This is a genomic window from Clostridium sp. AN503 (assembly GCF_040719375.1).
Taxonomy (GTDB): domain Bacteria; phylum Bacillota; class Clostridia; order Lachnospirales; family Lachnospiraceae; genus Brotaphodocola.
Genome location: NZ_JBFDTP010000001.1, coordinates 1037070 through 1498442, shown reverse-complemented (window position 1 = coordinate 1498442; position 461373 = coordinate 1037070). Strand labels below are relative to the sequence as shown.

409 protein-coding genes, 5 tRNA genes, 3 rRNA genes, 1 other RNA gene, 5 pseudogenes, 3 riboswitches and 1 other annotated feature (2 of these 427 running past the window's edge) are annotated in these 461373 nt (G+C 50.9%); of the genes and pseudogenes, 86 read left to right on the top strand and 337 right to left on the bottom strand.

Annotated features, from left to right (window positions below; all coding sequences use genetic code 11):
* A protein-coding gene (locus AB1I67_RS06795) for an ABC transporter substrate-binding protein (RefSeq protein WP_367029049.1) crosses the window boundary here: on the bottom strand, positions 1-1031 show its 5' portion. Its footprint begins 22 nt before the window's first position; 1031 of the gene's 1053 nt are visible here — the first part of the coding sequence; its start codon is at positions 1029-1031; the stop codon falls past the left edge of the window.
* Positions 1032-1331: 300 nt separating this feature from the next.
* Here AB1I67_RS06795 and AB1I67_RS06790 point away from each other — a divergent pair, with 300 nt between their 5' ends.
* Positions 1332-2060, top strand: a complete 729-nt coding sequence (locus tag AB1I67_RS06790; protein WP_367029048.1) for a histidine phosphatase family protein — start codon at positions 1332-1334, stop codon at positions 2058-2060.
* A gap of 74 nt (positions 2061-2134) precedes the next feature.
* On the opposite strand, the gene AB1I67_RS06785 is transcribed toward AB1I67_RS06790, so the two are convergent.
* The 18 genes from AB1I67_RS06785 to AB1I67_RS06700 all read right to left on the bottom strand — a co-directional run bounded on the left by AB1I67_RS06785 (position 2135) and on the right by AB1I67_RS06700 (position 26102).
* Positions 2135-2515 (bottom strand): DUF1508 domain-containing protein, encoded by a 381-nt coding sequence (locus tag AB1I67_RS06785; RefSeq protein ID WP_367029047.1) that lies wholly within the window; start codon positions 2513-2515, stop codon positions 2135-2137.
* Positions 2516-2614: 99 nt separating this feature from the next.
* The gene (locus AB1I67_RS06780) at positions 2615-3823 is read right to left on the bottom strand and encodes an ABC transporter ATP-binding protein (RefSeq protein ID WP_367029046.1); all 1209 of its coding nucleotides are present in this window, start codon (positions 3821-3823) and stop codon (positions 2615-2617) included.
* Positions 3824-3834: 11 nt separating this feature from the next.
* Positions 3835-4878, bottom strand: a complete 1044-nt coding sequence (locus AB1I67_RS06775; protein ID WP_367029045.1) for an iron ABC transporter permease — start codon at positions 4876-4878, stop codon at positions 3835-3837.
* A 50-nt stretch (positions 4879-4928) separates the two neighbouring features.
* Positions 4929-6104 (bottom strand): ABC transporter substrate-binding protein, encoded by a 1176-nt coding sequence (locus AB1I67_RS06770; protein WP_367029044.1) that lies wholly within the window; start codon positions 6102-6104, stop codon positions 4929-4931.
* Positions 6074-6853, bottom strand: a complete 780-nt coding sequence (locus AB1I67_RS06765; RefSeq protein WP_367029043.1) for a hypothetical protein — start codon at positions 6851-6853, stop codon at positions 6074-6076. The genes AB1I67_RS06770 and AB1I67_RS06765 overlap by 31 nt, the downstream gene beginning before the upstream one ends.
* Before the next feature lie 2 nt (positions 6854-6855).
* On the bottom strand, positions 6856-7800 hold the full coding sequence (locus AB1I67_RS06760; protein WP_367029042.1) for a sirohydrochlorin cobaltochelatase: 945 nt from the start codon (positions 7798-7800) through the stop codon (positions 6856-6858).
* A gap of 255 nt (positions 7801-8055) precedes the next feature.
* Positions 8056-8265, bottom strand: a riboswitch (cobalamin riboswitch).
* Positions 8266-8308: 43 nt separating this feature from the next.
* Positions 8309-10126, bottom strand: coding sequence for a bifunctional diguanylate cyclase/phosphodiesterase (locus tag AB1I67_RS06755; protein ID WP_367029041.1), 1818 nt, complete (start codon positions 10124-10126; stop codon positions 8309-8311).
* Between the two features lie 8 nt (positions 10127-10134).
* Positions 10135-12078 carry a diguanylate cyclase gene (locus AB1I67_RS06750; RefSeq protein WP_367029040.1) on the bottom strand — a complete coding sequence of 648 codons (1944 nt, stop codon included), beginning with the start codon at positions 12076-12078 and terminating at the stop codon, positions 10135-10137.
* Between the two features lie 218 nt (positions 12079-12296).
* Positions 12297-14180, bottom strand: coding sequence for an extracellular solute-binding protein (locus tag AB1I67_RS06745; protein ID WP_367029039.1), 1884 nt, complete (start codon positions 14178-14180; stop codon positions 12297-12299).
* Entirely contained in the window at positions 14167-16653 is a 2487-nt protein-coding gene (locus AB1I67_RS06740) for a response regulator (protein WP_367029038.1), read from the bottom strand. Before AB1I67_RS06740 ends, AB1I67_RS06745 begins: the two co-directional genes overlap by 14 nt.
* Positions 16654-16739: 86 nt before the next feature.
* Positions 16740-18257, bottom strand: coding sequence for a GntR family transcriptional regulator (locus tag AB1I67_RS06735; RefSeq protein WP_367029037.1), 1518 nt, complete (start codon positions 18255-18257; stop codon positions 16740-16742).
* 131 nt (positions 18258-18388) lie between these two features.
* Positions 18389-19723, bottom strand: a complete 1335-nt coding sequence (locus tag AB1I67_RS06730) for an AIPR family protein (protein ID WP_367029036.1) — start codon at positions 19721-19723, stop codon at positions 18389-18391.
* A gap of 506 nt (positions 19724-20229) precedes the next feature.
* Positions 20230-21447: an HNH endonuclease domain-containing protein gene (locus AB1I67_RS06725; RefSeq protein ID WP_367029035.1), complete on the bottom strand. Its 1218-nt coding sequence runs from the start codon at positions 21445-21447 to the stop codon at positions 20230-20232.
* Positions 21448-21479: 32 nt separating this feature from the next.
* Positions 21480-22322 (bottom strand): FRG domain-containing protein, encoded by an 843-nt coding sequence (locus AB1I67_RS06720; protein WP_367029034.1) that lies wholly within the window; start codon positions 22320-22322, stop codon positions 21480-21482.
* 57 nt (positions 22323-22379) lie between these two features.
* Positions 22380-23882, bottom strand: a complete 1503-nt coding sequence (rlmD, locus tag AB1I67_RS06715; protein ID WP_367029033.1) for a 23S rRNA (uracil(1939)-C(5))-methyltransferase RlmD — start codon at positions 23880-23882, stop codon at positions 22380-22382.
* 497 nt (positions 23883-24379) lie between these two features.
* Complete coding sequence (locus tag AB1I67_RS06710; protein ID WP_367029032.1) at positions 24380-24703, bottom strand: hypothetical protein; 324 nt, start codon at positions 24701-24703, stop codon at positions 24380-24382.
* 14 nt (positions 24704-24717) lie between these two features.
* Entirely contained in the window at positions 24718-25452 is a 735-nt protein-coding gene (locus AB1I67_RS06705; RefSeq protein ID WP_367029031.1) for a DUF6179 domain-containing protein, read from the bottom strand.
* A 113-nt stretch (positions 25453-25565) separates the two neighbouring features.
* A complete protein-coding gene (locus AB1I67_RS06700; RefSeq protein WP_367029030.1) occupies positions 25566-26102 on the bottom strand; it encodes a DUF6323 family protein in 537 nt (178 codons plus the stop codon).
* A gap of 305 nt (positions 26103-26407) precedes the next feature.
* On the opposite strand from AB1I67_RS06700, the gene AB1I67_RS06695 reads away from it, so the two are divergent.
* The gene (locus AB1I67_RS06695) at positions 26408-27064 is read left to right on the top strand and encodes a helix-turn-helix transcriptional regulator (protein ID WP_367029029.1); all 657 of its coding nucleotides are present in this window, start codon (positions 26408-26410) and stop codon (positions 27062-27064) included.
* A 29-nt stretch (positions 27065-27093) separates the two neighbouring features.
* Here AB1I67_RS06695 and AB1I67_RS06690 read toward each other — a convergent pair whose 3' ends face one another.
* A complete protein-coding gene (locus tag AB1I67_RS06690) occupies positions 27094-27675 on the bottom strand; it encodes a TetR/AcrR family transcriptional regulator (RefSeq protein ID WP_367029028.1) in 582 nt (193 codons plus the stop codon).
* Between the two features lie 205 nt (positions 27676-27880).
* Here AB1I67_RS06690 and AB1I67_RS06685 point away from each other — a divergent pair, with 205 nt between their 5' ends.
* Together AB1I67_RS06685 and AB1I67_RS06680 are read left to right on the top strand one after the other, a co-directional pair.
* Complete coding sequence (locus tag AB1I67_RS06685) at positions 27881-29872, top strand: FAD-dependent oxidoreductase (RefSeq protein WP_367029027.1); 1992 nt, start codon at positions 27881-27883, stop codon at positions 29870-29872.
* Between the two features lie 32 nt (positions 29873-29904).
* The gene (locus tag AB1I67_RS06680) at positions 29905-30360 is read left to right on the top strand and encodes a hypothetical protein (RefSeq protein ID WP_367029026.1); all 456 of its coding nucleotides are present in this window, start codon (positions 29905-29907) and stop codon (positions 30358-30360) included.
* A 137-nt stretch (positions 30361-30497) separates the two neighbouring features.
* Here the strand turns inward: AB1I67_RS06680 and AB1I67_RS06675 are convergent, their stop codons facing one another.
* The gene (locus AB1I67_RS06675) at positions 30498-31445 is read right to left on the bottom strand and encodes an HD domain-containing protein (protein WP_367029025.1); all 948 of its coding nucleotides are present in this window, start codon (positions 31443-31445) and stop codon (positions 30498-30500) included.
* Positions 31446-31492: 47 nt separating this feature from the next.
* A complete protein-coding gene (locus AB1I67_RS06670) occupies positions 31493-32824 on the bottom strand; it encodes a PDZ domain-containing protein (protein WP_367029024.1) in 1332 nt (443 codons plus the stop codon).
* A gap of 270 nt (positions 32825-33094) precedes the next feature.
* On the opposite strand from AB1I67_RS06670, the gene AB1I67_RS06665 reads away from it, so the two are divergent.
* Genes AB1I67_RS06665 through AB1I67_RS06655 form a run of 3 tightly spaced genes read left to right on the top strand, consistent with a single transcriptional unit; the run spans position 33095 to position 36788 of the window.
* A complete protein-coding gene (locus AB1I67_RS06665) occupies positions 33095-35485 on the top strand; it encodes an endonuclease MutS2 (RefSeq protein ID WP_367029023.1) in 2391 nt (796 codons plus the stop codon).
* 43 nt (positions 35486-35528) lie between these two features.
* On the top strand, positions 35529-36239 hold the full coding sequence (locus AB1I67_RS06660) for a response regulator transcription factor (protein WP_367029022.1): 711 nt from the start codon (positions 35529-35531) through the stop codon (positions 36237-36239).
* A 33-nt stretch (positions 36240-36272) separates the two neighbouring features.
* Positions 36273-36788 carry a dihydrofolate reductase family protein gene (locus AB1I67_RS06655; protein WP_367029169.1) on the top strand — a complete coding sequence of 172 codons (516 nt, stop codon included), beginning with the start codon at positions 36273-36275 and terminating at the stop codon, positions 36786-36788.
* A gap of 75 nt (positions 36789-36863) precedes the next feature.
* Here the strand turns inward: AB1I67_RS06655 and AB1I67_RS06650 are convergent, their stop codons facing one another.
* From AB1I67_RS06650 to AB1I67_RS06570, 17 genes are all read right to left on the bottom strand, one after another.
* Positions 36864-38192 (bottom strand): PTS transporter subunit EIIC, encoded by a 1329-nt coding sequence (locus AB1I67_RS06650; RefSeq protein ID WP_367029021.1) that lies wholly within the window; start codon positions 38190-38192, stop codon positions 36864-36866.
* Between the two features lie 16 nt (positions 38193-38208).
* Positions 38209-38514, bottom strand: a complete 306-nt coding sequence (locus AB1I67_RS06645; RefSeq protein ID WP_367029020.1) for a PTS sugar transporter subunit IIB — start codon at positions 38512-38514, stop codon at positions 38209-38211.
* Positions 38507-38845, bottom strand: coding sequence for a PTS lactose/cellobiose transporter subunit IIA (locus AB1I67_RS06640; RefSeq protein ID WP_367029019.1), 339 nt, complete (start codon positions 38843-38845; stop codon positions 38507-38509). The genes AB1I67_RS06645 and AB1I67_RS06640 overlap by 8 nt, the downstream gene beginning before the upstream one ends.
* 1 nt (position 38846) lies before the next feature.
* Entirely contained in the window at positions 38847-40190 is a 1344-nt protein-coding gene (locus tag AB1I67_RS06635) for a 6-phospho-beta-glucosidase (RefSeq protein ID WP_367029018.1), read from the bottom strand.
* 31 nt (positions 40191-40221) lie between these two features.
* Positions 40222-41379: a Gfo/Idh/MocA family oxidoreductase gene (locus AB1I67_RS06630; RefSeq protein ID WP_367029017.1), complete on the bottom strand. Its 1158-nt coding sequence runs from the start codon at positions 41377-41379 to the stop codon at positions 40222-40224.
* Positions 41380-41391: 12 nt separating this feature from the next.
* Positions 41392-42798: a DUF6379 domain-containing protein gene (locus AB1I67_RS06625; protein WP_367029016.1), complete on the bottom strand. Its 1407-nt coding sequence runs from the start codon at positions 42796-42798 to the stop codon at positions 41392-41394.
* 12 nt (positions 42799-42810) lie between these two features.
* A complete protein-coding gene (locus AB1I67_RS06620) occupies positions 42811-43722 on the bottom strand; it encodes a sugar phosphate isomerase/epimerase (RefSeq protein WP_367029015.1) in 912 nt (303 codons plus the stop codon).
* Between the two features lie 10 nt (positions 43723-43732).
* Positions 43733-44488, bottom strand: a complete 756-nt coding sequence (locus AB1I67_RS06615) for a TIM barrel protein (RefSeq protein WP_367029014.1) — start codon at positions 44486-44488, stop codon at positions 43733-43735.
* 67 nt (positions 44489-44555) lie between these two features.
* Entirely contained in the window at positions 44556-45518 is a 963-nt protein-coding gene (locus tag AB1I67_RS06610; protein ID WP_367029013.1) for a zinc-binding dehydrogenase, read from the bottom strand.
* Positions 45490-45963 (bottom strand): heme-binding protein, encoded by a 474-nt coding sequence (locus AB1I67_RS06605; RefSeq protein ID WP_367029168.1) that lies wholly within the window; start codon positions 45961-45963, stop codon positions 45490-45492. Before AB1I67_RS06605 ends, AB1I67_RS06610 begins: the two co-directional genes overlap by 29 nt.
* A gap of 42 nt (positions 45964-46005) precedes the next feature.
* On the bottom strand, positions 46006-46746 hold the full coding sequence (locus AB1I67_RS06600; RefSeq protein WP_367029012.1) for an ABC transporter ATP-binding protein: 741 nt from the start codon (positions 46744-46746) through the stop codon (positions 46006-46008).
* A 14-nt stretch (positions 46747-46760) separates the two neighbouring features.
* Positions 46761-47543 carry an ABC transporter ATP-binding protein gene (locus tag AB1I67_RS06595; protein ID WP_367029011.1) on the bottom strand — a complete coding sequence of 261 codons (783 nt, stop codon included), beginning with the start codon at positions 47541-47543 and terminating at the stop codon, positions 46761-46763.
* Complete coding sequence (locus AB1I67_RS06590; RefSeq protein WP_367029010.1) at positions 47516-48070, bottom strand: ABC transporter permease; 555 nt, start codon at positions 48068-48070, stop codon at positions 47516-47518. The genes AB1I67_RS06595 and AB1I67_RS06590 overlap by 28 nt, the downstream gene beginning before the upstream one ends.
* Positions 48071-48090: 20 nt before the next feature.
* Entirely contained in the window at positions 48091-48306 is a 216-nt protein-coding gene (locus AB1I67_RS06585) for a hypothetical protein (protein ID WP_367029009.1), read from the bottom strand.
* Positions 48296-49084, bottom strand: a complete 789-nt coding sequence (locus AB1I67_RS06580; RefSeq protein ID WP_367029008.1) for an ABC transporter permease — start codon at positions 49082-49084, stop codon at positions 48296-48298. The genes AB1I67_RS06585 and AB1I67_RS06580 overlap by 11 nt, the downstream gene beginning before the upstream one ends.
* Before the next feature lie 66 nt (positions 49085-49150).
* Positions 49151-50332, bottom strand: coding sequence for an ABC transporter substrate-binding protein (locus AB1I67_RS06575; protein WP_367029007.1), 1182 nt, complete (start codon positions 50330-50332; stop codon positions 49151-49153).
* Between the two features lie 69 nt (positions 50333-50401).
* Positions 50402-51577: a Gfo/Idh/MocA family oxidoreductase gene (locus AB1I67_RS06570; protein WP_367029006.1), complete on the bottom strand. Its 1176-nt coding sequence runs from the start codon at positions 51575-51577 to the stop codon at positions 50402-50404.
* Positions 51578-51930: 353 nt separating this feature from the next.
* Between AB1I67_RS06570 and AB1I67_RS06565 the strand changes: the two genes are divergently transcribed.
* The gene (locus tag AB1I67_RS06565; RefSeq protein WP_367029005.1) at positions 51931-52941 is read left to right on the top strand and encodes a LacI family DNA-binding transcriptional regulator; all 1011 of its coding nucleotides are present in this window, start codon (positions 51931-51933) and stop codon (positions 52939-52941) included.
* A gap of 99 nt (positions 52942-53040) precedes the next feature.
* Here AB1I67_RS06565 and AB1I67_RS06560 read toward each other — a convergent pair whose 3' ends face one another.
* The 31 genes from AB1I67_RS06560 to AB1I67_RS06410 all read right to left on the bottom strand — a co-directional run bounded on the left by AB1I67_RS06560 (position 53041) and on the right by AB1I67_RS06410 (position 91224).
* Entirely contained in the window at positions 53041-53808 is a 768-nt protein-coding gene (locus AB1I67_RS06560) for a sugar phosphate isomerase/epimerase family protein (protein WP_367029004.1), read from the bottom strand.
* 499 nt (positions 53809-54307) lie between these two features.
* The gene (locus AB1I67_RS06555) at positions 54308-56170 is read right to left on the bottom strand and encodes a flavocytochrome c (RefSeq protein ID WP_367029003.1); all 1863 of its coding nucleotides are present in this window, start codon (positions 56168-56170) and stop codon (positions 54308-54310) included.
* Positions 56171-56300: 130 nt separating this feature from the next.
* A complete protein-coding gene (locus AB1I67_RS06550; RefSeq protein ID WP_367029002.1) occupies positions 56301-56996 on the bottom strand; it encodes a response regulator in 696 nt (231 codons plus the stop codon).
* On the bottom strand, positions 56984-58663 hold the full coding sequence (locus AB1I67_RS06545) for a sensor histidine kinase (RefSeq protein ID WP_367029001.1): 1680 nt from the start codon (positions 58661-58663) through the stop codon (positions 56984-56986). Before AB1I67_RS06545 ends, AB1I67_RS06550 begins: the two co-directional genes overlap by 13 nt.
* 112 nt (positions 58664-58775) lie before the next feature.
* Positions 58776-60056: a 2-hydroxycarboxylate transporter family protein gene (locus AB1I67_RS06540; RefSeq protein ID WP_367029000.1), complete on the bottom strand. Its 1281-nt coding sequence runs from the start codon at positions 60054-60056 to the stop codon at positions 58776-58778.
* A gap of 77 nt (positions 60057-60133) precedes the next feature.
* Positions 60134-61309: an NADP-dependent malic enzyme gene (locus tag AB1I67_RS06535; RefSeq protein WP_367028999.1), complete on the bottom strand. Its 1176-nt coding sequence runs from the start codon at positions 61307-61309 to the stop codon at positions 60134-60136.
* A gap of 320 nt (positions 61310-61629) precedes the next feature.
* The gene (locus AB1I67_RS06530) at positions 61630-63048 is read right to left on the bottom strand and encodes a Sapep family Mn(2+)-dependent dipeptidase (RefSeq protein WP_367028998.1); all 1419 of its coding nucleotides are present in this window, start codon (positions 63046-63048) and stop codon (positions 61630-61632) included.
* Positions 63045-64169 carry an aminopeptidase gene (locus AB1I67_RS06525; protein ID WP_367028997.1) on the bottom strand — a complete coding sequence of 375 codons (1125 nt, stop codon included), beginning with the start codon at positions 64167-64169 and terminating at the stop codon, positions 63045-63047. Before AB1I67_RS06525 ends, AB1I67_RS06530 begins: the two co-directional genes overlap by 4 nt.
* Before the next feature lie 18 nt (positions 64170-64187).
* Complete coding sequence (locus AB1I67_RS06520; protein WP_367028996.1) at positions 64188-65315, bottom strand: Xaa-Pro peptidase family protein; 1128 nt, start codon at positions 65313-65315, stop codon at positions 64188-64190.
* A gap of 31 nt (positions 65316-65346) precedes the next feature.
* Entirely contained in the window at positions 65347-66465 is a 1119-nt protein-coding gene (locus AB1I67_RS06515) for a Xaa-Pro peptidase family protein (RefSeq protein WP_367028995.1), read from the bottom strand.
* 38 nt (positions 66466-66503) lie between these two features.
* The gene (locus AB1I67_RS06510; protein ID WP_367028994.1) at positions 66504-67487 is read right to left on the bottom strand and encodes an oligopeptide/dipeptide ABC transporter ATP-binding protein; all 984 of its coding nucleotides are present in this window, start codon (positions 67485-67487) and stop codon (positions 66504-66506) included.
* A complete protein-coding gene (locus AB1I67_RS06505) occupies positions 67480-68472 on the bottom strand; it encodes an ABC transporter ATP-binding protein (protein WP_367028993.1) in 993 nt (330 codons plus the stop codon). The genes AB1I67_RS06510 and AB1I67_RS06505 overlap by 8 nt, the downstream gene beginning before the upstream one ends.
* Before the next feature lie 16 nt (positions 68473-68488).
* Positions 68489-70174: an ABC transporter substrate-binding protein gene (locus AB1I67_RS06500; protein WP_367028992.1), complete on the bottom strand. Its 1686-nt coding sequence runs from the start codon at positions 70172-70174 to the stop codon at positions 68489-68491.
* A 57-nt stretch (positions 70175-70231) separates the two neighbouring features.
* Positions 70232-71110: an ABC transporter permease gene (locus tag AB1I67_RS06495; RefSeq protein WP_367028991.1), complete on the bottom strand. Its 879-nt coding sequence runs from the start codon at positions 71108-71110 to the stop codon at positions 70232-70234.
* A 13-nt stretch (positions 71111-71123) separates the two neighbouring features.
* On the bottom strand, positions 71124-72080 hold the full coding sequence (locus AB1I67_RS06490; protein WP_367028990.1) for an ABC transporter permease: 957 nt from the start codon (positions 72078-72080) through the stop codon (positions 71124-71126).
* An 87-nt stretch (positions 72081-72167) separates the two neighbouring features.
* Positions 72168-73238 carry a LacI family DNA-binding transcriptional regulator gene (locus AB1I67_RS06485; protein ID WP_367028989.1) on the bottom strand — a complete coding sequence of 357 codons (1071 nt, stop codon included), beginning with the start codon at positions 73236-73238 and terminating at the stop codon, positions 72168-72170.
* A gap of 123 nt (positions 73239-73361) precedes the next feature.
* On the bottom strand, positions 73362-74636 hold the full coding sequence (locus AB1I67_RS06480) for an L-serine ammonia-lyase, iron-sulfur-dependent, subunit alpha (RefSeq protein WP_367028988.1): 1275 nt from the start codon (positions 74634-74636) through the stop codon (positions 73362-73364).
* Between the two features lie 7 nt (positions 74637-74643).
* Positions 74644-76167 carry an FGGY-family carbohydrate kinase gene (locus AB1I67_RS06475; RefSeq protein WP_367028987.1) on the bottom strand — a complete coding sequence of 508 codons (1524 nt, stop codon included), beginning with the start codon at positions 76165-76167 and terminating at the stop codon, positions 74644-74646.
* Between the two features lie 14 nt (positions 76168-76181).
* Entirely contained in the window at positions 76182-77156 is a 975-nt protein-coding gene (locus AB1I67_RS06470) for an aldo/keto reductase (protein ID WP_367028986.1), read from the bottom strand.
* Positions 77156-77710 (bottom strand): L-2-amino-thiazoline-4-carboxylic acid hydrolase, encoded by a 555-nt coding sequence (locus AB1I67_RS06465; protein ID WP_367028985.1) that lies wholly within the window; start codon positions 77708-77710, stop codon positions 77156-77158. The genes AB1I67_RS06470 and AB1I67_RS06465 overlap by 1 nt, the downstream gene beginning before the upstream one ends.
* A gap of 28 nt (positions 77711-77738) precedes the next feature.
* Positions 77739-78698 (bottom strand): aldo/keto reductase, encoded by a 960-nt coding sequence (locus tag AB1I67_RS06460; RefSeq protein WP_367028984.1) that lies wholly within the window; start codon positions 78696-78698, stop codon positions 77739-77741.
* A 17-nt stretch (positions 78699-78715) separates the two neighbouring features.
* A complete protein-coding gene (locus AB1I67_RS06455) occupies positions 78716-79942 on the bottom strand; it encodes an L-rhamnose isomerase (RefSeq protein WP_367028983.1) in 1227 nt (408 codons plus the stop codon).
* Positions 79943-79954: 12 nt separating this feature from the next.
* Positions 79955-80302, bottom strand: a complete 348-nt coding sequence (locus AB1I67_RS06450) for a sensory rhodopsin transducer (protein WP_367028982.1) — start codon at positions 80300-80302, stop codon at positions 79955-79957.
* Positions 80303-81082: 780 nt separating this feature from the next.
* On the bottom strand, positions 81083-82357 hold the full coding sequence (locus AB1I67_RS06445) for a hypothetical protein (RefSeq protein WP_367028981.1): 1275 nt from the start codon (positions 82355-82357) through the stop codon (positions 81083-81085).
* A gap of 52 nt (positions 82358-82409) precedes the next feature.
* The gene (locus AB1I67_RS06440) at positions 82410-83816 is read right to left on the bottom strand and encodes a HAMP domain-containing sensor histidine kinase (protein WP_367028980.1); all 1407 of its coding nucleotides are present in this window, start codon (positions 83814-83816) and stop codon (positions 82410-82412) included.
* A gap of 118 nt (positions 83817-83934) precedes the next feature.
* Entirely contained in the window at positions 83935-85455 is a 1521-nt protein-coding gene (locus AB1I67_RS06435) for a response regulator (RefSeq protein ID WP_367028979.1), read from the bottom strand.
* Positions 85436-87277 carry a sensor histidine kinase gene (locus AB1I67_RS06430; RefSeq protein ID WP_367028978.1) on the bottom strand — a complete coding sequence of 614 codons (1842 nt, stop codon included), beginning with the start codon at positions 87275-87277 and terminating at the stop codon, positions 85436-85438. Before AB1I67_RS06430 ends, AB1I67_RS06435 begins: the two co-directional genes overlap by 20 nt.
* The gene (locus AB1I67_RS06425) at positions 87267-88259 is read right to left on the bottom strand and encodes an ABC transporter substrate-binding protein (protein WP_367028977.1); all 993 of its coding nucleotides are present in this window, start codon (positions 88257-88259) and stop codon (positions 87267-87269) included. The genes AB1I67_RS06430 and AB1I67_RS06425 overlap by 11 nt, the downstream gene beginning before the upstream one ends.
* Positions 88260-88404: 145 nt before the next feature.
* On the bottom strand, positions 88405-89694 hold the full coding sequence (locus tag AB1I67_RS06420) for a TRAP transporter large permease (RefSeq protein ID WP_367028976.1): 1290 nt from the start codon (positions 89692-89694) through the stop codon (positions 88405-88407).
* Entirely contained in the window at positions 89695-90183 is a 489-nt protein-coding gene (locus AB1I67_RS06415; protein ID WP_367028975.1) for a TRAP transporter small permease, read from the bottom strand.
* A gap of 15 nt (positions 90184-90198) precedes the next feature.
* Positions 90199-91224: a C4-dicarboxylate TRAP transporter substrate-binding protein gene (locus AB1I67_RS06410; protein ID WP_367028974.1), complete on the bottom strand. Its 1026-nt coding sequence runs from the start codon at positions 91222-91224 to the stop codon at positions 90199-90201.
* A gap of 257 nt (positions 91225-91481) precedes the next feature.
* Between AB1I67_RS06410 and AB1I67_RS06405 the strand changes: the two genes are divergently transcribed.
* From AB1I67_RS06405 to AB1I67_RS06385, 5 genes are all read left to right on the top strand, one after another.
* Positions 91482-91718, top strand: a complete 237-nt coding sequence (locus AB1I67_RS06405) for a spore coat associated protein CotJA (RefSeq protein WP_367028973.1) — start codon at positions 91482-91484, stop codon at positions 91716-91718.
* On the top strand, positions 91711-92013 hold the full coding sequence (locus AB1I67_RS06400; protein ID WP_367028972.1) for a spore coat protein CotJB: 303 nt from the start codon (positions 91711-91713) through the stop codon (positions 92011-92013). The genes AB1I67_RS06405 and AB1I67_RS06400 overlap by 8 nt, the downstream gene beginning before the upstream one ends.
* Positions 92013-92618, top strand: a complete 606-nt coding sequence (locus AB1I67_RS06395) for a manganese catalase family protein (RefSeq protein WP_367028971.1) — start codon at positions 92013-92015, stop codon at positions 92616-92618. The genes AB1I67_RS06400 and AB1I67_RS06395 overlap by 1 nt, the downstream gene beginning before the upstream one ends.
* A 64-nt stretch (positions 92619-92682) precedes the next feature.
* Positions 92683-92932 (top strand) — a binding site (T-box leader).
* Positions 92933-93041: 109 nt separating this feature from the next.
* The gene (locus AB1I67_RS06390; protein WP_367028970.1) at positions 93042-93974 is read left to right on the top strand and encodes a bile acid:sodium symporter family protein; all 933 of its coding nucleotides are present in this window, start codon (positions 93042-93044) and stop codon (positions 93972-93974) included.
* Positions 93975-94110: 136 nt separating this feature from the next.
* Positions 94111-94320, top strand: a complete 210-nt coding sequence (locus tag AB1I67_RS06385; RefSeq protein ID WP_367029167.1) for a hypothetical protein — start codon at positions 94111-94113, stop codon at positions 94318-94320.
* A gap of 271 nt (positions 94321-94591) precedes the next feature.
* On the opposite strand, the gene AB1I67_RS06380 is transcribed toward AB1I67_RS06385, so the two are convergent.
* The 12 genes from AB1I67_RS06380 to AB1I67_RS06325 form a co-directional block, all read right to left on the bottom strand.
* Positions 94592-95086 carry a tRNA (cytidine(34)-2'-O)-methyltransferase gene (locus AB1I67_RS06380; protein WP_367028969.1) on the bottom strand — a complete coding sequence of 165 codons (495 nt, stop codon included), beginning with the start codon at positions 95084-95086 and terminating at the stop codon, positions 94592-94594.
* 140 nt (positions 95087-95226) lie between these two features.
* The gene (locus AB1I67_RS06375; RefSeq protein WP_367028968.1) at positions 95227-96399 is read right to left on the bottom strand and encodes an aminotransferase class I/II-fold pyridoxal phosphate-dependent enzyme; all 1173 of its coding nucleotides are present in this window, start codon (positions 96397-96399) and stop codon (positions 95227-95229) included.
* Entirely contained in the window at positions 96396-96878 is a 483-nt protein-coding gene (locus tag AB1I67_RS06370) for an Lrp/AsnC family transcriptional regulator (RefSeq protein WP_367028967.1), read from the bottom strand. Before AB1I67_RS06370 ends, AB1I67_RS06375 begins: the two co-directional genes overlap by 4 nt.
* 142 nt (positions 96879-97020) lie before the next feature.
* On the bottom strand, positions 97021-97614 hold the full coding sequence (locus AB1I67_RS06365) for an AIR synthase-related protein (protein WP_367028966.1): 594 nt from the start codon (positions 97612-97614) through the stop codon (positions 97021-97023).
* Positions 97611-99239 carry a VanW family protein gene (locus AB1I67_RS06360; RefSeq protein WP_367028965.1) on the bottom strand — a complete coding sequence of 543 codons (1629 nt, stop codon included), beginning with the start codon at positions 99237-99239 and terminating at the stop codon, positions 97611-97613. The genes AB1I67_RS06365 and AB1I67_RS06360 overlap by 4 nt, the downstream gene beginning before the upstream one ends.
* A 168-nt stretch (positions 99240-99407) precedes the next feature.
* Entirely contained in the window at positions 99408-100142 is a 735-nt protein-coding gene (locus tag AB1I67_RS06355; protein ID WP_367028964.1) for a 3'-5' exonuclease, read from the bottom strand.
* A 77-nt stretch (positions 100143-100219) separates the two neighbouring features.
* Positions 100220-100873 (bottom strand): endonuclease III, encoded by a 654-nt coding sequence (nth, locus tag AB1I67_RS06350; protein ID WP_367028963.1) that lies wholly within the window; start codon positions 100871-100873, stop codon positions 100220-100222.
* Between the two features lie 34 nt (positions 100874-100907).
* Complete coding sequence (locus AB1I67_RS06345) at positions 100908-102755, bottom strand: B12-binding domain-containing radical SAM protein (RefSeq protein WP_367028962.1); 1848 nt, start codon at positions 102753-102755, stop codon at positions 100908-100910.
* A gap of 3 nt (positions 102756-102758) precedes the next feature.
* Positions 102759-103262, bottom strand: a complete 504-nt coding sequence (locus tag AB1I67_RS06340; RefSeq protein ID WP_367028961.1) for a dCMP deaminase family protein — start codon at positions 103260-103262, stop codon at positions 102759-102761.
* A gap of 67 nt (positions 103263-103329) precedes the next feature.
* Positions 103330-104385 (bottom strand): L-threonylcarbamoyladenylate synthase, encoded by a 1056-nt coding sequence (locus AB1I67_RS06335; RefSeq protein WP_367028960.1) that lies wholly within the window; start codon positions 104383-104385, stop codon positions 103330-103332.
* A 123-nt stretch (positions 104386-104508) separates the two neighbouring features.
* The gene (locus tag AB1I67_RS06330) at positions 104509-105150 is read right to left on the bottom strand and encodes an ECF transporter S component (protein ID WP_367028959.1); all 642 of its coding nucleotides are present in this window, start codon (positions 105148-105150) and stop codon (positions 104509-104511) included.
* Positions 105151-105307: 157 nt separating this feature from the next.
* Positions 105308-105428: riboswitch (FMN riboswitch) on the bottom strand.
* 164 nt (positions 105429-105592) lie between these two features.
* Positions 105593-106516, bottom strand: a complete 924-nt coding sequence (locus AB1I67_RS06325; protein ID WP_367028958.1) for a LysR family transcriptional regulator — start codon at positions 106514-106516, stop codon at positions 105593-105595.
* Between the two features lie 105 nt (positions 106517-106621).
* Between AB1I67_RS06325 and AB1I67_RS06320 the strand changes: the two genes are divergently transcribed.
* From AB1I67_RS06320 to AB1I67_RS06310, 3 genes are read left to right on the top strand one after another with little or no spacing between them, the layout of a single operon-like run.
* Positions 106622-107137 (top strand): hypothetical protein, encoded by a 516-nt coding sequence (locus AB1I67_RS06320; RefSeq protein WP_367028957.1) that lies wholly within the window; start codon positions 106622-106624, stop codon positions 107135-107137.
* 35 nt (positions 107138-107172) lie between these two features.
* Complete coding sequence (locus AB1I67_RS06315; protein WP_367028956.1) at positions 107173-107736, top strand: chromate transporter; 564 nt, start codon at positions 107173-107175, stop codon at positions 107734-107736.
* Positions 107737-107738: 2 nt separating this feature from the next.
* The gene (locus AB1I67_RS06310; RefSeq protein ID WP_367028955.1) at positions 107739-108302 is read left to right on the top strand and encodes a chromate transporter; all 564 of its coding nucleotides are present in this window, start codon (positions 107739-107741) and stop codon (positions 108300-108302) included.
* A 26-nt stretch (positions 108303-108328) separates the two neighbouring features.
* Here AB1I67_RS06310 and AB1I67_RS06305 read toward each other — a convergent pair whose 3' ends face one another.
* From AB1I67_RS06305 to AB1I67_RS06290, 4 genes are all read right to left on the bottom strand, one after another.
* On the bottom strand, positions 108329-108484 hold the full coding sequence (locus tag AB1I67_RS06305) for a hypothetical protein (protein WP_367028954.1): 156 nt from the start codon (positions 108482-108484) through the stop codon (positions 108329-108331).
* A 65-nt stretch (positions 108485-108549) separates the two neighbouring features.
* On the bottom strand, positions 108550-109245 hold the full coding sequence (locus tag AB1I67_RS06300; protein ID WP_367028953.1) for an N-acetylmuramoyl-L-alanine amidase: 696 nt from the start codon (positions 109243-109245) through the stop codon (positions 108550-108552).
* A 122-nt stretch (positions 109246-109367) separates the two neighbouring features.
* Positions 109368-110891 carry a metallophosphoesterase gene (locus AB1I67_RS06295; RefSeq protein ID WP_367028952.1) on the bottom strand — a complete coding sequence of 508 codons (1524 nt, stop codon included), beginning with the start codon at positions 110889-110891 and terminating at the stop codon, positions 109368-109370.
* A 53-nt stretch (positions 110892-110944) separates the two neighbouring features.
* Positions 110945-112606, bottom strand: coding sequence for a glycosyl hydrolase family 18 protein (locus tag AB1I67_RS06290; RefSeq protein WP_367028951.1), 1662 nt, complete (start codon positions 112604-112606; stop codon positions 110945-110947).
* A gap of 412 nt (positions 112607-113018) precedes the next feature.
* Here AB1I67_RS06290 and AB1I67_RS06285 point away from each other — a divergent pair, with 412 nt between their 5' ends.
* The 3 genes from AB1I67_RS06285 to AB1I67_RS06275 are packed head-to-tail and all read left to right on the top strand — an operon-like array spanning position 113019 to position 116090.
* The gene (locus tag AB1I67_RS06285) at positions 113019-113906 is read left to right on the top strand and encodes a sugar phosphate isomerase/epimerase family protein (RefSeq protein ID WP_367028950.1); all 888 of its coding nucleotides are present in this window, start codon (positions 113019-113021) and stop codon (positions 113904-113906) included.
* Between the two features lie 12 nt (positions 113907-113918).
* Positions 113919-115253, top strand: a complete 1335-nt coding sequence (locus AB1I67_RS06280; protein WP_367028949.1) for an ABC transporter substrate-binding protein — start codon at positions 113919-113921, stop codon at positions 115251-115253.
* Between the two features lie 57 nt (positions 115254-115310).
* A complete protein-coding gene (locus AB1I67_RS06275) occupies positions 115311-116090 on the top strand; it encodes an HAD-IIA family hydrolase (protein WP_367029166.1) in 780 nt (259 codons plus the stop codon).
* A gap of 354 nt (positions 116091-116444) precedes the next feature.
* On the opposite strand, the gene AB1I67_RS06270 is transcribed toward AB1I67_RS06275, so the two are convergent.
* The 9 genes from AB1I67_RS06270 to AB1I67_RS06230 form a co-directional block, all read right to left on the bottom strand.
* Positions 116445-116840 carry a hypothetical protein gene (locus AB1I67_RS06270; RefSeq protein ID WP_367028948.1) on the bottom strand — a complete coding sequence of 132 codons (396 nt, stop codon included), beginning with the start codon at positions 116838-116840 and terminating at the stop codon, positions 116445-116447.
* A 92-nt stretch (positions 116841-116932) separates the two neighbouring features.
* Positions 116933-117517, bottom strand: coding sequence for a hypothetical protein (locus AB1I67_RS06265; RefSeq protein ID WP_367028947.1), 585 nt, complete (start codon positions 117515-117517; stop codon positions 116933-116935).
* The gene (locus AB1I67_RS06260; RefSeq protein WP_367028946.1) at positions 117502-118980 is read right to left on the bottom strand and encodes a serine/threonine-protein kinase; all 1479 of its coding nucleotides are present in this window, start codon (positions 118978-118980) and stop codon (positions 117502-117504) included. The genes AB1I67_RS06265 and AB1I67_RS06260 overlap by 16 nt, the downstream gene beginning before the upstream one ends.
* Before the next feature lie 113 nt (positions 118981-119093).
* Positions 119094-120422, bottom strand: coding sequence for a C1 family peptidase (locus AB1I67_RS06255; RefSeq protein WP_367028945.1), 1329 nt, complete (start codon positions 120420-120422; stop codon positions 119094-119096).
* 39 nt (positions 120423-120461) lie between these two features.
* Positions 120462-122096 (bottom strand): GGDEF domain-containing protein, encoded by a 1635-nt coding sequence (locus AB1I67_RS06250; protein WP_367028944.1) that lies wholly within the window; start codon positions 122094-122096, stop codon positions 120462-120464.
* Positions 122097-122250: 154 nt separating this feature from the next.
* Positions 122251-123288, bottom strand: coding sequence for an aldo/keto reductase (locus tag AB1I67_RS06245; RefSeq protein WP_367028943.1), 1038 nt, complete (start codon positions 123286-123288; stop codon positions 122251-122253).
* A gap of 71 nt (positions 123289-123359) precedes the next feature.
* A complete protein-coding gene (eno, locus tag AB1I67_RS06240; protein ID WP_367028942.1) occupies positions 123360-124667 on the bottom strand; it encodes a phosphopyruvate hydratase in 1308 nt (435 codons plus the stop codon).
* A gap of 4 nt (positions 124668-124671) precedes the next feature.
* Positions 124672-125682 (bottom strand): phosphotransferase, encoded by a 1011-nt coding sequence (locus tag AB1I67_RS06235; RefSeq protein ID WP_367028941.1) that lies wholly within the window; start codon positions 125680-125682, stop codon positions 124672-124674.
* Positions 125683-125726: 44 nt separating this feature from the next.
* Positions 125727-127064, bottom strand: coding sequence for a GntP family permease (locus tag AB1I67_RS06230; RefSeq protein ID WP_367028940.1), 1338 nt, complete (start codon positions 127062-127064; stop codon positions 125727-125729).
* A gap of 257 nt (positions 127065-127321) precedes the next feature.
* Between AB1I67_RS06230 and AB1I67_RS06225 the strand changes: the two genes are divergently transcribed.
* Complete coding sequence (locus AB1I67_RS06225; protein ID WP_367028939.1) at positions 127322-128524, top strand: helix-turn-helix domain-containing protein; 1203 nt, start codon at positions 127322-127324, stop codon at positions 128522-128524.
* Between the two features lie 35 nt (positions 128525-128559).
* On the opposite strand, the gene AB1I67_RS06220 is transcribed toward AB1I67_RS06225, so the two are convergent.
* The 14 genes from AB1I67_RS06220 to AB1I67_RS06155 form a co-directional block, all read right to left on the bottom strand.
* Positions 128560-129597 (bottom strand): uroporphyrinogen decarboxylase family protein, encoded by a 1038-nt coding sequence (locus AB1I67_RS06220; protein WP_367028938.1) that lies wholly within the window; start codon positions 129595-129597, stop codon positions 128560-128562.
* 111 nt (positions 129598-129708) lie between these two features.
* Complete coding sequence (locus AB1I67_RS06215; RefSeq protein ID WP_367028937.1) at positions 129709-129954, bottom strand: hypothetical protein; 246 nt, start codon at positions 129952-129954, stop codon at positions 129709-129711.
* Between the two features lie 42 nt (positions 129955-129996).
* On the bottom strand, positions 129997-130638 hold the full coding sequence (dhaL, locus tag AB1I67_RS06210) for a dihydroxyacetone kinase subunit DhaL (RefSeq protein WP_367028936.1): 642 nt from the start codon (positions 130636-130638) through the stop codon (positions 129997-129999).
* Positions 130639-130650: 12 nt separating this feature from the next.
* Entirely contained in the window at positions 130651-131646 is a 996-nt protein-coding gene (locus AB1I67_RS06205) for a dihydroxyacetone kinase subunit DhaK (protein WP_367028935.1), read from the bottom strand.
* A complete protein-coding gene (locus AB1I67_RS06200) occupies positions 131631-132569 on the bottom strand; it encodes an aldo/keto reductase (protein WP_367028934.1) in 939 nt (312 codons plus the stop codon). Before AB1I67_RS06200 ends, AB1I67_RS06205 begins: the two co-directional genes overlap by 16 nt.
* Positions 132570-132650: 81 nt before the next feature.
* A complete protein-coding gene (hxlB, locus tag AB1I67_RS06195; RefSeq protein ID WP_367028933.1) occupies positions 132651-133214 on the bottom strand; it encodes a 6-phospho-3-hexuloisomerase in 564 nt (187 codons plus the stop codon).
* Positions 133215-133225: 11 nt separating this feature from the next.
* Positions 133226-133870: a 3-hexulose-6-phosphate synthase gene (hxlA, locus tag AB1I67_RS06190; protein ID WP_367028932.1), complete on the bottom strand. Its 645-nt coding sequence runs from the start codon at positions 133868-133870 to the stop codon at positions 133226-133228.
* 28 nt (positions 133871-133898) lie between these two features.
* A complete protein-coding gene (locus AB1I67_RS06185; RefSeq protein WP_367028931.1) occupies positions 133899-134732 on the bottom strand; it encodes a glucose-6-phosphate isomerase family protein in 834 nt (277 codons plus the stop codon).
* A gap of 83 nt (positions 134733-134815) precedes the next feature.
* Complete coding sequence (locus AB1I67_RS06180) at positions 134816-135874, bottom strand: substrate-binding domain-containing protein (RefSeq protein ID WP_367028930.1); 1059 nt, start codon at positions 135872-135874, stop codon at positions 134816-134818.
* A gap of 117 nt (positions 135875-135991) precedes the next feature.
* Positions 135992-136969 (bottom strand): ABC transporter permease, encoded by a 978-nt coding sequence (locus AB1I67_RS06175; protein ID WP_367028929.1) that lies wholly within the window; start codon positions 136967-136969, stop codon positions 135992-135994.
* Between the two features lie 15 nt (positions 136970-136984).
* Entirely contained in the window at positions 136985-138487 is a 1503-nt protein-coding gene (locus AB1I67_RS06170) for a sugar ABC transporter ATP-binding protein (RefSeq protein ID WP_367028928.1), read from the bottom strand.
* Positions 138488-138542: 55 nt separating this feature from the next.
* Complete coding sequence (locus AB1I67_RS06165) at positions 138543-139508, bottom strand: ROK family protein (protein WP_367028927.1); 966 nt, start codon at positions 139506-139508, stop codon at positions 138543-138545.
* A 27-nt stretch (positions 139509-139535) separates the two neighbouring features.
* Positions 139536-140354: a MurR/RpiR family transcriptional regulator gene (locus AB1I67_RS06160; RefSeq protein ID WP_367028926.1), complete on the bottom strand. Its 819-nt coding sequence runs from the start codon at positions 140352-140354 to the stop codon at positions 139536-139538.
* A 277-nt stretch (positions 140355-140631) separates the two neighbouring features.
* A complete protein-coding gene (locus AB1I67_RS06155) occupies positions 140632-141396 on the bottom strand; it encodes a hypothetical protein (protein ID WP_367028925.1) in 765 nt (254 codons plus the stop codon).
* A gap of 224 nt (positions 141397-141620) precedes the next feature.
* Between AB1I67_RS06155 and AB1I67_RS06150 the strand changes: the two genes are divergently transcribed.
* Complete coding sequence (locus AB1I67_RS06150; protein WP_367028924.1) at positions 141621-142391, top strand: adaptor protein MecA; 771 nt, start codon at positions 141621-141623, stop codon at positions 142389-142391.
* Between the two features lie 105 nt (positions 142392-142496).
* Here the strand turns inward: AB1I67_RS06150 and AB1I67_RS06145 are convergent, their stop codons facing one another.
* The 5 genes from AB1I67_RS06145 to AB1I67_RS06125 all read right to left on the bottom strand — a co-directional run bounded on the left by AB1I67_RS06145 (position 142497) and on the right by AB1I67_RS06125 (position 147901).
* Entirely contained in the window at positions 142497-143840 is a 1344-nt protein-coding gene (locus AB1I67_RS06145; RefSeq protein WP_367028923.1) for a DUF4340 domain-containing protein, read from the bottom strand.
* 33 nt (positions 143841-143873) lie between these two features.
* Positions 143874-145238: a GldG family protein gene (locus AB1I67_RS06140; RefSeq protein ID WP_367028922.1), complete on the bottom strand. Its 1365-nt coding sequence runs from the start codon at positions 145236-145238 to the stop codon at positions 143874-143876.
* Positions 145239-145260: 22 nt separating this feature from the next.
* Positions 145261-145965: a hypothetical protein gene (locus AB1I67_RS06135; protein ID WP_367028921.1), complete on the bottom strand. Its 705-nt coding sequence runs from the start codon at positions 145963-145965 to the stop codon at positions 145261-145263.
* A 28-nt stretch (positions 145966-145993) separates the two neighbouring features.
* Entirely contained in the window at positions 145994-146941 is a 948-nt protein-coding gene (locus AB1I67_RS06130; RefSeq protein ID WP_367028920.1) for an ABC transporter ATP-binding protein, read from the bottom strand.
* Between the two features lie 120 nt (positions 146942-147061).
* Positions 147062-147901 (bottom strand): AraC family transcriptional regulator, encoded by an 840-nt coding sequence (locus AB1I67_RS06125; RefSeq protein WP_367028919.1) that lies wholly within the window; start codon positions 147899-147901, stop codon positions 147062-147064.
* Positions 147902-148057: 156 nt separating this feature from the next.
* Between AB1I67_RS06125 and AB1I67_RS06120 the strand changes: the two genes are divergently transcribed.
* The 8 genes from AB1I67_RS06120 (at position 148058) to AB1I67_RS06085 (ending at position 155758) form a co-directional block, all read left to right on the top strand.
* Positions 148058-149140 (top strand): mannonate dehydratase, encoded by a 1083-nt coding sequence (locus AB1I67_RS06120; protein WP_367028918.1) that lies wholly within the window; start codon positions 148058-148060, stop codon positions 149138-149140.
* Positions 149140-149910 (top strand): glucose 1-dehydrogenase, encoded by a 771-nt coding sequence (locus AB1I67_RS06115; protein ID WP_367028917.1) that lies wholly within the window; start codon positions 149140-149142, stop codon positions 149908-149910. The genes AB1I67_RS06120 and AB1I67_RS06115 overlap by 1 nt, the downstream gene beginning before the upstream one ends.
* A 78-nt stretch (positions 149911-149988) precedes the next feature.
* Complete coding sequence (locus AB1I67_RS06110) at positions 149989-151053, top strand: C4-dicarboxylate TRAP transporter substrate-binding protein (RefSeq protein ID WP_367028916.1); 1065 nt, start codon at positions 149989-149991, stop codon at positions 151051-151053.
* Positions 151054-151163: 110 nt separating this feature from the next.
* Positions 151164-151664, top strand: a complete 501-nt coding sequence (locus AB1I67_RS06105) for a TRAP transporter small permease (protein WP_367028915.1) — start codon at positions 151164-151166, stop codon at positions 151662-151664.
* Positions 151661-152950, top strand: a complete 1290-nt coding sequence (locus tag AB1I67_RS06100; RefSeq protein ID WP_367028914.1) for a TRAP transporter large permease — start codon at positions 151661-151663, stop codon at positions 152948-152950. The genes AB1I67_RS06105 and AB1I67_RS06100 overlap by 4 nt, the downstream gene beginning before the upstream one ends.
* A 12-nt stretch (positions 152951-152962) precedes the next feature.
* A complete protein-coding gene (locus AB1I67_RS06095; RefSeq protein WP_367028913.1) occupies positions 152963-153610 on the top strand; it encodes a GDSL-type esterase/lipase family protein in 648 nt (215 codons plus the stop codon).
* Complete coding sequence (uxaC, locus tag AB1I67_RS06090) at positions 153607-155007, top strand: glucuronate isomerase (RefSeq protein WP_367028912.1); 1401 nt, start codon at positions 153607-153609, stop codon at positions 155005-155007. Before AB1I67_RS06095 ends, uxaC begins: the two co-directional genes overlap by 4 nt.
* A 43-nt stretch (positions 155008-155050) precedes the next feature.
* A complete protein-coding gene (locus tag AB1I67_RS06085; RefSeq protein WP_367028911.1) occupies positions 155051-155758 on the top strand; it encodes an RraA family protein in 708 nt (235 codons plus the stop codon).
* 177 nt (positions 155759-155935) lie between these two features.
* Here the strand turns inward: AB1I67_RS06085 and AB1I67_RS06080 are convergent, their stop codons facing one another.
* The 22 genes and pseudogenes from AB1I67_RS06080 to AB1I67_RS05975 form a co-directional block, all read right to left on the bottom strand.
* A complete protein-coding gene (locus AB1I67_RS06080; RefSeq protein WP_367028910.1) occupies positions 155936-156139 on the bottom strand; it encodes a DUF1858 domain-containing protein in 204 nt (67 codons plus the stop codon).
* A 125-nt stretch (positions 156140-156264) separates the two neighbouring features.
* A complete protein-coding gene (locus AB1I67_RS06075) occupies positions 156265-156432 on the bottom strand; it encodes a hypothetical protein (RefSeq protein WP_367028909.1) in 168 nt (55 codons plus the stop codon).
* Positions 156396-157931, bottom strand: a complete 1536-nt coding sequence (locus tag AB1I67_RS06070) for a cation:proton antiporter (protein WP_367028908.1) — start codon at positions 157929-157931, stop codon at positions 156396-156398. Before AB1I67_RS06070 ends, AB1I67_RS06075 begins: the two co-directional genes overlap by 37 nt.
* Positions 157932-158087: 156 nt before the next feature.
* On the bottom strand, positions 158088-158663 hold the full coding sequence (locus AB1I67_RS06065) for a glycerol-3-phosphate responsive antiterminator (protein ID WP_367028907.1): 576 nt from the start codon (positions 158661-158663) through the stop codon (positions 158088-158090).
* Positions 158664-158736: 73 nt separating this feature from the next.
* Complete coding sequence (locus AB1I67_RS06060; protein WP_367028906.1) at positions 158737-159618, bottom strand: carbohydrate ABC transporter permease; 882 nt, start codon at positions 159616-159618, stop codon at positions 158737-158739.
* 12 nt (positions 159619-159630) lie between these two features.
* Complete coding sequence (locus AB1I67_RS06055) at positions 159631-160539, bottom strand: sugar ABC transporter permease (protein WP_367028905.1); 909 nt, start codon at positions 160537-160539, stop codon at positions 159631-159633.
* A gap of 39 nt (positions 160540-160578) precedes the next feature.
* Positions 160579-161937 (bottom strand): ABC transporter substrate-binding protein, encoded by a 1359-nt coding sequence (locus tag AB1I67_RS06050; RefSeq protein WP_367028904.1) that lies wholly within the window; start codon positions 161935-161937, stop codon positions 160579-160581.
* 277 nt (positions 161938-162214) lie between these two features.
* On the bottom strand, positions 162215-162859 hold the full coding sequence (locus AB1I67_RS06045; RefSeq protein ID WP_367028903.1) for a DUF624 domain-containing protein: 645 nt from the start codon (positions 162857-162859) through the stop codon (positions 162215-162217).
* An 895-nt stretch (positions 162860-163754) separates the two neighbouring features.
* A pseudogene (locus AB1I67_RS06040) lies at positions 163755-164116 on the bottom strand (DUF1667 domain-containing protein).
* Between the two features lies 1 nt (position 164117).
* A complete protein-coding gene (locus AB1I67_RS06035; RefSeq protein ID WP_367028902.1) occupies positions 164118-165404 on the bottom strand; it encodes an FAD-dependent oxidoreductase in 1287 nt (428 codons plus the stop codon).
* 12 nt (positions 165405-165416) lie between these two features.
* The gene (locus AB1I67_RS06030; RefSeq protein ID WP_367028901.1) at positions 165417-166853 is read right to left on the bottom strand and encodes an NAD(P)/FAD-dependent oxidoreductase; all 1437 of its coding nucleotides are present in this window, start codon (positions 166851-166853) and stop codon (positions 165417-165419) included.
* A 327-nt stretch (positions 166854-167180) separates the two neighbouring features.
* Complete coding sequence (gene glpK, locus AB1I67_RS06025) at positions 167181-168686, bottom strand: glycerol kinase GlpK (RefSeq protein WP_367028900.1); 1506 nt, start codon at positions 168684-168686, stop codon at positions 167181-167183.
* A gap of 232 nt (positions 168687-168918) precedes the next feature.
* Positions 168919-169989: a TRAP transporter substrate-binding protein gene (locus AB1I67_RS06020; RefSeq protein WP_367028899.1), complete on the bottom strand. Its 1071-nt coding sequence runs from the start codon at positions 169987-169989 to the stop codon at positions 168919-168921.
* A 1-nt stretch (position 169990) separates the two neighbouring features.
* On the bottom strand, positions 169991-170830 hold the full coding sequence (locus AB1I67_RS06015) for a response regulator (protein WP_367028898.1): 840 nt from the start codon (positions 170828-170830) through the stop codon (positions 169991-169993).
* Positions 170811-172277 (bottom strand): histidine kinase, encoded by a 1467-nt coding sequence (locus tag AB1I67_RS06010; RefSeq protein ID WP_367028897.1) that lies wholly within the window; start codon positions 172275-172277, stop codon positions 170811-170813. Before AB1I67_RS06010 ends, AB1I67_RS06015 begins: the two co-directional genes overlap by 20 nt.
* Before the next feature lie 24 nt (positions 172278-172301).
* On the bottom strand, positions 172302-174593 hold the full coding sequence (locus tag AB1I67_RS06005) for a glycoside hydrolase family 28 protein (RefSeq protein WP_367028896.1): 2292 nt from the start codon (positions 174591-174593) through the stop codon (positions 172302-172304).
* A 190-nt stretch (positions 174594-174783) separates the two neighbouring features.
* Positions 174784-177066: a glycoside hydrolase family 28 protein gene (locus tag AB1I67_RS06000; protein ID WP_367028895.1), complete on the bottom strand. Its 2283-nt coding sequence runs from the start codon at positions 177064-177066 to the stop codon at positions 174784-174786.
* 110 nt (positions 177067-177176) lie between these two features.
* Positions 177177-178394, bottom strand: coding sequence for an electron transfer flavoprotein subunit alpha (locus AB1I67_RS05995; protein ID WP_367028894.1), 1218 nt, complete (start codon positions 178392-178394; stop codon positions 177177-177179).
* Positions 178375-179184 (bottom strand): electron transfer flavoprotein subunit beta/FixA family protein, encoded by an 810-nt coding sequence (locus tag AB1I67_RS05990; RefSeq protein WP_367028893.1) that lies wholly within the window; start codon positions 179182-179184, stop codon positions 178375-178377. The genes AB1I67_RS05995 and AB1I67_RS05990 overlap by 20 nt, the downstream gene beginning before the upstream one ends.
* A 75-nt stretch (positions 179185-179259) precedes the next feature.
* Entirely contained in the window at positions 179260-180840 is a 1581-nt protein-coding gene (locus tag AB1I67_RS05985; protein WP_367028892.1) for an FAD-binding oxidoreductase, read from the bottom strand.
* The gene (locus AB1I67_RS05980) at positions 180837-181787 is read right to left on the bottom strand and encodes an FAD-binding protein (RefSeq protein WP_367028891.1); all 951 of its coding nucleotides are present in this window, start codon (positions 181785-181787) and stop codon (positions 180837-180839) included. The genes AB1I67_RS05985 and AB1I67_RS05980 overlap by 4 nt, the downstream gene beginning before the upstream one ends.
* Positions 181784-182617, bottom strand: coding sequence for a hypothetical protein (locus AB1I67_RS05975; RefSeq protein ID WP_367028890.1), 834 nt, complete (start codon positions 182615-182617; stop codon positions 181784-181786). The genes AB1I67_RS05980 and AB1I67_RS05975 overlap by 4 nt, the downstream gene beginning before the upstream one ends.
* An 85-nt stretch (positions 182618-182702) precedes the next feature.
* Here AB1I67_RS05975 and AB1I67_RS05970 point away from each other — a divergent pair, with 85 nt between their 5' ends.
* On the top strand, positions 182703-183629 hold the full coding sequence (locus AB1I67_RS05970; RefSeq protein WP_367028889.1) for a YhfZ family protein: 927 nt from the start codon (positions 182703-182705) through the stop codon (positions 183627-183629).
* Between the two features lie 43 nt (positions 183630-183672).
* Here the strand turns inward: AB1I67_RS05970 and AB1I67_RS05965 are convergent, their stop codons facing one another.
* The 8 genes from AB1I67_RS05965 to AB1I67_RS05930 form a co-directional block, all read right to left on the bottom strand.
* Complete coding sequence (locus AB1I67_RS05965) at positions 183673-184017, bottom strand: hypothetical protein (RefSeq protein WP_367028888.1); 345 nt, start codon at positions 184015-184017, stop codon at positions 183673-183675.
* Between the two features lie 3 nt (positions 184018-184020).
* Positions 184021-185490: an FAD-binding oxidoreductase gene (locus AB1I67_RS05960; protein WP_367028887.1), complete on the bottom strand. Its 1470-nt coding sequence runs from the start codon at positions 185488-185490 to the stop codon at positions 184021-184023.
* 14 nt (positions 185491-185504) lie between these two features.
* The gene (locus AB1I67_RS05955; RefSeq protein ID WP_367028886.1) at positions 185505-186188 is read right to left on the bottom strand and encodes a histidine phosphatase family protein; all 684 of its coding nucleotides are present in this window, start codon (positions 186186-186188) and stop codon (positions 185505-185507) included.
* 3 nt (positions 186189-186191) lie between these two features.
* Entirely contained in the window at positions 186192-187424 is a 1233-nt protein-coding gene (locus AB1I67_RS05950; protein ID WP_367028885.1) for an MFS transporter, read from the bottom strand.
* A gap of 21 nt (positions 187425-187445) precedes the next feature.
* A complete protein-coding gene (locus AB1I67_RS05945; protein WP_367028884.1) occupies positions 187446-188948 on the bottom strand; it encodes an FGGY family carbohydrate kinase in 1503 nt (500 codons plus the stop codon).
* A gap of 188 nt (positions 188949-189136) precedes the next feature.
* Positions 189137-189499 carry a DUF1667 domain-containing protein gene (locus AB1I67_RS05940; protein ID WP_367028883.1) on the bottom strand — a complete coding sequence of 121 codons (363 nt, stop codon included), beginning with the start codon at positions 189497-189499 and terminating at the stop codon, positions 189137-189139.
* A gap of 2 nt (positions 189500-189501) precedes the next feature.
* Positions 189502-190752, bottom strand: a complete 1251-nt coding sequence (locus AB1I67_RS05935) for an FAD-dependent oxidoreductase (RefSeq protein WP_367028882.1) — start codon at positions 190750-190752, stop codon at positions 189502-189504.
* Positions 190749-192515: an NAD(P)/FAD-dependent oxidoreductase gene (locus AB1I67_RS05930; protein WP_367028881.1), complete on the bottom strand. Its 1767-nt coding sequence runs from the start codon at positions 192513-192515 to the stop codon at positions 190749-190751. The genes AB1I67_RS05935 and AB1I67_RS05930 overlap by 4 nt, the downstream gene beginning before the upstream one ends.
* Positions 192516-192907: 392 nt before the next feature.
* Here AB1I67_RS05930 and pflB point away from each other — a divergent pair, with 392 nt between their 5' ends.
* From pflB to pflA, 3 genes are all read left to right on the top strand, one after another.
* Positions 192908-195004, top strand: a complete 2097-nt coding sequence (gene pflB, locus AB1I67_RS05925; RefSeq protein ID WP_367028880.1) for a formate C-acetyltransferase — start codon at positions 192908-192910, stop codon at positions 195002-195004.
* A 63-nt stretch (positions 195005-195067) separates the two neighbouring features.
* The gene (gene grcA3 / locus AB1I67_RS05920; RefSeq protein WP_367028879.1) at positions 195068-195313 is read left to right on the top strand and encodes an autonomous glycyl radical cofactor GrcA3; all 246 of its coding nucleotides are present in this window, start codon (positions 195068-195070) and stop codon (positions 195311-195313) included.
* 25 nt (positions 195314-195338) lie between these two features.
* Entirely contained in the window at positions 195339-196091 is a 753-nt protein-coding gene (gene pflA, locus AB1I67_RS05915) for a pyruvate formate-lyase-activating protein (RefSeq protein ID WP_367028878.1), read from the top strand.
* A gap of 69 nt (positions 196092-196160) precedes the next feature.
* Here pflA and AB1I67_RS05910 read toward each other — a convergent pair whose 3' ends face one another.
* The gene (locus AB1I67_RS05910; RefSeq protein WP_367028877.1) at positions 196161-197063 is read right to left on the bottom strand and encodes a hypothetical protein; all 903 of its coding nucleotides are present in this window, start codon (positions 197061-197063) and stop codon (positions 196161-196163) included.
* Between the two features lie 559 nt (positions 197064-197622).
* Between AB1I67_RS05910 and AB1I67_RS05905 the strand changes: the two genes are divergently transcribed.
* The 3 genes from AB1I67_RS05905 to AB1I67_RS05895 all read left to right on the top strand — a co-directional run bounded on the left by AB1I67_RS05905 (position 197623) and on the right by AB1I67_RS05895 (position 199851).
* Positions 197623-198684, top strand: a complete 1062-nt coding sequence (locus AB1I67_RS05905) for a suppressor of fused domain protein (RefSeq protein WP_367028876.1) — start codon at positions 197623-197625, stop codon at positions 198682-198684.
* 146 nt (positions 198685-198830) lie between these two features.
* Positions 198831-199001, top strand: coding sequence for a 4Fe-4S binding protein (locus tag AB1I67_RS05900; protein WP_367028875.1), 171 nt, complete (start codon positions 198831-198833; stop codon positions 198999-199001).
* 124 nt (positions 199002-199125) lie between these two features.
* On the top strand, positions 199126-199851 hold the full coding sequence (locus AB1I67_RS05895) for a gamma-glutamyl-gamma-aminobutyrate hydrolase family protein (RefSeq protein ID WP_367028874.1): 726 nt from the start codon (positions 199126-199128) through the stop codon (positions 199849-199851).
* Positions 199852-199905: 54 nt separating this feature from the next.
* Here the strand turns inward: AB1I67_RS05895 and AB1I67_RS05890 are convergent, their stop codons facing one another.
* The 4 genes from AB1I67_RS05890 to AB1I67_RS05875 form a co-directional block, all read right to left on the bottom strand.
* Positions 199906-200190, bottom strand: coding sequence for a helix-turn-helix transcriptional regulator (locus tag AB1I67_RS05890; RefSeq protein WP_367028873.1), 285 nt, complete (start codon positions 200188-200190; stop codon positions 199906-199908).
* The gene (locus AB1I67_RS05885) at positions 200171-200575 is read right to left on the bottom strand and encodes a type II toxin-antitoxin system RelE/ParE family toxin (protein ID WP_367028872.1); all 405 of its coding nucleotides are present in this window, start codon (positions 200573-200575) and stop codon (positions 200171-200173) included. Before AB1I67_RS05885 ends, AB1I67_RS05890 begins: the two co-directional genes overlap by 20 nt.
* 257 nt (positions 200576-200832) lie before the next feature.
* On the bottom strand, positions 200833-202134 hold the full coding sequence (locus AB1I67_RS05880) for a hypothetical protein (protein WP_367028871.1): 1302 nt from the start codon (positions 202132-202134) through the stop codon (positions 200833-200835).
* A complete protein-coding gene (locus tag AB1I67_RS05875; protein WP_367028870.1) occupies positions 202128-202832 on the bottom strand; it encodes a flavin reductase family protein in 705 nt (234 codons plus the stop codon). Before AB1I67_RS05875 ends, AB1I67_RS05880 begins: the two co-directional genes overlap by 7 nt.
* Before the next feature lie 249 nt (positions 202833-203081).
* Between AB1I67_RS05875 and AB1I67_RS05870 the strand changes: the two genes are divergently transcribed.
* Together AB1I67_RS05870 and AB1I67_RS05865 are read left to right on the top strand one after the other, a co-directional pair.
* Positions 203082-204317: a CaiB/BaiF CoA-transferase family protein gene (locus AB1I67_RS05870; RefSeq protein ID WP_367028869.1), complete on the top strand. Its 1236-nt coding sequence runs from the start codon at positions 203082-203084 to the stop codon at positions 204315-204317.
* A gap of 83 nt (positions 204318-204400) precedes the next feature.
* A complete protein-coding gene (locus AB1I67_RS05865; protein WP_367028868.1) occupies positions 204401-206173 on the top strand; it encodes an FAD-binding protein in 1773 nt (590 codons plus the stop codon).
* 186 nt (positions 206174-206359) lie between these two features.
* On the opposite strand, the gene AB1I67_RS05860 is transcribed toward AB1I67_RS05865, so the two are convergent.
* The 3 genes from AB1I67_RS05860 to AB1I67_RS05850 all read right to left on the bottom strand — a co-directional run bounded on the left by AB1I67_RS05860 (position 206360) and on the right by AB1I67_RS05850 (position 209802).
* Positions 206360-207511 (bottom strand): glycosyl hydrolase family 18 protein, encoded by a 1152-nt coding sequence (locus tag AB1I67_RS05860; RefSeq protein ID WP_367028867.1) that lies wholly within the window; start codon positions 207509-207511, stop codon positions 206360-206362.
* 128 nt (positions 207512-207639) lie between these two features.
* Entirely contained in the window at positions 207640-208509 is an 870-nt protein-coding gene (locus tag AB1I67_RS05855) for a MaoC/PaaZ C-terminal domain-containing protein (protein WP_367028866.1), read from the bottom strand.
* Positions 208510-208575: 66 nt separating this feature from the next.
* Positions 208576-209802 carry an acyl-CoA dehydrogenase family protein gene (locus AB1I67_RS05850; RefSeq protein WP_367028865.1) on the bottom strand — a complete coding sequence of 409 codons (1227 nt, stop codon included), beginning with the start codon at positions 209800-209802 and terminating at the stop codon, positions 208576-208578.
* 243 nt (positions 209803-210045) lie between these two features.
* On the opposite strand from AB1I67_RS05850, the gene AB1I67_RS05845 reads away from it, so the two are divergent.
* The gene (locus AB1I67_RS05845; RefSeq protein WP_367028864.1) at positions 210046-211665 is read left to right on the top strand and encodes a helix-turn-helix domain-containing protein; all 1620 of its coding nucleotides are present in this window, start codon (positions 210046-210048) and stop codon (positions 211663-211665) included.
* A gap of 3 nt (positions 211666-211668) precedes the next feature.
* Here AB1I67_RS05845 and AB1I67_RS05840 read toward each other — a convergent pair whose 3' ends face one another.
* The 3 genes from AB1I67_RS05840 to AB1I67_RS05830 all read right to left on the bottom strand — a co-directional run bounded on the left by AB1I67_RS05840 (position 211669) and on the right by AB1I67_RS05830 (position 214336).
* Positions 211669-212673, bottom strand: a complete 1005-nt coding sequence (locus tag AB1I67_RS05840; protein ID WP_367028863.1) for an electron transfer flavoprotein subunit alpha/FixB family protein — start codon at positions 212671-212673, stop codon at positions 211669-211671.
* Between the two features lie 14 nt (positions 212674-212687).
* Positions 212688-213494, bottom strand: a complete 807-nt coding sequence (locus AB1I67_RS05835; protein WP_367028862.1) for an electron transfer flavoprotein subunit beta/FixA family protein — start codon at positions 213492-213494, stop codon at positions 212688-212690.
* A 62-nt stretch (positions 213495-213556) separates the two neighbouring features.
* Entirely contained in the window at positions 213557-214336 is a 780-nt protein-coding gene (locus AB1I67_RS05830; protein ID WP_367028861.1) for an enoyl-CoA hydratase-related protein, read from the bottom strand.
* Between the two features lie 363 nt (positions 214337-214699).
* Here AB1I67_RS05830 and AB1I67_RS05825 point away from each other — a divergent pair, with 363 nt between their 5' ends.
* Positions 214700-215866 (top strand): CoA transferase, encoded by a 1167-nt coding sequence (locus tag AB1I67_RS05825; protein WP_367028860.1) that lies wholly within the window; start codon positions 214700-214702, stop codon positions 215864-215866.
* Between the two features lie 55 nt (positions 215867-215921).
* Positions 215922-216707 carry an enoyl-CoA hydratase/isomerase family protein gene (locus tag AB1I67_RS05820; protein ID WP_367028859.1) on the top strand — a complete coding sequence of 262 codons (786 nt, stop codon included), beginning with the start codon at positions 215922-215924 and terminating at the stop codon, positions 216705-216707.
* Between the two features lie 243 nt (positions 216708-216950).
* Here AB1I67_RS05820 and AB1I67_RS05815 read toward each other — a convergent pair whose 3' ends face one another.
* The 9 genes from AB1I67_RS05815 to AB1I67_RS05775 all read right to left on the bottom strand — a co-directional run bounded on the left by AB1I67_RS05815 (position 216951) and on the right by AB1I67_RS05775 (position 224823).
* Positions 216951-217877, bottom strand: a complete 927-nt coding sequence (locus AB1I67_RS05815) for an AraC family transcriptional regulator (RefSeq protein ID WP_367028858.1) — start codon at positions 217875-217877, stop codon at positions 216951-216953.
* Positions 217878-218068: 191 nt separating this feature from the next.
* A complete protein-coding gene (locus AB1I67_RS05810) occupies positions 218069-218509 on the bottom strand; it encodes a VOC family protein (RefSeq protein ID WP_367028857.1) in 441 nt (146 codons plus the stop codon).
* Between the two features lie 12 nt (positions 218510-218521).
* Positions 218522-219271 (bottom strand): DUF2087 domain-containing protein, encoded by a 750-nt coding sequence (locus tag AB1I67_RS05805; RefSeq protein ID WP_367028856.1) that lies wholly within the window; start codon positions 219269-219271, stop codon positions 218522-218524.
* 172 nt (positions 219272-219443) lie between these two features.
* Entirely contained in the window at positions 219444-219581 is a 138-nt protein-coding gene (locus tag AB1I67_RS05800; RefSeq protein WP_367029165.1) for a DUF2268 domain-containing putative Zn-dependent protease, read from the bottom strand.
* Positions 219582-219903: 322 nt separating this feature from the next.
* Entirely contained in the window at positions 219904-220656 is a 753-nt protein-coding gene (locus AB1I67_RS05795) for an inositol monophosphatase family protein (RefSeq protein ID WP_367028855.1), read from the bottom strand.
* Between the two features lie 90 nt (positions 220657-220746).
* Complete coding sequence (locus AB1I67_RS05790; protein ID WP_367029164.1) at positions 220747-221106, bottom strand: GNAT family N-acetyltransferase; 360 nt, start codon at positions 221104-221106, stop codon at positions 220747-220749.
* Positions 221107-221288: 182 nt separating this feature from the next.
* Positions 221289-221858 (bottom strand): ParB/RepB/Spo0J family partition protein, encoded by a 570-nt coding sequence (locus tag AB1I67_RS05785; protein ID WP_367028854.1) that lies wholly within the window; start codon positions 221856-221858, stop codon positions 221289-221291.
* Positions 221848-223173 carry a DUF3440 domain-containing protein gene (locus tag AB1I67_RS05780; RefSeq protein WP_367028853.1) on the bottom strand — a complete coding sequence of 442 codons (1326 nt, stop codon included), beginning with the start codon at positions 223171-223173 and terminating at the stop codon, positions 221848-221850. The genes AB1I67_RS05785 and AB1I67_RS05780 overlap by 11 nt, the downstream gene beginning before the upstream one ends.
* Before the next feature lie 186 nt (positions 223174-223359).
* Entirely contained in the window at positions 223360-224823 is a 1464-nt protein-coding gene (locus tag AB1I67_RS05775) for a GntR family transcriptional regulator (protein WP_367028852.1), read from the bottom strand.
* Between the two features lie 157 nt (positions 224824-224980).
* Here AB1I67_RS05775 and AB1I67_RS05770 point away from each other — a divergent pair, with 157 nt between their 5' ends.
* From AB1I67_RS05770 to AB1I67_RS05760, 3 genes are read left to right on the top strand one after another with little or no spacing between them, the layout of a single operon-like run.
* Complete coding sequence (locus AB1I67_RS05770) at positions 224981-226648, top strand: diguanylate cyclase (RefSeq protein ID WP_367028851.1); 1668 nt, start codon at positions 224981-224983, stop codon at positions 226646-226648.
* Between the two features lie 2 nt (positions 226649-226650).
* On the top strand, positions 226651-227013 hold the full coding sequence (locus tag AB1I67_RS05765) for an Hpt domain-containing protein (protein ID WP_367028850.1): 363 nt from the start codon (positions 226651-226653) through the stop codon (positions 227011-227013).
* Positions 227014-227018: 5 nt separating this feature from the next.
* Entirely contained in the window at positions 227019-229577 is a 2559-nt protein-coding gene (locus tag AB1I67_RS05760) for a response regulator (RefSeq protein ID WP_367028849.1), read from the top strand.
* A 38-nt stretch (positions 229578-229615) separates the two neighbouring features.
* Here AB1I67_RS05760 and AB1I67_RS05755 read toward each other — a convergent pair whose 3' ends face one another.
* On the bottom strand, positions 229616-229972 hold the full coding sequence (locus tag AB1I67_RS05755) for a VOC family protein (RefSeq protein WP_367028848.1): 357 nt from the start codon (positions 229970-229972) through the stop codon (positions 229616-229618).
* A 103-nt stretch (positions 229973-230075) separates the two neighbouring features.
* Positions 230076-230477, bottom strand: a complete 402-nt coding sequence (locus AB1I67_RS05750) for a hypothetical protein (protein ID WP_367028847.1) — start codon at positions 230475-230477, stop codon at positions 230076-230078.
* Between the two features lie 218 nt (positions 230478-230695).
* Here AB1I67_RS05750 and add point away from each other — a divergent pair, with 218 nt between their 5' ends.
* Positions 230696-231727, top strand: coding sequence for an adenosine deaminase (gene add, locus AB1I67_RS05745; protein ID WP_367028846.1), 1032 nt, complete (start codon positions 230696-230698; stop codon positions 231725-231727).
* 210 nt (positions 231728-231937) lie between these two features.
* Here the strand turns inward: add and AB1I67_RS05740 are convergent, their stop codons facing one another.
* From AB1I67_RS05740 to AB1I67_RS05730, 3 genes are read right to left on the bottom strand one after another with little or no spacing between them, the layout of a single operon-like run.
* Positions 231938-233461 carry an AMP-binding protein gene (locus AB1I67_RS05740; RefSeq protein WP_367028845.1) on the bottom strand — a complete coding sequence of 508 codons (1524 nt, stop codon included), beginning with the start codon at positions 233459-233461 and terminating at the stop codon, positions 231938-231940.
* A 30-nt stretch (positions 233462-233491) separates the two neighbouring features.
* Complete coding sequence (locus AB1I67_RS05735; RefSeq protein ID WP_367028844.1) at positions 233492-234763, bottom strand: CoA transferase; 1272 nt, start codon at positions 234761-234763, stop codon at positions 233492-233494.
* 15 nt (positions 234764-234778) lie between these two features.
* Positions 234779-235759, bottom strand: a complete 981-nt coding sequence (locus AB1I67_RS05730; protein ID WP_367028843.1) for a nitronate monooxygenase — start codon at positions 235757-235759, stop codon at positions 234779-234781.
* A gap of 182 nt (positions 235760-235941) precedes the next feature.
* Between AB1I67_RS05730 and AB1I67_RS05725 the strand changes: the two genes are divergently transcribed.
* A complete protein-coding gene (locus AB1I67_RS05725; protein WP_367028842.1) occupies positions 235942-236322 on the top strand; it encodes an enoyl-CoA hydratase/isomerase family protein in 381 nt (126 codons plus the stop codon).
* On the top strand, positions 236210-236746 hold the full coding sequence (locus AB1I67_RS05720) for an enoyl-CoA hydratase-related protein (RefSeq protein ID WP_367028841.1): 537 nt from the start codon (positions 236210-236212) through the stop codon (positions 236744-236746). Before AB1I67_RS05725 ends, AB1I67_RS05720 begins: the two co-directional genes overlap by 113 nt.
* 13 nt (positions 236747-236759) lie before the next feature.
* Here AB1I67_RS05720 and AB1I67_RS05715 read toward each other — a convergent pair whose 3' ends face one another.
* From AB1I67_RS05715 to AB1I67_RS05675, 9 genes are all read right to left on the bottom strand, one after another.
* Complete coding sequence (locus tag AB1I67_RS05715) at positions 236760-238391, bottom strand: helix-turn-helix domain-containing protein (protein WP_367028840.1); 1632 nt, start codon at positions 238389-238391, stop codon at positions 236760-236762.
* Positions 238392-238394: 3 nt separating this feature from the next.
* The gene (locus tag AB1I67_RS05710; protein WP_367028839.1) at positions 238395-239726 is read right to left on the bottom strand and encodes a hypothetical protein; all 1332 of its coding nucleotides are present in this window, start codon (positions 239724-239726) and stop codon (positions 238395-238397) included.
* 46 nt (positions 239727-239772) lie between these two features.
* Positions 239773-240741 carry a nitronate monooxygenase gene (locus AB1I67_RS05705; RefSeq protein WP_367028838.1) on the bottom strand — a complete coding sequence of 323 codons (969 nt, stop codon included), beginning with the start codon at positions 240739-240741 and terminating at the stop codon, positions 239773-239775.
* A gap of 482 nt (positions 240742-241223) precedes the next feature.
* Positions 241224-242540 (bottom strand): hypothetical protein, encoded by a 1317-nt coding sequence (locus AB1I67_RS05700; protein ID WP_367028837.1) that lies wholly within the window; start codon positions 242538-242540, stop codon positions 241224-241226.
* A gap of 275 nt (positions 242541-242815) precedes the next feature.
* Positions 242816-243955, bottom strand: coding sequence for an acyl-CoA dehydrogenase family protein (locus AB1I67_RS05695; RefSeq protein WP_367028836.1), 1140 nt, complete (start codon positions 243953-243955; stop codon positions 242816-242818).
* Entirely contained in the window at positions 243952-245178 is a 1227-nt protein-coding gene (locus AB1I67_RS05690; protein ID WP_367028835.1) for a CoA transferase, read from the bottom strand. Before AB1I67_RS05690 ends, AB1I67_RS05695 begins: the two co-directional genes overlap by 4 nt.
* A gap of 24 nt (positions 245179-245202) precedes the next feature.
* Entirely contained in the window at positions 245203-246108 is a 906-nt protein-coding gene (locus AB1I67_RS05685) for a nitronate monooxygenase (protein WP_367028834.1), read from the bottom strand.
* Between the two features lie 557 nt (positions 246109-246665).
* A complete protein-coding gene (locus AB1I67_RS05680; protein ID WP_367028833.1) occupies positions 246666-247100 on the bottom strand; it encodes a GNAT family N-acetyltransferase in 435 nt (144 codons plus the stop codon).
* A gap of 81 nt (positions 247101-247181) precedes the next feature.
* Complete coding sequence (locus AB1I67_RS05675) at positions 247182-247562, bottom strand: DUF3795 domain-containing protein (protein WP_367029163.1); 381 nt, start codon at positions 247560-247562, stop codon at positions 247182-247184.
* A gap of 261 nt (positions 247563-247823) precedes the next feature.
* Between AB1I67_RS05675 and AB1I67_RS05670 the strand changes: the two genes are divergently transcribed.
* Both AB1I67_RS05670 and AB1I67_RS05665 read left to right on the top strand, forming a co-directional pair.
* Positions 247824-248099 carry a type II toxin-antitoxin system RelB/DinJ family antitoxin gene (locus AB1I67_RS05670; protein WP_367028832.1) on the top strand — a complete coding sequence of 92 codons (276 nt, stop codon included), beginning with the start codon at positions 247824-247826 and terminating at the stop codon, positions 248097-248099.
* Positions 248092-248370 (top strand): annotated as a pseudogene (locus tag AB1I67_RS05665) (type II toxin-antitoxin system YafQ family toxin). The gene AB1I67_RS05670 and the pseudogene AB1I67_RS05665 overlap by 8 nt, the downstream one beginning before the upstream one ends.
* Before the next feature lie 82 nt (positions 248371-248452).
* Here the strand turns inward: AB1I67_RS05665 and rpoN are convergent.
* The 3 genes from rpoN to otnK are packed head-to-tail and all read right to left on the bottom strand — an operon-like array spanning position 248453 to position 251761.
* The gene (gene rpoN / locus AB1I67_RS05660) at positions 248453-249880 is read right to left on the bottom strand and encodes an RNA polymerase factor sigma-54 (RefSeq protein ID WP_367028831.1); all 1428 of its coding nucleotides are present in this window, start codon (positions 249878-249880) and stop codon (positions 248453-248455) included.
* A 10-nt stretch (positions 249881-249890) separates the two neighbouring features.
* Positions 249891-250493: a class II aldolase/adducin family protein gene (locus tag AB1I67_RS05655; RefSeq protein ID WP_367028830.1), complete on the bottom strand. Its 603-nt coding sequence runs from the start codon at positions 250491-250493 to the stop codon at positions 249891-249893.
* Positions 250493-251761, bottom strand: coding sequence for a 3-oxo-tetronate kinase (gene otnK / locus AB1I67_RS05650; protein ID WP_367028829.1), 1269 nt, complete (start codon positions 251759-251761; stop codon positions 250493-250495). Before otnK ends, AB1I67_RS05655 begins: the two co-directional genes overlap by 1 nt.
* A 217-nt stretch (positions 251762-251978) precedes the next feature.
* On the opposite strand from otnK, the gene AB1I67_RS05645 reads away from it, so the two are divergent.
* The 3 genes from AB1I67_RS05645 (at position 251979) to AB1I67_RS05635 (ending at position 256281) form a co-directional block, all read left to right on the top strand.
* A complete protein-coding gene (locus AB1I67_RS05645; protein ID WP_367028828.1) occupies positions 251979-253877 on the top strand; it encodes a sigma 54-interacting transcriptional regulator in 1899 nt (632 codons plus the stop codon).
* 259 nt (positions 253878-254136) lie between these two features.
* Positions 254137-255081, top strand: coding sequence for a 2-keto-3-deoxygluconate permease (locus AB1I67_RS05640; protein ID WP_367028827.1), 945 nt, complete (start codon positions 254137-254139; stop codon positions 255079-255081).
* A 42-nt stretch (positions 255082-255123) separates the two neighbouring features.
* Positions 255124-256281 carry an amidohydrolase family protein gene (locus AB1I67_RS05635; RefSeq protein WP_367028826.1) on the top strand — a complete coding sequence of 386 codons (1158 nt, stop codon included), beginning with the start codon at positions 255124-255126 and terminating at the stop codon, positions 256279-256281.
* 100 nt (positions 256282-256381) lie between these two features.
* Here AB1I67_RS05635 and AB1I67_RS05630 read toward each other — a convergent pair whose 3' ends face one another.
* From AB1I67_RS05630 to AB1I67_RS05590, 9 genes are all read right to left on the bottom strand, one after another.
* A complete protein-coding gene (locus AB1I67_RS05630) occupies positions 256382-257755 on the bottom strand; it encodes a hypothetical protein (RefSeq protein WP_367028825.1) in 1374 nt (457 codons plus the stop codon).
* A 390-nt stretch (positions 257756-258145) separates the two neighbouring features.
* Complete coding sequence (locus tag AB1I67_RS05625; protein ID WP_367028824.1) at positions 258146-258523, bottom strand: RidA family protein; 378 nt, start codon at positions 258521-258523, stop codon at positions 258146-258148.
* Complete coding sequence (locus tag AB1I67_RS05620) at positions 258524-260137, bottom strand: D-aminoacylase (protein ID WP_367028823.1); 1614 nt, start codon at positions 260135-260137, stop codon at positions 258524-258526. It lies immediately after the preceding gene.
* A 95-nt stretch (positions 260138-260232) separates the two neighbouring features.
* On the bottom strand, positions 260233-261711 hold the full coding sequence (locus tag AB1I67_RS05615; RefSeq protein ID WP_367028822.1) for a sodium:solute symporter family protein: 1479 nt from the start codon (positions 261709-261711) through the stop codon (positions 260233-260235).
* A gap of 27 nt (positions 261712-261738) precedes the next feature.
* The gene (locus tag AB1I67_RS05610) at positions 261739-262920 is read right to left on the bottom strand and encodes a YgeY family selenium metabolism-linked hydrolase (protein WP_367028821.1); all 1182 of its coding nucleotides are present in this window, start codon (positions 262918-262920) and stop codon (positions 261739-261741) included.
* A 46-nt stretch (positions 262921-262966) separates the two neighbouring features.
* Positions 262967-264166, bottom strand: coding sequence for a diaminopropionate ammonia-lyase (gene dpaL, locus AB1I67_RS05605; RefSeq protein WP_367028820.1), 1200 nt, complete (start codon positions 264164-264166; stop codon positions 262967-262969).
* A 322-nt stretch (positions 264167-264488) separates the two neighbouring features.
* A complete protein-coding gene (locus AB1I67_RS05600) occupies positions 264489-266249 on the bottom strand; it encodes a sigma 54-interacting transcriptional regulator (protein WP_367029162.1) in 1761 nt (586 codons plus the stop codon).
* 103 nt (positions 266250-266352) lie between these two features.
* Positions 266353-267288, bottom strand: a complete 936-nt coding sequence (locus AB1I67_RS05595; RefSeq protein ID WP_367028819.1) for an ORF6N domain-containing protein — start codon at positions 267286-267288, stop codon at positions 266353-266355.
* A 334-nt stretch (positions 267289-267622) separates the two neighbouring features.
* Positions 267623-268300, bottom strand: a complete 678-nt coding sequence (locus AB1I67_RS05590; RefSeq protein ID WP_367028818.1) for a helix-turn-helix domain-containing protein — start codon at positions 268298-268300, stop codon at positions 267623-267625.
* A gap of 142 nt (positions 268301-268442) precedes the next feature.
* Between AB1I67_RS05590 and AB1I67_RS05585 the strand changes: the two genes are divergently transcribed.
* Together AB1I67_RS05585 and AB1I67_RS05580 are read left to right on the top strand one after the other, a co-directional pair.
* Positions 268443-269159, top strand: a complete 717-nt coding sequence (locus AB1I67_RS05585; RefSeq protein WP_367028817.1) for a LytTR family DNA-binding domain-containing protein — start codon at positions 268443-268445, stop codon at positions 269157-269159.
* Positions 269156-270466: a GHKL domain-containing protein gene (locus AB1I67_RS05580; protein WP_367028816.1), complete on the top strand. Its 1311-nt coding sequence runs from the start codon at positions 269156-269158 to the stop codon at positions 270464-270466. Before AB1I67_RS05585 ends, AB1I67_RS05580 begins: the two co-directional genes overlap by 4 nt.
* Here the strand turns inward: AB1I67_RS05580 and AB1I67_RS05575 are convergent.
* From AB1I67_RS05575 to AB1I67_RS05565, 3 genes are all read right to left on the bottom strand, one after another.
* Positions 270435-272897, bottom strand: a complete 2463-nt coding sequence (locus AB1I67_RS05575) for a glycoside hydrolase family 3 C-terminal domain-containing protein (RefSeq protein WP_367028815.1) — start codon at positions 272895-272897, stop codon at positions 270435-270437. The two genes, AB1I67_RS05580 and AB1I67_RS05575, sit on opposite strands and share 32 nt — an antisense overlap.
* The gene (locus AB1I67_RS05570; RefSeq protein ID WP_367028814.1) at positions 272894-273499 is read right to left on the bottom strand and encodes a hypothetical protein; all 606 of its coding nucleotides are present in this window, start codon (positions 273497-273499) and stop codon (positions 272894-272896) included. Before AB1I67_RS05570 ends, AB1I67_RS05575 begins: the two co-directional genes overlap by 4 nt.
* Before the next feature lie 113 nt (positions 273500-273612).
* Positions 273613-276507 (bottom strand): glycoside hydrolase family 3 N-terminal domain-containing protein, encoded by a 2895-nt coding sequence (locus tag AB1I67_RS05565; protein ID WP_367028813.1) that lies wholly within the window; start codon positions 276505-276507, stop codon positions 273613-273615.
* 187 nt (positions 276508-276694) lie between these two features.
* On the opposite strand from AB1I67_RS05565, the gene AB1I67_RS05560 reads away from it, so the two are divergent.
* Positions 276695-277648: a choloylglycine hydrolase family protein gene (locus tag AB1I67_RS05560; RefSeq protein ID WP_367028812.1), complete on the top strand. Its 954-nt coding sequence runs from the start codon at positions 276695-276697 to the stop codon at positions 277646-277648.
* Positions 277649-277819: 171 nt separating this feature from the next.
* On the opposite strand, the gene dnaB is transcribed toward AB1I67_RS05560, so the two are convergent.
* The 13 genes from dnaB to AB1I67_RS05495 form a co-directional block, all read right to left on the bottom strand.
* Complete coding sequence (gene dnaB / locus AB1I67_RS05555) at positions 277820-279154, bottom strand: replicative DNA helicase (RefSeq protein ID WP_367028811.1); 1335 nt, start codon at positions 279152-279154, stop codon at positions 277820-277822.
* A gap of 108 nt (positions 279155-279262) precedes the next feature.
* A complete protein-coding gene (rplI, locus tag AB1I67_RS05550) occupies positions 279263-279709 on the bottom strand; it encodes a 50S ribosomal protein L9 (protein ID WP_367028810.1) in 447 nt (148 codons plus the stop codon).
* Positions 279709-281751, bottom strand: a complete 2043-nt coding sequence (locus AB1I67_RS05545; RefSeq protein WP_367028809.1) for a DHH family phosphoesterase — start codon at positions 281749-281751, stop codon at positions 279709-279711. The genes rplI and AB1I67_RS05545 overlap by 1 nt, the downstream gene beginning before the upstream one ends.
* A 243-nt stretch (positions 281752-281994) precedes the next feature.
* Entirely contained in the window at positions 281995-283965 is a 1971-nt protein-coding gene (locus AB1I67_RS05540) for a complex I subunit 5 family protein (RefSeq protein WP_367028808.1), read from the bottom strand.
* Positions 283962-285602, bottom strand: coding sequence for a proton-conducting transporter membrane subunit (locus tag AB1I67_RS05535; protein ID WP_367028807.1), 1641 nt, complete (start codon positions 285600-285602; stop codon positions 283962-283964). The genes AB1I67_RS05540 and AB1I67_RS05535 overlap by 4 nt, the downstream gene beginning before the upstream one ends.
* A gap of 11 nt (positions 285603-285613) precedes the next feature.
* A complete protein-coding gene (locus AB1I67_RS05530) occupies positions 285614-287107 on the bottom strand; it encodes a proton-conducting transporter membrane subunit (RefSeq protein WP_367028806.1) in 1494 nt (497 codons plus the stop codon).
* A gap of 14 nt (positions 287108-287121) precedes the next feature.
* Positions 287122-288624, bottom strand: coding sequence for a proton-conducting transporter membrane subunit (locus tag AB1I67_RS05525; RefSeq protein ID WP_367028805.1), 1503 nt, complete (start codon positions 288622-288624; stop codon positions 287122-287124).
* Positions 288621-289013, bottom strand: coding sequence for a cation:proton antiporter subunit C (locus AB1I67_RS05520; protein ID WP_367028804.1), 393 nt, complete (start codon positions 289011-289013; stop codon positions 288621-288623). Before AB1I67_RS05520 ends, AB1I67_RS05525 begins: the two co-directional genes overlap by 4 nt.
* 1 nt (position 289014) lies before the next feature.
* Positions 289015-290001, bottom strand: coding sequence for a hydrogen gas-evolving membrane-bound hydrogenase subunit E (mbhE, locus tag AB1I67_RS05515; protein WP_367028803.1), 987 nt, complete (start codon positions 289999-290001; stop codon positions 289015-289017).
* The gene (locus AB1I67_RS05510; protein ID WP_367028802.1) at positions 289982-290248 is read right to left on the bottom strand and encodes a hydrogenase subunit MbhD domain-containing protein; all 267 of its coding nucleotides are present in this window, start codon (positions 290246-290248) and stop codon (positions 289982-289984) included. Before AB1I67_RS05510 ends, mbhE begins: the two co-directional genes overlap by 20 nt.
* Positions 290235-290588, bottom strand: a complete 354-nt coding sequence (locus AB1I67_RS05505; RefSeq protein WP_367028801.1) for a monovalent cation/H(+) antiporter subunit G — start codon at positions 290586-290588, stop codon at positions 290235-290237. Before AB1I67_RS05505 ends, AB1I67_RS05510 begins: the two co-directional genes overlap by 14 nt.
* Positions 290585-290971 (bottom strand): monovalent cation/H+ antiporter complex subunit F, encoded by a 387-nt coding sequence (locus AB1I67_RS05500; RefSeq protein ID WP_367028800.1) that lies wholly within the window; start codon positions 290969-290971, stop codon positions 290585-290587. Before AB1I67_RS05500 ends, AB1I67_RS05505 begins: the two co-directional genes overlap by 4 nt.
* Entirely contained in the window at positions 290962-291438 is a 477-nt protein-coding gene (locus AB1I67_RS05495) for a Na+/H+ antiporter subunit E (RefSeq protein WP_367028799.1), read from the bottom strand. The genes AB1I67_RS05500 and AB1I67_RS05495 overlap by 10 nt, the downstream gene beginning before the upstream one ends.
* A gap of 244 nt (positions 291439-291682) precedes the next feature.
* Between AB1I67_RS05495 and AB1I67_RS05490 the strand changes: the two genes are divergently transcribed.
* The 4 genes from AB1I67_RS05490 to AB1I67_RS05475 all read left to right on the top strand — a co-directional run bounded on the left by AB1I67_RS05490 (position 291683) and on the right by AB1I67_RS05475 (position 294066).
* Positions 291683-292120, top strand: coding sequence for a LytTR family DNA-binding domain-containing protein (locus AB1I67_RS05490; RefSeq protein ID WP_367028798.1), 438 nt, complete (start codon positions 291683-291685; stop codon positions 292118-292120).
* A gap of 10 nt (positions 292121-292130) precedes the next feature.
* Positions 292131-292559 (top strand): hypothetical protein, encoded by a 429-nt coding sequence (locus AB1I67_RS05485; protein ID WP_367028797.1) that lies wholly within the window; start codon positions 292131-292133, stop codon positions 292557-292559.
* Between the two features lie 269 nt (positions 292560-292828).
* Entirely contained in the window at positions 292829-293770 is a 942-nt protein-coding gene (locus tag AB1I67_RS05480; RefSeq protein WP_367028796.1) for a hypothetical protein, read from the top strand.
* A gap of 38 nt (positions 293771-293808) precedes the next feature.
* Positions 293809-294066, top strand: a complete 258-nt coding sequence (locus AB1I67_RS05475) for a hypothetical protein (protein WP_367028795.1) — start codon at positions 293809-293811, stop codon at positions 294064-294066.
* 67 nt (positions 294067-294133) lie between these two features.
* Here the strand turns inward: AB1I67_RS05475 and lpdA are convergent, their stop codons facing one another.
* The 6 genes from lpdA to gcvT form a co-directional block, all read right to left on the bottom strand.
* Positions 294134-295684 carry a dihydrolipoyl dehydrogenase gene (gene lpdA / locus AB1I67_RS05470; protein WP_367028794.1) on the bottom strand — a complete coding sequence of 517 codons (1551 nt, stop codon included), beginning with the start codon at positions 295682-295684 and terminating at the stop codon, positions 294134-294136.
* 32 nt (positions 295685-295716) lie between these two features.
* Positions 295717-296919: a lipoate--protein ligase gene (locus AB1I67_RS05465; RefSeq protein WP_367028793.1), complete on the bottom strand. Its 1203-nt coding sequence runs from the start codon at positions 296917-296919 to the stop codon at positions 295717-295719.
* Positions 296916-298352 (bottom strand): aminomethyl-transferring glycine dehydrogenase subunit GcvPB, encoded by a 1437-nt coding sequence (gcvPB, locus tag AB1I67_RS05460; RefSeq protein ID WP_367028792.1) that lies wholly within the window; start codon positions 298350-298352, stop codon positions 296916-296918. Before gcvPB ends, AB1I67_RS05465 begins: the two co-directional genes overlap by 4 nt.
* Positions 298349-299668, bottom strand: coding sequence for an aminomethyl-transferring glycine dehydrogenase subunit GcvPA (gene gcvPA, locus AB1I67_RS05455; protein WP_367028791.1), 1320 nt, complete (start codon positions 299666-299668; stop codon positions 298349-298351). The genes gcvPB and gcvPA overlap by 4 nt, the downstream gene beginning before the upstream one ends.
* Before the next feature lie 18 nt (positions 299669-299686).
* A complete protein-coding gene (gcvH, locus tag AB1I67_RS05450; RefSeq protein ID WP_367028790.1) occupies positions 299687-300064 on the bottom strand; it encodes a glycine cleavage system protein GcvH in 378 nt (125 codons plus the stop codon).
* Positions 300065-300129: 65 nt separating this feature from the next.
* Positions 300130-301221: a glycine cleavage system aminomethyltransferase GcvT gene (gene gcvT / locus AB1I67_RS05445; protein WP_367028789.1), complete on the bottom strand. Its 1092-nt coding sequence runs from the start codon at positions 301219-301221 to the stop codon at positions 300130-300132.
* Positions 301222-301383: 162 nt separating this feature from the next.
* Positions 301384-301471: riboswitch (glycine riboswitch) on the bottom strand.
* 154 nt (positions 301472-301625) lie between these two features.
* Between gcvT and AB1I67_RS05440 the strand changes: the two genes are divergently transcribed.
* Both AB1I67_RS05440 and AB1I67_RS05435 read left to right on the top strand, forming a co-directional pair.
* A complete protein-coding gene (locus tag AB1I67_RS05440; RefSeq protein WP_367028788.1) occupies positions 301626-302459 on the top strand; it encodes a class I SAM-dependent methyltransferase in 834 nt (277 codons plus the stop codon).
* A gap of 110 nt (positions 302460-302569) precedes the next feature.
* Positions 302570-303718 (top strand): DUF4317 domain-containing protein, encoded by a 1149-nt coding sequence (locus AB1I67_RS05435; protein WP_367028787.1) that lies wholly within the window; start codon positions 302570-302572, stop codon positions 303716-303718.
* A gap of 90 nt (positions 303719-303808) precedes the next feature.
* Here AB1I67_RS05435 and dinD read toward each other — a convergent pair whose 3' ends face one another.
* Both dinD and AB1I67_RS05425 read right to left on the bottom strand, forming a co-directional pair.
* A complete protein-coding gene (gene dinD / locus AB1I67_RS05430; protein WP_367028786.1) occupies positions 303809-304675 on the bottom strand; it encodes a DNA damage-inducible protein D in 867 nt (288 codons plus the stop codon).
* 17 nt (positions 304676-304692) lie between these two features.
* Positions 304693-306492 (bottom strand): PrpR N-terminal domain-containing protein, encoded by a 1800-nt coding sequence (locus tag AB1I67_RS05425; protein WP_367028785.1) that lies wholly within the window; start codon positions 306490-306492, stop codon positions 304693-304695.
* Between the two features lie 254 nt (positions 306493-306746).
* Between AB1I67_RS05425 and AB1I67_RS05420 the strand changes: the two genes are divergently transcribed.
* From AB1I67_RS05420 to AB1I67_RS05390, 7 genes are all read left to right on the top strand, one after another.
* Positions 306747-308033 (top strand): four-carbon acid sugar kinase family protein, encoded by a 1287-nt coding sequence (locus AB1I67_RS05420; protein ID WP_367028784.1) that lies wholly within the window; start codon positions 306747-306749, stop codon positions 308031-308033.
* A complete protein-coding gene (locus tag AB1I67_RS05415; RefSeq protein WP_367028783.1) occupies positions 308030-309190 on the top strand; it encodes a sialidase family protein in 1161 nt (386 codons plus the stop codon). The genes AB1I67_RS05420 and AB1I67_RS05415 overlap by 4 nt, the downstream gene beginning before the upstream one ends.
* Before the next feature lie 31 nt (positions 309191-309221).
* Positions 309222-310385, top strand: a complete 1164-nt coding sequence (locus AB1I67_RS05410; RefSeq protein WP_367028782.1) for an iron-containing alcohol dehydrogenase — start codon at positions 309222-309224, stop codon at positions 310383-310385.
* Between the two features lie 94 nt (positions 310386-310479).
* Positions 310480-311388 (top strand): 4-hydroxy-tetrahydrodipicolinate synthase, encoded by a 909-nt coding sequence (dapA, locus tag AB1I67_RS05405; protein ID WP_367028781.1) that lies wholly within the window; start codon positions 310480-310482, stop codon positions 311386-311388.
* Between the two features lie 16 nt (positions 311389-311404).
* Positions 311405-312478 carry a 4-hydroxythreonine-4-phosphate dehydrogenase PdxA gene (pdxA, locus tag AB1I67_RS05400; RefSeq protein ID WP_367028780.1) on the top strand — a complete coding sequence of 358 codons (1074 nt, stop codon included), beginning with the start codon at positions 311405-311407 and terminating at the stop codon, positions 312476-312478.
* 25 nt (positions 312479-312503) lie between these two features.
* Positions 312504-313781 (top strand): SLC13 family permease, encoded by a 1278-nt coding sequence (locus AB1I67_RS05395; RefSeq protein ID WP_367028779.1) that lies wholly within the window; start codon positions 312504-312506, stop codon positions 313779-313781.
* 24 nt (positions 313782-313805) lie between these two features.
* Positions 313806-314153, top strand: coding sequence for a 2-dehydro-3-deoxyphosphogluconate aldolase (locus AB1I67_RS05390; protein ID WP_367028778.1), 348 nt, complete (start codon positions 313806-313808; stop codon positions 314151-314153).
* 88 nt (positions 314154-314241) lie between these two features.
* Here AB1I67_RS05390 and AB1I67_RS05385 read toward each other — a convergent pair whose 3' ends face one another.
* The 8 genes from AB1I67_RS05385 to AB1I67_RS05350 all read right to left on the bottom strand — a co-directional run bounded on the left by AB1I67_RS05385 (position 314242) and on the right by AB1I67_RS05350 (position 322404).
* Positions 314242-315570: an MATE family efflux transporter gene (locus AB1I67_RS05385; protein WP_367028777.1), complete on the bottom strand. Its 1329-nt coding sequence runs from the start codon at positions 315568-315570 to the stop codon at positions 314242-314244.
* Positions 315571-315621: 51 nt separating this feature from the next.
* Positions 315622-316566, bottom strand: a complete 945-nt coding sequence (locus AB1I67_RS05380) for a LysR family transcriptional regulator (protein WP_367028776.1) — start codon at positions 316564-316566, stop codon at positions 315622-315624.
* Positions 316567-316645: 79 nt separating this feature from the next.
* The gene (locus tag AB1I67_RS05375) at positions 316646-317428 is read right to left on the bottom strand and encodes an alpha/beta hydrolase (RefSeq protein WP_367028775.1); all 783 of its coding nucleotides are present in this window, start codon (positions 317426-317428) and stop codon (positions 316646-316648) included.
* Positions 317429-317449: 21 nt separating this feature from the next.
* Positions 317450-318304 carry a DUF6282 family protein gene (locus AB1I67_RS05370; RefSeq protein WP_367028774.1) on the bottom strand — a complete coding sequence of 285 codons (855 nt, stop codon included), beginning with the start codon at positions 318302-318304 and terminating at the stop codon, positions 317450-317452.
* 13 nt (positions 318305-318317) lie between these two features.
* Entirely contained in the window at positions 318318-319607 is a 1290-nt protein-coding gene (locus AB1I67_RS05365) for a TRAP transporter large permease (protein ID WP_367028773.1), read from the bottom strand.
* Positions 319604-320101, bottom strand: a complete 498-nt coding sequence (locus AB1I67_RS05360) for a TRAP transporter small permease (RefSeq protein WP_367028772.1) — start codon at positions 320099-320101, stop codon at positions 319604-319606. The genes AB1I67_RS05365 and AB1I67_RS05360 overlap by 4 nt, the downstream gene beginning before the upstream one ends.
* An 85-nt stretch (positions 320102-320186) precedes the next feature.
* Positions 320187-321299, bottom strand: coding sequence for a TRAP transporter substrate-binding protein (locus AB1I67_RS05355; RefSeq protein WP_367028771.1), 1113 nt, complete (start codon positions 321297-321299; stop codon positions 320187-320189).
* Between the two features lie 283 nt (positions 321300-321582).
* The gene (locus tag AB1I67_RS05350) at positions 321583-322404 is read right to left on the bottom strand and encodes a DUF6612 family protein (RefSeq protein WP_367028770.1); all 822 of its coding nucleotides are present in this window, start codon (positions 322402-322404) and stop codon (positions 321583-321585) included.
* A gap of 243 nt (positions 322405-322647) precedes the next feature.
* Between AB1I67_RS05350 and AB1I67_RS05345 the strand changes: the two genes are divergently transcribed.
* Positions 322648-323997, top strand: a complete 1350-nt coding sequence (locus AB1I67_RS05345; RefSeq protein ID WP_367028769.1) for a DEAD/DEAH box helicase — start codon at positions 322648-322650, stop codon at positions 323995-323997.
* 169 nt (positions 323998-324166) lie between these two features.
* Here AB1I67_RS05345 and AB1I67_RS05340 read toward each other — a convergent pair whose 3' ends face one another.
* From AB1I67_RS05340 to AB1I67_RS05295, 10 genes are all read right to left on the bottom strand, one after another.
* Positions 324167-325129, bottom strand: coding sequence for an SIS domain-containing protein (locus AB1I67_RS05340; protein ID WP_367028768.1), 963 nt, complete (start codon positions 325127-325129; stop codon positions 324167-324169).
* Between the two features lie 15 nt (positions 325130-325144).
* Positions 325145-325822, bottom strand: coding sequence for an HAD family phosphatase (locus AB1I67_RS05335; RefSeq protein WP_367028767.1), 678 nt, complete (start codon positions 325820-325822; stop codon positions 325145-325147).
* A 3-nt stretch (positions 325823-325825) separates the two neighbouring features.
* Positions 325826-326647 carry a carbohydrate ABC transporter permease gene (locus tag AB1I67_RS05330; protein ID WP_367028766.1) on the bottom strand — a complete coding sequence of 274 codons (822 nt, stop codon included), beginning with the start codon at positions 326645-326647 and terminating at the stop codon, positions 325826-325828.
* An 11-nt stretch (positions 326648-326658) separates the two neighbouring features.
* The gene (locus AB1I67_RS05325; protein WP_367028765.1) at positions 326659-327339 is read right to left on the bottom strand and encodes a sugar ABC transporter permease; all 681 of its coding nucleotides are present in this window, start codon (positions 327337-327339) and stop codon (positions 326659-326661) included.
* A gap of 277 nt (positions 327340-327616) precedes the next feature.
* Positions 327617-328984 carry an extracellular solute-binding protein gene (locus AB1I67_RS05320; protein WP_367028764.1) on the bottom strand — a complete coding sequence of 456 codons (1368 nt, stop codon included), beginning with the start codon at positions 328982-328984 and terminating at the stop codon, positions 327617-327619.
* Between the two features lie 50 nt (positions 328985-329034).
* Positions 329035-329961: a PfkB family carbohydrate kinase gene (locus tag AB1I67_RS05315; RefSeq protein WP_367028763.1), complete on the bottom strand. Its 927-nt coding sequence runs from the start codon at positions 329959-329961 to the stop codon at positions 329035-329037.
* A gap of 292 nt (positions 329962-330253) precedes the next feature.
* Positions 330254-331090, bottom strand: a complete 837-nt coding sequence (locus AB1I67_RS05310) for a sugar phosphate isomerase/epimerase family protein (protein WP_367028762.1) — start codon at positions 331088-331090, stop codon at positions 330254-330256.
* A complete protein-coding gene (locus tag AB1I67_RS05305) occupies positions 331087-331824 on the bottom strand; it encodes a GntR family transcriptional regulator (protein WP_367028761.1) in 738 nt (245 codons plus the stop codon). Before AB1I67_RS05305 ends, AB1I67_RS05310 begins: the two co-directional genes overlap by 4 nt.
* Positions 331825-331972: 148 nt before the next feature.
* Positions 331973-332968, bottom strand: a complete 996-nt coding sequence (locus AB1I67_RS05300; protein WP_367028760.1) for an SIS domain-containing protein — start codon at positions 332966-332968, stop codon at positions 331973-331975.
* 47 nt (positions 332969-333015) lie between these two features.
* The gene (locus AB1I67_RS05295; protein ID WP_367028759.1) at positions 333016-333897 is read right to left on the bottom strand and encodes a YitT family protein; all 882 of its coding nucleotides are present in this window, start codon (positions 333895-333897) and stop codon (positions 333016-333018) included.
* A gap of 265 nt (positions 333898-334162) precedes the next feature.
* On the opposite strand from AB1I67_RS05295, the gene AB1I67_RS05290 reads away from it, so the two are divergent.
* Positions 334163-335131, top strand: a complete 969-nt coding sequence (locus AB1I67_RS05290; protein WP_367028758.1) for an SIS domain-containing protein — start codon at positions 334163-334165, stop codon at positions 335129-335131.
* 87 nt (positions 335132-335218) lie between these two features.
* On the opposite strand, the gene AB1I67_RS05285 is transcribed toward AB1I67_RS05290, so the two are convergent.
* The 7 genes from AB1I67_RS05285 to AB1I67_RS05255 form a co-directional block, all read right to left on the bottom strand.
* Positions 335219-335929: a GntR family transcriptional regulator gene (locus AB1I67_RS05285; RefSeq protein ID WP_367028757.1), complete on the bottom strand. Its 711-nt coding sequence runs from the start codon at positions 335927-335929 to the stop codon at positions 335219-335221.
* A gap of 211 nt (positions 335930-336140) precedes the next feature.
* The gene (locus AB1I67_RS05280) at positions 336141-337121 is read right to left on the bottom strand and encodes a transporter substrate-binding domain-containing protein (RefSeq protein ID WP_367028756.1); all 981 of its coding nucleotides are present in this window, start codon (positions 337119-337121) and stop codon (positions 336141-336143) included.
* A 60-nt stretch (positions 337122-337181) separates the two neighbouring features.
* Complete coding sequence (locus AB1I67_RS05275) at positions 337182-337904, bottom strand: amino acid ABC transporter ATP-binding protein (RefSeq protein WP_367029161.1); 723 nt, start codon at positions 337902-337904, stop codon at positions 337182-337184.
* 13 nt (positions 337905-337917) lie between these two features.
* Positions 337918-338571 (bottom strand): amino acid ABC transporter permease, encoded by a 654-nt coding sequence (locus tag AB1I67_RS05270; RefSeq protein ID WP_367028755.1) that lies wholly within the window; start codon positions 338569-338571, stop codon positions 337918-337920.
* Between the two features lie 49 nt (positions 338572-338620).
* On the bottom strand, positions 338621-339049 hold the full coding sequence (locus tag AB1I67_RS05265) for a secondary thiamine-phosphate synthase enzyme YjbQ (protein ID WP_367028754.1): 429 nt from the start codon (positions 339047-339049) through the stop codon (positions 338621-338623).
* Positions 339050-339055: 6 nt separating this feature from the next.
* Positions 339056-339907: an amidohydrolase family protein gene (locus tag AB1I67_RS05260; protein WP_367028753.1), complete on the bottom strand. Its 852-nt coding sequence runs from the start codon at positions 339905-339907 to the stop codon at positions 339056-339058.
* Between the two features lie 31 nt (positions 339908-339938).
* Positions 339939-340742, bottom strand: coding sequence for a PfkB family carbohydrate kinase (locus tag AB1I67_RS05255; protein WP_367028752.1), 804 nt, complete (start codon positions 340740-340742; stop codon positions 339939-339941).
* Between the two features lie 252 nt (positions 340743-340994).
* Here AB1I67_RS05255 and AB1I67_RS05250 point away from each other — a divergent pair, with 252 nt between their 5' ends.
* The gene (locus tag AB1I67_RS05250) at positions 340995-341963 is read left to right on the top strand and encodes an SIS domain-containing protein (protein ID WP_367028751.1); all 969 of its coding nucleotides are present in this window, start codon (positions 340995-340997) and stop codon (positions 341961-341963) included.
* A gap of 147 nt (positions 341964-342110) precedes the next feature.
* Here AB1I67_RS05250 and AB1I67_RS05245 read toward each other — a convergent pair whose 3' ends face one another.
* From AB1I67_RS05245 to AB1I67_RS05210, 8 genes are all read right to left on the bottom strand, one after another.
* A complete protein-coding gene (locus AB1I67_RS05245) occupies positions 342111-343205 on the bottom strand; it encodes a threonine synthase (RefSeq protein WP_367028750.1) in 1095 nt (364 codons plus the stop codon).
* Positions 343206-343221: 16 nt separating this feature from the next.
* On the bottom strand, positions 343222-343623 hold the full coding sequence (locus tag AB1I67_RS05240; RefSeq protein WP_367028749.1) for a RidA family protein: 402 nt from the start codon (positions 343621-343623) through the stop codon (positions 343222-343224).
* 121 nt (positions 343624-343744) lie between these two features.
* Positions 343745-344011: a 30S ribosomal protein S18 gene (gene rpsR / locus AB1I67_RS05235; RefSeq protein ID WP_367028748.1), complete on the bottom strand. Its 267-nt coding sequence runs from the start codon at positions 344009-344011 to the stop codon at positions 343745-343747.
* Positions 344012-344066: 55 nt separating this feature from the next.
* Positions 344067-344534 (bottom strand): single-stranded DNA-binding protein, encoded by a 468-nt coding sequence (locus AB1I67_RS05230; protein WP_367028747.1) that lies wholly within the window; start codon positions 344532-344534, stop codon positions 344067-344069.
* 41 nt (positions 344535-344575) lie between these two features.
* Complete coding sequence (gene rpsF, locus AB1I67_RS05225) at positions 344576-344869, bottom strand: 30S ribosomal protein S6 (protein WP_367028746.1); 294 nt, start codon at positions 344867-344869, stop codon at positions 344576-344578.
* Positions 344870-345009: 140 nt separating this feature from the next.
* On the bottom strand, positions 345010-346506 hold the full coding sequence (locus AB1I67_RS05220; protein ID WP_367028745.1) for a tripartite tricarboxylate transporter permease: 1497 nt from the start codon (positions 346504-346506) through the stop codon (positions 345010-345012).
* Between the two features lie 12 nt (positions 346507-346518).
* Positions 346519-347097 carry a tripartite tricarboxylate transporter TctB family protein gene (locus AB1I67_RS05215; protein ID WP_367028744.1) on the bottom strand — a complete coding sequence of 193 codons (579 nt, stop codon included), beginning with the start codon at positions 347095-347097 and terminating at the stop codon, positions 346519-346521.
* A gap of 91 nt (positions 347098-347188) precedes the next feature.
* Positions 347189-348346, bottom strand: a complete 1158-nt coding sequence (locus AB1I67_RS05210) for a tripartite tricarboxylate transporter substrate binding protein (RefSeq protein WP_367028743.1) — start codon at positions 348344-348346, stop codon at positions 347189-347191.
* Positions 348347-348596: 250 nt separating this feature from the next.
* Between AB1I67_RS05210 and AB1I67_RS05205 the strand changes: the two genes are divergently transcribed.
* Positions 348597-349103, top strand: coding sequence for a shikimate kinase (locus tag AB1I67_RS05205; protein ID WP_367028742.1), 507 nt, complete (start codon positions 348597-348599; stop codon positions 349101-349103).
* Here the strand turns inward: AB1I67_RS05205 and AB1I67_RS05200 are convergent.
* The 12 genes from AB1I67_RS05200 to AB1I67_RS05145 form a co-directional block, all read right to left on the bottom strand.
* Complete coding sequence (locus AB1I67_RS05200; RefSeq protein WP_367028741.1) at positions 349087-349281, bottom strand: DUF951 domain-containing protein; 195 nt, start codon at positions 349279-349281, stop codon at positions 349087-349089. The two genes, AB1I67_RS05205 and AB1I67_RS05200, sit on opposite strands and share 17 nt — an antisense overlap.
* 35 nt (positions 349282-349316) lie before the next feature.
* A complete protein-coding gene (gene mgrA, locus AB1I67_RS05195) occupies positions 349317-350327 on the bottom strand; it encodes an L-glyceraldehyde 3-phosphate reductase (RefSeq protein ID WP_367028740.1) in 1011 nt (336 codons plus the stop codon).
* 128 nt (positions 350328-350455) lie between these two features.
* The gene (locus AB1I67_RS05190) at positions 350456-351178 is read right to left on the bottom strand and encodes an NAD-dependent protein deacylase (protein ID WP_367028739.1); all 723 of its coding nucleotides are present in this window, start codon (positions 351176-351178) and stop codon (positions 350456-350458) included.
* Between the two features lie 18 nt (positions 351179-351196).
* On the bottom strand, positions 351197-352396 hold the full coding sequence (locus AB1I67_RS05185) for a GNAT family N-acetyltransferase (protein ID WP_367028738.1): 1200 nt from the start codon (positions 352394-352396) through the stop codon (positions 351197-351199).
* Positions 352397-352525: 129 nt separating this feature from the next.
* Entirely contained in the window at positions 352526-353503 is a 978-nt protein-coding gene (locus tag AB1I67_RS05180) for a phosphatidylglycerol lysyltransferase domain-containing protein (protein ID WP_367028737.1), read from the bottom strand.
* A gap of 234 nt (positions 353504-353737) precedes the next feature.
* A complete protein-coding gene (locus tag AB1I67_RS05175; RefSeq protein ID WP_367028736.1) occupies positions 353738-354424 on the bottom strand; it encodes a TIGR00266 family protein in 687 nt (228 codons plus the stop codon).
* Between the two features lie 156 nt (positions 354425-354580).
* The gene (locus AB1I67_RS05170; protein ID WP_367028735.1) at positions 354581-355696 is read right to left on the bottom strand and encodes a GntR family transcriptional regulator; all 1116 of its coding nucleotides are present in this window, start codon (positions 355694-355696) and stop codon (positions 354581-354583) included.
* Positions 355697-355707: 11 nt separating this feature from the next.
* The gene (locus AB1I67_RS05165) at positions 355708-357066 is read right to left on the bottom strand and encodes a sulfatase-like hydrolase/transferase (RefSeq protein ID WP_367028734.1); all 1359 of its coding nucleotides are present in this window, start codon (positions 357064-357066) and stop codon (positions 355708-355710) included.
* 4 nt (positions 357067-357070) lie between these two features.
* Positions 357071-358567 carry a tripartite tricarboxylate transporter permease gene (locus tag AB1I67_RS05160; RefSeq protein WP_367028733.1) on the bottom strand — a complete coding sequence of 499 codons (1497 nt, stop codon included), beginning with the start codon at positions 358565-358567 and terminating at the stop codon, positions 357071-357073.
* Between the two features lie 12 nt (positions 358568-358579).
* Positions 358580-359104 carry a tripartite tricarboxylate transporter TctB family protein gene (locus AB1I67_RS05155; protein WP_367028732.1) on the bottom strand — a complete coding sequence of 175 codons (525 nt, stop codon included), beginning with the start codon at positions 359102-359104 and terminating at the stop codon, positions 358580-358582.
* A 185-nt stretch (positions 359105-359289) separates the two neighbouring features.
* The gene (locus AB1I67_RS05150) at positions 359290-360252 is read right to left on the bottom strand and encodes a hypothetical protein (protein WP_367028731.1); all 963 of its coding nucleotides are present in this window, start codon (positions 360250-360252) and stop codon (positions 359290-359292) included.
* A gap of 261 nt (positions 360253-360513) precedes the next feature.
* A complete protein-coding gene (locus AB1I67_RS05145) occupies positions 360514-361632 on the bottom strand; it encodes an anaerobic sulfatase maturase (RefSeq protein WP_367028730.1) in 1119 nt (372 codons plus the stop codon).
* Positions 361633-361786: 154 nt separating this feature from the next.
* Between AB1I67_RS05145 and AB1I67_RS05140 the strand changes: the two genes are divergently transcribed.
* Positions 361787-362659, top strand: a complete 873-nt coding sequence (locus AB1I67_RS05140; protein WP_367028729.1) for an AraC family transcriptional regulator — start codon at positions 361787-361789, stop codon at positions 362657-362659.
* 118 nt (positions 362660-362777) lie between these two features.
* Here the strand turns inward: AB1I67_RS05140 and AB1I67_RS05135 are convergent, their stop codons facing one another.
* The 3 genes from AB1I67_RS05135 to AB1I67_RS05125 are packed head-to-tail and all read right to left on the bottom strand — an operon-like array spanning position 362778 to position 364175.
* Entirely contained in the window at positions 362778-363368 is a 591-nt protein-coding gene (locus tag AB1I67_RS05135) for a class I SAM-dependent methyltransferase (RefSeq protein ID WP_367028728.1), read from the bottom strand.
* A gap of 58 nt (positions 363369-363426) precedes the next feature.
* Positions 363427-363768 (bottom strand): arsenate reductase family protein, encoded by a 342-nt coding sequence (locus tag AB1I67_RS05130; RefSeq protein ID WP_367028727.1) that lies wholly within the window; start codon positions 363766-363768, stop codon positions 363427-363429.
* Positions 363765-364175: a DUF2809 domain-containing protein gene (locus tag AB1I67_RS05125; RefSeq protein ID WP_367028726.1), complete on the bottom strand. Its 411-nt coding sequence runs from the start codon at positions 364173-364175 to the stop codon at positions 363765-363767. The genes AB1I67_RS05130 and AB1I67_RS05125 overlap by 4 nt, the downstream gene beginning before the upstream one ends.
* A gap of 256 nt (positions 364176-364431) precedes the next feature.
* On the opposite strand from AB1I67_RS05125, the gene AB1I67_RS05120 reads away from it, so the two are divergent.
* Positions 364432-364662 carry a hypothetical protein gene (locus AB1I67_RS05120; protein WP_367028725.1) on the top strand — a complete coding sequence of 77 codons (231 nt, stop codon included), beginning with the start codon at positions 364432-364434 and terminating at the stop codon, positions 364660-364662.
* A 93-nt stretch (positions 364663-364755) separates the two neighbouring features.
* Here the strand turns inward: AB1I67_RS05120 and AB1I67_RS05115 are convergent, their stop codons facing one another.
* From AB1I67_RS05115 to AB1I67_RS05105, 3 genes are all read right to left on the bottom strand, one after another.
* Positions 364756-364968: a hypothetical protein gene (locus AB1I67_RS05115; protein WP_367028724.1), complete on the bottom strand. Its 213-nt coding sequence runs from the start codon at positions 364966-364968 to the stop codon at positions 364756-364758.
* Between the two features lie 110 nt (positions 364969-365078).
* On the bottom strand, positions 365079-365693 hold the full coding sequence (locus tag AB1I67_RS05110) for an HNH endonuclease (protein WP_367028723.1): 615 nt from the start codon (positions 365691-365693) through the stop codon (positions 365079-365081).
* A complete protein-coding gene (locus AB1I67_RS05105) occupies positions 365671-367590 on the bottom strand; it encodes an AAA family ATPase (protein ID WP_367028722.1) in 1920 nt (639 codons plus the stop codon). Before AB1I67_RS05105 ends, AB1I67_RS05110 begins: the two co-directional genes overlap by 23 nt.
* Before the next feature lie 238 nt (positions 367591-367828).
* Between AB1I67_RS05105 and AB1I67_RS05100 the strand changes: the two genes are divergently transcribed.
* The 3 genes and pseudogenes from AB1I67_RS05100 to AB1I67_RS05090 all read left to right on the top strand — a co-directional run bounded on the left by AB1I67_RS05100 (position 367829) and on the right by AB1I67_RS05090 (position 370573).
* Complete coding sequence (locus tag AB1I67_RS05100; RefSeq protein ID WP_367028721.1) at positions 367829-368167, top strand: helix-turn-helix transcriptional regulator; 339 nt, start codon at positions 367829-367831, stop codon at positions 368165-368167.
* On the top strand, positions 368157-369209 hold the full coding sequence (dcm, locus tag AB1I67_RS05095; protein WP_367028720.1) for a DNA (cytosine-5-)-methyltransferase: 1053 nt from the start codon (positions 368157-368159) through the stop codon (positions 369207-369209). The genes AB1I67_RS05100 and dcm overlap by 11 nt, the downstream gene beginning before the upstream one ends.
* A gap of 122 nt (positions 369210-369331) precedes the next feature.
* Positions 369332-370573, top strand: a pseudogene (locus AB1I67_RS05090) (IS256 family transposase).
* Between the two features lie 213 nt (positions 370574-370786).
* Here the strand turns inward: AB1I67_RS05090 and AB1I67_RS05085 are convergent.
* From AB1I67_RS05085 to AB1I67_RS05000, 18 genes are all read right to left on the bottom strand, one after another.
* Positions 370787-371206, bottom strand: coding sequence for a very short patch repair endonuclease (locus tag AB1I67_RS05085; RefSeq protein WP_367028719.1), 420 nt, complete (start codon positions 371204-371206; stop codon positions 370787-370789).
* A gap of 49 nt (positions 371207-371255) precedes the next feature.
* Complete coding sequence (locus tag AB1I67_RS05080) at positions 371256-373103, bottom strand: Z1 domain-containing protein (protein WP_367028718.1); 1848 nt, start codon at positions 373101-373103, stop codon at positions 371256-371258.
* 2 nt (positions 373104-373105) lie between these two features.
* Positions 373106-374257, bottom strand: coding sequence for a restriction endonuclease PLD domain-containing protein (locus AB1I67_RS05075; protein WP_367028717.1), 1152 nt, complete (start codon positions 374255-374257; stop codon positions 373106-373108).
* 1034 nt (positions 374258-375291) lie between these two features.
* Positions 375292-375362 (bottom strand) — tRNA-Cys (locus tag AB1I67_RS05070).
* 42 nt (positions 375363-375404) lie between these two features.
* A tRNA-Glu gene (locus AB1I67_RS05065) sits at positions 375405-375476 on the bottom strand.
* A 30-nt stretch (positions 375477-375506) separates the two neighbouring features.
* Positions 375507-375579 (bottom strand) — tRNA-Asn (locus AB1I67_RS05060).
* A gap of 201 nt (positions 375580-375780) precedes the next feature.
* Positions 375781-378669: ribosomal RNA gene (locus tag AB1I67_RS05055) — 23S ribosomal RNA — on the bottom strand.
* 272 nt (positions 378670-378941) lie between these two features.
* Positions 378942-379014, bottom strand: a tRNA-Ala gene (locus tag AB1I67_RS05050).
* Positions 379015-379096: 82 nt separating this feature from the next.
* Positions 379097-379170, bottom strand: a tRNA-Ile gene (locus AB1I67_RS05045).
* Positions 379171-379190: 20 nt separating this feature from the next.
* Positions 379191-379308, bottom strand: a 5S ribosomal RNA gene (gene rrf, locus AB1I67_RS05040).
* A gap of 62 nt (positions 379309-379370) precedes the next feature.
* Positions 379371-380902 (bottom strand): 16S ribosomal RNA (locus AB1I67_RS05035).
* The 16S, 23S and 5S rRNA genes sit together here with 5 tRNA genes alongside, the layout of an rRNA operon.
* 605 nt (positions 380903-381507) lie before the next feature.
* Complete coding sequence (locus AB1I67_RS05030) at positions 381508-382224, bottom strand: CvpA family protein (protein WP_367028716.1); 717 nt, start codon at positions 382222-382224, stop codon at positions 381508-381510.
* Position 382225: 1 nt separating this feature from the next.
* Positions 382226-383062: a Cof-type HAD-IIB family hydrolase gene (locus AB1I67_RS05025; protein ID WP_367028715.1), complete on the bottom strand. Its 837-nt coding sequence runs from the start codon at positions 383060-383062 to the stop codon at positions 382226-382228.
* 2 nt (positions 383063-383064) lie between these two features.
* Complete coding sequence (locus tag AB1I67_RS05020) at positions 383065-385059, bottom strand: hypothetical protein (RefSeq protein WP_367028714.1); 1995 nt, start codon at positions 385057-385059, stop codon at positions 383065-383067.
* A 31-nt stretch (positions 385060-385090) separates the two neighbouring features.
* Positions 385091-385687, bottom strand: coding sequence for a recombination mediator RecR (recR, locus tag AB1I67_RS05015; RefSeq protein ID WP_367028713.1), 597 nt, complete (start codon positions 385685-385687; stop codon positions 385091-385093).
* A gap of 1 nt (position 385688) precedes the next feature.
* Positions 385689-386042, bottom strand: a complete 354-nt coding sequence (locus tag AB1I67_RS05010; RefSeq protein ID WP_367028712.1) for a YbaB/EbfC family nucleoid-associated protein — start codon at positions 386040-386042, stop codon at positions 385689-385691.
* 50 nt (positions 386043-386092) lie between these two features.
* Positions 386093-387796 (bottom strand): DNA polymerase III subunit gamma/tau, encoded by a 1704-nt coding sequence (dnaX, locus tag AB1I67_RS05005; protein ID WP_367028711.1) that lies wholly within the window; start codon positions 387794-387796, stop codon positions 386093-386095.
* A gap of 29 nt (positions 387797-387825) precedes the next feature.
* On the bottom strand, positions 387826-388902 hold the full coding sequence (locus tag AB1I67_RS05000; protein ID WP_367028710.1) for an ATP-dependent 6-phosphofructokinase: 1077 nt from the start codon (positions 388900-388902) through the stop codon (positions 387826-387828).
* Between the two features lie 319 nt (positions 388903-389221).
* On the opposite strand from AB1I67_RS05000, the gene AB1I67_RS04995 reads away from it, so the two are divergent.
* A complete protein-coding gene (locus tag AB1I67_RS04995; RefSeq protein ID WP_367028709.1) occupies positions 389222-389947 on the top strand; it encodes a hypothetical protein in 726 nt (241 codons plus the stop codon).
* 126 nt (positions 389948-390073) lie between these two features.
* Here the strand turns inward: AB1I67_RS04995 and glnA are convergent, their stop codons facing one another.
* The 4 genes from glnA to AB1I67_RS04975 all read right to left on the bottom strand — a co-directional run bounded on the left by glnA (position 390074) and on the right by AB1I67_RS04975 (position 392520).
* The gene (gene glnA / locus AB1I67_RS04990; RefSeq protein ID WP_367028708.1) at positions 390074-391501 is read right to left on the bottom strand and encodes a type I glutamate--ammonia ligase; all 1428 of its coding nucleotides are present in this window, start codon (positions 391499-391501) and stop codon (positions 390074-390076) included.
* Between the two features lie 176 nt (positions 391502-391677).
* Positions 391678-391939: signal recognition particle sRNA large type (ffs, locus tag AB1I67_RS04985), an RNA gene on the bottom strand.
* Positions 391940-391990: 51 nt separating this feature from the next.
* Positions 391991-392395: a tRNA adenosine(34) deaminase TadA gene (gene tadA / locus AB1I67_RS04980; protein ID WP_367028707.1), complete on the bottom strand. Its 405-nt coding sequence runs from the start codon at positions 392393-392395 to the stop codon at positions 391991-391993.
* Complete coding sequence (locus AB1I67_RS04975; RefSeq protein ID WP_367028706.1) at positions 392374-392520, bottom strand: hypothetical protein; 147 nt, start codon at positions 392518-392520, stop codon at positions 392374-392376. The genes tadA and AB1I67_RS04975 overlap by 22 nt, the downstream gene beginning before the upstream one ends.
* Before the next feature lie 103 nt (positions 392521-392623).
* Between AB1I67_RS04975 and AB1I67_RS04970 the strand changes: the two genes are divergently transcribed.
* Complete coding sequence (locus tag AB1I67_RS04970) at positions 392624-393334, top strand: anaerobic ribonucleoside-triphosphate reductase activating protein (protein ID WP_367028705.1); 711 nt, start codon at positions 392624-392626, stop codon at positions 393332-393334.
* Positions 393335-393338: 4 nt separating this feature from the next.
* On the opposite strand, the gene AB1I67_RS04965 is transcribed toward AB1I67_RS04970, so the two are convergent.
* On the bottom strand, positions 393339-395105 hold the full coding sequence (locus tag AB1I67_RS04965; protein ID WP_367028704.1) for a DUF6128 domain-containing protein: 1767 nt from the start codon (positions 395103-395105) through the stop codon (positions 393339-393341).
* A gap of 218 nt (positions 395106-395323) precedes the next feature.
* Here AB1I67_RS04965 and nagB point away from each other — a divergent pair, with 218 nt between their 5' ends.
* Positions 395324-396055 carry a glucosamine-6-phosphate deaminase gene (nagB, locus tag AB1I67_RS04960; RefSeq protein ID WP_367028703.1) on the top strand — a complete coding sequence of 244 codons (732 nt, stop codon included), beginning with the start codon at positions 395324-395326 and terminating at the stop codon, positions 396053-396055.
* 87 nt (positions 396056-396142) lie between these two features.
* Here nagB and AB1I67_RS04955 read toward each other — a convergent pair whose 3' ends face one another.
* Positions 396143-397831, bottom strand: a complete 1689-nt coding sequence (locus AB1I67_RS04955; RefSeq protein WP_367028702.1) for an FAD-dependent oxidoreductase — start codon at positions 397829-397831, stop codon at positions 396143-396145.
* Positions 397832-397903: 72 nt separating this feature from the next.
* On the bottom strand, positions 397904-398467 hold the full coding sequence (gene ahpC / locus AB1I67_RS04950; protein ID WP_367028701.1) for an alkyl hydroperoxide reductase subunit C: 564 nt from the start codon (positions 398465-398467) through the stop codon (positions 397904-397906).
* Between the two features lie 334 nt (positions 398468-398801).
* Here ahpC and AB1I67_RS04945 point away from each other — a divergent pair, with 334 nt between their 5' ends.
* The 4 genes from AB1I67_RS04945 (at position 398802) to AB1I67_RS04930 (ending at position 401267) form a co-directional block, all read left to right on the top strand.
* On the top strand, positions 398802-399632 hold the full coding sequence (locus tag AB1I67_RS04945; RefSeq protein WP_367028700.1) for a MerR family transcriptional regulator: 831 nt from the start codon (positions 398802-398804) through the stop codon (positions 399630-399632).
* Positions 399633-399737: 105 nt separating this feature from the next.
* Positions 399738-400214 carry an SAM-dependent methyltransferase gene (locus tag AB1I67_RS04940; protein ID WP_367028699.1) on the top strand — a complete coding sequence of 159 codons (477 nt, stop codon included), beginning with the start codon at positions 399738-399740 and terminating at the stop codon, positions 400212-400214.
* A gap of 131 nt (positions 400215-400345) precedes the next feature.
* The gene (dcd, locus tag AB1I67_RS04935; protein ID WP_367028698.1) at positions 400346-400882 is read left to right on the top strand and encodes a dCTP deaminase; all 537 of its coding nucleotides are present in this window, start codon (positions 400346-400348) and stop codon (positions 400880-400882) included.
* Between the two features lie 55 nt (positions 400883-400937).
* Complete coding sequence (locus AB1I67_RS04930) at positions 400938-401267, top strand: DUF6054 family protein (protein WP_367028697.1); 330 nt, start codon at positions 400938-400940, stop codon at positions 401265-401267.
* Positions 401268-401383: 116 nt separating this feature from the next.
* Here the strand turns inward: AB1I67_RS04930 and AB1I67_RS04925 are convergent, their stop codons facing one another.
* The 7 genes from AB1I67_RS04925 to AB1I67_RS04895 form a co-directional block, all read right to left on the bottom strand.
* Positions 401384-401725 carry a helix-turn-helix transcriptional regulator gene (locus AB1I67_RS04925; protein ID WP_367028696.1) on the bottom strand — a complete coding sequence of 114 codons (342 nt, stop codon included), beginning with the start codon at positions 401723-401725 and terminating at the stop codon, positions 401384-401386.
* A 193-nt stretch (positions 401726-401918) separates the two neighbouring features.
* Entirely contained in the window at positions 401919-402599 is a 681-nt protein-coding gene (locus tag AB1I67_RS04920; protein ID WP_367028695.1) for a hypothetical protein, read from the bottom strand.
* 299 nt (positions 402600-402898) lie between these two features.
* A complete protein-coding gene (locus AB1I67_RS04915) occupies positions 402899-403348 on the bottom strand; it encodes a hypothetical protein (protein WP_367028694.1) in 450 nt (149 codons plus the stop codon).
* A gap of 606 nt (positions 403349-403954) precedes the next feature.
* On the bottom strand, positions 403955-404377 hold the full coding sequence (locus AB1I67_RS04910; RefSeq protein ID WP_367028693.1) for a hypothetical protein: 423 nt from the start codon (positions 404375-404377) through the stop codon (positions 403955-403957).
* A complete protein-coding gene (locus AB1I67_RS04905) occupies positions 404378-405139 on the bottom strand; it encodes a hypothetical protein (RefSeq protein ID WP_367028692.1) in 762 nt (253 codons plus the stop codon). It abuts the gene before it with no gap.
* A 195-nt stretch (positions 405140-405334) separates the two neighbouring features.
* On the bottom strand, positions 405335-405505 hold the full coding sequence (locus AB1I67_RS04900; protein WP_367028691.1) for a hypothetical protein: 171 nt from the start codon (positions 405503-405505) through the stop codon (positions 405335-405337).
* Between the two features lie 157 nt (positions 405506-405662).
* Positions 405663-406847, bottom strand: coding sequence for an IS110 family transposase (locus tag AB1I67_RS04895; protein ID WP_367028690.1), 1185 nt, complete (start codon positions 406845-406847; stop codon positions 405663-405665).
* 293 nt (positions 406848-407140) lie between these two features.
* On the opposite strand from AB1I67_RS04895, the gene AB1I67_RS04890 reads away from it, so the two are divergent.
* Positions 407141-407374, top strand: a complete 234-nt coding sequence (locus AB1I67_RS04890; RefSeq protein ID WP_367028689.1) for a hypothetical protein — start codon at positions 407141-407143, stop codon at positions 407372-407374.
* 608 nt (positions 407375-407982) lie between these two features.
* On the opposite strand, the gene AB1I67_RS04885 is transcribed toward AB1I67_RS04890, so the two are convergent.
* The 25 genes and pseudogenes from AB1I67_RS04885 to AB1I67_RS04765 form a co-directional block, all read right to left on the bottom strand.
* A complete protein-coding gene (locus tag AB1I67_RS04885) occupies positions 407983-408390 on the bottom strand; it encodes an Imm7 family immunity protein (protein WP_367028688.1) in 408 nt (135 codons plus the stop codon).
* A 12-nt stretch (positions 408391-408402) separates the two neighbouring features.
* Positions 408403-408945, bottom strand: a complete 543-nt coding sequence (locus tag AB1I67_RS04880) for a restriction endonuclease fold toxin (protein ID WP_367028687.1) — start codon at positions 408943-408945, stop codon at positions 408403-408405.
* 59 nt (positions 408946-409004) lie between these two features.
* Positions 409005-410228: an RHS repeat-associated core domain-containing protein gene (locus tag AB1I67_RS04875; RefSeq protein ID WP_367028686.1), complete on the bottom strand. Its 1224-nt coding sequence runs from the start codon at positions 410226-410228 to the stop codon at positions 409005-409007.
* A gap of 103 nt (positions 410229-410331) precedes the next feature.
* The gene (locus AB1I67_RS04870; protein WP_367028685.1) at positions 410332-410811 is read right to left on the bottom strand and encodes a hypothetical protein; all 480 of its coding nucleotides are present in this window, start codon (positions 410809-410811) and stop codon (positions 410332-410334) included.
* 9 nt (positions 410812-410820) lie between these two features.
* Positions 410821-413151 (bottom strand): RHS repeat-associated core domain-containing protein, encoded by a 2331-nt coding sequence (locus AB1I67_RS04865; protein WP_367028684.1) that lies wholly within the window; start codon positions 413149-413151, stop codon positions 410821-410823.
* Between the two features lie 1270 nt (positions 413152-414421).
* Entirely contained in the window at positions 414422-415150 is a 729-nt protein-coding gene (locus AB1I67_RS04860; protein ID WP_367028683.1) for a hypothetical protein, read from the bottom strand.
* Positions 415151-415187: 37 nt separating this feature from the next.
* The gene (locus AB1I67_RS04855) at positions 415188-415391 is read right to left on the bottom strand and encodes a hypothetical protein (RefSeq protein WP_367028682.1); all 204 of its coding nucleotides are present in this window, start codon (positions 415389-415391) and stop codon (positions 415188-415190) included.
* Positions 415392-415537: 146 nt separating this feature from the next.
* Positions 415538-416062, bottom strand: coding sequence for a hypothetical protein (locus AB1I67_RS04850; RefSeq protein ID WP_367028681.1), 525 nt, complete (start codon positions 416060-416062; stop codon positions 415538-415540).
* The gene (locus AB1I67_RS04845; RefSeq protein WP_367029160.1) at positions 416059-419772 is read right to left on the bottom strand and encodes an RHS repeat-associated core domain-containing protein; all 3714 of its coding nucleotides are present in this window, start codon (positions 419770-419772) and stop codon (positions 416059-416061) included. Before AB1I67_RS04845 ends, AB1I67_RS04850 begins: the two co-directional genes overlap by 4 nt.
* A gap of 51 nt (positions 419773-419823) precedes the next feature.
* Positions 419824-420213 (bottom strand): hypothetical protein, encoded by a 390-nt coding sequence (locus AB1I67_RS04840; RefSeq protein WP_367028680.1) that lies wholly within the window; start codon positions 420211-420213, stop codon positions 419824-419826.
* A gap of 98 nt (positions 420214-420311) precedes the next feature.
* Complete coding sequence (locus AB1I67_RS04835) at positions 420312-421160, bottom strand: hypothetical protein (RefSeq protein ID WP_367028679.1); 849 nt, start codon at positions 421158-421160, stop codon at positions 420312-420314.
* Positions 421147-424836, bottom strand: coding sequence for a hypothetical protein (locus AB1I67_RS04830; RefSeq protein WP_367028678.1), 3690 nt, complete (start codon positions 424834-424836; stop codon positions 421147-421149). The genes AB1I67_RS04835 and AB1I67_RS04830 overlap by 14 nt, the downstream gene beginning before the upstream one ends.
* A gap of 90 nt (positions 424837-424926) precedes the next feature.
* A complete protein-coding gene (locus tag AB1I67_RS04825) occupies positions 424927-425337 on the bottom strand; it encodes a hypothetical protein (RefSeq protein WP_367028677.1) in 411 nt (136 codons plus the stop codon).
* A gap of 20 nt (positions 425338-425357) precedes the next feature.
* Positions 425358-425951, bottom strand: a complete 594-nt coding sequence (locus AB1I67_RS04820; RefSeq protein ID WP_367028676.1) for a hypothetical protein — start codon at positions 425949-425951, stop codon at positions 425358-425360.
* Positions 425952-426033: 82 nt separating this feature from the next.
* Positions 426034-426585, bottom strand: a complete 552-nt coding sequence (locus AB1I67_RS04815; RefSeq protein ID WP_367029159.1) for a transposase — start codon at positions 426583-426585, stop codon at positions 426034-426036.
* A 13-nt stretch (positions 426586-426598) separates the two neighbouring features.
* Entirely contained in the window at positions 426599-427441 is an 843-nt protein-coding gene (locus tag AB1I67_RS04810) for a transposase (protein WP_367028675.1), read from the bottom strand.
* Positions 427434-427634: a hypothetical protein gene (locus tag AB1I67_RS04805; RefSeq protein ID WP_367028674.1), complete on the bottom strand. Its 201-nt coding sequence runs from the start codon at positions 427632-427634 to the stop codon at positions 427434-427436. Before AB1I67_RS04805 ends, AB1I67_RS04810 begins: the two co-directional genes overlap by 8 nt.
* A gap of 288 nt (positions 427635-427922) precedes the next feature.
* Positions 427923-428282, bottom strand: a complete 360-nt coding sequence (gene tnpB, locus AB1I67_RS04800; RefSeq protein ID WP_367028673.1) for an IS66 family insertion sequence element accessory protein TnpB — start codon at positions 428280-428282, stop codon at positions 427923-427925.
* The gene (locus AB1I67_RS04795; RefSeq protein ID WP_367028672.1) at positions 428272-428634 is read right to left on the bottom strand and encodes a hypothetical protein; all 363 of its coding nucleotides are present in this window, start codon (positions 428632-428634) and stop codon (positions 428272-428274) included. The genes tnpB and AB1I67_RS04795 overlap by 11 nt, the downstream gene beginning before the upstream one ends.
* A gap of 974 nt (positions 428635-429608) precedes the next feature.
* A complete protein-coding gene (locus AB1I67_RS04790) occupies positions 429609-430022 on the bottom strand; it encodes a hypothetical protein (protein WP_367028671.1) in 414 nt (137 codons plus the stop codon).
* Between the two features lie 23 nt (positions 430023-430045).
* A complete protein-coding gene (locus AB1I67_RS04785; RefSeq protein ID WP_367029157.1) occupies positions 430046-432757 on the bottom strand; it encodes an EndoU domain-containing protein in 2712 nt (903 codons plus the stop codon).
* Between the two features lie 48 nt (positions 432758-432805).
* Positions 432806-433669: pseudogene (locus AB1I67_RS04780) on the bottom strand (hypothetical protein); the annotation flags it as partial.
* Positions 433670-433681: 12 nt separating this feature from the next.
* On the bottom strand, positions 433682-433798 hold the full coding sequence (locus tag AB1I67_RS04775; protein ID WP_367029155.1) for a hypothetical protein: 117 nt from the start codon (positions 433796-433798) through the stop codon (positions 433682-433684).
* 172 nt (positions 433799-433970) lie between these two features.
* Positions 433971-434336, bottom strand: coding sequence for an RDD family protein (locus AB1I67_RS04770; protein WP_367028670.1), 366 nt, complete (start codon positions 434334-434336; stop codon positions 433971-433973).
* 133 nt (positions 434337-434469) lie between these two features.
* Positions 434470-435141: a hypothetical protein gene (locus AB1I67_RS04765; RefSeq protein WP_367028669.1), complete on the bottom strand. Its 672-nt coding sequence runs from the start codon at positions 435139-435141 to the stop codon at positions 434470-434472.
* A 170-nt stretch (positions 435142-435311) separates the two neighbouring features.
* On the opposite strand from AB1I67_RS04765, the pseudogene AB1I67_RS04760 reads away from it, so the two are divergent.
* Positions 435312-436637: pseudogene (locus AB1I67_RS04760) on the top strand (IS1380 family transposase).
* A gap of 1037 nt (positions 436638-437674) precedes the next feature.
* On the opposite strand, the gene AB1I67_RS04755 reads toward AB1I67_RS04760, so the two are convergent.
* From AB1I67_RS04755 to AB1I67_RS04685, 15 genes are all read right to left on the bottom strand, one after another.
* On the bottom strand, positions 437675-438154 hold the full coding sequence (locus tag AB1I67_RS04755) for an SMI1/KNR4 family protein (protein WP_367028668.1): 480 nt from the start codon (positions 438152-438154) through the stop codon (positions 437675-437677).
* Between the two features lie 747 nt (positions 438155-438901).
* On the bottom strand, positions 438902-441646 hold the full coding sequence (locus AB1I67_RS04750) for an HNH/ENDO VII family nuclease (protein ID WP_367029154.1): 2745 nt from the start codon (positions 441644-441646) through the stop codon (positions 438902-438904).
* Positions 441647-441920: 274 nt separating this feature from the next.
* A complete protein-coding gene (locus tag AB1I67_RS04745; RefSeq protein ID WP_367028667.1) occupies positions 441921-449342 on the bottom strand; it encodes a DUF6531 domain-containing protein in 7422 nt (2473 codons plus the stop codon).
* A 51-nt stretch (positions 449343-449393) separates the two neighbouring features.
* Entirely contained in the window at positions 449394-451688 is a 2295-nt protein-coding gene (locus tag AB1I67_RS04740) for a hypothetical protein (protein ID WP_367028666.1), read from the bottom strand.
* Between the two features lie 75 nt (positions 451689-451763).
* Positions 451764-452366 (bottom strand): accessory gene regulator B family protein, encoded by a 603-nt coding sequence (locus AB1I67_RS04735; protein WP_367028665.1) that lies wholly within the window; start codon positions 452364-452366, stop codon positions 451764-451766.
* Between the two features lie 6 nt (positions 452367-452372).
* On the bottom strand, positions 452373-452540 hold the full coding sequence (locus tag AB1I67_RS04730; RefSeq protein WP_367028664.1) for a cyclic lactone autoinducer peptide: 168 nt from the start codon (positions 452538-452540) through the stop codon (positions 452373-452375).
* 140 nt (positions 452541-452680) lie between these two features.
* Positions 452681-453613 (bottom strand): GHKL domain-containing protein, encoded by a 933-nt coding sequence (locus AB1I67_RS04725; RefSeq protein ID WP_367028663.1) that lies wholly within the window; start codon positions 453611-453613, stop codon positions 452681-452683.
* A 388-nt stretch (positions 453614-454001) separates the two neighbouring features.
* On the bottom strand, positions 454002-454727 hold the full coding sequence (locus AB1I67_RS04720) for a LytTR family DNA-binding domain-containing protein (RefSeq protein WP_367028662.1): 726 nt from the start codon (positions 454725-454727) through the stop codon (positions 454002-454004).
* A 109-nt stretch (positions 454728-454836) separates the two neighbouring features.
* Entirely contained in the window at positions 454837-455184 is a 348-nt protein-coding gene (locus AB1I67_RS04715) for a helix-turn-helix transcriptional regulator (protein ID WP_367028661.1), read from the bottom strand.
* A gap of 271 nt (positions 455185-455455) precedes the next feature.
* Positions 455456-456163, bottom strand: a complete 708-nt coding sequence (locus tag AB1I67_RS04710; RefSeq protein WP_367028660.1) for a GntR family transcriptional regulator — start codon at positions 456161-456163, stop codon at positions 455456-455458.
* A gap of 268 nt (positions 456164-456431) precedes the next feature.
* Entirely contained in the window at positions 456432-458036 is a 1605-nt protein-coding gene (locus AB1I67_RS04705) for a glycoside hydrolase family 28 protein (RefSeq protein ID WP_367028659.1), read from the bottom strand.
* A gap of 96 nt (positions 458037-458132) precedes the next feature.
* Positions 458133-458981, bottom strand: coding sequence for a carbohydrate ABC transporter permease (locus AB1I67_RS04700; RefSeq protein ID WP_367028658.1), 849 nt, complete (start codon positions 458979-458981; stop codon positions 458133-458135).
* Positions 458982-458989: 8 nt separating this feature from the next.
* Positions 458990-459721, bottom strand: a complete 732-nt coding sequence (locus AB1I67_RS04695) for a sugar ABC transporter permease (RefSeq protein WP_367028657.1) — start codon at positions 459719-459721, stop codon at positions 458990-458992.
* A 174-nt stretch (positions 459722-459895) separates the two neighbouring features.
* Positions 459896-461011: a glycoside hydrolase family 88 protein gene (locus AB1I67_RS04690; protein ID WP_367028656.1), complete on the bottom strand. Its 1116-nt coding sequence runs from the start codon at positions 461009-461011 to the stop codon at positions 459896-459898.
* 90 nt (positions 461012-461101) lie between these two features.
* On the bottom strand, positions 461102-461373 hold the 3' end of the coding sequence (locus AB1I67_RS04685) for an ABC transporter substrate-binding protein (RefSeq protein ID WP_367028655.1). The gene runs 1096 nt beyond the window's last position; the window shows 272 of its 1368 coding nt (coding positions 1097-1368); its start codon lies beyond the right edge, outside the window — the gene reads right to left on this strand; the stop codon is at positions 461102-461104.

The following is a 461373-nucleotide window of genomic DNA, read 5'->3' as shown; positions in this document are numbered from 1 at the left end:
CGCTTTAAGACTTCCTCCTGCCTTTCGCCTGCCTGCTTCAGATCAAAATCGATGATCTTCAATGTGCCCAGCGCCTCTATGTCTTCCTGTTCCCGCTGCATGTCAATCCGGACACTCCTGCGGCAGAACTGGTCCACAGCCAGATCCTGCACATCGTCACTGACCGTAAAATCAATAAACAATTTTGCATTTTCCTCATGGGGCGCCCCTTTCACCAGCGCACAGCCATCCGGGACCGCACTGGTCCCTTCTACCGGATACACCATACCGATATCAGCTCCCGCAGCGATCTCCTTCTTAGCTGCTTCCTCCAGGGTAATGCCCACCAGCCGCACACCGGCGCTTACCTCCCTCACCACTTCCCCGGAGCCGGCAGACAGCTTTCCGTCCAGTACCGCCACAAACTGATCCATCATCTCCGTTTCATCCAGCCTTAAGATCTGGGCCATGGTTGCCAGCGCAGTATAGCTTGTGCCTGACTTGCGCGGATCTGCAAATGCGATCTGCCCTGTCCACCGCTCTTTTAAAAATTCTTCCCAGCTCACAGGCGCCTCCTCCTCGCTGACCAGCTTGCTGTTGTAGATAAACACGATCGGCAGCTCTGTAAATATGGTCCACATATTTTCCGGCGAACGGTATTTGCTGTCCAGCAGGCTGCTCTGGCTGCAGGCATAAGGTTCAAAATATTCCCGGTATGCCTCATAACTCTCCACCCCGCCTCCAAACATAACATCGCAGGTGGAAAGCCCCGCCTCTGCCTTCACCGCCTCCAGCATCTCCGTGGTACCTCCCGCCCGCACATCCACCCAGATACCCGTGCGCTCCTCAAATTCTTTCACGATCGGCCCGTATACCTCCTCTTTGTGGGAGGTATATAAGACCAGCTTCTGATCCTCCCCGATCTCATACTCCTCCGCACTGGAAGCCGCCGGTCCTCCGCAGCCCGACAACACAGTACTCACGAGCAATACGCTCACTGCCATTGGGAGCAGCACACGCCGCTTTAACGGCTGCTTTATCCCCCATAACAACCCCCCTTCTGGTTGTTTATATTCTATTTCAAGCCTCCAACCTGTTTTTGCCGTCATCCAGGCCGCTATCCATATCCTCATTTTCATTCCTGTCCCCGTTTCACTCGTCTATGTACCACACTTCTGTCTTTCCCACGTTACTCTGCTTTTACCATCATACCATTTTTTTCCCGCCTTTTCGATAGAAAAAACGCTCCTCTTAAAAAGATTATGATATAATAGGAACACTTAGTGAAAACAGGCCGTAAGGCACAATCGCAGCTTAGTGATAATATATACTCAAAAGATTGGAGTACCCCTATGAAAATATTGATCGTAAGACATGCAGATCCCGACTATTCCATCGATTCCCTTACCCCCACGGGGTGGCGGGAAGCAGAGCTTCTGTCAGACCGCCTGACAAAGCTGGAAGTTAAAGATTTCTATGTTTCTCCTCTGGGGCGGGCAAAGGATACCGCCTCCCTGACCTTAAAAAAGCTGGGACGGGAAGCCACCGAACACCAGTGGCTCCGTGAATTTGCACCGCGCATCCACCGGCCCGACCGTGAGGAGCCGATCATCGCCTGGGACTGGCTGCCCGCAGACTGGACCGCAGTGCCGGAGCATTTTGACCGGGAAGCATGGTGCCGGACCGACATCATGTGTGAGGCCGGCGTGGACCTGGAATACCAGTGGGTGATCACTGGTCTGGACGAACTGCTGGCCCACCATGGATACCAGCGGGAAAAGGGCTACTACCGGGTCACCGCCGCCAACCGGGACACGATCGTGCTGTTCTGCCATTTTGGTGTGGAATGCGTGCTCTTAAGCCGGCTTTTAAACATCTCACCCATGCAGCTCTGGCACGGAGCCTGCGCAGCGCCTTCCTCCGTGACCACCGTAGTGACAGAGGAACGGCGGCAGGGCATCGCCAGCTTCCGTATGATCTCATTTGGTGACACCGCACATCTGTATGCGGCCGGTCAAACGCCATCCTTCACAGCAAGATTCTGTGAGACTTTTGACTGCAAAGAAGAGCGGCATGACTGATCGCTTTACTCTATCGTACATAAACAAACGCCAGGCACATTCTGATCGATATCATTCTGTACCTGGCGTTCTTATTATTTCTCCGGTTCCGCTTCCACTACCGGAGCATCCGGGGCATTCTTTTTAATGCTCTCAATCCCCTTTACCGCACTGGCTTTTTCCTTGTATGCCTGGGAAACCGCCACGATCTGCCCATTCCGCGCTCTCAAATGGAATCGGGTCTCTCCGCTCTTGTCTGTATAGACCTCAAACTTTGGATTAGAAAACTCCTTTACGTCCTCCAGCGTATGGTCCTCAATCTCCGCGGCGGCTGAGGTGGCTTTCACGCTCCTGATCCCCTTCTTGCAGGACGTCTTTGCCTTATACACCTGGGACGTAGCAATGGTCTCACCGTTGCCTGCCACCACGTTAAACACAAAACCGGTCTTTGTTTTCTTGATCACGAATTTACCCATATCACACTACCTCCACCAATTAATACCTTTATCTTACAATTTCGGCGGATTTTCGTCAATATTTTCGGTAAATATTACTGTTAATGCGTTATTTTTGTATTATTTTGCGTTATTTGCACCATTGTTCTGGAAATTGTTCCGGGGAATATCTTCATCCCGGCAGCCATTCCCCGGGATCTTCTGCAATTTCCTGCCCAGTTCTGCCAGATCCCGGTTCTTCGCATTCAACATCCCAAACTCCGGCAGGCAGCAGACCACCTCCTCGCAGCCGCTCAAAACCGCTGCCGCCCGGTCAAAGGTCTCCTGCCGGATCAAATCAAACGGCATTTCCGAGATGACCTGAGCCGCCAGTGCCTTTGCCACCGGATAATCTATGTCATTTTCATGAAGGATTCCTGCTGCAAACGGGATCCCGCTGCGCTGGAGACGCCGGTAAACCGGAATCCCGCTGCCATTTCCCCCAATGACAAACACTTTTGGCGTTCCCTTCACAGCCTCCATCTCCAGGCATCCCAGCTCCGGCTGGTAGCTGCCCTTCGTAATCCCGTACAGCCCGGCGATATAATCCGATGTGAAGATCTCCTCCGGTGTGCCGCACCGGTCAATGGAGCTCCCGTTCACGCACACAATATGATCCGAAACCTTCTGGGCCAGATCCAGCTCATGGAGGGACAAAAGGACTGCCACCTGCCGTTCCCGCACCAGCTCCTTTAAAATGGACAAAAGCTCCAGCTTATGGCGGATATCCAGGAAGGAGGTTGGCTCGTCCAGCACAATGGCCTCCGGCTCCTGGCAGATGGCCCGGGCCAGCAGGATCCGCTGCCTCTGCCCGTCGCTGATCTCCGAAAAATCCTTCCCCGCCAGCTCCTCCCCATGCACCAGGGCGATCGCCTCCCTCACCTTTTTGTGATCCGTTCCGCTTAAGATCCCCAGCCTTCCGGTATAGGGGTACCGGCCTGTGGCAACCACGTCCTCACAGGTCATAAGCTCCGGCCGGATCCGCTCCGTCATAAGGATCGACATGCGCCTTGCCACCTGGTTCTCCGTCATAGCCCTCATGGGGCTGCCATCCAGGTACACCACTCCGCCCAACAGTTCAAGCTGCCGTATGATGCTCTTTAAAATGGTGGACTTGCCCGCGCCGTTCGGGCCGATCAGGGTCACGATCTCCCCCCGCTTTACATGGATCCCAATCTGCCGGATCAGAGGCGTATTTCCATACCCGACCGTCATATTTTCCGTACTGATATAATCCTCACAAATATCAGCCTTACAAATATCTGCCTTATCAATATCATCCGCCGCCATGAAACGCCCCCTTACCGCAGGATCTTATTGTTGTGTACCATCATCCAGATAACCACCGGCGCCCCCAGGACCGCCGTGACGGAACTGATCCCCAGCTCTGTGGGGGCAAACACGGTCCGGGCGATCAGGTCACTGAACAGGCAGAACACGGCCCCGCCCAGAAAACAGCCCGGGATCATAAAGATCGGCTTCGCGGTGCGAAACATGCTTTTTACCAGATGAGGGACCGCGATGCCCACGAAAGAAACAGGACCTGCAAAGGCCGTGACACAGGCGGAAAGCACACTGGAGAGCAGGATCAGCGCTGCCCGGAACCACCGGATATTCACGCCCATATTCTGCGCATAGACCTCACCCATCTGGTAGGCTCCGATCGGCTTTGCCATCAGAAAGACCAGGATCAGGGCAATAGCCGTCACCACAGCCATCATCCGCACATTCTCCCAGGACATGCCGGAAAAACTCCCCATGGACCAGTTGTGAAGATTGACAATGTTGGCGTCATCCGCAAACGTAACTGCAAAATCCGTCACCGCCGAACAGATATAACCGATCATCACTCCGCAGATGACCAGCATGGACATGTTCCTGACCCGTCCGGAGACCGCAAGAACAAACCCCATGGAGATCATGGCCCCCGCAAAGGCAGCCAGGATCATAAACGCCGAATTCATTACGATCCCCTGGCCCAAAAGGACGATCATGACCAGCGCCACCAAAAGCCTTGCACCTGAGGAGATCCCCAGTACAAACGGCCCCGCAATGGGATTGGCAAAAAAAGTCTGCAATAAAAAACCTGACACAGACAGCGCCCCGCCAAGGATCGCCGCCGCCAGGATGCGGGGCAGGCGGATATCCCATACAATGTGATAGGACGCTCCCTCGCCTCCGTCTTCAAAAAGGATCTGCCAGATCTCTCCTACTGGGACCGGGACGCTTCCTGCGCGGATATTCCAGACGATCAGAAGAACCAGCATGAATGTCAGAAAGGTAAATGCTGTCTTATATCTTGCATGGTTTTTCTTTGTCATGGTCTGAGTCATAATCTGAGTCATAATCTGATCTCCTTTATATGATTACCGGCTAATATCCCTGCCCACAAGCCTTACGTCAATGGATACAGATAAACCATTTCTGCCGGGTCCGGCTGATCCTCCGTTAAGATCCTGTGGATGTCGAGGATCATATCGGCAAGCCCCATGGTCTCCTGGAACATATTTTTTCCGGTGCACCACACATGGCCTTCCTTTACGGCCTTAAAGTCAGCCAGAAGCCCGCTTTTTCCAAGCAGCTCGTCCAGGTTTTTCAGCTCCCCGTCAATAGCGCTGTTGTAGATCAGATAATCCGCATCCCGGGCCGCCGCGTAAAAAGCTTCCATCTGCATATTCATGGTGGACAGGGCATTTTCATCTCCCGGCAGATCTCCCGGTACATAGCTGCCCCCTGCCAGGCCGATCATTTTCGCCACGTAGTCGCCGGGCTTTCTCACATTCACATAGCCATTGGAACTGATATAGAAAAATGCCACCGTCTTGCCCACAGGCTCCTGTCCGGCGATGCGCGCCAGATGCTTCATCTGTTCTTCAAACTGCGCCTCCGCCTGATCCTCTTTGCCCAACAGCGCGCCATAAAGCTTCAGCCACTCCATCCGCCCAAGCGGATGCTCCTCATAGCTGGACCGCTCCACTAACACCGGAATGCCAAGCTGCTCAAGCTGCTCCTTCACCTCGGGCGAATGGTAGATCATGGTGGATTCCACTGCCAGTCCGCAGTCTGCAGCCAGGATCCGCTCATAGTCCGGAGCGTTATATTTGCCTGCATACCTCATCCGGCCTTTTTCCATAGCCGCTCTCGCTTCCTCAATATACCAGCCGGAAGCGTCCGTCCCGGACAGGGTGATCCGGTCGATGGCGTCCAGGCTCCGGAAAAGATCCATGGCTGATGTGGCTGCCAGATAGATATTGTCCACCGGCTGGCGGATGATGGCCACATCCGCCGGAAGGTTTGCCGGGAGAGATCCGGACTGCTCCGGCACCAGCAGATACCTCCCAGTATCCTTAATGGAGATCATCGTGCAGCCGCCGTCATAATAGTCCACCGAAAATTGTGTTGCATACGACAGCTCCATACTGTGTACCGGCTTCATGGAATCCCAGTCCGCCGCACGCTCCACTTTTTTCAGCGTTCCAGAATCAAAGGTTAACGTATACTCGATCTCGTGGGGCACACTCATGGCTATGGTGTCCGCGATCACAGGCATCGCCCTGTCAAATCTGTCCACCGGGATTTCAAAAGCAGAATTCTCTCCTCCGGGAGCAGCTCAAACCGCTTCCCATCCACCTTCATATAGTCATAATTGGAACTGCCCCAGACGATCCTGGCAAACACCCTGCCATCTTCTATCCTAAGCTCTGCGGGGGACTCTACCTCTGCCCGGCCGGAACCTCCCCCCAGTGTGACCTCCACCGTATATCTTCCATCCTCCAGCCCCAGACTTTCCGCGCCTTTAAGATATCCGTCCTTAAACGCATCATCCGGGAGAGAATCAGCGCGAAAGACCAGCGTCCGGTCATACCAGGCTTCTTTTTTCCTGCTGAACGCGCTGCATTTAATCCCCATATCCAGAGCCTCCACCGGGACCTCAAAGGTGTGGCACCCATCATCCGTTTCCCTGTATGGGATATAGTCTTCTTCGGAAGCATGCTCTGCCTCTGTTCCATCACCCATATAAAGCTTCAAGTATCCAGTGCCGCTCATGGTCATAACTGCCCGCATGGCTCCATCCGCCACTGTAAGCCTGCACGCGGTAATACGGAACATATTGGAGCTGGAATCTACCCGGATCTCATAAACTCCATCCTTCAGCTCCTTTCCATAGACGGGCGCCATGTCCTCCCGCACTACATCGACCGGCGCGGCTGTCTCCTGTGTAACTGCCGCGCCTCCCGTTCCGCAGCCCGCCAGCGCCAGGCACAGAACGGCCAAAACGGCATACAGCCGTATCCCATATTTCATCCTGTATTTTTTCATATCTACTTTGTCAGGCTGTCCATCGCCGCCTGGGCATGTTCTACTAAAAGCTGCTGGATCTCCTCCATCTCCCCCAGCCCGTTTACCAGGCAGACCACCTGGTAACCAGCGTCCTCAAAGGATTTTTTCCAGGAACCTTCCTCATCCCCAGCCATATCATTGTTGGCATGGTCTCCGGCAACGATCATAAGCGGTTCTAAGACTACCCGCTTATAGGCCCCGGCCTGTACTTTCTCCATAACATCCAAAAGAGTTGGCTCCGCCTCCACGGTCCCCACAAAATAGTTCTCATGACCTGCGGCTGCCAGCATTTCCTGCAGCTTCGCATACACCTGATTTGAATCCGCCTCGGTTCCGTGACCCATAAAGCAGATCGCAGTTTCCCCGTCATCATACTCTGCAGTGGCCCTTGTGATCGCTTCCATGACCGTTTTAAAATCCTCATCCGTGGTCAGAAGCGGCTCTCCCACCGCAATTTTCTCAAACGCATCCGAATACTCGGCAGCCTCATTCACAAGATCCATGTACTCCAGGCCGTTCATCAGGTGCGTAGGCTGGATCACCAGTTTTTTCACACCGTTGTCCGCCGCCCGGTCAAGAGCCTCCCCCACATTGTCGATGGAGATCTTATCCCGGGATTTCACATGATCGATGATGATCTGACTGGTAAATCCACGCCTTACATCATATTCCGGAAATGCTTTCTCCATTGCTTCTTCGATGGCGCCGATGGTAAGACGCCTGTTGTCATTGTAGCTGGTGCCAAAGCTCACCACTAAAAGCTCATTTTCCCCGATCCCGTCCTGATTTCTTGCATTGTCCAAGGATGCGTCTCCGGTGTCATAGTTCTCTTCATCCGCCGCAGCCTCCTTCCCTTTGCTGGAGCATCCTCCAACTATTGATACAGCTAACGCCGCAGACACAAAAAAGCAGCCCGTCTGTTCCATTTCATCTTTCTTACCTCCCCGGTATATAATCTTATTATCGATTAAAATACGGTAAAGGAATGCTCAGATCTGATGAAACCTCAAACAGGCAGCCTGCACAGGAGAAAGTAAGCCCGGGCCAGCGCACTCGTATAGAACGCGAACGCCAAAACATCCAACTTCCCATATATGAAAAACCTCTGCTGTCTGAGTCAGAAACCTGCGGCCAAAACGCTGCAGACCGGCACAACCAATTGCTCGTGATCTGGAAGTGTTATTCCTGTACCAACAGACGGCAGGTTTCCTGACTTGTATATCATCACGTATGACCGCCTTCCCGGTCCGGCCTGGACCAGTGACTGTCTTTGACAATCGCCATACGCTCCTTACTTACAGTGACGAGATCGTACAGGTTTCCCACCTGTTTCCCTTTTACCCCCTGCCACGCGGACTGCGGACAGCGGCACCGGCTGCTCTTAACTCGATATGTTCTATATCCTACCATTACATGGAATAATTTGCAATCTTTTTATCTCTTATCACTTCCTCCAAAATCAGGGTATCGTTTAATAAACTCCGTTTCCTCTATGGGCTTGGAAAAGTAATAACCCTGCGCGTAATCACAGCCGACTTCCTTGAGAAAATCAACATGCATCGACTGTTCCACGCCCTCACAGACAACGCGGGTATCCATAGTATGGGCCAGAGTCACCACACAGGATACGATTCCCCTGACATGTTCGCTGTATGCCATCTCCCACAGGAATTCCCGGTCCAGCTTGATAACCTGGATCGGAAGCCTGCTCAGCACGTTTAAGTTGGAGTATCCCGCACCGAAATCATCCATGGAAATATTAAATCCCGCATTTTTTATGCTGGTCAGCACCCGGAGCACTGCATCCGTGATCTCGTTGAATGCGCTCTCCGTAATCTCCACCTCTATAAATTCATGTGGGATGTGGTACCTGTCTACAATCTCCAGGAAATGTTCATAAAATTGCTTCTGGTATAACGTCACCCGTGAGAAATTAACAGAAACCGCCAGGGGTTTTCTCCCTTCCGCCAGCCAGCGCTCTAAAAAACGGCAGGTTTTCTCGAGCATATAAAAATCCAGATCCACAATCGTGCCGTCCTTTTCAAACAGCGGTATAAATGAATCAGGATATACCAGGCCATGTCCCTGCAGATCCCACCGCACCAGGGATTCAGCGCCATATACCTGCATATTGGACAGATCGATCTTGGGCTGAAGGTATAGTTTAAACTCCTCAGCTACAATGCCGTGGTGCATCTGCTCCCTGTACTGGTTTTCCAGCTTAAGCTTCTGCAGCAATTGTTCATCGTACCATATAACTGGCTGGTTTTCCTGGGCCTTGGCCGTCTTATGTGCTGTATTGGCCTTATCCATGACCGTCTTGATCAGTTCCCCTTCCTCCTCCAGCTTGTATGCGCCATAGGTAAAACTCAGACTGCCAAAGGATTCCAGAATCCCCTGCTCCCGCACCACATCCTCAAGCGCGCTTTGCAGACGGGGCAGCGCATTCTCCTTCTGCTCCATCAAAATCACAAAATCATCAGCGTTTATCCTTGCACAGATGGCATCCTCCTCCAAATCTCTGACCGCCTCCGCCACTGCCTGGAGCAAAGAGTCCCCTGCCACATAACCGCAGGTATTGTTGATCGATTTAAACTTATCTATATCAAATTCCACGATCATGTACCTGCGTTTATCTTTGCGGCGCAAACGATCTGCCGCCGCCTCCTCGAAACCATAGCGGTTATAAAGCCCCGTCAGCTTGTCCTCAGACAACAGGATCTCCTGCTCCCTCTGATGACGTTGGATCTGAGTTGAAAAAACCGTCACCGACAGGGCCAGACTGACTCCATAGAGCAGGCTGAACCGGATCAGCCGGTTGTTGGAATCCCGCTCCGCACACATCACAAGCCGGTCCGCCAGCTCAAAATGCCGCTGGCTCAGCTCATAAAGCTGATCCTCCACATTTTCCCCGTCCCGTATAAGCCCGATATCTTCCTTGATATCCTCCCACACCAGTTTAAGCTCTGCCAGCTGAACCTGATATGTCCTGCTCCTGCTTCTGGCCAGTTTATATTCCCCTTTACCGGTCTGCAGGTTGCTGATGATCCCGTCCAGCCTGGCGATCAGCTCATCATCCTGCTGTCCGTTCAATTCCTCCTTCACCAGCTTCTGCGTGGCCCCCCTCACGATCCCGCTGTAGTTGATGATCCGCGCGTCACCCGCAGTCTGTATGAGCAGAGCAAACAAAACAAGGATGGCTACCAGCCACATGACCGTATACAACTGCAGCATCTTCTTTTTCTTCATCATCAGTAATCTCAGTTTCCATCTGCCTCCCGGTATCTGGAGAACTCCCCCTTTGTAGTTTTCTTCACCTGATACATGGCTGTGTCCGCCATCTTTAAAAGTTCCCGGCTGCTGCCCGTATATTCCGGATAGAACAGATATCCTCCGGACAGGCTCACTCTGATATGTTCCCCGTCAGGCGTCACAAGCTCCGCCTTCTGTATGCGTTTCTGGAGATCCTTCAGATACCCCTCTATCTCCGCCTGGGAATCCGCACCGTAAATGACCAGCACAAACTCATCCCCGCTCAGTCTGGCCGCCAGTTTGTTCGGCGCCTCACAGTCCATCAGCAGCCTGGCCACAGTTTTAAGCAGCCTGTCTCCAAACGCATGCCCCCAATGGTCATTGACATATTTTAGATTGTCCAGATCTGTCATCAGAAGCGCTGCCGTCTTCATCTCCTCCGGTTCCTGAAGCAGGGCATCCAGCCTGCTAAACAGGGCTCGCCGGGTAAATAACCTGGTAAGAAGATCCACATCCCGTTCCCACTCGATCTTCTGTTTTTCCAGGATCTCCGCTGTCACATCTACAAGGATCCCCAGAGTTCTGTGCTCTTCCTCATAAGACTTGATCTTTACATACCGGTCCGGCTTCTCCTCATTCCCGATCAGATACACATCCCGTTCCGGTGCATACGCCCGCCCGCAGATCTCCTCAATCTTTGCCGAGAAACGTTCCCGGTCCGCCAGCACGATCTTCAGCTCCTCCGGCCCCATATTCAGGATCTCTCCGGCCTTGCTGGTTGCCATAACACGTCTCATATCCTGGTTGTACTCATAAACCGCTACCGGTATGTCCACGCTCTCAAACACCAGAGAAAGCTTGCCCGTGGTCTCCAGGAGGCTTTCCACCATATGGTTTAAATTGCTGCTGAGCATGGCGAATTCCGGAGTGTGCTCTATCTCCACCCGGTAATCCAGATCCCCCGAGGCAATCCGCTTCGTTCCGCCGATGATCCCGTAGATCCCCTGTATCATAAGTTTATCCAGCATACGCAGGATCAAAAAGATCACGATCAGAGAAAGAAAGCTCAGGCTAAAAATGATCAGCCCCATATTGGCAGGGACATTCTGATAAAGCTTATCGTAGGTACCGCTGACACCGATCAGGATATGGTTCATCGCTTCCGTGACGCAGTAATTCTTTTCCCCCCTCAGGACGATCTCCGTGCTCTGTTTCCCGTCCTGCAGCCTGGGACTTTTTAAGTCCAGGCCCAGATCCCCGGCGCTCATACCCAGGATTGCATTGTCCGTAGCTCCCGCTATGGTTCCCGTCTCCATATCCAATGCAAAGATCGTGATCCCTTCCTCCGTTGTCATCAGACTGAAAATATGAGACAACTCGTTCTTCTTCATGGCCTCCAAAAGACGCACCGGCTCCATACCGATCTGCACGATCGCCTTATGATCCTCCCGCCAGACAGCAATATACTGCATTAGCTTGCTCTCCGCCGTATTAGGGGTAACCTCCTGGCAGAGCTGGAGCGAAGTATCCTCCAGCATCGGAAGAAAAAACTGCATCTGTTCCCCCGAATGGAATGTATAATCAAAATACTTCGGCTCTGTACCGGCAAACAGCCTGCCTTCCGTATCAAAAAAATGAAGTTCATCCACTCTCAGCAGAGCGGCGATCTTCCTGGTCTCCTCCAGATCCCCCACGACCTCGGGCTGGTTCTGTACAATATAAGCCGCCGCCTTCGCCCGGATGAAATAATCATCCTGCAGGTTCCCTCTCAGTTTTTCTATCCCTGCGTCGTTGTTCTCAAGGATCTCCTTCACCTGGTTGATCCTGAGCTCTGCATTGGAAAACATGACCTCTCTTGCGGATTTTATCTGGAGATAATAACTCAAAACAGCCGTAGCTATCATACTGACCACAATGACAATGCACAATCGGACCGTAACGGCTTTTTTCATACCTGGTCTCCCCTTTGCCAGAACAGGGGCCGCTGTCCCGGCCCCTACGCATAATACTATTCTGCTTCAGATTCATGATAATATTATTTCTATTGTATCATATGTCTTTTTATATTACTATCAATAATCTGTGGTTTTTCTGCGCATTTCATACAAAAAACCTGCATGAGAACGCCCGGAATCAGCCTGTTAGCGGTCGTTGTCCCGCTGATCCTGGCCTAATGTATGATTCTCATACGCTTACTATCCGGAGCAACCAATTTTTCTGCCCTGATATACTCCCGGAAAGCGTCTGTCATCGTAATCCCGGTTTCTGTCCCGTTCACTCTCCCCTGCGGAAATGCCCCTCCGATATAGGAGATGGTATACCTGCCGTCTTTACGAAATTTACTGCCATCCTCCATGGTCACATCTGAAACCCGGCTTCCTTCCTCGCGGTCCAGACAGTAGGTAAGCCTTATGCCCGATACAGCAAATGGATGAAACCGTCCCGGCCCGCCATCCTGCTGCTCTTTTGCCGACGTCGCCCCATATTCTAACAGCGCCAGCAATTCATCCCCGGTCACAGAAACGCTCATACTCATAAGCGGCATATCCATCCTGACCTGAGTAATACGGGTTATGTCATCTTCTGTGACCGCGCCCTTGTAAAGCCTGGTCCGGATTCCCCCATAAGGATCATAGCCATTCACCTCTGATATCCCGATCAAGGCAATATCAGCGCCGGTCGCAGCTCGCAGGGCATCCGCTTTTAAGCATCCGGTCTGTACGACCGTGTAATCCTCTTTTGCCTCCCCGACCGCCTCCGCAGGCAATGCTCCCTGCTCCAGGACCCGGCTGCATTTATCCAATATCGCCTTACTGTCCGTCTCGCCCCGGATAAATGCCCCAATCTCAGTCTCCAGGACAGAAGAGAACATGTCGTAAGTAGGACGCATGATGTATCGTCCGCTCTCGATCTGCATACAGATTTGACCTAAAACCGGATCATCCGGAATCCCTGCCCCGACCGTGGACGGCATCATGCCGAGCTCATCCTCCATCAAAAGCTTCTGACCTTCTTCTGAAGCGATAAAACTCATTATTTCCATAACGGCCTTCAGTTTTGACTCATTGCCCGGCTGTTCCAGTTTATCATTGACGCCAAAAAAATACCCGAGATTCAATAGCCATCCCTGACCATCCGTCATGCTGAAGTGCGGCATAAAGCAGAATTCATCCGTCCCGCTTTCATTCAGCTTCTGGATGTGTTCGATCTCTCCGCTCCCTATGGCAACCTGCCGGCTTAACATTGCATCTAAATTCCTGCTGAACGGAACATCCAAGTCTTCCGGCCGGACTGCCCCTATGTCTATCATGCGGCGCAAATCCCGGAAAGCAGTTTCCATAGGTTCTAAGGAAACCGGTTCTCCCGCCATGAGCTGATTGTGCCAGATCTGTCCCTCCACCTGCGTCAGTGTGTCCAGAGCAGAAAAGACACTGTACTGATAGACCCGATAGCTCTGTGATGCAGAGTCAAAATAAGAATTTCTAAAGGCCCGGATGCCAGTCTTGTCAATATCCTGGCATAGCTCCAGAAACTCCTCATAACTTCCGGGGACTGTCCAGTTATTTTCCTCGAATAATGTTTTATTGTAAATATTACAGTTAAAACTCAAAGGCCCCGGAATAAGCCTGATATGACCGTCCTCATCTGCCTGAAGGATATTGGCATTAAAGTTGCCAGGAAAAACCTGTGAGGACAGATCTGCCAGGCAGCCTGACAGATCGATTTTCGGAATATGTCCCGCTTTCACCATGATGATGTCCCCGAAATCATCATGCTCTATACGGGCAATATGTTCGCTGATCCGGTACTGCCCTGTATAGCAGTCCTGCACCAGTCTGATCCCGGGAAACCTCGCCTCCACCTCCGCCGCAAAATGATCCAGTGTGGAATTACAGGTGATCGTTATGGTCATCCTGTCAGCTTCCGCTCGCGGCACTCCCAGCATGTCTTCATCGAACCTGGCTTCCTGCGCGGAGCAGCCCGCGAGCACCCCCAGCATAGCCAGCAGACATGCGCACATGGCTGCAGAAAATCCCTTTTTATGTTTCATCATGTTCTGCCTCTTTTCTGCGCTGCGGACCGCGCATTTCAAATTTCCTGATTTCTTTCATCATAAGATTAATGTCCAGAGGCTTTGCAAAATGCGCATTCATCCCTACACGTTTTGCCTGCACAATATCATCGGCGAACGCATCGGCTGTCATAGCAAATACCAGTACCTGACCCGCATCCTCCCGTTCCAGCCGCCGGATGGCTTTTGTTGCCTCATATCCATTCATGACCGGCATCTGTATGTCCATAAATATCATGTCATAATAGCCCACTGGTGAATGTGCAAAACGACCTACAGCCTCCTGTCCGTTACGTGCAGTTTCCACCGCAGCACCCAGATTGCTCAGGATCTCCTGGGCAATCTCCAGGTTTATTTCATTGTCATCTACCAGCAGAAGCCGTTTCCCCAAAAGAACATCCCATTCCAGTTCCGCCGGCGTCTGTTCCAGCCCACTATGTAAATAGTGCTTATGGATGTTGTGGTAGAGGGTTGACTTGAAAAACGGCTTTTGGATAAATCCGTTAATGCCGGCTTGGCCCGCCTCCACTTCTATGCCGGACCAGTCGTAAGCGCTGATGATGAGGATCGGAACTTCCTCACCCACAATCTCCCGGATCTCTCTGGCTGTATTCGTACCTTCCAGATCCGGCATCCGCCAGTCCAGAAAGATAATATTATAATCTTCGCCGTTCTTGGCTGCCTCCTTTGCCTTTTCAACTGCCTCTTTACCACCAAATGCAATATCTACCGCTGCACCCAGCTCCCGCAAATAACCCGCCGCCGAATAGCAGGTATCGGGATCGTCATCAGCCACCAATACGCGGATGGACGGCAGCTTCATCTCCTCAGGTGCTCCGGCAGTCAAAAGATCCAGCTCCACCGTAAATATGCTTCCTCTGCCCGGCTCGCTCTCCACGGAGATCGTACCCTCCATCATGGTCACGATCATCTTTGTGATAGCCAGGCCCAGGCCGCTTCCCTCGATTTTATCGATCCTGCTGTCCCGTTCTCTGGTGAAGGAAGTAAACAGATGCTCCTGAAACTCCCTGGATATGCCGATACCGGTGTCCGCCACTTTGAACACAAGATGAACAGCGCCTTCTTTATCTGACGGTTCTTCTGTCACGTCCAGGCTGATATGTCCTCCCTCCGGCGTGAATTTCACGGCATTTCCCAACAGATTGATCAGCACCTGGTTCATGCGGAGTGCATCAAACATCAGCCGCTCATGCCGGATATGATGGAGCCGGATATTAAATATCTGATTTTTCCCATGGACTGCAGGCTGGGTAATGCTCACCAGATTCTGCATCAGCTCCACCAGGGATGCGGTATCATAGTTCAAAACCATTTTGCCGCTTTCAATCTTGGACATATCCAGAATATCATTGATCAGGCCCACCAGCAGACGGCCGGACAGATCTATTTTCTTCAGGCAGTCTTTAAGCTTATCTGGTTCATTTATGTGCTCTCTGGCTATCCTGGTCATACCGATAATGGCATTCATCGGAGTCCGTATATCGTGGGACATATTGGATAGAAACTGGCTTTTAGAGCGGTTAGCGTTTTCCGCCGCCTTTCGCGCCGCCTCCTCTGCCCTGAGGATTTTCTTTGCCGAATCTGAATAGAGCAGGACATAGGCAATCACCACCAGCGCTCCGATCAGGAATATGCACACAGAAGTAACCATTGCCGAATGCATCAACCGGCCGCTGACCACTTCAACCGGCACCATTGTGACAAGCTGCCAGTCATCCACTCCTACCGGCGTATGATTCAAATAATACTCTTTATCCGTAAGGTGCACAGTCATCAGTTCCTGTCTCCCGCTGCGGATATTGTCCCGCAGTTCCCCAATGGATCCCTGCACGAACCTGTCTTTCTCAAGGCTGTTTATCATATTATAACCGGTGATAGCATTCTCCTGGCTGGTGCGGAAGAGAACAACCCCGTCCCGGTGGATGATGTACATCATTGCATTTCCGTCAAACGCCTGGATATCCAGCACATCAAAAAGATTCCGGCTGTTGTAGGTTATGCCCAGAGCACAGATCTTTTTCCCGCCAATGGTCTCGCTGTCTATAGGGATAAGAAATATAAGCCTGTCTTCCTCCGACAGCATATTATCCAATATAATGGGCTGCCTGTCCGTAAGCAGCTTCGTGGTGACCTCTTTGCTGGAAAGGAGCGAAACAGACCTCTCCCTGTCATAGTACATCGCGTCCTCATCCACCAGACATAAAGAGTCAAATCCAAAATCCTCTTTCTTCTGCTGAATATAACTGCTCACCGCCGACCAGTCTTCCCCTGATTCTATAAAACACTGATACAGCACATCCAACATATTCCACTGACCGCGGGACTGTTTCTCTATGGACGAGGCGATCTGCCTGGATAACTCATCCAGGTGCTGCGAGCCTTCCTCATATGTAGTCTGACGGATCAGCATGACATCAAAGATAAGAATGATCATTACGATGATTCCAAAACCTGCTATAAGAATTCTTTTCCAAAATTTCATCAAATATTTTTTCATATTTACATTTCCCATCTGCATTCTCAACTCCATAAACGTGGCGTATCCGCCATTGAGAGAAAATATGTCTTTTTCCATAGGATCGTTCCGTCATATACCTTATCTGCAATCTCCATATACCCCAGATTTTCACACTCCAGTATGACCTTTTTGTGCACAAACCGAAACATCGCTGAGGCTTTTTTAGAAAAGCCTGCTCCATCCCCCCGGATCAGGCACTCCACCGCTTCTACGGCCTGGCTTTGGATCATATAATTCTCTGCCGTCTTATGGTAAGAGACCAGCTTGGGGATGCAGCGTCCTATATGATAGTTCTTAGAAACAACCTGGTAGATCTCCTTCAACGAGGAATATGGAATATAGTCCGTAATAAATTCCAACAGTGTCATGGGCGTAAGCTGGTACAGATATTCCTCGTTCCAGAACCGCTGCAGTTTCTGCAATAATTCTTCTGCTTTATCTGCCGGGATCAAAGCGGCCGTATGTTCAACGACCCGGTCAACCGTTAAAGTCAGAAGTTCCAGGCTGTCCAAAAACCTCCGCAGATGACAGCCGATCATATCAGGAGAGATTTTTACGTTCTTAAGGGTATCTAAATCCATGGAAACATAGATACCGTCCCCCCGTTTCGTCGTGACCACTCCCCACTCCCTCAAAACCCGAATTGCCTTTGCGGTAGTATCGCTGCTGACATCGTACATCTTTTGCAGCTCTTTGTGGCTCGGCAGCCGGTCACCTGGCCCGTAACGCCCAATGGTGATCAGCCCCACAAGACTCATATACACCCGGGAATACCGTTCCTCCACGCTGCGCAGGCTTTGTTCCAGCCCGCACAGCCTGGCAGGGATCTGCGCATCCGGCATGATCCTGTAATGATTTTCAACCCCGTTGATACTACCGCCAGGACCATACAGGCCGGAAAATATCTCCATTAAAGCCTGTACTCCTCCCCCCTCTCCGGCTGCCGCCTGAACAAAATCCCGAAGCCCCTGCATATAAGCCTTCCGCAGCCTCAAAGAACACGGCAGCGGTTCTATATTAAAAAAACCCAGGCTGTCAACCGCCCGCAGGATCAGGTCATTACAATTCCGGGTCACAAAGAACCTCCAGAAGCTATGGGAAAGACGCCAGAACTCCGTACCATTGTCCGGGTCCATCCTTGCTATAATGGCTGCCGGTATCTCCCAGTCCTCTTTCTCACACAGTGCAACTCCCTGTACGATCACCGGATAGCAAAACAGACGCCCGGTATGGATAATGTCATTTAATGCATCTGTGGCGCCCTGCAGGTGTTCTGATTCACAGTTTTTGTCACCCGGTATGGCGCTTTTAACAATCGGGCGTTTTCTCTGGCTCACTTCAATCAGCCCGTCTTCGAGCAGCTCCTCCAGCACCCGGCGCACCGTTTTTTCCGACACCTGAAATTCTTTGCACAGCTCGGCCCGGGACGGAATGCTTTTGCCTACCGGAAGTAAGCCGCACTCAATTTGATTTCTTAGCAGTTGATAGATTCTTTTATAAAGTACAATGTCATTTTTCATGTGGCCTCCTGATTTATGTGGCCTTTTGATTTGTGTGGCTGCCTGGTTCGTATTTCCGCATGATGCAGGTGTGCCAACTTGGTACCTATACAGAATTATTATAATGGATGATAACTAGATAAGCAATCTATTTATTTACATCTGTCCTCTGTTCCTGCTGCCTCAACCACAGAAACGGCGTCAAAATGAAAACCATATTGCTTTAAATCGTTGTTTATCGTTTTCCCTTTATAATATCCATCGTAATTATAGTAAAAATCTGTTTTACCGTCCTCTTCTTCTGCATAAAAATAGGAGGAGTTCTGAGGCTTTTTACTTATTGCTTTCTCAAATGCCAGCCACTGTTTTAATGCTTGTGCCGTATAATATTCGGCATAAGACTGGTAATCCGCCAAATCAAAATCCGGCTCAAAGGTCCGGCTGGCTACACAAACCACGGCATATTTGCCATAGCGCAATGCATTGCCGTAAGAAGCTGTCCCGTAACGATTGTTCGGCATTTTATCATATGTCTTCCCTAACTTTTCCAAAAACTGATGGCAAAAATAACCGTACATATATTTTTTATACATCGATTTGTCTTGTATAAGTTCATGGAAGCTCTCCCACCGGAACAAATATTCATCTCCTGTTTTCCTTGCCTTTGACGCATCACCTGTCACACTGGCCACTACCCGCAGAAAAACCGAACGGTCAATAATCTGTTCCTTGTTAATATAGTTCATTGATAATCCGTCATGAAATTCTCCGCTTTTTCGATCATAAAAATACCCAAAATCTTCAAATATTTTTTCCTGCAGGTACACCTGTATTTCATCATTGGATCTGCGGTCTGCCTCTTTAACCTGAGATTGCTCATTGGTCGCCCTGGAAAGTTCCTCGATCAGCTTTAACCGCTCTTCCTTTGAATTATCCCCCGGAATTACCGTAATTACTTTTACCAGCACCTCTTTATTCTCAAACAACTCTGGATTCTCCGGGAATTCCCTGTAAATCTGTGCAAGCGTAAATGCTGTCTGACCGCCATTGATAATCTGTGGATTCGTAACAATAAGCTGAGCTGAATCTTTAATTCCTATCTGCGCATTGCACTGGGTATCATCCGATAAAATAGTTATACCATTATTATAAAGGGCAAATTCATTCGTTTCTCTCTCTACAATAGTTTTTTTAATTTTAGGATTCACCTGGTTTCCTTTCAGACTCAGATAACATCGCGGATTATATTTTAAAATGGAATTTTTATACTTATCAACTACTTTTGCAAGCTCTATAACCGGCACAAATACCACCGTGATCTTGCAGTCTGCATGCTTGGTCTCCACATAGTACCCGATCCTGCCCTCATTTCCCTCCTTATTTGCCAGAGACAGGCGAATCCGTATTTCATCCGCATCAAAATACGATCCGGTTACCACAGGAAATACCAGTTCCTTATAACACCTGGCATGGTCAAATACTTCCACCGGGTATCCGCCAGTCAGCCTTACCAGTTCTGATCTCCGGTATTCCTTCAAATTAGCCAGCAGTACTACCCGATATCTGTATCTGGCGATATCCTCAATCACACTTATCTTTTGCTTCATAGCAAGTATCTTGCCATTGTACTCATGCCCCTCTTCATCCTTTGATTCCCCTTCCAGAATCCGTCCCATATCCATGCACAGAATCTCATCCAGTTCGATTTTTTTCTGTTCAAAATTTTGCTGATTGGTTCGGAATTTTGACTGAATGAAGGTCACCTGCTTCTGTTCTCTATCAATGAAATATGCATCAATTCCACCGTCATATCCATCATCTGTAATATAATTTTCCCGTTCGTTAAACTCCACCAAACCATATTGAACCTTTAAAAACAGATGAATAAATGCCCTGGATCTGGCGTTGTCCAGCCTTTCCCGTTCATCCTCCGAAGGATAATACCGCCGGTATTGCGGTGGCGCTTCATATCTTAAATTATCTAATATGTTTACTAAAATGTCGTATTTCCCCATAATGTTTTCTCCTCTGTACAAGTTGAGTTCCAAATCTCATACCCCTGCCGCCTTGCCGAATCATACACTGGCTGCATATTTTTCTGTAAAATAAGGCAAAACTCCTCCCTGCTGTTGCCTTTGCGGTACAACTCCTGCCCGGCCCACAAAGAATGGAGATTGTCGCGATAACAGTCCTCATATAATTTCCGGATCCCCGCTTTTTCATGGATCAGTTCATAAAGCAGATACTGGTTTCCTGCGAAGCGTTTAAAATACGGCTCCCAATACGGGAGGCGGTTGCTCTTGGAGGAATTCAGAGAGGAATCCATCGGCATCAGGTTCCATAGCTCATCATTCATTACAAATGACCATGGAATAAAATGGTCCACATCATAATGTCTGGAGACTACCGGCTTCTCTGTAAACACATCCCGCACTTCCCGCAAATCAAGAATCCCCTCCCAAAGCTTCCGGACATGATTCAACTTGCGCATCTTTTCATCCATGGGAGCCAGCTTGTACACCAGTCCCGGTACCTCCGGATTGTTGTTCTGCAGCCACTTCACCTTTTCAAACTGAATCCAGCCCAAAATCGATACGGTATGATTCTGTATCATTTTGATCCATTCCGGCTGGAAATATATTTCCTTATTTAGCTTGCTCCCAGTCCCCAATGTATAAGGCAGCAGGACCACATCACGGTTGATCCACTCAATATATGCCGTCATGCGTTTTATACTGTTCCAGTCGGCTTTTATATCTGATTTTAAAAAGAAGCCTGCCAGCGCACGATAAGGGACCATGTTAGTCAACTGTTCTTTCGCGTCCTTCAGTTCTAAATTATGTATCTGAATCGCGTTTTTAATTTCCACTTTAGACGCATTGGCAGGCAGCTCACTCAGCTCCGTAAGACGGAGTACCGCCCGTTCCAAGCCGTCCTTGACCTCACCGGTCACCGGAAGGCCGCTTAAGTGGATGTGGAATTCCCGGACGGAGTACCATGCGTTGCAGATCATTTCATCTATGACTGCATCAAAAGTTGTCTCCGTCACACCTTCGGAGATCAACTGAACGATGGCTTCCAGCCAGTAGAATTTGTAGCAGTAGGACGGGTCCTTCATCATGTGGGAAAACCCCTCCAGATCCAGGGTACTGTGGTATTTATTGCTTATGGTTAGAGGGTATGTGGTTGGGATCGGGTCAAATTGTGTCATGAGCGTCCTCCTGTTTCTGACAGTATTCAATTCTAATCACCTAATGCCATCGCCATACCGTCAATCCCTGGAAATAGTGTTTCACTTGTAATATTCATTAGTTTCAATTCATGCCTTATATCATTATGAATCGATTTCGGTATTATTATCTTCATTAGTATACATTTTTGATTAATCAATTCACTTGAAATACCTTCGTTATCTAAACAATAAAACTCCGGCAAATCTTTTCTGAAACGATCCTCAGTTAATGAAAGATTATACTCAAAACTTTGTCGTCCTTCAAACGGTATGGCAAACAATCCTTGTTGTCGGAAAAGTCTTTCATGCATATAGTATGGCTCTATTAACATAACCGACGGACTCATAGTTTGCTCTTTTAAAACCATATTACAGAAGCTATGTATCTCATTATCAGTTGATAAATTCTGTTTAAACCTATCATCGTTCTTGTTAATCTCATCGATAATTTTTTTATTTATACAGTATAAAGCTGAGTCTTTTGTAGCGCCATGAGTTGCAAAATATAATGCTATATAATACGAGTATGAAAAATCCAATAATCTGGTTGGCGCACCATGATGCTGCATTAATGATAACCATTCTAACAAATCTCCATCAGCTGGCAGATTTCTAATATAGTTAAATGCCCGCCGCTTAAATTTATCTATTATTTCATTTTCTTTAAGTATAATTTCTCTAATATCTAAACATTCGTCATTTTTTTCACTTATTTTTCTTTCCAATGAGGTCTGCAATTTCCAATCACTATTGGATTGTCCTCTAAATACCCATCCCAATCTGTCATGCAATAATGTATTGCATTCCTGCCATGTATAAATTGTCTTCATGCAAAATGTGTACTTATTATCCATTATAGCTCCTCTCCTGCTAAAACTTCATGAAATTTCTCTTTTTATAATATTTACATTTTATTTCCTCATCAATTCGACGCAGACCTCGCAGTGTGTTGACATCCCAAACATATCACAGCACCGCACCTTCTCCAACTCATACCCTCTCTCCCTCAAATACTTCACATCTCTGGCCAACGTAGCCGAATCGCAGCTCACATACACCACCCGCTTCGGAGCCATCTTCACGATCGTATCCAAACACACCTTATCACAGCCTTTCCGCGGCGGGTCCACCACGATGACATCGGCATAAACCTGATGCTTTTCATACTGCTCCGGAAGCACCTCCTCCGCCTTACCCACGAAAAACTCTACATTATCCATGCCATTCAACGCGGCATTGGCGCGGGCATCCTCAATCGCCTGGGGTACAATCTCCACACCATAGACCTTTTTCGCCTTCTGGGCCAGGAACAGGGAAATAGTACCGATACCGCAGTACAGATCCCAAACCACCTCGCCGCCGGTCAGGCCGGCATACTGAAGCGCCGTCCCATAAAGCTTCTCCGTCTGAACCGGGTTTACCTGATAGAAGGACAGCGGTGAGATCCGGTACTGTACATTTCCAATATAATCCGTAATATATCCTGGACCGTATAGATCCACGATCTCTTTACCCATGATCACATTAGTCCTCTCCCGGTTGATGCTGCAGGAAACGCTCATCATACGGCATTCCGTCTCCGCGCCAAACAACCCAACCAGCCGCTCCACCAGCACATCCGCCGCCTTCAACTGCCCCACATTTCCATTCAGCACCAGACACACCATCAGTTCCCCGGTCCTAAACCCCTTCCGGATCAACACATGGCGCACCAGCCCCGTATGATTTTCCTCATCATATGGCAGCATCCCATACTTCTCCATATGCTCCCGGATACATTGCAAAATCACCTTATTTTCTTCCACCCCAAGCAGGCAGTCCTCACTCTCAATAATCGCATGAGTCCGGCCTGCATAGAATCCGGTGATCGTCCTGCCGTCCCGGTTCCTGCCAAATGGGAACTGGGCCTTATTGCGGTAACGCCACGGATCATCCATGCCGATTATCGGATACATCGGGATCCCACGCATACTTTCTTTGTTCCCCATAGCCTTCGCATCGGTCTCCCGGGAACTGTCCTGAATAACTTCCCGCAGTTCGCCATCCCGCGGCTCCCCATTCTCATCCACCAACACCAGATCCGTCACCCCGCCGATCCGCATCAGATTATTTTTCACCTTATTTTCCTTAAACCGGAGCTGCTCCTTATAATCCATAGCCTGCAACTGGCAGCCGCCGCACTGGCGGGCTACCGGACAGCGAGGTTCTACCCGGCAGGGCGAGGGCATGAGCACCTGCATCATACGGGCAAAACCGTAGGATTTCTTGGTCTTCATCACCTTTGCTTCCACCACATCGCCGATCACCGCATCCTTTATAAACCAGGTAAAGCCGTCGGTCTTGCCGATGCCCTCCCCGGTGTCGCTCATATCTTCTATTTTCACCTGAAAAATATCATTCTTCTTCCAGTCCATTACTTTTTCCTCCAGCACTATGCATGTTTCATTCTATTTATCAAGTATACCATCTACGCAGCAAATCGAACAGACGCGATTTCCCAGTTCTTAAGAGAATGTCAAAAAAAAGTTATATTTTCTTCCCAATTTTTCCAAATCCTTTAGAAACTCCTCAAACTTTGGACACATTTCTCCGGTATGATATAACCATGATGCAGGACAGACAAGAAAGACATCTTGGGGATGCATCACAGTAATGAACATAGCAGTTCGTTATGATACTTACCATAAATAGAGCCTGGCGGCAAACAGCGCGCAACCGTTGCCGGGTTCGTCTAACAAAAATACGTTCCCCCAGAACGTTTTACATATACACCATACAACATACAGATACCTCCTGAAAGGGACTGTTGCAAGAACCGGTTTAATTAAGATACCGATTTTTACAACAGTCCCTTTCTACGGTCTCCTGTTATATAATTTCCTGCTGCATCCGACCCTGCTCCCTGCTTTACCTACACCCGGAACACCTGATCCAGGCAACCATATGTAATACCGTTTTTGATCCGTGCCGCAATGTCGGGTATGGCCCCGCAGATATATTGTTCAGCCGCGCGTTTTTCTGCTGCGTTACCGGAAAATACACCAGTAAACAATCTATCACAAATGTATTGCAGATATCTTTCAAGCGTCGAACTTCCGGTCACTGAACTGCCCTCTCTTGACTCCTTATTTTCCCTCCATTTCTCCCAGCGTCCCTTCATTACCCCGGCAAATCCATCTGCAAGGATCTGGTACTCCTCCTGCGAATATCCAATCTCTTTCAGCGGTTTTTTCAACACCACATGTCCGATCAGATCCGGCAGCGAAAACGCTGGAGATTCTCGATCATGCCAGAAGGATCACCAGAATATGCCGTCAGGCTGCGCCGTACCCATTCCCGGTCAAAGCTTCGGAGAAATGCCTGCTCCCAGGCAATGCATCTCCCGTACTCCAGCACCGCGTCAATCCCAAAAAGGTCGCTAAGATCCTTAAGGATCGGATAATCCAGCGTCAATATGGTCTCCTGGGGATTGAACCGCGCATCATACCACTGTAAAAAACCCGGCAGGCCGCATGTCACTGTCTCCTCCAGACAACGGTTTCCATATGCATCAAAATTCTGGATAAGGCCATGATAGATGTCCCGCAGCCTGGCCGTTTTCCTTAGAACGATCTGATACCCCCGCTCATACGCTTCCCGGGCGCCCGCATTACGTTCCGGCATTCTCCTCACTGCTCCGGAAACTGCATCGGAATCTTGATCGGGATCCCGATCGAACTCCCGGCCTCGATCCCAATCCGGCTCCACCCACCCGTCACACTCACGAATACAGTACCTCACTGCTTCCATGAACTGCTGTGCTTTTTCGTAGGTGATGGAACTGCTGTCTCCGCCTGTATATTTCCCCGCTAACTCCGCTACCAGCTCCACCAACGCCTCTGACGGGTACGCTGCATCGCTTTCACCCTTTTCACGATCTGCATTCCCGCTGTTTTCATTCGGTTCCCTGCTCTCCTCACAGCTTCCCCTATGATTCTCGTACATATCTTCCCGCCCTCCGATTTTCTGTTATTTAAAACTTTGCTTCTGTATCTCCTGATTTTCCAGCGATCCGAAACTGTACTTCCTTGTGATCTCCTGCACCTTTTTTCTTCCCATTACTCCCAGCACAGCTCCCGCAGCGCTTCCAGGTACAATTCCCGGTCCCACCGTTTCACCTCGTCAAACTGTGCATACTCGCCACGCCCGCCGGAGCCTTCATAGCCGCGGTATCCGGCGCGGATGGCCTGGGCAAAGATATCCAGGCAGGTACCCTCCAGATAGTCCAGATCGCCGGAGCATATACTCTCGAACTGCTCCTTCATAAATGTGATCAGCTCATCATCTGTCACCTCATCCATCGTTTCATTTTTATACAGGTAAAATATCTCCTGCAGACGGGCCAGCGTATCCACATACGTGTCCTGGCTGATGTAGGCCGAATCGCAGAATGCATAGACCAGCTTTGGCAGTATCCCCTCGCCGAATTCCACTCTGCGCTCCTGCTTCAGACTGTTTCTGCGCTCGGAGACCAGCAGCCGCGTGTCCGCTTCACTCAGCTCCAGACCGTACTTCTGTGTAAAAGCATTCGTCTTGAGCAGCGCGGCGGTCTGCCCCTGCAAAACCAGCAGTTCCATCCAGTTTTTCTCTCCCATATACGTCCTCCTTCTCAATTGGAAGACTGATTATAGCACGCCCGCAAATCTTTTACCAGCCTTGTATTTTGGGCATTTTTGTGGTATAGTATAGACAGTGGAAAGCACAATATATGCGGCATGGTCAGAACTGACCGTGCCGTTTTCCAATATTTCCCTACTACTCAAAAATGGACCTGTTTTGTTAATATACAGAGGTTTAGAGCCCCTGCAACCACTGGTTGACAGATTGCAATGCCCGGATGGTAGCATGGAAACTGCATTTTCTGTTAACATGGGATTATCAAATCAAGGAGGTGTCTGTAATGAATCTGGCAGACAGGATACAATACTTACGAAAATCAAGAGGGATATCGCAGGAAGAACTTGCAGATAAGATCGGCGTTTCTCGGCAGGCTGTTTCTAAATGGGAGAGCAGTCAGAGTTCTCCGGATATTGAAAAGATCATTCTGCTGAGTGAATACTTTAATACCACGGCGGATTATCTTTTAAAGGGAACGGAACCGAAGGAAAACGAGACAAAAAACCAGGAAGATACCAGGCTCCGGCGGGACGCCCTGTTATTCTCAGTTATCGGAACAACCATCAACGCGATCGGATTGATTGAAGCAATCACCATCTGGATGGATCGGCAGATAGCTTATTCTGTATTTGCAGGGCTTACTGTCATGGCGGTCGGCACTATGACCTTTGCAGTGGGCCAGATGGCCGGCTTCCGGAACAGAAAACGCGCCAGAACGCTGTTTGCTCTGATCAATGTATGGCTGCTGACGCTGATGCCCTTGTCTTGCTGCTTCAATATCCTGGATGGACTGCTGGGTGGTTTTACAGGCAGGATCTCACCGCTTCCGGGCCTGGGGAATTCTTACGTCACATTTGGGTTGTGCTGGCTGTTTTATATTGTGTTCTGTACGGTCATTGACGTCGTCATCATCAAGCGCAGGAGCCGTGATATGAACTGACTGCACCTGTGCTGGACGCAGCGGCCATTTTATTTGGCAAAAAGGCTTAGGGTCAGACGCAGGTCGCTCTCCGCCTGTTTCATCAGATCATACCCGTAATCGTGCAGGCACCAGTCAAGGATCGTCCCTCGTCCGATGCGAAGCAGATGTCCTGTCACTTCTTCAGCATCTGCAGAAGCATCCAGACGGCCCTCCTTCTGCGCCTGCTTTACATAATTCAGAACGGCCTGATAATATGGGCGTTCTTTTTTTGTGATGTAATTATTTTCGATCGAGAGCTGAGAAATGTACAGCTCCTTGGCAAAACCGGAACCGTTATCAAATACATATCTTGTCAGGCTGAGGATGATATGGAGTATCATCTTCAGCGGATCTGCCTCTGTGGAATGCTCAAGTTCTTCCTTAAGCTCCTCATCGTAAGACATGAAACCCTGTGTGATCAAATCCTCCTTGGATGTGTAGTGATGGTAAAAGGCGCCTGTAGAGACACCGCTCTTCTGGCAAAGCTTCCGTATGGTCAATGCAGGATATCCGTCTTCACGTATGATCTGGTAGGCAGTATACAGAAGCTTCCGTTTGGTTGATATTGCCTGCTCTGCTCGTTTCGTCATATTCTCACTCTTTCTGAACTTTATAGATACCGCTATTATAGCGCATTTGATAAAGACTATCAAAAGATTTTAAAATTATATTTTTCTTCATAAACATTCTTTCATAAAAATTCTCAAGAAGGTTGACAAGGATAAGCTCAAATGCTACACTGTGTTTACAGAACATTGTTCGGCGAACATTGTTATTTAAAAAGGAGGTTGAGAAATGGAGGAGAAGTATTCGGCTCTTTTTGAGCCGGCCCACATTGGAAAGCTGAAGCTCAAGAACAGGATGGCTATGGCGCCAATGGGCCCGATCGGTTACGCAGACCCGCATTATGCCTATAATCAGCGTTTACAGGATTATTATGTAGAGCGCGCAAGGGGAGGCATCGGGCTGATCATCACCGGCGTCACTACGGTGAATGTAGACGTGGAAGGGATTGGCTCTCCAGGCCTGCCATGTGTGACAAAGAACCCCAGTGCGTTTGTACACAACGGGAATCAGATGAATGAGCAGATCCATGCATACGGGGCTAAGATCTTTTTGCAGATGACAGCCAATGCCGGGCGCAGCACGATGCCGGGTATGGTCAAAAACTATATTGCCCCTTCTGCCCAGGGAAACCGTTTCGATCCTTCCCTGCAGCACCGTGAGATGTCAATAGAAGAAATAAAACAGTATACCACGGATTTCGTAAAAGGCGCCATGATCGCCAGGCGGGCAGGATTTGACGGGGTTGAGATCCATGCGGTACACGAGGGATATCTCCTTGACCAGTTTGCGATCGCCATCTACAACCACAGAACGGATGAATACGGGGGCAGCCTTGAGAACCGTCTCCGCTTTGCCACCGATATTGTCAAAGGGATCAAAAAGGCGTGCGGGAATGATTTTCCGGTGTCTCTGCGTTTCAGCCTGAAAAGCTGCATGAAGGCCCTCCGCCAGGGCGGCCTGCCCGGGGAAGTTTATGAGGAAGCGGGCCGGGATATTGAAGAAGGCATCGCTGCGGCGAAGATCCTGGAAGCGGCCGGCTATGACGCGCTCAATGTTGACGCCGGAACTTATGACTCCTGGTATTGGAACCATCCGCCCATGTATTTTGAAGAAGAAGGGATGTACCGCCCGTTTGGCGAGATCCTCAAGAAAGAAGTGGACATCCCCATCATCCTTGCCGGCCGCATGGAGAATCCTGACATAGCCGTGGAAGCCCTGGGCAGATCCTGCGATATCGTAGAATATGGACGCCAGCTGCTGGCTGACCCCGAATACCCGGAAAAGCTCCGCACAGAACGCCTGGATGAGATCCGCCCCTGTCTTGGCTGTCATGAAGGCTGTCTGGGAAGGATCTCCCGGGGGCCAATCTCCTGCGCAGTGAATCCCGCCTGCGGCAGAGAGAATATCTACGGCCTTTCTCCGGCAGCGGAGAAAAAGAAAATACTGATCGTCGGAGGCGGCGTGGCGGGCTGCGAGAGCGCCCGTGTTCTGGCAGAACGAGGCCATGAGGTCCAGCTCCATGAAAAAAGCGGAAAACTTGGCGGGAATCTGATCCCCGGCGGCATCCCAAGCTTCAAACACTATGATCACGAGCTTGTAAAATGGTACGAGCGCCAGCTAATGCTTCTGCACGTCCAGGTATCCTTAAACAGCGAGCTCTCAGAACAGGATATCCGAAACAGCGACGCCGACGTGATCATTACGGCAACCGGTTCTTCTCCCATTGTCTTACAGCAGGAGGCATTGAAAAACACAGTCGTTGCAGACGATGTCCTGATGGGACGAAAGTCCGCCGGAGACAGGGTTGTCATGATCGGCGGAGGTCTTGTGGGATGTGAAACAGGTTTGTGGCTGGCAAAGCAGGGAAAACAGGTCACAGTGGTGGAGATGCAGCCCCAGATCCTTGGCGGGCCGCACGGCATGCCGTTCATGAACTACAGTATGCTGACAGACCTGATGAAATATCATGAGGTAAAAGTCCTGACCAATGCCTGTGTAAAGGAGATTGACGGCACAAATGTCCTCGTCACACAGGGTCAGGAAGAACTGACGCTCCAGGCGGATACCGTGATCTCCGCGGTTGGCTACCGGTCCGAGAACAGGCTGTATGAACGCATCAGGGATTTAAAGAAACCGGTTTACAACATCGGCGATTCCGCTCAGGTACATAATATTATGTATGCCATATGGAACGCTTACGAAATCGCGAGAAATATTTAAGAGCTTGACATGATAGAAAGGTGGTATTTTAAATGAGTCATAAATATGAGCATCTGATCGTAAAAGATATCCAGTGGGTAGAGAGTCTTCCGGATCATGAGGGATCCATCGGCGGCAGGGGATTTCCGGTGTTGATGAACGGGGACCTGGTGCCCGAAGCAAAGGCCTGGGTATGTCCCACCATGTTCCAGATAACCAAAAGACAATCAGACATCGTAGCCAGCGGAAAGGCCCCCAAGGCAACTCCGCACATTCATGATGGGGATGAGATGTATCTGATCCTGGGGGATAAGGGAGCCGTGGAGTACCGGATCACCCTGGGGGATGATGTGTATCTGCTGGAATCCCCCTGCTGTGTCTATATTCCGGCCGGACTTCCCCATGCCATAGAACCGGTAAAGTATACGGAAGGCGCCTATGGCGGTTCCTGCCAGATCTATCTGGATCGGGAGTACATCACAAAACCGGTCCCATCATCCAACGAATAAGGCCCGGTCACAAAAACTCTTAAGGGGCTATAATATCAACAAAAAGAGTATGGAACTCAAATTTCAGATTCCATACTCTTTTATTTTGCCTTTTACGTTTCAGTATTCTGACCCCTATGATCTCTATTAATCAGCCCTCAGCACTCCGAGGTCTTCCGGATATTGGTCTCCAGCAGCCGGTTATATCCCAGCCATCCCTGGTTTTCTCCCGCTCCCTGCAGCACCTCGATCATCGTCTCCATCTTCGCGTCCGCATTGTCCGCAAAATTCAGGGCCAGCGCCTCTAAGATCGCGGGCTTTTTCGGCGATCCGTACTGCAGCTCCCCATGATGGGCCAGGATGCAGTGCTTTAACTCCGTCGCAAGACGCTCCGGGAAACCGGGGATCGTCCGGATCCGTTCACTGATCATCTCTGTGCCGATGATGATATGGCCCAGAAGCTGGCCGTCGTCCGTGTAGTCATTCTCCGGGAAGGTGGACAGCTCCTTCGTCTTGCCAATGTCATGGAACATGGCCGCTGTCAGGAGCAGATCCCGGTTCAGCAGCGGGTAAGTCCTGGAAAAATAGTCGCACATCTTTGTCACGCTCAGCGTATGTTCCAGAAGTCCGCCCACGAATCCGTGATGCACGCTCTTGGCTGCGCTGTGGAACTGGAAGGCTTTTGCAAATGCCGCATCCTCCACAAAATAACTCTCAAGCAATTTCTTCAAATACGGATTTTTTACGCTGGCGATCAGCCCCAGAAACTCTGTGTACATCTGCCGGATATCCTTTGAGGACACCGGAAGATAGTCGGCCGGGACATATTCTCCTTCATCAGCCTTGCGGACACGTTTGATATTCAGCTGGTTGGACCCCATGAATACGGTCACGTCCGCGTCCACGCAGACATAATCCATCGCTTCAAAATTGCCGACCCCCGGGGAACCTAAGTCCCAGATCTTGGCGTCCACTGTGCCTGTCTTGTCCTGCAATACCAGATTGCCGTATTCTTTTCCCGCCTTCGTCAGTGCGATCTGTTTGGATTTGCACAGATATACTTCCGAAATGCGCATGCCTTCCCGCAGGCTGTCAATATACTTCATATTCTTCCCTTTTCTTCCTGTTCTATTTTTCTATCTGGCACCCAGTTCTACCTGGCGCCCACCGTCACCTGGAACTCCAGACGCGTGTACTGGTCGCGCCCGTTGCGCTCCACGGTGACATTGATCAGCTGACCGCACTCCAGGCTGTCCATCATACCCTGAAAATCCTTCATGGAAAGCAGCTCCCTGCCATCCACAGCGGTGATGATGTCCCCGTTCTGGATTCCCGCATTGTAGGCCGGGCCGTCCGCGATGGCATTCATCACATAGATCCCCTCCGGCAGCCCCTGGGCCGCCATAGTCTCCGATACCCCCTGGCCCATAATACCGAAATATGGGGCGCCGCGGCCATTGCTCAGCTTCTCCAAAATACCCTTATAATCTGAAATGCCCATGATCTCCGTGATACCCAGGCCCTGATGGACACTCTCCTCACCCTGATGCGCCTCCATGGCCCAGCCGATCAGCTCACCCGACGTGTTGAGCAAAAATGTGCCTTTTTCCACATCCGCCGGAATATCCGAATAAAACAGCCGGCAGTGCTGATCCACCATCTGGGCATTTTTCAGGACATAGGAAACAAATCCGTAGTTCACGGAATGGACCACCCCCGCCGGAGCTCCCACCGCCACGATCAGATCCCCTTCCCGCATAGTGTAGGAGTTGCCAAGCGGAACTTCTTTCACGGATTTTAAAATGCTCTCCTCCACGTCTGACGTGTTCACGCTGACGATCGCCATACCAGTAATGGTATCCTTCTGACGCATCCGGCCGTCCACATCCTTGCCGTCCCCGAAAGTCACCTTGATGGAATCGGCTTTTTCCACCGCCGCCTCCGGTGTCAGGATCAAAAGCTCCTGTCCTGTGTCGGCGATCACTGCGCCCGCATACAGGCCCGTGGTCTCCACCGGATTGTCAAACCAGTCTACCTCCTGCTGCACAGAATGCACCACAACGATCCCGCTGCCCGCCGCCTGTACCCTCTGGCGCAGACTGCCGAGCATCGTGTTCAAATCATCCACCGTATAACGGTAATTCTCAAGAGCCGACTGGACGCGGTCCTCTATCGGCTCGCTCTCCGCGGCTGTCGTTGCTGCTGCCGTGGTCTCCTCCTCGGTGGACTCGGAAAGCTCGTCCTTCGGTATGGAGATCGATGATTCTTTAGGCGGTTCCCCACCCAGATACCGGTTCGCAAACGGCATGGTCACCACAAAGCTGACCGCTGCAACCACCCCAAAAATAACGGCAACACAGAAAAAGGCAAGCGCACGTTTTGCAATCTGCCTTCTGGTCAGCGGTGGTTTTACGACTTTTTCGTTGATAAAGCGCCGTTTTCCGTTTCCGCCCGACCCCTTCCCTGAATCATGTACTTCAGGCATGTCAACCTCCTTACTTCATATCCTCCCCGTAAAGACTTATCCCTATTATAAGGTCCCTGCCGAAAATGTGCAAGAAAAAACTTATTGCCGTTTGCCGTTCGGGGCTTTCAAGGGCCTGACAGTTATGGTATACTGTTATGGAATCCTGTTAAGGGATCTTACCCACACAGGCAGTTCCTATAGAATATACCCAGTTAGAGCATACTCATTAGAACATGCCCATCCCACTGACTTATCACAATCACAGCAAATATAAGATCGAGGACTGATATGAACCAAAAAGCATTAAAAACTTTAGAATATGACAAGATTATCGCGCAGCTGACCGAGTACGCCGCATCGGCTCCCGGCAAACTGCTGTGCAGAAACCTGCTGCCTGCTTCCAATATCGAGGAGATCCGGCAGGCACAGGCAGAGACCACCGACGCGGCCACCCGTGTCCGCATGAAGGGCAGCTTATCTTTAAGCGGCATCCGGGATATCCGCGATTCCCTAAAGCGTTTAGAGATCGGCAGCTCTCTCGGCATCCTGGAACTGCTCTCCGTCAGCTCCCTGCTGACCGTAGCCGCACGGGCCAAGGCTTATGGCAGGCACGAGGAATCCGAGGAATTTCCGGATGATTCCTTAGATGAGATGTTCCGCACCTTAGAGCCGCTCACCCCGGTCAACAACGAGATCAAGCGCTGCATCCTGTCCGAGGATGAGTTGAGCGACGACGCCAGCCCCGGGCTGCGCCATGTGCGCCGCTCCATGAAGGGAATCAATGACCGGATCCACACCCAGCTAAACAGCATTTTGAATTCCAACCGCAGCTATCTGCAGGATGCAGTCATCACCATGCGCGACGGGCGCTACTGCCTGCCGGTCAAGTCCGAACACAAGGGCCAGGTAAACGGCATGGTGCACGACCAGTCCGCCACCGGTTCCACCCTGTTCATCGAGCCGATGGCTGTCATCCAGCTCAACAATGAGCTGCGCGCTTTAGAGATCCAGGAGCAAAAAGAGATCGAAGCCGTGCTGGCAACCCTGAGCAACCAGCTTATCCCCTACACGGAGGAACTGGCGTTAAACCTTGAGATCCTGACGCGGCTGGACTTTATTTTTGCAAAAGCAGCCCTGTCCCGCCACTATAAATGCAGCGAGCCAAAGTTCAACACCGATGGATTCATCCACATTAAAGACGGACGCCATCCGCTTTTGGACCCGCAGAAGGTGGTTCCGATCACGGTCTGGCTGGGCAAGGATTTCGACCTGCTGATCATCACCGGACCCAACACCGGCGGCAAGACCGTTTCCCTAAAGACCGTGGGCCTGTTTACCCTGATGGGGCAGGCAGGGCTCCATATCCCGGCCTTTGACGGCTCGGAGCTGGCGGTATTTGACGAGGTATTTGCGGATATCGGCGACGAGCAGAGTATTGAGCAGAGTTTGAGTACGTTTTCCGCCCACATGACCAATATCGTGGACATCCTTGGGAAAGCGGACAGCCGTTCCCTGTGCCTTTTTGACGAGCTGGGCGCAGGTACGGACCCGACGGAGGGCGCTGCACTTGCCATCGCCATACTTAATTTTCTGCACAACATGAAATGCCGGACCATGGCAACGACCCATTATAGTGAGCTCAAGATCTATGCCTTAAGTACTCCGGGTGTGGAGAACGCCTGCTGCGAGTTCGACGTCCAGACCCTGCGGCCCACCTACCGGCTGCTGATCGGCATCCCCGGCAAGAGCAATGCCTTTGCCATTTCCAAAAAACTGGGGCTGCCGGACTATATCATCGATGATGCAAAGAACCACATCGAGGCGGAGGACGAGACCTTTGAGGACATCATCAGCCACTTGGAGGAGAGCCGCCTGACCATCGAGAAGGAGCGGGCGGAGATCCAGTCCTACAAGGAGGAGATCGCCCGTCTCAAATCCGGTCTGGAGCAGAAGGAAGAGCGTTTTGACGAACGCCGCGACAAGATGATCCGTTCCGCCAACGAGGAGGCCCAGAGGATCCTCCGGGAGGCCAAGGAGACTGCCGACCGCACCATCAAGAATATCAACAAGCTGGCCCTGTCCTCCGGTGTGGATACAAAAGCCCTGGAAGCAGAGCGCGCCAGGCTGCGTGACAACCTAAAGAAGGTGGAGAGCGGCCTTACCCTCAAGCAGGACACAAAGCCCCGCAAGGCCATCAACCCCAAGACCTTAAAGATCGGCGACGGGGTCCGGGTGCTCTCCATGAACCTAAAGGGCACCGTCAGTACCCTTCCGGACGCCCAGGGCAACTTATTTGTGCAGATGGGCATCCTCCGTTCGCGGGTGAAGTTGGACGACCTGGAGCTGATCCAGGAGAATTCCGTCAGCGGCCCCGGCCTGGACAGCCGCCGGAAAGGCTCCGGCAGCAGCGGCATCAAGATGTCCAAGTCCGCCAGCGTTTCCCCGGAGATCAACCTTTTGGGCATGACCGTGGACGAGGCGGTGGCGCATTTGGACAAATATTTAGACGACGCCTATATCGCCCACCTGCCCCAGGTGCGGGTAGTACACGGCAAGGGCACCGGAGCGCTGCGGGCCGGAGTCCACAAACATTTAAAGCGGTTAAAATATGTAAAAGAATTTCATCTGGGCGAGATCGGCGAAGGCGACGCCGGAGTGACCATTGTTGTATTTAAGTAACATTTTGCACGTATCATACAGTAAAAAGGGAGGATAACGACACATGGCTGAAAAACAGCGGATATTGATTGTAGACGACGATGAGAATATTGCAGAACTGATTTCCCTCTATCTGATGAAGGAATGTTACGAGACCCACATCGTCAATGACGGCGAAGAGGCCCTGAGGGTCTTTCCGGTATTTAAGCCCAACCTGATCCTTTTGGACCTGATGCTGCCGGGTATCGACGGCTATCAGGTATGCCGGGAGCTGCGGGCCACCTCCCAGGTGCCCATCATCATGCTGTCCGCCAAAGGCGAGATTTTCGACAAGGTGCTGGGGCTGGAGCTGGGCGCCGACGACTACATGATCAAGCCATTTGACTCCAAGGAGCTGGTGGCCCGGGTGAAAGCGGTGCTGCGCCGCTACCAGAGCGCCCCCGCCCCCGCCGCAGCCGCCGAGAAACAGCAGGGCGACTACGTGGAGTACCCGGATCTGATCGTCAACCTGACCAACTACTCCGTGACCTACTGCGGCCATTCCGTGGAGATGCCTCCGAAGGAGCTGGAGCTTTTATATTTCCTCGCCTCTTCACCCAACCAGGTATTTACCAGGGAGCAGCTTCTCGACCACATCTGGGGCTATGAGTACATTGGCGACACCCGGACTGTGGATGTGCATATCAAGCGGCTGAGGGAGAAGATCAAGGATCACGCCAACTGGGCGCTGACCACGGTGTGGGGGATAGGGTATAAGTTTGAGGTGAAAAAATAAGTGAACAGACGTAAGACAGTCTTATATATCGGCATGAGCCTTGACGGATACATTGCGGACAAAAACGGCGGCGTGGGCTGGATGGGCGGGCATGATGCCTCCACAGAGGATCCCGGCAGCTATCCCGCCTTTATCCAGACGGTTGACACCGTTATCATGGGCTGGGCCACCTACCATCAGGTGACGACGGAACTGTCCCCGGATGAGTGGGTGTACCCCGGGCTGGACACCTGGGTCATCACCCACAGAAAACTGCCGGCGGATGACCACGACCAGATCCGGTTTACTGACCAGGATCCCTGCGGGCTTGTAAAGGATCTGCTGAGCCAGGATGGAAAAGATATCTGGATATGCGGCGGAGCCGGCATTGTCCAGCAACTGCTGCGGGAAGATCTGATCGACACTTTTTATATTTCTGTGATTCCTGCGCTTCTGGGAGAAGGGATCCGGCTTTTCCAGGGTCCTGGAAGGGAGAAAAAACTCCGGCTGGTTAAGAGCCAGAGTTATAATGGGGTAACGGATCTGGTGTATGAGCGGCGATCCCGATAAAACTAAATACGTATGACAGACGGCCCTGCCACTCATGATCGAGATGGCAGGGCCGGATATGTTCTCTATCTTCTCCTATATTTCTGTCTCCGCCATTCGTTTGTCGTATACATAGATAAATGGGGTGTAGATCATAAAGGATATTACCATATTGCATATCTGGAGGACAGCTCCCATGGGGTTTCCGCCGGTTGCCAGGAAGCCGCCGAGCAGGACCGGGGTTGTCCAGGGCAGGTCTATGCCGCAGGGGATTGGGAATATACCCAGTCTCATGGTGAGATAGCTGAAAGCTGTTGTCGCCAGAGGTGCCAGGATGAACGGGATGATCAGGATCGGGTTCAATGCTACGGGCAGCCCGAATACGATCGGTTCGTCGATGTTAAACAATGCCGGTATCAGAGCCATTTTTCCGATCTGCTTTACATGCTTTGATCTGGCAAACAATTTGATCCAGAGGACCAGGGACAAAGAGCCTGCGGAGCCGCCGATCCAGATAAACAGTTCTATAAACTGTTTTGTGACAATATTGGGCATGACTGCTCCGCCGGTAGTAAATGTCTGCAGGTTTTCCATCATCTGGGTTGACCAGACCGGAAGCATGACGGCGTTCACCAGCTGCGCGCCGTGCAGTCCCAGGCCCCAGAAAAAGCTGTTGGCCGCCTGCAGAAAAAGCGTTGCCGGCAGGGATGTGCCAAGCCGGAAAAGAGGACGCTGGACAAAACTCATCCAGATATCACAAAATGATAATTTACTGGGCGAGGCCCCGTATACCGCCCCTATCACCAGACTGCCTGTCACCCTGATCCCGCCGAATAACAACACCACCAAAAGCAGCGGGAACATCGGCTCTATGGAGCGGGCGAAGGCCGGAAGGAGCTTTTTTAAATATTGTTTTCCAGCTGTCCGGTGCTGCAGCTCGGCAGCCGCAAGCCCGCACAGCATAGCCAGCCAAAGCTGCCGGCCTTCAAAACCGGCTTGGGATACGGCTGCTTCCATACTGACCATATGGGTCATTCCGTCTGCATCCCCGCCTCTGATCCTGAACTGGACTGTCAAAAGCGCAAATGCCGCCAGCCCCAGGATTCCTGCCTGTGTTCCATCATGTCCATAGGACTTTGACAAACTGGTCGCCGCGCTCACTGCCCCGACATAAGCGATGATCCCCAACAGGGCCGGTCTCAGAAAAACGCTTTCCCAGCTCTGCCAGCCGGTTCCCAGAAGGCGTGTCATAAAGTCCTGGTACCCGGCCCATGGGAACCGGGCAGCCAGAACAAATACTGAACTGACCAGGGTGAGCGGGACAACATGGATCATAGCCTCGCGCATCGCCTGCAAATGCCTCTGTCCTGCTGCCGCCGATGCATATGGCAGCGCTTTTTCCAAAAACTCTTCCGCTTTTTTCATTACCGTATCCGTCCTGTCAGCTTTCCAGCATTTTCAGCGCCTTTTTTAAGACCGCCTCTCCGTTCATGGAGCCGTAATCCAGCATATCGATGATCTCCACAGGACATCTGTGGCCGATCTGTTTTTCTATCTCCGCTTTGCGGAAACGGATCTGCGGCCCCAGGAGTATGATGTCCGCAGTTCTGCTCTCATCCTGTATCTGTCCGCTTCCCACGGCCCAGATCTTCCCTTCCAGTTGCATTGTCTGTGCTGCTTTCTGCATCCGTTCCACCAGAAAAGAGGTTGACATTCCCTGGGCGCACGCCAGCATAATATTAGCCATGTTCTCTTGCCTCCTTTAACTCCGCGATCTCTCGCTGCATCTCGATCATCATTTCGATCAGATCCACTGACAGGGACGCTCCCATAAAATGATCCTGCGCATGGATCAGGATCGGCGACGGTTCAACAGCCCTGCCGTTTGCCGCATTTACCAGCAGCCCGGTGTGGGCCTCATGGGCCTCCTCCAGAGACTGTTTCGCCTGCCTAACCTTTTCCTCCGCCTTTTCAAAATCCCGCCGAAAAGCATCCTGCATCGCCTCCATGCACAGGCTTTTGGCATTTCCCGCATAGGCGATGATCTGCATCAACTGTAATTCATCCTGCGTATCCATATCATTTACCCGCCCGGTCTTTTGCTTCAAAATATGATCGGAACTGGGGCAGGAACTGCCGGTTCCCTTCCAGAAGATCTGCCAGCACATCCCTGGCCTTGTAGGCGTCAAAGATCAGCGGATTGATGGTGAGCGCCATCAGGCCTTTGTCATAGCTTCCCTCCACGGCACATTCGATGGTGAGCTGCTCAAAAGCTTTCTGAAGGCTGATCATGGCTTTCTGGAGTGCATTCGTCTCCTTCTCAGCGATACACTTTGCCCCATCCTTATTGATCAGGCAGGTGCACTCGATCACCGCATCATCCGAAAGGTACGGCAGCGCTCCCTGGTTCTGGATATTGACGTACTGCACATTGTTCCGGTCGTTGGCGATCCCGTCGATCACATCCAGGGCGGCATCCGAGTAGTAGGCCCCGCCTCTCTGCTCCAGCTCTGCCGGTTTGGTGTGCACCTCTGCCTTCTCATATTTTTTAAACAGCTCCGCTTCCAGCTTCTGCACCACCTCGCCCCGCGTCCCTACTGTATCGGCATCCTTTACAAACTTTTCGTAGGTCCTATCCTTCATAAAATAGTAATCCAGATACGCGTTTGGAATGGACTGGATCGCATCCATAAGCTCTACCGGAAGATCCGTTTTCTGGATCTTTCTGGCTTCTTCATTGGAATTTAATTTGTAGGCTGTATGTACCTTCTCAAAATAACTGATTCCATCCACGGTGATATCATTGATAAAGAAAAAGTGATTCAGGCCGATCAGATCCATATGTACCTTTTCCGGGTCACACTCCAGGATCTTGCTGATCAGGATCTTAAAGGTGTAGGCGCGGTTGCACACGCCGATCGCCTTTACCTTCGTATAGCGTAAGATCGCTTCTGTCACCATTCCGGAGGGATTTGCGAAGTTGACCAGCCATGCGTCGGGACAGATCTCCTCAATATCACGGCAGATGTCCAGGATCACCGGTACGGTCCGCAGGGTCTTGGTGAAGCCGCCCACTCCGTTGGTCTCCTGGCCGATCAGGCCAAACCGGTACGCTCTCCGCTCATCCTCTATGCGCGAATCCAGTTTCCCCACCCGGAACTGGGTTGTGACAAAGTCTGCCCCTTTTAAGGCTTCCCTTCTGTCCAGGGTGGCGTGTATCTCAATATCCGCCCCGGAGCTTTCCACCATCCGCTTTGCAAGCGCGGCAATGATCTCCAGCTTTTTCTTTCCCACCTCAATATCCACCAGCCAGAACTCCTTAACATTGAGGATTCCCGCCTTCTTCCGTCTGATCAGTCCTTCCACCAGCTCCGGCGTGTAGCTGGATCCGCCTCCAATAGTGACAATCTTCAGTTCCTTCATGGCCTTTCTCTCCTTTTCTTACGTTTCTTTATCAGATCTCCGGGATCTCAACTATAACCTCTCTGCCCGCTTTTGCAGACCGCACGATCCCGTCTATGACCGCCTGATTGTAAAGGATCTCCCCCGACGGTACCGGTGCAGGGCTTCCATCCTTAACAGCATTCAGGAATGAGCGGATCTTTTTATAAAAGAGATCCCCTGTATCCAGCTCCTCCAGCGGGATCACGGTCTCAGTCTGTTTTCCGCAGACGTCATGATAGAGCTTTAAAGGCCCTCCGACGCTGCCGTTCCAGCATTCCGTGGATGGGATCCTTAATCCTCCTTTTGTCCCAAGGATCAGGGCATCTCCGGCTGTATCCATGTTCATGGCCCAGGAGATCCTGAAATCCAGGATCATGCCGCCCTCCAGCCGTACAAAAGCAGCAGCAAAGTCATCCACGCCGAATCTCTCCGCGTATTCCGGATGGAACGGATAGTTTTTCGGATCCTTTCCGAAATAATCCGACTGGTATCCGCTGACAGTCAAAGGTTTCGGATATCCCACCGCATTCAGCAGCATGTCCATGGAATAACAGCCGATATCTGCGATCGCACCAATCCCTGCCGTCTCCTCCTCTATGAACGAGGTTCCATAAGGGGTCGGGATCCCCCTGCGCCGCCCGCCTCCGGACTGAAGATAATAGACCTTCCCCAGTATCCCGGAATCCACGATTTTTTTGATCATTTTCATATTCCCGTCCAGACGGGGCTGAAAACCAATTGACAGAAGCTTCCCGCTCCGTTTTTCCGCCCTGCACATGTCTGCCGCTTCAGAAAGTGTGACTGACATGGGTTTTTCACAGAGGACGTTTACCCCTGCGTCCAGTGCATCCACCGTACATTCTGCATGGGTCCGGTTGTAGGTGCAGACGCTGACCACATCCAGCTTTACTTCTTTCAAAAGCTCTTTGTGGCTCTCACAGCATTTAACGCCGGACAGCCCCATGCGCCTGCAGAAATCTTCCGCCTTTCCCGGCACGATATCCGCCGCTCCGACGATCTCCACATCCGGGCATCTTAAATATGCCTCCACATGGGCTTCCGCGATCCAGCCGGTGCCGATGATCCCCACGCGCACGGTCTTACTTAAGTCGATCTCCTTCTCCACCAGGCACTGCTCTTTAAAACGGTCCAGTATTGTATCCGCCATCTGATTTTCCTCCTATCTTCCGGTAATATAATGTTCCATCATTTTTTGATGTGCGCGTATAAATGCCAGATTGTCGATCCCATCCTCCGCCATATCGTGATAGATCCGCTGTCCCTCATACTCGGTACATACATAACCTTCCCATCCATTTTCCTTAAGCACCCGGAATATGGTCTCATTGTCTACACTGGGGTCAACCCCGTCTTCCATATCATATACCTTCGCATGGACATGGACCGTATACGGCAGATAGTGTTTCAAAAGCTCCGGATCACAGTAGGTATAGCTGTACGCGCTTTTGGCCCAGGCCAGATCCTCCGCATTGGGATCTAAACCGGAGATTGCCTCCAAAGCCTCCTCGTAAGTCTTTCTGCTGCTGTAGCAGTCATGGATCACCCCGACTGCCTCCGGGTTTGCTCCCCGCTTGACCGCTTTCTTCTCAAGGGCCGGGATTGGCTTATCGATAAAGATACCAAAATCCGGGATCAGACCAAAATACTTTGTCTTTGTCCGCTCAATAAATTCCACATACTGGTCCACCTGCGGGGTCCCCAGCCGAAACGGAGGATGAAGCTCCAGGCCCATGACCACATTGTACTGCTCCGCACAGGGCAGCGCCTTTTCAATGATGGAAAGCGGGATCGTGTACACCACCCGCAGGAACTGAAAGCCCAGCCGCGCCGCCAGCCGGATATTGGTCTCCATGATCTCTACCGCCTGCGCCTCGTTTATATCTTCCCCGTCGATGATCTGTCCGTCCATGAACATGTCATAGCATATGGGCTTTGTCCCGTATTGATCCATCAGGGAAAACCAACGGTCCACCCATGGCTGGGGAGGATTGGGAAAGTTGGGGATGATGGATTCCGAGATGATCTCGATCCCGTCGGCTCCCGTGTCCGCCACTTCTTTGATGCATCCCTCCAGGTCCAGTTTTCCCAGATAGCACTCATCCTGATAGCTGTAAAACGACACACCCCGCCGGATTTTCGGCGGCTGCACCCAGTCCGGCCCCAGTTCCATGGTTTCTTCCCACTCTGCGGTAAACATAACCGGCTTGATATTCATGCCGTTGACGATCCGGATCTCCTCGAACACATGGATCCTGTGTGTTCCTTCTGCCAGACCGCCGGGCTTTTTCACAGTCAGCCAGGCGACCTCGCCGAACTCCCAGCGCACATCGGTCCGCCCCTCCATCACATCAAAACGGAAGGTCCCCGCCTTCACCGTAAATGTCATCTGGCTCTTGTCGAATGTCTCCCCATCTGCCGTCACTCGGAAATCATGGACGATCCCCAGATTTACTCCCCTGTAATAGCTCACTCTCACGCCCACGCGAAAGCCCGTGATCTCTCCGTCCTCCACTACGTTGCTGAGAGAATCCCTGCATATAAAATATTTATCAAACATGTTTGGCATACTGTTCCCCTCCTATGCTATATACTGCTTCATAAAATCCCTTGCAAGAAGAATCGCCTTCTGCCGCTGCTCAAGAGAATCCTCATAAGCCCGGTCCTCAATCTCAAGAACCACCGCCCCCTGGTATTTTACGTCATTGAGCGCCGATATCACCCTGCCCCAGTCGATATCGCCCTGCCCCGGAAGCTTGGGCGACTGGTAGGTGCTGGGCGCCGCAAAGATCCCGGCCATATCAAATCTGTCCTGGTAGAACTTGGCGTCCTTGACATGGAAATGGAACAGCTTGTCCGCATACTGGTAGATCGGCTTTGTATAGTCCATCCTCTGCCAGACCAGGTGGGAAGGGTCATAATTCAGCCCGAAGCATGGGCTGGGTATGGCCTCAAACATGGTATCCCAGAATGCCGGAGAACAGGCCAGATTGTCGCCGCACGGCCATTCATCCTTAAAATACATGGGGCAGTTCTCGATGGCTACCTTCACCCCGCATTTTTCCGCCAGGGCAATGATCTCCGGCCAGGTCTCCTGAAACAGCCGGATATTCTCCTCCTGGTTCCTGCTCCGGTTCCTGCCGATAAAGGTGTTGACCGTGTCAATCCCCAGAAGCTTTGCACCCGCAATACATGCTTTAATATGCTGCACCGCGGTCCGGGCCTGCTCTGTATCCTCTGAGAGCGGATTGGGGTAATAGCCGATCCCGCTGATACGCACCTGCTTTTTATCTGCGTAGCCCTTTATGTACTCCGCCTTCTCCTCCGTCAGCGTTTCCATATTGATATGGGTGACCCCCGCATACCTTCTTGCTGCCTTTCCTGCAGGCCAACAGGCCAGCTCCACACATTGAAATCCATGCTCCGCCGCAAAATCGATCACTTCCTCAAATGTATATTCGGGAAGGATCGCACTCAAAAATCCAAATTCCATATGGCTCCTCCTATAAGTCCAGATACTTTGCAACGCCTCGTAAGCTCTCCTCTGTACTCAGGCTTGGAAAATACTCAAGCCCGATCCAGCCCCCATACCCAGCGGCAGCGATCTGTCTCAGCACATAATCATAATTGATCTCACACAAATGCAGTTCATGACGCCCGGGAACCCCGGCTGCATGGAAGTGGCCGATCTTATCTATATTGGGCAAAATCCTGACCAGCAGATCCCCCTCTGAGATCTGCTGATGATAGATATCGTACAGCATCTTTACGTTTTCGCTGCCCACCTCACCAATGATCTCAAAAGCCTCGTCCGCCGAGGTCAGATAATTGTCCGGCCGGTTGACCCTGCGGTTGGACGCCTCCAGCACCACGGTGATATGCTCCGGCTCCACCACTTTGGCGGCTTCCTTAAGCCCGTCAATGATGGACTGCCGCTGCACTGACCGTGGCTCCCCCGTATCATCCCCCGAAAGCACGGTGATATGGCTGCACCCAAGCTTTTTTGCATATGTCACGGTTTTTTCCAGCTCCTGTAAAAAGCGCGTCCGTTCCTTCGCATCTGCCAGGGAAATGATCTCGTTGTTAAAATTGGCGATCTCCAGCCCCAGCTCCTCCCGGTATTCCTGCATAGCCCCCATATCCCAGTTGTTCACGCTCCAAAACTCAAACCCGTTAAACCCGCAGGCCCTGATCTCCGTCAACGCGGTCTTTAGGTCTGCGCCTTTGTAAATCGTATCAATACATGGACTGATCTTCATACTGCATCCATCCCTTTCTTCTGCTGTACATATTCCAGGACAGCATCCCTGCTGTACGCTCTTCCCATCATGCTTCATTTACGCGGATATACCCTTTGATATACCCCGGCGCCCGGTTAACCATATCGGAAAATCCCTGGTCAATATCCTCCAAAGCATAGCCGTTGGTGATCAGGTCCCCGAAATCCGCCTTTTTACAGCGCACCATCTCCATATACGCCCGGATATATTTGCCGCGCATCCTCATCCGCTTGTCATGACCATTGATGACATTCAACCCTTTCATGTTCCAGAGCCTTACATCGATCTCCCGGGAACCCGTGTGAAATCCCACAATCTCCAGATAGCCGTGTCCCTTCACCATCCTGGACGCCATCTTAAGAGCCTGCTCATTCCCTGTCACCTCGAACACCGCGTCAAATCCGTCCACAAACGTCCGGTCGTTAAACCCGTCCACAAAATGCTCCGCCCTAAGCTCAGATGGCGTATAGACCTCATCCGCCCCGTATTTCAAAGCATTTTCAAGTGCGGGCTGTTGGCTGTCCACCGCTGTAATGCTGGCGCAGCCCCGCAGTTTCAGCATACGGATGACCATAAGCCCCATATAACCGCAGCCCACAACCGCCGCACGGCTTCCAAAATCCAACGGCACTCTCTGTACCGCCCCCAGGACGCAGGACGGCGGTTCTCCGATAGCTTCCTCATCCCTGAGCCAGTCCGGCACCTTCGCAAAGAGCGAAGTATCCTGGACCACGTAATCCGCGAATGCGAAATGACAGAATCCCGCAGCCACCCGGTCGCCGATCTCAAAATCTGTAACCTCCGCTCCCTTGTCCACCACAATCCCCACCGGCTCATGGCCAATGATCCTGCCGATGCTGTCCTTCTCCCCGGTCCAGCACTCGGTCTCCGACGCGCACAGGCCGCAGACCAGCACCCGGACCTTGATCTGGTTCGCTTTTGTGATCTGTGGTTCCGGAACCTCCTGTATACTCATGGTCCTAACCCCTGTCAATACCGCTGCCCTCATGCCCCGTCTCCTTTCTCCGCTCTGCGTAACGCCGGACTGCCTCTGCCGCCATCCGGTGATCCTCCTCATGATGAAGCCCGGATATGCAAAGCGCTCCCACAAAAGTCCCGTCCTGTCTCCAGATCGGATATCCGCCGCCCCGTATCACATACAGCTCTTCATCCTCCTGCCACGGCTCCAGGCTTCCTGCTGCCTCCGCCTCCAGCCCGCAGCGCAGAGAGGATCTGCGGCTTTTCAGCACTGTGTTTTTCTTCCGCTCCAGCCAGACAATATTGCTCTCATCTGTTCCTGTCAGGAAGCACCGGACTGCGGTAAAGCCGTTCACCACAACCTGATAACAGATCCCGGCCTTTTCCTCCATTGCCAGCGCAAAGACCTCCTGTGACAGCCGCACCGCATCCTCATAGGTAAAATCCGGAAAACGCCAGTGTTCTTCATCCCAAATGATATTGTTCAGTTTCTTCTTATCGTTCGTCGCCTTTTCCTCCTACCACCATTTGATCAACTCGGTCACATGTTCCCTCACATCGATAAATTCCCTGGCCGTCACCGTCCGCGGCCTTGCCAGATGATTCTCCACCCGGCTTTTGATGGTGGTCGGTTTGTTGGTCAGGACCAGGATATTCTCACTCACATATACCGCTTCCTCAATGTTGTGCGTGATAAAGATGATCGTGGTCCCTAACTTCTCCCAGATGCCGATCAGCTCATCCTCCAGCTTGAACCGAAGCTCAATATCCAACTGCCCGTAAGGCTCGTCCATCAGAAGGATATCCGGCTTTGTGGCAAACGCCCTGGCGATCACCACCCGCTGGAGCATACTGGCTGAAAGCTGGTTCGGATAGTATTTCCTGTACTTTTGAAGGCCCACCATCTCCACCACTTCATCCACGCTCTCCCGGATCTCCTGCTCCGTCCGGTGTTTGATCCGAAGACCAAACGCGATATTCTCCTCCACATTCAGCCACGGCATGGTGGAGTACTCCTGAAAAATATAAGATACATTATGTTTTCTCAAGTCCACCGGTTCCCCGTCGATCAGGATCTCGCCTGCCGTCGGCTCATAGAGCTTTGTAAGGCAGTTTAAAAACGTAGTCTTTCCACATCCAGTCGGCCCCACCACACATAAAAACTCGCCTTTTTTCACTTCAAATGACACATTGTCAAGTACCAGCAGATCCCCGAATTTTTTTGTCAGGTTCTGCACCTTTACCTTTGCCTCTGCCATATCTGCCACCTCTCCTATCGTGTTCTGTCTACGACTCCCTGGAGCTCCTCCCGGAGCGCCAGAAATGCGTCTTCCGTATAGTTTCTGGGGCGCGGCAGGTCAATGGCGTACTCTGTCTTTACCTTTGTCGGGCAGTTGGTGAGCACCACCACCCGGTCCGCCAGATACACCGCCTCCTCAATATTGTTGGTGACAAATACGACCGTGCGTTTCTCCTGCTCCCAGATACGGATGATCTCCTCCTGCATCAGGTACCGGGTCTGCGCATCCAGATGCCCGAACGGCTCATCCATGAACAGTACCACCGGTTCATTGCAGTATGCCCGCGCAATGCCTACGCGCTGCTGCATGCCGCCGGAAAGCTGGTTCGGATAACAGTCCTCAAAACCGTTAAGGCCCACCAGGTCAATATAATACTGGGCTTTTTCCCTGCGTTCCTTCTTTCCCATCCCGCGCGCCTTCGGACCGTATTCCACATTCTGCATAACCGTGTACCATGGAAACAGCGCCGTCGTCTGGTAGACGAACCCCCGGTCCGGCCCAGGTTTTGTGATGACATTCCCGTTTACGGCCACCTTTCCCTCCGTCGCCGGTTCCAGACCCGACATTACGTTGAGCACCGTGGTCTTGCCGCACTGCCCCGGCCCGAACAGTACCAGGAATTCATTTTCCTTTACATGCAGGTCCAGTCTTTCTATCACTTCCGTTTTCGTTGTCTTTGTGTAAAATGTCTTGCTCACGCCCTCACAGCAGATCATATCCTTCCCGCCTAAACTCCTCGCCTGTTCCATCTGCATAATCTGGTCTCCACCCCTCTCATAATCAAAGCCAGCACAAATCCGATAATACCGATCACCAGAATACCTACCAGCTCCTGCAATGCGTCGTTATTGTCCATACCCCGGATGATGATCCAGCCAACGCCCTCCGTGGAGCGGATCATCTCGGATGCGACCACCTGCGCCCACGCGGAGCTTAAGCCTAGCTGCAGCCCCGCCGCAATGTACGGCACAGAACCGGGAAATACAATGGTTGCAAATATATGCCTGTCGCTGGCTCCCAGCATCTTTGCCGCCCCGATCAGCACCGGGTCGGCTGCCTTGGCGCCTGCATACGCATTCTGGAGCACCGACAGAAAAGTTGCCAGGAAGATCAGGAAGTACTTGGAAGCGTCATAGATCCCGAACCACAGGATCGCCAACGGGATCCACGCCACCGGCGGGATCGGACGGATGATGTTAAACAGCGGGCTGACAATGGCGTCCACCGCACGGTAGGTGCCCATCATGATGCCCAGTATCACCGCCACTGTCGCCGCGACCACATAACCGATCAGTATCCGCTTCAGGCTGGTGAAAATATGCAGCGGCAGCGTCCCGGCCCATACTTGACCACAAAGTGCTGAAAGAAGCTTTTAAACGTCTCCACCGGCCCCGGCAGCGCCCTTCCCACATCCGTCCATGCAACCAGGGCGGCCCAGATACAGCAGAAAAGAAACAGCGACAGGATTGTTGTGCCCAGCTTGACCAGCCACTCTTTGTCTATTTTTTTACGCATCATGGCTCCTCCCCTTTACAACGATTTTTTCGATCAGCCCGATGATCCAGGTCAGAATGGAACCTAAGAATCCGATCGCCAGCATTCCCACAATGATCACATCCGGCCGGTAAATACCTCTGCACTGCTGGATCATATATCCAAGCCCGCGGGAGGATGCGATCAGTTCCGCAGCCACAATACTCATCCATGACGCCCCTAAGGCCACGCGGATACCGGTCATGATATACGGAAGCGCCGTGGGGATCGCCACCTTAAAAAGCATCTGGCTCCTGCTGGCGCCAAAGGTCCGGGCAACCCACATATGTACGTCTTTTGTCTGCTTGATCCCTGCGTAGGAATTCAGCACGCACGGCACCATGCCCGCGATGAAAATGGTCACGGCCTTGGAGGTAAATCCGATCCCAAGGATAATGATCATAAGCGGCGCCCAGGCCAGGCCCGGAACCGCCTTTACAAAATCAAACACCGGACGCACCAGCAGATCCACCGGTTTATACCAGGCCATAAAGATCCCCGTAGGCACCCCGATCAGGATCCCCAGAGCATAACCCGCCAGCGCCACCTTCAGGCTCGCCGTCATATGCTGGATCAGCGTCCCCCCGTCCGGCGCCGTATGATCCAGTTTGTAGATAAAGGTCTCCACGATCTTGACCGGCCCCGGCAGCGTTATGTTGGTAGTCAGATGCAGCACATCCGTGCAGAAATACCAGATCAGCAAAAACAGCGCAACTGACATGCAGGAGAGCAGAAAATAGAACCCGTTTTTCTCTTTCTTCAACGTAAACCCCCTCTTTCTATATGAGGCCGCCCGGTCAGGCAGCCCCACATTTCATTAAAGTCCCCATTACTTACTGAATTTCTTTACCTCTACTCCCAGCGCTTCCGAAATGAGCGTATTGTCATAATTCTTGTAAACATTGTCCACATTCGCCGGATCGATGGTTCCCACGGTGCCATAGAAATCTGCAACAGACTGCATACCGTCGCCGATCATATATTCTGCAGAACCCTGGACCTTACTGCCAAGCAGCTCATTCTTCTCCAGCTCATAGTCCAACTGCTCTTCTACAAACTGAATGCCGTTTTCCCCGTAGAACTCCTTTACCACTTCCTTGCGGAATGCCGGATCTGCCTCCATCTTGTCGATCACGCCGTAGATGACCTGAAGGAATATCTTGATCTCATCCCTGCGCTCCCCGATCACTGCCGGCGAGAAGATAACACAGTCTTTGATCTTGATGCCCGTCGCATCCTCCACGCTTGCACAGATCGTATAGTCCCCCTCCACAGCCATGGTATAGATATAAGGCATCTTGGTACCGATCACATCGCCTTCTCCGGACATAAATGCCTGGTAACCAGACGCATCTTCCATGTTGATAAAGGTGATATCATCGTCCGTCAGTCCAAACTGGGAAATGTATTTGCTGACATAAAACTGCTGGGCTTGTCCAAGCTGGCAGACGTAGCTCTTCCCTTTCAGCGTGTCCGCAGAACCGTACATTTCAGGTTTTCCCTCAATCTCGCCCTTATGCGCAAGGATGTCACTGTCGTTCCTGACAACAATGCCGTCCGCTCCGGCCGTATCCACCTCGCCTACCATCGTCACCAGGTTGTTTGCCAGCGCATATACCGTAGCCAGACCGCTGATCGCGCCGTCCAGCTCGCCCGCGCCGATCGCCTCGTTGATGGCAGCGCCGCCTGAGAACATCGCTAAATCTACATTGATCCCGGCTTCCTTAAACAGGTCATTCTTATCCGCATACCACAGGGAAACTCCCATCTGATGAGGCATGGTACCGACACGCAGCGGATCGTTTGCTAAATAATCCGTTTTTACAGCATCCGCTCCTTCAGCAGACGCAGCTTCAGCAGGCGCCTCCGCCTTGCTTTCCGGTGCAGCCTCCTTTGCGGTTGCCGCCGGCGTCTCTTTTGCCCCCGAACCGCCGCAGGCTGTCAGGGAAGCCGCCGTCATAGCCATGGAAACAACTACTGCCGCCGCTCTCATCATCTGTCTTTTTTTCATGTTCTTTCCTCCTCTTGGAATGGTTTATTTTGTTTGAAAACAAGTCATTGCTTTCAAATCAGTACGTTTTTATGAGTCCTCCAAAACCTTTACCCAGCGCCCCAGCGCATCGCTTCTCAAACAGGCATCCACTATCTTCATCACGTAAGCCGCTTCCCTGAACGTAGGGTATTTCTGCTCTACATTCGTAAATGTGCCTTCCCGGATGGACTGATAAAACAGCTCGATCCCCTTCTTTAAAGCGTCCGCCCATCCTATGGGATGCCCTGCCGGAAGAGGAGCGTATGCTCCCGCCTCAGCCGACAAAAACCCGGAGGACGCGTAGATAAGCGTATTTCCCTGTTCCCTGTCCCCGATCCACAGCTTATCCGGATATTCCTGGTCCCAGTTTAAAGATCCCCGGTCCCCTCCGACGGCGATCGAAAAAGCATTCTTCTTCCCTGCCCGTACCTGTGACACATGGACCATACCCTCAATCCCGCTCTCCGTCTTAAACAGGATATAGGCAGCGTCCTCATTCTCCACCCGGACAGGCTCCGAACACCCCGGGGCCGCCTGATCCGCGCCTGTGCCCGCTCCAGAAAATGTGCTTTTCTTCTCTGTCTTCCTTCTCACCGGGTAGACCGTCAGGAAATGCGCGAACACTTCCGTGATCCTCTCCCCGCACAAAAACTGCACCGCATCAAAACAATGGGAACCGATGTCCGCTGCCGCCCGCGACCTTCCTCCCACAGCCGGGTCAAGCCGCCAGTCATAATCCGTCTCATACATCATCCAGTCCTGCAGATACTCCGCATCTATGGTCAGGATCTTCCCCACCCGGTTGCCTTTTATTCTTTCCCACATCTCCCGGACCATGGCATTCTGGCGATAGACGAAATCCACTCCCGCGCCAACCTTACTGGCTGCCGCCAGCTCCGTCAGCTCCTCCGCCTCCGGAACTGTCAGCGTCAGAGGCTTTTCACAGAAAACATGGATCCCTCCTGCAATAAGCTCCTTACAGACCGGATAATGCATGTTGCTGGGCGTGCAGTTATGCACCGCATCCACCTTACTGTATTTGAGCAGTTCTTCTGTGCTGCTGTAGTACTCCGGGATATCCATGGAAGCTGCCACTTTCCTTCCAAGCTCCCGGTTCGGTTCAACCAGCGCCTTCACCCGCAGTCCTGGAATCCTTCGTATGGCTTCAATATGTTGTAATCCAATAAAACCCCCTCCCACAACCGCAATATCCAGTGTTGTCATCTTTCTCCCCTCTCAGATTTTTTACTGTAAATTTTTACATATTTACGTAAATTTTTCATATCCATAATATATCATAACAGCACGGGTAAGTCAAGCATCTTTTCGTTATATTGCACTATTTTATTCGTATTACTGATTATTTTTTATTATTTTTGTCAATATATTATTTGGTACTACTTGTTTCTTTTTTATATGCATTCCCAATTTTTCATACATTTTTTACATTTTACATTTGATTATGAAAAATTTTACATTTCATCCTTTACATTAACACAAACGGCGATTATAATGATATAAGAAGGCAGCCGCCAGACCTGCATTGACCGCTGCCATTGATATTTGGGAGGACGCATATGAGTTCAGAAAAAGTTACGATACAGGAAATTGCAGACATGGCAAACGTATCGATTGCCACTGTATCAAGAATCATCAATCACAAAGATAACGTGAAACCGGACACCCGGCAAAAAGTATTAAAGGCCATGGAGCAGCTAAACTTTCTGCCCAAGTCCCTCACCCCCCTGTCCTGCGCGGACAGCAAGATCATCCTGATATGCCTGCCGGACTTAAACAATCCGTTCAACAACCCGATCATCAGCGGCATCCAGAAAGCAGCCGATGCCCAGGGCTATGACGTGCTGATCCTCCAGGCCCGGAACTTTTACACTGACAGCAACGACTATACCAATATCCTGAAAAATGCCTCCATCGCAGGCATCCTGATCCTGGCCTCCGTGCCACGTCCAGAGCTGCTCAGCGAGCTGGCCCTGCGCTGTCCGGTGGTGATGTGTTCCGAGTACGCGGAAGATTACGGGGTATCCTATGTCAGCATCGATGACGTAGCCGCCGCCCGGAAGGCCGTCAACTACCTGATCTCCACCGGACGGAAGAAGATCGGCTTCATCAACGGAAACATGAATTTCAAATACTCAAGGCACCGCGAGAAGGGCTATACAGAAGCCCTGCAGGCAGCCGGCCTGGAGGTCAATCCCGCCTGGGTCGTCCACCTCTCAGCCATCGACTACCAGCTTGCCCTCTCCAATGCCTGCCACATGCTCAGCCTTCCCAACCGTCCGGACGCGATCTTTGCCTGCTCCGACCTGTTGGCCGTAGGCGCCATCAATGCCGCCAAACAGCTAAAGCTGGACGTTCCCCACGACGTCTCCGTAGTCGGCTTTGACAACATAGAACTGACCACCATGATCACCCCGACCATCACCACCATCGAACAGCCCTGTTTCCAGATAGGCTACCAGTCCTGCGAGCTGCTGATCGAAAAAATCACCAATCCAAAGGCCGAGGTCAAACAGATCATACTGGACACCGAATTGATCGTCCGCGATTCCACCGTTCTGTGTATTTAACTGTTGAGCCTCCACCAGCAAGCACATAAGCCGGGAAATACCATCTAACGGTATTTCCCGGCTCATCTCACCTGGTCTCAAATGCTCACCACGCTCTTATCACAAATTCTCTTTAAGGAATCGAAGCCCCTCCAAAGCCAGCGCATCCTGGCTGGCAGCCAGCGGCCTCCACAGAGAAACCGCCCTGGCGATCTCTCCCCAGTCCAGATGATCCTCCCCCGGCGTCCCTCTGTCATTCGCACACGCGTGGAAATCAAACAATCTGTCACCCGCCATCCTGATCGCCTGTCCCAAGTCCTTCTCCTCAATATTCATATGAAACGTATCCAGCAAAAATCCCACGTTATCACAGCCAATATCATCCAACAGCCGGTTTCCCTGCTCAACCGTATTCAGAAAATCCGTTTCAAACCGGTTCAGGACCTCCAGCGCCAGCCTGACGCCCTTAGAAGCAGCATACCCTGCAAGCTCCCTGACATTCCCAACCACATAAGCCCATTGCCGTTCCCGTTCCTCTCCAGACGCAAGCCGCGTCCTGCCAGTGGCGGCATACATCGGCCCCGCCACATAAGGCGACCCCAGTATAGACGCCATATCGATCAAAGTCCTGATATAAGCCATCCCAGTATCCCGATAATCCGGATTATCCGAGCTGATATCCCGTTCCATCCCAAAAGCCCCGCAGACGTTCACCTGTATCCCCACCCGGTCAGCCTCCCGCCTCACAAGAACCGGATCAAACGCCCCCGGCTCCTCCACCCCAATCTCATAAATATCAAACCCCAGATCCTTAGCATGCCTCAACTGTCCGATCGTATCATTAGAAAACGGAGACACCCAGACATAAGAACTCACCCCAAATTTCACACCTGCACCCTCCTCATCTTTTTACATTCCCCTGTAAACTTTTACATCCCCTCAACACCCCTAACCTCATATGCCTAAAACTATATCCCTTTCCAAAATCCCCGTCAATACCCCAGGCAGATTTACATAATTTACATAACCTTCCAACATTCCATTTTTTCTTTTCGCTTTTCCTCCCCAGCGCAGCCAGAGCACAGTCCGTGTATGGGCGCAGGGATTGGTGAAACGAAAGCGCAGCGGCATCTTGCGGAGGCTTAGAAACACTTAGCTTCCTGCAATAAAAAAACCGGGGACTCGGCCTGACGCACAACGTCAGGCCGAGAGGTGACGCGGAGGCGGGAAATCCATCAGGATTTCCCGCCGACTGTCACCGGTGCCCCGGTTTTTATATTGCAGGAAGGTTAGTGTTTCCCGCCGACGACAAACAGCCGCTGCGCTTCGTTTCACCAATCCCTGCGCCCATACACGGACGTTTCTCTACTCCGCTATCCAGGCAAACTCACTTAGCATCCTTAAGAGCATTCGCCACCGCTTCCATAATACCATTGCTGGTATTGGTCGCTCCGGACACTGCATCTACCTCTGCGTTCTGAGTCTTAATGATGTCAGCAACAACATTTTTCTCAGCCGCCTCATAGATACCCTCGGTCTCGCCGTGCTCCTTCAAGGTGATCGCGGTAATATTGCCGCCCTCAACCTTCACTTCTACCTTGATGTCGCCATTGTTGCCCTTACCGGTACCTTCATACACGCCATCCTTATAATTACCCTGAGCCTCCGGCGCTGCTGCCGCCTCATCGCCGCCCGCGGTGATCTCAGCCTCAGTATGCCCGCCGTTTGCCATAACATAATCCTCAGCAGAAGTACCTGCGATACGGCCAAATACCACGATATCGGTCACCGCGTTGCCGCCCAGACGGTTTGCGCCGTGAACGCCTCCGGTGATCTCACCTGCTGCGAACAGACCTGCGACCGCGTTTCCATCCTCTTTTAAGACTTCACAGCTGGTATTGATCTTCACGCCGCCCATGGTGTGATGGATCGCCGGCGCGCACAGAGCTGCGTAGTATTTCGGCTCGGTCAGCGGAAGCTCCATGCTCTCACGGCCGAAGTCATCATCCTTGCCGCTCTCCTGATAACCTGCATAGATGCTCAAGGTCTCTGCCAGAGCTGCGCCGTCAATGCCGATCGCCTCGCCTAACTCCTCCGGAGTCTCAGCCTCACTCACAATACCTGCTTTGATGTAGGACTCGATAGCAGACAAGCTGTCTCTTACGGCCTGATCAAATACCATATAGCATTCCCCGTCGGTCTGCTCCAGGATAGCTGCAGATACCACGTCACGGGTCTCCAGCTCATTTACAAAACGTTTGCCTTCTTTGTTCACCAGGATCGCACCGTTGCCGCGCACGCCCTCGGTGTACATGGTCTGGGTCTCCGGGTTTACGGTCGGGTGGGTCTGAACCTGATCCATATCAACAAATGCTGCGCCCAGCTCCTTTGCCATGGCAATACCGTCGCCGGTCGCGCCTGCATGGTTGGTGGTGCCAAAGCCCTTTAAGTCAGGCTTGTACTCCTCTACCATCTGCGCATTGGCGCCAAAACCGCCGGTAGCCAGGATCACTGCGGTACAGTCGATCGTCATCTCATTGCCGTCCTTGTCAACAGCAACCACGCCGGATACGGCGCCCTTGTCGTTCACCAGGATCTGCTTTGCGGTGGTCTCTAAGAGAACCGGGATGTTCAGTTCCTCCATCTTCGCATTGAGGGTCTTCACTAACATCGGGCCCACTGCGGAGGTGTCGGACGGTCTGTGGATACGCTTTACGCTTGCTCCGCCGAACATGCCTACCACGCTTAAATCGCCGCCGATCTCATTTACCCAGTCAACTGCTGCTGCGGAATTCTCAGCCATTACAGTAACCAGTTCTTTATCATTTAACTCCTTGCCGCCCTTCATGGTGTCTTCCACGAACAGCTCCACGGAATCCTCGATGCCGTCTGCTTCCTGGTATGTAGTTGCACATGCATTTAAGCCGCCGGTGGAACGGGTGGTATTGCCTCCCGTGATCGGCATCTTCTCCAGAACAACCACATCGGTTGCGCCGTCCTGCACGGCCTGGATCGCTGCGGTCATACCTGCGCCGCCTGCACCGATCACCACGATGTCTGCCTGCTGGTTCTCTGCCTTAGCTGCCTCGGTCTCCGCTTCTGTGGACTCCGCTGCTGTGGTCGCCTCAGTAGCTGCCTCAGTGGTAGCTGCCGTGGTTGTATCGGCTGTCTTGCCGCCACATGCTGCCAGGGATAAAACCATAGCTGCTGCAACTGCAACAGACATCAGTTTTCTGCCTGATTTTCTCATTTCATTTTCCTCCCATGATTGAAATTAAAGTTCTTGTTGCCATTAGCAGCAATAGTCTATCACATCGTTAATTTAATGTCAATGAAATGCCTGTAAACTCCGGCTTTTGTAACTATTGTTCATGGCAATATCATACTCCGTCCCGGCGGATATAACGGTATTTGATCGACGGTCTTCCACCGGTGCGGTAGTCAATGTCGCTGGCGATCTCATGGGTCTCCAGCATATAGTTTACATAACGTCTGATCGTCACCCGGGAAAGGTGGACCTGTTCGGCGATCTCCTCACTGGTGAACTCTTTATCCGGGTTCTCCCGCATATACTGCCGGACCGTCTCTAAGGTCTGCTCCTGAAGCCCCTTCTGCATCCGGGCCGGGCGCTTACTGTCTGCGTTCCCACCTTTTAAAATGCTGTCGATCTCCCGCTGGCTCATGCCGTCAGCCGACGCAGCCAGAAGCTCCTGCCTGCCGGAAAAAGCCTCCAGTGCACGCTCAAACCTGGCATATTCAAAGGGCTTCACCAGATAATCCACAATACCTGCTCCCAAAAGCTGCCTCACCGTCTCCGCCTCATTGGCGGCTGTCACCATGATCACCTCCGGCCGCCGCTCCAGCCTCTTCATCTGGCTGATAAACTCCATCCCATTCATAAGCGGCATGTAATAGTCCAGAATGACCAGGTCCACCGGGTATTTCCGCACATACTGGAGCCCCTCTTTCCCATTTTTAAAAACCCCCATCACTTTAAACTGCGGGTTCATATCTACATACTTCCGGTTGATGGAACCGACCATGGGATCGTCCTCCACAATAATTACCCGATACATGCGCCCTCTCCTTTCCCGGATTCGTCCGGCGTCTCCTCTTTTGTCACAAAACTGACCGTGATACAGGTGCCTTCTCCATCCTCCGTATCCACGGAGATCTCTCCCCGGTTCTGTTTTACAAGGCTCATCACCAACGGCAGGCCGGTCCCCCGCCCCTCTCCTTTCGTGGAAATGCCCCGCTCAAACATCTGCGCCCGGATCTCATCGGGAATCCCGCCGCCGGTATCCTCACAGGTAATGACGGCCCCCTCCCGGTCACAGTAGACCCCAAGCTCGATCTCCTTAACCAGATAATTGTGGGCGTTCAACTCCTCTATGGCATTCTCCACCAGGTTGCCGATGATCGTCACATAATGATCAACCGGAAGCGTCAATTCCTCAGAAGAACAGTGGCTTCCGTTTTTCAGCTTCAGCCGGATCCCCAGTTCACTTGCCCGCATCATTTTCCCGATGACCAGCGCCGATATATGGGAAACCGTGATCTGGTTGGTCACCTCCCGCACCGCCTGGCTGGACACCAGCGTGGTGTTGGTGATGTAGTCCATGGCCGTGTCATATTCCCCAAGCTGCAGGTAACCCAGGATCACGTGCAGCTTGTTCATAAACTCATGGTTGAAGGCCCGCAGGGTTTCCAACATATCCCTGGCCCCGGTCAGCTCCTCCGCCAGCTTCATGACCTCCGTCTTGTCCCGGTAAATGGATATGGCCCCTGCGATCCGCCCATGCTCCAGAAGCGGGATCCGGCTGTTCAAAATATGGTTTCCGCCCAACACCATGGAGGCATTGTACTGGGCCTGCCCGGTCTTCATAACCTCCGGCAGTTTGGAATCCGGATACAGATCCGTAAGCTTCTCCCCTTCGATCCGCCGCGCATCATCCAAGCCCAGCATTTCCCTGGCAGACTTATTCATCATGATCACTTCCGCATCCGGGTTCACCGCGATGAGCCCTTCATCCAGCGCATCCATCACCTCACTGCGCTCCACGTACCGGGTGACAAATTCCTCCGGCTTATACCCCATCAGAAGGCGTTTCAGATGTCCCATGGTGCGGTTGGTCAGTACTGCTCCCACGCCCAAAAGAAGCAGGGACAGGGCAGCAAACACCAAAAGGATCCGGTTGCGCATCTGGCGGATGCTCTCTGTCAGCACAGACGCCATCACAAAGCCTATGATCGTCCCCTCATCATCCCTCACCGGATAAAACGCGCGGCGCTGGTGTCCCAGGGTCCCGGTCCCATCCGTAATATACGGATCTGCTCCTGCAAGGATCGCCGCCTCGTCACCGCCCACAAATCTCTGCCCGATCCGGCTCTTATCCGGGTGATAGATACGGATACTGTCCGCATCGCAGACCGTGACCACATCCAGATTCTCGGAAACTTCCCTCACATGCTCCAGATAGTCAACCAGTTCTTCCGGGGCCGCACGCCCCTTAAGCGTCTCCGCCACCATCGGCATCTGCCCCAGCACTGCCGCCATGCTGGAAATGGACTGATCCATCTGGTTTTGCTGCCACGCAATGCTGTAATACAGGGTAATCCCTACCGATACCAGGATCATCAGAAACACCCCCAGCCCGTAGGTATGATACAGCCTCTGCTCGATGGTCTTCTGTTTGGTATTGTTCTGTTTTGCCGCCCCCTGCTTTGCAATCTTCTGACCCATTCCAATTCCTTCCCTGCGCCACAAACTCTGTTATCTCTATTCTAATATGCGCCAGACACGTTTGCAAGGAATTAATCCACATTCAGCCCTGATCCAGCCGCAGCCTGCTCCGTTACAGCAAAACCTTCACCAGCACGCTTGCCACGATCAGGATCAGCGCCCCGCAGATCCTGGTGGATATCTGCGCAAACGGCAGAAGCTCCATCCGGTGCGCCGCCGACAAAACCGCGATATCGCCGGTCCCGCCCATATTGGTGGTGCAAAGCCCCGCGGTGATGGCCGACTCGATGGGATAAAAGCCCACCAGATATCCGCCGATCCCCGCTCCCAGGGCCACGCCGCCGACCACCACCAGCACCAGGATCAGATAGGTAATGGAAAATGCCTCCGCCACTGCCACCAGATCGATCATGGAAATACCGATCCCCACCAGGAGCGCCTGGGTCCAGTTGCCCATGACAAAGCTGCTCCACTGTTTCGCCGCCTGTTCAAACTTGGACGGGATAACACCCAGCGCCTTGGAGAGCGCCACCATAATGATCATCCACGCATAGGTGTGGATCGCAGGTACCAGCTTGCCTATGATCGTACCGATCAGGTAGAAGCTTAAGGCCAGCACCATCCCGATCCCCATCATCTGGACGCCCACCGGGAGCATGGCGCTGTCCTTCATATCCTCTGTCTCTTTCCGCATCAGCTTCCCATTTCCAGAAAGAGCGGGCTTCACCTCGCCAAGCTTTGCCAGAAGCCCCGCGCCTATGATCGCCGTCACATTTCCCAGCGTGGACGCCGGGATCATCCGGGAGATGATAATAGAAGAATCCTGTCCCAGCGCCTCCGCATACATGCCGGAGAGCGGCACCACACCGGCGCCCATGCCGCCGCCCATCATCGGGATCGCCACATACATCACCGCTTCAGAAAATCCATATCCCATAACCATACCGACCACGCCCACTGCAAGGATCGCCATGGTCATCGCGCACAGCGCCACCGGCAGGAACCGGACCGCCGCCCGCAGAAGCAGCGTGCGGTTCATTCCCAGGATACTCCCCGTGATCAACGCCGCAATATAGAAATTCAAAAATCCTGTGGTATTCATAAACGTATCCACATTTTCCACCACCGCATCGGGGATCAGCCCAAATGTCACCATAGCGGCTGCAGCGAAGATGCAGACAATGGCCCCGCCGCCCAGGTACGTCTTTACGATCGGAAGGTTATTGCCGACCGCATTGAACAGCCCTCCAAACACCATCATGACCGCAAATGCCCCGATCATCCCCTTGGGCATCCAGCCCATCATCATAACAAAACCTGTCAGCGCCGTGATCAGCAGATAGACCGGCAGTGATATCCCCATAATTTCAAATTCTCTGATACTTTTCCCCATATTTTCCCCTTTCCTGCACCATTTCCAGGGAGCCGTCTCCCTCCGGACGGTCCTCCCCGGAAAATGCATTTCCCTCATCAGATTTCTTTCGTGATCCCCATTTCCTTAGCCACGTTCTTCACTTCCTCCGCAACGGCCTTCGCCACATCCGGATTGAATGCACCCGGGATAATGTAATCCTCTGTCAGCTCCTCATCCTTCACAATCGCTGCGATCGCCTTTGCCGCCGCCAGCTTCATCTCCTCAGTGATATCGGTCGCCAGCGCATCCAGCGCACCGCGGAAGATCCCGGGGAACACCAGCACGTTGTTGATCTGGTTCGGATAGTCGCTGCGCCCGGTGGCGATCACCCTGGCGCCGCCCTTTTTGGCCTCCTCCGGCATGATCTCCGGCACCGGGTTTGCCATGGCAAATACGATCGCATCCGGGTTCATCGTGGAAACCATCTCTGCCGTCACTACATTGGGGGCGGATACTCCGATGAACACGTCCTTCCCCTTCATGATCTCGGCTAACGGCCCCCGCTCCTTGTCCCGGTTGGTGATCTTTGCCATATCACGCTGGGCGCTGTTGAGCCAGTCCTCCTCCTCAGCCACCGCTCCCTGCCGGTCCACCAGGACCACATTCCCCGCTCCAAACTGCAGGAGCAGCTTGCAGATGGAAATACCTGCGGAACCTGCGCCGTTGATGACGATACCTGCCTGCTCCATGGTCTTTCCCACCAGCTTTAAGGCATTTAAAAGCCCTGCCGCCACCACGATCGCCGTGCCGTGCTGGTCGTCGTGGAACACCGGGATATCCAGCTCCGCCTTCAGCCGCCGCTCGATCTCAAAGCATCTCGGAGCTGAGATATCCTCCAGATTGATGCCGCCAAACCCGGGCGCGATCCGTTTTACGGTCTCGATGATCTCCTCTGTATCCTTCGTATCCAGGCAGATCGGAAACGCATCCACATCCGCAAATTCCTTGAACAGGATCGCCTTTCCCTCCATCACCGGCATGGCTGCTTCCGGCCCGATATCCCCCAGCCCCAGCACCGCCGTGCCGTCGGTCACAACAGCCACCAGGTTCTTCTTGGCGGTGTAGCGGTACACGTCGCTTTTCTTCGCGTGGATCCTCCTGCACGGCTCCGCCACCCCCGGCGTGTAGGCTGTGCTTAAATCCTCCCGGTTTTTCACAGATACCTTTGAGACAATCCCGATCTTTCCCTGATGCTCCTCGTGCATGTTCAGGCTCAGTGCGTTGTAGTCCATAACATTCCCTCCTAATTTTTCGTTTTCTTGGTTGATATGGCTTGATTATAAGGAATTTGCGGGAGATTTCCCAGATTGTGTATCTATTCTAAAAGTTTTGTAACTTTATAAATAATTGACAAAATATTATCAGTTTTATTGTCATCGTTATACAGAATAACATGAAAGAATATACTATTCCGTTTGGAGGCACAATCAGGGCGAAGAGGGGACAAACATAAAAATGCCCTCTTTCGAGAGAGCGGGGGCCAACATATCCCCTGTCCTTCAAAAGAGAGCGTTTTATAAAAAGCTTATTTTCAATTATTTTCTATCCTTTTCTACTTTAACAGTTCGTCTAAACCAAGCAATGCATTCACATAAATACGGATCCCCGTGGTCATATCCGACAGCTTCATCCCCTCATTGGGCTGGTGGCCTTCTCCATACTCAAGAGGGTCCACAGCATCAATCTTTCTGGTTGTAGGCCCGTATGCCACCGCACGGGGGATCTTTCTCGCATAAGTCCCGCCGCCCATCACATATGGCTGGTAGGTTCCGTCCAGATACCTGTTAGCAGTCTCGTGGAGGAGCTTTACACAGGGGTCATCCAGGCTCACGTACATGGGCGGGTCATTTTTCAGATTCTCCACCTCAAAACCATAAGCCCTGCATGTATCATGCAGACTGCGGATCATCGCTCCGCTGTCAGCCTTCAACGCATACCGGACATTCAAAAGCTGGATCAGCCTGCCGTCCTTCACAGAAACAGCGCCTCCCACAGCAGTGGTCTTCCCCACAATATCATCCTCAAAATCAATTCCCAGACCGGTCCCATAATAATCCCGGAAGCCCTCCGAAAGGAATTTTACGGCCTGCTGCCCTTTTTCGTCTAAAATCCCGGCGGCAGCAAGACCGGAAGCCAGCTTCTGGATGGCGCTCTCGCTGCCTTCCGGGAACGCCGCATGGGCAGCGGTCCCTGCCGCCTCCACCGTCACGGTGCCGTCCCCGTTGTCCGTCACTTTAAAGTCATCAGGCACTGCCTTTTTAAGTATCTCACAGGCCGCGCCCCGTATCACCGCTTTTGCGTAGTCCGGCACCATATTGGACGCCTGCCCGCCTTCAAGGCCGACCAGATTGCTTCCGCTTACATCCGTCGTCAGTTCCGCTGTCAAAATCCCCTTTTCCCCATGGCAGAGAGAGTATCTTCCATCCGAAGTAAATGAGAACTCAGGCGCTTCATGATGCTGGAGGAAATGGACGATATCACTCATGCCGGCTTCCTCCTCACATCCAAAATACATCAGTACCGTATGATCCATGGGAACCCCCAGATCCCGGATGCATTTCATGGTATAAAGGGACGCTACCGCCGGGCATTTGTTGTCGCTGGAGCCCCGGCCCAGGATATAACCGTCCTTAAACACCGGCTCATAGGGGTCAAAATCCCAATTTGCCAGATCCCCCTCCGGTACGATATCCAGATGTCCGAACATACCAAGCTGGCGGTCTGTTTTTCCCGGCATGTACGCGGCGCCGGAATAATAATCATTGTTTTCCACCTCAAATCCCATCCGCTCCGCCATAGCCAGCGCCGCTTCCAGCACCTTTGCGCAGCCGGTCCCATAGGGATATCCGCCCTCTCCCCTGCTGCTGACGCTCCGTATCTTTACCAGCTCTATGGCATCCGCGATCATCTGTTCCTTGTTTTCTTCGATCCACAGGTCAATCTTGGCCTGGAATTCCTTGTTTTCCATCATAATGCCGCCTTCTCCAATTCTCGTTTCAGGTTATCCGGGTTCAACTGCTTCAGCTCATCCAGTACGAACAGGCCGTCCTTGCGGATCAGCACGCCGTCAACATAGATCTCTCCACCGCCCATCTTTTTATCATGGGACGTGACCATATCCCAGTGGATCGCACTCGGGTTATAGATGCTGTCGTTGCCGGGCGTAAAATGCATACTCATAGCCATTTTTTCATCAAACAGGGTATCCTGGACCGGCCTTGTAATATAGGGGTTAAATCCCATGGCAAACTCGCCGATGCGCCGGGCGTTCTCATCGGTGTCCAGGATCTGGTCCATCCGCTCCTGGTGACTGGATACCGCCTCCGTGATGATCCCGTCCTTTAAAGTCAGCCGGATACCCTCAAACAGGGTATTCTGGAAAAAGGACGGCAGGTTATAGGAAATACAGCCATTGGCAGATTCCGGGATGATGGGCATCCCGGTCTCCCCGCATGGAATATTGAATATGCCGCAGGCCGACGGTTTACAGCATCCTTTAACAGAGAACGAAAGCTCCGTCCCCGGCGCCCTGATCTCAACCCGGTCACTCCTCATCATCAATTCATTTAATGGGGCTGCCAGCTCATTCATCCTTTTGTAGTTCAGACAGCAGGTGTCAAAGAAAAAGTCTTCCAGCGCCTCTGTGCTCATCCCTGCGGTCTGGGCAAAGGAATCATTGGGATAGCGGAGCACGCACCACTTTGTCTTTACCAGCCGGGTGCCGTAATGAAGCTTTCCGTAATATTGATTGTAGAGCTTCATCTGCCCTGCCGGGATCCCCTCATAGACCCTGATGTTGTTATTCTTCCTCACCACAATATAGGCGTCCATATCTTCCATTCGGTAATTTTCATACCGGTACCAGGCTTCCATGGATTCCTCTGTGGAAGCCATGATCATCCGGCGGTTTAAAGCCATGGACTGGAGATTTAAGTAGGGATAAGCCCCCGCCTTCTGTGCCGCGTCCATAAGGGCGGCAGCAAAATCATATGCCTCATCCCACACATCGATCAGCACCTTTTCTCCCGGCTTCAGATGGACAGAATATTCGACCACCTGTCGTGCCATCCTTTCAATTCTTGAATCCTTCATGTATCCACACCCCCGCATCTAATATTTGCACAGCCCCCTGCCCGGCCTGATCACAGTCAGATCCTTAGTAAAGGAATGGAGCGCCTCAGCTCTCCCATCCTTCATCAGGATCTGGTCTTCGATCCGGATCCCGTATTTTCCAGGGAAATAAACGCCCGGCTCCACAGAAAACATCATACCGTCCTGAATCGTAGTCTCCCCGTCCACCGGGATCTTCGGATAATCATGGCAGTCCAGGCCCACGCCGTGGCTGGTCCTGTGGATATAATATCTTCCATAGCCTTCCTGCTCCAGGTATTCCCTCACGGCCCGGTCAAGCTCCTGCAAAGTGTTTCCGCACACCGCCGCCTCGATCCCGCGCCGCTCTGCTTCCTTCACCACCTGGTAAAGCTTTTGGTATTCCGCGTCCGGCTCGCCGAAGAAAAACATCCTGGTCATATCCGTATTCAAAAATCCGTACTCCGCCCCGAAGTCTATGAGCAGTGGTTTCCCATAAGTGATCATCGTACTGTCGGGATGATGATGGGGAAATGCCGCGTTCTCTCCAAAACACACGCTGGCCGCATTGCGGCGCAGCCCCAGGTTCCCCATCTCATAAAGAAGACCGGCTTCCAGCTGCTGCTCGGTCTTTCCCACCCAGTAAGCGCCTTTTTCCATACAGATCCTGAGCGCTTCCTCCGCTCTCCTGCACGCCTCCCGGGCAGCTTCCATCTCATCCTCATCCTTTATGGCCCGGAGAGGCGCCGTAAGCTCCTCTGCATCGGTAAGCGCTGCCTCCGGCCAGTTCTCTTTCAGGCGGAGAGCAGGAAACACCGGCATGGTCCTGTTCATGGCTGCCGTTCTCACCCGGATCCCCCTGCGCTTTAATTCTGCACAGAGCATCTGTACCGGATCTTCTTTATACGCATAAGATATCACCAGCTCCACAGGCGTCCGCTCCGGATCAATATCATGAAGACGGTTGTGGATCACAAAGGAGCCGCCGTCTCCCAAGACCACAAGAAACAGGAGCTTATCGTCCTGCGGATGCTCATAGCCGATCAAGTATTTCATATCAGAACAGGGAGTGAGCACAAGCACATCGATCCCCCGCAGCTTCATTTCAAAACAGACGCGCCTGATCCGGCTGCTGTAATCATAATCCATCTTTCCATCCTTCTTTCTGGCAGTCCATTTATCAGCAGGGGATGATCTGAAGTTCCAGGGGATAGTGGTGAAGCGTCTCCGGCCCTTTTTCAGTCATCAGGATCTGATCCTCGATCCGCACGCCAAACTTCCCCGGAAGATAGATGCCCGGCTCAATGGAAAAAGCCATTCCCACAGCCAGCCTGGTAAACTCCCCCTCCACAACAGACGGCCCCTCATGACAGTCTATGCCGATACCATGCCCTGTCCGGTGGGTAAAATACTCCCCGTAACCGCAGGCTGTAATATGACCGCGCACCGCCCGGTCTATATCCTGCATATAACCGCCGGCCGCTGCCGCCTGTTTGCCTTTCTCCTGGGCCTCAAGCACAATCCGGTACACCTTTACATACTCCTCCGGCGGCGTGCCAAAGTAAAAGTTCCTGGTCATATCCGTATTGTAGTTTTCGTAGTCCCCGCCAAAATCCACCAGCAGGCATTTTCCTTTTGTAATCCGGCTTTTCCCTGTATGATGGTGGGGCACGGCGGCATTTTCCCCGGTGCATACGCAGGCCGCCCCGTTCTGGATCCCCAGCTTCGTCATCTCATAGACCAGCTTTGCCAGGAATTCCTCCTCGCTGCGGCCCAGCCAGCAGACACCGTCCCCAATGGTTCTTTCAAGAGCTATATCTGCCCGCCTGCATGCCTCCCGCATCGCCTCCCGCTCTGTCTCATCCTTGCAGACCCTCAGCGGGTCCATAAGCGGCGCCGCGCTCACCAGCCTGCTGTCCGGAAAATGCTTTAGAAGCTCCAGGGTGAACAGCGCCGGCATACCGGGATCTATGGCAATCTCCTCTGTATCAATCCCTCTGCGCTCCAATTCACGCTTTACCATCTCCATGGCATCTCCGCCATCCTTCCAGTAGAGGAATTCTTCTGCGGGGAGCCCCTCCATCTGCTGTTTATAGAGGATATTCCCCACAGCCAGGCACGGGCCTTTTGCCGGCATGATAAATGCCAAAAACCGTTCATCCCCCCGGATGGAATAGCCGGTCATATACTTCATATAAGAGGACGGGACAAGCATCAGCAGGCTGATGCCATTCTCCCTCATCCTGCTCCTGACAGCCTCAATCCTGCCAGAGAAAACTGACATTTCCTTTCCCTTCATCCCCGGCTCCCTTCCGACCGCACCGCGATCCTTCTGTTTTATTTGACCCCACTGTACAGATGGCACGCCACCAGATGTCCGCCGCCAATATCATGGAGCGCCGGAACCTCCGCCCTGCACCTCTCAGACGCATGGGGACACCTGGTATGGAACCGGCATCCAGACGGCGGATCATAAGGGCTTGGCACATCACCTGTCAGGATCTGGCGTTTCACCTTCACTGCGGCGTCCGGGATCGGTATGGCTGACATGAGCGCCTTTGTGTACGGATGGCTCGGATTTTTATAAAGCTCCGTCTTGCCGGTCAGCTCCACGATCTTCCCCAGATACATCACTGCCACCCGGTTGCTGATATGCTTTACCACGCTCAGATCATGAGAGATAAACATACAGGTGAAATTAAACTCGCTCTGCAGTTCCTTCATCAGATTCAAGATCTGGGAACGGACCGATACGTCCAGCGCCGATACCGGTTCATCCGCCACAACGAATTCCGGGTTTAAGATCAACGCCTTTGCAATGACCACCCGCTGCCTCTGACCGCCGGAAAACTCATGGGGATAACGAAAAAGGTGCTGTTCTCCCAGCCCGACCTTTTTCATGATCTCCAGAACCTTTTCCTCCCGCTCGTCTTTTGTCCCAATACGGAACGCATCTAACGGGGAACGGATGATCTCCATCACCGTCATACGCGGATTTAAGGAACTGTAGGGATCCTGGAAGATCATCTGCATATGTCTGCGCATCTGGCGCAGGTCTTCTTTTTTCAGGCAGTTGATATCCCTGCCGCTAAAATGGACCGCGCCCTCCGTGGCGTCAGTCAGGCGCAGGATGGTCCGCCCCAGCGTGGATTTTCCGCAGCCGGACTCCCCCACCAGGCCAATGGTCTCTCCCCTGTATATGTCAAGGTTGATGTCATCCACCGCATAGACCCTGCCCTTCTTTTCGCCAAACGCGTTTCTGGCATTAAAATATTTCTTCAAGCCCTGGATCGTTATCAGCGCTTCCGTCCTGTCATTCATCCTTTGCGCCTCCTTTTGCGGAATCTTCATACAGCCAGCACCTCACCTTATGTCCGCCCACATCAATCAGCTCCGGTTCCTGGTCCCTGCATTTTTCCACTGCGCACTCGCATCTGTCGCAGAACTTGCAGCCTTTGGGCATATCGTAGGGGCTCGGCACCGATCCCTTGATGGAATGGAGCATGTCCACCTCTTTGTCCAGCCTCGGTATGGACTTTAAGAGGGCTTTCGTGTAGGGATGAAGCGGCTTTTGAAACAGCTCCAGCGCTGCCGCATGCTCCATCACCCGCCCCGCATACATCACAAGGATATCATCCGCCATATCTGCCACCACGCCCATGTCGTGTGTGATCAGGATGATCGCCGTGTTGAAATCCTCCCTCAGCTTCTTCATAAGATCCAGGATCTGGGCCTGGATCGTCACATCCAGCGCCGTGGTCGGCTCATCTGCGATCAGGAGCGACGGGCTGCACAAAAGCCCCATAGCGATCATGATCCGCTGCCTCATCCCTCCGGATAGCTGGTGGGAATACTCCTTCATCCGGTATTCCGGCATGGGGATATTTACCTTGCGGAGCATTTCCAGCGCTTTTTCGGAGGCCTCCTTCCGGCTCATCTTTTCATGGGCCAGGATTGTCTCCTCCAGCTGTCTGCCGATCGTCATAACCGGATCCAGAGAGGTCATGGGGTCCTGGAAGATCATGGCGATCTTATTACCCCGGATCTTTACCATCTCCCTCTCACTCAGCTTCGTTATGTCTTTCTCATCCAGGAGAATGGAGCCATTTGCGATCTTCCCCAACTGGTCGGGCAGCAGACGCATGATGGAAAGGGCGGTCACGCTTTTGCCGCAGCCGGACTCTCCCACGATACCAAGGATCCTGCCCGCCTCCACTTCAAAGCTGACGCCGTCTATAGCCCGAACCGTACCTTTTTTTGTTTCAAAGCATGTCACTAAATTTTCAACCTTTAACAATGGCTCCATACTCCACCTCTTATCTTTACTCAGCTACCTTCCAATCCCATACAGAATACTGCAACTGGAAGAAATCAGTAATATCAATATTGACCAGCTTCTTATTGTAGGCTACGAACTCAGGAGAGAAATACAGATAGATATACGGGACTTCTTCCTTGATCCGTACCTGAAGGTCGTCGTAGACAGCCTTCCGCGCTTCAAAGGACGGTGCAGAAGCGCCTGCATCCACCGCGTCGTTCCAGGTCTTGTCCGAAATATTCGCAAAGCAGAACGGCCCGCCTACGGTAAAGTTGATCGCTGCATTGTCCGGGTCCAGAGTCCCCGCGGTTCCCATGATGCCCACATCCACCTCGCCGCCGGAAAGCTTGGCTACGCAGGTTGCGGTATCTGCGGTCTCTAAGTTCACTTTAAAGCCGATCCCCTCCAGGTTCTGCTGGATCATCTCGATGATCGGGATCCTCTGCGGGTTGGAATTGCCGAGAAGATGCAGCTCCCGGTTGAAGTCCCAGCCGGATTCCTCAAGGAGTTTTCTTGCCGCTTCCGGATCATACTGGTTCATCTTCTCCACTTCCGGGTTGTAATACCGGCTTGCCTTCGGCAGCCAGGAATCCGCCGGCTCCGCCTGCCCTGCAAAGATCGCGTCGGAGATCGCCTGCTTGTCGATCGCCATCTCCATAGCCTGGCATACCTCAGGTGTCAGATAGTCTCTCTGCTGGTTGATGCAGAGGTTATAATATCCAGGGCCTACCGCCGCCTCGCATACCAGGTTTGCCTGCGCCTTTGCCAGTTCCCAGTCGGCGGTCGGCAGGTTGTTGGAGCCGCCAGCTACCAGATCGATCTCTCCGGACATCAGGCCTGCAAGCATATTTTCAGCCGGCATGATGCGGATCACAAAATTGTCAAAATCGGGGGTTCCCATGTAATAGTCCTTGTTTGCGGTGTACTCGATCCGCTCATCCTGTACCATGGACTTATAGATGCAGGGTCCATTGCCCACAGGGTTCTTCCAGAAATCGCTGCTGTTCACATCCGCGAATGCAACTCCCTCAAAGCAATGGCTCGGCAGGGTCAGGAAATTCAAATTGAACATCTGGATAAACATCTCCGGGTCAATCTCATTTTTAAAGAAAAAGTCCACGGTCTTGTCATCCACGGCTGCCACCTTGACAGACTGGTCCGAGGTCTCAATGCCGGAGACATCCGTCCCCTCCAGATACTTCATGATAAAGCTTCTGGGAGCGCCGATGCTCTTACTGGTCATGGCCTGGGCTGTCCATACGAAGTCCGCAGAGGTGACCGGCTTGCCGTCGGTCCACATGGCGTCCTCATTGATGAAAAGCCTCATGGTCTTTCCGTCCACCATCTCATATTTCGTACAAAGATGCGGTTCGATGGTCCCGTCGATCTTCGTGATGAACGGCCTGTCCCACATCAGAAGCTGCATGTAATCGTCGCCGTTTGTATCCGCCGCCAGCGGGTTAAAGGTATCTCCGCCGCTGATGATCGCCATCGTCACCGTCTTATTACCGCCGGAGGCAGTGTTCTCTGCATTTTTCTCTGCGGTCCCTTCTGCCTGCACGCTGTTTCCGTTATCAGGCGCCGGCTTGGACGACGCATTTCCTCCGCAGCCGGTTGTCAAAAGCATTACGGCGGCAAGCGCAAGTGCGCTCAGGCGTTTCACGGCGTTTCCATTGATTCTTCTTTTCATGAAGTGCTCCTTTCTTATTTCGCCTTGGTCTTATTTGATTTTTTCATAATACAATGCTTACTGGATCTTTAATTTGGGGTCTAAAGCGTCCCGTATCCCGTCCCCGATAAAGTTCACGGTGACCACCGTGACCAGCATCAGTACGCCTGCCGGAATCCACATCCACGGCCTCATCATCAGGCTGGAGATCGTCTGGGCATATTGCAGGATGTTCCCCCAGGAGGCTGCCGGCGGCTTTACGCCGAGTCCCAAAAAGCTTAGGGACGCCTCCATCAGGATCGCCTGGGCGGTGCGGAACGTCATGTTGATCAGTACCGGAGACAGGGCGTTTGGCAGGATATACTGGGTCATGATCCGGCCGTCCCGGATCCCCGTGGCCCTGGCGGACTGCACATACTCCATCTCCCTTGTTATGATTACCTTTGAATAGATGATCCTTGCAAACTGCGGCCAGCCCGTAATGCCGATAACCACCGTCACCGACGCGATGGACGGTCCTACAATGGACACCAGCACCATGCTGAGTACGATCGACGGAAAGGACATAAACACATCCGCCATCCTCAGGATAACCGTCTCGATCCAGCCCCTGTAGTAGCCCGCCAGGATCCCCAGCGGCACGCCGATCAGCACGCTGATCAGCATAGACACCACGCCCACGATCAGGGACGTCCTGCCGCCGTACACCAGCCGGGAAAACAGATCCCGCCCGATCTCATCCGTTCCCAGGATATGCCCGCCGCCGGGCATTGCATATACTGCTTTGGAGTTGGTTGTGTAGGGGTCCAGTTCCATCACAAGGGGAAGCAGCCACACAGCCAGCACGATCGCCCCCAGGATAAAGATACTGATAAGCGCCGCCTTGTGACGGCAGAAACGCTCCGCCACGTCACGCATATAGGAGTAAGACTCTTTTTTATCTTTTCTTCTGTTCATCCGTCCTGTCCCCCTATGAATATTTGATTCTTGGATCGACGATACAGTAAATAAAGTCGATCAGGATATTACCGATCAGCACCGCCGTAGCCACCATCACCGTCACCCCCATAATGATGGGATAGTCCCGTGCGTTGATGGAAGTGGTCATCAGCATACCGATCCCGGGCCAGCTAAAAACAGTTTCTGTTACTACGGAGCCGCCGATCAGCAGCGGAATGTTCATTCCCACCACCGTGACAATGGGGATCATCGCATTTCTCAGCCCATGTACGATAACGACCCGGATGCTTCCCAGCCCTTTGGCTTTGGAAGTCCTTATATAATCCTCTCCCATCGTCTCCAGCATGTTGCTCCTGACATGCCTCATATAGCCGCCTACCTGCTGAAGCGCCAGCGCCGTACAGGGAAGCACCATATGGTACAAAAGGTCTCCCGTAGTCTTGTTGGACGGGCTGGTATACATGCCGCCCATGGGAAACAGGTTCGTCTTCACACAGAAAAAGTAGATGAAGATCATACCTGCAAAAAAACCGGGGGTAGAGTTTCCGATAAACGCCAGGCCTGATGAGATATAATCAAACACCGAATTGGGCTTCAGCGCCGCAACCGTCCCCAGAGGAATCGCAACGGCCAGGGAAAGCGCCATGGATGCCCCAACCAGCAGCAGGGTCCCCCCCAGCTTTACTATGATCTCTTCAAATACCGGGTTTCCTGTCCTGTAAGAATATCCCAGATTCCCCCGCAAAAATTCTCCCAGCCATCTCACATACTGGATAACGACCGGCTGGTTGATGCCCATCTCCTCCTCCAGCGCAGCCACCTGCTCCGCTGTCATGTTGGGATTCGAGCTGACAATAAAGTCAATCGGAGATCCCGGCATCATGGATGTCAGCAAATAAGCCAACAGGGTGATTCCAAAAAAAGTCATCAGGGCGATCCCGAGCCTTTTCAGAACATATTTCCCCATCGCAATTCCTCCCTTACAAAAAACTTGAAAACGTTTTCTAGTTTGACAGCAGTTATCCTCTCGCAGTCTTCAGACCATCATTTCACTTTACTCTGCAAACATTGTGTCTATATTCTTAAATGCAGTCCTCAGGGTAGACGCCCTGATCGCCATATGGGTTGCAAGGATCAGCTCCTCCGGATCTTTGTCGCTGCCATTTATCCTCTCAAAAAGGATTCTGGTAGCCTCTGATCCGATATTGTACCGGGGCGCGATCATGGTAGTGATAGACGGCGTAGTGATGATCGACATGGCGACTCCGCCAAATCCCACAATAGCAACCTTGTCAGCGTTTACAGATCTTGATTCCTTACAGGCGTGAAGCGCGCCGGCTGCCACCTGATCGTTGGTGCATACAACACCGTCGATGGACGGGTCCCGTTCCACCACCCGCTGCATGGCCTCATATCCGCCCAGGATCGTGTATTCCGAATGCTCCATCAGCAGTCCGTCCTCACCGCAGCCATAATCCCTGACCGCCTTCCTGCATGCGCTCTGGCAGATATCATAGAGAGGCGAGCAGGCCGGGCAGCTCAAGTATGCCAGACGCTTTCTGCCGATCTCCAGCAGATGGTAAGTCATCTTGTAAAAAGCTTCCTCGTAATCCACTCTCACACAGTCCAGGCCGCCGCCAAGTCCGCTGCATTCCGCCAGGACTACCGGAATCCGGTTCTCCTGTTTTTTCAAAAACCTCAGAGAATCTATGAACTCTATGTAGCCGGGCGTACCGGCATTGCTGCTGGGAATGAAGATGATCCCATCCACCCACTGCTTTTCCAGATTCTCTATGATCCGCTCTTCCTTCTTGGCGTCCCCGCCGGTCTCCAGTATAATCGGGGTGATCTGGCGCTCATAGCAGTAATCGCTGGCCCCTTTTATGATGTCCGTATAATAAGTCTGCCGCAGTGACGGAAGAACAATGGCGATCTGGTTCCGTTTCGCGCTTTTCAAGGTACTGGCGATCGGGTTGACGCTGTATTCCGTCTCCTTGATGGCTTTAAACACCCGCTCCTTCAGCTCATCGCTCACATCAGCCGAATGATTCAAAACCCTGGACACCGTAGAGATACTGACCTGGGCCATCTCTGCAACGGTCTTTATATTAGAAATCTTCTTCATCCGGTAACTCCTCCCCCCTGTTTATCTGGATATTATTCCCAATTACTAATTAGGATAACATTCCGGTAAATCCTTGTCAACGAACAATGTCTCGCAAAGGGGACGTCTCCCACCATCCTTTCCTCAATGATTCACCATCACATCCAGGATCACCTCATCCGTGATCTGCATTCCTTCTCTTGCAATTGTAGAAATGCCTGCCACGGTTTCCGTGACCGTGTCCTTTACCACCCCCTCACCGCTTCCGAAGCCTCTGTGACGCTCCGCCAGATGGATCGCCACCAGCGCCGCCTCCACGGAGGAAGCGATCTTCGCCGCGCAGGAGGACTTGGCCCCGTCGCACAGGATGCCGCCCACATTGGCGATGGTGTACGTAACTACATTGGAGATGTCCTCCAGGCTGCCGCCCATCAGATACATCATACCAGCGCCGGAACCGGCGCCTGCACTCACCGCACCGCAGTATGCCGAGAGCCTTCCGATATCCCGCTTCTGGTAAACGGCTGTCAAGTTGCTGATACATAGTGCGCGGTATCGTTTTTCATCCGCAGCCCCAAGCTCCTCTGCACAGGCGATCACGGGCAGGGAAGCCGTCATTCCCTGGTTGCCGCTGCTGGAATTGATCACCACAGGAAGCTCACACCCGCTCATCCTGGCGTCGGAGCCTGCTGCCGGGAGGGCTTTTGCCATCACCTCAAAGCTTCTGCCGTACACCTCCACCAAAGTCTTTCCCACATTGGCCCCGTAAGGGTCCGTCAGCCCGGCTCTGGCGATCCGGGTATTATACTCGATCTGCCGGTCCAGTATGGCTTTCACGTCCTGGATCTTCACCTCATTGGCAAACTGGTAAATGTTCTCCATATTAAGGAAACTGTAATCCAGGTCCGCGCCGCCGTCCTCGTCCTCATAACAGCTTTCCGAGTAAAGGAGCTCTCCATTTTTTTCAATCCTGACGATCCCGGTATGGGTATGGATGATCTCCACCAGGGAGGACTGGCTTCCCGCGTACATCTCAACGATAATATGAAGCCTGGCTTTGCTCTGGGATATCTTAACATCACACAAGTCCTTCGCCAGAAGCTCCCTCACCTTTGCCCGGTCTTCATCGGTCACAGATGCGAGCACTTCCAGTTCCTTAGACGGATCTCCGCCCACAGCCCCGATCAGGGCCGCGGCCTCGATCCCGCTCAGGCCTCCAGTAGCCGGAACTACTACTCCCATCACATTTTTTATGATGTTGCCGCTGCACGTGACGGTCAGCTTCTCCGGGAAGGCTCCAAGCACCTCTCTGCCTTTTGCCGCCGCATACGCCACCGCAATCGGCTCCGTACAGCCCAGTGCCGGCACCAGCTCCTTCTCCAGTACATTGATAAAGCTGTCGTAAATCACCTGATCCATGATCCTCCTACTCCTTTGCCTGTCCTATTTTCCCCCATATACCGGAGAGCCCGTCTATAAGCGTCCTGTAACAGTCATATTTCTTTTCATAAATCCTTCTGTATTCCGGTCTGGGATACACAACCTCCCGCACCTTGACCGTGCTCCTGGAAGCCTCCTCGTAGCCGGAGAACACACCAGTCCCCACTCCCGCCGCAATGGCTGCCCCCATGATCCCCTGCTCCTCGCAGACCACCGTCTCAACCGGCAGCTGCAAGGCGTCCGCAAAGATCTGCACCCACACCTTTGATCTGGCTGCACCACCTGTAAGCCGCACCGCACCGGGCGCCGGACGGTTCTGCAAAAGCCGTCTTACATGCGTCATATGGGAAAACACGATCCCTTCGTACACAGCCCTCAGCATATGGGCTTTTGTGTTAAATCCAGTCAGTCCTGCAAAGACGCCTGTGGCGCGGGCGTCCTCTCCGGAGCCGTTTAAAAACGGAAGAAACACTACATTCATCCCCTCAGGGTCCGTCTCCTCCACCCACCGGTTCGTAAGCTCATAAATACTTGCGCCGTTTCTCTCTGCCGCTTCCTTCTCACAGGACAGCAGGTTGTCGATAAACCACTCCATATTGCCCGCGGAGGTAGGGCTGCTCTCCTCTATAAGGAAATATCCGGGGATGCAGTACATGGAGTTTAAAGCCACCGTTCCATTCGTGATCGGAGCCTTTGTGATATATTCATTGATACTCCAGGTGCCGGCGATCATGCACAGCGCATCTTCATTATCCAACCCCGCTGCCAGCCCGCAGGCGTCCACGTCGAACATTCCCGCCGCCACCGGCGTCCCCGCCAAAAGCCCCGTCTCACCGGCCGCTTCTCCAGTTACACTGCCGCAGAGATCCGCGGATCGCTTTAGAGGCGGAAGCTTCTCAAACAGCTCCTCCAGTCCAAACAGCCCCATGAGCTCACGGTCGTACTGAAATGTGTTCATATTGATCAGATTGCCTCCGGAAAAGACTGTGAACTCACCGCATGCGCTGCCAGTAAGACGGAACCGGATATAGTCATTGACCGAAAATATCCACTGCGTGTTCTCGATCACGGACCTCTCATGATCCCTTAACCATGCCAGGAGACTGACCGGCTGGCTTACCAGCACATCCTGATACGTCTTCTCAAAAACCTTTTTCTTTGTGCCGTCGTCCTCCCATTTTTTCACATATTCCCAGGCTCTTGTATCTGTAGAAAGGATCCCCCGGTATGCCGGTCTCCCATCCATTCCCACCAGATACAGCCCCTTTCCATGGCCGGAGAACGACACCCCCTTTATCTCCTGCGGATCAATCCCGCTTCGTTCCACTGCGCTTCGGATGACCCTGGCATTCTGAGCCCACAGATCGTCCATATCCCGCTCTGTATATCCCGCCTCCGGCGAAACATTCCGTACCGGCGCCTTCGCCACCGCAATGATCCGGCCTGTTTCATCCATGATCCCCGCCTTCACAAATGTCCCGCCATTATCAATCCCCATTAAGAACGGCATGTTGGCCCTCCTCTTCACTTCTTAACTGCAGCTCCCGCAGAGTTGCCGAGCTGTACCCGCTTCTCATCCGTCAAAGTGGCCCTGTACAATTCGTACCATTCCGCTCTGTCAAGCTTCACACTGCACGCCCTGCAGATGTCCTTCAACCGCTCCGGGTTCGTGGTGCCCACCATGGGCTGTATCTTTGCAGGATGGTTTAAGATCCAGGCAATGGCAATCGCCGACGGAGAAACATCTTTTTTCTCTGCCAGATGCCTTACCACACCATTTAATACAGGATATCCCTCGTCTTCCATAAATACGCCGCCGTAGAACCCTACCTGAAACGGCGACCACGCCTGAAGCGTCATGTGGTTCATCCTCATGTAGGTGAGTACCGAGCCATTATGGTCGATATTATCCTTTTCATTCAGCTTGATAGAATTTGCAGAATCAATTACCTCCGTGTGGGCAACACTGAGCTGCATCTGGTTGACCACCAGCTTCTGGTTCAAGCATGACTGTAAGTACTGAAGCTCCATCTGCTTGAAATTGCTGACCCCGAAATACCGCACCTTTCCGTTGGCCTGGAGAATATCAAATGCCTCCGCCACCTCCTCCGGTTCCATGAGCGTGTCTGGATGGTGGAGCATAAACAGATCGATATGATCCGTTCCAAACCTTCTTAAGCTGTCGTCCACGGACCTTAAAATATGCTTCTTCGACGTGTCTAAGTACAGCGTCTTTTCCGCGTCCCGGATCAGAGTACATTTGGTCTGGAGATACAGCCTTTCCCTCATTCCCGGATGCCGCTTGAGGATCTCGCCAAAATACAGTTCAGAATCCCCAAATCCATACACATCCGCGTGATCAAAATAGTTGATCCCCTCGTCAAGCGCCGTCAGGATCAGCCTCTCCGCCTCGTCCACAGGCTTTCTGCAGATTCTCATGCATCCCAGCGCGATCTCCGACGCTTCGATCCCGCTGCTGCCAAGTATGATCTTTTTCATCAGACGACCGTCTTCTCTTTTAGTTTTTCAATTTTAAAGTCGCAGTAATCGCAGCCCTTCTGGGCGCTGGTGCACAGCCAGGTTCCCTGCAGCTCCAGGGCATTTGCATGTCCATAATCCCCATAGCTGGCGATATCGCAGAGATACTCCACCTCCTCCGGTGAAAATCCCATCTTCTCCCAGCCCTGGACCAGAGCACATTTGCCCTCCATCCTGACCGTGGTATACTCGTCGTTTTTCTCAATGATCTGGTTTCCTACCGCCAGAGTGTTGGCTACGCTGTTGCAGCCCACCAAAAACTCGGCCAGCCCCTGCGGGTCCCCTTCACGGCCGGCTCCGGCCTTTAAGCCCAACGCCTTATATTCGCCATATGCATACAAAGCCTTTTTCGCATACTTGTCAAACAGCTCCTTCGGCATCACCTTGTAAAAGAATCCCAGATATCTTGCCCGGTCCTCCATGGCTGCCTCGATCAATGGACGTACCTCCTCATAGGTATAGGTATCCTTTTTGTTGTACTGCGCTCTCTCTTCCCTGTTTTCTGTCTTTAACATGTTTTCTCCAACCCCTCCTGCTTTTCTTTTATATGATTTTCTTTAAAAATCCGTAATCCGCCGCATCAAATTCTGTTGCCATGGCTTTGCTCAGTTCCTCAAACTGTCCCTGGTCATCCGCGCTTGCCAGAGGAAGCACGTCAAAATCCTGGACCGCAAAGAACCCCATCAGCGCCTGCGTGATCGTATAGCCTTTCTGCTCACACAGCCGGTAAATATGACCGGCGATCTCCAAGTTGGGCGCCGTATGGTAGCAGCTGTCCTGTACCGCCTCGCTGCCTTTTGCTCTTAATTTATGAAAGAAACCGCTGCACACTCCCATATACGGCATCAGCAGATTGTCCGACTCCCGGTGATACTGAAGCATCTCCTCATCACAGACCACCATCGTCGGGTCGGAAAACGGATTCATATATTTTACACCGATATTGTACATATCCTGGTTTGCCACAAAGCCTCTGTATCCTTTTGACTTACAATATGCGTCGGCCTCTTTCATCCTGGCGGTGGTCCAGTTGGAGCAGCCGTAGTAGCGGATCTTTCCATTCCGCCTAAACTCCTCCATGGTTTCAACCAGTTCCTCCACACTCCGGTTCACATCATCCCTGTGGTAAAAATAGATATCCACGCAGTCAACGCCCAGTTTCTCCAGACTGTCATTTAAGTCTGCTTCCATCTCCTGCCTGGACAGGCGGCTGATATGCATCGTCTCGCTCCTGGGATGCCCGCCCTTGGTCATAAGGATAAAATCGTCTGTCCTCTTCCGGTCCCTGATCCACTCTCCGACCACCCGCTCGGCCCTGGCCGTCTCACCAGGGATCCAGTCAGAATACACATGGGCCGTGTCAATCAGGTTCCCTCCTGCCTCCAGGTAATTCTCAAACATCCGGAATGCCTCCTCATGGTCCCAGGACAGTCCTGCGTTGACTGTTCCAAATCCAATCGCGCTCAGCTCCAGATCTGTGTTCTTAATCTTGATCTTTTTCATTTTTCTTCTCTTTTCCTTTATTCGTACCGTCTGATCCAGTCATCCCGGTCACAGCCGCACATCTCACAATACTTGTCCCATACAAGCCCGAAGGGAAGCCCTTTTATCTCCTCCAAAAGCGCCAGCCTCCGGGTGAACCGCCCCTCATGTTCTGCCTGCCGCAGCTCTTTTTCCGGCTGCAGAAGCGCCAGCAGGATCGCCTTTTTCGCGCTTCTCCCGCCTATGGCTGTAGCTGCAATGCGGTTGATACTCCCGTCAAAAAAGTCAAGCCCGATGTGAACCTTATCAAACGCATCACATCTTGAGATCTCTTCCATGATCGCTTTTGTCTCATCATCCAGGATGGTCACATGGTCACTGTCCCATCTCACCGGACGGCTCACATGCAGCATGATCTCCTGGTCAAAGACCAGATAAGAGCTTAATTTGGACGAGATCACTTCTGTGGGATGGAAATGACCGGCATCCATACAGATGATACAGTTCTTTTTGTGGGCCACATAATTGGTATAAAATTCATGGGAACCGGTCACGTAGGATTCGCTTCCCAGGCCGAACAGCTTGCTCTCCACCGAATCCACATTGTACCTGGGATCGATCTTTTCTTCAAAAATCTCATCCAACGATTTCTCAAGGAGTTTTCGCGGTCCCAGCTTATCCACGGTGATATCCTTGTATCCATCCGGGATCCAGTGGTTGGTATAGCAGGTCTGCCCCAGCTCTTTTCCGAAATATTCCCCAATCTTCCGGCAGCGTTTTCCATGCTCCACCCAAAATTGCCGGATCTCCTCGTCATTGCTGGAAAGGGTAAATCCATCCTCGCTTTTGGGATGGCTGAAATAAGTAGGGTTAAAATCCAGACCAATGCCCATCTTCTTCGCAAAGTCCACCCAGTGCTCAAAATGCTTCGGCTCGATCTGGTCCCTGTCCACCGTCTTTCCTGCATTGTGGTAGATCGCGTGCGCCGCCACCTTCTTCCTGCCCGGGATCAGCTTCAGGGCTTCTTCCAACTGTTCAAAATATTCCGCCGCAGACTTGGGTTTCCCCCCGGCATTCCCCGTCGCCGCAATCCCTCCTGTCAGCTTTCCTTCGAAATCCTCCAGACCGGTCAGATCGTCAATCTGCCAGCAGTGGACGGACAACGGGATCTCTGCCAGTTTTTCCAGAGCCGCATCCGTGTCAATCCCATACCGGGCATACAGCTCTTTTGCCAGTTCATAATTCTTTTCTACATCTGCACTCATCCTGGAACCTCCTCATACCATGGTCGTCGAGACCGCCAGCTCGGCCTGGGTCGTATCAACTCGCGTATACTGTACCTTTAATTCTGCCGCGCTCTCAATCATGATGGCGTAGGGGGTATCCTTCGGCACCGTCTGCCCGTTCTCGCCGACCAGCCGGTCCAGACGCAGATGTACGGTCCTCTCCGCCGGGACCACCGCAGAAAATCCTCCCATCTTGTCCCTGTCCTCAAAATAGAGCGTCAGGCTCACATAAGCATCCCTGTCCGTCACATTCAAAAAACAGACTGCCTCATGGCTCACGTAAGCCGTTCCGCTGCATGTGCCTGGATAAAATGCATCCGGGATATACCACCTGTTCATCGCACCATCTCCAATCTCATAAATAGTTACACTCTGCTTCGTCTAAAATCAGAAAACGTTTTCAAGATTGACAGCAAATCGGATGCCCTTCTATTGCCCAGGTGACCTGATATTTTCCAGGTTTCGGCTTATAATGGTTTTCTGCTGTCAGCAGCCATTGAAACTGCACGTACTGGGTCTGCTTTTTTTGCTGTTTTTGCTTCTTCTGCTGCCCCTGCTGTGTTTTTGGCTATTCACTTTTTGTAAATATTGCACGTTTTTTGAAAACGTTTTCCAAATTTCTTGTTTTTATTATAGATCGCCTTTTCTGAATTGTCAATATAATTTTTATTTTAGCATATTTTATACAATATATTTGGTTTTTTATTGTGCATACAGCACAACTAACGGGGGTATTTTTGTTTAAGTATTGGTTTTTACTAGAAAAACGTTTTCAAACCCACTTCTTTTATCGCAATTCTAAAAACTTTCGGGAGTTGTATACGTAAAAGCGGCAGGCGGTCTGTTTTTGCCGTCTGCCACTTTCTAAAGTCTGCTATCGCCTGCCAGAGTTTACTGAAACGAGGGTTATTTCAAGGTAATGTTATCCTCTTACATCAACTTTTAATATTTATTCTTCCTCAAATATCCTTAATCTTTTTACAATTTCCTCTGGTTTTTGCATTAATTCCTTTATCTCAACTACCAATGGCTGGTAACTTGCTATATCAAGTTTTGCCACAGATATCTCCAAATCTCGCACCATTGCTGCGATACTCGTTTACATAGTACCCAAACTTTTTACTGGATCCACGCCCCATCCCCGCCAACATAAAACCCATCCGGCGTCCGGGTATTTTGAAGCATAGCTCCGCTGGCATCCGTATAATACCATTTTCCATTCCAGTCGATCCACCCACAGCGGATATAACCGTCCTGCCCAAAGCAGTACCACTTGCCGTCGATCTGCTGCCAGCAATTGACCGGATAGGAGCCATTTGAATACTGATACCACCAGCCCTTCGTGTCCAGGCACCAGTGATTGCCGCCTCCGGTATTTACGCCTCCATATGCGCCTGGACCGCCGCTGCCTCCGGATACTCCAGGGCCTCCGCTGCCTCCGCTGCCCCATCCTCCGGGACCCGGGTTATAACCGCCGCCAGGACCTCCGCTGCCCCCGCTCACGCCAGGGCCTCCATTTGAATGATGGCTGCTGCCTCCGGGGCCGTCCGAATAACCATAGCTTAGATCATCCGCCTCATAGGCCGTCACATACCAGCTGTCGGAGCTTTCCCAGTCGCCCTTTTCGGAGCCGCTGCCCACTGCGCGCACTGTAAAATAATAGTCTCCCCGCCGGGTAATACTCCCAGCGAATTCAAAATAAGTCTCATATGTAGTACGTATCCCGGTCACAGAGGAATTATCACGGTACAGCTTCACCTGATAATACTTGGCTGCCGGGTTCTCATCCCAGGAGGCCGTCCCAGAACCTTCATCCCAGACTGCGCCCTCTACACTCAGATCCCCGTTGTCAAGCTTGTCAAGCTTCATAGTCAGTACCAGAGTGGACTTGTCATCCTCCCGGCGGGCCGTCACATAGGACGCGTCATCTCCGGAAAATGAAAATATCTTCTTGCTGGTGTCGGAGAAATAATAACCGCTGTTTGCATACAGTTCCACCGATACCCGCGGCGTCATGCCGCCCATCCAGTCATCATCATCGTTCAGTATCTCAACACCGCCCACACGGTACGTGGTGTCACTGGTGGTCACATAGACCCGCCCGCTGCTGCTTCCCGCTTCAATGGTGGAATTGATATTCAGATTGATATCTGTGATCTTCGCCCGCTCCTCCGCCGCCAGGACGCTTCCCGCGCCCAAAACCGTAAGGACTGCCGTAAGTACCGCCGCCGTCAGCAGGGCATGTATCCGTTTCAGCCGTCCTTTAAAACTCTTCCGCCGGCTTCCGCCGTCCATCTGTCTTTTCTCTCCTGTAAACTCCACAGTCGTCGCCTCCCTCATATCGTTTATGCTTTTCACCGTCATCTCATATATCCCATCCACTGCCTGTTCCATGCTTTCTTACGTTTCATACCGGGCACATCCTTCCCATCCCTCTGCGGCACGCTCACAGATTCGTCGCCCGCGGGAGCGAGAAGATGAACTCCGACCCCACTCCTTCGGTACTGATCACATCGATATTCTGCCCATGGGCCTGGATGATCTCCTTCACGATCGCCAGTCCAAGACCGGTCCCCTTCTTGTCCTTGCCTCTGGACAGATCCGACTTGTAGAACCGCTCCCAGATCTTCTTCACGCTGTCCCTGGGGATACCGATCCCCGTATCCTTCACCGACACAAAGAGCTTCTCATTGCGGACGTAGGTCTGTATATAGATCGTGGAATCCGGGTGGCTGAACTTGATCGCATTGTCGATCAGGTTGTAGAGCACCTGCTGGATCTTCCCAAGGTCCGCATACACCATCTGGATATTATCTGAAAATGTCAGGTCAAAGGTGATGTTCTTGGCGTCACAGGTCCCTTCAAAGGACGCCGCCGTGTCCTTGATGACCCGGTTGATGTCAAAATTGCTCCGTGACAGATAGCCCCGGCTGTCTAAAGAGTTTAAGGTCAGCATACCCTGGGTTAGCTTCGTCAGCCGGTCCGTCTCGGTGATCACCCGTTTTAAATACTTCTCATACATCTCCGGCGGGATAGTCCCGTCGATGATCGCTTCCAGATACCCCTTGATGGATGTCAGCGGCGAACGGAAATCATGGGACACATTGGCGATAAAGGTCCGCTGGTATTCCTCCATCTTATTCAGCTCGTCTGACATGTAATTCAGCGTAGCCGCCAGATACCCCATCTCATCCCGGCTGCTTAAGTCAATATGGTACTCCAGGTTCCCGGCTGCGTATTCATTGGCGCCCTCCGTGATCTTCTTCAGCGGAAAATACACCGTCTTAGTAAATACCAGCAAAATGATCAGCGACAATACAAATATGATAGCTGCCGAGATATACACTACGTTCAGCCGGCTGTTGCTCACTTCGCCGATCTGGGACATGGGGAGATGCACCAGCACATACCCGTAGGTGTTGTAATTGCCCGTGATCGGGGCAGACACGCTCAGCACATCATAGGGGAACTGCCCGTAATAATCTCCAATACAGTAGGACTTGTTCCCGGTAGCCGTCGGGTCGAAATCCTCGATCACCGTACCGGTCCTGGCAGAGCGGTCGCTGTCCACCACCACGATCCCCTGGCGGTTCACCACCCAGATCTCCGCCTTCACGAACTCCGCCACCGCCTGAAGCTGCGGGTATGCAGAGTTCAGATCCTGCTTCTTGCCCTGGTAAACGCTGCTGTAGGAGGAAGCGATCAGGTTCGCCTCGTCATACATGGCCTCCGCCTGCTCCTCCACCAGATGGTTGTGCATAAGGCGGGCAGATAAGGTTCCAATGGCGGTAAATCCCAAAAGACCAAAGACCAGATAGCCTAATATAAATTTTAAATACAGGGAATGTTTCATATCCTACCTCTCCATTTTCTGCTCCGCTGCCGCCTGTTTTGATGTTATGCACCAATTATACACGATTCCCGCCAGACAGGCAATCCCCGTTCCGGCCTCCCGGTTCTGCCGTTTCCTTTTACGCCTTTGTTTTCTGTCCGCTGCTTCGGTATTCCGAGGGCGACATGCCCGTGTATTTTTTAAATGCCGTACTGAAATAGGGGATATTCTCATATCCTGCCATCATGGCTGCCTCGTAGATCTTCATATTCGGGTTCTTCATCAGCTCCTTCGCCCGCTCCATCCGCACCTGCAGCAGATAATCCGTGAATGTGCAGCCCAGTTCCGCCTTGAACAGCGTGCTGAACCGTCCCCCGCTGAGCCCCGCTTCCGCCGCCACCTCCTCCTGGCTGAGGGACGGGCAGTTGTAATGGCTGCCGATATACTGCAATGCTTTATATATTGGGGCGGGATAAGCTCCTGCCTTCTGCCTCCCTACATACTCACAGATTCTGCTTAAATTCCCTCTCAGAACGCCCAGCGCCTTTTGTATGGTCTCACATTCGATCAGCTTCCTGTACTCATCCACAGGATTCTCAAACACCAGCTCCGCACGGATGCCGATCCGGTCCAGCTCCTTTAAAATACTGCTGTATAAGTTTCCCACCATGAACTGCATATAGAGAAACGAGTCCAGCCCCATCTTCTCCAGCCGTTGTTCCAGCTCGTCCATACAGGCCCCCAGACAGTCCGGATCACCCCGCCGGACCGCATCGATCAGATCTGTGTTAAACAGCATGGCTGCATCTCCCGCCTCCGGCTCCGCCTTTTGCCCGCGGAAGCGCTTAAGCTCCTCATAGGACAGATCCTGGTTGTAGCCTTTTACGTATTTCAGCTTCAGGGCCTCCTTCGCCTCCTCATAGCAGCGTCCCAGGCTGCGGATCCCGGTTCCTATGCTGCTCACGGCGCTGACCAGCGCAACGCCGTCCTTTTCAAAACGTTTCCGCACCGTTTCAATCCCATAACTGCACCTCATCTGCACCTGCATCCCGGACTGGGCCACAACTGCCAGCTCAAAGCGCCGTTCCTTCTGCACCAGCACATAGATCCCCTGCCTGCGCAGCTCCTTCGCAAGACCGCCCATATCTCCAGCTGCCTCCTCTGATTCCAGGATCACAACCTGACAGGCTTCCGTCTCCATCTCCCGGATACGGGCGTCTTCATAATCTTCATACACCAGCAGCTTGCGCAGCAGGTTCTCCTTCTCCTCAAAAGAATCCCGCACCGCATCGCCAAACTGCCGGACACAGGAAATGACCAGGCGGGTAAGCTCCTCCATATCGATGGGCTTGGTCAGGTAGTCCTGTACGCCCAGCTGCAGCGCCTTCCGCACATAGGCGAAATCGTCATAACCGCTGAACACAATGACCATCAGCTCCGGATTCAGCTTCCTGCCTTCCTGGATCAGCCCCAGGCCATCTACATAGGGCATACGGATATCCGACAAAAGCAGGTCCGGCTTCTGTTCCCTCAAAAGCCGCAGCCCCTCCTTCCCGTCCCCGGCCGTGCCTGCGATCTCCACGCCCAGGCTCTCCCAGTCCACGACCGAACACAGCCCTTTTCGTATGATCTCATCATCATCACAGATAATTGCTCTCATAAAACCGTTCCCCATCTTTCCGGATATGCAGCGTCACGATCGTCCCTTCTCCCTCGGACGACTCGATCTGCACGCCGCAATCCTTTCCAAATACGATCTTCAGCTTATCATTTACGTTGCGCACCCCATATCCGGTTCCCTGCTGTCCAGAAGAAATCTCTGCAAATTCCCGGTTCAGCCGGTCCACTGTCTCCTCCGGCATACCAAGCCCGGTATCCTCCACCTGCATCAGGATCTCATCCCCTTTTTCAAAAATGTGGATATAGAGGTATCCCTTGCCCTCCTTTAACTTCAGGCCGTGATAAATGGCGTTCTCCACCACCGGCTGCAGGATCAGCTTCGGCGTTTTGCAGGCAAGAAGCTTTGGCTCCACATTGATGTCGTAGTCGAACTTCTCACTGTAGCGCCGGTGCTGGATGCTCAGATAACTGCTGATATGCTTCACTTCCGCTTCGATCGTGATGATATCCTGTCCCCTGCTCAGGCTGATCTTGAAGAAATCCGTAAGGGCCTCCAGCATCTCAATACTATCCTCCACCTGCTCCATCCGCAGCGACCAGATGATGGAGTCCAGCGTATTGTACAGAAAATGCGGATTGATCTGCGCCTGGAGCGCTTTTAACTCCTCTCTGCGCAGTTTGCCCTGTTCCTCATAAATAGCCTGGATCAAGTGCTTCATCTCTCCCACCATATGGTTGAAGGAATGATACAGGATCCCGATCTCATCCTTCCGCTCCGTCTCCACCGTCACGTCAAGATCCCCGCCGCAGACCGATTCCATCGCCTTCACCAGCCGGTCCACCGGACGGGTCACGGAATCCGCCAAAAACTCCGCCAGGGCCAGAGACCCCATCACGGCCACCGCCAGCAAAAGGATCATCAGGATCTTGATATACTCTACCGACTTTGCGATCGCCGCCTTCGGGATGACCCCGACCACCTTCCAGTCCGTCTGGTTCAGGGTCTGATATACAACCAGTTGTTTTTTATTCTCCAGCACATGGGAGATCCCATATTCCGGGATCTCCCCCGAGTTGTCCTCCACCATCTGCCTGGCTGCCGCAAGCTCCTCTGGATCTGCAGTCCCCATCTGCCCGCCGGACTGCGCGGCCAGATCTATCATCCGGTTCCGCTCATCCATCAGAAAGACCGTCCCGCTGCCGCTCACCGCCCGTCCGGCGATCTCAGCCAGCTTCCCGGTCTCTATCTCCGCCAGCACCACGCCTTTCGTCCTTCCGGTCGCCTTGTCGATAAACGGTATGCCCATGGAAACATAGGACCTGTAAGGCGTCCGCACCACATAGGAATTCTCATGGGGAGCAAACCACTGAGGCTTTGCGGTCGCATGGATGATCCGGTACCAGGTCGTTTCCCGCGGGTCGGTCAGAAGGAAAGACGCCGAGCTGCTCTTATATCTGCCGCCGTTATCCCCCAGCACATACACCCCGTCGATATCCTTGTTGTAGTAGGGAAGCATCATCAGCTCCATGCTCCCCTGCAGATCATAGGAGAACCGCTCCTTCCTGGTGGAGAAATCCTTTCGGATCAGCTCCTGCATGTTCAGATTGTCGTTCATCGCCCCGCAGACCTGATAGGTCTGAAAGAACAGTTCATTCACATCACTGCAGGCATTCTGTACCATCCGTGTCATTGTCTGCCTGGTCTCATTGAGGATCTTTGTGGAGGTCATATAATAATGGATAAGCCCAAACAGGATCACGATCCCCGACGCTGAGGCGGCAAAATACAGGATCATTTTCTCCCGCAGCTTCCAATGGCCCATATCTTCAAACACCCTGAACAGTCTTTGCCTAATACGCATTTTCAAACGCCACCTCTGCATTTTCTATAGTATATATCTGGTTTGCGATGACAACCCTCCGCTCCAGGACCTCGCCTGCGTCATGCCGTCTCACCAGATCCAGGACCACCCGGCCATAGTCCGGGCTGCTTTTCACGGTGGCAAGATATTCTTCCGTAATGATCGCCTTCACCACATCCTGGATCCCGCCGATCGACACCAGCGCCACATCCCGCCCCGGCTGTACATCCGCCAGCTTAAGCGCCTGCAGTGCCCCCAGGCCATCCTCATCACTTGGTGCAAACACCGCATTAAAATCAATCTCCTGGTCCGCCACAGTAAGCTCTGTCGCTTTCTGCGCCGTCAGACGGTTCCCGTTGCTCTCCACCCGTTTCGAAATATACATATTTGAGTGGACTCTCACACCATGCATAAATCCCATGTAACGTTCCCGCGACATGGTGGATTCCTTGTCCCCCTGGATCACCATGGTATTGCACGGCTGGATCCCAAAATGCTCCGACAGGATATCCGCGCACAGCTCCCCCTCCTTAAAATAATCCGGCGCCACGTAGGTCAGGTAATAATCCTCCTTCCGGCGCTCCGGCTCCAGCTCTACTTCCTGCTCCGCCAGAATGACATGGACGCCCCGCTCTCTCGCTTCCATAAGCGCCTCCTCATATCCGCTGCGGACGATCGGCATCAGCACCAGATAATCGATCCCCTCGTCAAACAGTCTGCGGATATCCTCAAGCTGCCACGAAAGCGTCTCCTCCTCCGGTTCATGGTAGATCAGCTCTATCCCCTGCGCTCTCGCCGCGTCTAGAAAACTGTTGATCTGGGCGGTCTTCCAGGGTGTCATCGGCTCCGCCTGGGACAGAGCCACCCTAAGCCCTTTTGCCTCCTGCGCCTTTACCGGACGCCCGGCCTGGTTTTCCTTCCACAAAAGTACACTGCACACCGCAATGACCACCATGCATACCGCCATGATCTTCCGTTTCATGCCGTTTCCCCCATTCTTTGTCTGCCTATTATTATATCAGATGGAACCCCCTGTTTCCACACCCTGTTTTCATGCAGAAAACCCGCGCCGCTGTGTCTTTCCTTCGGGACACAGCGCTGCACGGGTCTTTTTGCTATTGTTTCAATTAGTAGAACAGATTGACCAGCCCGGTAGAGAACACCGGCACATAAGCCATCAAGAGCATACAGATAAACAGCATGATATAAAATGGTATGGACTCCACTATGAACTCCTTGATCTTACATTTGGTAATGCCGCAGGTCACAAAGATCAGCGCCCCCATGGGCGGAGTCACACCGCCGCATGCCATGGTAAAGATATACACCATTGCAAAATGGATCTGGTCGATGCCGTAAGCCTCCGCAACCGGAGCCAGGAGCGGCACCAGCACGATCAGGGCCGCGTTGCCCTCAATGAACATTCCCACTATGATCAGGAACATAATGATAACAAACAGGAACAGATACTTATTATGGATGGTGCCAAGCACCAGCTCCGTGAAATGCTGCGGGATCTGTTCCCTGGTCAGGATCCAGGCAAACGCGGAAGCGCCGCCCACGATCAGCATGATCGAAGCAGTGGTCGCCACCGTCTCTTTCAGTCCGGTCCCCACATCCGACAGCTTCAGCTCCTTATACGCAATGCCCAGCGCCAGGGAATAAACGATCGCCACCGCTCCGGCCTCTGTAGGTGTGAAGATACCCAGACGGATCCCGCCGATGATGATGACCGGCAGGCACAGCGGCAGGAATGCGCGGACGATCTCCGGCCTTGCCTCCTTCATGGTAAGCTTCTCCGTGCGCATAGGCGCATAGCCCCGTTTCTTTGACACGAAATGCACCAGGATCATCATCGCCACACACAGCAGTACGCCCGGCCCGATCCCTGCGATAAACAGCTTGCCGATAGAAATATTGGCAATGGAGCCATAAAGGATCATGGCGATCCCCGGCGGGATCAGCGGCGTGATCATGGACGACATGGCCGTAACTACGGTGGAAAATTCTTTGGAATAGCCGTGGCGCTCCATCTCCGGCACCAGCATCTTCGCTTCCATTGCCGCATCAGCCAGGTTGCTTCCCGAAAGGCCGCCCATCAGCGTTGACAAAAGTACATTCACCTGGGCCAGTCCCCCGGTCATCCTGCCGGTCATGACATTGCAAAAGCCCATGACCCGCCTGGTAACTCCAGAATAGTTCATAAACACGCCTGCGCAGATAAAAAACGGGATCGCCAGCAGCGGGATGCTCTCCACACCGGCTAACACCCTCTGGCCCAGGATCTTGGTAAACGGGCCGCCCGACAGAAAAAAGTAGGTCATGGAACCGGACAGGATGGAAATGAACACCGGTACCTTGAGAAACAGCAAAACTAACAGTATGGCAGTTGAAATCAGGATAATACTGGTCTCCATCTATGCTTCCTCCTTCCCGGTCAGCTCCCGGTATGTATTGATGCAGGTCTGGACAGCCATGGTCACGCAGCCAACCGGCAGCGGCATATAGATCAGGCTGTAGGGTATCTTAAGGATATTGGTCACCCGGCTGTACCGGACCATCTGCATGATATAGCGGATGCCCTGGTATCCCACATAGCAGAGCACGGTCACTGACACCACTGCGATCAGAACGCTCACAACATCCTGGATTTTTTTCGGAAACATCTCCACGATCACATCGATGGCGGCATGGTTTCCGCACACAAAAGCAAAGCGTCCGCCCAGGAACACCACCCAGATGATCAGCGCCAGCTGCACCTCTTCCTGCCACACAAACGGTTCCCCAAAGCAATAGCGCATGATTACCCCAAAAAAGGTAACCCCCACCAGCAGTACCAGGGCCGCACTGGCAATCAGCGTATCCAGATTGCACAGGATCCCTAAAACTTTATTTTCCGTTTTCATAACTATCCCCTTCTTCTACTCGTTGATGATGGCTTTGATCTCGTCGATCAGGCCCTCCGACCACATGGCTTTGATCTCCGGGTCTTCATAAAACCGCTCTCCCGCCTCTTTAAAATCCTCCGGCGTCAGCCCGCTGACCTTGACTCCGGCCGATTTCAGCGCCAAAAGAGCCTCCTCATCCGCTTTTTCGATCTGCTCGCTGTTAAACACCCCGGCCTCATCGCCGCACTCCATCAGGATCTGCTGCTGTTCTGCCGTCAGCGTGTTGAAGAAATCAGCGCCCATGATCCAGCATGTCATATCATATGTATGGGCATCCAGCACCAGGTTCTTAGCCACCTCCTGATACGCCCCGTTTAAGATGACCGGCAGAGGGTTCTCCGCCCCGTCGATGGTTCCCTGCTGAAGCGCCGTATAGATATCGCTCATAGCCATGGGCGTCGGTGTGGCTCCCAGGGATTCAAATACCTTGATCAGGATCGTCTGGTTCGGCACACGGATTTTCTTACCTTTTAAATCGCCGACCTCATTGACCGGCTTTTTTGTTATGGTATGGCGGATGCCATATCTCCAGGTAGTCAGGATCTTCAGGCCCACATTCTGTTCCAGCTCCTCAGCCTTTCCCTCAAACCACTGGCTGTCCACTACTTTTTCCACATCCTCCCAGCCCTCAAACAGATACGGCGCGAACAGGACACCGAAGTCCTGTACACCCCGGTCCTGGAAAAACGGGCCGTTCGCCAGGGTCACCACACAGTCGCCATTCACTGCCTGGTCGATAATGTTGTCTTTGCTTCCCAACTGGCTGGACGGGTAAAGATCCACCCGCATCGTACCCCCGCTCTTTTCCTCCACCAGACGTTTCCATTCCTGGCAGGCCATATCGATCGGCTCCCCCGGATTGTTCTCATAACCGATCATGATCCTGACTTTCTTCCCGGCCTCCGCCTCTGCCTGCTCTGCCCCGCCTCCGGACTGGTCGGAGCCCGCAAGTGAAACAGCAGTCACGCAGACCAGCGCCAGCGCCAATGCTCTTTTCATCACATTCCCTCCTGTAAACTTGGTTTTCTCTTGAATTGAGCTTATTATAATCGGAATGCCGCGTTTTTGTAAATTCACTCTCATCCTGTTTTCTTTCAATTTCATTTTAAATGGTTCTGCTTTATCCCAATTTTTATAAATTTTTTCTAGTTATGTCGTATTTCTGCCTTTTCTTACAGTATTCCTTCAGCTTAAGTTTCCCTCTTAAGCTCATAATAAAAAAGAACAAAAAATGTTTTCTGAAAGGAGTGTAAACTATGCAAACCTGCAACTGTCATCCGGTCCCGTCAGCGGAAGCCGGCCTGGTTCTCGCCATTTCAACCGTCCCCCTGCAGCCCTGGGAGACACCCTACGCCCCGGAAAAAGCCCTGAAACAGGGTACCATTTTCCCGGCGCTTGACAAACCGTTCTATGTTACTGCGGACGGTTCCGCCAATATTCCCGAAGCCTGTTCCTGTAAGGCAGGACAAAAAGGAGGTGCCCATCATGGCTGACCGCGCACAGCTTCTACAGCAGATCCAGGAGATCAGCTTTGTGGTAAATGACTTAACCCTTTATCTGGACACCCATCCGCTCGATACGGACGCCCTGGACAATTTCAGCCAGGCGAAGGCACAGCGCAAACAGCTTATGGAACAGTTTGCCCGCCAGTTTGAGCCGCTGACCGTGGACTGCGTATGTCCCGATACCAACAACGAAACCGACAGTCACTGCAAATACCCGGGGCAAAAGCATTTTACCTGGTCCGACGGACCGCTTCCCTGGGACAACCAAGGAGGTGCTTTATAATGTGGACTTATGAAAAACGGCTGCAGTTCCCGGTCAACATCACACAGACCTGCCCCAAAACAGCATCGCTCATCATCTCTCAGTTCGGCGGACCCGACGGCGAGCTGGCTGCTTCCATGCGTTATCTTTCCCAGCGCTACACCATGCCATGTAAGGAAGTGGGCGGACTTTTAACGGATATCGGAACGGAGGAACTGGCGCACCTTGAGATCATCTGCGCCATGGTCTACCAGCTTACCAAGAACCTGACCCCGGAGGAGGCCAAAACCGCAGGCTTTGACGCCTACTATGTGGATCACACCACCGCCCTCTGGCCTACGGCGGCGGCAGGCGTGCCTTTTAACGCCTGTGAATTCCAGTCCAAGGGCGACGCGATCACGGACCTGCATGAGGACCTTGCCGCAGAGCAGAAGGCCCGCACCACCTACGACAACTTGATCCGCATCATCGAAAATCCGGAAGTCCGGGAACCGCTCAAGTTCCTGCGCGCCCGGGAGGTAGTCCATTTCCAGCGTTTTGGGGAGGCGCTGGAAAAGATCAAATCCACCATGGATGCCAAAAACTTCTATTATTTCAACCCTGAATTTGACAAAGCAATGAAGTAACGTGTTAAATAATTTTGCTTGACATCGGTCAGATTCAGAGTTATGATAACAGAAAATCGCACAGCCAAATGCGTTTAAACAGGAAAAGTACTGTCGGGAAAGTTTACAGAGAGCCATGGCGCGGTGGAACATGGCAGCGGAACCTGCAGGAAGATCACTTGTAAAGCAGTCCGGGTGAAGGTTGGTGTATATGCCATCTGTGTAAGCCGGAACGGGTAACAGCCGTTATCATGTTGATCATTGTCAGATGATTGTGAGTGGCCATGGTTTCATGGCAATCAGAGTGGTACCGCAGAGGAATTTCAGTCCTTTGTCTCTATTGGGAAGTAGAGGCAAAGGACTTTTTTAGTTCTTTAAAGATACATTTTCATTCACCTGCGCTGGCGGTTTTGGGAAAATGGTATGTAAAAGGAGGAAGTTTTTATGAAGTTCTTAGAAAAACTCAGTGATTTAGTAGGAAAGTACATGGCCGCCATCGTTCTGGTGATCGCCGCACTTGCCCTGTTTGCTCCGGGCAGCGTCAGCTTTATCAAGACCAGCTATGTCAACACTCTGCTGGGCATCGTTATGTTCGGCATGGGCCTGACCCTGCGGGCCAATGATTTTAAGATCGTATTCAGCAGGCCGAAGGACGTGATCGTCGGCTGCCTGGCCCAGTTCACCATCATGCCGCTTTTGGCGTTTCTGCTGACCAAACTGTTCCGCCTCCCGGCGGAGCTGGCTGTGGGCGTTATCCTGGTAGGAACCTGCCCCGGCGGGACCTCCTCCAACGTCATGACGTACCTGGCAAAAGGCGACGTGGCACTGTCGGTGGGAATGACCGGAGTATCCACGATCCTGGCGCCGTTCCTCACGCCGCTTTTGACCTACATATTTGCGGGACAGACTGTGGATGTCAATATGATGAGCATGTTTTTATCCATCGTAAAGGTGGTCATCATCCCGATCGTCCTGGGCTGCCTGATCAACCGCTTCTTCTCTGAGATCACCCAGAAGGTTGTCAAAGTCCTGCCGTTAGTTTCCGTTACCGCCATTGTAGCCATCGTCGCGGCCGTGGTTTCCGCCAACTCCGCCAAGATCATGACCAGCGGCCTTCTGATCGTTCTGGTTGTGATCCTGCACAACTGCTGTGGTTACGGCCTGGGCTTCTTCGTCGGCAAGGCCCTCAAGCTGGATATGGCAAAATGCAAGGCCGTGGCAATCGAGGTCGGCATGCAGAACTCCGGCCTTGCCACCTCCCTGGCAGCCACCCATTTCGCCCAATATCCGCTGGCTACGATTCCGGGCGCAGTGTTCAGCGTATGGCATAATATCTCGGGAGCTATCTTTGCGAACTTTATGGCGGAGAAGAACTGATCAGTCTAGTCATATTGACCTAATCCACCATGTCAGACCACTTGCTGCCTGACTATCACACTTATGAAACAAGTAGAAGCTCCCATTCATGCGCAATGCGATGGATTAATTTTTCGGGATATAACATGTTGCAAACATAAGAAATTTGGATGATGAAGGCAAACTGGAAATCTGTGGTGTGTTTAAAGGGTATCCAGGAGTAGCAGGTATGTATATCTTGAAAGTGGAAAGCCGGGAGGAAGCAAAAGAACTTTGCGATAGGGAACCGTTGGTTATTGGCGGATACGCAACATACAAACTGATTGATTTTATTGCTGCAAATCGTAAAAACAATTATTTACTATAAAAAACCGCCCTGTTTGCGAGACAGGGCGGTTTTTCATAGGAGTTGAGTCTTTTTGCCGTTCCACGGGTCAGATGGATCTGGCATTTGAAATGTATAGAATATTCACATGTAGTTAGTTGCTGCTAACTATTTATATATTAGCATATGCCAACTTAAAATTCAACCCCCTTTTACAATGTTTTGCTGTAAAATTTTCTCACCTACTGCTAATCAATTACAGTTCAGCCCCGAGCTCCCGCCCTCCAACCAACTCCCCCGCGCTGAACTGTGATCAATCCTTCCACTCCAGCCTGTGCAGATGCCCCTCCAGCCTCATCTTCTCAAACCCATTCTGCCTCAGCGCTTCATACAACACAATCGCCACGGAGTTCGCCAGATTCAACGACCGGATATCCCCCCACATGGGGATCCGCACGCAGTCCTCCTTGTGCTCTACCAGGATCTCCTCCGGAATGCCCGCGCTCTCCTTGCCGAACATCAGATAGCAATCCGGTTCATAGGAAGCCTCCGTATACACCTTCGGCGCTTTGGTAGTCGCCATATAGATCTTTGCCCCTGGATTCCTCTGCAGGAAATCCCCGAAGTCACTATAGACCGTCACATCCAGCTTGTCCCAGTAATCCAGCCCAGCCCGGTGAATCGCCTTTTCATTCAGCTTAAAACCCAACGGCTCGATCAAATGCAGCCTGGTGTTGGTCGCCACACAGGTGCGGCCGATATTGCCTGTATTGAGCGGCATTTCCGGCTCGTATAAAACAACATTCATCTCAGATAACCTCCGCAATTCTTCATAATATGACAGTTCTCCATAATATAACCATTCATCAATAAAACCGCCCGGCACACGCCGCTGTAAAACGCGCCGTACCGGGCAGTACTCATTCTTTCTTTAAAACCCCTGAATCTCTATGCTTTCCCATCCAGCCGGTTCACAAATCGTTCGATCCTTCCCAAAGCTTCCTTTAAGCTCTTTAAAGAATACGCATAGGACACGCGCAGATACCCTTCTCCAGAATCGCCAAAAGCCGTACCAGGAACTACAGCAACCTTCTCCTCCTGTAAAAGACGGGTTGCAAATTCGTCTGAAGTCATCCCAAACCGCTTAATGCTGGGGAACATGTAAAATGCCCCCAACGGTTCAAAGCACTCCAGCCCCATCTCCTCAAAAGCATGGATCAGATAACGGCGCCTCTGGTCGTAGGACTCCCGCATATGCTGCACATCGGCGTCACCGTCACGCAGCGCGCTCACCGCCGCATACTGGCTGGTAGTCGGCGCACACATGATCGCATACTGGTGGATCTTGAGCATCTGGCTCAAGATCGCGCTCGGCGCACAGGCATAACCCAGCCGCCAGCCGGTCATAGCATAGGCCTTGGAAAATCCGTTGATCAGGACTGTCCGCTCCTTCATACCAGGAAGAGACGCGATCGATACATGCTTCTCCGCTCCATAGGTCAGTTCCGCGTAAATCTCATCGGAGATCACAAACAGATCACGTTCCTCCACGATCTTTGCGATCTTTTCCAGATCTTCGCGCTCCATGATCGCTCCAGTAGGGTTGTTTGGAAATGGGAGCACCAGGATCTTGGACTTGGGAGTCAATTTCTCCAGAAGTTTTTCCGGGGTCAGGCGGAACTGGTCCTTCTCCTCCAGCTCGATCACCACCGGTACGCCGTCTGCCAGCACTGCGCAGGGCAGATAGGATACATAGCTGGGCTGGGGGATCAATACCTCATCCCCAGGGTTGATCATAGCCCTCATAGCGATATCTATGGCTTCGCTGCCGCCCACTGTCACCATGATCTCCGTATCCGCATCATAGGTCACATCACACCTGCGGCGCAGATAATTATGTATCTCAACTTTTAATTCCTTAAGCCCCGCATTGGACGTATAGAAGGTACGCCCTTTTTCCAGGGAATAGATGCCCTCCTCCCGGATATGCCAGGGCGTGTCAAAATCCGGCTCGCCTACGCCCAGGGAGATTGCATCCTTCATCTCACTTACAATATCAAAAAATTTGCGGATCCCGGACGGCGGAATCGCAACGATCTTATCACTTAATGGATTTCTCACGGTGTAATCAGCATCCTTTCATCCTGGATCTCGTCGCTTAAAACAGTGCCGTGGTCCTTATATTTTTTTAAAACAAAATGGGTTGCCGTGCTTAAAACAGAATCCAGCGGAGCCAGCCTGTCGGAGACGAACTGAGCCACCTGGCGCATGGTCTTGCCCTCAATGATGACCATGAAATCAAATGCTCCTGCCATCAGGTACAGGGAATTCACCTCACTGTACTGGTAGATCCGTTCCGCCAGCTTGTCAAATCCCATGCCGCGCTGAGGGGTGACCTTGACCTCGATCAGAGCGTTTACCTTTTCCTCGCTGGTGTTGTCCCAGTTGATCAGGGTATGGTAGCCACAGATGATATGCTCTTTTTCCATGTCGGCAATCTCGTTGGCGACCGCGGCTTCACTTTCCCCTAAAAGAATCGCCAGGTCATGGATGTCGATTCTGCTGTTCTTTTCGATAACTGCCAAAATTTTCTCTCTCATAATAGATTGCCTCCTCGTTATTTTATAGTAACCGGTCAAGAAAATGGCGCCCTGAACCGTTACATTTAATATATGATAATGACTTCCCGGTGGGAAGCCACTTCATTCTTATTATGTCCGGAGCTCCAGGACCATCTTTGTGCTACCTGACCTGGAAATCCGGTATTACTTTGTAGATCTCGTCAGGCTGCGGACGCTCCAGGAACCCCCAGTCGTCCTGCACCTTCATCTCCCGCGCGATACCGTGGTTCACTTTTCCAATGACCTGGGCCGGGATCTGCTGCTCTGCCAGCTTGTCTGCCAACTGTCCGCCGTTCTCCGCTGTCAGCAGATAACATCCCGGGCTGTAGAGCCTGTACGGATTCAGTTCAAATCGTTCGCAGATCTCTATGGTCTCCTGCCTGACCGGAATCTTTCGCAGGGAAAATGCCACGCCGGTCTCATATGCTCCCGTCAGGTTCCAGATCGCGGTAAGTATCCCGCCTTCCCCCACCGGTTCACATTCCGCAGCGCCAAAAGCGGACCAGAACTCCAGCCCCCGCCGCTGCCCTTCGCCACTGATGTAATCTGCCGGTTCTATCGTATCCAGGTATTCGGCGGAAAACCACGCAAGGAGCTCCTGCCTCTTTGCGGCTGCGATAATAGCGCTCCCCATCTGTCCTGCAAAACCGGCCACCACCAGATCCTGACCAGCCCGCAGGCCGCCGGAGTTCTCACGTTCAATTTTCCGCATCATACATTTGTATCTCCATCTTTATGCTGCTTTATGCCGCAGGTGCATCCGGAGCCGGAGCTTCCGGAGCGGGCGCCGGCGCTTCTGGAGCCGGGGCGGGCGCTGCGAGCCTCTGGTGCCGGAGCCGGAGGCGCGGCTTCGGTCTGTACCGGAGCGGCTGCCTCAGTCGGGGCTGGAGCCGGGGCTGTCACGCCAGGGCCTCCATTGATCCCTTCCACTACTGCCGGTTCCGTTGGAACCGGAGCGGTCTGTTCAGGCTGGACTGCTGCCGGAGTTTCTGCCGGCTGCGCAGGAGCGGCTGTCGGCCCTACAAGCACGATCGCTTTGGACGCATTGTAGGTATCCGTATGGAGCAGAGTGCGCTCTGTCTCCACGCCGTCCACGGTCACAACCTTCCACAGCCTGGACTTCATCCCTCTGTGCGCTGACTGCACACGACGGCTGGCTCCCGGCGGCAGTGAATTGTCCACCCTCTGCTCCGGCGCTCCCGGATCATATACGCTCAACGTCTCAGAAATATACTCTACTTTCCGGTTGGCCGGGCGGGTCTCCTTGCCATAGATCGTAAAGGTAAGGGTCCTGCCCTCGGTATAGCCCTCCACATAGATCGGAGTGCTGTAATTGTTCGTAATCTTGATATCCTTGTAAGTACCTGCGATCGCCGCATCCATGGACGGCTTCACATAGGTGACGATCATGGAGTGGTTCTGACGCTGGGTGATCTCCATCTCCGCCCGGAGCGCCGCATTGTACAGGGTAGTCGCGATCTGGCATACTCCGCCGCCCACGCTGTCTACCACCTGTCCGTTTTCATAAGCCGCAGCCGTGTAGTAGCCGTTCGCCGTAGTGAACGGGTGCATGCACTCGTAACCCGACAGGGTCTCTCCCGGCATCAGCACATGTCCGTTGATCTTCCCCGCGCCGTTGGCAAGGTTCTTGGACCGGGAAGCGCCGCTGCTGCTGAAATCCGTGGAGCACGTTCCCAGCACATCGCTGATCGTGGAAAGCTGCTCCTCTGTGATATCCGGCTCCTTGACTGCCACAACTGCCTTTACAGTCAGGGCGTCCGTATCCGGCTCCTCCAGGGCTTCATTGATCGCTTTGCCGGTAGCTGCGATATCCACCACCTTGCCGCTGACTCCCGGAGTGATCTGGAAAGCGCCGTCCACACGGGTGATAGCGGCATTCTGAGGTTCTGCCATCAGCCCTTCGCACTTCTTACTGATGAAAGCCTCTACCTTTGCTTCATCCACCGAAGTCTCCAACGGAATATGCACCGGTTCCTTTTCCAGGTCCTTCAGCCCCATATACTGCTGGATCAGATTCCCTCCTACTGCATGCTCTGCCGCTTCCGACACCGCGTCTAAATTGCTCCACGCAAATCCCAGGGCCTTTGCAGTAGTTTCTGCAAGCTCCCCGTCGATGTCCAGCGTAACCTTACGGTCTGCCATATCATTCACATAATTCTGAATCTCCTTGCCGGCTTCTTCCTCTGTCATCCCGCCAAGGCTGAAATCTCCCACAAAGATTCCCTCCGGTATGGTCGTCTCTTTTGCATATACCGGTGTTGCCGCAAGCATGGCCATGGTCATCACCGCCATGCCGCCCAGTATGTTCCACTTTTTCATAATCAGGCTCCTCGTATCCCTTCCCTAGACCATTGCAGACAATACAACCGGCACTACCATAGCAAGCACCAGGACTACAATCACAATTGCTGCGAAAATTCTTCTACCCTTATTATTATGCATGTTCATCATAATGAAATTCACCTCTTTTTAATCTGTTTGCTGTTTTTAGATTCTTCCATACTGTGAGATGATCTTATCCTTGATCCGGGATATCTCATTCCGGCTCAGATAATCAATCTGCACAGGTAAATCTATTTTATGATATTTTAGTAAATACCGCAAGTCCTCTTTTTGCTTTTTCGACGCCGGCTGCTCCCTTTTTGCCTTGTAGATCAGCGGTTTGGGGATAAATGCCTCCGGTTCTGACTCTCCATAGGTCAAAAACAGCTTCTGATAAAGCCCGTTTGCGTCCCTTGCATCCGACAACGCCCGGTGGGCCGTTTCCCGCTCAATCCCGTAAAAGGCACATGCTGCTGCAAGATTCTTCCGCTCTTCCTCCGGCATGAATCTGCGGCAGAGCTTCAGGGTATCGATCCCCTCCCGCTCAAACTCCATCCCCAGATTGACCGCCGCCCGTTTCAAAAAGCTATAGTCAAATATCACATGATGCCCCAGCAGCGGAAGTTTTCCACAAAAATCCAGAAACTGTGACAGGATATCCCCAATATCAGGCGCATCCTCCACCATATCCCCGGAGATCCCGGTCAGCTCCGTGATCCGCTCCGCAAGCTCCCTGTGTGGATTGATCATGGTATGAAACTGCGCCGTCTCACGGCCATTCTCCACCCGTACTGCTCCGATCTCAATGATCCTGTCCCGCTTCGGATCCAGGCCGGTCGTCTCTAGATCCACCGCCACATAAGCCTGTGCCGCTATTTTCGCATTCACATCAGTTTCCATGTTCTCTTACCTTTTCCATCTGTTTTTCACCTGGATTTCCAACCGCTTTCCCCGCTCTTTTCACCCGTTTCCCTGATTCAGGCTTCCGCCGACGGACATTCTTCTCTCAGGAAGCACTGTGAACATTTGGGGCTCCGCGCTACACAGACCGTCCGCCCCAGCGTGATGATATGGATATTCCACAGGATCCAGTGGTCCTTCGGCAGCACCTTCATCAGTTCATATTCTATCTTTTCCGGGTCTTCCGATTTTGCCAGGCCAAGCTTCCTGGATATGCGTTTTACATGGGTATCCACCACGATGCTCGGTTCATTGTAAATATTCCCCCGGATCACGTTGGCTGTCTTGCGCCCCACTCCTGCCAGGGCGGTCAGCTCCTCCATGGTGCGCGGCACCTCGCCGCCATACTGCTCCACCAGCGCTTTGCAGCAGGCAATGATATTCTTTGCCTTCATGTGATAAAAACCCGTGGAGTGGATGTCCTTTTCCAGCTCCTTTATATCAGCCTGCGCAAATTTCTCCAGGGTGTCATATTTGCGGAACAGATCGGCCGTCACAATGTTTACCCGCGCATCCGTGCACTGGGCGCTCATGATGACCGCGATCAGAAGCTGCCACGGCGTCTCATGATTTAAATAACAACGGTATTCTGTTCCATATTCTTTGTCAAGCGCCGCCAGGATCCGGCTGACCCGGGCGTCCCGCTGGGCTTTTGTCTCACGTTTTGCCATATCATTCCTCCGTCGAATCTCTTCTATATACTGATCATCTGGTGCCTGGACTGCCGCTTCCATTCTTTCCCTCCGGCATGCTGGCCGTCTGTCCCAGCCCTGTTACCGCTGCATTTCGGTTCAAAGGGTCCTTCCGGCGGTAATCGAAAAGCAGCATCTGTCCTGACTGCAGCACCTCCACGTGGATCTGCGTGCCAAGGCTTCGAAACTCCGGCGCCATCACACGGATCTGGTTCTTAAATGGACTCTGGTCCGGCGCAAAGGATGGTCTGCTCTTTACATTTTCCCGCAGGTACAGGTCACACATCAGAGCGTCCTCGTACTCACAAAGGGGATGGGCCCTCAAAGGAACCACTTCCCTGCACTTCCCTGCTGCGATTTTGCAGATCAGATCATGCAGGATCTCATACCTTGCCAGCCGGCTGTGATTGAGCCCGGCCAGCCCATGCTCTGAATAATACGCAGCCAGGGCTTCAAACATGGCAAATGCATCTTCAAACTCCTGGACCAGCAGTTTTAAGGTCCCGGTGAACTGCCCGCTGTTATAGTAGACCTCCACCATGTCCTCAATCCCTTTCAGTTTCAGCACATCTCCGTAGGAAAGCCATCTGGTGGACAGCACCTCATAGGGCGGCAGAGTCCTGTAAACCAGCCCGTACTGCTCCGCCATCTCATACATATGAGAGCCTTTTAACACCTTCAAAAATCCAAGCTGCAGCTGATCCGGTTCCATGGCATATACGTCGTTAAAAGAACGCCGGAAGCTTTCATAATCCTCGAAAGGCAGTCCTGCGATCAGATCCAGGTGCTGATGTACATTATGCCCCGCATTGATCCGTGCCGTGATCCGCCGCACTTCTTCCAGATCCATTTTCCGGTGTATCTCCCGGATCGTATCCGGGTTGGTGCTCTGCACACCGATCTCCAGCTGGATCAGCCCCGGCCGCATCCTGCCGATCAGCTCCAGCGCATCTTCATCCAGCAGATCTGCCGCGATCTCAAAATGGAAATTGGTCACGCCGTTGTCATGCTCCAGGATATAACTCCAGATTTCCATGGCATGGCTCTTTTTGCAGTTGAATGTCCGGTCCACAAACTTTACCTGGGGGACCTGCCGCTCCAGGAAAAATGCAAGCTCCTTCTTCACCAGCTCCAGATCCCGGAACCGCACCGACTTATCGATGGAGGACAGGCAGTAGCTGCATGAAAACGGACATCCGCGGCTGCTCTCATAGTACACGATCCGGTTTTCAAAGCCTTCCATATCTTGATAGAGAAACGGTATCCGGCTCATATCCATCACCGGGTGAACCGGTCGGTCGGATATTGTGCCGTCCGGGTTGCGCCAGGTCAGGCCATCTATCTGTTCAAGGCCTTTTAAGAAGCGCTGCCCCACCTCTGTCATTCCCGGCACACTGTTCCCGCGTACAGCCGCCCATTCCCGCACACTCATTCCCAGCGCCTCATAGCACTCCAAAAGCCCGGCGAAGGTCTCCTCGCCCTCGCCTTTCATCACCCCGAATACCTCCGGCTCCCGCGCAAGCAGATCCGGCGCATCGAAGGACACCTCCGGTCCCCCCAGCCAGATATCCGTATCCGGCAGGACCTTGTGAAGGTCGCGGGCCAGATCAAGCGCATAGGTCACATTCCAGATATAACAGGAGATCCCCACCATATCCGGTTTTCTAAGATAGATATCCTCCAGGATCCGCTCCATCTGGTTATTAATCGTATACTCCGCTATCTCTACATGCACACAAGGGAGGCCCGTTCCTTCCGGATCCGGGTCTCCCTGGCTGCACTGCGCATATGTTTTTAAACTGTACACTCCCGGATTGGAGTGAATATATTTCGCGTTGACCGCCACTAACAAAAATTTCATCGTTTACACATCTATCTCTATCTTTCTGCCTGTTTTCTCATACTGGTAATACCGCACTCCCGCAGAATTCAGCATCCGCTTGGACGCCCTCACAGACGGGGAATCGGGATATTTATCTTCTTTATATATGATCGTCTTGATCCCGGCCTGAATGATGGCCTTGGCGCACTCGTTGCAGGGAAACAGGGTCACATACAGCTTGCTCCCCTCCAGGCTTCCGCCCCGGTAATTCAAGATAGCGTTAAGCTCGCTGTGGGTCACGTACAGATACTTGGCGCTGTACGGGTCCGTAGTCTCAGCCTCCTTGCCCCAGGGAAATTCATCATCCGAACAGCCTTTTGGAAATCCATTATAGCCCATGGACATGATCTTGTTGTCCTGGCTGACAATGCACGCCCCCACCTGGGTATTGGGGTCTTTGGACCGTCTGCCGGACATGTCCGCCACGCCCATAAAATACTCGTCCCAGGAAATATAATCCACTCTCTTATTTGTTGTCTCAGACATCCTGCGCCTCCTTTTCAAACAGTTATTAACGCTCCCAGCCCCTCGCAGCCGCCACATCCCCATATGCTCAAACACGGATAATGTGATATCCCGCCGCCTTGGTCAGCCGGTTCATGATGGCCTGGCCTAAGTGATCCTTTGAAAAGCTCTCTGAATAAATACAGTCCACCTGCAGATCATCAAACTCCCGAAGGACTGCAAACAGGTTGTGGGCAATGGTCTCCTCCTTCGCCCGCAGTCCTACGCTGCGCACCTCTCCATAGTGGTAGCGGTCTCTGGTCTCATCGGTGCAGATCACGCCCACATGATATTTCTGGCCCAGCTTTTCTTTTACAAGAAAATTGATCCTGCCGACCACAGAATCCAGCTCCCCTTCCACCAGGGTCAGCTCCGCCTGCGGAGCATAGTGCCGGTACTTCATCCCCGGCGCCTTCGGCCTCACATCCGCCTTAAGCGGTCCCTGAAGCGTCGGATCGACCTCTACTCGGCCCACTACAGCCTCCAGCATCTCCATCGTGACCGCGCCGGGACGGAGCAGGGCCGGCACCGGGCCGGACACATCCACGATCGTGGACTCCACCCCGATCCCTACCGGGCCGCCGTCCAGGATCATCTCAATCTTCCCTTCCATATCCTGCCATACATGCTGTGCTGTGGTAGGGCTTGGCCGCCCCGAGGTATTGGCGCTGGGCGCAGCGACCGGCACTCCCGCCAATGCGATCAGCCGGTTCGCCACCGGATCGCTGGGCATCCGCACCGCCACCGTATCCAGGCCTCCTGTAGTGCCATAAGGCACCCTGCCGCTCTTGGGGAACACCAGGGTCAAAGGCCCCGGCCAGTATGCCTGTGCCAGCTTTCTTCCCGCCTCCGGCACTTCGGCAACCAAGGGTTCCAGCTCCTTAAGGCAAGAGATATGAGCGATCAGCGGATTGTCCGACGGCCGCCCTTTCGCTGCGTAGATCTTTTTCGCGGCCTGCTCGTCAAGCGCATTGGCGCCCAGTCCATACACAGTCTCTGTGGGAAATGCCACCAGCCCGCCGTCCCGGAGGATCTGCGCCGCCTCCAAAAGCTCCGCGTCCTGTATATCGTTTGAATCCTTTATCTTGATCAGCTTCGTTTCCATATTCTTTCGCTTCCTTGGCCTAAAACTTTTTCCATTACGATTTATCATAACACAAGACTCCCTGCGGTGCAAGCCGTACCACAGGGAGCCTTACGCTAAAACATATTCTCTTTTTATCAAATATTACGCACGTACCCTGCTTCTGCGTTTCTCTGCCTGAGCGCTGCCTGCGTCATGGATCACCACGCTGACCCGCTTATACACCAGGACTGTAATCAGGGAGACAACGATACCCTTTACCAGATTGAACGGGCCTACACAGATCACCGCAAAGGTCCAGATATTACTGATCGCCGGATTGATCGCTGCGCCCGCTGCGATGATGGTATCAAGCGGCATGAAATTCGAGTAGAACGGAAGCATCACCAGCGCATTGCCGATAACTCCAACTACCGTAAACAGCACCGTTCCCACCATAAGGCCCGTCATTGCGCCCTTTTTCGTCTTACGGTATTTATAGATCAAGCCAGCCGGGACTACCATACAGCATCCGAAGGTCAGATTGGCCAATTCTCCTACAAAACCGGTGCTGGTAGGCTTGAGCACCAGCTTCACCAAAACCTTGACTACCTCCATCACTGCGCCAGCCAGCGGCCCCAGTGCAAAGGTCCCTACCATAACCGGCACCTCGCTCACATCCAGCCCATAAAAGCTCGGCGCAATAAACGGCAGCGGCAGCTCAAACACCATCAGCACACCCGCCAGAGCGCCAAACATGCCCATCAGCACAACATTTTTCGTAGTCAGTAATCTGTTTTCCTTCATTTCTTCTTCCTCCTGAAAATAATTATGTTCGTATGTAAGTTCATCATTCAGAGGAATCATATGGCTGCTGGCTCCAGAAACGCAAAAAACCCCGGACGTGGAAATCCGGGGTCGTCAATACTTAACAGGAGTCGTGCGCTTAATATAAGCTGCCACACAATTTCTTCTCTCATCCAGACTATACTGTCGGTCCTGGAATCTCACCAGGTCAACCGCTTGTGCAGCGGGTCGCGGACTATACCGCCGGTAGGGAATCGCACCCTGCCCCGAAGAACTTATATTTTACTCTTTTAGTATACTCATTTACATGCCGTACGTCAACTGTTTTGTTACTTGAGTTTCCGCATTATGCTTCCAGGCTGATCCAGTATCTTTGCTTTACTGTTCCATTGACTTCTATCTCATTTAGATTCCTGTCCGTATCAAGGCATAATTTCCTCCTTTACCCTGCCGTACTCAACCCACTGTACCGCGGCAGCGGATAATCCAGCTCATAATATCTACAAAGGCTGATAAACGCCTCCATGGACTTTGTCAAAAGCTTATCCCTGTGATATACGATATAAAAACACCTGCAAAACTCCAGCCCATCCACCTTCAGTTCATACACCTGCCCCTGCTCCACCACGCCCGACACCATACGCCGGGGGACCACCGCGATACCCAGTCCGTGGATGACCGCATTGACCAGCGCCGTGGTGCTCATGGCCTCCCACACGGGAGCCACATGCAGGTCATGGCGCTCCATCACCTGGTTGAACACCTCCCGCGTCCCGCTCCCCAGCTCCCGCAGAAGAAGCCTCTGCCGCACAAATTCCTCCGTACTTAAGACCTGGTTCTCATGAAACGGCATCCTGGCCGGGGCGATCACCGCAAGGGCATCCTCCATATATGCCTCGGAAACAAGATGCTCCTGATGTACCGGAGTCTCCACCAGAGCAAAATCCAGTTTATTCTCCAACAGCTTCCGCTCGATCATATCAGAGGTCCCGATCTGCACGCGCACATCGGTATCCGGGTAGAGCTGAGAAAATACAGACACATAATCCGGCATAAACTGGGAGCCAACCGTGATGCTGGAACCGATGCGAAGGACCCCCAGGGCATCCCAGTTCTTCATGCCCTTTTCCATGTCATCAAACAGGGCTCCGATGCGCATCGCATAGGACTGAAGCTGCTTGCCTGCCTCTGTCAGATACAGCCGCTTGCCCAGCCGGTCAAACAGGCGGACGCCGTACTGCTGCTCGATCTCCTTGATGGCGAGCGTCACTGCGGGCTGTGACATATACATCTGCTCCGCGGCCCGTGTCAGATTGCACTGGCAGCTGCAGACCTCCATAAAAATGCGGATATGCCGGATTGTCATGGTTTCTCCCTTCTATATATCATTTTACTTATCATTATGATATAATTATATTATTTTATTTATATGATGTCAAATGCTATAGTAGTAGCAGAGAGGAGGGGTCCTATGAAATACCACATTCATTACGGCAGGCTTTTTCCTGTAAGCCAGGATGAGAAAAAGGATTGCCTTTGTTATATCAAACCGCCGGTCTATTCGCAGAATAAACGGCTCTGCTCCGCCGACGGCACGCAGGAGGTTTCTGTCGAGATCGTCGAGGCAGGAACCGACTCACAGCATCCCGCTCACCGGTATATCATAAAAGACCCTGCAGGGAATCTCCTTGCAGCAGGACAGCCAGGATATACCGGAGGAACGGGCATCCATCCGTTTTCCCGGGGACCGCGCGCAGACCATGTTGCCATAAAGCTGCCTGGCGCCTCCTGCAGGCTCCAGATGCAGAACAGCCAAAACTTCATACTTATGATGGAAGACGGCAGGAAGGCGATGGAACTGATCCACAACGGGGTCAGCGGGGGATGGAACGTCTCTGCTGACGACTCCCTTGACGTCATGCTTGTCATGGGGATCTTCCTGTTTTCCCGTTATCTGGATAAGGAAAATGAGTTTGTAGTTGTATAAATAAATCATATAGAAAGGATTTTAAAAATCAGATCATGAAAAAAGAAATTTTAAGAAAACTGTTCTTTTCAACGCTGTATTTAAGCACCTTCACCTTCGGCGGCGGCTACGTGATCGTCACCCTGCTGAAGAACAAATTCGTGGATGAGCTCCACTGGATCGACGAGGAGGAAATGATGGATCTTGTAGCCATCGCCCAGTCCTCTCCCGGCGCGATCGCCGTAAACGGTTCGATCGTGGTAGGCTACAAGCTGGCCGGCATCCCCGGCATCTTCTGTGCTGTTGCCGGGGCCATCATCCCACCGTTTGTGATCCTCACCATTGTATCCTTCTTTTACAGCGCATTCCGCAGCAATACCGTCATACAGGCTCTGCTGGGAGGAATGCGGTCAGGCGTCTGCGCAGTCATCATTTCCGTTGTATACGACATGACCTGCGGTATCGCAAAGACGAAAGACTGGCTCCTGTTTGTCATTATGGCGGCAGCATTTATTGCCAACTTCTATTTTAAAGTGAATGTTGTTTATATTATCCTTCTGACAGCCCTTGTAGGCGTTGTCCGCACACTTTTGAGCCAGAAGGCAAAGGAGGCCAAATAATCATGATCTATGTACTTTTGTTTACCGCGTTCCTAAAAATAGGCGCTTTCAGCTTTGGCGGCGGATATGCCGCCATGCCTCTGATCCAGGCACAGGTGATCGACAAATTCCACTGGCTTACGATGACTGATTTTTCTGATCTGGTCACGATCGCAGAGATGACGCCGGGTCCGATCGCCGTTAACTCCGCAACCTTTGTGGGCAATCAGATCGCAGGGATCCCAGGCGGGCTGGTCGCCACCTTTGGCTGCATCCTGCCCTCCTGTATCTTTGTCACCGTGTTGACCAAATTATATACAAAATACCGCAATCTGACCCTGATGCAGGGGATCCTGACCTCCCTGCGCCCGGCTGTGGTCGCCATGATCTTAAATGCGGGTATTACCATCATGATGCCATGCTTTTTTGCCGACAGCCATATTTCCTTTGCAGGAGGCAATTTCCAGATCCGGTTTTTCCTTTATTTCCTCGGCGCGCTTTTTGCACTGCGCAAATTTAAGATCGACCCGATCAAAGTCATGGTTAGCTGCGGGGTTTTAGAGGCGTTGTTCCAGCTCATGATCTGACCGCCATGGATAAAAACGAGGGGCAGCTATTCGCTGTCCCTCTCGTCGTCTGCATCCCTGTATCTCACCGCGTTGGGGCCAAGGAACTCCCCGTCGTGCCAGAGTGGATTGAATGTCTCCACCTTTTTGGCTTCCTCGATCAATTCTTTTGTAGGCTCCTGTTTTCCCTGCTTCTGGTCCATTTTATCACCTCAAAGCTAGTGTGGACAGGAAACGGCGGATTATTCATCTATGATCCCTTACACGGTCACTGGCTGTTTAGATACTGCATGATCCCCATATGGATCGTCCAGGCCAGCCGGTTCTGATACTCTTCGGAATTCAGAGCCGCGGCTTCTTTCCAGTTGGACAAAAAACCGCATTCCACGATCACAATGGGCTGCTTCACATGCAGCAGCAGATAATAGTTCCCGTTGGGCTTCGCCTGACGGGTATTTTTATCTCCTAAAACAAAATCAAAGCGCTTCTGCAAAATCTCCGCCAGCTTTTTTCCTTTCTCCGAATCCTTGTAATAGAAAACCTGGCCGCCTGAGATCGGTTCTTCATGGTAACTGTTCTGATGGATGCTGACCACGATATCCGGCGACGCCTCTTCTATCCTGGCACACCGGTTCTTCATATCCGCCATCTTTTTATGGCTGTCACTGCTCTCGTAGAGACCTCTGTCATCCTCCCGGGTCATAACGACCTCCACGTCGGAAGCCTCCAGATATTCCCGCAGTTGTTTTGCGATCTGGAGGTTAATGTCTTTCTCCAGGCTTCCGTCCACGCCGATCTTGCCGGGATCATTACCGCCGTGCCCGCTGTCGATCACAACAACCGGCTTTTTCCTGCCCGCCACCACATTCTGACCGGAAACCATCATCCCCGCATGACGGGATATCAAAAATACAAAGACCAGCAGCAGCGCTGCCATCAACATTTCCGCTTTCCGATTCTCCACCACGTCTTCTCTCCACCTTTATGACATTGCTATAATCTAATATATCGTTGTCTGATAGAAAAAAGACGTAATGTTTCCAGCTCATTCTCCTGCCCGGTTGTAATCCTGGACGGCGTCACGGATTATGTACTGAAGATATTCCGATTCCTCTCAGCCGCGCCCTCGTCCAGCCACAACTGGTAATCCTGATCCTGCTCCACGCCGTCCCTTACCAGATATGCCGTCCCCTGGTAATAATAGTAATTCAGCTCTGAATACAGGCGGGACATCCGCATCCTTTGGTCATCCGTAAGCCCTCTCACTTTTTTCAGAGCGTCTATGGACTGATTGTAAAATACCTCCCGCAAAAACGGGTCCTTGAACTTATTGAAGTTCAGCAGGTTAATATCGGAAATCTTCTGGTCCGCTGCCCATTTTTCCACATCTACAGCCCATGTCTTGTAGTTGAAGCTGCCGTCGTCTCTCCAGGTGAGCGCGCCATACTGGCAGGCCGGCGTCGCCAGGGAGCTGGTCACCATCTCCCAGATACCGTCGTCCCCATCCGACCGCTTGCAGTGCTGCACGTGGAGATGACCGCTTAAAAACAGAGGGATATCCCAGTCCTCCAGAAGCTCCACCAGCTGTTCCCCATGCTCAATCGTACAGTCGTCCACGTAGATCTCACTCTCATCCAGAAGATTGTGGTGCGCCACCGGTATCACATACGCGTCCTCATCCCAGGCAAGCTCCAGCTGCTCCTCAATCCAGTCATAAGTGTCGCTTAAGATCGCGCCCCCTACCTTCGCCACCGGACGGTACTGGCAGGTATCCAGCATCAGCACCCTGTTCTCTTCATCCAGCTCATACACATAGCTTAAACTTCCACGGTCCTCGCTGGCTGCATCATCGTACCCAAAATCCCGGTAAATCTCACGGAATTCCTCCGGCGTGGTGTACTCTGCCGGAAGCCGTTCTGTGCCCTCAAACCTCGCCGCCCGGCGGTTGTTGATATCATGATTGCCCGGGATCACGAGCACTGGGATCCCGGCATCCTTTACCCGGTACAGCTTCTGCGCCAGCTCCTCATGGCTCTTCTTCTCTCCGTCCAACGTCAGGTCCCCGCTCAGGATCAATGCGGCGGGCCGCAGCCGGACAACCTCGTCCAGAAACGCATCCGTGATCTCATCAATATAAGTGACTACTTTCCCATCTCCATGCTCTACCATCTGCCGGAACCGGACGCCCCCGTCCGTCAGGGAATTGGCCAGATAGTGGATATCCGTTCCAATCAGGATGTTCTTCTCCCAACCTTCCTCCGGCTGCTCATCCCCAGGCTTGTCTTTGCCTGATTCCGGCTCCGTTTCGAGCGTCTCATGCCCGGAGGACGGTTCCTCCGTCACTGCCTCTGAAGACGGCTCAATCTCAAACGGCTCCGATCCAGACGTCCCCGTCCCATCCGTCTCTGCTGTACCCGACGGTGCTACCGATACGGAAGGTTCCACATCTGTGCTGCGCGTACATCCACAGACAGTGAGCGCTGCCGCGAGCGCCAGTGCCGCCGTTTTTGCAAAAATGGTCATCGTTCTTTTTCTGCACTGTCCATTATTGCACTGCTCCATGTCGTGCCGTCCAGCATCAGCTTTCCCTGCACCAAACCATCCCATCATACACAACACATCTTTCCTGTTTTATAGTGATCTGTCCGGTCCCTGCCGCCTCTTTATGGCAGTTTCACCACATCCCAAAGCTCCGGCGGTTCAAAGCCCAGCTTCCAGCACGCAACTCCTGCCAGGTCGTAATCCCTGATCAGCTGCATCTTTTCCCCGATGGAACGCGCCTCCTCCATCCAGATGGAGTATGTCGCCGCCCCCTGCTTCAGTTCTCCGTAGTACTGTCCCAGCTCCTCCTGCCAGTACAACTCCACTTGATTTTCTTCCACCCACCGCGTGGCGGCTTCAATCCCCATAGACTGGACACTGGTCTCACCCACCTCCTCTTTCCACAGCCGGGTAAAGAACGGGATTCCGCTGATGACTTTCTCCTTCGGGACCTGCTTTAATGTATCCTCAATCCCTTTTCTCTCATATCCAATAGATGCGACAGAACCTGCTTCGCTCTTGGATGTATGTTCATCATATCCCATAATGATCACGTAATCCGCCACCCGTCCCTGCTCCGCCCGGTTGTAAAATGCGCTGTACGGCGACGGCACTGTATTGTCCACGGACAGTACGATACCATTCTTCCGGCAGTCCACAGACAGCTCGCGGATAAACTGCACATAATGAGGGCCTGCCTCCGGCTTGATCCCCTCGATATCCAGGTTGATCCCGTCTATCCCATACTGCTTCACTTCACTGATCAGATCAGCGATCAGCTTCCTTCGCGCTTCGGTGCTGGCAAAAAGCACTTCTGACTGCACACGGTCGCCCCGGTTGAAATTGTCCAGGACCGCCCAGACCTGCATCCCCATGGCGTGGGCCTTATCCACATAGGACTGGTCCGCAAGAGACTCGTACGTACCGTCGTTCTCCGTCAGCATAAACCAGGTGGGGGCGATCACATTCACCCCTTTTGTATTGGCTGCAAGCTGCTCCATCGACTGGTTGGCCTTTTGGGAAGTCACCTGATGCCATACCAGCGTCACCGGCTCCTCCATGGATATACTGGTGTACTCCGGCTCATCAAAGGTACTCACCCTCGCGCGCGTCTCAGCCGCCTCCAACAGTTTATTCTGGATATAGCCGACATATCCGTCGCTGGTTCGCACATAAGTCCAGTTCTCAAGATTCTCAAGCACTGTGACTTCCGCCCCGGACAGCACATCCGTCAGGATATCACTCTTGACTCCTCCACGGATGCGGACCTTTCCATCCTTCTTGACAGCAGAAACTTCTTCGGCATCCCAGACCGTGTCCACAAAGATCCGTTTTACCTCGCCGCTGTCAAACACTTCCATGCGGACATCCGTATAAGTGGTGATCAGGCCGGTCATCAGCCACACCTGGTCGTCCTTCTGGACCAGCAGCGGTTTTCCATTGCTCCCCAGGGTAGACCCATCTGCATAGACAATGGATTCCGGCAGCGTATAGATCAGCTGGCTGCCTGCCGCATCCCAGTAGAACTTCTCGTTGATATTCTCGTTCACCCAGGTCAGCGGAAGATAGACCTCTCCATCGATGTACCGGCCTGTCACAGATTCGGCCTGCACATTGTCGAGAAATACCGCCACCTCATCGCCGCTTGCGCCAAACCACGCTGTCTGGTCGGCAAGGTCTTTGGACGGGGCGTATTTATAATAGAGGAAAAAGCCTGCGGCTGCTCCTGCAAGGATGAAAATCGTGATAAAAACGGTTATCAGGGTCGTCAGAAATCTTTTCATTGGTGGACTCTCCTCCGGGGGTATATTTGAATTACATTATACCACAGATGGTACTCCTGTTTCTCTTAAATTTTCATAATAATTTTATAGCTTTTAAAATAATACCTTATGAGAATAACCAAATATGTATTGTACGAAAACTTTGTGTATTTTGTTATTTTATTTAAAATTTAATTTATATATTAATTATTAAATTACTATTGACGATATATCGTCCGTTTGTTAGAATATAGTTAAATAATGCTATTGAGAAAAAGAGTAAGGCATGTATGTTACATGACAGCCTTGCTCTTTTTATATTTTACCCGTGAAGTGAACTGACTGTATCATTTTCAAATCTAAAAAAAGGAGGGCGGGTTTACATGCTGTGGAAACTACAGCCAGATTGCTAATAAAACTAAGGAGAAGATCTATGAAGCTATCAACTACAACATTATTTTATGGTCCGAGGCCAGACGGGAGCGTAGGTCCCATGCTGGAAAGCATCCGCAGAATCCATAAAGCCGGTTTTAGGGATTTAGACCTTAACTTTGCATGGACCAGAAGAAATAAGACAGAGTTATATCATGATGACTGGAAGGAGTGGATCCAGAAATGCAAGGAGGTCATTGACGAGCTTGGGATGACTGTCAGCCAGTCCCACGCCCCCTTCTATAATGTCATTGATCCGGATTATCCTTATCGTGAGGTTGAGGAAGAGATGGTACGCCGTTCTATCATTGCCTCGTCAGAACTCGGCGCTGATATTGTAGTAATCCACGGGGGATCACGCCCTTATCGTCCGGATTACAGGAAAAACAAACAGGAAAATATGGAATATTTCAAACCACATCTGGAATTTGCAGCTAAACACGGTGTGACACTGGCTATAGAAAATCTGTTTGATTTAAACGACAGCGAAAAACGGGTACGGGTGCCCCGTTATCTGGCTGACCCGGAGGATCTGATCGATCTGGTAGACACCCTGCACCAGTCTTATGACAATGTAGGGATTGTCTGGGATTTTGGACATGCAAATCTAATGAACTGGAACCAGCCGGAATGCCTTGAAATGATGGGGGACCGTCTGATTGCCACACATGTCCAGGATAACTATGGTGTGATCGATGATCATCTGCTTCCGTATCTGGGGACTATAGAATGGGCGCCCATCATGAAAACGTTAAAAAAGATCAACTATCAGGGGGCATTTGCATATGAAACTCATAAAATGACAGACCGGCTTCCGGATCCAATGATCGACGCAATGATGCACTATGCATATGAACTGGGGGTATATCTGCTCACACTTGCGGAATAAAGGAGGAAAAATATGTTGAAAAGGTATTTGGCAGGAATCGCATTACTTACAATGATAACTGTAAGCGGCTGCTCTACTAAAGCCACGGAAACATCATCTGAAACAAACGCTTCCAAGGTTTCTGCATCTGAAACAAATACAGATGCCGGCACTTCTTCCGACGTGTTAGAGATTGAATTCTGGCATGCGCTGGAGAACCAGTATCAAGCAACTTTAAACCGCGTTATCAGCGATTTTAACAACACCCATGACGATATGGTAGTAAAGCCCCTGTATATTGGGAACTATACTGCGCTGAATGAAGCTATCGTTTCCGCCAATGCTGCAGAGACAAGCCTGCCCGGCGTAGCTATGGCGAATATCCCCTATGTAACCGCGTATGGCGCCGGCGGCTTATGTGAAGATCTGGGGCCCTACATTCAACGTGACAATTTTGAAATAGACGACTTTGGAGAAGGTCTGATCCAGGCTGCAAAATACGAGGACACCCAGGTTGCCCTGCCATTTCTCGTATCCACGGAAGTGATCTATTACAATCGGGATAAGATGAATGAATTAGGTCTGGAAATACCTGAAACATGGAATGAACTGCCCCGGTTTTTAGAACAGGCCTCCGATGTCGCTGCGGATGGCACCACAAACCGCTATGGCATGGTATTCCCCGGCTGGATTACATGGTATTATGAACCTTTCTTTATAAATAACGGGGTTTCCCTGGTCACTGCGGAAGGTACGACCGATCTTGCATCAGAAAATTCTGTAAAAGTGGTTTCTGATATAAAGGATTGGGCGAAAAAAGGATATACCTATCTTGCAACCGGAGAAGATGCCGCCTCTGTCATGCGTCAGAACTTTATTGATGGAAAGGCTCTGTCCGTAGTTTATACCAGCTCGCTGTATGACACAATCGTCGATAGCTGCAGCTTTGACGTTGGGATGGCATGGCTGCCCGGAGGCGAGACAAAAGAACAGGTATTGGGAGGAAATGTCCTGTTTCTCCCGGCTAAAAATGATCAGAAGATAAAAGACGCCTCCTGGGAATTTCTCTCGTACTTAATGAGCAAAGAAGTCAATATGATATGGGCTTCTGAATCAGGTTACCTGCCCACGAGAAAATCCGTACAGGAAACGGATGAAGGCAAAGCCTTTTTAAAACAGAAGCCGGAATTTCAGATTATTTTTGATAATCTCGACATCATCACTCCCGGGATCCAGCGCACTGATTGGAGTCAGGTATCCACCGCATGGAGGAATTGGATGGATGAGATCATCCAGGAAGACCTTGACGTAGAGGCGTCTCTGAAAGAGATGGAGGTAGAGATCAACGAAATATTGAGCGGCTCATAAAGGAGAACAGCCTTGATAGACCATAGAATATCATTACTTGAAAAAACAAAGCTTTTTGTGCTGGATATGGACGGTACTTTTTATCTTGGCGAACACATGATAGACGGATCTCTGGAGTTTCTGCGGACATTGGAATATACAGGACGCCGTTATATGTTCTTTACCAATAACTCATCCAAATCTGCGGAAACATATGTAAAAAAGCTGAGATCCATGAACTGTTCTGTTGACGCCAGCCAGATCATGACTTCGGGAGATGTAATGATTGAATATTTAAAGCAGTATTATCCGGGACACAGCGTGTATTTATTGGGAACCGGCTCGTTAAAGACAAGCTTTCTGCAATCCGGTATCCCACTGACAGAAGAACAGCCTGACATTGTAGTAGTGGGATTTGACACAACACTGACTTACCATAAGTTAGAACGTGCATGCAGTTTTATCCGGAATGGCGCGTTATTTCTGGCTACCCATATGGATATTAACTGCCCAATAGAAGACGGGTTTATTCCGGACTGCGGTGCTCTTTGTGCAGCTATTACACGTTCAACGGGAAAAGCACCCAAATATATGGGCAAGCCGTTTCCAGAAACCATCGAACAGATTTTAAAGAAGACCGGCGCTCCCAGAGACCAGATCGCTTTTGTCGGTGACCGGTTATATACTGACGTAGCTGCAGGTGTAAATAACGGAGTTACCGGCTTTCTGGTGCTGACCGGAGAAACAAAAACAGCAGACCTTGATCGCGCAAAAATACGTCCCGACGGTGTCTTTCTCTCCCTAAAAGAGATGGGGGATCTGCTGAGAACATCTGCTGAAAAGATAATTTTGTGTTGACAAGTTAGCTTTCTTGCATTACATTGACTATGAGAAACGGGTTTTCACCACACTTATTGTTGTGGCCTGCCCGTTTCTTTTTTATTTCATCCATAATCTGAATCATAAAACTGCACACATCTGACAAAAACAGTCTGGCGTTCTATCTGTCAGATCCCATAAAAGCAGCGCAGTTCCCCCTCATATCCAACCTCCAAATTATTGACTTTTATGCTTATTGAATTTAACTCAGGCGCACAAAAGCCAATAATTCAGAGACATTACTTTTATTTTCCCCGCCCCTGCTTCATTCCCAGGCTGATTTGGGATTCTCTCATGAAGCCCCGCCCCATGTCTGCGCCAAAAGGCGCCTCACTACCGGTGATACACAATATCAAACCGGATTTCCTTCAGTTTCTTTTTCCTGCCGGGATCCGCATCTGGATCTGAACCTGCATCTGCTTCATCACCGGCTCCCGCCCCATATTCCGTTTGGGCATCTCTTACCACATCCGGCTGGGATAAGGTTCTCTGCCGCAACAGTGTCTCCGGCAGTTTTTGTACATCTTTCATGGGAATTGATACATCCTCCAGAATATAGTCGCCCATATAAAAGCCGCCGTCTTTCCGGACCTCAAATATCTTTTCCCAAAGCTCATCATCAGCATCCTTCCCATCGATCAGAACACGCACGCCCTGTTCCTGGTATCGTTTCATCCCCTCCACATAAGCTCTGCGGCTCTTTTCGTTCAGCTTTTTCCTTTGCTCCACGTGACCCTCCTCCAGTCTGCAGGCAGCAGCAATTCCCCGGAAGGCAAAGCTGTGACACAATCCCTTTACTGCTCAGCCTGCAGGCCCGTACTTTAAAATAAAAGCTTTTTAAAAAACTCCATATCGGCGCGGGTCACGGCAAACGCATCTTCTGAAGCTGGAATCCGCAGGCACTTTCTCCGAAATGCTTTTTCCCACTCTTTTCTGGTCTCCTCGCTGCCAAATGCAGCGGCGCAGCTCCAGCTCTTGTCCCGTTCCGTATAAAGGCCCGCAGCTTCCAGAAATGCCCCTGCCCGCCACTCGCTCAGTGAGCCGACAATGATCTTTTGGTCGCACCGGGCGCAGTCACATACTGCCGCCCCGGTCATCACCCCGTAGTCCACAATGATGTATTCATAATCCCTGTTCAGGCATGCCGCCAGTACGGCGGCATCCGCAGCCCCATAGTAGTCCACATCCAGTATCCGAAACGGTCCTTCTTCCCTGTCTCCACGCCGGCCGCCAGAACCGGACATGACACAGAACCTTTCCATGGCAGCAAAATCCCCATGGTCGTTCCACTCCAGGACAGCCACCTGCTTCCTGTGTACTCCTGCCAGATAATTGGCCGTCCAGACAGCCAGATGGGTGACTCCCGTACCTCTGCCGGCTCCGATAATCCCTATGGTCCGCCGCATTTTCCCCGGTGTATCCGGGCGGCCAGGACCCTTAACTTTCCTGCCAGTTTTCGTAGTACCCCTCCTTTTTCCTCGACAGCCCATGTACGCAGAACTGCATCATAGACCTTCCGCACCTTTTTGGCGCTTACCAGTGGATTGGAACAATATGGCATCAGGAAACACGGAGTTTCCCCTGCCGGACCGGGCAGCCGGTCAAACAACTGCCCACAGAAATGATTGTAGATAACCGCCAGCCCCGGATGAACTCCGAGACTGAAAACCGCGTCCCTGGTGGTCTCCCACTCCCAGGGTCTTGCCCCGCAGACCAGCAGATATCCATCCGCCGGTTCCTGCAAAAAACTCTGCCAACCCGTACCCCAGTCCTGGACCACCACCTGGTACGGGTGGCTCTCCAGCCTCACGCTTGGCCCATATTGGGGAAGCATGGGTACGCCGCGGATCATGCAGATGCCAAAGCGGTCCGCCTGCGCATTGACACAGGATGCGAACTGCCGCACCGCACCAGAACCGTTTTTCTCCTCATAGATAGCAGAAATACCGCTCTTCCTTAAATGGGCGGCAAGTCCCATTGCAATGTGCGTTGTCCCGGCTCCCTGCCGGATTCCCGCCACAGCAACAGTCAGAGATGATATCTGGTCGTCACCTATATTACCCTGTCTCTTTTTCCTTCGCCTTAAAATCCGCCCCCAGACCATCTTAAGCGCCTCACAAAGCTGTTCCGCCGATTGATACCTGCGCGTTTTATCCTCCTGCAGGCAGGTACGGATGATCCGCACAAGGCTTCTGTCTCCGATTTTTTTTGAAAGCGCCGCTTTTTCTCCGGGATATTCCCCGGTCAGCATGTAATGGAGGACAGCACCAATGGCATAGATATCAGTCCGTTCATCCAGGACATCTCCCGTGTACTGTTCCGGCGCCGCGCAGCCTGCTGTCCCGTAACGCAGGGTCAGATGCTCCGCTTCATTCAAATGTACAGAGTGGTCAAAATCAATCAGTTTCACCGTGTCGTGACACACTAAAAGATTCTTTGGCTGTAAATCAAGATACAAAATAGGGGTTGGTCTCGCCGAATGCAAGATACTAACCAGATGACAAATCTGAATCCCATACAGGACCGTCATTGCCTTCGAAAAATGCCCCATGTTGGAAACAAGGGCGTACAGGGAATCTCCTTCCAGAAACTCCTCGATCAAATAGCTGTACTGTTCATCCTCCTCCAGGTCATACACGATCGGTATCCCCGGATGGCGGATACTTTTCAGTATCAGCGCTTCCCTTCGGAACTCTCCGTAATCCTCACAGGCTTTGGACACCTGTTTGATCGCACGATATTCCTCCAGGTCTTTGTGTCTCGCCAGATACACCGTCCCGCTTCTTCCACGGCCCAGTATCCGGCACACTTGATATTTTCCAAACAGAGTGGTGTCTACTATCTCTCCACCTCCTTTTGCAAATATCATCTCCGTAAGCACATTTTAATATAGTTGGGAAAATTTTACAAGCACTTTTTTCCCGCACTGGATACTTTCTTTTGCGAAAAACTGGAAGGCGCCGTTATCCGGCGCCCCCTTAATCACGCTAACGACCCCATCGGATCCCACGGCTCCAACACCTCCGGCTCCTCAGAAAGCGCTTTTTTCAAGTCATCCGGCAGGTACTTTTTATGCACCACCGCCTGATAAGTGAACTCGTCAAACCAACTGCTGCTCATCACAAAATATCCCTTTTGTCCGGCCTCCTCGCCCCAGCTGTTTTCTATCTTCCAGCGGTTCGGAACCCCGTTATCATCCAGATTTACGCCGGCGATCACCATGGCATGGTTCATCGCGCTGTCCCGATAATCCAGGCGTTCTTCCTTCGTCATGCCAAAGGTGAGGCCTCCCAGGATCTCTCCATAACAGAAACTGTCCTGATCCCAGATCCCCAGCCTGCGGTCGCCGAATCTGGAACAGTCGCAGCCGAACCAGACTGGCTCCCCATCCTTCAACTGGGAGATGACCATCTGTTTCAGGGTTTCCATGGGTACATTGATATGGCGGACCGGGTCCTCCACTACATTTCCAAGGTATTTGACCGTATACGCTCTCCCATAAGGCTTATCCGCCGTGGGCGCATTGATGATGCTCACATAATCTTCCAGATCGATCTTTACATATCTGTCATAAAAATCATAAGGAGTCAGATTGACATCCCGGTGAAAATGATCGTCTTTATCCCGGTACTCAAAATCAAAGGTTTCTGCCGGCTTTCCAAAACAAATGCAGAGCGCACGGTACATCTCCTTCAGCATCTCTTCCTTGCGGGCCTGCGGGTCCTCGTTCCGGGAAACCATGGCCCTCAGCTCTGCCGCATACTCTCTCAGCTTCATGTTCAGCATCCGGTTCATAACTTTCGTCGATGACGACTGAGAAGTCTCCGGCATGGCGGAAATCGGGACTACACCGTATTTTTTCACGATCGAAACGATCATGTCCCACTGCCCTCCATCACTGATCCCCTGTAAGACCCAATCCAAAGTCCTGTCGCCTGCCGGCAGGCTGCCGCAGTCGATCACCGCCTCCAGGAAATAATTGATCTTTTCAAACTTATCCCAGAAAGCAATGTAGTTTTCAGACAGTTCCATCCGCTCCATACCACAGTTTTCTGCGGCGGCCTCCCTTAAAATGTTCATCGCCGCAAAGATCCAGCACCGCCCGCTGGATTTCTGCCAGGTCACAGCAGACCGGCATAGATCGATGGAAAATGTCATATCCAGTTTTCTTGCCGCCTCACCGTTAAACGCGGCATCCGCCAGCTCGGCTTTTGATACGGCGCAGGTCAGGGTCCTGTATTTAGGATCGCTTTCATAATCCTTCCTGCACGCCTCTATGAACTGCCGTGTAATCGGTTTTGCCTGTCTCATCTTATGTACCGTCCTTTCACATATCGTTCGTTTCCATATCTACATATCCAGCACAACATACCCACGTTTGCCGCTATTTTTAACCTGATACATCGCTTCATCTGCCATTCCGATCAGTTTCTCCGGAGTCAGGCTGCGGCTGCTCTCGGTCTTTAGATCGATCCGCACCGCGCCAATGCAGCAGGTAACAGACAGATTGGCGCCGCTTCCACGGACTACAAACTGGCTCTCCGCCTGCTTCTGGATCCTGTCCAGATACAGCTCCAGCTCATGGAGCACCGCCTCATTTTCCACCACAACAAGAAATTCATCGCCGCCCACTCTTCCGACCGTTCCGCCAGTTTCCCTGGCTAAAAGGGCTGCGATAAACAGAAGGACCTGATCCCCCACATTATGCCCGTAATGGGTATTGAACGCCTTAAAGTCATCAATATCCACAAACAGAACGGCGATCCGCGCTCCCTCTCTGCGCCGGCAGTCCATGGCTTCCATAAGGTACTGGCTGATCCGCTCCTTGTTCAGTACCTTGGTCAACGCATCCTGCTCTGCCTTTTCCCGAAGAAGACGCTGCTGCTTTGCTTTGTAGAGATTTTCTGTCTCGATGAAATCGATCAGTCCGTTGATCTCCGTTCCAAGATTGCCAAGCTCGTCCTTCCGCTCCACAGGAACCCTCAGTGAATAATCCTGATTGCTCTGGATCCCCCTTAAAGTATCAGATATCTTCTGGATGGGACGCACAATGCGGCGTGAGGCAAACCTTCCGCTCCAGACTGCCAGGATGATACACAGCAGAAGCAGCACCGAAGCCAGGATACTATATACGGTCTGCTCCGCTTTATAGCTGTCCAGCCCTGTAGTCAGCAGTACCCTCCAGTTGGTATACTCCACATCTGAATAATATGTGATATACTCTTTCCCCGCTACTTTGTACTGAAAGCTGCCCTGAGGATTCTTAACAAAATCGATCGAAGTGTATTTCTCTATGTAGTCCCGCCGGTCTTCTGCCGTAGTAACAAAATCCTCCCGTTCCTCATCCTGTGTGCCCGCGCTGATGATCTGCCGTTTCCCATCAACCAGATAGAACGTAGCGTCATTCCACAGCTCCGTTTTCTTTCTGATATTTTTATAAAAATCCAGGTCGATCTCCGCCAGGGCATACCCCATCAGCCCGCCCGCATCTTCAATAGCAGATATGGCCACCAGGGTCTTATTGCCGTCCGCATCCACCAAAACATCCGAAATATAGAAAGACTGGCTCCCCATACTTTCAACCAGATCGCCAATCCCGTCTGCGGCATAAGGCAGATGGTCTCTTGCACTGCTGGAAACAACCCGGTGCTCTTTATCCAGAACCGTAAGCGTTTTCATATAACTAACCATTGTGGTATAAGAAGAAAGGATATCATCCAGATACTGGACAGCACCCCCTTTTGTGTTTCCTCTTAATACAGAGCGTGACACATCCATCCCACCAAGAAGAGACAGATATTTCCGCTGCTGTTCGCAAAAATTTGTCATTTCTGATACCTGTGTATTCGCTACTACATACAGGCTTTCCGTAATCACCTTTTCCAGTCTGCCTGAATAAATATTCGTGATGAGCAGGGTAAAAAGGAAAAATGGAAACACGATCAGACTAAAGACTGTCCGATATAGAGAAGTACGGATCTTCATAAAGCTCTCCCCTGGAAACTTAATAATCATCCCGTTTTTTTATGTTAACATTATAACATTACCACTATGATAAATCAACCGGCATTGTCAGAACATGCTGCTTCTGACAATGCCGGTTGATCAGGTCGATGCTGGGGCTGATTAACAAAAATATTTAGAAATTCGTTGGCTCCATGACCTTCCCGGCCAGGATCTCTTCATAGTCCTTCAAATTCCGCGCTAACAGCTCCGGTGTGTCCAGACCGTAGGGACATTTGCCGGAACACTGGTTGCAGTGGAGACAGTCCTTGACCTTCATCATCTTCGCCTGGCCTTCCGGTGACAGATGGGATGCCGACGGGGAACGGCGCAGCAGCAGCGACATGCGGGCGCAGGTATTGATCTCGATCTCCACGGGACACGGCATACAATATCCGCAGCCCCGGCAGAAACTGCCTGCAAGCTGCTTCCGGTCTGTCTCGATCAGATCGCGGATCTCGTCTGTCATGACCGGGGGTTCTTTTACATAACGCAGGAATTCTTCCAGCTCATGTTCCTTCTGGATGCCCCAGATGGGAAGCACATTGTCAAACTGTGCGGCAAACGCGTAAGCGGCAGCGGCATTGGTGATCAGTCCGCCGGACAGGGACTTCATGGCGATAAAGCCAATATTCTTCTCCTGGCAGGAACGCACCAGCTCAAAATCCGGCTCTGTGGACAGATAGCAGAACGGAAACTGAAGCGTATCATACAGCCCGCAGTCTATGGATTCCCGCGCCACATACAAACGGTGGTTGGTCAGCCCGATATAGCGGATCTTCCCCTGTTCCCTGGCCTTAAGCGCCGCCTCGTAAAGTCCTGTCCCATCGTCCGGTTTCGGACAGAAATCCGGGTTGTGGAACTGATAGACATCGATATAATCCGTCTTTAGCGTACTTAAGCTGGTCTCCAGATCCTTCCAGAATTCATCCGCTGTCTTTGCAGCCGTCTTGGTGGCAAGAAAGATATGGCTGCGGATATCACTCATGGCATAACCAAGCTTCTCCTCGCTGTCGCTGTAGGCGCGCGCCGTATCAAAAAATGTGATGCCGCCGTCGTAAGCGCGGCGGAACAGTACTGCGGCTTCTTCTTTCGTGACGCGCTGCACAGGCAGAGCGCCAAAGCCATTCTTATCCGTGACAATTCCGGTCCTTCCCAGGGTTACAGTTGGCATGGGCAGATTCCTCCTCATTGGTGATTATTACTTTTATCTTAGCACTACTGTATGGCATTATCAAGAAATATTCACCAGTTATAACGGATCCTCTCAAATATTGACGACGACAGGTATACTCCCATATTCCCCAGGTCCTCCTCCATACGGATTCCCTCGTTCCACTTCACTGCGCGCTCGCTTCTCGCCACAGAACCAACCTTCAACTGGCCTGCATTGGTCGCAATCGCCAGATGTACTATCGTGGCATCCTCCGTCTCGCCGCTCCGGGCGCTGATCACCGGCAGATACCCCATATTTTTCGTGTACTCGATGGCATCTAAGGTTTCTGTGACCGTACCGATCTGGTTCATCTTGATCAGAACGGAATTGCAGGCCCCTTTTTCCACACCTGCCTTAATCCGCTCAATATTGGTGGTAAACAGATCGTCCCCTATGATCTGAATCCTCTTTCCCAGCTTTTCTGTTACCAGCGCATGGCCTTCCCAATCATATTCCGAACAGCAGTCCTCCATGGAAACGATCGCATAGTGATCCACCCATTCACACAGCAGATCCACAAATTCCGGCGTGGTCAGCTCCTTACCCTCAAGCTTCAGCCTGTAAATCTGCTTCTCCTTGTCATAAAACTCGCTGGCAGCAATATCCAGAGCAATTCCGATATCCACGCCCGGTACATATCCAGCTTCCTCGATCCCCTCAGTCAGCAGCTTTAAGCCATCCTCGTTACAGGTAAAGCCAGTCGGCCAAAAGCCGCCCTCGTCTGCAATGGACAGCGGCCGGCCGGTACGGGCAAAAACCTTTTTCGTTCCATTGTAGACATTGACAATCATCTCAATCCCCTTCTCAAAGGTATCTGCGCTCAGCGGAACAGCCAGAAAATCCTGAATATCGATGGATCCCACCGCATGCGCTCCTCCGCCAATGATCTGGATCATCGGCAGGGGCAGCGTTCTGGCATTGACGCCGCCCAGATAACGATAAAGCGGTTCGCCCTTTGCAGCCGCAGCAGCATGGGCGACCGCCATGCTGCATCCCAGGATGGCATTGGCGCCCAGACGGCTTTTGTCCGGCGTCCCGTCCATTGCGATCATCATGTTGTCCAACTCAGCCTGGCGGGTTGCATCTCTGCCAAGCAGAGCCGGCGCCAGCTCATCATTTATATGGGCAATCGCACGGCGAACGCTTTTCCCTCCATATTCGGCTCCGCCGTCGCGCAGCTCCAGGGCTTCATAAACCCCTGTGGAAGCTCCGGAGGGAACTGTCCCGCGCCCCACCACCCCGCATTTTAAAGTGACATCCACCTCCACAGTCGGATTCGCACGGGAATCCAGCACCTGCCGTGCCGCCACCCTCACAATCTCATATGCCTCGTTCATATCCTTATCTCCCCATTCCTTTCTGAATCATATCAAACGCCTCCTCAAACCGCTCTGTCTGCCTGCTGATCAGCGCAAAACTAAGCTCCCGCACCAATTGTTGTTTTTCTGCGTCGCCAACTAAATATTCTACCGGACTCTTTCCGTCAACTCTGGCAAGCATCAAAAATGCCAGAGTCCTGATATAAGCGGATTCAAACTCCTGCTTGTCCATACAGGACAGCTCTTTAAAATAGATCTCTGCCATGTATTTGAGCATCGCCAGATATGCACCTGCATACTCCTTAAACTTCACGGCTTTCAGGACAAAATGATTTGAGAAGAACGCCAGGTCAAAGGCGGGATGTCCAAAATGGGCAACTTCATAGTCCAGCACACTAATGCTGCGGCCGTTTATCATGATGTTCTTCGGACTGTAATCCCCGTGCACCAGAGTGATCTGCGCATCCATCAATTCTCTGATCAGCGTATCGGCAAATTCCTTAAGCTCCGGATGTTTCTGCGCCGTGAATTCAATATAGGGTGAGATCCGCAGCCCATAAAAGATATCCTTGCTCGCGAACTTCTCTCGGATATCGTTTCTTGTGCTGCATTCATTATGTACCTTCACCAGTGTATGGATGGATTTCTCCGCCACCTGGAAATCCAGAAGCCCGCTCATTAAATCCTCTTTCCACATGGGACATCCGTTCGGTATGGCCTCCCGCCCGTAGATATAATTTTCCGGGTCATAAAAATACACCTCCGGCGCATATTCCGGCATCAGCTCATGATAGATCCTGTTACTCTCATACTCCGTGTACATCCGGTTCGGATCGCACAGCCAGGTATCCTTCGTCTTAAGCTGCGCCAGGGCCTGCTTGATGATCACCGGGGCATCCCCCCGCTCGATAAATGCAACAGTCCCCGATACGCCGCCGGAGCAATATATGATCCCATGATCATCTCCCGGTCCTGTAATCCCTTTTTCCAGAAGATACTTTTCAAGCACTTCTTTATCCGCAATATTTAACATGTTATCCTCCCTTGATCCAAATAATTTGTCCGGTCATCCTCTCATCAATGAACGACCATGGACATGACCAGAATGGATGCCAGCGCACTGACGCCCATAATATAGGTTGTAGCTGTAACCGCCACATATCCCCGTTTGATATCGAAACCGGACAGCTTTGTCACACACCAGAAATAAGATCCCATAGGCAACACGCCGCAGAAGGAACCGCCCGCAATGGCAATCGTTGCCAGCTCCGGTGAGATCGCCAACGCCGGGAGCAGTGGAAGGATGATGCCTGCCGTCGTTGTCATCGCCACCGTTGCAGATCCCTGAGCCATCAATACGATCGCTGAGATCACAAATGGGAGTACGACGCTTGGAATCCCCATACCTGCGATAACGCCTGCCAGCACATCTCCTACGCCTATGGCCTGAAGTACCTTACCATAACATCCCGCAATACCGGTGATCAGCAGGATTTCCGCAGATTTCTGTATCGCTGTGGATACCCAGTTATCCGTCACTTCACTGGTCAGCTTTGCAGGAAGCAGAAAGCTGAGGAGCGTGCCGATCAGCAGCGCTACATACGGAGTACCGATAAAACCAACGATCTGGTAAAGCATGCTCTCTGTATCCGCATAATACTGGGTAAAGAAGGACCGTACCACGATCAGGATGATCGGGACAATGATCGGCATATAGCTCATAAACGTACTTGGCGAATGCGTCACAATCTCCGCAAATTTATCGTTTGCTGCAATATCCTTTTCATCGGTCTCCGCAATCTCAGGATAACGGTTCTTAATAAATCTGCTGTTGCACCAAAGCTGTGTGATCAGGATGACCGGCACTGCGATGATCAGTCCATAGATCATCACCTTGCCCACATCAGCGCCCAGGATACCAGCCACCGCGATCGGCCCCGGGGTAGGCGGCACCAGGGAATGGGTCGTTAAAAGGCCGCACATCAGAGATGTCACCAAAACCATATATGGTATATTCCCTTTTCTGGACAGGGCTTTGATGACCGGGTTTAAGATAACGAACCCCGAATCGCAGAACGTCGGAATGGAAACCACTCCGCCTGTCACAACCGTTGCCAGAGGCGCGCGCTTGATCCCTACCAGACGCAGGATGGAATCCGCGATCTTCTGCGCCGCTCCTGTACATTCCAGGATCTCACCTACCACTACGCCGCAGACAATAACAATTCCGATGCTCTGCATGGTTCCCCCAAATCCTGCAGCCACCGTGTCTGTCACCTGCGCCAATGGCATCCCGCTCGCAAGTCCCAAAAGCAGCGATACGATCAGCAGCGACAGGAATGCATGCAGACGCATTTTACTGATCAATACCATCAGCATGATAATGCTAAGAATCAATAACAGAATAGAATACATAAAACCTTCCCCCTTTATATTTGATAAGTACATTATAAAATTGTTTTAATATCAATACAATGTGGCTTACATATGCAAATTGCAATAATTAATTTATAAAATCCAATTTTACAATTCTTTTCGACCATATTTATTCCATTTATATTTATCCACAGTTTATCGTTGTATTTTTTATACAATTATAATATAATATTTCTATATATAATATGCTTTTTGCACATCCAAAAAAACAACTGTCAAAGGAGAGTCCCTGGCTTATGGAAATCGAATATTTAAGCTCCCTTATCGAACGCTACCGGATGGAACAGGTGCAGATCTATATCACAGATTCTTCCGCACGCATCCTTGCCGCCACAGAAGCTGACCGCATCGGCGGCACGGGCAATACCGCCCGTTATATCCTGACCATCCGGCATTCCGCTTCCATACAGAGTGATCCCACCGCATTGAACCCGGTCATCCATTATGGTAACCCGGTTATGGTCAATGAATCCGCAGAATATGTGGTCGTCACCTATGGCTGCACGGAAGCTACCACCCTCGTTGGCAACATTGTGCATGCCGCCCTTTTATCTGCCGTGGAGTACCAGGAATACCGCACGCAGAAAAACCGCAGGCCCTCGGATAAACGGGATGAGATCGCCGCCCTCCTCCTGGCCGGAAAGGCTGATCAGGACAGGCTTTTATCCCTTATGTACCAGCATGAGCTGGACCCCAACCTCTGCCGGGCCGTTATCCAGATTCAGCTGGACTTCTACCGCAATTCATTTTTTAACATTAATCTGGATCTTGGTTTTGAATCATCCATAGAAAGTTTGAGAACCGAGATTGCCCGGTCACTGAAAAAAAGCAGGTACCTGAATTCCCAGGACCTGCTCTATATCCATGACCGCAACACCATTTTGATCATCAAATCATTTATTAAAACGGAAGATATCTCCCGCCTGTACTTTGCCATCGAGGAAGTCTGCCTGGACTGCGAACGCATCCTGAAGCAGTACCGGGGTGTAACCTTCTTCATCGCCTACGGCAACTTTTATAATGAGGTATCCCAGATCCACAACAGCTGGGACGAGGCCTCTGAGATGCTCAAGCTCGGCAGGCTTTCCGGGAAAAGCGACTTCTACAGCCTGGACTCCCTGCTCTTAGACTGCGTATCCCTTCATCTTCCGCCGCAGATTGAAAACAAATACTTGATCCCGGCTATGGAAAAACTCACCGGGGCTGATGGAGAACTCTCTCATGAACTGATCGGCAACGCCGAGGCCTTTGTGAACAGCTGTCTCAGCCTGACCCTGACCGCCCAACAGACCGGTACCCACCGCAATACCATCAAAAACAGGCTGCAGCGGTTCACGCAGCTTACCGGCCTGAATCCCCTGATGCGTTTTCAGGATGCATTCCTCATCAAAATGCTCGCCCTTTATATCCGGCGGGCGCAGATCCCTCCTGCTCCGTAACGGCTATCCCCGACAGGCGCACTGTGGCGGCGCTTTTACAGCGGCTGGGTCTTCTGATACTTCTGTCTGTGGATCGTATCCGCCAGGCATTTGAGGCTGGAGATCGGTATGATCGGCTGAAGCGCACACTCCGGCCCGATCAGGCGCCCGCCCTGCCGGATATTATCCAGGACGTTCTTTTCAATCTGGTTCTTCCTGCCCTGCATCAAAGTGATCGGGTTGTTGATGCCGCCCGCCAGCAGTATCTTATCTCCGCACTCCCTGCGGCAATTCATGATATCATTTCTGGAGTCCAAATGTACGCACCGGAATCCCGCTCTGGCAAACAGTGCGATCCGGTCCTCCACATTGCCGCAGACATGAAGCACAACAGGTCCCAGCTCCTTAATCTTTGCCAGGACCGATTTGTGAACATCCAGCACGAATTCCTCGTAGATCGCCGCGCTCACCAGATCTCGGGTCACATGCTCCGCCCAGGTGACGATATCTGCCCCCGCCTCAAACTGGGCCACGGCAAAATCCCTTGTCACCGTACTCAGCCGCCAGATAAGCTGCCTGGTTTTCTCCGGTTCCAGGATCATGTCCAGCACCAGATTTTCCACGCCATACAGATGGTATGCCAGATCCCACGGCCCCATCACCTTTCCCACAATGGCTACCCTGCCATGGTATTTCTTTTTCAGGATGCGGATCGCCTTTAAAAGCTGCTGCAGCTCCGGCTTTTCCATATAGTCTTTGCATATGGAGACCTCATCCAGGCTCTTGTAAGCCTTTCGTTTTACATAGGGGAACTTCACGCTGTCTCCCCAGTCGATCTCCGCCCCCAGCGCCCCAGCCTCCAGCAGGATAGAAAAATACGGCGCAATGGTGTCAAATCCCATCTCCAGGTATCCAACTTCCGCCAGATCAGCCATCTTTCTTCCGTCCGTATGGGCTTCCGGGTAAAATGCCCTGGAACGCTGCATCCCCTCCACCGTTGCCACAGACGTGAAGCTGACCGCCGGAAACACATCAAATTCTTCTCCCCTCAAAGCAGACATTACGCGCTCATACGGTGCCATTCCCTCTGACAAGGCATTCCCCTCCTTTATCTGCATGCTGTTTTGCATCCAGTATATAGCATGGGACATCACATTGTCAATTTGACCGAAAAAGCATTTCCCGGTATTTCCCCGCCGGTCAGGCTACCGTTCATACTCCCCTCTCACCAGCTTCACGACCGCCCATCCCCCAATAAGGATTCCCGCCGCAAAAAACACGGCCGGCCCTGCCAGATAGGCGGGGCCTTCACCGTCCCCTGTCTCCTTCAGCAGGCTCACCGCCAGATAGATTAAGTATCCTCCGGCGATCAGACGTATGACCAGCAGCTTCCAATCCGGCTTTTTACTGTTTGCTTCTGGCTTTAACTCTGCATCCTTCTGTCTCTCCATATCCGCCACGCCAGCCTCCCTGATCTAAAACTCCACACAGACTTACCATTCCAGCACTCCTATGATCCCGTCCGCCATGGCAGTCAGGATCAGACAGCAGGAGGCTGCCCCTGCATCCAGCACGCCTTTTGAACGCGCGCCCAGCCTTGCGGACCTGCCAAACCTGGCCTGCATGTCTTTGGTGGAATCCCGCCCTGCCGCCGCAGCCTTTTTCATCTCCTCAAGTGCCGTCTTAAGATCTGTTCCCTGTACAGCCGCCGCTTTCATTGCATCCCTTGCGGGAGTGAGGGTATCTACGATCGTCTTGTCCCCCACATGTGCCTCCACGATCTCGCAAAGCCCTGTAAGCCCTGCATCCAGCATGGCTGCAAGCTCTTTTACACCTATCTCATCGTATCTGTCGCCAGCTTCAGCCATATCAGAAAAAACGGTCCCATAGATCGGTCCCATGGAGCCGCCGATCTCACCAAACAAAAGGCATCCCAGTTCATCCAGCCCTTCCGCAAAGCCAACCTCCCTGCCCTTCATGCGTTCGCCGAACATGGTAAAGCCCTTGTTCATATTGATCCCGTGGTCGCCGTCCCCGATCAGGCCGTCGATCTCACTCAAGTAAGCTTTATTCTCCTGGATCGCAGCAACAATATGCTCCAATACCGCTTTCCCGTCCCGATTGTAAAATGCCATTGCCCAGCCCTCCTATCGCTGCTTCAGCCCCACGCTGTAGCAGGGCATATCGATCAGCTCTTTCAGCTCATCATCAAGCTTCATGATGGTCAGCGTGACCCCGTTCATCTCCAGCGAGGTGACATAGTTCCCCACATAGGATCTGTGGATGACCACGCCCTGTTCCCCCAGCAGCCCTTCCACCTCTGCATACAGCGCATAAAGCTCCATAAGAGGCGCTGCCCCCAGGCCGGAGACCAGGACTGCAACCTCATCCCCGCGCTCCAGCGGGAAGTCCGAGAGAATGATCTCTGTCATCCGCTTTGCCATCCCGGAGGCGTTTTCCAGGCTGGTGACCTCCATCCCCGGTTCCCCGTGATGCCCGATCCCGATCTCCATGGTCCCTTCCTGGATCTCAAAATTGGGGCGCTCCGCCCCCGGAAGGGTACAGGGAGAAAGCCCGATCCCCACACTGCGGGCATGGTCACTCACCTTCTTCGCTACCGCCATCACCTCATCCAGGGAAGCTCCCTGCGCAGATTTTGCGCCGCAGCATTTCCAGTTCAGCAGCCCTGCCGCCAGGCCCCTGCGTTTTTCAGACTCCGCTTTCGGCGCGGACGGGACATCGTCGTTGGTCACTGCCATCCGCACCTCGATGCCTTCTTTTTTCGCCATCTTAGCCGCCATTTTTACATTCATATTGTCGCCGGAATAGTTCCCGTACAAGCAGGCCACACCTTTTCCGTGGTCGGCGGCCCGGAAGGCTTCCAGAAACGCCGCCGCAGTCGGGGAGGAGAACACCTCGCCCACCGCCGCCGCGTCACAGAGATTCTCGCCAATATAGCCGATAAAAGCCGGCTCATGGCCGGAGCCGCCGCCAGTGACGATCCCCACATGGCTGCCGCCCTCATCCGCCCGCTTCACCGCCCGGCTGCTGCCGGCAGGAGCCACGATATCTCCGTGGGCTTTCAAAAAACCTTTCAGATAATCTTCCACAATAAAATCAGGATCATTTAATATTCTCTGCATAGTTCCTCCTTCTCCCGGTCCGGATGCTCCCCCGACCATCCTGCCTGGGGCATCGTATCAAGCCGGTATTCATCCTCCCTGGATATCTCAAAAGAAAAAACGTCCAGGTTTTCCGCCATCCGCTCAGGCGCGGAGGACTTGGGTACCGGGATGATATCCTTCTGGAGCAGATATCGCAGGCACAGCCGCGCCGGACTGACGCCGTAGCGCTCTGACAGCTCCGTGACCAGCGGCTCTTTAAACATCCGCATCCTTCCGAGAGGGCTCCAGGCCTGGAGCATGATCCCCTTATCCCGGCAGTAATCTGCCGCCGCAAACTGCATATAACCCGGATGCAGCTCAAGCTGGTTGATCATGGGCTTCACATGGCAGTGTGCCAGCAGCGGCTCCATGTGATGGGGCAGATAATTGCACACCCCGACTGCGCGTACCAGCCCCTCCTCATACAGCCGTTCCATGGCCCGCCAGGTGTTTAAGTTCAGCTTTACCCAGTCCTCATATCCAGGTGACGGCTTTGGCCAATGGATCAGATACAGGTCCAGATAATCCGTCCGGAGCCTTTTTACACTCTCCTCAAAGGCACGCAGGGTATTATCATACCCCATCTCCGTTTTCCAGACCTTGGTAGCAAGGAAAAACTGCTCCCGCCCGGTCCCGGACTGCCGGACGCCCTCTCCCACCAGACTCTCCGTTCCATATTTAGAGGCCGTGTCAAAATACCGGTATCCCGCGCGGATGGCATCCGGCACAACCGTATTGGGGGCACATGGTCCGGCACATGGCTCTGGCCCCTCTGCCCGGTCCGATGTTTTACACGACGCATCCGGCGCGCCGGATACATGGATCTTATACGTCCCAAACGCAATGCACGGGATCTCCACCCCATTTTCCAACACAAACCTTCTGTCTTTGTCTGCTTTCATTCTTACCCTCTGTTTGCGGGCAGACAGTTGCTCCTGCCCGCCCGTATTTCAAACGTCGTCTACCCTTTGCCGGTTCACTCTTTATTCCAGATTGGCATGTCTGGTAAATGCCTGGTCTGTAGGAATTTTCGCTTTTTCAGCCAGGGGCAGGATCATCGTATCCCCGAGCAGAAGGATGCACTGCTCAAACATCGTTCCGCCCGGAAGGATCGGTTTCTTTTTGATCTTGCACTCCACCTTGTCCGTATACGCAGGGATCTCCACTACTACATCCGCCATCTGCGCCAGGGTTGAATCCCTGCGGATGGTCATGGCAGCGATCCTTCCGCCAATCTTTTTCGCCTTGGCCGCCGCGTTGATCAGTCCCGCCGTCTCACCGGAGCCGGACCCGCAGATCAGTAAATCTTCCTTCTCAAATGCAGGCGTGGTGGTATCGCCGACCACGTAGCTCTCAAACCCCAGATGCATCAGCCGCATGGCAACACAGCGGAGCATCAAAAGAGAACGGCCCGCTCCTGCCACATAAACCTTCTTTGCACTGCAGACAGCGTCCATCAGGGCCTCCACCTGCGCCTCGTCAACCTGTTCCAATGCCTCGGCCAGCTCTCTTGCCGCCTGGCCGGATGTCTCCGTAACCTTCATCATTTCCCCCCGCTTTATTTGTGGCTGTTGTTGTATGTATCCATGATCTCCCGCATCTGTCTGGCAACCGCTCTCATGTTGGGCTGGTTGTAGATGCCGCCTCCGCAGATGATCACGTCCGCCGGGCTGTTCACCGCATCCTCAAAGGTTTCCAGCTTAATGCCGCCGGCGATGGCCTTGCGGCAGTTCACTCCATCCAGCTTGTGCAGCTCCTCGACCGGGTCCACGCCGGTTGCCTGGATATCATAGCCCACATGGACGCAGAGATAATCCGGCCCCATCTGCGCTGCTTCCCTGCCGCGTCCCGGGATATCCTTGACCGAGCACATATCCACCAGGACCTTTCCGCCGTACTCCTTCGCCAGGTCAATGGTTGCCCTGATGGTGCTGTCGTCTGCCGCCGCCAGTACGGATACCATATCCGCCCCTGCCTCAAATACCACCTTCGGCACAACGCCGCCGCCGTCCATAACCTTGATATCTGCAAAAACGATCTTATCAGGATACTTCTCCTTCACGGTCTTAACCACCCTCGCCCCTTCTGCGATCATAAGAGGGGTACCCAGTTCAATGATATCCACATACTCCCCGATCTGCTCCAGAACTTCAAGAGTATGCTCAGTTGTAAATAAATCCAGCGCCGCCTGTAACAGTTTCATGTCATTTTCCTCCAGTTTCTTTATTTGATTATTTCACTAACTGCTCCTTATATTCCAGCATCGACATGATCTCGTCCACATACGCATCCGGCTCCGCCAGGAAACGGAATGCCTCCGGATTTTCCTTAAAGCTCTGGTATACCGGCCTGCCAAAACAGATTCCCAGGCGGGGATTGGCTTTCACCGATGCAAACTTCGGTTCCGGGACCGGATTCTTGTAATGTGGATTGAACTCCGCCGTCAGGTTTCCATCTTTTTTCATAATGTAACAGCTCATGCCATGGTAATACCTGACCGGATCATAGTTGACCGGACAGGGCACGTAGGCCAGATTGGAGAATACCAGCGGCCCGTCCCCAATGTTGATGGATGCATGGCCGTAATTCGGCGGAATGATGATCGTCTCCCCCTCATGCACCGTTGCCAGGATCAGATCCTCTATGGTCAGATCCTCCGGAGCCGCCGTGTCAAAGTCAGGGGATTTCTGGAGCACATAGAGCGCGGTCCCCTTGATCACCTCATAGACCTCCGCGTAGGTATTGGTCCTGGCTGGGTTCCATCCATGGTAGTGTCCGGAGGTTTTCTTACACTCCCCGTTCACCTGGCCCGGCATGATGATCGTGATATCATACCGGAAATCATTTTTTAACAACAGCTCTTCATCTTCCGGGAAGGCGAGGCCCCGGTATACATCGTAAAACGGCTCATCCACAGGCAGCTTCTCCTCGTTTGCCAAAAGCCCGGTCATCTTTCCTGTCTCTTTCCTTCCAAAGCCGTCCATCTTTAAAAGGGCGCTGACTGCCATCACATGGTTCTCTTCGTCAAGATAAAGCGGTAGTCCGCTATGCACTAATTTTTCCATTTTCCACCTCGTTTTCCCCAAAAATTGGTCAAAAATGGCCCGTACCTTCGCGTCTGGAAGATGCGGGCCAGTAAAAAGTCTTTTTATTTTGCCGGATAGAACTCAGCTACATTGTCCTTCGTCACCACGGTAAACGGGATGACGGTCTTCTGCTCTACTTCTTTTCCCTGTGCCAGGGCGATCGCCTTTTCTACTGCAGTACGGCCCTGCTCATGACCATCCTGACGGACGGTTCCATGCAGCTCCCCGTCCGCTACCATCGCCAACGCCGCCTCTGTCGCGTCAACGCCGATGCAGACGATGTCTTCTCTGCCTGCCTCAAGGCATGCAAGCCTTGCCGCCACTGCCATATCGTCGTTGTCGCACATGATCGCTTTTAACTCGTCACCGTACAGCGCGATCCAGTCCTGGGTAAAGCGGGAAGCCTTATCGCCGCTCCACTCTGCCGACTGCTCCTCAAGCATCTCCCAGCCTGCCTGCTGATCCATCACGTTATGGATGCCTTCGGTTCTCTGGATTGCCGCGGTGTTGCCAATGATACCCTGAAGATGCGCATATTTGCCGGTATCGCCAAGCTCATCCAGCACAAAGTTTGCAAGCAGCTCGCCCGCCTCCACATCGTTGGAAACGGAAAGGCCTTCACAATCATCTGCGTTGGATGTCAGGGCATTTACCAGAACAACCGGAATCCCCGCCTCATGGCAGATATCCACCACCGGCGCAGACCCATCCATCTCCGCAGGCTGCATGATCACCGCATCCACGCCCAGATTTACAAGGTCAGCGGCCTGGCTTACCTGGATGGACGGATCGGTCTGCCCGTCAAACAGATAATATTCCTCCACGATACCATCCGCCTTGGCCTGCTCTAAAAGCTCCTCGCCCCCGCCATTGATGACCAACTCAAACGCATTAGACTGGTTCTTCTGCAGCCAGCCGATCTTAACCGGCTTATCTGGCTTATCTGCTTTAGCTTCGGCTGCTGCCGTATCCTTTGCTTCTCCCTTCGTCTCCGGCGCAGCCGCTTCCGCCGCTTTTGTGGTCTCCGGAGCTTTCGTTGCCGCCGGCTCAGAGGAACCGCATGCCGTAAGGCTGACTACCAGTGCTGATGCCATAAGAAACGCACTTAATCTTCTCTTCATGTTACCCTCCTGTTTTGCACTTTGTCTTTTCACTTTTCGTATTTTGTGTTGTACTTCTTTTCTTGCATCTATCTTTTATTCGGCGCGCCCGAAAAAAGCTTCATTAAGAAATCTGTTCTAGCTCCGTTTTTTATTGATATAGATATCCAGCAGTACCGCCCCAAGCACCAAAAGCCCCTTGGTCACTGTCTGGTAATAAGAGCTGATCCTCAAAAGGTTCATGCCGTTGTAGATAACGCCCATGATCGCCACGCCGATCAACGTCCCCGGAATGGTCGCCACGCCACCCGCAAAAGACGTGCCGCCGATGACACAGGCCGCAATGGCATCCGTCTCATATCCAAGCCCGATGTTGGGCTGGGACGCGTTGATACGGCTGGTGAGGATGACACCGGCAATGGCTGCGCAGACGCCCATCCACACAAAGGACATGGTCCTGGTCCAGAACACCTTGACGCCGGATGCGGTCGCCGCATTGATATTTCCGCCTACTGCATAGATATAACGCCCAAATTTAGTCCAGTGAAGCAGGATATAGGCCACAACCGCAACCCCGATCAGGATGATGATGGAGTTGGGTACTACCCCTGCAAACTTGCCAAGCCCGATCCGCCGGAAGCTCTTGTTGGTCAGCGTAACAGTCCGTCCATCCGATATGATATAGCCGACGCCGCGGATGACCAGCTGGGTCGCCAGGGTCACAACAAACGGAAACAGGTTGAACCTGGAGATCAGTACACCGTTGACCAGCCCAAAGAACGCACAGACCAGGATCGACAGGAGGATCGCCGCCCACATGCTGTCCGACCGCTTCAGAGTCTCACCGATCACAACTGAGGTGAGCGCCAGCATGGAGCCGATGGACAAGTCGATGCCGCCTGCGCAGATGACAAACACCATGCCCAGCGCAAGCACGCCGTTGACGGACACCTGCTGGAGGATACTGATCACATTCCCGCCGGTGCGGAAGGTGGGCGACGCCACGCACATAAACCCGATCATCATCAGCAAAATGATAAAAATCCCGTATTTTTTCATAAAGGTACTGGAGGGCATCCCCAGTATCATCTTTTCTTCTTTTTTCTCTTTCACCATTTGTCCCATCCTCCCTTACAGTCCGCCAAATTCTTTTGTCAGGATCGTTTCCTGGGTCTCTTCTCCGCTCAAAACCTCGCTTCTGTTCACGGTTCCCTTGATCCTTCCCTCGTGGTAGATCACCAGGTTATCGCTCATCCCCATGACCTCCGGAAGCTCAGAAGATATCATGATGATCGCCATCCCCTCCGAGGCAAATCTGCTCATCAGGGCATGGATCTCTGATTTGGCCCCCACGTCAACGCCCCGGGTCGGCTCATCCAGGATCAGGAGTTTTGGTTTCGCCATGATCCATTTGGAGAGCACCACCTTCTGCTGGTTTCCGCCCGATAAGGAGTACGCCTCCGCCTCCAGCCCCGCTGCCTTGACCGTCAGCTGTTTGGAAACCTCCTCCACCTCTTTCCGCTCCTTTCCTGCATTCAGAAGCAGTTTTTTCTGGCGCTCCGGCAGGCTTGGAAGGGAGATGTTCTCCCGGATGGAACGGTGAAGGCAGAGCCCATATTCTTTACGGTCCTCATTAACCATGGCGATCCCCAGCCTGACTGCGTCCGTGGGACTTTTGATATGGATCTCCCTGCCGTTTAGATACATCTTCCCGCTGCTCAGAGGGTCCAGGCCGAATATGGCCCGCATGGTCTCGCTCCGCCCGGAACCGACCAGCCCGGTGAATCCAAGGATCTCCCCTGCATGGACCTCAAAGCTGATATCCCGAAACCCGTTTCCGCAGAGGTTTTCCGCCTTAAACACCACTTCCCCGATCGGACAGTCCACCTTCGGAAAGATATTCTCCACCTTCCGCCCTACCATCATGCTGATCAGCGCTTCCCTGGAAACATCATGGATACCGTGGCTCCCGATATAGGAGCCGTCCCGGAAAACGGAAACGGAATCTGATATCTGGTAGATCTCATCCATCCTGTGGGATATGTAGATGATCGCAACCCCGTGCTCCTTCAGCTCCCGGATCGTGCGGAACAGATGGTTCGTCTCCTCCGCATCCAGGGAGGACGTAGGTTCGTCCATGATGATGACCTTGGCGTTGCAGGATACCGCACGGATGATCTCCACCATCTGCGCCTCCGCCAGCGTCAGATCCTCCATCAGGGTGACCGCGCTCTTTTTGAAGCCGAAATTGTCCAGGATCTTCTGCGCCTTTTCATTGGTCGCCCTCTTGTTCAGGAAGATCCCCTTCGTGTCCTCCCGGTTTAGGAAAATACTCTCCGCGATCGACAGGTGCGGCTCAGGATTCAGCTCCTGGTGTATCATCGAGATCCCCTTTGCGATCGCATCCGCCGGTCCCCTGGCGCTGTAGGGCTGTCCATCAAAAAATATCCCGCCCTCATCTGCCCGGTAAAGGCCAATGATGATCTTCATCAAGGTGGATTTTCCTGCACCGTTTTCCCCCAAAAGCGAATGCACTTCCCCTTTTTTCAACCGAAAATCAACATTCTTCAAGGCATGAGTACCGCCGAATGATTTGGAAACGCCCTTACATTCCAAAATAAACTGGTCTGCCATGTAACTCCCCCTCCTTATGTCAACTTGCCGTACATTCCTGTGACGTCCCTGCCGATCACCGCCCAAGTCTCTGCAGCGCCAGGGCGCAGGCCCCGTACATTCCCGCCTCCGGCCCCAGCGTCGCCCGCTTTACCGGGCAGTAAGACCGTTCGCTGAGCACCAGCTCCCGGCAGAGCCGGTTCACCGGTCCGGTCAGGATATCGCCTGCGTTTGAGATGCCGCCCCCCAGTAAGATCAGCTCCGGGTTAAACATGGTCATCACATTAGCCAGCCCAACGGATAAATAATGAGCATACCGTTCCATCAGTTCCCGGCATACCCTGTCTCCCGCCTCATATCCTTTCGTCACCATTGCATTGTCAAAAATACCTCCATTTTCCCGCTGATACTCCACAAGCGCCGTATCCGGATACGCTGCCATCATCGCCAGCGCCTCCCTCGTCAATGCCACGCCTGAACAGTAGCCCTCTAAATGCCCCCGCTTCCCGCAGAGGCAGCGGGCGCCGCCGTCCGCATCGATGATCATATGCCCCAGCTCCGCCGCCATATTGTTGGCGCCCCCGGCAATCTTTCCGTCCAGGATGATCCCGCATCCCACTCCAGTCCCCAATGTCACCAGGGCCAGGTTGTCCGCACCGCCGTTGCAGCCAAATATATACTCGCCATATGCATTGATATTGGCGTCATTTTCAATAAAATAAGGTCTGTCAAAATATCTCCCGATCTTCTCACAGGGATTAAATCCATCCCAGTAAAGCGCCGACAAGCGCACCGTAACATTCTTTTTCGTGTCCACGGTCCCGGGAAGCCCCATGGCAACTGCCCTGACCGCTTCCCGGTCAATGTGATGTCCCGCCATCATGTCTTCTATTGCTGCAATGATGCGGTCTGATATCTCCTCATAGCCTGTTTCCCGCCGGGTCGGTATGGAGCGCCTGGCCGCCGGATGGCGGCCCTCGTCCATGATCATGATCTTCACATTGGTCCCACCTACGTCAATTCCAATAACATAACTGTCCATTCTGCGCTCCGTCACCTTCCCTGATACTTAAACTTTGTAATGTGATAATATAAACTCCGCCTGGTCGCTGCGCTGCAGCATATTCTCATTCTTCTGCAGGAAGTAGAGGACTGCGTCCACGATGATCAGCTCCAGGATATGGGACTCCCCGCCGACCTCCTCAAACAGGGCTGAGATCTCTTTGGAATCCGTGCTCAGGATATAGTCCGCCACACCCGCCGCCGTCGATCTGGAATTGTTGGTGATCAGGATGGTCTTCATCCCCCATTCCCTCGCCATCCCCAGTGTGTCGATCACGTGCAGGGCCTCCCCTGAATGGCTGACCGCAACCACCACGTCCTGCTCATTCCCAAGGCCAAGGCTCCTTATGGTGTACTCCGGGATATCGGAATTGAAGCTCCGGATGCCCAGCCTTGTCAGCCGGTGCGCAAGATCCGATGCGATCTCATTGGTGTTGCCCCAGCCTGTGGTGTACACCGTGCCGGCCCTTGAGATCACCTTGACGCTCTCCGCCAGCGTGTCCATATCAATATTGTTCACCACGCTTTTCAGCATGGATGCAACCTTCTCAAAATACTCCGCGATATCCTCCGGCTTATCGATCTTCCGGCTCTCATTGGCATTGTTTACACTGCTCGCCAGTGATATCTTCAGCTGGTAGAACCCGGTATATCCGATGTGCTTGCACATCCTGATGATCGTAGCGTCGCTGGTGTTGCTCTCCTTAGCCAGCTCCGAAATATTCATGTCAAGCACTTCTTTCGGATGGTCCAGTATGTAGTCCGCCACTTTCTTTTCCGCCTGGAACATGTCGTTGTATGTCTGTCTGATCTTCGCAAATACCATACTCAATCCGCCTTTCTCTTATTTTAAGAAGTTTTACTCCGCGACGGCTTGAATGCATTTTTGCACCTGTTTTTGTAAGTTTTTTTAATAATTTATACTTTCAAAACAATATTTTGTGCAACTTGTTAGGTTTATTATATGCAATCACAACCTTAATGTCAATAGTTTATGGAGAAAAACTTTATGATTTTTATTATTTTCCATCTTTTCATGAAGTTAAGCTTTATATATGGAGCAAAACTTCATGCATTTTTCATACAGTTCTTGTTTCCGCCCTTTAAACCATCTCTTTTATCCCCCTTTCTTCCATCAACTGCAGCAGATCCTCCGGCACGCATAAGTTCCACTCCTTCAAAAAGGTACATCCCCCGGTTCCCGGGCCCCCATAGAGATAGCGGGAACTCTGTCCCTTATAGCATCTGCAGCAGTCAAAAAATGCCTCTGTCAGCCCCATCTGCGGGAAATAGGAAAGCAGGTAGCCGGCTTTTTGATACAGAAACTGATTCTGATACCGCTCCAGATAATCCAGCATCACCTGTTCCCTGACAGGGGGCATACGCTCCAGACAGCCGGCCAGTTCCTTTGTCCCCCCAAGCTTTCCCATATCCCGGATTCCGTCCAGTATGGTCCGCTCCAGATCCGTCACCCGGACGCCCTCCCGCTCCAGGATGCCAAAACCGCCCATCCCGGACAGGCAGTGATACCGGCAGCCGTCGAACTCAAATTCCCGGAAACTGGTTTCCGACGATACCCAGACATCCCCGCCCCTGCGGTCCGCCGCGCCGTAATATTCAAACGCAGAGAGATGGGATATCCAGGTGTTTTCAGCAATGTGGGATGCGATCTCAAAAGGGGTCGCCGCCAGTTCCCTGGTCTTTAAGCTTACCACGGCATAACAGTCCCGGCGCACCGACCGGATCAGCCCTTTTTTCTTCAACGCATACAGGATATTGGTCGTCCTGCGCGCATCGCCGAACAACTGCATGGCGTCTTTGTGGGAGAAACATTTTAGATCTAAAAGTTTTTCATAATTTGCAAGCATTCTGATTCCTCCTTCTCTTTAATAATAAATCAATAATCTTTTATTTACAAGATTATTGACATTCTTTTAAAGTTTCCGTCATTTTTGAAAAAAGAATACTTAAATTTTCCTGAATTTTTCTACATAAGAATTGCCTTTTCCCTATATCATATATTATAATTAAATTAGGAAACTAGATTCTTTTTGCAGTTTCCCTAAACTACCACACGGAGGGGAGTGATCTTATGAAGATAGAACGGATTAATGAAAACCAGATACGCTGCACGTTGACCAGTTTTGACTTGAGTGTACGCAACTTGAACCTGGGCGAGCTTGCCTACGGAAGCGAGAAAGCTCGTAATCTGTTTCGCGAGATGATTCAGAAGGCCTCCAATGAAGTCGGATTTGATGCAGAGGATATTCCGTTGATGGTCGAAGCGATCCCGCTTTCCAACGAGAGCGTGATGCTGGTCATCACCAAGATAGAAGACCCGGAAGAACTGGATACCCGTTTTTCCAAGTTTGCCCCACCGTCCGAGGAGGATCAGGATGGGCTGTTTGGCGGGCTTTCCAGCGAACTTTTAGAAGGCGCGGACGGGCTGCTGGATTTCTTGAAAAAGGATATGCTTGGCCTGCCTTCTGAACCGGCAGGCAGCACGGAGACCGGGCTGAAGACAGATGCAGACGCCGTACAGGAGTCTGGCGCAGAGGAGTCCCCGGCGATCCAGACCCGGATCTACCGGTTTGGCAGCCTGGATGAAGCAACTGACGCCGGCAAAGTGACCGCTCCGGTCAACCCCGGGCGCAGCACCCTGTATAAGAAGCCCGGCACATCCCAGTACTATCTGGTACTGTCCAGTGAAGGCACCGATCCACTTACCTTCAGCCGTCTCTGCAACATCCTTGCCGAGTACGGGGAGAAGGTGAAGCAGGAGGCCGCCAGCGAGGCTTACTATCGGGAACACTATGAGGTGATCATCCACGACCAGGCCCTGCAGAAGCTGGCGCTGATCTAAAGAGAGGCCATCTCCTGACTTTATTGCAGAATAAAAACATTAGAAAATACCGGCGGGATCCGGGATGCAGTCATGCACTCCGGATTCCGCCGGTATTCTTTTATGCTACGTCCCCAACCGGTCAAACGCCTCCATGATATCCGATACCACAGCTGCATAGGTTGTAAACTCACAGGCCCCGTTCACATAAACAGCGCACTGGCGCTTGGGGACCGGATAAAATTCCAGGATATCCTCGCTTCCATTCCGTCTGCTCACAGTCAGCGTAAGGACCGGAGCTGAGGCCAAAGGCTCTGTCTCATCGTACACGGCTGCGGCAGGTATGGAATCGATCCTGTCGTAAAAATCCAGCACCTCCAGATAATCCATCTGACGATCCCCCACATATCCGGTCAGCGCGGCAGATTCGCCCGTAAGCTCCAGTTCGACCACTTTTTCGCCGTATTTTGCGCTCAGAAGGGAAACATCAGCCGCCGCTGCGGTATAGATACTGCCGCCGATCAGATCCATAAAATCAGTCTGCAGTAATTCAGCGGTGGAAGCGTCGATCTCACTGACAAGTGTTCCCGCCAGATTGGCGCAGTACCAGGTGTCGGGATTCTTCTGCGCAAACCCGCAGGTATAGGTATTGCCGGAAATGGTTAGCTCCAAAGTGAATTCAGGCTCATCCAGGCCGTAATCCGAAAGGGGCTTATCATCCGATACAAAATGCTTTGGCAGCAATTCCCGGAGCGGGTTCAGCACCGCATTGTCCACATTTTTCCAGTCCAAAACAGCCGTCACCGGGCTGGTCATGCCATAGAAGCTGCTGACAGTATCCGACGCGATCTGCTGAAGGACGATCTCCCCCTTGGGGTTTGTGATCTTGATCTGCGTGAGACCCTTTAACGTTTCCTGAGTCAGCGCCGGATACATGGATAAGTCGCGCAGGTCTGATACCGACTGAAGCATCATCTCCGAGGTCTCCTCATCAACCATATAGACCGCAGGGTCTCCCTCCACCTTGAGATAATGCTCCCCGCTGACAGGTGATCTTCTCCCCAATACCAGCCGTATGGTTGTATCCTCAAGCAGCAGGCTGACCTGGGCCGACGGCTCGGAAAAACCGTATACATCCTTCTCTGCCTGATCCTCGGGCGCAGCAAACGCCCGCTGCGCTTTTAAGTGGGAAAGGCTGTAAACAATCGTGATCAACTTGCTCTGTGAATATTCTGCTGCATCCGCGCCATCGACGGCGATCCCCTCCGGCAGGTTCAAAAGCCCGATGGAACCAGTCTCATTGATCAGTGCGACCGCCCGCACATCCCCTGCGCTGACCGCTGTGACCACAGGCATCTCCTCTGATGTTCCCTCGCTTTCACCACGCCCTGGAAAGGACAGCAGGACGCAGCAGGCAACGGTCAGCGTCAACAAAACTGCTAAAATTATTATCTTTCTGCTCTCCTTCATATCAGCAGCCCCCCTTGATCGTACGGACTTATGTTAACTGTGACGGCGGCGATGGCAGACGAAAAAGCCGGCCAGAAGCACGCCCACAGGTAGAATCACAACAAATACCAGAGCCTGCAGGATGATCTGCCCGCCCGTGACCGTAATCTGTGTACTTCCGATATTTTTCGCCGGGATATTGACAGCGCTGTCCGTCTCCGTACACCAGTTTAATACCTGTGCCAGGAATTTTGCATTGGCAAAGTTATCTGCATTCATAAAGGAGTCGGAATAGAGACCGCCGCTGCCGATCAGGGCCAGCCTGGCCTTACCCTCATCCTTCTTTTTCTCCGCTGTCATCGCTAAAGTAAACGGGCCTTTTTCCCCAGCCTTATCCTGTGAGTCATAGGCGCGGGCCGTGGAATACAACAGCTTTTGCGTCCGGATCCCACCCTGGGAGACAAACAGCTGGTCCAGCGCCCTGCTGGATGGCATGACCAGATAGAGCTGGTTCCCGGAAAAATACTGGTTTACAGGATGAGCCGCATAGACGGGAACTATGCTCAGCGGATTGGCGTCTGTATACTGCAGCTCCTCCGCAACTACGATCCGGGTGACGCCAATGCCCCACTCGGCAAAAAAGCTCTCCAGATTCGGCATATCCCCAGAGGACGGCCCCATAAATGCAAGCAGGCGGCCACCATCGGACATGTAAGTATCCAGCGCCGCGATCTCCTTTTCTGAAAAGTCTGAAGTGGGGGACGCGATCACCAGAAGGTCCGTGCCAGGTTCCACCGGTTCCATGGAAAGGGCGGCGTTTCCCGTCTCATAATTGCTCTGGCCAAACAGCTCTTTTAACGAATCCGATACAGATTCGTTGTGTCCTGCGGTAAACTGCACAGAGAGCGCGTCAGTACCCGATGCATACAGGATCGCGCTGGTGATCTGCTGTTCGCTCTTTATGCCCCGAACAGTATTGCCGGAGCTGTCCAACTCAAACATGTCCTTTAAGGACAACACCTTCGTATACCTCTCACTCTCCACCACAATACTCCCCAATTCAAGCTGATATCCCCGCTGGATGTAAGAGTCCAACAGCGTGGGCTGTACGTATGGGTCGATATACTCTACCTCAATGCGCCCCTTCCCCCTCAAGCGGTATTGCTCCAGGATCTCCGCAACCAGCGGCAGGAAATCCGATTCCGGCGAAAACACACGGATCCTGATATGTTCATCCGACCGTCCCAGGATCTCAAGAGTCTCATCCGACAATTCATAGAGATGGCTGCCGGTCATGTCAAAACGCAGGCCCAGAAGCCCGGTCAGCCTGGAGGCGCAGTAGTTGAGCGAAACCAGCAGCCCAAACCCCAGGCAGACAAGCACGGCCGCATTTAAGCGCGGAGAGATTTTCTTTTTCATAGCGACACCTCTTTCTACTGTTCTAGCCCTGTCTGCGCCGTTCTGTTATGACGGAGATCAGAAACAAGAAAAATACGGCAATACTCAGATAATAAACAACCGTGGACAGATCAAAGATCCCCATGGAAAACTCGGAAAAGCGGTTAGCCACCGACAAGTGATGCACCAGCTTTTTCAAAAAGGGACTGGATATATAGGTTTCAATAAACCCGATCAGCCAAAGGGATAACAGGACAGAGTAGGTGATGATACAGGCGACGATCTGGTTCTCCGTCAGCAGGCTGATCATCAGCCCGATGGAAACAAAAGCAGAGGCAGCCACCAGCATTCCGGCATAATTGCCCAAGATGACCAGGGGTTCAAACTGCCCAAAAAGCGCCAGGCCTGCAACATACAGCAGCGTAAATGAAAGTCCCGCCGCAAAGACCGTCATGACCGCCAGGAACTTGCCCAGGGCGACCGAAAGCGCGCTGACCGGCGCGCTCATCAACAACTGAACCGTTTTCATTTTCCGTTCCTCGGCGTAGGAACGCATGGTGAGCATGGGCAGAAGAAAGATCACAGTGAACATAAGCCGTGAAAAGAACTCGCCGATACTGCCGTTTGCCGGAAGCAGGTTGTACAGGATAAAATATCCCCCTCCGATCAGCAAAAAGACAGACAGGTAGATATAGCCGATAAACGAGTGAAAATACTGTCCCAGTTCTTTGCGGTATACAGCGCTCATATTAGTCTCCCATCCTTTCTCATGCAAGTCATGTAAGATAACGCCGGTCCTGGGTCAGCTGCAAAAAGACAGCTTCTAAGTCGGCATGGACCGGCCGCAGTACGCGGATCGGACAATGGATCTTCGCCAGGCGCTCAAACAGCTCCCCGTGGATATCCTGCTGGTCTTTTACACGGATGCGGTACTCTGTCCCGCCGCTTATGGGATCTGTCTCCAGCCTGCAGGACTCCACAGCAGGGATCGACTGGATGAGCGGGATGAGCTGCGCCGGTGATCCGTCCGCCTGAAGCGCCAGCTCCGTATGTTCAGATACCCTGCGCACAAGACCATCCAGCGTGTCGTCCGCAGTCAGGCGTCCATTGCTGAGCACGATGATCCGGTCGCAGGTCGCCGCGATCTCGGACAGGATATGGGAGCTTAGAATGATCATGTGGTCCTTTTTCAAACGGATGATCAGCTCCCTCAGCTCCATGATCTGCTGTGGATCTAAGCCTACAGTCGGCTCATCCAGGATCAGAAGCTCCGGGTTCCCCAGCAGAGCCTGCGCGAAGCCGACCCTCTGGCGGTATCCCTTGGACAGGTTATAGATCAGGCGTTTTCTGACGCCTGTAATATTCAAATACTCACAGACTGTCTCAATCTGTGCTTTATACTCCTTCCGGGGCAGCTTTCGCAGGCCGCAGACATAGGTGAGCTGTTCCTCAACCGTCATGTCCGGGTACACCGGCGGGATCTCAGGCAGATATCCGGTCTTTGCCTTTACCGCGATCGGGTCCTCTGCAATAGATACCCCGTCGAGCAGCACCTCCCCTTCTGATGGGGCAAGGCAGTTGGTGATGATATTCATCGTGGTGGATTTGCCGCAGCCGTTATGGCCCAGAAGGCCCACGATCTGCCCTGGTTCAACGGAGAAACTGATGTCCTGAATTGCCATTTTATTCCCGTAAAACTTGCTGATTTTCTTGACTTCCAGCATCAGTTCTCCCTCCTGACAGATAAATTTCACACAATAATGCAAATAACTGTAAAATCAAACGCATCTGTCCCATATGCTACCATATCTGTCAGACGAACGCAAGAGGAATTTTCAGAGCGCTCAATTCCCCCGTCCCTGTCTGTATTCTAAGGCAGACATCCGGAATTCTTTTTTGAATGCATGATAAAAACAGCTTAAGCTCTGAAACCCGGAATCATAAGCAATATCGATCACCTTCTGATCGGAGTGGCGCAGCAGGTTGGCAGCATAGTTTAAACGTTTTGCATTGACATAAGCCATAGGGGAAACACCCAGATATTTTCGAAAATCCCGGCAAAGATGTTCTTTCGTACATCCGCTGTGGGCTGCCAGCTCATCCAGGCCTGCAGAAAGCATGTCTGGATTCTCCAGCTGCCTGACCAATTCACTGAGCCAGTGAGGGCAGGCCATCTCCGGCGAGGCAGAGAGAGCAGGGACAAAATGCTGCAGCATGATGTCAAGCACTAAGCGGCGCAGCTCCCGGCAGGCTACGTGCGGCAGATTGACAGGACACAGATTCAGCTTTTTGAGCTGCATCTGCAGCAGACGCGCCTCTCCCGGCAGAAGCCGGATCTGCGGCGGATCAGGAAGGTCCATGATAGTCTGAGGCATATCCGGCATATCCAGATACCGGAACAGGTCTTTGACGATCTTGTCAGGAAACGCCAGATTGATATAAGAGCAGCCCCCGGATATTTCCCGGCGGTCATGGATGTCTCCGGGACGGATCAGAATCAGCATACCCGTACCCGAAATCTGGGTGACAGAGTTGATCTCCATCTCCATAGCCCCTTCTGTCACAAGGGATATTTCGTAAAAATCATGTACCTGCGGAAACATAGCCGCGTCGACTTTATGATGAAATGCGTAATGCATCTCCCGGATCGGATCGATCATTCCAACTGCATTTACTTTTAGCAAGCTTCTCCCTCCCCTGTATTTAACCCTGCTCAAAAAATGTGTAACATCAATATATGACACCTTTTCCAAAAAAGCAAGAAGAATTTATCTGTCTGATAGCTTATACTGCTTTTGTCGAATTAACATATTTATGCCTGTCTGGGGAGGGAATTGTCCATGGATATGAAGCTGGGACTGGGACTTTACTGGTATATGCTGAAGCCGGAGTATTTTCAATTTGCGCGTCAATGCGGCTGTACACACCTGATCATCCATCCTGCAACTTACTACAACAACGATACCAGCATTGTCACTGCAACGGATACCAGGACCAATTATGGGCGCTCCGATGCCAACTCTCCCGTATGGGAGCTTGACAGTCTGCTTGCCATAAAAAAACAGGCGCAGGAATGCGGCCTGGAAATCTACGGGATCGAGAATTTCAGCCCGGCTGACTGGTACGATGTCCTTTTAGCAGGCCCAAAGCGCGACGAGCAGCTTGAGAACCTGAAGCGGATCATCCAAAATACCGGAAAAGCCGGAATCAAAGCCTTCGGGTACAATTTCAGCCTGGCCGGCGTCTGGGGCCATCAGAAAAAACAGTCCGCCCGTGGCGGCGCGGTGAGCACCTGTTTTGACGCTTCCCTGCTGGATCTTGACGCTCCAGTCCCGAACGGAGAAGTCTGGAATATGACTTATGCAGAACCCGACGGCGGTTTTATGCCCGAGATCACCTACGAAGAACTCTGGGACCGCCTGAAATATTTTCTGGAACAGATCCTTCCGGTTGCGGAGGAAGCCGGCGTGGAACTGGCGCTGCACCCGGACGACCCGCCCATGCCAAAGCTTCGCGGCACCCCCCGGCTCGTTTACCGCCCGGAGCTGTACCAGAAGCTGATCGATCTGATTCCAAGCCCGGCTAACAAGCTGGAGCTATGTCTTGGCAGCCTGCAGGAAATGCAGTCGGATAAGCCCATCTACGATTATCTGGAACAGTATATCATGCAGGATAAGATCAGCTACGTGCATTTCAGGAACGTGAAGGGAAAGGTCCCCTGCTATGATGAGGTGTTTGTGGATGAGGGCGATATCGATATGTTCCGGGTGCTGAGGCAGCTAAAGAAGGGTCATTTTAACGGAGTCCTGGTTCCTGACCACACACCCCTCATGACCTGCGCAGCTCCCTGGCATGCAGGAATGGCTTACGCGCTCGGCTATATGAGAGCGGCATTTCAGATGTTGGAGAAGGAGGATATGTGATGAACGATTATTTCAAACAGGCATTTGACTTATCAGGCCGCGTGGCTCTTGTCACCGGGGGCGGGAGCGGGCTGGGCTACGCCGCCGCAAAATGTCTCGCGTCCGCCGGTGCAGCAGTTGTGATCACCGGACGCCGGGAGGCGGTTCTGGCGCAGGCGTGTGAGGAGTTGGGCGGCAATGTCAGCTACTGCGTCCATGACGTGACGGATACCAGCCGTGCAAACGAGGTGATCGACCGGATCGTATCCCAGTTCGGAAGCTGCGACATCCTTGTCAACAACGCCGGACTCCACTGCAAAAAGTCCGTGGACGATATTACCATGCAGGATTTCCGCGATGTGATGGACGTCCATCTCTACGGCTCCTTCGCCTTATCCCAGGCTGCGATCCCCCATATGCGTGAAAGAGGACGCGGCAGCATTATCTTCATCTCGTCCATGTCCGCACTGCTCGGTATGACAAAGGTCTGTGTATATGGCTCCGCCAAGGCAGCCCTCATGGGGCTTACCCGCTGTATGGCCGGTGACGTATCTGCGGACGGCATCCGTGTCAACGCCATCATTCCAGGCTTCATCGACACCCCCATGTTCCACCAGGCAGTGGACGGGGATATCCCGCGGCAGCAGAAGATCCTCGGACATACCCCCATGAACCGTTACGGCTCGCCGGAGGATATCGGATGGGCGGCCGTCTATCTAAGCTCCGATGCCGCCGCTTTTGTAAATGGCACATCCATCACCGTTGACGGCGGATGCTCTATCGGATTTTAGCCCATAACTACGGATACGGGCATGGCAGCTTTGCCGTGCTTTTATCATAAAACTATATAACCAAAAGGAGGATTTATCATGAAAAAAGCGATCTCACTGACACTTGCGCTGACAATGGCGGCGTCACTGACAGCATGTGGTTCCGGTTCGGGGGCAAAGGCGCCGGAGACAACTGCTGCGGGCGCGGCAAAAACAGAGGCTGCTGATGCGAAAGCAGAGGCGCCGGCAGAAAAGGTTTCTGTCAAATTCGGAAATACCCAGAGCGAGACTGATCTGCAGTCCCAGTCCCTGATCGCGGTTGCGGACAAGCTGGCGGCCGCCACAGACGGCAACTTTACGGCGGAGCTGTTCTTCAGCTCATCCCTGGGAGATACCGATGATCTTCTGGAGCAGGGCATGCAGGGCGCGGCCGTCCTCACCATAACGGACCCGAGCCGTCTTGCCAGCTACGTTCCTGATTTCGGTATCCTGGGCATGCCTTACATAATGGACGACTATACCGGCCTTAACAAGGTTATGCAGACCGACTTATACAAGGAGTGGATGCAGCAGTTCGCCGATCAGGGCGTCTGGGTAGTCTCCTCCAACTGGTATTCCGGCGAGCGCAACTTCTGCCTGGATAAAGTGGTAAACAAACCGGAGGATCTGAAGGGACAGCGGATCCGTACCATCGGTAATGAGATCTGCACCACATCCGTAGACGCTATGGGCGCTGTCGCTACCCCCATGAGCTGGAATGAGGTTTACACCTCCATTCAGCAGGGCGCTCTTGACGGTGCTGAAGTTCAGACTTCTTCCTTCTATGCGACCAGGCTCTGGGAAGTAGTCAAGACCATCAACCGCACAAAACATTTCCAGTTAGTGGGCTGTTCCGCTACCGGTACCGGCTTCCGCGACAGTTTATCTGCAGACTACCAGAAGCTGTTTGCCGACACCTTCTTTGATGTGGGTACTGAGTTCCAGGAAAAGACCCTGGGGATCTGCGAGGAATGGGAAAAAGAAATGGTTGACAAATACGGCCTTGTCATCAATGAAGATGTGGACGTCCAGGCATTTAAGGACGCGACCGCTCCGTGTTATGAGGCTCTTGGCATGGTGGACATCCGCGAACGCCTCCAGTCCGAGATGGAAAAGGTACAGTAAGTAAGACCAGCAGATATTCAGGATATTACAGACGAGCGGAAGCCCAACGTTTGGAATACAGCGTCTTCCGCTCATTTTCTTTAAAAAAATCAGATCAGGTGGTGAGGTATATGAAAAAATTTTACCAGCGTTTTTGCTGGCTGGAAGAAACGATTTGCTGCTGTGGTTTCCTGTTCATGATCGGCCTGGTGTTTCTGTCGGCCGTGGCCCGCACCACGGGCCATCCTCTGTCATGGAGCATCGATATCTCCCAGCTTTTACTGTGCTGGACGACATTGATCGGCGCAGACGTTGCATTCCGCAAGAAAAAGATCCTGGGGCTGGATCTGTTTACAAAAAAGCTCCCGGTCCCGGTGCAGAGGGCACTTGGAATCTTTCTCGACATTGTGATACAGATCGCCCTGCTCATATTCATTTACTATGGCACAAATCTAAGTATCGCAAGCTGGAAGCGATCATTCCAGACATTAAAGCTCAGCTATTCCTATGTGACCATGGCTCTGCCGGTGATGTCTGTTTTAATGAGTATCTCCGTGATCATTGACATCGCCGGGCGGGTGAAAAGCTTTCGCGCTCCTGCGGATGAAAACGGAAAGGAGGTTAGAAAATGACCGTACTGGTATTTACTTTTATCATTTTTCTTGTGATCGGCCTGCCGGTGGCGTTTGTGATCGGAATCGCCGGGCTTGCCTTTTTTGCAGTCACTCCCGACATCCCATTTAGCATCACAGTGCAGCGTATTGTTGCCCAGACCCAATCCTATTCCTTTCTGGCGGTTCCATTTTTCATTTTTGCCGGGACGCTGATGAATGAGTCCGGGATCACCAAACGGATCCTGACCTTTGCGTCTTCCCTGACACGACGCATGTGGGGCGGCACCGCACAGGTTTCTGCCGTTATGAGTACCATGATGGGCGGTGTTTCCGGTTCCGCAACCGCGGATGCCTGTATGGAGACGCGGCTTCTGGGACCAAGCATGCTGGAGAAGGGATACTCCAGGGGATATATCGTTGCAGTCAACTCCTTAACCGGCATGATCTGCGCCACGATCCCTCCGTCCATGGGCCTGATCATCTATGGCTTTGTAGGCGAGGTCTCCATCGGACGCCTTTTTGCAGCCGGTATCATTCCCGGCATTATGATGATGCTGACCCTGATGCTCACCATCCGGATCACCTGCAAACGGAAGGGCTTTGACCCGCCGGACAAAGATCTGCCGAGGATCACCTTCAGCGAATTCATGACCAATTTAGCGGAATCCATCTGGGCCCTGATCTTCCCGGTCATCCTGATCGTCGGAATCCGCTTTGGCGTGTGCACGCCCTCAGAGGCCGGCGCATTCTGTGTGGTATACGCGATCCTCATCGGCAAATTTGTCTACAAAGAGCTGACCTGGGACAAATTCTGGGGCGCGCTTAAAACAGCAGTTGTCGACACCGCCGCAGTGATGCTTTTGATCACCATGTCGGGGCCGTTCAGCTATGCCGTTACATACTGCAGGCTTCCCCAGGCGCTGGCAAACTTAATCTTCGGCATTACCTCCCAGCCGCAGCTGCTTATGATCATCATTCTCGTATGGCTCTTTATCCTTGGAATGTTCCTGGACAGCAATGTGAACTTTTTGCTGCTGACCCCGATCTTCCTGCCGATGGTACAGAAGGTTGGTTTCGATCCGGTCCACTTTGGGGTTTTGATGGCAACGATCGTTACCATGGGCGTATTTACCCCGCCCGTCGGCTCGGCCATATATCCGGTCTGTTCGATCATAGATTGTCCGGTGGAAAGCTACACAAAAGATTCTCTTCCATTTTTTGCCGCCATCTTTATCGAAATGGCGCTGCTGGTCTTCTTCCCCAGCCTGGTTATGTTTTTACCAAATCTAATCTATGGAGTATAAGGAGAAAAAATCATGTTCAATATTCTTTGCTTTGGTGACTCCAATACGTTTGGGGCCAATCCGTCCGGCGGGCGCTGGTCAAGGAAAGACCGCTGGACCGGCATCCTGCAGGAGCGCCTGGGACCGGGATTTTATGTGATCGAGGAAGGCTGCGGCGGCCTGACAACTATGATGGATGACACTCTGGAGCTGGACAAAAACGGCAGGAAGCATCTGGCCTTTGCCCTGCGCGCCCACCGCCCTCTGGATCTGGTGGTCATCATGCTGGGAACCAATGATATGAAGCACCGGTTCAATCTCCTGCCTGTGGACATTGCAAACGGCGCTGCGGAGCTTGGCAAACTGGTAGAGCGCTATGATTACGGCCCGGAATACCCGGTCCCCAAGGTACTCTTAGTCTGCCCGATCGAGCTGGGGGAAGGGATTGAAAACAGTATATTCACCGGTTTTTCTTCTGATGCGGTTTCTGTCTCACGCCAGCTGCCGCCCTTTTATGAAAAACACGCTGCAAACCACAACTGGCTGTATTTCAATGCGGCATCGGTGGCACAGCCCAGCAAAAAGGATATGCTCCACATGGAGAAGGAAGACCACCTTGCACTGGCAGCCGCGCTGGAAACAGTTATCAGAAATCATTTTGGGAAGGAGCCAAACGGATGAGGCAGTTCATGGACCAGGACTTTATGCTCTATAACGAAACTGCAAAAACACTGTACCACCAGTACGCAGAGCCGGCGCCGATCATCGACTACCACTGCCACTTGAGCGCCCGGGAGATCTATGAAAACAAACCGGCTGAGAATATCACCCAACTATGGCTTTACGGGGATCACTACAAATGGCGCGCCATGCGTGCCAACGGGATCCGGGAAGAACGCGTTACCGGCAATGCAGACGACTATGACAAGTTTCTGGCCTTCGCCGAAACCCTGCCCTTTGCCATCGGAAATCCCTTGTATCACTGGTCGCACCTGGAGCTTAAACGGTACTTCGGAATCAGTGAAACGCTGAATCCCAGGACAGCCCCTTCTATCTGGGAGGAGACAAAAAAGCTCTTGTCGGACGGTCAGCACACACCGCAGTATTTTATCCGCCAGTCCAATGTGTATGCGCTGTGCACTACGGAGGACCCTGCGGACACCCTAAAGTACCATGAGAGGCTCGCCGTTGAAGAAAAGCTCAGCACAAAGATCCTGCCGGCCTTCCGCCCGGATAACGCACTGGATATTGCAAACCACGGCTGGGCCGAATATATCCGCCGCCTTTCCCTTGCGGCGGAGATGCCGATCATCGGATGGGAGGAATTGAAAACAGCCCTCAAGATCCGGATGGATGAATTTGCAGGAGCCGGCTGTGTTGCCAGCGACCACGGGATGGAGGCGTTCCCATTTTTGCCTGTAGGTGAAGAGCAGGTAAAGGAGATTGTTAAAAAGGCCCTGGACGGACAGCCGCTGACCGCGGCGGAGGCCGAGGGATTCCAGACCGAACTGCTCCTTTGGCTGGGACGGGAATATGCCAAACGGGGCTGGGCCATGGAACTTCATATGAATGCCATGCGCTTCTGCAACACGCGCGCGGTGGAGACCCTTGCGGAAGCTACCGGTTTCGATTCCGTCTGCGATCATCCTCTGGCCCTAAAGCTGGCGGCTTTTATGGATGAACTGGACAAGACAAGGCAGCTTCCCAAGACCATCCTGTTCTCACTGAATGACGTTGACAATATGGTCATCTCCACCATGACCGGCAATTTCCAGGATTCCCAGACGCCGTCTAAAATCCAGATGGGTGCCGCCTGGTGGTTCCAGGACCATGCGGACGGGATGGAAAAGCAGATGCGCATCCTTGCTAATGAGGGGCTCCTGGGTCGGTTTATCGGTATGCTGACGGACAGCAGGAGCTTCCTCTCCTATCCGCGCCACGAGTACTTCCGCCGGATCCTCTGCAACCTGATCGGCACATGGGTGGAAAACGGGCAGTATCCCTGTGATATGGAGACGCTGGGTATGCTGGTCGAACGGATCTGTTACCTCAATGTGAAAGAATATCTGGGAATTTAGGCTTGCCTGGAATTCAAGCCTTGTTGAGAAAGGATAAATGAAAATGGAGATTTGGAAAAGCGATGAAGAAATGTTTGCCCTGATGAAGGATAAGCTGTATACTCCTGTGGTGGGGGACATCCTGGATCAGATGGGATACCCGCATCAGTTTCTTCCCGCAGAGATCCGCCCCCTGGCTGCGATGGCTCCGGGTTATGCCGTTAACAATGGTGATCCCGCTGACAACCGGCTGAAGCTGGCAGGGTTTGCCTGCACGGTGCTGGAAAACGACGTATTTGAATCACCTGAGAAGCCGTTTGGATTATTGACAGAAGCTCTGGACCAGCTTTGTCCACATGAGATCTATGTTGCCACCGGAGCACACAACAGCGCATTATGGGGAGAACTCCTGACCACGACCGCGAAAGCACGCGGTGCAGCCGGCGCCGTCCTGGATGGCTATACCAGAGACACGCCGCAGGTTATGGGCATGAACTGGCCTGTATTTGCCAGAGCCTGCTGGGCGCAGGATTCCAGCATCCGCACCTGCGTATGTGATTCCCGGTGTACCATTGAGATAGGCCAGGTTACCATCCATGATGGGGATATCGTATTTGGAGATATTGACGGAGTCCTGATCATTCCACGCAAGATCCATAAAGACGTTCTAAAAAAAGCCCTGGAGAAAGCTGCCGGTGAAAAGACTGTCAGAAAGGCAATCGAGAACGGGATGTCTGCAACAGAAGCTTTTGCAAAGTTCGGCATTCTATAGAAAGCAGTATTGGTTTTAAGCCCTGAAACCGGATCTCCTATTAATATAGTAGAAACAGTTAATATAGTAGAAACAGATTTTGAAAAAACAGCAAAAAACAAAGTGCGTAAGTCTGGTTTAGTTCCAGTCACTTACGCACTTTGTCTTAACATATCACTACATTCCTGTCTGGCAGAATTATTTCTGCATAGCCAGGACTTCATTGATCCCTGCTACCAGGTTATCACAGTCAATGCCGTGAACCATGCATGCTTCCTCCAGGCTCTCGCCCTGAGCAGACGGGCAGCCCAGGCAGTGCATCCCTGCGCGCATCAGCATCGGCGCGATCAGCTCATGCTGCTGGATCAGCTCTCCGATCAACATATCTTTACTAATCTGCATGTAAACTTCCTCCTTGTGTTTGGTCGTGTACGTTTTATCTTGTACTGTTTTATTACTATAATACTTTTTCCGGGAATTAGCAAGCCGTAACTGTGGAAAATCCTACAAACCTTTGCCAACGATGATCAGCGTTTTTTCCCTGCTTTCTTTTTTCGCTTGTTCTTTTTCCGGGCATTCCGTCTTTGACCTGCATTATCCCCGCCGTCCGCTCCGCTCTCTTCATCCCCGGCATCTTCCCCATCGTCAGTTTCCCCGTCTAAGCCCTCATCCGGCTGATCCAGAAGCTCCACCATTGGCGGGGATTCCACGTCTGCAATGTCTGCGTCATCCAACTCATGGCTGTCGTCATCCACAAACACGCCTCCGCCCTCTCCACATACCATGTCGGCGCACTTTTCGGGCGGGCTCCTGCAGAATCCGGCTGGTCCGGGTCCTGGTTTTCAAAAGCAGACCTGGTTTCCCTTTTCATATCTTCCAACAGGGAGGGCACATTTTCTGTCCCGTTTTCTTCTTTCACATTTTCTTCCCCTGGCAGCGGCTCTTTCAAAAGCCCCTGATTTTCCAGAACGATCTCATTCTCTACCTGCTTCATCTTTTCTGTTGTGATGCAGCCAGATAAGAACAGCGCAGCCTTGGCGCTGACCGGTCCTACCATCTCATAAAGCACCGAGGATGACAGGATGATCGTCAAAAGCAGATTGCCTTTCTCCGGCGGAAGAAGCCTCTGTCCCAGAAAAGCCAGACCGATCGCAACACCCGCCTGAGGAATCAACGCCAGTCCCATATAATTGCGGATCGGTCTGCTCATGCCAGTCAGCCAGCAGCTCAAATAGGTGCCGAGATACTTTCCGATAATGCGGATCACAAAATACGACACGCCGATAGCTCCCACCGTTTTTAAAGCAGCCAGATCCAGATTCATGCCCGAAACAATAAAGAAGATCGACATGACCGGCGGCGTAAAGTTATTGATCTGACGATACAGCTTCTTGTCCCTGGTCAGGTTGATATACGCTGCTCCAAACATCATACACGCCAAAAGCGGGGAGATGTCCAGCGCCGCACAGATGCCTGATATGCCCAGCAGCATGGCGATCGCCAGGATGAGACGGTTATCCCTGCTTCTTGCCGGGATCAAAAGCCTGCTCAAGAAATACCCGCAGAAAAATCCCAACCCCAGCGCCATCAGGTTATAGGCAATGGGCATCATGACTTCTGACATGGAAAATGCCTGGGAAACATCTCTTCTTGCAACTGCCGCCACGATAGAGAACGCCATTAAGCAGACTACGTCGTCCAGCGCCACGATCTGCAGAAGGACATTTACGAACTCGCCCTTAGCCTTATACTGGTTGATGGTCATCATCGTACTGGCCGGAGCCGTAGCTGTGGCAATGGCTCCCAGGATCAGCGCAAAGTCCAGATCCAGATGGAAAAATACGAGGGCGCAGACCGTCACCAGGAATCCTGCCATCAAAGCTTCAAACATGGTAATGACAATAATCTTGGGTCCTGTCTTTTTGATGACCTCTTTCTTAAAAAACTTTCCTACGCCAAAGGCGATGAATGCCAGCGCCAGGTCACTGACAAATCCCATATGTCCGATCAGATCCTTCGGGATCAGATCCAGACCGCAGGGACCGATCAGAATACCTGCCATGATATAGCCGCTGACCTTCGGCAGGTTCAGGGTATTGGTAAGCCTCGTCATAATGAAACCTGCAAATAAAATCACCGAAAGGACCAGAAGCACCCCGGTACCTTCCGTCACACCGTTTAAATATCCCTGCATCGTGTACCTCCCCTTACATTTATTTTTGAACCCTCTTGACGAAGTATCTGATATTTTCCAATGGGTAAAAAGCAGGGGGAAGCGACTGCCGGCCATGCCGTCCGTCGCTTCCCCTTATCTCTCGTCTCTTTGGGAATTCAATATTATATGCCTCACCTATGCAAACCACAAATCCTCTTTCGTCGTAGAGATCGCATCGGCACCAGCTGAAAATGCAGCCATGATATCCTTTTTATCAGATATCAATCCCCCTGCAATAATCGGGATGTCGGTATAGGACCGGATTTCCTTCAGCACCCGGGGCATAATCCCCGGCATCACCTCCACCAAATCCGGGCGGAACGTGTCGATCTGTTTCTTAGTAGTGCTCATCGCCATGGAGTCAATGATAAAAGTCCTCTGCACGCCGATCAGGTCCAGCTCCACCGCCCGCTTCACAAGCATCGGCTTGGTGCTGATGATCCCATCCGCTTCGGTGTTCTGCCTGATAAAATCCACGGCAATCTCCCTGGATGAAAGCCCTGCGGCCAGATCAGCATGGACGATCGCAGTCTTTCCATGCACCTTGATCTCATGCACGATATCACCGATCGTACAGATATTGCCATATAATATGAACACCACCTGGCATTCTGAATCAAAACACCGCTTCAGGCCGCTGTCGTCCTTAACCGCAGCTATGACCGGAGATGCCTCCACCAGGTCTATCCCCTTTATCCTCCGTACCCCCATTATATCGCTCCTGCCTTCCTTTTACTCTGCTAAGTGTTCATAGTATACCACAAATTCCAGTAAAAGGAAAACTTTACTTCATCGCAGCCTTGGAATATCCGGTCAGCATGTATTTCTGGAAGATGAAGAACAGAATGATAACCGGGACAACCGCCATCACAGCACCTGCCATGATCTCGTGGTTGTTCATCGCCTCCGCTCCTGCGAAGGTGTTTTTCAAATACGCAAGGCCTACGGTAAGCACACGGTGGCTCTCGCCCTTGGCGATGATCTTCGGCCAGAAATATGCGTTCCAGCCGTTGGTGAAGGTCACCAGCGTGACCGTGAACAGCGTGGATTTACACATGGGCGCCAGGATCCGGGTGATAATGCCGATCCGGCCCAGACCGTCCATGCGTGCCGCCTCAATATAACTGTCATCAATAGACATGAAGGTCTGGCGCAGCATGAAGATATAATATGGTGACACTGCTTCCGGAAGGATCAGTCCCAAAAAGGTGTCGGACATCCCCCAGTTTGCCATCATAATGTAGATCGGGATAAAGGTAACCTGCAGAGGGATCATCAGCGCACCCAGCACGATGATAAAGCAGAACCCCTGCCCTTTAAATTTGCCCTTGGAAAAACCATATCCGGCAAACACGCCCGTCACTACCTGGGCGATCAGGATACCCGCCGTCATTACGGTGGTATTGTAGTAGTATTTTGCAAAGTTCCCGCGGTTTAAGACGTTTATGTAGTTCTCGAAGTGAAACTCCTTCGGCCACAGCGTCGGCACCGGAAGCAGGATCTCCTCCTGGGATTTCACGGAAGAAACCAGCATCCAGTAGATCGGGAATACAATTATGATCAGTACGATGATCGCCACGACAGTCTGTCCCGCAGCCATCATCCTCTTTTTTCTTCTTGCAGACTGGTTCACATCAAACTCGTCTGCTGCACCCTTTTTCCCCATACCGGTTCCCCCTTATGAATCGTAAGTCACATTGCCGCCAGATATCTTCATGGTCGCGATCGTTACGATCAGCAGGATAATGAAGAAGAATATGGCAACTGTGGAAGCCCTGTCCATACGGAAATCCACCATCGCATAGCGGTAAATATTGTAAACAAATACCTCTGTCGAACGGTACGGTCCGCCCTGTGTCAGGATATCAACGGACTGGAATACCTTCATGGATGACAGGAATGTAGTCACAAACAGGAACAGCGTGGTGGGCGAAAGCATCGGCAGGGTGATCTTGAAGAACCGCTGCACTGCATTTGCCCCATCTAAGGATGCCGCCTCATAATAGTCGGTGGATATCCCCATCATTGCAGACAAGTACACCATCATGCCATAACCGACGCACCGCCAGCCCGTCAGCATCAGCACGGAGATCAGCGCCGTATGGCGGTTGCCCAGCCAGTCTACCTTGTTCAGGCCAACTAAAGAGAGCAGGTAGTTCAAAATACCGCCGTCGGTATTTAAGATCCACAAAAATACTACTGCCGCGGAGGACATCGCCACATATTTGGGCATAAATACGATTGCCCTCATGGCTGAGAAACCTTTGGACATGCGGTTGAAGATCAGTGCAAAGATCATACCGCCGACCAGCGTGATCGTCAGCTCACCCGCGGAATACAGGCAGGTAACCTTTAAGGAATTCCACAGGTATTTGGTACCGGACCCGCCAAACAGCCACTTCCAGTTCTTAAAACCCACGTACTGCCAGGTGTCATTTAACAGGTTCCAGTCCGTAAAGCTGATCCTGAACAGCTCCGCGATCGGATAATACGTAAATATCAAAAGAAAGATGAGAACCGGCAGCACGCATGAAAAATCCTTCCACGCAGATACCTTTCTCGGATTAAACCCCTTTTTTGTTTTCATAGGCTGCCTCCATTCTTCTCACAGGGATCCTGACCTCAATCAGGCATCCCCCAGTACATCGTCGATCTCGTCCGCCATCATCTGCATGGCTTCCTCTAAATCTCCGCCTTCCATCAAAAGCTGAGCCATACTGTTCTTCCAGATATTCGCCAGCTGAGACCATGCCTTGTGCTGGATCCTCGGCTTGATCAGGTCCAGATTGTCAAAGATTGCCTGGAATGCCGGGAAATCTTCAAGGAACTTTTTGCCTTCCTCGCTGGTCAGAACAGATTTTCTTGTGGGAATGTAACCGGTGCCTCTCGCCCAGGTCAGGTTAACATCCGCGCTGCATAAGTACTGCATGAACTGCCATGCCGCATTCTTGGTGGCCTGGTCGTTCTTGGACGGGATCAACAGTACGCTTCCGCCGATCTCCTGGTCCCTGGTGCTCTCGCCGCCCGGCAGCCATGCCATCCCGATCTCAAAATCACACTGGTTCACATAGTTGGTGTACAGGGAGCTGGTATGTACTACAGAGAATGCCTCTCCGTCGATAAAGTGCTGTCTCATAATGGAAGAAGCGTCATCAGCCGTACCGGTCCAGTAGGTGTAGCCCTTGTCGCACCAGTCTTTGATCTTCGCCGTCACTGCATTGGCCGCCTCGCTGCTTAAATCGGTGGTAACCTGGTCGTCATTGATGATCTTTACGCCATTGTTCAAGTAGAAGGTCTCATAATACCACTGATCCCAGCCCGGCATGATGGTTCCATATACCTTTGTGGTACCGTCGGCGTTGTACTGGGTGGCTTTCTCCATAAACTCGTCCATTCCGGACCATTTCTCCGGGATCGTGATGCCCATCTCATCTGCCATATCTTTATTGTAATACATGATCTGTGTGGAGATCAAAAATGGCAGGGATACCTGCTTGCCGTTGTAGCTGGAAGCTGCGATCATACCGTCGCCGAAATCCGTAACATCATAACCGCTCGCCTGGATGTATGGAGTCAGGTCCTCAGTCAGCCCGCCAGCGCCGTACTCCGCAACATAAGGAGAGTTGGCCGCTGTGATCGCCGGCAGATCCGTTCCTGCTGCATGTGCAGCCACAAGAGCCTCGTTCAGCTTCGTGTAGTTACCGATATACTCCGCTTCTACTGTGATCAGATCCTGGGAATTGTTGTAGTCATCCACGATCTGCTTCACCAGATCTGAGTACTGGTCCTCCAGGGCGTGCCACCACTTGATGGTGATCGGCTCCGTCACCTCATACATCGCCGGATCCACCTCTGCAGCCGCAGTAGTTTCTGTATCCCCTTTTGCCGTCGCCGCAGCCTTACCGGTAGATCCTCCGCCGCTGCATCCGGTCACTGCCCCCACTGCCATGACAACTGCCATACATAACGCAATTCCTCTTTTCATAAACCATTCTCCCTTCAAGGATATTTTGCCTGCGTATAAACGCAATAAAAAAAGATTACCCCCATATCTGGAAACATACAATCCCTGTACATCACCAATATGCTGTAATCTCATTTTCTCTCAGCAGACAATATTTTTTCGATGTACCAATCGTATCACAAAGCTGATGAAGTTTCAAGCTTTTTTTGAGTTTTTTTATTTATTTTAACCAGTTCCAGGCTTTTTTGCGTGCTCTTTTTTGTATGTTTGTTCTATTTTTCACAATCTATCCTCCATTCTATTGTAAAATTTCATCACTTTCCTCCTCGGATGGCAGGTATTTTTCAAAAACATGCCTGAAAAACCCGGAGGCAAAAAAACTGGCAATCGCAAACCAAACCATAAAAAGCAGGGGGCTAAAGCTGGTCAAAAGCGCTGCAAGTACGTAAATTACAAGGATTGTGACGGAAACAAACAGATTCCCCATACTCATAATAAATGCATGCGGCACGATCTTTTTGAGGGAAAGCCGGTAAAACGCCAGCAGCGGAAATATATAAAGGATTGTTAATAGATAGACAAGGCTTAAGCTGATCAGTGCAAAGAAAAGCGCCATCCTCACCGGTCTCGCCACCGTGATAAACCGGCAGATATAAAAATCCAGCGCCAGGATCCCGCCGCCAGCCAGCATTCCCAGCCACAGCACAGTGGCCTGGCAGAAATTCTCGCGGAAGCTGCGGATAAAGCTTTTCCAAACATACCCTTCTTCATCGGCCGACAGCTTCAGCGTATAGGCAAACAGTGCGGAGGTGGCAGCTCCCGCCGTCACAACCGGCAGGCAAAACAGCGCCCAGAGAAAACCCAGCACACAAAGATTCATGATTTTCTCCATGAAAGACCAAAAGCGGTTCTCCGGATTGAAAAGGCCATAAAAGTTTGCCATATGATTCCTCCTTAGGTATAGTTCGTTCTGCCACTGGTGTAATGTGTCGAAATCACTGCATGATCATATGTATCAGTATATCATTTTTTTGTCGGATATGCTAGAATATCAAAGAAAGGTTTTTGTTTAATTCTTGTAAAATCGGGGTATTTATCATGAGCTATCATAAGAAGAATACTGTATTTCATAGTCTGAACAGAAAACAGAAAGTCCGGTATATTCTGGATTATTATAAGGGCTGGTTCTTTATTGCGTTCGTGGCTGTGCTTTTTCTTTATTATATAGGAGAAACTGTCTGGCAGAGCCATCAGGCCATCGACCTTCAGGGGTTTTTTGTCAATGACGAACACAATTTATTTCCGGCAAAGGAGCTGATGGAGGACTTCTCGGTCTATGCCGATACACCCAGGGGACACCGGATCGCTTTTGAGGATTCTCTCTTTGTAAATCTGGAGTCCGGGACGGAGTATCACGCCGCCAGCCAGAGCAAGATCATCGCCTACACGGCGGCAAAAGAGCTGGATTTCCTGGTGGTCCCCCGGGAACTGGCAGAATACTATGCGCGTTCATTTGTACTGCGGGACCTGACATCCTTACTGCCCCCGGAACTGGCCGGGTCTGTGTCGGATGACCTGACTTTTATGAGGGACGGGACCGGTAAGGAAAAAGCCTGTCTGCTGGATCTACGTCAATCGCGGTTCCTGGCCGGAACACCTTATGCGGAGGACGGATACTGCCTGCTGGTGCTGGATTATACCGGGCGCAGCGAGGCAGTTATGGAGTTTATTCGGTACGCCTATGAAAAACCGACGGAGGATGCTGTAAGAAAAAAGCAGGATTCGCAAACCTGTGTAAAATCCCAGGTTCGTGAATCCTACTTTTTTAAAACTCCGGATTACTCTGCGTCCACATTCTTCGTGGCGATCACCGGAACTCCGGTTCCTGCGCAGTCCGGTATGATCACATCTCCGATGGCTACGGGCGCCTGCACTTTCGCACTGCGGATCTCCTTCATGCACTCAAAGATGCTTCCTTTGGGGATATCCGATTTGGTCTTTACAGACACCATCTCTCCGATGCCTCCCAGCACCCGGACCGTGGAGGTGACGATGCGCATGGGATTCAATACTTCCTTCTTTGCATAGTCTTCTCCGCGTTTGCACGTATTTCCTTTCACTTCTATATTCTCACCGTCCAGGCTGACGGTCAGCGGGCAGCCAAGGGGCAGCCGATACAGATCAATTCTCTGACTTCCATCTTATTCCACCTCCGTACAGATCACGATTTTTTCCAGGTCCGGATAATCCTTGAAGCTGTCCTTCTTTAGGGTTACCTGCTCCATCTCGCCGGGCGCCAGCACTTTTTTCTTCCGGTGTGCGATGCGCTCCCCGTCATAATAAACGCTGATATAACGGTCTTTATACACATCAGCCACACGGAAACGAACGGTGATCTGGTCCTTCATATTCTCCACATCCAGAGTCTGCGGAACCGTATAGCGCACCCCGTTCTCGGCAGACAGCTTAACTACATGGCCTGCATCTGCCGCATGTTCTACAGTCTCACTCTCGGCAGACGCCTTCACGTAGGCAGCCGCATTCACCCCTGCAAGGGACGCCTCCTCTGATACATAGTCCACCAGATCATGCACATGGAGCACGTTGCCGCAGGCAAAAACGCCCTCGGCGCTGGTTTCCAGCCTGTCGTTGACGTCCGGTCCGGAGGTCACGCGGTTCATGGCGACGCCGATGTTCTTGCTCAGCTCATTCTCCGGGATCAGGCCTACGGAAAGCAGAAGCGTGTCACAGCTGTAGAACTCCTCAGTCCCCGGGATCGGTCTGCGGTTCTCGTCTACCTGGGCGATGGTCACGCCGGTCACCCGCTCCTTGCCCTGGATATCTACAACTGTATGGCTCAGCTTCAGCGGGATCCCGTAGTCGTCAAGACACTGAACGATATTCCGCTTGAGGCCGCCGGAATAGGGCATCAGTTCTGCCACTACCTTTACCTTTGCACCCTCTAACGTCATCCTTCTCGCCATGATCAGGCCGATATCGCCGGAGCCAAGTATCACGACCTCTTTGCCTACCACATAGCCTTCAATGTTCATCAGGCGCTGCGCGGTTCCTGCGGAATAGATACCTGCCGGACGGTAACCCGGGATGTTCAAGGCGCCGCGTGGCCTTTCCCGGCATCCCATAGCCAGGATGATGGCTTTCGCCTTGATGGTGGTCAAGCCGTCCTCCCGGTTGATCACTGTCACTTCTTTGTCTTTGTTGATATCAATGACCATGGTATTCAGCTTATATGGGATCTTCTCTGCCTCCACCATCTCGATATAGCGGGCCGCATACTCTGGTCCCGTCAGTTCTTCTTTAAAGGTGTGAAGGCCAAAACCATTGTGGATACACTGGTTCAAGATTCCGCCGAGGCAGCCGTCGCGCTCCAGGATCAGGATATCTTCGATTCCCGCTTTTCTTGCCGCTGCTGCTGCCGCAAGGCCCGCAGGGCCTCCTCCGATTATTACAATATCATGCTCTGTCATATCGCTGCCCTCCTATTTCTGACCGGTGACCATCTCGGAACCGGGTGCATTTTTGCAGATTTCTTCCATCGTCATGTGGCGTTCCCGCGCCAGGATCTCCATGGTCCTCGGCGTACAAAATCCCGCCTGGCAGCGTCCCATTCCCTGACGCACCCTGCGCTTGATCCCGTCTAAGGAGGTGGCTCCCAGGGTACGGTTGATCGAATCCACGATCTCGCCTTCGCTCACGCCTTCACAGCGGCAGATGATGGTGCCGTAAGCCGGGTTCTCCTTGATCAGAGCTGCCCGCTCCTCTTTACTCATCTGCTCCGGACGCACAAAACCTTTGCGGGTCCCGTTCCAGTCTGCTTTCTTGTCGGCTCCCGCCGCTTCTGCCACATGCTCTGCTATGTATACGCCGATGGCCGGAGCGCTGGAAAGGCCCGGAGATTCGATTCCCGCCGCGTCAAAGAATCCCGGCGCATCCTCTGGCTCCCCGATGATGAAATCGTCGCTGTCCTCATGGGCGCGCAGCCCCGCGAAGGAGGTGATCACCTGACGGAACGGAACATTTTTCACCCCGTTCACTGCCTTTTCCATGATCTCTGCAAGACCGGATGCGGTGGTTGCCACTGCATCTTTGTCATCGATGTCCACTGCGGTCGGTCCGGTCAGCAGATTCCCGTGGACTGTAGGAGTTACTAAAACGCCTTTTCCCATAACGCCCGGAAGCTGGAAGATCGTGTGGGATACATGACCGCCGGCCTCTTTGTCAAGCAGGCAGTACTCGCCTTTTCTGGCTGTGATGTGGATCTTCTTTTCACTGACCATGTTGTGGAACTTGTCGGCGTAAACCCCGGCTGCGTTGATCACATACTTCGCCTGGACGGTTCCTTTGTTGGTTGTGAGGCAGTAGCCTCCGTCTTTTTTCTCAATATTTTCTACCTGGGTCAGGAAGGAGAACTCGACGCCGTTGTCACAGGCATTCTCTGCCAGGGCAATCGTCAAGCCAAAGGGACATACGATTCCGCCGGTCTTTGCATAAAGAGCTGCAACTACCGTATCGGATACATTCGGTTCCAATGCACGCACCTCATCACCGGATATAATGGACAGCTCCGGAACGCCGTTTGCCACGCCTTTTCTATACAATGCCTCCAGAGCCGGTCTGTCTGCTTCATCAAAGCAAAGGACCAGAGAACCATTTCTCACAAACTCAAAATCCAGTTCTTTGGAAAGCGGTCCCATCATCCGGTTTCCTTCCAGGTTGAAACGCGCTTTGAAGGAACCTGTCTCTGCATCGTGCCCCGCATGGACGATCGCACTGTTGGCTTTGGATGTGCCGGAGCAGACGTCCTCCTCCTTCTCCAAAACACAGATCTGCATATCATAGCGGGAAAGCTCCCTGGCGATCGCACATCCGACCACGCCGCCGCCGATGATCACTGCATCGTAACTTAAGTTTCTCATGTTCTTCTCCCTCCATCTCCTGATATCACGTATCTCCTGTAAGATGACCAGAGCGCCCGCTGCCAGTCTCTTTCACTGCCGGGCGGAACGTTTTATCCCAAGGTGATTATTTCCAATGGATAAAAAAAGAGCAAGGAGAAAATACGGATTGCTCCGCATTCACACCTTACTCTGTCATCTCAAAGGTTCTATATGAAACTATCTTGATGCTATCACACTAAAGTACCTGTTGTCAAGAATTTTCGATGATACTTCCCTGTTATTTTTTTGACAGTTTGACGGCGTGTTGCAACTGATGCAATATGCGCTGGTCAGCCCTCTTTCCTGTTAATTATTCTCCTCCTGAGCCCAGAACAACGCGCACCGGATCGCACGTCTCCAGCCCTTCACAAGCTGCTCCCGGCGCTTTTCGTCCATCTGATTCTCAAAGGTCCTCTGCACGCTCCAGTTCTTGCGGATCTCCGCCTTGTCCTTCCAGTAGCCGATGGCAAGACCGGCAAGATAGGCTGCTCCCAACGCCGTGGTCTCAATACACTCCGGGCGCTCGATGGTGGTCCCAAGGATATCCGCCTGGAACTGCATCAGGAAATTGTTGGCGCAGGCCCCACCGTCCACCTTGAGCTGCTTTAGGTCGATGCCGGAATCCTGCCTCATGGCGTCTAAAAGATCCGATACCTGATAGGCCATGGACTCCACGGTCGCACGGATAAACTGCTCCTTGCTGGTTCCCCGGGTCACGCCCACGATCGTGCCTCTGGCGTACTGATCCCAGTAGGGCGCTCCCAGTCCCGCAAAGGCAGGCACCAGATACACTCCGCCTGTGTCCTCTACCGCCATGCAGTATTCTTCTGTCTGAGACGCGGAGCGCACCATGCGCATCTCATCCCGGAGCCACTGGACCGCAGCTCCCGCCACAAAGACGCTTCCCTCCAGCGCGTACTGGACGCCCTCGTCCTTGGTGCTTGCTGCAATGGTGGTCAGCAGGCCATGGGTAGACTTCACCGCCGTACTTCCTGTATTCATCAGCATAAAGCAGCCTGTACCGTATGTATTCTTTACCTGCCCCTCTTCAAAACAGCACTGTCCAAACAACGCCGCCTGCTGGTCTCCTGCCGCTCCGGCGATCGGGATCTTCCCGCCCATCACATCCGCAGAGGTATAGCCGTAAACGCAGCTGGACGGCTTCACATCCGGCAGCATGGATTTGGGTATCCGGAAATAGTCAAGGATCTCATCGTCCCAGCACTTCCTGTGGATATCAAACAGCATGGTCCTGGAAGCGTTGGTATAGTCGGTCACATGGATGCAGCCCTTGGTCAGGTTCCAGATCAGCCAGGTATCCACCGTGCCGAACAGCAGATCCCCACGCGCTGCGCGCTCCCTGGCGCCCTCCACGTGATCCAGGATCCACTCGATCTTGCTGCCCGAAAAATACGCGTCAGGGATCAGCCCTGTCTTGTCCACGATGGTCTGCTCCATACCGTCCATCTTGAGCTGTTCGATCCGGTCCGAAGTCCTGCGGCACTGCCACACGATCGCGTTGTAGACTGGCTCTCCCGTATCGCGGTCCCACACGATCGTGGTCTCACGCTGGTTCGTGATACCGATGGCGGCCACATCACTGTAGTGGGCGCCGATCTTGCCCATGGCCTCCATGATCACCGAAAGCTGCGACGACCATATCTCCATCGGATTGTGCTCCACCCATCCGGGCTGTGGAAAAATCTGTGTAAATTCCTTCTGCGCTACACTGCAGATGGCTCCCTGTTCGTCAAACAGGATGCATCTTGAGCTTGTGGTCCCCTGGTCCAATGCCATTACATATCTGCCCATTGTCTTATCCCCCTTGAATTTTAATTTGTTGGCCTTCGCATGACGCACCCCCGCATAGGATCCCATGATCTGATCCTAAAGCAGCGCCATAAAAAAAGAGCAGGGCATAGCGGTCTCCCGTTTCCACCCTGCTCTCATTCTCTTAGGCATTTTCTGATTTAAATTATAAGTGAGCTGGAATTGAATGTCAAGGCTATTTGCCACAATGCTGCGGAAATTAATGCTTGTGAAATCAATGCCGCTGATCCCCCGCTCTCCCCATCTGCCGTATCTGCGTGAGAATGTCCTCATAAGGCGCGCCGTACATATCATAGATAGGCTGGACCATATGCCGGAACGCATCCTTATCTCCCGGATCAATGACATGCACGCCTGCCTTTTTAAGCACATCCCACTGCTCCTTCTCGTATTCCGCCCACAGCTCCCTCTGCTTTATGGAGGACTCTGACGCAGCCTGGCGGATGATCGCCTGATCCTCAGGGCTCAACTTTTCCAGCACACGGCAGTTCATGATGACCATTTCCGGAACCCTCACATGCTCATCCATGATCATATAGGGCGCTTCATGGTAATGTCCCGCGCTGGCATAGCTGGCGAAATTATTTTCAGCTCCATCGATCTCGCCCTTTTTCAGTGCATCTCTCACATCTTCATAGGGCAGGTCCACAGGGATCGCTCCCAGGGCGCCAATCACATCCATCATAAAACTGCTCTCCTGGACCCGGATCCTCATATTGTTCAGATCCGAAAGCGACTTGATCTCCCTGGCGGAAGTGTAAAAGTTCCTGGCTCCTGCCCCGTACCAGCACAGGCCCTCCATCCCTTTTTCCTCCATGGATCTTAAATACCGGTCTCCCAGGCTGCTGTCAAGGACACGCCACATATGTGCTTCATCTTCGTATAGATAAGGCATCTGAAGTGCTAAAAGCTCCTGATTGTAACCGGCTAAAAGAGCTATGGATACCCGCGCCATATCGATGGAACCGTATTCCACTTCTTTTACGGTTTCCGCCTCACTCCCGAGAGCCGCTGAGTGATAGACCCGGATCTGGATCCGGTCGTCCGTGCGCTCTCTGACCAGGCCTGCAAAATAATCGCAGGCCTCCGAAGCGGGATGATCCGGCTTCTGGTTATTGGCAAGACGCAGAAGTATCTTGCCGTCCTTTTCCATGGGCACGTTCCAATTTAACTGTTTTGATTCCTCACCGGCCTCTGGCTCCCTGCTCTCATAATACCCGCAGGCCATGGACATGACCATGCATCCAGCCAGCACAAGGCCGGCGCCTCCCCATCTTTTCTTCATCTTATCCGTTCCCCTGTACGCCGTCCGGCTGGAAAAAACACTTATTTCTGTATTCTATGGGCGTCATTCCCGTCTTCTTTTTAAATATCCTGGTAAAATAATTGGAATCCTCATACCCTACCATGACTCCGGCCTCCCGTATGGTAAAGGCCGGGTCCCTTAGATATTCCATGGCATGCTCCACCCGGATATTGATCAGATATTCCTTGCTGGAAATATGGTAAGCCTGCTTGAACATTTTATTAAAATAGTTTGCTGAGACCTGGTACATGCGGGCCATGGTATCCACCCCGATATCATCCATATAGTGGAGATCCATGTATTTCTTCCCCTCCTGAGTGATCTTAACCGCTCTGGACCCCTGTACACCATTGTCAGCCGCATATATGCTGCTCTCCGCTGTATCCCTGCTGCTCTCCGCCGTATCTCTGGGGTTCCCTGCTGCCATACTCCCTTTGCTATCTTCTGCCGCATCTATACAGTCCCTGGCCCGCTCCAAAACCTTTTGCAGTTCGGCGGGATCCACAGGCTTTACCAGAAATTCCGCGGCGCCCATGGAAATAGCCTGCTTGGCATACTGGAATGTGGCAAAGGCCGTCAGGAAAATGATCACGCAGCCTTCCTTCCACTGCCTGATCTGCCGGCCGGCTTCCATGCCATCCAGCTCCGGCATCTCTATATCCATAAGCACCGCATCCGCATCCAGCTCCATCGCACGTTCAACGGCTTCCCGCCCATTAGACGCTTCTTCTATCGGCCCGGCCCAGGGACAGTAATTCCGGATCATCCGCTTAACGGCCGCTCTTGATATCATTTCATCGTCAGCTATCAGAATCTTCATATCGCCTGCACTCCTTTTTACTTATCCGGATCTCCACACAGGTCCCCCGCCCTTTCCGGCCCAGCAGGCGGATGCGGCACTCAGGGAACATAAGCCTCAAGCGGCGGAACACATTGCCTGTGCCAATCCCGGAAGAACTGCTCTCCTGCCGTTCTCTGCCTTCAAGAAGCCTGTCCCTCTGTGTCTTTTCCATCCCGATCCCATTATCCAGAACCTGTATCACCAGCTCCTTCTTCCGCTCCATGATCCGAATCGCCACCACGCCGCCTTCCGGCCTTACAAGAATGCCATGCCGGATGCTGTTTTCTACCAGGGGCTCCAACGTAAAGGACGGGATCTCATAGGTTTCCAAGTCTACATCCGCTTTCAGGACATAATCCAGGCGGTCTCCAAAGCGTTTTTTTTCAATATAAATATAGTCCTTTATCATGGTCAGCTCCTGATAAAGCGGCACCCGGTCCGAACGGTTTTCCAGACTGTAGCGGAACAGCCGGGACAGGCTTCGGATCAGTTCTCCGGTGGTACCGGCGCCTTCCATGTCCGCCATCCCGTTGATGACATTTAAGGTGTTAAACAGAAAATGCGGGTTGATCTGGGACTGAAGGGCTAAAAACCTGGCCCGTTCCAGCTCCATTTCCTGTTCGTATAAAAGCTTTGTCAGCTCCTGCTTCTCGTGGAGCGTGGTGATGACCGACTCCATACTGTCCTTCATCTGGTTCACAGCAAGGTTTAGCTGGCCGATCTCATCCCGTCTCCTGACCGGCAGCTCCTCCACGTCAAAATTCTCCTTCCCCACCTGGCGCACAAAAGCTGCCAGATCCAGAATGGGGTTTAAAAGCCATTTTGTGATGTACCGGCCAAAGATCATACATACCGCTGCCACCGCCGCCATGAGAAGAAATGCATTTTTCTGCCCCAGAGCCACATTATGGCGGATATCCTCATGGATCCTGTTTCCAAATGTAAGATTGTCCTGAAGAAGCTCCTCCGTATACCGCTTCATAAGCTCCGATATTTCCCAGAGCTGAAGCTCCCTTTTCATCTCGTCCTTTGGCTCTAAAGGCGCCCTCGCCAGGCTTTCGTAATGATAATACAGGTTCCGGATGGACTGTACCCGCAGGAAACCTTCCTCAGACATCTCATCCGCGTCCCGGACCATCTGTGCCAGCAGCTCCTTGAGACGGCTGCCGGAGGAAACGAACATGCTCCAGCTGTTCTCCCCCTTGTCCCGCTGATACCGCTGCCACATCTCCATATTGCCATTATAAACCGATATAAATTCATTGATGGTGTAATAGCGTTCCACAAGCTGGTCCAACTGCCGCTCAAACCTCTGGCTGTTTTTTATGGAATACAGATTGGAGAGCAGGAATACCGCCAGGATAAACCCCAGGAATACAAGGACCCTTTTCTTGATTGATTCTGTTTTTTCCTTTTTATCCCACATTCCCATACCTTTCCCGTATCGCTCTTATCTGCGGTTAAATTCAGAGATGGCCATCACACATTCGATCAGCTCCTGCTGTGTGAGCAGGTCTTCCGGCCGGTAGTATTCTCCGTCCTTTGCTCTCACAAAGCCCAGATAGGAGCTGACCCCCACGCTGGAACGGCAGTCCGGCCGGATATCCCCCGCATCCTTATAATCAGGACGCACGATCATCAGTTCTTCGTATGGGATCCCACAGGCCAGAAGGGCGATCCGCCCCATCTCATCCCTGGCAACCATTTCCTCCGTATCCATCCGGATTCCCTGCTCCTCAAGGATCTGAAGGATCTTCCCGGCCTCCCGCCCCCAGAAACCGGTCAGGATTCTTTTGCACTCCTTCTTTGTGACCGATTTATCCAGCGACAGCCAGCCGTCGTCCACATATCCCCTGGATAATGCCGCTTGAACAGCTTTATCCCCAAAACGCCCCGTTTCGTCCTTTGTCAGGATCCGGTACGCCATGCTGGACGCCTCGTTTCCCACAGGATCCCTGGCTGTCAGCACCAGATACTTTCCTTCCATATCATCCGTGATCCTGAGCAGGCTGCTCCTGCCTGCACAAACAGCGGATTCTGACTCTGACCGGACAGCTCCGGCTCCCAGCTCCGCCATAAGGCTCCATTCATAAGTCAGCCCGTCTATGTCCCCGCCCGGCAGTTCTCCTGCGGCACGGACGGTTTCTCCTGCCATAAAGCTTCCCTCGGCCCTGATATCCACCGGGCGCGGGTATGTATGTCCATTGATGCTCACCCGCTCAAGGACCGGTTCCTTCCAGTTCCGGATCCTGACCTCATGATCCACATCCCGGATATCCACATCCACCAGCTCTAATCCGGTAATGGGGGCCTGGTCAAAGCTCTCCATGAAAATACCATAGACGCCGCCGCTGGCTGTAAAATCCTCAATCCTGATATCCCGGTACTCCGGCAGGTAGCTTCCCAGCCAGCCTTCATCGTAAAGCATGGTGGCGTGAATAGGCACATACCGGATATTGGAAGCCCGGGAACCGCGGATATAAACCCGCTCCACCACGCCTCCCCTGGCTGCATTGGATTTGAAACGGACGGCATAGTCCAGGGACTGGGTCCCAAACCGGTTGTCGTCCGCATAGATCTCCCGGATATCCCCGCTCATCTCGCTGCCAAACGCGATCCCGCTGGCGCCTTCGGCAAACTCATTTCCACGGATCACCATGTTCTCTGCGGGCCGTCCCATCTCCTTAAGCTCCCAGCCATCCCGGTTGCGCCCAGATTTAACGGCTACTCCGTCGCCTCCCACAAAGAACCTGCAGTCCTCGATCAGCACATAACTGCAGTTTTCCGGGTTACAGCCATCATTATTATTGAATTTTCCAATGACTTCGATACCCCGCACCGTTACATTGGTGCACAGGACGGGATTTACCCCCCACATAGGAGAATTTTTAATGGTGATCCCCTCTACCAGCACATTATCACAGCCAATCACCTGAATAAAATTGGGACGCAGGAAATGCCCCTCGCCAAAGACCCGTTTCCTGACTTCCACGCCATCGTCTGTCATGCGGCGCAGGATCCCCACGTCAGAGGAGGAGGGCCTTGTATAATCCTGGCCGATATAGGTATCCCCATACCAGCTCCACCAGGTATCCTGATCCGCCTGCCCATCCAGGCGCCCTTTGCCGGTCACGGCTATATTGTCCTGCTCATAGGCATAGATCAACGGGCTCCAGTTGTAGCAGGGGGAGCCTTCATAATATGACAGTACCAGCGGATAATTCTCGGGGATGATCTCCCGGGTAAAGCAAAGGACCGTGTTCTCTGATTCCAGGTGCAGGTTGACATTTTCCTTCAGCACAATGGCCCCTGTATCAAAGACTCCCTCCGGCACCACCACCATGCCACCCCCTTGGGAGCTGACCTGGTCTATCGCCGCCTGGATCGCCTTTGTATCCAAACCTCCGTCATCCGGGACAGCGCCATAATCCGTCACGTCTACCTTGAGATCCGGGAATACCGGGTCGTGGATCTTCTCCAATATGGCTTCTGCCGTCTCCCAGCTTAGAGGCGTTCCCGGCTGCCGGCTGCCGGACACGGTAAGACTTCCACTCGCCGTCTCCCCAACATCCTGGGTATCCCCGCTATAGCGCTCGGTATTTCCCTCCGAAAATATCCCGGAACCAACTTCGCCCTGGGTCCCCGCACGGTCCGCAGCCTCATCCGCATTGCCTGCCCCACAGGCGGAAAGCAGCAATGCCATAGCCGCCGCAGCCAAAAGCCCTGTCCTGTTTCTCATCATAAGCCCGATCCCTTTTCCATTTATGTTAATTGATTTCTATTGTATTCACTCTCCGGACTCCCGTCAATACGGGAAAAGCTTGAACTTCCCAGTCCCCTGCGCCGCCGCTTTAAAATGCGGTAGTTCAAGCGGAAAAGCCGCCGGAGTATCCAGGTAAGGATTTCCGGCGGTCCCATTTCAACAGAATCTGTTATCTTCTGGCGTACACCGCCACTTTATCCAGCACCTCAATGACAATGGCGAAGTCCGCATTCTTTTTCGGTGCAAAGGTATTACCCCCGGCTGCCTTCATGAATCCGAAATCATCACAAGTTGCCACATTGGTGTGGTAATACACATCGATCTCGTCCAGGTCATCATAGGTTGGCGTTGCCCAGAACGTGGTCTCATCATAAGGCGCGCCGCAGCTCTTGATGGCAATGTCGGCCAGCTCCTGCCTGGTGACCGGATCTTCCGGTGCAAAAGCCCCGTCCTTCAGATCCATCATGCCCTTTTCGATCACGGCGGCGGCTATGTTATACTGCTCATCCTGAGCCGTCAGGTCTTTTAACTCCACATCTCCCTTTGGCTGTGTCAAGTTCCACATACCAGCCAGCATTTTGGCAACATCATACCGGGTCACTTCTTTTTCCAGGTCCACCGTTTCCGAGGGGTCCAAAAGCCCTTTGGCCGCCAGCCTTCTCACACTGTCGCCGAGCGCGTCCCCTGCCTCCACTCCGCATACCGGCCCATTCGAAAGAATGGTATAGGCAATGCTGGTGTTCTGGTTTCCATTTTCATCAGAGGCCGTTACCTTCAGATATTTCCCTTCCAGACCATCCGGCACAGTCCACTCCTGGCCCTGGCCTGTCGTTTCATAGGTCCCGTCCTTCTCGTCCGCCACCTGCCAGGTATAATCAAGGCTGGCCGGATCTCCGCCGAGGAGGATCGCGTCTGCCTTTACCACGCTGCCTGCCGACGGGATGCCGTCCATCCTTGTGTCGGAGGGCGCCGGATATTTCATGCCGTTGATCACGACATTTTCGAGGACCGGATCTTCCCAGTTTACCGCACGCAGAGGATTCTCCACTTCATTTAATTCCACATTGCGCATGACCAGGCCGGTTACAGGCACATCCTCAAAGGCTTCCACGAAAATGCCGAAGTCCCCGCCGGTGCTCTTTAAGTTTTCAATGGTTATGTTCTTGAACTGAGGCATATAGTCCCCATGCCTGCCTTCCTCATACAGCATGGTCGCATGGACCACTGCGTCGGAAACGGACTGGATGGTGGTATTCCTTAAGTAAATATTCTCAATGACGCCGCCGCGCACCGCATTGGTCTTGAACCGGAGCGCATACTTAAGATTGGGGCTGTTGAACTGGTTGTTGTCCGCAAATACATTGTTCACGCCGCCGCTGACCTCACTGCCGATGGTTATGCCGCCATGGCCGTCCGCAAATATATTGTTGCGGATAATGATATTCTGGGAAGGGGTGTTGGTTGCACGCCCGTCTGCATTCCGTCCGGATTTGATGGCGATACAGTCATCCCCGGTATCGAAGTAGTTATCCTCGATCAGCACATAATTGCTGCTCTCCGGATCGATACCGTCGTTGTTGGCAGCCTTGGTGCTGATATGGATGCCTCTTACGGTCACATTGGTACAGAGCACCGGGTTGACCTCCCACATGGGGGAGCGCAGCAGTGTGACACCTTCCACCAGCACATTTTCACATCCGATCACCTGGATGAAATTGGGACGCAAAAAATGTCCCTCGCCAAAGACACGCTCTTCTATGGGCACGCGGTTGTTGTTCATATTAATAAGGGCCGTGCGGTCCTCATCCTGATAATCCGTCATATAGTCCCTGGACATCCAGCACCAGGGAGTGCCGTCCCCGGCCTGTCCGTCTAAGGTCCCCTCGCCGGTCAGGGCGATATTGACAGCGTCCTTTGCGTAGATAAATGCGCTGTAATTGTACATGGGCTGTCCTTCCCAGTGGGAATAGACCAGCGGGTAATTGTCATGGTTGATCTCCTGGGTGAACTGGAGCTTCGTCTCCTTGTCCTCCAGGCACAGGTTTACATTGTCCTTTAAAGTGATTGCCCCTGTGTCGTAGACTCCTTTTGGAATCACGACCTTGCCGCCGCCCTTTTTAGACACCTCGTCAATGGCTTTCTGGATCGCTTCCGTATCCAGCTTTCCGTCATCCGCAGTCGCGCCGTAATCTAACACGCTTACTGTAAGATCCGGGAACTCCGGGTCACTGATATGGGTCAGTATCTCCTCTGCCATATCCCAAGTCATGCCGCCGTCACCGGTTTCCTCCTGGGCTTTTGTCTCTGCCTGTGTCTCTGTTTCTGTCTCTTTTGTTGTCTCCACCGCCGTTTGGGACGGCTGTGTATCTGCTGCTTCCTGGCTGCCGCTGCATGCCGTAAGCCCCATAGCTAATACTCCCGCCAGGGAAATCCCCCACATTTTCTTGATCATAATACCTGCTCCTTTAGTATAATCAGTTCATCCATTTGTAAGGACCGCGCGCTCCTTATCTGATCTCATTATACTAATTTGCACCGTGCTGCCACAACAGGACTTTTCCGCTATTCACAGCACTTTTCGGAACCAGGCTTTTCCAGCTCAGTAAGCACATCATAGAGATCTGCCAGAATCCCCTTGTTGGCCCTTCCAAAAATCGGGGCGTCCTCACAGCAGTCAACCGCCACCACATATTCCGCCCGCCGGATTCCCGCCAAAAACTGAACGGAACCGGACACTCCGAAGGTTATCAGAAGTTTGGGGGCCACGCTGTTCCCGCTGAGTCCGATCTGGCACTCTCCCGTCATCCATCCCCGCTCCACCAGTTTTCGGCTGCACCCAAACGCCGCCCCGTTCTTCTCTGCCCACCGCCGGAGCCTGTCTATATCCTTCCGGTCCGCAATGCCGCCTCCCGCTGCCACAATGAACTCCGCGTCCGCCATACCGCCTTTCCCTGCCGGCGTCCTCTCCACAGTCCGGCTCACCGGCCTTTCACAGGGTAGATTCTCCAGGATCTCCACAGGATACCGCTCCTCCAGCGCCGGATGATCCCCGGCCATGACCCCCGGCCTTACCGTCGCCATCTGGGGCCGCGCCCGGGGTGTGAGGATCTCCGCCATCACATTTCCCCCGAAAGCGGGCCTGATCTGGATCAGGTTTCCATCCTCATCCATACGAAGCTCTGTACAGTCCGCCGTCAGTCCTGTCCTGAAATATACTGCCGCCGCAGGAGCGATGCTCCGGCCCTCCGGGGTCGCGCCGAACAGGACCACCGACGGCCTGCACCGCAAAATGCACCGGATCATGAGCTCCGAAAAAATACGGTATGAAAACTGGCTGTACTGCGCCCCCAAAGCCACAAACAATTTGCCGATCCCGGGAATCTTCCTGTAATCATCCCGCATTCCTGCGGCGGCGGCCAGCCCCCAGACCTCCTCCCCCTTTTTGCCCGCCAGCTCCGACGCCTTAGATGCCAGTTCATATGCCACAGGGAGCAGCCTGCCGTCCTCATCCGTCTGAAGATAGACCAGGATCCCGCTCCAGCCCCCATCCTCATCTGCCCCGCTTGCCTTGTCTGCTTCCCCGTCCGATACCAGTGCCATATCCAAAAGCCGGACCGCAGATGCGGGGCATATTTTTTCACAGGCTCCGCACGCTCTGCAGCCGTCAAGGACGACCGGGACGCCGTCCTGCATTTTAAGCGCTCCAAACGGGCAGGCCCGGACGCATTCCCCACAGCCAGTACAGCGCCCGCTGTCAATCTCAACCGGTAATGTTATCATGCGCCCCTCCTTTTTTCCACTGTTCTTTTATCACATTCCGCAGTACATCTGCTGCCGCCGCCCCGTCCATAGGTGTCACTGATCCGCGCTTCTTACGCGCCGGACTGTAGATCCTCACAACCCGCGTGGGGCTTCCTCTCAGCCCGTAATGCTCCGGGCAGCGGTCCCGCATATGTTTCAGGCTTATCACCTCCAGGTCCTTTTTTCCTGCCTGAAGGCGCATTTTAAGGGTCGGTATCCGCGGGGTAAAGATATTCTGCTCCACTGCCATGACAAACGGAAATGTGGTTTCCATCCCGCAGACTCCGCCGCTCCTTAACTGGCTCACCCGCACTGCTCCATTTTCCTGAAGGCTCACCGCCTTTATGCCTCCTAAGTATTCCCACCCCAGCCAAGCGGCAAGGGCGGCTCCAACCTGCGCGGTATCTCCGTCTGTAGTCTGTTTTCCGCAGACCACCGCGTCGAAAGGCCCATGCAGACGGATCGCCTCCGCCAGTGTATAGGAAGTTGCAAGCACATCCGCTCCCGCAAAAGCGCTGTCGCTGACCAGATATGCCTTCTCCACGCCCATGGCGAGGGCATCCCGCAGCACCGCTTCTGCTGACGGCGGCCCCATGGTAAATGCCGTGGTCTCCCCGCATTCTCCCGCAAGCCTGAGCGCTGTTTCCAGGGCATATCCGTCGCAGGGGTTCAGCCTCATGGACCCTTCCCGCACCAGCACCCCCTGTTCCGGGTCCATACCGCAGTCCTCGCGCTCCGGGACCTGTTTGATACAGACAGCAATCTTCATGCTCCGCCTCCTTTTCAATGCTTTTTGACATATGCTCACTATATCGCAGACACTCTCGTCCACAATTCCATAATATCACAGCCCCATATTCCCTCTGTTCAGTATCCTGTCCCGGTCAAAGTGATCTTTCACCGCCCGCATATTTTCCATAAGACCCTCAGAAAGCCGTTCCTTTACCAGGGCCGCCTTTACTTTCCCAATCCCGTTTTCCGCCGCCAGGCTCACGCCTTCTGCGGCTTTCGCATCTGCCCACTGTTCCATCAGCTCGTCCGCCTTCTTTTTTTCCTCCTCCGTTTCAGGAAGGAGATTCACATGGAAACGCCGTTCCAATGCATGTCCAAAGATCACCGCCCGGACGCCGGCCTTTTGAGCGTCCCTGCTGTAGTACTCAATCTGCTTATTCAATTCCATGCCGGTCCCGCCGAAATCCGCTCCCATCTTCACAAATCCCGGAAGTATTCTTCTGATCTCGTCCACACAGTTGTTGATCCCTTCAGGGACCGCATGGCGGAACAGCCTGAATTTTTCCATCTCCCGCAGTCCCGATGCCGCCCAGGTGTCCGCCTCTTCTCCCCCACACGCTCCAAACAGATCCAGAAGCTCCAAAAGAAACCCCTCCGCATGTTCTTCGCTGTCCGCTTCCAGTTCTATATAGACCGCGGCAGCTCTGTCCCTGGGAATATCGGGAATCGCTTTCAAACTGGTCATCCGGCTTTTCATCTGCTCTGCCACATCCAGGGAGACCCTGTCGAAAAATTCTGCTGCGGTGACCCTGGCATCGCCTGGTATCGTCCCTGCCAGTCCGGCAAACTCCGCCGCCATCCTCTGGTCCGCAAAGAAAAACAGGATGCCCCAGCACTCCGCCGGACTTTCTATAAGCCTCAGCTCCAGGGAAACCACAATCCCCAGCATCCCTTCACTGCCCGCGAGCAGATCCATCAGATCCTGTCCCGGCTGCATGGTCAGCGGATATCCGGACGCCGCGGCTTCCCGCTCCGGCGACTGGATCCCGTCCCGCCCCGCCCGGCAAAGAACCGGAAGCAAGGACCCATCCGGCAGACGGCAGCCCGTATCATCTGCCCGGTACTCCCCTCTGCGGACCCTCCACAGGGTTTTGTCAGACAGCATAAGCGTAACCTGCTCCGTATGGTCGGACATCCTGCCAAAACGATACCCGGAAAGCCCTTTTGCATTGCTGGCAAACATTCCGCCTACTGTCGCCGTCGTCTCTGTTGGGTCCGGGGCAAACCGGAGACTGCCTTTTTTCTGCATATTGGCAAGCGCCTCTTTTGACGCATCTGTCCAGCCATCCGTGTCAAAACGTCCCGATGCCAGCGTTTCTTTTAAGTCGCTTAAGAGGACCCCAGGCTCAGCCTCCAGAAAAAAGAGTTCCCCCTCCTGTCTGACTCCCGTGATCCTGTTAAGCTTTGACAGGTTCAGTACCAGGCCGCCCGCCGGGACCGCCGCTCCTGCAATTCCCGTGCGGGCGCCCTGCAGCGTCACCGGCATCCGGTTATCCCGGCAGAGATCCAACACCTGCCTTATCTCCTCTACATCCCGGGGAAACGCGATCTTTTCCGCCGATCCCTGCATTCTGGATTCATCCTGCAGATAACCCACATACCGCTCTTCCATGTTATGTATCAACCCACTCATGACCGCCCCTCCTTCTCTCTGACCACTTCCAGGAACGCCGCCGCAAAATCCCCCGCATCATCCACCACCGCCAGATCGCAGGAACGAAAGATCGCTGCATCCGGGTTATGGTTCACCGCCGCCAGAACCTGGCTGTCCCTCACGCCGATCATAAACGGAGCGGAGCCGGACGCACCGAACACCAGGCAAAGCTCCGGCCTGGCGATCACGCCGGTCATGCCGATCATACTGGAATAGGGCAGCATGGCATCCAGAACCGCCGGTCTGGTAGCTCCGAGGGAGGCATCCAGCGCCTGGCTGATCCTGCCAAGCAGCTCCAGGGTATCCCTGTCTGCCGCGCCTCGTCCGGCAACCACAAGGCGCTTTGCGTGTTCCAGGCTGCCGCTTTCGGGAAGTATTTTTTCCTCATAGCCTGAAAACTCCTCCCTCTGTTCTGCCGGGACCTGCATCCGCAGAATATCCGGAGCGCCCCTCTGCATGCTCTCCTCCATGGCATTTTTGTCAAAGCTCATGGCAAATGGTCCCCTCGGAGCGCGAAACCACCCCTCCAGGTTGCAGCTGTACACCTTTCTTTCCAGCAATATACCTGACTCGTCTGTCCTCAGGCCAGTCACCTGAAAAGACGCCGCCGTCCCCAGGCCTGCCGATACCCTGGCTGCCAGTTCCATGCCCTTTTCACTGTCGGGAAATACCGCCAGCTCCATTTCCCGTTCTCTCATCAGATGCAGGAACGTTTCCACATACTGGCCTGTACCCGTGTACAGATCACCCAAGCCATTTAATATAAGAACATTCTGGACCGGCAGGTCCCGGAACCATTCCTCCTTCACACCCACTCCGAATGTCCACAATTCCAGCTCCCGGCTGTCCAAAGGAGCCAGGGCAGCGGATGCCTCCAGGGCCTGCTGCCGTACCGTCTCTCCCCATGCGATCACAGCGATCTTCACAATATGCCCGCCTCCTTCAAGATTTTATAAAGCTGCTCTGCCCGTTCACGGGTGTTTGATCCCTCAACAACAGCACAGCGGTACTCCTCGGCCTGCCTGTAAAATCCCACAGGTTCCGCCGGTTCGGCCTGCCTTTTTCCTTCCCGGCCCGGCCCCGTCCACAATTGCACCTGTTTTTTTGCCGAAGACAGCTTTTCCCGCAGGGTTGCCACCCTGAGATATGGATATCTGGCATTTCCAAACGCACAGACCACCGCTTTTCGGCACAGATAGCTGCGCTCCCAGCCATCCGCTTCCGACACCGCCAGGACGGCGCCATCCCGGATGAAAAGCTCCCGGACCTGCGAAACCGCAGGCAGTCCCAGATACTCCGCCGTTGTCCACGGCACCCTGCCGCTGTCTCCCACCGACGCCTTCTGCCCCATCAGGATCAGGTCAAAACCGCCTTCCGACTCAGCAAATGAAGCGATTTCCATTGCGGTCCTCTCCGGATAGAAGCTTAAGTCCTCCCTGCATTCCCGGAAAACGACCCGGTCACATTTCACCGCATACAGATTTTTAAAGATCTCGTCCGAAGCTTCCGGTCCGACCGTAAAGGCCGTCACTTCTGTCTCCCGCCCAAGCTGCCGGAGCTGGTCCGCCAGCCTCAGGCCATTTTCCAGGGCTGCCTCATCGTAGCATCCCAACTGCACTCTGGTATAAGAAACGTCCACCTTCCCGTCTGTGGCGCACTTCCAGTCCGCCTCCAGCACGGTATCCAGATCATGGACCACTTTAAAACAGATTAAAATACGAAATTTGCCTTTTTCCTGCTGCTCTCCCACGCCCATACGGTACCTCACGATTATCTTGTGTTTTAAAATTTCCTATGTTATGATGAATTACAGTACAATTTTGTTCAGGGGGGTTATTCCAATGATAACTCAGTTTTATAAAAAAACAGGCATCCTTACCAACTATCTGGCACGGGAATTCCTCGCCAGTGAGGTCGGAGACAAATGCCCTACCATCGCCTACTGCACGGAGACCTTCCATGTTTCCAGAGGCACGGTACAGGACGCCATGATGATCTTAGAGGAATCCGGCTCCATTTCCACGGAAAAGATGCGCAAGCGCGGAACGATCCTGACCGCCCTCGATAAGAAAAAGCTTTACGAGATGTCCGGGATCGACACCATCACCGGCACCATGCCGCTGCCCCTCTCCTTAGAGCTCCAGGGACTTGCCTCCGGAGTATGTAAATCCATGGAGAACAGCCCGGTCCCTTTTGCATTCGCCTATGTCCAGGGAAGCTCAAAACGGCTCAAGCTCCTAAGCCGCGGTATCTATGATTTTTCCATCGTATCGTGGACCACAGCCAAACGGCTGATGCCCCAGTACCCGGATCTGGAAGTCATCGCAAGCCTGCCTGATTCCATCTACTCAGCGGAATACACCCTCTATATTTCAGAGGCCAGGGGCGGATGCCTCCGGGACGGGCTGGTGGCCGCATCGGACCCGCTTTGTACCGACCAGACCGTTCTGCTCCAGCAGTTGACCGGGGCCTATGACATCCGTCATATTGACGCGCCCTATTCAACCCAGCGCGCCCTGCTTTTGGACGGGGGCTGCGATATCATCCTGATCCGCAATCATCCGGAGATGAACGCTTCCTCCTCCTGCCGCGCAGTCCCGGTCCCACAGGACCTTTACGACAGAGCAGACAGTACTACGCCCGTGATCTTGGGGAACCGGAACAACTACGGCATGAACCGTCTTTTAGGCTACTACCTGAAGCCGTCGGAAATATCCGTCACCCAAAGGTCCATTCTGGACAAGAAAACCCGGCCCCGTTTTTACTGATCTCCAAAGGGGATGTCACATATCTGCGGCATCCCCCTTCTTTTTATTTCAGGGTTCCCTTGCTTCCCCAGTGTTCATACTCGGTAATGGTCACATATACCTGTCCAGTCTCTAATCCCGGCATTTCCCCCAGGATCTGGTAAACCTGCTCTGTAAATGCCTTATTATCCTCATAAGGCGCGCTTTTATAGCACCGTACATCCACATAGGCCGCAGGAAGCTCCTGCTTTCCGCCCATATACATGGTATTCCCGTCCAGGAATTCCACGAGCAGCAGCTCTTCCCTTTTATTGGGGATCAGGCTGATGGCCGCCCCAAGCCCGGTCTTGATCCGCTCTTTATCAGCGCCGGTCAACTGTTTTGAGGTATGTATCCCTACATATGGCATGTCTTAAGCCTCCTTCTGTTCTTTTTCCAGGTCCTTCAGCATGACCAGGACGCCCGGGTTCATGATATTGTTGGGGTCCAGCATCTGCTTTAGCTCGATCATCAGCGGGTAGGAAGTTCCGTGTTCTTTCCACGCCAGCGGCACACGCTTCTTCCCCATCCCGTGATGGTGGACACAGCCGCCGGTCTCGTATTTCAGCACTTCATCACAGATCGCATGGACCATTTTCGTGTGCTCTCCGTCGGCAGCTTCCGGCGAACTCATTTTCAGGCGGTATACAAAATAAATATTCGTCCCATTGATATAGCTGTGAGACACGTGTCCGCCCAGCATGACCAGGTTGTCGATCTGAGGCGGGACATTTTTCATGACATCTTCATAGATCTTTGCGATGTCCGTCCAACTGGCAGAAATCTCCGTTGTGGAGTAGACCGTCTGGGTCTGCCGGTATTTCTCCGCCCGGGCTGTTCCCTTGTACTGGTCGCAGAGGTCGTTGCGGTGGATCATCCAGTGTTCTACCGCCCTGGTCCCCACATATTCCCCGCCGTACTGGAGCGCGATCTCATGGATCCGGTCTCCCGTGGCCTTTGTCAACGCCGCAGGCCCCTCAGCGACAAAGAACATGAACGCTTCCTCATCCTTCAGTTTTACGCTGCCGAAGTTGTAATCCATATCCGGTTTATCATAGAGCCGTACCACCGACGGCTTATAGCCTTCCACGATGATCTGGCGCAGAGCTTTAAAACCGGTCTGCATATCCTTCATGATATAACCGCCCATCCACATATCATCGGGATAATAGGGATACAGCTTCACGGTAACTTCCGTGATAAATCCAAGCGCGCCCTCGCTGCCCATAAAGATATGTCTTAGATCAGGGCCGGCGGACCGCCTCGGCACATTCCTTATCCGCATCACCCTGCCATCCGGCGTCACAGCTTCCATCCCGCAGATCATGTCTTCGATGGCCCCGTAATAAGTAGAGAACTGCCCAATGCTCCTTGTAGCCACCAGCCCGCCCATCTGGGCCATGGGCCTTGACTGTGGACTGTGCCCCGTGGTCAGCCCAAGCCGGTTCACCTGGTCCTCCACCTCCTGGAGCGGCGCGCCGCACTGGCAGGTCACCATCATATTGTCCTGGTCGATCTTCAGGATCTGATTCATGTTGGAGGCGTCCAGGATGATCGTATCTTCACAGATCACCTCCAGCAGGCCCTCCCCTCCTGACGCGCCGGTCCTGGGGATCACATGGATCAGATTCTCATTGCAGTAAGACAGCACCGCAGAAACCTGGTCCGTTGAATACACATTCACTATGGCGATGGGAAGCGGGGTCTGATACAGGTCAAATGCCTTTGCATAGCTCCTGTTATAACTGTCCCCCAGTTTCAGGGACTGTTCGTCTGTCAGCACATGCTCTGCTCCCACGATCTCCCTCAGTCCATTGAGCGCCTGTTCTAATGATACCTTCATGTTATGATTCCTCCTTATTCCTGTTTCTCATTTTTTTCTATAATATAGGGCGACTGCAGCGGATCAGGCCGCCCTGCTCCCTCCGGCAGAAGCCTCACGAATTCCATCATCCGTTCTTTCCTCCACCGTTCTTCCTCCACCCGGAGGTGGAAGCCCATTCCGTTAGGACAGAAACGGGCTTCTGAGGGGATCTCGGCGGTCATATGCCCGCGGAGCAGACGGACGATCACCATATTATGGCTGACGACCCCTGCTGTTTTGATCCCTTCTGAAAGGCAGTCCGACAAGATCCGGTCAAATGCCGCTATCATTCTCCGTTCCACCTCGCCAAAGGTCTCTCCCCCGGTCAGTCCTGCATCCGGCCGCTGTTCTGTCCAGCCCTCATACAGATCCGTGCCGGCAAATGCCCTGACCGGCATTCCCTCATAACAGCCAAAGTCCATCTCGATCAGTTGTTCCTCCACGCGCGCTCTACGGTCTTTTAAGCTGTCAGGAAACACCAGGGCGGCTGTCTCCAGGCACCGGCTCATGGGACTTACGTAGACAACAGATGGCTGTGGAAAGGGGTATTGACTGGTCATTTGCCTGATCTGTTCCCTGCCCTCCTCAGACAGCTCCACATCCCTCCGGCCTACCAGAACGCCCTCTCTATTGTTCTTTGTCTCTCCATGCCTTACCAGATAAATATCAATATCCATAGGCTATTGTCCTGCCTTCTCCATTTTTTCCATATACTTTCTGCCCCGTTCAGGAAGGAACAGCGTCAGGATGCCAAAGATAAGCGGCGACAGGCAGCAGATTGCCATGGCATTGTACAGGCCCATGGACTCGCCCAGGATACCCGCCAGAGTCCCGCCCATGGAGCTTCCCACTCCAACCATCGTAAGGATGCAGCTGATCCCAAGGGTAACGGTCCTCGGCTGTACATTGGGCAGCTTGTACAGGGTGGTAAACGCGATCGGTACAAACGCGTAGGCTCCGAATCCTGCAACAAGGGAGCAGAGGCAGAGGATCGGCAGGTTTCCAGTCTGGAGCATTCCGAAATATGCCACCGGAAGGATAAAGCCCCACGGCCAGATCATCAGCTTATCATAGCCGATCTTATTGGTGATGCTGGGTGATATAAAGGAAGCTATGGCGGAAGCGATCGGGAATAACCCCAGTACAAATCCCGCTTCTCCCAGTGTCAGTCCCAGGGATTCGGTGGCGTAAGTGGGCCAGAATGTGTAGGTGGCGATCCACACAAGGCTGGTACCCGGCCATCCCAGAGCCAGCAGCCATACCTCTTTCAGCTTCAGAGCTGATTTGAGCGGCTCTAAGAATTTGGCATCGCTCTTTTTAAACTCCTGGCCTTCCTTTTCCTTATAAATGAATACAAACACAATTGCGATCACGATCATGATCACACCCAGGCTGATCATCACATTTCTCCAGCCGCTGAATATGGCGATCAGGGAAGTTACCGCTACGGTTCCAAGGGCCTGCCCTACCGGACCGATACAGTTCTCAATGCCGTTTACATATGCAATGCGTTTCTGCGGCACCCAGCTGATCTTGATCGGCACCAGCGGGGACAGGATACCGGCTGCCGCTATGGAAGTCAGCGCCCGCCCCACCATCAGCATTTCCACATTTCTTGCCATGCCCTGGAGGACCAGCGCCAGACCTGCCGACAGATAAACCATTGTCAGTACATACCTGGGATTGATCTTGGCGACAAACAGTGCGATCGGGATCGTTGCTACCGCTTTAAAGATCCAGCCCGCCGCGCTTAGATAGCCGGACGCCTCAATACCAAACCCCAGATCCTCCCTCATGCTGGGAAGCATCATCCCCAATGCAAATACCGCCAGATTGACTGCCAATACCGCTACCCATGCCACGGATATCATGGACCATGCTGTTTTGCTGATTCTCTCATCTTCTTTACCCATAAGTAAACCTCCTCACCCTTCTCACTGCAGCCAGTTCAGGGACCGCTCCACTGCCTTTGACCACACTCTGTAATTTTCCTTATATTGAGCTGCCTTCTCATCCGGTTCAAACGATTTCCGGGATTCCACCATGTTCTTCACGTCCTGCTTTGTGATCAGCCCCATCTGGATCGCCGCCATCTGGGCCGCTCCCAGGGCCGTAGCTTCCACAGACGCAGGCCGGTCCACCTTCATATCCAGAAGATCCGCCATCACCTGGCCCACCAGATCGCTCTTGGACACGCCTCCCGATATCTTCACCTCCTGCATATTGACCTGGAACTCTCTCTGGAGCTTTTCAAAGCTCGCGCACACCGCGTAAGCCACCGCTTCCAGCGTCGCCCTCACGAAATGTTCTTTCTTCGCCGTGCCGGATATCCCCATATAGGCTCCCCTCGCCGTATAATCCGCCACCGGCACCGTAAGCCCCGCAAGAGCCGGCACAAAGTATACGCCGCCGTTATCCGGTACAGAGTTTGACACCTCGTCAATGCGGGAAATGTCATCCAGCCACCCCAGATTCTCTTTCATCCATTCCAGCACCGCCCCGGTCGTCGAACAGTACGCTTCCACAGAATAATTGATCTCATCCCCGATCTTCCACGCCACCTTGGGCACGGAACTGCCTCTGCCTTTCTCCTCCTCCGGCAGCCTGTCTCCCAGGTTCACCATAAAGAAGCTTCCGGTCCCATTGGTAGCCCTTCCCGTATTCTTCTCGTGACAGCCCTGGGAAAACAGAGAAGCCTGCTGGTCAGAAATGATCCCCGCGATCGGGATCTCCACACCAAGGATCTCAGGATCCATCATGCCGTAGTCATCCGCACAGCCCTTGATCTCACAGAACGCATCCATCGGATACCCCAGATATTCCTGGAGAAGCGCCTCCGGCCACTTGAATTCCCCTGGCGGCACCATGCCCAGCATAACGCTGGCATTGGTGATGTCCCCCGCAAATACCCTGCCCTTCGTCATTTTATACACCAGCCAGGTATCCACAGTTCCAAAGTAAAGCTCTCCCGCCTTCATTCTCCGGTCCAGCTCCGGCTCTGCCTCAAGCACTCCCGGAAGGGATACCGGTATGGTGACTGGACGGACTGCCGGTTCCATCCCCGGGCACAGCTCCCTAAATCTCGGATCCTGGAGCACAGCATCCACCCTGTCCCTGGAACGGCTGTCCTGCCATACCACAAAATTCCTCACGGACCTTCCGGTATCCCGCTCCCACAGGGTCCAGGTAGCCCGCTGGGTAGTGATTCCGACACACAAGATCTGGCCGGCGTCTATCCCTACTTTCTCCACTACTTTTCTGCAGCACACAACAGATTTCTCATAGATCTCTTCCGGGTCTTCTTCTACGATCCCCCCATCCCGGTAGTCCACATCCAGTTTCTCATAATGTTCCCCTGCAATCTGAAACGCCTTGTCATAAAGCATTGCGCGCACTCCCGTGGTGCCTTCATCAATGACTAAAATGTACTGGTTCATGTTTCCTCCTTTACACTATACTGGTTTTTGCCTGCTTCTCCCATCCGGTTGAAGCGTTCCCAATCAGTGCAGGATCATTTGTATGTTTTGCAGATTACGCCTCCTTTCTGTTTATTTATGTATATTAAAGCATACAAATTCTCCGCACTTTTTGTATGTTTTATCGTACTATTTCCGTAAAAAAAACACTATTTTTTCCCCATCGTCCTTGCAGCCAGGATATTGACCCCGGTACCGCAAATATTCTCCAGGACCACATCCCCACATACTACAGGGGCTTCCGCCTCAATCCCATACAGTACCTGGAGACATTCTTTCATCTTTGCCTTTGGTATCTCCCGCTCAGAAATCACCGGCAGCCTTGGCAGCGCTGCATTTTTGATCACCACCGTGGTTGTCACCATACGCACCGGTTCAGTATGCTCCGCTATGGCATAGCGTTCTCCCCTCCTGCACTGGTTCCCGCTGGTCTTATATCCGTCTTTGTCCCTGCTCACCTCAATGGTGCAGCTTACAGGGCAGACAATACATGTATACGTGCTGTTTTCCATGGCTATCCCTCCACAATCCGAAACTCAGGAATGCCGGCTCCCGCCACACGCACCTTTGATGCCAGCATCTCCGGAGGCGCTACGGAGTTGTGACGCTCCTTCTTTATCATTTCACCGTCTACCATACACTGGAGAGAAACATTCTTCCCTGGAGCCTTGACCCGCATGAAAAATGTAACTTCTTCCTCGGTACAGTCTGACCGCAGCCGTTGTGGTACTACAAAGTTCATCCCGGCTCCCGCCTTTGTCTCTCGGTAACCAGGCGCAGCCGCCAGCTCCCCGCGCAGATATTTCACCGCTCCCGAAGCGGCTATCTCCCCAGATTGGGAAACATAGTCTACCAGATCAAACACCACAGCTACATTTCCACAGGCAAAGATCCCCGGACAACTGGTCATAAAGTGATTGTCCACCACCGGGCCTTTTGTCTTTGCATCCATCTGGATGCCGGCCTCGCGGGACAGTTCATTCTCAGGGATCAGCCCAACTGCAAGCACCAAAAGGTCACATGGGATCTCCCGTTCCGTACCCCGGACCGGTTCCCGCTTTTCATCCACCTGGCAGACCGTAACAGATTCTACCCGCTTATTGCCTCTGATCTTCACCACTGTGTGCGACAGATGAAGGGGAATCCCATAATCATCCAGGCACTGGACAATATTTCTGGTGAGGCCTCCGGGCGCGGACATTACTTCATATACACCCTCTACCTCAATTCCCTCCAGCGTCATCCGTCTTGCCATGATCAGGCCGATATCACCGCTTCCCAGGATGACCGCTTTTTTGCCTGGCAGATATCCTTCCATATTGATATATCTCTGGGCCGCTCCAGCCGTCAGTACTCCCGCAGGACGGGAACCGTATATCAGGACCTGGCTGGCGGTCCGTTCCCTGCAGCCCATAGCGAGGATCACCGCGCCGCACTGCAGCTTCAGCATCCCCTCCGCCGGATTGCAGGCGTAGATTATCTTATCCTCTGTCAGCTCCAGTACTGTGGTATCCAGCTTCACATCGATCCCGCTTCCCTCCAGCTCATCAATAAACCGCTGGGCATACTGGGCTCCAGAAAGCCTCTCATTGAACCGGTGGATCCCAAATCCATCGTGGATACACTGCTGGAGTATCCCGCCCAGTTCCATATCCCGTTCCAGGATGACCACCCGTCCGGCTCCCAGGCTTTTTGCTTTAAGCGCCGCAGCCAGACCCGCCGGGCCGCCCCCGATTACCGCTATGTCATATTGCAATTGTTTCATCTGAAGGCGCCTCCTCTCGTTTCACTGCGGTTTTCTTCCACCAGCACATTGCTGCCTTTTCCTTTCAGGGTGATCTCCACCCACTCCTTTCCCAGCTCTCTGGCGAGGAGCTCTAAGACCCGCGGCTGGCAGAAGCCTCCCTGGCACCGCCCCATACCTGCCCTGGTCCGCCTTTTGACCGCATCGATACTGGCAGGCACGATCCGGGAGTGGATGGCGTCCAGGATCTCCCCCTCCGTGATCTGTTCACAACGGCAGATCACCTTTCCATACCTGGGGTCTTTTCTGATCAGTTCATCCTGTTCTTCGTGGCTCATATGGCGGAATTCTGTTTTTGGAGGTTCAACCGGATCGTAACCTGGTCTTTCCGCCAACGGGCCAAGGGTCTTTTCCCAGTCCTCTTTCAAGATCCCCACTGTCATCTCCGCTACCGCCGGAGCAGACGCAAGCCCCGGTGACTGGATCGCTCCCACATTGATAAACCCGTGGGTCCTGTCAGACATTTCAATGATAAAGTCCTCTTTAAAGTCAGCAGGCCTGGTCCCTGCAAATATGCGGATGATATCTCCATATCCCACATATGGATTGGAGTTTCTGGACATGGCATAAGCTAAGTCCTCCGGTGTGGTATCTACATCCTCCTTGTCCGGTACCTCTGTGGCAGAAGGTCCCAAAAGGATATTGTGTTCAGGCGTCAGGCACATGCCGCCTCCCTTGGATTCCACATTCTTTTTCACTGTCTCTTCCCGGGTGCTGATGCCTCCCATTCCGCGAAAAAGCGGCGGGCATGCTTTATCCAGGATGGCTATGGTCCCTTTTCTCGGATGGATCGTATAGCACCGGTCCCCGGCCATCTCCGATATCTCATCTGCATAAACACCAGCGCAGTTTATCACATAGCTGGCCTTAATGATGCCGCGCTCCGTCACCACGCCTTCCACCTGCCCGTCCCGCCGGAGGATCTCCCCTACAGTACAGTTGAGGAGGAACTTAACGCCGTTCCTGGCCGCATTCTCCGCCAGCGCCACAACCACCTCATACGGCTCCACAACGCCCATGGAGGGAAGCCATAGTGCGGCAGCGGCACGTTTGCCCAGGCGCTCCAGCTCAACGCCGATCTTCGGGTCCAGCTCAACCGCCTCCTCGTGGCTCACCATCCTGGCTCCGTCCACCCCGTTTTTGACCGCGGTTTCATACATCTTCTGTATACCGGGAACCAGCCTTTCTTCGGTTGTCACGCGCATGGAACCACACCGCTCCAGGCGGAAATTCAGCTCCTTCGCCCACCTGGTATACATACGGTTTCCTTCCACGTTCAGTTTCGCCTTCAGAGTACCGGGCGCGACCGCATGGCCTGCATGGATATCGCCGTTGTTGGCCTTGCTGGCGGCGCTTGCAACATCATCCCCCATCTCCACAACAACGATCTTCAGATCATACCTTGCCAGCTCTCTGGCGATCCCGCAGCCCGACACGCCTGCGCCGATGATCACCACATCCGCCGTGTCAATGACCCCGGCCTCCCTCCCTTTTCGGACATATTCACCATAGTCTTTTCTGGGAATCTCCAGTCCTCTCACTTCCATGTCGCTGACCACGTTGCGCACGCCGGGGACCTTTGCGATCCTGTGTCCAACGTCCACCAGGGTCTGCCAGGAACCGCAGATGCCGCGCAGAGTTACAATATTCCGGTCATCTACGTCAGCAGCGGCGCCCTCCATCTGAAAATCCTCTGTCATAATTTTCAGGATTTCATCTAACACTTGTTCCTCCTTCCTATCTGGCCCAGATATATGTATGATAAAACATACAAAAATATTTCTAAAAACACTATATTATATGGCATTCTATTTGTCAATACATTTGTTTGTTTTTATCTTAAATAATACTTTATTGTATATTTTTTAACAAACAAGGCTGATATTCCTATAATTTTTAGAAAATTATCAAACATTTTATATTTATCAGCGCAGGGGTGTCCTGCCCGCCAAACCAGTATTGTGTATTTTTTAACAAACAAGAAAAACATTCTCAATAAATCTATTGACGTGTTCATTGTATACAATATATAATTTGCTTGCAATCAAACATAATAACTATTACACTTATAACTATTCACCCACAATTATTACACTTACTCAGGAGGTAGCACGATATGAAAAACGAATGGAGATCATTCACCCCTGGTGTGTGGGAGCGCGAGATCAACGTGCGCGACTTCATCCAGAAAAACTATACACCTTACGACGGTGACGATTCCTTCCTTGCAGGCCCGACGGGGAATACCCTGGAACTTTGGGACCAGGTCATGGATCTCAGCAACAAAGAGCGGGAAGCAGGCGGAGTCCTGGATATGGATACCAGGATCATTTCCACCATCACTTCCCACGGCCCCGGCTACCTGGATCAGGATAAGGAAACCATCGTCGGCTTCCAGACCGACAAGCCCTTCAAGCGTTCTCTGCAGCCCTACGGCGGTATCCGCATGGCTGAGAAGGCCTGCGCAGACAACGGCTACCAGGTGGACCCGGAGATCAGTGAATTTTTCACCAAACACCGGAAAACCCACAACGCGGGCGTATTCGATGCTTACACTCCTGAGATGCGCGCCTGCCGTTCCAGCCATATCATCACCGGCCTGCCGGATGCTTACGGCCGCGGACGTATCATCGGCGACTACCGCCGGATCGCGCTTTACGGCGTGGACCGTCTGATCGAGGATAAGGAGGAGCAGAAAGCTACCACCAGAACCACCATGTATTCCGAGATCATCCGCGACCGGGAGGAGTTGTCCGAACAGATCCGTGCATTAAAAGAACTGAAGGAGCTGGGAAATATCTACGGCTTTGATATCTCCAAACCAGCCGCAGATGTAAAGGAAGCGATCCAGTGGACCTATTTCGGCTATCTGGCGGCTGTCAAGGAGCAGAACGGCGCCGCCATGTCCTTAGGACGCACCTCTACCTTTATCGATATTTACGCGGAGCGTGACCTGGCCGAGGGCAAATACACCGAGGAGCAGATCCAGGAGTTCATCGACCACTTCATCATGAAGCTGCGTCTGGTGAAATTCGCACGTACCCCGGAGTACAACGCGCTGTTCTCCGGCGACCCGACCTGGGTAACAGAATCCATCGGCGGCGTGGGCATCGACGGACGCCATATGGTCACCAAAATGTCCTACCGTTACCTGCACACCCTGCAGAACTTAGGCACCGCTCCGGAACCGAACTTAACAGTCCTGTGGTCCACCAGGCTACCGGAGAACTTTAAGCGCTTCTGCGCAAAGACCTCCATCGAGTCCTCTTCTGTCCAGTATGAGAACGACGACTTGATGCGCGTGACCCACGGCGACGACTATGCCATCGCCTGCTGCGTATCTTCCATGCGGATCGGTAAGGAGATGCAGTTCTTCGGCGCCCGCGCAAACCTGGCCAAGTGCCTGCTGTACGCCATCAACGGCGGCGTGGACGAGGTCAGCAAAAAGCAGGTTGGCCCGAAGTACCGTCCGATCACTTCCGAGTACCTGGATTACGATGAGGTCATGGACCGCTACAACGACATGATGCAGTGGCTTGCGGGCGTTTATGTGAACAGCCTGAACATCATCCACTACATGCATGACAAATACAGCTACGAAAAGCTCCAGATGGCCCTGCACGACCACAAGGTTACCCGCTGGTTCGCAACCGGGATCGCCGGTCTTTCCGTTGTGGCAGATTCCCTGTCTGCGATCAAATACGCAAAGGTAAAGACCGTCCGTGATGAGAACGGCATCGTTGTGGACTACGAGGTAGAGGGCGATTTCCCGAAATACGGCAACGACGACGACCGGGTTGACCAGATCGCCGTTGATATCGTCCACACCTTTATGAACTATATTAAACGCAACCACTGCTACCGCGGAGGCATCCCAACAACCTCCATCTTGACAATCACATCCAACGTGGTTTATGGTAAAGCTACCGGCTCTACCCCGGATGGAAGAAAAGGCGGACAGGCCTTTGCGCCGGGAGCAAACCCGATGCACCGCCGCGATACCCATGGCGCTGTGGCATCCCTGGCTTCTGTGGCAAAACTGCCGTTTAAGGATGCCCAGGACGGTATCTCCAATACCTTCTCCATTATCCCGGGCGCACTCGGCAAGGAGGACCAGCTGTTCATGGGCGATATCGATGTGGACTTAGAGTGCGGCGTTGATACTGCCTGCTCCATCCCGAACCTGATGGAAGGGCTGGATGACCGGAACTGATTGACGTAACTGGACTAAAATGACACACTGACTGACGATACAACTTATAAGGAGGATACTACTATGGCACATGCAAGCGAAGCTCAGATCGACAACCTGGTGTCCCTGTTGGACGGCTATGCCGCCAAGGGCGGACATCATTTAAATGTAAATGTATTTACCAAGGAGACTCTGCTGGACGCTCAGGCGCATCCGGAGAAATACCCGCAGCTTACGGTCCGGGTATCCGGCTATGCGGTCAACTTTATCAAGCTGACCAAAGAGCAGCAGGATGAGGTTATCTCCCGTACCTTCCACGACAATATCTAAATTCTCAGAACCAGGAGGCGGTTTTATGGTTGGACGCATCCATTCCATAGAGAGTTTTGGCACAGTAGACGGACCCGGTGTCCGTCTGGTTGTGTTTCTGCAGGGATGCCCCATGCGGTGCCAGTACTGCCACAATCCCGACACCTGGAAGATCGGCGGCGGTACGGAGATGACCGTGGCGCAGATCATGGCCCAGTACGAAAAGAACCGCTCCTTCTACAGCAGGGGCGGCATCACCTGCACCGGCGGCGACCCACTGGTGCAGATCGGCTTTGTGACGGAGCTGTTCGCAGAAGCGACCCGGAGAGGCATCCACACCTGCCTGGACACCTCCGGCATCACATTCCAGCCGGACCGCCCGGAAGTCCTTGAGCGGTTCGACCGGCTGATGGCCGTGACCGACTTAGTCATGCTGGATATCAAACACATCGACCCGGAAGGCCACCGGAAACTGACCGGACAGCCTCTTGAGCCGATCCTTGCATTTGCCCGTTATCTGGATGAAAAGGCGGTACCCGTGTGGATCCGCCATGTGGTGGTCCCGGGGATCACCTATGACCAGAATGAGCTGTACCGGCTGGGGCGTTTTATCGGCACGCTCGGCAATGTAAAAGCGCTGGATGTACTGCCCTATCACGACATGGGCAAGGTGAAATATCAAAACCTGGGGATGGACTATCCGCTTAAGGATACAAGACCTTTGGGAAAGGACGAGGCGCTGGCCGCCAAGAAGATGATACTAAAAGGGATCCGCGATGCGCGGGCGGGAATACCGTAAATTTTACATGGATCAATGTGGCAGGGGATTGTTCCCCCGCCACATTTTACGTTATCAGTCTATGGACTTTTACTGTTGACTTCCAACCAAAACCTGATAGATCTTCTCCGTGTCATACTCCGGGGCAAAAGCCTTAGCCGCCTCAACGACAGGCGCGATCTGCTCGGGTGTGGATTCAAGGGCATCGGCGATCACATCGATGGGCTGGTCCTTTGCAAGCTTCTTGCAGACAAGGGAGATCAACCGTAGAAGATCACCTTTTTCAGCACCCTTCTGCTCACTTTCAATCAGCTCATCCGCAAACAATTTCCGTAATGCGTCACACATATGCTTCTCCTCCTCATAAAGTTCTTCGTTTGCCTGTACGATCAGATCCATGGCGGCGGAGTACAGCGGGTGGTGTTCCCGCCCTTTGTAGGCTCTCGCCAACGGTTCCACGTCCTCTCTGGCAGTAAGATTCCGCCGCAGGCGGCTCAGCCATACATTTTCCTCACGCGATAACTGGCTGTTTACTACGATCTGCACAGGGAATATCAGGCCGGTCACATAGTAGATTCCGGGATATGCCTTCTCTACCGAGACCTGATACTGTTTCTTAATATAATTCACCAGCGTCCGCGGGTAATGACTGCTGATCATGGTTACGGTCAGTTCGGACGGCGGAACTTCCAGGACTTTTTCTGTATTGGCCTGGTACAGGCAGGTGTATGCCATCACTTTGTAAAAATCATTGATACTTAAGTAGTCATCCGGGCTTTTGTATTCAACGATGTTATACCGGCGGAATATTCTTCCCAGATGTTTCTGTATGATATGTCCAGGTTCCTTCTTGATGACCAGTAAGTCGATCTGAAGAGGCTTGCGGGTCAGGTTGTACTCTCTTAAAAACTGAAGATACTCCTGATCTTCCTCAAATTCAATCTGAAGCGCCGCCTGGAATGCAGTATGCCACTGCAGGCGTTTTTTCTTCATGCAGCTTTCTCCTTATATTATAGTAAAAATTGAAATCAATATCAATCCTGAACTGATCTTTAAGTTCTCGCATTTTTGCAGCGGTGGGCAGGGGTACATCCATAGACATCACCAGACTTTCCAAGATGGCTTGCAGAAACGACAGACGGCAGATATTGCCGGCAAAAGCCAGAAAACAGCGCGATTAAAACAATCTAATCGTGCATTATGATAGGGCAACAAAGGTGGCGTAACAGCATTAACTAATAAATATTACTAACGATACTTTGACCGAACCGGTCATCCATTGCGCATTGTAAGCGCAAAAGACTGTCCCTGGGGACAGGAAACATAAGACCAGGCAAGAAGAAACCGCCGATCGGTTTTATGTGGATTTTAATATATCACAGATATGGAAATTTAACAAGTTTTTTCAGTCCTCATTTACAACCCTCATTGACAAAAAGACCGCTTCAGTTGTAACTCCCAGCCCATAATCCTGCAACCAAAAGAAGTGGCTTCAACATCAGGAATATGGTACAATAAAACAAGAAAATTCATTTTATGAAAGGAGTAACACATGAGTGAACCCAACATTTTGCTGGAAAGCTGGTCACCGGTATGTAATATCCAGGCAGTTGTAGAGGAAACGGACCTGAACTGTTATCTCTATCTCTGGTTTCACCCCAACTCCGAAAATGCCTATATAAAGGCGTGCTGGGTCTGCAATACAGCCCCGGCAGAGGATAACATTGACACAAAGGCCATGGACAGCGGCAAAGCGCCTTCTATGCCGTCCGAATTTGTTGCCCACGACCCGGCGGGAATCCGCCTGGACAAGGATTCCCTGGAAATCGTGTGGCTGGAGGAGGGCGATGGGGCGGGCCTTTTATCAGACGGGCAGTTGATATGCCTGATTCCCGGTTGGGCCGGCTGCAATCATTTTTACGGCTACTCTATTTATGCCACAGGCATGGGGCCTTTTGCCTGGGAGCTGAAACAGGCTCTCGAGGTATTAGGTACACGCGTGGATAAAAGCAGAAAATTCTGGAACTTTTTTAAGGAGGGCTACTGGCGTCCGGTGCAGGAAATGCACATGGAAGCTCTGGAAAATTTTTTTGGACCTCATCAAAAATATTACGGCATTGACGGCGGAAAGTTTCCACTAAAAGCTCTTGTGACCGGGGAAAAGGACGGGGTCTCCTACGGGATCACAGCAGGCGTCAGTATGATACCCCTGCCCCAGATCGAACAGCATTATCAGGAAGAAACCGGAAAATTCCGGAGGATCGAGCTGGGCTTCGCCTCATCCGGCTGCGAAGCGGAGGAGCAGATGCGTATGTATTCTTTTTTGTCCTCGCTATCGTCATATCCCTGGCAGGAGGTCAGTTGGCTGGGCCATGGACACACATTTCCATGCAGAGCGTTGGAAGGATATTCTGCTGTATGGCTGCTGAATTCCCGCATGATCCCTGAGATATCAGCCCCTGTTTATAAAGACTTTATGGGGGAACCGGTGAATCTGCTGTGGGCAGTGCCTCTGAAGGAGGAAGAATACCAGCGGCTGAAGGAACTGGGAACGGAAGATACATTAAAATGCCGGGCAGACGAACTTCCAACGATCCATATTTTCAACAGGTAAAATCAGCATTTGGGGTTGCCCAGAACTAACCGATAATTGTACCTTATTTTGTCCAAATGCACAGCATTTTCCTCTTGAATATTTTTCGCATATAGTATAGAATAAAGGCACAACGAAATGTTAGACTATTTAAGGAGGATTTTATCATGGCATATGTAATTTCTGACGCTTGTGTTAGTTGTGGTACCTGTGAGGGCGAGTGCCCGGTAAGCGCTATTTCCCAGGGAGACAGCCAGTACGTAATCGACGCTGATACCTGCATCGACTGCGGTACCTGCGCTGGTGTTTGCCCGACCGGCGCTATCAGCGAAGGTTGATTTTGACTTTACATAATACCCCTTTCGTATTGCGGTGCGAAAGGGGTATTTGTGTTTTATGGACTTGCATTCTGACCTGTATTGTGACCTGTATTGTGTTTTCAGGCGAAAGGAGATTTTAGCTTTGAATGATAAGAAACCGATTATTGCACTAACCCCTTATTTCAATATCGATAAAGACGAACCATACATGCGTCCGGCCTACATAAAAGCGATCCGTGCGGCAGGAGGCATTCCCGTCATCCTGCCCCTGGACTTGACAGCGGAGGAACTCAAGCAGCTTGCAGACACCTTCGACGGCTTCCTGTTCACCGGCGGCCCAGACGTGCATCCCTTCTACTTCGGAGAGGAAACCCAGGCCCACTGCGGCAACGTGTGCCTGCGGCGTGATATCATGGAACTGGAGCTCTTAAAGCTGGTCATGGCCCGGAGAAAACCGATCCTTGGCATATGCCGCGGTGTGCAGCTCTTAAACATCGGATTGGGCGGCGATATCTATCAGGATATCCCCAGCCAGTTTAAGGAGGACTTCCCCATCGCCCACACCCAGCCGTTCTACTACGACATCCCGTCCCATACGGTCAAGGTCACCCCTGATACCCTGCTGGCAGATATCGCACAGAGTGATACCTTAAAGGTCAACAGTATGCATCACCAGGCCGTCCGCAGGATCGCTCCAGGACTGACCGCTTCCGGACACGCGCCGGGCGGGCTTGTGGAATGCATCGAGAAACCGGACTATCCCTACTTCATCGGCGTGCAGTGGCACCCGGAATATCTGTGGGAACAGGATGAGGCTGCGTCGCGGCTGTTCGCTTCCTTTGTGGAGGCGGCGCGTCATCCTCAGTAAGCAGGCGGCCGGATGCCTCTGCGGCAATTCTGACGCAGAGGCACAATCATCCCTTCAGTGAAGCTCCACCGTCAGGTTTTTCCCCAGTCCGGACGCCACCTTGATGAGAAAGTCCAGGCTGGGGTTGTAATTGCCGCTCTCCAGCCTGGAGATATTGGACTTCTGGGTCCCAATCTTGCGGGCAAGCTGCTCCTGGGTCATGTTCTGCTCCTTCCGCACCTCGATAATGCGGGAGATGATCTCATACCGCGGGCGCAGCTTCTCATATTCCTCCCGGAACTGTTCATCCTGCATCAGTTCCGCTTTCATACTCTTAAAATCAACTCCTGCTCTGCTCATGTTCCATCCTCCTCTTATAGTCATCCATACAGCGCCTTGCCCGCTCAAGCTCCCGCTTTGGCGTCTTCATCGTCTTCTTTAGAAAGCCGTGGAGAAGGACATATGTGCCCTGATGGTATGTAAAATAAAATACCCTTGCAATATCGCTGGAAAAGCGGATGCGCAGTTCAAAAAGACCTCTGTTACCACTTCCCCTTATAGCTTTCACATGCGGTTCGCGCAGATCGCTCCCATGCTTTTCTAAAAGCTCTATATCACTGAAAGCTTTTGCCCTCAGCTTTGACGGAAGCGACATCAAAAACTCTTTCACCGGGACGTTCCCGTTCTCCTCCATGTAAAATTCCAGACGGTTAATAATAATCCCTTCTTTCTTGTATGTTATCACAAACGATAACATTTGTAAAGTAGTAAATAAAAGTTACACGTTCCATTTCATTTCTTTTTTGCCTTCTTTTGTCGTCCGCAAACACCTCCCCATTCTGCTTATTTCCTCAATGAATTTTCAGCCGAACCGGCCAACACGGCGCCATGGCGCCAGAAGCTGTCTTTTGACAGTTTTGCCTGCGGTCAGAAGCCGCAGGAATCATAAAACTCTATGAGATGCCACCAGTATAACACACCGGGGCATCCCATTCAATCCCTTTATACAATCCCGGCCGCCAGACAAAGTACCGCTGCCACAGCCGTAACGACCCCTGGAATATAGGTAAAGAGCATATACATTTTCAGACATTCCGCATAGGGCAGGCGCAGGACCGATGCCGCATTGGAAATCCCGGCGTTATGGGGCGCGATGCTTCCGAAGGAGGTGATCATCATCATCCGGTGGGCATTGGCGGCGCTGATGCCTGCCGCCGCGTACTGCTCTAACATCTGTGCCCCAAAGGCCGGTATAGGGGCCACGGAGGACGCCATGATAAAGGCCACCGTTATCCCCAGCGCAGGTGCGCCGAAAAGTCCTGGAAGACTTGTAAAAAACGCTTCAAAATAGTAGAATCCCGGCACGTTTTTAAGCGCCACGCCGATCGCATAGGTTGCCGAAACGCTTAAGACCGGCCCGTATACAGATATTGCCCCCGATGCCAGGCTGGCCCCCAGACGGGGCAGCAGACTGCGCGCCCCGGTTACTACAGTCAGGATGCATCCCGCCGCCAGAGAAGCCACCACATCGATCTTTAAAACAGCGCTCATCACAATCACTGCCGCCAGCGGAAGTAGCGACGGCAGGATTCCGGGAAGCTTCTCCTCTGACATCCCCTCATCCAGGGATGCCTCCTGAATGCCTTTGCCGGAAGGAAGAAATTCCTCATGGTTCTCTCCTGCACGTTTCAGTACCAGCCAGAGCATCCCCAGGGACACACTCCAGAACACGGCCACCGCGATCAGTGACAACAGGAGGCCCGCCGTGGTCGTTGTGCCGCACACATCTGCGGCATAGATATTGCAGGCCTGCAATGATCCTGCCAGGACAGCCGCGTTGACCGTCTGCGCTCCCGCACAGCAGTAAAGCCTCCACGGGGTATTGGTCTCCTCAAACAGGTCCTTCGCGATCGGGAGGACCGTGAATACCACCACAAACCCGGAAATCCCCGCATAGCAGAGCAGGAAATAAAGTACCGGGACCATCAGGACACAGTAAAACTGCCGGTTGTGCTTACTCCTGCGAATAAGGGCCGCAAGGCACAGGGCGATCCTTCTGGCATTTCCCCCGTCGCTGAGCAGCCGCCCCAGAAGGCTCCCCAGCAGAAAGATCATAAAATAATTTTTAATAAACTCCGCCATTCCCGGAAGATAGATCCCGTTCAGCCCTTCTAACAATCCCACACCCGAAAAGAGAAAAATGACACAGCTGCCCACAATGGCGGAAAGCACCAGGTTAAACCCGCGGTAAGCCAGCAGCACAAACAGGACCAGCCCTGCTGCTATGCCAATAAAGCTCAGCATACCTTATCCCCGTCCTGATCCTCTTTTGTGGGCCGTCTTCCCTCCATAGCCGCCATGCGTGCCGCGCTGACGCCGGGAACCCGCATGGAGAAGGTGTCTTCCATCACCCCATAGTCCCAGTATCCTGCCCTTCCAAGCAGACGGAGCTTTCTGTAATCCAGCTTGCCGTCAGGGAGGATCACTTCATCCGCCACATGGATCTCCACCACCCTGCCGATGATCATATCCACAGTGCCCTTGCCTCCCGCCGCGCTTCCCGGGATGCGGATGGTCTGCATATACTCGCATTCAAACTGGATGGGCGACTCCGCCACCCGTTTTGCGGCTACCCGCACTGAATCCGCCTTGTGGAGGCCCGCCTTTAGAAACTCGTCCTCCTCTGGCTCAAATCCCGACGCGGTGATATTCATGGCGTCTTTCAGCTCATACGGCACCGCATTGTACACAAAACAGCCGGTCGCCTCGATATTGTTGACCGTGTCCTTGCGGTGTACATGATCCTCATCCCCGCCCTGGTTGACGGCGATCATCACCATCGGCGGATCGTAGGACAAGTTCTGGAACTGGGAAAACGGCGCCAGGTTATCCACGCCGTCCCGGCTGACCGTCGAGATCCAGCCGATGGGCCGCGGAGCCACGCATGCTTTAAATGGGTTCATTGCTATGGGACATTCTTCTTTTACCGGTGAATAATGCATCTTTCTTTCCCTCCCTGATTTCTTTATTACCATTAATTATAGCGTTTCCTGCTCCCTCCCTACTAGGTCAAAGCCTACAAATCCCCATTTGGCCATTTCCGGTTTTTTTAGGCGGTATAGTTAAAACAACCACAATCTTTACAAAAACCAGGCAAATCTTTCGTATTCCATGGCGATTGTTTTTCCGGCTGCATTCCGATAAGATGGATATAACAAAACCGTTGCCAAAGAATAAAAAGGAGGACTTATATGGAACAGTACAAACCGCTTAAGGGTATTAAAGTTGTGGAATTATCGCTGATGGTGGCTTCCGCATCCTGTGGGCGCATGATGGCAGACTGGGGCGCGGACGTGATCAAGGTGGAAAATACAAAAGGCGGGGACAACTTCCGGAAATGGCCGCTGGGAATCGGCGCCCCGGCGGATGACGATTTTGACCCGCTGTTTGACAACTTAAACGCCAACAAGCGGGCGATCAGCCTGGATACTTCTACAGAGCATGGACGGGAGGTCATGTACCGGCTCCTGGAAAATGCAGATGTATTCTTGACAAACCTCCGCACCAGCGCACTAAAAAAATCAGGTCTGGATTACGACAGCTTAAGGGATCGTTTTCCCAGACTGGTCATGACCCAGCTTGACGGATACGGCGAAAAAGGCGAAGAAGCCTCCCGCCCCGGGTACGACAACACCGCATTCTGGGCCAGAGGCGGATTCCTTTACAGCCAGAGCATCTATGGGGACAATGACAAAGCCTATCCCGTCTACATGCCCATGGGCTTTGGCGACGTGACCTGCGCCATGGGAATGATGGCCGCCACGGTTTCTGCTGTGTTAGCCGCACGCCAGACCGGAAAGGGAGACCGGGTCTCCTTAAGCCTCTACGGTACCGCTGTGTGGCTCGCCAACATCCTGGTCTCCGGCTCCCAATACGGATTTCTGCTCCCCAAGAGACGTGAGGATAACAGCCCCTTTGGAGCTACCTTCAAATGCAGCGACGGCCGTTGGTTCATGCCCCAGATCGTGAACTTCAGCCGGGATGCGGCTGTGTATTACCGGCTGCTGGGTGCGGACGACATGGCAGAAAACCCGCTGTACGCCTCCCGCGCCAATTTTAACAAGGCGGAGGTGTGCGGTCCGGTCATTGAGCGGTTTGAAAAAATATTTGCCAAGAAAACTGCCGATGAATGGAAAAAACTGTTTGAAGAAGCGGGGCTTTGCTGTGAGATCCTGTACGGCTATGGAGATATCCTGACCGATCCCCAGGCGCAGGCAAATGACTTTATCTACCAGATGAAATATGACAACGGCAAAGAAGCCTCCCTGGTGCGGAGCTGTCTGCGCAGCGAGCGCATGGGCCTGCCTGAATTCAACCGGGGACCGATGCTTGGAGAGCACACCGTTGATATCCTGAAAGAACTGGGCTATGGTGATGATGAGATTGGAATAATGCTGGAAGAAAAGGCCGTAAAACAGCACGAGTAGTTCTGTGACTGTTGAATATTTCTTTTGTAACTGATATAATGTTAAAGTATTCACTAATTTATCATTATATTGGAGGATGATTTATGAAAAGAAACAGATTCTGCTATGCGGCAGCATTCACGGCTGCCATGGTCGGCCTGACGGCCTGTTCCGGCTCCGATCAGGGCGAAACAACCGCGGCTGCGACCACCGCGGCAACTACCGCCGCAGAGACGGCCGCTCCGGAGACCAGCGCAGGACCGCAGACCTATGATGTGAAAGCCAATGGCTACGGCGGCGAGGTGAACTTGAAAGTAACCCTTGAGGATGGCGCTGTAACCGGGATTGAGCTGGGGGACAACCACGAATCCAAGGTAGTGATCGACCGGGCATTTCCTGTTATCCGCGACCGGATCATTGAGGCCGGAACGCCTGTAGTGGACAGTGTGAGCGGCGCAACCTTTTCTTCTTACGCGGTCAAAGCCGCAGTGGCTGACGCCATGACCCAGGCTGGTCTGGAAGTGGAGAAGATCACCATGGCTACCACAGGCCCTGAGAAGGAAGCAGTTACCCTTGACGACGTAGAGGCAGATATCCTGGTAGTTGGCGGCGGCCCTTCCGGGCTGGCTGCAGCCATCACCGCCAAAGCCGCCAAACCGGATGCCAACATCATCCTGGTGGAAAAGATGGATATCTTAAGCGGCAACGGCAAATTTGACATGAATTTCTACGACCTGATCAACTCAGAAGCTCAGAAAGCCGCCGGCAATGAAAAATGGACCGTGAACCAGGTGGAAAACTTCATCGAAGCCAAATCCACCGCAGGCGACACGCCGGAGCGCGTCAAGGTCTGGGCTGAGCAGGAGAATGAACTGGATGCGTGGCTGCGCAGCATGGGGGTAGAGCTGAACTACAACTATGGAGCCATGAACCATATGGCAGAGGAAGACCAGTACTCCGGTGAAGTCATCCAGGCAGGCATGGAGGCACATGCCAATGAACTTGGCATTGACATCCGCACCGGCACCAAAGGTACCGACCTGGTGATGGAGGATGGCCGCTGCGCAGGCGTCACCGTTACTAACAACGACAATGAGACCTACACCATCCGAGCACAGAGCACGATCATCGCCACCGGCGGCTTCTGCTCCAGCAAAGAACTGCTGGCAGAATACGCTCCGGGCTACGAGGTTTTAAACACCTCCAACCAGATCGGAACTACCGGCGATTTTGTGAAAGTATTTGAGAAAAATGGTTTCAAGATGGAAGAGATGGACAACGTCCGCGTATTCCCCAACATTATTGTGCCGAACCGCGACTTAACCGGCGGCGCTGACTTAAGCATCCTGGTCAATAAAGAGGGCAAGCGTTTCATTGATGAGAACAAGGGCGGTCTGGAGCTGGGTACCACGATCAAGGATCAGCCGGACGGCAAGGTATTCACTATCACCGACCAGACTGGATATGACTCCTTCTACCGCATCCGCAAGCATGTGAATCTGGGCTATTACGCCAAGGGCGAGACTCTGGCAGAGCTGGCAGATGCCCTGGGCATCGATGCCGCAGAGCTTGAAAAAACCGTTGCAGAGCTCAATGAAGCAGCAGCGGCAGGCGAAAACGATGCACTTACCGGCGAACCGTTTGCACGCCCCTTCGATGAAAAGGGACCGTACTACGGTGTGCGCGTGGAAGCAGCCAACCATATGACCAAGGGCGGCGTTTCCTGCAACGAAAAAGCACAGGTTCTCTATGAGGACGGCACACCGGTTGACGGCTTGTACGCTTCCGGCGAAGTGACCTGGCAGTCCGGCGGCTATTCCCAGTCCGTGGCCTTCGGCCGCGTGGCCGGTCAACAGGCTGCTGAGAATCTGAAATAAAAGTGTTGTTGAGTACTTCAATTAAAAGAAGGGGCCCAAGTCATTTTTCATGGCTTAGGGCCCCTTTTTTTCTGCCGCTGCCACATACTCCGGCTTTTACGGCATCTCTTTTACTTTTCGGCATCTCTTTTACTTCTGCAGCATCTCTTGGGCTTATGTGGCATTGCTTTATACCTCTGCGCCCCCTTACATCCCCGGTTCCGCCTCAAACAGCTCATTTAACAACAGCCAGTTGGCCCTGTCATAGTTCATGAGCTGCCAGTATCCCACTCCGGACAATCCGTATTCCTTAATCAGCATAAATTTAGCATACTGGCTGCGTGGGTCCTCGAACCAGACCTCATGCTGGATGCCGTACTGCCAGTACCGGAACCAGGGAGACATAGCCGTCTCGTCAAACCGGATCTCCACGCCGTGATCGATGGCAAGCCGGATCGCTTCCTGCTTGTTGATGGTCCGCGCCCGGGTAACGCCCCGCTCATAGGGCAGAGGCCAGTCGTAACCGTAATTGGGGATTCCCAGGCTGATCTTTTCCGGAGGGATTTCCGTGAGGGCGTATTCCACCACACGCCGCACCATATTGAGGGGCGCTACGGCCATGGGCGGACCGTAGGTATACCCCCATTCGTAAGTCATCAGCATCGCCCGGTTGGCTGCTGCGCCCAGCAGACGGTAATCCACGCCCTCATAGAGAAGCCCCGGCTGGTCTCTGGAGGTCTTGGGCGCCAGGGCCACGGATACCGGATATCCCAGCAAATTCATTATCTGCGTAGTGCGGGATACAAATTGGGCAAATTCCTCCCGGTCTTCTGCCCTGATGTATTCAAAATCAATATCCAGGCCCTCATACCCCTTTTCCTGCATCACCCCGCCAAGCTCCAGGACCAGGTTTCTCTGGACTGCCTGATCCTCCACCACCGCCGTCACCAGATTGTTATTAAACCGCCCGTCAGCTCCCAGCGGTGTCAGGACCAGCACAGGCCGCACTCCCGCAGAAAGCGCCGCCTCAATCAGAGGACTGTCATCGGCCATCGGCGGGATCAAGTTGCCCTCTGTGGTAAAACCGTAGGAAAATATATAAAGCGCCGTCAGCCACTGGAGCGTCTCACGCAGCACCTCCCGGTCGATGAACGGATAGGCGTAACCACTGACATAGAGCGGAGTCCGCCCTGCCGTGTTCTCCACTCCGCTCCTGCTCCGAAGAAAAAGGGCCTGGCCCACGGCCAGGCGATATGGATATTCTATCTGATTATCATAAATAATGGTTTCCACCGGCACACCGGACTCCGCTGCGATCCTGTCCACATTGTCCCCCGGCTTCACTACATATATCTGCATCTGTCCTACGCTCCTGTGGTCGGTATGTTACTGCATTCTATGTAGCGGCAGGCCTGTTTTGTGCACCCTGCGCCAAGGCAGCCCCATTCTATTGCATCCTTCTTCTCTTATCCTGCCGCTGTCCGGCACTACACATTTTCTTTCCACACCATCCGCCCGTAATCCAGGATTGCCTTCCCATCCGAATCCTTTATCATGCGGAACAACGCCTCTCCCGGCGTTTCATTCCACATCTGGAGTGTGAAGCTGTCCCCCGGCATGGCAACGCTGCGGAACTGATTTTCTATGGAGACCATCCGCTCCGGCTCACCCGCAAACAACGCCCCTACCATCATGCGGCAGGCGTAGCCAAGGCTGCACAGTCCATGGACGATCGGCCGCTCAAAGCCGCATTTGACCGCAAATTCCGGATCGGCATGCAAAGGATAGGTGTCTCCGGTCAGGCGGTACAGAAGCGGTGCATTCATCGGATAGCTGTCACGGCACACACAGTCCGGCTCCCGCTCAGGGATACGGATGGCACTGTGGGGCACTGCCGGCCCGCCAAATCCGCCGGACCAGCGGTTTAAATATCCCATGGTATTGGTAAATACCGGTTCACCGGTCTCATCCCGTCCGATCACATCTACGTTGATCTTGGCGCCCTTGCCTTCCCCCCGGTCATAGACAGCGCTGATCACCTTTTCGATCCGGAAGGTCCCTTCCGTGGGAAGCGGTTTGTGCAGCACAAGCTTATGGTCCATGTGCAGAGTCCCGTCTGTGCGCAGACCTGCTATCTTTTTGGTGGGCATCTGCGGCTGGGCATCGTATGGATCCATGCCAAAGGTTCCGGCGCAGGGGATCACGCCAAAGGTGGGGACTGCCTTCAGTCCCTTTTCATAGACGTATTCCAGCTCATCCGGCGACGCACCCACGCTTAAATTATACAAGATCAAATCCCGCCAGCTATAAGTGAACTTCTGTTCCAGGGATAATCCTATGGCAGATTCATTCAGCATTATCGGTCCCTCCTCTTTTTTAAAAGACGGTCCCGCACATGCTGTCCGGGACCGCCACATCAATTACTATTTGATCCTGTTAGCACGGATCACATTGCCGCTGATGACTACTCTCTGGATCTCATTGGTTCCCTCAAAGATCTGGAAGATCTTGGCGTCGCGCATCAGCTTTTCAACCGGATAATCCCGCATATAGCCGTATCCGCCCAGGATCTGGACCGCCTCGGTCACCACGTTGTTAAGGGCGTCGGAGCAGTAGCATTTGGCGATCGGCCCTAATGTAGCCGCAGACGGATCTCCAGCGTCCAACAGGGCGGCTACCTTCATGCCGATGGCGCGGCTGGTCTCGATGGCGATCTCCATATCGGCGATCTTGAAGCTGATCGCCTGGTTCTTATAGATCGGCTTGCCCATGCTCATACGTTCCTGAACGTATTTCACACAGACATCCTTAGCGGCGCGCATAATGCCAACGCAGCCGCTTCCTACACCTGCGCGGCCCTGCTCCAAGGTCTTCATGGCGATCTTGAAGCCTTCGCCCTCTTTACCGATCAGGGCGGACGCCGGGATATGTACGTCCTCAAAGATCACATCGCTGGTGGCGGACTGGCGGATGCCCATCTTGTCCTCATGCTTGCCGATGCTCACGCCCGGAAGGTGGGCGTCTACCAGGAACATGGTCAGGCCCTTATAACCCAGGGAGCGGTCGATGGTTGCGACCACGCACATAAAATCCGCATAGCACGCATTGGTGATAAAGCATTTCCGTCCATTTAAGATATATTCTTTTACATTGCCGTCCTCGTCCAGAACCTTCTCTGCCAGGGTCTTGCACGCACCCGCATCGGAGCCTGCGTCCGGCTCGGTCAGCGCAAATGCCGCAAAACCGCTGCGCTTCTTGGGCCAGCGGGGATCTCTGCCCGGCTTGTCGCTGGTGAGGATCTCCACGCACCACTGCTTCTGTTCCTCCGTACCTGCCAGCAGCACCGGCTTGATCCCCAGATTGTTGGTGCCGCAGGTCAGTCCAAAACCTGCATCCCCATACATCAGCTCCTCGCGGATCCAGGCCGCGGTTACATTGCTTAAGCCCTGTCCGCCATACTCAGCCGGCAGATCGGCACAGATCAGGCCCATCTCAAAGGCCTTGTTATAGGCGTCCCAGTCCAGCTCGCCGCTGATGTCGTGCTCGGCTGCTTTGGGCCGCACCTCTTTCATCACGAAATCATGGACCATCTCCGCAATTTCCCTGTCTTCGCCTGTCAAAACCAATCCTGCTTCTCCTACATCAAACATACTGTTACCACCTTTCCTGAAAATGATATCTGTTACTCTGTATTTATCTTACCAGACTCCACCTTTTGAAAACACGGCGGCAGTTACAAAAATGTCAATCTTTGCCCCTACCCTTTGTGGTCAAAATGACCACATTGTTATCATTCAGCTATATTGTATAAATTCATCTGGAATTTTCGTTCCATATCTGGTATTATTAATCACGACTACTTTATTCTGCTTACGATAACCGGAGGTGTCATTATGCAGTTAGCACAATGTATCATCATCGATATACTGAAACCCTTTCATGTCGAATGCCTGGTTCCGGAGGGAAAGACTTTCTGCTTTAGCCAGATCCATCTGCTGGATGAAACTCCTGTTTCTCCGGAAGCCTCCTCTCTCTACGTGGGTACGCTGGATCAGGTCCGTTCTATTGAAAAGGATATTCTCGCTCAGATCTGCATCGTTTGTATCGGACCAAAAGAGGAAGCGCTCACTCTTCTTGACCAGAATCCCGCCAACCTGCTGCTGATCCCGGGCAACCCTTCCCTTGCCTCCGTCGCCAACCGCCTGTACAGCGGCTTTGACCAGATCCTGAAATGGTGCAGCGAGCTGGAGATGGCGATCCTGGCTAAGAAGGACTATCAGACCATCATTTCCCTCGGGACCCGGATCTTTGGGGACAACCCGATCATCATGGTCAATTCATCCTATAACCTGATCGCCGGAAGCCTGCCCTCCTCCCCCTCCCACGAGCGAATAGACGCCATATTGAAAAAGGGCTACTATTCCAAAGAGATGACCGACGGGCTGGCACGGATGGGCTATCAGGCCAACGGGACCAAGTATACGGTCCCCACGATCCTCTATCCGCCAAACTACATGGACTGCCCGCTCATGGTGCTCGCCACCCATGCAGACAACGGTATTTTCCTGGGCTTCATCACGGTCTATTTTACAAAAGACGATCCGACGCCTGCCCAGTTTGAGCTGTTCTCCTGGTTTGCCCGCAAGATCCGCCGGTATTACCTAGAAAACAGCGGTGAGAATTCTTCCATGCCTACGCCGTTGGAAGTCTTTATGGCGGACCTGATCGACCATACCCGGGAGGATGAAACCTTTTTGGAGGACCGGGCCCGCTCCCTGCGTCTTCCGCTGGACGCCGCTTACCGCCTCTGCGTGATCCAGTGGGATAAATTTATCCTTCCGCAGGCGGACTACATCATGAACAGGCTGCGCTCCTGTTTGAAGTTCCCATTTTTCCGGGTGCTTTTATACCATCAGTCGGTGCTCCTTTTGCTGCAGGGGGATATCTCCAGCTTGAGGGTCATTGAGGAGATCAACGAGTCCTTTGAGGAGTTTGGAGAGCTGTTGCATATCTGCCAGGGACATGCGGGATTTTCCACTGCCAATTTCCCGCTGCTGAAAATGAACATCGCTTACCGACAGGCTGTGACTGCCGCCAGATACGGCATGATGCTGAACCCGGAGGCAGGGATTTATTTTTATTCTCATTATTACATCTATGAAATGCTGGAGGATTATAAAAAACGCTACAGCCTGGAGGATATGTCCGTGCAGAAGCTCCGCCTTCTTCGGGGGCCGGAGGATGACCGATACGACAACCTGGCCCTTCTGCGCAACTATCTGCTGACGGAGCGCAGCATCTCCGGTACAGCCAAGATCATGCATATGCACCGCAACAGCGTGATCTACCGGCTGAACAAGATCCAGGAGATCCTCGGCCTTGATTTGGACGACCCGGATGTGCGCCTGCGGCTCCTTATCTCTTTTAAGATCCTGGAGCTGCAAAACGGGCACATTCTGCCTGCTCCTGTTTTTGAGGAGCAGACAAACGGCCCGGTCAGCTTTTACGAATGATCTCTATGCTTTTAATTTTTTAATCTCTTCTGTCAGGACCGGGAGCACCTCGAATAAGCTGCCTACGATACCATAATCAGCAGCTTTGAAGATCGGGGCTTCCGGATCTTTATTGATCGCCACGATACAGTCAGAGCCGGACATGCCTGCCAGATGCTGGATCGCACCGGATATACCGCATGCAATATAGAGCTTCGGCCCGACGGTCTTGCCGGTCTGCCCCACCTGGTGGGCGTGCCCGATCCATCCTGCGTCCACCGCCGCACGGGAAGCGCCCACAGCGCCGCCGAGCACCGCCGCTAAGTCCTCCAGCAGCTTAAAGTTCTCCGGGCCGCCCAGGCCGCGTCCGCCGGATACGATGATCTCCGCATCCTCCAGATTCAGGATGCCGGCGGCGGTATCACGGACGGATTCGATCAGCCTTGTCCTGATCTTGTCCGCCGGGATCTCTATGGTCTCCCAGATCACTTCCGCCGCTTTTCCCGATACCGGAAGCTTCTTAAACACGCCCGGACGGACGGTCCCGATCTGCGGACGGGTATTGGGGCACATGATGACCGCCATCAAGTTGCCGCCAAAGGCCGGTCTGGTCCATGCCACATTGCCGCTTTCCTCATCATAGTCAAGGCTTGTACAGTCCGCGGTCAGGCCGGTCTTAAGCCTGCATGACAGGCGCGGGCCAAAATCGCGGCCGTTGTTGGTGGCGCCGATCAGGATCGCCGACGGATCGTATTTCTGCACCAGCTCTGTCATGGCATAGGTGTAGGCGTCAAAGCTGTATTTCTCATACTCAGCTCCCTCCACGCTGATGATCTGGTCCGCGCCGTACTGCTGGACCTGGGCTACCGCCTCTGCATTGTCCTTGCCCAGGATCACCGCGATCAGCTTCTCCCCTGCCTTTTCCGCCAGCATGCGTCCGGGATTTAACAGCTCCAGACCCACGCTCTTTGCTTTTCCCTCATCTGTCTCAATGAATACCCAGATATTCTTACTTGTAAATTCGCTCATAGTCCCTGCACCTCTCAAATAATCTTGGCATCGCTAAGCATAGCAGCCAGTCTGACAGCGGCGTCTTCGCCTGTCTCGCCGCGGATCACCACGCCGTTTTTGCTCTGATCCGGGGTAAAGGTCTTTTTCACCTTTGTGGGAGAGCCGTTCAGTCCCAGCCGCTCCTGCTCGCAGACCATGTCCGGATCGCTGTTTGTGATCTCGGTGATGACCGCCCGGTTCGCCGCCATCTTGCTCTTGATGGAAGGATAACGGGGATCATAGGGGGTCTTAGTCGCTGTGACCAGGGCGGGAAGATCCACCTCCACCACATCATGGCCCTCATCTGTATCCCGGAGCACCTGCAGTTTCCCGTCCACCAGTTCCACGCCGGTTGCCAGCGTCACATGGGGAAGATCCATATGCTCGGCAATCTCCGGCCCTACCTGGGCCGTATCCCCGTCGATCGCCTGCTTGCCGCACAGGATCAGATCTGTCTTCTCGCCGGTCTTTGCCTCCACGGCTTTGATCGCCCGGCTAAGTATGTAGCTGGTCGCCAAAGTATCAGAACCGCCAAAGGCCCGGTCCGTCACCAGAAACGCCTGGTCCGCGCCAACACTCAGGCACTCTTTTAAAGCATTCTTCGCCTGGGCCGGCCCCATGCTGATCACGGTCACTTTGCCGCCCTCTTTCTCTTTCAGCCTCACAGCCATCTCCAGGGCGCAGGCGTCAAAGGGATTGACAATGCTGGGCACGCCCTCACGGATCAACGTATGCTTTACCGGATCGATCCGGATCTCCGTGGTATCCGGCACCTGCTTCACACAAACCACAATATTCATAAATTTTCACCTCTGTCTAAATTTTTTACTGCTGCCGACACTGATCATTTTTTCAATGCGTATCATTTCCCCCTATATTCAGGCGTCCGTTTTTCCAGAAATGATGTAACGCCTTCCATCTTGTCCTCCGTGCTGCAAAGGGCGCTTAAGGCCAGCATCTCTAACAGCTCGCCCACCTCCTGGCTGCTGGAGAGGGACGCCTGCACCACCTGCTTGGCGATCCGGATCGCTACCGGCCCTTTGGCGATCAGCTTGCCCGCCATCTTTTTAGCCTCCGCGATCAGGCTCTCCTGCGGAACACATTTAGTCGCCAGGCCGATGGCTACCGCCTCCTCCGCGCCGATCTTACGTCCTAAAAGGATCACATCCTGCGCCCGCCCAAGGCCGATCAGCCTGGACAGCCTCTGGGTCCCGCCTGCCCCCGGAAGGATCCCAAGCCCCGTCTCCGGCAGCGCAAACAGCGCATTTTCCGAAACCACACGGAAATCACAGGCGATCGCCGTCTCGCAGCCGCCTCCGAACGCATACCCGTTCACCGCCGCGATCACCGGCTTTGCGCATTTCTGGATCCGGTTAAGAGCCTTCTGCCCGGCCCCTCCCAGACAGTCTATGGCTTTTTTAAGCTTCAGGGAGTTTAAGTCGGCCCCCGCAATAAACGCCTTGTCCCCGGCCCCTGTCAGGATCACGACCTTCACTTCCTCCGCCTTATCCGCCCAGGCAAAAAACTCACTGATCTCCGCCCAGGACACATCATCCAGCGCGTTCATCTTCTCCGGCCGGTCAGCCGTAAAGACCGCCACTCCCTGCTCGTCAATCTCCAGTTTAAAATTCTGAAATTCCACTACAATTCCTCCTTTCCCTCATATCTCCCCGGATAATATCCGCTCCGGGCTATGCTACTATCTTATCCTAATCCCCCGCTTCATTTCATCTTCATATGTTCCAAAAAAACCCGCTCAAGGAATTAGCGGGTTTGTGCTCTTTAACCTTACGGCAGAGAAGCCTCCTGAGTGTCCGCATGGTTTTGCGGCGGCGGAGCGCCCCGCCGCAAAACCATGCGGACACTCAGAAGGCCCCCCTCTGTGGTTGCACTGCACAATTTGCCCCTGCTTTCGCAACCCCCCTTTTGGAGCAATTACAGTTTGTTCCGCCCCCCGGTTTTGTTAAAATAGATACAAAGTATACGAATGGAGGATATACGTGTTATGAAACCTTTAGAAGGTATTACCGTAGTGGAATTATCGACCTACATTGCGGCCCCTTCCTGCGGGCGCATTCTTGCCACCCAGGGAGCGCGCGTGATCAAGGTGGAATCCCCCAGCGGGGATGTGGAGCGCAGATTCGGCCCGACCCTGTTCGCGCCTGCCACCGACGAGGAAAACCCGATCTACGACACCTTAAACGGCGGCAAGGAAGCCGTGATGCTGGATCTAAAGAAGCCGGAGGAAATGGCAAAGTTTCACAAGCTGTTGGAGAAAGCGGATGTATTTTTAAGCAACAACCGCCCTCAGGCCTTAAAGAAAATGGGGCTGGATTACGACAGCTTAAAGGAGCGCTACCCCCGCCTGGTCTACGCCGTTTTATTGGGTTACGGCGAGAAAGGGCCGAAGACCAACTTCCCGGGCTTTGACGCCATCGCCATGTTTGCCACCGGCGGCTTTATCCAGGATATGATGGTGGATTCTGAGGGCGCTTACCCCATCTACCTGCCCATGGGCTTCGGTGACCTGATCTGCGGGACCATTCTTTCCGGCGCAATCGGGACGGCCCTGTACGGCAGGGAACACAGTGGAAAAGGCGACTATGTATCCCTCTCCCTCTACGGCGCCGCCATGTGGCTCTTCAGCGTTATGTCAACCGGAACCCAGTTCGGCTACCAGTGGCCGCGGAAACGCTATCAGGGCGGGCCAATGGGCGTTCCCTACAAGACAAAGGACAACCGCTGGATCCTTCCGGTGGTCAACGAATACGAGCGGTACTGGAGAGATTTCTGCAAGGCTGTAGGCGCGGAGGAGATCATCGATGACCCGCGGTTCTGCACCAAACAGGCTACCTTCGATCCGAAGAACCGGGAGGACTGCATCCGGTATTTTGAGAAATGTTTTGCGAAAAAGAACGCAGACGAGGTTCTGCCAAAGCTTGTGGAGGCAGATATCATCGTCAGCGAGCTGGGGCATTTTAAGGACAACCACACCAGTGAACAGGCCCTGGTCAACGGCTTTATGAGCCCCATCACCTATCCGAACGGAGACCAGATCACCCTGGCTGTTCCGCCTGTTAAGATGGGTTGCATGGAGATGCCGCAGGCAGAACAGTCCCGCCCGATCGGAGCAGATAATGAAAAAATATTTAAAGAATTTGGTATTGAATGATATCATTATCATACAACCATACACATAACATCCAAAAAAATCAGGAGGGAATATCATGGATTATCAGTACATACTTGTCACTGTTGAAAACAGGATCGCCACTGTTACCTTGAACCGGCCGGAATACAGCAACGCATTTGCCAAAGAATCCTATACGGAGATCGCGGACGCCATGGAGGTCCTTGGCGCTAGAAAAGATGTGGGCGTCATCGTCATCACCGGGGCGGGAAAACATTTCTCCGCAGGAGGGGATATCAAGCGCTTTAAGATGCTGATCGATTCCGGGGAGTATTTAGACGCGGACAATATCGCGGCTGCCGGGAACATGTCCCTGGCTATCCGGGAATGCCCAAAACCGGTCATCGCCATGATCAACGGCGTTGCCACCGGCGCAGGTTTAAGCTGTGCCCTGGCTTGTGATTTCCGTATCGTATCCCCGTCCAGCAAGATGATCATGGCTTTTGTGAACATGGGACTCTGCGGCGATACCGGAAGCATCTACAATCTGATCCGCCTGATCGGACCTGACAAGGCGGAGCTGATGATGATGACCGGCGAAGCCTGCCGCGGCGAGAACTGCGTGTGCATCGGGCTTGCCACAGTTCTGGCAGAGGAAGGAAAGCTCGCAGAGACCACCTATGAGCTGGCTGCCAGGCTTGCAGGAAAATCAAGCACTGCCCACGGCGGACAGAAACGGCTGATCAAAAAGTATTTTTACGGCGGGCTGGCGGACTTTGCCAAAGATGAAGGGAAAGAGATCGCCGCCGCATCGCGGCAGGCAGACTTTACGGAGGCTGTCAATGCGTTTTTGGAGAAGCGGGCTCCGGAGTATAATAAATGATCTAAGCCATTTAAACAGGTCAACAAGACATAAATAAGCAATGCGCGGAAACCATCTTATGGAAATTTGTTAACGTAATGCAAAGGGGCTGCTGCAAAAGTAGATAAGTAAATCTACTGGAGCAGCAGCTCCTTTTCTGCAAGTAACATTCCCTACATCGTCAGATTGACTTTTTCAGGAAAAAGGCTCTGAAGCCAAGTCTATCTAATTGAGGAATCATCTTTATGACCATCCTGTCTCGCACTAAACAGGTGTATCTTTTCCGGGCTTGACCCAAATTTCCATACAGGCCATATCTTTTAAGCCGCGATAATACTTTTCTGCTGAGAATGGCTCCGTTGTTAAGCTGTGATGCGGCAGCCAGGTACCGAAAAGGTATTTTCCACCCTGATTCAAAGCGACCGTTACCAGATCCTCAAAATTTTCTGCTTCAATCCTGCAAACGATGTATTCTCCCGCCGGGAGTTCTCTCATTACAAAGTCTCCCTGCTGTTTATGCGGGACATTTCGAATAAGGCCTCCTGCAAAATACGTGAAAAAGCCCTGTGCCGCAGCTTCCATATGGGACATTCCCATTTCCACATTTGTATTGAAGTCTGCTGCGATTGACGCCTTCTCCATATGGTAGCGTTTCCAGAGCTGTCCTGGCACATCTACACCAGTGCTCTCACCGACCGGAATCTGTTCAGAAATACGGACTTCCGTTTCAAAGCCGAGGTAAACTTCCGGTTCTGCCAACGTTTTTCTCTGGATTTCCAAGACGATATTTCCTACCACAAGCGGAACTCCTTCATCTACTAAGACGTAATTCATGGAAACTTCCGGCTTGTCGAATGTGTTGAGCATTGGTAAATCTCTCCTGTACTCCTCGGGTGTGATTCCATATGTTTCCTTGAAGGCCCGCGTAAAATTTGCATGGCTTGTAAAGCCATAATCCAGGGCAACGTCAAGTATTCTCTGTTCGGTATCCCCCAGATTTTCAATCACCTTTGCCAGGCGGCGGAGCTTTATATATTCCTGAACCGGTTTATTTACCAGCCGCTTGAACAAACGCTGAAAATAGAAAGGGGACAGGCCAACGATATTTGCCAGTTTCTCCGTATAAATTTCTTCTGTTAAGTGCTCCTCAATAAAAGTCAAGGATTGTTCGATTGCTTCCCATGCGTGCATTGTTGTACCTCCTGTATTTGATGTTCACATTATACCATCTCATTTTTAGCCGGGCTTTTCACACAATGCGCTTTTCATGGCGGAGCATTATTATGACTAATCATGAACCGCTTTTCCAAAAGCTGCCCACGGGTCTGCACCTGCTTCGGGTTTCTGCGAAACAGGTTTAACATTTAAAATTATATAATATGCTAAACCACCTCACCTTCCGGCCTGTTATATACAATTTCATATTTGATCCCCTCTAAATCCTTGAAGAACATTGCATAATAATAAGGCCCATGTTCTTCAAAAATCTGTGGAGCGTAAACTATATTTGCACCTATTTCTTTGATACGCAGAAAGAGTTCATCCACTTCTTTCCTTGAATTTGCTCTAAAAGCCATATGATGAAATGCGCCTGGTTTTCTTCGATGAATCGTATCACCCCTAAAGGCTGTGCGAGGGGAACATATACCGAAATCAAAACTTTCGTTTAAGTATTCAACTACATATAAATCGTGTTCTTCGATAACAGCGCTTACTTTATCCTCCAGATTAAAGCCTAAAATCGGCATAAGTTTGTCATAAAACGGCTCTGCAACTTTCATATCCTTAACTGTAATTTGAATATGGTCAATCATCGGTTTCATTCTGTTCTCCATTCAATTTGTTAGCCAATATTGCCTTCCATCTTTCGTACGCTCCATAAATCCATACATAATCAGGTAGCGCCGAATCGTCATATAATCTTCATAAATCGGTCTGAGAATTTCATTAACTTCCTGTTCACTGTATTTTTTTCCATACTCAAATTGCTCTGCTATTTTCCCAAGAATAACAACCTTTTTCTTTTCCTTTGTCGAAAAAGATTTTAAAACAAGAGGATGAGTTGTGGAAAAAAAGGTATTAATAATGTGTTGCTTTTCATCCTCTGTAATAAGGTAACGATCATCAACATAAATTGCATTGTTATGAATAGGAATAATCTGTTCAGCGGTTGCTGGTCCATCCTCAAATACTAACTCATACATAGCCAAATAGAATTTAGCCTGTTTTGCCTTTTCACGGAATGTAAAGCGTTGCCTGCGAATCGTGGCTTCTGTTACATTTAACTTTTTTGCCATATCCTTATCAGAAATTTTTGAATGGAACATAGCAAGTAAGTCTCTTTGATTTTGAGTTAAAGTATTATACTTTGATTCTGAGTGCAATAACTGTGTCAAATTACCACTATGAATCTGTCTGATATGTTTTATCACGGCAGATTCAGCCATAAAAAAATCCCCATCAATTTGAAATATTTGTCCAGCATGAAATACCTGTCCACAATGATTGCAAACATAAGCATCCTGCTCTTTTTCATATTTGTACCCGTTCTTAATTTCATCAAGTGTCATTTTTCCGTAGTCCATAACCCTCTCCTTTCTGTAAACATATTATATATTTGTTTACTGTATTTGTCAACGAAAAGAGATGAAATGAAATAAAACACTACATAACCCTAATTAACTTCATCAGGGCTTGTCGGATATTGTGTTTCCTTTTCCTTCTATAAACGGTATATGCTTTCTGAGATTGATAAGGCTAAAACATCAACAAATCAATCCACATAAACTGAAACCGGACATTATGATTTGTTTCATGTGCCAACGTTACGGGAAGTCTGCTCTTAGTGTGTTTAGATGGAACAAACCATGGAAATGTATCCCGGAATACCTCCATCGCCACAGTAATTGTCATTCATGATTGAATAAGGGTTTTGGAGGTCAGCCAGCAGAACAGTATATAGATATTCTTTCACAGGAAATTCAATTCCAGCATCGGAAAAACTCTTTAATGACCGCTCGAGGCATTTGGCCTTTTCCATATCAGATTTTTGGTTTCGATGTGTTATAAAGGAATCAAAATCGTCAATATGATCATATTTTCCGCAAGGGTATTCGCTGCATTGGAAACAGTATTGGGTTATGTACCTACTAAAATCCTACTATATACCCTGTTAATGTTTTCATATGCTTTCCGCCGAATGCTGATTTCTTACCCTTTATATTAACTTTAGCAGTTCTGTATGTATATATCCATTTGTTCCTGCTACGCTGCCGCCTTTCCTCGGATCAAGCGGTTTCCCCGTAAAATCAGTTACCTGTCCGCCTGCCTCCTGAATCAAAAGCATACCGGCAGCATAATCCCAGGGATTCAGATATATCTCGAAGTATCCTCCCTGTCTGCCACAGGCGGTATATGCCAATTCCAGAGCGGCAGAACCAATCCTGCGGACATCCTGGCACTGGCCGAACACCCTGCGGAACCGGGCAAAATTTTCATCGGCCAGCTCTCTTTTTGCTGTTCCCAGCCCAATCATCGTGTCGGATAGTTTTTCTGCGTTTGATACATGTATGGGCTGTCCATTTAGGAAGCTGCCCTTGCCTTTAACTGCTGAAAACACTTCTTCATGGAAGGGATCATACACGATCCCCATAACAATTTCCCCATGGCGGCAAAGGGCTAAAGATACAACACTGTGCTGATAATCGTGCATAAGGTTTGTAGTTCCGTCAACCGGGTCTAAAATCCAAAAGCTCTCCGCTTTCATTTCCTGCAATCCGGTTTCTTCTCCAAGAAACTGGATATCCGGTGCAAGGGCAAACAGCTCCTTCTTTAAGAAATTTTGCACGGCAATATCTACCTGTGTTACATAGTCAGCAATACCCTTCTCTTCTACATGAGAGGCCATTTCACGGTTCTTTATGAGCTCCTGCGTCTTTGTTACCAAGCTGGTAATTTTCTGAATATCCATACATGTTTCCTCCATTGGCTACAATCACTGGTTACAAAACATCGCCGGAAAAATAAGTTCTGAAAGAACTCAACAAACGGGAATTTATCCTTATAATTTCAGAACAGCAATCAGCTCTTCTTCGTTCATTTCTCCGGTTTCAACAAATCCAAACGAACGGTATAGTTGACTGGCAATTTCGTTCTCAGGTTCATATGACAACCAGCAGTATTCCGCTTTACCACACGGAAATGTTTTTATGAATTCCAATGCAAGCCTGACTGCTTCCTTCCCATACCCCTTATTCTGATAAGTTTTATCTATCATCAATCGCCAGAGATTATAATTGCCTTTTGCTATTATCGGGGCATCATCCCAGTAATCGTCTGTATCAAAACCAATCATTAAAAAGCCAATCGGCGTATCATCCTCATAGATTCCAAAAGGGAAAGCATATCCATTTCCAGTTATGGCGATATAGGCTTCGATAATACTGATGTCATTGCCTGCCGTACGTTAACTATCCAGAAGTTTCGTTAAGTCCTTTACGGAAGCAAGAACCCCCAGCTATGTTCGATCACTTCTCCCATATATTCGATGCCCGTGTTGTTGGATTTTTAGTAGTCCTGAAATACCTCCAATCCGAACAAATATTATATTGGGTCTGTAGAATCAGAGGGGTCTTCATCTTGAACCAAATCCTCCCCGGGCCGCCAGGCCTGTCCAAATTTCACATCGCGGAACAGGGCCGCCAGGCCAGTAATCTGTTTAAGCCTCAAAATCTCATCTCGGTCCATCCCCAGATGTTTGAAAATCCATGCGTCAGAACGGCCTAACTCATGCAGTTCTTTAACGATATTACTCATTAAGTCCACATCATGTGTTCCGCGGGCGCGGTTATGACGGATGGTGCTGGCCATCCGGTCAGACAGCGGTTTATCGATTATCGAAACCGGCATCATCCCCTTCTCACGCTCATAAATATCCTTGTAATCCCGCATTACCCGCCAACGATGAAAGCCGTCAACTATCACATACTTATCATTGCTTTTCACATGATAACAGACGATCGGCATAGTATAACCGTCCTCCTTGATGCTGTCATATAACAACCTCATTTCCGGTGGGGCCACGTTGTTCGGGTTATATGTATTGGGTACAATCTTTTCAAATGGTATGGCAATGATATTGTATACCGGGCTTCTGAATTCCTTATTTATCATTTATCATCCCTCCGTACTTGCATCTAATAATATCCACACGTTTTTGTTCCTGCCGCGTAAGCCCAAACCCCATAAACCGACAGGTATGGTCATTTTTTAAAATACAGTAGCACATCCGTTTCCAGCTTGGTATATCTTTCGTGCTTTTGATATCATCAGTATGATCGGGAATCGGTCCAAGAAAAATAATACGAGAATTTTTATTGATTGTATAATTTGATATACCATTTCTCTGAATATGATATCCCTTTTCCATAAGCTCACGGATCGCTTCCTCTGGCAGCCCACCTCCGGTCTCATGCCAGAAATGGATGGAGGTGTTAAACTTTTTCACATAATTATTCCGCAGACGGGCAGGCAATGTTTCCAGCAAAAATTGAGTATACGATTTCCACGTATGACCTTCCGGTAACGTAATACTACGATACCCCATCGCTTTTGTCTTTCCATAAATCGCGCCAAAATTTGCTCCGCGCACCCGCCCCACCAGTTTCGTCCATATTTCCGGGTCGATGACCCGGTACAGATTCAAAGCGTCTTTGGAGTAATCATTAAAAGGCGATGCTACCCGCATCTGGTCTATTTTTAATCCTGCCTTATAATACAGATCATATAAATTGTTGTAATCATAATCGAAACGATAATTCGCATACCATACGTCAGAATTTGACCAGTCGTATAAAGGTGAAGCACACCATACGTCTTTGAACTGCCTGGAAATCCAGCACTCATTTTGGTATCCGTATTTCTTATTGATAAAACCACTGTACCGCTGCAAAGATTCATCCGCCCGCAGACCAAGCAGGCAGACCGTCCTGCCGTTACCATGCTCCTCCTTGTAGAATCGCCCAAACTGCTTTGCCAGGTCCTCCTGATGCATCCGGTAACGATAGTGGGTAAAAGGCTTCGCCAGGTTAATGACATAGGGATACTCCGGTATCGGTCGCACCCATATATCCTGTTTTGTATCATCCCAGGGATACCAATACATCTCATAACTACTCAGTGCTGTCCTGGTAGCCATAGGAAGACAGACCCAATAAAGGTCTACACCCGATTCATTTTCCAACCGCTTAAAAGTGCGGGTAATATAATCTGTAGTCACAGTATACTGTGCCTCGAAATCCTGATGGAATACGCCAATCACACGGTCTGGAGCATACTTATTTCGGTAATCCAGCAGCAAATTTAAAAGAACACCACTATCCTTACCGCCGCTGAATGAAATATAAATGTTTTCAAATTCCTGAAATAAAAATGCAAATCTCTTCTGCAATGCATCGAATACATTCATATTGATGTATTCTTTTTTCATATCTCTATTAAACCCCTTATCTTTCATGTATAAAACGTACAATAGCGTCTGTTTTTATATCATATTGCTGCCGCATGTATTCCTGCGATTGCACCATCAGCAACCGCTGTGGCTGCCTGTCTTAATCTTTCATTGTAGCATTTCCCGCAATTCTCATATCCTTTAGGTGAAGATAAATCACTCTGGCTAGTATTTTTCAGGCACCCGGATACTGTTTACATTGCGAAGCTTATATTTTTCAACCATATGCTTCTTTACACGAACCAAATTGTAACGGTAGCAATCTGCTATACCATCCGCAAAGGAGTTCGCATTCCCTTCACGTAATTGCTGAAGCGCCAGAATAACTTGCTTGTTGAGGTGCGAAAGTATATGCTTCTTGATCGGATAATAAGCAAAGTAGTGTCCCCATTCAAGAAGATGATTCGTTTCCGATAATATAACATGTAAAGGTTCTATGGTGATATGCTTCATTATGGATTCCAAAATATCTGCCAAATAAATAGAGTCAGAAGAAGTAAATCGATCTGCTAATTCGTCCAGTTCTTCTCTGCTAAACTGCGGGGCTGCAGCTAAAGCGGCCGGGCGAATAATCAGTATCATTAGCTGCAGGGCGTGAAGGTAACGCATTGCTTTTTCTACATATCCGGAGTTCTGAGCCAGCTGATGAAACTTCGTACTATCGGGTTCTATAACTATAGTGCCTTTACCGTTTAATGTCCTTACGAAACCTCTTTGTTCAAGTTCTGCCAAAGCCTTTCTGACTGTCGATATAGAGACATCATATTGGCTGGACAACTGCTTTTCATACGGAAGAAACATTCCAACAGAATACTCTCCAAGGCCGATTTTCAGATTCAGGTCATCAACAATTTTTGAATAAAAGTAATCCTGGCCACGCATGGGATTCCACGAATATGATATGCCGGTTTGTGCAGGACATACAGGCGTGCTATCTGACAAGTATTTTAATGTACTTTCAATAGAATCTGTAAGCTTTTGATAAACGTTTGATAGTTGTTCATGTTTTACAAGTGGATCCTTGCCCTTCAATATATCTATAATAGCTCCTGTTACAGATACGGAACCCCGTAAAAAATGTTCAGAAAAATAAGGGCATTCTTCTGTGAAAAATGTAAGTTTATTGTAAAAATCAAATGTTAAATAGAGCTCGCTAAACAATTCATTGCCGCCGATTTTTAATATATCCGCACCAAAATGTGAAGGAGGGCGCCATCCTCCAGCAGAAATCCCTAAACGTGATGCTCTCATAGCCTGTTTATAGTGAGGCAGAAGTTCCAATTCGCAGTTCTGTGAGGCAAAGACCAGAAGTGGGGGTATTATCAGCGCAAAAGTCTGATATACCTGTAAGATGACTTCCTTTTGTTTTAAAATGTCGTAAACAGTATTTGATGTATTAGAGGTACCTGTTCCCGAAACAACGACCGGGGCAAGACGAGGCTGAATATCAATCAGCCCATCCTCCCGTAATGCGTCAAAGACACGGTTCACCGTATATCTGCTTACGTGGAATTGCTGGCAAAACATCCTTGAAGAGGGCAAGGAATCTCCAGGCAGTATATAGCCCTCCAAAATGCGCTGCTTTATTTCGTTATATACAAATGAAAATTTTGTTTCTTGTGGTTTCATAACGCTTCCCCCTCGTCTGAATTATATCATGATGGACCTGTTTTGTCAGCATTATAGCGCATACCTATTTGCATACCTTACCAATATGGTTATTGCCATCATACGGAGATAAACTATATAATAAAAACGTAAAATTATTAGGAAAGTGTTTTAGATCATGGAAAAACAAAAAATCTTAATTGTAGACGATTCAGAAATGAACCGCGCTCTTTTAGTAGATATTTTAGAGGAGCAGTATGATGTAGTTGAGGCTGAGAATGGTGTAGAAGCAATTTCTATTCTTTCAAAGCAAAGAACCGATTTTTCCCTTCTGCTTCTGGACATTATGATGCCTGAAATGGACGGATTTGAAGTATTAGCCTACATAAACAAATACCACTGGAATGACACCTTTGCCGTTATTATGATTTCTGCTGATGATTCTTCTGCTAATATAAAGCGTGCCTATGACTTAGGGGCGTTTGACTACATTAGCCGTCCTTTTGATTCGATCATTGTCCAGCGTCGAATTTCTAATACGATGTTTTTATATGCACGCCAGCAGCGTCTTGAGAAAATTATCGCAGAACAATTTCACGAGCAGGAAAAGAATAGCAAGCTGATGATCTCAATCCTGTCTCATATTGTGGAATTCCGTAATGGAGAGAGCGGATTACATATACTGCATGTTAATACGATTACGAAATATTTGCTGAAGCAGTTGGTTCAGCTTACAGATCAATATTCGTTATCCAAAGCAGATATTTCTTTAATCAGCACTGCTTCTGCGCTGCATGATATTGGGAAAATCTCAATTTCTGATTCAATACTGAATAAACCTGGACGCCTTACGGCAGAGGAATTTGAAGTGATAAAAACCCACTCCGTAATCGGCGCCAATATGCTGTCAGACCTGCCCATTGAACAGCAGGAAGCTCCGCTTGTTAAAGTGGCTTCTGAGATCTGCCGATGGCACCACGAAAGGTATGATGGCAATGGTTATCCAGACGGATTAAAGGGAGAAGAAATCCCTATTGCCGCTCAGGTAGTTGCGCTGGCCGATGTATATGATGCCCTGACCAGTGAGCGGTGCTATAAGAAAGCTTATTCACATGAAGAAGCTTTGAAAATGATTTTAGAAGGACAATGTGGTGCATTTAATCCTACTCTTTTGCTGTGTCTGCAAGAAATTGCTGAGACACTTGAAAGTGAGCTTATGGATACCTCTCCTGAACAAGAGACTAAAAATATACAGGATATAAGAAATAAAATCGACTATGACAGACTGTTTTCCTACGAAAAATACACCTTTCTATCCCGCAAGCAACGTCACCTGCAGTTATTATATATTGATTCGCTGACCAATGTCTATAATCGGCGTTATTATGACGAGCATTTTCAAAGCGCAGAAAATATCCAGGCAATGGTCGTCATTGATATAGATAATTTTAAGCATATCAATGATAACTATGGCCACGATGTAGGCGATATTGTGCTGCAGAACATTGCACAAACTGTCTTATCCTGTGTACGAAAAACGGATGCCGTAATCCGTTACGGCGGCGATGAATTTGTAATCATTTTTTTCAATATACCACCAGATATATTCGGGAAAAAACTGGAGAGGATCAGGTACTCCGTTGACAGTCTGATAATCGATGACCGTCCCGAACTGCATATGTCTGTCAGTATAGGCGGGGTGTATGGAACAGGAACCACCAAAAAACTCTTTAAGATTGCAGACAATATGATGTACCAATCAAAAAGCACGAAAAACCGGGTGACCATATGTTTTCTTGACGGGCATAAGACAGCACAGACCATATCTGATACGGAGGAAATGTGATTATGAATCTAAAAGATTGTTATATAAAATTTGGCGGCGATTTTGATGAGGTCCTGGGCAGACTGCGGCGCGAACAAACCATTCAGAAATTTGTATATAAGTTCCTGGACGATAAAAGCTTTCTCTTATTTGAAGCGTCTATGGAGAATAAAGATTACGAAGAGGCGCTCAGAGCCGTTCATACACTCAAAGGAATTTGTCAAAATCTTTCTTTTACCAGACTATTTGAAAGCAGTAGTTTAGTAACAAATGCATTAAAAGAAAATGATCGGAATAAGGCTATTGATATGATGCCGCAATTGTCAAAGGACTATTATGAAATAATTGATGTTATTAAAGATTTTAAGAGTTCCAGGGAGGAGTAATATCAATGGGAAACAGTAAAAATAAGAACTCCACAACGCGTTTTTTACTATACAGTTTTATCGGGCTTTTGCTCTTTAGTATTATTATTTTCAGTCTGCTCGGGCTCTATATGAACCGAAAGAGTAAAAAGACCGTTTACGAAATTGGAACTATTTATATGTCCGGAATGAATGAACAAATGTCCAGACACTTTGCAACTGTGATTAAGCTGCGTTTTGACCAGGTCAGCGGTGTTATTTCTGTTGTCTCAACAGATAACAACGATAAGGCGGATCTATATAAGGAGCTCATTTACAGGGCACAGGTCAGGGGATTTGACTATTTAGCGCTTTGTTCTGCCGAGGGGGATTTTCAGACGCTTTATGGACAAGCAATCCAGCCGCTTAATCCAAAACCTTTTGTAGAAGCATTAATGCAGGGGGAGCAAAGAGTCGCTGTAGGCATTGATTCTGCCGGAAATGAAGTGGTATTGTTTGGCATTGACGCTGATTATCCAATGCATAATGGCGATAGGAGCACTGGCCTGATCGCAGCCGTTCCTCTGGAGTATATTACCGATTTCCTTTCTTTAGAGGATGAGGGGGCGCTGATGTATTATCATATTATCAGGCCGGACGGTAGTTTTGTAATACAGAATTCCAACACTGAGTTATGGTATTTCTTTGAACAACTACAAAAGCAGCTTGATTCTACAGCAAATAAGTCATCTGTAGAACATTCTATTATAGAGTTTGGTGCTGCACTGAAAAACAATGAGGAATTTGCTACGATATTTGAAGTAAATGGTGAAGAACGGCAAATATACGGTATATCGTTACCCTATTCTGAGTGGTATTTAATATCGGTAATGCCTTATAGTATATTGGATGATGCCATAAACAGGCTAAGCAGCCAGCGTATATTCATGACATTGTTGTCCTGTGCTTCTGTTTTGATCATTCTGACATTGATCTTTCTTCGGTATTTCTCCATAACCCGTTCTCAGGTGCATGAACTGGAGAAGGCCCGGCAGGCAGCTCTTGAAGCGAACAGAGCCAAAAGCGAATTTTTGGCAAATATGAGCCATGATATCCGTACACCCATGAATGCGATCGTAGGCATGACCGCCATTGCCACAGCTCACATAGATGATCGGAAACAGGTACAGAACTGCCTTAGAAAAATTACATTATCAAGTAAACATCTATTAGGGCTGATCAATGATGTTTTGGATATGTCTAAAATTGAAAGTGGAAAATTAACTTTAACAACAGAACAAATTTCATTAAAAGAAGTTGTTGAAGGAATTGTAAGCATTATGCAGCCGCAGGTAAAGAGTAAAAAACAAACCTTTGACATACATGTTAAAAATATCCTGACAGAAAATGTGTGGTGCGACGGTGTCCGCCTGAATCAGGTTTTGCTGAATCTCTTATCAAATGCAACGAAGTATACACCAGAGGGCGGTTCCATACAACTATCCCTTTCTGAGGAAACATCTCCGAAAGGCGAAAACTATGTCCGAATTCATATCAGGGTCAAGGATAACGGGATTGGTATGTCACCAGACTTTCTAAAAAAAATATATGAATCCTATAGCCGTGCGGATGGAGCCAGAATACATAAAACTGAGGGCGCCGGGTTGGGAATGGCGATTACTAAGTACATTGTGGACGCAATGGAAGGAACCATTGATATAAAAAGCGAGCCTGATAAGGGTTCCGAATTTCTTCTCACGTTTGATTTTGAAAAAGCGGTTGCAATGGAAATGGATATGGTTCTCCCCTCCTGGAATATGCTGGTGGTTGATGATGACGAACTATTATGTCATACAGCCATGGAGGCGCTAAAATCCATCGGAATAAAAGCGGAGTGGACATTAAGCGGAGAAAAGGCCATAGAACTGGTGATCCAACACCACAACAGGAGAGATGATTATCAAATCATTCTATTAGATTGGAAACTGCCTGGCATGAATGGGATTCAGGTTGCAAAAGAGATCCGGCGCAATTTGGGAGATGACGTACCGATCCTTCTTATATCTGCATACGACTGGAGTGAATTTGAAGCGGAGGCCCGGGAAGCGGGTATAAGTGGTTTTATCTCCAAGCCTCTTTTTAAATCCACGCTGTATCATGCTTTGCGTCAGTATATGGACGCTGAACTGGAAAATGACCAGGCATTGAACCAAAATGCTGATCTATCCGGACGTCGTATCCTGCTTGCCGAGGATAATGAACTAAACTGGGAGGTTGCGAAAGAATTGCTGTCCGATTTAGGAGTGGAACTGGATTGGGCAGAGGATGGCCAGATATGTCTGGACAAGTTCCAAAGATCGCCGGAGGGATATTACGATGCCATTCTTATGGATATACGGATGCCGCATATGACAGGGTATGAGGCTACAAAGGCAATTCGGGGGCTGAATCATCCCGAAGCCCTGTCTATTCCAATTATAGCCATGAGTGCAGATGCTTTTTCTGACGATATACAACATTGTTTGGAATGCGGCATGAATGCCCATATTGCAAAGCCCATCGATGTTATTGAATTGACCCGCTTATTAAAAAGATATTTAATATAAATCCAGCCCTAAAAGCGCGTGCCCGATGTCACGCGCTTTTAAACACTAAACTCCACCACAATCCCATCCGGGTCCAGTACATGGAAATGTTTTGGCTTGGGCCCTCTTTCTATGATCTCAGACGGCGCATACCCCAATGAAGCAACCCGGTCTCTCACAGCCTCAAGGCTCTCATCCACCTGAAAGCTCATCACCATCCCTTTTACAGACACTTTTTCGGCATGGTCAAACTGTATAAATTCCAGCATGGTCTCACCGTCGGCATTTGCCATAAAGGTGATATCGCCCATGCCGGGATTAAACTGTTTTATGACGTGCAGACCTGCCGCTTTTTCGTAAAATTCAACCGTTTTCTCCATATCCCGGATCATAAATGTAAAATAACTGAGCTGCATAATCAATTCCTCCTCTGTTTAAGTAACCAGTCCACCGCTCTCTGGAAAATATGCCTCAGCAGGGTATATCATTCTCATTCTTTTAAAATCTTCTTTCGTATCCTTATTCAAGCTGCTTCCTGCTCTCAAGCTCTGCTGCCTTCTTTAGCACCTGCTCCCGGTCCGGGAACTCCTCCAGGCTGGCGCGCCCCTGTTCTAACCAGGCTAACGCCAGGATCATCATCCGCTCCTCTGCAGAAAACCGCTGCATCAGGGAACTGTTCAGCCATTTCGCCAGCCCCTCCTCCCGCCAGTCAGGATCCTCCTCTAGAAGGCATTCCTTCGCGCAGAGAAGCTGATACAAGAGCTGGTCCCCATCCTTCACCTGGGGGAACAGCTCTTTTAAAATGGCCTGCTCCCAGTCTCGCTGCGGCTCTCCAAACGGAAACATCTGCTCTTTATATTTTCTCTCTTTTTTCTCCCGGTCACGCCGGGACATCATACTAAACCACGGAATATTGCCCATTTACCATTCACCCCGTTATTATCATATCAGGAATCAGAACAGTTGTCCATATGGAGCATGGAACGGGACAATTTAAAAAATATAGGATTTCGGATATCATAGCTCGTAAACAGCGTATCGTAAACAGTGGAAAAATGTATTTAAGTCATGTATAATATAGACAGTAACATGGACAATCACGAAGGTATCTATCTATGGAATCGGAAAGGAAGCGCTATATGTCTAACAAAAATGTCACAAAAGAGTTTATCCAGGGACTGCCCAAGGCAGAGCTTCACCTTCATCTGGAAGGGACACTGGAACCTGAGCTGAAACTGCGCCTGGCTCAGAAGAATAAGGTCGATATCGGCCAGCACACAATTGAAGAAGTAAAAGCAACATATCAGTTTCATTCCCTTACCTCATTTTTGCAGGTTTATTATCCGGCCATGAACGTCCTGCAGGATGCAGATGATTTTTGCGCCCTGGCCTTGGACTACTTGAAGAAAGCGAAGGAACAAAATGTAAAATATGCAGAATTATTCTTTGATCCTCAGGCCCATACTTCACGAGGCGTCCCCTTTGAAACTGTGATCAACGGATATTATGAAGCAACCATGCAGGCGCGGGAATTTGGGGTGGAGGCGAATCTGATCATGTGCTTCCTGCGAGACTTGTCGGCAGAATCCGCTATGGAAACCTACCGGGAAGCGCTGCCTTATCGGGATAAATTTATTGGCATCGGTCTTGATTCAGATGAGCGCGGCAACCCACCCCTGAAATTTGCCGAGGTTTTTGCCCTTGCCAGGAAAGATGGCTTTCATATCACCATGCACTGTGATATTGACCAGGAGAACTCGATCGAGCATATCCGTCAGGCTTTATTGGAAATTGGTGTGGATCGCCTGGATCACGGGACCAATATTGTAGAAGACCCGTCTCTGGTATCTTACATAAAAGAACATCATATCGGTTTGACCTGCTGCCCGGTATCCAACAGTTTCGTTGTAGATGATATGAAAGGAAAAGAGATCATAGAGCTTCTGCATCAGGGAATCCCGGTCACTGTAAATTCAGATGATCCGGCCTATTTCCAGAGCTATGTAGCGGACGATTTCTATGCGTTGACGAAAAAATACGGATTATCACAGGAGGATGTCGTACAGATTGCAAGAAATGCTTTTTGTATCGCATGGATTTCAGACGAAAAGAAAAAACAGTACCTGGATATGATCGATGAATATGTTGCCGCTGCGGCAGCAGATATATAAACGCACGGGAAAACGAGCGCGCGGAGTGCGGCTGTTTTCATGGAGTGCTGTTTAAGTCCTATGAGATATGCAGAACGCTTTTACCGAAATCACAGCTATAAGGCGCCGCAAGATCATCAGACCACGATGACCCTACGGCGCCCTCAATTATGATACCCTCACATTTCATGATACCAGATCACTCCGTGCTCCCGTAATCCTCATTCCATCTCACAAACTGCCGCTCTCCACCATCTGCTTAAGCTCCGCCTTCATCACCTTCCCGGTAGCCGTCCGCGGAAACACCTCACAGATATGCACCTGCTTCGGGATCTTATAACCGGCGATCCTGCCCCGGCAGAAGTCGCGGATATCCTGTCCGGTCATGGAACCCGGCTGCTTTAAGATCACGCAGGCATGCACCGCCTCACCCCAGTAGTCGTCCCGGACCCCCATCACGCAGGCTTCCGAGATGTCCTGGTTCATCCGCAGCACATTTTCCACTTCCATCGGAAAGATATTTTCCCCTCCGGATATGATCATGTCATTCTTTCTGCCCCGGACGTAGAGATAGCCCGCCTCATCCAGGTACCCCACATCCCTGGTATGATACCAGCCATCTACCACTGCCTCAGCCGTCGCCTCCGGCATCCGGTAGTAATCCACCATCATTCCCGGCCCCCGGACGCAGATCTCTCCGACCTGACCGGTCTCACATTCCTGGCCATTCTCATCCACGATCCGCACCTGATGGCCCGCTATGGGTTTGCCCACGGAATCCAGATACCTCATGTTGTCACGGAAATGATCCTCCGTAGACAGGATCGTGACAATGGAGCTCATCTCCGTCATCCCGTAGGACTGCTGAAACTCACAGTGAAACTTCTCCCGCGCCCGCAGGATCAGCTCCGGCGGCATGGGACAGGTGGAATAGCTGATCATGCGGATGCTGCTCAAGTCGTACTTCTCAAGATCAGGATGGTTTAAAAGTGCTGTCAGCACCGTCGGGATCGCACTCAGCCTGGTCACTTTGTGCTGCTCCACACTCTCCAGATACCTGGCCGGATCGAATTTACGGAATACCACAACCGTTCCGCCGCAGGCAAGGCAGGCATAGGTGCCCATGCTGGCAGAGTGGAACATCTGGCTCATCATCTGATAGATCGTATCCTCATCAAAGTAAAGGGACCCGACACAGGACTCTAACTCCCGCAGGAACTCTCCGTTTCCATACCGCACCACCTTGGGGAAGCCGGTAGTGCCGCTGGTATGCAGGTGCATCAGCACGTCTCTGTCCTCCAGATCAGCGAACTCCCCGATCGGCTCCGCATCCTCTAAAAGCTCCTCCATGATATCCATATCCAGGGACGGGCAGAGAGAAGCGGTCAACTCCCCCATCTCCCGCCGGATCTTCTTATCCTGGGAACGGAAGAATATGTATTTTACATGATTGAAAAACAGCAGGTAGTGAAGCTCCGGCGCGGCAAACCGCCAGTTGAGCTTCACCACAATGGCTCCCGCCATAACGCATCCCAGCACAGTCTCCACATAGTCCACATGATTGTTGGATATGATCGCTACCGGGTCTCCTTTTTTGATCCCGGAGCGCTCCAGATGGCCTGCGATCTTCCTGCCATGCTCATAGATCTCCCGGTAAGTCCGCGTCTCATCCTCCATAATGATAGCCGGCTTGTCCGGGTATTCCTCCATCGCTTTTGTGAAAATACTTATGAACGACTCAAATTTTCTCTCCATGTCTGCTCCTGTATATCAACAGAGTCTCCATCACGCTTCATCCAGATGCGGATACTGGGATACATCCAGCTGGACTGCCGCTTCTTTTTCTTTCATTGCCTGGATCTGCTCATCCGTATAACCGTACTCTTTTAAGACTTCCTCTGTATGCTCGCCCAGCATCGGCGCCCGCTTCCAGTCCGGAACGCCCATCTTCTCACTGCGCATGGCCGGACGGACCAGGATGGATTTCTTTCCGTTGGGGCAGGTCACCTCGTGGATATACTCATTGGCCCATGCCTGTTCACTGTGTTCCATATCCTTATAATGGGCCAGCTTGTCATTTACAATATCCGCGTCCGTCAGGATCTTACACCATTCATCCGCGGTCTTTGTCTTATAAATATCCTCAAAAAGCTTCATCAGGTACCCTCGCACTTCCGGGTCTCTCTGCCGCTCAGAGGTGTTGTACCGCGGGTCCGTGCCCAGCTCCGGTACGCCCAGGGCGTTGCAGAGGATCGGCCACTGCTTCTCGATCTGCAGGATCGTGGTCATGACCCACTCATTGTCCTTGGTGCGGAACGGGGCGCCTGTGGGCGCGCTGTTCTCTCTGGTCTTTGGATAAGTATATCCATACTGCTCCTCCGTTGCAACCGCCATAATGTGGAAACACCACAGGGCCGTGCCGTAGAGGGAGCTGCTCACATGGTCTCCCAGTCCGGTCTGGCTTCTCTTGTAGAGCGCCGCCGTGATCGCATAGCAGAGGCCCATGGCCGTCACAATATCCCCAGGGCCGGCGGAGCTGTAGACCGGGTAGCTGCCCGGGCCTTCCACCATCATGTCCGCGTTGAAACCGGAGCTTGCCCAGAAGGCCACCGTGTCAAAGCCCGGATTGTCCTTCTTCGGTCCTTTCTCACCAAAGCCGTTGACATTCGCCATGATCAGCTTTGGATACTTCTCTTTCAGGGAATCGTAATCCAGGCCCAGACGCTCCAGCGCCTTTGGGCGGGTGTTGGTCAGAAAAATATCCGCGTCCCCCAGCAGCCTGTGCATGGCCTCCATGCCCTCCGGCGTCTTTAAGTTCAGCACCACGCCCCGCTTGCCCGCATTTAAGTTGTCAAACAGAGGGTTCTCATCCATTGTACATGGAACGAAAAAGGTCTTGGGGAAATATCGGAACATATCACCGCCCGCGCTCTCCACCTTGATGATCTCCGCGCCCCAGTCCGCCAGCATCCTGCCGCAGGAACCTGCCGCCACCATCGTGGACAGCTCCACAACCTTGATGCCCTCTAAAGGTCTGTATTTTTTCATGTCTTCCATCGCATTGTCTCCTTTTTACACAATATTCGCCTTCAGAACTCCAATCACATTCTCCGCTTCCGCCACCATATCGTCCATCAGCTCTTTAACGGTCTTCACATCATCGATCAGGCCCATAGCCGGCCCCAGTGCGTAGATACCGCCGTCGATATTGCCGTTTTTGTAGCACTGCTTGCTGATCTTTCCGGAGATGACTGTCATCAGCTCCTGAAGGGTAGTGCCGCGGGCCTCCATCTCCAGAGTCAGCTTTGCCGCCAGGTTGTTGCCGACGCGGGCTGCGTTGTGGATGGATTTCTGGATCAGCACCGTATCCTTTTCCGTGTGGTCTAACAGCCACTGCTTATGGTTGTCGGAGATCGGGCATTCTGTGGTCGCTACGAACCTGGTGCCCATGACAACACCCTGGGCGCCCAGCGCCAGGGCAGCCGCCAGGCCCTTGCCGTCAGCAACACCGCCTGCCGCCAGCACCGGGACCCCGTACTCGGCGCAGACCTTTGCCGCCTTGTTGGCGATCACAAAGGTACCGATCCCGTCCAGGCTCGGATGTCCCGCCACCTCATAGCCTGCGATCGTGATCACATCGGCGCCTTTTCTCGCCATGCTGGCCGCTACCTTGGCATTGGGACTCTTGTGGATGATCTTGATCCCCGCTTCCTTACAGGCCGGCATAAACTCAATCGGTGAAGCTCCGGCAAATTCAATGGCCGCCACCTTCTCTTTCGCGCACACATCGATATACTTGAAGATCTCCTCGCCCCTGGTCAGATCCGGGACCAGGGAAATATTTACGATAAAGGGCTTGTCCGTCAGGGATTTCATCTTGATGACGTCCTCGTGGAATTCCTCGATCCCCGGATAACAGGTGATGTTCATGGTGCCCATACCGCCCGCATTGCTCACCAGAGAGGCAAAGTCCGCAACGCCCAAATGCTGCATCCCGCCCTGCACGATCGGTTTCTCAATCCCAAACATTTCAGTAAATTTTGTTTTAATCATGGTACCCTCCTATACATTTACACGGTTACGTTATGATATCACTTTATCAATTTGTCAAAAAATTATCTATGCAATTCTGCACAAAGAAAACCCGATGCCCTCCGCCGGTTTTTCGTAGATTCCTCCATAGGCTTTGTCAGCCGGTTATTATAAGATTCCCTTAAGAAAGGAGGTATCAGCACATGTACCAGTATCTAATCACATCCGTAAAAGACGGGATCGGAACCATCATTCTAAATGACCCCCAAAAAAGGAATGCACTCAGCCAGGCCATGGCTGCCGAACTGCATGAAGCGCTTTTGGCATACCGCTTTGATCCGGAGGTCCGCGTCGTGGTCCTGCGGGGCGCAGAAGGATGCTTCTGCGCGGGCGGGGACATCACCTCCATGAAAAAACGGGTGGACTGCTACGCCAACGGGCTGCAGACCGGAGACTCAGACCAAGGTGAACATGGAACATTTCAATCAGCTTATACTCGCCATCCGGCAGACAGAAAAACCGGTGGTGAGCTGGATCGAAGGCGCCTGCGCAGGCGGAGGCCTAAGCCTCGCCATGGCCTGTGATTTCTCCATCGCGGATGCAGACAGCAAGATGACCTTTGCCTTTGTAAATATCGGCCTGGCCCCCGATATGGGCAGCTCCCTTATGCTCTCCCGCCGGGTCGGCCCCGCCAGGGCCACGGACCTTTTCATGACCGGACGGCGTTTTTCCGGTGAGGAGGCTGCGCAGCTTGGGATCATCACCAAAGCTGTGCCTTACGAAATCCTGGAGGAAACCGTACAGAAGCAGGTTGCCCGGCTGGCAGGCGGCCCCACCATGTCCTACAGGGAGATCAAGGCCGCCGTCAACCGTATCTTCTATCCCGACCTGTACCAGTGCATGTCCATGGAAGCGGACTATGTAGACCGCCTGACCCACACGGCGGACCATGCGGAAGCGGTGAACGCCTTTCTCGAAAAACGAAAACCAAACTTTACGGGGCAGTAACCTTTTTTACGGACTACTCTGACGTCCCCTCATCGTCTTCATTCTCCAGCAAACTCCGGTATTTCTCATACTTTTTATTGGTCCAGAAAAGATACCGGAGCACGCGGAGGGAAAAATCCATGCGCACCACATCCTTGTGGTTCTCCAGATCGATCCGCAGCATCTCCTCGATCTTCCGGATCCGGTAGATCACGCTGTTGCGGTGCATGAACATCTGCCTGGCGGTGGCCGTCACCGACTGGTTGTTCGCCAGGTAGGCGTCCAGCAGCTTTAGATTGTTGGCGCCGCTCTTTAGATCCTTTTCCAGGATCTGGTTCAACCTTCTCGGATAGAGGGAGTGCAGAGGGATGTTATTCTCCACCTGCTTTAAAACATGATAGAGATAATAATCCCTGTAAAAATAGATCCTGCTCTTCTCCTTCGGGTTAAGCAGCATTCCCGACTCTAAGGCGGAACGGGCCTGGTCATAGGCCGTCCGGATGTCCTTTAGATGGCTGAATGCGGAGCTGACCCCGCAGTGGGCGTTGTGGATCATCAGAAGCCGGGTGACCCGCTCCGTCCAGTTCTGGCTCTCCTCCTCCGTCTGCACCCCGCGCCGCGACTGGGCCTTCAGCATCAGCACATGGTTCTGGTACTGCAAAAGCTTTACATCCGGCGCGGATGAGGCGATCGTCTCGATCAGATACCGGGCAAGGGTGATCTTGTAATCATTGATCTGGAGGCAGTAGAGCCGGTAACTGGCTGCCGGACGGATCCGGAAGGATGCCGCCCGTTCTTCAATCACCGCCAGATCCGTGACCTTCCCCTCCAACAGTCCGATCAAAAAGGACTCATAGAGAAAATGCTGTCCCTGGAACACCGGGGCATGCTTGTCCAGATAAAAATTCAGCCGGCCAAAGAAATATTCGATCAGATCCTGGATGTCCTGTCCAAAGTTCTGTCCCTCCCTTGCATAGACGCACACCGAATAAAACCTCAGCCCCTGCCGGAAATAGTGATGGATGATCGCCTGATTGCCGGAGGGAAGCATATCCCTGGTGAAAAATCTCGTATTGATATCCGTGGACTTGGCGATCAGATTCTTCCTGACCAGGAATTCCACAGTCTCCGGAAGGAAATATCCCTTTTTCTCCATCTCCTCCACGTTCTTGTTGGGCGCCTCGATGTTTCTGGTAAATGCGCAGATATTAAAGGACGCGTCCCACATCAGCAGATGATGGGGAAGCAGCTCCGTATAGGTTTCCAGCATCACGTCCATGTTCTGCCCGGTCAGGATGATCTCGTCCAGCTTTTTGTCCCAGGAACGCAGGCGGTAAAAGATCCCGCGGATCTGGTTGTACACCGCCACCAGGCCGGGAGACCGGGGCACCCAGACCCAGGACACCCACTCCGGAAGCCTCCGGGCCTGGCAGACATCCTCCGCCAGCACGATCAGATGCAGACATTTTTTTAGTCCGTTCCAGGTTCTTAGATATTCCTCCGCCTCCTCAGCCGTGCCGGTATAGAGGTATTCCCCGTGGGCCTCCTCCATATTCCGGTCCAGCAGGAGCACATCCGAAAAACACGTATCGCGGCAAACCCCCGGCCCTGTCTCAAATTCATCCCATTCAGAAAAGTAAAGTATTGTCTGTAATGATATTTTCATTTTTTAAAAACAGATCCCCATACTGACCAGTACGCAGAGTACCAGCGCAGAGATCAGCGGAAATACAACCGTGATCCAAAGATAGTGTTTGTAGATCTCGCCGATCGTCAGCCTGGAAGCGCCCGCTGCGTTACAAACGCCGACGCTGTGCGGCAGGGTGTTCAGTCCAAGCGAAGTAACCGTAGCGATCCTGTGGATCGCCGCAGCCGGAATCCCGGTTGCAAGAAAACGCTCCGCAAAGGAATCAAATACGATGGATACAGCCGATGTGGAGGAGCTGGTGAGGGCCGCCACCACATTGACACACACAAAGATCTGGAAAGCCGGCGGCAGGATGGTCGCAATGGAATCCAGACCTCCCACAACCAGCGGATATGCGGGACTTGTGGAAACCACCTTGCCAAAGCCCACCGTACAGCTGATCAGACATGCAGTCACCGCGCCTGTGGGTATCCCGGAAGCGATACACGGCTGTAAGATCCCTTTGAGCTGGTTCCAGAACAACAGCAGACAGCAGACGATGGCGCAGAACATAGCCAGTACGACCGGCTGTCCCAACACATTCATCACTACCAGCAGCACGATACAGGGCAAAACGCTCCTCCAGAGCGGATACTCGATATTGTCCTGTCCGCCGATGGACGGATCAGCCGCGATCCTGGCTCCGGTGGGAAGGAAGGTCTCTCCCGCCTTTTCCGATCTCCTCAAAGCCCTCTTCAGATAAATGCAGGCCAGTCCGAAGATAATGATGGTTGCAATGATCCCCAGTCCCGGAGCCGCCATGGGCGTGGTCCCCAGATAGCTGGTAGGCGTTAAGTTCAGCACATCCGGCGCACCCGGCAGGGCGCCCAGGGCGTATGTAGCAGAGCCAAGGGCCGCCATCCCGTAGAAGTGCCATGGGATATCCAGCTCCTCAAACAGATCCTTCGCGATCCCGACCATGATGAACACGCACACCAGGGAGGAAACGCCGCCGTAGCACAGGATCGTATTGATGATCGGGATGGAAAGCACCGCCCAGAATTTCTGTTCTTCCATGGGGCGCTTTCTGCACAGCCGCGCGATCTTAAGAGCAATGGAACGGGCCGCCCCGCATTCGCCCATCAGCTTTGCAAAGGTCGCGCTCAGCACGTACACCAGAAACCAGCTCTTGATAAAGCCGCTGAAGGTCCCCACAAAGGTTTCATTTAACACCGTGACCGGGTTCTGCAGGCTGAACACCGCAACGATCACGGATGACAGGATCGACAAAAAGATAATGTTGTATCCCCTGTAAGCCAGATAGATAAAAACGGCCAGCGCAGCCAGTACCCCTAACAAACTCATCCATTCCATAAACCTTCTCCTTTTCTTTTGTCTGTTTCAAACCCTGTCCCATCCGTTATCCGATCCGGTTTAAGCGTTCCACCGCCTCTTTAAATTCCCTTACGATTTTGCCGACCGCTTCCTTCACCGTGGGAATATCCTCGATCAACCCGACCGTGGTGCCGATCGGGAACAGGCATCCGTCGATATCCCCGTTCTGATAGCAGGTCCTGCCGCGCTTTCCCTGGATGACCGGCATCAGCTTCTCAACCGTGATCCCCGGCTCCTTCTCCAGCTCCAGACACTCCTTTGCAGTCGCATTGTCCGCCACCCGCACCATGTTGCGGATCGCTTTCTGGCAGAGCACCGTGTCCGCCTCGTCCGCCTGCACCATCCACTGTTTGAAGTTGTCGTGGATCGGGCAGTCAACTGTCGCCACAAACCGGGTTCCCATGACAACGCCCTCCGCACCCATGGCGAGAGCCGCCGCCATTCCGTAACCGTCTCCGTAGCCTCCGCCTGCGATGACCGGGATCTTACATTTCTTTGCCGCCTTGTCCGTCAGCACCACAGAACCAAGGCCCGCTGCCCCCGGATGACCACCGCACTCAAAGCCCACGACCTCCACCGCGTCCACACCGGCCCGCTCCGCGCTCAGCGCATATTTGATGCCCGGCACCTTGTGGAAATGGAGCATCCCCGCATCATGGATCAGTGGGACTAAGTCCTTCGGGCTGGTCCCGGCAGTCTCGATCACCTTCACGCCTTCCTCGCCACAGACCCGGATCACCTCTTTCGTGGCATCCCCCACGGACACGCCCGGAAGCAGGGAAATGTTGACGCAGAACGGTTTGTCCGTCAGTGTTTTCGTCTCCCGGATGGCCGTCCGCAGGTCATCGATCTCCGGGTAGATGGTTGCATTGATGGTTCCTAAGCCCCCCGCTTCGGAAACTGCCGCCGCCAGGGCCGGCACTCCCAGATTCTGCATTCCTCCCTGCATGATCGGGTACTGGATCCCCAGCATTTCTGTCATTCTTGTTTTCATGTCGCCCTCCTTAATCTGTGCATATTGCCTATGCATATTTTCTGTGCATAATTACCCGCTTCTCCCTAGTCCCAGCGGATTTGATATATTCCATTGCTGTTTTTCCGGACGGCATCTTCTTGTCCGGTCTTTGACCGGACAAGAAGCATCGGATGTCCATCCGATGTGAAAACAGGTGCAAAAACATGCTTATAAGCAAGCTTAACGCCTGTCTTTGCACCTGTTTTCCCGCCGTCCTGGACTGTTACGTTTAATTTACCAATTTGACAAAAAAATATCTATGTAGGAACATACAAATAGTAGCCTCCCGGATATGGTCGTATTTTGTCATTTCCTCCACATTTTCTTTTACTGTGTCAACGAAAAAAAGCGCCGCATCCCTTCTAAAATCTCAAGGATCTTAGAGAGTGCGGCACTTATTTTTTATTTACATGTTACAGGATCATTTTCACAAAACACAGCCTTATCAAAATTCAGCTATTTTACCAATAAAAGCCCATGGAGATCAGCACCGCCGCAAAGCAGGCCATGACGATCGGAAGCACCAGGGACAGGATAAAGCTGTTGATGTAGCCCTGTCTGTGGGTCAGCTTGGTGGTGGACAGCATGGTTATGATACCTGCGCTGTGGGGCAGGGTATCCAGGCCGATGGAGGACATGGCAACCAACCTGTGCAGCTGCGGCCCGGGGATACCGGTCGCGATGAAGCGGTCTGAAAAGTTCTGCAGGGCGATATTCTCACCGGAGGACGCGGAGCCGCAGATACCGGAGCAGATATTGACGATCAGCACGATGGTAAGCGGGCTGGTGCCGAGCTTATCCAAACTGGTCACGATATTCTGAAATCCAGGTACAGCCGCAACCATGCCGCCGAAACCGGAAGCGCAGCAGACTGTTACAAGCGGCATGATCGCCTGGGGCATTGCGCCTGCAAACACCTTCTTTAAGTTCTGTTTACGCGGGTCATATAAAAGCCACGCTACAACGCATCCGCTGAACAGGGCGATCACTGCGCTCTGCTTTAATACGTTCAGTACCACGATAACTACAACCATGGGAAGCAGGCACTGCCACAGCGGTTTCTCGTCCTTAAGATCAATTTCCACAAGCTGCTCTTTGTCGATCAGCTCGCCGGTAGGCATGAAGCTCTCGCCTCTTTTGTTGGTGCGTCTGCACTGCCACCATACATAGTAGGAGCCAAGGCCAAAGGTGATAATGGCACACAGGATGCCCAGAACCGGGGCCGCCATGGTGGTGGAACCAAAATACTCTGTCGGGATGATATTCTGGATCTGGGGAGATCCGGGCAGCATACCGATGGTCACCGTCGAAGACCCGAGGCTGGAACAGGTGTACATCCACCACGGGATATCCAGCTCTTTAAACAGAGAGCGGGCGATCGCCACCAGAATGAATACAACTACAAATACATTTACTCCGCCATATGTAAGGATCAGCTGGATCAGCGGAAGTACCATAACGGCCAGCCAGCGCTGTACGTCCCTGTTCTTCGCCTTTTTGGCAATCCTTGCCACCTTGACTGCTATGGACGGCGCAGCCCCGGTGTCCCCCATGAAACGTGCAAACAATGCACTGAACAGGAATATAAGGAAATACCCCTGCATAAATCCAACTGCTTTTGGCATGAACGCTTCCGTCAGCAGTGTAAACGGATTCATGCCGCCGAAGATGGCGACCACCATACCTGCCGCGATCGCAACGATTATCGTGTTGTAGCCAATATAGGCCAACAGGATAAATGCTGCCAGACCAACAATGATACCAAACAAACTAAGCATTTTTCTTCCCCTTTCGTATTGTGACTGTCGACACCCCTCCGCCTGCTTTTGCAGCGCCTACCACGCCGCTCCCCCGCTGCGCCGGAACGTCTCTTATGATGTCATAATAATAACAAAGTCGTTTAAAAACTCCCACGTTACTTGTCACAAAAATGTCAATTTCATTTTCGCCCCTTTCTGGTTAAAACAACCAGAAGGGTTTGTATACCTTCACCAAAGCGTGATGCCGGCTGTTTCTGCCGTCACCGGAATGTCAGGCCGCACAGCCCCGCCGCTCACCGTAACATGGCCTTGGAGATTACCACCCGCTGTATCTCGTTCGTTCCTTCCACGATGCGGTTCACCCTGGCATCCCGATAGAGCTTGGAGATCAGGTACTCATCGCACAACCCGTAGCCGCCAAAGATCTGGAGCGCATCATCGGTGATCGTTCCAAATGCCTCCGTGACGAAGCATTTGGCAACGGACGCCTCCGTGTTGCAGGGTTTCCCCTGATCCAACAGCATAGTGGCATTATATACCAAACCGCGGCTCGCCTGTATCAGGATCTCCATATTGGCAAGTTTTTCCTGGATCATCTGTTTGGCGCAGATCGGCTTACCGAAGGCCACCCGTTCTTTGGAGTACTGTACTGCCAGATCCCGCGCCAGCTGGCAGGCTCCCAGGCTGGAGGCCGCGATGATGGGGCGGGATGCGGTGAGCACTTTCATGGCGTTGGCAAAGCCGCTCTCCTCCGTCCCCACCAGGTTAGCCGCCGGGATCTTCACATCCTCAAATATAACTTCCGCCGTATTGGACAGGCGCATACCGAACTTGTCGATCTTCTTGCTGACGCTAACACCGGGGCAGTCCCGTTCCACGATAAAGGTCGCCAGGCCCCTTGAACCTTTAGACGGATCCACGGAGGCCACCACCAGGAACACATCCGCCAGGGATGCATTGGTGATGAACATCTTGGTACCGCCTATCACATAGGAGTCCCCATCCCGCACTGCTGTGGTGCGGACCGCCGCGCTGTCGGATCCTGCGCCCGGCTCCGTCAGGCAAAAAGCACTTAAATAACCCTTCTGTAAAAGTCCCGCGTAATACTGCTTCTGCTCCTCGCTTCCAGCCGCCATCACGATCTTGCCGCCCATACTGGTCACATTGAACATGCCCATGTAGGTGCTCTCTACCTTTGCCCCTTCTTCGATCATCATGGCTGTGGTCGTAGTGTCCAGTCCCATACCGCCGTATTCCTCCGGCACCTGCATCATATGCAGCCCCATATCGATCCCCATCTGGATGATCTCACGGGGATAATGCCCCTCTTTCTCCCATTCCAGGACATGGGGCCTGATCTCACGGTTCATAAAATCCCTGATCAGCTCCACCAGGCTCTGCTGGTCTTCTGTCATATGGTAAAGTCCACTCATTTATTTCCTCCCTCCAGCTTCTGGTGCGGCCAGCGCTCCTCAAGCTCCGCAATCTTCGCCTCATCATAGCCCAGTTCCTCCAGGATCTCCACATTCTGTTCTCCAAGGAGCGGCGCGCGTCCAAACTCCACTGGGGTCTCGGACATGCCGCAATTGCCGGTGCGGGTCACAAAGGTCGGCATGGATTCCATCCCCGGCATGGTGGGCTGCTCCTGAAGCCAGCCGTTGGCGCGGAACTCCTCGTCCGCCCAGACCTGATACTCGTTGTAAACCTTACAGCAGGGAACGCCCGCTGCGTCTAAGGCGGCCAGCGCCTCATCCTGGCCGGAGTAAGTGTTGGCGAGCCATTCGTTGATCAGAGGGATCAGGACCTTCTGGTTCTTCGCCCGGCCTGACAGCTCCGAATATTCCGGGTGATCCTTCCACCCGGGATGCCCCATCAGATCACAGAGGCTTTCCCAGATCCGTTTCCCAGCCGCAGCCATGACGATATCCCCGTCCTTGCAGTGAAATACGCCGTAGGGACACATGGTTGGATGATGGTTGCCCTGCCGTTTGCTCATGCGCTCCGGACCAAAATTGCAGTGGATCAACGGCGTATTGATGTAGATCAGAGTTCGCAGCAGGGAGATATCCACGTACTGCCCCTCACCCGTATCGCGCCAGTGGTACAGGGCCGTCATGACGCCGGTAAACATGTTAAGCCCGCCCAATAAGTCGCCCAGCGGGAACCCGCTCTTCTGGGGCGCTCCGTCCGCCTCGCCGGTGACGCTCATGATACCGGACATGGCCTGGGCGATGATATCATAGCCCGGTTTGGACACATATTTTCCCGTCTGTCCGAAGGTGGTCAGAGAGGCATAGACAATATCCGGTTTTATTTTTTTCACGCTCTCGTAATCCAGCCCGTATTTTTTCATGGTGCCTGGGCGGAAATTCTCCAGGATCACCGTGGCAGTTGGGAGCAGCTTTTTCACTACCTCCAGCCCCTCCGGATCTGTGAGATCCACTGCCAGAGACTTTTTTCCCCTGTTGAACCAGCAGTGGGACAGGCTCTCCCCATCCACCATGGGCGGGAACTTCCGTCCGTCTTCGCCTCTTCCGGGGCGCTCGATCTTGATCACTTCCGCTCCATAATCCGCCATCATGGCTCCCGCCGTCGGCCCCGCCGCCATGGTCGTAAAATCCAGGACACGGATTCCTTCTAATGCTTTTTTGCTCATTTCCTTCTCCTTTTCTCTCGCAGTCTATGGCTCAAAAATCCGGTTTAAACGGTTCATGCCGTTTTCTGCTTCCGCCATGATCCCTTCTATGATCTCTTTACAGCTTAAGACCTCATGGATCAGGCCGCAGGCCGGCCCCACCGCAAACATCCCATCATCCACAGCCCCGCTTTCATAGGCCGCCCGGCCCCGTTTCCCGGAGATCACGCCCATCAGCTCCTCAAGACCGGCGCCCTTCGCCTCCAGCTCCAGGCATTTCCTCGCCGCCGCATTGTCTGCCACGCGCACCATGTTGCGGATGGTTTTCTGGCACAGGACCGTCTGACTCTCTCCGGCCTTTACGATCCAATCCTTCTGGTTCTGATGGATCCAGCACTCCCGGCTCGCCACAAACCGGGTTCCCATGACGATCCCCTCACAGCCCAGGCTCAAAGCCGCCAAAAGCCCCCGTCCATCGGCGATCCCACCTGCCGCCAGGACCGGAACCTTCACCTCCTGTGCGGTGCGGTTTGCCAGCACAATGGTTCCCACACCGTCCGTATGGGGATGGCCCGCCACCTCATAGCCCGCCATGGTGATCATGTCCGCGCCCATGCTCTCCGCCTTTTTCGCGTGCTTCACGCAGGCCGCCTTGTGAATCCATCTAACCTGATCCTTGTGGGCATTCAGCACATCCGCCAACTCCTGCGGGCTTGCCCCGGCAGTCTCCACCACCGGCACCCCTTCCTCCAGGATCACCGCCACCTGGTCAAACAGCTCCTTCCCCGGGTGCAGGCTGGGGATCAGGGAAATGTTAACGGCAAAGGGCTTCTCTGTTCTCGCCTTCACCTCACGGATCGCTCTGCGTAAGTCCTCCGGGTCCGGATAAATAGTCACATTGATTGTGCCCAGACCTCCCGCCTCCGAAACAGCCGCCGCCAGCTCCGGCACACCCAGATGTCTGCATTCCCCCCTGCATGATCGGGTAACGGATACCGAGCAGTTCCGTCATTCTTGTCTTCATATTGATCTCCTTCTCCTTTCCTTAAACCGCAGCTTGCAGATGCTGTTCTGTAGTAACTGTTCCGTATCATCGCAGCCACATTCTGCTAACAAAATAACATTTCAGGGGTTTTATGGAAACGTTGGTTTATACAATTTTTTTCGGGGGTTGGTTTGTAAAGCGTTGGATGTTTTGACTAGTCAGGATTATTTAGAATGGGATGTTTTTCGCTGAAGATCAATAAGATTGTAGCGATTATCGCCTTTCTCCATAAGAGAAATGAGCGAAAATAATGCCCACCCTGTCTGCCAACAGGGTGAGCGATGTCTATTAGGACATAACAAAACCTTTTGAGAAGCATCCACTTTTTGAGTAGATGCTTTCTTTTATATTTCTAGTATGATCAATTCATCTATGAAAGCCAAGTGGTTCTTTGAAATTTCTTTCAAACCCCCACGCTGGTAAGTGCGTTCATTTTGACCGCTGACTGGCTCGGCCAGCTTTGCTATCTCCTAAACTTCATCGGGGTATATCTTATACCGTCAGTTAATTGTTCACAATCTGTATCCACGAATCCGAGCTTATGATAAACAGGGACTGCATATGGAGAAGAATTGACCGTAAATTCTTTATTTTCGCTATGATCTAAAAGATATTCCCATAGCTTTTTACCGATACCTTGTTTGTGATATTGTGCCTTTACGAAAAAGCAGCAAATGTGTTTACGATTATCATTTGTAGCTATAACCCCTTTTAGCTCTTCATTCTCATACGCTCCAATAAATTCTAATGATTTTAAAATGGCTTTGTCTTCAATAAAATCTCTAAACGATTGTATTCCTTCATCAGAATAATCGGGGGCTTCAAACTGTAAAAATGTTGTCCATATAAGTGCAACTGCATCAGCTGTTTGTTCATTGTCTATCATTCTAATTTCCATATAGATACCACCTCTCCAAGTTTCGATTGAGTATGCCTGTTCCGCCGAACGCGTACTTGTTACTTTCTTTTACCCCTTTGCTTACTTCATACTTTCTTGACACTCGCTACACTCTCTGTCATGGATAGAAATGATACCTCCGCATTTGGGACAAGTATACCCCCCTTTCTGCTGCTCCATGAACCTTTCCAGACCGTGTTGACGAACAAACTCGCTATTCTCCATAAGACTCGCCCGATACCTTTTGTTGTAGCTTTTTTCAAGGTTTTTTATTAGTTTACAAGGATAATCGGGACATTCAAAACAATAGGACAGCCCTTTGCCCTTAATACAATCTTTTATCTTGCACTTACGGCAGTGTTCCGGTTTGCCCATGTCACTGTTCAAACAGCCGGCACACGGCTTTTTATGATAACAATGCTTATAGCAGACCAGACAGTTCATGCCGCAGGGGGCAAACATAGATGTATCAATTTTTCCTGTTGGCATTTTCATGGCTCACCCTCCCAGTCAGCTTACAATTTCTTTCATTCTACCACAATTCCGAGAACGTGGAAATAGTGCGTTTCCTATTCCGTCTGCTTCAAGTGATTACGCTGGACAGCGCTTCCACAGTTTCTAAATGTTAAAATAAACCACCAACATAAACACACCCAACATATTGATATCATCTACACTTCGGGTGTATATTGGTAATACAGAAATCAAGAAAGAGGTGATAACATGCCACCAGTAAGTACGAATATCAAAATAGATTCTGAGTTGAAGAAGGAAGCTCAACGTCTTTTTGATGATATGGGCTTGAATTTGAGTACAGCAATAAATATGTTTTTAAAACAAGCAGTAAGAGAACAGGCGATACCATTCAGAGTAGGTGCTCAGATCCCCAATGCCGTTACTCTGGCAGCTTTTACTGAGGGAGAGAAAATGTTAAAGGATCCGACTGCACCGCGATTTTCCAGTGTTGAAGCACTTTTTGAGGACTTAGACAATGACTAAATATGAAATACAAAGGACCACGCAGTTTAAAAAAGATTATAAAATGGCAGTAAAGCGTGGCTTTGATACAGCACCATTAAAAAAGGTGATAACTTTACTGGCAAGCGGAGCACAGTTAGAACCATAATATCGTGACCATAGCTTATCAGGGTATTATTCCGGATACAGGGAGTGCCATGTAAAACCTGATTGGTTGTTAATTTACAAAATAACAGAAGACGTGTTGCTATTGACGCTGTATCGAACAGGCAGCCACAGCGATTTGCTTTAAAAAGTGATAAACTATCCTCCGGCTTTTCCAAGTGAATAGAAGGAGGCTGCCCCCAAAACAGGCCTCCTCCTTCCATTCACCCCTACCCCCGCAGTTTCCGCCCCGCCGTATCCGCGATCATCATCTCACCCCGGTACTTTGCCACGGTGCGCCTGGAAACATCGATCCCCATCTCCTTCAACTGATCGGAGATCTTCTGGTCGCTCAAGGGCTTTTTCTTATCTTCCTTCTCAATGATCTCCCCGATCCTGTTCTTGACTAACTCCGGGGTCATGGCCTCGCCTACGGAATCGGCCGCCACCTTCTTTACGAAAAAGTAGTTCATCGGGTACATGCCCCATGGGCACTGGAGAAACTTATTCTTCACCGTGCGGCTCACCGTCGATTCGTGGATATCCAGCCGCTCGGCGATATCCCGAAGGCTCATGGGCACCCGCCTGCCGTCCGGCTTCTCAAAAAATCCCCGCTGGATCGCCACGATCTCCTTTGCAACCTTCCGCAACGTGCTGGTCCGCTCCTCGATACAGCGCTGCACCCACTGCACCTGCCGGTACTTATTCTGGAGATAATCAAGGACCTCCCCGGTGGCGTCCTCATTCATCATGTTTAAATACTGGCGGTTCACCGATATATGCGGGATATTGGCGTCATTGACCAGCACCTCAAAATAGTCCTCAAACTTTACAACGGTCACATCCGGTTTTACATAGCGCATATCTTCCCGGGAGCTGAAGGAATTGCCGGGGATCGGGTTCAGCCTGCGGATCATCTCATAGCCCTTCAGCACATCCTCCGTGCTGATCTCCATCTGTTCCGCGATCTGGGCGAAATGACGTTTCCCCAGCGCCCCCATATGGGAGCCGGTCAGCTCCATCAGCTCCGTAAACTCCTGCTCCTCAAAATAACCGCTCTCATGCATGCGCTTTAACTGGATCTGCAGGCACTCCTCCAGGGATCTGGCCCCCACGCCTGCCGGCTCTACGGACTGCAAAAGCTCCAGATACCGGTCCATGGCCTCCTGACCGATCTCCAGCTTCTTTTTGATCTCCTCCGTGTCAACTGTTAAGTATCCTCTGGAATCCAGACTGTACACCAGAAACTCCATGCATTCATAGTCCTTTTCCGACTTGATCTGCATCACAAGCTGGCTTAGAACATAATCCTCCAGGGAATTTTCCTCCTCGGAAAAATTCCAGGCATCCCGGTTCTCCGCCTCCTCGTACTCCTCCGAATAATAGATCCGGTTCTGTTCGTCGGTGCGGTTTAACCACTCCAGCTTCCGGCAGAACTCCTCCTTGTCATCCCGGAGCTTGTCCGTGTCCCCGCTCAGAGACCCGGAGATCCCCCGCTCCATCTCATCCAAGTCGATCAGCGGGTTCTCAAGAGCCTGCTGCTGCACATACGTCTCCAACTCCTGCACGTCCATCTGAAGGATCTCCGCCGACTGGATCATCTTCTGAGAGAGAGATGTCTTCTGTTCCTGTGTCTGTCTGTATCCTATATCATACATGTGTATTTCCTCACTTAAGCGCGGCCTGCCTCAACATCCAGGCTATCCTGGCGCTTTCTTCCAGTTCTTCTATACAGTAAAATGCATCCATCAAATCTTTGCCCGGCACCACTGCCCCATGCTGCTTCAGCAGATAGCCGTCACTGTCCATGACCCGTTCACCAAACGCGTCAAATAACGCCTGGGAGCCTGGTTTTTCATACGGGACCATTCCCACCGTTCCCAGCTTCATCCTCAGGTAGGGGGTGTGCTCCGGGATCACGTCCTTTTCATTCTCCGCGGGGACAAAGCTCCACAATACCGCATAAGTCCCGTGGGTATGGATCACCGCGCCGGTACCCGGTTTTTTCTGGTACACCTTAAGATGCAGCGGCGCTTCCTTGCTGGGCCTGTTCTGGGAAAGACAGGCGCCGTCCATACCAATTACAGCAAAATGTTCCGGCTTCAGCGTGCCAAAGCAGCTTCCGCCCTGGGTGATATAGATCCGCCCGTTATGGAAAAAGCTCATATTGGCCGAGGAACCTGTGGTGCAGTTCCTGTCAAACAGGCTCTTGCCGATCCAGACCGCCTGCTGCAGTTTTAGTTCCAGTTCTTTATCCATATGCAGTTCCATCAGTCTTCCTCCATTTCTGTCATCGCCAAAACCCGTTCAAAAAAATCTTCCTGACCAAAATTACCGGATTTTAAGACCAGACGGATATCCGGATTTTCCATGGGGATCATGACAGGCACCCCCGGCGCCACACTCTGCCCGATCTGGTAAGATGAAAAGCCCAGCCGTTTTGTCACCGCGCCGGAGGTCTCTCCTCCTGCAACGATCACCCGGCGGATTCCATGGCTGACGGCGCGCTCTGCAAGCTCAGCCGCTGCCTGCTCCAGCAGATCTGCGATCCGGCTCTGACCCAGTCGCTGGCTTTCCTTTACATTGTCCGCAGTATCCGAGCTGTACACCAGTACCGGGGCGCCCCAGTGGGCCTCTACAAAGTCCCATGCTTCATCCACCTGACCCGGGTCTTCAAGCAGAGCCGCAGGATCTATCTTATAGCTAATCCCCCCATGAGCCTGGAAATAAGCGATCTGCCCCAGCGTGGCTTTAGAGCAGCTTCCCGCAAGAAGGATCGCAGCACCCGCCGCGCGGATGTCCGGAGCCTGTCCTTTCCGGCTCTGGGTGCTGATATGACGGGCTAACGGTTCTAAGAGCCCGCTGCCTCCTGACAGCAGACTTAACCCGCCAAACAGCTCCGCGATCCGCGCCCCATCCCCATCATCCTGATAATCGGGAATGATATAATAGTGCTCTGCACCGCAGGAGCGTTCTGAAAGCCAGCCCCATATGGCCCTCTCATCCTGCCCCATCTGCTCCTTCCACAATTCCACACAGGAATATCTGCTCTGCGGCTGCATCAGCCTGGCAATCCCGCAGTCCCACATGGGCGTAAGGGGATGGTTTCTCATGGGGCTTTCCTGAAGAGGAACGCCGTTCACATACAATTCCCCGTGCTGGACCACACGCCCATTGACCGGCAGCGCCGGACATAAAACCGTACACGGAACCTGTAAAAACTCCATGGCCGCATCCAGGACCGGCCCGATATTCCCTTCCGGTGTAGAATCAAATGTAGAGCAGTATTTAAAATAAAACTGCTGCACCCCCTTCTCCTTCAGCCATTGAAACGCCTCCATGGTATCCCGTACCGCCTCATCCTTTTTCTGCGTCCGGGACTTCAGAGCGATCACCACCGCCTGGACCCCTTCGGCAATCCTGCTGCCCTCCGACGGAATCCCGGAAAAAAGCTGTACAGACAGCCCTCCCTTCACCAGAAATGACGCGGCATCTCCCGCCCCTGTAAAATCATCGGCTACACATCCAAAAACTGGCATAATCTCCCTCCTGCTATCTATAATCTTGATTGACGCTATTCTATATTATATATAGCAAATTCCATGCCAGTCCGGACAACTGCTCTTAAGGCCGTTCTCTGCCCCATTCGCTGTCTCTATATTCCCCACACATGTGTTGCAAAACTGTTGACCCAGGTGTTGCATTATTGTAGAATGAAACAACAACACATTGCCCCACCGTACAGAAGGAGGATTTATGATCCAAATATTATTTATTGTACCATATCCGGAACTAAAGGAAAAGGTTGAATTTGTACTCAGCAGCCATCCCGAAAAGGCGCGGATCGCCACCGATATCCAGGCCCTGACCGTAGACCAGACCCTTGATATCCGCGTAGACGCCTACGATGCCATCATCGCCCGCGGGTTCAGCGCCAGACAATTAAAAACCATGTATCCGCAGCTTCCCATCATAGACCTTGCCATCTCCGGCTATGACATCATCCGTACCGTGGCGGAGTGCCGCAGCGCCTTCCAGTCCAGGCGGATCGCTATCTGCGGATTTTACGGAAAGATCTATGAAGCGTCCGATCTGTGTAAATTGCTGGGATGCGAGGTGCAGATCTACCCGTTAGACGACTACAAGGATTTGGAAAATGCCATAGATAACGCGGTGTCCGACGGCTGCGATGCCCTGATCGGCGGTTACTCCGCCACGGCCCTTGCAAAAAAGCGGGGCCTTCCATCCATGCTGATCCGCACCGGTGAAGACACGATCCTGCAGGCGATCAACGAAACCATCCGCACTGTGGAGCAGATCCAGATTGAACGTGTCGTGGCAGAGACCTACAAAACGATCATCTACTCCTCCAAGGACGGTGTGCTGTATGTGGATTCAGACGGCTGTATCCAGGTGCGCAACCGGGTCGTAAAAGCAATGAATAATGGGACCAGCCTGATCTCCCGCCCTCTTAAGACCACCCTGCCCTACCTATACAAGCCATTTACCGAGGTCCTGGCAAGCGGGCAGGAGATCACCGGCAGGATCCACACGATCGCCAAAAGCAATATAACCGTTTCCATCGCATTTACTCCGGTTGTGGTTGACGGGCGGATCTCCGGCGTTGTCATAACCCTGTCCGACATTACCCTGATCCAGAAGCTGGAGAACCAGATACGAAAGAGCTTAAGTGAAAAAGGGCTGCGCGCCAAATATACCTTTGACGACATCATCCATGAAAGCGCCATCATCAGTTCCACCATTGAAAGCGCCAGGCGATATGCGGCATCCGATTCCAATATTATCATTGTGGGCGAGACCGGGACCGGGAAGGAGCTGTTTGCACAGAGCATCCACAACGCCAGCCCCCGGAAAAACGGTCCCTTTGTTGCGATCAACTGCGCCGCCCTGGCGGAAAATCTGTTGGAAAGCGAGTTGTTCGGTTATGTGGAAGGCGCTTTTACAGGTACAGTCAAAGGCGGGAAAATGGGGCTGTTCGAGCAGGCCCACGGAGGCACTCTGTTTCTGGATGAGATTGGGGAAATCTCCCTGTCCACCCAGTCAAAACTGCTGCGTGTCCTTCAGGAACATGAAGTCCGCAGAATCGGTGATAATAAGGTCATAACGGTCAATGTGCGGATCATTTCCGCCACCAACAAGAGCATCGCACAACTTGCGGGAAAGGGGCTTTTCCGGCGCGACTTAATGTACCGCCTGGACGTGCTCCGGATCTTCCTTCCACCGCTGCGCCAGCGTGACAAGGATGTGGAGCTGCTGTTTATGCATCTGATGAAGCAGCGTAACTATGAGAACAACGTCCCGGCCCCCTCAATCAACCCGGCTGCCCTCTCCGTCCTCCATGACTATCCGTTTAACGGCAATATCCGGGAGCTGGGCAACATTGTGGAGCGCTCCTGCGCCATCTGCGCCGATGGCGTCATCACAAAGGATGTGCTGCTCCAGGCGTTATACCCTCAGGATCTGGATATGGAGACGCCGGTCATATCCCGTACCTCCATTCAGCCCCAGAACGAAGAGAGTTCCATTCTATGGGCTTTAAATGAGTGCGGCGGCAACCAGACGAAAGCCGCAAAGCTTTTAGGCATCAACCGCTCCACCCTGTGGCGGAAAATGCAAAAATATAATCTAAAATAAAAAGGCAGCGGTGTTGCAGGATATGTTGTAACACCGTTGCGTATTTTGTTGTAAATCTGTTGCACCCAACGATATTACAACATTGTTTCTATTCCCTTATTGTCTGCGCTTTTTCTTTATATCTCCGCTCTTTTCTTTAAAAATTATAAACTTTATACCTCTTGGCATAATAATTGCTTTACATATGAGTATCATTTGGGGGCGCCGGACGGGTTGTATCCGCACCTGCCCTACAACACGAAGAAGGAGAGGTATTCGTATGAAGATTTGTGCAACAATGAAAAAATTTCCCGGAGGTATGATGGTCATCCCACTGCTGCTTGGCTGCCTGATCAACACATTTATCCCCCAGGTACTGGAGATCGGAGGCTTTACTACCGGTCTGTTTAAATCAGGGACCTCAACCCTGGTCGGCCTTTTCATCCTGTGCAGCGGCGCGACCATCAATTTTAAGCAGGCAGCGATGCCTCTTTATAAAGGCGCCGTACTGACCATCTTAAAGTATGCCATCGGCGTGCTTCTGGGTCTGGGGCTGAATATGATGTTCGGGCCGATGGGGATCCTCGGCCTCACCCCGCTGGCTGTCATCACCGCCGTTACCAACTCCAACGGCGCGATCTATACCGCCCTGGCAAAGGAATTCGGCGACAGCACCGATGTTGGCGCTATCGCGATCCTCTCCTTAAATGACGGCCCGTTCCTGACCATGATCGCCCTGGGTACCACCGGCCTTGCAAATATCCCGGTCATCTCCCTGGTCGCCGCGATCGTTCCTCTGATCATCGGTATGATCCTGGGTAATCTGGATGAAGATTTTAAAGTCCTGCTGTCCAACGGACTTGCCATGCTGCTTCCCTTCAACGGTTTTGTCCTCGGCGCTAATACCAGCCTGTTTACGATCGCAAAGGCCGGTGCCGGCGGCATCATCCTGGGCCTGATCACCGTATTCTTCACCGGTGTCGTAACCTACTATCTCTACAGCCTGATCCGCAGGAAACCTGACCCCATGGGCATGGCGATCGGCACGACAGGAGGCAATGCCGTTGCAGTCCCGGCTTCCGTCGCTCTGGCTGACCCGTCCCTGGAACCGGTGGTTGGGATCGCTACCGCACAGGTTGCGGGCGCAGTCGTCATCACCGCGATCCTTACGCCGATCCTCACCGGCTTTTTCGCAAAAAAAGCTGCAGCAAAGCAAAAAGAGTGACCAGCGCCGCACAAATAAGATCAAGTATAGGAGGGTATTTACATGGAGCGTTATATTATCAAAGCAAATGAGATCATCGTTGGAGACGAACTGGAGACAAAGAAGGACGCCGGGCTTTTGGTGGAGAATGGTAAGATCGCAGCCATCTATGAACATATTTCCCAAATGACCATTCCGGAAGGCATCCAGGTACTTGACTACGGCGACAACGTGATCATCCCGGGCATGATCGACTGCCACAATCACCTGGCGCTGGATGCCAGGCTGCAAAACCATCTTGTGAAGATGGAGGACTGCGAGGCGGAGCAGACCATCCGCGCCATCAAAACCATGAAGGACGACCTGGTTTCCGGCGTCACCACCTCCCGCTGCCTTGGCGACCGCTTCTACATCGATGTCACCTGCAAAAAAGCGCAGAAAGAGGGCCGCCTTGCGGGACCCAAGCTGATCGTCAGCGGAATCGGTATGCGCAGCACCCATGGCCACGGATACGTGGGGATGCCGCACTGCGGCCCTGAGGCCTTCCGCAAAACATCCCGTGAAAACATTGCCCATGGAGTGGATTTCCTCAAAGTCTTCATGACCAAAGTGATCAACGCCACACCGTTTATCTATCATTTCCTCACCCTGGACGAGCTTCGGGTTGTGGTGGAAGAAGCCAGAAGCGTCAATATCCCGACCGCCTGCCACTGCTCCGGCGGACAGGGGCTGGATGACTGCCTGACTGCCGGCATCGACTGCCTGGAACACGTCTATTACATTACGCCCGGCCAGGTGGAGCGTGTGAAAAAAGAGGACCGCTGGGTTGTATATACCCCCAGCTATGCCCTAAATGACGAGCTTCTTTTCAAGTTCTCACCCCAGGACCGGGACGGCAGCCTGAGGGAAAAAGAGATCATCTGCAACTGCCTTTCCGGCGCCATAAAAGGCGGTCTTAAGTTTGGCATCGGCACGGACGGCCTGCACCAGGGACTGGCGCAGGAAGCATGTTATATCTCTGACCTGGGTGCGGCAAACCGCGATGTCCTTGCGGGCGTCACCATAAACGCCGCCCGCCTCTGCCGCGCAGATCACAGCGTCGGTTCCATCCGGGAAGGAAAGGAGGCAGATCTGGTCATACTGGAAGGGAATCCCCTGGAGGATGTAAAGGCGCTGAAAAAAGTTGCCGGAGTTATCCAGGATGGAACTGTTATTGTATAAAAGTTCAGCCGGGCGCAATGCCCGGCTTTCCATTTTTATTGACATAAAACAGGAGGGCGCTGATGCACCCTCCTTTGCTCTGTCTGTCAACAAACCGATTTTAGTTCAGTTTCAACCCTGCTTCATACAGCTCATAGGGCCTGCTTCCGCTTAAGTCTACCACATCCTTTGTGATCGGCTCTCCCTTCTTCACGTCGCTTAACAGTATCATTCCATTCAACAGATAAAACGGAGCCACATGTTCTGCATCCTTCCTCTCCCACAGCTCCGGGATCAGGCCGTCAATGGAGTGATGATGCCCCTGAACCTTAAGCACGGTCCCCTTCGGCAGATCCCGCTCTGCCACGCCTGTCATGACTGTCACCTGACGGCATTCCGGATGGGTTCCGATTCCCATCAGATCGCCCAGCAAAATAGAGATCGGTGTCTCCAGCCCCATATAATGATAGGGGAGATAAATACACGCATACTTTCCATTGCGGCTGACCACATGGCCCTTACTGATCAAAAGCTCCCAGACCGTCTCATTTTCACACCTGATAATAATGAATTCTCCGCCGGCAAAGCTCGCCTCATCCGGGGCGCGAAGGTTGCAGAACACATCTACCACCCCAGTCTTTTTCAGGATTCCGCCGTCTTCCTCCGGAATAAAGATATCAGCCAGTTCACTGATCTTTGCTACCGGATAGTTTAAGCGCGGAGCGGACGGAACCAGACCGGTGACGTTAGACACCAGATTCATCTCGCACAGATCCGCAGAAATGACCGCCATATATGCTTCAAGCAGCTTACGCCGTTCCTCCAGGGTTTCCTTCCCCTTGTAATGCCAGAATTCCCTCATTCCCGGAATGTTCTCATGGGGCTTCTCATCGCCTTCCATATAAGTAAACTCTCCAGTATCCGGATCCCATACAAAATCGTATTCACTGGCCTTTCCCGCCGCAATGATCTCCAGTCCCAGCACCTTCCCCCAGGAATACAGATCCAGGAGATTTCTCGGCTGGTCTCCGTTTACCAGCGCATAAACTGCATGATTTTCTTCTGCCGTCTGGTTAAATACCGGCCCGCATACACTGTCCGTCTCTTTAGAGACCATATACACATTGATTCCTTTTTTCAGCGCGGTGATCGCCGCATCAGAGCTGACGGAAGTATTCCCCGTGCACTCAACCAGCGCAGTAATATCGCTCTCTGCTGCCAGGCTGTAGTCCGTCACGATCAGAACCGCGTCCTTCGGCGCGCTTAAAACTTCCTCTTTTGTGGAACAGATCACGATCTCATCTTTCCCATACCCCAGCCCCGCAAGAACTTCCTCACACTCCCCGGTATGGCGGGCGCAGATCAGCCGCAGTTCCATAAGCTCTACCTTCGGGATCTGCGCTAACAGCGTGTAGCCATACCCCCGCGTAGCACCGATAATGCCGACTCTTGATTTCTTTCCATCTTTGTTTTTCAACAGGCTTGTGTAATCCATATCGCAAAATCTCCTTTACTTTTCTGCCCGGCACAGCTACAGCATGTGCAGCAGGTATTTTCTGTTATCTATATAAACAGCAAAAACCATGCCAAAATCATAAACACAACGCCGCTCTGATAAAACTCAAATAATCCTCAAGAATCAGGCTGTCATCAATCAGTGGAGCAAAACCAGCTCTGATGCAAGGCAACAATTTTGTATCACCTGCAACAAAGAAGCCACAACATGCAACAGTATGGCAACTAAAAATCACTGCTGACAACGCAATAAGGGCATCCCAAATGCCTTTTCCAAGACCTTCAGGATACCCTTATCTAATACTTACATATAGTTACCTGTCCTTACCCATAACCTGCCTATGCTTCACAGGAATCCGGCTTACACTGATTACAGCTCCGCCACACACTCCACTTCCACCAGTCCTCCCAGAGGGAGCTTCGCCACCTGGATGCAGGAGCGGGCCGGGAAATCGCCTCCGAAATAGGACTCGTAGATCTTGTTCACAGCAGCAAAATCATTCATGTCTGTCAAAAAGATCGTAGTCTTGACCACATTCTTGTAATCGCTTCCCGCGGCTTTTAAGATCTCGCCCAGATTCTTCATGGAGCAGTGGGCCTGGGCCTCCACTCCGTCCGCAAGGCCGCCTGCCGCCACATCGATGCCAAGCTGTCCGGAAACATAGACCATGCCGTTTGATTTGACCGCCTGTACATAGGGGCCTACCGCCTTCGGCGCTTTATCTGTAAATACAACCTCTCTTGCCATTTATCTGATTACCTCTTTTCCTTTTTTTCTTAATACAACGCCGTTTCTCCTGCCGGTGTACTTTCCGTTCTCAACCGCCAGCTCACCGCCGATAATCACATACTCGATGCCTTCCGGATACTGGATCGGATCGATGAAGGTTCCTTTGTCGATCACGGTGTCCGGGTTGAAGATGCAAAAATCTGCGCAGTATCCTTCCTTTACCTCGCCCCTGCCGGTCATGTTGAAAGTGGTAGCCGGTTTTTTGGTCATCTTATAAACTGCTTCCTCCAAGGTCAGGGCCTTCTCCTCACGGACATATTTTCCCAAAATTCTCGGGAATGCGCCGTATACGCGCGGATGAGGCTTGCCGCCCAGCAGGCCGTCGGTGCAGGCGTTCATTTCCGGACGCTTCATGATGCGGATCACGTGCTCCTCTGTTCCGTAGAAATCCACCATGCCTACGGCATTTTCCTCCTCGTAGAGAAGATCGAAGGTGGCCTCATAGGGATCTTTGCCTCTCAGCTTGCCAAGCTCGGTCAGGCTCAAGCCGATGGAGTCTTTGTTCTTCTCAGTCTTAACGCTGGTCACGAAGATCTGGTCCAGACCGGCGAATTCCACGAAGTTATCCCAACCGGGGATGCCGTGCTCAATATCGTAGACCATCTTTTTCCGCAGCTCCGGGTCAGCCAGGCGCTTTAACACATTGTCGGTACCGCCGTCATGTACCCACGGAGGCAGGATAACGCCCAGCATGGTGCTTCCGGCCACATACGGATACTGGTCGAAGGAAACCCGGATGCCCTCTTTCTGGGCCTTCTCAAGAAGCTCCATCACCTTGTCAACCTTATCCCAGTTCTTCTTGCCGCAAACCTTGAAGTGGGAGTAGTGGATCTTAACGCCGGACTCCCGGCCAATCTTAATGACCTCTTCCATGGAATCTAAAATGGTGTCCGCCTCGCTCCTCTGATGGATCACAAAGCTTCCGTCATACTCCGCCACAACCTTACACATCTCGATGATCTCTTTGGACTCGGAATATGCGCACGGCATATAGATCAGTCCAGTGGACAGGCCTACGGCTCCTGCCTCCATCTCCCGGCGGGTGATGGCGCGCATTTTCTCTAACTCCTCCTCGTTGGGAAGACGGTTCTCAAGGCCCATAGCCTCCATGCGGATATTGCCATGGGGAACCAGATAGCACTCGTTTAAGCCCGGTTTTACCGCGTCGATCATCTTTAAATAATTCTCAGTAGTCTCAAAATTCCAGTCGATGTCATCGCTGTCACCGTCCAGCCCCGCCAGATTCTTTCTCCAGGGGCTGATGTACTGCTTCGGGAGCGGTGCCATGGAGATGCCGTCCTGACCCAGGATCTCGGTGGTGATACCCTGCATTACCTTGGGCATAACCTCCGGCTCTACCAGGATCTGCAGATCGCTGTGGCTGTGGGTGTCGATGAATCCCGGCGCCACCACAAGGCCTGACGCGTCGATCACCTGAACATCCTCTGCCGCCGCCAGTTCAATGGTTTCTGCTATCTTTTCAATGATACCGTCATTTAACAACACATCTGCCTTATACCCCGGATTGCCGCTTCCATCAACAACAAGGCCATTGCGAATCAGTTTTTTCATGATTTTATACCTCTCCTGCTATATTTTTATAAATCTTTATCTTACATAAATCCTTATGCTACAGCTCATTTACACTGCTTCATTCATATCAGCGCTTAGTCCTCGTCAAATTTGATCGCCGGTGCAGGCGCTACGCCGTTCTTCCGATCCAGCCAGGAGAAGAAGAAGATTGCGATAAATGCTGCGATTCCGCCCGGAACCATTGCGCTCAACCCCCACGGTGTATTCAGGATATAGATCCAGACAGCCGCAACGATCGTTCCGGTCACGATGGAGATAAATCCTGCCCTCTGAGTCACATTCTTATAGAAGATACCGCAGATAAATGCTGCGAACGGGCCTGCGCTCCTGAGTGCAAATGCGCCCATCATTACGCTGATGATATTGGATGCGGTCAGGGCCACGGTCAGGCCTACCAGGCCCACTACAACCATGGTCACACGGGAGATCCACATCTCTTTCTGGTCATCTTTTTTGCCCTTATTGATATAAGGGGTGAAAATATCGTTGGTAAACATAGTTGCTGTACCGATCATGTTGCCGGATGCGCTGCTCATGGTCGCTGCTACAATCGCTGCAAGCACCAGGCCTGCCACGATGGACGGGGAGAAACGGATGGTTGCTTCAGCCAGCGCGTTCTTCTGTGCTCCGCCCATTGCGAAACCGTCGATGCAGGTGTAGGCCAGAAGGCCGATGATAGCCGGAACGATGGCGTACGCCGCTGACAGCAGGCCTGCGATCACAGAACCGGTCATAGCTGCTTTGCCGTTTTTAGCGGAACAGTAGGTCTGCACGATCTCCTGTCCGGTCGGGAAGGTCATAAAGTACATGGCGATATAGCCGGCCACGGTAGGAATACCGATCTTGGTCATACTGGTCAGATCCAGACCATTTCCTGCCTCTGCTGAAACTGCCTTTGCCTTCTCAAACAGTGCGCCAAAACCACCTACCGCACTGTTGTTCACCATGATGAACATGGCGATGGTCATGCCTACGGTAATGAACAGCACATGCATCATGTTGGCTGCCGTAACGGATTTAAAACCGCCGACCATGGTGTAAATGATAACTACAATGGTGGTCACGATCGCTGCTGCCTGGAAAGAAAGCCCGGTAACCACATTGATGATGGACGCAGTCGCGATGATCTGTGCTCCGGTCGCCATAAAGAGGGCCGCGATGGAGGTAAAGGCCGTAAAGATATGGGACGCTTTGCCGTACCGCTTGCTGATGATCTCCGGCACCGTGTTGGCCTGTGCTTTTCTGAAGTAAGGCGCAATAAAGGATACCAGGACGAAGCCGATCCCTGCCGCGATCACATACCAGCAGGCGGAAAGCCCGTATGTATGGACGTTGGTGGCGATACCTGTAGTGCTGGCGCCGCCTGTGTTGGCTGCAAACAGGGTTGCCGCAAGAACTACCGGCCCTAAGGATTTGCTTGCCATCAGGAAATCATCGTTGCTCTGCTTCGCTTCTTTGGACTGTTTCATGCGTGATGCGATCAAACCGATAGCTACGGTTGCTGCCATGTATAACAGGATAATAACTAATGCTGTTGTCTGTGTACTGCTCATTGTAAATCCCCCATTTCCTTTTTCTCTTTATTTTAACAGCGCTTCCATAACCCCGTAGTAGCACTCTGTTACTTTGGTAAGCTGTTCCACTTCAATGTACTCGTTAAGCGTGTGGGCCAGATTCTCCTTGGACGGCCCCAGGCCGAAGGTCTTGATCCCGGCTTCCCCTGCGTAGTGGCTTCCGTTGGTGCAGAAGTTATACTGGGTGATCTCCGGTGTAAATCCTTTCTCCATAAGCTTTGCGTATACATCCTGGACGAAATCGTCGTTCTTGTCATACAGCCAGCCCGGGAAGAAACGCTCGCCCTCGATCTCGCTGCCGGTGTGGCATTTTTCCCTGCCTACCGCGTAGGAAACCTTTACCTTGAGCTGCGGGTCCTCCGCCATCAGCTTATCTAACAGCTCTTTAATCGGTGCAAGCACGCTCTCTTTGGTCTCGCCTACCAGAAGGCGTCTGTCGTAGGTGGCCCGGCAGTACTCCGGCACTACGGACGCGCCCGGATAGGGAGCGGATTTGATGTCGGTAAGCTCCAGGATGCCGTCGCCCAGGGTGTCATGGTGGGTCGGCTCCAAGGTACGGATGGCCTCGATGACCTTTGCCATCTTATAAACGGCGTTGATGCCCTTCTCCGGATTTGCGGAATGGCACGGTTTTCCGATGGTCTCAACCACGATCTCCGCTCTGCCTCTCTGCCCGATCTTTAAGTTTAACTGGGAAGCTTCACCGATCACAACGTAATCAGGCTGTACCTGTCTGCTGATCTCCCGGGCTGCAACGCCTTCAAAGCACTCCTCATGGACAACGCCCGCCACATAGATCTCACCTGCAAAATCCTTACCGGTATCTTTTGCAAAGTTTGCTGCCGCGCAGGTCATGGCTGCAACCGCGCCCTTCATGTCGCTGGTGCCTCTGCCGTAGATCTTTCCCTCATGGATCTCAGCTGCGAACGGCGGATACTGCCACTCGGCTTCCTCTGTCACCGGCACTGTATCAATGTGTCCGTCAAACAAAAGCTTCTTGCCCGGACGGCTGCCCTTAATGCAGCCAATGATGTTGCCGTACCTGTCAACCGTTACCTCATCGAAGCCCATCTCCTTCATGTTGGCGGAAAGGACTTCCACCACTCCGTCCTCATGCCCGGAGTAGCTCTTCTGCTGCACCAGCTTCTGACATAATGAAACCACCTGATCGTCTCTCTCTTTTACCATCTTACCATCCTCCTGAATTTTATATTTTCCAATGCTGCCTTTACATTTACCGTCTCGGGTATAAACCGTCCCAGACGATCGCTTTATAATTTTCCTTATCCGTGTCGCCCTCGGTGCTGAAGAACAGTACCCGGGAATTTTCATCCAGCTTAAGTTTGACTTTCAGCTCTGCCAGCTCTGGATTCCTCATGATCTCCGCCACACAGCCAAATGCCGCCGCGCCGCTCTCCCCGGACACCACTTTGTTATCTCCGGCTGCCGGGTTTCCAAGGATCCTCATGCCCTGGGCCGCCGCGTAATCGGGGCAGGAAATGAAGTTGTCGGCATAGTCACGGAGCACGTTCCAGCCGATACTGCACGGCTCGCCGCAGGCTAAACCTGCCATGATCGTATCCATATCGCCTGTCACAAAATGGAGCTTGCCGTCCGCCGCCTCTGCGGTGCGGAACACGCAGTCCGCCTTATTCGGCTCTACCACGGTGATGATCGGTCTGTCCTCGCCGTACACTGCGGAGAAGAATCCTGCAACCGCTCCCGCCATGGACCCAACGCCTGCCTGTAAAAAGATGTGGGTCGGTTTTTCCGGAAGCTGTGTGTATGCCTCGTATGCCATGGTCCCGTAGCCCTGCATGATCCAGGTTGGGATGTCTTCGTATCCGTCCCAGGCAGTATCCTGAACCATCACCCAGCCTTTTTCCTCCGCCTGGCTGTTGGCAAGCCGCACGGCCTCGTCGTAATTAAGCTCCGTGATGGAAGCGTCCGCTCCCTCCGCCAGGATGTTGTTGAGACGCTCTGCGGCGCTGCCCTTCGGCATATAGACTACTGCTTTCTGCTGCAGCTGGCGTGCGGTCCACGCAACGCCTCTGCCATGGTTTCCGTCTGTAGCCGTCACAAAGGTGATTTCCCCCAGCTCTTTTTTCACATCCTCGGACACCAGCTTTTCGTAAGGCATCTCAGAAATATTCTTACCCAGGCGTTTTGCCAGGTAATTACCGATCGCGTAGCTGCCGCCCAGCACCTTAAATGCGTTGAGCCCAAACCGGTAAGACTCATCCTTCACATAGATATCCGCAAGCCCCATATCCTTTGCCGTCTCTTTCAGCTCGGCGAGGGGGGTCTCTTTATATACCGGGAAGCTTGCGTGGAAATGATGCACTTCCTTTGCACTCTCAAGTCCCAGGAAATCCAGGTTGTATTTCTGACCAGCTTTGCGGTCATACTGGACTAATTTGAACTCCTCTTTCATATCAACTCTCTCCTTTAAGTTTGTTTACTCGCAACGGTTCTGGATCATCACCGCTCCGTCTACTCTTATTTAGAGCAAGTAGCGTGCCAAGTTTTCGGTTTTGGCTGAATTTTGATCTTGGGACTTTGGTTTTGTGAAAAGTGTGCAAAAATAGGTTTTCGGTTTTGTGCGTTTTGACATGAAAAACGCATTGAAATCTTCAGATGATTTCAATGCGCTTTTATAACTGCCATTTTGTTGGATACGTCTATTGTTTCTGTGTTATCATTTTGAGAATTTATTATCACTTTGAGAATTTATTTTTCTCATTATGAGAATGCCCTCAATCCGCCTCCATCCTCCGGTACAAGGTCGCCAGTCCAATCCCCAGCATCTTAGCCGCCTTCTTCTTCCCTTCCGTGTCATTTCCGCAGATACGAAGAGCTTTCTGGATCTCCGCCCGCTCCAGTTCTTTAAGCGGCACGACCGTATCCTTGGGTTGTTCCGGCCTGTCCGCCCCGGCCAATATCTCCGGGCTCTGCTGACCGGAGATATTGGCCGGCAGGGTCCTCACATCCAGTATGCCGTCCTCCTCCATCATATTGATCATGAACTCCACCGTATTTTCCAGCTCCCGGATATTGCCGTACCATGGATATTCATGGAGAAGCTTCATGGTCTCCTCCGATATCTTCATAAGATTCTTCCCAAAAAGGCTGGAATAACGGTTCGCAAAATAATAGACCAGATCCTTGATATCTTCCCGCCGCTCCCGCAGAGGCGCGATCTTAAGGGGGATCACGTTCAGGCGGTAATACAGATCCTCCCGGAACTTGTTTTCCGCCATCATCTCCTTTAAATTCTTGTTGGTGGCCGCTATGATCCTCACATCGATGGGGATCACCTGGTTGGAACCGATGCGGATGATCTTGCGCTCCTGGATGACCCGCAGAAGCTTCACCTGAAGGTACAGCGGCATGTCTCCGATCTCGTCCAGGAATATGACGCCCTTATTGGCAAGCTCAAACTTGCCCATGCGCCCGTTGGGATCCGCCCCCGTGAACGCGCCTTTCACATAACCGAACAGCTCCGACTCCAAAAGCGGTTCCGGTATGGCTCCGCAGTTGATCGCGATAAAACGATTTTCCCGCCGGTCGCTGGCCTTCCAGACAGCAGTCGCCACCAGCTCTTTTCCCGTGCCGCTCTCCCCGGTGATCAGCACCGTGGATGTGCTGCGGGCGATCTTTTTGATCTCCTCCTGCATCTGCAGGGTCTGAGGGCTGCTTCCTATGATATGGAAGGTACTGAGCGGATTCACTGTGTTTGTGATCTCGTAAAAACGCTGCTGCATAGCCCTGGTGCTCTCAAAGATCAGAACCCTGGAATACCGTTTCGGATCCTGGTCCAGATCATACAGATGCCCCATCACAAAATATTCCTTTCCATCCAGCAATACTTTATATTCATGCTGGCGGCTGAAGGTATCTCCCGTGGCCGTGACCACCGCCCGCTTCCCCTCCGGCGCCTCCACGGAGAGCTGGCGCCTGGCCGGTTCGTTGGCCATGGTGATCACGTCGTCCCTGCCCAGGATCAGGATCCCCCGCTCCACATGGTTGGTCACGCAGTCCAGCGCATCCAGAAGCGCTGCCCGCTGCTTTGCCTCTGTCAGCTCCCCCGCCTTTACGGCGATAAACTCCGCGATCTGTTCCAGAAGCTCCAGATACATCCTTTCATTAGAAAGGATCCGCTCCCGCTGCTCCTCACTGCTCCCCACCAGCCCGATGACGCCGATGATCTCCCCGTTCAGCCGGATAGGCATGGAAATCTCGATTTTCTCGCTGCAGATGTCTTTCTTCGGGCAGTTCTGGCATAGGTCCTCTTTACCCGGATTGTAGATGATCACTTCATTCCCAGTCCGAAGGATATGTCTGTATACATACCCTTCCTGGGCCATGTCCTCATTCACATGCTGCCTGAAGATCCCGGTACCCGCCACGCGGTAAAGGGTCTCATCCACAACCTCCACCTCGATCTGCGCGATCTTGGACATGATATCCGCGTATTTCATTACCGTTTCCTGGATTTCTAAAAGTATGCTGGGCATAAATGCTGTCCTTTCCATGTATTTCCGTCCATTTTCCTGTTCTATTATAGCATCGGGAAAATAGAAAAGCCACCGGATCTTTCAGTATGTACCATTTACCTGATCAGGCCCTTTCCTCTGATTCAAGCTCCAATCTCTGTAAAATATCTTTTATAAATGATCCATCTTCCAATAAGGTTATCGCAAAGCACTTTTTTCCTGCGTCTTTTAAAGACGCCCCTACATGATATGCTCTGTCATCATCTATAATAAGAAAACGGTCATGGAACGCTCCCGTATACTTTATATCCAGTTGAGAATATTGGCTGTTAAATTTTTCCACATCAATCCCTGTCAATTTAGTACGCTTTGCTGTGTAAATGCAGACAGATACTCCCATTTTCTTCTTTGCTAAAATATTCAAAGTCCCTATGTCCACGTAATTGTCAACCAGAATAAGTGATTTCTCTGCACTGCTCACCAGATTAACCAGCAAACTAAATGCATCATAAATCTGTCCATCAAAGAATATTTTTTGTGTCGATTCACCATATTCAGCGATATAATCAAACACCTGATCAAACTTCCTGTCCGTATCCTTTTTATGCTCCAATTGCCGAACTTCAATTTCATTGATACGTTCAAATAAAAGTGCATTATTCACCAGAAATTTTCTCATAGCTACAAAGGCATTCATAATATTAATACTTACCTGTATAGCCACATCACTTCTTAAAACCGCTGAAAGCATCGCTATTCCCTGCTCCGTAAAAACATACGGCAGATATCTTCTTCCACCTTTGCCCTCCGCATTTTCTGCCAAGTTCATAGTTTTGGACTTTAGCAAACAATATTCTTCCTCTGTTAACTGAAAACGGAACTCCGTTGGGAATCTTGCAATATTTCTTTTTATAGCTTCATTCAGTCGTTTTGTCTCTACTTGATAAAGGTTTGCCAGATCACTGTCAAGCATAACCTGCTGATTGCGTACTGTAAATATCAAGTTTTTTACCGTTTCTTCTGATACAATGAGTTTCTCTGTCTGTAATTCTTTTTCCATATAATATCCCTCATTTTTCTTTCAAATAGCTTTGAGGTCGCAAATTGCGACCTCAAAGCTTCGCCGCACACTTCATTGAAAATTTGTCTAAAACGACATTGACCTGTTTCTGACTGGAACTACCGCCATCTAGCGGAAATCCCAAAGAATACTGATTGCTGACTGCAATCGAACTCTATATAAAAAGATTATAACATCATCAAAGCAGAAAATCCATCGCATATTTCAATATCCAGTTTCAAATTCTATACGTAAAAAACAGGACCAGGCTCCAACAGACCATATTCGTTTGCCTCGCCCAGGTCCTGTCCCATTCAGCGCCAACCGGATGCAATCACAGTTTCTTCCCGCTCCGCCCGAACTTCTTTTTCTTGAAAAACGGAAGCTTGGTAGCCGCTGCCTCGGCCTTTCCTTTGCTCTCCTTCTGATAGCTGCGGAGGGTCTCATCCAGCATTTTAAACCGTTCTTCCTCCCGCTCATCATTGATCCGCATCATATATTCCAGCTCCTGCACCATCCGGTCGTTGACCTGCCGGCTGATCTCGTCGCTAAGCGCCTCGTTGTTCTGCTCCATGGCCTGTCCGATCGCATTGCCGATGATATGGTTCATCAACTGCTGGAACTGTTCCATTTTCTCCTGCTGGGAGATCACCTCCGTACTTTCCCTTTTCTGTACCATTCTAAGTTTCCCTTCCCCGTCCATCTCGTCCTCCGCGCTTCCTTCTTTTAAGATATTCACTGCATTTTGCTCCAGCACCTCATCCGGGTCGGAGATCTCGTCCCCGTCCAGCATTTTCTTAAGCACCTGCTCGATCGCTTTGAGCTGATACCCCTTCTCTTTCAGTTCTTTTACCTTTTTTAGCAGTTTGATATGTAATTCCGTATAATAACGGTGGTCTTTTCCATTGCGTGGTATTTCAAGCTGAAGCTCGTCCTCCCAATACCGGAGTACATGGGCTTCCACCCCGACCAGCTTGCCGGCCTCCGATATGGAATAATGTGTCTCGTCCATTTTTTCTCTCCTTATGTTTTCATTGATAATGTAACTTACTTATATATTATGAGGGGTACTTGAGAATTATGCTTAAGACTTGTTCTTTTTTTGCCAATCCTTTATAATAAATTATCGAAGTATTTTCAGGGAGGGAATGATCATGATCCGGATTGCGATTGTCGAGGATGACAACAATGACATGCAGATTCTGAGAAACTACTTAAGCCGCTATGAGAAGGAAACCTCCGCCCATTTTCAGATATCCGGCTTTTTTGACGGGCTGGACATCATCTCTGACTACAAGGCGGAGTATGACATCATCCTGTTGGATATCCAGATGAAGCATCTGGACGGGATGCGCACTGCCGAGAAGATCCGCGCTCTGGATGAGGACGTGATCTTCATCTTCATCACCTCCACGGTTCAGTTTGCAGTCCAGGGATATACGGTTGACGCCCTGGGTTATGTACTAAAACCGGTTCCCTACCTTGCCTTTTCACAGATTATGAACAAGGCCTCGCGGCTGGTCCAGAAAAAGCAGAGCAAAACCTATCTCACCCTGGAAGTGGATGGCTGCCAGCTTAAGCTGGATACCAGTCAGATCACCTACATCGAGAGCCAGAAGCACGACATCCTGGTTCACTGCGAACGGGGCAGCTACCGCACAGCCGGACCATTAAAACGCATGGAGGAACTGCTTTTATCCCAGGGCTTTGCCAAATGCCACAACGCCTACCTGGTCAACCTGCAGCACGTTATGGCTCTGATGCCGAATATGGTACGCCTGTCCGACGGTGCGGAACTTGCTGTCAGCCGGGCACGCAAAAAAAGCTTTCTGGATTCATTTACCGATTATATGGGAGGGATACAGCGGTGAATATAGCAGATTTGATGGACACCCCCAGGATATGTACGGCCTTTGCCGAGTGGGCGGCCTGTGTGACCTATATCATGATGCTTCGCCGGAAGCTGTCCGGCGGAAAGCTGTATGCGGCCCTGGCCGGGCTATTGGCATGGTTCCTTTTTTACCAGCACATGGCCGGGGCGGCTCCGCTGGTTCTCTGGATCCCGGGAATGATCGGCGCGATCGCCTGCATGTACTTATCGATCCGGATGATCTGTGACGTATCCCCGCAGGACGCCGGTTTCTGCTGTATCCGCGCCTTTGTCCTGGCGGAATTTGCCGCTTCCCTGCAATGGCAGCTGAACGTATGGCTGGTAGTTCATTTTAATCTCAGGAGCCTGGCCCTGACCGCAGCCCTCATGTCCTTTATATACCTGATCGTGTACACCGGCTACTGGTTTCTGGAACGAGAACATATCCCGCAGGACGAGAGCTTAAATATCACAGGCAAGGAGCTGTTTGGCGCAGCCATGATCGCCCTTGCAGCCTTTACCATCAGTAACTTGAGCTTTGTTATGCCGGATACGCCATTTTCCAGCGCCACCAGCTCGATCCTCTACGTCCGCACGCTGGTGGATTTCGGAGGGCTGGTCATGCTGGTCACCCAGATGGAGAAACGGGAAGAGCTACGGATGCGCAGCGAGAACCAGATCATGAACGTGATGCTGCAGCGCCAGTACGACCAGTACCGCATGTCCATCGACAATGTAGAACTTCTGCGCCGGGAGTTCCATGACCTGAAGCATTATATGATCGCGATCCGCGCCGAGGACGACCCTCAGAAACGGGATCAGTATTTAGAAGAGATGGAACAGGCCATTCTCGCCCAGGAAGCCCTCACAAACACCGGAAACCGGGTCTTAGATGTGGTCCTGACCACCAAGAGCACCTACTGCTCCCAAAAACAGATCAACTTCACCTGTATGGCGGACGGCAGCCTCATATCCTTTATGCATGTAAAGGACATCTGCTCCATTTTCGGAAATGCCCTGGACAACGCGATCGAATGCGTCTCCCAGTTTGAAGATCCGGAGAAACGGCTGGTCACCCTGTCCATGTTCCGGAAGAACCAGTTTCTGATGATCCAGTTTGAGAACTATACGGAAACACCGCTGGAGCTTGGCGCTAACCGGCTCCCGCTCACCACGAAGGGCAACACCCAGTACCACGGCTACGGCCTCAAAAGCATACAGGCCGCCGCACAAAAGTACGGCGGCTCCATGACCCTTCAGTCTAAAGACAACTGGTTTACTCTGTCGGTTTTGATCCCGATGGAGTGAGCAGTTTCTTTTCGTATGCTTTATTGTCCCGCCTGTTCCGGAAGAACCCTCCGATCAGGCATTTCATCCCTTTGAAGAAGTGTCCGTTGACCACGTCGGTCATGCCATACGCCATCTCCATGCTGACTATGCCGCCAGTCATTTTGGCAATGGCGCGGAACGGGATGTTGTACTGGAACAGGAGGTTCAAATCCGGAGTGCCTTTCGCTTCATTTTTTTCCAGCATCCTGGTCAGTACCTTGTAGATCACCCTGGCAAGCCTGCTTTTCGCATAATACATCTGGCATACCGCATCGTTGATCCCCAGCTCTCCGGACCACTCACCGGACGGAACCGGATGGCCCAGCAGGACTTCAAATTCCTCTTTCCCTACGTTCTGGATCAAACCGGTGCGGTAAGAGGGCAGCCGCTCCATGTCATAAGGCAGTACGGCGTCCGTCCCCTTAAGCTCGATGCTGCTGCTGAGCCGGATATCCATCACGCAGGAGCCTACCAGGATCTGATAAATCCCCGCCTCAGTCTCCCATCGGTCTGTCTTCACATTCCAGTAACGGAAGGTCTTATCGTCAAATGGGATCGTAACCTGTGCCTTTTCCCCTGCCTTCAAATACACCTTCTTAAAACCCTTCAGCTCCTTTTCCGGACGGAACACGCGGCTGTCCCAGCATCCCACATACAACTGGGCCACCTCTGCGCCGTCCCTGTCCCCGGTATTCTCAAGGGTGAAACTTACGCCCTCCCCAGTCACCTCAAGGCCGCTGTAGGAAAATGTGGTATAGGAAAGTCCATAGCCAAACGGATACTGTATCCGCACTCTGCTGGTATCGTAATACCGGTAGCCCACAAAAAGGCTTTCACGGTACTCGGAATTCCTTTCCACGCTTGGGAAGAACCGGAATGCCGGCGTGTCCTCATAACGGAGCGGATAAGTCTCACTGAGCCGCCCGGAAGGGTTCACGTTTCCGGTCAGCACATCCAGCATGGCGCCTGCGCCCGCTTCCCCGCCCAGATAGCCGTGCACGATCGCCTTACAGCAATACTGCCAGGGCATCTCTACTGGGGACCCGGCGCTGATCACGCCTGCGATGTTGGGATTCACCTTCACAAGAGCCTCCAAAAGCCCAATCTGATTCTGGGGTATCCGCATGTGGCTGCGGTCCATGCCCTCCGACTCGCTGATCTCGTCCAGACCGAAGCAGAAGATCACAAGCTCCGCCTGTCTGGCCAGATCCAGCGCCTCTTTCACAAGGGCCTCATCCGTCTCCCCGGTACGGCGGTAGCCGGATACGCAGCCAACACATTCAAACGGATATTCACGGATCAGCTCTGCCATCGTCTCCACCTTAACCGCATTGACCATGGAGGAACCCGCCCCCTGATACCGCGGGGTGATGGCGAAATCCCCGATCACTGCAACTTTGCAGTTTTCTTTGATCGGAAGCATCGGTTCCGGGTCTGCTGTATTTTTAAGAAGGATAATGCTTTCCGACGCGGCGCGGCGCGCCAGGGCATGATGGGCCTCCGCATCAAAACCTGCCGCGTCCTGCTCTCTTTTCCTACGGCTCTCTGCCAGTGTCAAGACAGCGTCCAGCAGATCATCCACGCAGGTATCCAGCTCCTCCATGGTCAGACGTCCATCCTCAAGCGCCGCCAAGATCTGCCTTGCAGAATCCAGTCCGGGCGTCGGCATCTCCAGGTTGGACCGGTTCGCCACGCCGCGCACATGGTCGTTGGAACCGCCCCAGTCCGTGATCACGATCCCGTCAAATCCCCAGTCCTCCCGGAGTATGTCTTTCAAAAGATGCTCATTTTCATTGGCATAGGTGCCGTTGACCTGGTTGTAGCTGGTCATCAGCGCCCCTGCCCCGCCTTCCTTCACAGCGATCTCAAACCCGGTCAGATAGATCTCGCGGAGAGTCCGCTCATCTACTACCGCGTCCATCGCCATCCGGCGAAGCTCCTGGCTGTTCACGGCAAAATGCTTCGGGCAGGCATAGACGCCTTTCCTTTGTATCCCCTTCACATAGGCCGCCGCCATCTTCCCGGAGAGATAAGGGTCCTCCGAAAAATACTCAAAATTCCTTCCGCAGAGCGGGCTGCGCTTGATGTTCAGCCCAGGGCCGAGAACCACATCGACGCCCAGAGCCGCCGCTTCCTCCCCCAGGGCCTCCCCCACTTCCTGCGCCAGTTTTTCATCCCAGCTTCCGGCGACCGTCGCCGCCGTAGGGAAGCAGGTCGCCGGAAGAGAAGGGTTCAGCCCCAGATGATCGCCGGTCCCTGCCTGTTTGCGGATCCCGTGAGGGCCGTCCGCACAAAAGATGGACGGAATGGACAGCCGGGGAATATCCCGGCTCTGCCACTCATTTTTACCGCTTAAGATTGCCGCTTTCTCCTCCACGGTCATTTTTTTGATAATGTCTGCATGCTTCATGACGCTGTCTGCCCCTCCTTCTCCTTAAAAATGATCTTAAGTATCGGGTAAAATACCCAGAAGGAAATGACACAGTTGATGAGCATGGTGATGATATCCGCCACGGTCATTCCCACGCCGTCCCCCATCATATTCATAAAGAATGTGTAGATCGGCGTCTTGTAAAGCCCCTGCAGCGCTGCCGCGCCCACAGAAATGATCACCCATGCGATAAAATACCATACCGCCGCCCGGGTAATGCTGGTGTTGGACTTGAAGGTCACATTGCGCTGAAGGAAAAAGTTGATCACCTGAGCGATCAGGAGTGTGATCTCCACAGCCAGGAAATATGCAAGCCCGCCTCCGCCTCCGGAGGCAATAGTCCCTGCCGCATAGTCAAACACATAGTAGATGCCGCCGTCCAGATTGTGCCCGATGGGCAGCACCTGGAAGTTGGCGCTCACAAGCGCCGTGAAGCCAAACAGGTACTTGATAAGCGGCATCAGGACCATCTGCAGCACGGTCACGCCGTTGCTGATTATAAAAAATACGATAAACCGGGCTATTTCAGGGTGCTTCTGTTTCAGCTCCCCCCAGAAACCCAGACCTGTTGTCTTTTCCACGTTATCTCTCCTTTATCATCCACAGGCAGCGCGGCAGTCTTCTTACCCGCCGGACGCTGCCCTGACTGAATATGGCAGCCTGCCCCAAAATGGCGGGCCGCCATATTCATTTTTTACATGTTCTGCTCAGATGTCTCTACAGATGCTTCCCCGGCGCTTCTCTTTTTATATCGCTTCAAAGCCACAGCTTCCAGTCCCAGAAGCCCTGCTGCCAGGATGACATCGGCCACGATCGCCATAATCTGCCATGCCATCAGTCCGGTCTGTAAGTTCTCCGGCGCATAAGCACGGCTGTTTACTACAGTGTACATCACATTTTTGCATGCCTGGCGCATAGCCTGGACACCGGTTGCGCTCTTCGTATCCTTCACATGGTTGGTCTCCGTGTCATAAGCCACCAGCATGGCGTCGGTGCCGTTACGGATCGCCTGGTCAGAGCTCATATAGCCGTAGACGCCGAAATAATCTGTCAGAACAAATCCCTGGAAGCCCCATTCATCCCGGAGCACCGTATTGCACAGCTCCGAAGAACCGCCTGCCCATCTGGTTCCGATGTAGTTGAAGGAGGACATCACAGCCTTGGCTTTGCCTTCTTTCACAGCAATCTCAAACGGCTTTAAGTAGATCTCCCTGATCGCCTGTTCGTTGGTCCAGGTACAGAGCATACTGCACCGGTTGGTCTCCTGGTCATTCAGCGCAAAATGCTTGATATAAGCATATACGCCGTATTTCTCAGCGCCGGTCACAGCATTTGCCGCAATCCTGCCGGACAGAAGCCCGTCCTCAGAATAATACTCAAAGTTTCTTCCTGCAAATGCGCTGCGGTGGATATTCATAGCCGGTGCATACCATCCGGATACGCCCATCTCATCCGCCATCTTGCCGATGCTCTCGCCAAATGCCTCCGCAATATCCGTATTCCAGGTACATGCGATCATCACCGCCGACGGGAATCCGATCGAACCGGTCCCGGTAAAGTTGTTGTTGATAGATGCCGGGCCGTCACAGTCGATGGTCTGCACCTTCCCCACGCTGCCTGCCGCGGCGGTCTGGTAGCCTCCCAGCGCGATCACCGTGTCCATATCGGAGATGGTCATATTGTCAAGCAGGGTCTCCCACTTCGGATCATCATATTCCGCTCCCCGAAGATCTGCGAGCTGTATGGAGTTCTTCGCTCCGGTCGTGGGCATTGTGTCCTCCGCCAGGTTGTAATCCTCCAGGTGATAGTTGCTGTTGTTGATAAAGGTCGCCTTAACATCCTCTTTCATGGTCAGGCTGGCCGGTGCCGCGGTCGCCTCTTTATAGTTGGCAAATCCGTCTGCCCTGGAGAGATAAGTGACCTCGCCTGCCGCATAGTCAAATACATTGGTGACTGCGGCTGTATCGCTGGAACGCCCGTTTTCACCAGTATACTCCACAGTGGTATCCACAGTAAAGGTCTGTTCTGCCAATACATTGTGCGAGTCGCTGTTGATGCTGATCCTGTAATCACCAGCTTCCAGAACATAGCCTTTTACATTCTGATAATCGTAGGATGCCATGTCTTCCTCTGCAAAAGAGATGGTCAGCGTCTGGGACGCTCCCGGCTCCAGGATGTCTGTCTTATCAAACGCGATCAGGTTCGCCGTCGCTTTCTCGATCCCCCCGTTTGTATAAGGCGGATTATAATATACTTCTATGACGTCCTTACCGTCGGTATCCCCGGTGTTGGTCACTGTCACGTCAAAGGTGATCTGCCCGTTATCCTCGGTAATCTCCCCCATGGTCTGCTCAAATGTGGTGTAAGACAGCCCATAGCCAAATGGATACAGTACCGTGCTGTCATAGTCGATCAGGCCTTCTGCCGCCGCAGTCTCATAGAAACGGTAGCCTGCATAGATACCTTCCACGTAGTTGACAAAGGACGGCCAGGTGATCTCCTCTTTGCCGGTAAATCCGGTCTGGGTAACCTTGAACTCCTCCATATTGTCGTAAATAAAGTTGCCAAAGTTATTGGCGGTAGGAGTCGTGGTCAAGTCCAGTACAAACGTATCACTGGTCTTGCCGGACGGGTTTACCTGTCCGCTTAAGATCTCGCCCAGGCCATTAAAGCCGGACTGTCCGGTTCCAGGACACCATAACACGCTCTTGATCTGCTCATACTCATTTACAAAACCAAGCTCCATTGCATTTGCGCCATTGTACACGACCACTACCTTGTCAAAATTGGCGCACACCAGATCCAGCATATCTCTCTCCGTTTTATTGATCTGAAGGAAGTGCTCGCCTGGCTCAAAATCCGCATAAGCCTCAGAATTGTTGTGATAGGTTACCTGGCTTACATCGGTGGGCAGGTCCGCTCCCTCACCGCCGACACGGGTGATCACCACCATGGCCGTATCCGAAAATGCTTTGGCGTTGTTGATCAGATCCGCGCTGTAAGAATCCGCTGCAGGTTCCGGCAGCGTCCAGTCCTGCTCCCACATCCCCACCACCGGACGGTCCGTACGGTATGTGGTATAGAAGTCGGACAGCTCTTTGTTCAGGCTGAAGCCCGCGTGCTCTAAGCCCTGAAGCAGGCTTACGGTCTCATACGCGTCGGACAGGGAACCTGAACCGGTCCCGCCGTAGCAGGGATTGGTGGACGCCCAGCCAAACACATTTAAGTTCCCGCCTGCTATGGGAAGCGTGCTCTCTTCATTCTTTAAAAGCACAATTCCTTCCTCGGCGATCTCCGTGCAGAGATCCGTGGCCTCGCCTGAGGTCTCCTCAGAGATCGTGCCATTGCCGGTTGCCAGCGAGATCAGGCTGGACATAGGGCCCCAGCAGATCATGTTCACCGTGACGATGAGAGCCAGCAGGATCGCGATCCCCGCCTCCGCTCTTATGAGTTTCCGTTTTGCGTTCTTCATGCCGCGCACTGCGATCATTGCGATGACTGCAAGAACCAGTACCACGGCAAAGCCGATGAGATATGGTTTGCATGTATTAAGTACGTTTACCACATCTGCCATGTTGATTGCTAACATTGTATTTCCCTCCCTGGTTTATTTAAGTGAGGTAACCTTATCATATTTTTGATAAAAATTGCGGATTTCTGCACAACCGGCACAGATGGGGGCACAACTGGTAACTGGGCAGGGAATGGAATGCCTGAGATTCCTCCTGAATATATATCACTATGTTCCCATTGATCTTCTGACAGGAGGTTTATCCATGTGTACTGCTATTACTATTCAGTCGCCCAGCGGAAATATCTGGTTCGGGCGCACTATGGATTTTTCTTACCAGCTCGATCCCAAAATGTATCAGGTCCCCAGAAACTACCGTTGGGGAAATCTCTGCGGCACTCATACCATACAAAACCGTTATAGCTTCCTTGGTACTGGTCAGGATATCAATCCTGTTGTTTTTGCCGATGGCGTGAATGAATCCGGTTTTGCCGCCGCTGCCCTCTATTTCCCTGGATATGCAAGCTATGAACCGCCGGAATCAGCGGGTTCTTCCAATCTTTCCATTGCCGCCATCGAGATCGTAGGTTTCCTTCTGGGGCAATGCAGCTCCGTCCGCCAGGCCTCCGGAATCCTAAAATCAATTCAAATTGTTGGCATTGAGGATTCCGTGACAAAATCCGTTGCGCCCCTTCACTGGATCATCACAGACAAGGATGGGGGCTGTCTTGTCATCGAAAAAACTTCGGATGGCCTGCATCTATGGAATAATCCCATTGGAGTATTGACAAACAGTCCGGATTTTCCATGGCATATGTGCAATTTGCGCAACTTTGCAGGACTGTCACCACGGCAGAACGAAGACGCCGAATGGCTGGAAGCAAAACTGTCACCTTTTGGACAGGGCGCCGGGAGTACCGGGCTTCCAGGTGATTTTACCCCGCCGGGGAGATTTGTGCGGACAGCTTTTATTAAAAGTTTTATGGAGATCCCAGAGGAACGAAATGAGCTTCCCGCCGCGTGCTTTCATGCTTTAGAGGGTGTCATGATCCCAAAAGGGGTTGTGGTCACTGGACGGGAAGCCGCAGATTATACACAGTACACAGCAGTTATTGATCTGGCAGAACAGGAGTATTTTGTCAGGAGGTATGATGAGCTGGATACTGTGAGGGTAAAGGCGGATTGGTCGAAGTGCCGTGAAATCGTTGTAATGGAATGAGGTGTGCAGGACGGACGCCTCGCTGGTTCGCCGGAACAACTTCGATTCCGCTTCGCTTCATCTCAGTTGGGGGCGTTCGCCTCATAGAAAAAGGGGTGTGGGAGCTGGGAAAAATGAACAAAAGCAAGTTCATTTTTCCCAGCTCCCACACCCCTTTTCCTACCCGTCTCATCACTTGGCCAAGTTTACAAACTTCGTAAACTCCGGCTGCCACAGCAGGTTCACGGTTCCGATCGGGCCGTTTCTCTGTTTGGCAATGATGACTTCCGCTATATTCGGTGTATCAGTATCTTTATTATAGTAATCATCCCTGTACAAAAACATTACTACGTCGGCATCCTGCTCGATCGCGCCTGACTCTCGTAAGTCGGACAGCATCGGACGATGGTCCGTCCTCGTCTCACAGGCACGGCTCAGCTGGGACAGAGCTACTACCGGGGCGCTCATCTCCCTGGCCAGTGCTTTTAAGGAACGGGAGATCTCAGATATCTCCTGCTGACGGTTGTCGCTGTTTTTGCCGCCGCTGCCTGACATGAGCTGTAAGTAGTCTATGATAACCATACTGAGACCGTATTCCAGCTTCATTTTTCTGCACTTGGAACGCAGTTCTGTGATGGATATACCAGGGGTGTCATCGATGATCAGCTTGGAATTGCCAATGACCCCGATGCCTTCTACAACGGCATCCCAGTCGGAATCTGTCAAGTTGCCAGTCCTCAGCTTCTGAGAGTCTACATTGGACTCCATGGCAAGCATACGGTTGACCAGCTGTTCCTTGGACATCTCCAGACTGAAGATCATGCATGGCAGGTTCTTCCGGACCGCCACGTGATCCACCAGATTCAGCACGAAAGCCGTTTTTCCCATGGACGGACGCGCTGCGATCAGCACGAAATCCGAAGGCTGCATACCCGAAGTCTTGTAATCCAGATCTATAAAACCAGTAGGGATACCGGTAACAGTTCCCTGGGTCTTGGATGCGGTCTCTATCTTCTCCAGCACATTCAGCGCCACCTGCCGGATCGGGACAAAATCACCTGAGCTGCGGCTCTGGAGCAGATCAAATATGGTCTTCTCCGTGCCCGCCAGGATCTGCTCCAGCGGTTCTTTACCTACATAGCAGGTATTAGCTATCTCTTCAGTTGTCTTGATCAATCTTCTTAAAACTGCTTTCTCACGGACGATATTGGCATAGGACTTCACATTGGCAGAGGTCGGCACTGTGGTTATGATATCCCGGACAAACTCCAGGCTGCTGACCTCCGGCGGTACATCCTTCTCCTTTAAACGGTTCTGGAGGGTGATCAGATCCACTGGCAAGCCTTCGTTAAACAGCTCCACCATGGACTCAAACATAACGCCGTACTGCTGCTGGTAAAAATCCGCTGCCACTACAATCTCGGATGCCGCAATGATCGCTTCCTTATCCATCAACATGGAACCGATCACCGACTGCTCCGCTTCAATACTGTGAGGAAGCACCCGTTTCATCAGGGCTTCATCCATCTGTCTGTCTTTCTCCTATCACAAATCCTGTACCGGCTTTTATCCTCCGGTATCTGTCTCCTGCCATACGGCAATTAAGCCCTGGGCATCTGCATCTAATACCCGCGTTTAAGCCTCTGTCACTTTGACCGCCAGCTTCGCCGTCACATCCTTGTGCAGCTTTACCGGTACCTCATGAGTTCCGAAGGTCTTGATCGGTTCCGGCAGCACCATCTTCTTTTTGTCAATATCCAGTCCCAGCTGCTCGGACGCCGCCGCCGCGATCTCCTTGCTGGAAACAGAACCGAATGCCCTGCCGCCTTCCCCTGCCTTCATGGTCAGGGTCACTGCCAGCTTTTCAATCTTTGCCGCAAGCTCCTTCGCCGCCGCAAGCTGCTCTGCCGCAAGCTTATCTGCGTTGGCCTTCTGGAGCTTTAAATCATTTAAATTCTTCGCGGTGGCTTCCACTCCCAGGTTCTTCTTCAGAATGAAATTCCTCGCATAGCCGTCATTTACCTTTACGATCTGGCCCTTTTTCCCAAGAGCCTTTACATCTTCCAATAATACTACTTCCATTATGATATATCTCCCTTCTGCAACATCTGGTCTATTACTTCTTTTACCCGGGTCTTGGCTTCCTCAACGGTCACGCCCTCAAGCTGCGCCCCGGCTATGGTCCGGTGTCCTCCGCCGCCGAGCTGCTCCATCATCACCTGCACATTGACTTCGTCGATGGAGCGGGCGCTTAAATAGATGACATTGTGGTACTCAGTCAGCACGATCGAAGCCTTGATACCCTTGATCTCCAACAGTTCGTTGGCTGCCTGCGCACCCACGATCGTCGGGCTCTGCAAGCCATCCGCCGGACAGATCCCGATGGAAAATGCTTCCCGGAACACTTCCGCCGAGGTGATGGTCGCAGCCTTCGCCTTGTAATCTGCCATATCATCCCGGAACAGCTTGCGCACGCGGGTCACATCTGCGCCATTGCGCCGCAGGTACGCCGCCGCCTCAAAGGTACGCACGCCGGTCTGATTGGTAAAATTGTTGGTATCGATCACAATCCCCGCATACATGGCGTCCGCCTCGGCTGACTTGATCTTGATGCTGTCAGCAATATACTGAAGCACCTCCGCAACCATCTCACAGGCTGAGGATGCATACGGCTCCACATAGGAGAGGACCGCATTGCTGATGATCTCGCTGCTCTGGCGGTGGTGATCCAGCACTACGATCGTCTTCACCATACGCAGAAGCTCCGGGGCATCGGTGATGCTGGGACGGTTCACATCCACGACCACCAGCATAGTATTGCTGTCCACCAGCTCCGCTGCCTGCGCTCCAGTCAAAAACAGATCCTCCGGGTACTCCGGATTGTCCAGAAAACGGTTCATCATCGGCTGTACCGATGAAGTCACTTCATTGATGATGATATGGGACTTTTTATTGAGCGCTGTAGCGATCCGGTAGATACCGATGGCCGCGCCAAAGGAATCGATGTCGCTGAGCTTGTGCCCCATGATCAACAGACGGTCCTTCGTCTCCATCAGCTCCCGCAGGGCATGGGCTTTCACGCGTGCCTTCACGCGGGTCGCCTTTTCAAGCTGCTGGGATTTGCCGCCGTAGTACTGGATCTTGCTGCCGTCTTTAAGTACCGCCTGGTCGCCGCCCCGGCCCAGCGCCATATCGATGGCCACCCGGGCATAGTCGTAGTTCTGGCTGTAGCTCTCACCGTTCATGCCGATGCCGATACTCAAGGTGACCGCCATCTCATTGCCGATATTGACTGCCTTCACATCCTCCAGGATCCCAAACCGCTCCTCCTGGATCTGTTCCACATACTTCTGCTTGATGGTGAAGAAATATTTGTCCTTCTCCATCTTCTTCACGACGCCGTCCATAGCGCCGATATACTTGTTGATCTTACGGTCGATGAGCGCTGTCAGCAAGGAGCGGCGCACTTCCTCCACGCTCTCTAAGGCCTCCTCGTAGTTGTCCAGATAGATCAGTCCGGCAACCATCTTCTCATCGGTGATCTCCTGACGGTAACGCAGGATCTCCGTCTCATCAAACAGATAAACTGCCAGCAGCTTCTGCCTGCCGACAACCGCTTTGATCTCTTCCTCCTCTGTACCGCTCACATACATGGGATGCAGGTCCAGACGGAATTTGTGCTCTCCATATGAAGTGTGCACACTGGCTATGCCATCGTCCGTGGCAAGATCCGTCTTTGTCATCTCCGGGAACAGGGACAGCAGATTCTTTCTGCTTCCTTTTTCCTCCTCCATGACCTCCTGGAAGGCCTTGTTCATCCATACTACCCTGCCGTCCTCATCTGCCAGGGCATAAGGCAATGCCATATCCGCCAGAAGCTGCTTCTGGATCCACGCATATTCAGAAGAAAAGTCCACCAGTCCGCCCAGGATCCTTTTGCGGCTGTACACATAGATCCAGACTGCTATCACGATATAGCAGACCGTGAATGCCAGCATGAGCAGCGCGCCCATCCGGCTCACAAATGCCACAGCCACATTCGCAAAAACCAGGAACAGGGACAACAGCAGCGGCCATGCCAGATATCCGTTCAACTGCCCCTTTACCTTTAAGTTTTCTTTCATATTCTGTCTCCTTATCGAATTCATTGAATTCGTTTCAAGCAGTAACCTGTATTCTTCGCTAAGTGTTCATATTATACCATGGTCACTAAACTCGCCCTGCGCCTTACGGCTTTGCCTCGCTAAGTGTCCAGGTATATATTCTCACTAAGTTCAGCCTGCGCCTTACGGCTTGTCTTCGCTAAGTGTTCATATTATACCATAGGAAAACTGGTTCGTCCAGAACAAGGATTTGCCACCCGGAAACTACCCGCGGAAAAACACGCACAGCAGATACCCCAATGTCAGGCACAGGCCGATGCAGAATAACATAAGTCCAAAAGAAAAGCTTTCCTCCACCAGTCTGATCGTGTGACGCATCCGCTCCCCGGTGCTTGCAAGCCTGGCCTGCCCGGCAGCTCTCATTTTGCCTCCGGAACTCGTTCTCTCTGCTGTAGCAGGACGCTGGCTGTGTGTCGTCTTCCTTGCCGCCAGGACCAGCCCGTCCGCCATATGATCCATCGCCCGGCACAGGACGGAAGATACTGCCAGGAATACAGTCACAACCACAGACACCAGATACCGGTCAATAAATCCAAATACCGCGCCGCAGATCCCCGGAAGCGCCGTCGCAAGAACCGGACGGTAGATCAGATTTTCCAGGTCCATCCATGCAGGCCATCGGTCCACATACCGTCTGCCTGTTTCTCCCTCGCGCTCCATGAGCACTCCGCGCACCAGTACCGCATAGAGAGCGATTCCGATCCCGATGGAAATCATGCTTCCTTTTAAATTGCCAAAGGAAAACCAGGAAACCGGATGCCCTGCGCCGTTTACTCCGAAAAATCCCTCTCCCAGATCCGCCAGCCGCTCCATCGTCTGACGTGGAAATATACCAAAGACAGGGAGCAGTACCGCCGTCCCAACCAGCACATTTCTGCTGGACGGCTTCATATAAGAGTCCGACATGGCGTCAAACTCCGCCTGCCGCGACGGATGCTTCTCAACAAACAGGGCCACCGCCAGCTTCAGCATATAAGCCGCAGTCATCCCGCCTGTCAGCAGAAACAGCCACTCCGCCGCCGTCCATACCACAGGATTGCCCAAAATCCCTCCGTACTCCACAATGCTTTCATGCAGCAGGGTCTTACTCACATAACCACTCCAGAGGGGAACTCCGCTGATCCCCAGCGCCCCCATCAGGAAGCAGAAGGCCAGCGCCGGTTTCTTTCTCCCAAACCCCCTGATATCATTCAGCCCCAGCTGGTGCAGGTTCATGAACACCGCGCCCGCACAGAGGAACAGCACCAGTTTAAACAGGGAGTGATTGACCATATGGAGGAATGCGCCCCGCACTGCCAGGACATTTCCCTCCCCAGCGCTTTTAAGGAGACACGCCATCCCAATCCCGGTCAGGATAAATCCGATCTGGGAGACCGAGGAGCAGGCCAAAGTCCGTTTCAAATTCACCGAAAACAGCGCAAGGAGCGCCCCCACAAACATCGTCAGAAGTCCCAGTCCCGCGAGCAAAAGTCCCCATGGCTTATCCTGTCCAAACATTCCGCAGGATACCACGATGATTCCAAACACACCGGCTTTCGTCAGGATTCCGGACAGCAGCGCACTGGCTGGCGCAGGAGCCTCCGGGTGGGCTTTCGGCAGCCAGATGTGAAGAGGGACACAGCCCGCCTTCGCCCCGAACCCAAACAACATCAGGCCTCCGGCAATGTAAAGACGCGTCACAGCCCTTGCAGTCAACGCACTGGCTTCTATACTATTGACAGATTTTTCCAGCGCCAGCAGTTGCCCCGCAGCAGTTCCGACCGCGTCCATTTCCAGCGTGCCGAACAGATCATACACCATAAACAGGCCCATCAGCATCGCCAGCCCGCCGATCACCGCCACCGCCAGATAAGTCTCCGCCGCCCGAAGACTCTCCTTCCGTTCATCAAAAGCAACCCACACATAAGAAGTGAAGGACATGATCTCAAAAAAGAGAAATGTGGTATAAAAGTCCGCAGACAGAAACACCCCGGCTGTAGCCAGAAATGTGAGCCAGAAAAACACATAGTACCTGCGCCGTTTCTCATAATGGGCCATGTACTCTAAAGAGAACACTCCGCTGACACACCACATCAGCACCGCGATCCCCAGATAGACCAGGCGGAATCCATCCAGCCGGAAATGCAGCCCCAAGCCGCCAAAGCCCGGGATCAAAACGTCAAACGGTCCGATCATCCCGCCTCACCTCCTATCGCTGTCAGATACTCCATAAGCGGAGCAGAATGGAGCCCGATCACCAGAATCACCACCGCAAATGTGATGAGCGGGACCAGCATCATCCAGTTCGGATCTGTAACAGGCCGTCCTGCGCCGCCCACCGGATCACCGGAGGCCGCATTTGCTCCGATGCCGGAACCACCTTGCAGACCATCCTCCTTAACAACAGCCGCCTGCGGCAGTATCTTTGGAAAATAAGCCCGTATCAGCACGATCAGCATATAGATCCCCGTCATCAGAGCCGAATACAGGATCACCCCGACTCCCGCATAAGGCAGCCAGCCCATGGAAGAAACGCCCACAGCCGCTGCTGTCTGGGCCGCCCCATACGCCGCTGCACTCCCACCGCAGTCAAAGGCCGCCTGAGCCAGATTCCATTTGCTGATAAACCCGGCAAACAGCGGAATCCCCATAAGTGAGAAGCTCGCCACAGTCAGGCAGGCGAAGGTCACCGGCATTTTCCTGCCCAGGCCGTCCAGCTCATATACATATGTTTTTCCTGACTGGTGCATCACCGCCCCGGCGCAGAAAAAGGAACAGATCTTCATAAACGCATGGGCCACCATATGGCTTAGAGCCGCCGCCAGCCCAAGAGGCGTCATCATTGCCGCCCCAAACAGGATGTAAGATAAATTGCTGATCGTTGAATATGCAAGACGTCGTTTCCAGTGGATCTCCCGCACCGCCATAGTAGAGCCAAACGCGATCGTCATAAGCGCCGCTCCCATCACCACCCACTGCGCCCAGCTTCCGAACAAAAAACGGGTTCCAAAGCTGAAATAAGTAAACCGCATGATCGCAAAGGCGCCGGACTTCACCACCGCCACTGCATGGAGCAGCGCCGTCACTGGGGTGGGAGCCACCGTAGCCCTGGGCAGCCAGCCGTGACAGGGCAAAAGCGCCGCCTTGACTCCAAACCCGAAGAATGCCAGCACATAGATGAGCAGCAGGATATTTCTGTCCGCCTGCGCCATAGCCAGATCCAGCACCCCGCCAGCGATAAATTCCGTATTGCCCGTTGCCGAATACCTCAGCACAAACACCAGGCCGATAAACGCAAACGCAGCTCCGCCGATGGAATAATAGAGGTATCTGCGGCTTGCCCTCACCGCTTCCTTTGTCATGGGGTACAGCACCAGCGGAAACGTCACCAGCGTCAGCATTTCATAAAACAGGTACATGGTAAGCAGATTGCCCGCCAGGGCAACCCCCGCGGTCACGCCATAGGTCATAGTATAGTAGGCGAAAAATTCCGACTTTCTCTGTTCCTTCCTCATATACTCAAGCGCATAGAGCGTGGCAAGCGGCCACAGAAACGCGATCAATCCCGCAAATACGCTGCCCATACCGTCCAGCTTGAACATCACGATCAGATTACCGTACAGCCTGAAAAGTACCATCCTGCCGCCGTCCTCCGGCCTGTGGAACAAAAGCCATGCGATGATCAGGCTGTTGACCAGCACCAGACCCTCCACGTACAAAGCCAGCTTCCGACTGCCGCCCACTCCGCCGCGTTTAAAAAGTCCCGACGCCAGCAAAAGCATCCCTCCGGCGATAGGAAGCAGCACCGGCGCTGCCAGTAACATTTTATTCATAAGCCCCTCCGTCACAGCACGGACGCCGCAATCGTCTCAATCATGGAAAGAAGCGGTCCCGGAAAACAGCCAAAGAGCAGCGCGCCCGCCGTCAGGATGATCACCGGCCCCAGCATCAGCAGAGGCGGCTCTTTTCCCGCAAGACCCCGCTCCCGGATCTCTTTTCCGTCAAAATCTGCTCCAGGAAAAAATCCGTTTATGGTGAGCGGCAGCAGATAACCGGCTGTCAAAAGCGCGCTGACTAGCAGCACCACCGGACCGATCCAGGTGAAGGCTCCCGTACCCGAAGCCAGTGCCCCGGAAGCCAGATACCATTTGCTCACAAATCCACTGGCCGGGGGAATCCCCACAAGCGCAAGGGAAACAATCGTGTAACAGCCCAGGAGCACCGGCATCACAGTCCCAAGTCCCCGCATCTGCGAAGCCCTTGTCCACCCAGTCGTCACAATCACCGCCCCTGCACAGAGGAACAGCGCATTTTTGATCAGAGAATGGAACACCACATGGGAGAGCGCCCCCACAAAAGCCACAGGCTGTAAAAGGCTTAAGCCAAACAGGATATAGGAAACCTGGCTGACCGTTGAATAAGCCAGACGCTTTTTAAGGACCGGCTCCTTATAGGCCAGCATAGAACCCATGAAGACCGTAAGCAGCGACAGCAGGATCCATACGTTCTGCACCCAGGTGCCGCGGATCCTGTCCGGGCCGACAATATAATAGATCACGCGTACCAGCGCCAGCACGCCCGACTTTGTGATCAGACCTGAGAGAACCGCACTGGCAGGTGCAGGCGCTACCGGGTGCGCCGTTGGAAGCCAGCCATGAAGCGGAAACATGCCCGCCTTTGTGCCAAATCCGATCAGCATACAGCACACCGCCGCCAGTAAAAGCCCTTCCTTCCCAGCCAGAGACACGCCGCCCAGCACCCCACCGGGCGTGAAGGTCAGGGAAGGCGAAACATTTGCCAGGAAAAAAATACCAAACAATGCAAGAAATGCTCCTGCCACCGAATAGAACAGATATTTTAATCCTGCCATCACCGCTTCCTTCGTCCGCTCATGCAGAACGAGCGGAAGGGAGGTCAGGGTCATCAATTCATAAAACACATACATGGTCACCAGATTGGAGGAAAAATCCAGCCCGATCAAAACTCCCAGCACCACCAGATAAAACCCGAAGAATCGGGATTCCTCTTCCTCATGCTTCATATAAGAAACCGAATAAATCCCCACCAGCAGCCACACGATTCCGGTCAGTGCGGCAAACAGCCGGCTCACGCCGTCCACATGAAACGCGATGGTGATGGTGTCCGTAAGTTTCCAGAGCGCAAGGTCTCCCCCCGCAGACAACGCGGCAAATACAAGCGCAGCGCTGACAACCAATGAAACAAGAACAGTCCCCACAAGCGCCTGACGGTTTCTTTTCAGTCCCTTTAATGTCATCACCGAGACTCCCATAAGTATCGGCACAAGCACCGGCAGCAGCAATATCATATGTCCTTCCATCTCACGCCCCCCTTTTAATCAAACATGGCAAGTCCGTCCGCGATCGCCTGTACGATCGGCTGGGAAAACAACCCCAGCGCCAGGTTCAGCAGGACAAAGCAAAAAATCGCAGTCCGGAACTTTATAGAACTTCTCGCAGGCTTTTCAGCGCTGGCAGGCTTCTCCATGCTGGCAGGCCGCGCATACAATGTTATCACCATCCGCAGAAAATAGATTGCATTCAGCGTCGTACTGACCGCCAATGCGATCAGTGTCGGCAGCATTTTATGTGGGCTTTGCAGGGCGGATGTGGCAAATAAAAGCTTCGATATAAAACCTGCAAGCATGGGAAATCCAACCATAGACAAGGCTCCCACTGCAAATCCCACCCCCGCCAGCGGATGCCGGTATCCGGCCCCCCGCAGGCTTTTGTAATCCTTCCGGTCCCCCGATACCCCGTAAAGCCCCACCGCGCTGATAAACAGCAGCGCCTTGGTGGCGGAGTGGGTAAACATGTGAAACACCGCCGCGATCATCCCCGCCTGGGTCCCCAGGCCGATGCCCATGTAGATATAGCCGATCTGCGCCACTGAAGAATAGGCGATCATCCGGCGCAGGTCCTTTTCCATGATCGCATGGACTGAGCCAAGGATCATCCCCGCCAGGCCAAAGATAAACAGCACATTGACGATCCGGCTGGCAATGACATTTTCCCGCCCCAGTACCCGGTAAAATATCTTGATCAGCAAAAAGATATAGCCCTTTGAGACCAGACCCGACAGGATCGCGCTGGCTGTGGGCGTGGCATATCCATAGGTATCAGGGATCCAGTAATGAAATGGATACAGGCCGCTCTTGATCGCCAGGCCAACACTGATGACTGCAAGGATCACAAGCATTGGAATCTCATAACTTCCTGCCGCCTCGATCGCTGCCACCGCCGCTTTTGCCGGACTCATCAGAAGATGACCGGTCACATCATAAAGCAGGCTGAGCCCGATCAGAAACAGGCCGGAACCCAACTGGCTCATGATCATATACCGGATGGCCGCAGACAAACTCCGCCCCTTCTGACGGATCATGATCAGGCCGCATCCGGCGATCGTATTGATCTCCACAAACACATAAGCCGTAAACAGATCGTTGGTGTAGATAAGCGCCAGCAGGGAGCTCAGCATTAAATCGATCATGATATAAAACAGGTTCAGCTTCGTCCCTTCCACGTCCCGGAACGTATAGTCCATGCCGCCCACCACCGCAAGCAGCATCACAATGCCAAACAGGACCGCCGTCAGCCCTTCCAGCACTCCCGCACGGATCTCATTCCCCCATGGAGCCGGAAAATGCCCCATCATGTAGGTATAACTCTCTCCCGTACCCATACAGAAAAACAGCACAGCCGCGGACATGGCCGTGGTCACAAGGATCGCGGCCACACTTAAGTCCCTGGCCCGTTTCCCCGGAAGCACCGAGGATACAATGCCCGAAAACATGGCAATGATAATGGAGAAGAAGGGAAAGTTCTGCACAAATGTCATGTCTCTTCCTCCTTCATCTGCTCCTCCTCTTTCGCCCGCATCAGGATCTCATCCAGATCCAGGGAATGATACCGCTCATACAGACGGATCGTCAGGGCCAGCATCAGCGCCGTGGTGCTGACCGATACCACAATACCCGTCAGCACCAGGCCGCTGGGCACCGGATTGATGTAGGCGGAAGCTTCCAGGATGCCGTCGGTCACGATGGGCACCATCCTGCCTTTGATATACCCCTTCGCCGCCAGGAACAGATACACCGCCGTGTCCATGATATTCATACCCATGATCTTTTTGATCAGGTTCCGGTGAAGCAGAAGCATGGTAAATCCGATGCCAAACAGCACCACCGACACAGTCTCTTCTATATTGGTGATCAGGTGTGCCGCCATGCTACATCCCTCCCTTCCGAAACAGCGTATAGAATGCATAGAGCGTACAGGCCACCACCAGCCCAACACAGATGTTGAGCGGCAGGATCAGGCCGCTGCTTAAGATCGCCCCCGGCGTCCCTAAGGGGATCCCGCTCTTTAAGTGGTTCGCCCCCGTAAAGAAGGAATAGCTCTTTGCCAGACAATAAAAAGACAGCGCCCCCAGTGTGATCCTCCGGTAGACCTTCTCCGTGAAAAACTGCTCCGTCTTCTGGAAGCCAAACGCGTTAAGGTACAGGATGAGCCCCGAACCCAGCACCGCGCCGCCGGAGAATCCTCCTCCCGGCGAGAGATGCCCGTTCAGCACGATATAGATCCCGAATATAAGGATCAGCGGCACCAGGATGCAGGCGCATTTTTGCAGGATCACATCATTTTTCGGCTCAAACAACCGGTCATTGGCCTCCTCCAGCCGCTTTCTCGCTCCCTCGTCCCCGCTGTCCTTATCGATGCGCAGCAGCGCCAGCACGCAGCAGGACGCGATGAACAGCACGCAGGATTCCCCAAAGGTGTCAAAGGCCCGGTAATCCAGGATCATCCCTGTAACGATATTCACCGCCCCGGTCTCCTTGAGGCCGCTTTCAATGTAACGGGCAGATACTTCATTGTTGTCAGGATTGCCCGCATTGCCAAATACAGGCAGATATGCGATGGTCCACAACAGTACAAAGATGATGCTGAAACATAGTAGAACTGACATCACCTGGTAAAATCTGCGGAATCTGCGGATGCCGCGGCTTTCCAGGGGATTGGAGGACTGGGGCGCGGTTGACGGGGAGGGCTGGGGCTGTGGCTGCACTGATGCAGGTTCCTGCCCGGGTTCCTGCGCTGCCTCCGCCTCCGGCGCTCTTGTCTCCATTCCCTCTGCCAACGGATCGATCTCCCCGTCCACCCACCGCTTAAACTTCAGCCACCGGCTGTTCTCGTAATTATCCTTCCTCCTGCTCATGGCGGCCCTCCTTCTGGATCGCCCTGATCTTCTTCAGGGTAACAAAAAACAGGATACTGGTAACTCCTGCGCCTACTGCGGCTTCGGTGATCGCCAGATCCGGCGACTGCAAGAGAACCCAGATCACGCACATGATCAGGCTGTAGGACATGAATATGACAATGGAAGTCAGCAAATCCCTGGTGAACCCGACTGAAACAGAGCACACGATCAGGCAGACCAGCAAAATGATCTCAAACAGTTTCATGCTCTTCCCCTTCTTCCTCTTTTCTGATAATCTGGATCTCGCCCAGAGCTTCATCCGTCATAGCCTCCAGACGGCTGATCATATGCCCCGATACAGGAGACGCCGTCCAGAAGAACAGCACCACCAAAAACAGCTTCAGGGCATCCATGGAGAATCCCCGCATGATCATCAGCCCCAGAAACACAAACAGGATACCCAGTGTATCCCCCATGGCTGCCGCATGCATCCGGTTCAATGCCTTATGAAAACGGTTTACCCCAAACACCGCAAGGATCATAAAAATAATTCCTATCAGAAGGAATCCTGCGGAAACCACAAAACGAATCCATTCCCCGATCATGATGAAACCTCCTGTTCCTGTGCCCGCTGGTCCTGTGTGCTCTGATTCTGCCTGTTTAAGTTATCCTCAATGGCCCCTAAGTCGGCTTTTAGATTCTTCTTCTGCAGATACACGCCCGTATACACTTTACAGAGCACCACAACTCCAAGGAAGCTGATCATGGCATAGATGAGGCACACATCCACCAGGTAATTCTCATTCAAAAATACCGAGAGGATGGCGATCACCATGATGATCATCGTTCCAGTCATGTTGACCGCAATGATCCGGTCTGAGATGCCCGGTCCCAGCACCGAGCGGATGATACTGAATATGATCAACAGCGCCAGCACGATCAGCGCACCTGTCAGCAAAATTCTGTATGCCTGTCCTATCAGCTCCATAATGCCTGTTTCTCCTCCATTTCCCTAAGCAGTTCCACAAACACCGACGCCTCCATGCCCTCCGCCAGCTCCCGATCCAGGCAATGGACACAGAACCGGTTCCCCTCCACAGACACGGTGATCGTTCCCGGCGTCAGGGTAATGGAATTGGCCAGCAGCATCCTGGCCGTCCCGGTGCTCAGTTTCGTGTCAAAATACACAAAAGCCGGTTCCGGCTGCAGCTCCGGTGACAGGATGATCTTCAGCACACACACGTTGGCTTTCACGATCTCTTTTACCAACACCCAGAAATACCGGAAAAACAATGGCAGCAGCCGGAATAGAGCCAGCTCCTTTTTTACGCTGTAATCCATGTAGCGGCACATAAAATAAAAAAGTGCGGATGATATAAATACACCGAATATACAGATTTCCACTGTCACCCTGCCATTTAAGATCATCCACACAAGAAAGAACAAAAGATACATATCCCCGCCCCCTTAGGCAAACCATATTCCGATTTGCAACTTTCTTCATATTTTACCACGTAACGGGATTTTTGGCTATCTCTTTAACATCAACCATTATTAAACTCAAATGCAGCTTAGAGGGCAAAAAATGCAGGTGGCGTGTTTTTGTATTGCGATTTTTTATAAAACCAGTATACTAACATCACAGCCAATGCTCACACGCCCACAAGAATAACACCCCCTACAGGCAAGGAGAACATGTATGGAACTTAAAATCATGCAAAGCCCAGAAGTTAAAGAAACCCGGATCACGATAGAATGCCAGTCTGTAACCCAAAATCTCCGGCATATTATCAACGTGATTCAGAATATGGAAACCTTTATCATTGGATATCAGGAAAAATCCAGCTTTAAAATTCCGGTTGACTCGATCCTTTATATCGAATCCATCGAAAACCGGACCTTTCTTTACACCCGTTCCGATACCTTTGACAGCAGACAGCGGCTCTACGAACTGGAAAAGAAGCTGGCTGATCTGGATTTTATCAGGATCAGCAAAAATACGATTGTAAACCTGCATCAGATCGAACAGGTCCGATCCATTGGAATCTCGAAACTGGAACTGGTGTTGGTAAACAAAGAACGTTTGATTGTAAATCGTAATTATTTATACAACTTTAAACAGAAATTCATGGATTGAGAGGATAAATATGAAAAAACTTTATGATCTTATCAGTACTTTTTGTATCTTAATAACAGCCTCTGTAATAGCTTATTTTTCATTTTATACGGATTCCCACACTGCTGTGATTTCATATGACATTTTACTAAAATATGCCGTAATCATTGTTCTCGCCATGCTGATATTTGAGGGGGTAGCCCTCCTGCCGATCCAGAGTGCTGTTCTGGCCTATATGCTTACAGCTTCACTCATTACGCTGGAAACCGTTTTATTAGAATGCATAGTCTGGAACTGGCTTCCGCTCACCGTGGTCAATACTCTGCTTCTAGCTGCCTGGATATTTATTGTCAGTGGGATCATAACGCTCCTGTTTCTGAAAAAAAACAGAGAAGACGCCAGATTGATAAACCAGCAGATTGAGAAATGGAAACGCCGCGCTTCTGCTGAAAACAGTTAACCTTAATTGTTCCTCAAATTCATAAAAAGCAGATGGTAATAATAATCCTGAGTGTCATATTATCCCGTCTGCTTTTTACTTTTATTCAAATGTTGTTCTTTAAATTTTATAATACAAAAAAGTAAAATAAATTTCAAAAGCTATGGACAGCTTATAGAAATTCTGCTAGTATAAAAGAACATTTCGAGTGAGATCAGGTTAATCCACTTTCTTGCAGTCTCTGCAAAACATTTCTCAATCGATACAATCTATATTCAGGAGGTATTTCTATGACCGATGTAACACCCCATGCAGCAAACCGGGAGGTAAAATCCAGTGCATTCACCACCTTATTCGGGACTCCGGAAAATGCAGCAAAGCTGTACGCTGCCTTAGATGAGCAGGAAACCGTATCGCCGGAAGATATTGTTTTCCAGACGCTGAGCGGCGTTCTGTTCATGGCGCGCAAGAATGATCTGGCGTTCACAGCAAGAAATAAGGTACTGGTGATCAGCGAGCACCAATCGACCCTCAACGCAAACATGCCGCTTCGGGACGCGATCTACTATGGACGCACCATGGAAAAGATGATCGAACCGAAAGCGCTGTACCGGACCGCACAGATTCCCATCCCAACCCCGGAGTTTTTTGTATTCTATAATGGTACAAACGCTTTTCCCTCTGAGAAAATCCTGAAACTTTCTGACGCATACCTTGAAAAAACAGACTCTCCTATGTTAGAATTAAAAGTAAGGATCATCAACATCAATCTGCCGGTGAATCACCCGATCCTCAAGCGGTGCCGGCCACTTTACGAGTATTCCTTTTTTATCCAGAAGATCCGGGATTACGTCGAAAGCGGGAAGAACCGGGATGAGGCGATCGTCCTTGCGATGAAGGACTGCGAACAGGAAGGGATCATGGCAGAATTCCTGAAAGAGCATGGAACGGAGGCGGTGAATATGCTGTATACGGAATTTAATATAGACGACGCTCTGGATGTGCGGTTTGAAGAAGGCATGCAAAGGGGACAGCAGGTAGGAATGGAGATTGGGCAAGAGATCGGCCAGGAGATCGGCCAGGACGCCATGCTGAAGCTGGTCAACGCCATGATAGCCGATGGTCATTCGGAAGATCTGCCGAAGTTACAGCAGGATCTGGATTTCAGAAAATCCATGTTCGATAAGTATCATATAGACAAAGTACAATCTCTGCCAGAAAAGCAGATCTGACCGAAACCCTGAAAGAGCATGGAACGGAGGCGGTGAATATGCTGTATACGGAATTTAATATAGACGACGCTCTGGATGTGCGGTTTGAAGAAGGCATGCAAAGGGGACAGCAGGTAGGGATGGAGATTGGACAGAAGATTGGGCAAGAGATTGGCCAGGAGATCGGCCAGGAAGCCATGCTGAAGCTGGTCAACGCCATGATAGCCGACGGCCATTCAAAAGACCTGCCAAAGTTACAGCAGGATCTGGATTTCAGAAGATCCATGTTTGAAAAGTATCATGTAAACGAAGTATAATATCATATGCTAGTAAAAGTGACAGGCGTGGTTCGTATGAATCGCGCCTGTCATTTTGTAGGATTATCTATTTCCCAACAGCCCCTTGCGCTGTCACCTCTGCCGCCAACGCCTGGGCCGCCTCTCCGATCCCTTCGGCAAATGTTGGATGCGCCATAACAACGGCTGCCAGATCTGCGGCTGTCATTTCACTGGCAATAGCCAGTTCCACTTGCCCGATCATATCCGTAGCACGGGCGCACATAAGCTGGGCACCTACCAGTTTGCCGCTTGATTTCTCCGCAACCAGCTTGATAAAGCCCCGCTCCTGAAGGGTCAGCACGGATTTTCCGTTTACGGACATAATATATTTTGCGGTAACCACATCGATCCCCAGCTGTTTTGCCGCATCCGCAGTCATACCCGCGCAGGCAATCTCCGGATCTGTGTAAACGCAGGACGGGATCACTCCAAGATTCTGACTGTACGGGATGCCAAACATATCCTCCACCGCCCGGCAGCCTTCCGCCGTCGCCACATGGGCAAGCTGAATGCCTCCCACAACATCGCCCACAGCCCACACGCCGGGAATTATGGTCCCGTATGCTGTATCCACAATGATATGCCCTTTCGGAGTGAACAGTTTTTCCCGGGAATAAACATCGATCACGGACTCAGCGAACAGTCCGTCCACATTTGTCTTCCTTCCAACAGAGACCAGGATTTTCTCCCCTGTTACGGAGAATGTCTCTGTCTCTCCTTTTTTATTCACCTGCTCATAGTGACAGACCATACCTGCTTCTGTCTTCTCCGCAGCGGTGACGCGGGCTGAGGTGATGATCTCCACACCGCGTTTCTTGAGAATCATCTTCAAGTTCTGGGCAATCTCTTTGTCCATACCCGGCAGAATCCGGTCCATAGCCTCCAATACTGTCACCGGAACGCCCAGATTGCTGTATACTGTCGCCATCTCCATGCCGATCACGCCGCCGCCTATGATAATGATCCCACCGGATTCAGAGGCGTCTCCCGGCAAAGTCACGCCCAACTCATCGCCATCCAAAACCGTATCACTGTTTAAAACCCCTGGCAGGTCAAACCCCGGAATTGGCAGAGAGGCCGGTGCCGAACCAGTCGCGATCAGGACATGATATGCCTTAAATGTCTCTGTCTTATCATCCTGCCCCTGAACCGCAACAGTGACTATCGTCTTTCCGTTCCCTGTTCCTGCCGTTGCGCTTTGCTGCGCCGCACAGCTTTCTGCTGCATCGGTCACGCCCACAACCTTTCCGACGCCCTGGAACACCTCCACTTTCTGCTTCTTCAATACCTGCGCTATTCCATCCCGCAGAGATGCCACTGTCTTATCCTTATGCCCCCACAATGCGGCTTCATCCAGAACAGCGTCAGAGCACCGTATCCCAAAACGCTCCGCGCCTGCGATCTCCCGATACAGCTCCGTACTGTGAAGCAGCGTCTTTGTGGGAATACACCCCCGGTTTAAGCAGGTACCGCCCAGATCCCGCTTTTCCACCAGCGCCACTTTTTCCCCCAGGCCCGCCGCCTTGAGGGCTGCCGGATATCCTCCCGGCCCTGCTCCGATGACCAGCAGGTCGTACAATTTCTCCGCCTGATCCAACCTTTATCCCCTCCCCACTCATTAGTTTTATGTCAACTATCTTGTATACTATCCGCCATCAAACATTCTATCACATCTGCCAGCATACTCAGCCTGCCCTCTTCCAGCCTGTTCGCTTTCCCTGCCTCAGGCTGCTCCGCTTCCGACGGTTTCGCTTCCGGCTGCTCAGCCTCCAACTGCTCTGCTTCCGACGTTTTCGCTTCCGGCTGCTCCGCCTCCAACTGTTCCGCCTCAGGCTGCTCCGCCTCCAAGCTTTGCTCAAGCTTCCTCATCAGCTCCTCTTTCCGGTACCGCACACCTTCCAGCCGTTTCTCCGCATACGGTGAAAATCCCACATCCATGGCATCTGTCCAGACCACCGCGCGGCGGATCACTCCCTCCGACACCTCCAGTTGGATCTGAACCTCTCCCCATGAAAACTTCCGCGAGACTTCATACTGAAACGGAATCTTTCTTCCATACAGCCATTCCCAGGACCCGAATCGCTCCTGCCTTTTTTCCAGCTCCCCGCTGTCAATCCTCCGCATATCATACGGCTCCGGCGCAACATGCTCAGCCCCCGAGACAGCCCCATCCTCCAGCGCCTTCCCGATAATCTCCGCCGCTCCGCCATAGACGTCCCCAAATGCTCTGACAAGCGCCTCCTCCATCTGCGAAACCTTCAGCTCCGGGACATATTCCTCCAGATTCACCACCCGGCTTTTCACCGACTCCACGCCCTTCGACTTAAGCTTTTCCTTCGAGACCGTCAGATAATTCCCCATCAGCCCCTTATCGGCACGGATCAGGATCGTTCCATGATGGTAACAGCAGTCCCCTCTGCGGTAAAATGCATTGCCCGAAAACTTCCGGCCTTCCACAGTCAGGTCATTGCGTCCATTACGGATGGCCGGAATCCCGAAGGACTGTACCGCCCGCAGGATCACCTCAGACTGCTTCTCCACATCATAATCTGCTCTCCGCGCCAGAAACGTAAAGTTCAGATTCCCCAGGTCGTGGAAGACAGCTCCCCCGCCGGAGAGACGGCGGGCCACAAACCCGCCGTCCTCCGAAAGAGCCTCCACCCGGCACTCCCGCCAGGCATTTTGATTGTATCCGATCACCACCGTTTTCCGGTTCTGCCACAGATAAAGGATGACCTCATCTTCAGCCACATGGTCCAGGAGATATTCCTCCAGCGCAATATTATGGTAGGGATTCGTCTCCCGGTTGATCATATAGGATAACCGCTTCATGGTTCAAACCCATACCGGAGCTTCGGGCTGCGCGCCGCCTGCACCTCATCCAGCCGTTTTACCACGGTCGTGTGGGGCGCGGTGCGGATCTTCTCCGGATCCGTCTTCGCGGTCTCATGGATCTCCAAAAATGCATGGATCAGCTCATCTAAGCTTTCCTTTGACTCCGTCTCCGTTGGTTCCACCATCAGAGCCTCATGGACGATCAGCGGGAAATACATGGTCGGCGGGTGGATCCCGTAATCCAGAAGGGCCTTCGCCACATCCATGGCATTTACCTCAATATCATGCTTCTCCTGCTCCAGGCTCATAACGAATTCATGCATACAGGTCTCATCATAGGCCATCTTGTAGGCGTCTGAGAGCTTCACCCGGATATAGTTGGCATTCAGTACCGCATTCTGGCTGGCCTGGCGGATGCCCTCATGACCCAGCATCAGCACGTAGGTCAGCGCCTTCACTACCACCAGGAAATTGCCGTAGAACGCTTTTACCGAACCGATGGATTCCGGATAATCAGCAAAATGATACACGCCTTCCTCATCCATGACCACCTGATGCCCCGGCAGATAATCCTTTAAAAATCCCTTGCAGCCCACCGGCCCGCTTCCCGGGCCTCCGCCGCCGTGAGGCGTGGAAAAGGTTTTATGCAGATTCAAATGCACCACATCAAATCCCATGTCTCCCGGACGGGCCACGCCCATGATCGCGTTTAGATTGGCCCCATCGTAATAATTCAGGCCTCCCGCCTCGTGGACGATCCGCGTGATCTCCAGGATATTCCGGTCAAACAGCCCTACGGTGTTGGGATTGGTCAGCATAAGACCCGCCGTATCCTCCCCCACCGCCTGGCGCAGCACATCCAAGTCCACGCAGCCGTCTTCCCGGGACGGGATATTGACCACCTGGTATCCAGCCATCACAGCGCTGGCCGGGTTGGTCCCATGGGCGGAATCCGGCACAATGATCTTGTTCCGCTTTTTGTCTCCCCGGTGATCGTGGTAGGCCTTGATGAGCAGCAGCCCGGTAAATTCCCCATGGGCTCCCGCCGCCGGCTGGAAGGACATGTGATCCATCCCGGTGATCTCAGCAAACAGCTTATCCGCCGTGTGCAGCACCTCCAGGCAGCCCTGTACCGTCTCCTCCGGCTGGAAGGGATGAACGCCAGTAAATCCAGGCAGGGAAGCCGTCACTTCATTGATCTTCGGGTTGTATTTCATCGTACAGGAGCCCAATGGATAAGCTCCGTCATTGACTCCGTGGGTCTCCTTTGCCAGCTCCGTGTAGTGGCGGCTGATGTCATTTTCCGACACCTCGGGCAGATGCAGCGCCTGCTTCCGGCCCAGCTCCTCAAGCTCCACGACCGGCACATCACATCCGGGCAGGATAGAGCATCTGCGCCCCGGTACGCTCCGTTCAAATATCAGCTTCATACGGCTGCCACCTCCTTTGCCAGACGGACCAGCTCATCCATCTCCTGTCGGGTATTCATTTCCGTGGCGCACCAGAGGATCCGGTTGCCCGGCAGGATCAGCCCGCCCAGATAGCCCCTCTGCTCCAGATGTTTCATCAGAACGCCTGCATCCGCAGGACACTCCGTCACAAATTCATGGAAAAATGGTTTCTCGTATACCGGGGCATACCCCGCCTTCTTTAATTCCTCCCGCAGATAATGGGCCTTGGAGGTGCAGAGTGTTGCCGCCTGCTTAAGCCCTTCCGCTCCCATGGCGGATAAATACACCGACGCTGTCAGCGCGCAGAGAGCCTGGTTGGAACAGATGTTGCTGCTGGCTTTTTCCCGGCGGATATGCTGTTCCCTCGCCTGAAGGGTCAGCACAAAGCCGCGTTTGCCCTCGCTGTCCACTGTCTCTCCCACGATCCTGCCGGGAAGCTTGCGCATCATTTCCTTTGTAGCTGCCATAAATCCCAGGTACGGTCCGCCAAATCCCATCGCCATGCCAAGCGGCTGCCCTTCCCCGACCGCCACATCGGCGCCGCATTCCGCCGGGGTCTTCATGACCGCCAGCGCGATGGGATTGCAGCCCATAACGAACTTCGCGCCTTTCTCATGAGCCATCTGCCCCAGGGCTTTAGCATCCTCCAGGATCCCATAGAAGTTGGGCTGCTGCATATAGACGCAGGCCACGGTCTCATCCAGCATGGCTCCAAGAGCCTCCATGTCGGTGACGCCGTCTTTTTCCGGGATCACGCAAAGCTCCGTATCGCGTCCGTAGCAGTAGGTCTTCATAACCTTTAAAACCTCCGGCGGCGTTGTTGCCGACACAAGCGCCTTCACCCGTTTCCGCTCCTTACACATGAAAATGCTCTCCGCCGCTGCCGTCGCCCCGTCATAGACAGAAGCATTGGACACATCCAGCCCGGTCAGTTCGCAGATCATGGTCTGAAATTCAAAGATTGCCTGAAGATTGCCCTGGCTGATCTCCGCCTGATAAGGCGTATAGGCCGTAAGGAAATCCTCTTTAGACGTCACACTTTTTACAATGGCAGGTATGTAGTGATGATAAGAACCTGCGCCCCGGAATATATGCGCAAACACCCGGTTCTCAGCCGCCATGGCCTCCATCCTGGCCCCTGCCTCCATCTCGGAAAGCCCCTCCGGGATGGACACCCCGTCCTTTAAAAATACGCTCTCCGGCACATCGGCGAATAATGCGTCGAAGCTGTCATAACCGGCAGCCTTAAGCATTTCCTCCTGCTGCCTGCCGGTGCTGGAAATAAAATCCCCCACAGTCTTTCTCCCTCCCGTCTATGCCTCTTTGGTAAATGCCTCGTAAGCGGCGGCATCCATAAGCTCCTCCGTGTCCGTAACATTGGCAGCGCGGATAAACCATGCTCCGTAAGGATCCGTATTGATGCTCTCCGGCACGTCCAAAAGGTTCTCGTTGATCTCCGCAACCTCTCCGGTCACCGGCGAATACACATCCGATACCGCTTTTACCGACTCCACATCCCCAAACGCCTCGCCCGCGGTCAGCTCATCCCCCTCCTCCGGAAGATTGACAAACACCAGATCCCCCAGCTCATTCTGCGCGTAATCCGTCAGACCGATCAGAACGGTCCCGTCCTCCTCCTCTTTTACCCACTCGTGTGATCTTGTGTACTTTAACTCCTCTGGAAAATTCATAATTCTGCCTCCTGCATTCATTTTATTGGTATTTATTCTTTCTTGTTTCTTTGCTTCTATGACGGTTATTTCTTTTCTCTCTTATAAAATGGCAGCGCCACGATCTCAGCCGCCACGCGCCTGCCACGCACATCCACCTCTACGGCAGTCCCGGCTTCCGCATCCGCCGCGTCCACAAGCGCCATGGCTATGGGATACCCCAGAAACGGCGCATGGGTCCCGGATGTGCTGACGCCGATCTGCCGGTCCCCGATATAAACAGCCTCGTGCTCCCGGATAATGCCCCGCCCGGTCACTTTAAGGCCGACCCGCTTTCTCTGCGGCGCTCCCGCTTTTTCCAAAGCTTCCTTACCGATAAATGCTTCCTTCCCCATCTTTACGGCAAATCCAAGGCCGGTCTCAAGGGGAGTGATCGTCTCATCCATCTCGTGTCCGTAAAGAGGCATGGCCGCCTCCAGCCGCAGAGTATCGCGCGCACCCAGCCCGCAGGGGGTCAGGCCGTCCTCTTTCCCTGCTTCCATGAGCGCCTCCCACATCTTCGGCGCATCCTCCGCCGCCATGTAGAGCTCATAGCCGTCCTCCCCCGTATATCCGGTCTTCGATATCACGCAGGGGATCCCCGCCGCTTCCGTGTGCGGGTTGCAGCTGTAGTATTTCTTCGGTATATCCTCCTCTTTTGCCAGCCTGCAAAGGATATCGTGAGCCTTTGGCCCCTGCAGCGCGATCTGCCCCACCGTATCGGAAATGTCCTTAAACTCTGCATTGCCGAACTCATGCTCCTTCATCCAGGCAAAATCCTTATCCTTGTTGGACGCATTCACCACGATAAAATAATGGTCCTCCCGGATACGGTACACGATCAGATCGTCCACCACGCCGCCATTCTCATAACACATGGGGCTGTAGCGGGCCTGGCCGTCATACATGCCGGTAAAATCATTGGTCAGCAGCCGGTTCAGATTCTCAAGCGCATCCGGCCCGATACAGGTCACCTCCCCCATGTGGGATACATCAAACAACCCGCATGCCGTCCGCACCGCCAGATGCTCCCTGATCACGCCCGTGGGGTACTGCACCGGCAGAAGATAACCGGCAAAGGGTACGATCTTCCCGCCGCTCGCCGCGTGGATATCGTACAATGGTGTCTTCCGTTCCATACTCCCTTTTCCTCCTTTTCATTCCTTTGTTAAATATAAGACACATAAAAAGGACATATAACCGCGCACTGATGCAAAGTTATATGCCCTGTCTTCGTACCTGAAAGATTCATCCTCGTCGGTGGTGCTGCGCCTTTTAACGCCTTCACCTTTCCAGGGGTTCGTCCAGATCCGGTCCTTTTGCCTGAGAGTTTCTCTCCCCTTCGGCGCCGCGTGAAATGCTCCCCGCAGTCTCTCCCGAACCCTTCAACCGATTGTTCTTTTGTAAGTACATCGTACCATAAAAGCAGTTCGTCTGGCAACCGGAATCTTTGTTAAATATTTGCTTTGCACAATGTCCTATTGACATACTGCCTCAAAACACACTACAATAAAACGCAAATAAAACAGAAACGAGAAAAACCATGAACATCGACATGATCACAGCATTAAAGAAGCCCTCCATTTACACTAAATCAGAGTCTGCATTTTGGGATGATGAATATATCTCAAAGCAAATGCTGAAAGCCCATCTGGACCCGGATTTTGAGGGAGCCAGCAGAAAGCTTGATTTTATTGAACAATCCGCATCCTGGATCAAAGAGCTGCTCCCGCCCGCCCAGTATCCGCGTCTCCTCGATATCGGATGCGGCCCCGGTATCTATGCCGAGAAATTTGCACAGGCAGGATATAACGTAACCGGGATTGACTTTTCCAGGCGTTCCATCGAATACGCAAGACAGTCCGCTCAAGACAAAAACCTGGATATTTCTTACCTGTATCAGAACTACTTAGAGATGGACCTCGACAGCCAGTTTGACCTTGCCACCATGATTTACTGTGACTACGGCGCCCTGTCAACAGACGACCGGCGAATTCTCCTTGGCAGAATCCATCACCACCTGAAACCGGGCGGAAAACTGCTGCTGGACGTGTTCTCCATGAAAAAATTTAACGACTTCCAGGAACGGCAGACCTGGGAGATCTCCCCCGGCAACGGCTTCTGGAGATCCAGCCAATATATGGAAATAAACGGCCAATACAAATACTCAGAAAATGTAACGCTGGACCTCATCGCCATCATAACCGAGCAGGAAATAACCCCCTACTATCTATGGAACACCTGCTTCTCAGAAGAAAGCCTTACAAAAGAAGTGACACATTCCAATTTCAATGTGTGCAAGCTATTCGGAAATGTAGCTGGCGGTCCCAGCCATACCGAAAGTGATACGATCGCAGTTCTGCTGGAAAGACCTTAGGGATTCCCGTACCTGCGCTTCCGCATTTTGCGGCGGCGATACCGGATTAATTTCATTGTCTTTTCCTCCAAAATGATATAAAATATAAGTCCGAGAGGAGAGAGAAACCTATGATAAAGAAAGAAATATCCGAGATCAAACGCCAGTTCACCCCGTCCAACTGCTCGATCACCCGCATCTGCGGCTGCTATGTGGACGGTGAAAAAAATAAGAAAACAGAGTTTAAGGAGGCCTTTTTATCCCTGCCGGAGGACGATATGTTCAAGTATTTTGAGATCCTCCGCAAGAACCTTTCCGGCACCCTTGGGAAAAACCTGCTGAATCTGGAATTCCCCTTAGACTCCGAGATGGAAGGCGGCCCGCAGGAATTTCTGCTGAAGCTCCGTAACAGCAGGCTACAGGATGACGAGATCCTGGATGCGTTCTACGACCGTATCATCGAGACCTACGATTATGTGGGCAACTACTTGATCCTGCTGATCCACGACGCCTATGACATCCCCGGCAAGACCTCAGACGGCATCGAGATGGAGGACGCCTCCGACGAGGTGTACAGCTACATCATGTGTTCCATCTGCCCCGTAGACTTGTCAAAACCGGGCTTAAGCTACGACGAGCTGGAAAACAGCTTTAAGAACCGGGTCCGCGACTGGGTCGTCGGGATGCCGGAAATGGGCTTCTTATTCCCGGCGTTCAACGACCGTTCCACCGACTTACACGCGACCCTGTACTACTCGAAAAACGGAGACGACTTACACGACTCCTTCATTGAGCAGATGCTTGGCTGCCCGCTTCCGCTGCCCGCCGGATACCAGAAAGAATCCTTCCAGGCAATCATCGAGGAGACCCTGGGCGACGCCTGCAGTTATGAAACAGTGAAGACCATACATGAGAATTTAAGCGAGATGTTGGAAGAGCACAAGGACGCCCCGGAGCCGCTGGTCCTGGACAAATACCAGGTCAAATCCTTACTGGAGCACAGCGGCGTGGAGGAAGAACAGTTAGAGACCTTTGACAAGACCTTTGACGAGACCGCCGGAGAACGGGCAGCCATCTTTGCCAACAATATTGTCAACACCCGTGTGTTTGAGGTGAAGACCCCCGACGTCATAGTCAAGGTGAACCCGGAGCGCACCGACCTAATCGAGACCCGCGAGATCGACGGCCGCCAGTGCCTGGTCATCGCCATCGACGGCGGGGTGGAGGTCAATGGGATCATGGTGAAAGGCGGCGCGCAGGGAGAAGAAGAAACCCAATAGCCTGCATATTTTCCAAACTCTTGTGAAATATCAATCGGCACCCGGAAACGGCTAAAGAAAACGGTTCCCGGGTGCATCCTTAATTCACTATCAGCTCTCATCATTATGCATTTCCGGTAATTTCCCCGCTTGCTCAATAATCTTCTTTTCCTGAGATTTTACACGCCGCTCTAACTTTTTAATATCTTCAGAAGGCGGCAGATTTTCCGGTTTAATTCCTCGTTGCCCAAGCATATCCCGGACTGAACGATTATTTTGAATATGCTCTCCGGTGATGGATCCTTCGCCCTGTAAATCCTTTTCTTCCACATTGTAATTCGTCATTTCTGTTGCAAGATTTTTGGCTGCAATAGTAAGTGTTGGAAGAAAATCTGCTAATGGCCGTTTATCTTTTACACCAAGCCGCTTTTTCATTTCCTGCGTAGAATAACCTCCAAACAGAGCTTTGTCGCCTTTGGAACGAATACGCCCAAAACCTGCATCATCTACACCTCGCTCATAAATATTTTGAGACAAGCGTTTTTCGGATTCTCGAAGTCTGACACGAGCCTCTGTTCTTTCAATCAATGCTATCCGTTCTTCGATTAATTCCTGTTTTCTTGTCTGAACTGCGAAATAGCTTTGTGCAAACGCAATTTCTTCTTTTTTAGGATCTCCATTTTGTGCAATCAAGTAGCAGGCATAACGAGTGAGCATATAATCTTTAACATTCCTTTTTGCACCACTCCCCAATTCAACCATTTTCGTGACCTCACGAAAATGGTCTGATACCGTTATACCTGATGTATCACACGATTCCATTGCACGACTAATTGCTTTATCAAAATTTTCCCACCGCTCATAACCAAGTAATAACATCAGTTCACGAGCATACCAAAATTCAATATCTGCATCAACAACATTGTGTATCACACTGTCATATTGCAGACGAATCTGTTCGATTTTTCTTTTATCCATATTCTTACCCTTTCCTTCTATACAAAGTCCTCTTCACTCTTATTCAAATATCTCCACAACGTCGTGCGGCTGATACCCAGCTGGCGCGCTGCCGCCGCCCGGTTGCCATTATGGGCTGCAACCGCCTGCTGCACCACCCCGCCGATGATCTCCTCCAGTGTACACTCTATATCCAGCGAAGCTGCCGCCGGGACCGGGCTAAGACGCAGGGAGCGTTCCTTTGCCAAAAGCTCCGCCACCGCGTTGCTGCGTATGTAGGTCGAAGCCGTGAGTGTTGCCAGTGTCCGCAGCACATGCTTGAACTGCGTATAGTTGTTCGGCCAGTCGTACTGGCGGAGCATCTCGATGGCCCTCGGCTCAAAGCCGGAGATCTGCTTGCCCAGCTCGATCTTTAAGTTGCTGAGGTAAAGACTTGCCAGCGAAGGGATCTCGTCCGAACGACTGCGCAGGGACGGCAGGTTTAAGGTCAGGCAGCCCAGCCTGGTGCTGAACCGGCGCATCATATCAGGGACCGGTTCCCCATCGCGGCAGACAAATGAAAAGAGCAGCCGCACCCGGCGGGCCAGACCCGTTTCCAGGATAGCCGCCAACAGTTCCGGCCCCCGTGTCTCGGGCAAAGATTCAAAATTCTGAAAATACACCGTATTTCCGGTTGCATTCAAAGGCGAATTGTCGTGTCCCAACAGAAAATCCCAGCTTTTTTCCGTCATCAGCTCACAATTGACCAGCACAAACGGTTTATTTGCCAGTGGACTGTGCAGATACAAATACCGGGCAATCTGCTCCTTTCCAGTTCCCGCCTCTCCCCGGATCATGACAGGCTGCCGTACTGCAGCCAGCGTCCGGATCTCGGAATCCAGCGTCCCCATCGCCCCGCTGATGCTGTAAAAACTGGTCATAAACAGATACTCGCACTCTCCCCTGTTCATGGAACGCAGCCCCCGTCCCCATTGGGAATGCAGGGAAATCCGCGACGGCACACAATAAAACAGGCTGTACCGCTCATCATCCATCAGAAGCGTCTGCGCCGTGATCCTGTACAGCTGATCCCGCTCCGTATGGTAGAATTTGAGCGACCCGGCGGACGGCACTTCCCGCAGGCGTTCCCGCAGCGCTTTTAAAAGCCCCTCCGCGGGCTTAGTCGGACTGCTGTAGAATACGGCCCCGTCATGCTCCAGAACAACCACGCGGCCGTTCTGATCCTGGGTGATGCTGCGCAGGAACAGGTTTTCCTGCCGGAGGCGCTGGAACCACTGGCTGATATTGACCGCCTGGTCGATGGCTGTATGAAGGCTCTCCACACCCGATGTGATCAGGAACGCGTCCAGTCCCATCTGCCGGGCCGCGGTATGGGTGACCATGTCACATACCACCATGCGGTAGCCGTCCTGTTCCAACCGTTCCAGAATCTGAGGAACCTCGTCAGCACTGTGCACGGTCAATATATCCAGATGGTAACCCAGCAGGTCGCACAGAGTATGCGCGGGTTCCGTAATGCTGGGGAACCCCACGATCGCATACAGGTCCGAATAATTCTCAGCCAGCTTCATGGCGCTCAGCACATCGTAGACTGAAAGGTGGATATCCACCACTGGAAGATCTGTCACCTGGCGGATCAGCATTGCGGTGCCGCCCCGGGAAATGATGCAGTCATAAGAATTGGGCGGCATACGCTGCACAACAGCGGCTCCTTCCAACAGGTCGCCGATATAAACATCCAGCTGAACATCCGGGTAAGCCTGAGCCGCGCGTTCCATGACCGTGCGCATTCCCTCATATGGGGCAATCCCCAGAATCCGTGTACCTGTTTTGACCATCGCAAATCCCCTCCGTTTCATTTTGGGACTATTATAACAGATATTTGTGCAAAAAGCATTATCGCAACGTTTTGTTTTGAAACATTTTGTAATTAATTTTGTGTTAAAATTTTTAAATGTTTCAAAATGAAACTGTTTTTGCGCATTTTCCCGATGCACAGCGTCATTAAATCCCCCATAATGGTAATATGAAACAAAAAGAAACTGTCCCGGCGGCTGGCTGCCGGGTTGGAAATGAAGAGAGGAGGGGACACATGATCCTTCTTTTGATTATCGCGGACGATTTCACCGGAGCGCTGGACACCGGCGTACAGTTTGCAGCCCACGGGATCAGGACCCGCGTTGTCGTGGACCCGGAAGTGGATTTTGCCGCGCAGGAAGCCCAGGTTCTGGTCATCGATACGGAGACCCGGCATCTTCCGGCCTCCAAAGCCTATGAGGTGGTCGCGGGACTGACCAGGCGCGCCCTTGACGCCGGAGTGCGGTATATCTACAAAAAAACCGATTCCGCGCTGCGGGGCAACATCGGAGCCGAGCTGACTGCCGTTTTTAAAGCCAGCGGCGTGGGCCAGCTCCCATTCCTGCCCGCCTTTCCGCAGACAGGCCGCATCACCAGCGGCGGCGTTCATTATGTGGACGGTGTACCGGTGACGGAAAGCCCCTTTGGGCGTGATCCATTTGAACCGGTGACGCACGCTGTCATCACCGAACTGATCGCGGAACAGAGCGACCTGCCCGCCAGAAGCTTCCCTGCGCTGACAGACGAGGACGGCATCCCGCAGGACAAAGGCATCCTGGTGTTTGACGCAGCCGATGCCGGTGACCTGTTGCGAACAGGCCGTAAACTTCTGGAACATCACACGCCGGAACATCAGCTTCTGGTCCAGGATAGCCCGCACATTCTGGCAGGCTGCGCCGGTTTCGGAGCTGTATTGCCCGAGCTGCTTGGACTAGCCGGAGAGACGGCACATCCGCTGCCAAAGCTCGATCCAAGGCTTTTAGTGGTCTGCGGAAGCGTCAATCCCATCACATTGGCGCAGCTTGACCGTGCCGAACAGGACGGCTTCGCCCGCCTGCGGCTCACTCTGCGGCAGAAACTGGAACCAGGCTACTGGCAGAGCGACGTGGGGAAAAACGACCTGATCCAGATCGAGAAAATGCTGGCTGCCAACCCGCTCTGTATCATCGAATCCAACGACTTAGGCGGCAACCGGCCTACCGCGGAATATGCAGAGAAGCTGGGCATTGACTTAGAAACCCTGCGTGTCCGCATCGCAGGAAGCCTGGGATACTTAGTCGGTGAGATCTTCACCAGTCCCTCCCTTGGCACCCTGCTCCTGACAGGAGGGGACACCCTGCTGCAATGCATGAACTGCATCGGCGTCCGGGAACTGGAACCGCTCTGCGAACTGGAAAAAGGCGTTGTACTGGCAAGCTTTACTTACAACGGCTGCACGCGCCACGTTATCACCAAATCAGGCGGCTTCGGACAGGAGAGCCTGCTTACCGATCTGACAAAAAAACTGGAGGAAAAATTATGACGTATCCAAAGCTTCCCTGTCTGACCTGGGACGGTACCATCTATGAAAATGAAGAAATGGGCACCTTAGAAGCGCTGCTTCCCACCGGAGGTTATCCCACCGCACACGCCCCGGCCCTTCTGGAACTTCCGGACGGCAGCCTGCTGTGCTGCTGGTTTGCCGGCACCTATGAGGGCAGCGCTGATATCCATGTGATCTGCTCCATCCTGCCAAAAGACGGCGCGGCATGGCTGCCGCCGGTGGATATCTCCGGCGACCCGGCCCGCAGTGAGCAGAACCCTTCCCTGTTCTATGGTCCCGACAACGCCGTGTGGGCCATGTACACCGCCCAGCTGGACCGTCAGGAGGGCAAGGACAACATGCAGTTTACCTCCGTGGTCCGCTGCCAGAAGAGCACCGACGGCGGACGGAGCTGGGGCCCCTATGAGACCTATTTCCCGGAGGAGGGAACCTTCTGCCGCCAGCCGATCCAGATCCTTTCAAACGGACGGTGGATCTTGTCCAACTGGATCTGCACCGATTCCGCCGACGGCCTCTCCGGAGACCCCACCGCATTCCGCATTTCCGACGACCAGGGCAAGACCTGGCGCAAGGTCATGATGCCGGAGAGCAACGGCCACGTCCACGCCAATGTGGTGGAGCTGGAGCCTGGGCACCTGGCAGCCTTCATGCGCAACCGGGAAGCCTACCGCATCCACCGCAGCGAGTCCTTTGACTGGGGTGAGACCTGGAGCAAGCCGGAGCCGACGCCGCTGCCCAACAACAATTCCAGCATCAGCGCCGTCAAGCTCCAGAGCGGGCGTGTCGCCATTGCATACAATCCGACCTGCACGCCTGACCCGCAGCCCGGCAAGGCGGCCTGGCCGGGACTTCGCTGCCCGGTAGCCGTGGCCTTATCCGAGGACGGCGGCCTGACCTTCCCGGTCATCCGGTGGATGGAGCGGGGCGAGGGCTTCATCGGCGACGAGAACAAGACCAACAACAAACAATATGAATACCCATACATCATGCAGAGCCGGGACGGCATGCTGCATCTGGCATATGCCGCACGCACCCGCCTGGGTGTCAAATACATCCGCTTCACCGAGCAGGACGTGCTGGGAGCCAAACGGGAGCGCGTAGGCTTATACAACCCCACCGCTGCCCAGAGCCACTGATCCACACCACAGACCAAGGAGGTTTCTAGAAATGCTTACCACCTATAATTTAAAAATGCCCCACGCCGTCTACGGCGGTGAAAACGCAATGGAGCAGATCACCACGATCTTAAAAACTGCCGGAGTCAAACGCGTGGCGATGTTCACCGATAAAGGGATCGAAGCCGCCGGACTGTTCCGGCTGCCGGAGGAGGCAGTTAAGGCCGCCGGAGCCGGCTACTATGTGCTGGACGACCTTCCGGCGGAACCGAGCTACATGGCTGTTCAAAAACTGGTCGACCAGTTCAAGGAGAGCGGGGCCGACATGATCGTGGCCTGCGGCGGCGGCAGCGTCCTGGACGCAGCCAAGCTGGCCAGCGTGCTGGTGACCGATGAATACGGCGTCAAGGAGCTGCTTGACGATCCGGGACGCGCCAAAAAATGCGTGCCGATCATCCTGATCCCCACCACCGCCGGAACCGGAGCCGAGGTCACCCCCAACTCCATCGTAGCCGTGCCGGAAAAAGAACTGAAGGTCGGCATCGTCAACGAGAACATGATCGCAGATTACGTGATCCTGGACGCCCGCATGATCAAGAACCTGCCGCGTGGGATCGCTGCCGCAACCGGCGTTGACGCCCTGGCCCACTGCATCGAATGCTTTACCAGCAACAAATCCAACCCGTTCAGCGACCTTTACGCCCTGGAGGGCCTGGACCTGATCTTCAACAACATTGAGAAAGCCTGCGACGACCCGGAAGCCATGGAAGCCAAGAACCGCATGCAGATCGCAGCCTACTACGGCGGCCTGGCTATCACCGCCAGCGGCACCACCGCAGTCCACGCCTTAAGCTATCCTCTGGGCGGCAAGTACCATATCGCCCACGGCGTTTCCAACGCGATCCTGCTGGCCCCGGTCATGCGCTTCAACGAACCCGCCTGCCGGGAACGATTCGCCATCGCCTATGACCGCTGCTGCCACGATGAGGTTAAGACCTGCAAGACCGCAGAGGAAAAATCCGCGTGGATCATCAGCCGTTTGGAACAGATCGTAAAGCACCTGGATATCCCCACCAGCCTCAAAGAATTCGGCGTGCCGGAGAGCGACTTGGACAGCCTGGTGGAAGCCGGTATGCAGGTTCAGCGCCTGCTGGTCAACAACCCGCGTACCCTTACGGCCGAGGATGCCCGCGCACTTTATAAAGAGATCATGTAAACGGCTGATGCAAACTGATACGCAGTCGTAAAAACTGCCCTGCAACATGCAGATTTAAAATGAAAATATAAGATAAACCAGTAGGAGGAATCTCATGAAAGCAATCGAACTGAAAGGTATTATCCCGCCGATCATCACCCCCATGTATGAGGACGAGAGCATCAACGTGGCAGAGCTCCGCCGCCAGGTAGACCGCATGATCGAGGGCGGCGTCCACGCGCTGTTCCCCTTCGGCACCAACGGAGAAGGCTATATCCTGACCGCGGCGGAAAAAAAGCTTGTTCTGGAAACCGTCATCGAGCAGTGTAACGGCCGTGTCCCGGTCTACGCAGGCACCGGCTGCATTTCCACCAAAGAGACCGTCGAGCAGAGCAGGATGGCCCAGGCCGCAGGCGCGGACGTGCTGTCCATCATCACCCCCAGCTTTGCAGCCGCCAGCCAGGAAGAGCTGTACACCCACTACAAGACCGTAGCAGAGGCCGTGGATATGCCGATCGTACTGTACAACATCCCTGCCCGCACCGGCAACGCCCTGGCTCCCGCCACCGTGGCCCGTCTGGCTGAGATCGACAATATCGTAGGCGCCAAGGATTCCAGCGGCAATTTCACCAACATCCTGGGATACATAGACGCAGGCAAAAAGAAGAAAAACGGGTCATTTTACACCTTGTCCGGCAATGACCAGCTGATCATCTGGACCCTGATGGCAGGCGGTACCGGCGGGATCGCAGGCTGCGCCAACGTCTACCCGCACACCATGGCTTCCATCTATAACCTGTTTATGGAAGGCAGGATCGACGAGGCCAGAGCCGCTAACGAAAGTATCCAGAGCTTCCGCGCCTGCTTCAAATACGGCAACCCCAATACCATTGTCAAGACCGCCACCCGCCTTTTAGGCTACGAAGTCGGCCCCTGCCGCGCACCGTTCAACCAGGTTCCGGAGGAAGGCATCCAGGCTCTCAAAAAGGTTCTGGCTGAGAACGAAGCCAAAGGCATGCACTAAGAAAGGGGGGAATGTTATGAATGAAAAGCCAATCGTCGGCATTACCATGGGCGATCCCGCAGGCAACGGACCTGAGATCACGGTCAAAGCGCTGGCTCACGCCGACGTCTACGACCGCTGCCGCCCCATCGTGGTCGGCGACGCCAAAATGATCCAACAGGCGGCCCGCTTCGTCGGCCGCTCCGATATCACGATCCACCGCTGCGAAAAAGTAAGCGATGCACAGTTCACTCCGGGTACCATCGACGTACTGCATCTGGAGCTGATCCCCGACGCAGCAGCATTTCCCATCGGGAAAGTCAGCATCGAGGGCGGAAACGCCGCGTTCCAGTGCGTGAAAAAAGTCATCGAGCTGGCTCTGGCCGGTGAAGTGGACGCCACCTGCACCAACGCCCTGAACAAGGAAGCCATGAACAAAGCCCTGGAGGCAGACCACGGCGAACAGTCCGACGGACATACCCATTTCGATGGACACACCGAGATCTACGCCACCTATACAGGCACCAAAAAGTATACGATGATGCTGGCCCACCATGACCTGCGGGTCGTGCACGTTTCCACCCATGTTTCCCTGCGCGAAGCCTGTGACCGTGTGAAAAAGGACCGTGTCCTGGAAGTCATCGAGATCGCCCACAAAGCATGCAGGGATATGGGCATCGAAAACCCAAAGGTCGCCGTCGCCGGTTTAAACCCCCACTGCGGTGAGAACGGTCTTTTCGGCACCGAGGAGATCCAGGAGATCAAGCCGGCCATCGAAGCCGCCAAAGCCGAAGGCATAAACGCCATCGGCCCGATCCCGCCGGACAGCGTATTTTCCGAGGCGCTGGGCGGCTGGTACGACATCGTGGTCTGCATGTACCACGACCAGGGGCATATCCCCTTAAAGACCGTCGGGTTTGTCTACGACCGCGGCAAGCAGGAATGGAAAGCCGTCGAGGGCGTCAATGTGACCCTGGGGCTTCCGATCATCCGTACCAGCGTGGACCACGGCACCGGATTCGCTCTTGCAGGCAAGGGCACCAGCAACGAACTGAGTCTTGTCAACGCGATCGATTACGCCATCCGCATGGCTGAAAGCCGCAAAGCATGACCGTGAAAACCAGGAGGAAAGTAAAATGACAATTCAGATGATTATCGCGTTAGCGATCACCGTATTCATGGTCATCCTGATCATGACAGACAAACTGCCTTTCGGCGCGCCGCCGCTGCTGGCGTGTCTGCTGCTTGTAGTCTTCGGCATTGCCGACATCAAAGCCGCATTTGCCGGATTTTCCAATGCCACCATCGTCATGCTGGCCGAGTTCATGGCGATCATAGCTGCCCTTCAGAAAACCAGTTTTATCACCGGTTTTAAAAACACCATGTTCAACATGGCGAACAAAGGCGGCTTCCGGGCCTATGTACTTATGATACTCATTGTCATGCTGGGCTGCAGCATGTTCGGCACCGGCTCCACCGCCTACTATGTGCTGACCATCGGACTGCTCTCCACCCTGCCCTACAGCAAAAAGCTTCCGCCGTCCAAGATCATCATGACCGCGGGATTTGCTGCCAACCATCCGCTGATTCCGTTCAACACGGCGCTGCAGTACGGTATCGTACTTGCCGTTTTAAACAGCGCGGGCGTTATGGCCAATGTCTCCGTTGCAAAATTTGCCGTTGTAAACCTGTTCCTTTCCCTCGGTTTCCTGGCAAACTGCCTGATCCAGTATAAGCTGCTGCCGGACCATCCTATTTCAGCCGCATCGGAAGACGCCAAAGCTCAGGGCGCAGTTGTATCCACCCTTCCGAAATGGAAAGAGCAGGTTGTCTACGTTGCTTTCGTGGTGGCTGTGATCGGTATGATCCTTCAGGGCAAGATCGGCGACGCAGGCTATGCGATCCCGGGTCTGTCCGTAGCAGTGATCCTGGTGATCGGAGTCATGGACTTTAAGGAGATCCGCGATGCCATCAGCGCGCCCATCATCCTCATGTCCGCAGGCGTTATCGGTATCGCCGACGCCCTTGGAAGCACCGGCCTTACCAACCTTGTCGGTTCCACCGTAGCCGGTATGCTAGGCACCAGCATCAACCCCTTCATCATGATACTGGTATTCTGTATCCTTACCAGCGTGCTTGCGACCATGACCGGTTCCACCATCGGTACGGTTTATGTCTTCGCACCGCTTGCCATCGCTACCTGCACAAGCCTGGGCTTAGACCCGACCGCCGCCGCATGTGCCATCGTGATATCCGGATGGTGCGGACACTTCCTTCCGATCGACGGTATGCCCGCTATGGTCATGGGCGTCGGCAACTACAAGCTTTCGGAGTTCTGGAAATTTACGATACCCCAGTACTTTATCCGCCTGGTAGCCCTGACCGCCGGCTCCCTGCTGATGTTCCCGATGTAAATCTGAACAGGAAGAGGTATGATCATGAAAAATATATTTGAACTGGAACATATCGGCATCAATACCCCCGACGCCGAAGAAGCCGGAAAGCTGGCGCAGCTTTTGAGCATGATGTTCAATTTAGAACCCCGCCACGGCCAGAAATCCGAGTTCGGCGGCCCCTATTTTGAATGCATGAAGGCCCCCTTCCTGGGTGCAAACGGACATATCGCCATGCGCACGCCGGATCTGACCGCCGCGGTGGAAGAGCTGAAAGAGAAGGGATTTACCTTCCGGATGGATACCGCCGCTTATATGGATGACGGCAGACTGAAGAATATCTATCTGGATGGAGAATACGGCGGGTTCGCCATTCATATCATGCAGAAATAAGTGATGCCTGAGATGGAATCTGTAAGGGCAGGGAGCCTGACAAGCTGAAGTGATATCAGCTTGTCAGGCTCCCTGTTCTGTAATCATTTTATCCCTTTTTCCTACAGTAAAAATAATACGGCACCTCGATCATCAGCATCACGCTCCACCCAATCGCACAGGCAAACGCCACCCCATAGATCCCCATCCGCGGAGCCAAAACCCACGTAAAGACGACCCGCAGCCCAGTCTGCACAGCCGTCCCCAGCAGGGTCATCTTCATCATCCCCATGCCGCGGTAAAAACCCTGAAATCCATTGGTAAATGCGGGAAAGATATAGAAAAACGCCATGGTCCCCAGATACTGGCACCCGATCGCCACGATGGCCGCCGCACTCTCCCCCGTCACAAACATTCCCACGATCGGCTTCCGGAATATCAGCACAAACATGCAGATGCAGATCCAGTACAAAAACTCCAGTAAAAGGCCCCGGTGAAATCCCCGGTACATCCGCTCTTCCTTCTTCGCCCCCCGGTTCTGGGCCACGAAGGTAGTGATCCCGTGGGAGATGCTCTGCTCCGGTGTAAATGCAAAATCATCCACCCGGTTCACCGCATTGAAGGCTGCGATCGTATCCACGCCCAGCCCATTGACCGAACCCTGGATCAGCAGCTTGCCGATGGGCTGGCAGGATTGCTGCAGCGCCGTCACCGACCCAAACTGAAGGGTCGTTTTCAAAAGCTCCTTATCCACCTTAAATTCCCCGCGCCGCAATTGCAGAAGCGGGATCTTGTGATACACATACCAGACAGACAGCCCTGCGGACACCGCTTCCGCGATCACCGTGGTGGTGGCGGAGCAGACGATCCCGAACCCCAGATATCCGATAAAGATCAGATCCAGCACCCCGTTCAGCACGGAAGAAAACATCAAAAACTTAAGCGGCGTCTTGGAGTCCCCCACACTTTTTAACGCAGAAGCCAGCGCATTATAAAAATAGGTAAAGGGCGCGCCCAGAAAGATGATCCGCAGATAGACCGTCGTCATCTCCATCAGCTCCCCCGGCACATGCAGCGCCCGAAGAAGGGCCGGGGTAAAGACGATCCCCAGCACGATCACCGCCAGGGAAAAGTACAGCCCGAACAGTACCGCTGTGGACATCTCCCGCTTCAGCTTCTCGTACTGCTTCGCCCCGAAAAATTCGCTCATCAAAACTCCGGCGCCCATACAGATGCCGGATATCCCAAGGATCACGATATTCATCACCGGGCTTGCCATGCCCTCCGCCGCCAGGGCTTCCTTGCCGATAAAGCGCCCCGCAATGATCGAATCCACCGCATTATAAGTAAGCTGGAACAGATTTCCCAGGATCAGCGGTACAGAATACCGGATCAGATGCCTGGAAATCTTCCCTTCCGTCATATCAACTGTCGCCATGATTCCCTATGCTCCCCTCCTGCCATACATTCCTCCGAATGCATACTCCTGTCATTCCGCAGCCACATGCCGGTTCTCCATATCCTTAAGCAGGCTCTCCTTCAGCATCCAGATCAATGTCTCCCGCTCATTGGGTTCCAACGTATCCTTCCGGGCCATCATGATATGGGTCCAGAAAAATCCTTCCCTGCCGATGGATGCACAGACGCATTGGTCAGAATGGCAGACGTATTCCCATGGAGAAAATGTCAGGGCATTGCAGTTGAGGCAGGAATTGATCACAGTAAACAGGCTGGTACTGCTCTGCAGGACCCGGATATCACGGATATCCAAAGTCCGGAATATCTGGTCGCTCATCCGGCGGATCTCACGCTTCGTGCTGCACAGGATATAGGTCTGTCCCTTGAGGGACTGGGGTTCGATCCAGAACTCCCCGTCCTCCCTCCGGTGAAGGCCGGACGTGAGCGGATGCTCCTTCGGCAGCACCAGCATGATCTCCTCCTTCACCAGCGGATAACACAGGATATCCCCGTTTCTGGAATAATCCTCGTCGATCATGGTGGTGCAGGCGGCGTCCGTCTCACGCTTCTGCAAAGCGTCGATCAAGTTATTGCGGGAACTGATGGCATCGTTGATCTCCAGCTCAAAATCCGGCTTCATGGTATCCATCATCGCCATAATCGTCGGGATCAGCAGCGCGCCCCTCTGGTCTCCTATCCCAAAGCGGATCTTTCTCTGTCCTCCAGCCTTAAGCTCCCCGACACCGGCGTCATACTCCTCGATGATTCTCTGGATCAGACTAAGATACGCCCTACCTTTGACAGTAGGACGTACACCCTGGGATACCCGCTCGAAGATCGGGAATCCCAGCTGTTGTTCATATGTATGCAGAAACTGGCTCAGCCCAGGCTGGGAGACATAGAGGGACCGCGCCGCCAGGGATATGCTCCCCGTCTTCGCTATCTCTGTAAGTGTCCGAAAATCTTTTAATTCCATCTGCTCTTATACCCGCTTTTCTCTAAATAGTCTATTTAAAAAAGTATATATCATCACACGGTTAAAAGCAATGTAAAGTTCAGGCATGGAGCACATCCAGAGCATAGGGATCATCCACCAGCTGCACCCGGTCGATAAAATATAGAAGCTTCTGCAGATACTCCTCCGGCAGCTCTACCATCGGCGTATGCCCGCAGTCAAGCCAAAAAAGTTCAGATCCCTTGATCCCGTTTTTCAGCGCCTGAGCGTGGACCACCGACCGACTCTGGTCCCGGAGGCCGTGAAGGATCTGGACCGGGCACCGGATATCCCCGAGCCTGTCCCGGAAATCGCTCTCCCTCACAGAATGGGCTGCCTGGCACACAGTATCTTTCTTTAATGCCATGGCGTAATCCTCCAACTGCTGGTACATCCCCTGGGAGATCGGCATCGCATAGCATCTTGCGCTGAATGCCCGAAACAGCTCCCTGTCCGGCCATTTTTCTTCCAGCTTCTTTGGAAAATCCGGGTCGCCGTGGTTATTGGCGCTGGCTCCGGTGTCGGCGATCATAATGCCGCCAAGACGACGTTTCTTATCCCAGATCGCAGCCGCGATGGAGACCACGCCGCCCCAGGAATACCCGGCCAGGACCGTAGGCCCCAGGCGGAGCCGGTCGATCAGCTCCAGCACCCGCCTGCCGATGGCTTCCACCTCCCACGGCCCGTCAGAGTTGTTCCAGTCAATGATCGCCGACTGGCACGGGAGATAATTGGCAAACCCCGCAAATACATTCGGCGTGGTCATGGCCCCCGGAATGAACAGGACGGTGGGAAGACCGCTGTGCAATGTCCCGACATAATTCAAAGCCGTATGTTCTTTCATATCTGTCCTCACTCCTTCTCACTATGACGGCAGCCCTAAAAGCTTCGCCGGAAGCGCCTTCGCCATGTAATCTATGTGCTCCTTTGGCACGCCCTGGTCTGCAAAATACTGCATATAGGTGCGCAGGGCATCCTCCCAGCGGGGATTGGCAAGCTGGCCGCCGTCCGTGGAGATAATCATATTTTTATAGCCAATCTGCCTGTATGCCTCCAGATTTTCAGGGAGGTTTACATGAAAGCTCCCATCCGGCATCGGCTGGGCATAGTATCTGCCGATACACACGTCATAGTCCCGGACCAGACGGAGCTGCTGCTCCATGGTCATCTGCGTCACCCAGTATTCCGGGTGATCCACCAGGATGCGGTCGATCCCCATGGTCTTCGCCGTATCGATCAGCACCAGGCTTTCCTGGGCATCCAGATGTCCCGTGCCAAGCACGGCATCGTATTCCTGGATCATATTAAGGATCTCCCTTACCGGTTCCGTGACACGTCCATGCTCCACGCAAACGATCCCGTCATGAAATCCTTTCAGCTCCCGCTCATTGCGGGAATCTGTCGTAGGCATCCAGACGATCCGTGCCCCCAGCTTTAAAGCTGTCTCCACCGCCGCCGGATTGATCCCTCCCACAGGATGATTGAGCACAATGCTTCCGATCATTTCCACGCACGCTTCCGGGTACAGGCGCCGCCGCATTTCATTGCAGAGCTGTACTCTGGCGGCCGTCTGACCGTAATGCCATTTGACCACGATCGCCCTGGCCTGCACCCGCACTCCCGCCTCCATCAGCTCCATATCCGAGTAAGCGCGGGGATACAGATCCGGTTTGGCGTGAACGTGAACCTCCACCACGCCTTTTAAAGAAATATCACTCATCAGATCTCCCCCCTTACAATAAAGACGGAAGCAGCAATGTCAGCTGCGGTATAAACGCGATCAGGACAATGGTGACCGCCATGGCGATCAGATAAGGCCACACGCCTTTTACCACCTCCACAAACGGAGTCTCGCAGACAGCCGATGCCGTAAATAAGTTCATACCGAACGGCGGTGTCGCCAGTCCCACTACCAGTGTGATACAGAACGTCACACCCAGATGGATGGGGTCTGCTCCAAGCTGGAGACCGATCGGGATGATGATCGGCGCCAGGATCACCACCAGGGACAGCACCTCCATGATACATCCTGCTATCAACAGCAGCACCAGCATAAGCGCCATAAACACATACCGGTTGTTCAAATAAGGCACGATCGATCTGGCGATCATCGTCGGAATCCTGGCTGTACTCAGCAGGAACGTGAACACTGCCGCCATCGCCATGATAAACATGACCATCCCCGTGGTCGCTACCGTCCGCTTTAAGGAACGGACAATATCTGCAAATTTCATTTCCCGGTAGATAAATCCCCAGAAGATCGTGTAAAACACAGCCACGACTGCAACCTCGGTAGGTGTAAAGATCCCGGAATAAATACCTCCCAGGATGATCACCGGCAAAAACAGCGTGGGCAGCGCCTGGACAACAGAAGCCAGGACTTCCTTTGAAGTATAATGCTTCTTCGGCACATCCGCCGCAATCTTCCTGGACCGGCGTCTGCTCATGACAGAATTGGCCAGAATCATGGCAACCGCCAGCAGGATCCCCGGGATCACCGCCGCAATGAACAGATCCGGCACCGCCACGCCCATGGTAGAGCCATACACGATCATGCAGATGCTGGGCGGAATGATCGGCCCCAATGCACCAGCCGCCGACAGCATACCTCCGGTCTCACCCCGGCTGTACCCCGCATTCAGCATGGCAGGCAGCATGATGCAGCCGATCGCCGTGACCGTCGCCGGGCCGGAGCCTGTGAGCGCCGCGAAGATAGCGCAGCACACGATGGTTACCGTGCCGACCCCGCCAGTAGAATTGCCAAGCAGCTTTTCCATGCAGTTGACAAGCCGTTTCGACATGCCGCTGGACTCCATCAGATAACCGGCCAGGGTAAACATGGGGATCGCCAGCATGGTGAAGCTGTCCACACCATTTACGGAACTCTGCGCCACCACAACCATCGGCTTAAGTCCTGTCACCAACAGGAAAAACATGCCCGACAGCCCGATGGAAAATGCTACCGGCACACCAAAGGCCAGCAAAAGGGCCATAACGCCCAGAAGCAAAAGCGCCTGTGTCATACACTCACCTCCCCGCCCTTTTTCATCATCATATCCTTCAAAATATTACTTACCGTTCCAACGATCATCCCAAAACATCCCGCCGGAAGCGCCGCATATACCACGCAGGTAGGAATCCCCAGGGTGGGCGTTTTCGACTTCGCCGACACCATGATCATTGTAAAGCCATATCGGAGCAATACGATACAGGCTGTCAGCACCAGCAGTTCGATCACGATCTTATGGATCTCCTTCAGCGTTCCGCTCAGATGGTCGTTTAAAAGCGTGACCGTCGCATGGCTCCCGTCCTTCGTACAGATACTGGCCCCCAGCATGATGATCCAGATAAATGCATAGCGGGCAAACTCCTCCGTCCCTGCCATGGATGCCTGGAGGATATACCTGGTGAACACCTGCAGCGCAAGCGCAAACGTCATGGCAACCAGTAAAACAAGCGCAAGCATCTCATATAATTTGTTGATAATACTGCATATCTTATAGATCAGTCGGTACATAAAACCCTCTCCTTTTTTCTGCCGTCCCCGGCATGACAGTCCCGGTATGGCCGCAGGGACCCTCCTCCCCACGGCTCCTTGTCTCTTACTGCACGGTATCGATCAGTTTGACGATCTTGTCCAGACGGTCGGAACCGAATTTCTGTACATAGTTATCATAAACAGGCTGCACCGCCTCGCGGAAAGCCGTCTTATCCTCGATCACATTTACCGCAATCCCCCGCTCGTCCTGCATGGCCTTGAGAAGCGTCTCATTCAGAGAGATATTTTCAACACGCTGCTCGTCCCGCGCAGAGGCTGCCGCTTCCGTAAACCAGCCCTGCTCCTCCTCGCTTAAGCTCTCCCAAAGGGAACGTGAGACTGTCAGGCTGATGGGATTGTAAAGATGCTCGGTCAGGCTGATGTACTTGCAGACCTCGTAGGATTTATAGCTGTACATCGGTCCGATAGGCTGCTCCAGCCCATCGATGGTACCCTGCTGCAGACCGGTGTAGCACTCGCTGGATGCCATGGATACCGGATTGGCTCCCAGCGCGTCAAAGGTAGCCAGATAAGTCTCGTTGCCCGGAACACGGATCTTCAGGGAAGCAAAGTCCGCAGGCGATGTGATGGCCTTCTTCGTATTGATCACGCTCCGGAAACCGCCCTCCCCGTAAGCCAGGATCTTCACGTCGAACTCGTCATACAGCTTGTCAAACAGATCCCCGGTGATCTCCGCGTCATCCATGACCGCATGAGCCTGTTTCTCATTGGTAAAAATATACGGCATATCAAAAACGCAGAAATCCGGAATGCTTGAGCTGTAGCTGAAGTTAGAAATGATCGCACAATCGATCGTCCCAAGCTTCATGCCCTCGATCATAGAAGCCTCGCTGCCAAGCTGCGCATCGGAAAGAATATCGATCTGGATCTTCCCGCCTGATAATTCATTCACTTTACCGGCAAACAATTCCGCCAGCATCTGGTACGGATCGTTGGTGCTGGGATCAATATGCCCAAGCTGGATGACCCGCTCCGGCTCTACTGCCCCTGCTGCATCACCGGCTGCTGCGCCGCCCTTTTCTTCCGCTGCTGCCGCTGCGGTCGTTCCGGCCCCTGCGCTATTACCTCCGGAGGTATTCCCACCTGATGCATTTCCACATGCCGCTAAACCTGCTGCCGCCAGAATCGCCAAAGTACACCCCAAATACTTTTTCATAATTTCCTTCCTTTCTTGTATTATCAGAAAACACGGTTGTTTTTTACGTATTTATAATAACATTTATGGTAGTATGGCACAAATATGAATAATCTATCAGATGGTATAAGTAAAATCAATGGGGTATCGCCTGATCACGGCATGAAAAAATGAGAATCCCTAAAAAAATAGAATCCCACTGTGGGGATTCTCCGTCATATAAAATCGGCAGATATTTCTCTGCACTTCAATCCGCAAAGAAATATCTGCCGTTCTGTATCCTGAAACTGATCTTCCTATGGTGTTACTCAGCCAGCGTATACTCGGCCAGGTTTGGTGCGGTTATCGTCACCGGCTGTCCCGGGTTCGCATAACCTATATCGCCGTCGAGAGTCATAGTAATGGTCTCGCCCTCCACCGTCATGTCCATAGTCATCTTCATCCTGGACTTGGTGCAGTAGCCTTCCGGGTTCACGATATACTCACAGCTGATATCGCGGTAGCTGACGCTGCCATTACCCGTTATAGACTGCAGGCTGCTCATAACCTGCTGAAGCAGGCCGTTCATCTTCGTCGCATCCATCGTGAAAGACAGGATCCGGTCCTCGCCTTCCGTGCGCAGCTTCAGGTTCTGGATATACTCCAGAGAATCCACCGTCGTTCCGGCCGACTGCTTCACGGTATCCATCATCTCATTGAGCGGCATAGGGGTTTTCATCTTCTGCCCAAGCATATCCATGTAATACATGCCGTCCGCATAGTACATATTGGCCGTGATCTGCGTACCGGTCAGATCAACTGACGATCCGGCCTCTCCCGGTCCTCCGGTGCCGCCGGAAAGATTGGCATCCGTCAGAGTCATACGCATATACGTATTCATGCGCATCTGCTCCGGCGTAGTCATATTGTTCGCCTTCACGTTCATCTCCAGGCACATACCGATATGATCTCCGCCTGAGCTCATATCTACCTTGAAGTCCATATACGCGTCTGTATCCGTCATCCCGCTGCTCTTCGCTTCCATCTCCTGGTAAACGGCAACCGCATCGGCGTCATTCGCCCAGGCGGTCATGGTCAAAGCCATCGTCATACTCAATGTCACTGCTGCCAAACGTTTTAATCTCATTGCTCCGTTCCTCCTCCTGCTCTTTCAGTTAGGTCTCTGTCTGGTTTCAAAAATCCTGATGCCCGTTACAATAGTGTCCTGGCTTTATTTTAACACGTTATGGAATAAGATGGAATGGGATTTGATGGAATCTTTTATTACAATTATTACAATTATCTTAAACTGTGCTGGTATTTATCATAAATGTGTGGTAACATTAGACGTTCACCATTATTTAATCACAGAAATGAAGGAAATGTATCTATGAATTTTAAAGATTTGAAACTTTCTCCCCTGCTTTTGAAAGCACTGGAAGAAAAAGGCTATGTAACCCCATCTCCGATCCAGGAAAAGGCGATCCCTTATGTGCTGGCTGGACGGGACGTGCTGGGCTGCGCCCAGACAGGCACCGGAAAGACTGCGGCATTTGCCCTGCCCATCATACAGAACCTGATGAATCCCGACAAAAAGAAATATCCAAAGCGTGTGATCCGCTCCCTGATCCTCACTCCGACCAGGGAACTGGCATTGCAGATCGCGGAAAACTTCGATCAGTACGGTTCCCACACCTCCGTCAAATGCGCCGTCATCTTCGGCGGCGTATCCGCCAATCCCCAGATCGAATCCCTGCGGCGCGGCATCGATATCCTGGTAGCAACCCCCGGACGCCTCTACGACCTGTTCAGCCAGGGTGAGATCGATCTGACCCATGTGGAGATCTTTGTGCTGGATGAAGCGGACCGGATGCTGGATATGGGATTTATCCACGATGTGAAAAAGATCATCTCCCTGCTGCCGAAACAGAAGCAGACCCTGCTCTTTTCCGCAACCATGCCGGACGAGATCCAGGCCCTGATCGAAAAGCTGCTGCGCAATCCCGCCAGGGTAGAGGTCACCCCCGTTTCCTCCACCGTGGACACCATAGACGCCTCCCTCTACTACGTAGACAAGGAGAACAAACGGCCGCTGCTGGCCCATCTTTTGAAACAGGAAAACTTCCGTTCCACCCTCGTCTTCACCCGCACCAAGCATGGAGCCGACCGGGTGGCGAAGTTTTTGAACAAGAGCGGCATCCAGGCAGCCGCCATCCACGGGGACAAGTCCCAGGGAGCCAGGCAGACGGCCCTCAGCCATTTTAAATCCGGCGAGATCCGGGTGCTGGTGGCTACGGACATCGCAGCCAGAGGCATCGATATTGAGGAGCTTTCCTGTGTCATCAACTTCGACCTGCCCAATATCCCGGAGACCTACGTCCACCGCATCGGACGGACCGGACGGGCAGGCCTTGGCGGACGCGCTATCTCCTTCTGTGACATTTCGGAGAAGGACTATGTAAAGGATATCGAGAAGCTGACCGGAAAGAAAGTTCCTGTGATAGAAGATCACCCCTACCCCATGACCGTATTCGTGGTTCCGCCGAAGGAGACGCAGCCGCGTCCGGCGAGGACGCGCAGGGAGGCTGCGGCAGACCGCCCGCAGACAAGACCGGCAGAAACAAAAGAAAAGCCAAAGGCAAAAGCGTCGAAAAAGCCCCAGGGAAGATCGCAGACGCAACCAATCACGAAGCAGCGGCCGGGGGCTCAGTCTGGCACCAGGCGCAGGACTTCGCAATAAAGCAGCTTTACCGCACAGATAAACCACACAGCGTATGCCTCATTGCTTACACCTCACAACATCAAAGGTGCGGCAGATGGTTTCCCAATCATCCGCCGCACCTTTGTCCGTCTTCATTATAAAACTGCCGCCGCAAAATGCGGAAACTCCCCCAACTCCTGCAGCCTTTTTAATACGCAAACTTCCACATATACCGCCTCACACTCAGCGGATGGTTCCTGGCATCCGCCAGCAGGTTATTGAACACACGGATCACATTGGTATGGAACAGCGGGTCCATATACTCAGCCATGGAGCCCAGCTCGCCCATGCCGTAATCCAGCCCGTCGATCACCATGCAGCGGTTGTTGAATTTCCTGATAAAATCCAGCGCACGGTCATCTAAGTAACGGGTCCTTCCGGAGGATTTCATCATCAAAAACGCCGTGTCCTTATCGGTGATCTCAAAGGGGCCATGGAAATACTCGCCGGAATGGATCACACTGGAATTGATCCACTGCATCTCCATAAAGATACAGATGGCTTCCTGATGGGCGCTGCCCCAGGAACCGCCGCTCCCCATGGTATAGATCACAGGATCATCCTTAAACTCCCAGGCGTACTTGATCGCATAAGGGATGATCGCTTTCTTTGCATCAGCCACAATGCCGTGAAGCTTCTTCAAAGCATCCACCATCGCATCATACCCCTCATAGCCTTCGATCTGATGCAGGAATTCCACCGCCAGCTTCACAGCATAGGAGGATTTCTGGTTCTCCACAACAGAATCATCTCCAAACTCATAGTGGATCACATACCGGGCCGCCTCAGAAAGAGGGGACGGCACTTCAAAGGTCAGGCCGATGGTAGCGGCGCCCTTTTCGTTGGCAACCTTGCAGGCCTCCACGGTCTCGGCGGTATTGCCCCGCTGGGACGCCAGGATGACCACTGCATTTTCACCGATCTCCTTCGGGGTTGCATATACAAACTCATTGGAGTTGATGTAGCCCACCTTCACCTTGCGGGCCTCGCAGCTTATAAAATATTTAGCCGGGAAAAATCCCGCCAGGGAGCCGCCGCAGCCCACGAAATAGATGGTGTCGATCTGACGCTCTTTTAAAATACTGGATACGATCTCTCTTGCTTTTTCCATAACTTCCTCCTGTTTTTACGAATTGCCTGTCATTTTCGGAAAACACAACTGCTGAAAACACGCTTCAAACTCCCCCAGATCATCGATCTCTGCATCCGCCAGGCTCCGGTCAAAATCAAACCGGTCATCCTTTAAAGCGATCACTTTGATCCCGGCCCGGTGCGCCGCGGTAATGCCCACGGTAGAATCTTCGACCGCCACACAGTCCTTCGGCTCCACTCCCAGAAGTTTTGCGGTCTTTAGATAGATATCCGGGTCCGGCTTACTCCGCTTGCAGGACTCCCCGCTGACGATCAGGTCCAGATAGGGGGTGACTCCCACCTCAGTCAGGATCTCCTTCACCTTATCATAAGCCGTGGCCGACGCCACCGCCGTGCGCACCCCCTCAGCCTTCGCCCGCTTGAGGATCCTTATGACCTCCGGCCGGAAGATGTCCTTGTACCGCACCGGATACGGGTGCCAGGGTTTCCAGTTGGCCTCATAGTCCTGCCGGGTCTCCTCCCAGCCTTTTCCCTGTCCGATGACACCGGCGATCCTGGTCCACACATCCTCCTTTGTCCGGCCCACCACCTGGTACATCTGCTCCCTGGTGATCTCCGGGCGGATGGAGCGGGCATACTCCAGGACCCGCATCATGTTGTAAGGCTCGCTGTCCACGATCACCCCGTCCATGTCAAATATAAGCGCTTCCATCTTTTATCCTTTCACCGCGCCGCTGGTAAGGCCTCTCACAAACTGTTTGGACATACAGATAAACAGGATGATCAGCGGCAGAGACGCGATCACCAGGCCTGCCAGAGTGGTCGTGTAGTCAATCTTTAAATCACCCTTAAAGGTCATAAGCCCGATCGGGATCGTCTGGATCGCTTTGTTGTTTAAAAACACATTTGCAAATAAAAATTCATTCCAGACAAAGTTTAAGTTCACAATGGCGCAGGAAGCAAAGATCGGCTTGCTGATCGGGATGATGATCTTGGTAAAGATCTGCAGGCTGTTGTAGCCGTCCACCACCGCCGCCTCCTCAAGCTCCACCGGGATCGAGATAAAGTAGGAACGCATCAAAAATACCGTGAACGGAATGCGGAACGCGATGTAAGGCAGGATGACCGCCGCATAGGTATTGTAGATCTTCAGCGCCCGCAGGATCTTATAGAGGGGCACCAGTGCGATCTGCTCAGAGAGGGCCATGCCTCCCAGAACGATCACGAAGATCACCATGCTGCCCTTTGCCTTAAAACGGGTCAGGCCATATGCCAGAAGGGAGGATAAGGTCAGGATCCCGATCAGGGAAATACTGCTGACCAACAGGGAGTTGCCAAAATATTTGTATAACCCCATCTGCCACGCCTTGGCATAGTTGCCGAACTGCCAGACCTCCGGAAGGGCAAGGGAATTCTGGAACAGCTCTTTGTTGGTCTTCAATGAATTCAGAAGGATCCAGGCCAGAGGGGCAACAATAATGATGCAGATGAATACACACATCAGATTCAAAAGAATCTTTGCACTTGTCTTTTTCACTGTTCCACCTCCTAGTTCTTGCCTGAATTGGTCATCTTGATCTGAATGATGGAAAGGGTAACGGTGATCACAAAGATAAATACACCCGTTACTGCCGCCATGCCCAGATCGTCATGCAGGAACGCCTGCTGGTATAAGAACAATCCCAACACCTGCGAACTGTTGCCGGGGCCGCCGCTGGTGGTGGCATATACCTCGGTGTACAGCTTAAAAGCGCCGATGATCGTAATGATCGTACAGACCAGGAGCTGCTCCTTGGCCTGGGGGATCATGATGCTGATCGCCCTGCGCACAGGGCCTGCCCCGTCGATGGCGGCTGCCTCCAGGTAATCCTGGGGTACATTCTGGAATGCCACCACCATAAGCAGGGTGATATATCCGGTAAACTGCCACTGGCTCATTGCAATGATGCAGTAGATTGCCATTTTGGAATCACCCAGGAATCCGTAAGTGGAAAGTCCCAGGGTCTTTAACACATTGTTGATAAAGCCGATGTTCGGCTCGTAGATAAAGGTAAACATCAGGCCCACCGCCGTCAGGGAAATGAGGGCGGGCACATAATACATATTCCTGTAAATATCTTTTGCCCTGGAGCCGATGGCCTTGCTCTCAAGGACCAGCGCCAGGACCGTTCCAAATCCAACCTGTACGATCAGGGAGATCACACAATAGGCGATGTTATTTTTCAGCATGATGGGGAAAACCTCATCGCTGAAAAACCTCCGGTAATTGTCTATGCCTACAAATGTTTGGCCCGCCGAATAAGAGGATAGTCTGAAAAAACTATACACAATATTCATCAAGACTGGAATGTACACAAAAAACAACACCATAAAAACCCCTGGCAGCATGTACAGATACGGTGTACGTTTCTTTGTTTTCATACTTCACCATCCTTCTTTCCATACAGGCAGGCTTTTGATCCAAAGCCTGCCTGCCAAACTGTCTACTTTTTCCTGTTATGTCTCGTCAGCTCCCGGTTCCCACCAGGGTCTGCGCTTCTTTTGCTTTGGCCTGGATCTTCGCCATGGCCTCTTCCGGTGTGATATCTCCGTTGGTCAGGTCTGATACGGTAGTCAGATACTCGTCGCATACGGTGGAGTACAGTGCGTTATCCAGCCATGCGCTCATCGCCTTCGCATCCATAACCGCCTGATAACCGTCTAACAGCGCCTGGTCAGTCAGACCCTCCGTGGTTCCCTTCGCCGCGTTGAACCAGCCGATCTCCTGGCACTGGGCGGTACCCACTTCCTTGCCCAGGAACCATTTGAGGAATTCCACGCACTCATCCGGGTATTTTGTCTTGGAGGATACCACAAAGCCTTCCGGAACGCCCGTAAGGATATCCTGGTTTCCTTTCGCGCCCTCCACCTTCGGGAAGTTGAACATACCGAATTCCATCTCCGCGTTGTCTGCCTTGATGTAGGGGATCTCGATCAGCTCCGCATAGTACATAGCCGCCATCTCCATCACGAAATTGGTTCTGCCCATGTCAGGCTTCACGCCGTTGGGATTCTCAGTCATATACGGCAGCAGCGCCTGGTAATGTTTGAGCGCCTCCACATAACCCGGATCTGTAAACTCACCGCTGGTAGGATTGTAGTCCTTCGCACGCACCTCATCAGGAACAAAGATCTGGTTTAAGGTTCCGATATAGTGGGATGCCGACCACGGTTCCTGGTTGCCGTACCCGATCGGGGTAATGCCTGCCGCCTTCAGGGTCTCACATACATTGATAAACTCATCCCAGGTCTTCGGCACTTCCAGATTGTTCTCATCAAAGATCTTCTTGTTGTAGAAGAACAGTTTGCAGTCCAGACGGAACGGGATGCCATAGAGCATACCGTCGCTGTTGACATACTGCTCGATCTGGGATTCGATCAGGGAATCCTTCCACTCCGGGTCTGCCTCCATATACGGAGTCAGGTCCAGGATCAGGCCCTCGCGGATAAACCGCTCCGTAAAGTCGCCCACCCAGCTGAAGAAGATATCCGGGGTGTCGTCTCCGCCTACCACGATCTTGATCTTCTCCTTGTACTCCTGGTTCTGGGCGCTGGTGATCTCAAACTTAATGTCCGGATGCAGCGCCTCATACTCATGAAGCTTGCCCTCGATAAAGCTGTTGTACGGCTCATCCGGGAAGCGGTGCATGAACTTGATCACCTTCTGCTCCCCAGAGGCCGCCTGGTTCCCGGCTGCCTGTGTCCCTGCCGCCGCAGTCCCCCCATTGCCTCCTGCTGCCGGCTCAGAGCTGCCGCCTCCACAGGCCGCAGCAGATAAGACCATCATACCTGCCAATACGCTGCATAACGCTTTTTTCCAAAATCTCTTTTTCATAATACTCTCCTTTCCTTGCTTGTGGCCTCTCACCCAGAGAAGTCCATGGTTTACATATTCATCACACCCAGATCATCTTCCGTCAGCTCCACCTCTTTGCCGAAACCAAAGGACCCGTCCCGCTGGCATTGTTTAGAGGAAAATACTGCCGCACGGTACAGACTGATCTGAATTAATATGTCTTTGTAAGCTTCCGCCGTGACGACCCCCCGGTTCCCGGATGCCTCACCAAAATCCACCGCCGTCCGGATCCCGTCCAGATAATTGATCAGGAAACACGCGATAAAGGAATCCCCTGCCCCCATGGTATCCTTCGCTTTCACCAGACAGGGCGACTGTTCATAGATCCTGCCGTCCACCATCACATAAGCGCCCTTAGAGCCTCTGGTGGCGATCACGATGTGCCGGCACCCCAACTCCATGATCCGGGCCATCCGCCTCTGGATCTCGTCCTCCGGCATGTCCCCGCAGGAGATCTCCGCACAGTCGATATACGGACAGCACCGTTTCAGATAATCTTCCTCATACCGGTCGGAAAAATCCATTGACACGAAGGATGCCGCCCCGCGGATCTTTGGAAGCTCCGCCTCCATAAAGCTGTATACGCTGGTATGTATCAGGTCATAGCCGGAGATGTACTCCTCGTCGATCTTTGTGAGCACCGGCGGTTTCTCTCTGGAAATGCCGCCCCGGTTGCCCTGTAAGAATACCCGGTCCCCATCTACAAGCTGGACCCTGGCACATCCGTTGGGGCCTTCCTCCAGCCGGCAGTGGGACAGATCCAGCCCCAGCCCCTTTACCACGGAATACACATGCTGCCCAACCTCGTCGTCGCCAAAGGTTCCGAGATAAGCCGCCTCCGCGCCGAACAGCTTTCCAAACACCGCGATGTTCAAAGCGTTTCCGCCGGGGTAAATGGTTTTTGTATGAAGATACTTATCACACACGTTATCGCCGATTCCAAGAACCTTGATCATGATCCCCCTCCACTCTGTTTTATCTGATTTGACCTGTTTCATTGTGCTTCTATTAATGTATTTTTAATGTTCTATTTTGTTATATCACATTTGCTACAATTAATCAAGCATTTGTTATGTAAATTTATAATATTTTTTTTGGAACTACTGTTGGTTCTATTTTTTCAACAGTGTACATTGTAATAATAACCAATTATTTTCCCTCAAAAAGTCTATTCATTTGTCAGTTTTGGGCAATAAAACAGAGCGTTGCACTGCGTCAACGCTCTGTTTGAATTGTTATATATATTGTTTATTGTAATACGGAATACAATTGCCGGATGCTCTGTTCCACCGATCCGGATGGGTCCATGAAATACCGGCCATCGGTGATCTCCAGCGACAGATATCCTCCATACCCTGCTGCATCGAATTCCGCTAAATACTGCTGCATATCCAGGATGCCGTCGCCCCATGCCAGATGGCCCCGCGGCGCGCCGTCGATAAAATGTACGTGTACCAGTTTCTCTCCCAGCGCCTCCAGATACCTGGCCGGGGTCTCCCCTGCTAACGCCATGGGAATGGTGTCGATCATGCCGCCGATGGACGGATGGTCAAGCTCCTCAAGCATCTTCCGAAGCGTGGGCAGATCATACACCAGATTGCTCTCATCCCGCCGGAGTACCTCAAGAGCCAGCGTCACTCCATAGTGCGCTGCCAGCTCCCCTAGGCCGTGCAGATTCTCCGCCGCATGCTTCCATGCCTCATCCCGGTCACTTCCGTCAAAATATCCAGTCCCTGAAGTGACCAGCACTTTACTGCATCCCAGCTCTCCAGCCGCCCGGATGTTGTCCTCAAAGAATTTCACACTCCTCGTCCGGGCCTCCGCCGTGGGCGCAGCTATATTGACCGGATACACGCACTGTTCCGGCGTAAAGCAGACAAGCTTCAGTCCCCGCGAATCAATCTCCCTGCGAACGCCGCTCACCTGGCGGTAGGTCATATCCTCCAGATGAAAATGCGGCGCGGCACCCCAAAGCTCCACGTTCTTCACCTCATATTTCACCGCATCGTCCAGAAACCGCGTCAAGGGAAAATACTTGTACTGGATGTTCATGACGGCGATCTGATCCCTGTTTATTCTGTTCATTCGGTCTTCCCCATACTGTTGGTCAGTATCTTATACTCATAGCGATCCGCGTTGATGATCTCCTTTCCGCTGTATACTGCCCTGCCCGATGTGTCATAGGCCACATCCTTCGACATGATCAGTGCGTCGTTCTCCTTCACGCCCAGATGCTTCGCCTCCTCACGGGTGGCATAACATACGCCGATGGTCTTAGACCCCCTGGTCAGCACGATACCATGGCGCAGCAGGATCTCATGAAGGGAACCGTTCAGATCCTCAGCCAGCAGAAAAGCAAACTCCTTTGGAAAATGGTTCTCCTCCAGGATCACCGGCACGTCATTGCAGAAACGGAGCCTCCGGATACGGATAAGTTTATCATCATCCTCAATCTCCAGACGCTTCAGATCGGAAGGCCGCGCCTTCACCAGCTCCGCAGACAAAAACTGTGTACCCGCTTTATTGCCCTGCATCTCACAGCTCTGGGAAAATCCCATAAACGCGTTCAAACTCCTGGTTACCTTTTTGTCGGACACGAAGGTGCCGATCCTCTGCTTCCGCACCAGGATCTCCTCATCCACCAGCAGCTCCAGCGCCTTGCGGATGGTGATCCGGCTCACCTTGTAAGCCTCACTCAGCTCGTGCTCCGTTGGAATCCGGCTGTTTGCCTTCACTTCGCCGCTCTCTATCTTGGATTTGATATCATCCGCTATCTGAAGATATAATGGCACCGCCGTGTCTCTTGTTATTTCCGACATATTACCCTCCCCTGGCATTACAAATTTGCGCAATATTGTCCTATATCATCACTTTATATAGAACATATGGATACTATATTAATACCATAATGATATCACAAGAAGGCGTAATATGCTACGATAAGTTGCATTTTATATACTTATATGCTTAATAATCAAGCCTTCTGTAATATCTCCTTATGGCCAGGGGATGTCTTCTGCAGTGCTCCAGATGCACATTCACTCTCTGGAACGCAGAGCGCATCATGATCGGCCCCAGCATACCGCGGAACTCATCGCTGATCCCGTTTAACTTGAATTTGGCCGTATCAAATACGATAACCTTTGCGCTGATGGTGTTGACGAACTTCTCCGCCCGGTCCATCTGCGGCCTGGTGGCGTCCTCTCCCTTGATCAGGATCACCGGGATATCCCGCTCGATCACCTCCAGCGTGCCGTGGAAGAAGTTGGCTGCGGAGATCGGCCTGGTGCGCATCCACTGCATTTCCTCCATGATGCACATGCCATAGCAGGTCGCCCAGTCCTCTAAGTTGCCGGAACCGATCAGATAGGTCAGCGGCTCGTCGCAGTATTGTTCCGCATAAGCTTTGGCGTCTTCATCCGCATCCTTGTAGATCTGCACCACATTGTCAGGCATATGTACGATCTCTTTGAAGAACTGGTCGTATTTGTCGAACTGGCCCGCATTCTTTAAGAAGCGCAGGGTCACAGTGTACCAGAAATAGTAGCCGCCGCCCACGGTAGTCACCAGATAATCGCTCTTCTCATACAGAGGAGTCCCCTCCTTCTCCACATAGCCGATGACCCGTGCGCCCACCTCATGGGCCTTGTCCACAGCCTCAACCACTTCCTTGGTGTCACCGGAGATAGATTCGATCACCACAACAGAATCCTTGTCAAAGAAAGGATTGCCCACCAGATTAAAATCCGCTGCATTCTCAATAAAAAGCGGCAGCCTGGATCCAAGCTGTTTTGCAATGTGCATCATCTGATTTGCATACAGCACGGTCCCGCCGATACCGATGTAGAAGATGTTGGAATAGCCGTCCGCGCAGACCTTATCCACATACTCCTCAACCTTTGGAATGATATCCACCCCGTTCTGATGCTCCTGTCTCACCTTTGCCTCGTCAAAATTAAACATAGTGTTCCTCCTCATATATATTATAAATTTTTATAGCTACCGCTTTCCTATACTTCCAGGCGTTTTTCAAAATGCCCGATGATCATATCCGGCGACATGATCTGGACAAAAGCTTCCGGATCCTCCTCCCGGATCAGCTTCTTAAGGGACCTCAGCTCATATTTATTGATAACGACCATGTGGATCACCTCATCCTGACGGCTGTATTCGCCCCAGCCCTTCCAACTGGTCACTCCCCGGTAGAGCAGGTGGTTGATCTTCTCTCCCAGCTGCCGGTTCCTGGTAACGATAAAGGCCGAAACCTTGATATTCTGATAATGCACCCGGTCCACCATAATGCTGGAAGCCAGGCAGAATACCATCGAGTAAGCCGCAACGTCAAAATCATAACGCATGGCAGCTACAAAATAGATAAAGAGATTTATGAGCACGCTGATCTTCCCCACGCTGAAATCAGGAGAAGCCTTGGCACAGCACATGCCGACCACATCCGTGCCGCCTCCGGAACCGCCCGCTCTCAGGGTGATCCCCACTCCGTAACCGGACAGGGCGCCGCCGATAATACAATTAAGAAGCATATCGTCCAGCAGCGGCTTTTCCGGCGCCGGGATCAGCGCCATGAGCGCCGACTGGATACAGACGGCGATGAGGGTACGTATCAAAAACCGCTTACCGATATACCGGTATCCCACACAGAACAGCGGAATATTGATACACCAGAAGATAACGCCCGTCAGATCCACCCCCGCCGGCTCAGGAATCCCGATAAATTCTGTTAAAACCAGCTTGATGAGCTGCGATATCCCCGTAAATCCTCCGCTGTACAGCCCCACCGGGTACAAGAACCACCGGTAGGCCACCGCAAAGAATACTACGCCCAGGATCGCCCAAAACATATTGTAGGACTCTTTTTGAATGTTTTTTCTCATAATTTTTCCTGTTATCTTATTCTCATATTAATTGGTACACCCTAAACTTCCTGTGCTTTCTTTGTTTGTGTTTTTATTTATATAATACAATATATAACAATTAATTTCGATTGTCAATCATTTTATAGAACATTTCAAATCAATATTAAACATTTCAATTTCAATATGTATACTTACATTTTACCACATATGAATATTATATTGACATTTTGTATGTTATGTTATATTATGTTATATACAAACAACCATTTTAAGGAGGGTTATTATGAACGTAAAAGAGATCGTAGCTGCCATCAAGGCAGACAAACCAGAAATTAAATCCGTATATTTTGTAGGATGCGGAGCCTCTCAGGCTGATCTGTATCCCGGACAGTATTTTCTGACAGCAAACGCAAAGAAGCTCAGAACCAGCCTCCACACAGCCAATGAGTTCTTATACTCCACCCCGGCTGCCGTAGGCCCCGACTCCATTGTTGTCACCTGTTCCTTGAGCGGCGGCACCCCCGAGACCGTGGCTGCTGCCAAAAAAGCCATGGAACTGGGCGCTGAAGTGATCGCCGTGACCATCGACGCCGACTCCGCTCTGGCAAAAGCCGCCAAATACCAGATCATCCACGGATTTGCAAAGGATTACGCCGCAAAGATGGAGAAGATGACCAACGTGGTAGACTTAGCCTGCGAGATCCTCAATACATATGAGGGCTACGAGCACTACGGCGACATGCAGGACGGCTTCGCAAAGATCTATGACCTGATCAATGATTCCGTCAAGACCCTGCTGCCCCGGGCGCAGGCATTTGGAAAAGAATACAAAGATATGCCGATATTATATGTGATGAGTTCCGGCGCAACCGCCATGGTGGCATACTCCTTCTCCATGTTCCTGATGATGGAGATGCAGTGGGTTCCGTCCAGTTCCTTCAACTGCGGCGAGTTCTTCCACGGCCCGTTTGAGATGGCAGAAAAGGACGTGCCGTACCTGCTGCTGATGAACGACGGCCCCACCCGCCCCATGGACGCAAGAGCCATGACCTTCCTCCAGAGATTCGACACCAAGCTGACGGTCGTGGACGCCAAGGACTTCGGCCTGTCCTCCGTCATCAAGTCCTCTGTTGTGGAGTACTTTAACCCGATGCTGCTGTGCGGCGTACTGCGCATGTATGCAGAGCAGGTGGCGTTGGAGCGGAACCATCCGCTGACCGTGAGACGGTATATGTGGAAGCTGGAGTATTGATCCGCACCACCACAAAAAGCGGCCGTCAGACTGTACCTAAGGCACAGCCTGACGGCCGCTTTCTATTTTGTAAAAACACCGGTTTCATTACATGGTTATGGTCAATGTATACCGTTCCGAATTGATCACCAGCTTACTGCAGAGGACCTCCTCCCAGTCCTCGTTCATGGAAATGTCATAATGCAGCAGCAGAGGCTGCCTGGAACGCACATCCAGGAGCTGTGTCTCCCGGTCCGTAGCATAACAGATCTCCACCGTCTTTGTCGCGTGGACAATCTCTGCCCCATGACTGCGCAGCATGGCACAGATCGATCCGGTTAGATCCTCCTCCATAACAAAACCGTATTTTGTTGGAAGGTATGTCTCCTCAAGCATAACTGCCACCCCGTCGCACTTTCGGAGGCGGATGATCTGAAGGGCCAGCTCCTCCTTCTGGAGCTTCAATAGCTTCCTTACCTTCGCTTCCGGTTTCACCCGGTCCACAGACAAGATCTCTGCAGAAGCCTTCTTCCCCTCCAGCTCACACATCTGGGTAAAACTCAGCACCTTGTCGGAAATAACACGGTTCAGCTTCTTTGCTGTCACAAAGGTTCCTATCCCCTGCTTTTTCGTCACATATCCGCCTTCCGCCAGGACATCGATCGCTTTGCGCACTGTAATACGGCTTACATCGTAATATTCCACCAATTGCGTTTCTGTCATCAGCTTGTCTGCTTCTTTCAGCTCTCCGCTTAATATCTGTTGTTTTATGGCATCCGCTAACTGTTGATACATCGGGACTATTGAATTCTTGTTCATTTTTTCACCTTTATACTCAGCGTTCCTTTCTTGTTAAGCCTTTTCTTTTGTCCACAACAACACAGGCAGGCTGTCAAACAATGATTCGGAGTTTTGTCTTTGGAGCAAAAAAAGGACACATATAATATATTATATCATTATATGTGCCCTAAATCCACCAATTTTACCCAAAATGCCTTAAGCTCCGTGAATCTGGCAAATATGAGCGCTGCTACTGGGCGATAAACGCCTCCAGCGCCTTTTCATCCAACTGGGATGCCGCGTCAGACTGCATCTGGTCCCACAGTCCTTCTGCCTTGATATCCGCAAAGAAACCGCTTGCCCACTCTGCAAAGTCCTCATTGCCATAAGCCATGCACAGGCCGCAGCCCTTATCAAACTCATCGGTCGGCTCCCAGGTCAGGCTCTCCACAATAGCCAGGTCCGGGTTGGCTGCCACGGACATCGCCGCGGAAACCGCATTCATGCAGGCCAGGTCCGACTTGCCGTTCTTCACGGAAAGCAGCAGATCCGACACAAGCCCCAATTCCTGGATCTTCGCGTCCGGATACAGATGCTGGGTCATCGTAATATCTATAGACCCCATCTGGCCGCAGACTGTTACCCCTTCCAGGGTGCCGGTGAATTTCTCATTGTCCAGGTTGTCCTTCCTGGCTACATAACATTCATTGGATTTGTGGTACACATCCGTGAACAGCCAGGTCTGCTTGCGCTCATCGGTGGGACTCAAACGGGTAACGAAATAAACCTGGTTTGCCTGAAGCGCAGACATACAGCCCGTAAAATCACTTTCATAAAAATCCACGGTGACTTCACGTCCCAGATACTCGCTCAAACGTTGCGCCATCTCATACATACCGGCCACCTCAAATCCAGCCAGCACATCCTTGCCGTCCTCCACCGTATGGAAACAGAAGGTGGGGTCATTTCCGATAATGCCCACTTTCAGTTTGCCGTTTTCGATCAGGTCAGTGAAGATAGGCCCCCACTCCTTATTCTCCGCCGCCTCCGCCGAAGCTGCCCCTGTTGTGCTCTCTGCAGGTTTTTCCGCTTCAGCTGCCGCGGTCGCCGGGCCTTGTGCAGGAGTTGGCGCAGGGGCTGCCGCCGTGCCGGAGCCGCCGGAACATGCCGTCATGGACGCCGCCAGGGCGCCGGATAAAAACAGAGCTGCAAGTTTTTTGATCTTTCTCATTTTTCTCTCTCCTTTTTGGTTTATTTGCTTGAAACATTACATCCAGACTTCCCCCTGACCCTACAGCATTTTACTCAGGAAATTTTTTGTCCTCTGATGCTGGGGATTGGAAATGACATCCTTTGGATTACCCTCTTCTACTATATAACCGTCGTCCATAAAGACCAGGCGGTCTCCCACCTCACGGGCAAACCCCATCTCATGGGTCACGACCACCATGGTCATCCCCTCCTCCGCCAACTGGCGCATGATCTGAAGGACCTCCCCCACCATCTCCGGGTCCAGGGCAGAGGTGGCCTCGTCAAATAAGATCACCTCCGGGTCCATGGCAAGAGTCCGCGCGATCGCCACTCTCTGTTTCTGCCCGCCGGACAACTGCGCCGGGTACGCATCCGCCTTGCTCTCCAGCCCCACTCGCTTTAAAAGCTCCCGAGCCTTCGCGTCGGCCTCCTGCTTCGGCACCTTTTTGACCTTTCTTGGGCCAATGGTCACATTGTCAAGCACGCTTAAGTTCTCAAACAGATTGAACAACTGGAATACCATGCCGAACTTTTCACGGTACTCGTCGATCTTCATGTCTTTTCTCAGGATCGACTCCCCATGGAACAGGATATCGCCGTCCGTAGGTTTTTCCAGAAGATTTAAGCATCTCAGAAAAGTAGACTTTCCGGAGCCGGAAGGCCCGATCACCACGACCACCTGACCGCGGTCGATCTCCATATCCACACCCTTTAAGACCTCCAGGCTCCCAAAATTCTTTTTCAATCCTTTCACCTGGATAATGATATCTTTTTCATCAGTCATGCGCGTGCAGCCTCCTTTCCAGTATACCGATCAGCTTCTTCAGGATATAGGTGATAACAAAGTAGATAAACGCCGTCACGATCAAAGGCTCAAAAGCCAGAAACGTATTAGCCCTGACGGAGTTTGAGGTATAGGTCAGTTCGTGCAGGGCAATGACCGACACGATGGAAGTGTTTTTTATCAGCAGGATAAACTCATTGCAGAGGGACGGCAGGATATTCTTGATCGCCTGCGGTATGATGATATACCAGTTTGCCTCCATCTTCGACATGCCGATACACCTGGCGGCCTCCATCTGCCCCTTATTGACAGCCTGCATCCCGGCCCGGGTATGCTCTGCAATATACACAGAGCTGTTCACTGTCAGAGAGACCACTGCGGCCCAGAACTGCGGCAGGGATGTTGCGATCCCGTAATACACGATAAATATCTGGACCATGATCGGCACGCCGCGGATAAAGTTGATCCAGCCGTCTATAATGCTGCTGACGATCCTGTAATTCTGCACCCGCACCATGCCCAGGGCCACACCGACGATGGTTGCCAGGATCAGGGTCCAGAACGCCAGCGCCAGCGTAACCTTCAAACCATCCAGATAGTAAAATCCATATTTGCCTAAAAAGGAAAAATTCAATCCAAAAATCATAGAGATCACCTCACGCTATGTAGATAGCTCTTTGCTTATATGAAAATGGTCAGTCGCCGATTACTTCAATCAAATATTTGCGGATCTGCAGCCCGTCCATCTCAACAAAATAGATATTCTGCTCCCCTCCGGTCACCATCCTTCCGTCTATCACCGGGAAGATGCAGTGATTGCCAACCAGCATGGATTTTAAGTGGCCAGGTGCATTTCCCGAACAGGTCCCATAGGTGGGAAGCATGTGGGTGTGCACATAGGGGTAATCATTGGGTACCAGACGATCCAGCTGAAGTTCTATGTCCTTTTCCACACAGGGCAGCGCCTCATTTACCATAATACCCGTCGTGGTATGCTTCGTGATCACCGCCACCATGCCGTTGGTAACGCCGCTGTTCTCCACGGCTTCTTTTACCTGGTCCGTGATCCGGATCATCTCAAACTCTTTTTGTGTCATTACCTGATTCTCTATCACCTTAACCATCTCAGCCTAGCCCTCCAATCCTAAGAATCTCACTGCATTGCCTCCCAAAACAGCATCCATAACATCCTCGCGGAGCGGAAGGTTCCGGATACCAGCCAGACTCCTCACATGGCGGAACCTGGGATTGTTCGATCCAAACATCACCTTATGGGCAAAACAGTTCTGAAGCCAGTTTAAGTTCATATTCACAGAGAACAGATGCTCATAATAATTCTTCGGGGAATCCATATATACCATGGAAGTGTCCGCATACACATTGGGATATTTCATCAGCAGCATAATGGTCTCCTCCCACCACGGCCACCCCATATGCGCCAGGCAGAACCGAAGCTCCGGGTAGTTTACCGCCACGTCTTCAAACCGGATCGGTTCTGAATATTTGGCGGGCGTGTCAGGTTCCCAGCTATATCCCGCATGGAACATGACCGGTTTATTCCTTGTCCGGCAGATCTCATAGAGAGGAGCCAGGCGCGGGTCGTCCGGGTACATATGAAGACGGGACAGGTTCAGCTTCAGACCGGACAGCTTCAGCTCATCAAAAGCCCGGATCAGCTCCTCGCCGGCGTCCTCCCGCCTCGGGTCTGCCCCCGCAAATCCAATAAAATGCTCCGGGCTCTTTGCGATGATCCGGACCATCTCGTCATTGCTCACGATCGCGCGACCGGTCTCTGCCGAGTAGTCCTCCGGCAGCAGAACCACCTTATCGATCTGCGCGTCCTCAAGCAGGATCAGCTCAAAATCAACCGGATTGATCCCTGACTTATATACTCCAAACTGCTCTCTCCTGTACTGCAGGTCCTCCGGGTTTTCGTTGATCACATCAAACAGCAGCGGATGTGCATGGATATCAATAACCATATTTTTATTCTCCTTTTTAAATTATTCCTGATCAAAGATATGGATCAAAAACAGAAACGATCCTGGCGGCCCTTTCGGCCCCACTCTGCATACATTCCGGAACAGGCTTCCCATCAATCAGCGCAGAGATAAATCCGGCAAAATAGGAATCCCCGGCGCCCACCGTATTGACAACCTGCTCCACCGGCACAATATCGCAGTGATAGAACCGGCTGCCGTCATAAGCCAGAGAACCTTTTTTTCCAAAGGTGGCGATCATCAGCCTGGCGCCCATGGCATTGGCATGGCGCAAAAATTCCTTTGCCTGTTCTACGTCATCCTCAAAAGAAACCAGGCCGCAGTCAATATTCCCCAGCACTTGTTCCAGCGCCGGATGCCGCAGTTGGCTGCTGAGGTCAAAAAAGATCTCCACTCCCCGTTTCCGTATCTCCTCCAGACGCGGGATCAACCGTCCCGTAAAATCCGTATGCATCATCTCATGCGAGCAGATGAAATCAACCGCCTCATCTGAAAATTCATAATCCTGCATAATGCCGCGGACCGGTGTCCCATGGAGCCGGTCATTGTTCACCAGATATAACGGTACCTTAGGCGTTTCCCCTCCCGGTATGATCTCCAGGTGCGAGCAGTCAATGTTTCTCTTTGTAAATGCTTCCACTGACATTTTTCCATACAGATCATCTGATACCGCAGATACAATGGAAGACTTCACATCATCTCTCATATCCAGCAAATTGAACAGCACATCCACACCGTTTCCTGTCACATAACTGCGATCACCATAATCAGGATAGTAGTCGATGCATACATATCCCGCCGCAGTAAATTTCACCATCGTGGTTCCCCCTTTTCATTTTATATAATGTATCATAACGTTATATAACCATATGTTACATTCTAATATATATGCTGTGATTTGTCAAACAAAAACTTTATTTTTTATCTATATTTCACATAAAAATTTAATCCAATATTTCTGACCTGTAAGAAAAACAACAAGTGGAGATAGAAAAGGTTTGACTTTTTTATAATATGATGTTATATAATGTTATATAATCTTTAATAACCACTATGAAGGAGGATCACCATGAATGTAAAAGAGATCGTAGCTGCCATCCACACAGCAAAGCCAGAGATCACATCTGTCTATTTTGTAGGATGCGGCGCATCCCAGTCCGACCTGTATCCCGGACAGTATTTTCTGACAGCAAACGCAAAAAAGCTCAGAACCAGCCTTCACACAGCCAATGAGTTCTTATACTCCACCCCGGCTGCCGTAGGCCCCGACTCCATCGTTGTCACCTGTTCTTTAAGCGGCGGCACCCCCGAGACCGTGGCTGCTACCAAAAAAGCCATGGAACTGGGCGCTGAAGTGATCGCCGTGACCATCGACGCCGATTCCGCTCTGGCAAAAGCCGCCAAATACCAGATCATCCACGGATTTGCAAAGGACTACGCCGCAAAGATGGAGAAGATGACCAACGTGGTAGACTTAGCCTGCGAGATCCTCAATACATATGAGGGCTACGAGCACTACGGCGACATGCAGGACGGCTTCTCAAAGATCTATGACCTGATCAATGATTCCGTCAAGACCCTGCTGCCCCGGGCGCAGGCATTTGGAAAAGAATACAAAGATATGCCGATATTATATGTGATGAGTTCCGGCGCAACCGCCATGGTGGCATACTCCTTCTCCATGTTCCTGATGATGGAGATGCAGTGGGTTCCGTCCAGTTCCTTCAACTGCGGCGAGTTCTTCCACGGCCCGTTTGAGATGGCAGAAAAGGGTGTGCCGTACCTGCTGCTGATGAACGACGGCCCCACCCGCCCCATGGACGCAAGGGCCATGACCTTCCTCCAGAGATTCGACACCAAGCTGACAGTCGTGGACGCCAAGGACTTCGGCCTGTCCTCCGTCATCAAGTCCTCTGTTGTGGAGTACTTTAACCCGATGCTGCTGTGCGGCGTACTGCGCATGTATGCAGAGCAGGTGGCGTTGGAGCGGAACCATCCGTTGACTGTGAGACGGTATATGTGGAAGCTGGAGTATTGATTCGGAAAGCTAAAATTATTTCATCATAATCCAGGCATTAAACAGAAACAACCGGCAGACTGTAGGAAGCAAAGCAGTCTGTCGGTTGTTTTTAATCATATATTATTCTCTTTATTCATGAGGGGCATCATGATGGGTATATGCTGCCTAATGGTCGGACTTCACCCCCGCCCCGCACATCGTGATCAGGCAATCCTCCGCGACCCCATACTCCTCACAATAATGCAGATAAGCCGCATAGTTTGCCGCTGTGGTATGTTCGCAGTAGATTCCTTTTCCTGCCAGGACAGCTCTGGCTTCCAGTATCTTATCTTCCGGCGCATGAATGAACCGAACCTGATTCTTGTGAGCATAGGCAAGGATCTCCTCGCCGCGCGCCGGTACGCCAATGGCGATCCCCTCCGCCAACGTGGGTTTTGGCGTGACCTGCGCAGGGCAGTCCGCTCCCTTTACAGCCGCCCTCAAAATGGGATCGCAATTCTCACTCTGCACCGCTATGATCTGCGGCATACCAGGAATCGCACCGCTTTCCAGCAGATGCTCCAGGGCTTTCATGGCCCCTAAAAAGAGGGTGCCGTTTCCCACAGGGATCAGGATATGCTTCGGCATACGGCGAAGCTGCTCCATCACTTCATAAATATAAGTTTTTGTCCCCTCATAGAAAAAGGGATTGTAAACATGATTTGCATAATAGACGCCATCCCGCTCAACCTTTTCTCTGCAGACATCCGCACAATGATCGCGATTTCCCGGAACCACCGTGCACACTGCGCCATGGGCCCGGATCATATCGATCTTTTTGGGCGACGTGCCCTCCGGAACAAATATTTCGCATCGAATGCCCGCTCTGGCGGCATAAGCAGCAACGCTGTTTCCGGCATTGCCGCTGCTGTCCTGCACCACATAATCAACGCCGATATCCCGGCAGTGGGCCATCAGCACAGCGGCTCCCCGGTCCTTGAAGGAGAGTGTAGGCATGAAATAATCCATCTTCAAAAGCACATGTTCATCCAGACGTACCACCGGCGTCATTCCTTCACCCAAAGTGACCGCTCTCCAGGCATCCCCGCTTACCGCCATAAACTTCCGATAGCGGAACATACTCCATTCATCACGATCGATTCCATCTTGCGTAAACCGTGGTGGAGTAAACTCCAGTTCCCACAGGCCGCCGCAGGCGCATTTGGGCTGTAAGGTATGGACAGGCGCTTTTTTGCCGCATTTTGAACAGATATAATTCATTTTCTTATTTTCCCTCCTAATGGACTTCTATTTCTGCCACAGCCTTGGTCTCTGCCACAGCCTCGATCTCCACCAGTGCGCCGCCATGCAGCTCCCTGCTTGGCACAATGACGCGGGCAGGTTTATGGGGGCCGAAGAATGCCGCGTAAGCTTCATTTACCGTGTCCCAGTACGCCACATCCGGGATGTAGATCCGGCACATAACGACATGTTCTCTGGTAAGCCCGGCCGCTTTCAGCACCAGCTCCACATTATGAAGGGCGTCAAGCGTCTGCCGGGCGACGTCCCCGGATATGGGAGCGCCGGTCTCATGGTGCACAGGGAGCTGGCCGGAGATATACAGCATCCCGCCCGATATTACGCCAGGAACATAATGTCCCTTGTTTTCTAATTTAGATTCAATTGTGATTGCTTTCATGTCTTTTTCCTCCACAGTGTGCTGCGTTCCTGGCGGAACGTTTTTGATTTCACAGGACTCACTTTCCTATGAAATCAAAAATGACCTCGTATACAACATACAAGGTCATTTACTCTATATCTTATTCCATGGTGTACGGCATCAGGGCGATGTGACGTGCTCTCTTGATCGCAACAGTCAGTGCTCTCTGGTGCTTTGCACAGTTTCCGGTAATTCTTCTCGGAAGAATCTTACCTCTCTCGGAAACGTATCTCTTTAACTTATTTACGTCCTTGTAATCGATCACGCCGTTCTTGTCGCCGCAGAATACACAGACTTTTTTCCTTCTACGCATGCCGCCTCTCCTTACCTTAGAGCCGTCAGCTTTATCATTTCTATTGAATGCCATTGGTACTGCCTCCTTCTTCAAATAATCCGTGTCTTTCTAACCCAGCGGTGCACGCTTAGTTGAAAGGCAAACCTTCGTCTTCCACACCATCCGGAATGTTCATGAATCCGTCGCCGATCGCGCTGGTCGGAGCCGGTCTGGAGGTTGGCTGATATCCGTAACCGCCGCTCTCTCCGCCGCCGTTTCCTGCTGCGCCCTTGCTGTCTGCGAACTCCTGATCATCTACGATGATGTCTGTGGTATAAACGCGCTGACCTTCTTTGTTGGTATAGCTGCCAGTCTGAATCCGTCCGGAGACAAGCACTCTCATGCCCTGACGGAAATACTTTTCCGCAAATTCACCGGCTCTGTCAAATGCTACAATGTTGATGAAATCTGCTGTCTGCTCGCTGCCATCCTGGCTTCTGCGGCCTCTGCGGTCCACTGCAAGCGTATACCTTGCAATCGCCATGGAACGCTCTCCCTGTGAATATCTCACTTCCGGATCTCTGGTCAATCTGCCCATAAGAATTACTCTATTCATACCATCACTCTTTCTTCTCTTAAGAATCGGTCTCTATCTGCTTACTGCTCGTCCTGCTTAACGCAAAGATATCTGATAACCGGCTCCATGATACGAATGTGGGCTTCCACTTCGTTAGAGCACTCAGAATTCTCAGACTCGAACTTGATGAAGTAGTAGAAAGCTTCTTTCATCTTCTGAATCTCGTAAGCAAGTCTCTTCTTGCCCCAATCATCAACGTTTGTCACAGTACCACCGAAGCGGGTGATGTAACCCTGTACCTTCTCCAGTGCTGCTGCTCTCTCTTCATCTTCGAGTTTTGCGCTCAGAACAACTGCTAATTCGTATTTGTTCATTGCTTTACCTCCTTGTGGTCTCTGGCCCTTGACTTCAGTTTCAAGAGCAAGGAATTTATTGTGTCACGAATAATTATTCTAACAGAATTTCCAGGTAATTGCAAGCCCTATTTTCGCCATTTTTGCCTTATTTTCGCCGTTTACGACGCTCTCCCCATATTCTTCAGCCAGTCCATCCGCTTTTTAAACCACGGTATATTGCTGACGATCATGCCCACCGTGCAGATCAAGAGGATGATCGTTATGGGATGCCCGAACATTTCCAACATCGGATTGTCCTTCACCGCCGCCAGTGACACCGCCCGGCGGAAATTGGAATCCATCATCTTGCCCAGCACCAGCGCCAGGACCAGCGGGGCTGCCGGATAACCGCGCCTCCTCATCAAAAATCCCATCAGGCCGAACAGGAACATCAGTCCCACATCGAACAGCCGGTTATTGCAGGCAAATGCCCCGACCACGCACAGGACGGTGACCACCGGGAGCAGGATATTCTTCGGGACCGCGATCATTTTGCTGATCTTGGGCGCAACCCACAACCCCAGCACCAGCATGGCGATACAGGCGATAAATCCGGCGATCAGGATCGCATGGAACGAGCTTATGCTCTCCCGGATAAACATGGGCCCCGGTTTTAAGCCATGCACATAAAACACCGACAGGATGATCGCCGTCACCGCGTCGCCAGGCACCGCCAAAGTCAGCATGGGGATCAGCGCACCGCCGATACAGGCATTATTGGCAGACTCGCTCGCCACAATCCCCTCCACTGCGCCCTCGCCAAACGGCACTTCGGGCTCCTTCACAAGACGCTTCGCTTCATTATAAGAGAGGAACGCCGCTACAGGCCCGCCGGCTCCCGGCAGCGCGCCGATCACCGTTCCGATAGCAGAGGTGTACAAAGACAGCTTCCAGTGTTTCAAAACCTCTTTTAAAGAAATGCGGGTCCGCTCCATGCTCTCCACGACCTGATTCAACTGGGAATCATAGACCACGCTCAGCACCTCAGCGAATCCAAACAGACCCACCAGGGCCGGAACCGTATTGATCCCGCCTTTCAATTCATTGATGCCGAAGATCAGCCGGGGCGTACCCACCAGAGGATCCAGGCCGATCATACTGATGATCAGGCCAAGCGCGGCAGCGATCAGCCCCTTGGTATAGTTTTTGGCTGTCACGGAGCCAACCGTAGTCAGGCCAAACAGCGCCAGAAGGAAATAATCCATGGGCCGGAATTTCAGCGCGATCTCCGATACCGGTCCGGTCAAAAGCCACAGGGCCACCAGGCCGAACACGCTTCCGATAAAGGAATAGATCGTGGCATAATAAAGCGCCTGGTATGCCTTTCCCTTCTTCGACATGGGATATCCGTCCAGGGTGGTGACTACGGACGACGGAGCGCCCGGGATATTGATCAGGATCGCAGATACGGCACCGCTGAACACCCCTACCACATATACGCCCATGATCATAGCCAGCGCGTCGGTTGTCTCCCAGGTATAGGTGATCGACACCAGGAGCGCCGTCGCCATAGATACGGACAGCCCGGGGATGGAACCGACAAACAGGCCCGCCACGGAGCCTAAAAATACCAACAATATAAAATGCAAATCCACCAGTGATAACATCTCTGCCATTTTCCAAGCCTCCTATGGTAACAGTACATGCAGCATGGCGCGGAATGCCACACTGAGGAACAGGGTTGTGCCTAAAGGCACAGCCGCCAGCACCGGGATCCTGCGGACCCCCAGATACAGCATCATCGCCACCAGGAAAATGAACGTACACACTTCAAAATTCGATATAGTCAGAGACCATGACAGGATGCCGAAGGTAATATACGGGATCCTGAGCACCGCCAGAGCCAGGTAATAGATCAGGCTCATGCCAAGAACCACCAGCACCGGAATCGTTTGCTTTGCCGGAGAATCCGCCTTCTTTTCTCCGCCGGCTCCCGCAATTGCCTGAGCATCATCAGACATCTGTCTTCCAGCTCCCGCCGTAGCACCGCCACCCTGCATCGCCTTCATCCCCTGATACAGCAGGCTGAAAGACAGCGCGCCCATCAGCACCGCCACCAGTACCGGGAACAGGTACGGCGACTGGGACCAGTCTTTGATAAACGCCTGGTTATAGCCATCCAGCCCGTGCCAGAGCAGCGCGCCGCCCAGGAGCAGGAACAGGATTCCTTCCTGGACCGCATGGTTCCAAATCGATTTCTGTTTCATTCCATTCCCTCTCTTTTATCCAACAGACTGCCCGGCTGTGACACCGGGCAGTCCCTTCTTTTTGATTCTTATGATTTTCAAAGCTTCCAGATCACTCCGCCATCCGCTCAATGCCGTACTGGTCCGGGCTGTTGGGCGCCACGCCGTTGTCGTACTGCAGCCAGCAGATAACGGACTGGCATTTGTCATAAAATGCCTTGATCTCCTCGTCGGTGGTATATTTCTCATACAGCTTCTCGGCCGCGTTGGTCTCCACAAACTCCGTCCACTCCGGATCTGCAAATACTTTCTGCGCCGCATCCTTCAGCACGTCCACCACCTCTTTCGGGGTGTCGTTGTTGACGCAGAAGGTCAGCGCGGTGTACGGGATATCCAGGTATTTCTCCGCTTCCGGAACGGTCTCGGTGAAGGCCGGGATGTCCGGATAGGCTTCCATGCGCTCAGAGGAGAACACGGCAAGCGCCTTTACCTCGCCGCTCTCAATGTAGCTCTGCAGGGTAGAGATATTCGGGTTGGTGAAATCCACCTGTCCCCCGATCACGCCAAGCAGCGCTGCGTTGCCGCTGTCAAAGCTGGTCATCGCCACGTCGTAGCCCAGTTCCCCGAGGACAAGCCCCTGGTTGTGGCCGCTGCCGCCAGGTCCGGAATGGGACATGGTGATCTTGCCCGGGTTCGCCTTGATATCGTCTAAAAGCTCCTGAAGGGTATTGTATTTAGAGTCCTTTCCTACTACAACTACCTTGGGATCGCCCACAAGCGGCGCCACGATGGTAAAATCATCATAGCCCAGCTCGCTGGTCCCCATGGTCCGGTAGGTTCCCATGGTCTCTGCGCACACTAACAGGGTATAACCGTCGGACGCCTGGTCCTTCACATACTGGGAACCGATGCTGCCGGACGCGCCGCCCTGATTGGTCACTGTGATCGGCTGACCAAGCTGCTTCTCCAAAAGCGCCGCCAGGGTCCTGCCGTATACGTCGGTGGTGCCGCCCGCGCCATAAGGAATGATCATATTGATCGGTTTATTCGGATAATCTGTCGCTGCTGCAGCCTCTGTAGTCTCTGCCGCATCACCTTTTGCCGCCCCGGCGCTGTCCGCTGCCTCGCTGCTCCCCGCCGCAGTCTCTGATGCACTCTCCGTCGTCTGAGCCGTGGTGCCCGCCGGTGCCTTGGATGTGGTTGATACGCTGCATCCTGCCATTGTCAGTGCCATGGCCGCCGCCATGACGATCGCAATTTTCTTTTTCATAATGTTTGTGCCTTCCCTTTTACTTTTCTTAAATAGATTTTAATCTCCGCTCACGGTAATCAGGCCCTACCCATTCCGCTTGCTAGCGCCCATTATATCACAACTGTTTTTCTGCATCAACCCTTTTTTACTTTAAACTGATAAAGTAATGCAAAAACTTAAAATCCTCCATTGAAAATAGTCCTCTGCTCTGTTATACTTTCTGAAGATTTTATTTACCTGATCCATTCAGCTACCACCGGAGGCATTTATGCAGAAAGAAAAAACCAACATCGTACTCTGCGGCTTTATGAGCAGCGGTAAGACCACCATCGGCAAGCCGCTGGCAAAAGCCCTTGGTTACACATTTGTGGATACGGACCGGCTTCTGGTCTCCACCTTTGGCAAGACCATCCCCCAGATGTTTGCAGAAGGCGGAGAGCCGTATTTCCGCGACCGGGAGCATGAGACCGCACAGATGGCTGCCGCCATGGAACATACGGTGATCTCCACCGGCGGCGGGATGATGGTCTTCCCCCGCAATGCCCGGGTCCTTGCCGAAACCGGGATTGTCATCTATATCCACCAGGACTTTGCCACCTGCTACCGCCGGATCATGAGCCAGCCGGACCGCCCGCTGGTCAAGAACAACACCAGGGAAGACTTATACCGCATGTACTCCTCCCGGATCGCGGCTTACAAAAAATACGCCTCCTTCACGCTGGAAAATCACGGCAGCGTGAAGGAGGCGGTAGAGACGATCATGAATTTTTTGTAAGGTTTCTGGTGTTTTTCTCAACCATTTTGCGCTCCACCATCACCTGATGCCCGCAGCCCTTGCACTGCAGCCTGAAATCCGCTCCTACCCGCAGGATCTCCCACTCATGGCTTCCGCAGGGGTGGGGCTTTTTTAGTTTTACAACATCACCAACCTCATAATTCCATTTCCGTTCCATAAGGCAGTTCCTTTCGTTTTAAAGTTCCCTTCACATTAAGCAAGCAATCCTTCATCTTCCCCCAGTATCCCGTCGATCGCAGCAAGCTCAGCTTCCGTAAATGCAAGATTCCCCAGGGCCGCCACATTGTCCTCAAGCTGCTTCGCACTGCTTGCGCCAATGAGCACGCTGGTCACTTCGGGCCGGCGCAGCACCCATGCCAGGGCCATCTGTGCCAGGCTCTGCCCCCGCTCCAGGGCCATCTCATTTAAACGCCGGATCTTTTCCATACGCTCCCCAGACAGATAACGGCCGCCTACGGTGGTGCCGCTCCGGGACGCCCGGGAACCTTCCGGGATGCCCTTTAGATACTTATCCGTCAGCGCCCCCTGAGCCAGCGGGCTGTAAGCGATACAGCCGACGCCCTCTCTGCCCAGCACATCCAAAAGCCCGTCCTCCACCCAACGCTCAAACATATTATAGCGCGGCTGGTGGATCAGACAGGGCGTCCCATTGGCGCGCAGGATATCGATCGCTTTTTTTGCCTCCGCAGCGCCGTAATTGGAGATTCCCACGTACAGCGCCTTTCCCTGCCGCACCATGTCCGAGAGAGCTCCCATGCTCTCCTCCAGGGGCGTCTCCGGGTCCGGACGGTGATGGTAGAAAATATCCACGTAATCCAGCTGCAGACGTTTTAAGCTGGCGTCCAGGCTGGAGAACAGGTATTTGCGGGAACCCCAGTTGCCATACGGCCCCGGCCAGAAATCATAACCAGCCTTGGTGGAGATGACCATCTGCTCCCGGTACTGTCTCATATCGTCGTGCAGGATCTTTCCAAAGTTGGTCTCCGCCAGCCCGCGGGCAGGATGCCCGTAGTTATTGGCCAGATCAAAATGGGTGATCCCCAGGTCAAACGCCTTAAAGATAATCTGCCTCTGCTCCTCCAGCGGCTTTTCCTGCCCAAAATTCTGCCACAGCCCCAGCGATACCAGCGGAAGCAGGAGCCCGCTTTGCCCGCACCGCCTGTACTGCATATTGTCATATCGTCCTTCATTTGCCTGAAACATCTGTATCGTCCTCCTTTTGTCCTGATCCGGTCTCTGCTTGAACCGGCACGCTCTGCTTCATCCGGCAGTTCTGCGTGATCCGCGCCCCGGCTTAATTCGTCACTCTCTGCTTGTTCTGCACTCTCTATTTAATCCGGTATGATCTGCGCAAATACCTCGCCGATCTTCCCGCTGATCACCAGATCCGCTCTGTCATCCAGCGGCGTCACCGATTTATTGATCAGTACCAGCTTGTTGCCCTGATAATAATCGATCAGCCCCGCTGCCGGATACACGGTCAGAGAGGTTCCGCCGATGATCAATACGTCCGCATGGCGGATCGCGGATACAGCCATCTGGAGCACTCCCTGATCCAGCCCCTCCTCGTAGAGCACCACATCCGGTTTGATGACCCCGCCGCACTCACAGTGGGGGACACCGTCCATCTCCATGATCTCTTTAAGGCTGTAGAACTTCCCGCACCGGGTACAGTAATTCCTATGTACGGAGCCGTGCAGCTCCAACACATTTTTGCTGCCTGCCGCCTGATGAAGGCCGTCGATATTCTGGGTGATCACCGCCCGCAGCTTCCCGCTCTGCTCAAGCCTCGCCAGCGCCAGATGCGCGGCATTGGGCGCCGCATCCGGAAACAGCATCCTGTTTTTATAAAACCGGTAAAACTCCTCCGGGTTGCGGCGGTAAAAGCTGTGGCTGATGATCGTCTCCGGCGGATAGTCGTACTGCTGGTTATATAGTCCGTCCACACTCCGAAAGTCTGGGATGCCGCTCTCCGTGGACACTCCCGCGCCGCCAAAAAACACAATATTACCTCTTTCCCCGATCCATGACTTTAACTGCTCTACTCCATCCATATCCCCGCTCCTTCCGCCTCAGACCACTTCGTCTAAAAATACATGTTTTAAAGTCTCTATTTTATCTTCAAAGGGTTTAGCCGCTTCCGGTACATTATATCCGAATAACCAGGAAGTCAGCTCTGTAATGGTCAGGCGCAGATCCGCCTCTGACCGCTCCGCGCCAGATTTCTCCTGCTCCGAACCGGCCCGCTCCATCCAGGAGCTCTCCCGCTCCAGATGCCACAGCCACACCCCCTGGTTCTCCGGCAGCAGCGGGTCCTCCAGATACAGCCGCAGGGTCAGCTCATCTTCCTTTGCCTGCTGCTTCAAATGGACCGCTTTCACAAACTGCTCCGGCGTAATGATCCGCGCCATGATGGCTGGCTTCGGCTCTGCCGCCTCCCGAACGTAAGGGGCCTCGCAGTAGAGAAGCCTCTGCTCTTTATCCGTCCACCCCCATGTGGCCTGGACGCCGATCATGGCATCCTGATCATAAAGCACGTCAAACGTACCGTTCTCGCTGACGATCTCCTCCATCAGCCGGAGCAGATATCTGTCGTCGCGGACTGCAAATACCTGATACCGCCGCTCCAGCCACCGGTTCATCCAGTCTGCCAGCCACTCCAGATACCGCCGTTTCCCGGCAGTATCCCGCCAGGGCGTGACGGACGATTCGTACCTCACCGCACCGCTGTTCATGCCCGCATGACGGTTCTCGTCCACACGACTATCCTTCACCGCGCCTCTTCCTTCATCCGCCCAATGGTTCTCCGCCGCGCCCCCGCGCTCATCCACCCCAAGCAGCGGCCGCCGTGTCAGCCCATCCTCATTTACCAGCTCCCACTCAGGCTGTCGGAAAATATACGTGAAACCAAAAGGACGGTAGATCGCCTCCGCCGCAGGCATCAGATAGCAAAACGGCATCTGTTCCTCCCGCAGATCCGCCATCATCCGCTCCAGCAGGCGGCGCATATAGCCCTGGTGCCGCTTCTCCTTCCGGGTTGCCACACCCACCAGGTAGTCCACCCGCCACCGGCGTCCGCCTGCCTGTAAAAGGTACGGATTCATCTGCACCATGGCCTGAATCTGCCCGTCCTCCACAGCAGCAAGGATCCGGTTGTCCCTCGTTTTCTCCCGGTAATAATAGTCGTCAAAGCTTTTGGAATCCTCAGGGAAGGCTTCCTCCCACAGATCCCGGCTCAAGTTCTTCTCTTTTGCAGTAAGATATTTAAGCATCACCGACCCCGCCTCTCTTTACTTGTTTCAATCCACGCTCGGTAATTTCACAGAGTACGACTTTTATTGCTGCGTGTCTTGACCTCATGTCAGTGGGGGATACCGATTTCTCTCAGCCCACCACTGCCGTTAATCTTGTTTTTGGTGATTCATCCCGCCACCTGCAAAGGTGGGAGAATTCTCACTTATTTGGTTAAAATTCCTCTGCTCTACCAGATATTTCCGCGCAAATCCGCATGGGTTGTAGGACATCTTTGCCCGGCGCAGCCCTTCCTGCCCCAGATCGTCCTCCCGGTTCACCAGCTTCACCTCCGGGAACTCGCTGAGCAAAAACTGCTGGTTGATAAACTGATAAAGGCCCCGGATCTCCGGGTTCGCCTTCTCGATATGGATGACCGCCATATCCTCAAAAGGATTGTAACTGCCGATGGTAAACGCCTCCAGCTGCCCGTCGATATAGACCCCGGCCATCCGCACATTTAAATGAGAACAGTTCTTCAGGATCTCATGGATACCCGCCACCTCATAGTCCAGATGGTCCTCCACATCATCCCCCTTGTTCTCCCTCCATTTATCCAGGAACTTCCACACATCTCCCCGGTCCGAGCAGCACAAGCGGCGGAACTCATACCGCCCCTCATACTCCTTCAAAAAACTGTTGAGATGGTTTTTCTTCTTGTGAAGCTTCTTGCCCGCCAGGGTGCGCATGGCCTCCCCGTCATAGAGGTAGTCCTTCAGATCCTCCTGCTCCGTTACAACAAAATCCTCCGAATCCTTTAAATGCAGGTGATCCACCGCCTCCTCGTCCGCCAGATAGATGCGGAACGGCAGGTTCAGCTCCTGGTTGAAATAATCCACGATCTGCTGAAAGAAATGCGGCAGATCCTCCTCCCTGCATATGGGCATGGCACTGTGCTTCACCCCGTTCTCCTCCATCAGCCACAGGATCGCTTTCCCCTCGCTGACGGCAAACTGTACATGATAATACCCCCGCCACAAAAAACTGTCCAGAAACACACTGTCACAGGTCTTATTGGGCCTCTGACAGAAAAACGGCGTCAACTGGTCGATATCCTCAGCCTGAATCGGCTTGAAATTTAAACTCATAATGATCTTATCCCTTCCATAGTACATTACAGGCAGTCCGCCTGCTTTAGTTTTGCAGTTGTAGATCCAACGCTGCTAATCTTAAGTATACCACATTCATAGGAATTTCTGCAAATATTCCTGCATAGCAAAAAAAGGATGAAAAAGGTGACCCCGCCAGATCAAATTGTCTTTCGGTGTCACCTCAAAATCATTTTTCCAATTCACGCGTTAACAACGTATGTAAACCCTGCCCTATTTCCCGCTGGTCGGTATAAACCGCGCGATCCGCCCTGCAAACTCAGCGATATTCTGGGTCTGGAGGATCACTCTGCCCGGTCCCACCAGTTTTGTCAGAAACAGCCCCTCGCCTCCAAAGAAAATATTGCCAAGACCTTTTACGGTCTCCACCTCATACTTCACTGTGCGGTCGAAAGCTACCACGTTGCCCGTATCCACCTTGAGCACTTCCCCCGGCTGCAGGACCTTCTCCACCATATCGCCGTCGATCTCCAGAAACGCCAGGCCCCGTCCAGTCAGATCCTCAAGGATAAATCCCTCGCCGCCGAACAGTCCGGCGGAAAACTTCTTCGTAAACGTCACATTCAGATTCACGCCTTCCTCCGCGCAGAGAAACGCGCCCTTCTGGCAGATCATCCCGCCCGTAGCGCCTACGTCCAGCGGCACGATCCGTCCCGCTACCGTGGAGGCAAAAGCGATCGTCGCCCCTGCCCGCTGCGCCCGGTAGGTTGCCATAAACAGGGACTCGCCCGCAAACATCCGTCCAATTCCCTTCATCAGCCCGCCTTTGGCGTTGGTGGACATCTCAATGCCCTCCGTCATCCAGGCCATACCGCCGGACTGGGTATACATCCCCTCTCCAGCTGTGTCAAACGTCACTTCCACTGCCGGCATGGTATCGCCGATAATCTCATATCTCATCTTAATCCTCTCAGTCAGGCCTGCCAGTTCATCTAAATGGCTGCAGACCGGAATTTATTATCTAACATGACACTATCATACCATACCTGTCACTTTGTCACAACCTCAATCTGCCCCGGATGCACGCGCCGGCATTTCCACATTCAGCGGCGGCCCTCACTCCTCCTCCACCCGCCGTATAGACCTCCCGTCATAGATCCTTGCATCGAACACATAAGAATAGTTATTATCCTGATACTCCTTATTCTCGATCATCCACATCAGCCGCTCCCCCAGTTTCTTCCCCATCTCATAACCGGAATTGATGGAGCAGGTGATCCCCGCCTCCTTCCAGTCATCCTTGGAATAGTCAAAGCACACCAGGGAGTAGTCCTCCGGCACCCGTTTACCTGTGGTCTCCAGGGCCTTTAAAACCGCCTGCAGGATCATATAATTGCAGCACACCACCGCTGTGCACCGCGGCACGCCCTTTAGATATTTGGCAACCTCCTTATAAAATCCCGGCTTGTGGGCTTCATCCGACACGCACCACCGCACATAGTCATCGTCAAACTCCACGCCGTACCTCCGCAGCGTGCTGACGTAGCCGCGGAATTTCTCGATGCTCTGGTAATTGTCGCAGACAAAGATCCCCGCGATGTGCCGGTGCCCCGCCTGGATCAGCCGCCCTATAAGTTCTCTGGCGGTCTTTCCGTCATTGTTAATGACCTTGGGGTATTTCAGCTCCTTATAATAATTGTTATAGAAGATCACCGGGATCTTTTTCTGGTAAATGCTCCGGTAACAGTCCAGGTTCGGGTTCATCAGGCTGGCTTTCACCCCGTCCACGATAAACCCGTCAAAATCCTGGTGGGCCACCACATTCAAGCAGTTCCGCTCACTGGAATACTTGTTGTCCGTAAAAAACACCTGTAAGTCCGCCTCCGTATCCGCCAGGGCGCTCTTGATCCCACCGATCAGCCAGGAGTTGGCGCTCAAATCCTGTCCCTGGAGGATCAGGCCGATCTTAAGAGAGGCAGTCTGCCGCCCCGGTTCACGGGACAGCGCGGCTGCCTTGTTGATGTACGTCCCGCTGCCTTTGACCCTGGTGACCAGCCCCTCCCCGGCAAGCCGCTCCAGCGCATGTCTCACCGTCTCGCGGCTCACCTCCAGGCGCATACTGATCACATTTTCCGACGGGATCTTTAGATTCGCCGAAAACTTATTCTGGTCGATATAGGCACGGACCCAGTTATATACTTTGTCTGATTTCTTATCCGGAACTCCCATCATTTTCCTCTTGCTTATGCCTCATCTGTAATAAGCGGACGTTTCCCTTCCGCACGTTCGATCCAGTTAAGCAGCTTCTCCCTGAGTTCCATCTTGATCTCCCGGTACGCCTCATCATGGATCAGATTGTGAAGCTCGTTTGGATCCTTTCTCAAGTCATACAGAAAATCATCTGCATAATGATCCGCCGCCGCGGCTTCCCCGCCGTTCACGCCAGGCGCATAGACCGCATACTTATAATCCGCCGTGCGGACCGTCCGCCCCACCCGGCTTTCGGAAATCTGGGCGTAGACCTCATTAAGTCTATTATCCGTTTTTTTCAAAACCACGTCAAGGAGATTTTCCCCGATCATCCGGTCGCCCACATCCACGCCGGCTAATGCCAGGATGGTCTTTGGCAGGCTCTCCGTGCTGACTAACTCCTCCACCGCGATCCCGCCCTTAAAGGGCCCGCCTGCGATCACTAAGGGCACTCTCAGGCAGGCATCATGGCAGGAACGTTTATAATCGTCGTACCCGTTTAGATGTTCATCCCGGTTCCTGGTCTTGAAGTGGGAGCCATGGTCGGCGGCAAAGATGATCACCGTATTATCATAGATCCCTTCCTCCTTAAGCTTCTGCACCACGCGCCCCAGGTTCTCATCCAGGCTGGCGCAGGCTCCCAGATAATCCGGGTATTCCTCCCTGGCATCCCCCTCTAAGGCTTCCAGATCCGGCGGCAGGATAAAGTTCTTATACTTTTCCTTGGACCCATCCGGCCCCTCATAATGCTTCCTGTCATTCTGATGATGCGGCTCAATATGAGAAATGGTCATAAAAAACGGCTTCTCCCGGTCCCATTCCTTAAAAAAGTCCAGAGCCAGATCCGTGATGCAGTCCACCCGGTAACCCTTAAAATCCACCCGGTTGTCATGCTCATCAAACACAAACCCGTCGTATCCGTGAGAAGTGAACTCCAGCACATCCGCCGTCCGCCAATATCCCGTATAACCGCCCCGCAGCTCTCTCGGGATGGCCGTCACCGTATGGTCGATGGTCGGCGGTTTCTCCAGCTCTCCGTCGCTGGCAAGATGCCATTTGCCGATATAAGCCGTCTCATAGCCCGCTTCCTCAATATAGTCAGCCAGGGTCTTCACTCCCTCCGGCAGCATGATGTTGTTCCGAAAGCACCCGGTCTCCGTGGGATATTTCCCGGTCTGGAACAGGGCGCGGCAGGGTCCGCACACAGGCTGGGGCGAAAACGCATGGTCAAACTTCACGCCCTCCTTTGCCAGCTCATCCAGGTTCGGCGTGATCGGCAGCGGCTGCCCAAAGCATCCGCAGGTATCCGCCCGCTGCTGGTCCGAAAAATAAAATAAAATATTATATGCCATAGGTTTAATCCCCCTTTTCCGCATTCCGCCCGGTTATCTTGTTCTTGATGATCATCCCCACCGCAACAACGATCAGCAGCAGGAATGCTATGCAGTACCAACTGCCCACAAATATGGACAGGCTCCCATTGGACAGATCCAGCGCGCGGCGGAAATTGGTCTCCGTCATATTGCCAAGCACCAGCCCCAGAAGGATAGGCACTGTCGGGAAATCCAGTTTATAGAGAATCCAGGCGATCAGTGCAAATACCAGCGTGACCGCCACGTCAAAATACGACTTGTTGACAGAGTAGGCGCCTGCAAAACAGAAGATCACGATAACAGGCGTCAGGATCTCCTGGGGAATGGAAACCACCTTGGCAAACAGCTTCGTTAAATATTTCCCCTGAATCAGCATAAACAGGTTTACAAACAGAAGCCCAAGCATGATCGCGTACATGATGTCTCCCTGAGTCGTAAACAGGCTCAGGCCCGGGTTCAGTCCATTGATCATCAGGGCCGACAGCATGATCGCCACACAGCCGTCACCTGGGATGCCAAGGGTCAGAAGCGGGATCAGGGTCGCGCCGGTCACCGCGTTGTTGGCGCTCTCCGCCGCCGCAATGCCCTCCACAGAACCATGGCCAAACTCCTCCTTGTGCTTCGACATGGACTTTGCCCTGTCATAACTGAACCAGGACGCCATGGAAGCTCCCGTACCCGGGATAATACCGATGATCGTCCCGATGATGGAAGACAAGAGCACCGGACGGAACATCCGCTTATATTCATCCTTCGATATAGCCCCGTCATCCTTGATCTTTTCCGTGTCCAGGATCAGGCGGCCCTCCTTCCGTTCCGCCTTCTTAAGAATCTCTACCAGAGCAAACAGGCCGATCAGGCAGATCGCCAGATCCAGTCCCATATAGAGCCTGGGTATCCCAAAGGTAAACCGGTCGTAGCTGGTCAGCGGGTCCGCTCCGATGCAGGACACCAGCAGGCCAAAGCAGGCCGAGATGATCCCCTTTATCATGCTTTTCCCGGATATGCCCGCAATGATCGTAAGCCCAAACAGACACACCAGGAAATACTCCGCCGTCCCCAGCTTCGCCGACACCCTGGCCACCTGCGGCGCCAGGAAAAGAAGCATCAGCGCCGAGAAAATACCGCCAAAGGTAGACGCGTACAGCGCGATCTTCAGAGCCGCCTGGGTCCTTCCCTTCTTAGATAAGGGGTGTCCGTCCAGCATGGTAGCCGCGGCGTGTGGCGTTCCCGGAGTATTGATCAGGATCGCAGAAACACTGCCGCCATACCCGCCTGCACAATAAATGCCCAGAAGGAACATCATTCCCGGAACCGCCGTCATCTTATAAGTAAACGGCAAAAACAGGATAATACATAAAATAACCGTCAGACCCGGTATGGCTGCAAAAATGGAGCCGATGAACACGCCCAGGTTGATCCATATGAAATTCTCAACGGTAAACAACATCTTAATTGCAGGAATCATGTATTCTAACATCTCTCCACCCCCTTAAAACCTGACGCCCAGGCCAAACCGGAATGCCACCCATACAAGCACCGCCATCCCGACCGTGATCCCGTAATACAGCCGGTTCCTGCACCGGAAATACAGCAGGAAGCTGACCGCGCAGAACACACCGCCCACCACAAATAAGTCCGTCACCCGGCAGATCAGATAAGTAAAAAACAGGATCGCCATAATGATCAGTGCCTTGATCTCCGTAAGAAGATTCAGGGTACAGGTCTGCAGCGGCTGATGGTTCATCTTCTTATAGATTCCCTGTCCCAGCAAAATGACACAGCAGATGATCATGATGATCATAAGGAGCATCGGAAACCGCCGGCCGTTCACTACCTCCGCCTCGGAAACCATCACCTGCTGCGGCATGATGAACAGCACGACCAACGCCAGGACCAGGAAAAGTCCCGCGCCGATCATCTCCACAGGCAGCGTGATCTCCTTATCCTTCAGCCTGCCGCCGATCTCATCCAGCTTTTCATCCCAGCGTGCCAGGAAGGATTGTTTGTTCTTCATTTCAGTGCCTCCTCCTTCTCGTTCCAAACGTATATGCGCAAATCCGTTAACAGCAGAAAAAGTATGTGAAAAACAATTGGCGCGGGAGCATTGTCCGCCCCTGCGCCATTCATGCTTCGCCGCTTTTGCGGGCCACACCGCTTTTTCCATTACTCCGCACACATCGTCCCGCGTTTCATCATCTCTTACTGGGCAACGATATCCTTATACTCAGCTACGATATTTCTCACATTGTCGATATGCTCTAAGACCTGGTCATTGGTCATGGTATCCACTTCCAGGAGCATGGTATCAGCCAGCCATGCCGCCACGTCCTTATCTGCAAGGATCTGGTCATACAGCTTCTTAAGCTCCTCCACCTTCTTCGCGTCCGTGCCTTTGCGCGCCAGGATCAGGCAGCGGTTGCGGAAATATGGATAACCATACTTGCCCACGCCCTCGGTCCCTGCAAACGGGCCGTCCTTAATGTCTTCCGAGTCAAATGCGCACACGATAGTCACGCCGTTCTGCTGATAGGTCTCCAGGATCTGGGACTGATGGGATACGGCAAAATTGGTCTCGCCTCTCGCCACCGCCTGAGCCGCCTCAGCCGCAGAGCTGTACGCCACGATCTTCATCTGGCTGCCGTAACCCATGGAACCGAACAGGGCCGCCGCCAAAAATGCCTCTGACCCGGTAGCGCCGTTAGCCGCCACAGTGATAGAATTGCCTGCCTTTAAATACTCCTCCAGCTCCGGGATGCTCTTGATCCCCAGCTTTGCGTCCGCCGACATAACAAAAACGGAGGAATACAGGTTCTCAACAAACTCAAAGTCATCATAGGTGAACTGCATCTTCGCCGGGTCAAGCTGGGACGTGATGGAGAACAGCCCCTCACCTGCAAACACCAGCTCCGGGTCGTTGGCCTTCGTCTCCGACACCCAGGTATTTACCGTCGCCGCATCACCCTTGATCGCGTCCGCCACCAGTATGATATCCTTGGAATAGGTCGTGGACAGCGCTGCCGCCTTCTGGCTCACCATCGCCGCCACACCGGACGGAGCCCACGGGCAGGTCACGGTCCATGTGGTGGTCTTCTCCCCACATCCTGCCAGCGCGGTAACTGCCATTGCCATTGTAAGCCCCAGTGCAACTACTCTCTTTTTCATAAAACTCTCTCCTTTTCTCTGAAAATACTAAAAACGGGTCCCCTGTCACGTAATGTAATTTTACATTAACACAGAAAACCCGCTGTTTTCAACAACTTTGATTCTATTTTTGAGAAAGTTGTATGTTTTTAGTCTTTTTGTATAGAAGTTGTATAAATGTAGATATATGTTCGTTATTTTATCCAATTCAGGCAAGACCGGATCTTGAGTACTTAAGCGGACGCTTGCATTGTGCACCGGCCAATTTTAGCGCAAGCCACATTACCTGCGCCCCAGCACCTGCGCGATCCGCTTCATCCGCGGGAGCGCCGCAGCAAAGAATTTTTTATAAGACGGGCAGAAATAATTGCTCCCAAGCTGCCCGTCTTCCCCGATCTGCCGGTTCCTGCGGCATCCGCCCCTGCATATGTAACCGTACTCGCACTGCTCGCAGTCCATCCGGTTTTCCACAGATGCCTCCACGAAACCGAGGGTTTTCCCCTGCTCCAGGATCTCCTCCATGGAATTTTCCACAAAGCTCCCCATCCAGTAACGGTCCACCACATAAAAGTCACAGGGATAGACAGAACCGTCCGCCTCCACCACACACTGGATGCTGCAGCACCCCCGCTGGTCGCAGGCCTCCGGCATATAGCCGAGCAGGATCCCGATATAATTCTCAAACATGCGGATGCTGGGCTGCACGCCCTTCTGCCAGTCTAAATACCACAGATCGAACAATTCCACCAGGAAATCACCATAAGCCTCCGGCGTCAGTGAGTACTCCCGCATCCCCTGCGGCTCCCCCAGCGGATCCAGGCAGGCGATAAACTGAAGGTACTTCCAATTGTGTTTTGCATAAAAACTGTAGATCCTGGAGATCTTCTCCGCCGTCCGGCGGTTCACCACTGTCAGGATATTGTATTCCACTTTCTTTTTATCAAACAGCTCGATCGTCTTCATGATCTCCGCAAAGGTTCCATTTCCCCCGGCGCCTATCCGGTAGGCGTCATGCGTATGGACGATCCCATCAAGAGAAATCCCCACCAGAAAATGATTCTGCGCCAGGAAATCCGCCCATTCTTCCCCCAGCCTAAAGCCGTTGGTCTGAATTGAATTATGAATGGTGACATGTTTTGTGTTATACTGATCCTGAAGCTCCAACAGCCGCTTATAAAAATCCAGCCCCACCAGTGTCGGCTCCCCGCCCTGGAACGCAAAGCCGCAGCTGTCTTCGGCAAACTCCAGAGCCTTTTTTACAAGCTCCTCCAAGGTTTCGATGGACATAAAACCATAATTGGGCGTTTCCCGCTTTGACATCTCATCACAGTAGAAGCAGTATTTACAGCGCAGGTTGCAGTTCCCGGAAGATGGTTTGATCAGCAATTGGATCGGTGGCATGGCATGAGTCCTCTCTTTGGTTGTGGTTTCGCAATTTATGTTGTCTTGTTTCAGTATACTTCAGATGGTTCTCGGTTGACAAGCGGAAACAGCAAAAAACATCGAGTGAAAATACTGCTTAACATATAAAATGTAATTGTCAGGAGGTGAAACAATGAACGAACAGGTACTGGCCGTACAGCGGATGCAGGATTATATTGAAAAGCATTTGATCGAAACTATCACATTGGCAGATTTGGCAAGGGTCTCTTTATTCTCCCCATGGCACTCCTACCGGATATTCAAGGAATACACGCAGCTGACCCCAGCAGAATACATCCGCAGGCTGCGTCTCTCCAAATCTGCACTTCGCCTGCGGGACGAAACCTGTAAGATCATCGATGTAGCATTTGACTTGGGCTTCGGCAGTGCCGACGGATACACAAGAGCATTCTTCCGGGAATTCGGCTGTACCCCCAGGGAATATGCCAGCGCCCCTGTACCACTGTCGCTGTTCATCCCCTACGGCGTCAAATTCAGAGAACTGAGAAAGGAGAAAAAAGAAATGGAACATGTAAAAAGCGTTTTTATTCAGGTTGTAGAAAAACCCACCCGAAAAGCCATCATCAAGCGAGGTGTCGCCGCCGATGATTATTTTGCTTACTGCGAGGAGGTGGGCTGTGATGTCTGGGGCGTCCTCACCAGTATGCACTCCCTGTGCGGCGAACCGGTCTGCCTCTGGCTTCCCGAAAAATACCGCACCCCCGGCACCTCCAGATATGTACAGGGCGTAGAGGTCAGCGCCGACTATAACGGCCCGGTACCGGAAGGCTTCGACCTGATCGAACTTCCCGCCGCCAAATACCTGATGTTCCAGGGCGAACCGTTTGAAGAAGAGGATTACTGCCAGGCGATCACCAATGTCCAGCAGGCCATGGAAAAATATGATCCTTCTGTGCTGGGCCTTTCGTGGGATAAAGAAAATCCACGGATTCAACTGGAGCCGATCGGGAAAAGAGGGTATATTGAGTTGTTGGCGGTGAAATAACACCTGCCAGACAACACTGCTGCTTCTATCGGCGCGTCTCTACTTTTACCAAGCTTAACATGGAAGCTATGTAACAGTAGCCGGAAGCTCATCTCTGGACTTCCGGCTACTGAATATTCTATTTTCTCTTCCGCAAAATCAGGTTCAACCATTTTTCCGCCTCTCTCCCAGGCCGGACATCCGCCGTAACCCACATATCTTCTATCGAAAATAAACCGGCTTTATCCAGCATACATTTCATCTTACCTTCCGTCATATCTGTAAAATACCGCCCGTTTCTCTCTCCTTCCCAATCTCCGTACTTAAAGGAGGCATAAACGATCCCCCCATCAACCAGTGCCCGGGCCATTTTCCCAAATACATCCTCCAGCTCCTCTGCCGGCAAATGCAGGATGGACGAGCAGGCCCAGATCCCGTCATAGATACCGACCGCGTCCAGGTCCTGAAACAGCATCTGCTTCACCTGGATTCCCGTATACTCCGATGCCAACTTCACAAATTCTATTGCACCGTCAACCGCATCCACCCGAAAGCCCTTTTCCAGAAAATACTTTGCATCCCGTCCAGAGCCGCAGCCAAAGTCCAGCACCCTGTCGCCCGGCTTCAGAAAACCAAGAAACTTATCCTGCATCCCGGCAAATTCCACATTCTTTGTGCTGTTAATATAATCCTTGGCATTTTCATTGTAGTAATCCAGAGTGCCTTTCATTAATCCATTCCCCCTGCATTGTTTTTTTGCGTCCTTCACTCCATACATCCACCCGTTCTTACTTCCACCCGCCCCACACTTCCGGCCTAAATCCAACGGTTGCCTGCCTCCCATTCCTGACAATCGGTGTCTTCAGTACCTTTTGATTCTCCAATACTTTATCATCCCTGTCCTCTTCAGAAATGTACTTCACAAGCGCCAGCAGCTCCTGATCCTTACACTTCTCATCTAACATCGTCTCCAAGCCGCCAACCGCCTGCTTTACGCTGTTATATTCGCCTTTACTCAGCCCCTTCTCCTTCATATCAATAAACTGATATTTAATATTACGCTCCTTAAAATACCTCATAGCCTTCTTTGTATCGAAGCACTTATTTGTTCCAAAAATTTGTACATTCATAATATCACACAATCTCCCTGGTCATTTTTTTCTTTTCTACATCCAATACGATACCGGACACCTTCATACCCCATCAGCGCCACACATCCTATTGCATAGCACAGAATATCCATCACATCGAATACGGCCCCCAACAATATCCGCAGTATTTTACTCTCCTCAAGTCCAAGCAGCTGAACCAACTGAAAATACTGCAAAATCTCAATGCCTACCGCGAATAAAAATACATACAGCGGCAAAATCCGGCATTTTACCGGCATAAAAATCCGCACAAAACAATACACCACGATGACCACCAACATATCTCCCACATACGGTCTGATCAAATCATCATGGACATAAACTGCAATCAACACTTCAATCATTAATAGTACAAAAAATACCCCGCTGTAAATAAGTCGCTTCATTTATCGCTGCTCCCTTAAATACTCCTCTTCTGTCAATACCTACACTCTATAAATTGTTTCGAAACAATATAAATTCATTATAGCAAGGCTTAACGCCTCTTAAAAGACATTTTTACAAAAAGAAATCATAAAATCCTAAATATGTATACAAACCTGCACATTTTGCGCAACATTGGTCGTACCGCCACCTTGAAAGCTTTTTTCGTTTCCTGTACAATTTAGGTAATACAAATCTTTTTTACGTGAGGAGTATACAATGGAAAACGACTTTAAAGAACTGATTGAAGAAGTTATCAAAAAAATCAAAAACGACCCACAGCTTCTGGAAAAATTCAATGACGATCCCGTAAAAGCACTTGAGGATATAACCGGAAAAGATCTGCCCGACCAGATGATTGAACCGCTGATTGCCGGCGTAAATGCTAAGATAGGCGCTGATGAACTGGGTTACGCACTTGGCAAACTTGCCAACCTTTTCGGAAAGTAAATAAAAATGAGAGGATTTTCTCAGGACACATTCCCTGAGATATCCTCTCTTCTTAATCCAGATTACAAGATCAATCCGATAAACACCACACTATCAACAATGTGCCTTCGCCTGTTCTTCAGATAAAAAAACAGTTTTTCCCACCTGGCCTGAGACAATCCGGTAATGACCTTCGCAAGTTCCATAGCTGTCAATGCTGAACTCGAAACCTCCGCCCGGCATTTGCTCCAGATCGATTACCTGGCCAGAAAAAACATTTGAGTCGTCTATATAGAAGACTGCCATTCCCTCTTCCAATATTGTCATTTGCTTTACTCCCTTCTTTACGTTATATCAATATATTTCTTGTAACATTCTGAACTGTTTTCATGTATTGTAAAAACTGCAAATATCTAGATACAAAATTAATACATTTATTACAATAAAGGATACGTGCTAGTACTATTGAGCAACGTTTCATGTAACACATCCAGTGTATGAGTTGCCATATAAGTATCATATAACATTTGTTTAGCTCTTGCCTCCACGTGTTCAGGGGTCGCAATACCAAATATTTTAAAAGTCATTTCAGCCTTTTCTTTCATATCTCCAGACAGTCCATTTTTAATTTTAATTATAAACGCACTTTGCTCAAAATAATCTTCCGCATTATCATAAAATGGATGTACTATATTAAAATGACACGTATTGTAATATTGGTTTTTTGTCTTTATTGTATTTTTGCTACCTTTTTTTGATGATCCATTACAATATTGACAAGCCATAACTAAATTTTTATTAATATATTCAAATTCTGGATATAGCTTTCTTGGCGCTATATGCTCTATCTCCGGTCTTGATGTTTCATAAAATTTCAAGTTGCAATAAGCACAGCATTGGGATTGATTTTTTAACATTTGGGTTTTTATTGTTTTTTTTATTTGCTCATTAATTATATTATTAGACATCCAATCCTCATATTTGGTGATGCCTAAATTTTTTATATATCTCTTCTGATGCTTTGAATATTTAACAGGATTTAGCTTCAACATTATCAATATACTCCTTAACTTCATTTAATACATTTTTTAGGGGATCACTTTCATCTAAAACATATTTAATAAGTTTTATGTATAAATTTTTAATTTCGTCAATTTGTTCATATTTTTGGTGGCTTACTAAATATAATAATTTTCTGACATCTAAATCAAAATAATAATTGCGTGCCATTCGTACACCGAAAATATTATATAAAATATTTTCGGCAGACCATGCATACGTACTATAATCTACAGTAGTAATTATTTTTTTATTATTTTCAGTGCGTTCCATTGTTATTAATGATGAACTCTTTGGATTTAAGTCCGAAACTAAATAATGTGAATGGGTAGCAATAATAAAATGGCATGAAGTATATTCTTTAAATACTGTCTTTAAAAAACTAATATATTTAATTTGCCAGTTAGGATGCAAACTAATTTCGGGTTCGTCAATGAGAATTAATGAATTTTCCTCTATACTATTAAATATACTTACAAACGAATATATTATATGCTTTTCTCCAGAGCTCGCATTATCAAACGAAAAGCGTTCCCCCTTTTTATATAAATAAAGCGTTAAATTTTTAATTATTTTTAAACTGCATAGATTTTTTATTAAAGTATAATCATCTCTTATTTTTAGAAGTTCTTCTCTTGAATCTGTAGCATTAAATTTTACTCCAAACTGTATTTGGGATCCCTCCTGCACATACATATTTTCTTTATTGATTGTTTGAATATATTGTTCTAATAAGGCATAGTCTTCTTCTGAAATTTTCTTTACTGCATCACTTCTATATTCCTCCTGACCAATTATTTTTAACCCACTTTCTTTTAAGCGTCGTTTTAAATCAGGTGCAAAAAAATCCGTAGCTGAGAGTTCACAGCCAACCGATATATTGGGGTCTAAATCAAGATACTTTGATAATCTGTCAATTAACATACCCAGCTTTCCGTTTGTGGCAATATTAACTAAACATTCCGCAATTTTATTGCTTATAGAACTTGTATAAGATGCATTTGATGTTACTCTTACCCCTAGATATTCATACATAGTATTTCCATTTGCTAAATTAGCCTGTTTAAAATGAAATTTGTCGTTTAACATAAAAGACACAGCTAATACCTTTTGGGGTAATGCGTAATTCGCCCGCTCTAACAGCACATCATTCTTATGGATAATAAGTGCACGGTTTACAATTTCTATTTCTATTAAATCCCCGTCTAAAATATATTTTAATCCATAATATGAATACTTTAATTGCGATATAGAATTTTCGTTTTGTACAGTATTAAAAATATCAGATAATATCATTAAAATAAAACTTTTACCTGCTCCATTAGCTCCAACGATTAATGTTGTTATTGGAGCATTACTTTTGCTTTTTAAATCCTCTGGAAAAAATCTAATATTATAGTGTTCAATATCATTATTTTTTATTTGTAGATTAATTAATCGGAACCCAACATTCTCTCGTTCATCCAAGTTGGATATTTTGCCCTTTTTTCCGTAGATGTTTAATTGCTCTAATCGTACTTTATTTGTTCCTGGTATAAATTCCAGATCAAGAATATAATTATCGTAAAGTGTTACTACAACATAGTCACCTTCTTTAGCATCATGATCTCTATACCAATCATAAACAATTCTTAGCTCCCCATTTCCCTCAAACTGTTTTGCGTACTCTTTTCTTCCCTGTGATCCAGAAGCTTTTAATTCAATTTTTACTTTATTATTTATATTGCACGTGTAAATATCCCCCTTTTTTATGTTATATGCATATGCATATTCTGCCGGAATTGCTATATACGCTTCATTATCGCGTAATTTTCTTGTATCTGTTTTTCTATGTGTTCCCCAGTTTATATGCGCATCTTTAAGTTGAATGTAATAAGCTCCTATTTTCATAATACCCCTCACCTCACTTTGATTTATCAACGGTTATATTTATTCTATCTCTAATTAGAAAAAAAATAAATAATTTAATTATTAGATTGTAATAAATGTCTAACTATGATACAATAAATCGAACGAGTGTTCTTTTTGTTTTTAAGTGCTTCTCATATTCGCTGCGTTTCTGCAGCATTATATATATATTTCTTGCATTATTGCAGCAATTATGATACACTTTATTAGAGGTGATTTCATGATTGATATTGGTACATATCTTAAAAATTTACGGCTTAATGCAAATATGAGCCAACACGACGTTCAAAAAGCAACAAACATCACAAATTCGATACTGAGTCGAATAGAACACGGGCAACTTCCTACCCCAGACATTCTAAAACAGCTTTCTCAATTATATCATGTAGATTTAATATCTCTATATAAATTGTGCGGCTTCTTAAATAATAATGATCTTTTAAATTATCAACACGTATTTCAAAATGTTGACAAATTAAATCCAGAGGAAAAAGCCTGTATACAAACAACTATCAATTTATTTACAGCAAAACGAGGTGACAAAAAAAATGATATTTAAATTAGGTGAACTCTTTTGTGGTCCTGGAGGACTCGCTTGGGGTGCAGTGAATGCCCGTATTTCTGATCCTAATTATCGAATTATCCATCAATGGTCCAATGACTATGATGAAAACACTTGTAAAACATACCAACATAATATATGCCCTGATAACCCAGAAACAGTATATCATGCCGATATACGAAAATTTGATTTATCAAATCTTCCCCCTATAGATGCATTAGCTTTTGGATTTCCTTGTAATGATTATAGTGTTGTTGGCGAACAAAAAGGTATGGACGGCACATATGGACCTCTATACTCTTATGGTATTAAAGTGCTAAAACAATATCAACCCATGTGGTTTTTAGCTGAAAATGTAGGAGGCTTACGTAATGCCAATTCAGGCACAGCATTTATCAAGATTTTACAGGACATGAATGAGGCTGGATACATTTTAACACCACATCTATATAAATTTGAGCAATATGGTGTTCCACAGGCAAGACATCGTATTATTATTATTGGTATCCGGAAAGATTTGGGTGTTGTGTATCATGTACCTTCTCCAAAACCATATAGGAATATTGATAATACTTGTCGAACCGCTCTAGAAAAACCGCCAATTCCTGTTGATGCAATGAATAATGAATTAACCAAGCAGTCTGAAAATGTAATAAAGCGTCTTCATTATATAAAACCTGGAGAGAATGCATTTACTGCTAATATTCCCGAAGAGCTTCAGCTACACGTTACTGGTGCGAAGATTAGTCAGATTTATAAACGATTAGATCCAAATAAACCAGCTTACACAGTAACTGGCAGCGGAGGCGGAGGGACTCATATTTATCATTGGAATGAAGCCAGAGCATTGACAAATCGCGAACGAGCTCGTCTGCAAACCTTTCCTGATAGTTACAAATTTATCGGCAACAAAGAGAGTGTACGAAAACAAATTGGTATGGCTGTCCCCTGTAAAGGTGCTCAAATTATATTTGAGGCCATCTTAAACAGCTTTGCAGGTATCCCATATGATTATATAGAATCTAATATAAATGAATAATTAAAAATGAGGCATCTCACTAAAACAAGGGTGCAAAAAATAGAGTCTGTGAAAGTTTTCTGTAATTAAAGATTTATAAGGTCTTCTATGATAAAATAAAAATCATAGGAGGCCTTTTTATTATGGCAAGAGAAAAGAAATCTGTACACAGAGTGCAAATGACTGATGGAAAGCGAAATATCATCCGGCAGCTTCTTGAGGAGTATGAGATTGAATCTGCCCAGGACATTCAGGATGCTCTCAAAGATCTACTGGGCGGTACCATCAAAGAGATGATGGAATCCGAGATGGACGAGCATCTTGGCTATCGCAAGTCAGAACGTTCCGGTTGCGATGACTATCGCAATGGCTATAAAACCAAACAGGTTAATAGTAGCTATGGAAGCATGAAAGTCGAAGTCCCACAGGACCGTAACTCCACCTTTGAGCCACAGGTGGTAAAGAAACGCCAGAAAGATATCTCTGATATCGATCAGAAGATCATATCCATGTACGCTAAAGGGATGACAACACGGCAGATCTCGGAAACACTGGAGGATATCTACGGCTTCGAGACCCCCCAAGGCTTCATTTCGGATGTGACGGATAAACTTCTGCCCCAGATTGAAGACTGGCAGAACTGCCCCCTTTCCGATGTCTATCCGGTGCTTTATATCGATGCAATCCACTATTCTGTACGGGATAACGGCGTGATCCGTAAGCTGGCGGCCTATGTTGTACTGGGGATTAATTCAGATGGTTTAAAAGAGGTTCTGACCATCGAGGTTGGCGAAAATGAGAGTGCCAAGTACTAGCTTTCCGTTCTGAATGGTTTAAAAAACCGTGGAGTAAAAGATATCTTGATCCTCTGTGCCGATAGACTGACAGGAATTAAGGAAGCGATAGCCGCTGCCTTTCCAAAGACGGAATGCCAGAGGTGCATTGTCCATCAGGTGCGGAATGCGTTAAAATACGTATCAGACAAGGACCGTAAGCTCTTTGCGGCAGATCTCAAAACGATATACCAGGCGCCAACAGAAGAGAAGGCATTAGAAGCCTTGGAGCGGGTCACAAAAAAACGGTCAGAAAAGTACCCGAATTCCATGAAAAGCTGGTACCCGAACTGGGACGCGATCGTCGCCATCTTTAAGTTTTCAACGACTGTACGCAAGGTTATATATACCACGAACGCAATCGAAAGCCTGAACGCCACATACCGGAAGATGAATCGTCAGAGGAGCGTGTTTCCAAGCGATACAGCCCTTTTAAAAGCTCTGTATTTGTCAACGTTTGAGGCAACAAAGAAGTGGACGATGCCAATCCGGAACTGGGGCCAGGTATATGGGGAACTGAGCCTCATGTATGAGGGCAGACTGCCGATGTAAGAGAATCTAGGACCGTTCAGGCCAGGCGGGAATCCGCCTGTTCTTGACATACGCAGTATTGTGCGGTATATATAAACCAAGGGCTGAACGCTCATAGAGAAGCTTTCAGCCCTGCCATTATCATAGAAGATCTGCTTTTACAGGGATTTCTTCACACACTCACCCCTTATGAATATCCATGACATTTTTAAGCATGCATAAATTAAATATTCTTTATTTTGAGGATATAATTTCTTGGTATAGGTTTTCTAATCGCTGCTCTCTATTCTTTTTCTTAAGTTCGCACTCCCACACTATTATAATACGCCAACCCAGTTGCATTAAAAGTTCGCTATTTAGTTTATCTCGTTCAACATTTCGCTCAATTTTATTTCGCCAATATTCAACATTTGATGACGGCCAAACAAAACGTGGACAATCATGCTGATGCCAAAAACAACCATTTATAAACACAATAGTTTTATATTTAGGAAAAACAATATCAGGGGTTCCTGGTAATTCCCTAACGTTCTTTCTATAACGTAGCCCTTTAGCAAACAAAAATTTTCGAACAATCTCTTCCGGTTTTGAGTTTGTACTGCGAATGTGCGACATGTTCATGCTTCTTATTTCTTTAGTATGATTGTCCGCCACCCTTATCTCTCCTAATCTTTATATTTTATACAAAACATACAGCTAACTACTATAATACATTATCTACATTATAAAAAACTACACTATCAGGTAACTTTATGTTTGGTATCCAAATTTGTCTCCCCAACCATCCTTTTGTTCCAGTCACCTTATACATAGTTAATACAGTTTTATCAGTGTATGAGGCCCCCAGAGACCAGTCATTTGGTGATAACATGGCTCCTGTCCCTTTAGATATATCTCTATTCCTTCGTACAATCAAGATTCCCTGAGCTGTTGGTTTATCTGCTAACATTGCTTGTAAAGCTCCAATAAACCCCGCAAGTTTAAAATCATTTTCCGACTTAATACAGCTAAAAATTTCTATCATTAATCTTAAATTTACTTGATAAGGGGTTTCCTTCTCATCGAAAGGCTCCAAAAGTTTATCCAACCTTTCAATTGAATTATTTTCCGGATTAAATGGATAATAATTAACACCGCCTGCAATAATAGATACTTTTTTATTATCTACGACACTCTTTCTTGTAGGGTTGAGTCCTTTTGGATAATAAATTTTAATATTATCACTTCCGCTCTCTATTTGAGATATAATAGAGTTATTTGTTGCATTAATATCAGAAAAAAGTTTATACAAATTTTCATCTATAAAAACTTGCATTAAACCAGGATCTCTATCATACCCAAACATTCGACTATGTTGCCACATTGTATCCGCCTGTGGTTTTTTACTTGTTCTGGTATAATATATTGTATGAAGTCCTGGAAAAGTAACACCTCTACCTAATGTATTACCTCCGATAATAATATTAAAACCATCAGTATACTCAGAACTATTTATTTCATACTTACCGTTCATGATTAACACTTTTATTTTATTATTACACAAAATATCAATGACTGCTTCATAAAATTTGACAAATGGCAATTTAGCAGTTTTTTTCGGCCGTATCACATCATATTCTTTTTCTAATTTATCTTTTAATTCAGTATCTTTATACTCCTGGCACCATATAAGTATTTTTTGAACTTCTTCTGCATACTGACTATGCACATTTTGTCGTACACTAGGATGAAATAAACAATTTGATACCGTTCCCCCCGTTGCACTTATATGCCCAGACACAGTAAGATGTCTAATTACAACGGCTTGAGTTGGTTTATCTATATCTTTCAGATAACAAATAGATTCTGCTTTTCTATTAGTTGGGAAAAAGAAGTCTCCTCCTAAATAACTGTTCCCAGGTTCAAAGTAATACTTAAAATATGGATGCCATCCAGAAACAACTGTCTGCAATAAAATGGCCTGAGGTGTTCCCGTAACCTGAAGATATAAACTGCTTGAAGCTCCATTTTTTATTGACTCTAAATATTTATTAATAGATGATTTCTTATTTGTATTAATTAAATTATTCAGGGAAGCAGCATCAGCCTCATCGTCTATAATAAATAAGGGATTCCCCTTCATAAATCCAGTAGCATTTAAAATATTTGCCCAAAGTTTCAAAATTCTAACATTCTTTTTAAGGACAATAATTACTGGCTGAATTAGATTGTTGCTAATAAATAATCCCCCATCACTTTCCCCACAGATACAAAAACCGCTTAAATCAGTCTTAACGCGCTCCAAGGTTTGTTGCTGAAGAATTATATTATCTGTTGTAAGTAAAACAAATACAGGAAATCCAAGGTCTGCAGACTTACATATTATTCCAAACATCTGACCTGTTTTTCCTGACTGAACATTACCAAATAATAATCCTATTCTATGTCCAGTATAAGAAAAATTGCGTATATATTTTTCACCAATATCATCTGCTGTTTTCAGAATAGACTCAGCCAGTTTTAAATTACCTCTATCAGAAATTGTTTTAAGATATTTTTTTAAATACTGCATAATTATTCCTCATCTGTTTCTGTAGATTCAAAAGAAAAAAACCAGACATCCAATTCTTTTCCTTCCTCATCCCTAACTTTTTTTGTAGTCTTAGTTAAAACTAGTTTATCACACCCGTATAAAACTAACATTTCTTTTGTAATCATTCCGCTTCTGTTTTCGTCTAAGAGAGTATTATTAACTGGATTAACCAATCCAGCTGCCGCAAGTCGTCCCTTAATCCATCGTCCCATAATAAGCTCATTCCCTACTGCACTGAATTGTTTATTCCCATCACTAGTAGTATGTACTTTGAACCAGTATCCATCATCCGTTATTACAAAAAAAGGATTACCCTTTTCTGGATAGCCATTCATTCTAGTAATTACTTTACTAACCGTTAATTGTGTTTCATACCAATCACGAGCTTTTCGAGAACTTCTTGGTGCCGCATAACACACATTTAGGTTTGATTTTGTATAATGTTTTCCGTCATCCAAAAAGCGTTCATTATATGAAGGAACTTTTAATGGAAGTGTAAAAGAAATATCTGTTTTACATCCTTTATATAGTTCTACTTCCTTCTGCGGCAACTGTTCAACAGTGTCAATATTATTCAACGATGTATTTTCTTCCCTTATAAGAGGAATATTTAACTCCTGAATATTAACTGAACACATTGGTGATTTCAATTTTTCCAACAATAAAGCCAGTTCTTCACATATATCCTTGTTTTCTATAAAAATAGATGTTTCATACTGTCTTCGATTACCAGCTTCCAGCTTAATTATCCCTAAATTAGCTGAACCTAATATCGCAGAAAAAATTTTATCGTTTTTATAAAAACAATATACTTTTCCGTGATACTTAAACGCATTTATAATACGAATCTCACCTAAATGCTTTGATTTCCATTTGCTATTATAATCAATTGCAAAATGATATGTACCTTCAGGCATTCCCTCAATATAATACATTCCAATGTTCAAACAAATTTTAGATATACTATACTTTTCGACAAGATTGTTTAATTCTTCTAAAGAGGCCTTTGAAATATAACCTACTGCAATCTCTACTCGATCAGCTTTAGAAATCTGTTTATAAAAACACTCCAATATGGTTTCCTGCTCTTTCTCGATTCCTAAAGGAAGTATATCAGTATATAGTATTTTCATTTTTTATCCTCGTTTCAAATATTCTTATCCTATCTACATATAGCAAAGTAAAACATCTCTAGCACTTGCTATTATAACACAATATTTATACAAGTCACATAATTAAAATAATTAACTCAAATTAACCTTACGGTAGCTTCCATATTCTATAAACAAAGCCCAGCAACTACGCTTCTAGGGCATTTCACGTTAGCTATAGTATTACATTACTTACGCGACTTGACACCAGAGGAAGATACTTTCAATGCAATAAACGCTATTTGGGACAATAATAAGCTTTGCATACATTAGCATAGAATTTACCAATAACAAAAGTGCCGCTTCGATTGTCATACCATCTATCCCTGGCGCTCCCTTGTTTGCCTTCACTCTTTTGTAAGCCCCGTTTAGGTTGTCCTTATCCAGTATCTTACCCAGAATGTCCAGCTCTGCACTGTCTCTTTCCTTCCATATCCGGTTGAATAAGCGGCGCGCTTTACATACCCTTTGCGTTCCGCGCTATCTCTTTGTGGGCAACTTTCTTTGTTTTCTGTGCTCATCTGTTCATTCCTCCTTTCCCTGTCGTACTAGAGACTCCTATTGATTCGGTCCTTCACTGAAAAAAACAGCTACTATGACCTCTGCTGACTTCTGTGCGCTCAACGCTATCTCGCAATAACGGTTACTCCTTTCGGAACGTTCCGCACAGATTCCCCTGAGTACCACACGTTTCTTTCCCTCCATCCATCTGCCATATTTACTGCACATGATTCTGTGTAGCTATTGGACTTCATTTTGCCTTGCAAACTTACCCTCATACACAGCCTTATATATGATTTTTGTTCCTTAGACCAGAGGTTTGCCCGTGGGTTAGTAGTTTCCCCACATCCAGCTTCTTTCAGATTCTACCTCATGATGGTCACCCTTGCCTTCGGCTATATCCGTCCCACTACCAGGCGGATTCCGAACTTGCACCGTTAGAAACGTGCGCCGCCAGGCGCACAAAAAATACCGCAACCCCTTATCTTACAAGGTGTTGCGATACTTTGAATTAGAGGCGACAACCAGATTTGAACTGGTGATCAGGGTGTTGCAGACCCACGCCTTACCACTTGGCTATGTCGCCATATTGTATTGTATGAGCCAGAATGTATTTTATTCCGACTAATGACCCCAACGAGATTCGAACTCGTGTTACCGCCGTGAAAGGGCGATGTCTTAACCGCTTGACCATGGGGCCGTGTTCTGCATTTGTACAGTATGCAAAAAACTCCCCGAGTAGGACTTGAACCTACGACAGCGCGGTTAACAGCCGCGTGCTCTACCGACTGAGCTATCGAGGATTAGCGTGAGCACCTTTGTGATCTTATTAATCACAGTTGTACTGTTCTGAAGTAATACTATGCCCAATATTACGTAAAATATACATATACTCTACAAATATATTTAACTGATTAAGCTCTCTTAGCGCCAATCAGTTAAAGCATATACCTTCAAAACCACATATTGAATTCATCCGTTTTCTGTTTCTCTCCTAAACCAACTTGGTCAAGCCCTCGACCTATTAGTGACAGTCAGCTCCATACATTACTGCACTTCCACCTCTGCCCTATCTACCTCGTCGTCTTCAAGGGGTCTTACTACTTGCGTATGGGATATCTCATCTTGAGGGGGGCTTCACGCTTAGATGCCTTCAGCGTTTATCCCTTCCCGACTTGGCTACCCGGCCATGGGTTTGATACCCAACCGGTACACCAGAGGTCAGTCCATCCCGGTCCTCTCGTACTAAGGACAGCTCCTCTCAAATATCCTACGCCCACGCCGGATAGGGACCGAACTGTCTCACGACGTTCTGAACCCAGCTCGCGTACCGCTTTAATGGGCGAACAGCCCAACCCTTGGGACCTACTTCAGCCCCAGGATGCGATGAGCCGACATCGAGGTGCCAAACCACTCCGTCGATGTGAACTCTTGGGAGTGATAAGCCTGTTATCCCCAGGGTAGCTTTTATCCGTTGAGCGATGGCAATCCCACTTTATACCACCGGATCACTAAGTCCTAGTTTCCTACCTGCTCGACCCGTCGGTCTCGCAGTCAAGCTCCCTTATGCCTTTGCACTCTGCGAATGGTTTCCAACCATTCTGAGGGAACCTTTGAGCGCCTCCGATACCCTTTCGGAGGCGACCGCCCCAGTCAAACTCCCCACCTGACATTGTCCCCCACCCGGGTCACGGGTGCAGGTTAGAAACCCAGTCACACAAGGGTGGTATCCCAACAGCGGCTCTGTGAAGACTGGCGTCCTCACTTCTCTGCCTCCCACCTATCCTGTACATGCATGACCGAATCCCAGTATCAAGCTGGAGTAAAGCTCCATGGGGTCTTTCCGTCCTGGCGCAGGTAACCAGCATCTTCACTGGTATTTCAATTTCACCGGGTGCATTGTCGAGACAGCGCTCAAATCATTACGCCTTTCGTGCGGGTCGGAACTTACCCGACAAGGAATTTCGCTACCTTAGGACCGTTATAGTTACGGCCGCCGTTTACTGGGGCTTAAATTCAAAGCTTCGCTTGCGCTAACCTCTCCTCTTAACCTTCCAGCACCGGGCAGGCGTCAGCCCATATACCTCACCTTTCGGTTTTGCATAGACCTGTGTTTTTGCTAAACAGTTGCTTGAGCCTATTCTCTGCGGCCACATCTCTGTGGCACCCCTTCTCCCGAAGTTACGGGGTCATTTTGCCGAGTTCCTTAACAATGCTTCTCCCGCCGGCCTTAGGATTCTCTCCTCATCCACCTGTGTCGGTTTACGGTACGGGCACATATCACACAATAGCGGCTTTTCTTGACAGCCCCTACTCCAACTTCCCTACTTTTGTTCGGTACGCATCACACCCTCCCATTGCATGGCGGTTTTGCCGGCCATACTGGTCCTGTGCTTGCCCCGGTCTTTTCATTCCCGGGTTTGGATTCGGTTCTGTGTCCCCACAGTTCTGATGATATGCGGTACAGGAATCTCAACCTGTTGTCCATCGACTACGTCTTTCGACCTCGCCTTAGGCCCCGACTTACCCAGAGCAGATCAGCTTTACTCTGGAAACCTTAGATATTCGGCCTGGAGGATTCCCACCTCCATCTCGCTACTCATTCCGGCATTCTCTCTTCTTAAAAGTCCACAGCTCCTTACGGTACTGCTTCATTCCTCTAAGAATGCTCCTCTACCACTCATACTAAGTATGAATCCTAAGCTTCGGTGTTGTGTTTCAGCCCCGGACATTTTCGGCGCAGGACCTCTCGACTAGTGAGCTATTACGCACTCTTTGAATGTGTGGCTGCTTCTGAGCCAACATCCTAGTTGTCTTTGAAATCCCACATCCTTTTCCACTTAACACACACTTTGGGACCTTAGCTGTAGGTCTGGGCTCTTTCCCTTTTGACGACCCAACTTATCTCGTGCCGTCTGACTCCCGTACATCATCTGGCTGGCATTCGGAGTTTGATATTCTTTGGTAAGCTTTGACGCCCCCTAGGAAATTCAGTGCTCTACCTCCAGCAGACTAATACGAGGCTAGCCCTAAAGCTATTTCGAGGAGAACCAGCTATCTCCGGGTTCGATTGGAATTTCTCCCCTATCCACACCTCATCGCCACCCTTTTCAACGGATGTGCGTTCGGTCCTCCATCACCTTTTACGGTGACTTCAACCTGGACATGGATAGATCACCCGGTTTCGGGTCTACCCATACTGACTTTGGCCCTATTAAGACTTGGTTTCCCTTCGGCTCCGCACCTTCAGTGCTTAACCTTGCCAGTACAGGTAACTCGCCGGACCGTTCTACAAAAAGTACGCGGTTCCACCTTTAACGTGGTTCCACAGCTTGTAAACACAGGGTTTCAGGTTCTCTTTCACTCCCCTCCCGGGGTCCTTTTCACCTTTCCTTCACAGTACTATGCGCTATCGGTCACTAAGGAGTATTTAGCCTTGGGGGGTGGTCCCCCCGACTTCCCGCAAGGTTTCTCGTGTCTCGCGGTACTTTGGATCCTGCTCGCTGCCTATTGCTTTCGTGTACGGGACTTTCACCCCCTGTGGTTGGACTTCCCAGACCATTCCACTAACAAATCAGCTCACTTATTGCAGTCCATAACCCCAGAACGCACGCGCTCTGGTTTAGGCTCCTTCCATTTCGCTCGCCGCTACTCTGGAAATCGAGTTTTCTTTCTTTTCCTCGCCCTACTTAGATGTTTCAGTTCAGGCGGTTCCCGACGTATGGCTATGTATTCACCATACGACACTTGAGGTTTGCTCAAGTAGGTTTCCCCATTCAGAAATTTCCGGATCAAAGGATATTTGCTCCTCCCCGAAACTTATCGCAGCTTATCACGTCTTTCATCGGCTCTTAGTGCCAAGGCATCCACCCTGCGCTCTTTATAGCTTGACCAATTCGACTTCCACCTGCGGGTGCGGGTATCTGTCTAAGATTCATAGCGTTGAATCTCTGGTCTTAGGTTGTTGTTCGATTCCACCAAAAGTGTCATCTCCCAACGAGTTACAGTTTTTTTATTGGTTACATCTCGCGATGTAACACCTCGGATGTCTTGATATGTTCTTATGTTTGATGTGATCTCCTATAAGAATCTATCTAGATATAATTCAATATGCAGTTTTCAAGGTACATGGCTGGTATAAAAACAGTTTTATTTTTATACCGAGTGGAGATGGAGAGATTCGAACTCTTGACCCCCTGCTTGCAAGGCAGGTGCTCTCCCAACTGAGCTACACCCCCACGGATGCGGGTCCACCTTTTTTCAAGGTTTTCCTATCTTCTTTATATATAATTGTCATTAAAATAAAAATTACTTTAATGATGGGCTTAAGTGGACTCGAACCACCGACCTCACGCTTATCAGGCGTGCGCTCTAACCGGCTGAGCTATAAGCCCGCGTTATTTGTTTAATAAAATTCCGGCACCCACCTGCTCTCCCATATCGTTTCCAATATAGTACCATCGGCCGCCTGGGGCTTAACTGTCGTGTTCGGGATGGGAACGAGTGTGACCCCCGGGCGCATCGGCACCGGAAATTTTTGAACCTTTTCTAAAAGACTCAACAGTGTGTAAAACCCTTACTTCTTCTTCCTTAGAAAGGAGGTGATCCAGCCGCACCTTCCGATACGGCTACCTTGTTACGACTTCACCCCAGTTATCAATCCCGCCTTCGGCAGCTCCCTCCTATAAGGTTGGGTCACTGACTTCGGGCGTTATCGACTCCCATGGTGTGACGGGCGGTGTGTACAAGACCCGGGAACGTATTCACCGCGACATTCTGATTCGCGATTACTAGCGATTCCAGCTTCATGTAGTCGAGTTGCAGACTACAATCCGAACTGAGACGTTATTTCTGAGATTTGCTCCACCTCGCGGTCTCGCTTCTCTTTGTTTACGCCATTGTAGCACGTGTGTAGCCCAAATCATAAGGGGCATGATGATTTGACGTCATCCCCACCTTCCTCCAGGTTATCCCTGGCAGTCTCCCTAGAGTGCCCAACTTAATGATGGCTACTAAGGATAAGGGTTGCGCTCGTTGCGGGACTTAACCCAACATCTCACGACACGAGCTGACGACAACCATGCACCACCTGTCTCTCTTGCCCCGAAGGGAAGACGACGTTACTCGTCGGTCAAGAGGATGTCAAGACTTGGTAAGGTTCTTCGCGTTGCTTCGAATTAAACCACATGCTCCACCGCTTGTGCGGGTCCCCGTCAATTCCTTTGAGTTTCATTCTTGCGAACGTACTCCCCAGGTGGAATGCTTAATGCGTTTGCGGCGGCACCGAGGAGCTTTGCTCCCCAACACCTAGCATTCATCGTTTACGGCGTGGACTACCAGGGTATCTAATCCTGTTTGCTCCCCACGCTTTCGAGCCTCAACGTCAGTTATCGTCCAGTAAGCCGCCTTCGCCACTGGTGTTCCTCCTAATATCTACGCATTTCACCGCTACACTAGGAATTCCACTTACCTCTCCGACACTCCAGCAAGGCAGTTTCCAAAGCAGTCCGCGGGGTTGAGCCCCGGGCTTTCACTTCAGACTTGTCTCGCCGTCTACGCTCCCTTTACACCCAGTAAATCCGGATAACGCTTGCCCCCTACGTATTACCGCGGCTGCTGGCACGTAGTTAGCCGGGGCTTCTTAGTCAGGTACCGTCATTTTCTTCCCTGCTGATAGAGCTTTACATACCGAAATACTTCTTCACTCACGCGGCGTTGCTGCATCAGGGTTTCCCCCATTGTGCAATATTCCCCACTGCTGCCTCCCGTAGGAGTTTGGGCCGTGTCTCAGTCCCAATGTGGCCGGTCACCCTCTCAGGTCGGCTACTGATCGTCGCCTTGGTAGGCCGTTACCCCACCAACCAGCTAATCAGACGCGGGTCCATCTCATACCACCGGAGTTTTTCACACCGTACCATGCGGCACTGTGCGCTTATGCGGTATTAGCAGTCATTTCTAACTGTTATCCCCCTGTATGAGGCAGGTTACCCACGCGTTACTCACCCGTCCGCCGCTCAGTCAATCTGACTTCCATCCGAAAACTTCCGTCAAATCGCTTCGCTCGACTTGCATGTGTTAAGCACGCCGCCAGCGTTCATCCTGAGCCAGGATCAAACTCTCAAATTTTAGCTTCTTTAGAAGCGGCCCAGCCAGTTGCCTGACCAAACCTTTTGGTTGTTTGTGTCCAGGTTTCAAGATTAACTTGCTAGCTAATCATTAAACCGTTCTACTGTTGTTTGGTTTGTTTTTGTTCTGAAATCTCATTTCAAAGCTGTCCAACCAGGACGCTTTTTTATTAGAATTTTCAGGGTTTTAAACACTGTTCAATCTTCTATTTTCAAGGTTCTGTGTTGCTTTCGTTCTCGGCGGCAACTCGTATATCTTATCACACCAGTTTGCTATTGTCAAGAACTTTTTTCAACTTTTTTACTTTACTGGAAATCCGTGAGGATTTCGCACCGCTGTTTCGCGGTGGAGCTTTAATATACCATTTATTTACCTGTTTTGTCAAGGTATTTGTGTCGTTTTTTTGGACAATTTTTATCGTCCACTAGATATGCTGGTTTTTCTTTATTTTCACTACATTTAGTGGTCAAAAAAATTCCGCAAACTGCCAGATCTCTGGTAAAGTTCGCGGAATTGTATCTATTGTACATATGATATAATCAATTAAATGAATTATAACGATTAAGGTAATCATTAAACTTTTGTGTAAAATCGGTCACGGAATCTTATACTAAGCTGTTCAGGATACTGACAAACAGCCAGTTAAAGATATTGTTGTGATATAAAAAACCCAGCCACAGGCTTCCTTCTATCTGTGCCTGCACGGCCTGTGCCCATGGAGCGGAAGCACAGGCTTTGACAACCAGTCCTGCAACCCACAGGACCAGAAGCCCCTGCAGTCCGCCTAAAACCGCCCCTGCAATCTGATTGATCCCCGACAGGATCGGCAATTTCGCCACCAGATCCAGCCATTTCACCAAAAGCCGTATCGCCAGGAATACGATCAAAAACAGCAGGACTGAGCCGATAAGGTTCAATACCATATTGGTCAGATAGGCTGCCACGTAATCCAGGAAGGCATCTACACCTAAAATATGATAGATTTCGTTATTATTATTTTCTAAGAGAGCTTCCTTCATCTGCTCAGGCAGCTTCAGGCGTTCGATGGCTTCCCGCTGCTGGGCAGGAAGCTGCGGCTCTCCATCCGCCTCCGCACCTGCCATATGGAGCAGTCCCTGCCCAATGGCGCGATGAATCCCGGTATTTTCTTTCAGCATACCGGTCACATAGGGCATGGCAACCCGTACCACAACCAGGCTGAGAATCAGCGCTGTCATGGTAACTGCCAGTCTCAGGAATCCTCTGTAATGCCCATACAATACCATAGACAGCAGAAATACACCTACACCTGTGGCAAGCCAGTGTTCCATCAAAAATTCCATATTATTCCTTTTCTGTCAAAACCAGCTTCTCTATGGCGTCCGCCACTCCATCTTCGTCGTTGGTGCACGTAATATAATCCGCGTGCTCTTTCAGGCTTTCCAGAGCATTGCCCATAACGACGCCTATACCCGCCAGCTGAATCATATTCACATCATTCTCACCGTCTCCGAATCCCATAGTCTGATCCGGTGCAAGGCCCAGGTGGGCTGCAAGGCGCAGGATTGCTTCGCCTTTGGTCGCTCCCAACGCATTGATCTCCAGGTTGTTGGGAAGTGAGGAACTGACGATCACATCCCCTCTTGCCAGAAGTGCTTTTCTCGCGCGGGACCGTTCCTGCTCGTCTGCAAAAAAGTAATTCACCTTCTCTGCAGGCTGATCCAGCTCTTTTACCTGTGCGATCACATCCGGAACCGACTGCCGGGTCTCGCGGATCATCTTCTGGATCAGGGGTGAAATACCGTACAGTTCCATATGCTCCAAAAATCTTGTCTCTCCAAAGGCAAGACCGGCAGCATACACATCATACATGGTATGGAATTGTTTTCCCAGCTCAAGGATCTCCATGGTAAGCTTACAGCTCATCTTCCTCTCGTCCAGGATCTTTTTCTCTGCCACATCTTCTATGACCGCTCCATTTGTGGTGATGGCATACCGGATCCCGGGAATGCTGCGGACTACCTCCGGTACTGCAAACCAGATCCTGCCGGTACAGGGTACAACTGCAATGCCTCTCCGGATGCATTCTTTCAGCGCTCTCTCATTTCTGGAAGACAGACGCTTCTGGCTGTCCAGAAGCGTCCCGTCCAAATCTAATGCAATTAATTTAATCTCAGCCATAATCAGATAAAATGTTCTTCCTTTAAAATTAATAAACCGTCTTTGTCATATTTTGAAGAAAACAGCCCCGTGATCATCTTGCCAATAGAAGGCTTTTCTGCACGGTCCGCAGCTTCCTCGATCAGCTCCTCCGCCGAACTCCTGGTCAGCGGTATCCCATCTTCTTCCATAATCTCAATGCGCTCATACAAGGCCAGCATGCTCTTGCCAGTAATGCTGCAGTCTATCTCTGACGCATACTTGCAGGCATACTGTGCAAATTCATCGATATCCATTTCTTCCTCGGACGGCGCATCATCAAAATCCTCTGGATCTGCCCCTGCTACGACTGCGTCAGGCATCCGCATGGCAGTGTCGCGGACAGGAATCACCCGCCGTACCGGACGGTCATCCACCTCGGGCGCCGCCTCCGCATTGGCCTCCGGCATGGCCTGAGCCGTCTGGGCGGTCTGGACACTCTGAACAGTCTGCGCATTCTGCGCAAACCGGGCTTCAGACGCCGTATCTGTGCTCTGCACGCTAATTGCCGGCGGATAATCACAGCCGATGCACTCAAACTTGTCTGCCAGCTCCGGATATTGGGCGTGCAGCATCTCCATCTGTTTTGGATTGTCTATAAGGATGATTCTCATGCCGGTCTCATCCTGGGTCATCAGCTTTTCCAGCTCTTTTAACATTTCGGGAGTTAAGTCTCCCGCTTCTTCGATCATCAGGTCTTTGCCCGCCAGCTTCGCCGCGCTGGCAAGGACGCCCCGCTTGTTCAGCTTAGAGCCGGTGATCTTGGCTACCGGATTCTTGATGCCGGTCTCTTTCTGAATCTGTTTTAAGGTCTGGACTGCTATCTCCAGCCCCTTCTCCGGATTCCTGGCCTCTATCATCAGGTGATTGGCCATCCTCGGCAGTTCTGGCTCATCTGCATCATCCAGCTCCTCAACCCGTGTTTCCTGCGTTGGGACATCCTCTTCATAAGTGCCTTCACGGAAAACCTCCATCCGGGAAGCAGGGGCCTGCTCCGGTTCCTCCCCGCCCGATGCCCGTTTGATCGCACTGAGTACCCGGGTCTTACCCAGGTCATCCTCATCTTCCGCCGGGGAGACATCCTGAATCCGGGACATCTCGCGCGCAAGCTTTTTTTCAACCTCTGCCTGCTTGAGAGCCGCCGCGATCGCTTCTCTCTCATAGGCGCTCTCTGCTTCTTCTACAGCCCTCTCCGCGGGAGTGGCCTCAAATTCTGCATCTTCAAACGCCAGTGCCGGAGCCGGGCTTTCCTCGAAATCCGGTTCTCTCGGAGCTGTCTCCTCCATCTCACCAGCTTCCTCTGTGTCCTCTGACTCCTCCAGGTCTGCACCGGAGGACTGCTCTACGGCCCGCAGCTTCTCTTCATATTTATCGCGGTTTTCCACCAGGTCCATCTGGTATTTGTTAAGGGGCGCATACTGGATCTTCAGCTCCATCGCCTTGTCCACATATTTGCCCAGGCCAAACATCAGCATGATCTTATCACAGGTGCTGACGCAGCGGGCTGCATCTCCCGCCTCATGATAGAGCTCAGCCAGCTCATACAGCCATTTCTCATCCAGTTCTTCAGAAGTGTAGCTCTCCAGAGAGTGGATCAGCTGCTCCAGCGGCGCATCCATCGCCTTCAGGATCATATACCGCAGAAGCTGCTGACGCGGATCGTCGCCCGCCAGATCGCAGAACTCCCGGTAATACGCCTGCGCTTCCTCCAGATTGCCTTCCTTGAGCGCTAAGTCTGTCAGCTTGTAAAGCAGCCGTTTGCCTATGGGCGCACGCTCAAACGCAAGCAGCAGGATGTCCTTGGCATCCTGATACTCCTTGTTTTTCTCATAGACTGTAGCCACCATGGAAAGCAGGTTTGCATTGCGCACCTTTTTCCAGTCTATGGTGTCTGCAATCTTCATCGCAGTCTCATAGTCCCCCTTATTGACCAGTTTCCTGATCTGCTCTACCTTTATGTTGAACTCGTATTTATCCATCTTCTGCACTCCTTACACCAGTTAAGAATCATCATAGCTCTACGCGCCCTTCCAGTGCTCTTAACAAGGTTACTTCATCTATATACTCCAGGTCGCCGCCCACCGGTACGCCGCTGGCGATCCGGCTGACCCTTATACCCGTCGGCTTGATCAGCTTACTGATATACATGGCGGTGGTCTCGCCCTCCAGACTCGAATTGGTGGCAATGATCACTTCTTTCACATCACCCTGCAGCCTCTGCATCAGCTCTTTGAGCTTGATGTCATTGGGGCCAATGCCCAGCATGGGGGATATGGCCCCGTGCAGCACATGATATACTCCGTCGTATTTGCCGGTCTTCTCATATGCGGCAAGGTCCCTGGTGTTCTCCACCACCATGATGGTCCTGTGATCCCGCTTCTCACTGCTGCAGATCGGGCAAAGCTCCTGGTCCGTCAGGGTAAAGCACTCCTTACAGTAACGGATATTTTCCTTGGCCCGTGTGATCGCCCCAGTTAAGTTCGCCACCTGCTCCTGCGGCATGTTGATAATGTGAAATGCCAGCCGCTGCGCAGACTTGCTGCCAACCCCGGGCAATTTCGATAATTCTTCGATCAATGTTGTAATCTGCCTGCTATAATAATCCATCTTAGAATGGGAATCCTCCGCCCATGCCGCCAAGACCGCCGGTCAGCTTTGACATGGCCGCCTGTGATTCTTCTTCCATCTTCCGAAGCGCCTCGTTGGTAGCCGCCACGATCAGATCCTGCAGCATCTCGATGTCATCCGGATCTACAACCTCCTCGGAAAGCTTCACCGAAAGCACTTCTTTCTTGCCGGAAACAGTGACGCTCACAGCTCCGCCGCCTGCGGATGCGGAATATTCCTTTTCCTCAAGCTCCCTTGTCGTCTCCTCCATCTGTCTCTGCATTTTCTGTGCCTGCTTCATAATATTGTTCATATTGCCCGGCATTCCTCCCGGGAATCCACCACGCTTTGCCATGATGCTGTCCTCCTGTTTTCTGTCTTCCTTTTCTATCCTTCATAAAGATGCTAATCTTCCACGGTAATATCCATGTGTATTGCCTGTTTTAGTTCCTCATCACTTACATAGATCGTATTCAGCCGCTCGCCCGCATTTTTTAAGCGCGCCTTGAAATACATCTCTTTTCCGTACTGCTCTTCTACGTATTTTTCCAGCTGGCCAAGGACCGTGGGCCTGCTGCCTATATCATAATTCTGCTGACCTGAAAATACGATGCACAGACAACTGTCCCCGCTCGGCTCCAGGACGGTATCCCGGAAGCTGGGCCGGATCGGGCCGCCCAAATCTCTTATGATCTTGCCCCAGTCCTGGCGGATCAGGTTTAGATCCTCCAGCTGTGCTTTGGGAATGGTAACCTTCTGCGGCTGCGCGGCGGCTGTATCCGCCGGTCCAGGTATCCCTGCCGCGCCGCAGGCTCCGCCGGAGCTTACAGGCGCCATACCCGGGTCCCCGCTTAAGCCCTGCCCGCCAGCTATAAATCCGCCTGACGCTGCGCCGCCCATGCCTCCGCCCATCTGCCGCAGCATCTCCTGCATGGCATCCTGGCTCATGGGCATCCCCTCGTCCAGACGCTCCTCCAGCTCACTTAACCGCTGCAGTATGGAATCCAGGTTCGGCTCCATCTGTGGTTTTGTCAGCTTAATCAGAGCCAGTTCGATCAAAACCCGCTTCTGGCTGGCATAACGGAGCTGGCCGGACAACTCGGAAAAAATGCGGATATAGCGCATCAGGGTCTCCCCGTCTATCATCCCGGCTTCTTCCCTGAGCTGTTTTAAGTTGTCCTCGGATATCTCCAGCATATTTTCCGCATCATCGGCTGTCTTGAGTACCAGGAGATTCCGCAGGTACCAGATAAAATCCGTCACAAACTGCCCCAGCTCCCGGCCCTGTATGACCATCTCCTCCAGCTTTTTCATGCATTCGGTGGTCTGCTTGCCGATGACTGCGCGCAAAAGTTCGCTGAATACGCCGGAATCCACCGCGCCCAGCACCTCAAGCACATTGTCATAGGTCAGGAGTTTGCCGTAATGGAACGCCACACACTGGTCCAGCAGGCTCAAAGCATCACGCATAGAGCCGTCCGCCGCTTTGGCAATATAGCGGAGCGCCTTATCCTCCACCTGGATCTGCTCCGCATCTGCCAGTTCCTTCAGGCGCGCGGTGATCGTATCGATGGTGATCCGTTTGAAATCATATCTCTGGCAGCGGGACAATACGGTGATCGGGATCTTGTGAACCTCCGTGGTCGCCAGGATAAAGATCACATAGGACGGCGGCTCTTCCAGGGTCTTTAAAAGCGCGTTGAACGCACCCGTGGAAAGCATATGCACCTCGTCGATGATATAGACACGGTACCTTCCTTCCGTGGGCGGGTACTGGACCTGTTCACGGATCTCGCGGATATTTTCCACACCGTTGTTGGAAGCCGCATCGATCTCCACCACATTCATGGAACTGCCCGACGAAATATTCCTGCAGGCGCCGCACTCGTTGCACGGGCTTCCATCCACAGGATGTTCGCAGTTAACAGATTTGGCAAATATCTTTGCGATGGAGGTTTTACCGGTCCCCCTCGTGCCGCAGAACAGATATGCATGGCCGATACGCCCGCTCGTTATTTGGTTTTTAAGAGTCTGTACAATATGGTCCTGTCCTTTTACATCGTCAAATCCGGACGGACGCCATTTGCGGTACAGCGCGGTATATGACATAAAGTCCTGCTCCTCACTATAAAATACAGTTATTCGTCACCAAAACTGATCCCGATCAGCTTCGCTTCCTGGATCATGGAACATCCCGGGTCCACGGTCTTTAACCGCCCTGCCACTTCTGCCAGGGGAACCTCGGTGATCTCGTTATTCTGCATGGCGACCATATAACCGTATTTCTTTTCTTTGATCAGTTTGGCTGCTGCCGCGCCGAGACGGGTGGATAAAACCCGGTCATAGGGGCAGGGCTGGCCGCCGCGCTGGATATGGCCCGGAACCGTGACACGGACTTCCTGTCCGGTCTTCTCGGTGATCTGGGCGCCCAGCTCATAAGCTACAGATGGATACACCACCTGGTTTTTCTTCTTTTCCTTCAGTTCCTTCTTGCTCAAGCCCGCGTCCTCCTTGGAAATAGCGCCTTCCGCCACTGCCAGGATAGAAAACCGCTTGCCCTGTTTTGTCCGTTCCTTCAGAGCATTGACGATAATATCCAGGTCATAAGGGATCTCCGGGAGCAGTATGATATCGGCTCCGCCCGCAATACCTGCATACAGGGTCAGCCATCCAACCTTGTGCCCCATCACCTCAACGATAAATACGCGCCCGTGGGAGGTCGCCGTCGTGTGGATGCAGTCAATGGCGTTGGTCGCCACATTGATGGCGCTCTGAAACCCAAAGGTTACTTCGGTTCCCCACAGGTCATTGTCGATGGTTTTCGGGAGGGATACCACGTTAAGCCCCTCCTCGCGCAGCAGGTTCGCCGTCTTCTGGCTTCCGTTGCCGCCCAGGACCACAAGGCATTCCAGTTTTAATTTTTTGTAGGTGTGTTTCATGGCTTCGACTTTGTCCAGACCGTTCTCATCCGGTACCCGCATCAGCTTGAATGGCTGCCTTGAGGTTCCCAGGATCGTGCCGCCCTTGGTCAGAATACCGGAAAAATCAGAGGGTTTCATGACTTGATAATCTGCATACATAAGTCCTTTATATCCGTCCTCAAATCCGATGATCTCCACATCATCATACATTTTATACAGTGACTTTGCCACGCCGCGCATGGTTGCGTTTAAGCTCTGGCAGTCGCCTCCGCTGGTCAGCATCCCAATTCTCATAGAAGACACACCCTTTCTTCTTTTATTAGTTATTGTCTGATTCACTATTTATCTCTTCAGGCTATACTGCACCCATTCTGATATTATAATACAATGCTCTGCGGTTTGTCTATCGGTTTGTTTGTTTATTTTACGCGGCAAGCCGCGGCCTCACTTCCACCATCCTGCCGACAAATAGGAGCTCTTCGTCTTCCATAATAACTAATTCTAACATTATTAAACAGGTAAAGCAATTGGTTTCTTGGTGTCTGATAGTCTTGACGTCCAGGAAACAGGCATGATATAATTGGTAAAAATATAACAAAAGGGGGCAGCGGCTATGGATGGATATAAACAATTGATGGATGAAAATTACAAAAGGCAGCATTATCCAAACGGCTTTTTCAGTGCAGTCGTTGAGGGGAAGCGTTCCATGACGGCAGGATATATTGTCCTTGTGGTATTCGTGCTGTTTTCACTTCCGTTCTTTTTTCTGGGGATACGGGGCATTGCGTGGGGCTTATCCATGGTGACAAACTGCGTCATAATCGGGATCGGCGTGTTCCTGGTGCTGCTTGGAATCGCTCTTCTCATGCTTTTGAAAAAACAAAAGGGAAAAACCAGGGAGGACTGGGTCCAGCAGGTTGCGAAGAGAAGCGGCTACCCCACAGAGGTCATTGAAGAATTTGACCGGCAGATGACCACCGGAGAAGCTTATTTTTTAACACCCAACGGCAAATACGATAAAATGAAGGAAAGCATCCTGACTGACGACTTTATCAAAATTTCCGAATTTGTCTTTAAACAGAGTGACCTAAAGGCAGCCTGCCTGTTTTTCCTTGAAGACTCTGTCAACGCCGGAAATAAGATCAAATTCGTAAAAACGCTTCATGTCGGACTCATCAGCGACCGCTGCGGTTTCTGGATTGAGGCGGATAAAAACCGGGGCAGCGCCTTTATCGCCATGCTGAAAGAGAAGTTTCCTGAGATTGAAACCAAGGACGGCACAATATTAAAAAACAAGGAATTTCATGCCCTCATGAAAGAGTACATAACCGCCCAATAAGGCGCGGTATCAAAAAATCACTCCCACCTGAAGATCCATGTCATTATCTGAATGGCACGGGTCCAAAGGTGGGAGTTTTTAGTTCTTTAGAGGAAACAGGTTCCGGCGGTCCTGCCGCTTCACCGCTTACAGGTCATAATATTTCTTAAACTCCGCCGGGTGCGGGATCTGCTCGATCTCCCGGCTCTCTGCACGCTTCTTATCCAGCCAGATCTGGATCAGCCGCTCCGGGAACACTCCGCCTTCTGTCAGGTACTCATGATCGGCTTCCATGGCGTCCAGCGCCTCCGCAAGTGTCCGGGGCAGGGACTGTATCTTCTTTTTCTCCTCCTCCGGCAGATCGTACAGGTTCATGTCAAACGGCCCCCAGCCGCAGACAGAGGGATCGATCTGATTCTTTACACCATCCAGCCCTGCCATCAGGATCGCGGCATAGGCATAGTAGGGGTTGGCCGTTGCATCCGGGCTCCTCAGCTCAAACCGCTTGGTCTCCGGGGACTTGGCATAGGCCGGGATGCGGATCACCGCGCTCCGGTTGGATGTGGCATATCCGATGGTGACCGGAGCCTCATACCCCGGCACCAGCCGCTTGAAGGAGTTGGTGGACGGATTGGTGAATGCGCACAGGGACGGGGCGTGCCTTAAAAGCCCGCCTATGAAGTAATGTGCTGTCCTGCTTAAGCCCGAATAACCGTCTTTATCATAGAATACCGGCTGCCCATCCTTCATAAGCAGCATATGGACATGCATCCCGTTGCCCGCCTCTTTATAAATGGGCTTGGGCATAAAGGTAGCGGTCCTGCCTTCCGCGGCGGCGGCATTCTTGATCACATATTTGACGATCATGGTCTTGTCCGCCATGTCCACCATGTCGCCCAGCTCGACCTCGATCTCCATCTGTCCCGGGCCTCCCACCTCATGGTGATGGTATTTGACCTTCACACCCCAGTCCTCTAAAAGCATGCACATCCGGCTGCGCAGGTCATAACCCACATCCTGCGGCGCAGCAATGTGATATCCGCCTTTTAACGGCACTTCATAGCCATTATTATGACCGTTGTCCAGACCGGTGTTCCACTCCGCCTGCCTGGTATCAATACTGTAAGCCGCCCGCTGGGGAGTCACCGTGTAGCTCACATGGTCAAACAGATGGAACTCAAATTCCGGCCCGATCAGCATCTGGTCCGCGATGCCTGTCTTTTTCATGTACTCCACCGCGCTGAGCGCAACATTCCTGGGATACTGGTCAAACGGCTCATTCTCCTCCTTGATCACGCACACATTCCCACACATGGTCAGGGTCGGGATCTCCGCAAATGGGTCCACAACTGCCGTCTCCACGTCAGGGATGAACACCATATCGCTTTTTTCAATGGGTGCAAACCCGTAGTTGGAGCCGTCAAAACCGATTCCGTAAGTAAAAATGTCCTCATTGAAACGCTCCACCGGGATCGTGATATGACGCCATCTTCCGTTTAAGTCCGTCATCTTGAAATCGATCATCCGGATCCCTTTTTCTTCACACAACTCCCTTACTTTTGTACTTTTTAACATAAGCCCCTCCTGCATTCTGTCCGCCGGGATGCTCCTGCATCCGCTGCGGGTTGATTGATGTGATGCTGTTACTGAAATCATACTCTGTTTGGAAAGAAAAGACAATGAAAAAAAGCACTGCCGGCAGTATATTTTAACTACAGGCAGTGCTTATTTGATCAATTATTATTTAAATTCCGCGCATCCCGCTTTGTGTACGGCTCACAGGCGTTACCCTGGCAGCCAGCTCGGTCCAGGCTCCCTCGCGGCACACAGAAGGTCCCACTTAGTGCTGCTGCATTCCTGCCCTGACACGGTTCATGAGTTTCTGTTGCGCAAGACCCAAACGTCAACGCCGCTTACCAGGGGCAGCCCTGCAAGACCGTACCCGGGGCGGGATATCACCTCTGCTGGAGCGGATTGCAGATACAGGGCACCGCTATCTCCCCGGCTGCGCGGAAACTTTGTGACTTGGTTGAGCCATAAGTATAACCCAGCAAATCCTTTTTGTCAAGTTTGCTTAGCTTTTTGTTTCTCCCGGAGCTGGCGGAAGAATTCGGACAGCATCTGCGAACACTCCTCCTGCATCACGCCGATCCTGGTCTCTGCCTGATGGTTGAACCCATCCTCGTGCAGCATGTCCAGGACAGACCCGGCGCACCCTGCCTTGGCGTTCATACAGCCGATCACCACACGGGGGATCCGCGCCTGTACGATTGCCCCTGCACACATGGGACACGGCTCCAGCGTCACATACATGGTACAGTCCTCCAGCCGCCAGTCTCCCATCTTTTTACAGGCTTTGCGGATCGCTATGATCTCCGCGTGGGCCAGCGCGGTCTTGTCCGCCATACGGCGGTTATAACCGCGTCCAATGATCGTCCCCTGATATACTATGACGCAGCCGATGGGCACATCCCCCAGGGCGGCTGCTTTTTCGCCTGGCGGACGGCTTCCCGCATATATTTCCTGTCGACAGCATCGCCGTCCTCATCCGGCACAACTGTTTTTCTTATTTTTCTGATCTCTTTTTCTGCCATGATCCCCTCTTATAGTCTGCAAAATGTTCCATTTGCGGCTCTCCCATGTTATAATCCATGTTGATACTATTATAATTGATAACAGGAAAAATGGAAATAAAAAATGAATGAAATTAAAATCTGCGGTCTGCAAAAGACCACGCTCCTGGATTATCCAGGGCATGTCGCTGCTACTATATTTCTCGGCGGCTGTAATTTCCGGTGCCCGTTCTGCCACAATGCAGAACTGCTGGGCAATGACGCTCCTGCCCAGTATTCAGAACCGGAAATCCTGGCGTTTTTAAAGAAACGCCGCGGTATCCTGGAGGGCGTCTGCATCACCGGAGGGGAACCTACGCTGCACCCGGAAGAGCTGGAAGCATTTCTGCAAAAGCTGCGGGAGCTTGGCCTGTCCATCAAGCTGGATACGAACGGCAGCCGCCCGGACATTGTCCGTCATCTGGCTGCCGAGGGGCTTTTAGATTACATTGCCATGGATATAAAGGCCGGGCCGGACAACTATGGCACAGTCTGCCAGGTTGCACATATGGACCTGACGCCAATCCGGGAAACCGCCGCATGGCTGAAGAGCGGCAGCATTCCCTATGAATTCCGTACCACTGTGGTGAAGGGACTGCACACTGCCGATGACTTTTCTCAGATTGGCCCCTGGATCGCCGGATGCCCGCATTATTTCCTGCAGAATTATGTGGAATCCGAGCTGGTACTGCAACCCGACGGCTTCGGCAGTTTTTCCAAAGAGGAATTGCTGGCGTTCGCCGATATTGTAAGGCCATATGTGGGTTCCGTGGAACTCCGGGGCGTGGATTACTGATACTTCACAGGCGGATGTCCGTATACCAGTAGCCGAAACGCCCGTCCTCCTCCGGCTGCTTTCTTGCCAGAACGAAATGCGGGAATCCAAACATAGACGCCATATATTTTTCATTGCTGAAATATTGTCCCGGTACGCCCAGCAGGTAACGGGGCTCGCCCTGCGGATTGTTTAAACGCGCCAGGATCAGATGCCGGTAATTGTAATAACCGTGAAGCAGGAAGCTGTTATTCCCAAATACCCAGATCTCCCGCGGCAGCAGGCCGATATCCTGCGGCTTGATGGACAGGATCTCACAGCCGTTATCATAGTCAAAGGCAAGAACCTTTGTGTATTGGCGCTGCAATCTGTCCCACAAATTGTTCCGCGCAGAATTTTCCCGCTCCAGCCGGTCGAGTTCTTCCAGCCTGGCAAGATTTTCCGGCTCCGCGATGGAGTTGACGGGCTGAGCGGACTGGGTCGGCTGCACTGTCTGGGTGGATTGGGCCGTCTGGGCTGGCTGCATTGACTGGATTGGCTGCGACGGCTGAGCTGGCTGTATTGTCCGGATCGGCTGCGCCGCCTGAGTTGGCTGCATTGGCCGGATTGGCTGCGCCGCCTGGGCTGGCTGCATAGGCTGGATTGGCTGCGACGCCTGGGCTGGCTGCATAGGCTGGATTGGCTGCGACGCCTGGGCTGGCTGCATAGGCTGGATTGGCTGCGACGCCTGGGCTGGCTGCATTGACTGCTCCGTCTGTTCCTGCTGGCGTATAGGCTGTATGATCTGCCGCATCACTCTGCTTATGGCATCCTGCATGAAACTTTCAGTTCTGTCTGCTGGCTGTTTTGCCTCTGGTTCCTGTTTCTGCTGCGAACCTGTTATCTGCTGTGAACCTGTTATCTGCTGTGAACCTGTTATTTGTTGTGAACCTGTTATCTGCTGTGGTTCTGACTCCAGCTGTGGTTCCGGCCCCTGCTGTGGTTCCGGCATCCATTCCGGCTCAAACATTGGTTCTCCAGCTATATACATCACCATCTCGGCTGACATATCGGGTTTTTCTGCCGATGTCCGGTCTGACGCCATGTCTGGCTCTGCATCCAACGGCTGACCAGCATCCATACCCGGCACCGGGTCCTGCGACGGTCTGACGGCAGCCTCCTGCACCGCGTCGGAGGGTCCGGCGGCAATCTCCTGTTCCGCAACCGTTTCTGTCTCTTCCCACGGCGCGATCGTCTCCAGGCGTTCCTGCTCCCGCTGAAGCTCCTGCTCGATTTCTTTTGAAACAGGCAGGATCTCCGCAGACAGCCCTTCTGCGGACAGCGCTCCGGTCTCTGAAGGAAGCTCCTGAGTATTCACTTCCTGCGATGCCTCCCGAGCCTCTTTTTTGCGTATATTTTCCGCCGTCACATCGGCAAGCTGGATCTCTGCCGCCTGCGCCACAGCATCCTCCCATATGGTAGTGTAGCTCTGCCAGGTGCTGTCCACATCATGGATGGTCAGACCGTAGCACTGGTCCATGCTGCAGCCGCTCCCCTCCACATTATCGGGTTTTACCTGGATACGGAATTCCCCGGCGCCGTTTCGGATGAATATCCTGCCCAACAAAATCTCCGCGCCGGGCGACAATAAATACACCCCGATCTCGCTGCTGCCCACATAGACTTTTTTCACATTTACCTGTATCCTGCACTGGTCCCCCCGTATCTCTATCTTGGCGTAACCGATGTTTTTTCCCTTTACACCGCCTTCATATGCGTAAATATATGAGATCAATCTGCGATAATTAGACATGTTATCCTCTCCTTTTTGTGACTATTTTAGCGGTCCGGGCGGCATCCTCCTGCATAACCTGCGGTCTCACAGGAAGCACCGGATACTCCTCCAATGGAAGGCCGTCATGAATTGTTATAAATATTTTATGAAATACCCATTGCAACTATGACTTAAAAATGCTATCCTGTAGTTGGTATTTAGCGAAAATTTTTTTCAAAAAATGGAGGGGCAGTAACATGAAAATTTTAAAGGCTAAAGATTATGACGACATGAGCAGAAAGGCGGCAAATGTTATTTCTGCACAGGTAATTATGAAACCGGACTGTGTTCTGGGCCTTGCGACCGGTTCTACTCCGATCGGCACCTACAAGCAGCTGATCGAGTGGTACAATCAGGGCGACCTGGATTTCTCAGAGGTTTCTACCGCGAACCTGGACGAGTATAAGGGCCTCACCAGGGACAACGACCAAAGCTATTACTACTTTATGTACAATAACTTATTCAAGCACGTAAACATCGACCTGGCAAAGACCAACATCCCGGACGGGACCGAACCGGACAGCGATAAGGAATGTGCGCGCTACAATGGGGTTATCGAAAGCCTAGGCGGCATTGACTTACAGCTCTTAGGCCTTGGCAACAACGGCCACATCGGCTTCAACGAGCCGGATGAGGAATTCGCCAAGCTGACCCACTGCGTTGACTTACAGCCCAGCACCATCGAGGCAAACAAGCGCTTCTTCGCCAGCATCGACGATGTTCCGAAGCAGGCTTATACCATGGGGATCAAGACCATCATGCAGGCCAAAAAAGTCCTTCTGATCGTCAGCGGCGAGGGTAAGGCAGATATCTTAAGAGACGCATTGTTCGGACCGGTGACTCCTCATGTCCCGGCGTCCATCCTTCAGCTTCACAATGATGTGACTGTTGTTGCGGATGAAGCGGCACTGTCCAAATGCAATCTGTAATATTTCAAGCTCAGCCAGAGCCGTGTCCGTAAAGGGCGCAGAAAAAGGCGGGATTCCCGATGGCAAACCGGGATTCCCGCCTTTCTTTTATACAGCCTGTTCCAGCAGCGCTGTCACTTCCTCCAGGTTCTTTTTTCCAAAATACACCTGAGAATCATTGATCACCATGCATGGAACGCTCATGATCTTATATTTTTTCTTCAGCTCCGGGTAGTGCATCAGATCTATCATCTCACCCGTCACCCTGCCGGACAGGGAAGCGGCCCTCTGGACGCCCATCACAACCTCTGGACACATGGTACAGGAGAGGGACACCATCACCTTTACATTGATGTCTTTTTCGATTGCCTTAATACGCTGCTGCAGCCCGTCATCCACCGGCTGTCCGGGGCCTGCCATATTATAGAGCGCGATCACAAAGGAGTTGAATTCATGACCGCCCGGCACCCCATGGAACAGGATATTGCCTCCGCTGCCATCCTCCCGCTCGATGCGGAATGCAGGGAACAGCTCGCCGCCAGCTTCCCGGCGGGCTTTCTCCTCACCGGTCACTGTCTCACGGATGCAGACCACTTTGTCGGTCAGTTCTTCCAGTTCCCCCATAAAAACACTCATTTCTCCCGCAAGGGGGCTGTTGTCCAGTTCTGCGCGCAGTATCACCTTTGCCGCAAATTTGGGAAAAAGGCCAGCCAGCTGCTGTTTGATCTCTGCCGATAAGAAAACATTGGTTCCGTCGCCGCCCTCCCCGCTGTGTGCACTATCCTGCGCATCGTCATCATCCAGACGGCCCAGATCGGCCTCCCTTCTGGGCAGCTCCGGAAGCTTTAATTTTTCATGGATCATGGAAACGTGCTTTTCCAGGGATGTAGCCGCTACCGCCCCATCCGATACGGCTGTCACTACCTGGCGCAGATTCTTGATGCAGACATCACCGGCTCCGTACACTCCATCTACACTGGTTTTCCGATTCTCATTGGTGATAAGGTAACCATGCTCGTCGCATTTCACTTTATCTGAAAGCCATCCGGTATTCGGCACATATCCTGCGAATACGAAGATCCCGAATGCACCGTCTTTCCCCGCTTCACAGCTCCATTCTTCCCCGGTCTGATTATTCCGGAACCGGGCATGGGATACGATGGTATCGCCGCCGGCTTCCACGATCTCAGTGTTGAATTTCACTTCGATCTTAGGCTCCTTTTTCACCTGGTCAGCCACCGTCCGCGCGCAGGTGAAGTCCTCCTCCCGGACGATCATCGTCACTTTCTTTGCATATTTTGTCAGGAAGATCCCTTCCTCCACAGCGGCAAATCCGCCGCCGATGACAAATACATCCATACCGGTGAAGAATTCTCCGTCACAGGTTGCGCAGTAAGCCACGCCGCGGCCCTGGAACTCCTTTTCTCCCTTGAAGCCCAGCTTCCTGGGATTGGCGCCGGTTGCCAGGATCACCCCAAGAGCCTCATATTCCCCTGCGGTCGTGTGCAAGATCTTGACATCCTGCTCCAATTCCATGTCCAGCACCTCCGCCATCATGAATTCCGCGCCGAATGCCTCCGCCTGCTCTTTCATGGACTGGGTAAGCGCCGTACCGCTGGTCTTCTCCACGCCGGGATAGTTGACGATCTCCGAGGTAATGGTGATCTGTCCGCCGATCTTTTCCTTCTCCATGACCAGGACCTTATATCTCGCCCGGGCCATGTAGATGGCGGCCGACAAACCTGCCGGACCGCCTCCCACAATGATCACATCATACAAATTGTTTTTCAGTTCCATATGCCCTCCTGCTCTGCCCGCAGATACACTCTGCAACCGCTGTACACAATTGCAGGCTACAGGCGCTGTCCATTAGATCAGGCCGACCAGATCCAGGCTCGGCTTCAAAGTCTCTGCGCCAGGCTGCCATTTTGCCGGGCATACCTCGTCGCCGTGCTCCGCCACAAACTGGGACGCCTGTACGCGGCGGAACAGCTCGTCCGCATTTCTTCCCACATTCCCGGCGATCACTTCATAGGCCACGATCTTTCCTTCCGGGTTCACGATAAAGCTTCCGCGCTCTGCCATACCGCTCTCCTCGATCATCACCTCAAAATCCCTTGCCAGCTTTCCGGTCGGGTCTGCCAGCATCGGATACTGGATCTTCTTAATGGTCTTGGACGCATCATGCCATGCCTTATGAACAAAATGGCTGTCACAGGATACACTGTAGATCTCGCAGTTTGCTCCCTTAAACTCCTCGTACTTGTTTGCCAGATCCTCCAGCTCGGTCGGACACACGAACGTGAAGTCTGCCGGGTAGAAGAAAAATACGCTCCATTTGCCAAGCACATCTGATTTCTTTACTTCTTTAAATTCATTACCCACATAAGCCTGTACTGTAAAATCACTGATCTCTTTTCCAATTAATGACATAGTAATACCTCCTGGTTTTTTCTTTTTTATTGTTACTGTTCTTTGAAGTTTCTATACTTGTCTGGCTTTATATTATCCAGATATCTGTTTGGGTTAGCTTTTGCTAACTTGATTTCATTTTAGCAGAGGTTTTATTTTTTGTCAATAAATAATATTGATAATTATTATTGTTTTATGCGTTTCAGCCTTTCTCTGTGCAATTCTAAAAAGTAAACACTGCTTAGGGCATTCACTGGGATTATTAATTTTTATAACGGTTGAAAAACTTGAAGTATAAAACACAACAGGTATAATGGTAAGCAACAACAAAAAACTACGCAGGATGGTGATTACTATGTTCCGAATCGGAGAATTTTCAAAACTGATGCAGGTTTCTATCCGCATGCTCCGTTATTATGACGAGACCGGGCTTTTAAAACCTGCAGTGATCGACCCATGGACCGGGTACCGCATGTATTCTGCGCAGCAGATACCGGTGCTGAAAAAGATCCTCTATCTTCGGGACAGCGGCTTTCAGACCGCTGAGATAGCTGCTGCCATTCAGCAGCATGATAACTGGCTGCTTATGGAACAGCTTGATGCAAAATATGCAGAGATTGAACAAACAATCCGGGCGGAACAGGAAAGGCTGCAAAAATTAGATCTTGCGCGCCAGGAAATCCTGCATGGAAAAGATGATCTGCATTATCAGATCACACTGAAAACCATCCCCTCTTTCCAGGTGCTTTCCCTGCGGAAGATCATTCCGGATTACTTCGCGGAGGGAGAGTTATGGAGTGAGCTTTCCTCTTTCGCAGATAAAAAGCGGATCCAGATATCGAGCCAGACCTTTTCCATCTATCACGATGATGAGTACAAGGAAACAGACGTGGACGTTGAAATATGTGCGCCTGTGAAACAGACCGGAACGGACTCGGGAATTATCAAATACCGAATCACAGAGCCAGTCCCGTTGATGGCCTGCACGATGGCATACGGCGATTTTACAAATATTGCAGGCGCTTACCAGGCCTTTGCCCAATGGCTCCAGCTTCACAGCAAATATCAGATGACTGGCCCCACGCGGCAGATCGTGCACCGCGGCCCATGGAACGAAACCAGCCCGGATAACTACCTGACTGAAATCCAGATACCGTTGGTAAACCAATCTTATGAACCATTATGAGGATCTATGTACGGCTCCTCATTTTCTTCTTGAGTCTCACATGATGTCAGGGCTTAAGCTGAATATGCCAACCGAAAATCAAAATTAAAAAATGGAGGTAACATCATGGCGGATTACAAAATACATCCGGTAGGAACAGTCAGGCACAATGAAAACGGGTCATTTATCGAGGTGGATAAGCAGTATATCCCGGCGCTTCAGGCGCTGGAGGGGTTCAGCCACATCAATGTCATATGGTGGTTCAGTGATTTTGATGATGAGACATGCCGAGCAGTACTGCAGGCGGAGCAGCCCTACAAGGACGCGCCCGAGGTAATGGGCGTCTTTGCCACAAGGTCGCCGATCCGCCCCAATCCGATCGCCTTGACCGCATCGGAGATCATTCATATTGATCACAAAAACGGCGTCATCCAGGTAGCTTTTATCGATGCCAACGACAACACTCCCGTGCTTGATATCAAGCCTTACACCCCGAGTTTAGACAGGGTGGAAAAACCGGGGGTTCCTGACTGGTGCAGTGGATGGCCGATGAGTACAGAAGAATCCGGGGAATTTGACTGGGGTAGTGTGTTTAATTTTTAAGAAAATGGGCTGTGGAAACAGATTCCCTGCCTGTACTGGATGGTAAGATTGGATTGCTCACAATAAAATTTACATTGATAATTTCTGACATCTAAGATAAGATTATAGATATCAGCCAGGAGGACTATAACATGATCTTATCCGATAAAACCATCACGAAAATGCTGGAGGAGCACACCCTTTCCATCTCCCCCATCGAAAAAGAACAGATCCAGCCTGCCAGTGTTGATATCCGCCTTGGAGATACGTTCAGTATCGTCGAAGATTCTTCCACCGGGATTATTACACTGGAAAGCGAAATCAAGTACAAAACCATCCGGACAGACACTTACATCCTGCTGCCCGGACAGTTCGTCCTTGCCACTACTTTGGAATATATTTCCCTGCCCAATAACCTGACTGCATTTGTGGAAGGGAGAAGTTCTTTAGGGCGCATGGGCCTGTTCATCCAGAATGCCGGCTGGGTCGATCCCGGATTTCAGGGCGAGATCACGTTGGAACTCTTTAATGCCAACCGCTGTGCTATCGAACTGAAAGCAGGCCGCCGTGTGGGGCAGCTTGTGTTTGCTGAGATGGATTGTGAAGCGCTGAATCCCTATCGGGGGAAGTATCAGGGGCAGAAGGGCGCGACGGGGTCGCGGGTTTATATGGATAAGGAACTGAATTAATCCTTTCGTCTGCTATAATACAGATAACACACGCCTATTTACGAAAGGAGTCCATATGGGAAAACTGATCAGGACATACCAGGGAGATCCCGATGACATTAAGAGGCGAATCCTGGTGGCCGCCAAACAGGTGGCTGATCTCAAAGAACAATCCACGGAAGACAGCGGGGAAATGCATATACACCTTTTAGTATATAACCGATACTTCCTGCGAAATAACAGTGAGGCCAGTCTGTCCCTGCTGATTATCAGCCGACCCGAAGAAACTCAGCTTATAGCTATCAGCGCGGGGGGCGGCGCCGGTATACTTTGTCTGGATCTGGGCGCAGCAAATAAATTAACCCAGCTACTAGAGGATGCCTTAATACAGCACGGTCTGAGGTGAACGTGACAGACGTTCCTCTTTATCGTAAAAACAGAATTCAATTATAAAAACATGGCAGATGTTTAACAGGAGTTTCCTGTACCATCTGCCATGATTTTGTTATCTGACTGCTATTATTAATTTCTCATCACATTGATCAAAAACCAGACGTACGCCCACTCTTTGGACCGGAGGTTGTTCGTCTGCTCGATCAGCGTTATGACATCGCCTTTGCGGATATTCCCCGGATTCATGCCCTGCATCCAGTTGTTGACCTTTTCGTCCGGTTCGCAAAAACCAAGGATATTGTCTGTCGATACTTTAAAAAATGAAGCCAGCTGCAGCAGCACATCGACCGATATCACTTCCCGCTCACGTTCCATCCTGCTGACCACCTGCTGCGATACGCCAATCTGCTCGCCCAATTGCTTCTGAGAGAGTCCCTGCTTTTTCCTCAGCTTGCGAATATTACTTTCCATATGGTTCATCTCCCTTTGTTTACTGTTATTTTAGCAAACAACGGAGAGATGTATACTTACTGTTTTTGTGTTTTTACTTTATTTTGTTGTGCTTTTGTTTTAGAGTAGTGTATTTATCTGCGCTCAATGCATTTTTGAAATGGCAGGTAGAGAGTAAATATACCTCTGCTTTATGTGGAACACCCATTCATGATTAACGCAGGCGCTCATATAATGCATATATCGTAGTATATTGATTCGTATACCACGTAACCAAATTGTCACCTTCTGCATAAAAATACATATCTTCGGTCAGATTGTACCCTGATTGATCCGGTCCCATATAAACACCGTCTCCCACAGGTGACAGGACCTTATCAAAATAGCGGTATCTGCTCCATTCATCAGACTCTTTTTCCCTCGCCCAGCCTAATACTTTCAAAGTTCCATTGTCCTGTTTTGATATTTCCAGCATTTGATACAGGTATGGCGCTCCATAGCTTCCATAGGAAGTATTCCCATAGGATTTCTCCTCCCATTTCCCCACCAGACTGTCCGCACTTGAGTCGGAAGGATATGACGCTGTGATTTCGCTGCTCCCCCTTTGGGTCTGCACTGTTCCATTTTCTACCCATGCACCAGCTTCATTCACCTGGTAGCCATCCGGCGTCACTGTGTTTAAATAAGCATAACCACTTTCATCAAAACAATAGGATTCACACACACCATCCCCATTTCCATCAATCCACTGCCATCGATTGACCGCATAGCTGCCATCATCCTCCTGATATCTCCACCCAATTTCATCTTGCTGCCATTGACCGGCAACGCAGGGAAAAGCAGGGAGAACTGTCAGCAACAATGAAATTACAAATACCATAAACTGTTTTTTCATACACCATGACCTCCTTTTTAGTTGTTTGGAATGCTCATTGCTTAATGATATTTATTTCATTACATAAATAATTTTTTGAGTTCTTGCACATTTGACAGCTGTTAATATTTCCGTCCTAATTCTATTATTATCATCGATTAAGCTACCTTCTCCCTTCCAAACATTAATTACACACTCCAACGGGTAAGTACTAGTTGGTATGGTCCAGCTTCGCTGGACGCACTGCGGGTTAAAAGCTGGATGGCTTGATGCCACCTGACCAAAGGATATCGCCCGGCAAAGCCGGGTGGTATAAATTACTATATAATAATTTCTACTATTTTGCCATTGTCACTAAATTGAAGAAATTTAGACATATTCTCTGAAACAATCCAAGTTTCAAAAGCTACTGCCGCTATATCATCTTCATATCCTATGACACTTGTCAAATCTGTCTGTATGACCGGCAGACTAGACTCATCCCAAATTATATAAATTTTTTCAGTCCATTTAGAAATTATTTCTTCAACAGAATTGATTTCCCTCCCTTCAGTTTTACATAAATCAGTTATTTTTTTATTAAAGTCCGATAATACTTTTTCTTGTTGATCTAAGGATAAAATGATTTTGTTCTTTCCTAATACCGTAAAACATTCTTGCAAAAGTAGATTGTTTGCCCATTTTCTTTCTCTTGCAATATCCCTATTTTGATTCTTTAACTGCTCATAACGTTTTTTTGTTCTATATCCATCGTTTGCTCCTAGTTCCACAAATCTATTATTGCTTTATATTCATCATAGCTAATATCTATAGGTATAACTGTTTTTTCGCATTTACCCCATTTCCGAATCGTAATCTAGTCTCCATCTTACCTTTCCATCTAAAGACTGCCTGCCTATTTGCTTCCCATATCCATAGCCAGACTCCAAACGACCCATATATGGATTTGAGCCATTTTCAAATGCTCCTGTTTTATCGAGTTCCTCATTCAGTGTATTTCGTGCACTATCATGCGAAGGTTCTTTGTCTAAAATATTTTCTTTAGAATCAGATTTCCCCTTTCTAACTGTTCTATCAGTTTATTAGTACTTTGGTTTCAATCTTTACCAAATACAATAGGTGTAGGCAGTCCTTGCCCCCTTCGGGGAAATGGCTTCCACTAGGTTTCCCATCACGTCGTACTGGTATTCCGTCACGTCCTCACCTACAATGAAACCACGGTTATTATAAAAATCATTCTCCTTCTTTGCGTAATTTGGAATACTGATTGCCCTTACATCATTCCCATGCCAGGTATAATGATGGGTGTCGCTCAATCATCAGAATAGATAATTATGCGACACCCTCCCTTAGATATTTTTTACAAATCCAGACAATTACGTTTCATTAATACATTGCTTAATGTGCTCTGCTAATTCAGGAATATCTGTAATAGCTTCCTCACATATTTGGTTGAAACAATCTCTAAATTCCTCCTTTTCTTTATAAATACGCCCTTCCCTTTCGCAATTTTTCATTGCATCATATACTATTTTTAATGTTAATATATAATTTTTTCGTCTAGTATTAAAATGACGAAACACAACCCACTGTTGTTTTCCATTAAAACTATCAATACATTCAGCCAACTTACTTTGATATTTTTCATCACAACCATCTTTGTATCTGTAAACTAACAATGGAATTGTTGCATAAATATCATCTGGAAAATACATCTTTCTCCTCATCCATTCAATTGGAAATAGTTTTCTAAATAAATCGGCCAATATTAACTCTACAGATTCTTTCGTATCGCTCACCTACCTAACTGTAAATACATCAAATCCATTGGAATTTATTTCTTTTATCGCTCTAAAATAATCATCTTTTAATACTGCAGAATTTTGATATCTTGGGTCATAAATATACTGTCCATCAGTATAAACTCCATGATAGTCAAAATTTTCTATTCTATTATATTCATACCCGTTTATCCCTCCATTCTTACCTTCAATTCTTAATATATTTCCTTTTCCATTTGCTGCATCATATAAATCATCAGCTATTTCAGAGCAATCATAACCTGGATTATTTTTATAGTAGTCGCTATTTAACAGTTCATCTAACTTCTTTTGTGTCTCCGCATTCTCCTTTTCTGCATTTATCCGATCCTGATCTTCCTGCATATTTTCTCGGCTTGCAGCATTGGTAGATGCTTCCATCCCCAATATTAAGACTCCACCGATAATAACTGCGGCACCTTTTGCTGTTCCAGCCTCAACAAGCGTATCTCCATTGGCTAAAACTTTCACACTGGACATTGAGGTGGCTCCGCCTCCCCAAACTCCCATTTCTGTTAATGCCGCAGTATCTCCGCCTGTTATAATATTATACAGCAAATTAAATGCGTCTGCCCCAGCCTTTGAGGTTGCATATTTGTATGCGTCCACTACATATTTGCCTGTATAATACATTTCAGTATCAAGATAATTTTTTGCTACATATGTTTCACCAATTGCTAACAATGATCTGGCAAACTTCTGCATTCCCCACTGATCACTTCCAAAATTCAACGGATTCATGGTGTAAACTGATTGGCATGGTCCAGCTTTGCTGGACGCACTACAGGTTAAAGGTCGGGCGGCTTGATGCCACCCGGCCAGAGGACATCGCCCGACAAAGCCAGGTAAATATCTAATTTAATTAAGAAATGTTAATAACGCATCCTGATATTTAATTTTTACCCCAAAACCCTGCAACCATTCTAAAGATTCATTTTATTGCCTTTGAGCTAAAAGCCTAGTTTCTTCATCTAAACTTTCCTTAATCACCTCACCATCAACAATCTTTTTAATAAGTTTAAAACACGATATCTCCTCACCATCAACATAACAGTCACGAAAAATATCTACTAATTCTATTAATGCCTGGTAGGCTTTTTCATCCATTGACATACCTCCTAATTAAAATTAAAGATACGATTAATAACGCTTCCTGGATTAGCCGATGTAGAATGCTCTGTTCTTTTGGAAAAGGTGGTAAACCAATCGTTGTATTTCTTCTGGTTCTATCTTAGCACAAACTGTTCATAACCAACAGCCTTTCTTACTCCGGCCCCCGGTGTTCTGTATGGTTTTTCAGCATTCCATACACGATATTTACCAAACACCGGGATACACAGATTAGTGCCTGCTGTTTATTCTTGCCTTCCGCAACCCGTTTCAAATAATACTCACACAATACCCTATTTATTGGAGTCCCATTTGTTGAAACCTGTATCATCTGGATCGCCATAAAGTAGAAAATCGCCTGCAACCGCTTGTTTCCCTGCTTCGGGCACATATCCTTCCCTTTTCCCGCTGATGAAAAATTGACTGGTGCTATCCCGGCGAACTTCGCCAACTTATCCGCACTGGGAAATCGGGTGATTTCTCCTATCTCTGACAGCATATTCGCCGCCGTTATCACGTCAATCCCCGGCATGGTGGTCAGGGTGCAGTTAAATTCTGGCAGCAAGTTTTCGATTGCCTCGTTTACTTCCTCCAGTTGAATACGATAATGTTCTAAATCGTTGACTAGACTTCTTGTTATGGCATCACGGCTTTCCTGATGTTCTCGCCTTGTCTCACCTTCAGCTTTTACCAGATTCAATATCTTCTCCGCCCGTTTTACCGAACAGTTATTGTGGCTGACTGGGCGTAACTCCTCCGCCAGTTCCTCCGCTGTCTTTCCCAGCAGATGGTCCGGTGATGGATATTCCTTGAAAAAATACAGTGCCGTTGCACGGCTGATATCGCTGAAAAACTGCTTATAGCTGGGATACGCCATACATAGCTGTTCATGGAGTTGGTTCTTCAGCCTGTGCAGATGGGTACAGATATTGTCCCGCCGGTTCACCAACTGACCCAGCGTCCAATATTTATCATCCGGTATCGCATCCGGCAGTTTGTCCAGCATATTAATCAATACCAAAGCCACGGCTTCCGCATCATAACTGTCACTTTTCTGATACATCGGCACACTTTTTCTCTGGGCATAGGACAATGCTGTATTTACATCCTTGACATGGAATCCTTTTTCAATCAGCCATACCGCCAGGGCACGTCCATAGCCATAGGCGTTTTCCAAACCATAGACCGCCGTCTTCTCTTCGGTTACAAACCGGCTGACTTTTCTAATCAGCTTCGGAAACTCCGATGGTCTATTACCAAACGTAATCTCTCCCAGCTTCGTATTCCAGCAGTCCAGCATGACCGCCGTGTGGGTTTCCTTATGCAGGTCGATTCCCACATAGATGATGTTTTCTTTTCTCAGATGCCATCCTTCCTTCTTTTCCTGTCTCCATCCGTAACTGTAAATCTGCCGGCAACCTCAGCTGATAAGCGTTATGTGCCGATTTACGCTCAGAGCTACGGCCATCGCAAGGGGGAATAAGCCTATCCATCTCCACAACCTACGAACTTCACAGGTTATTCCTTCCGGTGAAAAACCACTCTGGAAGTGTGTCGTATGTTACCTCTGGGGACAGGTGGATTCAAGTCCTTTCCCGGTTCTTTTTTCGATTTGTGTAAGGTGCTTCATCTATGGAGCAGATATTTGTTCCATTGTGGTATCGACTTCCTCACAAGCTGAAAAAAGATATGAAGCAGCTAACAGAAGAATGGATGACAGGTTTACGGCTTGGAAGACGAAGTCTGGTCTGTGAAATTTATCAACGGTCTGTAACAGCAGAAAGAAAGCACACCGACCAGATCCATCTTGGAGCAGCCGGTGTGTTTGTCTTTCTGGGATTTTTCCGGTGTGTTTCCACCCCTTAAACCCCCGGGTGTGCGCCATTGTAACATAGCGTCGGGGTGACTGTCAATTTCGATTCTCTTGCGTTTTTCTTACTGAAAACTTACTTCAGTGCTTCTAAACCACCGCTGAAAATGAGAAAACTGCCGGGTGAAAAAGCCCGGATTTGTTATGCTGGATGCCCCTGATTTTTGAATACTTTTTTCCTGCATTTCAGAAAAACTTATGCCACGAGCCAGAGCTGATCTCACCAAAACCAACGGTTTTAAGGCGTTTTCCGGCCTCTGGCAGGGGAATCCTTTGATTCAACCACAATATTCAGCGGATTCCCGGCTTTTCCGTACAAAACAGGAGGGATATTCCAATCCTATGCCAACAAGCGGCTCCGGCCCGCCATCTCTTAGCACTGTGACGCACTGTGACGGCCTGTGTACTAGTTTTAAGCCCCTGCTCGGAAAGATATACCATGAAGCAAGTATTCTGGCTCGTTGAGCCAATGTGAAACAGAGGCATTTCTCCCCAAATCGGCCAATATAATCAGGGTCGAAAAGTGAGCAGGTTAAAGAGGTTATGCTGAAAAACGCATAACCTCTGGGGACATCGCCCGGCAAAGCCGGGCGAATAAAACTTCCTAACATAAATTATCCTCATCTTCTATTGTTGGAATTATTGGTGATAAAAATGGATCGTTTTTTTCACTTACCACACCTCGAGCTAATGAGAAAACTTGAAATTGATTTTCTTTTCCATTTCTGTCTTCATCATTGTATAAATATATCAACCCATAACTCCCATCTGCTACCTTTCCAATCCATTTACAAAGTTCAAATACCTCTAAAATCTGAGGATTAATCCTATTAGAGAATAGCGTAAATTCTAAAAACCATTCACCATTTTGGGCCTTTATTTCTGGTTTGAACCAAGATAATCTATTAATCTCAGCTTTGATCCTTGCCACTAATAAATCAATTTTTTCCTCTTCATTCAAAAATGCTTTATATGTTTCTCTTATAGTTATCCAACCATGTAATTCAACCACTTTATCTCCTTTCTAGTTATGTACACCCAACGGTGTTGTATCAATAACATAATCAACTCCATATCGCTCTCCATATTCAGCAATTTTTCGCAAAATATCATCGGCAGGAGTTCCCTCAAACTGAAAATAGGCTTTTCTTCCAGTTGCCTGTGCTGCTTCAAAAGTCGCTTTTGTCTGGTTTCTCCAACTCTTTCCATAAGATTTCAAGTCTGGCTTCGCTTGCGCAATATAATCTTTACTCACCACATCAAATTCTCTACCTGATGGATCGTTTGAGAATTTTACTCTGGATTCCCCACCAATCCTGTCTGCTAAAGCATCTGCTGCTGCATCTGGATTATCTACTTTTTGTAAATCGCCTGAATATCTAGTGTTAGAATCCCCCTTTTCTGCATTTATCCGATCCTGATCTTCCTGCATATTTTCTCGGCTTGCAGCATTGGTAGATGCTCCCATCCCCAGTATTAAGACTCCACCGATAATAACCGCGGCACCTTCTGCTGTTCCAGTCTCAACAAGTGTATCTCCATTGGCTAAAACTTTCACACTGGACATTGAGGCGGCTCCGCCTCCCCAAACTCCCATTTCTGTTAATGCCGCAGTATCTCCGCCTGTTATAATATTATACAACAAATTAAATGCGTCTGCCTCAGCCTTGAGGTTGCATATTTGTATGCGTCTACTACAAATTTGCCTGTATAATACATTTCAGTATCAAGATAATTTTTTGCTACATATGTTTCACCAATTGCTATCAATGATCTGGCAAACTTCTGCATTCCCCACTGATCAATTCCAAAATTCAACGGATTCATGGTGTAATTTTGATTTGCCATATACATTCCTAGCAAAAAGCTCCCCACCTGTTTTCCCAACTCACATACGTTTACTTCACCTCTGTCTTTTGCTAATGAAATAGAAAGCTGAAGTTCACTTCCAGGTTTTGAGAAAGTTATATTACCCCTTTCTAATTGTTCTATCAGTTTATTAGTACTCTGGTTCCAATCTTTACCAAATACAGCCTCATAGTTTGGTGTTTCATAATTATGTGGATCTGTCAAATTTTGTGGCGCACCGATTCCATACGACCTATGACCACTCGGATCAATATAATTCAGCGGACTGCTCTTGACATAGTTGTATCGATTTAAAGTCAATGGATCTGTGATATTGCCAAGGTATGAATCCTTCGTCAGGAAGTTTGCATGGGGCACATTATAATATCTTGCCCGCAAGTACTGGCTCTCCATGTTCGGATTATAACTCTCTGCGTTATAGCTGTACACGTTGTTGTACTGCGGCTTGCCAAACGTTAAGTCGCCATTGGCATTATAACGGTACGACTGCCAGATCATCCCCTTGCTGTCCGTAACTCCCGTCACGCTGCCCCTCGGGTCGTAGGTATAGTAGCCAGTCCAATCCGTAAACCGCTCATTGGTCAGGCGTTCATTTCCATAGCTGTAAGCTGTATCCATTATACCATTGATGTTCAGCTCCATCAAGACTTCCACATGCTCCCGGTTCACGTCATTGATGTACTCTACTAACTCGTAGTTCTTCTCCTTTCCGGTCATCTTGATCATATCGATCAGCTCTGCTTCCAGCTCGGAGACTTCGCCGTCGACCGGGAACAGGATGCCGCTCTGGTTCTGGCTTCCTCCGGTATTATTGGTGTTTCCATTGGCATTTCCGTTGTTGTCGTTATTGCCCCCGGTGCTGGTGTTTCCGTTACCATTTCCATGATTATCAGAATTGCCGTTGTTACCGACGTTACCGTTCCAGTCATCATCTGTATGCAGGTTGTAGTTGAGTTGAAAGGCCCAGTCCCTTTCTCCCAAATGGTCTCCGTATTTTCACACGAAGAGCGAAGGTGCCGCTCAATCATCAATTTTGATGATTCTGTGACACCCTCTTTCTACAGTCTGTATAATAAACCACTATTTAACTTTTCGTCAAAACTTCAAGCATTTTTTTACAACGCATGATCTCCTTTTTAGGTTTTATCAAAAAGCTAACTGTCCAACACCACAGTAAACATATCATAATAAAACCTATAATGTCTTTTTCTTTCGATATAAAACAAAAGCTTGTACATATTCCAAGAAAACTACATGCTAAGAGAATCAGATTTCTTGCACTTTTCTTTTTCCCTATATAATATTCTATATAGCTACCATTTTCATCTTCTTTTATTTTTCCATAAACAGTAGTCGGTACAATCATTTGATTCACCAATTCTAAGGGAAATAACTTAGAGGCATCATAATAGAAAAAGAAAAACTTATCATCATTTAACTTTCCATAAAAAATTTCTTTTCCTCGATTCCTCATCATATTGAAACGCGAAAAAATCATAATGTGCTTTTGAAAATTAAACTCAAATTTTTTTCTAGATTCTAACCTCCATTTGTACTTTTTCACCTTTTCTCCTTAATCCATATTAAATTTTAATGCTTCTAATACTTCAAATATGTTAAAACTATATATAGTACCTGTATAACTTAATTCTGCATGTAATTCAACTATTGTTGGCACAACGACTCCCCCAGCAGAAAAATTTCTACCCATATATATACCATCCTCATTTGGTATAATTAACAATTCAAAACCACCATCTACTCCAGACAATGATAATGAACCACCAAGATCCATCCCCCAATCTTCCAGTTCTTTATATGTTGGCGCATTTGTCACTGCAACATTAGCGGTTATACCGGCTTGAGGAAATCCTCCTCCAACTGCCCCAGACCATTGAATTGCTACATTTCCTTCAACATCTATTGTTACGCCTGCACTTATAGTTCCCTTTAAGCCATAAGCAATCGTTCCAGCAAGACTAAAATTAGCCGTATTAGCACCTGCTGCCTTGGATAACGTCAATAGAATTTCAATATTCCTTATCTCTTTATCTACACGCCTATTCCATTCTTGTTTCAACCTGCTAACCTTTTTTGTTTTTTCGTTTTCACACTCGATTGCTTTTGATAATTTCGTAGCATTATCTAATGCATCATATAAATTCAATAATGTATCAATATATTCTTCTCGCTCATTTTCATCCTCTATTTTTGATGCAAAATTCATAAAAACGTTATCAGAACGTATCAATTCATCTATTTTCTCAGATCTACTCTTTTCACTCCAAGGTTTAAAAAATGATGAATAATCTGGCACTTCATAATTCCATGACTTGTCGTTCTGATTCAATTTGTCCAAAAAGTCAGCTATACATCCACTCGGATCAATATAGTTCAGCGGACTGCTCTTGACATAGTTATACCTGTTAAGTGTCAGCGGATCTATGATATTGCCAAGGTACGAGTCTTCTGTCAGGAAGTTTCCATTCGGCACATTGTAGTATCTGGCCCGCAGATATTGGCTCTCCATGTTCGGATTATAATTCTCCGCATTATAGCTGTACACGTTGTTATACTGCGGTTTGCCAAACGTGAAGTCGCCATTGGCATTATAACGGTACGACTGCCAGATCATCCCCTTGCTGTCCGTAACTCCCGTCACGCTGCCTCTCGGGTCGTAGGTATAATAGCCAGTCCACTCCGTGAACCTCTCATTAGTCAGACGCTCATTTCCATAGCTGTAAGCTGTATCCATTATACCATTGATGTTCAGCTCCATCAAGACTTCCACATGCTCCCGGTTTACGTCATTGACGTACTCCACCAGCTCATAGTTCTTTTCCTTGCCAGTAGTCTTGATCATGCCGATCAGCTCTGCTTCCAGCTCGGATACTTCACCGTCGATCGGGAACAGGATGCCGCTCTGGTTCTGGCTTCCTCCAGTATTGTTGGTGTTTCCATTGGCATTTCCGTTGTTGTCGTTATTGCCCCCGGTGCTGGTGTTTCCGTTACCATTTTCATGATTACCAGAGTTACCGTTTCCCTTACCGTTGTTCTTATCGTTCCCGTTGTTGCCTTTATCTTTGTCCTTATTGCCGTTGGATTTCTTCTCTTTGGCATTGGTAGCGGTGGACACTTCCAGGGTCTCCTCTGACTCCTCTGTCCCGTCATCCATCCCAAAGAAACTTCCAATGCTTGTCAGGATTCCCTTCTTGCTCCCGGTCCCGTTCCCACTATTATTTCCTTTGTTCCCGCTCCCGAAGTTATCCTTGTTGTTGCCATTGCCGTTGCCAGAGTTGCCCTTCCAGTCATCGTCCGTATGCAGGTTATAATTGAGCTGGAAGATCCGGTTCCCGTCCCCGTCATAAGCCATGGCGACTAAAAGGTCGTTCTTGTCATGGACTGCCTTCAAGCGGTTCTCCACACTGTAGTCATAGGTCAGCTCCACCTTTCGGTTCTCGTCCGGCTTCACTTCCTCCTGCATGACCCGGTTTCCATCCGCATCGTAAGTATACTCTACATTCTTATAGTGCTTACCGTCATACAGCCTTGCCGCCACCATCTGGTTCGCCGCATTATAGGTATACTCTGCGCTCTCCTTCACCACACCGTTCCTGGACTTCTTAAAGAAGGTACGGTTCCCCATGTCATCGTACTCATAGTCATACACATAGGTCCCCTGGCGGTCCTCCTTCTCGGTCGCACGGATCAGCTTGCCGTCATCATCGTACTCAAAACTCCGCTTCGTCCCGATGATCTGGAAGTTGTAGATACCGTCCTTGGCATGTTTGTTGATATGCTTATCCTCATGCGGGAACTTATCGTCATGCCAGTTCTCATGCTTCCCGTCATGCTTGTCATCCCAGGCATAAGCGTATAAGGATTCCGTCACGTCCTCTCCCACGATGAAGCTCCGGTCGTCTGAGCTACGTTATAATATCTCGCCCGCAGATACTGGCTCTCCATGTTCGGATTATAGCTCTCCGCATTGTAACTGTACACATTACTATACTGCGGCTTACCAAATGTTAAGTCACCATTAGCATTATAACGCTACGACTGCCAGATCATTCCCTTACTGTCCGTCACGCTGCCCCTCAGGTCATAGGTGTAGTATCCGGTCCACTCCGTGAACTACTCATTACCGGAATTGCCATTCCCATTGCTACCCGACCTAGTAACAAAGGCTTATGGGCGAAGCGCAAGCCACCCGTTTGACGGCTGGCAGGAACTATTCACTGTTTACTCCTGAAAGAGCCATCACGCATAAGTGACAGCTCTTTTTTCACTAATCCTTAATAATATTTATTTTATTACCTAAATACTTTTTTTGAGTTCTCGGACATTTGATAGCTGTTAATATTTCCGTCCTAATTCTATTATTATCATCGATTAAGCTACCTTCTCCCTTCCAAACATTAATTACACACTCCAACGGGCAAGTATCTACGACTTTTCCAGAGATACAATCCACTATTACATTATTTGAAAAATTAAATCATACCGCAAGACCTTGAATCTGTTCATAGATTACCTTGGTCACACACTGGAATGCCCACTGACAAAGATAGGATTCGCAAGCATTACCCGGTAGCGCACGGAGGCATTCCTGGAATGACTGAAAAGTGGACGCGGATGCAGCGTTTCCAGCCGTAATCAAAGACTGTCTGGGCTGATGTCATTCTTCAGATATGCAGCGGAGATCAATAAATCAACGATGGCCGTATGCCAGGAACTGGTTTCTATTCCCCAAAAGAAACTTCATGATTCGTTGTTACTATGGCTAATGAAGCTGCCCATGAGACCTCACGGGATAAGCCTCTCAGTCTTTCTTCGTCTACCCGCCAAATCTACGCACATAGGTTACGATTGTCTTTTGGACTTCGTTATTTCAAGTTAACTTACCCACCATAAACGCCTTATTATCAGGTTTCTGTTCGTAGGAATACGATTTTGCTATCTCTTCTTCTCGCCTGCACCTCACGATGCAAACCTTGGGAGTCGCTATAAAGTTCGTTCACCACAGAACACGGGCATGCTCGTCATATTTAAAAACTACCCCGCAGTTTCCTGCGAGGTAGTAAAAAAGCATTTTTTGCCCGCTATGATTCAATTCAATTCCAAAATCTCTTGCCATCATTACTTCCAAAAGGCAACCTGTATCACGTCTTTTTCTATTCTGCCCTCCTATATAATCTGATATTTTTTCTGGTTTTTTCTAATTTGTAATTTGTCAAATCACGTGGAAACCAAGTGCTTACCCCTAATAAACCTGCGATTCCATCAAACGCATCATCTGGTTCCTTTTGAAAGAGCTCTTCGACTTCTGCCTTCCTTTGTGATAAATCATAACACTCACAGAAAACAGATATGTCCATGTTCTCAACCCGGTCTGTATCCTTGTCCCTCACGTATCTTTGTCTTACGCCTTTTTCTGTTTCCAATTGCATAAAATACTTAATCGTGTCAGGTTCAGCACAACTATTCTCATTAATTGTGCGTTCATACCCTAATACTGGAACATGGAATCGCTTCGAAAAAACCTCGGTGTTTAAATCTACAAAACCAATAGAAGGGCAAGGATATAACTCATACACGCTTATAAAACGCTCCGAAACGACAATTGGCAAAAACACATTTTGTTGTAATACGTTCAGAATTTTTAAGGTCCGATATTCATTCTCATTTTTACTGAGTTTTCTCATAGCAACATCAGAAAGTTCAACTGCCATAATGAGACGTGATTTAAAAAGTTCCTTAATAATTTTATCTTCTTCTGTTTTTTTAATATGATAGCTTGTTCGGGTTGGAACATTGCGCATTGGATTGGAAAAATCAAATACCTCATAATTTCCCGACATCAAGTCATCAAAAAACTTTTTTGTTTCAGCCAAGTCATTCATCCATCTACCTCCTTACTTTCCTTTTACTATAGCTTAACTAAAAGGAAAATCCAAATGATTGCATTTGTGGGAAGAGCTCATATAATTTCTGAAGCGCTAAAGTGGTATTGTAACCTAAAGCTGCGAATGCAGGTGCATCATCAATAATACCCGCTCCACCAGATAAAACGTCCTCAATAATTGTTGCCACCACCAAGCCAGCCGTTGCTATTAAGGCAGTGTTGTACTTTGCTGCATTCACCTCCGCTACAAATCTTATGAAATTCACTTTAAACGTTTTAAATATCTTTAGTATTATGATGTTGAGGTCAAAAGGTTTTTTGACCCCTATGATACCGGATTACTCCGCACTTCGTACTCCCGCAATCCTCGCATTAAATATATATATTAAATGTGATATGCATAATGATTTGGCCTTTCTAAGAAATCTTTTTCGGGTATTATGTTAACATCGTCAAATTCATATTCAACATCTCCATATGCATATATATTTAACCTACAAAATCCATGTGGGTGTATTTGTACGCATTCCCACAAATAATTATCACCTCCTTCCAATTTGCCTTTAGACCATCCTTTGTCAAGTATTTGCCCCAATTCATCATAAACAAATTGATACGAATTACTTGTTTTTTTGTATGGAAAAAAATGAAAATCAATGCCATTTACTTGTTGAATCATTATTTTACCTATTCCAGCAACATAATAATCTTGCGAATGTGATATGCCCTGTAAAAAGGTTTTATCATGTTTCCAAAAATCATCAACAAGTAATCTCACACCCCAAATGCTAAATTTTAAATCAATTGGCAACTTATCATTGCAAATAAACTCAATTAACTCTGCTTCTTCAAAATTAACTCTTTCAAAATTTTTTCCCGTTAGATTAATTATTCTTTTAATTAATATCACCCCCCAATTTTTCTAAGAATAATCTCATAAATAGTACTTTGAACAGGTTTTCCCGTTGTTGTATATCCTTTTTCTGCATTTTCTGCTAAACCCTTTGTAACAATTTCATAGCCTAATTCAGACAGTTTTTCTGTTTTCATATTGTATATTTGCTTAAAAGTCCCATTAGTCAGTCCTCCTGTTATTTCTACCACTCCTCCTTTTTCCAACACTCTGTTTACTTCTGGATTTAGCACCTCATATTTGTACGGATTTTGCATAATGACTTTACTTTGGCTACCTGTTGCTATACCACTTAAATTTGTGGCACTTCCTTGATACACCCCTTCAACTGTTGGATTTATATCGATATTGTAAGCATTCTCTATAGGTCTAGTTCCCGCTCCAATATTTAACACACCTCCTTGGACTGGTTTGCTAAGATATTTTGAACTACCTGTCCCCCTATTTGTATTACTAATCCAACTTTTTATCTTTTCATAAGCATCCCTCGATGTGGATTTTACCGATGGTCCTATTGCATCTATCAAAATCCCGGCTTCATATAATGATGCACCCATTAAGCCTGCTGCTGTACCCGCTTCAAGATATGTTTCTGCATCTTCTACATTCTCTTGATACTGCTCGCATAACTTCTGCGCCGCCTCTGGCAGTTCTGATACTTCTATGTCTTGGCATTCCGCTATATCGTAACCATACTTGGTTTTTAATTCATAGGCTATGCTCGCACTGTCTACCCCTTTTTGCAGCATACCTCCTGTCATCATTCCAGTCGCTCCACCCATCATTCCTGCTCCAAAAATGATTAATGCAGAACCCCCAGAAGCTGCTGTCAGCATAACAATCGCTACACCTGTTGCACCTCCAATCAACGCTCCATGATTTCTTCTTATCATTTCATCGATTGCTCGGCATGCGCTTTCATTGCTTCCATTATTTGGGTGTCCTTCCCAATATGGTGAAGTCGGACTGTCTGGAGTTGTTGATGGTATATGCCCGCTCGGATCAATATAATTCAAAGGACTACTCTTAACGTAGTTATACCTATTAAGCGTCAATGGATCTATAATATTTCCAAGGTACGAGTCTTCCGTCAGGAAGTTTCCGTTCGGCACGTTATAATATCTCGCCCGCAGATACTGGCTCTCCATGTTCGGATTATAATTCTCCGCATTATAGCTGTACACGTTGTTATACTGCGGTTTGCCAAACGTAAGGTCGCCATTCGCACTATACCGGTACGACTGCCAGATCATCCCCTTGCTGTCCGTAACTCCCGTCACGCTGCCTCTCGGATCGTAGGTATAATAACCCGTCCACTCTGTGAACCGCTCATTGGTCAGGCGTTCATTTCCGTAGCTGTAAGCTGTATCCATTATACCATTGATGTTCAGCTCCATCAAGACTTCCGCATGCTCCCGGTTCACGTCATTGACGTACTCCACTAGCTCGTAGTTCTTTTCCTTGCCAGTAGTCTTGATCATACCGATCAGCTCTGCTTCCAGCTCGAATACTTCGCCGTCGATCGGGAACAGGATGCCGCTCTGGTTCTGGCTGCCTCCGGTATTGTTGGTATTTCCATTGGCATTTCCGTTATTATCGTTATTGCCCCTGGTGCTAGTGTTTCCGTTACCATTTCCATGATTACCGGAATTGCCGTTTCCGTTATTGCCGGAGTTACCGTTTCCATTGTTACCATTCCCGTTATTGCCAGAGTTACCGTTTCCATTCCCCTTGCCGTTATTCTTGTCGTTCCCGTTATTGCCCTTATCTTTGTCCTTATTCCCGTTGGACTTCCTCGCCGTGACGTTAGACACGGTAGACCCCTCTATGGTCTCCTCTGACTCCTCTGTCCCATCATCCATCCCAAAGAAGCTTCCAATGCTTGTCAGGATGCCCTTCTTGCTCCCGGTCCCGTTCCCGCTGTTATTTCCTTTGTTCCCGCTCCCGGAGTTATCCTTATTGTTGCCATTGCCGTTGCCGGAATTGCCCTTCCAGTCATCGTCCGTATGCAGGTTATAATTGAGCTGGAAGATCCGGTTCCCGTCCCCGTCATAGGCCATGGCGACTAAGAGGTCGTTCTTGTCATGGACTGCCTTCAAGCGGTTCTCCACACTGTAGTCATAGGTCAGCTCCACCTTCCGGTTCCCGTCCGGCTTCACTTCCTCCTGCATAACCCGGTTTCCATCCGCATCGTAAGTATACTCCACATCCTTATAGTGCTTACCGTCATACAGCCTTGCCGCGACCATCTGGTTCGCCGCATTATAGGTATACTCTGCGCTCTCCTGCACCACGCCGTTCCTGGACTTCTTAAAGAAGGTACGGTTCCCCATGTCATCGTACTCATAGTCATACACATAGGTCCCCTGGCGGTCCTCCTTCTCCGTCGCACGGATCAGCTTGCCGTCATCATCGTACTCAAAACTCCGCTTTGTCCCGATGATCTGGAAGTTGTAGATACCGTCCTTGGCATGCTTGTTGATATGCTTATCCCCATGCGGGAACTTATCGTCATGCCAGTTCTCATGCTTCCCGTCATGCTTGTCATCCCAGGCATAGGCGTATAAGGATTCCGTCACGTCCTCTCCCACGATGAAGCCCCGGTCGTCATAGGTGTAATGGTACTCGCTGATGGTCCACTCACAGTCATCACAGATGTTCTTCATATCCGTGATCTGGTCTCTCGCATTGTAGGTATTGTAGGTGCTGACACCATTCGGGCGGTGGATCTCCGTCACCCGGTTGATCGCATCATAAGTATAGGTGGTCACGGCCCCGGTCCGGTCGGTCACCTCTGTCAGGTTGTCATTCTTATCGTACTTGTAGCTGACCTTCTTCCCGTCAGCGTAGGTGATGCTCTCCAGCTGGTCACAGCCATCATAAGCGTACTGGGTCACTTCGCCGGAGCCGCTGGTCACCTTGGTGATGCGCCCAAGGCCGTCGTATTCGTACTTTGATTCCCCGCTCCGGTCCATCATGGACACGCGCTGGCCGGTCACATCGTATGCGTAGAGTACACCCTCTTTGCTTTCCGGATCCCTGGTATCCTCGTAGGACTTCTCCGCCAGATTATTTAAGCGGTCATAATCGTAGCTGATCTTATTTCCGCCGTTGCTGGTATAGCTGGTGTTCCTTCCGCCGATGTCATAAGTCATGACCTCCTTACGTCCCATGGCGTCGGTGATGGAGGTCATGTTGTTCTCTGCATCGTAGGTGTACCGGGTAGTACGCAGCATGGTATCCGTCGCGCTGGTCACATTGCCCATCACATCATAGGTGTAGGTGGCTGTTAAGTTGCTGGGCATGGTCACCTTTACCAGGTTGTCCAGGATGTCATAAGCAAAGTGGGTGATCAGGCCGTTGGTAGCAGTCACGCTCAAGACATTGCCGTGCGGGTCGTAGGTATAGCTCTCCGTCAGTCCCATCCGGTCGGTCACGCTGGTGACACGGCTTCCCGGGTCATACGCAGTCGCGGTGGTCTCTCCCAGCGGATTCTTCGTCCCGGTCAGGCAGTTATCCTTATCGTAAGTGTACTGGTAAATATATCCCTTCGCATCGCTGATGGCAGTCACGTTGTAATTTCCGTCATACTGGAGGTCCGTCCTCCGGTCTCCCGGTTTAGTGACGGATGCAAGCTCTCCCACCAGGTTATAAGTGAACTCCGTCGCCTTGCCCTCCGGGTCTACGCTTGCAGTGAGCTGTTCGATCAGGTCATACCGGTAGTTCCAGGTGTAGCCCAGAGCGTTATTTAGCTGGTTCTAGTTGCCGCGGATATCGTAGCCGTAGGTGGTCACGCCTCCCTCTGCATTGACGTACTTGGTCATCCGGTGCATGATGTCATATTCATAGGTGTTGGTGCAGTCCAGGTTATCCGTATCCTTTATGACGTTATCCGCCACATCATAAGTCAGCTCCCGCTTGAGGCCCAGAGGCGTGGTGATGCTGGTCAGGCTGTGTACCGGATCGTAAGTATAGGCATACTTCGCCCCGTTTTTCTGGGTCATCTCCGTTACCCGGCGGTTTAAGTCTACTGCATACCTTGTCACATTCCCGGCCGGGTCAGTGACGCTGGTCAGCTCGTCGTGCTTATCATAGGTGTAGGCGGTCCTTGCCCCCTTCGGGGAGATCTCCTCCACCAGGTTCCCCATCACGTCATAGGTGAAGATATACGCTTGCTTAAGTTCTCTTCCTTCACAACAGCCTTGACCATCTAGTTATCATCGTTATATAGATAAACGCCTTACGCTTATTTCACTCGTTTGTTTTTATTTATAAAAATTCCTTTTTCAATATCTTCCTCTGTAAATCCAAAAACAGATTTATCTACACTATTAAATCTGGTAAATGGTACACAAAGCCACCAATCATCTATAAATAATTCGTTTTCATTATTAAAAAAACCTTTCACGACAAAATAATTCCGAAACATCCCATCTTGGTGTATATCATCTTGTGTGATATTTATTATTTCGTCATTAAAAAAATCTGATGGATTGCTTCCTATTACGCTAATATTTCTTGTGTGCTCTCCATTAATTAAATTCCACTCTACTGCTCCATTGTATAACAAAGGCGAAATTAGAAAATATCCTTTTTGTTTAAGCCAATAACTTATCTCATAATAGCCCATTCTTATATTATCATATAATATAGGCTTATAATCTCCACAATTTTTATCATATTTATCAAAAGAGAATATTGAAGCAAAGTATCTGTGTTTCTGTCGCATTTCCCAATCCAATGCATCATAATCTCTTTTTATTGGAGCTAAAATTTCCCAATCTGTAGCATTCCAAACAAGACAACCATATTCCTTAGATAATATTTCATTTTTTTCTCCATAAACTCGGAATTTATTTCTGTATTTTTCTAAAAAAATATAAGATAATTCATACTCCGGACATTTTCCGACAAGCAATACTTCAACACCATGATTTTTTGATAATACATACGGAAAATGTGCTCCACTTTCTATATCTGAAGCACTGACTACAATGTAGTCAGTGCTTGCCTTTGGAAAATTATGAAATATTATTGCTCCATAATAGAAAACGATTGCCAGTATAGCTATCTTTATTATTTTAGTTTGGCGCATATAAAATCCAACCTCTCTCTTCGCCAAATGTTTTAGCTACAAGATCCGCGTCCGATAATGCAGATGCTATCGAAGGATAATGCAGCGAACCTGTTTTAGGATACCCATATTCAATTCCTTGGTCGTCATCATCCTTGCGCTCTTTTTTTAAAGCTTGTTTTTTATCCCACTCCGGCGTTGTTTTTAATCCTAAAAATTCAGCAATTTTGTTCAATCCATCGGATGCAGACTTGTCTAATTTGGTACCAGGAAAATCTATTCCAAAATCCAGCACACTGTCTTGGGTACTATTAATAAATGCATAGTTTGTTCTAGCATTTTGAAGTCCCAGTGAAAGGCCTCCAGTTTTATTGCTCCACTCTTGGGCGAAGCGCTTCCCTTCCGTATCCGCTGTTCCCGCATTGCACGAATAAAAAACTGTGTTTGTCTTATCAAAAGCATCATCCATCAAAGAAGAAATATCTGACTGTTTAAAGTTTACATCTTCGCTATTGGCAAGTTTATACCCGAATGACAACTGGTTTGTACTTCCTGTATAAATAGACTGTCCATGCGCAAAGACGCTTACATAATCAATTAGATCTTCTTTTCTTTCATCGCTAAGTTCTTCATCCTTTTTTGATTTACTATTTATGTAATTTATAAACTCTTTTTTAGTAGAAATCTGCTCGATATTAATCCCTAATTCTTCAGCTGTTTCATTAAAATGCCTAATATCGTGTTGATTATATACTTCATCTGCTACAAACACAATCCAGGTAATATCTTCCCTATTATTTTGATTTTTTTGTACATCTATATCGTGCAGCGCTGTTTCAATAAATTGATATTTATAACCCTTAACTTGTAAACCACTTATTACCAGTGCTTCAAAGCCTAGTGGATCCACATAATTCAACGGACTGCTCTTGCCATAATTATACCGATTGAGTGTCAACGGATCTACGATATTGCCAAGGTACGAATCCTCCGTCAGGAAGTTTGCATAAATCACGTTGTAATATCTCGCCCGCAGGTACTGGCTCTCCATATTCGGATTATAGCTCTCCGCATTATAGCTGTACACGTTGTTATACTGCGGCTTGCCAAACGTAAGGTCGCCGCTTACATTATACCGATACGACTGCCAGATCATCCCCTTACTGTCCGTAACTCCCGTCACACTGCCTCTCGGATCATAGGTATAGTAGCCAGTCCATTCTGTGAACCGCTCACTAGTCAGGCGTTCATTTCCATAGCTGTAAGCTGTATCCATTATACCATTGATGTTCAGCTCCATCAAGACTTCCACATGCTCCCGGTTCACGTCATTGACGTATTCCACCAGTTCATAATTCTTCTCTTTTCCGGTCGTCTTGATCATGCCGATCAGCTCTGCTTCCAGCTCGGAGACTTCGCCATCGATCGGGAACAGGATGCCGCTCTGGTTCTGGCTGCCTCCGGTATTATTGGTGTTTCCGTTGGCATTTCCGTTGTTGTCGTTATTGCCCCCGGTGCTGGTGTTTCCGTTACCATTTCCATGATTACCAGAATTACCATTGCCATTGTTACCAGAGTTGCCGTTTCCGTTCCCCTTGCCGTTATTCTTGTCGTTCCCGTTATTGCCCTTATCCTTGTCCTTATTCCCGTTGGACTTCCTTGCTGTAGCATTGGACGCGGTAGGCTCCTCTATGGTCTCCTCTGACGCCTCTATCCCGTCATCCATCCCAAAGAAGCTTCCAATGCTTGTCAGGATGCCCTTCTTACTCCCGGTCCCGTTCCCGCTGTTATTTCCTTTGTTCCCGCTCCCGGAGTTATCCTTATTGTTGCCATTGCCGTTGCCGGAATTGCCCTTCCAGTCATCGTCCGTATGCAGGTTATAATTGAGCTGGAAGATCCGGTTCCCGTCTCCGTCATAGGCCATGGCGACTAAGAGGTCGTTCTTATCAGATACAGCTTTCAAACGGTTCTCCACGCTGTAGTCATAGGTCAGCTCCACCTTCCGGTCGCCGTCGTCCTTTACTTCCTCCTGCATGATCCGATTCCCGTCCGCATCATACGTGTACTCCACGTTCTTATAATGCTTGCCGTCATACAGCCTTGCCGCGACCATCTGGTTCGCCGCATTATAGGTATACTCTGCGCTCTCCTGAACCACACCGTTCCTGGACTTCTTAAAGAAGGTACGGTTCCCCATGTCATCGTACTCATAGTCATACACATAGGTCCCCTGGCGGTCCTCCTTCTCCGTCGCACGGATCAGCTTGCCGTCATCATCGTACTCAAAACTCCGCTTTGTCCCGATGATCTGGAAGTTGTAGATACCATCCTTGGCATGCTTGTTGATATGCTTATCCCCATGCGGGAACTTGTCATCATGCCAGTTCTCATGCTTCCCGTCATGCTTGTCATCCCAGGCATAGGCGTATAAGGATTCCGTCACGTCCTCTCCCACGATGAAGCCGCGGTCGTCATAGGTGTAATGGTACTCGCTGATGGTCCACTGACAGTCGTCACAGAGGTTCTTCATGTCCGTGATCTGGTCTCTTGCATTGTAGGTATTATAGGTGCTCACACCATTCGGACGGTGGATCTCCGTCACCCGGTTGATGGCATCATAAGTATAGGTGGTCACGGCCCCAGTCCGGTCGGTCACCTCTGTCAGGTTGTCATTTTTATCGTACTTGTAGCTGACCTTCTTTCCGTCAGCATAAGTGATGCTCTCCAGCTGGTCACAGCCATCATAAGCGTACTGGGTCACTTCGCCGGAGCCGCTGGTCACTTTGGTGATGCGGCCAAGGCCGTCGTATTCGTACTTTGATTCTCCGCTGCGGTCCATCATGGACACGCGCTGGCCGGTCACATCGTATGCGTAGAGTACACCCTCTTTGCTTTCCGGATCCCTGGTATCCTCGTAGGACTTCTCCGCCAGATTATTTAAGCGGTCATAATCGTAGCTGATCTTATTTCCGCCGTTGCTGGTATAGCTGGTGTTCCTTCCGCCGATGTCATAAGTCATGACCTCCTTACGTCCCATGGCGTCGATGATGGAGGTCATGTTGTTCTCTGCATCGTAGGTGTACCGGGTGGTGCGCAGCATGGTATCCGTTGCGCTGGTCACATTGCCCATCACATCATAGGTGTAGGTGGCCGTTAAGCTGCTGGGCATGGTCACCTTTACCAGGTTGTCCAGGATGTCGTACGCAAAATGGGTGATCAGGCCGTTGGTAGCGGTCACGCTCAAGACATTGCCGTGCGGGTCGTAAGTATAGCTCTCTGTCAGTCCCATCCGGTCAGTCACGCTGGTGACACGGCTTCCCGGGTCATACGCAGTCGCGGTGGTCTCTCCCAGCGGGTTCTTCATCCCGGTCAGGCGGTTATCCTTATCGTAAGTGTACTGGTAGATATAGCCCTTCGGGGCGCTGATGGCGGTCACGTTATAGTTTCCGTCATACTGGAGGTCCGTCTTCCAGTCTCCCGGTTTGGTAACGGATGCAAGCTCTCCTACCAAGTTATAAGCGAACTCCGTCGCCTTTCCTTCCGGATCTACGCTGGCAGTGAACTGGTCGATCAGGTCGTACCGGTAATTCCAGGTATAGCCCAGGGCAGTATTTAACTGGGCCTGGTTGCCCCGGATATCATAGCCGTAGGTAGTCACTCCGCCCTCAGCATTGACGGACTTGGTCATCCGGTGCATGATATCATACTTTCATTGCAGGTTAAAGGCCAGGTGGCTTAATGCCACCCAACCTAGGAACATTGCCCGGCAAAGCCAGATAATTAAGATTTAAGAAACAACCCTCCATCTAGCTCTTTTGGCTTCAATAAAAGTTATATCTTTCTTTAAATGTTCCTTATTATATGGATTAAATTCCTTCCATTTAGTCCAATAAATATAATCCTCATTTTTAACGAATTTGGCATAGCTTATTGAAGATGAACTTTCATTTATTAGTGGTGCATAAAAATTCACTCGTCTCATTTCTTCAAAAACAACTTCAATAGAAAATGGGTTAACATCCATTCTTTGAAATATTATGTGAAATTCGTTTTTCATATACTCATGACCTATTAAATTAGAATCTACATAATTTCCACTTTCAAACCTAAAATTGACAATTTCCGCATCTAAAAAATTTTCATATATTTTTTGAATATAGGAGATATCCTGTTCTGTTTCAATTAGTAACCATTCCATTCATATCACCTCCTCCTGTTCTAATTAAAATAGTCCAAAATCCACTGCAAGGTCTTTTCTACTTGTCCACTATCATTTTTCAACTTATAACTTGACCAGTTTACCTGTGATGGGTTATTTGGATTAACATTCTTTTTCCATACTTTTACTCGTTCGGGTGAAATATCTAAAACTTTCTCGCCTTTGCTATTATAAGTTATGATATGCCCTGCATCGGTTTTATAAAAACTATTGGGGTCTGATATTAATGGTGCCTCTTCTCCCGAACATCCTCCAGATATCGCTCCTTTATCTGTTAATGTATCAAAGTATTCTTTGCTCAATTGATCTTGACTCTTTATCCTAGCATTCTCAATATCAGCAAACTTATCTCCAGTGCCAAATTCCCCCTCTCCCTTTCCATTCTGATTAGTTACTTTTCCAGTCCAATACTTTTCTACAGCCCTTTGCGCCGCTGCACTTCCTATCGTAAGCATTAACATGGCTGTCATTTTCGCATATCCTACACGTTCTGTAAAATAATGACCATAGACCTCCTTTATAAACTGGTCACTTGCATCATTTACTGAATATCCATTAATTACAGTATCCGCCAGGATATTATACACTGTCAAGCGAATCTGATAGCTCTCCTGTAAACGCCCAACCACCAGTACCTTGACAAAATAACCACCGCCATTTCTGGCGGTGCAGTTGTCATTTGATGGGTTTGCGGCAGGATTCCGGCAGTTCTTTGGACCATGGCAACAGGGCTTCGAGAAAGTCCAGACTGGCGCCATCCATGTGCTTCGGTATCTCTGTAAGCAGATGCTCAAAATACTGGTATGGCTTTAAGCGGTTTGCTTTTGCAGTTTCGGCAATGCTGTATATCACCGCACTTGCCTGCGCCCCATGAACCGTGTCAATCAGATGCCAGTTGCGCTTCCCTATGCAGAACCCCCGGATGGCCTGCTCGGCCGCATTGTTGTCTGCCGGAACCTGACCGTCATTCAGGAACACCTTCAGGTACAACTCCTGATTCAGGCAATAAGTAAAGCCTTTCCCTGTCTCCGATTTAGGCGGCACTTTATCCCGGTTGGCTCTGATCCACTCAAAAAAGGCATCCACCAGCGGCTTGACGCTGGTCTGACGCCGGTTGGCGCGTTCCTCTGGTGTGAGACTTAAGTACGCGGACTCCAGTTTGAAAATGGCCCCGATCTGCTCCAGTGCCTGATAGGCAAGCGTGTCCTTCGCTTTCTCTTTCCCCAGGGACTTGACTACATCAGCAAACCGGCGCCGTGCGTGGGACCAGCAGACCGGCGATTTTTAAATCCGCCTGTTCTTTCCCAAGCGTGTGGTATACCTGATAGCCATCGGTCACGCAGGTCCCGTGGTATCCTTTCAGGAATTCCCGTGGGTGGCTGGTGTTCCGGGTCTTTTGGTATTCATACAGAACTACCGCCGGACTCTCCTGCATTTTCCCGGTCCGATATACCCACATGTAGCTTTTGGCGCCGGCTTTTCTCCCGTCTTTATTGACCAGGACCGGCGTCTCGTCCGCCTGGATGACCGGGCAGGATAACAGCTCTCTGTGCAGACGTTCCCACAGCAGGGACAGGTAGTTCTCAGCGCACCGGATCGTCCAGTTTGCCATGTTCTGCCGGGGGAGGTGGATCTCGTTGCGGTCGAATTCCTGCTCCAGGCGGTACAGCGGGATGGCGTTCACGTACTTGGCATTCATAATGGCAGCCGCCAGAGACGGCGTCACCACGCTGTTCCGCAGAAGGTCTTTCGATCGGTCCGCTTTTACTATGGTCTGGTTATCCTTCCCTGCATAGACCGCCACATGGTGTTCCATCACCTGGAAAGCGGCCGGGTGAAACTCCAGCCGTTTATAGACCTCATCTGGAAGCCGTTTCCAGCCACTGTTTCCAAACAGCTGTTCCAGCTGCTCCGCTGTAAGCTCGTGACTGACCACAATGGTTTCGATGTCCTTTAGATCGGCCTCCCGTTTTCCTTTTTGCTTTGAGCGCCGGTAAGGAAGAGGGCATACCGTCTCCATCTCCGGCTCGGCGGAGCTGGCCTGACCGGACGTGGCCTCCGCTTCGTTAAAGCAGTCATCCATGGAAAGCGGCCCGTCTGTCCAGCTTTTCCGAGGAACGGCCGAACCGCTTCTGGTTTGAAATGGAGACCTGCCCGATCAGAATCTCCATGTTCCGGTTCATCTGGGCCATCTGGTCCTGCATGGACAGGAGAAGCTTCACCAGCATCTCCTTGCTACATTGATTCAGTTGTTCTTCTGTAAATGACGTAGGCATATCCATCCGCTCCTGACTGTGATGGCTCTATTATACAATAAATAGAGAAAAAAAGCGAATTCGGATTTTTAACGGAATGAGCAGTTTGACGAAAGAAAAAGAATGAAAAAAACAGTGAAATGCACCCGAAACCTCCGGATTTTCGGGTGGTTATCCACAAGAGCCGGAAGATTTTTGAACGGTGTCAAGGACGGCACCGACACCTCTTTCTGCCCCTGTGGATAAACGCCGCCCGCAGAACGGATAACTACGTCCGGGAAGAAATGATTTTCTCTGTTTTGCACAAATCTACAGGGGCGCTGCGGGATGGACCTTCTTGATGGAGTGCTTCTGCTCGATTGCCAGCCCCTGCATCAGCCAGATGTACTGCTCTGGGGAGATGGAAAGGACTTCCTGCTCATCGCGCGGCCACTGGAACCGTCCGGATTCCAGCCGTTTGTACAGGAGAAGGAATCCGTCCTGTTCCCACAAAAGTCCTTTGATCCGGTCAGTCCTGCGCCCACAGAAGAGGAACAGTATCCCAGGGAGAAACGGATCAAGCCGGAACTGGCTCTTCACCAGGGAGGAAAGGCCATCAATGCCTCTGCGGAGATCTGTGTAGCCGCAGGCGATATATACTTTTTGGAAACCGCAGGCGTCATTGAACATGGCACATCACCCGGACCATCTGTTCCAGCAGTTTGGGCGAGATGGTGTTTTGGATCTCAACAGAGCCGGAAGGGAAGTGCAGGACCGCAACCGGTCTCTCCAGATTTGTTATGGCCGGTGAAGGTGATGACAGAGGTATGGGAACGGGTGCAAAGACCGGCGCTTCGACATTTTTAAGGCAGGCCAGACGGACACGGCGCAGCCGGTAATAATAATTCGCTTTTGTGATTCCATGTGCGCGGCACCACTCCTTGACGGACATGTTTTCAGGTCTGGCCTGACAGTCCCGGATATCTTCCGCCCATTGGCTGAGCCGGTATTCCTCGGCCGCGGCAGTAGCAGCAGAACTCATAGTATTCCTCCTCGACTGGCAGTAAAAGTTGAGGGCTCAACTTTTACTACCGGGTAATAATAGTTGAGTCCATTATGCCATGGTGGGGTGGAGGATGCTAGGTACTGGCGGTTAGGCGTTTACCTCCGGCGGATTCCGGGATGGCATCCGGGGTCATGAAGTTTATCAACAGCCTGTAACCGCAAAAAAAGAACACTGCCACTCTCCATGGTGCAGGAGAACCGGCAGTGTTCTTTTTTCTGTTCTTCTTTCTGCAATATCTGTTATTCCAGGGTATGGAAAGCGGTGTGTGTTTACCCCCTTAAACCCCCAGTTTTCCTTACTGAAATCTTACTGACGAATGGATTTCAATGGGTCGAAAAAAGATAACAATCGTTATTCATGGGTGGCTTGGCGGCACCCAGCTTTTTTAATGTGCAGGATTCTGCCACCCGGTACCTCTAAAATACTGCTGAAAATGAGAAAACTACCGGATGGCAAAGCCTGAATTTGTTATGCTGGAAGCCCCCGTTTTTTGAATAACTTTTTCCTGCATTCCAGAAAAACTTATGCCGCCAAACAAAGTTGATTTCGCCCAAACCAACGGTTTTAAGGCATTTCCCGACATTAGACAGGGAAATCCTTTGATTCAATCGCAATCCTCGGCGGCTCTCCGGCTTTTTCTACAAAACAGAGCGGATATCCCTGCCATATGGAGTCAAGTGATTCCTCCCCCGCCTTCTCATAGCCCTGTGACGCACCGTGACTGCCCGTGTGCCAGTTTTAAGAACCGGCTCGGAAAGATGTACCATGGAACGGATATTTCAGCTCGTTGGGCCGATGTGGAACAGAGGTATTCCTCTCCAAATCCACCAATATAGCCAGGGTCGAAAAGTCTGCAGGTTAAAGAGTTTATGCCATATGACGGCATAAACTCGGAGGATACCGCCCGGCAAAGCCGGGCGGATATCTGTTATTATCATTTATTCAATTACTTATCTTTGAACAAATCTCTCTAAAACATTCTTTGTTGCTACTCCGCTTTTTGATATTAATTTTAATGCCGCATTAATATTTTTATGACACAATATTTTACCTTTATTATCCTCAGTAATCATCTCATTTAGGGCATCAATACACATTACAAAAAGTTCTTCATCGTCAGTATCTATAATTTTTAAAATGATATTAACATACTCTTCACTATTGCAATCCCCTAAACAATATACAAACCTTTTCTTCCACATATTATTTTTTTCATCAATATGTATCATTAATTCAACCCAATCATCTAAGCTAAATTTATTGATTAATTGACTGGCATGAATAACTCCCACATCATACCAGTAATCATCTGAAGAATCTTCTTTTGAAAATTCGGTTATATATGTATCCAATTCAATATACATTTTGCTCGCCCTCCTTAAATTGATTAATTTACAGGATCAAATCCAGGTGTTGGTTTTCCACCTACAGGATAAGCAGATATTACATCATTTCCTTGCTTAATGACATCTATTTCTACACCATTAATGTTTCCCCTATGAAGAGTTTGCCCATCTAATGGTCGAGTACCAATAGGTTTGCTATCTGCTATATTTTGGACTGCATCTATAATCTCATTATCTGACCAACTCTCCGGAAAAAGAGTGCTCGTTTTTAGCCTAGATACATTACCATCAGGAAATTGTTTGTAATATTTGACTACTTTTGTTCCATCTGGATTAATTTTCACTTCTTCAACCGCAAAGTTAGGGCTATTATTATTGACAGTGTTTGAAGAATGACCACCAATTATTTTGTTGCTCGTTCCAACTCTTTGACCCTCCAAAATCTTCTCTTCCATCTCAGGAGAAATATTACTACTGGTAGTATTAGTTCCACTTCTCCCCTTAGTAACCCCATTAATCCAGCTCTTAATCCGCTCAAATGCACTTTTAGAGGCTTCTTTTACAGTAGGCCCGATTCTATCCAGCAACATTCCAGCTTCATATATCACCGCACCTGCTGCTGAAAGTGCCGTCCCCTCTCCAAGATATGTCTCCATATCTTTGCCATTTTCCTCAAACTGCTCACACAGCGCCTGCGCCTCTTGCGGAAGCTGGGATACTTCTATATCCTGATATTCAGCTACATTTATCCCATACTCGGTCTTTAGTTTATGCGCTATATATGCACTGTCTATACCTTTTTGTAGTGCGCCTCCGATTATCAGTCCACTACCTGCATATGCGGCTGAAGCTCCTACTACTGCCAGAAGCGGAGCTCCTCCAGTTGCCGCGGTTATCAGTATGATAGCAACCCCAACGCCTGCTCCGAGCAAGGCTCCCTGATGCCGTTTTATTTCATCCGAAATCTCTTTACACGCTGACTGTTTCGTATAAGGCGATGTCGAATAATTGGGCGAACCTGTTTGATACTGCGGTGTACTGCCGCTACTGGCATTCCTTGTACTGTCCTGCTTATTGTATGCAGAGGTCTGATTATCCGGATCACCAAACGCATAGTGTCCACTCGGATCAGTGTAATTCAGCGGGCTGCTCTTGACATAGTTATACCGGTTCAGTGTCAGCGGGTCTGTGATATTGCCAAGGTACGAATCCTCTGTCAGGAAATTGCCGTTGGGCACATTGTAGTATCTGGCTCTCAGGTACTGGCTCTCCATATTCGGATTATAGCTCTCCGCATTATAGCTGTACACGTTGTTATACTGCGGCTTGCCAAACGTAAGGTCGCCGCTTACATTATACCGATACGACTGCCAGATCATCCCCTTACTGTCCGTAACTCCCGTCACACTGCCTCTCGGATCATAGGTATAGTAGCCAGTCCATTCTGTGAACCGCTCACTAGTCAGGCGTTCATTTCCATAGCTGTAAGCTGTATCCATTATACCATTGATGTTCAGCTCCATCAAGACTTCCACATGCTCCCGGTTCACATCGTTAACATACTCCACCAGCTCGTAGTTCTTTTCTTTGCCAGTCGTCTTGATCATGCCGATCAGCTCTGCTTCCAGCTCAGACACTTCGCCGTCGATCGGGAACAGGATGCCGCTCTGGTTCTGGCTTCCTCCGGTATTGTTGGTGTTTCCATTGGCATTTCCGTTGTTGTCGTTATTGCCCCCGGTGCTGGTGTTTCCGTTACCATTTCCATGATTACCAGAATTACCATTGCCGTTGTTACCAGAGTTGCCGTTTCCGTTCCCCTTGCCGTTATTCTTGTCGTTCCCGTTATTGCCCTTATCCTTGTCCTTATTCCCGTTGGACTTCCTTGCTGTAGCATTGGACGCGGTAGGCTCCTCTATGGTCTCCTCTGACTCCTCTATCCCGTCATCCATCCCAAAGAAGCTTCCAATGCTTGTCAGGATGCCCTTCTTACTCCCGGTCCCGTTCCCACTGTTATTTCCTTTGTTCCCGCTCCCGGAGTTATCCTTGTTGTTCCCATTACCATTCCCAGAGTTACCCTTCCAGTCATCATCCGTATGCAGGTTATAATTGAGCTGGAAGATCCGGTTGCCGTCTCCGTCGTAGGCCATGGCGACTAAGAGGTCGTTCTTATCAGATACAGCTTTCAAACGGTTCTCCACACTGTAGTCATAGGTCAGCTCCACCTTCCGGTTCCCGTCCGGCTTCACTTCCTCCTGCATAACCCGGTTTCCATCCGCATCGTAAGTATACTCCACATCCTTATAGTGCTTACCGTCATACAGCCTTGCCGCGACCATCTGGTTCGCCGCATTATAGGTATACTCTGCGCTCTCCTGCACCACGCCGTTCCTGGACTTCTTAAAGAAGGTACGGTTCCCCATGTCATCGTACTCATAGTCATACACATAGGTCCCCTGGCGGTCCTCCTTCTCCGTCGCACGGATCAGCTTGCCGTCGTCATCGTACTCAAAACTCCTCTTTGTCCCAATGATCTGGAAGTTATAGATACCATCCTTAGCATGTTTATTGATATGCTTATCCCCATGCGGGAACTTATCGTCATGCCAGTTCTCATGCTTCCCGTCATGCTTGTCATCCCAGGCATAGGCGTATAAGGATTCCGTTACGTCCTCTCCCACGATGAATCCACGGTCGTCATAGGTGTAATGGTACTCACTGATGGTCCACTCACAATCGTCACAGATGTTCTTCATATCCGTGATCTGGTCTCTCGCATTGTAGGTACTATAGGTGCTCACACCATTCGGGCGGTGGATCTCCGTCACCCGGTTGATCGCATCATAAGTATAGGTGGTCACGGCACCAGTCCGGTCAGTCACCTCGGTCAGGTTGTCATTCTTATCGTACTTGTAGCTGACCTTCTTTCCATCTGCATAGGTGATGCTCTCCAACTGGTCACAGCCATCATAAGCGTACTGGGTCACTTCACCGGAGCCGCTGGTCACTTTGGTGATGCGGCCAAGTCCGTCGTACTCGTACTTCGATTCTCCGCTGCGGTCCATCATGGACACGCGCTGGCCGGTCACGTCGTAAGCGTAGAGTACGCCCTCTTTGCTTTCCGGGTCCCTGGCATCCTCATAGGACTTCTCCACCAGGTCATTTAAGCGGTCATAATCGTAGCTGATCTTATTTCCGCCGTTGCTGGTATAGCTGGTGTTCCTCCCGCCGATATCATAGGTCATGACTTCCTTACGTCCCATGGCGTCGGTGATGGAGGTCATGTTGTTCTCTGCATCGTAGGTGTACCGGGTGGTACGCAGCATGGTATCCGTCGCGCTGGTCACATTTCCCATCACATCATAGGTGTAGGTGGCCGTTAAGCTGCTGGGCATGGTCACCTTTACCAGGTTGTCCAGGATGTCGTAAGCAAAGTGGGTGATCAGGCCATTTGTGGCGGTCACACTCAGGACATTGCCGTGCGGGTCGTAGGTATAGCTCTCCGTCAGGCCCATCCGGTCAGTCACGCTGGTGATACGGCTTCCCGGGTCATACGCAGTCGCAGTGGTCTCCCCCAGCGGGTTCTTCGTCCCGGTCAGGCGGTTATCCTTATCGTAAGTGTACTGGTAGATATATCCCTTCGGGTCGCTGATGGCAGTCACGTTGTAGTTTCCGTCATACTAGAGGTCCGTCTTCCGGTCTCCCGGTTTGGTGACGGATGCAAGCTCTCCCACCAGGTTATAAGCGAACTCCGTCGCCTTGCCCTCCGGGTCTACGCTGGCAGTGAGCTGGTCGATCAGGTCATAATGATAGTTCCAGGTATAGCCCAGGGCATTATTGAATTACCGAATTTATCATTGCCATCATCTATATAATATGTATTTGATTTAATCAGCCTTTACAGGCTTAACGTGTTTCGCTTTTTTGAATACTTGTCCAAAATTTGTTGTAAAATATTCTTAAACAATTTTATATGTTTTCTGTGACAGTATTAAAGAAGTTATCATATGGTAATTTCTTTTTTATTAGGTAGTAAAATCCAAGTAATGGAGAAAAGAGACCTGCCAAATAACGTAAAACACCATGTGTATAACAATATAAAGGTTTTTTATTTTCATTTAAAAATGCAACTTTAATTCTGACTAATCTTTTCCCAATTGAACATCCGTCAAAAAAATAGTCAAAAACAAAATTGTATACTAAAAATCCAATAAAGTATGAAAATTTAGCAATAGGTCTTTCAGCCGCTTCCAACGAAAATAAAAAAATAATATAAAAATAAATAAATAATTCAACAATTATGAGATCGATAGAAAATGCTATAAATCTTTTCATACTTAACGCCTTTCTTATTGTCATACAATACAAATATTCGTTATCTTTTTCAGTTGTCCTTTCAATTGTTGGGCAACGAAATATTCATTGCCCAACTTACAATTAATTTTAAAAGAATAAGTTTTAATATATGCTATTTGCCACAATTATCACTTTCTTGCCGGCTCGGTAACCCTAACATAATTCTTCCTAATTCTGATAAGTTTATACGTATTTTAGCACCTCCACCAATTACATCATAAGCACTGAAACCAAATTCATAAAATTGATCTTTTAATTCAACATCAATCTTATCTTCTTCGGGTGTTACGCCAATAATGTTTTTACCTAAAACTCTTACATTAAAATTCAGCTTATCATACTCCCAGTTGCTTTCCGCATCTGCCCTATTTGTTAAAGAGACTCCAAACACATCTTTGATATCCAAGGATACATTAAATGTTTCATATTCGCTTTGCCCCTTTTGATATGAAAAGTTCTTTTCATGAGCCCATTTGGCACTAATTTTGTAATGAAAATTATTACTTCTATATCCCTCTCGGAAAGATTCGCTAATAGCATTCTGAGACTGTTCTAATTTTTTGTATTTATTCATCGAAACATAAGGCTTTTCTTTTATATTAGACAATTCATTTAACAAATTAATCCCATTGTTGAGAATAATCGCTTTAAATTTATTTATCAGATCTTCAAATTCTGACGCATCATTATATGGATACCCAGCAACACTATCATAAATGGAACCGCCATTCAAATCTGCCGCTTTATATTCTTTTTGCATAGGAACCGTTGTTGAAAAACTCATATTAAGCCTGAATTATTCACGATAATTCATTTCACAGCGGTTAAAGCCGCATAGTTACAAGCTTTTAACTAAATATTGCATTTCACCTGTTAGATGATATAGAAAAAGAACCAAACTTTTGTTAAAATTTAGGTGTCGAATCCAAATAAAAACGAAAGAGTGATTCTCATATGGATATCTTACACACAAAAGCGCTGGAATGCAATAGACAAATTAAAATAAATTTTGACGGTGGTGATTTATCCTCCGATGCAGGTCTTCTACTGATGAAAGAATTCGCTTGCAAACTTGGCTTTGTTAAGATTTTACAATCTATGTTTAAAACCAACGACACTGCCAGCTTTCGTTATCATAAAGATGATGAAAATTTATGGCAGTTGATCTACCAGATCCTCGGGGCATACTTCGAGGATGACTGTGCGGATGAACTGACAAACGATCCTGTGCTTACCGCAATCCTTGCTAAAAAGGCTCTGGCTTCACAGCCTACTCTGTCCCGGTTCATCAATCGGATGGATGAAACAACATTGGAACAGTTTTATCATCTCATGCGCAGATTCCGGAAGGTGGTTTATTCCATTAAAATGCCGGAAATGATACTTCTTGATGTTGATTCCACTCTTCTTGATACGTATAGAAATCAAGAAGGGGAAGGGTTTAACTTTCACTACCAGAGCCATGGGTATCATCCACTGGTCTGCTACGATGGTATCACAGGTGATCTGCTAAAAATCCAACTGCGTGACGGAACCGGTTATTCCTCTACCGGAGTTGAAGATTTTATTCAGCCTCTTTTGGATGAATTTCAAAACGATTATCCGGATATTCCGTTACTTCTTCGTGGAGACAGCGGCTTCACAAAACCGGGTTTCTATGAGCAGTGTGAAACGAATGGCGTATCTTATGCGATCCGCTTAAAACAAAGCGAACCATTGCGCAAGATGGCTGGTGAGATCGATGAACGCCTTACCGAAGCAACGAAGGATGACCTCGCCTCATATGCTGTTCAGTATGGAGAATTCATGTATCAGGCTGGTTCATGGAGCTATCCACGCCGGGTTGTATGCAAAATAGAAAAGCCTGCAGGTCAGTTCATACACATGTACACATTTGTTGTAACAAATATGGATTCATCACCCGAACTGGTTATCAAGTTTTACTGTAAACGAGGCATAATGGAGAATTATATCAAGGAAAGCAAGAATGGATTTGATTTCACTGCTGTCAGCAGTTCGTCCAGAACCGTAAATGCAAACCGCCTTCAGATCCATGCACTCGCATACAACCTATTTAATTGATTTAAGCGCCTGGTACTGCCTGCAAAAATGCGTAAGCAGCTGGTAGATACCATACGTTTGAAATTGCTGAAAGTAGCAGCAAGGGCTGTACGTTCAGCAAGATATATAACATTCAAGCTTTGCAGTAGTTGTCCTTATAAAAACGAATTCTATGAAACGCTGGATAATATAAGCAGTCTACGGCCGAAACTTGAATAACAGTAACCATGAACTTTGAAAACGAAAGATGCGGATTTTAGACTCACAGGGGAAGTCTACCCTTTTTTCGGGCGTTCCACATGCTAAATCTCATTATCGTTGGTTCAAAATACAGGAAATGAATTTTCAGGCAGATTTATATTACCATGAATAATTCGGATTAAGGTAAAAGCCATTATCGTAAATTGAAATGATTTGTATTATATCTCCTTGCACTTTTCGGAAATAATTCCATGTAATTTCCTCTGTAGAAATTGGATCGATTTTAAAACCTTGCTAAAGCAAAACAGACATTATTATTTTTTTAATGATTTTATTTTTTGATTGCATATTCAATTTTAGTCCCCCTCCATTCAATCTATGCTCACTTCATTATGAGGTGAGCATAGAAATTTAATTTATAATAGTGGTATAACTTGAACGCCTAATTCAAATAAATATACTATTAATTCATATAAGGCAGCAACAGTACCTGCAATTGTAATTGCGTAAACGCCTAACGCAATCCATTTGTTTTACAACAAAGCTGTTGCTCCAGTAGAAAATTCATCTACCAGAGCAACACAACACGCATTTAATTAACACTTTTAAATGCTACCACTTTTAAATAATAATATTTTCCATCGATATCTTAATGCGTTTTACCAATATTCATATCGTGTTTTCATCAAAAAAAATATTTTCAGGCAAAAATCCACTTACATGAATGAATATTCTAAAACACATATACTTTATCTTGAATTATTATAATAATTCTGGTTCCAATATCTAACTACTTAACAATTCTTCATTTAACCTATTGAGCTTGAATTAAAATAAAATCATTATAATTTAAATGTTCTTCATTTTCTAAATCAAACGCTTTCCAAGTCGTCCAATAAAACCACTTGCCGTTTTGAACTATTTTTGCAAAACCTATTTCTGACCTCTATGAGTCTTCGCTTCCTACTAGGGCAAAAAATCAAACCGCATTGTGTCATCAAATATAATATCAATAGAACGAGGATTACTATCTAGTGTAATGGCACATTCATATTTTAATTTTGTTGTGATGATAATTGCGTTTGTACTAATTGCAAAACGAAACTACCAAAATCTTCTGCTAAAATCTTTACAAATTCATATTGACTACCATTGTAAAAACATTCTATTACTCGCGGTTCACCTTCTGAATTTTTATTAGCATAATCCAAAAAAACCATATCTCCATCACCAATATTATAAATAGGTATCCATTCTCTGCATAAATCACACTCCTTTCTATCGTTTAGTGCATAGGCAACAGAATTCCCTTCAAGAATCCCAGAATTATCATCTGGATCTATCCCGTATATTTCACTACCAAAAAAGGACATATAACCACACTCTTTATAAAATTCTTTACATTGCCTTGAAAATTTCACCCCTAACAACTTCTCTGATCTTAAAATCTGGTCTTCCGTTTTTCCCCCTACCGTAGTATAAAAGTTGCATTTAGGTGCCAATGACATTGCCTCTTTAAAATTCTTATAACTCATTATAAAAATAACCTCCAATTTTCGCCAAGTGTTTTTCCTTTGAAATCAAGGATTTTCCAGTTTCATCGCTCAGATGAATAAGCTACATGAATGGGCATTTCTCGGTATCTGGTATAAAAATAGATATTTGAGGTATATAAATAAATATCTCGATTCTTTGTTTTACATGGGCTTCTGTATATTCTATTACCCACAGTAGCAATCCTCTCGTGACTACCAAAATAACCTGTGTTACTTTTATACCTCAACATTAATCACCTCTTTTAACTATTAGCTCACCTTTTGTTGTAGATGTTTTTCAAATCATTCCTTATATCCCCTAGCTTTCCTGTCAGGGTTGGATTAAGCTTTCAGCACCTCTTATCAAAAGCTTGACCCAACCGCAACAGGGCTTTGCCTGTATAACTCCCAACAATAATATAGCCAGCATCTAAGACTTATTGATATCACTATCAGTTTCCTCGCATCTTAATCCATACTTTAATAAAGATTGCATAAAATACTTTTAAAATCTTAGAGATTATCACTACTACCAACCTTATGCATCTTCTTTTTATGAATTTTCTCCACGGGTTCGGTATTGCTCATGTATTTTCCTAAACTCTATATTTTTCCAGGCAATGATATTTAACCTCGTAAACATATCCCTTAGGTGTTCCCACTCGTAATTTCTTTACTTTGACGTATATTTTTACTCAACCTCCTTTCTTACGATTTCCTATACATAAATTGTACTGGAAGATTCTTTTAATAATTCAAATTTTTACTTCTCCATTTCCAATATTCACTTCTCCAACGATTAAACTCATTTCTATCAATTTGTGATGCCGTCTGTCCTGTATTTGTATGCAAATTTTTATAATTTGTTTGATGATTTGTAGCTGTAATTTCCATAACAGGGCCTTTATCCGTTTGATCAATATGATGAATATTTACAGATTTCCCATCAATCCCTATTGGTGCTAATCCCTGTTCCATTCTTTGAACGTTGGTTCTGCCTTGGGCATCGATAAAATCAGGATCAAATGTACTATTATCCATTGTAACAGTTTTTCCATTAAATACAATAATATTATTAACATTAGATGCTACTTTATCTGCAAAATACTGCGCAAGCGTTATTCCCGCCTGGTAAACTCCTTCTGCCAGATATAACAACATTGCTGTTTGATATGCACGAGTTGTTAAATCCATATACAGCGACTGCTTGCTCTGATTTTCAAAATAATCTTCGCATAAATTCCATACATCTTCTGGCAATTGATCCATATTATATATGGTTATCTCATCAATATTGTAACCGTATTGTTCCTGTAAGGTTTTCTTTATTTCCTGCTTATTATACTCGGTTACAACTCCCCCAACCAGAACACCGCCAGTTGCTCCACCCGCAATAATTGTTGCTGTTGATGCAAATGGTGCTGCTGCCAATGCAGCTGTACCGCCAGTTGCCACAATTATAATAGCTGTAGCCGTTCCTGCCGTTAAAGCTCCCGCAGCATATGCTGGATTTTCCTTAATAAAAGTCCAGAGGTCATGTACCAGTGTACCCTCTTGAGCTGATAAATAAGAGTCTTTTATTGCCCGAAGTTCTGCTCTTTGCTCATCTGTTTTGGCATTTTTATATTGTAACGCCCAGTCCTGATATATCGGCCCCATGCGCTCAATATCATTACCTGGAATATCCTCATAATGGCTATCTTCCCATTGTCCAGTAACATAATTATATTCCGGTTCCATGCCACTCGGATCAATATAATTAAGCGGACTGCTCTTGACATAGTTATACCGGTTAAGTGTCAGCGGATCTATGATATTGCCAAGGTACGAATCCTCCGTCAGGAAGTTTCCGTTCGTCACGTTATAATACCGTGCTCGCAGATACTGACTCTCCATATTCGGATTATAACTCTCCGCATTGTAGCTGTACACGTTATTATACTGCGGTTTGCCAAACGTGAAGTCGCCATTGGCATTATAACGGTACGACTGCCAGATCATCCCCTTGCTGTCCGTAACTCCCGTCACGCTGTCTCTCGGGTCGTAGGTATAATAGCCAGTCCACTCCGTGAACCTCTCATTAGTCAGACGCTCATTTCCATAGCTGTAAGCTGTATCCATTATACCATTGATGTTCAGCTCCATCAAGACTTCCACATGCTCCCGGTTTACGTCATTGACGTACTCCACCAGCTCATAGTTCTTTTCCTTGCCAGTAGTCTTGATCATGCCGATCAGCTCTGCTTCCAGCTCGGACACTTCGCCGTCGATCGGGAACAGGATGCCGCTCTGATTCTGGCTTCCTCCGGTGTTGTTGGTGTTTCCGTTGGCATTTCCGTTGTTGTCGTTGACTCCGCCGGTACTGGTATTTTCATTCGGTCCGGAGTTTCCATTACCGTTGTTGCCATTACCATTGCTGCCGGAATTACCATTATTCCCGGAGTTCCCGTTTCCGTTCCCCTTTCCGTTATTCTTATCGTTTCCGTTATTGCCCTTATCCTTGTCCTTATTGCTGCTGTACAGAGTGATCTCTTCTTCAGATGTCTCCGTTACCGGCTCCTCATCCCCGCCAAAGAACCCGGCTATGCTCTCCAGGATGCCTTGCTTATCCTTGCTCCCGGTCCCGTTGCCGCTGGTATTGCCTTTGTTCCCGCTGCCGGAGTTATCCTTGTTGTTCCCATTACCATTCCCAGAGTTGCCCTTCCAGTCATCATCCGTATGCAGGTTATAATTGAGCTGGAAGATCCGGTTGCCGTCTCCGTCGTAGGCCATGGCGACTAAGAGGTCGTTCTTATCAGATACAGCTTTCAAACGGTTCTCCACGCTGTAGTCATAGGTCAGCTCCACCTTCCGGTTTCCGTCCGCATCGTAGGTATATTCCACATCTTTGTAATGCTTGCCATCGTAGAGCCTTGCCGCGACCATCTGGTTCGCTGCATTATAGGTATACTCTGCGCTCTCCTGCACCACGCCGTTCCTGGACTTCTTAAAGAAGGTCCGGTTCCCCATGTCATCGTACTCATAGTCATACACATAGGTCCCCTGGCGGTCCTCCTTCTCCGTTGCACGGATCAGCTTGCCGTCGTCATCATACTCGAAATTCCGCTTCGTTCCGATGATCTGGAAGTTGTAGATACCGTCCTTTGCATGTTTATTGATGTGCTTATCCCCATGCGGGAACTTATCGTCATGCCAGTTCTCATGCTTCCCGTCGTGCTTGTCATCCCAGGCATAGGCGTATAAGGATTCCGTCACATCCTCCCCCACGATGAAGCCGCGGTCATCATAGGTGTAATGGTACTTGCTGATGGTCCATTCACAGTCGTCACAGAGGTTCTTCATATCCGTGATCTGGTCCCTTGCATTGTAAGTATTATAGGTGCTCACACCATTAGGCCGGGGGATCTCCGTCACACGGTTGATGGCATCATAAGTATAGGTGGTCACGGCCCCGGTCCGGTCGGTCACCTCTGTTAGGTTGTAATTCTTTATATAAATGTCAAATTCCCCATCTACCCTTAAAATAGGTGGATGGAGAATTCAGCATTTACCAAAAGATTTCACCTTATTAAATTTCTATTTTATATTAAGGTAAATGGTAATAATTGTAGCAACTACCAATAATACTATCTTTTGCGATTTATTTAACTCCTTAAATTCTGGAATTCTAAATTGCAAAATAGTCCACATGCCCCCTGCTAATGCTAAAGATTCTACAATAATAAGTAATATTTTTAAAAAGCATTGCATATTTTGCACCTCTGCTTTAATTTAAAATTTTAACCACATTTTCCACTTGTTCTCCAGTATTGCTATTATTAGTAGTTGGCTTTGGTTGCTCAATATATATATCACTTCCATTAATTATTGTAACTAAATTATCTTCATCACCTTCCCCGGGTGTAATAATTATATATACTTCATCATTGTAAGTTCCAACATCTCTTTCTACTTTTTTAACAAATTCATTATTAAATTCATCTACCAATTCGTTTAAACGCGTAGAATTTATTACTTCTATAGAATCCTTATCAACATTTTCGCACAAATCTACGTTATAAGTTAAAACACCTTCTTCCATACACAACTCAATAAACTGATGAAGCACAGAATATCTTTCCAATAATTCATCTTTTGTATCTACAAAAGACAAATACTTTCGATATCGTTCTACAACTATCTGACTCGCAATATGATCGGAATGAAATGTCACATCCCCAAAATTGATTAAACCATCTACAGTTCCTATAACACTCATTACTTTTACAAAGGGTTCCAATGTAATATCTAACACACTTGCAACATCTGAATAATTAGATACTATACCGAAAATGCTGTCTTTTATCTTTTCTGTAAAACTCTTATCCCCCCTGTCCACTTTCTCCATTTCACCAATCTCATAAATTAAATATTCATAGCCTGTTGTTACCATATTACCAAAAGGCACCACTTCAACCATAGCAATAAAGTAATTTTCCAGCTTATGGTCAGGTATCAAAAAATATTTATCCGAACGATTATCCTTAACCACATATGCATCGTGACCAGTCGGATCCACATAATTCAGCGGACTGCTCTTAACATAATTATACCGATTTAACGTCAACGGATCTGTGATATTACCAAGGTACGAATCCTCCGTCAGGAAGTTTGCATGGGCCACGTTATAATATCTCGCCCGCAGATACTGGCTTTCCATGTTCGGGTTATAACTCTCCGCATTATAGCTATACACGTTGTTATACTGCGGTTTACCAAACGTTAAGTCACCATTAGCATTATAACGGTACGACTGCCAGATCATCCCCTTGCTGTCCGTAACTCCCGTCACACTGCCCCTCGGGTCGTAGGTGTAATATCCAGTCCACTCCGTGAACCGCTCATTGGTCAGGCGTTCATTGCCGTAGCTGTAAGCTGTATCCATTATACCATTGATGTTCAGCTCCATCAAGACTTCCACATGCTCCCGGTTCACGTCATTGACGTACTCCACCAGTTCGTAATTCTTTTCTTTTCCTGTAGTCTTGATCATACCGATCAGCTCTGCTTCTAACTCGGATACTTCGCCGTCGATTGGGAACAGGATGCCACTCTGGTTCTGGCTGCCCCCGGTATTATTGGTGTTTCCATTGGCATTTCCATTATTGTCGTTATTGCCTCCGGTGCTGGTGTTTCCGTTACCATTTCCATGATTACCAGAATTACCATTGCCGTTGTTACCAGAATTGCCGTTTCCGTTATTGCCGGAGTTGCCGTTTCCATTGTTACCATTCCCGTTATTGCCAGAGTTGCCGTTTCCATTCCCTTTACCATTATTCTTGTCGTTCCCGTTATTACCCTTATCCTTGTCCTTATTGCCATTGGACTTCCTAGCCGTAACGTTGGACGCGGTAGACACCTCTATGGTCTCCTCTGACTCCTCTATCCCGTCATCCATCCCAAAGAAGCTTCCAATGCTTGTCAGGATGCCCTTCTTACTCCCGGTCCCGTTCCCACTGTTATTTCCTTTGTTCCCGCTCCCGGAGTTATCCTTGTTGTTCCCATTACCATTCCCAGAGTTACCCTTCCAGTCATCATCCGTATGCAGGTTATAATTGAGCTGGAAGATCCGGTTGCCGTCTCCGTCGTAGGCCATGGCGACTAAGAGGTCGTTCTTATCAGATACAGCTTTCAAACGGTTCTCCACACTGTAGTCATAGGTCAGCTCCACCTTCCGGTTCCCGTCCGGCTTCACTTCCTCCTGCATAACCCGGTTTCCATCCGCATCGTAAGTATACTCCACATCCTTATAGTGCTTACCGTCATACAGCCTTGCCGCGACCATCTGGTTCGCCGCATTATAGGTATACTCTGCGCTCTCCTGCACCACGCCGTTCCTGGACTTCTTAAAGAAGGTACGGTTCCCCATGTCATCGTACTCATAGTCATACACATAGGTCCCCTGGCGGTCCTCCTTCTCGGTCGCACGGATCAGCTTGCCATCGTCATCATACTCAAAGTTCCTCTTCGTTCCGATGATCTGGAAGTTGTAGATCCCATCCTTGGCATGCTTGTTGATATGCTTATCCCCATGCGGGAACTTATCGTCATGCCAGTTCTCATGCTTCCCGTCATGCTTGTCATCCCAGGCATAGGCGTATAAGGATTCCGTCACGTCCTCTCCCACGATGAAGCCGCGGTCGTCATAGGTGTAATGGTACTCGCTGATGGTCCACTCACAATCGTCACAGATGTTCTTCATATCCGTGATCTGGTCTCTGGCATTGTAGGTATTGTAGGTGCTCACACCGTTCAGCCGGTGGATCTCCGTCACCCGGTTGATCGCATCATAAGTATAGGTGGTCACGGCCCCAGTCCGGTCGGTCACCTCTGTCAGGTTGTCATTCTTATCGTACTTGTAGCTGACCTTCTTCCCGTCAGCGTAGGTGATGCTCTCCAGCTGGTCACAGCCATCATAAGCGTACTGGGTCACTTCGCCGGAGCCGCTGGTCACCTTGGTGATGCGCCCAAGGCCGTCGTATTCGTACTTTGATTCCCCGCTCCGGTCCATCATGGACACGCGCTGGCCGGTCACATCGTATGCGTAAAGTACACCCTCTTTGCTTTCCGGATCCCTGGTATCCTCGTAGGACTTCTCCGCCAGATCATTTAAGCGGTCATAATCGTAGCTGATCTTATTTCCGCCGTTGCTGGTATAGCTTGTGTTCCTTCCGCCGATATCATAGGTCATGATTTCCTTACGTCCCATGGCGTCGGTGATGGAGGTCATGTTGTTCTCTGCATCGTAGGTGTACCGGGTAGTACGCAGCATGGTATCCGTCGCGCTGGTCACATTGCCCATCACATCATAGGTGTAGGTGGCTGTTAAGCTGCTGGGCATGGTCACCTTTACCAGGTTGTCCAGGATGTCATAAGCAAAGTGGGTGATCAGGCCGTTGGTAGCAGTCACGCTCAAGACATTGCCGTGCGGGTCGTAGGTATAGCTCTCCGTCAGCCCCATCCGGTCGGTCACGCTGGTGACACGGCTTCCCGGGTCATACGCAGTCGCAGTGGTCTCACCCAGCGGGTTCTTCGTCCCGGTCAGGCGGTTATCCTTATCGTAAGTGTACTGGTAGATATATCCCTTCGGGTCGCTGATGGCGGTCACGTTGTAGTTTTCGTCATACTGGAGGTCTGTCTTCCGGTCTCCCGGTTTGGTGACGGATGCAAGCTCTCCCACCAGGTTATAGGCGAACTCCGTCGCCTTGCCCTCCGGGTCTACGCTGGCAGTGAGCTGGTCGATCAGGTCATACCGGTAATTCCAAGTATAGCCCAGGGCAGTATTTAACTGGTCCTGGTTGCCGCGGATGTCATAGCCGTAGGTGGTCACGCCTCCCTCTGCATTGACGGACTTGGTCATCCGGTGCATGATGTCATACTCGTAAGTGTTGGTACGATCCAGGTTGTCTGTATCTTTTATCACGTTATCCGCCACATCGTAGGTCAGTTCCCTCTTTAATCCAAGCGGGGTGGTGATGCTGGTGAGACGGTGCACCGGATCGTAAGTATAGGCATACTTCGCCCCGTTCTTCTGGGTCATCTCCGTCACCTGGCGGTTTAAGTCCACCGCATAGCGGGTGACGTTGCCTGCCGGGTCGGTGATGCTGGTCAGTTCATCGTGCTTATCATAGGTGTAAGCAGTCCTTGCCCCCTTCGGGGAGATCTCCTCCACCAGGTTCCCCATCACGTCATACTGATACTCGGTGATCAGGCCGTTGGGATCCTTTGCCTTTGTCATGCGGCTCAGCGCATCGTAGCGGTACTCGGTCTTATTGCCCTCCGGCGTCGTATGGGACAGCAGCCGGGATAATTCATCGTATTCATACACCGTGTCGTTGCCCCTGCCGTCCGTGAAGAAAGTCAGGCGGTCGATCACGTCATAGACGTAGGCATTGGTATTGCCTTCGCCGTCCACAGTCCTGGTTAAATTACCCTTGGCATCGTACTGGAAGGTGGTGGATGCCCCCAGCGGGTTCACTTTCCCTGTCAGGCGGTTGATGGCGTCGTATGCGTAGGTATAGACTGCCTCGCCCGGTTCTGTCGTCTTGATCAAATTGCCTACCGGATCGTACTCGTAAGCTGTCACCGTTCCGTCCGCCTGGGTCACGCTGGCAAGACGGTCTAAGGCATCATACGTGTAAGTAGTGGTCGCCAGATCGGTTCCGGTCACGCTCACAAGACGGTTGAACTTATCATACTCATAGATAGCGTCCCGCCCGATGGTATCGGTCTGTTTCACCAGGTTACCGCTCTCATCGTACTGATATGTCATCACATTGCCCGCGGTATCAATCGCTTTGGTGATACGCCCCATGGAGTCATACTCATAGCGGGTCACCACACTTGCCTCATCCCGGTAGTAGGTCATCCGGTTATTGGCGTCGTAGGACATGCTCACCGTATCCCCGTCAGGCATGGTCACCTTTAAGAGGTTCCCATTCTCATCGTAATCGTAGGTGTATTCCCCGCCCAGTGCATCAGTCATCTTCACGGTGCGGCTCAAGGCGTCTACATCCATGGCGGTCTCGCCCTTTAAGGCATCGGTGACCTTTGTTACATTGCCCAGGGAGTCGTATTCCATGGCGGTGATATTCTCTGCGGCGTCCACCTGGGCCAGTACCTGCCCGATCACGTCGTAGTGCCAGGTGGTGGTATGGTCATTCTGGTCGGTGAAGCTCAGTGTCCTGCCGTTTAAGTCATACTCAGAAGAAGCGGACCCGCCCAGTGCGTCCTGCATCTCCGTTAAGCGGCCCACGGCGTCATAGGCATAGGCTGTGCTGTTGCCGTTGGCGTCCGTCACAAGGGTCTGACGGCCTGCGCCGTCGTAAGCGTACTCCGTCACGCCTCCCAGCGGATCGGTGGCCTTCACTAACCGGTTGTTCCCGTCATAGGCAAAACGGTAAATGCGGGTCTCATCATCGGTGATGCGGGTGATGTTGCCGTTGCCGTCGTAGCCGATCTCCGTCACCAGGCCGTTCTGGGTGGTGGTGCGCACCAGGCGTCCAGCGCGGTCGTAGGCATAGGTGATGGATATGCCATCCGGGTACGTGATCTTTGTCAGGTTCCCATTATGGTCGTACTGGTAGTAGGTCTCATTCCCCAGGGCGTCCTTCGTCATGGTGGGCAGGTTTAAGACCTTATGGTACCAGGACTCTGTCGTGTTGCCGCGGCGGTCGGCCATCCCGGTAGTGTTGCCGTTGCCGTCCAGGGTGTACGAGACGGTCTGCCCAAGGGCATCGGTCACGTTCACCATCCGGTCGCGGGCGTCGTATTCATAGGCGGTCTTATCTCCCTTAGCATTGGTCTCCGCCACCTTATTGTAGTTGGCGTCATACTCATAGTGCAGGGTATTGCCCAGTGCGTCCTCGCCGGAGAGGATGTTGTGCATGGCGTCGTAGGTGAAGGTGGTCGCTACGCTCATGGGGTCGGTGATGGAGAGCACTTCCCCTGCGGGGCTGAACTCGTAGGCGGTCACGCCGCCGTCCGGGGCCGTCACGGCGGTCTCCCAGCCATTTGCATTGTAATCATGCTCTGTGGTATTGCCCTCCGGGTCGGTCTGGGTCAGGACCCGGTTCATCTCATCGTAGGTGAAGGTACTGGTATTGCCCTCCGGGTCGGTATAGGACACTACCGGCGCATCTGTCCCTTCATAGGCAAACGAACTGACACCTCCGTTCGCGTCGGTGATGGAGGTGATACGGCTCAGATCATCGTAGCCGTACCGGGTGGTATGGCTTTCCCCGTCAGTCATCGAGGTCAGATTTCCTTTCTCATCATAGGTGAAATGGGTGGTATGGCCTTCATAGTCCGTCGCGGTCAGCGGCTGGGCATACTCGTTGTAGGTGTAGCTGGCCCTGCTGCCGTCATCCCGTGTCTCGGTCAGGATATTTCCATCCTCATCGTAAGTGTACCGGGTAGTCACCCCATTGGCATCTGTCCTGGACTCGATACGGTTATCCGCCGTATAGCTTGTCCTTTCCGTCTCACCGTTGGAATATTCTACTTCTGTGATAAGGTTATTCTCGTTCTTATGATATATGATAGTATTGCCGCGGTTATCCACCAGGGTAGTCGCATCGGCTGCACAATCCAGCGTAGAAAGACTGCCCAGTGCATCCGTCTGGGTCTCCACCGTTCCGTCTTCCCGGTAGGTGTTCTCAATGACCCTGGTCCCGTTTTCATCATACCAGGCTGTCATCCGATGGTTTTCATCATACTCATAGGAGCGGACGCTGCCCTCCGGGTTCGTGAAGCTGACAAGATTATCTTCATCATCGTATTCATAGTGCAGTTCCCCGCCGTCCGGCAGGGTGATGTCGGTGATCAGGCCTTCCGGCGTCTGGGTGATCACATACTCCTTCTTGCTGGGGGATATGATCTTCTTTAAGCAGAAGCTGGAATCATATACATAATAGGTCGTAAGCCCCTTACGGTCTTTCTCCGTTACCAAAAGACCGTTGGAGTTAAAGTATTTCTCAGTCCCGTCCGGCTGGCTTATCTTCCATCCGGTGGAAACGGGCACTGCTTCTGTCCCCGCTCCGTCTTCCGGGTTCTCCTCATCTTCCGCCGTCGCTTCCGTGGGATCCGCGTCTGCATTTATGCTGGCGGGTTTTTCCGCGTAAGATACCGTTTTTACGGATGCGTTGGAGCTGGTCGCTCTTTCTGCTGCTACTTCTGTATCATTCCCTTCGTCTTCTTCCCCCTCGTCCGCGCTGTCATCGGTGATGAGTTCCAACGAGGAAACGGTCTCCAGCTCATAGTCATAGCCATCCGGCCCCTTATAGGTCTTCCCGTCTTTTTCAAAGATAAGGCCTTTCCCGTCCTCCCGGGTGTAGATGATCCGCCCGTCTTCCAGGACCATGATCTTTTCAGCAGACAGGGAATTCCAGCCCATACCGAAATCAGAACGGAAATACGGCGCGATGGAATTATAGCTGCGCTCAATGTTAAAGTCGCCGCCCAGGTCCTCGATCTTGGCATCCGTCTGGCTCATATAAAAGCTACCGTTAGCCATATTGATCGGTTCCATGCCTAAGAAATCGCGGTAATCTATTCCCATGGAAATACACTGGGCGATCAGCCATTCCATATCCTCTTCAGACAGTTTCTTTGTATAGGGTTCATCCGTCTTCGGGTTACGGATGAACAAGATGTTCCCGGTCTCCGTGAGCTGCTCTAAGAACTGGTTGTCCTCTTTGAGCTACTTTACCGTGATCCCGTAATGGCGCGCGATCCTCGGGACTACGTCGGTCGCCTGCACTTCATACAGGAGGAATTCATCGGAGGTAAGTTCCGCGCTCTCTTCCTCCTCTGTTTCCGACTTTACCATGTCGCCGGTCTCCGGGTCTTCCTCGAGGGCATAACCGAAGCCCTGGGCCTTGGCGTAATAGATGGTATCCAATTCTAAGTCACCGTCTGTATAGACCGGATCAGACTGCCAGTTGGAATCCTGGTAGCGCTCCGGGATGCAGTCCGGGTCCACCTCCCGGTAATCCGGGCAGTCTGCCGCGCCGTGTGCCGTGACAGAGCCGTCCGCAACAAGCTCATCATCAGATTTTCTGTAAATGCCATATTCCACTTTGGAATCCGCCTGGGACGCGCCATGGGCAAGGATCCCCTTGGTGGAACGCCCTCCTGCATCTGTCTCAACCACGCCGGGGCCAACATCCAGGGAGAAATCACTCATCGGAAAGTTTATCAGGTCTGCTTTCTCCAATTTTCCTTCCCAGGCTACCTCGATCCGCGGACCGTTACCGATCCCGGTCTTGTTATAGATGGTCTCCGCCCACCAGACAGATTCAAGCATGTCCGGGTTAAATGTGTTTTCTCCTTCTACTTCCAGCATCATGCCGTAGCAGGGCGCGCCGTCATTTACCCAGCTGTAATAGCTGTCTGTGATATTGAATTCCAGACGGCCATAGTCATTGTCCGAATATGCCTCGTTTCCGCTCTGAGTGGAATTCTTATGGCAGATCCCTGCGAAGGTGATGTGGGAGGTGTCCCACGCTTCCTTCATGATCCGCAGGATAAACGGAGTCCTGTTTGGGGTATCCGTAGTCATGACACCAAAACTGACCTGGACATCTTTGACTCCCGGTTCCCCTTCTATCTGGGTTGCTGAATGGTTGATCAGGCTCGCCCAATCCATATCGATGTCAATGACAGCCCGGCAGTGTCCATACTCACGGGAATAGCCTACCATGGTATGTCCATTGTCTCCATAGGCTGTATTGTAGATCACCTCGTCATACTCGCCTTCCGGATATCCTGGTTTATCGCCTTTGGCTACCATATTGACTGTAAAGGCGCTGTATCCTACCAGCTCCGTGCCCGGGTCGATCCGGACTGGGTATGTCCGATCCGGGTCATCCAGCCAGTCCTTGTCCGCCACGAAAGTGACGATGTTGCCTGACTGATTAAACTTGACCTTAATGTCCACAGATGGAATTCCGGCGGCATCCACCATGACCGGCGCTGTAATACGGAAGGACGGTTCCCTGAAAGATTTTTTATAGGCAACGACAGAATTTCCATCCTTCTTAAACTTCAGTCCGGTCCCGCGCAGCTTATAGGAAAATTCATTCCGGTCCTGCTGTTCCAAAAGGATGATATCTTCCTTTACCGTATTCCCAAACACAGTATATTGGAAATCAACCCCCGGAAACACATTGGAATAACGGATAGCGTTATCAAATACCACACTGCTCTTAAATTCTCCCTCTGTCGGGATGAGTTCAAGGGTGTCCTCTCCATTTGAGAGCATGTATCCGTTGTTCTGATCCATCTCATCGGGAATCTGGATTGCAGCGTCACCTTCCGAATTCTGATAATCCGTGACGGTCACAACACTCCTGGACCGGCGCATATTGGAGGGAGTCGCCACATTCGCATCCGAGGCAGTTGCCACGCGCAGCGCTTCTCTCTTGCTGACCGGGACTAAGGTATTGTCGTAGGTCCGGATGAACCCGTCGGAATCCTTATACAGCCACGGGCTTTCCCCTATGACCGTGACATAAGAATGGACCGGTTCCCCATCCTCATCTTCTGCAATGTTTTCATCCACCAGATATGTCCGGCTCTTTTCAGAGAAATCCACCAGTACACCATCCGGCTCCTCAGGGATGTCATCATAAAAGAACTCCGGGTCACGCAGCTCCGCCTCCGAATCGGTAGCCAGATGGATGATTCCGTCGATTTCATCTTCGCTTAATATCCAGTCACCCCTGTCAGGCCTGGATATATCCGGTATCTCCCCATCTGCGGCATTCGATCCCGTTGCCAGGCGCAGGTCTCCAAGCTTCAGCGCCTCAGGGCGCACAAAGTCTACCTTGCGCGGCATGTTCTCCAATGCCGTAGCCGCCTGGGATACGATCGGCGCCATATTGGGCACGATCATGCTGACACACAGAAGCCAGCTGACTGCCTGCTTCCACGCCCGCCGGGGCCATGGATGCGGGGTGTGTTGGTTTGGGTTGTTTTTGGGTTTCATACTCATACGATTTCCCCTCTTTCATTTGTATTTATCAAGTTCGTTATTCTCAATATGTTTCTTTGCTGCCTGATTATCGCGTTAATCGTCTTCTGCAATCTGTGCTCTTATTCCCCGCCTTCGATACTGCAGCCATTTCCCCACAAACATGGATATGATGGCTGATGCAAGAGTGAGCATCACCAGAACCAGGTAATGATTCAAGCCTGTCAGGTACAAAACTGCTGTCAAGATGCCAATCCCAAGTATTGCGCGCCTCAGCTTATATGAAAAAAAATGCTGCTCATCCTCGTCCACCGGACGGTTTTCATGGTCTACCGGCCTTAACAGGAAAAGGATAAACAGCATTACTGCGGTTGCCGCCGCGCTGATGGGGGATGACAATTCCAGCTTTTCAGACAGGAATATCACAACGGCAACCACAGCACAGGAGCAGATAAAACACTGACTGAATTTGGGAAGATGCAGTCCTCCCGCGTAAGACCGAATCGGAACGAATACCAGGGAAAACAAGAGATATTCCGGTATACGATGCAGATATGCCGCCACTGCCAGAATCGCAAGGTGACAGGCCACCATCTCAAGCCCCGACTGGAAGCCAAAGCAATATAGCTCCTGCTCCGCCTCATCAATTACGTCATGCCGCAATAAACAGGATGTCAGCTTATTCGCCAACCATTCCATATGCACCTACTTCTTTCTGAGCTGCTTTGCGGACTCCGGGAATTGGGGCTGGTGATAATGGCATGCACATCTCACATTAGCAGCCACTGTCGCAAAACATATTGCAAATGCAGACATAGCAGCCAGGCCCTTCTGGTTAAATTTTTCTTTACACCATTTTACTATCAGATTCATAATGCACCTCCTTTAGTTATATGAGAATTATTATACTATAATATGCTGGTCGTGCACGTTTCTGGCGAAAACAGGCAGATTTTGGCGAAATCAAGGAAAAAGGACCATGCCATCATTGGCACAGCCCTTTTACCCTGCATTTATTTTTGATATTCATACAAGACCACCTTCACCCGGAATATGTCCGGCAGATTTTCTATGTACACATCTCCTTTATATTTCTCCGCAATCTTTTTCACACTCTTTAAGCCAATCCCGTGATCTTTGCTGTCTGCTTTGCGGCTTAAAAATCCTCCGCCTTTTTCCCGGTGTAAAGTCCCATCGAAGCTATTTTCTATTGTAAAGATCAGATTACCTACATCAAACAGAAGATTGGTCTTTATGTACCGTTCGCTGTCCTGGACCATCTGTGCCGCCTCACATGCATTGTCCAGAAGATTTCCAAATATCACACACAGATCACTGTCCTTATATGGCAAATGTTCCGGCACATCAAACCAGGTTTCAAATCGGATTCCTGCATTCAGGGCTTTTCTGTTCTTGTCATTGAAAAGTGCATCGATCAGCAGGTTGCCCGTATTGATCTGTACACGGGCAGTCCTTCCTTTTATATTCAATTCTTCCTGGAGGAACCGGGATATTTCCTCTGACTGGCTGGCGTCTGCCAATCCTTTTAAGTAAGTTAACTTCTGCTTCATATCATGTCGATATCTGCGAATCTCCCGCTCATTTTCTTCCCGTTCCCGCTGATGCTGCAGAAATAGCTCTAACTGATAACTGTATTTTTCATTTTCCTGCTCTAGTTCCATGTTTTCACGGAGCCTGCCGTAAATCTGATATGCAAAGATTGTCATACCCAGCAGAATTGATATGGTAAGTGTGGCTATAAGTTTATCCCCGTATTGTCCCAGGCGCTCATACGCTAAGATCACAGAATACGCCACGAATGTATTGCCAAGTGAAAAAATCAGCAGATGTATATTGGCTCTGTCATCTGCTTCTACAAGCTTTCTTTTTCTCAACATAAAATAGAGCGCCAGGATCGCCACAAACGATATTACCCTTGCCAGCAACGGCGGCCACCATGCTGTTATATTGGTATCAGGCGCACAAAAGAACTGTACCCCATACCAGACAATTTCTTCTGATACAGTAGTCAGAAGCAGATAAGAGACCGCAAAAATCATTTTTGTTTTGACAGAACTTTCATATCCCAACACCGCCACTAAAAAAATGGAGAGCAGATAAATTCCCATATTTAAAAAAATCGGTGTATAAATCCCTACAGATGACAGATAGCTCCATAAACACTGCCACACCAGAAACGGTCCCCAGCAAAATAATCGCAACTTACCCTCAGCTCTATTCTGTAAAAATAAACCATAATAGGTCCAGAGGGTCACCGCGCCAAATCCTGTGTATATCGCTGTGTTCAGCAAATCCAGTATATGTATCATCCTGTCAATGCCCCTTTCTCATCTCCACCAGACGCACATACCGGGCCTTGGCCTGACTGCAGTATTTCTCGCTGATATGCAGGCTTTTTCCATTGCTTAATACCACCAGATCTCCATTAAAACGGGTAATATGTGCAAAATTGATCAAATATGATTTATGAATGCGCAGAAATGCTATCTCACTTTTTTCCAGAGATCGTTCAATCTCATCCAGTTTCGCTGTGAAGCTTTGGACTTCGTAAGTCAAATGAGCTTCTACTTTTTTATTATGGCTTTCAAAATATAGGATTTCCTTCATAGGAAGCTTTATGATATTTCTGTTTGTCTCATATATAAAATACCGTTCAATTCTACAGATCTCCTTCAGAGCCGCTTCAAAAGCCTGCTCAAACCGTTCCTCATCGACTGGCTTCAGTAAATAGGTAAGCGCCCTGACATCATACCCTTTTATGGCATAGGTAGCATAACTGGTCACAAAAACCAAAGGCACCACAGCATCCACCTCGCGGATCTGTTCTGCTGCCTTCATGCCATCCATCTCCTTCATCTCGATATCCATATAAATTAGATGAAATCGCTTTCCCGCCAATATATCTGAAGTTATCTCATTGCCATCCTGATACTCTGACACAAAAATATCCAGATCCTTTTCCTGCCCATAATTCCTCAGGAGCGTCACTATCTGCCCTCGAACTGCTGCATCATCGTCGCACACTGCTATGCGAATCATAACACCGCTCCTTCCTGTCTGCTGTATCTTCCGCCGTATCCTTCCATCTCATTGTCCGATACACTGCCTCTTTTTACAATTATACAGAATTTACCAGCATTTTCAAGCGTTACCGCCGCTCCCTCATTACATTGACCAGGAACCAGAGATACATCCATTCCTTTGTACGGATGTTATCTGTCTGCTCGATCAGCATCAGGACATCCTCCCGGCTGATGTTCGCCGCTGCCATCCCTTTCATCCAGTCAGAGAGCTTCTCCTCCGGCTCCCTGTACCCCAGCACATTGTCTGTGGACACCTTAAAATAAGCAGCAAGATTGATCAGCACATCTACGGGAATGACTTCCCGTTCACGTTCCATCCTGCTGATCACCTGCTGCGATACACCGATCTTCTCTCCCAGCTCTCTCTGAGTCAGTCCCTGTCTCTTGCGAAGCTTTTTGATATTACTCTGCATATGGCTCATCTCCTTTTGTATACAAATATTTTAACAAACAAAAGGATTACATATACTTATTAGAAAAGTATTATCACTCAACTGAGCAGTATTAGAGAGTAATTTATGCATTGTTACCTGTTTTCCGAGTATTTTGTTTTTACGCCGCTACCATATGCGGAACCAGCGTTATACTCCGTGCGACAGGACAAAAACGCCAGGGACTCCGGCTGTTTTCATCACCGGATTCCCTGGCGCCTGTTTCTGGCAGTATCATATTGTTTTAATACGTTTACTCATCATTCCTCATAGTATAACTCAATACGCCGAATGACTCTGCATTCATCTTATTGGTCAGAAGCTCGGTATAGTTTATCTTGGTGCTCTCGATATGCTGTCTGAGGGCCTGCAGGGCGCCCTCCCGGTCTCCCGCTGCGATCATGGAAATGATATTCTCATGGTCACGGTATGCCTTGTCCTGATAGGAACGCTCCAGGTAGGAAAGGACCCGCATCCTGGTCAGCTGGAGCAGCAGGCTCTCATGGAAATGGATGATCCTGGTGTTACCCGACAGCAGCACCAGCTTGTCATGGAACTTCTGGTCGTAGTAAAACTGCTGCTTTACATGGCCCTGCTTATTCACATCCTCCATCAACCGGTTGATCCTGCGGAGATAGTCAAGCTCCTCCTCCGTGACCTTACGGCGCATCAGAAGGGCGAGCGCTGTCATCTCAATCCCGCTTCTGGCGTCAAACAGATCCTCGATATCCTCCGGCGTGATCTCACAGACATAGTAGCTCTGCCCGGCTCCGCCGTCGCGGATCAGTCCATCGCTCTGTATCTTCTGAAGCGCCATACGGATCGGCGTGCGGCTCATGCCAAGCTCCTTGCTCAGGATGAAATCTGAGATCGCCTGGCCGGGGACCAGCTCAAAGTCGCAGATTTTCTGCCTTATCTTTTCATAAGCTTCGTCTACCAGAGATTTCTTTTCCTCCACCACGTTGTATCCGCCTTTCCCTTTTCTTATTTACCAGTATGCTCGGCTTCGCCTCGCTAAATATTGCCTCGCTAAGTGTTCATAGTATACCTGGTCACTAAATTCGCCCTTCGCCTTCGGCTCGCCCTCATTAAGTGTCCTGGCATGCATTCTCACTAAGCTCGGCTTCGCCTCGCTAAGTGTTCATAGTATACCATACCCGGAAATTTTTGGAAAGATATAAATCCGGCACCTGCCGCCCCTTTGTCCGGCTTCCGGCTTTAAAGGCTGCCTACTGGATCAGCTCATCTACATGGACAATCTCAATGTCTTTGCCGTCTGCACCGGTCACCGTTACATTTTTCATGGTCAGGCGCTTTACATTGTTGATATAGATCCCTTTTTTCGTGCATGGTTCCACATCTGCCATCATGGCCGGATACTCGGGTGTTGGATCTTCGACAAAATCTACGGTGACCTGGTCGAAGGTTACGTCCTCGATCTTGGCCTCCGGCAGTCCATAGATAAAGCTTCCCGCCACATGGCAGTTATGAGCCTCGATATTCTTGAAGGTAAGCTTTTTGATGAACGGGGTTCGCTTGTCCACCGGGAGGGCTTCCTTGTTCTTCACATACTCGGAGCGTCCGTCCGGGTCGCAGCACCAGTAATAGGAATTGACCACAAACGGGGTCAGCACTCCGTCCATTTTGATGTTCTCAAACAGGATATCGTCTACCACGGAATCATTGCCCCTGCCGCGCCTGGTCTTTACTCTTAAGCCCCGGTCCGTATCCTCGAAAATACAGTCCTTCACCACCATATGGCGGACGCCTGCGGCAATCTCGCTTCCCATGGTGACAGAACCATGCCCATGGCGCATATAGCACTGGCGGATCTCTATGTTCTGGGAAGGCGTCTTGTATTTATTGCCCATGTAGAACTTGCCGGACTTCATGGCAATACAGTCGTCCCCAAGGGAGAAATACACACCTGCCACCAGAAGGCCGTCCACCGACTCCGGGTCCATGCCGTCCGTATTGGGCGAGATCTTGGGGTTGATCACCTGCAGATCGATCCAGCGCGTGTTGTTGGAAAAATACGGGTGCAGGTTCCATGCCGGGCTGTTCTGGACCGTTATCCCCTGGACTGTGATATTTTCACAATGGTTTAGGAATATCATCCTGGGGCGGTATGCTCCGCCGATCTTCTCCCTGCCTTCGCCCTTCCACCAGTTCTCATAGCTGGCATTTCCTTCTAACACGCCCTGTCCTGTGATCACTACATTCTGCACATTGACGCCTGTGATGATGCTTCCGAACATCTCAAGAGGATTGCCCTCCCACGTGCCCAAGTTGTACTCATCCTTCTCATCGTAGCTCTCGATCAGCCCCGGCAGGATCGGGAATTTGTCCCGGTCCGTATAGGCCGATATCACGGCGCCTTCTGCCAGGTCGATGGTGATATCGCTCTTTAAAAACAGGGATGATACTTTGTAAATGCCTTTGGGCAGATAGACCCGGCTGTCTTTGGGACAGCAGCTTATGGCTGCCTGGATGCTGACAGTATCGTCATGAACGCCGTCACCCCTGGCTCCGAACTTTTTGACATTTAACGTTACATACTCATAATCGGTCCTGATCTCGGCGGATGCTGTGTCCCCGGCTGATGAACCGGCCTCTGCGGACGATGCGGACGATCCGGCTTTCGGCATCCGCACTTCCAGCCTGTAAGCAGTACCCGGCTTTAAGCCGTTTATGGTCTGGATGACCTTTTGAGAGGTCATCACCTTCTCCCCGTCCAGATAGATGTCATAGGGCTGATCCGTGTGGTAGATCCCACAGTTTAAAAGCTCGATCGTCACCCGCCTTGAGGTTTTAAATATTACCTGGAATTCCATATGCTGTCTCCTTTTTCTCAGTTCTTATCCTTGAATTTCCGCATTTTGCAGCGGCGGCAGGCGGGGATCAGACACTCCACCTGCATATGCCTGAGCCTAGCCCTTCACACCGCCTGCTGAGATGCCCTCTACAAACTGGTCCTGCGCCAGGAAGAATACTACCAGTGACGGCAGGATGGTGATGATGGACAATGCCAGCACCTTATTCCACTGGAACCCGGTCTCTGTATCCATAAACAACCGGAGTCCCAAGGCCGCTGGGAACTTCCTGGTGGAGTTGATGTAGATGAGCGGTCCCATAAAATCATTGGAGGACCACATGAACTGGAACAGCGCACTGGATACGATCGCCGGCTGTACCATAGGTACGATGATCAGGAGCAGGCGCTGGAAGGAATTGCAGCCGTCGATTTCCGCGGCCTCCTCCAGTTCTTTCGGGACCGAGCGCATGAACTGGATCATCATAAAGACGAAATAGGTATCACATGCGAAGAAGCTCGGCGCCACTAACGGCAGGTAGCTGTCCACCCAGCCGATCTTTGTAAACAGAAGGAACTGGGGAACATTTAAAACAACCTGGGGAAGGAACAGGGTTGCCAGCATCAGGCCGTACCAGAAACCTTTTCCTTTGAAATGAAATCTGGTAAATGCATAAGCCGTGATGGTAGCAGACACAATGGTCCCAAGTACCTTTGGAATAACAAACAAGTATGTATTGATCATGTAATGTCCGTAAGAATAGTTGGTCCCGTTCCACCCGTCGATGTAGCCCTGGAGAGTGGGGTTCTTCGGAATAAATCCGATAGAGCTGAAGATCTCCGCGTTGTTATCCCTAAAGGACGCGCCAACCATCCAGATCATGGGATAGATCATACAGATCCCGATGGCAACCAGCACAAAATAGCGCAGGAATGTATTCAACGTATTTCTCTGTTTTCTCGTCATTTTCCGCCCTACCTTTCCTCATCCCCGTAATAAACCCAGTACTTCTGGCTAATAAAGGATATCGCAGTCAATCCGGCAACAATGATGAACAGCATCCACGCCATCGCGCTTGCCATACCCATCTTATAGGTCTTAAACGCATTCTGATAGATCAGGATGGAGATCAGGGTCGTGGAACCCTGCGGGCCGCCGTTGGTAATGACGAACGGGCCGTTGAACTCCTGGAACGCCTGGCACAGCTGGGTGATCAGGTTAAAGAACACCACCGGCGTGATCATCGGGATCGTAACCTTCATAAACTGAGTAAACTTGCCTGCCCCGTCGATGGCTGCCGCTTCATAGAGGTCCTGCGGCACGCCCTTTAACGCTGCCAGGAAAATAACCATGGCGGAACCGAACTGCCACACTCTCAGCAGGCAGATAACGAACAGCGCATAATCAGCGCTTCCCAGCCAGTTGATCGGCGCCCCGCCGAAAGCCTTGATCACCATGTTGATCAGACCTTCATTCTGGAACAGGAACTGCCACAGCACCGCTATGGAGATAGAACCTCCCAAAATGGACGGGATGTAATAAATGGTCCTGAACAGGTTGATGCCTTTCAGCTTAAAGTTCAGGAGATACGCAATAAACAGGGCAAAGAGAAGCTTTAACGGCACCGTCATGAATGCGTATTTGAACGTTACCACAAAGGATTTCACATACTTTGACGTATCCAGGATGGCCTGGTAGTTCTGCAAGCCCGACGAACTGGGTCCCGCTCTTGAACAGGTTATAGTTCGTCATGCTGTAATACAGGGAGGACAGAAACGGATAAAATTTAAACGCGAAGAATCCAATCAGCCAGATGGACAGATACGCATATCCATTATTCGCCTTCCAAAACTTTTTCCATGATCTCTGTTTCAAATTATTCACCCTTCCTGATCGGCGGCCTGAAGCTTCCGATATTCCGCATACGCCATCATGGTCGCACCGACTCCTTTGACCTCGTCAGAAACGATCGGCTCTGACAGGTAATATTCCACGCTTCCGTCACGCTCGTCTTTCGGCCCTAAGCCCGCCACTTCGCAGATGTCCTTCAGATGCCATACGCCATCCACGCAGACCAGCTTCTGATCCAGGAGATCGTTTAACATTTTCTCTCCCATCGGGCGGTATTTCTCCTCCTGGAGAACGCCCAGACGGCAGCCCTTTAAAATACTGTAAGCCACCATAGCGCTGCCGGAGGTCTCGATGTAGTTGCCCTCCACATCCGGCAGGGCGATCAGCTGATAGAACAGTCCGCTCTCCGGGTCCTGGTATTCCAGAACGCCCTTTAAGGCTTCCTTAAACCAGACTGCATACTGTTTGTGCTGCTCGAACACTTCCTCGGAAGAGATCTCATATAAGTCGATCAGCGCCATCAGATGCCAGCCGATGGAGCGCAGCCAGAAGTTGTGGGACAGGCCGGTCTCTTTGTCCGCCCAGATCATGACCTTCTTCTCATCATAGGCGTGATAGTACAGATGATCCTTGTCACTGTAAAGCAGGCGTCTCACATTCTCCATCTGGGAGTAAACGTCATTGCAGTTCTCATTGTTGTTGAACTTCGTCTCATATTCCAGGTACAGCGGCAGTCCCATATACAGGCCGTCCAGCCAGATCTGGTATGGATAAATGGTCTTGTGCCAGAAGTTGCCTGTGGAAGTCCTGGGATGGCGGTGGAGCATGTCGATCAGGACCTCCAGGGCTTTTTTGTACCGCTCTTCCCCGGTCTGCTCATATAAGAAGAACAGGATCTTGCCGGAATTGATCTTGTCTAAGTTCAGCTCGTTCACATCCAGATACTTGATGGTGCCGTCCTCCAGGATGTGATGGTCCATAAATTCAACGATCCGGTCCTTGTAAAATTCATCCCCGGTCACCTCATAAAGCCACTGTGCCCCCAGCAGGGTCACTCCTGCCTCATAGTTCCACAATGGTTTGTCATCCTGGGCAAACTTCACCAGGTAGTCGCGGAAAAACTGTTCTGTGATTGCTGTATTCATGTTCATTCTCCTCTTTTTTCGATATCCTTTTACATGTTTGATCGCCCGGGACGGCGAAAATGCCGATCTGCCGTCCCGAAGCTCTCAGGCTTAGTATGGATTCTCTGCCTGTACCCGCTCGATCTCTTCGATCAGGTACTGCGCCATGTCGCCTGTAGTGGAATGGTCTGCACTGATGTTCTCAAACACCTCATAGTAAACGCCGGTGGTATCCTTCAGCTCGGAATTCTCAAAGTTCGGGTCAAATGTGAAGTTCGCCACCTTGAGCACTGCCTGGTTTGCCTCGTAGGTCAGTCCGCTCAGCATATCCTTTTCTACCAGGATGTCCTTCGCCGTGTCATTGACCACGATACCGCGCTCAA

What these genes read in the sequence shown, in the direction of transcription:
- AB1I67_RS06790 (WP_367029048.1), top strand. Translation starts at nt 1,332, where the DNA reads ATGAAAATATTGATCGTAAGACATGCAGATCCCGACTATTCCATCGAT.
- AB1I67_RS06785 (WP_367029047.1), bottom strand. Translation starts at nt 2,515, where the DNA reads ATGGGTAAATTCGTGATCAAGAAAACAAAGACCGGTTTTGTGTTTAAC.
- AB1I67_RS06780 (WP_367029046.1), bottom strand. Translation starts at nt 3,823, where the DNA reads ATGGCGGCGGATGATATTGATAAGGCAGATATTTGTAAGGCTGATATT.
- AB1I67_RS06775 (WP_367029045.1), bottom strand. Translation starts at nt 4,878, where the DNA reads ATGACTCAGATTATGACTCAGACCATGACAAAGAAAAACCATGCAAGA.
- AB1I67_RS06765 (WP_367029043.1), bottom strand. Translation starts at nt 6,853, where the DNA reads ATGAAAAAATACAGGATGAAATATGGGATACGGCTGTATGCCGTTTTG.
- AB1I67_RS06760 (WP_367029042.1), bottom strand. Translation starts at nt 7,800, where the DNA reads ATGGAACAGACGGGCTGCTTTTTTGTGTCTGCGGCGTTAGCTGTATCA.
- AB1I67_RS06755 (WP_367029041.1), bottom strand. Translation starts at nt 10,126, where the DNA reads ATGATGAAGAAAAAGAAGATGCTGCAGTTGTATACGGTCATGTGGCTG.
- AB1I67_RS06750 (WP_367029040.1), bottom strand. Translation starts at nt 12,078, where the DNA reads ATGAAAAAAGCCGTTACGGTCCGATTGTGCATTGTCATTGTGGTCAGT.
- AB1I67_RS06745 (WP_367029039.1), bottom strand. Translation starts at nt 14,180, where the DNA reads ATGATGAAACATAAAAAGGGATTTTCTGCAGCCATGTGCGCATGTCTG.
- AB1I67_RS06740 (WP_367029038.1), bottom strand. Translation starts at nt 16,653, where the DNA reads ATGATCATTCTTATCTTTGATGTCATGCTGATCCGTCAGACTACATAT.
- AB1I67_RS06735 (WP_367029037.1), bottom strand. Translation starts at nt 18,257, where the DNA reads ATGAAAAATGACATTGTACTTTATAAAAGAATCTATCAACTGCTAAGA.
- AB1I67_RS06725 (WP_367029035.1), bottom strand. Translation starts at nt 21,447, where the DNA reads ATGACACAATTTGACCCGATCCCAACCACATACCCTCTAACCATAAGC.
- AB1I67_RS06720 (WP_367029034.1), bottom strand. Translation starts at nt 22,322, where the DNA reads ATGGATAATAAGTACACATTTTGCATGAAGACAATTTATACATGGCAG.
- rlmD (WP_367029033.1), bottom strand. Translation starts at nt 23,882, where the DNA reads ATGGACTGGAAGAAGAATGATATTTTTCAGGTGAAAATAGAAGATATG.
- AB1I67_RS06705 (WP_367029031.1), bottom strand. Translation starts at nt 25,452, where the DNA reads ATGTACGAGAATCATAGGGGAAGCTGTGAGGAGAGCAGGGAACCGAAT.
- AB1I67_RS06700 (WP_367029030.1), bottom strand. Translation starts at nt 26,102, where the DNA reads ATGGGAGAGAAAAACTGGATGGAACTGCTGGTTTTGCAGGGGCAGACC.
- AB1I67_RS06695 (WP_367029029.1), top strand. Translation starts at nt 26,408, where the DNA reads ATGAATCTGGCAGACAGGATACAATACTTACGAAAATCAAGAGGGATA.
- AB1I67_RS06690 (WP_367029028.1), bottom strand. Translation starts at nt 27,675, where the DNA reads ATGACGAAACGAGCAGAGCAGGCAATATCAACCAAACGGAAGCTTCTG.
- AB1I67_RS06685 (WP_367029027.1), top strand. Translation starts at nt 27,881, where the DNA reads ATGGAGGAGAAGTATTCGGCTCTTTTTGAGCCGGCCCACATTGGAAAG.
- AB1I67_RS06680 (WP_367029026.1), top strand. Translation starts at nt 29,905, where the DNA reads ATGAGTCATAAATATGAGCATCTGATCGTAAAAGATATCCAGTGGGTA.
- AB1I67_RS06675 (WP_367029025.1), bottom strand. Translation starts at nt 31,445, where the DNA reads ATGAAGTATATTGACAGCCTGCGGGAAGGCATGCGCATTTCGGAAGTA.
- AB1I67_RS06670 (WP_367029024.1), bottom strand. Translation starts at nt 32,824, where the DNA reads ATGCCTGAAGTACATGATTCAGGGAAGGGGTCGGGCGGAAACGGAAAA.
- AB1I67_RS06665 (WP_367029023.1), top strand. Translation starts at nt 33,095, where the DNA reads ATGAACCAAAAAGCATTAAAAACTTTAGAATATGACAAGATTATCGCG.
- AB1I67_RS06660 (WP_367029022.1), top strand. Translation starts at nt 35,529, where the DNA reads ATGGCTGAAAAACAGCGGATATTGATTGTAGACGACGATGAGAATATT.
- AB1I67_RS06655 (WP_367029169.1), top strand. Translation starts at nt 36,273, where the DNA reads ATGAGCCTTGACGGATACATTGCGGACAAAAACGGCGGCGTGGGCTGG.
- AB1I67_RS06650 (WP_367029021.1), bottom strand. Translation starts at nt 38,192, where the DNA reads ATGAAAAAAGCGGAAGAGTTTTTGGAAAAAGCGCTGCCATATGCATCG.
- AB1I67_RS06645 (WP_367029020.1), bottom strand. Translation starts at nt 38,514, where the DNA reads ATGGCTAATATTATGCTGGCGTGCGCCCAGGGAATGTCAACCTCTTTT.
- AB1I67_RS06640 (WP_367029019.1), bottom strand. Translation starts at nt 38,845, where the DNA reads ATGGATACGCAGGATGAATTACAGTTGATGCAGATCATCGCCTATGCG.
- AB1I67_RS06635 (WP_367029018.1), bottom strand. Translation starts at nt 40,190, where the DNA reads ATGAAGGAACTGAAGATTGTCACTATTGGAGGCGGATCCAGCTACACG.
- AB1I67_RS06630 (WP_367029017.1), bottom strand. Translation starts at nt 41,379, where the DNA reads ATGGCGGATACAATACTGGACCGTTTTAAAGAGCAGTGCCTGGTGGAG.
- AB1I67_RS06625 (WP_367029016.1), bottom strand. Translation starts at nt 42,798, where the DNA reads ATGCCAAACATGTTTGATAAATATTTTATATGCAGGGATTCTCTCAGC.
- AB1I67_RS06620 (WP_367029015.1), bottom strand. Translation starts at nt 43,722, where the DNA reads ATGGAATTTGGATTTTTGAGTGCGATCCTTCCCGAATATACATTTGAG.
- AB1I67_RS06615 (WP_367029014.1), bottom strand. Translation starts at nt 44,488, where the DNA reads ATGAAGATCAGTCCATGTATTGATACGATTTACAAAGGCGCAGACCTA.
- AB1I67_RS06610 (WP_367029013.1), bottom strand. Translation starts at nt 45,518, where the DNA reads ATGAGGGCAGCGGTATTGACAGGGGTTAGGACCATGAGTATACAGGAG.
- AB1I67_RS06600 (WP_367029012.1), bottom strand. Translation starts at nt 46,746, where the DNA reads ATGGCAGAGGCAAAGGTAAAGGTGCAGAACCTGACAAAAAAATTCGGG.
- AB1I67_RS06595 (WP_367029011.1), bottom strand. Translation starts at nt 47,543, where the DNA reads ATGCAGATGGAACAGGCGAGGAGTTTAGGCGGGAAGGATATGATCTGC.
- AB1I67_RS06585 (WP_367029009.1), bottom strand. Translation starts at nt 48,306, where the DNA reads ATGATGCGTAAAAAAATAGACAAAGAGTGGCTGGTCAAGCTGGGCACA.
- AB1I67_RS06575 (WP_367029007.1), bottom strand. Translation starts at nt 50,332, where the DNA reads ATGAAAAAAAGACAGATGATGAGAGCGGCGGCAGTAGTTGTTTCCATG.
- AB1I67_RS06570 (WP_367029006.1), bottom strand. Translation starts at nt 51,577, where the DNA reads ATGACAACACTGGATATTGCGGTTGTGGGAGGGGGTTTTATTGGATTA.
- AB1I67_RS06565 (WP_367029005.1), top strand. Translation starts at nt 51,931, where the DNA reads ATGAGTTCAGAAAAAGTTACGATACAGGAAATTGCAGACATGGCAAAC.
- AB1I67_RS06555 (WP_367029003.1), bottom strand. Translation starts at nt 56,170, where the DNA reads ATGAGAAAATCAGGCAGAAAACTGATGTCTGTTGCAGTTGCAGCAGCT.
- AB1I67_RS06550 (WP_367029002.1), bottom strand. Translation starts at nt 56,996, where the DNA reads ATGTATCGGGTAATTATTGTGGAGGACGATCCCATGGTCGGTTCCATC.
- AB1I67_RS06545 (WP_367029001.1), bottom strand. Translation starts at nt 58,663, where the DNA reads ATGGGTCAGAAGATTGCAAAGCAGGGGGCGGCAAAACAGAACAATACC.
- AB1I67_RS06540 (WP_367029000.1), bottom strand. Translation starts at nt 60,056, where the DNA reads ATGGGGAAAAGTATCAGAGAATTTGAAATTATGGGGATATCACTGCCG.
- AB1I67_RS06535 (WP_367028999.1), bottom strand. Translation starts at nt 61,309, where the DNA reads ATGGACTACAACGCACTGAGCCTGAACATGCACGAGGAGCATCAGGGA.
- AB1I67_RS06530 (WP_367028998.1), bottom strand. Translation starts at nt 63,048, where the DNA reads ATGATGGAAAACAAGGAATTCCAGGCCAAGATTGACCTGTGGATCGAA.
- AB1I67_RS06525 (WP_367028997.1), bottom strand. Translation starts at nt 64,169, where the DNA reads ATGAAGGATTCAAGAATTGAAAGGATGGCACGACAGGTGGTCGAATAT.
- AB1I67_RS06520 (WP_367028996.1), bottom strand. Translation starts at nt 65,315, where the DNA reads ATGGATTATGATTACAGCAGCCGGATCAGGCGCGTCTGTTTTGAAATG.
- AB1I67_RS06515 (WP_367028995.1), bottom strand. Translation starts at nt 66,465, where the DNA reads ATGAAGGGAAAGGAAATGTCAGTTTTCTCTGGCAGGATTGAGGCTGTC.
- AB1I67_RS06510 (WP_367028994.1), bottom strand. Translation starts at nt 67,487, where the DNA reads ATGAATGACAGGACGGAAGCGCTGATAACGATCCAGGGCTTGAAGAAA.
- AB1I67_RS06505 (WP_367028993.1), bottom strand. Translation starts at nt 68,472, where the DNA reads ATGGAGCCATTGTTAAAGGTTGAAAATTTAGTGACATGCTTTGAAACA.
- AB1I67_RS06500 (WP_367028992.1), bottom strand. Translation starts at nt 70,174, where the DNA reads ATGAAAAGAAGAATCAATGGAAACGCCGTGAAACGCCTGAGCGCACTT.
- AB1I67_RS06495 (WP_367028991.1), bottom strand. Translation starts at nt 71,110, where the DNA reads ATGAACAGAAGAAAAGATAAAAAAGAGTCTTACTCCTATATGCGTGAC.
- AB1I67_RS06490 (WP_367028990.1), bottom strand. Translation starts at nt 72,080, where the DNA reads ATGGGGAAATATGTTCTGAAAAGGCTCGGGATCGCCCTGATGACTTTT.
- AB1I67_RS06485 (WP_367028989.1), bottom strand. Translation starts at nt 73,238, where the DNA reads ATGAAGAAGATTTCTAATATAAAGACCGTTGCAGAGATGGCCCAGGTC.
- AB1I67_RS06480 (WP_367028988.1), bottom strand. Translation starts at nt 74,636, where the DNA reads ATGGATCAGGTGATTTACGACAGCTTTATCAATGTACTGGAGAAGGAG.
- AB1I67_RS06475 (WP_367028987.1), bottom strand. Translation starts at nt 76,167, where the DNA reads ATGCCGTTCTTAATGGGGATTGATAATGGCGGGACATTTGTGAAGGCG.
- AB1I67_RS06470 (WP_367028986.1), bottom strand. Translation starts at nt 77,156, where the DNA reads ATGAAAAAGATCATACTTGGCAGCAGCGGGATCGAAGCGTCGGAGATC.
- AB1I67_RS06465 (WP_367028985.1), bottom strand. Translation starts at nt 77,710, where the DNA reads ATGTTAAAGACAGAAAACAGGGAAGAGAGAGCGCAGTACAACAAAAAG.
- AB1I67_RS06460 (WP_367028984.1), bottom strand. Translation starts at nt 78,698, where the DNA reads ATGAAAAAGATCAAGATTAAGAACACAGATCTGGAGCTGAGCGCGATT.
- AB1I67_RS06455 (WP_367028983.1), bottom strand. Translation starts at nt 79,942, where the DNA reads ATGAGTGCAGATGTAGAAAAGAATTATGAACTGGCAAAAGAGCTGTAT.
- AB1I67_RS06450 (WP_367028982.1), bottom strand. Translation starts at nt 80,302, where the DNA reads ATGAACAGGTGGTATATCCCGGATGCATTTTATCCAGGCACATGCAGC.
- AB1I67_RS06445 (WP_367028981.1), bottom strand. Translation starts at nt 82,357, where the DNA reads ATGGAACAGGCAGTGGATGGGATATATGAGATGACGGTGAAAAGCATA.
- AB1I67_RS06440 (WP_367028980.1), bottom strand. Translation starts at nt 83,816, where the DNA reads ATGAAACATTCCCTGTATTTAAAATTTATATTAGGCTATCTGGTCTTT.
- AB1I67_RS06435 (WP_367028979.1), bottom strand. Translation starts at nt 85,455, where the DNA reads ATGAGAGCAATTATCTGTGATGATGATGAGATCATACGAAAAGGGCTG.
- AB1I67_RS06430 (WP_367028978.1), bottom strand. Translation starts at nt 87,277, where the DNA reads ATGCGTATTAGGCAAAGACTGTTCAGGGTGTTTGAAGATATGGGCCAT.
- AB1I67_RS06425 (WP_367028977.1), bottom strand. Translation starts at nt 88,259, where the DNA reads ATGAAACGGAAGATCATGGCGGTATGCATGGTGGTCATTGCGGTGTGC.
- AB1I67_RS06420 (WP_367028976.1), bottom strand. Translation starts at nt 89,694, where the DNA reads ATGGAGACCAGTATTATCCTGATTTCAACTGCCATACTGTTAGTTTTG.
- AB1I67_RS06415 (WP_367028975.1), bottom strand. Translation starts at nt 90,183, where the DNA reads ATGAAAACGGAAAATAAAGTTTTAGGGATCCTGTGCAATCTGGATACG.
- AB1I67_RS06410 (WP_367028974.1), bottom strand. Translation starts at nt 91,224, where the DNA reads ATGAAAAGAGCATTGGCGCTGGCGCTGGTCTGCGTGACTGCTGTTTCA.
- AB1I67_RS06405 (WP_367028973.1), top strand. Translation starts at nt 91,482, where the DNA reads ATGCAAACCTGCAACTGTCATCCGGTCCCGTCAGCGGAAGCCGGCCTG.
- AB1I67_RS06400 (WP_367028972.1), top strand. Translation starts at nt 91,711, where the DNA reads ATGGCTGACCGCGCACAGCTTCTACAGCAGATCCAGGAGATCAGCTTT.
- AB1I67_RS06395 (WP_367028971.1), top strand. Translation starts at nt 92,013, where the DNA reads ATGTGGACTTATGAAAAACGGCTGCAGTTCCCGGTCAACATCACACAG.
- AB1I67_RS06390 (WP_367028970.1), top strand. Translation starts at nt 93,042, where the DNA reads ATGAAGTTCTTAGAAAAACTCAGTGATTTAGTAGGAAAGTACATGGCC.
- AB1I67_RS06380 (WP_367028969.1), bottom strand. Translation starts at nt 95,086, where the DNA reads ATGAATGTTGTTTTATACGAGCCGGAAATGCCGCTCAATACAGGCAAT.
- AB1I67_RS06370 (WP_367028967.1), bottom strand. Translation starts at nt 96,878, where the DNA reads ATGAGAGAGAAAATTTTGGCAGTTATCGAAAAGAACAGCAGAATCGAC.
- AB1I67_RS06365 (WP_367028966.1), bottom strand. Translation starts at nt 97,614, where the DNA reads ATGATGCGGAAAATTGAACGTGAGAACTCCGGCGGCCTGCGGGCTGGT.
- AB1I67_RS06360 (WP_367028965.1), bottom strand. Translation starts at nt 99,239, where the DNA reads ATGAAAAAGTGGAACATACTGGGCGGCATGGCGGTGATGACCATGGCC.
- AB1I67_RS06355 (WP_367028964.1), bottom strand. Translation starts at nt 100,142, where the DNA reads ATGGAAACTGATGTGAATGCGAAAATAGCGGCACAGGCTTATGTGGCG.
- nth (WP_367028963.1), bottom strand. Translation starts at nt 100,873, where the DNA reads ATGGCAAAACGTGAGACAAAAGCCCAGCGGGACGCCCGGGTCAGCCGG.
- AB1I67_RS06345 (WP_367028962.1), bottom strand. Translation starts at nt 102,755, where the DNA reads ATGAAATTTTTGTTAGTGGCGGTCAACGCGAAATATATTCACTCCAAT.
- AB1I67_RS06340 (WP_367028961.1), bottom strand. Translation starts at nt 103,262, where the DNA reads ATGTCTGAGACAACAAATAAGAGAGTGGATTATATTTCCTGGGACGAG.
- AB1I67_RS06335 (WP_367028960.1), bottom strand. Translation starts at nt 104,385, where the DNA reads ATGGAAACGAAGCTGATCAAGATAAAGGATTCAAACGATATACAGGAC.
- AB1I67_RS06330 (WP_367028959.1), bottom strand. Translation starts at nt 105,150, where the DNA reads ATGAAGGAAAACAGATTACTGACTACGAAAAATGTTGTGCTGATGGGC.
- AB1I67_RS06325 (WP_367028958.1), bottom strand. Translation starts at nt 106,516, where the DNA reads ATGACAATCCGGCATATCCGCATTTTTATGGAGGTCTGCAGCTGCCAG.
- AB1I67_RS06320 (WP_367028957.1), top strand. Translation starts at nt 106,622, where the DNA reads ATGAAATACCACATTCATTACGGCAGGCTTTTTCCTGTAAGCCAGGAT.
- AB1I67_RS06315 (WP_367028956.1), top strand. Translation starts at nt 107,173, where the DNA reads ATGAAAAAAGAAATTTTAAGAAAACTGTTCTTTTCAACGCTGTATTTA.
- AB1I67_RS06310 (WP_367028955.1), top strand. Translation starts at nt 107,739, where the DNA reads ATGATCTATGTACTTTTGTTTACCGCGTTCCTAAAAATAGGCGCTTTC.
- AB1I67_RS06305 (WP_367028954.1), bottom strand. Translation starts at nt 108,484, where the DNA reads ATGGACCAGAAGCAGGGAAAACAGGAGCCTACAAAAGAATTGATCGAG.
- AB1I67_RS06295 (WP_367028952.1), bottom strand. Translation starts at nt 110,891, where the DNA reads ATGATGGGATGGTTTGGTGCAGGGAAAGCTGATGCTGGACGGCACGAC.
- AB1I67_RS06290 (WP_367028951.1), bottom strand. Translation starts at nt 112,606, where the DNA reads ATGAAAAGATTTCTGACGACCCTGATAACCGTTTTTATCACGATTTTC.
- AB1I67_RS06285 (WP_367028950.1), top strand. Translation starts at nt 113,019, where the DNA reads ATGAAGCTATCAACTACAACATTATTTTATGGTCCGAGGCCAGACGGG.
- AB1I67_RS06280 (WP_367028949.1), top strand. Translation starts at nt 113,919, where the DNA reads ATGTTGAAAAGGTATTTGGCAGGAATCGCATTACTTACAATGATAACT.
- AB1I67_RS06265 (WP_367028947.1), bottom strand. Translation starts at nt 117,517, where the DNA reads ATGCGGCGGACCATAGGGATTATCGGAGCCGGCAGAGGTACGGGAGTC.
- AB1I67_RS06260 (WP_367028946.1), bottom strand. Translation starts at nt 118,980, where the DNA reads ATGATATTTGCAAAAGGAGGTGGAGAGATAGTAGACACCACTCTGTTT.
- AB1I67_RS06255 (WP_367028945.1), bottom strand. Translation starts at nt 120,422, where the DNA reads ATGAGACAGGCAAAACCGATTACACGGCAGTTCATAGAGGCGTGCAGG.
- AB1I67_RS06250 (WP_367028944.1), bottom strand. Translation starts at nt 122,096, where the DNA reads ATGAAGATCCGTACTTCTCTATATCGGACAGTCTTTAGTCTGATCGTG.
- AB1I67_RS06245 (WP_367028943.1), bottom strand. Translation starts at nt 123,288, where the DNA reads ATGCCAACTGTAACCCTGGGAAGGACCGGAATTGTCACGGATAAGAAT.
- eno (WP_367028942.1), bottom strand. Translation starts at nt 124,667, where the DNA reads ATGAACGAGGCATATGAGATTGTGAGGGTGGCGGCACGGCAGGTGCTG.
- AB1I67_RS06235 (WP_367028941.1), bottom strand. Translation starts at nt 125,682, where the DNA reads ATGTTAAATATTGCGGATAAAGAAGTGCTTGAAAAGTATCTTCTGGAA.
- AB1I67_RS06230 (WP_367028940.1), bottom strand. Translation starts at nt 127,064, where the DNA reads ATGTATTCTATTCTGTTATTGATTCTTAGCATTATCATGCTGATGGTA.
- AB1I67_RS06225 (WP_367028939.1), top strand. Translation starts at nt 127,322, where the DNA reads ATGGAAATCGAATATTTAAGCTCCCTTATCGAACGCTACCGGATGGAA.
- AB1I67_RS06215 (WP_367028937.1), bottom strand. Translation starts at nt 129,954, where the DNA reads ATGGAGAGACAGAAGGATGCAGAGTTAAAGCCAGAAGCAAACAGTAAA.
- dhaL (WP_367028936.1), bottom strand. Translation starts at nt 130,638, where the DNA reads ATGGCATTTTACAATCGGGACGGGAAAGCGGTATTGGAGCATATTGTT.
- AB1I67_RS06205 (WP_367028935.1), bottom strand. Translation starts at nt 131,646, where the DNA reads ATGCAGAGAATATTAAATGATCCTGATTTTATTGTGGAAGATTATCTG.
- AB1I67_RS06200 (WP_367028934.1), bottom strand. Translation starts at nt 132,569, where the DNA reads ATGAAAGCAGACAAAGACAGAAGGTTTGTGTTGGAAAATGGGGTGGAG.
- hxlB (WP_367028933.1), bottom strand. Translation starts at nt 133,214, where the DNA reads ATGATGAAGGTTACGGAGACATCCGGCCAGGCGGCAAGAGAGCTGGCC.
- hxlA (WP_367028932.1), bottom strand. Translation starts at nt 133,870, where the DNA reads ATGAAACTGTTACAGGCGGCGCTGGATTTATTTACAACTGAGCATACT.
- AB1I67_RS06185 (WP_367028931.1), bottom strand. Translation starts at nt 134,732, where the DNA reads ATGGAAAAATTAGTGCATAGCGGACTACCGCTTTATCTTGACGAAGAG.
- AB1I67_RS06180 (WP_367028930.1), bottom strand. Translation starts at nt 135,874, where the DNA reads ATGAAGAGAAGATTAAGTGCGTTTCTTATGGCATCAGCACTGGTAGTC.
- AB1I67_RS06175 (WP_367028929.1), bottom strand. Translation starts at nt 136,969, where the DNA reads ATGGTGAAAGAGAAAAAAGAAGAAAAGATGATACTGGGGATGCCCTCC.
- AB1I67_RS06170 (WP_367028928.1), bottom strand. Translation starts at nt 138,487, where the DNA reads ATGGCAGACCAGTTTATTTTGGAATGTAAGGGCGTTTCCAAATCATTC.
- AB1I67_RS06165 (WP_367028927.1), bottom strand. Translation starts at nt 139,508, where the DNA reads ATGGACAGTTATGTTATTGGAATTGACGTAGGTGGGACCAATGTGAAG.
- AB1I67_RS06160 (WP_367028926.1), bottom strand. Translation starts at nt 140,354, where the DNA reads ATGGTATTTGCGAAGATCAGACAGACATACAACGACATGTTCCAGGCG.
- AB1I67_RS06155 (WP_367028925.1), bottom strand. Translation starts at nt 141,396, where the DNA reads ATGCTTGCAAATTATGAAAAACTTTTAGATCTAAAATGTTTCTCCCAC.
- AB1I67_RS06150 (WP_367028924.1), top strand. Translation starts at nt 141,621, where the DNA reads ATGAAGATAGAACGGATTAATGAAAACCAGATACGCTGCACGTTGACC.
- AB1I67_RS06145 (WP_367028923.1), bottom strand. Translation starts at nt 143,840, where the DNA reads ATGAAGGAGAGCAGAAAGATAATAATTTTAGCAGTTTTGTTGACGCTG.
- AB1I67_RS06140 (WP_367028922.1), bottom strand. Translation starts at nt 145,238, where the DNA reads ATGAAAAAGAAAATCTCTCCGCGCTTAAATGCGGCCGTGCTTGTCTGC.
- AB1I67_RS06135 (WP_367028921.1), bottom strand. Translation starts at nt 145,965, where the DNA reads ATGAGCGCTGTATACCGCAAAGAACTGGGACAGTATTTTCACTCGTTT.
- AB1I67_RS06130 (WP_367028920.1), bottom strand. Translation starts at nt 146,941, where the DNA reads ATGCTGGAAGTCAAGAAAATCAGCAAGTTTTACGGGAATAAAATGGCA.
- AB1I67_RS06120 (WP_367028918.1), top strand. Translation starts at nt 148,058, where the DNA reads ATGGATATGAAGCTGGGACTGGGACTTTACTGGTATATGCTGAAGCCG.
- AB1I67_RS06115 (WP_367028917.1), top strand. Translation starts at nt 149,140, where the DNA reads ATGAACGATTATTTCAAACAGGCATTTGACTTATCAGGCCGCGTGGCT.
- AB1I67_RS06110 (WP_367028916.1), top strand. Translation starts at nt 149,989, where the DNA reads ATGAAAAAAGCGATCTCACTGACACTTGCGCTGACAATGGCGGCGTCA.
- AB1I67_RS06105 (WP_367028915.1), top strand. Translation starts at nt 151,164, where the DNA reads ATGAAAAAATTTTACCAGCGTTTTTGCTGGCTGGAAGAAACGATTTGC.
- AB1I67_RS06100 (WP_367028914.1), top strand. Translation starts at nt 151,661, where the DNA reads ATGACCGTACTGGTATTTACTTTTATCATTTTTCTTGTGATCGGCCTG.
- AB1I67_RS06095 (WP_367028913.1), top strand. Translation starts at nt 152,963, where the DNA reads ATGTTCAATATTCTTTGCTTTGGTGACTCCAATACGTTTGGGGCCAAT.
- uxaC (WP_367028912.1), top strand. Translation starts at nt 153,607, where the DNA reads ATGAGGCAGTTCATGGACCAGGACTTTATGCTCTATAACGAAACTGCA.
- AB1I67_RS06085 (WP_367028911.1), top strand. Translation starts at nt 155,051, where the DNA reads ATGGAGATTTGGAAAAGCGATGAAGAAATGTTTGCCCTGATGAAGGAT.
- AB1I67_RS06080 (WP_367028910.1), bottom strand. Translation starts at nt 156,139, where the DNA reads ATGCAGATTAGTAAAGATATGTTGATCGGAGAGCTGATCCAGCAGCAT.
- AB1I67_RS06075 (WP_367028909.1), bottom strand. Translation starts at nt 156,432, where the DNA reads ATGGTGGAGCTTCTGGATCAGCCGGATGAGGGCTTAGACGGGGAAACT.
- AB1I67_RS06070 (WP_367028908.1), bottom strand. Translation starts at nt 157,931, where the DNA reads ATGCAGGGATATTTAAACGGTGTGACGGAAGGTACCGGGGTGCTTCTG.
- AB1I67_RS06065 (WP_367028907.1), bottom strand. Translation starts at nt 158,663, where the DNA reads ATGGGGGTACGGAGGATAAAGGGGATAGACCTGGTGGAGGCATCTCCG.
- AB1I67_RS06060 (WP_367028906.1), bottom strand. Translation starts at nt 159,618, where the DNA reads ATGGGGAAAAAGGGTGCAGCAGACGAGTTTGATGTGAACCAGTCTGCA.
- AB1I67_RS06055 (WP_367028905.1), bottom strand. Translation starts at nt 160,539, where the DNA reads ATGAAAACAAAAAAGGGGTTTAATCCGAGAAAGGTATCTGCGTGGAAG.
- AB1I67_RS06050 (WP_367028904.1), bottom strand. Translation starts at nt 161,937, where the DNA reads ATGAAAAGAGGAATTGCGTTATGTATGGCAGTTGTCATGGCAGTGGGG.
- AB1I67_RS06045 (WP_367028903.1), bottom strand. Translation starts at nt 162,859, where the DNA reads ATGGCAAACTTTTATGGCCTTTTCAATCCGGAGAACCGCTTTTGGTCT.
- AB1I67_RS06035 (WP_367028902.1), bottom strand. Translation starts at nt 165,404, where the DNA reads ATGACAGAGCATGATATTGTAATAATCGGAGGAGGCCCTGCGGGCCTT.
- AB1I67_RS06030 (WP_367028901.1), bottom strand. Translation starts at nt 166,853, where the DNA reads ATGAGAAACTTAAGTTACGATGCAGTGATCATCGGCGGCGGCGTGGTC.
- glpK (WP_367028900.1), bottom strand. Translation starts at nt 168,686, where the DNA reads ATGGGCAGATATGTAATGGCATTGGACCAGGGGACCACAAGCTCAAGA.
- AB1I67_RS06020 (WP_367028899.1), bottom strand. Translation starts at nt 169,989, where the DNA reads ATGAAGAAAAGATGGGGAGGCGCCGGCCTTGTGCTGGCTGGATGCATG.
- AB1I67_RS06015 (WP_367028898.1), bottom strand. Translation starts at nt 170,830, where the DNA reads ATGAAGATTCTGATAGCTGACGATGAAATGATATCAAGAGCGGCCGTT.
- AB1I67_RS06010 (WP_367028897.1), bottom strand. Translation starts at nt 172,277, where the DNA reads ATGTGGGATAAAAAGGAAAAAACAGAATCAATCAAGAAAAGGGTCCTT.
- AB1I67_RS06005 (WP_367028896.1), bottom strand. Translation starts at nt 174,593, where the DNA reads ATGATGAGAAACAGGACAGGGCTTTTGGCTGCGGCGGCTATGGCATTG.
- AB1I67_RS06000 (WP_367028895.1), bottom strand. Translation starts at nt 177,066, where the DNA reads ATGATCAAGAAAATGTGGGGGATTTCCCTGGCGGGAGTATTAGCTATG.
- AB1I67_RS05995 (WP_367028894.1), bottom strand. Translation starts at nt 178,394, where the DNA reads ATGATAACATTACCGGTTGAGATTGACAGCGGGCGCTGTACTGGCTGT.
- AB1I67_RS05990 (WP_367028893.1), bottom strand. Translation starts at nt 179,184, where the DNA reads ATGAAGATTGCTGTCTGTATCAAACAGGTCCCGGAGCGCGAGGACTGC.
- AB1I67_RS05985 (WP_367028892.1), bottom strand. Translation starts at nt 180,840, where the DNA reads ATGAGTGGGTTGATACATAACATGGAAGAGCGGTATGTGGGTTATCTG.
- AB1I67_RS05975 (WP_367028890.1), bottom strand. Translation starts at nt 182,617, where the DNA reads ATGGGCGTGGGAGAGCAGCAGGAAAAAGGCAAATTTCGTATTTTAATC.
- AB1I67_RS05970 (WP_367028889.1), top strand. Translation starts at nt 182,703, where the DNA reads ATGATAACTCAGTTTTATAAAAAAACAGGCATCCTTACCAACTATCTG.
- AB1I67_RS05965 (WP_367028888.1), bottom strand. Translation starts at nt 184,017, where the DNA reads ATGCCATATGTAGGGATACATACCTCAAAACAGTTGACCGGCGCTGAT.
- AB1I67_RS05960 (WP_367028887.1), bottom strand. Translation starts at nt 185,490, where the DNA reads ATGAAGGTATCATTAGAACAGGCGCTCAATGGACTGAGGGAGATCGTG.
- AB1I67_RS05955 (WP_367028886.1), bottom strand. Translation starts at nt 186,188, where the DNA reads ATGGATATTGATATTTATCTGGTAAGGCATGGAGAGACAAAGAACAAT.
- AB1I67_RS05950 (WP_367028885.1), bottom strand. Translation starts at nt 187,424, where the DNA reads ATGGGTAAAGAAGATGAGAGAATCAGCAAAACAGCATGGTCCATGATA.
- AB1I67_RS05945 (WP_367028884.1), bottom strand. Translation starts at nt 188,948, where the DNA reads ATGAACCAGTACATTTTAGTCATTGATGAAGGCACCACGGGAGTGCGC.
- AB1I67_RS05940 (WP_367028883.1), bottom strand. Translation starts at nt 189,499, where the DNA reads ATGGAAAACAGCACGTATACATGTATTGTCTGCCCTGTAAGCTGCACC.
- AB1I67_RS05935 (WP_367028882.1), bottom strand. Translation starts at nt 190,752, where the DNA reads ATGAAACAATTGCAATATGACATAGCGGTAATCGGGGGCGGCCCGGCG.
- pflB (WP_367028880.1), top strand. Translation starts at nt 192,908, where the DNA reads ATGAAAAACGAATGGAGATCATTCACCCCTGGTGTGTGGGAGCGCGAG.
- grcA3 (WP_367028879.1), top strand. Translation starts at nt 195,068, where the DNA reads ATGGCACATGCAAGCGAAGCTCAGATCGACAACCTGGTGTCCCTGTTG.
- pflA (WP_367028878.1), top strand. Translation starts at nt 195,339, where the DNA reads ATGGTTGGACGCATCCATTCCATAGAGAGTTTTGGCACAGTAGACGGA.
- AB1I67_RS05910 (WP_367028877.1), bottom strand. Translation starts at nt 197,063, where the DNA reads ATGAAGAAAAAACGCCTGCAGTGGCATACTGCATTCCAGGCGGCGCTT.
- AB1I67_RS05905 (WP_367028876.1), top strand. Translation starts at nt 197,623, where the DNA reads ATGAGTGAACCCAACATTTTGCTGGAAAGCTGGTCACCGGTATGTAAT.
- AB1I67_RS05900 (WP_367028875.1), top strand. Translation starts at nt 198,831, where the DNA reads ATGGCATATGTAATTTCTGACGCTTGTGTTAGTTGTGGTACCTGTGAG.
- AB1I67_RS05890 (WP_367028873.1), bottom strand. Translation starts at nt 200,190, where the DNA reads ATGAGCAGAGCAGGAGTTGATTTTAAGAGTATGAAAGCGGAACTGATG.
- AB1I67_RS05880 (WP_367028871.1), bottom strand. Translation starts at nt 202,134, where the DNA reads ATGCTGAGCTTTATTGGCATAGCAGCAGGGCTGGTCCTGTTTGTGCTG.
- AB1I67_RS05875 (WP_367028870.1), bottom strand. Translation starts at nt 202,832, where the DNA reads ATGCATTATTCACCGGTAAAAGAAGAATGTCCCATAGCAATGAACCCA.
- AB1I67_RS05870 (WP_367028869.1), top strand. Translation starts at nt 203,082, where the DNA reads ATGGAACAGTACAAACCGCTTAAGGGTATTAAAGTTGTGGAATTATCG.
- AB1I67_RS05865 (WP_367028868.1), top strand. Translation starts at nt 204,401, where the DNA reads ATGAAAAGAAACAGATTCTGCTATGCGGCAGCATTCACGGCTGCCATG.
- AB1I67_RS05860 (WP_367028867.1), bottom strand. Translation starts at nt 207,511, where the DNA reads ATGCAGATATATGTAGTGAAGCCGGGGGACAATGTGGACAGGATCGCA.
- AB1I67_RS05855 (WP_367028866.1), bottom strand. Translation starts at nt 208,509, where the DNA reads ATGCTGAATGAATCTGCCATAGGATTATCCCTGGAACAGAAGTTCACT.
- AB1I67_RS05850 (WP_367028865.1), bottom strand. Translation starts at nt 209,802, where the DNA reads ATGTTTGATGTAGGAGAAGCAGGATTGGTTTTGACAGGCGAAGACAGG.
- AB1I67_RS05845 (WP_367028864.1), top strand. Translation starts at nt 210,046, where the DNA reads ATGCAGTTAGCACAATGTATCATCATCGATATACTGAAACCCTTTCAT.
- AB1I67_RS05840 (WP_367028863.1), bottom strand. Translation starts at nt 212,673, where the DNA reads ATGAGCGAATTTACAAGTAAGAATATCTGGGTATTCATTGAGACAGAT.
- AB1I67_RS05835 (WP_367028862.1), bottom strand. Translation starts at nt 213,494, where the DNA reads ATGAATATTGTGGTTTGTGTGAAGCAGGTGCCGGATACCACGGAGATC.
- AB1I67_RS05825 (WP_367028860.1), top strand. Translation starts at nt 214,700, where the DNA reads ATGAAACCTTTAGAAGGTATTACCGTAGTGGAATTATCGACCTACATT.
- AB1I67_RS05820 (WP_367028859.1), top strand. Translation starts at nt 215,922, where the DNA reads ATGGATTATCAGTACATACTTGTCACTGTTGAAAACAGGATCGCCACT.
- AB1I67_RS05815 (WP_367028858.1), bottom strand. Translation starts at nt 217,877, where the DNA reads ATGCACGCATGGGAAGCAATCGAACAATCCTTGACTTTTATTGAGGAG.
- AB1I67_RS05810 (WP_367028857.1), bottom strand. Translation starts at nt 218,509, where the DNA reads ATGAAACCGATGATTGACCATATTCAAATTACAGTTAAGGATATGAAA.
- AB1I67_RS05805 (WP_367028856.1), bottom strand. Translation starts at nt 219,271, where the DNA reads ATGGACTACGGAAAAATGACACTTGATGAAATTAAGAACGGGTACAAA.
- AB1I67_RS05800 (WP_367029165.1), bottom strand. Translation starts at nt 219,581, where the DNA reads ATGGAGGTATTCCGGGATACATTTCCATGGTTTGTTCCATCTAAACAC.
- AB1I67_RS05795 (WP_367028855.1), bottom strand. Translation starts at nt 220,656, where the DNA reads ATGGATATTCAGAAAATTACCAGCTTGGTAACAAAGACGCAGGAGCTC.
- AB1I67_RS05785 (WP_367028854.1), bottom strand. Translation starts at nt 221,858, where the DNA reads ATGATAAATAAGGAATTCAGAAGCCCGGTATACAATATCATTGCCATA.
- AB1I67_RS05780 (WP_367028853.1), bottom strand. Translation starts at nt 223,173, where the DNA reads ATGAAAAAAGAATACATCAATATGAATGTATTCGATGCATTGCAGAAG.
- AB1I67_RS05775 (WP_367028852.1), bottom strand. Translation starts at nt 224,823, where the DNA reads ATGAAACCACAAGAAACAAAATTTTCATTTGTATATAACGAAATAAAG.
- AB1I67_RS05770 (WP_367028851.1), top strand. Translation starts at nt 224,981, where the DNA reads ATGGAAAAACAAAAAATCTTAATTGTAGACGATTCAGAAATGAACCGC.
- AB1I67_RS05765 (WP_367028850.1), top strand. Translation starts at nt 226,651, where the DNA reads ATGAATCTAAAAGATTGTTATATAAAATTTGGCGGCGATTTTGATGAG.
- AB1I67_RS05760 (WP_367028849.1), top strand. Translation starts at nt 227,019, where the DNA reads ATGGGAAACAGTAAAAATAAGAACTCCACAACGCGTTTTTTACTATAC.
- AB1I67_RS05755 (WP_367028848.1), bottom strand. Translation starts at nt 229,972, where the DNA reads ATGCAGCTCAGTTATTTTACATTTATGATCCGGGATATGGAGAAAACG.
- AB1I67_RS05750 (WP_367028847.1), bottom strand. Translation starts at nt 230,477, where the DNA reads ATGGGCAATATTCCGTGGTTTAGTATGATGTCCCGGCGTGACCGGGAG.
- add (WP_367028846.1), top strand. Translation starts at nt 230,696, where the DNA reads ATGTCTAACAAAAATGTCACAAAAGAGTTTATCCAGGGACTGCCCAAG.
- AB1I67_RS05740 (WP_367028845.1), bottom strand. Translation starts at nt 233,461, where the DNA reads ATGGAGAGAAAATTTGAGTCGTTCATAAGTATTTTCACAAAAGCGATG.
- AB1I67_RS05735 (WP_367028844.1), bottom strand. Translation starts at nt 234,763, where the DNA reads ATGGAAGACATGAAAAAATACAGACCTTTAGAGGGCATCAAGGTTGTG.
- AB1I67_RS05730 (WP_367028843.1), bottom strand. Translation starts at nt 235,759, where the DNA reads ATGATTAAAACAAAATTTACTGAAATGTTTGGGATTGAGAAACCGATC.
- AB1I67_RS05725 (WP_367028842.1), top strand. Translation starts at nt 235,942, where the DNA reads ATGTACCAGTATCTAATCACATCCGTAAAAGACGGGATCGGAACCATC.
- AB1I67_RS05720 (WP_367028841.1), top strand. Translation starts at nt 236,210, where the DNA reads ATGGAACATTTCAATCAGCTTATACTCGCCATCCGGCAGACAGAAAAA.
- AB1I67_RS05715 (WP_367028840.1), bottom strand. Translation starts at nt 238,391, where the DNA reads ATGAAAATATCATTACAGACAATACTTTACTTTTCTGAATGGGATGAA.
- AB1I67_RS05710 (WP_367028839.1), bottom strand. Translation starts at nt 239,726, where the DNA reads ATGGAATGGATGAGTTTGTTAGGGGTACTGGCTGCGCTGGCCGTTTTT.
- AB1I67_RS05705 (WP_367028838.1), bottom strand. Translation starts at nt 240,741, where the DNA reads ATGAAAACAAGAATGACAGAAATGCTGGGGATCCAGTACCCGATCATG.
- AB1I67_RS05700 (WP_367028837.1), bottom strand. Translation starts at nt 242,540, where the DNA reads ATGCTTAGTTTGTTTGGTATCATTGTTGGTCTGGCAGCATTTATCCTG.
- AB1I67_RS05695 (WP_367028836.1), bottom strand. Translation starts at nt 243,955, where the DNA reads ATGAGTGGACTTTACCATATGACAGAAGACCAGCAGAGCCTGGTGGAG.
- AB1I67_RS05690 (WP_367028835.1), bottom strand. Translation starts at nt 245,178, where the DNA reads ATGAGCAAAAAAGCATTAGAAGGAATCCGTGTCCTGGATTTTACGACC.
- AB1I67_RS05680 (WP_367028833.1), bottom strand. Translation starts at nt 247,100, where the DNA reads ATGGAAATTAGAATGATAGACAATGAACAAACAGCTGATGCAGTTGCA.
- AB1I67_RS05675 (WP_367029163.1), bottom strand. Translation starts at nt 247,562, where the DNA reads ATGTTTGCCCCCTGCGGCATGAACTGTCTGGTCTGCTATAAGCATTGT.
- AB1I67_RS05670 (WP_367028832.1), top strand. Translation starts at nt 247,824, where the DNA reads ATGCCACCAGTAAGTACGAATATCAAAATAGATTCTGAGTTGAAGAAG.
- rpoN (WP_367028831.1), bottom strand. Translation starts at nt 249,880, where the DNA reads ATGTATGATATAGGATACAGACAGACACAGGAACAGAAGACATCTCTC.
- AB1I67_RS05655 (WP_367028830.1), bottom strand. Translation starts at nt 250,493, where the DNA reads ATGGAACTGCATATGGATAAAGAACTGGAACTAAAACTGCAGCAGGCG.
- otnK (WP_367028829.1), bottom strand. Translation starts at nt 251,761, where the DNA reads ATGCCAGTTTTTGGATGTGTAGCCGATGATTTTACAGGGGCGGGAGAT.
- AB1I67_RS05645 (WP_367028828.1), top strand. Translation starts at nt 251,979, where the DNA reads ATGATCCAAATATTATTTATTGTACCATATCCGGAACTAAAGGAAAAG.
- AB1I67_RS05640 (WP_367028827.1), top strand. Translation starts at nt 254,137, where the DNA reads ATGAAGATTTGTGCAACAATGAAAAAATTTCCCGGAGGTATGATGGTC.
- AB1I67_RS05635 (WP_367028826.1), top strand. Translation starts at nt 255,124, where the DNA reads ATGGAGCGTTATATTATCAAAGCAAATGAGATCATCGTTGGAGACGAA.
- AB1I67_RS05630 (WP_367028825.1), bottom strand. Translation starts at nt 257,755, where the DNA reads ATGGATTACACAAGCCTGTTGAAAAACAAAGATGGAAAGAAATCAAGA.
- AB1I67_RS05625 (WP_367028824.1), bottom strand. Translation starts at nt 258,523, where the DNA reads ATGGCAAGAGAGGTTGTATTTACAGATAAAGCGCCGAAGGCGGTAGGC.
- AB1I67_RS05620 (WP_367028823.1), bottom strand. Translation starts at nt 260,137, where the DNA reads ATGAAAAAACTGATTCGCAATGGCCTTGTTGTTGATGGAAGCGGCAAT.
- AB1I67_RS05615 (WP_367028822.1), bottom strand. Translation starts at nt 261,711, where the DNA reads ATGAGCAGTACACAGACAACAGCATTAGTTATTATCCTGTTATACATG.
- AB1I67_RS05610 (WP_367028821.1), bottom strand. Translation starts at nt 262,920, where the DNA reads ATGGTAAAAGAGAGAGACGATCAGGTGGTTTCATTATGTCAGAAGCTG.
- dpaL (WP_367028820.1), bottom strand. Translation starts at nt 264,166, where the DNA reads ATGAAAGAGGAGTTCAAATTAGTCCAGTATGACCGCAAAGCTGGTCAG.
- AB1I67_RS05600 (WP_367029162.1), bottom strand. Translation starts at nt 266,249, where the DNA reads ATGCCCAGCATACTTTTAGAAATCCAGGAAACGGTAATGAAATACGCG.
- AB1I67_RS05595 (WP_367028819.1), bottom strand. Translation starts at nt 267,288, where the DNA reads ATGGAAAAAGAATTACAGACAGAGAAACTCATTGTATCAGAAGAAACG.
- AB1I67_RS05590 (WP_367028818.1), bottom strand. Translation starts at nt 268,300, where the DNA reads ATGGACGAGACACATTATTCCATATCGGAGGCCGGCAAGCTGGTCGGG.
- AB1I67_RS05585 (WP_367028817.1), top strand. Translation starts at nt 268,443, where the DNA reads ATGATCCGGATTGCGATTGTCGAGGATGACAACAATGACATGCAGATT.
- AB1I67_RS05575 (WP_367028815.1), bottom strand. Translation starts at nt 272,897, where the DNA reads ATGAAGCATGCAGACATTATCAAAAAAATGACCGTGGAGGAGAAAGCG.
- AB1I67_RS05565 (WP_367028813.1), bottom strand. Translation starts at nt 276,507, where the DNA reads ATGTTAGCAATCAACATGGCAGATGTGGTAAACGTACTTAATACATGC.
- AB1I67_RS05560 (WP_367028812.1), top strand. Translation starts at nt 276,695, where the DNA reads ATGTGTACTGCTATTACTATTCAGTCGCCCAGCGGAAATATCTGGTTC.
- dnaB (WP_367028811.1), bottom strand. Translation starts at nt 279,154, where the DNA reads ATGGATGAAGCCCTGATGAAACGGGTGCTTCCTCACAGTATTGAAGCG.
- rplI (WP_367028810.1), bottom strand. Translation starts at nt 279,709, where the DNA reads ATGGAAGTAGTATTATTGGAAGATGTAAAGGCTCTTGGGAAAAAGGGC.
- AB1I67_RS05545 (WP_367028809.1), bottom strand. Translation starts at nt 281,751, where the DNA reads ATGAAAGAAAACTTAAAGGTAAAGGGGCAGTTGAACGGATATCTGGCA.
- AB1I67_RS05540 (WP_367028808.1), bottom strand. Translation starts at nt 283,965, where the DNA reads ATGATCGGACCGTTTGACGTTTTGATCCCGGGCTTTGGCGGCTTGGGG.
- AB1I67_RS05535 (WP_367028807.1), bottom strand. Translation starts at nt 285,602, where the DNA reads ATGAATAAAATGTTACTGGCAGCGCCGGTGCTGCTTCCTATCGCCGGA.
- AB1I67_RS05530 (WP_367028806.1), bottom strand. Translation starts at nt 287,107, where the DNA reads ATGGAAGGACATATGATATTGCTGCTGCCGGTGCTTGTGCCGATACTT.
- AB1I67_RS05525 (WP_367028805.1), bottom strand. Translation starts at nt 288,624, where the DNA reads ATGACATTTGTGCAGAACTTTCCCTTCTTCTCCATTATCATTGCCATG.
- AB1I67_RS05520 (WP_367028804.1), bottom strand. Translation starts at nt 289,013, where the DNA reads ATGGCGGCACACCTGATCACCAATATAGAAGAGACTGTGTCGGTGGTG.
- mbhE (WP_367028803.1), bottom strand. Translation starts at nt 290,001, where the DNA reads ATGAGCAGGAGGAAGGATAATTACGAGAACAGCCGGTGGCTGAAGTTT.
- AB1I67_RS05510 (WP_367028802.1), bottom strand. Translation starts at nt 290,248, where the DNA reads ATGAAACTGTTTGAGATCATTTTGCTGGTCTGCCTGATCGTGTGCTCT.
- AB1I67_RS05505 (WP_367028801.1), bottom strand. Translation starts at nt 290,588, where the DNA reads ATGATCGGGGAATGGATTCGTTTTGTGGTTTCCGCAGGATTCCTTCTG.
- AB1I67_RS05500 (WP_367028800.1), bottom strand. Translation starts at nt 290,971, where the DNA reads ATGGAGCTGATAGGACAGGCATACAGAATTTTGCTGACAGGTGCGCTG.
- AB1I67_RS05495 (WP_367028799.1), bottom strand. Translation starts at nt 291,438, where the DNA reads ATGTATCTTTTGTTCTTTCTTGTGTGGATGATCTTAAATGGCAGGGTG.
- AB1I67_RS05490 (WP_367028798.1), top strand. Translation starts at nt 291,683, where the DNA reads ATGGAACTTAAAATCATGCAAAGCCCAGAAGTTAAAGAAACCCGGATC.
- AB1I67_RS05485 (WP_367028797.1), top strand. Translation starts at nt 292,131, where the DNA reads ATGAAAAAACTTTATGATCTTATCAGTACTTTTTGTATCTTAATAACA.
- AB1I67_RS05480 (WP_367028796.1), top strand. Translation starts at nt 292,829, where the DNA reads ATGACCGATGTAACACCCCATGCAGCAAACCGGGAGGTAAAATCCAGT.
- AB1I67_RS05475 (WP_367028795.1), top strand. Translation starts at nt 293,809, where the DNA reads ATGCTGTATACGGAATTTAATATAGACGACGCTCTGGATGTGCGGTTT.
- AB1I67_RS05465 (WP_367028793.1), bottom strand. Translation starts at nt 296,919, where the DNA reads ATGAAGCGGTTATCCTATATGATCAACCGGGAGACGAATCCCTACCAT.
- gcvPB (WP_367028792.1), bottom strand. Translation starts at nt 298,352, where the DNA reads ATGAAGCTGATATTTGAACGGAGCGTACCGGGGCGCAGATGCTCTATC.
- gcvH (WP_367028790.1), bottom strand. Translation starts at nt 300,064, where the DNA reads ATGAATTTTCCAGAGGAGTTAAAGTACACAAGATCACACGAGTGGGTA.
- gcvT (WP_367028789.1), bottom strand. Translation starts at nt 301,221, where the DNA reads ATGGAACGGAAGACACCATTGTACGATATCCACGCGGCGAGCGGCGGG.
- AB1I67_RS05440 (WP_367028788.1), top strand. Translation starts at nt 301,626, where the DNA reads ATGAACATCGACATGATCACAGCATTAAAGAAGCCCTCCATTTACACT.
- AB1I67_RS05435 (WP_367028787.1), top strand. Translation starts at nt 302,570, where the DNA reads ATGATAAAGAAAGAAATATCCGAGATCAAACGCCAGTTCACCCCGTCC.
- dinD (WP_367028786.1), bottom strand. Translation starts at nt 304,675, where the DNA reads ATGGATAAAAGAAAAATCGAACAGATTCGTCTGCAATATGACAGTGTG.
- AB1I67_RS05425 (WP_367028785.1), bottom strand. Translation starts at nt 306,492, where the DNA reads ATGGTCAAAACAGGTACACGGATTCTGGGGATTGCCCCATATGAGGGA.
- AB1I67_RS05420 (WP_367028784.1), top strand. Translation starts at nt 306,747, where the DNA reads ATGATCCTTCTTTTGATTATCGCGGACGATTTCACCGGAGCGCTGGAC.
- AB1I67_RS05415 (WP_367028783.1), top strand. Translation starts at nt 308,030, where the DNA reads ATGACGTATCCAAAGCTTCCCTGTCTGACCTGGGACGGTACCATCTAT.
- AB1I67_RS05410 (WP_367028782.1), top strand. Translation starts at nt 309,222, where the DNA reads ATGCTTACCACCTATAATTTAAAAATGCCCCACGCCGTCTACGGCGGT.
- dapA (WP_367028781.1), top strand. Translation starts at nt 310,480, where the DNA reads ATGAAAGCAATCGAACTGAAAGGTATTATCCCGCCGATCATCACCCCC.
- pdxA (WP_367028780.1), top strand. Translation starts at nt 311,405, where the DNA reads ATGAATGAAAAGCCAATCGTCGGCATTACCATGGGCGATCCCGCAGGC.
- AB1I67_RS05395 (WP_367028779.1), top strand. Translation starts at nt 312,504, where the DNA reads ATGACAATTCAGATGATTATCGCGTTAGCGATCACCGTATTCATGGTC.
- AB1I67_RS05390 (WP_367028778.1), top strand. Translation starts at nt 313,806, where the DNA reads ATGAAAAATATATTTGAACTGGAACATATCGGCATCAATACCCCCGAC.
- AB1I67_RS05385 (WP_367028777.1), bottom strand. Translation starts at nt 315,570, where the DNA reads ATGGCGACAGTTGATATGACGGAAGGGAAGATTTCCAGGCATCTGATC.
- AB1I67_RS05380 (WP_367028776.1), bottom strand. Translation starts at nt 316,566, where the DNA reads ATGGAATTAAAAGATTTTCGGACACTTACAGAGATAGCGAAGACGGGG.
- AB1I67_RS05375 (WP_367028775.1), bottom strand. Translation starts at nt 317,428, where the DNA reads ATGAAAGAACATACGGCTTTGAATTATGTCGGGACATTGCACAGCGGT.
- AB1I67_RS05370 (WP_367028774.1), bottom strand. Translation starts at nt 318,304, where the DNA reads ATGAGTGATATTTCTTTAAAAGGCGTGGTGGAGGTTCACGTTCACGCC.
- AB1I67_RS05365 (WP_367028773.1), bottom strand. Translation starts at nt 319,607, where the DNA reads ATGACACAGGCGCTTTTGCTTCTGGGCGTTATGGCCCTTTTGCTGGCC.
- AB1I67_RS05360 (WP_367028772.1), bottom strand. Translation starts at nt 320,101, where the DNA reads ATGTACCGACTGATCTATAAGATATGCAGTATTATCAACAAATTATAT.
- AB1I67_RS05355 (WP_367028771.1), bottom strand. Translation starts at nt 321,299, where the DNA reads ATGAAAAAGTATTTGGGGTGTACTTTGGCGATTCTGGCGGCAGCAGGT.
- AB1I67_RS05350 (WP_367028770.1), bottom strand. Translation starts at nt 322,404, where the DNA reads ATGAGATTAAAACGTTTGGCAGCAGTGACATTGAGTATGACGATGGCT.
- AB1I67_RS05345 (WP_367028769.1), top strand. Translation starts at nt 322,648, where the DNA reads ATGAATTTTAAAGATTTGAAACTTTCTCCCCTGCTTTTGAAAGCACTG.
- AB1I67_RS05340 (WP_367028768.1), bottom strand. Translation starts at nt 325,129, where the DNA reads ATGGAAAAAGCAAGAGAGATCGTATCCAGTATTTTAAAAGAGCGTCAG.
- AB1I67_RS05335 (WP_367028767.1), bottom strand. Translation starts at nt 325,822, where the DNA reads ATGGAAGCGCTTATATTTGACATGGACGGGGTGATCGTGGACAGCGAG.
- AB1I67_RS05325 (WP_367028765.1), bottom strand. Translation starts at nt 327,339, where the DNA reads ATGCTGAAAAATAACATCGCCTATTGTGTGATCTCCCTGATCGTACAG.
- AB1I67_RS05320 (WP_367028764.1), bottom strand. Translation starts at nt 328,984, where the DNA reads ATGAAAAAGAGATTTTGGAAAAAAGCGTTATGCAGCGTATTGGCAGGT.
- AB1I67_RS05315 (WP_367028763.1), bottom strand. Translation starts at nt 329,961, where the DNA reads ATGATCAAGGTTCTTGGAATCGGCGATAACGTGTGTGATAAGTATCTT.
- AB1I67_RS05310 (WP_367028762.1), bottom strand. Translation starts at nt 331,090, where the DNA reads ATGAACAGAATAAACAGGGATCAGATCGCCGTCATGAACATCCAGTAC.
- AB1I67_RS05305 (WP_367028761.1), bottom strand. Translation starts at nt 331,824, where the DNA reads ATGTCGGAAATAACAAGAGACACGGCGGTGCCATTATATCTTCAGATA.
- AB1I67_RS05300 (WP_367028760.1), bottom strand. Translation starts at nt 332,968, where the DNA reads ATGTTTAATTTTGACGAGGCAAAGGTGAGACAGGAGCATCAGAACGGG.
- AB1I67_RS05295 (WP_367028759.1), bottom strand. Translation starts at nt 333,897, where the DNA reads ATGAGAAAAAACATTCAAAAAGAGTCCTACAATATGTTTTGGGCGATC.
- AB1I67_RS05290 (WP_367028758.1), top strand. Translation starts at nt 334,163, where the DNA reads ATGAACGTAAAAGAGATCGTAGCTGCCATCAAGGCAGACAAACCAGAA.
- AB1I67_RS05285 (WP_367028757.1), bottom strand. Translation starts at nt 335,929, where the DNA reads ATGAACAAGAATTCAATAGTCCCGATGTATCAACAGTTAGCGGATGCC.
- AB1I67_RS05280 (WP_367028756.1), bottom strand. Translation starts at nt 337,121, where the DNA reads ATGAGAAAGATCAAAAAACTTGCAGCTCTGTTTTTATCCGGCGCCCTG.
- AB1I67_RS05270 (WP_367028755.1), bottom strand. Translation starts at nt 338,571, where the DNA reads ATGATTTTTGGATTGAATTTTTCCTTTTTAGGCAAATATGGATTTTAC.
- AB1I67_RS05265 (WP_367028754.1), bottom strand. Translation starts at nt 339,049, where the DNA reads ATGGTTAAGGTGATAGAGAATCAGGTAATGACACAAAAAGAGTTTGAG.
- AB1I67_RS05260 (WP_367028753.1), bottom strand. Translation starts at nt 339,907, where the DNA reads ATGGTTATTGATATCCATGCACATCCGCTGCTGTTTGATGTGATCAAC.
- AB1I67_RS05255 (WP_367028752.1), bottom strand. Translation starts at nt 340,742, where the DNA reads ATGGTGAAATTTACTGCGGCGGGATATGTATGCATCGACTACTATCCT.
- AB1I67_RS05250 (WP_367028751.1), top strand. Translation starts at nt 340,995, where the DNA reads ATGAATGTAAAAGAGATCGTAGCTGCCATCCACACAGCAAAGCCAGAG.
- AB1I67_RS05245 (WP_367028750.1), bottom strand. Translation starts at nt 343,205, where the DNA reads ATGAATTATATCTGTTCAAAATGCGGCAAAAAAGCGCCTGTCCATACC.
- AB1I67_RS05240 (WP_367028749.1), bottom strand. Translation starts at nt 343,623, where the DNA reads ATGAAAGCAATCACAATTGAATCTAAATTAGAAAACAAGGGACATTAT.
- rpsR (WP_367028748.1), bottom strand. Translation starts at nt 344,011, where the DNA reads ATGGCATTCAATAGAAATGATAAAGCTGACGGCTCTAAGGTAAGGAGA.
- AB1I67_RS05230 (WP_367028747.1), bottom strand. Translation starts at nt 344,534, where the DNA reads ATGAATAGAGTAATTCTTATGGGCAGATTGACCAGAGATCCGGAAGTG.
- rpsF (WP_367028746.1), bottom strand. Translation starts at nt 344,869, where the DNA reads ATGAACAAATACGAATTAGCAGTTGTTCTGAGCGCAAAACTCGAAGAT.
- AB1I67_RS05220 (WP_367028745.1), bottom strand. Translation starts at nt 346,506, where the DNA reads ATGGCAGAGATGTTATCACTGGTGGATTTGCATTTTATATTGTTGGTA.
- AB1I67_RS05215 (WP_367028744.1), bottom strand. Translation starts at nt 347,097, where the DNA reads ATGAAACAGAAATCGATTTGGAACCATGCGGTCCAGGAAGGAATCCTG.
- AB1I67_RS05210 (WP_367028743.1), bottom strand. Translation starts at nt 348,346, where the DNA reads ATGAAAAAGAAAATTGCGATCGTCATGGCGGCGGCCATGGCACTGACA.
- AB1I67_RS05205 (WP_367028742.1), top strand. Translation starts at nt 348,597, where the DNA reads ATGCAGAAAGAAAAAACCAACATCGTACTCTGCGGCTTTATGAGCAGC.
- AB1I67_RS05200 (WP_367028741.1), bottom strand. Translation starts at nt 349,281, where the DNA reads ATGGAACGGAAATGGAATTATGAGGTTGGTGATGTTGTAAAACTAAAA.
- mgrA (WP_367028740.1), bottom strand. Translation starts at nt 350,327, where the DNA reads ATGTTTCAGGCAAATGAAGGACGATATGACAATATGCAGTACAGGCGG.
- AB1I67_RS05190 (WP_367028739.1), bottom strand. Translation starts at nt 351,178, where the DNA reads ATGGATGGAGTAGAGCAGTTAAAGTCATGGATCGGGGAAAGAGGTAAT.
- AB1I67_RS05185 (WP_367028738.1), bottom strand. Translation starts at nt 352,396, where the DNA reads ATGCTTAAATATCTTACTGCAAAAGAGAAGAACTTGAGCCGGGATCTG.
- AB1I67_RS05180 (WP_367028737.1), bottom strand. Translation starts at nt 353,503, where the DNA reads ATGAGTTTAAATTTCAAGCCGATTCAGGCTGAGGATATCGACCAGTTG.
- AB1I67_RS05175 (WP_367028736.1), bottom strand. Translation starts at nt 354,424, where the DNA reads ATGAGATATGAGATTATCGGCGATACCATGCCGGCAGTGGAAGTGACG.
- AB1I67_RS05170 (WP_367028735.1), bottom strand. Translation starts at nt 355,696, where the DNA reads ATGATGGGAGTTCCGGATAAGAAATCAGACAAAGTATATAACTGGGTC.
- AB1I67_RS05165 (WP_367028734.1), bottom strand. Translation starts at nt 357,066, where the DNA reads ATGGCATATAATATTTTATTTTATTTTTCGGACCAGCAGCGGGCGGAT.
- AB1I67_RS05160 (WP_367028733.1), bottom strand. Translation starts at nt 358,567, where the DNA reads ATGTTAGAATACATGATTCCTGCAATTAAGATGTTGTTTACCGTTGAG.
- AB1I67_RS05155 (WP_367028732.1), bottom strand. Translation starts at nt 359,104, where the DNA reads ATGAAGAACAAACAATCCTTCCTGGCACGCTGGGATGAAAAGCTGGAT.
- AB1I67_RS05150 (WP_367028731.1), bottom strand. Translation starts at nt 360,252, where the DNA reads ATGAAAAAGAGAGTAGTTGCACTGGGGCTTACAATGGCAATGGCAGTT.
- AB1I67_RS05145 (WP_367028730.1), bottom strand. Translation starts at nt 361,632, where the DNA reads ATGCCACCGATCCAATTGCTGATCAAACCATCTTCCGGGAACTGCAAC.
- AB1I67_RS05140 (WP_367028729.1), top strand. Translation starts at nt 361,787, where the DNA reads ATGAACGAACAGGTACTGGCCGTACAGCGGATGCAGGATTATATTGAA.
- AB1I67_RS05135 (WP_367028728.1), bottom strand. Translation starts at nt 363,368, where the DNA reads ATGAAAGGCACTCTGGATTACTACAATGAAAATGCCAAGGATTATATT.
- AB1I67_RS05130 (WP_367028727.1), bottom strand. Translation starts at nt 363,768, where the DNA reads ATGAATGTACAAATTTTTGGAACAAATAAGTGCTTCGATACAAAGAAG.
- AB1I67_RS05125 (WP_367028726.1), bottom strand. Translation starts at nt 364,175, where the DNA reads ATGAAGCGACTTATTTACAGCGGGGTATTTTTTGTACTATTAATGATT.
- AB1I67_RS05120 (WP_367028725.1), top strand. Translation starts at nt 364,432, where the DNA reads ATGGAAAACGACTTTAAAGAACTGATTGAAGAAGTTATCAAAAAAATC.
- AB1I67_RS05115 (WP_367028724.1), bottom strand. Translation starts at nt 364,968, where the DNA reads ATGACAATATTGGAAGAGGGAATGGCAGTCTTCTATATAGACGACTCA.
- AB1I67_RS05110 (WP_367028723.1), bottom strand. Translation starts at nt 365,693, where the DNA reads ATGTTGAAGCTAAATCCTGTTAAATATTCAAAGCATCAGAAGAGATAT.
- AB1I67_RS05105 (WP_367028722.1), bottom strand. Translation starts at nt 367,590, where the DNA reads ATGAAAATAGGAGCTTATTACATTCAACTTAAAGATGCGCATATAAAC.
- AB1I67_RS05100 (WP_367028721.1), top strand. Translation starts at nt 367,829, where the DNA reads ATGATTGATATTGGTACATATCTTAAAAATTTACGGCTTAATGCAAAT.
- dcm (WP_367028720.1), top strand. Translation starts at nt 368,157, where the DNA reads ATGATATTTAAATTAGGTGAACTCTTTTGTGGTCCTGGAGGACTCGCT.
- AB1I67_RS05080 (WP_367028718.1), bottom strand. Translation starts at nt 373,103, where the DNA reads ATGCAGTATTTAAAAAAATATCTTAAAACAATTTCTGATAGAGGTAAT.
- AB1I67_RS05075 (WP_367028717.1), bottom strand. Translation starts at nt 374,257, where the DNA reads ATGAAAATACTATATACTGATATACTTCCTTTAGGAATCGAGAAAGAG.
- AB1I67_RS05030 (WP_367028716.1), bottom strand. Translation starts at nt 382,224, where the DNA reads ATGGAATTTTTGATGGAACACTGGCTTGCCACAGGTGTAGGTGTATTT.
- AB1I67_RS05025 (WP_367028715.1), bottom strand. Translation starts at nt 383,062, where the DNA reads ATGGCTGAGATTAAATTAATTGCATTAGATTTGGACGGGACGCTTCTG.
- AB1I67_RS05020 (WP_367028714.1), bottom strand. Translation starts at nt 385,059, where the DNA reads ATGGATAAATACGAGTTCAACATAAAGGTAGAGCAGATCAGGAAACTG.
- recR (WP_367028713.1), bottom strand. Translation starts at nt 385,687, where the DNA reads ATGGATTATTATAGCAGGCAGATTACAACATTGATCGAAGAATTATCG.
- AB1I67_RS05010 (WP_367028712.1), bottom strand. Translation starts at nt 386,042, where the DNA reads ATGGCAAAGCGTGGTGGATTCCCGGGAGGAATGCCGGGCAATATGAAC.
- dnaX (WP_367028711.1), bottom strand. Translation starts at nt 387,796, where the DNA reads ATGTCATATACCGCGCTGTACCGCAAATGGCGTCCGTCCGGATTTGAC.
- AB1I67_RS05000 (WP_367028710.1), bottom strand. Translation starts at nt 388,902, where the DNA reads ATGAGAATTGGGATGCTGACCAGCGGAGGCGACTGCCAGAGCTTAAAC.
- AB1I67_RS04995 (WP_367028709.1), top strand. Translation starts at nt 389,222, where the DNA reads ATGGATGGATATAAACAATTGATGGATGAAAATTACAAAAGGCAGCAT.
- glnA (WP_367028708.1), bottom strand. Translation starts at nt 391,501, where the DNA reads ATGTTAAAAAGTACAAAAGTAAGGGAGTTGTGTGAAGAAAAAGGGATC.
- AB1I67_RS04975 (WP_367028706.1), bottom strand. Translation starts at nt 392,520, where the DNA reads ATGGCAGAAAAAGAGATCAGAAAAATAAGAAAAACAGTTGTGCCGGAT.
- AB1I67_RS04970 (WP_367028705.1), top strand. Translation starts at nt 392,624, where the DNA reads ATGAATGAAATTAAAATCTGCGGTCTGCAAAAGACCACGCTCCTGGAT.
- AB1I67_RS04965 (WP_367028704.1), bottom strand. Translation starts at nt 395,105, where the DNA reads ATGTCTAATTATCGCAGATTGATCTCATATATTTACGCATATGAAGGC.
- nagB (WP_367028703.1), top strand. Translation starts at nt 395,324, where the DNA reads ATGAAAATTTTAAAGGCTAAAGATTATGACGACATGAGCAGAAAGGCG.
- AB1I67_RS04955 (WP_367028702.1), bottom strand. Translation starts at nt 397,831, where the DNA reads ATGGAACTGAAAAACAATTTGTATGATGTGATCATTGTGGGAGGCGGT.
- ahpC (WP_367028701.1), bottom strand. Translation starts at nt 398,467, where the DNA reads ATGTCATTAATTGGAAAAGAGATCAGTGATTTTACAGTACAGGCTTAT.
- AB1I67_RS04945 (WP_367028700.1), top strand. Translation starts at nt 398,802, where the DNA reads ATGTTCCGAATCGGAGAATTTTCAAAACTGATGCAGGTTTCTATCCGC.
- AB1I67_RS04940 (WP_367028699.1), top strand. Translation starts at nt 399,738, where the DNA reads ATGGCGGATTACAAAATACATCCGGTAGGAACAGTCAGGCACAATGAA.
- dcd (WP_367028698.1), top strand. Translation starts at nt 400,346, where the DNA reads ATGATCTTATCCGATAAAACCATCACGAAAATGCTGGAGGAGCACACC.
- AB1I67_RS04930 (WP_367028697.1), top strand. Translation starts at nt 400,938, where the DNA reads ATGGGAAAACTGATCAGGACATACCAGGGAGATCCCGATGACATTAAG.
- AB1I67_RS04925 (WP_367028696.1), bottom strand. Translation starts at nt 401,725, where the DNA reads ATGGAAAGTAATATTCGCAAGCTGAGGAAAAAGCAGGGACTCTCTCAG.
- AB1I67_RS04920 (WP_367028695.1), bottom strand. Translation starts at nt 402,599, where the DNA reads ATGAAAAAACAGTTTATGGTATTTGTAATTTCATTGTTGCTGACAGTT.
- AB1I67_RS04905 (WP_367028692.1), bottom strand. Translation starts at nt 405,139, where the DNA reads ATGAATCCGTTGAATTTTGGAAGTGATCAGTGGGGAATGCAGAAGTTT.
- AB1I67_RS04900 (WP_367028691.1), bottom strand. Translation starts at nt 405,505, where the DNA reads ATGGATGAAAAAGCCTACCAGGCATTAATAGAATTAGTAGATATTTTT.
- AB1I67_RS04890 (WP_367028689.1), top strand. Translation starts at nt 407,141, where the DNA reads ATGGAGCAGATATTTGTTCCATTGTGGTATCGACTTCCTCACAAGCTG.
- AB1I67_RS04880 (WP_367028687.1), bottom strand. Translation starts at nt 408,945, where the DNA reads ATGTCCAGTGTGAAAGTTTTAGCCAATGGAGATACACTTGTTGAGACT.
- AB1I67_RS04860 (WP_367028683.1), bottom strand. Translation starts at nt 415,150, where the DNA reads ATGAATGACTTGGCTGAAACAAAAAAGTTTTTTGATGACTTGATGTCG.
- AB1I67_RS04840 (WP_367028680.1), bottom strand. Translation starts at nt 420,213, where the DNA reads ATGGGGAACCTGGTGGAGGAGATCTCCCCGAAGGGGGCAAGGACCGCC.
- AB1I67_RS04835 (WP_367028679.1), bottom strand. Translation starts at nt 421,160, where the DNA reads ATGCGCCAAACTAAAATAATAAAGATAGCTATACTGGCAATCGTTTTC.
- AB1I67_RS04830 (WP_367028678.1), bottom strand. Translation starts at nt 424,836, where the DNA reads ATGCACCGGATGACCAAGTCCGTCAATGCTGAGGGCGGAGTGACTACC.
- AB1I67_RS04825 (WP_367028677.1), bottom strand. Translation starts at nt 425,337, where the DNA reads ATGGAATGGTTACTAATTGAAACAGAACAGGATATCTCCTATATTCAA.
- AB1I67_RS04810 (WP_367028675.1), bottom strand. Translation starts at nt 427,441, where the DNA reads ATGGATGACTGCTTTAACGAAGCGGAGGCCACGTCCGGTCAGGCCAGC.
- AB1I67_RS04805 (WP_367028674.1), bottom strand. Translation starts at nt 427,634, where the DNA reads ATGCCTACGTCATTTACAGAAGAACAACTGAATCAATGTAGCAAGGAG.
- tnpB (WP_367028673.1), bottom strand. Translation starts at nt 428,282, where the DNA reads ATGTTCAATGACGCCTGCGGTTTCCAAAAAGTATATATCGCCTGCGGC.
- AB1I67_RS04795 (WP_367028672.1), bottom strand. Translation starts at nt 428,634, where the DNA reads ATGAGTTCTGCTGCTACTGCCGCGGCCGAGGAATACCGGCTCAGCCAA.
- AB1I67_RS04790 (WP_367028671.1), bottom strand. Translation starts at nt 430,022, where the DNA reads ATGTATATTGAATTGGATACATATATAACCGAATTTTCAAAAGAAGAT.
- AB1I67_RS04785 (WP_367029157.1), bottom strand. Translation starts at nt 432,757, where the DNA reads ATGAAGAACATCTGTGACGATTGTGAGTGGACCATCAGTGAGTACCAT.
- AB1I67_RS04770 (WP_367028670.1), bottom strand. Translation starts at nt 434,336, where the DNA reads ATGAAAAGATTTATAGCATTTTCTATCGATCTCATAATTGTTGAATTA.
- AB1I67_RS04765 (WP_367028669.1), bottom strand. Translation starts at nt 435,141, where the DNA reads ATGAGTTTTTCAACAACGGTTCCTATGCAAAAAGAATATAAAGCGGCA.
- AB1I67_RS04755 (WP_367028668.1), bottom strand. Translation starts at nt 438,154, where the DNA reads ATGAGTTATAAGAATTTTAAAGAGGCAATGTCATTGGCACCTAAATGC.
- AB1I67_RS04740 (WP_367028666.1), bottom strand. Translation starts at nt 451,688, where the DNA reads ATGAGTATGAAACCCAAAAACAACCCAAACCAACACACCCCGCATCCA.
- AB1I67_RS04735 (WP_367028665.1), bottom strand. Translation starts at nt 452,366, where the DNA reads ATGGAATGGTTGGCGAATAAGCTGACATCCTGTTTATTGCGGCATGAC.
- AB1I67_RS04730 (WP_367028664.1), bottom strand. Translation starts at nt 452,540, where the DNA reads ATGAATCTGATAGTAAAATGGTGTAAAGAAAAATTTAACCAGAAGGGC.
- AB1I67_RS04720 (WP_367028662.1), bottom strand. Translation starts at nt 454,727, where the DNA reads ATGATTCGCATAGCAGTGTGCGACGATGATGCAGCAGTTCGAGGGCAG.
- AB1I67_RS04715 (WP_367028661.1), bottom strand. Translation starts at nt 455,184, where the DNA reads ATGCAGAGTAATATCAAAAAGCTTCGCAAGAGACAGGGACTGACTCAG.
- AB1I67_RS04705 (WP_367028659.1), bottom strand. Translation starts at nt 458,036, where the DNA reads ATGGAATTCCAGGTAATATTTAAAACCTCAAGGCGGGTGACGATCGAG.
- AB1I67_RS04700 (WP_367028658.1), bottom strand. Translation starts at nt 458,981, where the DNA reads ATGACGAGAAAACAGAGAAATACGTTGAATACATTCCTGCGCTATTTT.
- AB1I67_RS04690 (WP_367028656.1), bottom strand. Translation starts at nt 461,011, where the DNA reads ATGAATACAGCAATCACAGAACAGTTTTTCCGCGACTACCTGGTGAAG.